The sequence below is a fragment of the Rhodococcus sp. Z13 genome (genome assembly GCF_025837095.1).
Lineage (GTDB): Bacteria > Actinomycetota > Actinomycetes > Mycobacteriales > Mycobacteriaceae > Rhodococcus > Rhodococcus sacchari.
In genome coordinates, this window is record NZ_CP107551.1 from 3,792,597 (window position 1) to 4,253,969 (window position 461,373).

392 protein-coding genes, 2 tRNA genes and 9 pseudogenes (2 of these 403 running past the window's edge) are annotated in these 461,373 nt (G+C 69.1%); 169 read left to right on the forward strand and 234 right to left on the reverse strand.

The genetic code is table 11. The features are described from left to right. On the forward strand, nt 1-60 hold the final stretch of the coding sequence (locus OED52_RS17415; protein WP_264152094.1) for an LLM class flavin-dependent oxidoreductase. Its footprint begins 930 nt before the window's first position; only the last 60 of its 990 coding nucleotides appear in the window; its start codon lies off the left edge, out of view; it ends in the stop codon at nt 58-60. Here the strand turns inward: OED52_RS17415 and OED52_RS17420 are convergent, their stop codons facing one another. Then, nucleotides 61-747, reverse strand: coding sequence for a hypothetical protein (locus tag OED52_RS17420; protein ID WP_264152095.1), 687 nt, complete (start codon nt 745-747; stop codon nt 61-63). Between the two features lie 244 nt (nt 748-991). Here OED52_RS17420 and OED52_RS17425 point away from each other — a divergent pair, with 244 nt between their 5' ends. Next, nucleotides 992-1,438, forward strand: coding sequence for a hypothetical protein (locus tag OED52_RS17425; RefSeq protein ID WP_264152096.1), 447 nt, complete (start codon nt 992-994; stop codon nt 1,436-1,438). A 4-nt stretch (nt 1,439-1,442) separates the two neighbouring features. Here OED52_RS17425 and OED52_RS17430 read toward each other — a convergent pair whose 3' ends face one another. From OED52_RS17430 to dnaK, 5 genes are all read right to left on the reverse strand, one after another. Continuing rightward, the gene (locus OED52_RS17430) at nt 1,443-2,978 is read right to left on the reverse strand and encodes an FAD-binding protein (RefSeq protein WP_264152097.1); all 1,536 of its coding nucleotides are present in this window, start codon (nt 2,976-2,978) and stop codon (nt 1,443-1,445) included. 95 nt (nt 2,979-3,073) lie between these two features. Then, on the reverse strand, nt 3,074-3,478 hold the full coding sequence (locus OED52_RS17435) for a heat shock protein transcriptional repressor HspR (protein ID WP_318841888.1): 405 nt from the start codon (nt 3,476-3,478) through the stop codon (nt 3,074-3,076). After that, entirely contained in the window at nt 3,478-4,638 is a 1,161-nt protein-coding gene (gene dnaJ, locus OED52_RS17440) for a molecular chaperone DnaJ (RefSeq protein ID WP_264152098.1), read from the reverse strand. Before dnaJ ends, OED52_RS17435 begins: the two co-directional genes overlap by 1 nt. Before the next feature lie 32 nt (nt 4,639-4,670). Then, entirely contained in the window at nt 4,671-5,309 is a 639-nt protein-coding gene (grpE, locus tag OED52_RS17445) for a nucleotide exchange factor GrpE (RefSeq protein ID WP_264152099.1), read from the reverse strand. Beyond that, on the reverse strand, nt 5,306-7,150 hold the full coding sequence (dnaK, locus tag OED52_RS17450) for a molecular chaperone DnaK (RefSeq protein WP_264152100.1): 1,845 nt from the start codon (nt 7,148-7,150) through the stop codon (nt 5,306-5,308). The genes grpE and dnaK overlap by 4 nt, the downstream gene beginning before the upstream one ends. A gap of 480 nt (nt 7,151-7,630) precedes the next feature. On the opposite strand from dnaK, the gene OED52_RS17455 reads away from it, so the two are divergent. Beyond that, nucleotides 7,631-9,220, forward strand: coding sequence for a flavin-containing monooxygenase (locus tag OED52_RS17455; protein WP_264154747.1), 1,590 nt, complete (start codon nt 7,631-7,633; stop codon nt 9,218-9,220). Between the two features lie 102 nt (nt 9,221-9,322). Here the strand turns inward: OED52_RS17455 and OED52_RS17460 are convergent, their stop codons facing one another. Together OED52_RS17460 and OED52_RS17465 are read right to left on the reverse strand one after the other, a co-directional pair. Then, nucleotides 9,323-10,156: a mycofactocin-coupled SDR family oxidoreductase gene (locus OED52_RS17460; protein WP_264152101.1), complete on the reverse strand. Its 834-nt coding sequence runs from the start codon at nt 10,154-10,156 to the stop codon at nt 9,323-9,325. After that, a complete protein-coding gene (locus tag OED52_RS17465; protein ID WP_264152102.1) occupies nt 10,156-10,965 on the reverse strand; it encodes a mycofactocin-coupled SDR family oxidoreductase in 810 nt (269 codons plus the stop codon). The genes OED52_RS17460 and OED52_RS17465 overlap by 1 nt, the downstream gene beginning before the upstream one ends. A 207-nt stretch (nt 10,966-11,172) precedes the next feature. Here OED52_RS17465 and OED52_RS17470 point away from each other — a divergent pair, with 207 nt between their 5' ends. The 4 genes from OED52_RS17470 to OED52_RS17485 all read left to right on the forward strand — a co-directional run bounded on the left by OED52_RS17470 (nt 11,173) and on the right by OED52_RS17485 (nt 15,534). After that, nucleotides 11,173-12,345, forward strand: coding sequence for a 3-ketosteroid-9-alpha-hydroxylase subunit A (locus OED52_RS17470; RefSeq protein WP_264152103.1), 1,173 nt, complete (start codon nt 11,173-11,175; stop codon nt 12,343-12,345). Between the two features lie 41 nt (nt 12,346-12,386). Continuing rightward, nucleotides 12,387-13,568: an acyl-CoA dehydrogenase family protein gene (locus tag OED52_RS17475; RefSeq protein ID WP_264152104.1), complete on the forward strand. Its 1,182-nt coding sequence runs from the start codon at nt 12,387-12,389 to the stop codon at nt 13,566-13,568. 38 nt (nt 13,569-13,606) lie between these two features. Next, nucleotides 13,607-14,539: a biphenyl-2,3-diol 1,2-dioxygenase gene (gene bphC, locus OED52_RS17480; protein WP_264152105.1), complete on the forward strand. Its 933-nt coding sequence runs from the start codon at nt 13,607-13,609 to the stop codon at nt 14,537-14,539. A 206-nt stretch (nt 14,540-14,745) separates the two neighbouring features. Next, nucleotides 14,746-15,534 (forward strand): IclR family transcriptional regulator, encoded by a 789-nt coding sequence (locus OED52_RS17485; protein WP_264152106.1) that lies wholly within the window; start codon nt 14,746-14,748, stop codon nt 15,532-15,534. Nucleotides 15,535-15,585: 51 nt separating this feature from the next. Here the strand turns inward: OED52_RS17485 and OED52_RS17490 are convergent, their stop codons facing one another. Then, a complete protein-coding gene (locus OED52_RS17490; RefSeq protein ID WP_264152107.1) occupies nt 15,586-16,305 on the reverse strand; it encodes a PadR family transcriptional regulator in 720 nt (239 codons plus the stop codon). A 152-nt stretch (nt 16,306-16,457) separates the two neighbouring features. Between OED52_RS17490 and OED52_RS17495 the strand changes: the two genes are divergently transcribed. Next, a complete protein-coding gene (locus OED52_RS17495) occupies nt 16,458-16,712 on the forward strand; it encodes a hypothetical protein (RefSeq protein ID WP_264152108.1) in 255 nt (84 codons plus the stop codon). A gap of 30 nt (nt 16,713-16,742) precedes the next feature. Here OED52_RS17495 and OED52_RS17500 read toward each other — a convergent pair whose 3' ends face one another. The 3 genes from OED52_RS17500 to OED52_RS17510 form a co-directional block, all read right to left on the reverse strand. Next, on the reverse strand, nt 16,743-18,197 hold the full coding sequence (locus OED52_RS17500; RefSeq protein WP_264152109.1) for a dynamin family protein: 1,455 nt from the start codon (nt 18,195-18,197) through the stop codon (nt 16,743-16,745). Further along, nucleotides 18,194-19,951, reverse strand: coding sequence for a dynamin family protein (locus OED52_RS17505; RefSeq protein WP_264152110.1), 1,758 nt, complete (start codon nt 19,949-19,951; stop codon nt 18,194-18,196). Before OED52_RS17505 ends, OED52_RS17500 begins: the two co-directional genes overlap by 4 nt. A 71-nt stretch (nt 19,952-20,022) precedes the next feature. Next, nucleotides 20,023-21,945 (reverse strand): IniB N-terminal domain-containing protein, encoded by a 1,923-nt coding sequence (locus OED52_RS17510; protein ID WP_264152111.1) that lies wholly within the window; start codon nt 21,943-21,945, stop codon nt 20,023-20,025. Between the two features lie 250 nt (nt 21,946-22,195). Here OED52_RS17510 and OED52_RS17515 point away from each other — a divergent pair, with 250 nt between their 5' ends. The 5 genes from OED52_RS17515 to OED52_RS17535 all read left to right on the forward strand — a co-directional run bounded on the left by OED52_RS17515 (nt 22,196) and on the right by OED52_RS17535 (nt 30,917). Next, nucleotides 22,196-24,019, forward strand: coding sequence for an Hsp70 family protein (locus OED52_RS17515; protein WP_264152112.1), 1,824 nt, complete (start codon nt 22,196-22,198; stop codon nt 24,017-24,019). A gap of 8 nt (nt 24,020-24,027) precedes the next feature. Then, nucleotides 24,028-26,487, forward strand: a complete 2,460-nt coding sequence (locus tag OED52_RS17520) for a LuxR C-terminal-related transcriptional regulator (RefSeq protein ID WP_264152113.1) — start codon at nt 24,028-24,030, stop codon at nt 26,485-26,487. Beyond that, nucleotides 26,478-27,968: an Hsp70 family protein gene (locus OED52_RS17525; RefSeq protein WP_264152114.1), complete on the forward strand. Its 1,491-nt coding sequence runs from the start codon at nt 26,478-26,480 to the stop codon at nt 27,966-27,968. The genes OED52_RS17520 and OED52_RS17525 overlap by 10 nt, the downstream gene beginning before the upstream one ends. Before the next feature lie 147 nt (nt 27,969-28,115). Continuing rightward, on the forward strand, nt 28,116-29,468 hold the full coding sequence (locus OED52_RS17530; protein WP_264152115.1) for a S1 family peptidase: 1,353 nt from the start codon (nt 28,116-28,118) through the stop codon (nt 29,466-29,468). 144 nt (nt 29,469-29,612) lie between these two features. Next, nucleotides 29,613-30,917 carry a S1 family peptidase gene (locus OED52_RS17535; protein WP_264152116.1) on the forward strand — a complete coding sequence of 435 codons (1,305 nt, stop codon included), beginning with the start codon at nt 29,613-29,615 and terminating at the stop codon, nt 30,915-30,917. 215 nt (nt 30,918-31,132) lie between these two features. On the opposite strand, the gene OED52_RS17540 is transcribed toward OED52_RS17535, so the two are convergent. Next, nucleotides 31,133-31,825 carry an ammonium transporter gene (locus tag OED52_RS17540; RefSeq protein ID WP_264152117.1) on the reverse strand — a complete coding sequence of 231 codons (693 nt, stop codon included), beginning with the start codon at nt 31,823-31,825 and terminating at the stop codon, nt 31,133-31,135. 432 nt (nt 31,826-32,257) lie between these two features. Between OED52_RS17540 and OED52_RS17545 the strand changes: the two genes are divergently transcribed. Then, nucleotides 32,258-35,440 (forward strand): heterodisulfide reductase-related iron-sulfur binding cluster, encoded by a 3,183-nt coding sequence (locus OED52_RS17545; RefSeq protein WP_264152118.1) that lies wholly within the window; start codon nt 32,258-32,260, stop codon nt 35,438-35,440. Nucleotides 35,441-35,499: 59 nt separating this feature from the next. Here OED52_RS17545 and OED52_RS17550 read toward each other — a convergent pair whose 3' ends face one another. From OED52_RS17550 to OED52_RS17560, 3 genes are all read right to left on the reverse strand, one after another. After that, a complete protein-coding gene (locus OED52_RS17550) occupies nt 35,500-36,468 on the reverse strand; it encodes a hypothetical protein (RefSeq protein ID WP_264152119.1) in 969 nt (322 codons plus the stop codon). An 87-nt stretch (nt 36,469-36,555) separates the two neighbouring features. Then, on the reverse strand, nt 36,556-37,734 hold the full coding sequence (locus OED52_RS17555) for an alkane 1-monooxygenase (protein ID WP_264152120.1): 1,179 nt from the start codon (nt 37,732-37,734) through the stop codon (nt 36,556-36,558). 208 nt (nt 37,735-37,942) lie between these two features. Further along, nucleotides 37,943-38,146: a cold-shock protein gene (locus OED52_RS17560; protein WP_264152121.1), complete on the reverse strand. Its 204-nt coding sequence runs from the start codon at nt 38,144-38,146 to the stop codon at nt 37,943-37,945. A 166-nt stretch (nt 38,147-38,312) separates the two neighbouring features. On the opposite strand from OED52_RS17560, the gene OED52_RS17565 reads away from it, so the two are divergent. Both OED52_RS17565 and OED52_RS17570 read left to right on the forward strand, forming a co-directional pair. Beyond that, nucleotides 38,313-39,569 carry a pyridoxal phosphate-dependent aminotransferase gene (locus OED52_RS17565; RefSeq protein ID WP_264152122.1) on the forward strand — a complete coding sequence of 419 codons (1,257 nt, stop codon included), beginning with the start codon at nt 38,313-38,315 and terminating at the stop codon, nt 39,567-39,569. Between the two features lie 325 nt (nt 39,570-39,894). Continuing rightward, complete coding sequence (locus OED52_RS17570; RefSeq protein WP_264152123.1) at nt 39,895-41,160, forward strand: YibE/F family protein; 1,266 nt, start codon at nt 39,895-39,897, stop codon at nt 41,158-41,160. On the opposite strand, the gene OED52_RS17575 is transcribed toward OED52_RS17570, so the two are convergent. Next, nucleotides 41,161-42,555: an Hsp70 family protein gene (locus OED52_RS17575; RefSeq protein ID WP_264152124.1), complete on the reverse strand. Its 1,395-nt coding sequence runs from the start codon at nt 42,553-42,555 to the stop codon at nt 41,161-41,163. Between the two features lie 159 nt (nt 42,556-42,714). On the opposite strand from OED52_RS17575, the gene OED52_RS17580 reads away from it, so the two are divergent. After that, complete coding sequence (locus OED52_RS17580; RefSeq protein WP_264152125.1) at nt 42,715-43,230, forward strand: arsenate reductase/protein-tyrosine-phosphatase family protein; 516 nt, start codon at nt 42,715-42,717, stop codon at nt 43,228-43,230. Here OED52_RS17580 and OED52_RS17585 read toward each other — a convergent pair. Both OED52_RS17585 and OED52_RS17590 read right to left on the reverse strand, forming a co-directional pair. Further along, nucleotides 43,201-44,931, reverse strand: a complete 1,731-nt coding sequence (locus tag OED52_RS17585) for a tyrosine-protein kinase domain-containing protein (protein WP_264152126.1) — start codon at nt 44,929-44,931, stop codon at nt 43,201-43,203. The two genes, OED52_RS17580 and OED52_RS17585, sit on opposite strands and share 30 nt — an antisense overlap. Beyond that, a complete protein-coding gene (locus OED52_RS17590; protein WP_264154748.1) occupies nt 44,931-63,641 on the reverse strand; it encodes a non-ribosomal peptide synthetase in 18,711 nt (6,236 codons plus the stop codon). Before OED52_RS17590 ends, OED52_RS17585 begins: the two co-directional genes overlap by 1 nt. Nucleotides 63,642-63,847: 206 nt before the next feature. Between OED52_RS17590 and OED52_RS17595 the strand changes: the two genes are divergently transcribed. From OED52_RS17595 to OED52_RS17615, 5 genes and pseudogenes are all read left to right on the forward strand, one after another. Next, a complete protein-coding gene (locus OED52_RS17595; RefSeq protein ID WP_264152127.1) occupies nt 63,848-65,680 on the forward strand; it encodes a DUF4012 domain-containing protein in 1,833 nt (610 codons plus the stop codon). Between the two features lie 302 nt (nt 65,681-65,982). Next, nucleotides 65,983-66,891, forward strand: a pseudogene (locus OED52_RS17600) (IS5 family transposase). 132 nt (nt 66,892-67,023) lie between these two features. Then, on the forward strand, nt 67,024-68,418 hold the full coding sequence (locus OED52_RS17605) for an IS1380 family transposase (RefSeq protein WP_264152128.1): 1,395 nt from the start codon (nt 67,024-67,026) through the stop codon (nt 68,416-68,418). Nucleotides 68,419-68,895: 477 nt separating this feature from the next. Then, the gene (locus OED52_RS17610; protein WP_264152129.1) at nt 68,896-69,837 is read left to right on the forward strand and encodes a UTP--glucose-1-phosphate uridylyltransferase; all 942 of its coding nucleotides are present in this window, start codon (nt 68,896-68,898) and stop codon (nt 69,835-69,837) included. 788 nt (nt 69,838-70,625) lie between these two features. Beyond that, nucleotides 70,626-71,561 (forward strand): helix-turn-helix domain-containing protein, encoded by a 936-nt coding sequence (locus tag OED52_RS17615; RefSeq protein ID WP_264152130.1) that lies wholly within the window; start codon nt 70,626-70,628, stop codon nt 71,559-71,561. On the opposite strand, the gene OED52_RS17620 is transcribed toward OED52_RS17615, so the two are convergent. The 4 genes from OED52_RS17620 to OED52_RS17635 all read right to left on the reverse strand — a co-directional run bounded on the left by OED52_RS17620 (nt 71,543) and on the right by OED52_RS17635 (nt 75,724). Then, entirely contained in the window at nt 71,543-71,878 is a 336-nt protein-coding gene (locus tag OED52_RS17620) for a hypothetical protein (RefSeq protein WP_264152131.1), read from the reverse strand. The genes OED52_RS17615 and OED52_RS17620 overlap by 19 nt on opposite strands. Before the next feature lie 68 nt (nt 71,879-71,946). After that, nucleotides 71,947-72,735, reverse strand: a complete 789-nt coding sequence (gene istB, locus OED52_RS17625) for an IS21-like element helper ATPase IstB (RefSeq protein ID WP_024101627.1) — start codon at nt 72,733-72,735, stop codon at nt 71,947-71,949. Further along, a complete protein-coding gene (gene istA / locus OED52_RS17630; protein ID WP_264152132.1) occupies nt 72,732-74,231 on the reverse strand; it encodes an IS21 family transposase in 1,500 nt (499 codons plus the stop codon). The genes istB and istA overlap by 4 nt, the downstream gene beginning before the upstream one ends. Nucleotides 74,232-74,308: 77 nt before the next feature. Next, complete coding sequence (locus OED52_RS17635) at nt 74,309-75,724, reverse strand: NUDIX hydrolase (protein ID WP_264152133.1); 1,416 nt, start codon at nt 75,722-75,724, stop codon at nt 74,309-74,311. 298 nt (nt 75,725-76,022) lie between these two features. On the opposite strand from OED52_RS17635, the gene OED52_RS17640 reads away from it, so the two are divergent. Then, nucleotides 76,023-76,826, forward strand: a complete 804-nt coding sequence (locus OED52_RS17640; protein WP_145690968.1) for an IS5 family transposase — start codon at nt 76,023-76,025, stop codon at nt 76,824-76,826. Between the two features lie 1,142 nt (nt 76,827-77,968). Here the strand turns inward: OED52_RS17640 and OED52_RS17645 are convergent. From OED52_RS17645 to OED52_RS17685, 9 genes and pseudogenes are all read right to left on the reverse strand, one after another. Then, nucleotides 77,969-79,362, reverse strand: a pseudogene (locus tag OED52_RS17645) (IS1380 family transposase). Nucleotides 79,363-79,754: 392 nt separating this feature from the next. Then, nucleotides 79,755-81,203, reverse strand: a complete 1,449-nt coding sequence (locus OED52_RS17650) for an amidohydrolase family protein (protein WP_264152134.1) — start codon at nt 81,201-81,203, stop codon at nt 79,755-79,757. Beyond that, nucleotides 81,200-81,769 (reverse strand): (2Fe-2S)-binding protein, encoded by a 570-nt coding sequence (locus OED52_RS17655; RefSeq protein ID WP_264152135.1) that lies wholly within the window; start codon nt 81,767-81,769, stop codon nt 81,200-81,202. The genes OED52_RS17650 and OED52_RS17655 overlap by 4 nt, the downstream gene beginning before the upstream one ends. After that, nucleotides 81,766-82,572 carry an FAD binding domain-containing protein gene (locus OED52_RS17660; RefSeq protein WP_264152136.1) on the reverse strand — a complete coding sequence of 269 codons (807 nt, stop codon included), beginning with the start codon at nt 82,570-82,572 and terminating at the stop codon, nt 81,766-81,768. The genes OED52_RS17655 and OED52_RS17660 overlap by 4 nt, the downstream gene beginning before the upstream one ends. Next, the gene (locus tag OED52_RS17665) at nt 82,569-84,788 is read right to left on the reverse strand and encodes a xanthine dehydrogenase family protein molybdopterin-binding subunit (RefSeq protein ID WP_413247682.1); all 2,220 of its coding nucleotides are present in this window, start codon (nt 84,786-84,788) and stop codon (nt 82,569-82,571) included. Before OED52_RS17665 ends, OED52_RS17660 begins: the two co-directional genes overlap by 4 nt. A gap of 2 nt (nt 84,789-84,790) precedes the next feature. Beyond that, the gene (locus tag OED52_RS17670; protein WP_264152138.1) at nt 84,791-85,807 is read right to left on the reverse strand and encodes an ABC transporter substrate-binding protein; all 1,017 of its coding nucleotides are present in this window, start codon (nt 85,805-85,807) and stop codon (nt 84,791-84,793) included. 50 nt (nt 85,808-85,857) lie between these two features. Further along, nucleotides 85,858-86,577 (reverse strand): ABC transporter permease, encoded by a 720-nt coding sequence (locus tag OED52_RS17675; RefSeq protein ID WP_264152139.1) that lies wholly within the window; start codon nt 86,575-86,577, stop codon nt 85,858-85,860. Nucleotides 86,578-86,701: 124 nt separating this feature from the next. After that, nucleotides 86,702-87,532, reverse strand: a complete 831-nt coding sequence (locus tag OED52_RS17680) for an ABC transporter ATP-binding protein (RefSeq protein ID WP_264152140.1) — start codon at nt 87,530-87,532, stop codon at nt 86,702-86,704. Between the two features lie 170 nt (nt 87,533-87,702). Then, nucleotides 87,703-88,992 (reverse strand): amidohydrolase, encoded by a 1,290-nt coding sequence (locus OED52_RS17685; RefSeq protein WP_264152141.1) that lies wholly within the window; start codon nt 88,990-88,992, stop codon nt 87,703-87,705. A 197-nt stretch (nt 88,993-89,189) separates the two neighbouring features. Here OED52_RS17685 and OED52_RS17690 point away from each other — a divergent pair, with 197 nt between their 5' ends. The 4 genes from OED52_RS17690 to OED52_RS17705 are packed head-to-tail and all read left to right on the forward strand — an operon-like array spanning nt 89,190 to nt 91,953. Then, a complete protein-coding gene (locus OED52_RS17690; protein ID WP_264152142.1) occupies nt 89,190-90,422 on the forward strand; it encodes an aromatic ring-hydroxylating oxygenase subunit alpha in 1,233 nt (410 codons plus the stop codon). Continuing rightward, a complete protein-coding gene (locus OED52_RS17695) occupies nt 90,415-90,933 on the forward strand; it encodes a nuclear transport factor 2 family protein (RefSeq protein ID WP_264152143.1) in 519 nt (172 codons plus the stop codon). The genes OED52_RS17690 and OED52_RS17695 overlap by 8 nt, the downstream gene beginning before the upstream one ends. Before the next feature lie 41 nt (nt 90,934-90,974). Next, entirely contained in the window at nt 90,975-91,304 is a 330-nt protein-coding gene (locus OED52_RS17700) for a hypothetical protein (RefSeq protein ID WP_264152144.1), read from the forward strand. A gap of 4 nt (nt 91,305-91,308) precedes the next feature. Beyond that, the gene (locus tag OED52_RS17705; RefSeq protein ID WP_264152145.1) at nt 91,309-91,953 is read left to right on the forward strand and encodes an SAM-dependent methyltransferase; all 645 of its coding nucleotides are present in this window, start codon (nt 91,309-91,311) and stop codon (nt 91,951-91,953) included. A 4-nt stretch (nt 91,954-91,957) separates the two neighbouring features. Here OED52_RS17705 and OED52_RS17710 read toward each other — a convergent pair whose 3' ends face one another. Further along, nucleotides 91,958-92,611 (reverse strand): GntR family transcriptional regulator, encoded by a 654-nt coding sequence (locus OED52_RS17710; RefSeq protein WP_264152146.1) that lies wholly within the window; start codon nt 92,609-92,611, stop codon nt 91,958-91,960. Between the two features lie 205 nt (nt 92,612-92,816). Between OED52_RS17710 and OED52_RS17715 the strand changes: the two genes are divergently transcribed. The 4 genes from OED52_RS17715 to OED52_RS17730 all read left to right on the forward strand — a co-directional run bounded on the left by OED52_RS17715 (nt 92,817) and on the right by OED52_RS17730 (nt 96,076). Then, nucleotides 92,817-93,254, forward strand: coding sequence for a VOC family protein (locus tag OED52_RS17715; protein ID WP_264152147.1), 438 nt, complete (start codon nt 92,817-92,819; stop codon nt 93,252-93,254). A 4-nt stretch (nt 93,255-93,258) separates the two neighbouring features. Continuing rightward, the gene (locus tag OED52_RS17720; RefSeq protein ID WP_264152148.1) at nt 93,259-94,659 is read left to right on the forward strand and encodes a gamma-glutamyltransferase family protein; all 1,401 of its coding nucleotides are present in this window, start codon (nt 93,259-93,261) and stop codon (nt 94,657-94,659) included. Next, nucleotides 94,656-95,465: an aspartate dehydrogenase domain-containing protein gene (locus OED52_RS17725; RefSeq protein ID WP_264152149.1), complete on the forward strand. Its 810-nt coding sequence runs from the start codon at nt 94,656-94,658 to the stop codon at nt 95,463-95,465. The genes OED52_RS17720 and OED52_RS17725 overlap by 4 nt, the downstream gene beginning before the upstream one ends. Nucleotides 95,466-95,707: 242 nt before the next feature. Beyond that, nucleotides 95,708-96,076 carry a hypothetical protein gene (locus OED52_RS17730; protein WP_264152150.1) on the forward strand — a complete coding sequence of 123 codons (369 nt, stop codon included), beginning with the start codon at nt 95,708-95,710 and terminating at the stop codon, nt 96,074-96,076. A 53-nt stretch (nt 96,077-96,129) separates the two neighbouring features. Here the strand turns inward: OED52_RS17730 and OED52_RS17735 are convergent, their stop codons facing one another. Then, a complete protein-coding gene (locus OED52_RS17735) occupies nt 96,130-97,050 on the reverse strand; it encodes an SDR family oxidoreductase (protein WP_264152151.1) in 921 nt (306 codons plus the stop codon). 203 nt (nt 97,051-97,253) lie between these two features. Further along, on the reverse strand, nt 97,254-98,762 hold the full coding sequence (locus OED52_RS17740) for a sugar transferase (protein WP_264152152.1): 1,509 nt from the start codon (nt 98,760-98,762) through the stop codon (nt 97,254-97,256). Between the two features lie 492 nt (nt 98,763-99,254). Here OED52_RS17740 and OED52_RS17745 point away from each other — a divergent pair, with 492 nt between their 5' ends. Beyond that, the gene (locus OED52_RS17745; RefSeq protein ID WP_264152153.1) at nt 99,255-100,994 is read left to right on the forward strand and encodes a DUF726 domain-containing protein; all 1,740 of its coding nucleotides are present in this window, start codon (nt 99,255-99,257) and stop codon (nt 100,992-100,994) included. Between the two features lie 67 nt (nt 100,995-101,061). On the opposite strand, the gene OED52_RS17750 is transcribed toward OED52_RS17745, so the two are convergent. The 4 genes from OED52_RS17750 to OED52_RS17765 all read right to left on the reverse strand — a co-directional run bounded on the left by OED52_RS17750 (nt 101,062) and on the right by OED52_RS17765 (nt 105,788). Then, a complete protein-coding gene (locus OED52_RS17750; protein ID WP_264152154.1) occupies nt 101,062-101,496 on the reverse strand; it encodes an SRPBCC family protein in 435 nt (144 codons plus the stop codon). Between the two features lie 137 nt (nt 101,497-101,633). After that, nucleotides 101,634-103,163 carry a sugar transferase gene (locus OED52_RS17755; RefSeq protein ID WP_413247683.1) on the reverse strand — a complete coding sequence of 510 codons (1,530 nt, stop codon included), beginning with the start codon at nt 103,161-103,163 and terminating at the stop codon, nt 101,634-101,636. A gap of 517 nt (nt 103,164-103,680) precedes the next feature. Next, a complete protein-coding gene (locus OED52_RS17760; RefSeq protein WP_264152156.1) occupies nt 103,681-105,084 on the reverse strand; it encodes a sensor histidine kinase in 1,404 nt (467 codons plus the stop codon). After that, nucleotides 105,081-105,788, reverse strand: a complete 708-nt coding sequence (locus OED52_RS17765) for a response regulator transcription factor (protein ID WP_264152157.1) — start codon at nt 105,786-105,788, stop codon at nt 105,081-105,083. The genes OED52_RS17760 and OED52_RS17765 overlap by 4 nt, the downstream gene beginning before the upstream one ends. Before the next feature lie 131 nt (nt 105,789-105,919). On the opposite strand from OED52_RS17765, the gene OED52_RS17770 reads away from it, so the two are divergent. Further along, nucleotides 105,920-106,699, forward strand: coding sequence for an enoyl-CoA hydratase (locus OED52_RS17770; RefSeq protein ID WP_264152158.1), 780 nt, complete (start codon nt 105,920-105,922; stop codon nt 106,697-106,699). A gap of 413 nt (nt 106,700-107,112) precedes the next feature. Here OED52_RS17770 and OED52_RS17775 read toward each other — a convergent pair. Continuing rightward, a pseudogene (locus OED52_RS17775) lies at nt 107,113-107,373 on the reverse strand (PaaI family thioesterase); the annotation flags it as partial. A 190-nt stretch (nt 107,374-107,563) separates the two neighbouring features. On the opposite strand from OED52_RS17775, the pseudogene OED52_RS17780 reads away from it, so the two are divergent. The 4 genes and pseudogenes from OED52_RS17780 to OED52_RS17795 form a co-directional block, all read left to right on the forward strand. Next, nucleotides 107,564-107,785: pseudogene (locus tag OED52_RS17780) on the forward strand (transposase); the annotation flags it as partial. Then, entirely contained in the window at nt 107,725-108,897 is a 1,173-nt protein-coding gene (locus OED52_RS17785; protein WP_264154749.1) for an IS1380 family transposase, read from the forward strand. The pseudogene OED52_RS17780 and the gene OED52_RS17785, both read left to right, overlap by 61 nt. A 224-nt stretch (nt 108,898-109,121) precedes the next feature. Continuing rightward, nucleotides 109,122-109,601: a winged helix-turn-helix transcriptional regulator gene (locus OED52_RS17790; protein WP_264152159.1), complete on the forward strand. Its 480-nt coding sequence runs from the start codon at nt 109,122-109,124 to the stop codon at nt 109,599-109,601. Between the two features lie 288 nt (nt 109,602-109,889). Beyond that, nucleotides 109,890-110,765 (forward strand): alpha/beta fold hydrolase, encoded by an 876-nt coding sequence (locus tag OED52_RS17795; RefSeq protein WP_264152160.1) that lies wholly within the window; start codon nt 109,890-109,892, stop codon nt 110,763-110,765. Nucleotides 110,766-110,810: 45 nt separating this feature from the next. On the opposite strand, the gene OED52_RS17800 is transcribed toward OED52_RS17795, so the two are convergent. Beyond that, nucleotides 110,811-112,775, reverse strand: a complete 1,965-nt coding sequence (locus OED52_RS17800; RefSeq protein ID WP_264152161.1) for an APC family permease — start codon at nt 112,773-112,775, stop codon at nt 110,811-110,813. A gap of 410 nt (nt 112,776-113,185) precedes the next feature. Between OED52_RS17800 and OED52_RS17805 the strand changes: the two genes are divergently transcribed. Beyond that, nucleotides 113,186-113,860, forward strand: a complete 675-nt coding sequence (locus OED52_RS17805) for a PaaI family thioesterase (RefSeq protein ID WP_264152162.1) — start codon at nt 113,186-113,188, stop codon at nt 113,858-113,860. A gap of 75 nt (nt 113,861-113,935) precedes the next feature. After that, the gene (locus OED52_RS17810; RefSeq protein WP_264152163.1) at nt 113,936-114,208 is read left to right on the forward strand and encodes a hypothetical protein; all 273 of its coding nucleotides are present in this window, start codon (nt 113,936-113,938) and stop codon (nt 114,206-114,208) included. A gap of 440 nt (nt 114,209-114,648) precedes the next feature. Here OED52_RS17810 and OED52_RS17815 read toward each other — a convergent pair whose 3' ends face one another. After that, a complete protein-coding gene (locus OED52_RS17815; protein ID WP_264152164.1) occupies nt 114,649-116,184 on the reverse strand; it encodes an amino acid permease in 1,536 nt (511 codons plus the stop codon). 305 nt (nt 116,185-116,489) lie between these two features. Between OED52_RS17815 and OED52_RS17820 the strand changes: the two genes are divergently transcribed. Together OED52_RS17820 and OED52_RS17825 are read left to right on the forward strand one after the other, a co-directional pair. After that, nucleotides 116,490-117,293, forward strand: coding sequence for an IS5 family transposase (locus OED52_RS17820; RefSeq protein ID WP_145690968.1), 804 nt, complete (start codon nt 116,490-116,492; stop codon nt 117,291-117,293). Nucleotides 117,294-117,348: 55 nt separating this feature from the next. Further along, nucleotides 117,349-117,855 (forward strand): Lrp/AsnC family transcriptional regulator, encoded by a 507-nt coding sequence (locus OED52_RS17825; RefSeq protein ID WP_264152165.1) that lies wholly within the window; start codon nt 117,349-117,351, stop codon nt 117,853-117,855. A 78-nt stretch (nt 117,856-117,933) separates the two neighbouring features. Here the strand turns inward: OED52_RS17825 and OED52_RS17830 are convergent, their stop codons facing one another. Further along, nucleotides 117,934-119,019 (reverse strand): Glu/Leu/Phe/Val family dehydrogenase, encoded by a 1,086-nt coding sequence (locus OED52_RS17830; RefSeq protein ID WP_264152166.1) that lies wholly within the window; start codon nt 119,017-119,019, stop codon nt 117,934-117,936. Nucleotides 119,020-119,072: 53 nt separating this feature from the next. After that, on the reverse strand, nt 119,073-122,528 hold the full coding sequence (locus OED52_RS17835) for an indolepyruvate ferredoxin oxidoreductase family protein (protein ID WP_264152167.1): 3,456 nt from the start codon (nt 122,526-122,528) through the stop codon (nt 119,073-119,075). A 204-nt stretch (nt 122,529-122,732) separates the two neighbouring features. Here OED52_RS17835 and OED52_RS17840 point away from each other — a divergent pair, with 204 nt between their 5' ends. After that, on the forward strand, nt 122,733-123,329 hold the full coding sequence (locus tag OED52_RS17840; protein ID WP_264152168.1) for a phosphoribosylanthranilate isomerase: 597 nt from the start codon (nt 122,733-122,735) through the stop codon (nt 123,327-123,329). Here the strand turns inward: OED52_RS17840 and OED52_RS17845 are convergent, their stop codons facing one another. Continuing rightward, a complete protein-coding gene (locus tag OED52_RS17845) occupies nt 123,330-124,337 on the reverse strand; it encodes a LacI family DNA-binding transcriptional regulator (RefSeq protein ID WP_264152169.1) in 1,008 nt (335 codons plus the stop codon). A 143-nt stretch (nt 124,338-124,480) separates the two neighbouring features. Here OED52_RS17845 and OED52_RS17850 point away from each other — a divergent pair, with 143 nt between their 5' ends. Together OED52_RS17850 and OED52_RS17855 are read left to right on the forward strand one after the other, a co-directional pair. Continuing rightward, nucleotides 124,481-125,668 (forward strand): acyl-CoA dehydrogenase family protein, encoded by a 1,188-nt coding sequence (locus OED52_RS17850; RefSeq protein ID WP_264152170.1) that lies wholly within the window; start codon nt 124,481-124,483, stop codon nt 125,666-125,668. Beyond that, entirely contained in the window at nt 125,665-126,783 is a 1,119-nt protein-coding gene (locus tag OED52_RS17855) for a CaiB/BaiF CoA transferase family protein (RefSeq protein WP_264152171.1), read from the forward strand. Before OED52_RS17850 ends, OED52_RS17855 begins: the two co-directional genes overlap by 4 nt. 76 nt (nt 126,784-126,859) lie before the next feature. Here OED52_RS17855 and OED52_RS17860 read toward each other — a convergent pair whose 3' ends face one another. Beyond that, nucleotides 126,860-127,273 (reverse strand): SPW repeat protein, encoded by a 414-nt coding sequence (locus OED52_RS17860; RefSeq protein ID WP_264154750.1) that lies wholly within the window; start codon nt 127,271-127,273, stop codon nt 126,860-126,862. A gap of 197 nt (nt 127,274-127,470) precedes the next feature. On the opposite strand from OED52_RS17860, the gene OED52_RS17865 reads away from it, so the two are divergent. Together OED52_RS17865 and OED52_RS17870 are read left to right on the forward strand one after the other, a co-directional pair. Beyond that, the gene (locus tag OED52_RS17865; RefSeq protein ID WP_264152172.1) at nt 127,471-127,629 is read left to right on the forward strand and encodes a hypothetical protein; all 159 of its coding nucleotides are present in this window, start codon (nt 127,471-127,473) and stop codon (nt 127,627-127,629) included. Then, on the forward strand, nt 127,626-128,300 hold the full coding sequence (locus tag OED52_RS17870) for a DsbA family oxidoreductase (RefSeq protein WP_264152173.1): 675 nt from the start codon (nt 127,626-127,628) through the stop codon (nt 128,298-128,300). Before OED52_RS17865 ends, OED52_RS17870 begins: the two co-directional genes overlap by 4 nt. A gap of 18 nt (nt 128,301-128,318) precedes the next feature. Here the strand turns inward: OED52_RS17870 and OED52_RS17875 are convergent, their stop codons facing one another. Both OED52_RS17875 and OED52_RS17880 read right to left on the reverse strand, forming a co-directional pair. Next, nucleotides 128,319-128,798, reverse strand: coding sequence for a DUF421 domain-containing protein (locus OED52_RS17875; RefSeq protein WP_264152174.1), 480 nt, complete (start codon nt 128,796-128,798; stop codon nt 128,319-128,321). Next, the gene (locus OED52_RS17880) at nt 128,798-129,319 is read right to left on the reverse strand and encodes a hypothetical protein (RefSeq protein ID WP_264152175.1); all 522 of its coding nucleotides are present in this window, start codon (nt 129,317-129,319) and stop codon (nt 128,798-128,800) included. The genes OED52_RS17875 and OED52_RS17880 overlap by 1 nt, the downstream gene beginning before the upstream one ends. 174 nt (nt 129,320-129,493) lie before the next feature. Here OED52_RS17880 and OED52_RS17885 point away from each other — a divergent pair, with 174 nt between their 5' ends. Then, nucleotides 129,494-130,408: a manganese catalase gene (locus tag OED52_RS17885; RefSeq protein WP_264152176.1), complete on the forward strand. Its 915-nt coding sequence runs from the start codon at nt 129,494-129,496 to the stop codon at nt 130,406-130,408. Between the two features lie 58 nt (nt 130,409-130,466). Here the strand turns inward: OED52_RS17885 and OED52_RS17890 are convergent, their stop codons facing one another. Further along, nucleotides 130,467-130,925, reverse strand: a complete 459-nt coding sequence (locus tag OED52_RS17890; RefSeq protein WP_264152177.1) for a DUF6098 family protein — start codon at nt 130,923-130,925, stop codon at nt 130,467-130,469. Between the two features lie 672 nt (nt 130,926-131,597). Between OED52_RS17890 and OED52_RS17895 the strand changes: the two genes are divergently transcribed. Continuing rightward, entirely contained in the window at nt 131,598-132,890 is a 1,293-nt protein-coding gene (locus OED52_RS17895) for an O-antigen ligase domain-containing protein (protein WP_264152178.1), read from the forward strand. A gap of 3 nt (nt 132,891-132,893) precedes the next feature. Here OED52_RS17895 and OED52_RS17900 read toward each other — a convergent pair whose 3' ends face one another. The 8 genes from OED52_RS17900 to OED52_RS17935 form a co-directional block, all read right to left on the reverse strand. Next, on the reverse strand, nt 132,894-134,093 hold the full coding sequence (locus OED52_RS17900) for a MalY/PatB family protein (RefSeq protein WP_264152179.1): 1,200 nt from the start codon (nt 134,091-134,093) through the stop codon (nt 132,894-132,896). Between the two features lie 44 nt (nt 134,094-134,137). Further along, nucleotides 134,138-134,785 (reverse strand): phosphate signaling complex protein PhoU, encoded by a 648-nt coding sequence (gene phoU / locus OED52_RS17905; protein WP_264152180.1) that lies wholly within the window; start codon nt 134,783-134,785, stop codon nt 134,138-134,140. An 80-nt stretch (nt 134,786-134,865) separates the two neighbouring features. Then, nucleotides 134,866-135,021 (reverse strand): hypothetical protein, encoded by a 156-nt coding sequence (locus OED52_RS17910; RefSeq protein WP_264152181.1) that lies wholly within the window; start codon nt 135,019-135,021, stop codon nt 134,866-134,868. Between the two features lie 165 nt (nt 135,022-135,186). Next, nucleotides 135,187-135,777, reverse strand: a complete 591-nt coding sequence (locus tag OED52_RS17915; protein WP_264152182.1) for a hypothetical protein — start codon at nt 135,775-135,777, stop codon at nt 135,187-135,189. Nucleotides 135,778-135,878: 101 nt separating this feature from the next. After that, a complete protein-coding gene (locus OED52_RS17920) occupies nt 135,879-136,175 on the reverse strand; it encodes an Rdx family protein (RefSeq protein WP_264152183.1) in 297 nt (98 codons plus the stop codon). 237 nt (nt 136,176-136,412) lie between these two features. Continuing rightward, nucleotides 136,413-136,574 carry a hypothetical protein gene (locus OED52_RS17925; RefSeq protein ID WP_264152184.1) on the reverse strand — a complete coding sequence of 54 codons (162 nt, stop codon included), beginning with the start codon at nt 136,572-136,574 and terminating at the stop codon, nt 136,413-136,415. A 102-nt stretch (nt 136,575-136,676) separates the two neighbouring features. Further along, the gene (gene dcd, locus OED52_RS17930; protein ID WP_264152185.1) at nt 136,677-137,267 is read right to left on the reverse strand and encodes a dCTP deaminase; all 591 of its coding nucleotides are present in this window, start codon (nt 137,265-137,267) and stop codon (nt 136,677-136,679) included. 34 nt (nt 137,268-137,301) lie between these two features. Next, the gene (locus tag OED52_RS17935) at nt 137,302-137,934 is read right to left on the reverse strand and encodes a TetR/AcrR family transcriptional regulator (protein ID WP_264152186.1); all 633 of its coding nucleotides are present in this window, start codon (nt 137,932-137,934) and stop codon (nt 137,302-137,304) included. 86 nt (nt 137,935-138,020) lie between these two features. Here OED52_RS17935 and OED52_RS17940 point away from each other — a divergent pair, with 86 nt between their 5' ends. Further along, nucleotides 138,021-138,845 (forward strand): oxygenase MpaB family protein, encoded by an 825-nt coding sequence (locus OED52_RS17940; RefSeq protein ID WP_264152187.1) that lies wholly within the window; start codon nt 138,021-138,023, stop codon nt 138,843-138,845. Nucleotides 138,846-138,931: 86 nt separating this feature from the next. Continuing rightward, nucleotides 138,932-139,002: transfer RNA gene (locus OED52_RS17945), tRNA-Gly, on the forward strand. 110 nt (nt 139,003-139,112) lie between these two features. Here OED52_RS17945 and OED52_RS17950 read toward each other — a convergent pair. The 5 genes from OED52_RS17950 to OED52_RS17970 all read right to left on the reverse strand — a co-directional run bounded on the left by OED52_RS17950 (nt 139,113) and on the right by OED52_RS17970 (nt 143,570). Next, entirely contained in the window at nt 139,113-139,934 is an 822-nt protein-coding gene (locus OED52_RS17950) for a hypothetical protein (RefSeq protein ID WP_264152188.1), read from the reverse strand. 257 nt (nt 139,935-140,191) lie between these two features. Then, on the reverse strand, nt 140,192-141,778 hold the full coding sequence (gene ahpF / locus OED52_RS17955; RefSeq protein WP_264152189.1) for an alkyl hydroperoxide reductase subunit F: 1,587 nt from the start codon (nt 141,776-141,778) through the stop codon (nt 140,192-140,194). Between the two features lie 142 nt (nt 141,779-141,920). Continuing rightward, on the reverse strand, nt 141,921-142,484 hold the full coding sequence (gene ahpC, locus OED52_RS17960) for an alkyl hydroperoxide reductase subunit C (protein ID WP_264154751.1): 564 nt from the start codon (nt 142,482-142,484) through the stop codon (nt 141,921-141,923). Nucleotides 142,485-142,739: 255 nt separating this feature from the next. Next, nucleotides 142,740-143,225: an SRPBCC family protein gene (locus tag OED52_RS17965; protein ID WP_264152190.1), complete on the reverse strand. Its 486-nt coding sequence runs from the start codon at nt 143,223-143,225 to the stop codon at nt 142,740-142,742. Between the two features lie 3 nt (nt 143,226-143,228). Next, complete coding sequence (locus OED52_RS17970) at nt 143,229-143,570, reverse strand: ArsR/SmtB family transcription factor (protein ID WP_264152191.1); 342 nt, start codon at nt 143,568-143,570, stop codon at nt 143,229-143,231. A gap of 71 nt (nt 143,571-143,641) precedes the next feature. On the opposite strand from OED52_RS17970, the gene OED52_RS17975 reads away from it, so the two are divergent. Next, on the forward strand, nt 143,642-144,070 hold the full coding sequence (locus OED52_RS17975) for a hypothetical protein (protein WP_264152192.1): 429 nt from the start codon (nt 143,642-143,644) through the stop codon (nt 144,068-144,070). 259 nt (nt 144,071-144,329) lie between these two features. On the opposite strand, the gene OED52_RS17980 is transcribed toward OED52_RS17975, so the two are convergent. Further along, nucleotides 144,330-145,091, reverse strand: a complete 762-nt coding sequence (locus OED52_RS17980) for a DUF1206 domain-containing protein (protein WP_264154752.1) — start codon at nt 145,089-145,091, stop codon at nt 144,330-144,332. Between the two features lie 220 nt (nt 145,092-145,311). On the opposite strand from OED52_RS17980, the gene OED52_RS17985 reads away from it, so the two are divergent. Both OED52_RS17985 and OED52_RS17990 read left to right on the forward strand, forming a co-directional pair. Then, nucleotides 145,312-148,620: a proline dehydrogenase family protein gene (locus tag OED52_RS17985; RefSeq protein ID WP_264152193.1), complete on the forward strand. Its 3,309-nt coding sequence runs from the start codon at nt 145,312-145,314 to the stop codon at nt 148,618-148,620. A gap of 65 nt (nt 148,621-148,685) precedes the next feature. After that, nucleotides 148,686-149,066, forward strand: coding sequence for a hypothetical protein (locus tag OED52_RS17990; RefSeq protein ID WP_264152194.1), 381 nt, complete (start codon nt 148,686-148,688; stop codon nt 149,064-149,066). A gap of 19 nt (nt 149,067-149,085) precedes the next feature. Here the strand turns inward: OED52_RS17990 and OED52_RS17995 are convergent, their stop codons facing one another. Continuing rightward, nucleotides 149,086-150,657, reverse strand: a complete 1,572-nt coding sequence (locus OED52_RS17995; RefSeq protein WP_264152195.1) for an SGNH/GDSL hydrolase family protein — start codon at nt 150,655-150,657, stop codon at nt 149,086-149,088. A 121-nt stretch (nt 150,658-150,778) separates the two neighbouring features. On the opposite strand from OED52_RS17995, the gene OED52_RS18000 reads away from it, so the two are divergent. The 3 genes from OED52_RS18000 (at nt 150,779) to aroD (ending at nt 153,731) form a co-directional block, all read left to right on the forward strand. Continuing rightward, nucleotides 150,779-151,102, forward strand: a complete 324-nt coding sequence (locus tag OED52_RS18000) for a hypothetical protein (protein WP_264152196.1) — start codon at nt 150,779-150,781, stop codon at nt 151,100-151,102. 114 nt (nt 151,103-151,216) lie between these two features. Next, nucleotides 151,217-152,896, forward strand: a complete 1,680-nt coding sequence (locus OED52_RS18005) for an MDR family MFS transporter (RefSeq protein WP_264152197.1) — start codon at nt 151,217-151,219, stop codon at nt 152,894-152,896. Between the two features lie 64 nt (nt 152,897-152,960). Continuing rightward, on the forward strand, nt 152,961-153,731 hold the full coding sequence (aroD, locus tag OED52_RS18010; protein WP_264152198.1) for a type I 3-dehydroquinate dehydratase: 771 nt from the start codon (nt 152,961-152,963) through the stop codon (nt 153,729-153,731). A 7-nt stretch (nt 153,732-153,738) separates the two neighbouring features. On the opposite strand, the gene OED52_RS18015 is transcribed toward aroD, so the two are convergent. Genes OED52_RS18015 through OED52_RS18030 form a run of 4 tightly spaced genes read right to left on the reverse strand, consistent with a single transcriptional unit; the run spans nt 153,739 to nt 155,984 of the window. Next, the gene (locus OED52_RS18015; protein WP_264152199.1) at nt 153,739-154,221 is read right to left on the reverse strand and encodes a DUF2510 domain-containing protein; all 483 of its coding nucleotides are present in this window, start codon (nt 154,219-154,221) and stop codon (nt 153,739-153,741) included. Between the two features lie 58 nt (nt 154,222-154,279). After that, nucleotides 154,280-154,645, reverse strand: a complete 366-nt coding sequence (locus OED52_RS18020) for a fluoride efflux transporter FluC (RefSeq protein WP_264152200.1) — start codon at nt 154,643-154,645, stop codon at nt 154,280-154,282. Next, nucleotides 154,642-155,100 carry a fluoride efflux transporter FluC gene (locus OED52_RS18025; RefSeq protein ID WP_264152201.1) on the reverse strand — a complete coding sequence of 153 codons (459 nt, stop codon included), beginning with the start codon at nt 155,098-155,100 and terminating at the stop codon, nt 154,642-154,644. The genes OED52_RS18020 and OED52_RS18025 overlap by 4 nt, the downstream gene beginning before the upstream one ends. After that, nucleotides 155,085-155,984 carry an alpha/beta fold hydrolase gene (locus OED52_RS18030; RefSeq protein WP_264152202.1) on the reverse strand — a complete coding sequence of 300 codons (900 nt, stop codon included), beginning with the start codon at nt 155,982-155,984 and terminating at the stop codon, nt 155,085-155,087. Before OED52_RS18030 ends, OED52_RS18025 begins: the two co-directional genes overlap by 16 nt. A 138-nt stretch (nt 155,985-156,122) precedes the next feature. On the opposite strand from OED52_RS18030, the gene OED52_RS18035 reads away from it, so the two are divergent. Together OED52_RS18035 and OED52_RS18040 are read left to right on the forward strand one after the other, a co-directional pair. After that, complete coding sequence (locus tag OED52_RS18035; RefSeq protein ID WP_264154753.1) at nt 156,123-157,469, forward strand: cytochrome P450; 1,347 nt, start codon at nt 156,123-156,125, stop codon at nt 157,467-157,469. 20 nt (nt 157,470-157,489) lie between these two features. Continuing rightward, on the forward strand, nt 157,490-159,616 hold the full coding sequence (locus OED52_RS18040) for a thiamine pyrophosphate-dependent enzyme (RefSeq protein ID WP_264152203.1): 2,127 nt from the start codon (nt 157,490-157,492) through the stop codon (nt 159,614-159,616). A gap of 6 nt (nt 159,617-159,622) precedes the next feature. On the opposite strand, the gene OED52_RS18045 is transcribed toward OED52_RS18040, so the two are convergent. After that, nucleotides 159,623-160,333 (reverse strand): HNH endonuclease family protein, encoded by a 711-nt coding sequence (locus tag OED52_RS18045; protein ID WP_264152204.1) that lies wholly within the window; start codon nt 160,331-160,333, stop codon nt 159,623-159,625. 45 nt (nt 160,334-160,378) lie between these two features. Then, nucleotides 160,379-161,401 carry a beta-ketoacyl-ACP synthase III gene (locus OED52_RS18050; RefSeq protein WP_264152205.1) on the reverse strand — a complete coding sequence of 341 codons (1,023 nt, stop codon included), beginning with the start codon at nt 161,399-161,401 and terminating at the stop codon, nt 160,379-160,381. A gap of 163 nt (nt 161,402-161,564) precedes the next feature. Here OED52_RS18050 and OED52_RS18055 point away from each other — a divergent pair, with 163 nt between their 5' ends. Continuing rightward, nucleotides 161,565-162,173, forward strand: a complete 609-nt coding sequence (locus tag OED52_RS18055) for a class I SAM-dependent methyltransferase (RefSeq protein WP_264152206.1) — start codon at nt 161,565-161,567, stop codon at nt 162,171-162,173. 97 nt (nt 162,174-162,270) lie between these two features. Further along, nucleotides 162,271-164,106: an acyl-CoA dehydrogenase gene (locus tag OED52_RS18060; protein ID WP_264152207.1), complete on the forward strand. Its 1,836-nt coding sequence runs from the start codon at nt 162,271-162,273 to the stop codon at nt 164,104-164,106. 438 nt (nt 164,107-164,544) lie between these two features. Here OED52_RS18060 and OED52_RS18065 read toward each other — a convergent pair whose 3' ends face one another. Together OED52_RS18065 and OED52_RS18070 are read right to left on the reverse strand one after the other, a co-directional pair. Then, nucleotides 164,545-166,692, reverse strand: coding sequence for a VanW family protein (locus tag OED52_RS18065; RefSeq protein WP_264152208.1), 2,148 nt, complete (start codon nt 166,690-166,692; stop codon nt 164,545-164,547). Between the two features lie 269 nt (nt 166,693-166,961). Then, entirely contained in the window at nt 166,962-168,275 is a 1,314-nt protein-coding gene (locus OED52_RS18070) for an acetyl-CoA C-acetyltransferase (RefSeq protein WP_264152209.1), read from the reverse strand. A 125-nt stretch (nt 168,276-168,400) separates the two neighbouring features. On the opposite strand from OED52_RS18070, the gene OED52_RS18075 reads away from it, so the two are divergent. Next, entirely contained in the window at nt 168,401-169,747 is a 1,347-nt protein-coding gene (locus OED52_RS18075; RefSeq protein ID WP_264152210.1) for a 3-oxoacyl-ACP reductase, read from the forward strand. Further along, complete coding sequence (locus OED52_RS18080; RefSeq protein WP_264152211.1) at nt 169,748-170,611, forward strand: MaoC/PaaZ C-terminal domain-containing protein; 864 nt, start codon at nt 169,748-169,750, stop codon at nt 170,609-170,611. A 123-nt stretch (nt 170,612-170,734) separates the two neighbouring features. Here OED52_RS18080 and OED52_RS18085 read toward each other — a convergent pair whose 3' ends face one another. Then, entirely contained in the window at nt 170,735-171,343 is a 609-nt protein-coding gene (locus OED52_RS18085) for a TetR/AcrR family transcriptional regulator (protein ID WP_264152212.1), read from the reverse strand. Between the two features lie 171 nt (nt 171,344-171,514). Beyond that, nucleotides 171,515-172,696, reverse strand: coding sequence for a glycoside hydrolase family 3 N-terminal domain-containing protein (locus tag OED52_RS18090; protein WP_264152213.1), 1,182 nt, complete (start codon nt 172,694-172,696; stop codon nt 171,515-171,517). A 99-nt stretch (nt 172,697-172,795) separates the two neighbouring features. On the opposite strand from OED52_RS18090, the gene OED52_RS18095 reads away from it, so the two are divergent. The 4 genes from OED52_RS18095 to OED52_RS18110 all read left to right on the forward strand — a co-directional run bounded on the left by OED52_RS18095 (nt 172,796) and on the right by OED52_RS18110 (nt 178,988). Beyond that, nucleotides 172,796-173,263 (forward strand): universal stress protein, encoded by a 468-nt coding sequence (locus tag OED52_RS18095; RefSeq protein ID WP_264152214.1) that lies wholly within the window; start codon nt 172,796-172,798, stop codon nt 173,261-173,263. Nucleotides 173,264-173,308: 45 nt separating this feature from the next. After that, entirely contained in the window at nt 173,309-174,409 is a 1,101-nt protein-coding gene (locus OED52_RS18100) for an isochorismate synthase (RefSeq protein WP_264152215.1), read from the forward strand. A 120-nt stretch (nt 174,410-174,529) separates the two neighbouring features. Next, the gene (locus OED52_RS18105; RefSeq protein ID WP_264152216.1) at nt 174,530-174,703 is read left to right on the forward strand and encodes a DUF2613 domain-containing protein; all 174 of its coding nucleotides are present in this window, start codon (nt 174,530-174,532) and stop codon (nt 174,701-174,703) included. After that, nucleotides 174,684-178,988, forward strand: a complete 4,305-nt coding sequence (locus tag OED52_RS18110) for an alpha-(1->3)-arabinofuranosyltransferase (RefSeq protein ID WP_264152217.1) — start codon at nt 174,684-174,686, stop codon at nt 178,986-178,988. Before OED52_RS18105 ends, OED52_RS18110 begins: the two co-directional genes overlap by 20 nt. Nucleotides 178,989-179,011: 23 nt before the next feature. Here the strand turns inward: OED52_RS18110 and OED52_RS18115 are convergent. Continuing rightward, nucleotides 179,012-180,259, reverse strand: a pseudogene (locus OED52_RS18115) (acyltransferase family protein); the annotation flags it as partial. On the opposite strand from OED52_RS18115, the gene OED52_RS18120 reads away from it, so the two are divergent. Beyond that, nucleotides 180,258-181,502, forward strand: coding sequence for a PorA family protein (locus tag OED52_RS18120; protein ID WP_264152218.1), 1,245 nt, complete (start codon nt 180,258-180,260; stop codon nt 181,500-181,502). The pseudogene OED52_RS18115 and the gene OED52_RS18120 overlap by 2 nt on opposite strands. 35 nt (nt 181,503-181,537) lie before the next feature. Here OED52_RS18120 and OED52_RS18125 read toward each other — a convergent pair whose 3' ends face one another. Then, nucleotides 181,538-182,719 (reverse strand): polysaccharide biosynthesis protein, encoded by a 1,182-nt coding sequence (locus tag OED52_RS18125; protein WP_413247771.1) that lies wholly within the window; start codon nt 182,717-182,719, stop codon nt 181,538-181,540. Nucleotides 182,720-182,882: 163 nt separating this feature from the next. Between OED52_RS18125 and OED52_RS18130 the strand changes: the two genes are divergently transcribed. Continuing rightward, complete coding sequence (locus OED52_RS18130) at nt 182,883-184,640, forward strand: hypothetical protein (RefSeq protein ID WP_264152219.1); 1,758 nt, start codon at nt 182,883-182,885, stop codon at nt 184,638-184,640. Here the strand turns inward: OED52_RS18130 and OED52_RS18135 are convergent. Further along, on the reverse strand, nt 184,560-185,780 hold the full coding sequence (locus OED52_RS18135; RefSeq protein ID WP_264152220.1) for a glycosyltransferase family 4 protein: 1,221 nt from the start codon (nt 185,778-185,780) through the stop codon (nt 184,560-184,562). The genes OED52_RS18130 and OED52_RS18135 overlap by 81 nt on opposite strands. Before the next feature lie 166 nt (nt 185,781-185,946). Here OED52_RS18135 and OED52_RS18140 point away from each other — a divergent pair, with 166 nt between their 5' ends. From OED52_RS18140 to OED52_RS18150, 3 genes are all read left to right on the forward strand, one after another. Continuing rightward, the gene (locus tag OED52_RS18140) at nt 185,947-186,702 is read left to right on the forward strand and encodes a class I SAM-dependent methyltransferase (RefSeq protein ID WP_264154755.1); all 756 of its coding nucleotides are present in this window, start codon (nt 185,947-185,949) and stop codon (nt 186,700-186,702) included. A gap of 80 nt (nt 186,703-186,782) precedes the next feature. Beyond that, complete coding sequence (locus OED52_RS18145) at nt 186,783-187,676, forward strand: ROK family protein (RefSeq protein ID WP_264152221.1); 894 nt, start codon at nt 186,783-186,785, stop codon at nt 187,674-187,676. A 116-nt stretch (nt 187,677-187,792) separates the two neighbouring features. Continuing rightward, on the forward strand, nt 187,793-188,224 hold the full coding sequence (locus tag OED52_RS18150) for a CBS domain-containing protein (protein WP_264152222.1): 432 nt from the start codon (nt 187,793-187,795) through the stop codon (nt 188,222-188,224). Nucleotides 188,225-188,276: 52 nt separating this feature from the next. Here OED52_RS18150 and OED52_RS18155 read toward each other — a convergent pair whose 3' ends face one another. Continuing rightward, complete coding sequence (locus tag OED52_RS18155; RefSeq protein WP_264152223.1) at nt 188,277-188,645, reverse strand: hypothetical protein; 369 nt, start codon at nt 188,643-188,645, stop codon at nt 188,277-188,279. 185 nt (nt 188,646-188,830) lie between these two features. Here OED52_RS18155 and OED52_RS18160 point away from each other — a divergent pair, with 185 nt between their 5' ends. Then, nucleotides 188,831-190,279: an aldehyde dehydrogenase gene (locus OED52_RS18160; RefSeq protein WP_264152224.1), complete on the forward strand. Its 1,449-nt coding sequence runs from the start codon at nt 188,831-188,833 to the stop codon at nt 190,277-190,279. Between the two features lie 87 nt (nt 190,280-190,366). Here the strand turns inward: OED52_RS18160 and epsC are convergent, their stop codons facing one another. The 6 genes from epsC to OED52_RS18190 form a co-directional block, all read right to left on the reverse strand. After that, on the reverse strand, nt 190,367-190,945 hold the full coding sequence (epsC, locus tag OED52_RS18165) for a serine O-acetyltransferase EpsC (RefSeq protein ID WP_264152225.1): 579 nt from the start codon (nt 190,943-190,945) through the stop codon (nt 190,367-190,369). Nucleotides 190,946-190,953: 8 nt separating this feature from the next. Beyond that, nucleotides 190,954-191,889: a cysteine synthase A gene (gene cysK / locus OED52_RS18170; protein ID WP_264152226.1), complete on the reverse strand. Its 936-nt coding sequence runs from the start codon at nt 191,887-191,889 to the stop codon at nt 190,954-190,956. 199 nt (nt 191,890-192,088) lie between these two features. After that, the gene (locus OED52_RS18175; RefSeq protein WP_264152227.1) at nt 192,089-193,948 is read right to left on the reverse strand and encodes an NHL repeat-containing protein; all 1,860 of its coding nucleotides are present in this window, start codon (nt 193,946-193,948) and stop codon (nt 192,089-192,091) included. Nucleotides 193,949-194,185: 237 nt separating this feature from the next. Then, nucleotides 194,186-196,018 carry a phosphoenolpyruvate carboxykinase (GTP) gene (locus tag OED52_RS18180; RefSeq protein WP_264152228.1) on the reverse strand — a complete coding sequence of 611 codons (1,833 nt, stop codon included), beginning with the start codon at nt 196,016-196,018 and terminating at the stop codon, nt 194,186-194,188. A gap of 279 nt (nt 196,019-196,297) precedes the next feature. Beyond that, on the reverse strand, nt 196,298-196,675 hold the full coding sequence (locus tag OED52_RS18185; protein ID WP_264152229.1) for a DUF6802 family protein: 378 nt from the start codon (nt 196,673-196,675) through the stop codon (nt 196,298-196,300). A 39-nt stretch (nt 196,676-196,714) separates the two neighbouring features. Further along, entirely contained in the window at nt 196,715-198,013 is a 1,299-nt protein-coding gene (locus tag OED52_RS18190; RefSeq protein WP_264152230.1) for a hypothetical protein, read from the reverse strand. Nucleotides 198,014-198,743: 730 nt separating this feature from the next. On the opposite strand from OED52_RS18190, the gene trmB reads away from it, so the two are divergent. The 3 genes from trmB to OED52_RS18205 are packed head-to-tail and all read left to right on the forward strand — an operon-like array spanning nt 198,744 to nt 203,288. Continuing rightward, nucleotides 198,744-199,490, forward strand: coding sequence for a tRNA (guanosine(46)-N7)-methyltransferase TrmB (trmB, locus tag OED52_RS18195; RefSeq protein WP_264152231.1), 747 nt, complete (start codon nt 198,744-198,746; stop codon nt 199,488-199,490). Next, nucleotides 199,487-200,179, forward strand: a complete 693-nt coding sequence (locus tag OED52_RS18200; RefSeq protein WP_264152232.1) for an NYN domain-containing protein — start codon at nt 199,487-199,489, stop codon at nt 200,177-200,179. Before trmB ends, OED52_RS18200 begins: the two co-directional genes overlap by 4 nt. Before the next feature lie 10 nt (nt 200,180-200,189). Beyond that, the gene (locus tag OED52_RS18205; protein WP_264152233.1) at nt 200,190-203,288 is read left to right on the forward strand and encodes an MMPL family transporter; all 3,099 of its coding nucleotides are present in this window, start codon (nt 200,190-200,192) and stop codon (nt 203,286-203,288) included. Between the two features lie 77 nt (nt 203,289-203,365). On the opposite strand, the gene OED52_RS18210 is transcribed toward OED52_RS18205, so the two are convergent. The 3 genes from OED52_RS18210 to macS are packed head-to-tail and all read right to left on the reverse strand — an operon-like array spanning nt 203,366 to nt 205,882. Continuing rightward, entirely contained in the window at nt 203,366-204,007 is a 642-nt protein-coding gene (locus tag OED52_RS18210) for a DUF1707 SHOCT-like domain-containing protein (protein ID WP_264152234.1), read from the reverse strand. A 41-nt stretch (nt 204,008-204,048) separates the two neighbouring features. After that, complete coding sequence (locus OED52_RS18215) at nt 204,049-204,687, reverse strand: response regulator (RefSeq protein ID WP_264154756.1); 639 nt, start codon at nt 204,685-204,687, stop codon at nt 204,049-204,051. Nucleotides 204,688-204,700: 13 nt separating this feature from the next. Next, nucleotides 204,701-205,882: a MacS family sensor histidine kinase gene (gene macS, locus OED52_RS18220; RefSeq protein WP_264152235.1), complete on the reverse strand. Its 1,182-nt coding sequence runs from the start codon at nt 205,880-205,882 to the stop codon at nt 204,701-204,703. A gap of 174 nt (nt 205,883-206,056) precedes the next feature. Between macS and OED52_RS18225 the strand changes: the two genes are divergently transcribed. From OED52_RS18225 to OED52_RS18245, 5 genes are all read left to right on the forward strand, one after another. Then, nucleotides 206,057-207,580 (forward strand): adenylate/guanylate cyclase domain-containing protein, encoded by a 1,524-nt coding sequence (locus tag OED52_RS18225; protein ID WP_264154757.1) that lies wholly within the window; start codon nt 206,057-206,059, stop codon nt 207,578-207,580. 60 nt (nt 207,581-207,640) lie between these two features. After that, on the forward strand, nt 207,641-208,762 hold the full coding sequence (locus OED52_RS18230) for a lysylphosphatidylglycerol synthase transmembrane domain-containing protein (protein ID WP_413247684.1): 1,122 nt from the start codon (nt 207,641-207,643) through the stop codon (nt 208,760-208,762). 95 nt (nt 208,763-208,857) lie between these two features. Further along, nucleotides 208,858-209,412, forward strand: a complete 555-nt coding sequence (locus tag OED52_RS18235) for a YceI family protein (protein ID WP_264152237.1) — start codon at nt 208,858-208,860, stop codon at nt 209,410-209,412. Nucleotides 209,413-209,537: 125 nt separating this feature from the next. Then, nucleotides 209,538-209,924 (forward strand): DUF3054 domain-containing protein, encoded by a 387-nt coding sequence (locus OED52_RS18240; protein WP_264152238.1) that lies wholly within the window; start codon nt 209,538-209,540, stop codon nt 209,922-209,924. Between the two features lie 116 nt (nt 209,925-210,040). Continuing rightward, nucleotides 210,041-211,513 (forward strand): peptide MFS transporter, encoded by a 1,473-nt coding sequence (locus tag OED52_RS18245; RefSeq protein WP_264152239.1) that lies wholly within the window; start codon nt 210,041-210,043, stop codon nt 211,511-211,513. 25 nt (nt 211,514-211,538) lie between these two features. Here OED52_RS18245 and OED52_RS18250 read toward each other — a convergent pair. From OED52_RS18250 to OED52_RS18260, 3 genes and pseudogenes are all read right to left on the reverse strand, one after another. After that, nucleotides 211,539-212,277, reverse strand: a pseudogene (locus OED52_RS18250) (TSUP family transporter). A gap of 46 nt (nt 212,278-212,323) precedes the next feature. Next, on the reverse strand, nt 212,324-214,000 hold the full coding sequence (locus OED52_RS18255) for an NTF2-like N-terminal transpeptidase domain-containing protein (RefSeq protein ID WP_264152240.1): 1,677 nt from the start codon (nt 213,998-214,000) through the stop codon (nt 212,324-212,326). Nucleotides 214,001-214,075: 75 nt separating this feature from the next. Continuing rightward, nucleotides 214,076-215,845 carry a penicillin-binding transpeptidase domain-containing protein gene (locus OED52_RS18260; protein ID WP_264154758.1) on the reverse strand — a complete coding sequence of 590 codons (1,770 nt, stop codon included), beginning with the start codon at nt 215,843-215,845 and terminating at the stop codon, nt 214,076-214,078. Between the two features lie 191 nt (nt 215,846-216,036). Between OED52_RS18260 and OED52_RS18265 the strand changes: the two genes are divergently transcribed. After that, nucleotides 216,037-217,572, forward strand: a complete 1,536-nt coding sequence (locus OED52_RS18265) for an ATP-binding cassette domain-containing protein (RefSeq protein ID WP_264152241.1) — start codon at nt 216,037-216,039, stop codon at nt 217,570-217,572. A 5-nt stretch (nt 217,573-217,577) separates the two neighbouring features. Next, nucleotides 217,578-218,387, forward strand: a complete 810-nt coding sequence (locus OED52_RS18270) for an alpha/beta fold hydrolase (RefSeq protein WP_264154759.1) — start codon at nt 217,578-217,580, stop codon at nt 218,385-218,387. A gap of 4 nt (nt 218,388-218,391) precedes the next feature. Here the strand turns inward: OED52_RS18270 and OED52_RS18275 are convergent, their stop codons facing one another. Together OED52_RS18275 and OED52_RS18280 are read right to left on the reverse strand one after the other, a co-directional pair. Continuing rightward, nucleotides 218,392-219,018, reverse strand: a complete 627-nt coding sequence (locus OED52_RS18275) for a TetR/AcrR family transcriptional regulator (protein ID WP_264152242.1) — start codon at nt 219,016-219,018, stop codon at nt 218,392-218,394. Between the two features lie 249 nt (nt 219,019-219,267). Beyond that, nucleotides 219,268-220,494 (reverse strand): acyl-CoA dehydrogenase family protein, encoded by a 1,227-nt coding sequence (locus tag OED52_RS18280; protein ID WP_264152243.1) that lies wholly within the window; start codon nt 220,492-220,494, stop codon nt 219,268-219,270. Nucleotides 220,495-220,624: 130 nt separating this feature from the next. Between OED52_RS18280 and OED52_RS18285 the strand changes: the two genes are divergently transcribed. Next, on the forward strand, nt 220,625-221,743 hold the full coding sequence (locus tag OED52_RS18285; RefSeq protein ID WP_264152244.1) for an energy-coupling factor ABC transporter permease: 1,119 nt from the start codon (nt 220,625-220,627) through the stop codon (nt 221,741-221,743). A gap of 73 nt (nt 221,744-221,816) precedes the next feature. Here the strand turns inward: OED52_RS18285 and OED52_RS18290 are convergent, their stop codons facing one another. The 3 genes from OED52_RS18290 to OED52_RS18300 all read right to left on the reverse strand — a co-directional run bounded on the left by OED52_RS18290 (nt 221,817) and on the right by OED52_RS18300 (nt 224,011). Further along, entirely contained in the window at nt 221,817-222,383 is a 567-nt protein-coding gene (locus OED52_RS18290; RefSeq protein WP_264152245.1) for a hypothetical protein, read from the reverse strand. A gap of 215 nt (nt 222,384-222,598) precedes the next feature. After that, nucleotides 222,599-223,246, reverse strand: a complete 648-nt coding sequence (locus OED52_RS18295; RefSeq protein ID WP_264152246.1) for a hypothetical protein — start codon at nt 223,244-223,246, stop codon at nt 222,599-222,601. A 144-nt stretch (nt 223,247-223,390) separates the two neighbouring features. Beyond that, nucleotides 223,391-224,011: a TetR/AcrR family transcriptional regulator gene (locus tag OED52_RS18300; RefSeq protein WP_413247685.1), complete on the reverse strand. Its 621-nt coding sequence runs from the start codon at nt 224,009-224,011 to the stop codon at nt 223,391-223,393. Nucleotides 224,012-224,074: 63 nt separating this feature from the next. Between OED52_RS18300 and OED52_RS20825 the strand changes: the two genes are divergently transcribed. The 6 genes from OED52_RS20825 to OED52_RS18325 all read left to right on the forward strand — a co-directional run bounded on the left by OED52_RS20825 (nt 224,075) and on the right by OED52_RS18325 (nt 228,538). Next, complete coding sequence (locus OED52_RS20825; protein WP_413247772.1) at nt 224,075-224,158, forward strand: putative leader peptide; 84 nt, start codon at nt 224,075-224,077, stop codon at nt 224,156-224,158. Between the two features lie 104 nt (nt 224,159-224,262). After that, nucleotides 224,263-224,778, forward strand: coding sequence for a DUF4242 domain-containing protein (locus OED52_RS18305; protein ID WP_264152247.1), 516 nt, complete (start codon nt 224,263-224,265; stop codon nt 224,776-224,778). A gap of 7 nt (nt 224,779-224,785) precedes the next feature. Further along, entirely contained in the window at nt 224,786-225,835 is a 1,050-nt protein-coding gene (locus OED52_RS18310) for an acyl-CoA dehydrogenase family protein (RefSeq protein ID WP_264152248.1), read from the forward strand. Then, the gene (locus OED52_RS18315) at nt 225,811-226,548 is read left to right on the forward strand and encodes an ABC transporter ATP-binding protein (RefSeq protein WP_264152249.1); all 738 of its coding nucleotides are present in this window, start codon (nt 225,811-225,813) and stop codon (nt 226,546-226,548) included. The genes OED52_RS18310 and OED52_RS18315 overlap by 25 nt, the downstream gene beginning before the upstream one ends. Beyond that, complete coding sequence (locus tag OED52_RS18320) at nt 226,545-227,720, forward strand: ABC transporter substrate-binding protein (RefSeq protein WP_264152250.1); 1,176 nt, start codon at nt 226,545-226,547, stop codon at nt 227,718-227,720. Before OED52_RS18315 ends, OED52_RS18320 begins: the two co-directional genes overlap by 4 nt. Next, nucleotides 227,717-228,538, forward strand: a complete 822-nt coding sequence (locus OED52_RS18325) for an ABC transporter permease (protein WP_413247686.1) — start codon at nt 227,717-227,719, stop codon at nt 228,536-228,538. Before OED52_RS18320 ends, OED52_RS18325 begins: the two co-directional genes overlap by 4 nt. A 4-nt stretch (nt 228,539-228,542) precedes the next feature. Here the strand turns inward: OED52_RS18325 and OED52_RS18330 are convergent, their stop codons facing one another. Genes OED52_RS18330 through OED52_RS18345 form a run of 4 tightly spaced genes read right to left on the reverse strand, consistent with a single transcriptional unit; the run spans nt 228,543 to nt 232,398 of the window. Then, nucleotides 228,543-229,022, reverse strand: a complete 480-nt coding sequence (locus OED52_RS18330; protein WP_264152251.1) for a nitroreductase family deazaflavin-dependent oxidoreductase — start codon at nt 229,020-229,022, stop codon at nt 228,543-228,545. 43 nt (nt 229,023-229,065) lie between these two features. Further along, the gene (locus tag OED52_RS18335; RefSeq protein WP_264152252.1) at nt 229,066-229,938 is read right to left on the reverse strand and encodes an alpha/beta fold hydrolase; all 873 of its coding nucleotides are present in this window, start codon (nt 229,936-229,938) and stop codon (nt 229,066-229,068) included. Next, a complete protein-coding gene (locus tag OED52_RS18340) occupies nt 229,928-230,566 on the reverse strand; it encodes a TetR/AcrR family transcriptional regulator (protein ID WP_264152253.1) in 639 nt (212 codons plus the stop codon). Before OED52_RS18340 ends, OED52_RS18335 begins: the two co-directional genes overlap by 11 nt. Further along, entirely contained in the window at nt 230,563-232,398 is a 1,836-nt protein-coding gene (locus OED52_RS18345; protein ID WP_264152254.1) for an N-acyl-D-amino-acid deacylase family protein, read from the reverse strand. The genes OED52_RS18340 and OED52_RS18345 overlap by 4 nt, the downstream gene beginning before the upstream one ends. 72 nt (nt 232,399-232,470) lie before the next feature. On the opposite strand from OED52_RS18345, the gene OED52_RS18350 reads away from it, so the two are divergent. After that, complete coding sequence (locus OED52_RS18350; protein ID WP_264152255.1) at nt 232,471-233,532, forward strand: alanine racemase; 1,062 nt, start codon at nt 232,471-232,473, stop codon at nt 233,530-233,532. Further along, nucleotides 233,520-234,629 (forward strand): PQQ-dependent sugar dehydrogenase, encoded by a 1,110-nt coding sequence (locus tag OED52_RS18355; RefSeq protein WP_413247687.1) that lies wholly within the window; start codon nt 233,520-233,522, stop codon nt 234,627-234,629. The genes OED52_RS18350 and OED52_RS18355 overlap by 13 nt, the downstream gene beginning before the upstream one ends. Nucleotides 234,630-234,656: 27 nt before the next feature. Here OED52_RS18355 and OED52_RS18360 read toward each other — a convergent pair whose 3' ends face one another. From OED52_RS18360 to OED52_RS18370, 3 genes are read right to left on the reverse strand one after another with little or no spacing between them, the layout of a single operon-like run. Beyond that, a complete protein-coding gene (locus OED52_RS18360) occupies nt 234,657-235,109 on the reverse strand; it encodes a MaoC family dehydratase (RefSeq protein ID WP_264152257.1) in 453 nt (150 codons plus the stop codon). A 29-nt stretch (nt 235,110-235,138) separates the two neighbouring features. Then, on the reverse strand, nt 235,139-235,885 hold the full coding sequence (locus tag OED52_RS18365; protein ID WP_264152258.1) for a GntR family transcriptional regulator: 747 nt from the start codon (nt 235,883-235,885) through the stop codon (nt 235,139-235,141). Nucleotides 235,886-235,927: 42 nt separating this feature from the next. After that, nucleotides 235,928-237,079, reverse strand: coding sequence for an acyl-CoA dehydrogenase family protein (locus OED52_RS18370; protein ID WP_264152259.1), 1,152 nt, complete (start codon nt 237,077-237,079; stop codon nt 235,928-235,930). Between the two features lie 225 nt (nt 237,080-237,304). Here OED52_RS18370 and OED52_RS18375 point away from each other — a divergent pair, with 225 nt between their 5' ends. Then, on the forward strand, nt 237,305-238,153 hold the full coding sequence (locus tag OED52_RS18375; protein ID WP_264152260.1) for an HpcH/HpaI aldolase/citrate lyase family protein: 849 nt from the start codon (nt 237,305-237,307) through the stop codon (nt 238,151-238,153). A 5-nt stretch (nt 238,154-238,158) separates the two neighbouring features. Continuing rightward, nucleotides 238,159-239,154, forward strand: coding sequence for a MaoC family dehydratase (locus OED52_RS18380; RefSeq protein ID WP_264152261.1), 996 nt, complete (start codon nt 238,159-238,161; stop codon nt 239,152-239,154). A 68-nt stretch (nt 239,155-239,222) separates the two neighbouring features. On the opposite strand, the gene OED52_RS18385 is transcribed toward OED52_RS18380, so the two are convergent. Further along, nucleotides 239,223-240,281: an enoyl-CoA hydratase/isomerase family protein gene (locus OED52_RS18385; RefSeq protein ID WP_264152262.1), complete on the reverse strand. Its 1,059-nt coding sequence runs from the start codon at nt 240,279-240,281 to the stop codon at nt 239,223-239,225. Nucleotides 240,282-240,336: 55 nt separating this feature from the next. Here OED52_RS18385 and OED52_RS18390 point away from each other — a divergent pair, with 55 nt between their 5' ends. Both OED52_RS18390 and OED52_RS18395 read left to right on the forward strand, forming a co-directional pair. Beyond that, nucleotides 240,337-241,560 carry a CoA transferase gene (locus tag OED52_RS18390; protein WP_264152263.1) on the forward strand — a complete coding sequence of 408 codons (1,224 nt, stop codon included), beginning with the start codon at nt 240,337-240,339 and terminating at the stop codon, nt 241,558-241,560. Beyond that, the gene (locus OED52_RS18395; RefSeq protein WP_264152264.1) at nt 241,557-242,954 is read left to right on the forward strand and encodes an amidohydrolase family protein; all 1,398 of its coding nucleotides are present in this window, start codon (nt 241,557-241,559) and stop codon (nt 242,952-242,954) included. Before OED52_RS18390 ends, OED52_RS18395 begins: the two co-directional genes overlap by 4 nt. A gap of 75 nt (nt 242,955-243,029) precedes the next feature. Here the strand turns inward: OED52_RS18395 and OED52_RS18400 are convergent, their stop codons facing one another. The 3 genes from OED52_RS18400 to OED52_RS18410 form a co-directional block, all read right to left on the reverse strand. Further along, nucleotides 243,030-244,097: a 2-oxoacid:ferredoxin oxidoreductase subunit beta gene (locus OED52_RS18400; RefSeq protein ID WP_264152265.1), complete on the reverse strand. Its 1,068-nt coding sequence runs from the start codon at nt 244,095-244,097 to the stop codon at nt 243,030-243,032. After that, entirely contained in the window at nt 244,094-246,025 is a 1,932-nt protein-coding gene (locus OED52_RS18405; RefSeq protein WP_264152266.1) for a 2-oxoacid:acceptor oxidoreductase subunit alpha, read from the reverse strand. The genes OED52_RS18400 and OED52_RS18405 overlap by 4 nt, the downstream gene beginning before the upstream one ends. A 210-nt stretch (nt 246,026-246,235) precedes the next feature. Next, nucleotides 246,236-246,949 (reverse strand): dienelactone hydrolase family protein, encoded by a 714-nt coding sequence (locus tag OED52_RS18410; protein WP_264152267.1) that lies wholly within the window; start codon nt 246,947-246,949, stop codon nt 246,236-246,238. Between the two features lie 116 nt (nt 246,950-247,065). Between OED52_RS18410 and OED52_RS18415 the strand changes: the two genes are divergently transcribed. After that, the gene (locus tag OED52_RS18415; RefSeq protein ID WP_264152268.1) at nt 247,066-247,755 is read left to right on the forward strand and encodes an SDR family NAD(P)-dependent oxidoreductase; all 690 of its coding nucleotides are present in this window, start codon (nt 247,066-247,068) and stop codon (nt 247,753-247,755) included. A 7-nt stretch (nt 247,756-247,762) separates the two neighbouring features. On the opposite strand, the gene OED52_RS18420 is transcribed toward OED52_RS18415, so the two are convergent. The 3 genes from OED52_RS18420 to OED52_RS18430 form a co-directional block, all read right to left on the reverse strand. After that, the gene (locus OED52_RS18420; RefSeq protein WP_264152269.1) at nt 247,763-248,038 is read right to left on the reverse strand and encodes a WhiB family transcriptional regulator; all 276 of its coding nucleotides are present in this window, start codon (nt 248,036-248,038) and stop codon (nt 247,763-247,765) included. 170 nt (nt 248,039-248,208) lie between these two features. Further along, nucleotides 248,209-249,429 carry a CaiB/BaiF CoA transferase family protein gene (locus tag OED52_RS18425; RefSeq protein WP_264152270.1) on the reverse strand — a complete coding sequence of 407 codons (1,221 nt, stop codon included), beginning with the start codon at nt 249,427-249,429 and terminating at the stop codon, nt 248,209-248,211. Nucleotides 249,430-249,554: 125 nt separating this feature from the next. After that, nucleotides 249,555-250,358: an IS5 family transposase gene (locus OED52_RS18430; protein ID WP_145690968.1), complete on the reverse strand. Its 804-nt coding sequence runs from the start codon at nt 250,356-250,358 to the stop codon at nt 249,555-249,557. A 220-nt stretch (nt 250,359-250,578) separates the two neighbouring features. On the opposite strand from OED52_RS18430, the gene OED52_RS18435 reads away from it, so the two are divergent. Next, a complete protein-coding gene (locus tag OED52_RS18435) occupies nt 250,579-251,970 on the forward strand; it encodes an MFS transporter (RefSeq protein WP_264152271.1) in 1,392 nt (463 codons plus the stop codon). A gap of 52 nt (nt 251,971-252,022) precedes the next feature. On the opposite strand, the gene OED52_RS18440 is transcribed toward OED52_RS18435, so the two are convergent. Further along, entirely contained in the window at nt 252,023-252,919 is an 897-nt protein-coding gene (locus tag OED52_RS18440; RefSeq protein ID WP_264152272.1) for a LysR family transcriptional regulator, read from the reverse strand. A 44-nt stretch (nt 252,920-252,963) separates the two neighbouring features. On the opposite strand from OED52_RS18440, the gene OED52_RS18445 reads away from it, so the two are divergent. After that, nucleotides 252,964-253,881, forward strand: coding sequence for a CoA transferase subunit A (locus OED52_RS18445; RefSeq protein WP_264152273.1), 918 nt, complete (start codon nt 252,964-252,966; stop codon nt 253,879-253,881). Next, entirely contained in the window at nt 253,878-254,654 is a 777-nt protein-coding gene (locus tag OED52_RS18450; protein WP_264152274.1) for a CoA-transferase subunit beta, read from the forward strand. Before OED52_RS18445 ends, OED52_RS18450 begins: the two co-directional genes overlap by 4 nt. 52 nt (nt 254,655-254,706) lie before the next feature. Here OED52_RS18450 and OED52_RS18455 read toward each other — a convergent pair whose 3' ends face one another. Continuing rightward, nucleotides 254,707-256,338, reverse strand: coding sequence for an FAD-dependent monooxygenase (locus OED52_RS18455; RefSeq protein WP_264152275.1), 1,632 nt, complete (start codon nt 256,336-256,338; stop codon nt 254,707-254,709). A 42-nt stretch (nt 256,339-256,380) separates the two neighbouring features. Then, nucleotides 256,381-257,343, reverse strand: coding sequence for an MBL fold metallo-hydrolase (locus OED52_RS18460; RefSeq protein WP_264152276.1), 963 nt, complete (start codon nt 257,341-257,343; stop codon nt 256,381-256,383). Nucleotides 257,344-257,473: 130 nt separating this feature from the next. Here OED52_RS18460 and OED52_RS18465 point away from each other — a divergent pair, with 130 nt between their 5' ends. Further along, nucleotides 257,474-258,013 (forward strand): MarR family winged helix-turn-helix transcriptional regulator, encoded by a 540-nt coding sequence (locus tag OED52_RS18465; RefSeq protein WP_264152277.1) that lies wholly within the window; start codon nt 257,474-257,476, stop codon nt 258,011-258,013. 83 nt (nt 258,014-258,096) lie between these two features. Here the strand turns inward: OED52_RS18465 and OED52_RS18470 are convergent, their stop codons facing one another. The 6 genes from OED52_RS18470 to OED52_RS18495 all read right to left on the reverse strand — a co-directional run bounded on the left by OED52_RS18470 (nt 258,097) and on the right by OED52_RS18495 (nt 264,589). Continuing rightward, on the reverse strand, nt 258,097-259,137 hold the full coding sequence (locus OED52_RS18470) for an acyl-CoA dehydrogenase family protein (RefSeq protein WP_264152278.1): 1,041 nt from the start codon (nt 259,135-259,137) through the stop codon (nt 258,097-258,099). Further along, complete coding sequence (locus tag OED52_RS18475; protein WP_264152279.1) at nt 259,134-260,279, reverse strand: acyl-CoA dehydrogenase family protein; 1,146 nt, start codon at nt 260,277-260,279, stop codon at nt 259,134-259,136. The genes OED52_RS18470 and OED52_RS18475 overlap by 4 nt, the downstream gene beginning before the upstream one ends. Continuing rightward, nucleotides 260,276-260,896 (reverse strand): TetR/AcrR family transcriptional regulator, encoded by a 621-nt coding sequence (locus tag OED52_RS18480; protein ID WP_264152280.1) that lies wholly within the window; start codon nt 260,894-260,896, stop codon nt 260,276-260,278. The genes OED52_RS18475 and OED52_RS18480 overlap by 4 nt, the downstream gene beginning before the upstream one ends. A 39-nt stretch (nt 260,897-260,935) precedes the next feature. Further along, entirely contained in the window at nt 260,936-262,093 is a 1,158-nt protein-coding gene (locus OED52_RS18485; protein WP_264152281.1) for an acyl-CoA dehydrogenase family protein, read from the reverse strand. 40 nt (nt 262,094-262,133) lie between these two features. After that, nucleotides 262,134-262,943 carry a crotonase/enoyl-CoA hydratase family protein gene (locus tag OED52_RS18490; RefSeq protein ID WP_264152282.1) on the reverse strand — a complete coding sequence of 270 codons (810 nt, stop codon included), beginning with the start codon at nt 262,941-262,943 and terminating at the stop codon, nt 262,134-262,136. Between the two features lie 107 nt (nt 262,944-263,050). Continuing rightward, nucleotides 263,051-264,589, reverse strand: a complete 1,539-nt coding sequence (locus OED52_RS18495; RefSeq protein ID WP_264152283.1) for an ABC1 kinase family protein — start codon at nt 264,587-264,589, stop codon at nt 263,051-263,053. A gap of 122 nt (nt 264,590-264,711) precedes the next feature. Here OED52_RS18495 and OED52_RS18500 point away from each other — a divergent pair, with 122 nt between their 5' ends. Continuing rightward, on the forward strand, nt 264,712-265,737 hold the full coding sequence (locus OED52_RS18500) for a sigma-70 family RNA polymerase sigma factor (RefSeq protein WP_264152284.1): 1,026 nt from the start codon (nt 264,712-264,714) through the stop codon (nt 265,735-265,737). Nucleotides 265,738-265,744: 7 nt separating this feature from the next. Here OED52_RS18500 and OED52_RS18505 read toward each other — a convergent pair whose 3' ends face one another. After that, nucleotides 265,745-266,203, reverse strand: coding sequence for a VOC family protein (locus OED52_RS18505; protein WP_264152285.1), 459 nt, complete (start codon nt 266,201-266,203; stop codon nt 265,745-265,747). 82 nt (nt 266,204-266,285) lie between these two features. Continuing rightward, on the reverse strand, nt 266,286-266,819 hold the full coding sequence (locus OED52_RS18510; protein WP_264152286.1) for a hypothetical protein: 534 nt from the start codon (nt 266,817-266,819) through the stop codon (nt 266,286-266,288). Nucleotides 266,820-266,956: 137 nt separating this feature from the next. On the opposite strand from OED52_RS18510, the gene OED52_RS18515 reads away from it, so the two are divergent. The 4 genes from OED52_RS18515 to OED52_RS18530 all read left to right on the forward strand — a co-directional run bounded on the left by OED52_RS18515 (nt 266,957) and on the right by OED52_RS18530 (nt 270,461). Beyond that, the gene (locus tag OED52_RS18515; protein WP_264152287.1) at nt 266,957-268,165 is read left to right on the forward strand and encodes a sensor histidine kinase; all 1,209 of its coding nucleotides are present in this window, start codon (nt 266,957-266,959) and stop codon (nt 268,163-268,165) included. Further along, nucleotides 268,162-268,821, forward strand: a complete 660-nt coding sequence (locus OED52_RS18520; protein WP_264152288.1) for a response regulator — start codon at nt 268,162-268,164, stop codon at nt 268,819-268,821. Before OED52_RS18515 ends, OED52_RS18520 begins: the two co-directional genes overlap by 4 nt. Before the next feature lie 42 nt (nt 268,822-268,863). After that, nucleotides 268,864-269,466 carry a DUF1707 SHOCT-like domain-containing protein gene (locus tag OED52_RS18525; protein ID WP_264152289.1) on the forward strand — a complete coding sequence of 201 codons (603 nt, stop codon included), beginning with the start codon at nt 268,864-268,866 and terminating at the stop codon, nt 269,464-269,466. 71 nt (nt 269,467-269,537) lie between these two features. Further along, on the forward strand, nt 269,538-270,461 hold the full coding sequence (locus OED52_RS18530; RefSeq protein ID WP_264152290.1) for a PaaI family thioesterase: 924 nt from the start codon (nt 269,538-269,540) through the stop codon (nt 270,459-270,461). 19 nt (nt 270,462-270,480) lie between these two features. Here the strand turns inward: OED52_RS18530 and OED52_RS18535 are convergent, their stop codons facing one another. Further along, nucleotides 270,481-271,695, reverse strand: coding sequence for a serine hydrolase domain-containing protein (locus OED52_RS18535; RefSeq protein WP_264152291.1), 1,215 nt, complete (start codon nt 271,693-271,695; stop codon nt 270,481-270,483). A 112-nt stretch (nt 271,696-271,807) separates the two neighbouring features. On the opposite strand from OED52_RS18535, the gene OED52_RS18540 reads away from it, so the two are divergent. Then, nucleotides 271,808-273,778, forward strand: coding sequence for a M13 family metallopeptidase (locus OED52_RS18540; RefSeq protein WP_264152292.1), 1,971 nt, complete (start codon nt 271,808-271,810; stop codon nt 273,776-273,778). A gap of 76 nt (nt 273,779-273,854) precedes the next feature. On the opposite strand, the gene OED52_RS18545 is transcribed toward OED52_RS18540, so the two are convergent. Further along, nucleotides 273,855-274,565, reverse strand: coding sequence for a M23 family metallopeptidase (locus OED52_RS18545; protein WP_264154762.1), 711 nt, complete (start codon nt 274,563-274,565; stop codon nt 273,855-273,857). Between the two features lie 287 nt (nt 274,566-274,852). Continuing rightward, the gene (locus OED52_RS18550; RefSeq protein ID WP_264152293.1) at nt 274,853-276,181 is read right to left on the reverse strand and encodes a cytochrome P450; all 1,329 of its coding nucleotides are present in this window, start codon (nt 276,179-276,181) and stop codon (nt 274,853-274,855) included. A 250-nt stretch (nt 276,182-276,431) separates the two neighbouring features. Here OED52_RS18550 and OED52_RS18555 point away from each other — a divergent pair, with 250 nt between their 5' ends. From OED52_RS18555 to OED52_RS18575, 5 genes are all read left to right on the forward strand, one after another. Beyond that, a complete protein-coding gene (locus OED52_RS18555; RefSeq protein ID WP_264152294.1) occupies nt 276,432-277,742 on the forward strand; it encodes an MFS transporter in 1,311 nt (436 codons plus the stop codon). A 69-nt stretch (nt 277,743-277,811) separates the two neighbouring features. Continuing rightward, on the forward strand, nt 277,812-278,240 hold the full coding sequence (locus OED52_RS18560) for a MarR family winged helix-turn-helix transcriptional regulator (protein ID WP_264152295.1): 429 nt from the start codon (nt 277,812-277,814) through the stop codon (nt 278,238-278,240). Beyond that, entirely contained in the window at nt 278,224-279,651 is a 1,428-nt protein-coding gene (locus OED52_RS18565; RefSeq protein WP_264152296.1) for an MFS transporter, read from the forward strand. Before OED52_RS18560 ends, OED52_RS18565 begins: the two co-directional genes overlap by 17 nt. 38 nt (nt 279,652-279,689) lie before the next feature. Then, entirely contained in the window at nt 279,690-280,907 is a 1,218-nt protein-coding gene (locus tag OED52_RS18570) for a cytochrome P450 (protein WP_264154763.1), read from the forward strand. Beyond that, nucleotides 280,904-281,092: a ferredoxin gene (locus OED52_RS18575; RefSeq protein ID WP_264152297.1), complete on the forward strand. Its 189-nt coding sequence runs from the start codon at nt 280,904-280,906 to the stop codon at nt 281,090-281,092. Before OED52_RS18570 ends, OED52_RS18575 begins: the two co-directional genes overlap by 4 nt. 76 nt (nt 281,093-281,168) lie before the next feature. Here the strand turns inward: OED52_RS18575 and OED52_RS18580 are convergent, their stop codons facing one another. The 4 genes from OED52_RS18580 to fgd all read right to left on the reverse strand — a co-directional run bounded on the left by OED52_RS18580 (nt 281,169) and on the right by fgd (nt 285,211). Then, complete coding sequence (locus tag OED52_RS18580; RefSeq protein ID WP_264152298.1) at nt 281,169-282,140, reverse strand: pirin family protein; 972 nt, start codon at nt 282,138-282,140, stop codon at nt 281,169-281,171. Nucleotides 282,141-282,236: 96 nt separating this feature from the next. Further along, entirely contained in the window at nt 282,237-282,536 is a 300-nt protein-coding gene (locus OED52_RS18585; protein ID WP_318841891.1) for a WhiB family transcriptional regulator, read from the reverse strand. 3 nt (nt 282,537-282,539) lie between these two features. Next, nucleotides 282,540-284,186 (reverse strand): glucose-6-phosphate isomerase, encoded by a 1,647-nt coding sequence (pgi, locus tag OED52_RS18590; protein WP_264154765.1) that lies wholly within the window; start codon nt 284,184-284,186, stop codon nt 282,540-282,542. A 20-nt stretch (nt 284,187-284,206) separates the two neighbouring features. Further along, the gene (gene fgd, locus OED52_RS18595) at nt 284,207-285,211 is read right to left on the reverse strand and encodes a glucose-6-phosphate dehydrogenase (coenzyme-F420) (protein WP_264152299.1); all 1,005 of its coding nucleotides are present in this window, start codon (nt 285,209-285,211) and stop codon (nt 284,207-284,209) included. A 211-nt stretch (nt 285,212-285,422) separates the two neighbouring features. Here fgd and OED52_RS18600 point away from each other — a divergent pair, with 211 nt between their 5' ends. Further along, nucleotides 285,423-286,190 carry a DeoR/GlpR family DNA-binding transcription regulator gene (locus OED52_RS18600; protein WP_264152300.1) on the forward strand — a complete coding sequence of 256 codons (768 nt, stop codon included), beginning with the start codon at nt 285,423-285,425 and terminating at the stop codon, nt 286,188-286,190. Between the two features lie 9 nt (nt 286,191-286,199). Here the strand turns inward: OED52_RS18600 and OED52_RS18605 are convergent, their stop codons facing one another. Both OED52_RS18605 and OED52_RS18610 read right to left on the reverse strand, forming a co-directional pair. Next, nucleotides 286,200-286,592 carry a hypothetical protein gene (locus tag OED52_RS18605; protein WP_264152301.1) on the reverse strand — a complete coding sequence of 131 codons (393 nt, stop codon included), beginning with the start codon at nt 286,590-286,592 and terminating at the stop codon, nt 286,200-286,202. 53 nt (nt 286,593-286,645) lie between these two features. After that, nucleotides 286,646-289,372, reverse strand: coding sequence for a helix-turn-helix transcriptional regulator (locus tag OED52_RS18610; protein WP_264152302.1), 2,727 nt, complete (start codon nt 289,370-289,372; stop codon nt 286,646-286,648). A gap of 132 nt (nt 289,373-289,504) precedes the next feature. Between OED52_RS18610 and OED52_RS18615 the strand changes: the two are divergent. Continuing rightward, nucleotides 289,505-290,170, forward strand: a pseudogene (locus tag OED52_RS18615) (ABC transporter ATP-binding protein); the annotation flags it as partial. 88 nt (nt 290,171-290,258) lie between these two features. Then, a complete protein-coding gene (locus OED52_RS18620; protein ID WP_264152303.1) occupies nt 290,259-291,074 on the forward strand; it encodes an ABC transporter permease in 816 nt (271 codons plus the stop codon). A gap of 74 nt (nt 291,075-291,148) precedes the next feature. Here OED52_RS18620 and OED52_RS18625 read toward each other — a convergent pair whose 3' ends face one another. From OED52_RS18625 to OED52_RS18655, 7 genes are all read right to left on the reverse strand, one after another. Continuing rightward, nucleotides 291,149-292,078: a L,D-transpeptidase gene (locus OED52_RS18625; RefSeq protein WP_264152304.1), complete on the reverse strand. Its 930-nt coding sequence runs from the start codon at nt 292,076-292,078 to the stop codon at nt 291,149-291,151. Between the two features lie 157 nt (nt 292,079-292,235). Then, on the reverse strand, nt 292,236-293,915 hold the full coding sequence (locus OED52_RS18630; RefSeq protein WP_264152305.1) for an FAD-dependent oxidoreductase: 1,680 nt from the start codon (nt 293,913-293,915) through the stop codon (nt 292,236-292,238). A gap of 121 nt (nt 293,916-294,036) precedes the next feature. Next, nucleotides 294,037-294,261 carry a dodecin gene (locus OED52_RS18635; RefSeq protein ID WP_264152306.1) on the reverse strand — a complete coding sequence of 75 codons (225 nt, stop codon included), beginning with the start codon at nt 294,259-294,261 and terminating at the stop codon, nt 294,037-294,039. A 92-nt stretch (nt 294,262-294,353) separates the two neighbouring features. Continuing rightward, nucleotides 294,354-295,505, reverse strand: a complete 1,152-nt coding sequence (locus OED52_RS18640; RefSeq protein ID WP_264154766.1) for a serine hydrolase domain-containing protein — start codon at nt 295,503-295,505, stop codon at nt 294,354-294,356. Between the two features lie 258 nt (nt 295,506-295,763). Next, nucleotides 295,764-296,291 carry a DUF6764 family protein gene (locus tag OED52_RS18645; protein WP_264152307.1) on the reverse strand — a complete coding sequence of 176 codons (528 nt, stop codon included), beginning with the start codon at nt 296,289-296,291 and terminating at the stop codon, nt 295,764-295,766. 127 nt (nt 296,292-296,418) lie between these two features. Continuing rightward, nucleotides 296,419-297,474, reverse strand: a complete 1,056-nt coding sequence (locus tag OED52_RS18650; RefSeq protein WP_264152308.1) for a DNA polymerase domain-containing protein — start codon at nt 297,472-297,474, stop codon at nt 296,419-296,421. Beyond that, entirely contained in the window at nt 297,475-298,557 is a 1,083-nt protein-coding gene (locus OED52_RS18655; RefSeq protein WP_264154767.1) for an ATP-dependent DNA ligase, read from the reverse strand. 59 nt (nt 298,558-298,616) lie between these two features. On the opposite strand from OED52_RS18655, the gene lppU reads away from it, so the two are divergent. Together lppU and OED52_RS18665 are read left to right on the forward strand one after the other, a co-directional pair. Beyond that, nucleotides 298,617-299,201, forward strand: coding sequence for an LppU family putative lipoprotein (gene lppU, locus OED52_RS18660; RefSeq protein WP_264152309.1), 585 nt, complete (start codon nt 298,617-298,619; stop codon nt 299,199-299,201). A gap of 79 nt (nt 299,202-299,280) precedes the next feature. Then, nucleotides 299,281-300,102 (forward strand): 3'-5' exonuclease, encoded by an 822-nt coding sequence (locus tag OED52_RS18665; RefSeq protein WP_264152310.1) that lies wholly within the window; start codon nt 299,281-299,283, stop codon nt 300,100-300,102. Here the strand turns inward: OED52_RS18665 and OED52_RS18670 are convergent. Then, entirely contained in the window at nt 300,084-300,950 is an 867-nt protein-coding gene (locus tag OED52_RS18670; RefSeq protein WP_264152311.1) for a response regulator transcription factor, read from the reverse strand. The genes OED52_RS18665 and OED52_RS18670 overlap by 19 nt on opposite strands. 214 nt (nt 300,951-301,164) lie before the next feature. Here OED52_RS18670 and OED52_RS18675 point away from each other — a divergent pair, with 214 nt between their 5' ends. From OED52_RS18675 to OED52_RS18700, 6 genes are all read left to right on the forward strand, one after another. Beyond that, a complete protein-coding gene (locus tag OED52_RS18675) occupies nt 301,165-302,745 on the forward strand; it encodes an acyl--CoA ligase family protein (RefSeq protein WP_264154768.1) in 1,581 nt (526 codons plus the stop codon). A 37-nt stretch (nt 302,746-302,782) separates the two neighbouring features. After that, nucleotides 302,783-303,526, forward strand: coding sequence for a TetR family transcriptional regulator (locus OED52_RS18680; protein ID WP_264152312.1), 744 nt, complete (start codon nt 302,783-302,785; stop codon nt 303,524-303,526). Nucleotides 303,527-303,670: 144 nt separating this feature from the next. Continuing rightward, nucleotides 303,671-304,828: an acyl-CoA dehydrogenase gene (locus tag OED52_RS18685; protein ID WP_264152313.1), complete on the forward strand. Its 1,158-nt coding sequence runs from the start codon at nt 303,671-303,673 to the stop codon at nt 304,826-304,828. Between the two features lie 60 nt (nt 304,829-304,888). Then, the gene (locus OED52_RS18690) at nt 304,889-305,737 is read left to right on the forward strand and encodes a 3-hydroxybutyryl-CoA dehydrogenase (protein ID WP_264154769.1); all 849 of its coding nucleotides are present in this window, start codon (nt 304,889-304,891) and stop codon (nt 305,735-305,737) included. 236 nt (nt 305,738-305,973) lie between these two features. Beyond that, nucleotides 305,974-306,774: a hypothetical protein gene (locus OED52_RS18695; protein ID WP_264152314.1), complete on the forward strand. Its 801-nt coding sequence runs from the start codon at nt 305,974-305,976 to the stop codon at nt 306,772-306,774. Beyond that, complete coding sequence (locus OED52_RS18700; RefSeq protein ID WP_264152315.1) at nt 306,771-307,835, forward strand: ABC transporter substrate-binding protein; 1,065 nt, start codon at nt 306,771-306,773, stop codon at nt 307,833-307,835. The genes OED52_RS18695 and OED52_RS18700 overlap by 4 nt, the downstream gene beginning before the upstream one ends. Nucleotides 307,836-308,414: 579 nt before the next feature. On the opposite strand, the pseudogene OED52_RS18705 reads toward OED52_RS18700, so the two are convergent. The 20 genes and pseudogenes from OED52_RS18705 to OED52_RS18800 all read right to left on the reverse strand — a co-directional run. After that, nucleotides 308,415-308,608 (reverse strand): annotated as a pseudogene (locus OED52_RS18705) (GTP pyrophosphokinase); the annotation flags it as partial. Nucleotides 308,609-308,709: 101 nt separating this feature from the next. Then, on the reverse strand, nt 308,710-309,294 hold the full coding sequence (locus tag OED52_RS18710) for a hypothetical protein (RefSeq protein ID WP_264152316.1): 585 nt from the start codon (nt 309,292-309,294) through the stop codon (nt 308,710-308,712). 37 nt (nt 309,295-309,331) lie between these two features. Next, complete coding sequence (locus OED52_RS18715) at nt 309,332-310,291, reverse strand: MlaD family protein (protein ID WP_264152317.1); 960 nt, start codon at nt 310,289-310,291, stop codon at nt 309,332-309,334. Beyond that, nucleotides 310,288-311,271 carry an MlaD family protein gene (locus tag OED52_RS18720; RefSeq protein WP_264152318.1) on the reverse strand — a complete coding sequence of 328 codons (984 nt, stop codon included), beginning with the start codon at nt 311,269-311,271 and terminating at the stop codon, nt 310,288-310,290. The genes OED52_RS18715 and OED52_RS18720 overlap by 4 nt, the downstream gene beginning before the upstream one ends. Then, a complete protein-coding gene (locus OED52_RS18725; RefSeq protein WP_264152319.1) occupies nt 311,268-312,371 on the reverse strand; it encodes an MlaD family protein in 1,104 nt (367 codons plus the stop codon). Before OED52_RS18725 ends, OED52_RS18720 begins: the two co-directional genes overlap by 4 nt. Before the next feature lie 54 nt (nt 312,372-312,425). Next, a complete protein-coding gene (locus tag OED52_RS18730; protein WP_264152320.1) occupies nt 312,426-313,430 on the reverse strand; it encodes an MlaD family protein in 1,005 nt (334 codons plus the stop codon). After that, a complete protein-coding gene (locus OED52_RS18735) occupies nt 313,430-314,431 on the reverse strand; it encodes an MlaD family protein (protein ID WP_264152321.1) in 1,002 nt (333 codons plus the stop codon). Before OED52_RS18735 ends, OED52_RS18730 begins: the two co-directional genes overlap by 1 nt. Further along, nucleotides 314,428-315,501 carry an MlaD family protein gene (locus tag OED52_RS18740; RefSeq protein WP_264152322.1) on the reverse strand — a complete coding sequence of 358 codons (1,074 nt, stop codon included), beginning with the start codon at nt 315,499-315,501 and terminating at the stop codon, nt 314,428-314,430. The genes OED52_RS18735 and OED52_RS18740 overlap by 4 nt, the downstream gene beginning before the upstream one ends. 10 nt (nt 315,502-315,511) lie before the next feature. Beyond that, complete coding sequence (locus tag OED52_RS18745; protein WP_264152323.1) at nt 315,512-316,387, reverse strand: MlaE family ABC transporter permease; 876 nt, start codon at nt 316,385-316,387, stop codon at nt 315,512-315,514. Then, nucleotides 316,387-317,202, reverse strand: a complete 816-nt coding sequence (locus OED52_RS18750; protein ID WP_264152324.1) for an ABC transporter permease — start codon at nt 317,200-317,202, stop codon at nt 316,387-316,389. The genes OED52_RS18745 and OED52_RS18750 overlap by 1 nt, the downstream gene beginning before the upstream one ends. A 218-nt stretch (nt 317,203-317,420) precedes the next feature. Beyond that, the gene (locus tag OED52_RS18755) at nt 317,421-318,473 is read right to left on the reverse strand and encodes an ABC transporter ATP-binding protein (RefSeq protein ID WP_264152325.1); all 1,053 of its coding nucleotides are present in this window, start codon (nt 318,471-318,473) and stop codon (nt 317,421-317,423) included. Between the two features lie 261 nt (nt 318,474-318,734). Next, nucleotides 318,735-320,363 carry an FAD-dependent oxidoreductase gene (locus tag OED52_RS18760; RefSeq protein ID WP_264152326.1) on the reverse strand — a complete coding sequence of 543 codons (1,629 nt, stop codon included), beginning with the start codon at nt 320,361-320,363 and terminating at the stop codon, nt 318,735-318,737. A 32-nt stretch (nt 320,364-320,395) separates the two neighbouring features. Beyond that, a complete protein-coding gene (locus OED52_RS18765) occupies nt 320,396-321,706 on the reverse strand; it encodes a C40 family peptidase (protein WP_264152327.1) in 1,311 nt (436 codons plus the stop codon). A gap of 193 nt (nt 321,707-321,899) precedes the next feature. Next, nucleotides 321,900-322,520: a TetR/AcrR family transcriptional regulator gene (locus OED52_RS18770; protein WP_264152328.1), complete on the reverse strand. Its 621-nt coding sequence runs from the start codon at nt 322,518-322,520 to the stop codon at nt 321,900-321,902. Between the two features lie 102 nt (nt 322,521-322,622). Then, nucleotides 322,623-323,858 (reverse strand): cytochrome P450, encoded by a 1,236-nt coding sequence (locus OED52_RS18775; RefSeq protein WP_264152329.1) that lies wholly within the window; start codon nt 323,856-323,858, stop codon nt 322,623-322,625. 23 nt (nt 323,859-323,881) lie between these two features. Beyond that, nucleotides 323,882-324,100, reverse strand: coding sequence for a ferredoxin (locus OED52_RS18780; RefSeq protein ID WP_264152330.1), 219 nt, complete (start codon nt 324,098-324,100; stop codon nt 323,882-323,884). A 395-nt stretch (nt 324,101-324,495) separates the two neighbouring features. Further along, nucleotides 324,496-325,122: a TetR/AcrR family transcriptional regulator gene (locus tag OED52_RS18785; RefSeq protein ID WP_264152331.1), complete on the reverse strand. Its 627-nt coding sequence runs from the start codon at nt 325,120-325,122 to the stop codon at nt 324,496-324,498. A 175-nt stretch (nt 325,123-325,297) separates the two neighbouring features. Then, nucleotides 325,298-326,143, reverse strand: a complete 846-nt coding sequence (locus OED52_RS18790; RefSeq protein ID WP_264152332.1) for an enoyl-CoA hydratase-related protein — start codon at nt 326,141-326,143, stop codon at nt 325,298-325,300. Nucleotides 326,144-326,175: 32 nt separating this feature from the next. After that, complete coding sequence (locus OED52_RS18795; RefSeq protein WP_264152333.1) at nt 326,176-327,693, reverse strand: class I adenylate-forming enzyme family protein; 1,518 nt, start codon at nt 327,691-327,693, stop codon at nt 326,176-326,178. A gap of 247 nt (nt 327,694-327,940) precedes the next feature. After that, the gene (locus OED52_RS18800; RefSeq protein ID WP_264152334.1) at nt 327,941-328,903 is read right to left on the reverse strand and encodes a PDR/VanB family oxidoreductase; all 963 of its coding nucleotides are present in this window, start codon (nt 328,901-328,903) and stop codon (nt 327,941-327,943) included. A 112-nt stretch (nt 328,904-329,015) separates the two neighbouring features. On the opposite strand from OED52_RS18800, the gene OED52_RS18805 reads away from it, so the two are divergent. The 3 genes from OED52_RS18805 to OED52_RS18815 all read left to right on the forward strand — a co-directional run bounded on the left by OED52_RS18805 (nt 329,016) and on the right by OED52_RS18815 (nt 331,401). Continuing rightward, nucleotides 329,016-329,807, forward strand: a complete 792-nt coding sequence (locus OED52_RS18805) for an SDR family NAD(P)-dependent oxidoreductase (RefSeq protein WP_264152335.1) — start codon at nt 329,016-329,018, stop codon at nt 329,805-329,807. Nucleotides 329,808-329,836: 29 nt separating this feature from the next. Next, nucleotides 329,837-330,706: an alpha/beta fold hydrolase gene (locus OED52_RS18810; RefSeq protein WP_264152336.1), complete on the forward strand. Its 870-nt coding sequence runs from the start codon at nt 329,837-329,839 to the stop codon at nt 330,704-330,706. A 65-nt stretch (nt 330,707-330,771) separates the two neighbouring features. Then, the gene (locus OED52_RS18815; RefSeq protein WP_264152337.1) at nt 330,772-331,401 is read left to right on the forward strand and encodes a TetR family transcriptional regulator; all 630 of its coding nucleotides are present in this window, start codon (nt 330,772-330,774) and stop codon (nt 331,399-331,401) included. Between the two features lie 97 nt (nt 331,402-331,498). On the opposite strand, the gene OED52_RS18820 is transcribed toward OED52_RS18815, so the two are convergent. The 3 genes from OED52_RS18820 to OED52_RS18830 form a co-directional block, all read right to left on the reverse strand. After that, on the reverse strand, nt 331,499-332,986 hold the full coding sequence (locus tag OED52_RS18820; RefSeq protein ID WP_264152338.1) for an aldehyde dehydrogenase: 1,488 nt from the start codon (nt 332,984-332,986) through the stop codon (nt 331,499-331,501). A 19-nt stretch (nt 332,987-333,005) separates the two neighbouring features. Next, nucleotides 333,006-333,830 carry a mycofactocin-coupled SDR family oxidoreductase gene (locus OED52_RS18825; RefSeq protein WP_264152339.1) on the reverse strand — a complete coding sequence of 275 codons (825 nt, stop codon included), beginning with the start codon at nt 333,828-333,830 and terminating at the stop codon, nt 333,006-333,008. A gap of 170 nt (nt 333,831-334,000) precedes the next feature. Then, entirely contained in the window at nt 334,001-334,993 is a 993-nt protein-coding gene (locus OED52_RS18830; RefSeq protein WP_264152340.1) for a GNAT family N-acetyltransferase, read from the reverse strand. A 203-nt stretch (nt 334,994-335,196) separates the two neighbouring features. Here OED52_RS18830 and OED52_RS18835 point away from each other — a divergent pair, with 203 nt between their 5' ends. Together OED52_RS18835 and OED52_RS18840 are read left to right on the forward strand one after the other, a co-directional pair. After that, complete coding sequence (locus OED52_RS18835; protein ID WP_264152341.1) at nt 335,197-336,366, forward strand: aromatic ring-hydroxylating oxygenase subunit alpha; 1,170 nt, start codon at nt 335,197-335,199, stop codon at nt 336,364-336,366. Between the two features lie 53 nt (nt 336,367-336,419). Then, a complete protein-coding gene (locus tag OED52_RS18840) occupies nt 336,420-337,571 on the forward strand; it encodes an acyl-CoA dehydrogenase family protein (RefSeq protein ID WP_264152342.1) in 1,152 nt (383 codons plus the stop codon). Nucleotides 337,572-337,625: 54 nt separating this feature from the next. Here the strand turns inward: OED52_RS18840 and OED52_RS18845 are convergent, their stop codons facing one another. The 10 genes from OED52_RS18845 to OED52_RS18890 all read right to left on the reverse strand — a co-directional run bounded on the left by OED52_RS18845 (nt 337,626) and on the right by OED52_RS18890 (nt 350,043). Further along, nucleotides 337,626-338,495 carry an SDR family NAD(P)-dependent oxidoreductase gene (locus OED52_RS18845; protein ID WP_264152343.1) on the reverse strand — a complete coding sequence of 290 codons (870 nt, stop codon included), beginning with the start codon at nt 338,493-338,495 and terminating at the stop codon, nt 337,626-337,628. 313 nt (nt 338,496-338,808) lie between these two features. Next, complete coding sequence (locus OED52_RS18850) at nt 338,809-341,223, reverse strand: CaiB/BaiF CoA transferase family protein (RefSeq protein ID WP_264152344.1); 2,415 nt, start codon at nt 341,221-341,223, stop codon at nt 338,809-338,811. A gap of 42 nt (nt 341,224-341,265) precedes the next feature. After that, a complete protein-coding gene (locus tag OED52_RS18855) occupies nt 341,266-342,726 on the reverse strand; it encodes an aldehyde dehydrogenase (protein ID WP_264152345.1) in 1,461 nt (486 codons plus the stop codon). A gap of 23 nt (nt 342,727-342,749) precedes the next feature. Next, nucleotides 342,750-343,943 (reverse strand): thiolase C-terminal domain-containing protein, encoded by a 1,194-nt coding sequence (locus OED52_RS18860; RefSeq protein WP_264152346.1) that lies wholly within the window; start codon nt 343,941-343,943, stop codon nt 342,750-342,752. After that, the gene (locus OED52_RS18865; RefSeq protein WP_264152347.1) at nt 343,940-344,395 is read right to left on the reverse strand and encodes a Zn-ribbon domain-containing OB-fold protein; all 456 of its coding nucleotides are present in this window, start codon (nt 344,393-344,395) and stop codon (nt 343,940-343,942) included. Before OED52_RS18865 ends, OED52_RS18860 begins: the two co-directional genes overlap by 4 nt. Next, nucleotides 344,392-344,709, reverse strand: coding sequence for a hypothetical protein (locus OED52_RS18870; protein ID WP_264152348.1), 318 nt, complete (start codon nt 344,707-344,709; stop codon nt 344,392-344,394). The genes OED52_RS18865 and OED52_RS18870 overlap by 4 nt, the downstream gene beginning before the upstream one ends. 83 nt (nt 344,710-344,792) lie before the next feature. Beyond that, nucleotides 344,793-346,274: an acetyl-CoA acetyltransferase gene (locus OED52_RS18875; protein ID WP_264154770.1), complete on the reverse strand. Its 1,482-nt coding sequence runs from the start codon at nt 346,272-346,274 to the stop codon at nt 344,793-344,795. Nucleotides 346,275-346,336: 62 nt separating this feature from the next. Then, entirely contained in the window at nt 346,337-347,251 is a 915-nt protein-coding gene (locus tag OED52_RS18880) for a hypothetical protein (RefSeq protein ID WP_264152349.1), read from the reverse strand. A gap of 10 nt (nt 347,252-347,261) precedes the next feature. After that, nucleotides 347,262-348,452, reverse strand: coding sequence for an aromatic ring-hydroxylating oxygenase subunit alpha (locus tag OED52_RS18885; RefSeq protein ID WP_264152350.1), 1,191 nt, complete (start codon nt 348,450-348,452; stop codon nt 347,262-347,264). Nucleotides 348,453-348,516: 64 nt separating this feature from the next. Continuing rightward, complete coding sequence (locus OED52_RS18890; protein WP_264152351.1) at nt 348,517-350,043, reverse strand: class I adenylate-forming enzyme family protein; 1,527 nt, start codon at nt 350,041-350,043, stop codon at nt 348,517-348,519. A gap of 98 nt (nt 350,044-350,141) precedes the next feature. Here OED52_RS18890 and OED52_RS18895 point away from each other — a divergent pair, with 98 nt between their 5' ends. Both OED52_RS18895 and OED52_RS18900 read left to right on the forward strand, forming a co-directional pair. After that, nucleotides 350,142-350,696, forward strand: a complete 555-nt coding sequence (locus tag OED52_RS18895; RefSeq protein WP_264152352.1) for a TetR/AcrR family transcriptional regulator — start codon at nt 350,142-350,144, stop codon at nt 350,694-350,696. Between the two features lie 224 nt (nt 350,697-350,920). Then, nucleotides 350,921-351,715, forward strand: a complete 795-nt coding sequence (locus tag OED52_RS18900; protein WP_264152353.1) for a crotonase/enoyl-CoA hydratase family protein — start codon at nt 350,921-350,923, stop codon at nt 351,713-351,715. A 65-nt stretch (nt 351,716-351,780) separates the two neighbouring features. On the opposite strand, the gene OED52_RS18905 is transcribed toward OED52_RS18900, so the two are convergent. Together OED52_RS18905 and OED52_RS18910 are read right to left on the reverse strand one after the other, a co-directional pair. Further along, nucleotides 351,781-353,067, reverse strand: coding sequence for an MFS transporter (locus OED52_RS18905; RefSeq protein WP_264152354.1), 1,287 nt, complete (start codon nt 353,065-353,067; stop codon nt 351,781-351,783). Nucleotides 353,068-353,108: 41 nt separating this feature from the next. Continuing rightward, nucleotides 353,109-354,116, reverse strand: coding sequence for an aldo/keto reductase (locus OED52_RS18910; RefSeq protein ID WP_264152355.1), 1,008 nt, complete (start codon nt 354,114-354,116; stop codon nt 353,109-353,111). Between the two features lie 116 nt (nt 354,117-354,232). Between OED52_RS18910 and OED52_RS18915 the strand changes: the two genes are divergently transcribed. Then, the gene (locus OED52_RS18915; RefSeq protein WP_264152356.1) at nt 354,233-354,805 is read left to right on the forward strand and encodes a TIGR03086 family metal-binding protein; all 573 of its coding nucleotides are present in this window, start codon (nt 354,233-354,235) and stop codon (nt 354,803-354,805) included. Continuing rightward, nucleotides 354,802-356,499: a dihydroxy-acid dehydratase gene (ilvD, locus tag OED52_RS18920; protein WP_264152357.1), complete on the forward strand. Its 1,698-nt coding sequence runs from the start codon at nt 354,802-354,804 to the stop codon at nt 356,497-356,499. The genes OED52_RS18915 and ilvD overlap by 4 nt, the downstream gene beginning before the upstream one ends. Nucleotides 356,500-356,533: 34 nt before the next feature. On the opposite strand, the gene OED52_RS18925 is transcribed toward ilvD, so the two are convergent. Both OED52_RS18925 and OED52_RS18930 read right to left on the reverse strand, forming a co-directional pair. Beyond that, nucleotides 356,534-357,196 carry a S1 family peptidase gene (locus tag OED52_RS18925; protein WP_264152358.1) on the reverse strand — a complete coding sequence of 221 codons (663 nt, stop codon included), beginning with the start codon at nt 357,194-357,196 and terminating at the stop codon, nt 356,534-356,536. A gap of 48 nt (nt 357,197-357,244) precedes the next feature. Continuing rightward, entirely contained in the window at nt 357,245-358,033 is a 789-nt protein-coding gene (locus tag OED52_RS18930) for a DUF6319 family protein (protein ID WP_264152359.1), read from the reverse strand. A gap of 137 nt (nt 358,034-358,170) precedes the next feature. Between OED52_RS18930 and OED52_RS18935 the strand changes: the two genes are divergently transcribed. After that, complete coding sequence (locus tag OED52_RS18935; protein WP_264152360.1) at nt 358,171-359,235, forward strand: adenylate/guanylate cyclase domain-containing protein; 1,065 nt, start codon at nt 358,171-358,173, stop codon at nt 359,233-359,235. On the opposite strand, the gene OED52_RS18940 is transcribed toward OED52_RS18935, so the two are convergent. After that, nucleotides 359,232-359,906: a TetR/AcrR family transcriptional regulator gene (locus OED52_RS18940; RefSeq protein ID WP_264152361.1), complete on the reverse strand. Its 675-nt coding sequence runs from the start codon at nt 359,904-359,906 to the stop codon at nt 359,232-359,234. The two genes, OED52_RS18935 and OED52_RS18940, sit on opposite strands and share 4 nt — an antisense overlap. A gap of 151 nt (nt 359,907-360,057) precedes the next feature. On the opposite strand from OED52_RS18940, the gene OED52_RS18945 reads away from it, so the two are divergent. Both OED52_RS18945 and OED52_RS18950 read left to right on the forward strand, forming a co-directional pair. Continuing rightward, nucleotides 360,058-361,536 carry an MFS transporter gene (locus OED52_RS18945; protein ID WP_413247773.1) on the forward strand — a complete coding sequence of 493 codons (1,479 nt, stop codon included), beginning with the start codon at nt 360,058-360,060 and terminating at the stop codon, nt 361,534-361,536. Between the two features lie 121 nt (nt 361,537-361,657). Then, entirely contained in the window at nt 361,658-362,590 is a 933-nt protein-coding gene (locus OED52_RS18950) for an AurF N-oxygenase family protein (protein ID WP_264152363.1), read from the forward strand. Between the two features lie 75 nt (nt 362,591-362,665). On the opposite strand, the gene OED52_RS18955 is transcribed toward OED52_RS18950, so the two are convergent. After that, nucleotides 362,666-363,508, reverse strand: a complete 843-nt coding sequence (locus OED52_RS18955) for an IclR family transcriptional regulator (protein WP_264152364.1) — start codon at nt 363,506-363,508, stop codon at nt 362,666-362,668. A 377-nt stretch (nt 363,509-363,885) separates the two neighbouring features. On the opposite strand from OED52_RS18955, the gene OED52_RS18960 reads away from it, so the two are divergent. After that, complete coding sequence (locus OED52_RS18960; RefSeq protein WP_264152365.1) at nt 363,886-365,199, forward strand: bifunctional o-acetylhomoserine/o-acetylserine sulfhydrylase; 1,314 nt, start codon at nt 363,886-363,888, stop codon at nt 365,197-365,199. A gap of 61 nt (nt 365,200-365,260) precedes the next feature. On the opposite strand, the gene OED52_RS18965 is transcribed toward OED52_RS18960, so the two are convergent. Then, a complete protein-coding gene (locus OED52_RS18965) occupies nt 365,261-366,148 on the reverse strand; it encodes an amidohydrolase family protein (RefSeq protein ID WP_264152366.1) in 888 nt (295 codons plus the stop codon). Between the two features lie 32 nt (nt 366,149-366,180). After that, the gene (locus tag OED52_RS18970; RefSeq protein WP_264152367.1) at nt 366,181-366,699 is read right to left on the reverse strand and encodes a ribonuclease H family protein; all 519 of its coding nucleotides are present in this window, start codon (nt 366,697-366,699) and stop codon (nt 366,181-366,183) included. 69 nt (nt 366,700-366,768) lie between these two features. Here OED52_RS18970 and OED52_RS18975 point away from each other — a divergent pair, with 69 nt between their 5' ends. Genes OED52_RS18975 through OED52_RS18985 form a run of 3 tightly spaced genes read left to right on the forward strand, consistent with a single transcriptional unit; the run spans nt 366,769 to nt 368,843 of the window. Continuing rightward, the gene (locus OED52_RS18975) at nt 366,769-367,752 is read left to right on the forward strand and encodes a DNA-3-methyladenine glycosylase family protein (protein WP_413247688.1); all 984 of its coding nucleotides are present in this window, start codon (nt 366,769-366,771) and stop codon (nt 367,750-367,752) included. Nucleotides 367,753-367,796: 44 nt separating this feature from the next. Then, nucleotides 367,797-368,276, forward strand: a complete 480-nt coding sequence (locus OED52_RS18980; RefSeq protein ID WP_264152368.1) for a MarR family winged helix-turn-helix transcriptional regulator — start codon at nt 367,797-367,799, stop codon at nt 368,274-368,276. 57 nt (nt 368,277-368,333) lie between these two features. Beyond that, complete coding sequence (locus OED52_RS18985) at nt 368,334-368,843, forward strand: acyl-CoA thioesterase (RefSeq protein ID WP_264152369.1); 510 nt, start codon at nt 368,334-368,336, stop codon at nt 368,841-368,843. A 13-nt stretch (nt 368,844-368,856) separates the two neighbouring features. Here the strand turns inward: OED52_RS18985 and OED52_RS18990 are convergent, their stop codons facing one another. The 14 genes from OED52_RS18990 to OED52_RS19055 form a co-directional block, all read right to left on the reverse strand. Continuing rightward, on the reverse strand, nt 368,857-370,008 hold the full coding sequence (locus OED52_RS18990) for an acyl-CoA dehydrogenase family protein (RefSeq protein ID WP_264154772.1): 1,152 nt from the start codon (nt 370,006-370,008) through the stop codon (nt 368,857-368,859). A 43-nt stretch (nt 370,009-370,051) separates the two neighbouring features. Next, nucleotides 370,052-371,569: an acyl-CoA synthetase gene (locus OED52_RS18995; protein WP_264152370.1), complete on the reverse strand. Its 1,518-nt coding sequence runs from the start codon at nt 371,567-371,569 to the stop codon at nt 370,052-370,054. A gap of 57 nt (nt 371,570-371,626) precedes the next feature. Further along, on the reverse strand, nt 371,627-372,400 hold the full coding sequence (locus OED52_RS19000) for an enoyl-CoA hydratase (RefSeq protein ID WP_264154773.1): 774 nt from the start codon (nt 372,398-372,400) through the stop codon (nt 371,627-371,629). 38 nt (nt 372,401-372,438) lie between these two features. Beyond that, nucleotides 372,439-373,320 carry an NmrA family NAD(P)-binding protein gene (locus tag OED52_RS19005; protein WP_264152371.1) on the reverse strand — a complete coding sequence of 294 codons (882 nt, stop codon included), beginning with the start codon at nt 373,318-373,320 and terminating at the stop codon, nt 372,439-372,441. Further along, entirely contained in the window at nt 373,320-375,272 is a 1,953-nt protein-coding gene (locus OED52_RS19010) for a hydantoinase B/oxoprolinase family protein (protein WP_264152372.1), read from the reverse strand. Before OED52_RS19010 ends, OED52_RS19005 begins: the two co-directional genes overlap by 1 nt. Next, complete coding sequence (locus OED52_RS19015; protein ID WP_264152373.1) at nt 375,269-377,371, reverse strand: hydantoinase/oxoprolinase family protein; 2,103 nt, start codon at nt 377,369-377,371, stop codon at nt 375,269-375,271. The genes OED52_RS19010 and OED52_RS19015 overlap by 4 nt, the downstream gene beginning before the upstream one ends. Nucleotides 377,372-377,567: 196 nt before the next feature. After that, the gene (locus OED52_RS19020; RefSeq protein ID WP_264152374.1) at nt 377,568-378,236 is read right to left on the reverse strand and encodes an SRPBCC family protein; all 669 of its coding nucleotides are present in this window, start codon (nt 378,234-378,236) and stop codon (nt 377,568-377,570) included. Further along, nucleotides 378,233-380,761, reverse strand: a complete 2,529-nt coding sequence (gene cutA / locus OED52_RS19025) for an aerobic carbon-monoxide dehydrogenase large subunit (protein ID WP_264152375.1) — start codon at nt 380,759-380,761, stop codon at nt 378,233-378,235. The genes OED52_RS19020 and cutA overlap by 4 nt, the downstream gene beginning before the upstream one ends. Beyond that, nucleotides 380,758-381,399 (reverse strand): (2Fe-2S)-binding protein, encoded by a 642-nt coding sequence (locus OED52_RS19030; protein WP_264152376.1) that lies wholly within the window; start codon nt 381,397-381,399, stop codon nt 380,758-380,760. The genes cutA and OED52_RS19030 overlap by 4 nt, the downstream gene beginning before the upstream one ends. Then, complete coding sequence (locus tag OED52_RS19035) at nt 381,396-382,310, reverse strand: FAD binding domain-containing protein (protein WP_264152377.1); 915 nt, start codon at nt 382,308-382,310, stop codon at nt 381,396-381,398. Before OED52_RS19035 ends, OED52_RS19030 begins: the two co-directional genes overlap by 4 nt. 87 nt (nt 382,311-382,397) lie before the next feature. Beyond that, a complete protein-coding gene (locus tag OED52_RS19040; RefSeq protein ID WP_264152378.1) occupies nt 382,398-383,846 on the reverse strand; it encodes a uracil-xanthine permease family protein in 1,449 nt (482 codons plus the stop codon). 178 nt (nt 383,847-384,024) lie between these two features. Further along, nucleotides 384,025-385,686 carry a helix-turn-helix domain-containing protein gene (locus tag OED52_RS19045; RefSeq protein ID WP_413247689.1) on the reverse strand — a complete coding sequence of 554 codons (1,662 nt, stop codon included), beginning with the start codon at nt 385,684-385,686 and terminating at the stop codon, nt 384,025-384,027. A gap of 51 nt (nt 385,687-385,737) precedes the next feature. Then, nucleotides 385,738-386,841 carry an XdhC family protein gene (locus tag OED52_RS19050; protein ID WP_264152379.1) on the reverse strand — a complete coding sequence of 368 codons (1,104 nt, stop codon included), beginning with the start codon at nt 386,839-386,841 and terminating at the stop codon, nt 385,738-385,740. 21 nt (nt 386,842-386,862) lie between these two features. Next, a complete protein-coding gene (locus OED52_RS19055; RefSeq protein ID WP_264152380.1) occupies nt 386,863-388,260 on the reverse strand; it encodes an amidase in 1,398 nt (465 codons plus the stop codon). Nucleotides 388,261-388,403: 143 nt separating this feature from the next. Between OED52_RS19055 and OED52_RS19060 the strand changes: the two genes are divergently transcribed. Continuing rightward, entirely contained in the window at nt 388,404-389,582 is a 1,179-nt protein-coding gene (locus OED52_RS19060; RefSeq protein ID WP_264152381.1) for an MFS transporter, read from the forward strand. Here the strand turns inward: OED52_RS19060 and OED52_RS19065 are convergent. Next, complete coding sequence (locus tag OED52_RS19065; RefSeq protein WP_264152382.1) at nt 389,549-390,478, reverse strand: alpha/beta fold hydrolase; 930 nt, start codon at nt 390,476-390,478, stop codon at nt 389,549-389,551. The genes OED52_RS19060 and OED52_RS19065 overlap by 34 nt on opposite strands. 80 nt (nt 390,479-390,558) lie before the next feature. Continuing rightward, nucleotides 390,559-391,530 carry an LLM class F420-dependent oxidoreductase gene (locus OED52_RS19070; protein WP_264152383.1) on the reverse strand — a complete coding sequence of 324 codons (972 nt, stop codon included), beginning with the start codon at nt 391,528-391,530 and terminating at the stop codon, nt 390,559-390,561. A 106-nt stretch (nt 391,531-391,636) separates the two neighbouring features. On the opposite strand from OED52_RS19070, the gene OED52_RS19075 reads away from it, so the two are divergent. Then, nucleotides 391,637-392,365, forward strand: coding sequence for an MOSC domain-containing protein (locus tag OED52_RS19075; RefSeq protein WP_264152384.1), 729 nt, complete (start codon nt 391,637-391,639; stop codon nt 392,363-392,365). A gap of 7 nt (nt 392,366-392,372) precedes the next feature. On the opposite strand, the gene OED52_RS19080 is transcribed toward OED52_RS19075, so the two are convergent. Beyond that, on the reverse strand, nt 392,373-393,806 hold the full coding sequence (locus tag OED52_RS19080; protein WP_264152385.1) for an acyl-CoA synthetase: 1,434 nt from the start codon (nt 393,804-393,806) through the stop codon (nt 392,373-392,375). A 138-nt stretch (nt 393,807-393,944) separates the two neighbouring features. Between OED52_RS19080 and OED52_RS19085 the strand changes: the two genes are divergently transcribed. From OED52_RS19085 to OED52_RS19095, 3 genes are all read left to right on the forward strand, one after another. Continuing rightward, complete coding sequence (locus OED52_RS19085) at nt 393,945-394,682, forward strand: IclR family transcriptional regulator (RefSeq protein WP_264152386.1); 738 nt, start codon at nt 393,945-393,947, stop codon at nt 394,680-394,682. A gap of 130 nt (nt 394,683-394,812) precedes the next feature. Further along, complete coding sequence (locus tag OED52_RS19090; protein ID WP_264152387.1) at nt 394,813-395,460, forward strand: hypothetical protein; 648 nt, start codon at nt 394,813-394,815, stop codon at nt 395,458-395,460. Continuing rightward, nucleotides 395,460-395,678, forward strand: a complete 219-nt coding sequence (locus OED52_RS19095) for a helix-turn-helix domain-containing protein (RefSeq protein ID WP_264152388.1) — start codon at nt 395,460-395,462, stop codon at nt 395,676-395,678. The genes OED52_RS19090 and OED52_RS19095 overlap by 1 nt, the downstream gene beginning before the upstream one ends. Before the next feature lie 99 nt (nt 395,679-395,777). Here the strand turns inward: OED52_RS19095 and fahA are convergent, their stop codons facing one another. The 10 genes from fahA to OED52_RS19145 all read right to left on the reverse strand — a co-directional run bounded on the left by fahA (nt 395,778) and on the right by OED52_RS19145 (nt 405,246). Beyond that, nucleotides 395,778-396,962 (reverse strand): fumarylacetoacetase, encoded by a 1,185-nt coding sequence (gene fahA / locus OED52_RS19100; protein ID WP_264152389.1) that lies wholly within the window; start codon nt 396,960-396,962, stop codon nt 395,778-395,780. After that, entirely contained in the window at nt 396,959-397,840 is an 882-nt protein-coding gene (locus OED52_RS19105) for a hypothetical protein (RefSeq protein WP_264152390.1), read from the reverse strand. The genes fahA and OED52_RS19105 overlap by 4 nt, the downstream gene beginning before the upstream one ends. Continuing rightward, nucleotides 397,837-399,039 (reverse strand): homogentisate 1,2-dioxygenase, encoded by a 1,203-nt coding sequence (locus OED52_RS19110; protein ID WP_264152391.1) that lies wholly within the window; start codon nt 399,037-399,039, stop codon nt 397,837-397,839. Before OED52_RS19110 ends, OED52_RS19105 begins: the two co-directional genes overlap by 4 nt. A gap of 114 nt (nt 399,040-399,153) precedes the next feature. Beyond that, nucleotides 399,154-399,681, reverse strand: coding sequence for a MarR family winged helix-turn-helix transcriptional regulator (locus tag OED52_RS19115; protein WP_264152392.1), 528 nt, complete (start codon nt 399,679-399,681; stop codon nt 399,154-399,156). Nucleotides 399,682-399,731: 50 nt separating this feature from the next. Beyond that, nucleotides 399,732-400,142 (reverse strand): hypothetical protein, encoded by a 411-nt coding sequence (locus OED52_RS19120; RefSeq protein WP_264152393.1) that lies wholly within the window; start codon nt 400,140-400,142, stop codon nt 399,732-399,734. A gap of 128 nt (nt 400,143-400,270) precedes the next feature. Continuing rightward, entirely contained in the window at nt 400,271-401,602 is a 1,332-nt protein-coding gene (locus OED52_RS19125) for an MFS transporter (protein ID WP_264152394.1), read from the reverse strand. 34 nt (nt 401,603-401,636) lie between these two features. Beyond that, on the reverse strand, nt 401,637-403,097 hold the full coding sequence (locus tag OED52_RS19130) for an FAD-dependent oxidoreductase (protein ID WP_264152395.1): 1,461 nt from the start codon (nt 403,095-403,097) through the stop codon (nt 401,637-401,639). Further along, nucleotides 403,094-403,903: an SDR family NAD(P)-dependent oxidoreductase gene (locus OED52_RS19135; protein WP_264152396.1), complete on the reverse strand. Its 810-nt coding sequence runs from the start codon at nt 403,901-403,903 to the stop codon at nt 403,094-403,096. Before OED52_RS19135 ends, OED52_RS19130 begins: the two co-directional genes overlap by 4 nt. Continuing rightward, nucleotides 403,896-404,726 carry an SDR family NAD(P)-dependent oxidoreductase gene (locus OED52_RS19140; protein WP_264152397.1) on the reverse strand — a complete coding sequence of 277 codons (831 nt, stop codon included), beginning with the start codon at nt 404,724-404,726 and terminating at the stop codon, nt 403,896-403,898. The genes OED52_RS19135 and OED52_RS19140 overlap by 8 nt, the downstream gene beginning before the upstream one ends. An 88-nt stretch (nt 404,727-404,814) precedes the next feature. Next, nucleotides 404,815-405,246 (reverse strand): nuclear transport factor 2 family protein, encoded by a 432-nt coding sequence (locus tag OED52_RS19145; protein ID WP_264152398.1) that lies wholly within the window; start codon nt 405,244-405,246, stop codon nt 404,815-404,817. 179 nt (nt 405,247-405,425) lie between these two features. On the opposite strand from OED52_RS19145, the gene OED52_RS19150 reads away from it, so the two are divergent. The 3 genes from OED52_RS19150 to OED52_RS19160 all read left to right on the forward strand — a co-directional run bounded on the left by OED52_RS19150 (nt 405,426) and on the right by OED52_RS19160 (nt 409,358). Continuing rightward, complete coding sequence (locus tag OED52_RS19150; protein ID WP_264152399.1) at nt 405,426-406,088, forward strand: IclR family transcriptional regulator; 663 nt, start codon at nt 405,426-405,428, stop codon at nt 406,086-406,088. 102 nt (nt 406,089-406,190) lie between these two features. After that, on the forward strand, nt 406,191-407,627 hold the full coding sequence (locus tag OED52_RS19155; RefSeq protein WP_264152400.1) for a YhgE/Pip domain-containing protein: 1,437 nt from the start codon (nt 406,191-406,193) through the stop codon (nt 407,625-407,627). Nucleotides 407,628-407,801: 174 nt separating this feature from the next. Continuing rightward, nucleotides 407,802-409,358, forward strand: coding sequence for a bifunctional 3'-5' exonuclease/DNA polymerase (locus OED52_RS19160; RefSeq protein ID WP_264152401.1), 1,557 nt, complete (start codon nt 407,802-407,804; stop codon nt 409,356-409,358). On the opposite strand, the gene OED52_RS19165 is transcribed toward OED52_RS19160, so the two are convergent. The 3 genes from OED52_RS19165 to OED52_RS19175 are packed head-to-tail and all read right to left on the reverse strand — an operon-like array spanning nt 409,355 to nt 410,965. Then, the gene (locus OED52_RS19165) at nt 409,355-409,957 is read right to left on the reverse strand and encodes a methylated-DNA--[protein]-cysteine S-methyltransferase (RefSeq protein ID WP_264152402.1); all 603 of its coding nucleotides are present in this window, start codon (nt 409,955-409,957) and stop codon (nt 409,355-409,357) included. The two genes, OED52_RS19160 and OED52_RS19165, sit on opposite strands and share 4 nt — an antisense overlap. Beyond that, on the reverse strand, nt 409,954-410,466 hold the full coding sequence (locus tag OED52_RS19170; RefSeq protein ID WP_264152403.1) for an RNA polymerase sigma factor: 513 nt from the start codon (nt 410,464-410,466) through the stop codon (nt 409,954-409,956). Before OED52_RS19170 ends, OED52_RS19165 begins: the two co-directional genes overlap by 4 nt. Next, entirely contained in the window at nt 410,453-410,965 is a 513-nt protein-coding gene (locus tag OED52_RS19175; protein ID WP_264152404.1) for a methylated-DNA--[protein]-cysteine S-methyltransferase, read from the reverse strand. The genes OED52_RS19170 and OED52_RS19175 overlap by 14 nt, the downstream gene beginning before the upstream one ends. A gap of 159 nt (nt 410,966-411,124) precedes the next feature. Between OED52_RS19175 and OED52_RS19180 the strand changes: the two genes are divergently transcribed. Further along, the gene (locus OED52_RS19180; protein ID WP_264152405.1) at nt 411,125-411,796 is read left to right on the forward strand and encodes a ribulose 1,5-bisphosphate carboxylase large subunit; all 672 of its coding nucleotides are present in this window, start codon (nt 411,125-411,127) and stop codon (nt 411,794-411,796) included. 119 nt (nt 411,797-411,915) lie between these two features. Here the strand turns inward: OED52_RS19180 and OED52_RS19185 are convergent, their stop codons facing one another. After that, the gene (locus OED52_RS19185) at nt 411,916-412,536 is read right to left on the reverse strand and encodes a TetR/AcrR family transcriptional regulator (protein ID WP_264152406.1); all 621 of its coding nucleotides are present in this window, start codon (nt 412,534-412,536) and stop codon (nt 411,916-411,918) included. Between the two features lie 96 nt (nt 412,537-412,632). Here OED52_RS19185 and OED52_RS19190 point away from each other — a divergent pair, with 96 nt between their 5' ends. Continuing rightward, nucleotides 412,633-414,012 (forward strand): cytochrome P450, encoded by a 1,380-nt coding sequence (locus tag OED52_RS19190; RefSeq protein WP_264152407.1) that lies wholly within the window; start codon nt 412,633-412,635, stop codon nt 414,010-414,012. Here OED52_RS19190 and OED52_RS19195 read toward each other — a convergent pair. From OED52_RS19195 to OED52_RS19215, 5 genes are all read right to left on the reverse strand, one after another. Then, on the reverse strand, nt 414,000-414,734 hold the full coding sequence (locus OED52_RS19195) for an SDR family NAD(P)-dependent oxidoreductase (RefSeq protein ID WP_264152408.1): 735 nt from the start codon (nt 414,732-414,734) through the stop codon (nt 414,000-414,002). The two genes, OED52_RS19190 and OED52_RS19195, sit on opposite strands and share 13 nt — an antisense overlap. After that, nucleotides 414,731-415,759, reverse strand: a complete 1,029-nt coding sequence (locus OED52_RS19200) for a phosphotransferase family protein (RefSeq protein ID WP_264152409.1) — start codon at nt 415,757-415,759, stop codon at nt 414,731-414,733. The genes OED52_RS19195 and OED52_RS19200 overlap by 4 nt, the downstream gene beginning before the upstream one ends. Then, nucleotides 415,756-416,967, reverse strand: a complete 1,212-nt coding sequence (locus OED52_RS19205) for an acyl-CoA dehydrogenase family protein (RefSeq protein WP_264152410.1) — start codon at nt 416,965-416,967, stop codon at nt 415,756-415,758. Before OED52_RS19205 ends, OED52_RS19200 begins: the two co-directional genes overlap by 4 nt. An 86-nt stretch (nt 416,968-417,053) precedes the next feature. After that, on the reverse strand, nt 417,054-417,686 hold the full coding sequence (locus OED52_RS19210) for a TetR/AcrR family transcriptional regulator (protein ID WP_264152411.1): 633 nt from the start codon (nt 417,684-417,686) through the stop codon (nt 417,054-417,056). Between the two features lie 48 nt (nt 417,687-417,734). Beyond that, a complete protein-coding gene (locus OED52_RS19215) occupies nt 417,735-418,862 on the reverse strand; it encodes an NDMA-dependent alcohol dehydrogenase (protein WP_264152412.1) in 1,128 nt (375 codons plus the stop codon). Nucleotides 418,863-419,014: 152 nt separating this feature from the next. Here OED52_RS19215 and OED52_RS19220 point away from each other — a divergent pair, with 152 nt between their 5' ends. Beyond that, nucleotides 419,015-419,455: an SRPBCC family protein gene (locus tag OED52_RS19220; protein WP_264152413.1), complete on the forward strand. Its 441-nt coding sequence runs from the start codon at nt 419,015-419,017 to the stop codon at nt 419,453-419,455. A gap of 18 nt (nt 419,456-419,473) precedes the next feature. On the opposite strand, the gene hppD is transcribed toward OED52_RS19220, so the two are convergent. After that, complete coding sequence (hppD, locus tag OED52_RS19225) at nt 419,474-420,679, reverse strand: 4-hydroxyphenylpyruvate dioxygenase (RefSeq protein WP_264152414.1); 1,206 nt, start codon at nt 420,677-420,679, stop codon at nt 419,474-419,476. Nucleotides 420,680-420,867: 188 nt separating this feature from the next. On the opposite strand from hppD, the gene OED52_RS19230 reads away from it, so the two are divergent. The 3 genes from OED52_RS19230 to OED52_RS19240 all read left to right on the forward strand — a co-directional run bounded on the left by OED52_RS19230 (nt 420,868) and on the right by OED52_RS19240 (nt 424,186). Continuing rightward, nucleotides 420,868-421,377 (forward strand): Lrp/AsnC family transcriptional regulator, encoded by a 510-nt coding sequence (locus OED52_RS19230; RefSeq protein ID WP_264152415.1) that lies wholly within the window; start codon nt 420,868-420,870, stop codon nt 421,375-421,377. Between the two features lie 141 nt (nt 421,378-421,518). Continuing rightward, a complete protein-coding gene (locus tag OED52_RS19235; RefSeq protein WP_264152416.1) occupies nt 421,519-422,772 on the forward strand; it encodes a Glu/Leu/Phe/Val dehydrogenase dimerization domain-containing protein in 1,254 nt (417 codons plus the stop codon). Then, entirely contained in the window at nt 422,765-424,186 is a 1,422-nt protein-coding gene (locus OED52_RS19240; RefSeq protein WP_264152417.1) for an amino acid permease, read from the forward strand. The genes OED52_RS19235 and OED52_RS19240 overlap by 8 nt, the downstream gene beginning before the upstream one ends. On the opposite strand, the gene OED52_RS19245 is transcribed toward OED52_RS19240, so the two are convergent. The 3 genes from OED52_RS19245 to OED52_RS19255 all read right to left on the reverse strand — a co-directional run bounded on the left by OED52_RS19245 (nt 424,168) and on the right by OED52_RS19255 (nt 428,437). Next, on the reverse strand, nt 424,168-424,554 hold the full coding sequence (locus tag OED52_RS19245) for a VOC family protein (protein WP_264152418.1): 387 nt from the start codon (nt 424,552-424,554) through the stop codon (nt 424,168-424,170). The genes OED52_RS19240 and OED52_RS19245 overlap by 19 nt on opposite strands. A gap of 197 nt (nt 424,555-424,751) precedes the next feature. Further along, nucleotides 424,752-425,102, reverse strand: a complete 351-nt coding sequence (locus OED52_RS19250) for a CD225/dispanin family protein (RefSeq protein ID WP_264152419.1) — start codon at nt 425,100-425,102, stop codon at nt 424,752-424,754. 140 nt (nt 425,103-425,242) lie between these two features. Then, nucleotides 425,243-428,437, reverse strand: coding sequence for a type I restriction endonuclease subunit R (locus OED52_RS19255; protein WP_264152420.1), 3,195 nt, complete (start codon nt 428,435-428,437; stop codon nt 425,243-425,245). A gap of 185 nt (nt 428,438-428,622) precedes the next feature. Here OED52_RS19255 and OED52_RS19260 point away from each other — a divergent pair, with 185 nt between their 5' ends. From OED52_RS19260 to OED52_RS19270, 3 genes are all read left to right on the forward strand, one after another. After that, nucleotides 428,623-429,306, forward strand: a complete 684-nt coding sequence (locus tag OED52_RS19260; protein ID WP_264152421.1) for a DUF4352 domain-containing protein — start codon at nt 428,623-428,625, stop codon at nt 429,304-429,306. 82 nt (nt 429,307-429,388) lie between these two features. Further along, nucleotides 429,389-429,988, forward strand: a complete 600-nt coding sequence (locus OED52_RS19265) for a DUF2510 domain-containing protein (RefSeq protein ID WP_264152422.1) — start codon at nt 429,389-429,391, stop codon at nt 429,986-429,988. A gap of 11 nt (nt 429,989-429,999) precedes the next feature. Next, on the forward strand, nt 430,000-430,512 hold the full coding sequence (locus OED52_RS19270) for a DinB family protein (protein WP_264152423.1): 513 nt from the start codon (nt 430,000-430,002) through the stop codon (nt 430,510-430,512). Between the two features lie 4 nt (nt 430,513-430,516). Here OED52_RS19270 and OED52_RS19275 read toward each other — a convergent pair whose 3' ends face one another. After that, the gene (locus OED52_RS19275; RefSeq protein ID WP_413247774.1) at nt 430,517-431,035 is read right to left on the reverse strand and encodes a YdcF family protein; all 519 of its coding nucleotides are present in this window, start codon (nt 431,033-431,035) and stop codon (nt 430,517-430,519) included. A 984-nt stretch (nt 431,036-432,019) separates the two neighbouring features. Here OED52_RS19275 and OED52_RS19280 point away from each other — a divergent pair. Together OED52_RS19280 and OED52_RS19285 are read left to right on the forward strand one after the other, a co-directional pair. After that, complete coding sequence (locus OED52_RS19280; protein WP_264152425.1) at nt 432,020-432,937, forward strand: RNA polymerase sigma-70 factor; 918 nt, start codon at nt 432,020-432,022, stop codon at nt 432,935-432,937. Between the two features lie 85 nt (nt 432,938-433,022). Then, on the forward strand, nt 433,023-434,192 hold the full coding sequence (locus tag OED52_RS19285; protein WP_264152426.1) for an NAD(P)/FAD-dependent oxidoreductase: 1,170 nt from the start codon (nt 433,023-433,025) through the stop codon (nt 434,190-434,192). Here OED52_RS19285 and OED52_RS19290 read toward each other — a convergent pair whose 3' ends face one another. The 3 genes from OED52_RS19290 to OED52_RS19300 form a co-directional block, all read right to left on the reverse strand. Continuing rightward, entirely contained in the window at nt 434,193-434,990 is a 798-nt protein-coding gene (locus OED52_RS19290; RefSeq protein ID WP_264152427.1) for a PASTA domain-containing protein, read from the reverse strand. It abuts the gene before it with no gap. 120 nt (nt 434,991-435,110) lie between these two features. After that, a complete protein-coding gene (locus tag OED52_RS19295) occupies nt 435,111-435,641 on the reverse strand; it encodes an XRE family transcriptional regulator (protein WP_264152428.1) in 531 nt (176 codons plus the stop codon). Nucleotides 435,642-435,675: 34 nt separating this feature from the next. Beyond that, nucleotides 435,676-436,731 carry a restriction endonuclease subunit S gene (locus tag OED52_RS19300; RefSeq protein WP_264152429.1) on the reverse strand — a complete coding sequence of 352 codons (1,056 nt, stop codon included), beginning with the start codon at nt 436,729-436,731 and terminating at the stop codon, nt 435,676-435,678. A 148-nt stretch (nt 436,732-436,879) separates the two neighbouring features. Here OED52_RS19300 and OED52_RS19305 point away from each other — a divergent pair, with 148 nt between their 5' ends. Beyond that, on the forward strand, nt 436,880-437,683 hold the full coding sequence (locus OED52_RS19305) for an IS5 family transposase (RefSeq protein ID WP_145690968.1): 804 nt from the start codon (nt 436,880-436,882) through the stop codon (nt 437,681-437,683). Between the two features lie 121 nt (nt 437,684-437,804). On the opposite strand, the gene OED52_RS19310 is transcribed toward OED52_RS19305, so the two are convergent. After that, nucleotides 437,805-439,418 (reverse strand): class I SAM-dependent DNA methyltransferase, encoded by a 1,614-nt coding sequence (locus OED52_RS19310; protein WP_264152430.1) that lies wholly within the window; start codon nt 439,416-439,418, stop codon nt 437,805-437,807. Nucleotides 439,419-439,420: 2 nt separating this feature from the next. Further along, entirely contained in the window at nt 439,421-441,490 is a 2,070-nt protein-coding gene (locus tag OED52_RS19315) for a helix-turn-helix transcriptional regulator (RefSeq protein WP_264152431.1), read from the reverse strand. Nucleotides 441,491-441,616: 126 nt separating this feature from the next. On the opposite strand from OED52_RS19315, the gene OED52_RS19320 reads away from it, so the two are divergent. Continuing rightward, entirely contained in the window at nt 441,617-442,522 is a 906-nt protein-coding gene (locus OED52_RS19320) for a ribonuclease HI (RefSeq protein ID WP_264152432.1), read from the forward strand. Between the two features lie 83 nt (nt 442,523-442,605). Here the strand turns inward: OED52_RS19320 and OED52_RS19325 are convergent. Together OED52_RS19325 and OED52_RS19330 are read right to left on the reverse strand one after the other, a co-directional pair. Further along, nucleotides 442,606-443,975: pseudogene (locus tag OED52_RS19325) on the reverse strand (ISL3 family transposase). Nucleotides 443,976-445,251: 1,276 nt separating this feature from the next. Next, complete coding sequence (locus OED52_RS19330; protein ID WP_264152433.1) at nt 445,252-445,698, reverse strand: hypothetical protein; 447 nt, start codon at nt 445,696-445,698, stop codon at nt 445,252-445,254. A 475-nt stretch (nt 445,699-446,173) separates the two neighbouring features. Here OED52_RS19330 and OED52_RS19335 point away from each other — a divergent pair, with 475 nt between their 5' ends. Continuing rightward, nucleotides 446,174-446,866 (forward strand): TetR/AcrR family transcriptional regulator, encoded by a 693-nt coding sequence (locus OED52_RS19335; RefSeq protein ID WP_264152434.1) that lies wholly within the window; start codon nt 446,174-446,176, stop codon nt 446,864-446,866. Here the strand turns inward: OED52_RS19335 and OED52_RS19340 are convergent. The 4 genes from OED52_RS19340 to OED52_RS19355 form a co-directional block, all read right to left on the reverse strand. Further along, nucleotides 446,829-447,188 (reverse strand): hypothetical protein, encoded by a 360-nt coding sequence (locus OED52_RS19340; RefSeq protein WP_264152435.1) that lies wholly within the window; start codon nt 447,186-447,188, stop codon nt 446,829-446,831. The genes OED52_RS19335 and OED52_RS19340 overlap by 38 nt on opposite strands. A gap of 85 nt (nt 447,189-447,273) precedes the next feature. Next, nucleotides 447,274-447,822: an RNA polymerase sigma factor gene (locus OED52_RS19345; RefSeq protein WP_264152436.1), complete on the reverse strand. Its 549-nt coding sequence runs from the start codon at nt 447,820-447,822 to the stop codon at nt 447,274-447,276. Nucleotides 447,823-447,973: 151 nt separating this feature from the next. Continuing rightward, nucleotides 447,974-449,281 (reverse strand): DUF7373 family lipoprotein, encoded by a 1,308-nt coding sequence (locus tag OED52_RS19350; RefSeq protein ID WP_264152437.1) that lies wholly within the window; start codon nt 449,279-449,281, stop codon nt 447,974-447,976. Between the two features lie 406 nt (nt 449,282-449,687). Then, the gene (locus OED52_RS19355; protein WP_264152438.1) at nt 449,688-450,560 is read right to left on the reverse strand and encodes an SGNH/GDSL hydrolase family protein; all 873 of its coding nucleotides are present in this window, start codon (nt 450,558-450,560) and stop codon (nt 449,688-449,690) included. A 342-nt stretch (nt 450,561-450,902) separates the two neighbouring features. Here OED52_RS19355 and OED52_RS19360 point away from each other — a divergent pair, with 342 nt between their 5' ends. Further along, nucleotides 450,903-452,237, forward strand: coding sequence for an MFS transporter (locus tag OED52_RS19360; RefSeq protein WP_413247775.1), 1,335 nt, complete (start codon nt 450,903-450,905; stop codon nt 452,235-452,237). Nucleotides 452,238-452,306: 69 nt separating this feature from the next. On the opposite strand, the gene fabG is transcribed toward OED52_RS19360, so the two are convergent. Beyond that, on the reverse strand, nt 452,307-453,065 hold the full coding sequence (gene fabG, locus OED52_RS19365; RefSeq protein WP_264152439.1) for a 3-oxoacyl-ACP reductase FabG: 759 nt from the start codon (nt 453,063-453,065) through the stop codon (nt 452,307-452,309). A 31-nt stretch (nt 453,066-453,096) separates the two neighbouring features. Continuing rightward, nucleotides 453,097-453,858, reverse strand: a complete 762-nt coding sequence (locus OED52_RS19370) for an SDR family NAD(P)-dependent oxidoreductase (RefSeq protein ID WP_264152440.1) — start codon at nt 453,856-453,858, stop codon at nt 453,097-453,099. 305 nt (nt 453,859-454,163) lie between these two features. On the opposite strand from OED52_RS19370, the gene OED52_RS19375 reads away from it, so the two are divergent. From OED52_RS19375 to OED52_RS19405, 7 genes are all read left to right on the forward strand, one after another. Continuing rightward, entirely contained in the window at nt 454,164-454,766 is a 603-nt protein-coding gene (locus OED52_RS19375; RefSeq protein ID WP_264152441.1) for a TetR/AcrR family transcriptional regulator, read from the forward strand. A gap of 141 nt (nt 454,767-454,907) precedes the next feature. Next, complete coding sequence (locus tag OED52_RS19380; RefSeq protein ID WP_264152442.1) at nt 454,908-456,209, forward strand: hypothetical protein; 1,302 nt, start codon at nt 454,908-454,910, stop codon at nt 456,207-456,209. Beyond that, nucleotides 456,206-456,955 carry an ESX secretion-associated protein EspG gene (locus tag OED52_RS19385; RefSeq protein ID WP_264152443.1) on the forward strand — a complete coding sequence of 250 codons (750 nt, stop codon included), beginning with the start codon at nt 456,206-456,208 and terminating at the stop codon, nt 456,953-456,955. Before OED52_RS19380 ends, OED52_RS19385 begins: the two co-directional genes overlap by 4 nt. A 39-nt stretch (nt 456,956-456,994) precedes the next feature. Continuing rightward, on the forward strand, nt 456,995-457,468 hold the full coding sequence (locus OED52_RS19390) for a DUF309 domain-containing protein (RefSeq protein WP_264152444.1): 474 nt from the start codon (nt 456,995-456,997) through the stop codon (nt 457,466-457,468). After that, nucleotides 457,468-458,088 carry an LON peptidase substrate-binding domain-containing protein gene (locus OED52_RS19395; protein WP_264152445.1) on the forward strand — a complete coding sequence of 207 codons (621 nt, stop codon included), beginning with the start codon at nt 457,468-457,470 and terminating at the stop codon, nt 458,086-458,088. Before OED52_RS19390 ends, OED52_RS19395 begins: the two co-directional genes overlap by 1 nt. A gap of 122 nt (nt 458,089-458,210) precedes the next feature. Beyond that, a tRNA-Met gene (locus tag OED52_RS19400) sits at nt 458,211-458,287 on the forward strand. A gap of 144 nt (nt 458,288-458,431) precedes the next feature. Beyond that, nucleotides 458,432-459,559: an AI-2E family transporter gene (locus tag OED52_RS19405; RefSeq protein WP_264152446.1), complete on the forward strand. Its 1,128-nt coding sequence runs from the start codon at nt 458,432-458,434 to the stop codon at nt 459,557-459,559. Between the two features lie 68 nt (nt 459,560-459,627). Here the strand turns inward: OED52_RS19405 and OED52_RS19410 are convergent, their stop codons facing one another. After that, the gene (locus tag OED52_RS19410) at nt 459,628-460,290 is read right to left on the reverse strand and encodes a CoA transferase subunit B (RefSeq protein ID WP_264152447.1); all 663 of its coding nucleotides are present in this window, start codon (nt 460,288-460,290) and stop codon (nt 459,628-459,630) included. Next, entirely contained in the window at nt 460,287-461,033 is a 747-nt protein-coding gene (locus tag OED52_RS19415; protein WP_264152448.1) for a CoA transferase subunit A, read from the reverse strand. The genes OED52_RS19410 and OED52_RS19415 overlap by 4 nt, the downstream gene beginning before the upstream one ends. Nucleotides 461,034-461,188: 155 nt before the next feature. On the opposite strand from OED52_RS19415, the gene pcaB reads away from it, so the two are divergent. After that, on the forward strand, nt 461,189-461,373 hold the 5' end (the start) of the coding sequence (gene pcaB, locus OED52_RS19420; protein ID WP_264152449.1) for a 3-carboxy-cis,cis-muconate cycloisomerase. It continues 1,156 nt past the right edge of the window; only the first 185 of its 1,341 coding nucleotides appear in the window; the start codon lies at nt 461,189-461,191; the stop codon falls past the right edge of the window.

The window sequence follows — 461,373 nt, forward strand, 5'->3', positions numbered from 1 at the left end:
TCGGCGTGGCTGCGGTCGCTGGAGCTCCTCGCGCAGGTCAGCGACCTCGTGCCGGCCTGATCAGGCGGGCACCGTGATCGCGACGGGTGCCGCCTCGTTGCCCCACGACTCGGTGTCGGTGAAGCAGACCCAGGTGGTGGTGTAGTCGCCGGGTTCGAGGTCGGACCGCAGTTCGATCTCGACCCGGGGCGGCACCACGTACGCCTGGGTCCGCGCCACCTCCGGTCCGTCGAAGACCCGCGACCGGCAATTGACCTCGGTCGAGCCCGCCCGGACCTTCCAGATCGCTTCCGTTCCCTCCTGGGTGAGCGCGGCGCTCGGCTCGGCCTCGCCGGGGATCGCCGAGCCGCTGGGAAGGCTGATCACCGACGAGCCGACGAGGACGGACGGCCCCTGTGTGGCGGGAATGGTGACCTCGATCGTTTCCGTGGAGTAGGTGTTCGCCCCGTAGCATTCCCAGGAGACCTGGTAGACCCCGGCCACGGGAAGGGGCAGGGTGAGGCGCAGCGACTCTCCGGCGGACACCACCGTCCGGCTCGCGTAGACCTTGTCCGCACCGTTCTCCTTCGCCCTCGCGGTGCACGTGTTCTGTTCGTCACCGTTCTGGACGTTCCAGGTGACGCTGTTCGCCTCGATCGTCGCCGTGGCGGTTGCGTCCACCGCGGCGGACGCGGTGGCGGGCGCCATCAACGCGACCGTCCCGGCCGCAGCGGCCGCCCCTGCGAGCACTTTGAACCTGCGGGACATGGCACCCTCCGAACATCGCTGGAATGTCTCGGATTTCCGAGACATTTCCGAGCCATTGTGTGGTCGGAGGCGGGGTGGGCATCGGCTCGTCGCTGTTTCGATACACGTTCGTGACCGGAGAGCGTGTCGCCCCGGCACGATTCGTCACCGGAATCGCGGGGACCGGATTTCGTTGGCCGTGGGTACAATACGGCGACAAGCTCCCCATACCGGAAGCTTTCCGGCCGGACCCCGCAGGAGCACGATGAACTTCCGCATCCGCGTCGCCGCGGCCCTCGCCGTCGCCGCCGCACTGATCGCCCCGGCCGGCGTGAGCGCCGAGACGCTGCGCACCGACGGCCCCAGCATCACCGTCATCATCCGCAACGAGACGGACGCACCGATGGTGCTGTCGTCGTCGGACAACCCCTACGGGGCGTGGACCGATGCCCCCGCCGCGGTGATCGCGGCCGGGGCGACGGAGACCCTCGCGGCGGGCAGCAACGACCGGCGGGGCTTCGGCCTTCAGGTCGGTTACACGATGCCCGGCGACGCGACCGTGGTGCTGATGGCCAACAACTACGGCACGGGCAACGCGAACGTCGACGGCACCCGCGTCAGCGGCGGCAACGCCCACGGGTACGCCGTCGACTCGAGCGTCGATGCCGGATATCCGTTCATGACAGCGGAATTCACCGTCACCCGATCCTGACGGTTCAGCGGGCCCGCGCGTCCATCACCGCCAGGTGCGCGAACAGCGCGCTCGTTCCGATCGGATTGCCGCCGCCCGGGTAGACGGTGCCGCTCGGCGCCGCCATCGTGTTGCCCGCCGCGTACAGGCCGGGGATCGGCTCGCCCGCGGTGTCGAGGACCCGCCCGACGGTGTCGGTCCGCAGACCGCCCTTGGTGCCGAGATCCGAGAGGCCGAACTGCGCGGCGTGGAAAGGGCCCTGCTCGATCGGGACGAGCGCGGACCCGCCGCCGGTGAAGGCCAGGTCGTAGGGCTCGTCGCCGCGGCCGAAGTCCTCGTCGACACCCTTCGCGGCCAGGTCGTTCCACCGCGCGACGGTCGCCTTCAGTGATTCGGCGGGCACCCCGATCTGCTCGGCGAGCTCCTCGAGGGTCTCGGCGGTCCGCCACAGTCCGGCCCCGACGTACTTCTCGGTCTCCACCAGGGGCACGTTCGTCGCAGCGACCGGCGGCACTTCACCGGCCCGGTCGTCGTAGATCATCCAGAACGGCAGCGTCATCTCGCCTCGCTCCATCCGGGCGATGACGTCGCGGCCGAGCCGGTCGTAGGGTGCGTACTCGTTGGTGAAGCGCTTGCCGTCCTGGTCGACGAAGATGCCGCCGGTGAAGCACAGCGCGAACGCGGAGCGCCCGTCCGGGTGCGTGAGACCCGGCGACCACCAGGCCTCCCCCATCAGGTCGACGTCGGCGCCCACGGCCATACCCGCCTGGTGTGCCTTGCCGAGATTCGACCACGGCCCCATCGAGTCGCGAGCGGTGCCCGGCACCCCGTACTTGCTGCGCATCTCGTCGTTGTGATCGAACCCGCCGGCGGCGAGGACGACGCCCTTGCGTGCGCGGATCGCTCGGCGCTCACCGTCGTTACCGACGATCGCGCCCACCACCGAGCCGTCCTCGACCACGAGCTCCTCGAGCGGGGTGTTCCGGTACAGCTGCACGTCGGGGTACTTGCGCAGTGCGATGAGGAAACGGCCGATCAGGGCACGGCCGCCGATGAGGGTGTCGGGCAGGGGTTCACCGAGACGTTCGCGGCCGAGCGGGCCGCGGATGGACTCGTTGAGTTCCGGATCGTCGGCGACGTGCTTCGGTTTCGGGGTGATGTGCCGCCCCTGGGCGCGGGCCTTCGGTGCCTTGCCGAAGTAGTCCGGCCACGGGTAGACCATGAACTCCAGGTCCTCGTCGGCCTCGAGATAGTCGATGAGCGGGGCCCCGCCGCGGACGTAGGCCTCCTGCAGCTCGGGCGGGGTGCGGTCGCCGACGACGGCGCGGTAGTAGGTCAGGGCGTCCTCGAGAGTGTCGTCGTCCCCGGCACGCTTCAGGACCGCGTTGGTGGGGAACCAGACGCCGCCACCCCCGGAGTACGCCGTGGTGCCGCCGAAGAATTCGGATGCCTCGACGAGGATCACCGAGAGTCCTTCACGCGCAGCGGTGTACGCCCCACAGCACCCTCCGGCACCTGATCCGACCACGAGGACGTCGCATTCTTCCGCCCACTCCGCCATGACTGCCGCCTTCCGTAGACCGTTCGTGTGGAACAAGTCACACTAGGCAGATCCCGCAGGCCTCCGATGCGGTCGTCCCGTTGGGCGGGAAAAGATCAGTCCCGGCGGTTGCGGGGCTTCCACACCACCAGGGCGTTGCTCCGCGGAATCGGAACCAGATCCCCTCGCGACGAACGCAACCGGTCGATCTCCGCGTTCAGCTCGGAGACACGCTGCTGCAGCGCCTCGACCTGGTTGGTGAGTTCGATGATCCGTTTGATGCCGGCCAGGTTGACGCCCTCGTCCTGCGACAGCCGCTGCACCTCGCGCAGCAGTTCGACGTCGCGGGGCGAGTAGCGGCGTCCTCCACCGCTGGTGCGGTGCGGGGTGACCAGGCCGAGGCGGTCGTAGTTACGCAGCGTCTGCGCGTGCATCCCGGCGAGTTCCGCCGCCACGGAGATGACATAGACGCGCGCATCCGGATCCGGGGACATGTCCCGCGGCATTCTCGTCTCGCTCATCACGCACCTGCCCATCCCTCTCGCGGATCGAAGCCACTTGCCTCCTCCGCACGAAGATAGTTCTGAAGGGCTTCCGCCGCCTTCTCGTCCAGCTTCTGCGGGATCGCGACCTTGACGGTGACGAGGAGGTCGCCGGCGCCGCCCCCACGCTTGGGGACGCCGCGTCCGCGCACCCGCAGCACGCGGCCGTCGGCGGTGCCCGGCGGGATCTTCAGGCCCACCCGGCCGTCGAGGGTCGGCACCGAGACGGTGCCGCCGAGGACGAGTTCGCCGTAGCTGACGGGCAGCACCAGCGTCAGGTCGTCGCCTTCCCGGCCGAAGACACGGTCGGGGCGGACGTGGACGGTGACGTACAGGTCGCCCGACGGGGCGCCGCGCAGCCCGGCCTCGCCCTGACCGGCGAGCCGGATCCGCGAGCCGTCCTTGATGCCCGCCGGCACCCGCACGGTGATGGTGCGCGTGCGGTTCTGGATCCCGGTGCCCCGGCAGTCGGAGCACGGATTGTCGATGATCGAGCCGGTGCCGCGGCAGTCGTCGCACGGCTCGGAGAAACCGAAGGCACCCTGGTTGCGGGAGACCACACCGCTTCCGTTGCAGTGCGGGCACACCCGCGGGCTGGTGCCGGGCTGTGCGCCGCTGCCGTGGCAGGTCGTGCACGGAGCCGGGCTCGTCAGCCGCAGCGGGACGGTGACGCCCTTGACGGCGTCCCGGAAGTCGAGCGTCGTCTCGGTCTCGACGTCGCCGCCGCGACGCGGACGCGAGCGGCCGGCCGAGGCACCACCGGCACGGTTGAACAGGCCACCGAAGAGGTCGCCGAGACCACCCTCGGCGCCGCCGAACAGGTCGCCGATGTCGAAGGTGGCCCCGGTGCCTCCGGAGAATCCACCGGCGCCGGGCCGGAAGCCGCCGGGCATGCCACCCGAGGCGAACAGGCGCCGGGTCTCGTCGTACTCCCGGCGCTTGGCAGGGTCGGACAGGACGGCGTTGGCCTCGCTGACGGCCTTGAACCGTTCCTCGGCCTTGGCGTCACCCGGATTGGCGTCGGGATGCAGGTCCCGCGCCAGCTTCCGGTAGGCCTTCTTGATCTCGTCCTGTGTCGCGTCGGGGGAGACGCCCAGGTCCTTGTAGAAGTCCTTCTCGATCCACTCCCGTTGGCTCACCGGGCGTCTCCTCCTTTCGCGTTTTCTTGTTCTTACTCCGCGTCGGACCCGGCCGACGACGGTTGCTCCGGCGTGTCCGCCGGGTCACCGTCGGTCACCGTGACCATCGCGTGCCGCAGGACGCGTTCGCCGAAGCGATAACCCTTGCGCAGGACCGCCCCGAGTACGGGGTGGTTTCCGTCGCCCTCCATCTGGACGGCTTCGTGCAGCTCGGGATCGAAGGACTCGCCCTCCTCGCCGAAGGCCGCCAGGCCGAGGGAGTCGAAGACCCCGGTCAGCTTGTCGGACAGTGCCTTCAACGGTCCCGTCTCGAGATCGCCGTGGGCGCGGGCCCGATCCAGATCGTCGAGGACGTCCAGGAACTTCGCAGCCACGCCGGCCTTGGCCTCCTCGGCCGCAGCCAGACGCTGGGCCTCGGCGCGACGGCGATAGTTCGCGAACTCCGCGGTGACACGCTGGAGGTCGGCGGTGCGCTCGGCGAGTTCCTTCGCCTCCTGCGACTGACCTTCCGTTTCTTCGGTTTCCGGCTCGGGAGCCGACTCGGTCGCCTCCGCTGCGGGGGCCTCGGCCTCCTCGGTGCGCTGTTCGTCGCGCACCTCGAAGGTCTCGGGGTCGATCCGCCGCTTGTCGGTGACGGTCACCGGCTCCTGCTCGGGCTTGTCCGCAGTCACTTCTTCTCCGAATCGTTCGGCTCGTCGACGACCTCGGCGTCGACGACGTCGTCGGCACCACCGGCGGCCGCGCCGTCACCGGCAGCACCGCCCTCGGCGCCCTGCGCTTCGTAGATCGCCTGGCCGAGCGCCTGCGACTCGGTCGCCAGCTTCTCGACGGCGGACTTGACCGCGTCGATGTCGGAGCCGGCGAGGGCGTCCTTGACGTCCTTGATCGCGGTCTCGACCTTCTCCTTGACGTCGCCCGGGACCTTGTCCTCGTTCTCCTTGACGAACTTCTCCGTCTGGTGGACGAGCGACTCGGCCTGGTTGCGGGCCTCCGCTTCCTCGCGACGCTTGCGGTCCTCCTCGGCGTGGGCCTCGGCGTCCTTGACCATCCGGTCGATCTCCTCCTGGGACAGGCCGGAGCCTTCCTGGATCTTGATCGTGTTCTCCTTGCCGGTGCCCTTGTCGCGGGCGGTGACGTGGACGATGCCGTTGGCGTCGATGTCGAAGGTCACCTCGATCTGCGGGACACCGCGCGGAGCCGGGGCGATGCCGCCGAGCTCGAACGAGCCGAGCAGCTTGTTGTGCGCCGCGATCTCACGCTCACCCTGGTAGACCTGGATCTGCACCGACGGCTGGTTGTCCTCGGCGGTGGTGAAGGTCTCCGACCGCTTGGTGGGGATCGTGGTGTTGCGCTCGATGAGCTTGGTCATCACGCCGCCCTTGGTCTCGATACCCAGCGACAGCGGGGTGACGTCGAGCAGGAGCACGTCCTTGACCTCGCCCTTGAGCACGCCGGCCTGCAGAGCGGCGCCCACGGCGACGACCTCGTCCGGGTTGACACCCTTGTTGGGTTCACGGCCGCCGGTCAGCTCGCGCACCAGATCGGTGACGGCGGGCATGCGGGTCGAGCCGCCGACCAGCACGACGTGGTCGATGTCGCCGACAGAGATGCCGGCGTCCTTGACGACCTGCTGGAACGGAGCGCGGGTGCGCTCGAGGAGGTCGCCGGTGATGCGCTGGAACTCCGAGCGGGACAGCTGCTCGTCGAGGAACAGCGGGTTCTTGTCGGCGTCCACGGTGATGTACGGGAGGTTGATCGAGGTCGACTGCGAGGAGGACAGCTCGATCTTGGCCTTCTCCGCGGCCTCACGCAGACGCTGCATGGCCATCTTGTCCTTGGTCAGGTCGACGCCGTGCTGCGACTTGAACTTCTCGACGAGCCAGTCGACGATGCGCTGGTCCCAGTCGTCGCCACCGAGGTGGTTGTCGCCGGAGGTCGCGCGGACCTCGACGACGCCGTCGCCGATCTCGAGCAGGGACACGTCGAAGGTGCCGCCACCGAGGTCGAAGACCAGGATGGTCTGCTCCTTCTCGCCCTTGTCGAGGCCGTACGCGAGGGCGGCCGCGGTGGGCTCGTTGACGATGCGCAGGACGTTGAGGCCGGCGATGGTGCCGGCTTCCTTCGTCGCCTGACGCTGGGCGTCGTTGAAGTAGGCCGGGACGGTGATGACCGCGTCGGTGATCTCCTCACCGAGGTAGGCCTCGGCGTCGCGCTTGAGCTTCATGAGCGTGCGCGCGCTGATCTCCTGCGGGGTGTACTTCTTGTCGTCGATCGCAACGGTCCAGTCGGTGCCGATGTGGCGCTTGACCGAACGGATGGTGCGGTCGACGTTGGTGACCGCCTGGTTCTTCGCGGGCTGCCCCACGAGGACCTCGCCGTTCTTCGCAAAGGCGACGACGGACGGGGTGGTGCGCGATCCTTCGGAGTTGGCGACCACGACGGGCTCACCGCCCTCCAGGACAGCAACAACCGAGTTGGTGGTTCCGAGGTCGATGCCGACCGCACGAGCCATGTCAATTCCTCCAATGTTCTCGCCGCGGCACCGGGGGCACCGCGAAAACTTTCCATGCCCAACCTGAGTCTGTTCGACTCAACTGAGCGCGGTCGACTCAAGCCTGCACTCCCGGGGTTCTCCCCGTCAAGTGAAGTTGAGTCCGATGCGCTCAAGTTGTCTGACTCATCCAACGGCAGGTCGCGATTTTTTGTTCCACGAGTGATGCAGATCACAAGTCGCTGCAGGGCCGCCCTCCCACCCTCCCGATCCCGCTCACGGAAACGACCCGCTGGGCGGGAAGGACCGGTGCCCCGCCCGTTTCCCCCGACCTAGCGTGAGGCCACTCCACGAACCTCCGAGTCCGTTCCCGGACCGGACCGTTCGCGCTCATGGAAGGACTCCAAGTTGAACGAACAGGATCCACGATCCCAGCTCACCGCACCCGAGGGCCCCACCGTCGACGCCACCCCGGACAGGACCGGGTCGTACGACGTCGTCGTGGTCGGGGCCGGCATCGCCGGTCTCTACGCGATCCACCGATTCCGCAGCCGAGGCCTGACGGTCCGCGCATTCGAGGCCGCGTCGGGAGTGGGCGGCGTCTGGTACTGGAACCGTTATCCCGGGGCGCGCTGCGACGTCGAATCGGTCGACTACTCCTATTCCTTCTCCCCCGAACTCGAGCAGGAATGGAACTGGAGCGAGAAGTACGCCACCCAGCCCGAGATCCTCGCCTATCTCGAGCACGTCGCCGACCGGTTCGACCTGCGCCGCGACATCCGGTTCGACACCCGCGTCACCTCCGCGATCCTCGACGAGGACGGCCTGCACTGGACCGTGCGCACCGACCGCGGTGACGAGGTCCGTGCCCGCTTCCTCGTGGTGGCCGCCGGGCCGCTGTCGAACGCGAACACCCCGGCCTTCGACGGTCTCGACCGCTTCACCGGCGACATCGTCCACACGGCCCGCTGGCCCCACGACGGCGTCGATTTCACCGGCAAGCGCGTCGGTGTGATCGGCACCGGATCGTCGGGCATCCAGTCGATCCCGATCATCGCCGAACAGGCCGAGCAGCTGTTCGTCTTCCAGCGCTCGGCGAACTACAGCATCCCCGCAGGCAACGCACCGCTCGACGACGCCACCCGCGCCGAACAGAAGGCGAACTACGCCGAACGACGCAGGCTGTCCTGGGAGTCCGGTGGAGGCTCCCCGCACCAGCCGCACCCGAAGTCGGCCCTCGAGGTGTCCGAGGAGGAGCGGCGCGCCGTCTACGAGGAACGCTGGAAGCTCGGCGGTGTCCTCTTCTCCAAGGCGTTCCCCGATCAGCTCACCGATCCGGCGGCCAACGACACCGCCCGCGCGTTCTGGGAGGAGAAGATCCGGGCGGTCGTCGACGATCCCGCGGTCGCCGAACTGCTGATCCCCAAGGACCACGCCATCGGCGCCAAGCGCATCGTCACCGACAGCGGGTACTACGAGACGTACAACCGCGACGACGTCGAACTCGTCGACCTGCGCAGCACCCCGATCGTGGGTATGGACGAGACCGGCATCGTCACCACCGGCGCTCATTACGACCTCGACGTGATCGTCCTCGCGACCGGCTTCGACGCCATGACCGGTTCGCTCGACAAGATCGAGATCGTCGGCCGCGGTGGTTGCACCCTGAAGGAGAAGTGGGCGGCCGGCCCGCGGACCTATCTCGGGCTCGGTATCGACGGCTTCCCCAACTTCTTCAACCTCACCGGTCCCGGCAGCCCGTCGGTCCTCGCGAACATGGTGCTGCACTCCGAACTCCACGTCGACTGGGTCGCCGATGCGATCGCCTATCTCGATGCGCGCGGCGCCGCCGGTATCGAGGGCACACCGGAGGCCGTCGCCGACTGGGTGGACGAATGCCGCAACCGGGCCGAGGCGTCGCTGCTGAACTCCGCGAACTCCTGGTATCTCGGCGCGAACATCCCCGGGAAGCCCCGCGTGTTCATGCCCTTCCTCGGCGGCTTCGGGGCCTACCGCGAGATCATCACGGAGGTGGCCGAATCCGGTTACAAGGGGTTCGCGATCCTCGAGGGTCCGGACCCCGGACGGTAGGACGGAGGACCACCGGTTGCACCCGTCGAGCAATTCGTCCGGGCGCAGCCGGTGGTCGGTCGACGCAGCGGTTGCTCGACCAGCGGTTACCTGACGCAGCGGTTACTTGACGCAGTGGCCGGCGTCGACGGGCAGGGTGACACCGGTGATGTAGCGGGATTCGTCGGAGGCGAGGAACAGACTCGCGTTCGCGATGTCCTCGGGTTCGATCAGCGGCACGGGGAGCAGGTGCATCGACTGCAGGGCAGTTTCGAACTGCTCCCGTGTGGGATTCTCGACACCGGGGCAGAAGGTGCGCATCGTGGCCGGGTTCTCCACCATCGTGGTCCGGGTGTTGGCGGGGTGGATCGTGTTGACCCGCACCCGATGTGGGGCGAGTTCGTTGGCGAGCGACTTCATCAACCCCACGACGCCGTGCTTGGCCGCGGTGTAGTGGCCGACGTTCACCAGCCCACGCAGACCGGCGATCGAGCTGACGAGCACGATCGATCCCCCACGCCCACCGGCGACGATGTACGGGATCGCGGCCTTGCAGGTGCGCCAGACCCCGGTGAGGTTGACGTCGAGCACGGCCCGCCAACGTTCGGGGTCCATCTCCGTCACCCGGCCCGACGAACTGATCCCCGCCGTCGCGCAGACGACGTCGAGCCGGCCGAGCGCCGCGACCCCCTGTGCCACCGCGTCGTCGAGCGACGGCTGATCGCGCACGTCCACCTCGTAGGCGCAGATCCTCCGGCCGAGCGATTCGACGAGTCGCACGGTCTCGGCGAGATCGGCCGGTGACGCGCCGGGTGTGGTCGCGTGGTCCACCGGGGCGCACACGTCGACGGCGACGATGTCGGCGCCCTCCTGCGCGAACCGCACCGCCTGGGCGCGGCCCATCCCCCGTGCCGCGCCGGTGATCAGCGCGACCCTGCCGTCCAGACGTCCGCTCATCACGCCACCTTCTGGGTCAGGCCGCCGTCGACGACCATCTGCAGGCCGGTGACGTAACGGGATTCGTCGGAGGCGAGGAACAGCACCGCATTGCCCACGTCGACCGGTTCGACCCACGGCACGCGCAGGAGCGTCTTCGTCGACAGCACCTCCGCGGCGTCCTCGGCGGTGGGCGCCTCGAGATCGGGACACAGCCGCGCGAAGGTCGTCGGGTTGAGGGTCATCGGCGTCGCTGCCGCACCCGGATGGACGGTGTTGACGCGGATCCTACGCGGCCCGAGTTCGTTCGCCAGGGTCCTGGCCAGGCCGGTGACAGCGTGCTTCGCCGCCGAGTAGTGCGACGCTCCCGGTACGGCCTTGATCGCGGCGGTGGAACTGACGAGGATCACCGAGCCACCGGAGGGGCCGAGTTCGGCGACACCGGCTCTGACGGTGTGCCACGTTCCGGTGAGATTGACGTCGATCGACCGGTTCCAGATCTCGTCGTCGATCTCCCAGGACGGACCCGGATTGTCGCTGATGCCGGCGTTCGCGACGACGACGTCGAGCGGCCCGAGTTCGGACACGCCGGCCCGTACCGCCGCGACCACGGCGTCGAGGTCGCGGATGTCCGCCGTTCCGGTGGTGATCCGGCGGCCCGTCGCACGCACGAGGCGGGCGGTCTCGTCCAGTCCGGCCTCGGTGCGACCGCCCGGCAGGTCCAGCGCGACGATGTCGGCGCCTTCCTCCGCCAGCCGCGTCGCGCACGCGCGCCCGAGCCCACCGGCGGCACCCGTGATCAGCGCGACCTTTCCCGTCATCCGTGTCATGGAACGTTCCTTTCGCCGTGATGTGTCGCGACGCTAACGACCGGCGATGCCCGCACGGGAGGACTTCTCCCGGGTGACGGGAGGTGTCCTCCCCGACTGCTCGTCACGTTCCATCCAGCGGGAGACATGCTTCACGCGGTGAGTGGCCGACGCGTTCCATGAGGCGCATCACAAGTCTCTCCACCCACAGACGGCACGGAGGAATTCATGTCCATCGACACCGCACGCTCCGCATCGGACGACGACGTCGAGGTCCGCGAGATCGAGGCCGCGGCCGCTCCCACCCGTTTCGCGCGTGGCTGGCACTGCCTCGGTCTGCTCCGCGACTTCCAGGACGGCAAGCCGCACTCCATCGAGGCATTCGGCACCAAGCTGGTCGTGTTCGCGGACAGCACGGGAAAGCTCAACGTCCTCGACGCGTACTGCCGGCACATGGGTGGCGACCTGAGCCGCGGCGAGGTCAAGGGCGATTCGATCGCGTGTCCGTTCCACGACTGGCGCTGGAACGGCAAGGGCCGGTGCACCGACATCCCCTACGCCCGGCGCGTTCCACCGATCGCGAAGACCCGCGCCTGGACGACCCTCGAACGCAACGGCCAGCTGTACGTCTGGAACGACCCGCAGGGCAACCCTCCTCCGGAGGACGTCACCATCCCGGAGATCGCCGGCTACGGCACCGACGAGTGGACGGACTGGAGCTGGAAGAGTCTGCGTATCAAGGGTTCGCACTGTCGTGAGATCGTCGACAACGTCGTGGACATGGCGCACTTCTTCTACATCCACTACTCGTTCCCGCGCTACTTCAAGAACGTCTTCGAGGGCCACACCGCCACGCAGTACATGCACTCGACCGGCCGCGAGGACGTCGTCAGCGGGACCAACTACGACGATCCCAACGCCGAGCTCCGTTCGGAAGCGACCTATTTCGGTCCGTCGTACATGATCGACTGGCTCGAATCGGATGCCAACGGCCAGACCATCGAGACGGTCCTCATCAACTGCCACTATCCGGTGAGCAACAACGAGTTCGTGCTGCAGTACGGCGCGATCGTCAAGAAGCTCCCGGGAGTGTCGGACGAGGTCGCCGCGGGGATGGCCGCGCAGTTCGCCGAGGGTGTGCAGCTCGGTTTCGAGCAGGACGTCGAGATCTGGAAGCACAAGGCGCCCATCGACAATCCGCTGCTGTCCGAGGAGGACGGGCCGGTCTACCAGCTGCGTCGCTGGTACCAGCAGTTCTACGTCGACGTCGAGGACATCACCGAGGACATGACCAAGCGCTTCGAGTTCGAGATCGACACCACCCGGGCGGTCGCGAGCTGGCAGAAGGAGGTCGCGGAGAACCTCGCGAAGCAGGCCGAAGGCTCGGTCGCGACCCCCTGACGTCCCTCGCCGCACCCCTCCCCACCAGAAGGAACACGATCATGAGCTACGAAGTGCTGGCCGGCATCGAGGCGGCCGCCGACGACATCTTCCTCGAAGGCATCGAAGCCGAACGGATCGGCAAGGTCGCCGACGCGACCGTCAAGCGCATGAAGGAGTCCGGCTCGATCCGTATGTTGCAGCCCAAGGAGCACGGCGGTTTCGAGTCGCATCCGCGCGAGTTCGCGGAGACGGTCATGCGGATGGCGTCGCTCAACCCCTCGGCGGGCTGGGTCCACGGCATCGTCGGGGTGCATCCCTGGCAGCTCGCGTTCGCCGATCCCCGGGTCCAGCAGGAGGTCTGGGGCGAGAACCAGGACACGTGGCTCGCGTCACCGTACATGCCGGGCGGCATGTGTGTGCCGGTCGACGGCGGTTACAGGTTCTCCGGCAGGTGGTCGTTCTCCTCGGGCACCGACCACTGCGACTGGGCGTTCCTCGGCGCGATGGCATGCAATCCGGACGGCAGCGTGCAGATGCCGCCGCGCATGCTGCACGTGATCGTCCCGCGGTCCGACTACCGGATCATCGACGACTCGTGGGACGTCGTGGGCCTGCGCGGAACGGGGTCGAAGGACGTCGTGGTCGAGGACGCCTTCGTGCCGGACTACCGCGTCATGGACTGTGACGAGGTCATCGACGGCACCGCCGTCCGCAAGTACGGCCGCACCGAATCGCTGTACCTGATGCCGTGGTCGAACATGTTCCCGCTCGGCATCACCTCGGCCACCATCGGTATCTGCGAGGGCCTGTTGCACCACGCCAACGAGTACCAGCGCGAGCGCATCAATCCGCAGGGCACGGCCGTCAAGGACGATCCCTACACCCTGTTCGCGATCGGTGAGGCCACGGCGAAACTGCGGTCGGCGAGGGATTCGTTGCTCGCCAACGTCGATCGCATGTGGGACATCGTCGATTCCGGGAGGACGCCGACCTTCGAGCAGCGTGCTCTCGGCCGCGAGACCCAGGTGAACGCCGCCTGGCAGGCCGTCACGGCAATCGACCAGGTCTACGCCCGGTGCGGCGGTAACGCACTGCGGATGGACAAGCCGATGCAGCGCTTCTGGCGCGACGCGCACGCCGGTCTGCACCACGCGATCCACGTCCCGGGCACGGTCTACCACGCGGCGACGCTGAGCGGACTCGGTGTGGATCCGCAGGGCCCGCTGCGGGCGATGATCTGACCTTCCATCACATCCGAATCGACAACGGAGACAACAGTATGAGCAAGTCCGACGTCGGTGGCTTCGGCACCGACATCCGCGGTCTGGGATACGTGAGGATCCAGACGAACGATATGGAGCGCTGGCGGAGGTTCGCCTTCGAGGTCCTCGGTTTCGCCCAGGGGTCCGGCCCGGAGGAGAATGCGCTGTACCTGCGGATGGACGAGCGCAGCGCGCGCATCGTGGTGGTGCCGGGCGAGGACGACCGGGTCGTCACGATCGGCTGGGAGGTCCGCGACCGCGCAGCCCTGGCCCGCGTCCGGGCGGCCGTCGAGGCGGCCGGGGTGGCGGTCAAGCCGCTGTCGGTCGAGGAGGCGGACCTGCGCCGGGTGGAGGAGGTCATCACCTTCCAGGATCCGAGCGGCGCGACCCTCGAGGTCTTCCACGGTCCGGTGCTCGACCACAGTCCGGTGGTGACCCCGTTCGGCGCGAAGTTCGTGACGGGCGCGCAGGGACTCGGCCACGTCGTCCTGCCCGTCACCGACATCGATGGCACCTTCGACTTCTACACCGAGGTCCTCGGCTTCCTGCCGCGGGGAGCCTTCCGGTTGCCGGCACCGCCGGAGTTCGGGCCGGTCCGCCTGCGCTTCCTGGGGGTCAACCAGCGTCACCACAGCCTCGCGTTGATTCCGGCCCCGCACGGTGGCGCTCCGGGCCTGATCCACCTCATGGTCGAGGTCGACACCCTCGACGCGGTCGGCCAGGCCCTCGACCGGGTCGTCGAGGACGGTTTCTCGGTGTCGTCGACGCTGGGTCGCCACACGAACGACAAGATGGTGTCGTTCTACGTCCGGGCCCCCGGTGGCTGGGACATCGAATTCGGTACCGACGGGTTGCTCGTGGACGAGACGTTCTACACGTCCGAGGAGATCACCGCCGACAGTTACTGGGGTCACGACTGGTCCGGGAGCGAGCCTCTCGCCGCCATGTGACGTCCTGCCCGGTCCGCCGGACAACTGCAGAATCGCTCCCCGATGAGGGGGAACCCCATCCACGAGGACAGCGGGTTCCCCCTCTTCGGCGTGCAATCTCGGTGATCCACTTCACAAATCCGCGCGCGTATGTCACTATTTCTAATAGAAAGACCCATGTCAGTTGGGTTTCCTGGCGTTCTCGCCCCTGATCGAGGGAGACATCGGTGACCGCACCCGCGACTGCAGACTCCACACCCACCGCGATTCTCGAACGGATCTCGCTCGTCCTCGATGCCTTCGACGGCCCGGGACGGCTCACACTCGCCCAGGTCGTCAGGCGGACCGGGCTGCCCCGCTCGTCCGCCCATCGGATGCTCGAACGACTGGTGGAGATGCGGTGGCTGCGCCGCGAGGGCCGCGACTACGAACTCGGCACCCGGTTGATGGAGCTCGGCTCGATCGCCGTCCACCAGAACCGCCTGCACAGCGCTGCCGCGCCGATCCTGCACGAGCTGCACCGCACCACCGGTTACGTCGTGCACCTCGGTGTCCTCGACGGATCCGACGTGCTCTATCTCGACAAGGTCGGTGGCAGGCTCGCCACCGAGCTACCCACGCGTGTCGGCAGCCGCTATCCCGCGCACAACTCCGCGATCGGCAAGGCCCTGCTCGCCTACACCCCGCACAGCACCCACGACCTCACCCGTCTCACCCCCGAACTGCGCAAGGTCCGTGAGACGGGTGTGGCGTACGAGATGAGCCGGGTCTCCGGCGGGGTCGGCATCATCGCCGCCCCCATCGGTCCCGTCGGTGACGTCGTCGCCGCCCTGTCCATCTGCGGGCCGACCAGCCACCTCAAATTCGACCACCGCCACGCGGCCCCGGTTCGCATGGCTGCGAACGCCGTCCACCGATCCCTCACCGGACGCCCCCGCACCGCGCCGGTCGCGCCGAGGCCGCGGCACCAGGGGTCGCCCGCAGCGACGGCGCAGCCCAGCCTGCAGTACGCCTGAGCGTCTTCCCGCTCCTCCCGGACGGTTTCCCGGCCGGGCGGAGCGGATGGCTCAGCCGCGTTCGTGCCGTTCGAGACCGCGCTGTTCGAGGCCCTGAACGAAGTCCTCCACATCGCGCCAGGAGCCGGCGACCTCCGGCACGGGATTGCCCAGCTCGTCACGAACCCGGACGGACGCGAACGTCTCGGCGGCCTCGTCGATGTCGGCCAGCACCTGCTTCGCCAGGTCGATCTCGGCCTGGAAGTACCGTTCGGCCCAGACCAGGCTCATCCGAGAGAACGCCCATGCCGGTTCGCGGTTGGCGTGATCGCCGTGCAGCTTCGCCCGCTCCCGCATCGCCTCCATGTTCTCGATGTGCGACCGGACGAGCTTCTTCAGCTCCTCGGGTTCGTTGAGGTGCCCCATCCACAGCCGCAGCATCAGCCCGTGCTTGAGGACCGGCTGTTCGACGGGCGCATCACGCGACCAGTTCCGCACGGCGCGGGTGCCGCGTTCGGTGATGCGGTAGACCCGGCGCCCACGCTCCCCCGGCTCGGACACCATCTCCGACTCGGCCAGCCCCGCCGTCTCGAGCTTCTTCAGTTCGGCGTAGATCTGGCTGACGGACGGACTCCAGTAGAAGAATCCGATGCTCCAGTCCGCCCACTTCTTCAGGTCGTAACCGGTGAGTCCCTCACCGAGGGTGAGCATGCCCAGGACAGCCCAACTCGTGGCGGGCAACGATGGGTAACCGTCGTCGGAAGCGTCGGCGGCAGGCTCGATCTCGGGCATGATCGAAGCCTAACAGCCCAGGTAGAGACGGGTGCAGCACGCGGTCGTCCGCCCACTGAGCGGAATGTGGTCTCCCGTTCGGTGGGAGACCGGGCGACTCCGCCGACCGCCGTGACTACCGTCGCTGTCACAGCCCTCAGGAGGTCCTGATCATGGAGAGCGTCCGCTGCACCCACTGCAGCAATCGTGTCCTCGTCGAGAAGTACAGCGAGGCACACACCAGCATCCAGTGGCTCGACGACGCCGACAGCGTCTGCCCCGAGTTCGCGCGGACCCGTACCGCCCAGGAGGGTCGCGCCTGGATCCCCACCTGCGGACGACTGCAGCAGACGATCGACGATCTGGTCGTCTCGGGCCGCATCGGCCTGTCCCCACGCAGCTATCCGGTGCCCGGCCGACTCGAGTGACCGCGACGCACCGCCGGTCCCCTCCGGCGGTTATCGCACCCCCACGACCAGCCCTTCGGCGCTTCTCGCCGCAACCGCGGCGGCCTTCGCGGTGAAAGGGTCGAGGAGGGGGTGCTCGGCTCGCGACCGCCAGTGCCGTACCGACGCGACGGCCGCCGCGCGGATCTCGTCGGCGCCCGCATCCCCGGCAAGGCCCAGACGCTGCGTCGCACCGATCCCGAAACCACCGACCACGCGCTGCAGTTCGACGACCTCGTCGTCGGGCAGGGACACCGACGACGAGCGCAGCTTCCCCAGCAGGCGCAGTTCGGCGAAGCCGTGGTCGTCGGCGAGTTCGTGACGTACCGCCGAGAGCAGGTCGTGGTCGCCGCAGGTACGCAACACCCGTTCGAGCGACAGCAACGCCGAGTGCGTCTTGAGCTGGTCGGCGCGCTGACCGAACTGCACGTCGATCACCTGGCGCAGTTCGTCGAGGCCGCTGCGGGCGACGAGTTCGGCGGCGAGCGACGGGGAGTCGCGCACCCCCAGCTGGATCAGCAGCACCGCCATGCGGATTCCGAACAGGCCGAACCGGTCGACGAGGCGCGCCCGCATCTCCGGGTCGACGGGAAGCGGCACGTCGGCGCGGGCGAAACGATCGGCCGACAGCATCGCGACCTGCAGCTCGTCCGTGGGCACCTGCGACAGGGCCTCGAAGGCCGCGAACTCGCTCTGCCGCAACGTACGTGCCGCCAGGGCCAGCAGCCCCGCGACCGGCACGACCGCCTGGCACAGTCCCGTGCGTTCGAGTTCGGCGGTGAACCGCGCCGCGACCTGCGACGCCGACATCATGGCGTCCGCACGACCGGCACCGACCTCGTCGGCGCGCGAGACCACCCCGATGATGCCGAGCGGCCCCGACTCGCCCCCGACGTGCCGGCCGATCCGTTCCAGGAACTCGACGTCGGCGGCGCCGAGGGTGCGCATGAGGTAGACGACGGCGTCGGCACCCGAGGCCGCTTCCTCGGGGGTGAGCAGCGCGAGGGTGCGGGCCGAGACGTCCTGCGACAGCGACGACGTGCCCGGGGTGTCGATGATCGTGGTCTGTGCCAGTGCGCTGGAAGGCCATTCGACGTCGATGAAGTCGACGCGGTCGGCGGTGAGCTCACCCAGGTCGAAGGTGAGGCGCCCGTCGGGCCGGTGGACCGGCACGGGGAGGCTGCGGTCGCCGTCGAACCAGGCCGTCACCGACGGGGCGGGCCCGTTGCGGTACCAGGTGACGACGCGGGTGCACTCGGTGGCGTCGGTGGGTGCGATGTCCTGTCCGACAAGGGCATTGAGCAGAGTCGACTTGCCGGCCTTGAGCGAGCCGGCGAGCGCGATCCGCAGCGGCTGGTCGAGACGCCCGGCGCATTCGGCGAGCTGCGCGGCGACGTGCGGGTCGGCGCCGTAGAGGCCCCGGGCCCGGGTGACGAGATCGCGGGCCCGGTCGAGCGCGGCGCTCACTGCGCTGCCCCGGCGAGTTCGGCGGCGCGGGAACGCAGTTCGGACAGCGCCGCGACGTGCGCGTCGAGTTCTGCGATGCGCTGCCGGCGTTCCTGCTGCTGCACCGTCGCGGCGTGCTGGGCCGCTTCGAGGGATTCGTTGAGCGACCGCAGGGTCTGGTCGGCGATCTCGGTGAAGTGGTCGCGCAACTGACGTTGGATCAGCCGCAGCCGGTCCTTGGATTCCTTGCCGACCTGGAAGCTCACGTCGTCGGTGAACTTGCGGATGGCGTTCTTCGCGTCGGCGCGGCGCTTGCCGAGCCGCACCTGCTTGTCGTCGCGGTAGGCCTTGGTGCCCAGCACCAATCCGGCCCCCACCGAGATCGGGTTGACGAGCGCCATGCCCATCAGGGTGGTGACGAGCCCGAACATCAGCACACCGCCGTAGGAACCCTTCAACCCGACGAGCACCTTCTGCCCGATGCCGATGCGGCCGGATTCGAGGTCGGAGAGGTCATCGACGGGTTCGAGCAGCCCCGACAGGTCGCCGAGGTGCAGTGACGGCAGGGCCGCGTCGTCGTCGATGGCGAAGTGCTCGGCGACCTTCGCGGCGAGTTCCTCCGCGCGTTCGTGCGCCCACACGAAGTTGTCGCCGACCGATTCGGCGACCCGCTCGGCGAGCCACTGCCCGAGCCGCGGCCACTCCTTGCCGGGATCGCACTCGTCCACCGACGCCTCGGCGTCGCGGGTGACCTTGCGCAACCGGTCGCGCAGGTCGTGGTCGATGTCGGCGGCGAGATCGGCGATGCCGTCGGCGAGGGTGACCTGCCAGCGCGCCGCGCGGGTGCGCAGTGCCTCGGTGGCCGCGCGGGCCCGGTTCAGTTCCTCGACGGCGGCGGAAGCGGATTCGGGATCGCGGAGGGCGGCGAGTTCGCTCTCGCAACCCAGCGCGAGGTGGTCGACGACCATCTTCACGTCGTGCACGACGGACAGCCGCGCCGCGTCGGCGTTGCGCGCGACGACCTGTTCGCGCAGGAAGCCGTAGACCGCGTCGAAGCCCGATTCCTCGTGCAGCGACGCGTCGTCCGTGCGCAGCGCGAATTCGCGCAGCAGCGACGAGATCGGCAACAGGGGCACATCGAAACCGGCTCGTTCGAGATGACCGAGGTCGGCGGCGACGATGTCGCGCCAGTGCGGGTACAGATCGGTCTTGGTGACGAGCACCGCCGACGCCGGGCACAGGGAGTGCACCTGCCGCAGGAACGACATCTCGGGTGCGGTGAACTCCTGGCTGGCATCCGAGACGACGAACACCGCGTCGGCGGCCGCGATCAGGGTCAGGGTGGCGGCGGTGTGCGGATTTCCGTGCCCACCCACGCCGGGGGTGTCGACGAACACGAGTCCGTCGGCGAGCAGCGGGCTCGGCGCGCTGATCTCGAGCCGTTCCTCCCCCACCGCGACCTGCTGCAGTTCGGGGCCGTGCTGCACGACGGTGGGGACGGCGGTGGTCTCGTCGTCGCCGACGGAGCACACCTCGAGCCCGAGCAGGGAGTTGACGAAGCGGCTCTTGCCCTGGTTCAGGCCGCCGACGACGACCACCCGCAACCGCGGGTCGGCGACCTTCGTGCGGGCGGCCGTCAGACGGTCGGTGAGGTCGCCGCGACCGGCTCCTCGGGACCGGTCGATTGCGGAATCGATCAGATTCAGTAGCGCCGACCGGCGCTGTGACGTTTCGGGCGCCGACCGGCGCGCGGATGTTTCGGATGGGTGCTGCATGGGCTGCGTCGACTCGCCTTCCGTCGGTGCCGGCTCCGGTCATTATGTCCCGGAGCCGGCGGACGTGCGGGTCAGGGCAGCGGTTCGTCGAGGTCGGCCGTCTCGGGTGCACCGAGGGAGGTCTCCATCCCGGCGCCGCCGAAGAGGCTGCCGCCGACGTTCGTGGTCATCCCCAGGCCACCCGACCCGAACAGGCCGGCCGCGGTCTCGATCGAGCCGGTGATGCTGTCGTCGATCGACCCGAAGACGTCCTCGCCGACCGACGCCCAGCTCTCGGCCGCACCGGACAGGCCGCCGCCGATCTGCGTGGTGAGTTCGGTGGAGACGTCGGAGGTCAGGCCCGCCGAGAGGTCGGCGACGGCCTGGGTGCTGCCGGTGAGTCCGGCCGAGAGGTCGGCACCGAGAGCGGTCGCACCCGACACCGCCGTGCCGAGACCGGCACCCAGGCCGGCACCGAGGTCGGCACCGAGGTCGCCGACCGCGCCGAGTTCCCCGGCCGCCCCGAGTGCGCCGTCGAGGGCGTAGCCGAGCTGGCCGGTGGCTTCGGCGCCGGCGCCGAGGCTGCCGCCGATGGTGGTGGCGAGCTGGGCACCGAGGTCGGCTCCGGTGTCGAGCGACACCGACCCGGCCGCCGCATCGAGGGCGGTGCCGAGCTGCAGACCGAGATCGGCTCCGGCCGACCCGCCGACGGAGAACGCCGAACCCAGCACCGAGGACAGGTCGGTGCCGGTCGCCGCGGTCGATCCGATGGCGATGTTCAGCGCCGACGACAGTTCGACGGTCGTGCCGGTTCCGAGGCCGAGGGCACCACCGAGCACGCCGCCGACGAGGGTGCCGAGTTCGACCCCGCCGTCGACCTCGGTGCCACCGGTGAGCACCGCGTCGAGGTCCACACCGCCGAGCAGCCCGCCCTCGGCGCTGCTGTCGAGGACCGCGCCGAGCGCCGCACCGAGGTCGCCGGCGGCGGCACCACCGGCACCGAGCAGCGCCGACAGGGAGGCACCGAGACCGAGGGTCGCGCCGACACCGGCGTCGAGTCCCGCTCCGAGATCGGCGCCGAGTCCACCGGCGACGTCGAGCGCCGAGTTCAGGACCCCGCCCAGGGCGCCACCGAGCGCGCCGGTCAGGTCGGCGCCGACACCGAGGGCGCCGCCGAGGGTGGTGCCGAGCGCGGCACCGAGGTCGAGGCCGCCGGCCAGCGCGGTGTTCAGGTCGGTCGAGAACTGCCCGCCCAGGGACACCGCGGAGTCGAGTACCCCGCCGAGCGCGGTGCCGACGGAGGCACCCAGCTCACCGCCGACGCCGAGGGCCGCTTCGAGGGTGGTGGCGAGGTCGGCGCCGAGACCGCCCGTCGCCGCGATGGCCGCGTCGATCGCGGCGGCGAGGTCGGCGGCCGCGCCGACACCGAGGCCGAGTCCGCCCTCGAGGGCGCCGGCCAGGGTGCCGCCGATGTCGAGTCCGAGGTCGAGCGATCCGCCCAGGCCCAGTGCGGTGTCGAGGGCACCGCCGAGCGCCGCACCGAGGGAGGCGCCGAGGTCACCGCCGGCGCCGAGGGCGGCTCCGAGCGTCCCGCCGAGATCGAGACCGAGCTGCGAGTCGACGTTGCCGCCGGCGTTCGCGCCGAGGCCCAGGCCGCCTCCGAGGCTTCCGCCCAGACCGAGGCCACCGCCGAGGCTTCCGCCCAGGCCGAGGCCGACGCCGAGTCCCAGGCTGCCGCCCAGGCCGGCCGCGCCACCGAGCCCGGCGGCAGCGCCACCGGCCAGCGACGCACCCGCGTTCGCGGCGCCGTTCAACGCGGCGGTGAGTTCGGAGACGGAACCGGCGAACAGTCCACTGTCGGCGACGAGGGGCGCCACCGCGACGATGTCGGCGTGGCACACGTCGCCGAGTCCGGCCTCGGCGAGGACGGTCTCGGGGTCGGCGCAGTACCGGGCGAGTTCCTTCTCGTCGCGGAACAGGCTGAGGATGAAGTCGAGTACGGCGTTGGTGGCCATCGCGGATCTCCTGATCTCGGGGTCTGTCGTCGACGCTACGAATCCGGCGGTCGCGGGCACAGGGGGAACGGCCCCCTGATTGCCGCGGGGCATTGGGGGATCGGGGATTGGGGGCATCGGGGGCATTAGGGGATCGGCCCCCTGATCGGCGGTGGAGGCTAACGACTCCCGTGACGGGAGCGACAGGCTGTTCGAGACCGAACGGAACTACATCGGCGGACAGGGGTCCGCCCGGACCCCGGGAGCGTGCATGTACTCAGGACTCGGCGTCACCATCGGGTCGGCGAATTCGCTGGCCGTGACCGTGTTCGATCGCGCCGGTTCCCGCGACCCGCAACTGTTGTCGGCCCCCACCGAACTGCACGTCCCCGCCGGGGGCACCCCCGTCCTCGGCAGCGGGGAACCCGCCCCGGGCACCGAGGTGCTCACCGGATTCCCGGCGCGCGTGGGCGACCCGGTCGGCATCCTCACCGACGACGGCTCGACCCACCTCGGCGAGGACCTCGTCGCCGCGACCCTCGCCGACCTGCAGCGACGCACACTCGGCGACGCCCTCGCCCCGACGATGCTGGCCCACCCCGCGACCTGGTCGGCGCACGCCGTCGACTCGCTGCACGCCGCACTCGACCGTGCGGGGGTGTCCGCGTCGACGCTGTCCGAGCCGGTCGCGGCGGCGCGCTGGTTCGAGACCGTCCACGGCGCCCCCGGCGACGACGTCACGGTCGTGTACGACCTCGGCGCGCGGGGCCTCGACGTCGCGGTGATCGGGCACGGCGCGCAGCCCACGCTGCTGGGACGCCCCCTGACCGGCGACGACCTGTCGGGCGACCACCTCGACCATCTCGTCACCACCTACCTGCTCGAGGAACTCGGTGCCGCCGCGGCGGGCCTCGATCCGTTCGCGCCCGAGACGGTCGCCGCCCTCGCCGGGTTCCGGGCGCACTGCCGCGCGGCGAGGGAGGCCCTGTCGAGCGACACCGAGACGGTCGTCCCGCTCGCGCTGCCGGGCGTCCGCCGCGACGTGCGGCTGGTGCGCGGGGAGTTCGAGGAGCTGGCCCGCGGGCCGCTCGAGGCGTCGCTCGTGCTGGTGCAGGACGCGCTGCGCGCCGCGGGCGTCGACCTGTCCGATGTGGGACGGGTGCTGTTGACGGGTGGCGGGTCGTCCACTCCGCTGGTCACCGAGCTGATCTCGTCGGAGCTGGGTCTGCCGGTCGTGATGGCCGCACGCCCCGCCTTCACCGCGGCGCACGGTGCGGCGCTGGCGGCCGCCGCGCCCGTCGCCGAGCGGACCCCTGCGATGTCGCGGCTCGCCCCGGTCGAGGAGGACGACGCCGCGACCGTCGTCCTGCCCGCCGTCACCGAAGCGACTGCGGCCCCCGAGCCGGTCGCCGCCCACCGGCCCGCCGTCGTCGACACCACCGCGAGCGGGTCCCGCGGTCGCCGGTTCGCGCTGGTCGGGGCCGCGGTGGCGGCGGTGGCCGTCCTCGCCGGCGGGGGCCTGGCGCTGGGCACCCTGTCGTCGGAGGCCGACACCCCGGGCACAGGCACCCGCCCGACGACGGAGACCGTCGCCGAGAACACCGGCTCGCCCGCGCCCACGACCGGGGCGGTCGTCGCAGAACCCGGTACGACGCAGTCGACCGCACCCGGGACCACGGAGACGGTGCGGGTGGTGAACTCCGACGGCTCGGTGACCGTCGTGCCGGTCGCGGCGACACCGGGCACCCCCGGCGCTCCCGCTCCGGCGAACCCGGCCGCCGTACCCGCCGGGGAGACCCCCGCACCGGACGGCAGCACCCCGGCGCCCGAGTCCCCGGCCGCGCCCGCCCCCGAGGTCCCCGCGGTCCCCCAGCCGACGCAGCAGCAGCCTGCTCCCGCTCCCGCTCCGGCGCCGTCGGCTCCGCAGTCGGGTGTCGGTGACGCGCTGACCGGTGCCGGTCGCGGTGCGGGTGCCGTTGTCGAGGGTGTGGGCAACGGTCTCGGCCGGGTGCTCGACGGCACCGGCAACGTCGTCGGTGGTGTCCTCGGTGGCACCGGCCAGGTCGTGGGCGGTCTGCTCGGAACCGGGCGCTGATCGCTGCCATGACGTCCGCCCCCTCCCTGCCCCAGCGACCCGTACCGCGCGAGGTCACGCGCGTCGTCTCGGCGACCGCTCCCCCGAGCCTGCTGCTGGTCGGTGGCGCGGGGACGGGGAAATCCGCTGTGCTGGCGTCGCTCCGGGAACGGATCGGCGCCGCGCGGGTGGTCGACGACGCGCACCGGCTCACCGCCGGCGAACTGGACGAGCTGATCGCGGGTGCCGCCGGGGCGGCAGGGCTCGTCGTCGCCACCGAACCTCGACCGCACCGCCCCGAAATCCGTGCTCTCGCAGCCGCGTTCGCCGCGCACGGCAGCGTCGTCGAACTGCGGAACTGGACGGCGCGTGAAACCGCCGGTCGGGCAGCGTCGTTCGGACTGCAGTTGGCACCGCCGCAGGTGCGGTCCCTGCACCGGCTCACCGGTGGCGTGCCCGCGCTGGTGGACACCGCCCTCGACGCGGTGCGCACCGAGACCGACGTGCGACGGGCCGTCGCCGAGCGCATCCGCATGCAGCTCGCCACCGACCGGGATCTCGCGGCGGTCCTCGCCCTCGTCGAACTCGGAGTGGCCCTGGATCCCGGTGAGGTCGCCGCCGTGCTCGACCTGCCCGCCGACCGGGCCCTCGATCTCGTCGACACCGGCCGCGCGAGCGGCCTGCTCGATCCCGACGAGAACCTCGTCCCCGGCGCCGCGGGCATCCCCGCAGCCGCGGTCGGGCGGCACGGACTGCACGCCTCGGCGCGGCGTCTGCTCTCGACGCGGCTCGAGGCCGGCACCCTCACCCCGCGTCTCGCCCGCAGCCTCGCCGGAATCGGGCTCACCGACCCGCATCTCGCCGACCATCTCGTCGCCCTGGCCGCCGGCGCCGCACCAGGCGAGGCCGCCGACCTGCTCGATGCCGCGATCACCGCGGGTGCCGACCCGGCCGCGCTGGCCGTGCCCCGCGCGGAGGTCGCCTTCGCCGCAGGGGATCTCACGACCGCCGCACAGCTCGCCGACCGGCTGCTGGAACGGTGCGAGGGTCTCGACGTCGACGACGTGCGGGCCGCCACCCGGATCTCGGCGAGCGTCGCCGCCCAGCGCGGCATGCTCGACCGCAGCGCCGACCTGTTCGAATGGCTCGGTCCCGACCGCGCCGGTGGGGACGCCCCGATCGCCGCGGCCGTGCTGCTCGCCGCCGGTCGTCCGGACGCCGCCCGGCATCTGCGTTCCGCCGTCGCCGCGGGGGCACCCACTTCGTCGGTGTCCGCTGCGCGCCTGGTCGAGGAGGGCCTGCGCGAATCGGTGGGCGGCGACGGCCGCGTCGCGATGAACCGGCTCACCCGCGCCCTGACGAGCCTCGACGGGGAGACGACCTCCCGGGCCTGGCCCGACGGCGCCGACGCGATCGCCGCACTGCTGTGCCTGCACTCGGGCGAACTCGACCACGCCCGCGCGCTGCTCGCCCGCCCCGCCGTCCCCACCGTGCGCAACCGGCTGCTCGCGGCGTGGGCCGACCTGCTCGGCGGGGACCTCGCCGCCGCGACCACGGCCGCCGAACGCCTCGCCCCCGAGGTGAGCGCCGGACGCGACCTCCTCTTCCTCCATGCCCTGCAGGTGGGGCTGGCGCGACGCAGCGGCGACCTCGGTGCCCTGACGATGCGGTGGCGTGCCGCGCAGGGTGTCGTCGCCGAGTACTCCGTCGACCTGTTCGGGTTGCTGCCGCTCGGTGAACTGTGGCTGGCGGCGGTGCGCGTCGGGGAACCGGACCGCGTCGCCCATCTCGTCGCCGATGCCCGCCGGCTGCTGGCGACGCTCGGCGAACCGCCGCTGTGGGGTGCGGCGCTGCACTGGTACGGGGTGCAGGCCGCGATCGCCGCGAACCGGCCGTCCGATCTGGTGCCGCACGCCCGCGCCCTCGCGCTGGCCGCCGAGTCCACCGCCTATGCCGCGGTGCTCGCCCGGGCCGGGCAGGCCTGGCTCGGGGTGCTGCGCGGCGACGTGGACACGCGTCGGGTGCGGGAAGCGGCCGAGGCGCTCGCCGCGGTGGGGCTGCCCTGGGACGGCGCCAAGCTCGCCGGCGAGGCCGCGCTGCGCGCCGAGGACACCGCCGCCGCCACCGGATTGCTGCAGATCGCGCGGGACATCCGCCAGAACGGCCGCGTCGTGCGGACCCCCGCGGACACCCCGCCGAGTGCCCCGGACGACGAGCGACCGTCGGCGCCGACGGTTCCGGGGCCGTTGTCGGAGCGGGAAGCGCAGGTCGCCGACCTGGTCGTTTCCGGGCTGACTTACCGCGAGGTGGGCAATCACCTGTACATTTCCGCGAAGACCGTGGAACATCACGTCGCCCGTATCCGTCGTCGGCTCGGCGCCGGTTCCCGCTCGGAGTTGCTGTCTCTGCTGCGGGCCATGGGGCACGGCACGGATGCACACCGTCACACACACTCCGATGGAAATGGAGGGACACCGGCATGTCCGTAGGCGTAGGCCTGAGGGTGGGGACCACCGTCTCCTCGGTCGCGGTCACCTCGCCGACGCCCGGACGACCGGACCCCGACCCCATCGAACGCGTCACCGCGGTCCACCTGCACTCCGACGGCACCGCCACCCTCGGCGACCACGACGTCGTCGACGGCACCACCAGCTCGTTCACCGATTTCGTCGACCGGGTCGGCCACTCCGGTGGTGTGCGCGCCAACGACGGTTCCCTCTCCCGCGCGGAGGACCTCGTCGCCACGGCCATCGAGTGCCTGCTCGCCGACGCGGCCGGCCTGCTCGGCGACGCCCGGTACACCGCCGTCGCGACCTATCCCACCGACTGGCCCGCGTCGACGGTCTCCGTGCTGCGCAACGCCCTCGACTACGTCGGGCTGCGGCACGTCTCGCTCGTCTCCGACGCCGAGGCCGCGGCGGCCTGGTTCGAATCGCAGGTCTCGCACCGCACCGGCCGGCTCGTCGCCGTTTACCACATCGACCCGCAGGGTTCGACGGTCACGCTGGTCCGCTCCGGCATCGTCGCGGGCCACGCGTTCCGGTTCGCCGAGGACGACGCCCCCTCCGTGGAGGCGCAGCTGTCCACGGCGCTCGAGACGCTCGGCTGGTCCGTGAGCAACCTCGACGCGATGGTCGTCACCGCCGACGAGGCCGTCGACCCGCGCGCGGCGCAGCTGGTCGCGCAGTCGGTGAAGACCGGCCTGGGCCTGCGGTGTGCGCTGGCCCCCGAACCGCACCAGACGATGGTGCGCGGTGCCGCGCTCGCGGCGGCCGCCGGCTCGGTGGACCTGCTCGGTTCGACGCAGGTCCTGCCGACCGCCAAGCTGCCGGAACCCACGCGCACCGCCCTCGATCCCGAGGCCACCGAGGTCCTCGAGAAGATCACCGTGCCGCCCACCGACGCACCGGAGGCGGCCCCGGCCGCTCCGACCGCCCTCGCCGCGCCGGGTGACGAGGAGAAGCCCCGCCGCAAGTCGTCGATGGTCGTCGCGATCACGGCCGCGGCGGCGATCGCACTGCTCGTCGGTGTCGGCGCGCTGGTGTTCAGTCTCCGCGAGGTGCCGACGGCCGCCGCGGGCACGCAGGCCTCCGAGACCGCCGCGACCACCACCTCCTCGACCGCACGGCCGAGCAGCTCCGCCCCGCGCAGCAGCACCACGACCACGACGACCACCACCGCGGTCGAGGACGAGACGGTCGACGCGTCCACCACCGCCCGGGCCCCGCAGACCACGCAGCAGAGCCCGGCCACCGCCGACACGACGACCTACGAGGAGCCGGTGGTTCCCGCGCAGGAACCCGCCGCAGCACCCTCGTCGACCGGGTCCGACACCTACACGTCCGATCGCACCCGGACGCCGTACCGGGAATCGCGGGGCGACGACGACGGCGACGAGACGAGCACCGGGCCCGGCACGGACCCCGAGCCCGAACCGGAACCCGAACCGGAGCCGGCCCCCGAACCGTGATCGGTCACGGTTCCCAGGAGGTCGTCCCGGTGGGACCTACGGCACTGGCCGTCACCCCGGTCCCGTCCCGTAGGCTGTCGTGCGGGTCATGGACCCGGCTCCCGGAACACGAGTTCAGAGAACCATCGAGCACATCGAAAGGCCTCCATGCGTCTCTCGTCGGCGTCGCGCGCCGCAGCCCGTTCCACCACTCGACGCGGTGTCGTCGACACCACTCGACGCGGTGTCGTCGCAGCGACCTCCCTGGTGCTGCTGCTCGGCCCGCTGGCCTCGGCTGCAAATGCCGCACCGGCCGAGCAGGCGGCCGCGGCGGATCTGCCCACCGAGCTGGTCGAGGCCGTCCAGCGCGATCTCGGTCTGACGCCGGAGGAGTACCTCGAGCGTGCCGCCCGCGCCCAGGAGCTCGGGAGCTACGCCCGCACCCTCCGCTCGGAGCGCCCCGGCGACTACGCCGGTGCCTGGCTCGGTGAGGACGGGCAGCCCGTCGTCGCCGTCACCAGCCGCGACGCCGCGGAGAAGGCCCGCAAGGACGGTTTCCAGGCCACCGTGGCCCCGGTGTCCGCCGACGGCCTCGAGCAGTCGCTCACCGAGCTCAACCGCTGGGTGGCCGGCCTGCCGCGCGAGGTGTCGTCGCAGATCAACTCCGCCTCGATCGACGTGTTCAACAACCAGATCGTCGTGGACATCGTGAACACCCCGATCGGTCGCGCCCTGAACCTGCCGTCGCTCATCGCGAACGTGCAGGTCCAGCTGTCGCCGGGCATGCCGCCCAACGATCCGGCGCCGATGGGTGGCGACACCTACATCACCGCCGACGGCGACGTGCGCACCACGCGCATCGAGAACATCGGTATCTGCTCGTTCGGCTTCAGCGGTGTCGACGCCGAGGGCGACGCCGTCAACATCACCGCCGGTCACTGCGACGCGGTGGCCCGCCGGGACGGCGGATCGACCGTCTACTTGCCCAACCGTCAGAACGTCGACGACAGCGTGCGGATCGGCCGGTTCACGGAGTCGACCGTGGGCACGAACAGCACCCTCGACTACGGAATCATCTCGCTGGAGCAGGCCGGCCTCGACGCCGGTCTGGACCGCCCGATCGTGCGCGGCGGCAACGGCTCGACCCTCACGGTGACCGGCACGGCCGTTCCGGTCGTCGGCGCCCCGGTCTGCAAGTCCGGCCAGTCGTCGGCGTTCACCTGCGGTGTGGTCGTCACCGACCATCTCGAGACCCAGCTGGTGTACGAGTCGGGTGCCGCGACCACCATCCGTGGCTTCGCGACCTCGGCGTGCACCCTCGCCGGCGACAGCGGCGGCGCCGTCGTCACCGGCACGCTCGCGCTCGGCGTGATCAGCGGCTCGAACAGTGCGGGTGCGCCCAACTGCGTCGAGGCGAATCTGGTGCTCGCTCCGAGCGGTGGCACCTCGAGCCTGGGCATCCCGATCACGGAGATCGAGAACGCCGCGGGTGTCCGGGTGCGCACGGCGAATCCGGCCTGACGTCCCATTCGCCCCATACGTCACTTCAGCCCCGAGAAGTGCCTATGCGCTTCGCGGGTTACCCCTTAGGATCTGAGGGACGCCGCCCGCCCGGGGCGGCGCCTTCGCGCGCGCAAGCCGCAAGGGGGAACGAGAAAGGTATCCATGCGACGCACCTTCGCACGTCGGGCGGCCGTGATCGGCTCGGCCGCGCTGCTGCTGCTCGGACCTGCCGCCGCCGTCGCCCAGGCCGAGCCCGAGCCTGTCGAGACGTCGACGTCGTCTCTGCCGGCCGAGCTCGTCGAGGCGTTGCAGCGAGACCTGCAGATCAGTCCCGAACGATTCCTTTCCGACGCCCAGCGCAGCCAGGAACTCGCCGCGTTCGCCGAGACGGCACGCGAGCAGTTCGAGGCGATCTTCGCCGGTGTCTGGCTCGACGCCCAGGGCATCCCCACGGTCGGGCTCACCGACGGTGAGGGCTTCGACGAGGCCCGCGCCGCCGCCGAGAGCGCCGGCTTCACCGTCGCGCGCGCCGAGAACAGCGAGTCCGTTCTCGAAGATCGGCTGAGCGCCCTCAACGACTGGCTGGAGACGCAGCCCCCGGCCGTCGCCGACCTCATCCGCGGCATCGCGATCGACGTCGTGAACAACGACGTCGTCGTCCGCGCCGAGGACGTCGCCGGTATCCAGCTCCCCGAGTTCCTCGACGGCGTGCGGGTGCTGTTCGCTCCCACCGAGCTCACCCTCGAGGACTCCGCCGACCTGCAGCCGGTCGCGGGCCTCGCCGCTCCCGACGCGCTGTTCGGCGGCGACGCCTACGCCGCGCTCGGCGCCGGCGAGGGCCTGCGCTGCTCGCTCGGCTTCAACGCCGAGGACGCGAGCGGCCGCCCGCTGAACATCACGGCCGGTCACTGCGACCCGAACCGTGCCCAGGCCGGCACCGCCTGGGCCTCCCAGGTGCACCAGCTCATCGGCGACGCCCTGGGCCAGCACCTCGGTTCCTTCGAGAAGACCGTCCTCGACGGCAGCGACTACGGCCTGATCCGGCCCACCCCCGATGCCGAGGACCGCTTCCGCAACAACGGCGTGCGCGTCCCGTTCGCCGCTCCCCTGCCGATCACCGGTATCGCCGATCCGGTCGTCGGCGCCCCGGTCTGCAAGTCGGGTCTGCGCACCGGCTACAGCTGCGGTGTCGTGACGGCCACCGGCCAGAGCGTCGAGATCGGGCACCGCGTGCTCGAGAACGGTTTCTCCACCAACCTGTGCGCACTGCAGGGCGACAGCGGCGGAACCCTGGTCACCGGCACCCTCGCCCTCGGCATCTCGAGCGCGTCGAACGTCGGCCAGTACGGCATGTGCGAGATCGCCGGTTTCGTCAGCGGCCTCGTCGGTGAGACCCCCGAACTGTTCGCCACGCCGATCAGGTCGATCCTGGACCAGAACCCTGGCCTGAAGGTCCGCACCTGGTAAGCGGTTCCTCTACGACGACGAAGGTCCGTCCCCGATTCGGGGGCGGACCTTCGTCGTCGGGTGCTCGGGCTTCGCGACGTCCGATTGTACGGGTGACGATCCTCGCGCTCGGCACGGTGCGTTTCAGGGGCCCGAAGCGACACGGTCGCCGCGAGAATCGTCGAGTTCGATTCTCGCGGCGACCGCGGTGAGCCGGAATCCGGGATCCGGCAGGGTCAGTTGTGCTGGGCGTAGACCGAGGTACCCGGCGGCGCGAGCAGCGTCTCGACCAGGCCGATACCGGCGACGACGAGCGTCGGGCCACCGGCAATGACAGTGCCTGCCACCTGACCGATGCCAGCGCCGGTAGCACAGCCACCGAGGAAACCGACGATGGTTGCCGGTGACCCCGCCAGCCCACCGATGACGCAGCCGATGATGGTGCCCGCCAGGCCGCCTGCAGCCTGGGCGACGCCCAGCTGCGAAGTGAAGTTGTTCTGGGCCGCCAGATTCTCCTCGGGCGATGCGACGTCCTGGAGCTCGAAGGCGATCGGCGAGAGGCCGAGGGCGACCTTGTCCTCCGGCGCAACCGGGACGGCCTGCGAGAGGTCGAGGACCGGGGTGAGGGTCAGGGTCTTGCCGTCCTCGCTGACCTCACGCTGGAAGGGCAGTTGCAGGTCGCCGATCTGAACGGCGAGCGGCAGGCTCACGACGATGTTGCCGTTCGCATCCTGGAGTTCGACGCTCTCGCCGTCACCCGAGATCTTGAACGTCCCGGCGTCGATGACCGTGACGACGGACCGGCCGTCGATCCTCGACTCGTAGTTGATCTCGTCCTGTGCGGCAGGAGCGGCGAACGAAGTACCCGCGGTGATACCCATGGCGGCGATCGTCATCGTCGCCACAGCGGCAAGCTTCTTCAGCTTCATCTGTTTCCGTTCTGTGACATGGCGCACGCCCGTCGGGACGCCCCCCATTTGCTGTTCGACTCGGAGTTCCACGGTCCCCCGACGTTTCCCCCGCGTTACGAACCCCATGTACCGGGCGAATCATAACCGAGATCACTTCCGCACCGTCATGTCCGTTCAACCGAATTGTCGCGGTCCCGCATCCTGCGCATTCACAATCTTTTTCCCGAGCGAACGACCGTCACCAGGCGAGTTAGGGGAGCCTGACTGAAAGCGAGGTCACGTTTGCCCTCTAGCGTGTCGGGGCACACCGCTTTCGTTCCACACCGGAAAAAATCTACTCATGGGTAACCCCAGATCAGCCCGAGTTACCGGTGGGTAACTTATCGTGCGTTACGATGCGGAGACTCCTACCAGGCGGCGCCCTGCCGCCCCCGACACGAAAGGCCCCGTATGAATGCCCTGACGATTACGTTGGGCACGATCGGCGTGCTGCTGAGCCTCGTGTGTTGGTTCGCGTTCATCAGCGGCGCATTGAAGATGGTCAACACCGTTCGGATCGGCCAGCCCGCTCCCGATCGTTGGCGACCCTTCTTCCCGCGCTTCAAGCAGATGGTCGTCGAATTCCTCGCGCACACGAAGATGGTCAAGTTCCGTACCGTCGGCTGGGCGCACTGGCTGGTGATGGTCGGCTTCCTGCTCGGGTCCATCGTCTGGTTCGAGGCCTACGGCCAGACCTTCGACCCCGAGTTCCACTGGCCGCTGATCGGTGACACCGCCGTCTACCACTTCATCGACGAGATCCTCGGCCTCGGCACGGTGATCGGCATCCTGGTGCTGATCTACATCCGCCAGCGCAACCACCCGCGTCAGCCGGGCCGGCTGTCGCGCTTCAGCGGTTCGAACTTCAAAGCCGCCTACTTCGTCGAGACGGTCGTGCTGCTCGAGGGCCTGGGCATGATCCTGGTGAAGGCCGGCAAGATCGCCACCTTCCACCACTACAACGCCTACACCGACTTCTTCACGATGCAGGTCGCCAAGATCCTGCCGGAGAGCCCCGAGCTCGTGTCGGTGTTCGCGTTCGTCAAGCTCATGTCGGGCATGGTGTGGCTGTACATCGTCGGCCGCAACATCACCTGGGGTGTCGCCTGGCACCGCTTCTCGGCCTTCTTCAACATCTACTTCAAGCGTGAGGACGACGGCGGTCCCGCCCTCGGTGCCGCACGCCAGATGATGTCCGGCGGCAAGCCCGTCGACATGGAGGACGCCGATCCGGACAAGGACACCTTCGGTGCCGGTCGCATCGAGGACTTCACCTGGAAGGGCTGGCTGGACTTCACGACCTGCACCGAGTGCGGTCGCTGCCAGTCGCAGTGCCCCGCCTGGAACACCGGCAAGCCGCTGTCGCCGAAGCTGCTCATCACCTCGCTGCGCGATCACGGCTACGCCAAGGCCCCCTACCTGCTGGCGGGCGGTCGCACCGACATCGGTGGCGACGAGGTCGGCCTGGTCGATGCCGAGGGCAACCCGGACGAGGCCAAGCTCGCGAAGATCCCGGCGTCGGCCCGCGAGGAGTCGCGTCGCAAGCTCGTCGGCGAGACCGAGGCGCTCGTCGAGGCCGACGAGCTCGCTCCCGTCATCGACACCGAGACGCTGTGGTCGTGCACCAACTGTGGCGCCTGCGTCGAGCAGTGCCCGGTGGACATCGAGCACGTCGACCACATCATCGACATGCGCCGCTACCAGGTGCTCATCGAGTCGGACTTCCCGTCCGAACTCGCGGGTCTGTTCAAGAACCTCGAGAACAAGGGCAACCCCTGGGGCCAGAACGCGAAGGACCGGCTCAACTGGATCAACGAGCTGGAGTTCGAGATCCCGGTCTTCGGCCAGGACGCCGAGACCTTCGACGGCTACGAGTACCTGTTCTGGGTCGGTTGCGCCGGTGCCTACGAAGACCGCGCGAAGAAGACCACGAAGGCCGTCGCCGAGCTCCTCGCGACCGCCGGCGTGAAGTTCATGGTCCTCGGCGCCGAGGAGACCTGCACCGGCGACTCCGCTCGCCGCGCGGGCAACGAGTTCCTGTTCCAGCAGCTGGCGCAGCAGAACATCGAGGTCCTCAACGGCGTGTTCGAGGGTGTCGAGCAGAGCAAGCGCAAGATCGTCGTGACCTGCGCGCACTGCTTCAACGCCCTGAACAACGAGTACCCCCAGGTGGGTGGCACCTACGAGGTCGTCCACCACACGCAGCTGCTCAACCGTCTGGTGCGGGCGAAGAAGCTGGTCCAGGTCAAGCCGGTCGGTCAGAACGTGACCTACCACGACCCCTGCTTCCTCGGCCGTCACAACAAGGTCTACAACGCTCCGCGTGAGCTGATGGCCGCGTCGGGTGCGACTCTCGTCGAGATGCCGCGTCACGGCGAGCGGTCCATGTGCTGTGGTGCCGGTGGTGCCCGCATGTGGATGGAGGAGAAGATCGGTAAGCGCATCAACATCGACCGCGTCGACGAAGCGCTCACCACGGATCCCGCCAAGATCGCGACGGGCTGCCCGTTCTGCCGCGTGATGCTCACCGACGGTGTCACCGCACGCCAGGAGCAGGGCCAGGGTGAGGGCGTCGAGGTCGTCGACGTCGCGCAGCTCATGCTCGAGTCGATCGAGCGCGTCGAGGCCGGCAAGCTCAGCGAGAACCTCAAGGTCGTCCAGCAGCCCAAGGCTCCGGTCGAGGTCGAGGAGAAGGCCGAAGAGATCGAGCAGGAGCGGGTCGAGGAGGTCGAGGCTGCGGCCGCGGCTCCGACGACTCCCAAGACCACCGGCGCTCCGAAGGCCGGCGGACTGCAGATGAAGGGCGGCCTGAAGGCTCCGGGCGCGAAGGCTCCCGGTGGCGCGAAGCCCGCTGCCGAGTCGGCCGAGGCTCCGGCCGCACCGAAGGCGAAGCCGGGCGGCCTGCAGCTCAAGGGTGGCCTGAAGGGTCCGGGCGCGAAGAAGGCTGCGGCTCCGGCCGCATCCGCTGCGTCGGTGGAGGCTCCCGCGGCCGAGGCACCGGCGGCGCCGAAGGCGAAGCCGGGCGGCCTGCAGATGAAGGGTGGTCTCAAGGCTCCGGGCGCGAAGGCACCGGGCGGCGCGAAGCCCGCCGCACCTGCCGCGTCGGCTCCGGCTGCCGAGGCTCCGGCCGAGGCCCCGCAGGAGACGGCGATCCCGAAGGCCAAGCCGGGCGGACTCCAGCTCAAGAGCGGACTCAAGGGTCCGGGCGCGAGGAAGCCGGCGGCCCCTCAGGCCGCGGCACCGGCCGCTCCCGCCGAGCCGGCTCCGGCCGCCGAGGCTCCCGCTGCCGAGGCTCCCGCTGAGGCTCCGAAGGAAGCGGCGATCCCGAAGGCCAAGCCGGGCGGATTGCAGCTCAAGAGCGGTCTGAAGGGACCGGGCATCAAGAAGGCTCCGGCCGCACCGGCCCCGGCACCCGAGCCCGCCCCTGAGCCCGAGGCTCCCGCCGAGCCGGAAGCCCCGGTCGCCGAGGCAGCGCCGGAAACCCTGGTCGCCGAGGCGCCGGCCGCACCGGCCAAGCCGGAACCGGAGGCCCCGAAGGCCAAGCCGGGCGCCCTCGGCTTCAAGCCCGGCGCCAAGGCCCCCGGCCGCCGGTAGGTAGACAACCGAGAAGTGAGGCCCACAACCCGCGGAGTCAACGCTCCCGGTTGTGGGCCTCACTTCTGCGTTGGGAGCCCTCGTACGACGTAGCGCCCCACCGGCCCACTCCCCCGCTGCGCCAGCGCCACCGCATCGCGGAACTTCGACGCGAGCGCACCGGGCGTCTCCAGGTCGGCCCACGTCCAGCGCAGCACCACCCAGCCGGCGTGACGCAGCCGGTCCTCCCGCAGCTTCTCCCGGTAGACGACATCCTCGGCGTCTGCGGTGGCGACGCCGTCGCGCCGGTACTTGATCCGGCCGTCGAACTCCCCGAGCACCCCGAGTTCCGGCCAGAGGAAGTCGACGCGCGCGAGCCAGCGGTCGTTCGCGTCGAACACGTCGACCTGTTCGAGGGGCAGGGGCAGGCGTTCCCGGATCATCAGCACGCGGCTGCGCGACTCGCCGACACTGTCGCTGCGCTCGCTCATCGCGGCCACCGCGCGGCGGGCGCGGGCACGCCCCGGGTGGCTGCCCATCCGCGCGACCACCCGTTCCAGCTCGTCACGCGTGAGAAGTCCCTGCCGCAGCGCGCGGTCGCCGAGCACCACGGCGTGCTCGAACGACTCCGACGCCGCGACGTCCACGACCGTCCGCGCGACCCCCACCACCCGCACCCCGCACTTCTCGACGACGTCGGTCTCGTCGAGCCGCGCGGCGTGCATGACGCGGCCGGGTGTCCGTTTTCCACCGCTGGTGCGGGGGTAGGTGAGGTGGACGTCGTCGAGCGGCAGACCCCAGGGCCGCAGCCCGTGCAGGACCGCGGCGGAGACGTGGCTGATCGCGGCGTCCGGCGACGACACGCACACCGACGCCACCGCGCGGTAGGCGTGGCGGCCGTGGTCGTCGGTCGCGTCGTAGAGGGTGCGGGGCAGGTAGACGCCCGACGTCAGTCGCACCCACTCGCCGCGGCGGACGGAGGTGCGGATCTGCGCGGGTCCGTGGCCGCGCGCGAGGGCGTCGGTGCGGTGGATGAGGTCGTCGCGCATGCACCTCAGCGTCGGTCATCCGACACCGCACACTCCCCGCGCAGGGCCGATCGGCGCCGATCTGTGGACGAACCGGGCGCCTGTGGACTACCCGTAGCGCGCTTCGAGCGCGGCCCGCTTGCCGGGTTGGATGTTGATCCGGGAGAAATCACCGTTGTAGTGCGCGACCAGCCGCCGATCCATCAGTCGCCGCCACAGCGGCGGGACCAGCGAGGTGAGGATCAGGACCGCGTAACCGGCGGGGAGCTGCGGGGCTTCGGGCATGGAGCGGAGCGTCTGGTAGCGCCGCTGCGGGTTGGCGTGGTGGTCGCTGTGCCGCTGCAGGTTGTAGAGGAACAGGTTGGAGCACACGTGGTCGCTGTTCCAGCTGTGCTCGGGCCGCACCCGTTCGTAGGAGCCGTCGGGCCGCTTGTTGCGCAGCAGGCCGTAGTGCTCGAGATAGTTGGCGCCCTCGAGGAACATGACGGCCATGACGGCCTGGACGACGAGCCACGGCGCGATCGACCAGCCGAAGACCGCGATGAGCACGGCGTAGAGCACGACGCTCAGTACCCAGGCGTTGAGGATGTCGTTGTGGCGCAGGTTCCAGAACGACTTGCCGCGACGGCCGAGCCGCGCCTTCTCGTAGCGGATCGCCGAGCGCAGGCTGCCGAAGACGGTGCGCGGGAGGAACCACCAGTAGCTCTCGCCCATGCGGGCGGTGGCGGGGTCCTCCGGGGTCGCGACCCGCACGTGGTGCCCGTGGTTGTGCTCGACGAAGAAGTGCCCGTAGAACGACTGGGCGAGCGCGATCTTGGCGAGGCGTCGTTCGATGGTGGTGCGTTTGTGCCCGAGCTCGTGGGCGGCGTTGATGCCGACGCCGCCGACGATGCCGAGGGTCGCGGCCATGGCGAAGCGTTCGCCCCCGGCCATCGGCTGGGTCACCCAGCACCAGCATCCGAAGAAGAGTCCGGCGTACTGCAGCGGCAGGTACAGGTAGGTGCAGTAGCGGTAGTACCTGTCGTTCTCGAGGGCTTTCATCACCCGTTCGGGTGGGTTGCGGGTGTCGAGCCGGGCGAGGGCGTCGACGAGCGGGCACAGCACCGCGATGACGAGCGCGCCGGAGGCCCAGAACACCCCGAGTTTCAGGTACTTCACCAGGAAGTAGCCGATGAACGGACTGAGGGGTATGACCAGTCCATACAGCCAGAAATATCGTTTGGGGTCTCTCCAGCCGTCGTACTGCTCCTTTCGACGGCTCGACGAATCCACCTTCACGACATCCATCTCCGCCCCTGTGGCACCGTTCGGTACAACGCCCCCCGCACTACCGAACGTAAAGCTCATACCGGTCAATCAAGTCGAATCGAGCGTACAAGCTGCACTTACTCATCGGTAAGGTGAACTGCCCCTTTGTGGCGCATGGCATAGAAGCCGAGGGCGGCGCCGCACGAAGGTGCGACGCCGCCGGGTACGGAAGAAAACGGAATGCGAGCTAGATGACGCGCACACCCTGGGCCTGCGGGCCCTTCTGGCCCTGACCGATCTCGAACTCGACCCGAGCACCCTCGTCGAGGGTCTTGAATCCGGTCGCCTGGATCTCGGAGTAGTGAACGAAGACGTCCGCTCCCCCGCCGTCCTGTTCGATGAAACCGAACCCCTTCTCCGCGTTGAACCACTTCACAGTGCCCTGCGCCATACTGCTTGCTCCTTGCATTCCCGCAGGTCGACCCGACTTGCGTCCCTGATGGAACCTCGATCATCCCACTGATCCGGACATTCGTCGCGTCGGTTTCCCGACCTGTTACCACACGATCGGAAATGCGGATGAAATCGGGTTGCGCGGCGGTGGCACCATGTAAGCCGTGACTACCGAGGAGCAAGGCCACCTTCACCACCGCATCAACCGCCGGCTCGAGCAGTCGTCGAAGCTTCGCAACGTGCTGTACGAGATCCGCGGGCCGGTGCACGCCCACGCCGCGAGGCTCGAGGCCGAGGGGCATCGCATCCTCAAGCTCAACATCGGCAACCCGGCCCCGTTCGGTTTCGAGGCACCGAGCACGATCGTGCAGGACATGATCGCTGCGCTGCCGCACGCACAGGGCTACTCGGAGTCCAAGGGCATCATCTCGGCGCGACGCGCGATCGTCACCCGTTACGAGCTCGTGCCGGGCTTCCCGAAGTTCGACATCAACGACGTCTACCTGGGCAACGGCGTCTCGGAGCTCATCACCATCACGATGCAGGCCCTCCTCGACGACGGCGACGAGGTGCTGATCCCGGCGCCCGACTACCCGTTGTGGACGGCGATGACCTCGCTCGCCGGTGGCACGCCGGTGCACTATCTGTGCGACGAGAGCAACGACTGGAATCCGGACATCGAGGATCTCGAGTCGAAGATCACCGAGCGCACCAAGGCGATCGTGGTCATCAACCCGAACAACCCGACGGGCGCGGTCTACTCACACGAGGTGCTCGAGCAGATCGTCCATTTGGCCCGCAAGCACCAGTTGCTGCTGCTCGCCGACGAGATCTACGACCGGATCCTCTACGACGATGCGAAGCACGTCTCGCTGGCGTCGCTGGCTCCCGACCTGCTGTGCCTGACCTACAACGGCCTGTCGAAGACCTACCGGGTGGCCGGTTACCGGTCGGGCTGGATGGTCATCACCGGTCCGCGCGACCACGCCGAGGGTTTCCTCGAGGGTGTGGATCTGCTCGCGTCGACGCGTCTGTGCCCGAACGTGCCGGCGCAGCACGCGATCCAGGTGGCACTGGGTGGTCATCAGAGCATCGAGGAGCTGATCCTGCCGGGTGGCCGCCTGCTCGAGCAGCGCGACGTGGCGTGGGAGCGGCTCAACGCGATCCCGGGTGTGAGCTGCGTGAAGCCGCGCGGTGCGCTGTACGCCTTCCCGCGTCTGGATCCGGAGGTCTACGAGATCCACGACGACGAGAAGCTGGTGCAGGATCTCCTGCTGCAGGAGCGCATCCTCATCACGCAGGGCACGGGCTTCAATTGGCCGAACCACGATCATTTCCGCATCGTGACGCTGCCGTGGGCGCGCGATCTGGCGGTGGCGATCGAGCGGATCGGCAACTTCCTGTCCTCCTACAAGCAGTAGGAGGGAATGTTCCACCGGGGTCCAACGATCGTTACGGGAACGTTATAGAACCCGATTAGGGACCAAAGTCCCTGATCAGCCCACCATCGGACCCTACCCAAGTGGACAGTTTGCACTGTTCGTGACCACGGACACAGGTCCGCCTCTTCCCGAGTCGGGTCTCGAACCAGTAATTTGTCTTATGGCACTTCGAGTGCCCGGGCTCCCTGGCCCATCGCCATCCCCCCTGTGCGAGGCCAGGTGACGGTGGCGGGGACACCCCCCCTGCTCCCCGCCACCACCAGCCCCTTTCTTCTTTCTCCACCGCTCTGGCTAGCCTGTGCCGATGAGTCACGGACATGGACACGGCCACGGGCATTCGGACGGTCCCACTCCCCTCGGCCCCATCGCCGCCAAGATCGTCGTCGGGCTGCTCGCCGCCATCGGTGTGATGGTTCTCATCGGGACTTTCGTACTCTGGCCGGACACCCGCACCGTCGAGGTTCCTGCGCCTTTCCAGACCACCGGCGGCGACGCCGTCGTCACCGAGGCCGGCACCGTGATCGAGCAGGGCACCGGCCCCTGTGGCAGCCCGTCCTTCGGCCGTGTCTTCACCACCGAGCCGCTGCCCCCGGCCGGCGCGGCCTACGAGTGCGAGCGCAGCATCGTCGCCATCGAGTCCGGCCCCAACTCCGGAGCGCGGACGCTGCTCGAGGTCATCCCCGGCCCGGGCCAGCCCGAACTGCAGGCCGGCGACGACATCCGCCTGGTCCGCCAGACCGATCCGTCGGGCGCCACCCAGTACTCCTTCTACGACTTCGCGCGCGGCCTGCCGCTCACCCTGGTGGTCGCGGCGTTCGCGATCGTCGTCGTGGTGGTCGCCCGCTGGCGGGGCCTGCGTGCCCTGATCGGCCTGGGCCTCGCGTTCGCGGTGCTCGTGGTGTTCATGCTGCCCGCCCTGCTCGACGGCAAGCCCGCGGTGCCGGTCGCGCTGGTCGGCGGCGCTCTGATCCTGTACGCCGTGCTCTACCTCGCGCACGGCGTGAACCTGCGGACCAGTTCGGCGCTGCTCGGCACCCTGGCATCGATGGTGGTCGCGGCGCTGCTGTCCTATGTCGCCATCCGGATGACGCACCTGACGGGCCTGTCGGAGGAACAGAACACCGACGTGCAGATGTACATCGGCCACGTGTCCATCTCCGGGCTGCTGCTCGCCGGGTTCATCATCGGCTCGCTCGGTGTGCTCAACGACGTCACCATCACCCAGGCCGCATCGGCGTTCGAGCTGGCGGGGCTGGATCCGACGTCGTCGCGACGGGAGATCTTCGCGGCGGCGATGCGGGTGGGCCGCGACCACATCGCCAGCACCGTCTACACCCTGGTGCTCGCCTACGCCGGTGGCGCGCTGCCGCTGCTGTTGCTGTTCTCCGTGGCGGGACGGTCGATCACCGACGTCGTCACGAGCGACGCCGTCGCCATCGAGCTGGTGCGCGCGGCCGTCGGCGGCATCGCGCTCACCCTGTCGGTGCCGTTGACGACGGCGATCGCCGCGATGCTCGCCCGCGCCGACGCGTCGGACACCCTGCCGAAGCGGGGCCGGCACGCCCGCTGATCACAGACCGGGGATGCGGATCTCCGGAATCGGTGGCAACTCGATGGTGGGCAGTGGCGGCAGCGTCGGGACGGGCACACCGAGCCCCGGGATGGTCGGCGGCGCCGGCGGGGCCGCCGGGGCGGGCAGGGCCGGCGGCACGTAGACCTCCTCCGTCTCCACCGGCGGGGGCGGCTCGGCGGTGGTGGTCGTGACCGGCGTCGGCGCGACCGCCGGCTTCGGCGCCGAGGTCGTCGTGGTGGTCGGCGGTTCGTACGACTGGGTGGGGCTCGACTCGCCTTCCGGGGTGTTCGCGAATCCCGTGCTGAGCGCGACACCGATCACCGCGACGACGGCCAGTGCCGTGCCCGCGATCCCCGCGCCGGACAGCTGCCCGGTGGTGACCCGCGGACCGCGGCCGGCCAGACCGGCCCACCAGGGCTTCTTGTCTTCCTTGTCCTCGGGCGCGGCCGCGGAGGTGGCGGTGACGAGCGGGATCCGCTCGGTCTCGTCGTTGCGCGCGGCGGGCGGCACGATCCGGGTCAGGGCGCTGGTGGGCTGCGCGGCCGGCGGGTTGGCGGCGATCATCGCGGCGCCCTTGGCGAGCACCAGTTCGGGTTCGTGCGGCACCACCAGCGGCAGCTTCAGCCAGGAGCGCAACACCTCCTGCACGAGCGGGATGTGCGCGCCGCCACCGATGAGCACGACCGCTTCCGGGTTGCGACCGGCACGGGAGATCACCTGGTGCACGAACTGCGCCGACGATTCGACGCACTGCGCGATGAGCGGGTCGAACGCCTCGCGCGACATCAGTACCACCCCGGCGGCGCCGGGCACGGCGACGGTGTCGGACTGCGACAGCCGTTCCTTCGCCTCGCGGCACTGCGCCGACAGTTCGTCGTCGGTGGCGGGGTCGTCGGGGCGCCACACCCCGTTCTTGTCGAGCTGGTGGGCGCGGATCGCCTCGTCGAAGACGCGGCCGCCGATGCTGTCGGTGCGTTCGGCGAGGACTTCGCGGGTGACGAGGTCGACGACGGTGACGGTCAGGCCCGCGGCACCGAGGTCGTAGAAGACGGCGGTGCTGCTGCCGAGTTCGCCGGTGGCCTGCAGATAGGTCACGGCCGCTTCGGGCTCGGAGACGAGCACGTAGCGGTCGAGACGCTCGGTGGCCATCGCCGCGCGCAGTCGCTCGGCCTGCGCCTGGTCGCGGTAGACCAGCCCGACCGTGTCGATCGGGTCGCCCGCGACACCCGTCTGGAACAGCACGCCGAGCGTGCCGGCGGCGAGCCGCGCAGGATCGTCCTTACCTGTTTCGACCACCTGGAACTGGAACCCTGCGGACGGGGCGTGCCGATCCACCGGACGCACGACCCGCACGGCGCTTTCCCCCACGGTGACACCGAGTACCGAACTCATCAGCTGCCTTCGACGTTGTGTTGCGCCATTTCGAAAACCTCCCCCGGCGCTTCGAATCGCCGACGATGTTACAGAACCGTCCCCGCACGTCATCGCACCCGTTCGAATGACGAACGTGCATCTCGGGCGGGCTTGTGCCGTGTCCCATAGGATCGCCGGATGCGGATCCTCTACGTGTGTACCGGGAACATCTGCCGCTCCCCCACGGCAGAACTTCTGACGACCGCGTATGCCCAGGAGCAGGGCCGCACGGATCTGACCGCACACAGTGCGGGCACCAACGCGATGGTCGGGTACGGCATGGAACCCACTGCGGCGCTGGTGCTGAAGCAGCTCGGCGGAAATCCGGAGGGGTTCGTGGCCCGGCGCCTGACGCCGCCGATCGCCGAGGACGCCGATCTGATCATCACGATGAGCGAGCGGCAGCGCACCAAGGTGTTGCAGCTCGCGCCGCGGAAGATGCATTCGACCTTCACGCTGAAGGAGGCCGCGCGGCTGCAGCAGCTCAGCGGTGCCCGGACCGTCGCGGAGCTCGCGGTGGCCCGGGCGCAGACGACTGCGCCCGGGCCTGAGGACGTTCTCGATCCGATCGGCCGCGACGAGGAGACGTTCGTCGCGGTCGGGACCGAGATCGCCGATCTGCTCCTACCGCTGCTGGCCGCGCTCAGGATCTGAGCCGGGCACCGCCCGGGTATCCGAGCCGCCCACCGGCCGTCGCGGTGCGTGCACGACGGGCGGGGTGGCCTGCGGTTCGGCCGAGTAGGCCTGCGGCGGCTGGTACCGCTCGGTGTCGCCGTAGCGCTCCGAGGCGGGTTCCGGTGCGGGCGGGAACTGCGCGGACGGGGCCCCGCGGTAGCCCTCGGGGCCCGGGGTCCAGGCCTGGGTGGCCGGCGGTTCGGCCCGGCGAGCCGGCTGGGCCTCCGGAGCGGGCGCGGGGATGCGCTGTGTCGCCGCGGGCGGCGCCGCGACCGGAGCGGGTGCAGCCGGTGCCGACTGGGCGGGCGTCACTGTCGCGGGCTTGTCGGTGCTGTAGTAGTAGCGGTACTCGTAGACCGTGCCGTGGCCCTTGGTCGGGGTCATGGTCAGGATCGAACCGAGCACGTTCGCGTTGACGGTGCGCAGGTTGCCCACGGCGCGGGCGAACTGATCGCGGGTGGTCTTGCCGAACCGCGCGACCAGCAGTGCCCCGTCGGCGGCGGTCGCGAGGATCGTCGCGTCGGTGACGGGCAGCAGCGGCGGCGCGTCGATGATCACGTAGTCGAACCGCTCCCGCAGCTCGTCGAACACCTCACGCGCGTGCGCGGACCCGAGCAGCTCCGACGGGTTGGGCGGCAGCGCACCGGCGGCGAGCACCCACATGCCGTCGACGGCGGTCGGCTGCAGCACCTCCTCGAGGGTGGCCTGGTGGGCCAGCACGGTGGACAGACCGGCGTCGTTCATCGTGTCGAGGTATTTCGACACGCGGGGGCGGCGCAGGTCGGCCTCGACGAGCACGACGGAGTGCCCGGCCTCGGCGAGCACCAGCGCGAGGTTGATGGCCGTGGTGGTCTTGCCCTCGGTGGGCACCGAGCTGGTGACCACGAGCGAGCGCGGCGGGTTGTCGACGTGCAGGAACTGCAGGTTGGTGCGCATCTCCCGGTACGCCTCGGCGTCGCCGCTGTGGGCGTCGGAGAAGGAGATGGCCGGCTTCTCCTGGCGTTCCTTCTCGTGCGGGATCACACCGACGACACCGGTGCCGGTGAGTTCCTCGAGGGTCTCGCGGTTCTTGACGGTGTTGTCGAGCCGGTCGCGCAGCACCGCGAGGGCGATGCCGAGCAGCACACCCACGGCGAGGCCGAGCGCGACGTTCCGCTTGGTCTTCGGGGTGACCGGCGTCGACGGGGTGGCCGCGTACTGCTCGACCACCACGCGGGCGGTGGGCGGACCGCCGTCCTCGGGGGTCTCGAGTTCGCGGGCCATGACGACGAACTCGTCGGACAGGGCGTTGGCGAGATCGCGGGCCCGTTCCGGCGAGGTGTCGGTGACGGCGGTGTCGATGAGCACCGTGTCGGGCGTGGACGACGCGTCGACCTTCGCGGCGAGCTGGGCGGCGGACAGGCCGTCGAGCCCGAGCTTGTCGATGGTGCGCTGGGCGAGGGTGGTGCCCTCGAGCAGTTCGGTGTAGGAGGTGACGCGCTGCTGCGAGAACAGGTTGCCCTGGTAGATCTCCTGCACCGACGCGCCCGACGAGGTGGACACGAACAGGCGGGTCTTGGCCTCGTACTGCGGTGTCGTCAGCAGGGACGCCCCGAGTGCGGCGAGCACGGCGACGACCGTCGTGACGGCGACGATCTTCCATCTCGCCTGCAGAATTCGCAGGTAATCATGTACTTCCATCAGGGCGTCTCCCTTGTTGCGGTAACACTGCGTGCGCACCCGGCGGGCGCGGTGGGGTTGTCGTCTCGGTGCGACAGCAGGCTGTCGATCACCGGGCCGATCGCACGCAGGGCGTCCGGATCGGCCAGTTCCGAGTGCCGGAAGGGCACCGGATGTTCGACGACGAGACCGCGCACGTATCGCTGCCAGGTGGCGGCGATGTCGGGGTGCCGGTCGAGATCGGGGGTGGCGACCACGAGGTCGATGTCGCCCTCGTAGGTGTTCGGGGTGTGCCGGCGCGCGGCGGATTCGACGGCCTGCGCGGCGGTGTCGGCGCGGCGGCGGACCTCGGCGACGAGCCGGTCGGGCAGCCCGCTGGTGTCGGGTCCGGTGCCGGCCGGTTCGGGCTCGTCGGGCAGCAGCTCGGGAGGAAGCGTGTCGAGGAGCACGACCGCGCCCACCCGCTCGCCGGATTCGCGGAGCCGTACTGCCATCTCGTGGGCGATGCTGCCGCCCACGGACCAGCCGAGCAGGTGGTAGGGACCATCGGCTCGTACGTTACGGATCTCCGCCAGGTACCGCTCGGCGAGGGCGCCGAGGTCGCCGGGCACCTCGTCGAGGCCGGTGGCCTGCAGCCCGTAGATCGTGCGGCCGCCCAGATGCGGGGCGAGCCCGGCGTACGGCCAGGCCAGTCCGCTGATCGGATGAATGCAGAACAGTGGGGGCCGGTCGTCGCCCGCGGCGAGCTGCACGAGCACCCCGAGCGGGTCGGTGGTGTCGCTGCTGCCGTGGTCGATGCGGTCGGCGAGTGCGGCGAGGGTGGGGCTGGTGAACAGCCACTCCACCGGCACGTCGGTGTCGAGTTCGGCGCGCAGGTCCCCGGCGACGGTGACGGCACCGAGGGAGGTGCCGCCGAGGTCGAAGAAGCCGCGGTCGGCGGAGATGGTGTCGACGGGCCGGTCGAGGTGCCGCGCGAACACCGCCGCGACGATCTCGGCGATCCGTCCTTCGGGGGCGAGACGGGTGTCGGGTTCCGGGTCGGCGGGCTCGGGCACCGCGGCGCGGTCGACCTTGCCCGAGGGCAGCAGCGGCAGTGCGTCGACGACGGTGAGGCTCGCCGGGCGCAGGTGCCGCGGCAGGGCGGCGGCGAGGGCGCGGCGCAGCGCGGCGACGTCGAGGGTGGTGTCGGGTTCGGGCCGGAGGTAGGCGGCGAGGACGGTCTCCCCGCGCAGGGTGTGCGGCACGGTGACGGCGGCGGCGACCCCCGGCTGGGCGAGCAGCGCGGCGTCGACCTCGGCGGGTTCGATGCGGATGCCGTGGATCTTGATCTGTTCGTCGGCGCGGCCCAGATGGTCGAGTTCGCCGGTGGGCAGCAGCCGCACGAGGTCTCCCGTCCGGTACATCCGCGCGCCGGGTTCCCCGAACGGGTCGGCGACGAATCGGCTTGCGGTGAGCCCCGTTTCACGGCGGTAGCCGCGGGCGAGACTCGGACCGGTGACGTAGAGTTCACCGGTCGTGCCGGGCGGCACGGGATGCAGGCGACCGTCGAGGACGTAGGCGGTGGCCCCGGCGACCGGCAGCCCGATGGGCGGTTTGCCGTCGCCGTGCAGCCGTTCGGAAACCGTGGCGGCGACGGCGAATTCGGTGGGGCCGTAACCGTTGAACAGCCGGTGCCGCGACCAGCGTCGGACGAGCTCGGGCGGCAACGCTTCTCCGGCGGCGACGACCGTCGTCTCGTCCAGCGTGTCGGGGTCGAGGGTGCCGAGCACGCTGGGGGTGACGTTGAGGTGGGTGACCCGCTCGGCGACCAGCAGTTCCTGCAGCGGGTCGCCGGCGAAGGCGTGATCCGGGGCGATCACGAGGGTGCCGCCGTGGGCGTGGGCGGCGAGCAGTTCGAAGACCGCGGCGTCGAAGGTGTGCGAGGCGACCTGCAGCACCCGGGCTCCGTCGTCGAGACCGAGTGTGGTGCGCTGGAGTTCGAGCAGGGCGGTGAGGCCACGGTGGGTGACCTCGACGCCCTTCGGGGTGCCGGTGGTGCCGGAGGTGTAGACGAGATAGGCGAGGTCGTCGACGGTGAGGTCGATCCGCGGCGGCGCGACGGTCTCGAGCACGAGGGTCGGTTCCTCGGTGGGGTCGATCCAGGTGAGGTAGCCGAGATCGCAGGGGCCGAGAGTGATTCCGACGCGGGGGCGGGCGTCGCGCAGGATCGCGGCGATGCGCGCCTCGGGCTGGCTGCGGTCCACCGACACCCACGCCGCACCGAGTTTTGTGACGGCCCAGACGGCGAGCGGCCAGTGTTCGCCGCGGGGCAGGGCGATCGCGACGACGTCGCCGCGGCGCACCCCGTGGGCGGTGAGCACGGCGGCGAGTTCGTCGGAGCGGGCGTCGAGTCCGGTGTAGGTCCAGGCGACGGTGCCGGCGCGCACCGCGATGCGGCCGGCGTGCGCGGCGACGGTGTCGGCGAGGATGTCGCGCAGGGTGCGCGGCGCGACCGGCGGCCCGGTCAGTGGCACGAGGGCGGGGACGGCAAGATCCCCGACGATGCGGTCGGGTTGGGCGAGGGCGGCGCCGAGCAACGCGACGGTCTCGGTGAGCATCGCGTCGGCGGTGGTGGCGTCGAACAGGTCGGTGGCGTAGACGAAGCGCAGATCGGCGCCGGTGGGGCGTTCGACGAACTCGACGGCAAGGTCGAACTGCGCGGCGGGTTCCCCGGCGTCGAACTCGGCGACCTGCACGTCCGGCAGTTGCGGCAGGGTCTCGTCGCCGGCGTGCCGGTGGGTGAACAGCACCTGGAACAGCGGGCTGTAGGAGGGATCGCGGTGCGGTGCGATCCGCGCGACCACCTCGTCGAAGGGCACGTCGGCGTGAGCGAGCGCGCCGAGGTCGGCGATGCGGACGGTGCGCAGCAGGTCGGTGAACGGTGCGGCCGGGTCGACGGGGGTGCGCAGCACGACGGTGCCGACGAACATGCCGACCAGAGCGTCGAGGCGGGTGTCGCCGCGACCGGCGACGGCGGTGCCGACGGCGATGTCGGTGCGACCGCTGCGGCGGGCGAGCATCGCGGCGAGCACGGCGTGCACGAGCATGAACACGGTGACGTCGTGCTGCCGCGCGACCTCCCGCAGGCGGGTGAGGGTGGCGGTGTCGAGACGCGAGATGCTCTGTGCGCCCACGTGGCTCGGCTGTGCGGGTCGCGGGCGGTCCGTGGGCAGCGGCAGCGGGGTGTGGGGCAGTCCGTCGAGAGTGGTTGCCCAGTAGTCGAGTTGGCGGGCGGCGAGCGAGGTCGGGTCGGTGGGATCGCCGAGCAGGTCGTGCTGCCAGCGGGCGTAGTCGCCGTAGGTGACGGGCAGCGCCTCGAACTCGGGGGCCGCTCCCCCGCGACGCGCACCGTAGGCGGTGAACAGGTCGGCGAGCAGCGGGGCGACGGAGGCACCGTCGAACGCGATGTGGTGCACCGCAGCGGCGAGCACCCACGTGTGCGGTTCGACGTCGAACAGCCGGATCCGCAGGGGCGGTTCGGCGGTGATGCCGACGGGGGTGGTGAGCGTCGCGGCCACCGCGGCGGAAACATCCTCGGGCGCGGAGTGTTCCAGTGTCGGGGCGTCGACGAGGAGCTGCCGATCGCCGGGGAAGGCGGTGCGCAGCACCCGGTGCCGCTCGATGACGTCGCCCACGGCGGCGGTGAGGGCGTCGACGTCGAGATCGCCGCGCAGCGTCAGCACGACCGGCACGAGATAGGCGGTGGTGCCCGGTTCGGCGCGGGAGACGAGCGCGAGGCGCCGCTGGGCGGGGGCGATCGGGGCGGGCTCGGGGTCGTCGTAGCGGCGCAGCGGCGGCCGGTCGGTGGCGGTGGCGTCGATGCGGGCGGCGAGTGCGGCGAGGCTCGGGGCGTGCAGCACCTCGCGCACCGGCACCTCGGTGCCGAGGGCGTCGCCGAGGCGGGCGGCGAAGACGACGGCCGTCAGCGAGTCACCGCCGGCGGCGAAGAAGCCGCGGTGCGCGGACGGCCGGGAGCCCAGGACGTTCTCGGCGACCGTCACCACCAGTTCTTCGGCGTCGGTGAGCGGCCGGTCGTCGTCGGCGGCGTCCTGGTGGGCATCGGTGTCGACCTGTTCGAGGGCGGCGACGTCGAGTTTGCCGTTGCCGGTGAGCGGCAGCCGGTCGAGCACGTGCACGCGCGACGGCATGCGATGCGGGGGCACGACGAGGGCGAGGCGGGCCGTCAGGTCGTCGGCGACGAGATCGTCCCCGGCGGCGAACGCGACGAGGGTGCCCGACAGTGCGAGCACCGCGGCCTGCCGCACACCGGGCTGGGTGAGCAGGGCGGCTTCGAGTTCGCCGGGTTCGATGCGCACACCGCGCACCTTGAGCTGCCGGTCGGTGCGGCCGAGACAGGCGAGGGTGTCGCTGCGACGGTGCACACGATCACCGGTGCGGTACATGCGTTTTCCGCCCGGTGCGGCGACGAAGCGTTCGGCGGTGCGGGCCGGGTCGTCGAGATAACCGGCGGCGAGGGATTCACCCTCGAGGTAGAGCTCGCCGGCCGCGCCGATCGGGACGGGCCGCAGCCGCGCGTCGAGGACGTGGGCGACGGTGCCGGGCACGGGACGTCCGATGCCGGGGTCGGTGGTGCCGTCGACGTCGGCGAGGGTCGCCACGATGGTGGTCTCGGTGGGGCCGTAGGCATCGAGCATGGCGCGGCCCGTGGCCCAGCGCGCCGCGAGGGCGGGCGGCAGCGACTCGCCGCCGGAGGCGACGACCTTCAGTTCCGGCAGTCCCTCGGGGTCGAGAGTGCCGAGCACCGTGGGGGTCGACAGGTAGTGGGTGATGCGCTGGTCGGCGAGGAAGCGGTGCAGGTCCGGTCCCGCGTACACCTCCGGGGGTGCGACGACGAGGGTCGCGCCGGTGGTGTGGGCGAGCAGGATCTCGAGCAGCGCGGCGTCGAACTCGGGTGAATAGCCCTGCAGCACACGGTCGCCGGGGCCCACGCGGTAGCGCTTGGCGGCTTCGGTGGCGAGCGGGGCGAGGCCGGAGTGCGTCACCGCGACCTGCTTGGGTGCGCCGGTGGAGCCGGAGGTGGACACGACGTAGGCGGTGCCGGGCAGGCAGGTCTCCCCCGCCTCCCGTGAATGGGTGAACGCCGCACCGGTTTTCGCGACGGCCCAGAGGGTGAGGATGTGGTCGAGGCCGCGCGGGGTGTCGACGAGCACGATCCGGCCGTCGCGGGCACCTTCGGCGCGCAGTTCGTCGGCGAGCGCATCGGACTGTTCGTCGAGTTCGCGGTAGGTGAGCGACTGCCCGTCGCCCCACAGCGCCTCGGCGTCGGGATGTGCGGCGGCGGTGGCGCGCAGCAGTTCCGCGAGGGTGCGGGCCGGGGCGGGCTGGGCACCGGCGAGCGGCGGGGCCGGGCTGCCGACGGCGATGTCGCCGACGCTGACGTCGGGGTCGGTGGTGAGCCGGCCGAGCAGTGCGACGAAGCGGCTCGCGAGCTGCGCGGCGGTGGTGTCGGCGAAGCGCGACGCGTCGAACACCAGGGTGCCGGTGTACTCGGCACCGCGCGGAGCGAAGGTGAACTGCAGGTCGAATTTCGGTGGTCCGTCCACGATCTCGCGGGCCTCGACGGTGAGATCCCCGAGCGTGAACGGTTCGAGCCCGAAGTCCTGCACCGTCAGCGCGACCTGCGGGGTGTCGAGGCCGGTGTCGGCGAGGACCTGTTCGAACGGCACCGCGGTGCGGTCGAGGGCGGCGACGTCGAAGTCGCGGACCTGCCCGAGCAGCCCGTGGAAGGTCATCTCCGGCGCGAGGCGGGCGCGCAGCACCAGGGTGTCGACGAAGGGCCCGATGAGCTCCTCGAGTTGCGCCCAGCGGCGGCCGCCGACCACCGCGGCGACGGCGACGTCGTCGTGGCCGCCGAGGCGGGCGAGCAGCACCGCCAGGACGGCGTGCAGCACCATGAACTCGGTGGCGCCGTGGGTGCGGGCCAGAGCGGTGACGGCGTCGCGGATGTCGGCGGGCACGGTGAAGTCGACGGTGCGGGCCTCCGGGTCGGTGCCGGTGCCGTCGGTGGGCAGCGCGACCGGGGTGAGGCCGTCGAGGGCGCGACGCCAGTGTTCGAGGTCGGTGTCGGCGACGCCGCGGCCGTTCTCCCACAGGGCGTAGTCGGCGTACTGCAGCGGGAGCGGCGCCCAGTCCGGGGCGCGGCCGGCGGCGCGGGCGAGATAGGCCAGCGACAGGTCGCGCAACAGCGGCCGCAGCGACATTCCGTCGGCGATGGCGTGGTCGATGTCGAAGTGCAGCGAGTACAGCTCGGCGGCGCGGCGTTCGAGGCGCACGCTCCAGTGGTCGCTGCGGGGTGCGTCGTGGACGAGCTGGTAGACGCCGTCGCCGTCGACGATGTAGTCGGTGCGCAGGATCTCGTGGCGCAGCGCGACGTCGCCGAGCGCGGCCTGCAGGGCGCCGAGGTCGAGGCGTCCACGCAGCTGCACCTCGCTGCGCAGCCGGTAGGCGTCGGGGTGCAGTGAGCTCAGGCCCCACAGGCGGCGCTGGGCGCGGCTGAGCGGGATGCGTTCGGGCCGCAGGTACACCACGGTGGGGCCTTCGTCGGTGTCGAAGCCGCCGGCGTCGAGGGCCGCGGCGAGCGCGTCGACGGTGGGGTTGGCGAAGAGGGTGCGCAGCGGCACCGAGGCGCCGGTCTCCTCGCGCAGCCGCCCGACGAGGACGGTGGCGAGCAGGGAGTTGCCGCCGAGGGCGAAGAAGTCGTCGGTGCGGCCCACCGGCCCGGTGCCGAGCACCTCCCCGACGATCCGCGCGACCTGCGCTTCGGTGCGGGTGGCCGGTTCGGTGCCGGTCGCGGCGGCCGGTTCGGGCAGGGCGGCGACGTCGACCTTGCCGTGGCTGGTGAGCGGGATCGCGTCGAGCACCACGACCGCGCTGGGCACGTGGTGGGCGGGCAGCAGCTCGCGCAGCCGGGCGCGCAGCGCGGTGCCGTTGAGGCCGCTGCCGGTGACGTAGGAGACCAGGTTGGTGCCGCGCACGACGGTCACCACCCGGTCCACGCCGTCGAGGGCGGTCAGGGCGGTGTCGATCTCTCCGGGTTCGATGCGCACGCCCCGTAGTTTGACCTGCCCGTCGCCGCGACCCACAAACGCCAGGTCGCCGCTGCGGGTGCGGCGCACGAGGTCGCCGGTGCGGTAGCGGCGGGTGCCGCCCGGTCCGGCGACGAACCGGAGGGCGGTGCGGCCGGGGGCGGTGCGGTAGCCGGAGGCCAGCCGCGGACCGGAGACGTAGAGTTCGCCGACCAGCCCGTCGGGGACGGATCGCAGCCGCGCGTCGAGGACCTCGACGGTGGCGCCGCGTCCGGGCCGGCCGATGACGGGTTCGTCGCCGGGCCGCAGCGGGTGGGAGACGGTGACGAAGGTGGTGGACTCGGCGGGGCCGTAGCCGTTGAGCACGCGCCGGCCCTCGCCCCAGCGGGCCACCAGGTCGGCGGTGAGCCGGTCGCCGCCGGTCATGAGCACCCGCAGGGCGGGCAGCTCGCGGGCCGGGAGGGTGGCGAGGGTGGGCGGCGTGAGGATCGCGTGGGTGATCGCCTGCTGGGCCAGCAGCTCGCCGAGGGCAGCGCCGCCGTAGCTGTCGGCGTCGGCGATCACGAGGGTCGCGCCGCTGATGCCGGCGGTGAGGATCTCGAGCATCGCCGCGTCGAACGACGGCGCCGCGACGTGCAGCACCCGATCGCCCGGGGCGGCGGCGAGGTGGTCGGCGAGGTCCTCGGCGAATGCGCTCGCGGCGCGCTGGGTGATGGTGACGGCCTTGGGTTCTCCGGTGGTGCCGGAGGTGAACACGAAATAGGCGGGGGCGTCGGGGGCGGGGTCGGTGACGTCGCCGAGCGCCTCGTCGGTCTCGGAGGTCACGTCGAGCCAGCTGACGTGTTGCGGAAGGGTCTCGGCGACACCGACTCCCACCGTCACGTCGGCGAGCAGCGCGGCCAGTCGCGCCGGGGGCTGGGCGGGGTCGACGAGCATCGGTGCCGCCCCGGCCCGCACGATGCCCCACACCGCCAGCACGGATTCGAGCGAGCGCGGGAACGCACAGGCCACCGGGTCGCCGGTGCGCACCCCGGCGCGCTGCAGGCGGGCGGCGAGCGCATCGGCGTAGTAGAGCAGTTCGGGATACGAGAGTTCGCGGTCGTCGTCGACGAGCGCCAGACCCTCGCCACCTGCGGCGGCGCCGCGCACCAGCCGGCGGCGCAGCGACTGCGGCTCCCCCGGTTCCGGCCCGGTGAGCGCAGGGGTGGCGCCGAGGTCGATCCCGGCGACCGGCACCGTCGGGTCTGCGATTGCCGCCTCGAGCACGGCGCGGTAGCGATCGGCATAGACGGCGACGGTCTCCGCGTCGTACAGGTCGGTGCTGTAGAAGAATTCGACGTCGAGCCCGCCGGGGGTCTCGGTGACGGTGACCTGCACGTCCACCGCGACGTGCCCGGTGTCGACGGGGACGGCGCTCACCTGCAGACCGGGCAGCTCGATCCGCGAGGTGACGGGCCGGGTCTGCGACAGCGTCACCTGGAACAGCGGGTGCCGCGACTCGCTGCGCGTCGGCTGCAGTTTCTCGACGAGCGTCTCGAACGGTGCGTCGGCGTACATGTAGGCGGCGAGGTCGCGGCGGCGCACCTGGGCGAGCAGGTCGGCGAAGCTCGCGTCGGGGTCGACGTCGGTGCGCAGCACGAGGGTGCCGGCGAACATACCGACGAGGTCGTCGAGCCGCGGGTCGCCGCGACCGGCCACCGCGGTGCCGATGGGAATGTCGCGGCCGGCACCGTGCCGGGCGAGCAGCACCGCGAGGGCGGCGTGCAGCACCATGAACACCGTGGCGCGGCCGTCGCGGGCCAGCTCGTGGAGGCCACGGACGAGGTCGGCGTCGAGGTGCAGGCTGTGCGCGGCGCCGCGTCCGCTGGACCGGGCGGGGCGCGGCCGGTCGGTGGGCAGGCTCGCCTCGTCGGGCAGGCCGGCGAGTTCGTCGAGCCAGAACGGGATCTGCTCGTCGGCGAGGCTGTGCTGCCAGCGCGCGTAGTCGGTGTACTGCACGGACAGCGGCGGCAGCGCGGGGGCCTGTCCGGCGCGGCGGGCGGTGTAGGCGGCGGTGATGTCGCGCAGCAGCGGTCCGAGCGACCAGCCATCGGCGGCGATGTGGTGCAGTACGACGAGCAGCACGTGCCGGTCGGGTCCCGTCCGGTACAGCCGCATCCGCACCGGTGGTTCGGTGGTGAGATCGAAACCGGTGGTGACGAATTCGCGGACGAACCCGTCGAGGGCGTCCTCGGGGACGGCGACGGGGTCGAGGTCGGGCCGCGCGACCGGCAGCACCGCGAACTCGTCGGCGGCCGGATAGACGGTGCGCAGGGTGCGGTGCCGGTCGAGCACATCGGTGACGGCGGCGGCCAGCGCGTCGACGTCCAGGTCGCCGTCGAGGCACACCGCGAACGGCAGGTTGTAGCTCGGGGAGGACGGGTCGAAGCGGTTGACGAACCACAGGCGGCGCTGCGCGGCGGACAGCGGTGCGGGTGCGTCGGGATCGGCGACGAGAGGTGTTCGGCTGCCGCCGGTTCCGGTGTTCTCGGTGATGTGGTCGGCGAGCGCGGCGACGGTGCGGTGGTCGAAGACGTCGCGGACGGTGACGTCGGTGTCGGTGACCTCGGTGAGGCGTCCGGCGAGGCGGGTGGCGAGCAGCGAGTTGCCGCCGAGGTGGAAGAAGTCGTCGTCGGCGCCGATGCCGCCGGGGGTCAGGCCCAGCAGGTCGGCGCACACCTCGGCGACAAGTTCCTCGACCGGTCCGTGCGGGGCCGGTCCCTCCCCCGCGGTGATCTCGGGGGCGGGCAGCGCGGCGCGGTCGAGTTTGCCGTTCGGGGTGAGCGGCAGGGCGTCGAGCACGACGGCGGCGGACGGCACCAAGTGGTCGGGCAGGCGGCCGCGCAGGTCGCGCAGCACCGCGGTGGCGTCGCCGACGACGAGATAGGCGACGAGCCGGTCGTCGCGCAGCAGCACCACGGCCTGCTCGACGCCCTCGCAGCGCAGCAGTGCGGCTTCGATCTCACCGGGTTCGATGCGGTAGCCGCGCAGTTCGATCTGCTGGTCGGCCCGGCCGAGATAGTGCAGCGCGGTGTCGAGGCGGGCGAGGTCGCCGGAACGGTAGCGGCGGGTGCCGCCGGGTGCGGCGACGAAGCGGGTGGCGGTCCAGCCGGGGCGGCGGTGGTAACCGCGCGCGAGTTGGTCTCCGCGGACGTGGATCTCACCGGTCGAGCCGGGCAGGGCGGGGCGCAGCGCCGCGTCGAGGACCTCGACGGTCAGACCCGGTAGCGGTGCCCCGATGCCGGGTGCGGTGGCGTCGCCGGCGGTGACGTGCACGGTGGTCTCGGTGATCCCGAACATGTTGACCGTCCGCACGTGCGGATGGGCCTGCGCCCAGGGGAGCACGAGACCGGGGTCGAGGGCTTCGCCGCCGAAGATCAGCAACCGCAGGTGTTCGAAGGGCGCATGGCCGGTGGTGGCGAGTTGTCGGAAGGCAGTGGGGGTTTGGTTGAGCACCGTCACCCGATAGTGCACCAGCAGTTCGGCGAAGGCCTGCGGGTCGCGGGCGGTGAGGTGATCCACCATCACGAGGCGGGCGCCGGTGGCCAGCGGTGCCCACATCTCCCACACCGAGAAGTCGAAGGCCGGCGAGTGGAACAGCGTCCACACGTCGTCGGCGGTGAGCGCGAACTCGTCGACGGTGGCGGCGAGCAGCGACGTCACGTTGCGGTGGGTGACGAGCACGCCCTTGGGGGTGCCGGTGGAGCCGGAGGTGTAGACAAGGTAGGCGCCGCGGTCGGAGGTGATCGGGCGGTGGAAGTCGGCGCCGTCGGCGAGGCGCGCCGCGACGTCGGGGTCGTCGAGCCGCAGGGTGGGCACGCCGGTGAACTCGACTCCGGTGGTGACGGCCAGGGCGGGCTGCGCGTCGTCGACGAGGGCCTGCAGGCGTGCGGCGGGGTGGGTGACGTCGACGGGCAGGTAGATGCCGCCGGCGCGGGTGACGGCGAGGATCGCGACGACGAGTTCGGGTGAGCGCGGCAGGGCGACGGCCACGACGTCCTCGGCGCCGATCCCGTGGTCGGTGAGGAGGGCGGCGAGCGCGCCCGAGCGCGACCACAGCGCGCCGTAGGTGAGGGAGTACCCGTCCCCCACCACGGCGAGCGCAGCGGGATCGTCGGCCACGCGCTGCGCGACCAGCTCGGGCAGCGACTCGGCCGGTAGGTGCCGCGCAGCGCCGACGGGGGTAGGGTCGGCGCCACGCAGCGCGATACCGCCGAGCTGCACAGTCGGATCGGCGGTAACGGCGTCGAGAATACGCATCAGCCAAGGGCCCCAGCGAAGAATCGTGTCAGGTTCCAACAGGGCCGTGTCGTGGCTGAGGATCAGTTCCAAACCGGCGGGGGTTCCGGCCCCGGATCGCCGCTCCCGCACCGTCACTTCGACATCGAGGCGGGCGGTCGCGGCGGGGATCTCCCGGATCCCGGCGACGCCCGGCAGCGCGAGCGAATCGAGCGCGAACGACTCGTAGGCGAGCAACACCTGGAACAGCGGGTGATGCCCCTCGGCACCGGCACCGAGGGCGTCGACGATGCGGTCGAACGGCACGTCGGCGTGAGCGAAGGCGTCGAGATCGACGCGGCGGGTCTCGGCGAGCAGGTCGGCGAAGGTGGTGTGCGGCCGCACCCGTAGGCGCAGCGGCACGGTGCCGACGAACATGCCCACCAGCTCGTCCACCGCGGCGTGGCTGCGGCCCGAGACGGGGGTGCCGATCACGATGTCGTCGGTCGCGGCGAGTGCCGACAGCAGCACCGCGAGGGCGGCGTGCAGCACCATGAACGGGGTGACGTCGTGGGTGCGGGCCAGCGTCTCGACCGCGGCGTGCAGGTCGGCGGGGATCGTGAACTCGACGCGTCCGGCGGTGTGCTCGGAGTCGGTGGTGCGGGGCCGGTCGAGGGGCAACGCGAGCAGCGGCGGTGCGTCGGCGAGGGTCGTCGTCCAGTACGCGAGCTGGCGGTCGGCGACACCGTCGTCGAGCAGGGCGGTGTGCCAGCGGGCGTAGTCGCCGTAGGTGACGGCCGGGGCCGGCAGGTCGAGCGGCGTTCCGTCGCGGTGGGCGGTGTAGGCGGCGACGGCGTCGCGGGCGAGCACCGGCATCGACAGTCCGTCGGCGGCGATGTGGTGGAGCACCACGGCGAGCACGAAGCCCGGTTCCGCGCGGAACAGGCGCGTGCGCATCGGCAGGTCGACGGTGAGATCGAAGCGCACGCGGGCAAATTCGGTCAGTGCCGCATCGAGGTCGCCGGTGTGGACGGGTGCGAGGTCGAGGGTCGCGGTGGGCACCACCCGGCGGCGCGGGCCGTCCGGCGCCTCGGGGAAGAGTGTGCGCAGCGCGTCGTGGCGGGCGAGCACGTCCGTGGCCGCGGCGGTCAGGGCGTCGAGGTCGGTGTCGGCGTCGAGGTCGACGGCGAAGGCGATGTGGTCGCCACCGTCGGTGCCGGAGGCGACGTCGAAGCGGTTGAGCAGCCACATGCGCTGCTGCGCCGGGGCAAGCGGACCGTCGGTCCCGTCGACGTGCACGAGCGGCGGATGCTCACCGGTGGTGTCCTGCGCGACGAGCCGGGCGAGGTCGGCGACGGTGGGGTTCTCGAAGATCTCGCGCACCCCGAGCCGGTGTCCGGCGACGGCACCGAGGCGGGCTGCGAGCCGAGTGGCGAGCAGCGAGTTGCCGCCGACGGCGAAGAAGTCGTCGCTGCCGGAGACGACGGGCACCTCGAGCATTTCGGCGACGATCCCGGCGACGAGTTCCTCGGTGGCGCTGCGGTATCCGTCGGTGCCGGTCGCGGTGGGTGCCGGGGCGGGCAGGGCGGCGCGGTCGATCTTGCCGGTGCTCGTCAGCGGCAGAGTGTCGACGACGGTGATGCTCGCGGGCACCATGTGCCGGGGCAGCCGGTCGGCGGCCCAGGCGCGCAGGTCGTGCGGGTCGATCCGGTCGTGGACCTGCACGTAGCCGGCGAGCAGGTCGTCGTGCACCACGGTGACGGCGGTGCCCACCGCTGGGTGGGTCTGCAGGGTCGCGTCGATCTCGCCGAGTTCGACGCGGAAGCCACGGATCTTGACCTGGTGGTCGCGGCGGCCGACGAATTCGAGGGCGAGCCCGTCGCGGGTGTGCACCCAGCGCACGAGATCACCGGTGCGGTAGAGCCGTCCGCCACCGAAGGGGTTGGCGACGAAACGTTCCGCGGTGAGGGCGGGGCCGTCGAGATAACCGCGGGCCACGCCCTGTCCCCCGAGATACAGCTCCCCGCTCGCGCCGTCGGGCACGGGCCGCAGCCGGTCGTCGAGCACCGCGACGGTGACGCCGACGAGACCGGTGCCGATGGTGAGCCGATCGCCGGGCGCGAAGGGCGCGCTGGCGGTGGCGAGGACGGTGGTCTCCGTCGGCCCGTAGACGTCGAGGAGGGTGCGGCCGGGGGCCCAGCGTTCGGCGGTCTCCACCGGCCATGTCTCGCCGCCCACGGCGAGCACCCGCAGGTCGTCGAGCCCGGCCGGGTCGAGCTGGGCGGGCACCGAGGGGGTGGAGAACCAGTGCGTGATGTGTTCGGCACGAAGCAGATCCAGCAGCTCGTCGCCGCCGTAGAGGTCGGCGGGGGCGGCGACGAGGGTGCCGCCGGCGGTGAGCGCGAGGACGTATTCGAGCACCGCGCCGTCGAAGGCGGGATTCGCGAAGTGCAGCACCCGCGCGTCGGTGGCGGTGCCGTCGTGGACGGGCAGGTCGAAGCGTTCGGTGAACGACCGTGCGAGCGAGCCGAGTCCGTGGTGGGTGACCACCACGCCCTTGGGGGTGCCGGTGGAGCCGGAGGTGTACACGAGGTAGGCGGTGTGGTCGAGGTGCAGCGGCCGCACGCGGTCGGCGTCGGTGATGGCGCGGGTGTTGCCGTGGGTGACGAACTCGATCGCTTCGATGCCCTCGGGCAAGTCGGTGCCGGGGTCGACGATCGCGTGCCGCACGCCGGAGGCGGTGAGCAGCTGCGTGATCCGCGCGGCGGGCTGGGCGGGGTCGACGGGCACAAAGGCCGCGCCGGCCAGTGCGACCGCGGCGGCGGCGAGCACCGACCGCGACGAGCGTGGAAGCACCACGGCCACAAGGTCTTCCGGTCCGATACCGCGGCCGATCAGCTCCCACGCGAGCGGCCGTGCGGCGACGCGGATCTCGACGGCCTCTCCCCCGGGTTCGGCGACGCGTGCCGGGGAGCGGTCGACGATCTCGGCGAGGGTGGCGTCCGGTCCGGGTGCAGCCGGTTCGACGGCGGGTGCGCCGAGGTCGAGATCGCCGACGGGCCGGGCCGGGTGCTGGGCGACCTGCGCGAGCACCCCGGTCAGGCGCTCGACCCAGCCGGTGACGGTGGCGTCGTCGAACAGGCGGGTGTCGTAGACGAGGCAGCCGGTGAGCGAGCCGTCGGGCCTCTCCCGCAGTGCGATCTCGACGTCGAATCGGGCCTGCGGGGAGGCGATCTCCTGCGGCCGCACCGTGAGGCCGGGCAGTTCGAGGTCGGGCACGTCGACGTTGTCGTAGGCGAGCATCACCCGGAAGGGCGTGAAGCCGAGAGCGTCGACGACGTGGTCGAACGGCACGGTGGCGTGCGCGAAGGCGTCGAGGTCGGTGTCGCGGGCCCGGGCGAGCAGCGTGGTGAACGGTTCGGCCGGGTCGACCTGCAGGCGCAGGGTGACGGTGCCGACGAACATGCCGACGAGCGCGTCGAGGTCGGGGTGGTCGCGGCCGGCGGTGCCGGTGCCGACGGCGATGTCGCGGCCGGAGGTCCAGGCCGCGAGCCAGGCGGCGACGGCGGCGTGCACGGCCATGAAGGTGGTGGCGTCGTGGTCGGCGGCGACGGCCCGCAGCGCGTCGATCTGTGCGGCGGGCACGGTGAAGTCCACCGCGGCGGCCGGTCCGAATCCGCCGGTGCGCGGGTGGTCGGTGGGCAGCGGGGCCGCATTGTTGAGTCCGTCGAGTGTGGTTGTCCAGTAGTCGATCTCGCGTCCGGCGCGGCTGTCGGGTGCGGCCGGGTCGCCGAGGCGGTCGAGATGCCAGCGCGCGTAGTGCCGGTAGCGCAGCGGCAGCGGCGCCCAGGCGGGCTGCTCACCGGCGGTGCGGGCGAGATAGGCGGTGGCGACGTCGGTGGTCAGCGGCACGAACGACGCACCGTCGAGCGCGATGTGGTGGGCGACGACGGCGAGCACGTGCCGGTTCTCGGCCAGGCGCAGCAGCCGCAGGCGGAAGGGGATCTGCGTGGTGAGGTCGAACGGTTCGGCCGCCCACTGCTCGATGAGGTCGTCGACGTCCTGGTCGGCGACGGTCTCGGGGTCGAGCGCGAGAGCGGCGAGGGCGCGGTCGAGGGGCAGGACCTCCTGCACCGGGCCGTCGGGGGTGGTGCAGACGACGGTGCGCAGGGTGTCGTGCCGGTCGAGCACGTCGCCCACCGCGGCCCGCAGCGCCGCGAGGTCGAGGTCGCCGTCGAGGTGCAGAGCGAACGGCAGGTGGTAGGCGGCGGGGTCGCCGTGCGCGGAGGCCAGCAGGAACAACCGCCGCTGGGCGGGAGCGAGCGGGACCGGGCCGGTGTCGGCGGTGGCGACGGGCCGCGAGTCGGTTTCGGGGCGGGTGGTCGCGGCGGCGGCGAGGCGGGCCACCGTCGGGTGGGCGAACACGTCGCGGAGCTGCACGTCGCGGCCGAGCGCGGCCCCGAGCCGGGCGGCGAGCTGGGCGGCACCGAGGGAGTGCCCGCCGAGCGCGAAGAAGTCGGAGTCGGCCCCCACCTCGTCGACGCCGGTGAGCTCGGCGAACAGGTCGGCGACGAGTTTCTCCGTCGGGTTGCCCGGCGGTCGCGAGTGCGCGGCCGCGGAACGATCCGGGACGGGCAGCGCACGCCGGTCGACCTTGCCGCCCGGGGTGAGCGGCAGCGCGTCGAGCACGGTGATGGTCGACGGCCGCAGCGGTGCGGGCAGCTCCTCGGCGAGCCGGGCCGCGAGGTCGGTGGGGTCGGCGTCGCCCACCACGTAGGCGTCGAGCACGTCGTCGTGCACGGCAGCGGCCGCGGCCCGCACGCCCTCGCAGGCGGTGAGTGCGGCTTCGATCTCGCCGAGTTCGATGCGGTGTCCGCGGAGCTTGATCTGGTTGTCGCTGCGGCCGAGGAATTCGAGCTGGCCGTCGGTGGTCCAGCGGGCACGGTCACCCGTCCGGTACATGCGCTCGCCGTTCGGGGCGGCGACGAAGCGTTCGGCGGTGAGGGCCGGGGCGTCGAGGTAGCCGCGCGCCACGCCCGGTCCGGAGAGGTAGAGCTCACCGGTCACGCCGGTGGGCGCGGGGTGCAGGCGGGCGTCGAGCACCACGGCACCGGTGCCGTCGACGGGCCGGCCGATGGGCACCCCGCCGCCGGGCTGCAGCGGATCGCTGAGGGTGGCGAGGACGGTGGTCTCCGTCGGCCCGTAGGCATTGAGCATCGTGCGGCCGGTGCACCAACGGTCGGCGACCGTCTGCGGCAGCGCTTCCCCACCGGCGTCGAGAACACGCAGGTCGGGAAGGTGTTCGGCGGGGGTGGCGGCGAGGATCGCCGGGGCGGTGATCGCGTGGGTGACGGCCGCGTCGCGCAACAGGGTAGTGAGCGCGGGGCCGCCGACGGCGTCGGGCGGGCAGATCACCAGGGCGGCGCCGGCGTCGAAGGCGAGCAGCAGTTCCTGCAGCGACGCGTCGAAGCTCGGGGCGGCCAGGTGCAGCACGCGCGCGTCGGCGTCGGCGCGGTAGCGGTCGCGCAGCGTCGACATCAGAGCGGCGAGGCCGCGGTGGGTGACAGCGACGGCCTTCGGGGTGCCGGTGGAGCCGGAGGTGTGGATGACCCAGGCGAGGTGGTCGACGTGCAGGGGTCGCGGCCGGTGTTCGGCGGTGAACGCTTCGGCGGGCCCGTCGACGGTGGGCGCGATGCGGGTGACGTGCGCGGGCAGCTCCGGGTGGTCGTGGGCGACGGCGATCCGCACGTCGCGCAGCAGGTGTTCGAGGCGGCGGGTCGGCAGATCGGGGTCGAGCGGGGTGTAGGCGGCGCCGGTCTTGGCGACGGCCCACAGTGCGACCACCGAGTCGATCGACCGCGGCAGCAGCACCGCGACGCGTTCCTCCGGTCCGGCACCGGACGCGGCGAGGGCGTGGGCGAGCCTGTCGGAGCGGGCATCGAGGTTGCGGTAGGTGAAGGTGGTGTCGCCGTCGATCACCGCGATGCGGTTGCTGCCGGCGTGGCGGGAGAGCAGGTCGGGCAGCAGCTGCGGCTCGGGTGCGGGGCGGCCCTGTACGGGGGCGAGGCCGTCGAGTTCGGTGGCATCGGCGAGGGCAAGGTCGCCCACCGCGACGTCGGCGTGCTGCACGAAGCGCTGCAGGAAGCCGAGGAAGCGGCGGTGCAGCGCGTCGAGATGTTCGGAGTCGTAGAGGTGGGGGTTGGCCTCGAAGTCGACGCGCAAGGTGCGGCCGGCGATGCCCGGGTAGACGTTGACCGACAGGTCGTCGACGGGACCGGTGGACTGCACGTGGTAGTCGCCGATCACCTCACCGAAGGTGATCTGCGGGTGGAACATCATCAGGTTCACCACCGGCCCGAAGGCGCTGCGGGTGCGGCTCTGCTCGCGACCGAGTTCACGCAGGTCGGCGACCATGTCCTCGTAGCGGTAACGCTGGTGGCGCAGGGCGCCGGTGAGCTCGACCTGCACGTCGCGGATCAGGTCGGTGGCGGGCGACGCAAGGTCGATCCGCACGCGCAGCGGCACGAGATTGGAGACCACCCCGGCCGAGCGGCGCAGCGACGCGGTGGTGCGGGCCGAGACGGGCAGCGAGAGCACCACGTCGGTGACGTCGCAGGTGCGGGCGAGGAAGGCCGCGAAGGCCGCGACCACGACGGGCACGTCGGTGGAGTTGGCGTCGTGGGCCAGGACTGCGACGGCCTCGGCCACCTCGGGTGCGAGTTCGGCACCGGCGTACCGGGCGGGGGCCTCGGGCGGTGCGACGTCGTCGACGAGCGAAAGCGGTTCGGGTAGGTCGGCGAGGCGGCTCAGCCAGTGCGCGCGGTCGGTGGCCTGGCGCTTCGAGCCGGTGTAGGCGCTCTCGAACTCGAGGATCTTCTCGATGGGTAACGCCTTGCACGGCGGGGGTTCCTCACCCTTCACCCAGGCGCTGTAGATCTCGGCGCAGCGCTCGAGCATGACCACCGCGCCGTGTCCGTCGAGGGCGATGTGGTGGATGAAGCTCGACAGGAAGAACCGGTCGTCGGCGAGCTGCAGCAGCGTGGTGCCGATAAGCCGGTCCTCGATCATGTCGAGCGGCCGGGCGAAGGTCTCCTGCATCCAGCGGTGAGCTGCGCCTTCGGGGTCGCCCTCGGAGCGCAGATCGAGATATCCCGGGTAGTCGTCGATGTCCGGAACGGCCTTCTGGAAGGGCTCGCCGTTCTGCTCGACGAGCACCATCGTGCCGGTCTCGATCTCGCGGGCCGTCTTCTCGCTGGCGTCGAGCAGCAGTCTTACGTCGAGTTCGCCGCGGAACTCGACGTACTGCGCGATGGTGAACGGAACGCGGGGGTGAAGTTGCTGTGCGAACCACAATCCCCGCTGACTCGAAGACAGCGGAAGTAGACGCACTTTCGCTCCCCTCGCCTCACCCGACAGATAGACGTGGAAGTGCGCGATCCTCCCCGTCGTGCAATCATGTCGGAGCCTCCCAACTCCGCGGCAATGATCGCCGGTCGGAAGTTTACTTATCCGTCCGACCACCCACCACTTGGACAACCAGTCAGTTCGGCCTCGGGTTATCGTCTCGACCGAAATGATGAAGGGGGCAGGACCGCGTGAACGAGGTAGCCGGTGAGTCGAGCTCGCCCGGCGAGCAACGCCGCAAGGTTCGTCGACGCCTGAGCGAGGAGCAGATCACCGCTCGGCGTGCCAAACGTCGCCGCATCCAGATCGGCTGTGGTGTAGGCGCTCTCGCCGTCGTCGGTTTCGTCGGCTGGTTCGGTTACGAGGGCCTGCAGGCGAAGTCGAACCTGGAGAAGGCACAGAACTTCGCAACCACCGCGAAAGATGCACTGCTCGCGGGCGATACCGAGAAGGCCCGCACCGCCGCCGGTGACGCAGATCGCTACGCGCAGGATGCACAGAGCTCGGTCGATTCGATCCCGTGGCGCGTGGCCGGCGCGATTCCGTTCCTGGGAAGCCCGATCGATTCCACCCGCCAGATGGCCACTGTTGTGAGTGGTCTCACAGAGCAGGTTCTGCTTCCTGCGGTCGATGCCGGCAGCGCGGTCTCCCCCGATCAATTGATTCTCGACGGCGCCCGCATCAACCTCGCGGCGCTGCGCGAGGCTGCACCCGTGCTCGAATCGACGGCCGCCGCGATCACCGACATCGAAGCACAGGCCCAGAATGTCGACAGCACGTACGTCGGGGTGATCGACGAGGCGCGCGTGGACCTGCAGGAACAGGTCTCCGAACTGTCGTCCCTGCTGAACAACACTGCGCTCGCGGCGCAAATCGCGCCGTCGATGCTGGGTGCAGATGGTCCGCGGAGCTATTTCGTGGGTTTCCAGACCAACGCCGAGGCGCGCGGCACGAGTGGCCTGCTGGGCGGCTTCGCAATCATGCGCGTCAACGACGGCGCGGTCTCCATCGACGAGGTCTCGAGCAACCGCGAACTTCGCACCGACTACGAACCCATCGATCTGGGTCCGGACTTCGCCAGGGCTTATGGGCACAGCCGCCCCACGCAGGATTTCCGCAACAGCAACGTGAGCTCGCATTTCCCGTACGCCGGCCAGATCTGGCAGTCGATGTGGCAGCAGGAGACCGGTGAGCGGGTCGACGGTGCAATTGCGACCGACCCGGTCGTGTTGAGTTACGTGCTCGAGGTCGTCGGGGACGTGATTCTGCCGGACGGTGAGCGGATCACTGCCGACAATGTCGTGGAGTTGACCGAGGCTACCGCCTACAAGCGCTTCGGTGACGACCAAGCTGCACGAAAGACGTACTTGGAGACGGTCGCGAAGGCAGTCGTACAGAAGCTAACGGGGAGCATCTTTAATCCGCGTGCAGTTCTAGAAGCGTTGGGGCGGTCTGCTAGCGAAGGCCGCCTGTCCGTGTGGAGTTCAAATCCCTACGAACAAAGTGTCATCGAAACGACTCCGCTGGGACATATCGTGCCCGACGATCCAGCACCGTATGCAGGCGTGGTGATCAACAATGTCGGGGGGAACAAGCTCGACTATTTCCTCAAGCGAGAGATCGAGTACATCGCCGAGTCGTGCGAGGGCGATACCCGGAGCACAAAGGTGATCGTCCGATTGACCAACGACCTCCCGCCCGGTGACTACACGGAATACGTAGTCGGGATGTTCGACAATCCCGTAGGGGCACCACCGGGAACGAACCTCACTGATGTGGGACTCATAGCCACCCAAGGGTCTAAGTTGAAGCGCGCAGCAGTCAACGGCGAAACGACGTTCACTTACCAGAGCGAGGAACGAGGCCATCCCCTGTTCAACGTTCAAACTCAAGTGCATCAGGGCGGCACGACAGAAATTATGTACGAGCTGGAGGAACCTAGCATCGAAGGCACGCCCGTCGTACCCGTCCAACCTCTCCTCGACGAGTCGTCATTACAACTCACCCGATCTCGGTGTGAATGACCATCCACCGAAGGCTAATTGAGTTGGACTCGTAGACAATCAACAATATCGGGTTCGCGAACATACAGCTGATCTCGGCAGTTCCTGCTGTCTAGTCATGTGCGCCAAGCACCGTTCACCTCGTCCTGGATCAAAACCCACCACAGCCGACCATGTGCTGGAGCTTGTCCACTAAGCCGTGTTTCAAGTGTGGATCCGCCGAGGGATTCACTGCTCCGTCTGGCGTGTCATGACAACTGAATGAGCGGAGGTCTCCGGTAGAGGGTTAATCGACTAAGACAAACCTGAATACCGGAGACCTCGTGCCCAGCGTAGCGGTACCGGGGCGGGCGGATCTGGCCGACGCGCAGTGGGCGCGGTTGGAGCCGTTGCTGCCGCGGGGAAAGAAGGCGGGCCGGCCGCCGAAGTGGACGAAACGCCAGCTCATCGACGGGATCCGGTGGCGCATCCGCACAGGATGCCCGTGGCGGGACATTCCGGACCGGTACGGGCCGTGGCAGACGGTGTACGGACTGTTCCGGCGTTGGCAACGCGCAGGGGTGTGGGCGCAGATCCTCACCCGAGTGCAGGCCCTCGCCGACGCGGCCGGTGAGATCGTGTTGGATGTCAGCATCGACTCGACCATCGCCCGAGCACACCAGCACGCAGCCGGTGCCCGCAGGAGCGGTGATCGGCAGGCCGAGCCACCGGGCGGTGTCGACACCGAGCCCGATGATCACGCGTTGGGACGTTCACGCGGTGGCTGGACAACCAAGATGCATCTGGCATGCGAGCAGGGGTGCAAGGTCCTCTTACTCGTCGTCACTGCAGGTCAGTGCGGTTACAGTCCGCAGTTCGAGGCCGTGCTCGACGCAATTCGGGTGCCGCGGCGCGGTCGTGGTCGACCACGCTGCCGCCCGGATGCGGTGCTGGCGGACAAGGCGTACAGCAGTGCCGCCAACCGGGCCTTGCTCCGCAGGCGAGGATTCAGGTCGACGATCCCGACCAAGTCCGACTAGGTCGCGAACCGGAAGAAGAAGGGCTCATCGGGTGGCCGCCCACCCGTCTTCGACGCCGAGCACTACAAGCAGCGGCACGCCGTCGAGTGTGGGATCAATCAGCTCAAGCAGAACCGCGCTGTGGCAACGAGATACGACAAGCTTGCGGTCCGCTACGCGGCCATCGTGCGCATCGCCGCTATCAATCTGTGGCTGCGATCAGCCACCTCTTGAAACACGTCCTAACCTCGGGCATTCATGCCGATTGAGCGGAAACCCGTGTCAATCACGAAGAATGATGCTCTGAGCTGGGATAATTCGACTTGCGAAGGTTGAATCAGTCCCAGTTCGAGGAGCACCATTCCGGTGAGCAAGTCTACGTCCCCCTATCCCCACCTGTCCGCATCAGCCACCGGAACCGGCCTCGTGTCGCATGCCGGAGCCGTCCTGCTGCTGCGCACCGCGGAGAAAACCGGACTTGCCACGGCATTGACGACCGAACTCGCACCGTATCGAAAGCCGTTGACCCGACACGATCCCGGCAAGATCGTCCTCGACCTCGCGGTCTCCCTCGCACTCGGTGGGGACTGCCTCGCCGACATCGCACAACTGCGCGCTCACCCCGAACTGTTCGGTGCGGTGGCCTCCGACCCGACCGTCTCCCGCCTGATCAGCAGGTTGGCCGCCGACACCGACACCGCACTGGCCGCGATCGACCGGGCCCGCGCCACCGCCCGCTCCCACGCCTGGGCCGCTGCCGGCACATCGGCTCCCGACCATGCCATCGACGAAGCGCATCCGCTGGTCCTCGACATCGATGCCACCCTGGTCACCGCGCATTCCGAGAAGGAACAGGCCGCCCCGACGTTCAAGCGAGGGTTCGGTTTCCATCCGTTGTGCGCGTTCGTCGACCACGGCACCGGCGGTACCGGTGAACCCGTCGCGATGCTGCTGCGGCCGGGTAACTCGGGATCGAACACCGCCTCCGATCACATCACCGTGGTGCAGGACGCACTCGCACAGTTGCCGCTCGACCCGGCATACCGGGTCGGGAAGAAGGTACTGGTCCGTATCGACGGCGCCGGCGGTACCCACCACCTGATCGAGTACCTCACCAAGCGTCGCCTATCGTACTCGATCGGATTCGGGTTGACCGACACGATGACCGCCGCCCTCGATCTGGTCCCGGAGCAGGCCTGGACCTCGGCCTACGACTCGGACGGACAGGTCCGCGACGGCGCCTGGGTCACCGAGATCACCGACCTGCTCGACCTGTCGACGTGGCCGAAAGGCATGCGCGTGATCGTCAGGAAGGAGAGGACGCATCCGGGTGCGCAGTTGCGGTTCACCGACCGTGACGGCCTACGCCTGACCGCGTTCGTCACCAACACCCGCCGCGGGCAACTGCCAGATCTGGAGCTACGGCACCGGCGACGGGCTCGGTGCGAGGACCGGATCCGGGCAGCGAAAGCCACCGGCTTGCAGAACCTTCCGCTGCACGGTTTCGACCAGAACCGCATCTGGTTGGCGCTCGTGCAACTGGCATGCGAGCTGCTCGCGTGGATGCAGATGCTCGCCTTGACCGAGGTTCCAGCGCGGCGGTGGGAGCCGAAACGGCTGCGGCTGCGGTTGCTGTCGATCGCGGGGAGGATCGCCCGGCATGCCCGCCGTGTTCGTCTGCGACTGGCTGCGACAGCTCCGGATGTCGATCTTCTCGTGGCCAGCCTGAACCGGCTCGCAGCGCTACCTGCGCCTGCGTGACCTGCATGTACCAGTTTCATCGAGACGAAAGGACACGATTTCCGGGGCCGTGGACCCCGACGCCACCCGACCGTGTCGGGCAGTCGACCGTGGATGCACGCCGGATCCACGGTTTCCACACCCAATCCGAGACCGCTCAGGCCGGCACGCGGTCCGCGCGAAAGATTGAGGTTAGGCGGCAGCTTGAACGGGCGTCCAGTTTTTTCGCTGAGTCTGTCCAAACTTGGCCTCCCGGGGAGCAAGAAGGCTCCGCCGAATGCTTACAGATTCCGCAATCTCTATAGCCCCGTTGCACTTCCACACCACATCGATTCGCGCCACGCATGGTTTGCCCATAGACTTCGCCCACCGAGGTCATGCCGCGCCTATTGTTCGGCAGTGACAATTGTGAGATGTATCTCATTCGGTATTCGTTCGAGACTGCACGGGAGGGAATCCCGGCCGTCTCACGCTCGATAGGGGAGGCGAGGGTTTACCATGTCAGAAAAACTTGCTACGCAGAGAGCGTTCCGGACTGCTGTAGTTCCGGCCGCCGGGATGGGGACCCGGTTCCTGCCGGCCACTAAGACAGTGCCCAAAGAGTTGTTACCGGTCGTGGACACGCCAGGAATCGAACTCGTGGCCACAGAGGCTGCGAAGGCTGGTGCGCAGCGCTTGCTAATTGTGACAGCTCCCGGAAAAGACGGAGTTGTGGCTCATTTCATCGATGACTTTGATTTGGAAGAGCATCTCGAATCGAGAGGAAAATTCGACCTGCTAGATAAGGTCCGGCGAGCCCCGAATCTCCTCACTGTCGAATCAGCGGTCCAGGATAAGCCGCTCGGACTCGGACATGCCGTGGGCTGTGCAGAAGCTGCGCTTACGCCTGATGAGGATTCCATCGCTGTGTTGCTTCCGGACGATCTGGTTCAACCCAGCGGCATTCTCAAGATGATGGCTCGCGTCCGTGCCGAGCGCGGAGGCACCGTGCTTTGCGCGATCGACGTACCGAAAGACCAGGTCAGTTCGTACGGCGTCTTCGACGTTGAAGCAGTGCCGGGCGCCGCCACCCCCGACGTGATGAGGGTGCGTGGCATGGTCGAAAAACCAGCGTTGGGCGATGCGCCGTCGACGCTCGCCGCGGCCGGCCGCTACCTCCTCGACCGGGCGATCTTCGATGCGTTGCGCCGGATCGAGCCGGGAGCAGGTGGCGAGCTCCAGCTAACCGATGCAATCGCCCTACTGATTGAAGAAGGGCACCCCGTCCACGTCGTCGTTCACCGCGGAACGCGCCACGACCTCGGCAACCCTGGTGGATACCTCCGAGCAGCCATCGACACCGCTCTCGACAGCAAGGAGTACGGCGAGGGTCTTCGCCAGTGGCTACTGGAACGCCTCGACCAAGACATCATTACGTCAACTGAACACCTTGGGGCATAAGGCATTTACGCTACTGGGACTAAAGTCCCAACCCCGGAGTGCCAAAGGGCCCGATGTCGACTACACTCGCACGTGTGTTGCCTCCCCGCAACATGCTGCGTGACTCCTCCCCGAGTACATGCACGCAGTAGTGAGCCCCGCTGGCTCCTCCCCAAGAATCGCCGGCGGGGCTCACCCATACGGGTGAAAAGCCACTACTTCTGCACTCCACTCAGGGCGCCCTCGGGCACGTAAACGGACTCATAAGACTCGGTCCGGCCCCGTCCCTGACTCGATACCACGCCACCGATGAACAACCCCAGGGCGGCAACAAGCGCCACGATCGCGGTGATCACCCATACGTCAGGACGCCTACGGGACCTGAACACCAAACGCTTGGATGCCGCCTCATCCGTTGCGGCACGCTCTTGAAACTGACCGTTGCGCTGGCCCGGGCTCACAGATCCGCCCCGACTTGCACGGGTCGATTGCGGAGCCAACCCTCGATCACTCATGCGAGCCCCCCTTGAAAGTACGAGTAACGAAATTTCCTTCGTGCAGTCCATTTCGCCCGTTACACCCGATTGTCCAATTCACCCCCATTTCACCCGAAGCCAGTCGAAGGGCGGACGCCGCCGGGGACCATTGACGCTCCGATCGCCCGGTGCCAAGATGGTCAACCACACGCTCGAACAGGCGTGCGAACAATTCCAAACAGATGGCCCGCCACGACTGCCATCGTGACGGGCCGGATGTCCGACTGACTAGGAGTCGAACATGCATCAGCATACTCATGCGCAGGTGGCGCCATGAGCATCGAAGCGATCACCTGGGCGCTCGAACACGCCGAGATCCCCTCCCCCACTCCGTCCGGCATGCCGTCCGCGCCAACCCTGACATTGGTCCTGCTCGGGCTGGCGAATCACGCCTCACGAAGTGGCCGGCACGCCTATCCGTCGGTACGGACCCTCGCCCGCTACGCCCGAATCAGCGAACGGCAGGTTCAGCGGTGCCTGGACGCGCTCGTGGAGCTCGGACTCATCAGCCGCGGCGATCAGGCGCGCGTCGCAGCGGCCATCTCCCGCGAGGATCGCCGACCCGTCCTCTACAACCTCGCGATGCGAGGGGGTGACCACCTGTCACCCCGTACGACTACGCGGGGTGACAGGGCGACACGCCACGGGGTGACAGGAACGAGCGAGCGGGGTGACACCCATGTCACCCGAACCGCCCTTGAACCAAGAAATGAACCTGCTGCGCGCGGGGGAACGCTGCCGCAGTCCACTGTCGACTGGCAAGGGCGACAGCAGCAGCGAGATCGAATCGACCAACTGGCCGCGGCGTGCCGCCGGGCCGGCCTCACCGCCCGCTTCGACACCCTCAATGCCGAGAAAGCTGCGCTGGTCGAACGATCCATCGAAGTGCACGGCGTTGACGCTCTCGTCCGTGCAGCTCTCCAACGACATCGTCCCCACGATCCTGCCCGTTCGGCGGCAGCGTGGGTGCCCACCTGGCAAGCTCTGCAACCACCGCGCCCGCCCGCTCTACCGAAGTGCGGAAAGTGCGACGAGTACGGTTGGTTGCCCGACGACGATCTCGGTCGAGCGGTGCGGTGCCCGTGCCGCGGAGTGAAGTCCGGATCGATCTATGAGGCGTCGAAACGAGCAGCGCAGGAAACAGTGGGGACCTGTACACAGTCCTTTCAGGCGGGAAGTGCACAGCCTGTCTACGTAACCGGCACGTAGGCGGGGCCGAACACATCCTGGACCCAGCCACCCCACTCGTCGTTCACGGCGAGGATCTCGTCTGCGCGGTTGCCGAACAGCCTCCGGGGATCTACCACGAGCCGGTGGCCTGAGGACTCTCCCGACCATGGAAGGAACCACCACGGCACTTCGAAGAAGTCCTGAATAGAGGACATCATCGCCGTCGAACCATAGAAGTGCGCCCCGGCATAGAGCGCAATCGCCATGGCGTTCTGATCCAGCTCGGCAGCTTTTCGGCGCAGGCTACGGCAATAGGAGTCGACGGCCGCCTTCTTGGATTCTCCGGATGCTGTCAACGGCCATCATGATGTCCCCGCTCTTGGCCAGGTGAAAGTCCCCGCCTCGTGGGTGTTCGGGGTTGGGGTCAGGGGCGTTCACCTCGTTCGTGTCGGGCTTGGCGCATCCGGTAGGACTCACCGTCGGTGAGCACGACGGTGGCGTGGTGCAAGAGCCGGTCGAGGATGCCGGCGGCGGTGGTGTGTTCGGGCAGGAACCGGCCCCACTGCTCGAACGGCCAGTGCGAGGCGACCGCCAGGGATCGGCGTTCGTAGGCGCCGGCGACGAGCCGGAACAGCAACTGGGTGCCGGTGTCGTCGAGCGGCGCGAACCCGACCTCGTCGACGATGATCAGATCCGCCCGCAACAGCGTGTCGATGGTCTTGCCGACAGTGTTGTCGGCCAGGCCGCGGTAGAGGGCTTCGACGAGGTCGGCGGCGGTGAAATAGCGGACCTTGTGCCCGGCGTGCACGGCCGCGATCCCCAACCCGATCAGGGTGTGGGATTTTCCGGTCCCCGGCGGGCCGACCAACGCCAGATTGGCGTGGGAACGAACCCATTCCAAACCGATCAGGTAGTCGAATGTGGCTTGTGGGATGGAGGACTCGGCGACGATAAAACTGTCGAGGGTCTTGGCGACGGGGAACGCGGCCGCTTTGAGTCGGGCGGCGATGTTGGAGGCGTCGCGGGCGGCCAACTCCGCTTCGATCAGGGTGCGCAGCACCTCCTCCGGGGTCCAGCGTTGGGTCTTGGCGGTCTGCAGGACCTCGGCGGCGGTGCGGCGGACGGTGGCGAGTTTGAGTCGGCGCAGACCGGCGTCGAGGTCGGCGGGCAACGCCGCGACCGCCGGCGGAACGGCGGTGCTCGAACTGCTCATCGTGCGGTCTCCTCTCGGGTGACGGCGTAGGCGTCGAGAGAGCGGGTCGGGGCGGTCGGCAGGTCCAGCACCAGCGCATCACCGCCGGGACGGGGTTGGGGAACCCCGGCGCCGGCGTCGAGGATGGAACGGACGTCGTCGGCGCGGAATCGCCGGAACGCCACCGCCCGGGTCAGGGCGGCGAGCAGGGCGTCGGTGCCGTGCGCGGCCTGCAGGTCCAGCAGCACCGCGAGTTCGGCGGGCAGGCGGGTGTTGGCGGCCGCGGCGGCGCCGACGAGGAACTGTTCGGCGACCGTCCCGAGTGCGCAGAATCGTTTCTCGACTTCGGTTTTCGGTCGCGGCGCCCGACTGGGAGCCTGTCGTGGGGTCGGGTAGTGCTCGTCGAGGATCGACGCGGTGCCCGGGGCGGTGAGCGCGTGCTCGGCAGCGACCTCCCCTGTGGCGGGGTCGGCGATCAGCAGTCGCCCCTCGCCGGCGGCGACGGTGACGGTGGCCCCGATCAGGCGGGTCGGCACCGAATAGCGGGCCGAGCCGAAGCGGATGCAGGAGAGCCTGTCGACCTTGCGGGTCACCGGCGGCGGCCCGATCTGCAGTCGCAGCGACGGCAGCGGCCCGAGCACGGCCTGTTCCTCGCGCAGACGCTGGGCGGGGACCGCGTCGATCTCGGTGTGGACTCGGGTGTTGACCTCGATGCACCACGCCTGGGCTGCGGCGTTCGCGGTGGTCAGGTCCACCGGGCGGCCGGACAGGTCGGCGTCGGTGAGCAGCGGGACGACCAGGTCGCGTTGGGCGTAGCCGACGAGGTGTTCGACGATGCCCTTCGATTCGGGGTCGGCGGCGTGGCAGAAGTCGGGGCGGAACCCGTAGTGGGTGGCCATTCGCACGTAGTCCGGGGTCGGGACCACCACGTTCGCCACGACTGCGCCTTTGAGGCAGGCCATCCGGTCGGCCAGGACCTTGGTGGGCACCCCGCCGATCGCGGCGAGGGCCTCGGCGATCAACGTCAAAGTGGTGGCGGCGCGTTCGTCGGTGGCGAAGGCGACGAACCGCCACCGTGAATACGCCAGCACCGCGCAGAACAGGTGCAGGCCGGCGCCGAGGGTGGCCCAGTCGATGACCAGGTATTCACCCGGTGTCCACACGGCGGGGCGGCGCCCGCGGTGATTGTTCTTGCGCCACTTGGTTTTCTCGTCGGCGACGAGGCGGCGGAAGTTACGGTCCGAGCCGGTGTATCCGGCGGCCGCGGCGATGGGGAGCAGGCGTTTGGCGGAGATTCTGCCGCGGGACGAGGCGATGCGTTCTGCGACGATCTCGGTGACGGTGTCGTAGTTGCGGGGACGGGGATGTCGTGGGGATGGGGTGTCGCCGGCTTCGAATCGTTCGATGACACGGCGGACGGTTTTGTGGGTGGTGCCGCACATCTCGGCGGCGCCTCGGTAGGTGCCGACCTCGCGGTAGGCGGAAATGATGTCCATGCGGTCCTTCGCAGACTTCAATGGAACTCCCTGGGCGGTGACAGGTGACTGGGTGGCACCTTCACCTTCACCGCTCAGGCCTGGTGTTCCGGTGGGAATCACGACGAACACGAGGCGGGGACTTTCATCTGGCCACCGGTGGGGACCGTTACTCGGCCACCAGTGGGGACTTTCTCATGGCCATGGACAGATGCATCATCGGGGGTGGGAATAGAGATACCGACAATATCCGAGAGTTCGAATCGACCAGTGTGCCAGTCTGCATGCAGTTGCCGTTGACGCATGATGTCCGCTGCCGACATATCGGTCAGAGTGAGGTAACAGATGGTGGCCACGAGCTGCCCGTTGTTGCGGTCCGTCTCGCCATTCTTCATTCGGGGTCTCCCCTGAATGTTGGCCAGCATCACTGCCACTGGGACCATGTCGGAACGCGCAATATCGAGTCCCAACTCTTCGCGGGTTTCGCGTATCACAGACGTCAGCGGATCAGGCACCCCGAGCGCATCGCAATCAGCGTCATCACTTCCCCGGCGATGCTCGAATACGCCACCCGCCGTCGCGGACACCACATTTGTGGCGTTCCGTGCGTGACCGCTCCTCTGCGCCAGTAGCAAGGTGGGCTCGCCCGCGTGATCAATGCTGATCACACCGACTGCAGTATTGAGAAGCACTGTTCTATTGGACTCGATCCGGATCTCACCTGTCTCCTGGTCGCTCTCACACCGCGGGGCCGATACGGCCACCTCCGGAGTGGAGGGCAGGTGCTTGCACTTGCGATACCGATCGTTCTCGGTGATGGCGTAGCACGTTTCGTCGGTGTGGAATTCGACCAGATACTCGCCGGACTCGAGATGCTTGGCGGTCTGAACAGCCCGCAAGCTGAGAATTCGTCCGTCATAGTCGCCCGGGCGAAATACCTTGGTCTCAGCATCTACATCTTCTCGGACAGCGGGGCAGTCCTGCTGATCATTTCCATGTAGCGCCGCATGGGGTGAGACGTCGGCGATCGTCCACTCTCTCTTCCTGCGTCCACCGTTCGTCGGCACTTCTGGCTCTCCGCCGACCGACTTCCAACGGGCCCTGTGATGTACGACGGTACGCGCGATCACACCCGACCGGGAAGCAATGCCGTCTGCAAGGATGTAGGAGCCCATGAAGGCCGAGACCCAATCTCCGAATCGCCTCCCTTTCTCGGCGATTTCGAGTTTGGTCACATCCACCGGGACCGACCCTCGGTAATCACGCTCCAACAAAGTTGCGAGATTTTGGACGATCGACCGGACCTTTTCGACATCCTGACGGTAAACCAGGGCGGGAATGATCAGCTGATGACCTGGTGCAAGCACTTCCCGCGTCATCCGATAGACCAACTCCAGCTGTTCGGTAGTTGAGACGCGTCCCCACGCCTCGGTGGAACCGGGGCTCCGATCTGGCGTGTCGGCAAGCACAACGGATACGAAATCGCCGGGGCGTAACCCTTGCCCCCGAAGTACGCCCCAACTGAACGCACTCAACTTTCGGTATATATCGTCGAGTGCGGCGAGTTTTACCGAGATGATCCTGTATTGGTCAGATTGGCCGCTCGTTTCCCGTATGACGTGACGAGCCACAATCCGGCGTGCATGCCTGACCTCCCCGAGAATCAGGTAACGACTCCAGCGATCCGAACGACCTGCAAGTACTGAGGTTTTCTCACCAGAGAGTCACCGACGACAGCAAAGACATCCGAACGGTGTGGCGTGAAAAGAGGACGTGGGGTCCTGCCTGGTAGGGATTGTTTCGAGCAAGAAGCAACCCGGAGCAGGACCCCACGTGATTACCTATCGTGCCACGCTCGACGTGCCCGAGCACACCCTGACCTTCGTCGCCCGTATCCTCGCTGCCCACCGCCGCAGGACCGATCGCCGGCCGTGGCAGCGGGCCGCGACCGTCTACGTCCAGGCTCTGATGGTGCTGCGGTGGTTCCGCGACGGCACCGACGTCGCCACCCTGGCGCGCGATGCCCGCATCTCGCAGGCCACCGCCTACCGGTATCTCCACGAAGGTATCGACGTGATCGCTGCGCACGCCCCGGACCTGCACGACGTGCTCGAACGTGGGATCGAGTCCGGCTGGGAGCATGTCTGTCTCGACGGCACCCTCATCGCCTCGACTCGCTGCCGGGAGCGTTCCGAGTCCGGGCACGACGTGTGGTACTCGGGTAAACATCGCCGCCACGGCGGCAACGTCCAGGTCCTGACCGATCCGACCGGCTACCCGATCTGGGTGTCCGAGGTTGCCCCCGGTTCGGTGCACGACCTCACCGCTGCTCGTCGGGGCGGGATCCTCGGCGCCCTCTACCACGCTGCCGCCGGCGGGATGCCCACCCTCGCCGACAAGGGGTACACCGGTGCCGGGATCGGCGTCCACGTCCCGACGAAAGGCCGTGATCTCGATATCGGCACTCGTTGCCGCAACACGCTGCTGTCTGCGATGCGTGCTCCGGCCGAACGCGCGAACGCGCTGCTGAAGACCCGGTGGAAGGCGCTGCAGCGAATCAGTCTATGTCCGTGGAGGATCGGCTCGATCGCTGCTGCGGCTCTCGTTCTTCTTCACCTGCAAGCACCGGCCTGGTGAGAAAACCTCACTGCCGTCGCCACTGCGCCGAGAGCTATTATTGTGCCAAAAATTGGATCGGCGATAGCGAACATTCGAAACCAGGGAGACGACATCAGGTCGCCGTTGCGCGCTGACCGCGCCGCTACCCAATACCAGCCGCCGGCCAATACGAGGGCAATTACCACTACAGCCCACCTGTTGCGGGATTCAGGTAGCGCATACCACTTCGACTGCAGCACGATCCTCACCCGACGCCAGCGTCCGCTCCTGAAGCCGTCCGAATCCGTCATACCAGCCCTTCTGCTACACGGTCGCCTTGTCCGAGCATGCCGACCGGTGACGAGATCAGCAGGCACACACCGAGTGAGTAGTATGCTGCCGCAGATCACAGCTCAGCGTGAACTCGGAGGATCAATGGTCACCGTCACCGAGTCGTTCGTGCGTAGCAAATCCGGTGACGACAGGGCATGCGAGGACGGCATCGTCCTGACGAACGACTTCATCGCCGTGATCGACGGTTCAACCGACCCATTCGGCCGAGGCACCGATCGGCCCACGCCGGGGCAGTTGGCGATGGAGTTGACGGCAGAAGCAATACGAAATCTTCCCCCTTCCTGTGATGCCCATGAAATGGTGGATGCTGTCACGAACCATGTCCACGCGAACCTGCCTCTCGATCGCAGCGCGGCTGCCGCTGCAATCACCGTCTATTCGGTCACTCGGCGCGAGGTGTGGCGTGTAGGCGATACACGGTTTTGGTGGCAAGGCAGACCAACTACCGCGCCGAGCAAAGCGATCGACGTGGTGACATCGGAATTCCGCGCTGCACTACTCACAGCTCGATTGGCCGACGGGATATCGATCGACGAACTGCGGACGACCGATCCCGGGCGAGCTGCTGTGCTTCCCCTGATTCAGGCCCAAATTTCCTTTCGGAACGCCCTTGGCGAGTGGGGATACGGTGCTATCGACGGCACTCCTGTCCCTAGCCTCAATCTTTCGCGCGGACCGCGTGCCGGCCTGAGGGTCTTCGGATTGGATGTGGAGACCGTGGATCCGGTGGGTATCCACGGTCGACTGCCCGACACGGTCGGGTGGCGTCGGGGTCCACGGCCCCGGAAATCGTGTCCTTTCGTCTCGATGAAACTGGTACATGCAGGTCACGCAGGCGCAGGTAGCGCTGCGAGCCGGTTCAGGCTGGCCACGAGAAGATCGACATCCGGAGCTGTCGCAGCCAGTCGCAGACGAACACGGCGGGCATGCCGGGCGATCCTCCCCGCGATCGACAGCAACCGCAGCCGCAGCCGTTTCGGCTCCCACCGCCGCGCTGGAACCTCGGTCAAGGCGAGCATCTGCATCCACGCGAGCAGCTCGCATGCCAGTTGCACGAGCGCCAACCAGATGCGGTTCTGGTCGAAACCGTGCAACGGAAGATTCTGCAAGCCGGTGGCTTTCGCCGCCCGGATCCGGTCCTCGCACCGAGCCCGTCGCCGATGCCGCACCTCCAGATCTGGCAGCTGACCGCGGCGGGTGTTCGTCACGAACGCGGTCAGGCGTAGGCCGTCGCGGTCGGTGAACCGCAACTGCGCACCGGGGTGTGGGCGCTCCTTCCGGACGATCACCCGCATGCCTTTCGGCCAGGTGGACAGGTCGAGTAGGTCGGTGATCTCGGTGATCCAGGCACCGTCGCGGACCTGCCCGTCGGCGTCGTAGCCGGGGTCCATGCCTGTTCCGGAACCAGATCGATCGCGTCGGCGTGGGCGTCGGTCAACCCGAATCCGATCGAGTACGATAGGCGACGCTTGGTGAGGTACTCGATCAGGTGGTGGGTACCGCCGGCGCCGTCGATACGGACCAGTACCTTCTTCCCGACCCGGTATGCCGGGTCGAGCGGCAACTGTGCGAGTGCGTCCTGCACCACGGTGATGTGATCGGAGGCGGTGTTCGATCCCGAGTTACCCGGCCGCAGCAGCATCGCGACGGGTTCACCGGTACCGCCGGTGCCGTGGTCGACGAACGCGCACAACGGATGGAAACCGAACCCTCGCTTGAACGTCGGGGCGGCCTGTTCCTTCTCGGAATGCGCGGTGACCAGGGTGGCATCGATGTCGAGGACCAGCGGATGCGCTTCGTCGATGGCATGGTCGGGAGCCGATGTGCCGGCAGCGGCCCAGGCGTGGGAGCGGGCGGTGGCGCGGGCCCGGTCGATCGCGGCGAGCGCGGTGTCGGTGTCGGCGGCCAACCTGCTGATCAGGCGGGAGACGGTCGGGTCGGAGGCCACCGCACCGAACAGTTCGGGGTGAGCGCGCAGTTGTGCGATGTCGGCGAGGCAGTCCCCACCGAGTGCGAGGGATACCGCGAGGTCGAGGACGATCTTGCCGGGATCGTGTCGGGTCAACGGCTTTCGATACGGTGCGAGTTCGGTCGTCAATGCCGTGGCAAGTCCGGTTTTCTCCGCGGTGCGCAGCAGCAGGATCGCGCCGGCATGCGACACGAGGCCGGTTCCGGTGGCTGATGCGGACAGGTGGGGATAGGGGGACGTAGACTTGCTCACCGGAATGGTGCTCCTCGAACTGGGACTGATTCAACCTTCGCAAGTCGAATTATCCCAGCTCAGAGCATCATTCTTCGTGATTGACACGGGTTTCCGCTCAATCGGCATGAATGCCCGAGGCTAGCGAGTACATCGACGTGGTTCCCGTCCCGATAGGTGTGAAAGAGCTGGTCCTCCACACCGACGGCTACGTCCAGTCGTGTCCCACCCTTGTTGACGCCGAGGCTCGCTTGAAGGAAGGACTGAATGCAGACCCTTTGTGCATAGGTGAGCTCCGCGGCACCAAGGCGTGGTTACCGGGAAACGATTCGTTCGACGATCGGGCATACATCCGCCTCGTGCTCTGAGGCGAGACGAAGCTGGCAGACTCCTGAGCCCTGTCGCACCCACGGCTACCCATGTCGCCAGAAACCTCGACTCTCCCACGGGCGCGTCGTAGCGATACCGGCGCGTTCAGCGATCGCCTCGGCGCGTTCGGATGCCGTTGCGAGCAGCCCCGCCTCGGCGTTCCCGTCCAACCAGTCGACGACGCCGTCGCGCATCACGACGCGGCCGTCGACGAGCACCGTGCGGACGTCCCGGCCGGTCGCCTGCCAGGCGAGCGCGGCCGGGATCGACGACGAGGGGGTGAGGTGGGAGCTGCGGGTATCGAGGAGGACGACGTCGGCCTTGTATCCCGCTGCCAGACGACCGATGTCGGAGGCCTGCCTCACGGCTCGCGCACCGCCCAGCGTGGCGATCTCGATCAGCTCCTCGGCGGCCACCGCGGCGGCGTCGCAGTTGACGGCGCGTTGCACCACGCCCAGCGTCTTGAGGTCCGACAGGACGTCGCAGGCGTCGTTGCAGTTCGCGTCGTCGGTGCCGATGCCGACGTTGATGCCGGCCTGGAGGAACGCCGGCACCGGTGCGATTCCGGAGCCGAGCACGCCGTTGCTCACCGGTTGGGTGGAGATCGACGCGCCCGCCCGCCGGATCAGCCGGATGTCGGTGGCGTCGACGTGCACGCAGTGGCCGAGCAGCAGCCGGGAGTCGAGCAGGCCGTACGAGTCGAGATAGCGCACCGCGCTCATCTCACCGACCGGCCGATCCCCCGGCGTCTCCGACAGATGCAGAGCCCAGATGCCGTCCTGCGTTCGGGCGCGGTCGCGGCTGTACTCCAGGGCCTGCAACGACGTCGTGCTGGCCGTGGAGGGTGACGCACACACGCGGATCCGGCCACCGTAGCTGCGGTCGTGCTTCCGGTACATCTCGTCGAGGTCGCTCAGGATCGCGGTGGTTTCACGTAGAACACTCGCCGGGCGTACCTCCGGTTCCCTAGCCCGCACCGTCTGGAGGAAGGTCGGAGAGGACGGTCTGATGGCGTCGGTGAACATGCGTGCGTAGACGGCGCGGATGCCGGTGCGCCCCAGGACCTCGATGGCCGTGTCGATCGCGGGCAGTGGATCGAACGGGTGCACGTGGTCGTTCAGCACGACGGTGGTGACGCCCGACCGGATGCTTTCGAGGCAGAAGAGTTCGAGCGCGACCTTCACGTCCGACAACGAATACGCCGCCAGCCCCGGATACAGGTCGTTGAACATCCAGTCGAGCAGGTCGCGGTCCTGATTGCCACCGGCCCGGAGCAACGACTGCGTGCCAGGGGTGTGGGAGTTGACCAGCCCCGGCATGACGATCTGGCCGGCCGCGTCGATGATCTCGGCGTCGGCCGGGATCTCCACCTCGTCATCCGGTCCGACGGCGTTGATCCGGTCGTCCTCGACGAGCACGGTTCCCCGATCGAGGATCCGTCGGCGGTCGTCCATGGTGAGCACCCGCCCACCCACGATCGCGATCAGGCTCACGGCATTGCTCCTTCCACCGGGGTCTCCGACCCGCGCACCGATATCTCCGCCGAGGCCGCCACGGCTGCCTGCACCACGGCGGCGTATCCCGTGCACCGGCACAAATGCCCCGTCAGGACCTCCCGCACCTCGTCGGCAGTGACGACACGCTCTTCCGCAGCAGCCCTGCGAAGGAACCAGGAGAGCGTCACGACGATGCCCGGAGAACAGAATCCGCACTGGACCGCGCCGTGCTCGAGCATCGCCGCGATCAGCGCGTCCTCGGCTGCCGTGGCGACGGTGGCGACATTGCTTCCCCGTGCCGCGGCGTGTGGAACGAGGCAGGACGGGGTCGGTACCGAGTCCACGAGGACGGTGCACGAACCGCAGTGGCCGCTCGCGCACCCGAGCGGAAGTGCGACGCCGTGGGAATCCAACACCTCCCACAGGCTCTCGGTGCCGGTCTCCGGCAAGGGCGTCGGCCGGCCGTCGACCGTGCACGTGGGAGCCACGGCCTGCACGTCGGGCTCCACGGGAAGCCGGGTCGTCGCCGATTCGCCCATCTCCTGCGAGGTCATCGTGCTCATACCCCCTTCGGGTTGTGCAGGTCGCGGTGGACTCGCTCTGCCATTCCGCTCACCAGTTGCAATGTCTTCGGATCGACATCGCCCGCAGCGAGACACGAGCGCACGCAGGCGTCGGCAAAGTCCTCGGCTCCCCCGGGATCACGAAGGCATTCCTCCGCGCCTTCGAGGCGAAGTGTCGGACCGCCGACACCGATCGATACCGTGGCACCGCAGCCGTCTCCGACGGCCGCCGCGACCGCGACCTCCGACCGGCTCACGCTCGGCCGCAGTGCCACTCGACGGAAGGCGACGCGCTCCGGATCGCACAGCTCCAAGCCGCAGGCGATCTCGCCGGCTGCGAGTCCGGTCATCGGTATCGACGTCACCTCCACCATGCGGGTGCCGTACTCCCCCATCACGACCAGCTGCGCTCCACACGCCGCCAGTACGGGGACGAGTTCGCGTGGCCCGAGCGGCGATACGACATTGCCCACCACCGTGGCCCGCCGTCGCACCGCAGGGGTGGCGAACCAGGAGGGTTCGGTTCCGCCGAACAACGGCCGCAGGATCGGGTCGGTGACCGAGACCATCGCACCCACCCGCAACCGGCCGGCCGAGTGTGCCGTTGCATCCGGCAGGGAGTCGGCAGGAACGACCGACCAGGCTCCCGGCACGTCCCGCAGATACACCAGCACCGACGGCTCCGTCCCGGTGCTGGTCAGCCAGGGTTGGACGCTGGTTCCACCACCGACGATCACCGCGTCCCGCGTCATCGCGCCGTGCAGGGCCTCGTCCCAGGTGGAGGCGAACAGGTGTGTGGTCATGCGGGCACCTCGCTTCTCGTCGGCACCACACGCCGGGCCGGGATGGACGCGACCGGCTCACCCGTGGCCGCTCGGATCGCCGCGGCGACGGCAGCGGGTGAGGAGACCAAGGGGCCTTCCCCGATTCCCTTCGCGCCGAACGCCAGATCGAGCTTGGGGTGTTCGACGATCACCGGCACCACCTCGGGCACGTCCGTCGCGCCGGGCAGCAGGTAGTCGCCGAATCCGGTGGTGAGCTGGCGTCCTTCGGCATCCACGTCGCGTTCCTCCCACAGGGCGAAGCCGACGCCCTGGACGGTGCCGCCGACGAGCTGGCCTTCCACGGCGACCGGATCGACGGCTCGTCCGCAGTCCTGCGCGCACACCACCTGCACGACGGAGCACTCCCCGGTCAGTTCGTCGACGTCCACGACGGCGCGGTGGGCCATGATCTGGAAGGCCTTGTGGGGACGGCCCGGTCCGGTCGGTGGCCCGTCGTTGGTGTCGGTTTCGGTCCAGGTGTCCGCGTGGTCGTCTCCGAGCAGTGCCGTGAGATCGTCGTGGCTCCACCGATCCGGCACGGGCCTTCCCTTGTCCCGGGCTCGTTCCCGCAGGCGCTGTGCGAGGCGTTCTGCGGCACCGGCGGCCGCTCCCCCGCTGGCCATGGTCTGGCGGCTGGCCTTGCTGCCGCCGGCGGTGGGGAAACTCGTGTCCGCCACCCGCACGGTCACGGGCAGGCCCGGGAAGTGGTGCCCGACCATCCGTCGCAGTACTTCGTCGACGCCCTGGCCGACGTCGGCCGCAGCGGAGATCACCTCGACGCCGCTGCGGGTGAGCCGGACCGCGGCGGTGGCGGGGTCGGGCTTGCCGTGCCCGAGGCCGGCGCTCTTGATCCCCAGCGCCACACCGGTACCGCGTCGCATCCCCTCCGCCGGGGCACGTGCCGGTTCCGGGACGGACAGTGCTGCGTCGAGCACCTCGCGGGGGTCGGCACATCCGGCGAGGGGCTGGCCGGTGGTGGCCAGCGGTTCCTCCGGTTCGAGGAGGTTCCTGCGCCGCAGGTCGATCGGGTCGATGCCGAGTTCGGCGGCCACAGCGTCGACGGTGGATTCGATGAGGAAACAGGCCTGCGTCGCCCCGAAGCCGCGCATCGCCCCGGCGGGCGGGTTGTTGGTGTAGACGGTGGTGGTCTCGAGGTCCACCGCGTCGAAGCGATACATGCCGGCGCTGAAGTCGTGGACGATCGCGGTGACCGGCAGCGAGGTGTGCGCGTAGGCGCCGCCGTCGAGCAGGGTGCGGGTGCGCAGCGAGACGAAGCGGCCGTCGTCGTCGCAGGTCAGCTCCACCTCGGTGCGCATCGGGTGGCGGCTCGGGTGCGCGGCGAGCGATTCGGCGCGGGTGTAGGCCATACGGACGGGCCGGCCGGTGCGCAGCGCGGCGAGCACCAGGTGTGCCTGGACGGTGATGTCCTCCCGCCCACCGAACGCGCCGCCGATGCCGGCGTGGTGCAGCACCAGCCCGTCGGCGCGGAGACCGAGGGCGCGGGTGACCTGCAGGTGGTCGGCGTGCAGGTCCTGGGTGGCCACCCACAGGTGCACGGTGCCGTCGGGGTCGGGCACCGCCAGTCCGGCCTCGGGGGCGAGGAAGGCGGCGTCCTGCCGGCCGGTGCGCCAGCTGCGTCGCACCACCCGCTTTCCCCTCGCATCGCCGCGGCAGGTGCGGGCAGTGGTGACGAGGTTGCCGTCGGGACCGACCTGCGGTGCCTCCGCATCCAGTGCCCGGCTCGGGTCGACCAGGGGTGGCAGCACGTCGAGGTCGAGGGTGAGGACGGTGGCCATCGTCCGGGCGGCCCGTGCGGAGGTCGCGACGACGAGGGCCACGGGTTCGCCGAAGTGCCGGATCTCGTGCTGGGCGAGGACGGGTTGGTCCTGCACCTTCGATCCGAGGCGCCGCCCGGGCAGGTCGGCTCCGGTGAGCACCGTGACGGCACCCGGAACGCGCAGTGCCGCCGCGGTTTCCACCCGTCGGATCCCGGCCCGGGAGACGGGTGCCCGCACGGTGACGGCGTGCAGTTCGCCGTCGGTGTGGAGCATGGGCGCGAAGCGGTGTTCGCCTCGCAGTTTGGTTTCGTCCTGCGGGCGGATGCCACGCACCCCGACAGGGGCCGGCACGGTACCGGCCCCTGTGCGGGTGCGTCCGTCGGATCGGGCCGACGAGCGCGGACGTGGCGCGTCCATCGTTACGGGACGATCGGCTCGCTCGGCAGGTACTCGAGCGTCACGAACTCGTCGATCGGACGGTCCTTGGCGAGACCGGCGCTCTCGAGCATGTCCTGCGTGGTCTCGATGCCCGCGATCTCGAAGGTGCCGAGACCGTTCTCGGCCGCGTAACCGCCGGTGTAACCGTCGAAGTAGGCGTCCATGCTGAATTCGAGTGCGGCCGGATCGACTTCGGGGCACTTGCTCACCAGCAGGTCGTAGGCGTCGTCCCAGTTGTCCAGCACCCACTTGGCCGATTCCGTCCACGCCGTCACGAAACCGGAGACAGCGTCGGGGTTCTCGGCGAGGTAGCTGTTGTTGGCGACCATCAGGTGGCCGTAGGCGGGCACGTACTCCTGCATCGGCATGACGGTCAGGTCCGGCCGGGCATCGAGGATCGCCTGGGTGGAGGCCGTCGGGTAGAACACCACCAGCGCGTCGATCTTGCCGTCGAGGAACTCGGTGGTGGTCGCGTCGTCGGAGGGGATGACGTCGACCTTGCTGCCGTCGATGCCGGTGGCCGTCACGAACGCCTCCCACATGGCGCCCTCGAACTGATCGGTCTGCACCGACAGCGAGTGCCCTTCCAGATCGGCGGGGGACTTGATGTCCGGCGACGCCAGGATGGTGACCGGGCCGGAGGTCGCAGCGGCACCGACCACGGTGATGGGAAGGCCCTGCCCCGCACCGATGATGGTGGGGGCGGCGCCGAGGAGACCGAGGTCGAACTCGCCGGCCGCGACCATCGGGACGGTGTCCGAGCCGCCCTGGCCGCGGTCATAGCTCAGGGCGAGGCCGTTCTTCTCGAAGATGCCCTGTTCGAGGCCGGCGTAGACCACCGACCAGTCACCCGAGCAGGTCCACTCGAACGCCATGTTCAACGGGGTCAGTCCGTCCTCGGTGGTCTCGGCGTCCGAGGAACCGCACGCGGAGGCGAACAGGGCCGTGGTGAGGCCGACGGCGGCCATCACACAGGTACGACGGGCAGGCAGGGTCATGGATACTCCCGGGGGCTGTAGGGAAAGTGCGGGATTCGGAGGGGGAAGGCTCAGCGCACGACGGTCTTCCACGGGACGCAGACGCGCTCGAGCCAGACGCACACGTTGAAGAAGACGATGCCGACGAGGCAGGACAGCAGGGCGAGGACGAACACCGCGGCGGTGTTCAGCTGGGCCGAGTAGACGGTGATGAGATAACCGAGACCTTCGCGTGAGCCGATGTACTCACCGAGGAGCGCACCGACCACCGCGCCCGGTGCGGCCACGCGGAACGACGAGAACAGGTAGGGAAGGGCGTTGGGGATGCGCACCTGCAGCAGGATCGACAGCTCGCTGGCGTTGGCCAGCTTCATCACGCTCACCAGGTCCTCGTCCACCGAGGTCAGGCCGTGGGCGACGTCGACGAGGATGGGGAACACCGCGATGAGGAACGAGCAGATGATGATGGGCAGGGCGTTGCGGCCGAACCAGATGATGAGCAGCGGGGCGATCGCCACCGTCGGCATCACTCGGATGATGTTCAGGAAGGGGTAGACCAATTCCTCGAACAGGGCGCTGCGGGCCATGAGCACGGCCAGCACCACACCGACCACGATGGCGACACCGAAGCCGCCCAGGGACATCAGGGTGGTGGCCCACAGTCCCTCGAGGAACAGGCCGGGGTTGTCGGCGAAGGAGGCGATCATCTCCGTCGGCGCCGGCAGGATGTACGGGGGGATGTCGAAGACCTCGACCACCACCTGCCACAGGACGACCGCCAGGCCCAGCACGAGCCACGAGCGGGCGAACTTGAAGATGCGGAAGAGGAGTCCCGTCCGGGCGGCGGGGGGATGACCGCCCGGACGGGAGCCTCGGTGGGGGTGGAGGTGGCTGTGGTGGGGACGGCGACGGTGGTCATCGGTTCTGCTCCAGACACAGGCGGATGCGGTGGGCGATACGGGCGAACTCGGGAGAGTCCTTGAGTTCGTTGCGTCGCGGCCGGGGGAAGTCGATGCTGATCGTGTCGGCGACGCGGCCGGGATACGAGGACATGACCACGACGTGGTCGGACAGGAAGATCGCCTCGGCGATGGAGTGGGTGACGAGGATGATCGACGCGTGCGTGGCCTCCCAGATGCGCAGCAGCTCGGAGTGCATCTCGTCGCGGGTGATCTCGTCGAGGGCCCCGAACGGCTCGTCCATGAGGAGCACCTCGGGTTCCATCATCAGTGCCCGGGCGAGCGAGACGCGCTGACGCTGTCCTCCAGAAAGCTGCTTGGGGTAGCGCTTCTCGTAGCCCTTCAGGCCGACCAGTTCGAGCTGCTCCGAGGCGGTGCGGCCGGGGGTGCGGGTGCGGCCCCGCGCCACCTCGAGCGGGAGCGTCACGTTGCGCTCCACCGTGCGCCAGGGCGCGAGGACCGATTCCTGGAAGACCATGCTGATGAGCCCGGACTTGCGGGCCTCCTCGGGTGTACGGCCCATGACCGAGAGGTCGCCCTGCACCGACGAATTGGGCAGGAGACCGGCGATCGCCCGCAGGAGCGTGGACTTGCCGCAGCCGGAATGCCCGACGATCGAGACGATCTCGCGGGCTCCGACGCGGAGGTCGACGCCTTCCACCGCCACGACGGCCTTGTCGCCGCGACCGTGGACGATGCACACGTCCTGCAGGCGAACACGCTCGTCGTTCAGGGTGGCGACGGGCGGCTCCGCGCGGCTGATGTAGGGCTGAGATGACCCAGGCACGCTTCCTCCTGTAGGAAATTCTGGCCGACAGAACATCGACCGACACGGAATGTTGTATCCAGAAGTCTTTACGGCAGAAGGCTCGAACGGTTTCGAAGATGTTTCCGATTCATCCGAATTCCGGTTCGGGATCCCCGCGGACCGTCGATTCGGCTGTTTTCTGTATCCAACTACGAGCGCAGGTAATTGGTGACGGCCCGCGTGGCCGCGACGACCCCGAGCGTCACCGCGTGCTCCGGGTGCGGAGCGAAGCGGGCGTCGTGGTTGCGGGGCGGGGGTTCGTCGCCGTCGAAGAGTTCCGCCGCCTGCACCCCGAAGTTCCAGATCACCGCCGGCACACCGAGAACCCGGGCGTAGTGGCAGAAGTCGTCGGCGGCCGGGAACGGATCCGGTGGGGCGACGACATCGTCACCGAAGACGCCGGTCAGGGCATCGGCGACCTGCGACGTCGCGGCGGGGTCGTTGTAGCAGGCCGGGATGTCCGACACCTCCTCGATCCGGATGCTCACCCCGTGTGCGGCGGCCTCCCCCTCCAGGATGCGGCGCATCGTCTCCTCCACGACCTGCGACACCTCGGGTTCGTAGGTGCGGGCGGAGACGGTGAACACGGCCTCGGCCGGGATGATGTTCTCCTTGGTCCCGGCGTGGAAGGTGCCGACGGTGAGCACCGCCATCCGGAACGGGTCCACGGCGCGGGAGACCACCGTCTGCAGCGTCCCGACCATCGAGGCAGCGGCGACGATCGGGTCGCGGGCCAGGTGGGGTCGCGACGCGTGCCCACCCCGCCCCTGCACCGTCACCCGCCACGAACGCTGGTGGGAGAGGAACCATCCGGGCCGGCACACCACCCGACCCAGCGGAGCGGACGTGACGTGCTGGGCGTAGACGACGTCGGGCCGCGGGACGTGCTCGGCCGGTTCACCGTTCAGGAGCTCGTCGAGCATCGCCAGTGCACCGCGGCCGGTCTCCTCGGCGGGCTGGAAGATGCCCACCACCGTGCCGCTCCAGCCGTCGCGCTCGCGGTCGAGTTGCCGCAGGCAGCCCACCAGGGCGGCGGTGTGGACGTCGTGTCCGCAGGCGTGCATGACGCCGACGACGCTGCCGTCGGGTAGCTCCTGGGTGACCGTACTGGCGTAGGGCAGGCCGGTCTGCTCGGTCAGAGGCAGGGCGTCGGTGTCGGCGCGCACCCACACCACCGGGCCGGGCCCGTTCCGCAGCACCGCCACCAGCCCCGACGGGGTGCACTCCTGGAACCAGACGTCGGCGACGGCGAGAGCCTCACCGATGGCCCACTGGGTCCGGTATTCGGTGCCGGAGAGCTCGGGATACCGATGGAGGTCCCGGTAGAACTCCACGACCTCGTCCTTCAGCCAGGCAGGGTCGATCCCCTGCTCGGCGGCGCGGTCCAGGACGGCAGCGACGATCGTGTCGGTGGATGTGGCAGTACCGCTTCTTTCCACGCCGGAACCTCACTCCATTCTGGATACAAGATGCATTCGACCTCCGGTGCCGCACCGGCGCTCCGCCATCCTGACAGAGAGAGGTATGCGTCCGAAATATCAGGGCGGAGACGTTTTCTCACGCTTCACACGACGACACACCCGCGTAACGACCGATTCCTAGTCTGGATACAACATCCTCGAGTAAGGAGCGAACCGTGAAGAGGCCCCTGAGTCCCCGCGCCATCGCGGCCGCCGAAAGAGTGCTCGCCGACGTCGACGGATGCACCGATCCCGTCGCCACCGCCCGCCTGCTGCCGCCCGAGGTCTACACCAGCGAGGACTTCTGGGAGTTCGAGAAGGAAGCGATCTTCTCCCGTGAGTGGCTGTGTATCGGGCACGTCAACGAGATCCCCCAACCCGGCGACCAGCTGCCGCTGACCATCCTCGACGAACCCATCGTCATGCTCCGCGACCTCACCGGCGAGGTGCGCGTGATGTCGGCCGTGTGCCAGCATCGTGGACAGCCCCTCTTCGGCGGTCTCGCCGGTGAGGGCCGCACTCCCTCCTCCCCCTGCCTCAACGGGCGCAGGATGAAGTGTCCCTACCACAATTGGCAGTTCGAACTCGACGGCCGACTCGTCGCCGCCCCGTCGATGACCGAGACCGTGCCCGTCAAGAAGCTGCGCGAGACCATCCGGCTCCCCCGGATCCGGCACGAGATCTTCCACGGCCTGGTCTTCATCAACTTCGACGACAACGCCGAACCCCTCGCCCCCTCCGTCCGCCGCATGGACGAGGAACTGTCGACCTTCGGCCTCGAAGAGCTCGTCGCGATGCCCGCGGTGGTCTACGAGGACCAGAAGTGGAACTGGAAGATCCACCACGACAACGCACTCGAGCCCTACCACACCAGCTACGTGCACCGCGGTGTGCACGAGGCCGCGCCCGCCAAGAACGCCCGCTTCTTCGACTTCGAGGAGGGGGACGGCCAGATCATGCACCCCACCTACCTCGTCGACGAGAACGCCGGCCTCGCCAGCACCGACGGCAAGCGCACCACCCAGATCATCCCCGGCCTCACCGAGGAACAGCGCAAGCGTGTGATGTTCGCGTCGATCCCGCCGATGCTGTTCTCCATCCTGCAGCCCACCTTCGTGCAGCTCGCGATGATCCACCCCACCGGCCCCGGCTCGATGAACCTGCGTCGCGTGAACCTCTACCCGAAGTCCGCCGTCGAGGAGCCCGGCTTCCACGAGGCGTACGAGAAGTTCATGGAGCGCAAGCAACTCGCCATCCACCAGGACGCGGTGACCACCGAGGCGCTCCAGCAGGGCCTGCGCTCGCGGTACGCGCCCCGTGGCCCGCTGTCGTGGCTGGAATCGAACATCCCGCAGCTCAACCAGTGGCTCATCGAACGCTACCGAAAGGCACTCACCGCCGATGTCTGAGACCTCCTACCTCACCGACCCCCGCGTCATGGAGACGGTCCTGCGCCGCCTCGACGAACTCGAATCGCGCGAAGCGATCACCGGCCTGATGGTCGATTACATGGCGGCCACCGACGCCAAGGAGGACAAGGGCATCAAGGTCGCCCGCCTGTTCACCGAGGACGGCTCCTGGGAAAGTGTGGGCCCCCACGGCAATCCCGGCTGGGCGGCCACCGGCCACGAGGCGCTGATCAAGAAGTTCGACCGCAACGTCGCCCGGATGCCCTTCTCCGCCCACTTCGTCACCAACCCGTCCATCGATCTCGACGGCGACGTCGCCCGTGGCCGGTTCATGTACTTCCAGGCCTGCACCTACCGCGGCGACCAGCCGCTGTGGATCGCGGGTTCGTACGACAACGACTTCCGCCGCGTCGACGGCAAGTGGCTGATCTCCTACATGCGCGTGCACAACTTCTTCACCACCCCGTTCGACCAGGGCTGGGTGAAGGTGCCGCACATGGACACCCCGTAGACCCGTCCCCCACCCCCTGCAGCATTTTCCGAAGGACAACGATGTCGTACCGCCACCAGATCCTGCGCAACCTGAAGTTCGGCACCCTGCCGAAGTTCATGGAGGCCCAGCGCGAGAAGAACGCCCTCCTCACCGCCGCCGGCCTCACCCCCTACTCCGTCTGGGCCCCCGCCTTCGGCGGACTCCACCACATGGTGCTCGAGGCACACTTCGAGTCGATGGCCGAGTTCGAGCGACAGCACCTGGCGCAGAAGAAGATCCCCGAGATGGCCGCACTCAACGCCACGCAGCTCGAATGCGTCATCGAGGGCACTGCGGAGGACCGCCTGCAGCGCATCGGTCTCGACGCCTCGGACGCACCGAAGGCCTGACGCCGTGCCGACGCTGCCCGAACAGTCCTGGTATTCCTGGCACGCCCCCTACGACGCCCTCGACTCGGTGGAGACCGACCGGCTCGAGATGGTCCAGGACGTGTTGTACGAGGCTCTCGACGCCGCTCCCGCCGGTCCCCTCCGCGCGGTGAGCGCGTGTTCGGGACAGGCCCGCGACCTGCTGCCCGTGCTCATCCACCACCCCCGCGGCGGGGACGTCACGGCACGCATGATCGAGATCGATCCGCTCAACGTGTCGTTCCTCGAAGGGGCACTGGGAAGTACCCGGCTGGCGGACGTCGAGGTGATCCACGGCGATGCCGGCACCACAGCGGTGTACGCCGGTGCGGTGCCCGCCGACCTCGTCGTCCTGTGCGGCGTCTTCGCCAACATCTCCCCCCAGGACGCCGCCCGGACCGCAGAGACCCTCCCCTCGCTCTGCGCTCCGGGCGGTCTCGTCGTGTGGAGCACCTACGGCACCCGCGGCACCGACGCCGCGCAGGTGCTCGCCGTGCTCGCCGAGGCCGGCTTCGAGACGGTGACCGTCCACGAATCGGCCGAGCAGGGCTGGACCGTCGGCGCCCACCGCTACCGCGGTGAGACCCGGCACCTGCCCGAGAACACCCGCTTCTTCCGTTTCCTCGCCTGACCCCTCACACCTCGGCGCGTTCGGCCCCACCCTGGTTGACGTGCCGCTGCGTGAGATGGCGGCGCATCAGCATCATCGCCAGCTCCTCGTCGTTGTCGAGGGTCGCGCTGATGATGGCGGCGTGCTCCGACCAGGACGGTCCCACCGCGTGGCTCTTGCCGCCGACGAGGTGGTGCGCCTGGTTGCGCACGGACCGGAGAACCTCGGAGAGGAAACGGGATCCGCTTCCCTCGCCCAGCACCTCGTGGAACTCGTCGTTGAGGGCGTCGAGGGTCTCGCGGTCGCCGGCCTCCGTGGCCTCGTTGCCCTTCTCGAGGATCGTGCGCAGCGTGGCGCGCACCTGCGGGTCGGCCTTCACGATGGTGCGGCGCACCGCGATGAGCTCGAGCGCGACACGCATCTCCCGGACGGTGTCGAGCTCGTGCTGGTCGAGTTCGACGACGCGGACACCGCGCCGCGGCAGCGACTCGACCAGACCTTCGGCCTCCAGCCGCCGAAACGCCTCGCGCACAGGAAGCCTGGAGACACCCAGACGCTCCGACATGCTCAGTTCCGACAGCCGCTCACCGGGGGCGAGCTCACCGTCGAGGATGAGACGCCGGAGCTCGTCGACGGTCTCGTCGCGAAGGGAACGGTGGCGCGATCCGACAGACGACATTGGCTTCCTCACTTGGCTATTGGATACGCGAATGATGCAGTACCCGTGATCGTAGCCGAGTCGACGTGAACACGGGGTTGCGAACTTCCCGCCAATCCATCACCGGTACAAGAGAAATAGATGTTTCAACATCGCGTACACGCGGGAAACATGTCGTTCACCCCGGAAGCCTTCGGGCGTAACGCAGATTGGATACAACATACCAATGACCGTCACGTACTCACACATCCCCGCAACCGGACAGGGTTCCGTCACCGTCAAGCAGCTCGACCACATCGTCCTGCGCGTCGCGGATCCCGAGGCATCGCTCCGCTGGTACGTCGAGAAGTTCGGCTTCCTCGTCCACCGGCTCGACGAATACCGCGCCGGCACAGTCCCGTTCCCCTCCGTCGAGATCCGCCCCGGCCAGATCCTCGACCTCGACGCCCGCAACCCCAAGACCGGCACCAACGTCTCCCACTTCGCCATCGAGATCGAGGAGACCGACCTCTACGCCCTCGTCGAATCCGGGATCTTCGAGAAGATCGACGGCCCCTACCGCCGCTGGGGTGCCCGCGGACCGGCCGACCTCGTCTACGTCACCGACCCGGACGGCCACGTCATCGAACTCCGCCACTACGGGCCCAGCCAGATCGAGGAGTGAGACCGTGCTCGACCTACGCGCCCGCGGCTGCGTGGCGTCCGGCACCACCGGTGCCGTCGCAGCAGGAGCGGAAGCCGCCGCCGCCATCGGCGCACGAGTACTCCGCGAGGGAGGCAACGCATTCGACGCGGCGATCGCGACGGCCATGGCCGAGACCGTCGCACTGCCGTCGAAGTGCGGGCTCGCGGGCGACGTGGTCGCGCTCGTCGTCACCCCCGACCATCCCGAACCCCGCTCGCTCGTCGCCCTCGGCGGCGCGGCCGCGGGCCTGTACGACGCGGCGGCCGCGGCCGACTGGCAGGTCGCGCCCACGGGACCACTGTCCGTCGGCATCCCGGGCGCCCCGGCCGGTTACGCCGCCCTCGCCGCCCGCGGACGGCTGCCGCTCGACCGGCTCACCGCGCCGGCCGTCGAGCTCGCCCGCAGCGGCATGTGGTGGTCGCCGATGAACGCCCTGCTCGAATCCGAGTCGCGCACACTGCTGGCCACCTACCAACCCGAGGGGTGCCGCTACTCCCCACGATCGAGGCCGCACGAGGTGGGCGACACCGTCGTCCTCCCCGGCCTGGCCCGCGCGCTCGAGGAGTTCACCGAACGCGGTGCGGCACTGTTCCACGACGGACCACTGGCCGAAGCCCTGCTGCGCACCGTCGAGGGGCACGGTGGGGTGCTCACCGCCGCCGACCTGCGCTCCGCGGTCGCGGACGAACGGACCGCACCGTCGCGGCCCGTCGCGGAGGACTCACCCCGCGCACTGTTCGTGACACACCTGCCCACCTACGGTGCCGCCCTCGCCGACGTCCTCGCCCGCAACGCCCCGTCGACCGTCTCCCCGGAGACGGTCGCCGCGAGCCTCGCCGCACTGCTGCGCGGGGACCTCGGCACCGACGAGGGCACGTCGACGATCGCCGCCGCCGACGACGAGGGCAACGTCGTGGTGCTCGTGCACTCGAACTCGTTCCCGCAGTACGGCAGCGGGATCGTCGTCGAGGACTACGACCTCGTGCTGTCCAACCGGGCCGGTCGCGGATTCACCTTCACCCCCGACCATCCCAACTCGCCCGTGCCCGGGCGACGGCCCCTCACCACCCTCCACGCCTGGGGGATACGGCATCCGAACGGATGGCTTCTAGGTGCCACCCCGGGAGGGCGCCAACAGGTACCGTGGAATGCACAACTGCTCGGTCATCTGCTGTCCGGTCCGAGGGAATTCCCCGACGATCGGCTGGCAGACGCGCTCACCACCGCCCGCTGGATGCTCGACGCAGACGGCTCGGTTCGAGAGGAGGGACGCGACGTGCCACATCTCGGTGCACGTTCCTCGCACACACTCGTCCGGACATCCCCGGACGGTCTCACCGCCGCGGCGGATCCGCGGTGGGATTCGACGGCGGTGGCCGTATGACCAACGGACTCTCCCTCTCCTCCGTCCTCCCCACACCCGCCAAGGACGTCGCGGTGTGCGTGGTCGGAGCCGGGGCCATCGGGCACGCCGTCGCCGACGCGATCCGACACGACGAGGTGCCCGGGGTCCATCTGACCGCCGTGCTGTGTTCGCGCAGCACCGTCGCCGAGACCGAGCACGCCCTCGAGGCGAGCGACCTGGTGGTCGAGGCGGCCACCGTGGCCGCGGCCCGCGAACTGATCCCGCACGTCACCAGGCTCGGCAAGGACGTCGTCGTCTGCTCGGCCGGGGTGTTCGCGGAGTGCGCCGATCCGGAGGTCCTCGTCGACGGGCCCGGCCGCGTGCTGCTGCCCACCGGGGCGCTCGGTGGCTTCGACATCCTCGCCGCCGCGGCCCGGGCCGGCACCGCCGACGCACGATTGCGGCACACCACCATCAAGCGGCCCACCGCGCTGGGCGTCGAAGAGGCCCTGACCGCCCCGCGAGAGGTGTTCCGGGGGTCGGCGCGGGAGGCCGCGCTGCGGTTCCCCAAGACGTCGAACTCGTCGGTGACCCTCGCCCTGGCCACCCTCGGGCTCGACCGGGTGGAGGTCGTCGTGGTGGCCGACCCCGCCGCCACCGAGACCCGGCACGTCCTGGAGTGGACCTCGCCGGTGGGTCGCTACGAGCTGAGCTTCACCAACGCCGTCGACCCGTCCTCCGGTGGGCGGACCTCGGCGGTCACCGCGCTGTCGGTGCTCGAGGTGCTGGCCGCGCTGGCCCGCGGTGTGGGGCCGGGTGTGGTGGTGGTCGAACCGGCCGGGTGAATCGTCCCGTCCGGGTCCATGGTCCCGCCACGGATCCGGAACAGCCACGCGAACCACCCTTTTGGGACGACTTAGGTCACATTCTCGCCGTCCGGGCGCCATTCGGGTGGCGAAGGTGTGAACACGTGCTGTACACAGTGTGAAACAACACATCTCGCAGGTGGAGGTGTAGCTCCCCACCGGGAGCGGAATCCTCCGTCCACCTGACCGACGACCCTCGGGAGAAGCCTGTGACGAATTCCGTGCGTGATACCCAACAGATCCGGGTTCTCTTCCTCGGCGCTCCTACCGACCCCGTGGAGGCCGACCGCTGGACCGAATTCCGGTCCCGCTTCGCCGATGCCGGCATCGAGATCACCTCCGAGGTCGACGACGACCTCGACTACGCCATCGTGGCGGAAGACATACTCGACGGTTACTGCACTGCAGCCGAAGCACTCTCATTGCAAAAACTGCGTGTCCGTGAGGTTTCGTACTCGAGCACCTGCGCCGATCCCGGCCAGATCGTGACGGCGCTGCTCCACTCGATTCCCGGCGCGGCACCCGTGGTGCCCATCTCCACCGCCTCTGCCCGGATCTTCGGGCGTACCGCGGCGGCCGACGCCGTCTGACACAGCCAGGTGCCCGCGCGGATGCGTTCCGCGCGGGCATCGTCGTATCCGCTCTACGGCGAGGGCATTCCGCCGTTGACGTGGATCGTCGCCCCCACCACGTAACTGGATTCCGGTGACGCCAGGAAGACGTAGGCCGGTGCCAGCTCGGTGGGCTGCCCGGCCCGGCCCAGCGGCGTGCTCTGCCCGAACTCGGGGAGTTCCTCCTTGGGCTGGCCGTCCGACGGCTGCAGCGGCGTCCAGATCGGGCCCGGCGCCACCGCGTTGACGCGGATACCCTTGCTCGCCAACTGGGTTGCCATGTTCTTCGTGAAGTTGTTGATGGCGGCCTTCGTCGACGAGTAGTCGAGCAGCGGCGGCGACGGCTGGTACGCCACGATCGACGTGGTGTTGATGATCGTCGACCCCGGCTGCAGATGCTTCAGCGCCGCGCGCGTGGTGCGGAACATCGCGAGGATGTTCACCTGGAAGGTCTGCTCGAGCTGGTCGTCGTCGAGGTCCTCGAGCCCGTCGACAGCGATCTGCTTGCCGGCGTTGTTGACGAGGATGTCGAGGCCGCCGAGTTCGTCGGCCGCCTTGTTCACCACGTCGGCGCAGAAGGACGCGTTGGCGAGGTCGCCGGGGATGGCCACGGCCTTGCGGCCGCTGTCGGAGATGATCCGCGCGACCTTCTCGGCGTCGGGCTGCTCGTCGGGCAGGTAGGAGATCGCGACGTCGGCGCCCTCGCGGGCGAACGCGATGGCGGTGGCGGCGCCGATGCCGGAGTCGCCGCCGGTGACGAGGGCCTTGCGGCCCGTCAGGCGTCCGGTGCCGCGGTAGGAGAACTCGCCGATGTCCGCCTTGGGCACGAGGTCGGCGTCGAGGCCCGGTTCCGGCTGGTCCTGCTTCGGCGGTGAGATGGAGGGATAGCGCGCGACCGGGTCCTGGAAGTGCAGCTGGTCGGTGCGGGTCCGGTGGGCGTCGTCGTCTGACATGGAGTGCCGTCCTGCGGGTCGAGGTGTGGTTCGCGGTCCTCGGAACGGCTTCCCGACGCGTCGGGCCCGCAAACGCGGCGCAGAGAAGGACCCCGCCGATTGGGCATGCGAGGAACCATTCGGCGGGGCCCGGTGTCGCCTGCCGGGGGGCACAGCGACAGGATCACGCTATCGGTCGGTCGATCTTGTTTCCAGGGCGGGTCTCAGTACGCGCCCTCGCTCGTCACCACGGCCTTGACGGTCTTCGCGATGATCAGCAGGTCGCTGACCATCGACCAGTTCTCCACGTACGACAGGTCGAGCCGCACCGACTCGTCCCACGACAGATCCGACCGGCCGCTCACCTGCCACAAGCCCGTCACGCCCGGTCGCACCAGCAGGCGGCGCTTGACCCGGCCGTCGTAGCTCTCCACCTCACGCCGCAGCGGGGGTCGCGGCCCCACCACGCTCATCTCCCCGCGCAGCACGTTGACGAACTGCGGCAGCTCGTCGAGGCTGAAGCGGCGCAGAATGCGGCCGACCCGCGTCACCCGCGGATCCTCGCGCATCTTGAACAGCACGCCGGCGCCCTCGTTCTTCTCCAACAGCGAAGTCACCTGCTTGTCGGCGTTCACGACCATCGAGCGGAACTTGATCATCCCGAACGGTTTTCCGTCGAGCCCGATGCGCACCGAGCTGTAGAAGACGGGCCCGCGGTCGTCGAGCTTGATCAGGGCGGCGATCACCGCGAACACCGGAAACAGCACGAGCAGTGCCGCGAGGGAGAACGCGAGGTCGAACAGGCGCTTCCCGCTGCGCTTCGCGCCGTGGTAGCTGGGCTTCTCGACGTGGATGAGCGGCAGGCCCGCCACCGGGCGCATCTCCAGGCGCGGGCCGGACACGTCCACGACGCCGGTCGCCACCACGAGATCGGCGCGTTCGGGTTCGAGCTTCCACAGCAGGTCGCGGATGCCCTCGTGGCCGAGGGTCTCGGTGGCCGTCACCGCCACCGTGTCGGCGCCGGACTCACGCAGCGCCTCGACGACGGTGCTCTCGTCGCCGTAGACGGGGATCTTCCGACCCTCGACGTCGACGTGCTCGCCGGGCATGCCCGAGTACCGCGGGACGCACACGCCCACGACGCGGTAACCCTCGCCGATCTGCCGATGGAACGTGCTCGCCATGTGCCGCACGGCCCGGGAGCCACCCACCACCAGCACCGCCGTGGTGAACTCGCCGCGGCGACGCTTCCTGGCGACGATCTTCCGCCACACCCACCGCCCGAACAGCAGGCCGGCGAGACCGGCGGGCAGCGCGATCGCCAGGTAGCCGCGCGCGAGATCCATCCGGAAGATCAGCGCCACGATGGCGACCGCCCCGAACAGGTTGAGCGAGGCCGACACGACCCGCTGGTACTCCTCGAAACCCGCCCCGATCACCCGGTGCGAGCGCGTGCGAAACAGGGCGAGGAAGCCGATCCACACGAGGGCGAAGGCGGTCGAGACCATCGTGTAGTCCAGCGAGCCGAGGCCGTGCACCGTGGTGGTCGCGTCGTGGCCGAAGCGGACCACGTGCGCGAGCAGGACCGCCGCGACGACGATCGCCGCGTCCGTCCAGAACAGGCTGGTGATGTAGGACTTCTGCCAGTCCCATCGCGTGGCCCCGGACGCGTCCGTGCGTCGGTGGCGAATGCGGTTCGCGGACTTGTAGTTCTGCTCCCCGACCGCGGTCATGACGAAAGAACCCTCACCGTGTCTCCTCCCCGAGACGCTGCGGAGCACGAATCACCGATCCACTCGGCACCCGATATCCCGTGTCGACGGCGCCACCTCCCTGTGACGCCCCCACCCGTTATATGTCCGAAATCGTCGCACAAGATCGTTACCGACACGTGGCAACGCGAAGAACTCACCCGAGGTGATCACTTGCCTCCGGGATCAGATGCCGAGTCGGCAAGCAACGGCGCCCAGATCTCGGCCTCTGTGTCGTTCGATCACACGATTTACAGGACTCATCTCCCGCCGATACAAAGCGGAGTGCTGCCTATCTGGGCAGAACACGCAAAAGACAGGTGGCTGCCCATGAGTAAACACAGATCGCGTTCGCGAGTACCGAAGATCGTCGGTCGAGCTCTCGTCACTCTCACGGGGGCAGTTGCCCTGGCCCTCGGCTCGATCGCGGCACTCCTGGCCCACGCCGACCCAGCTGAACCAAGCGTCCTGTTCGTGGTCGACACTTCCGGCTCCATGTACGGCACGCCGCTGGAACAGGCCAAGGAAGCCCTGCGCGCGGGCATCGATGCTCTCGCTCCGGGACAGGCTGCAGGTTTGCGTTCGTTCGAAGGGGAATGTGGCGACGGGGGCCGCCTGCTCGTGCCCGTCGGTACCGACAACCGTGACGAGTTGGAATCTGCTGCCAACGGCCTCTGGGCCGGCGGCGGCACTCCTACGCCCGATGCACTCCGAGCAGCCGCGAACGATCTGCCCTCCAGCGGCGATCGCACCATCATCCTGATCAGCGACGGCTACAGCACCTGCGGCGACCCGTGTGTCACGGCTGCAGAGTTGAAGGATCAGCTCGGCATCGACTTCCGGGTCCATGCAGTCGGCTTCAACGCTCCCAGCAATGCAGAAAGCGAACTGAGCTGCATTGCGAACGTCACGGGCGGTCAGTACTTCACCGCGACGAACACCGAAGAACTCAGTTCGGCCATTTCATCGGCCGTAACCACCGGATCCGGTGACCTTCGTCCGGGGATCGTCTGCGGGTCGCCGACCTTCATCGGTGTTCGCGGCTCGAACGAGGATCCTCAGACTCCGGATCTCGCCTACTACCGGGTGAACGCCAGTAAGAACAAGCCTTATCACGAGGACGGCACCGTCGATCTCGGCATCGGTAGTCGGCTGGCACCGATGTTCGACTTCCTGCAGCGACAGTCGTCCGTGGACTACGACTTCAACTTCATGCCCGTGGCCTACCCGGCCATTCCTGTGAACCCTCTCGACCGTCAGTACCCAGCAGGGTACGCAGAATCAGTCGAGATCGGCGCTGCGAACCTGAAGCGCATCGTAAAGGCCCTCTACGACAAGTGCGACGGGGATACACGTGTCGCGCTGGCCGGATATTCACAAGGCGCGAATGTCATCAACCGCTATCTCGCCCAGAACGCGGAAGAGGAAGAAGTCGGGATCATCAAATCCGTCGTCTTCTTCGGGGATCCCAACGCGCGGCCCGGACGAGTGGGTGAGCGACACGAAGGCACGGCAACGAGCTACACCGGCTTGGTCGTCCGAATGAACATGGAAGCTGACGCCGACATTCGGAATTATCTGAGCGGCCACAGGAACGTGGTCAGCTCGTTCTGCCTGTCGCGTGACGTCATTTGCAACCCGCGCGTGAACAGCCAGGACACGGTGGAATCCGATCTCATCCTGGGATACCTCGGTCATGGCTCCTACGGGTCATCCAATACCAAGATCACCTGTCCGGTGACGGGCCAGAAGAACACCGTCCTCTACGAATGCGCCGCATATCGGATCATGCAGGACCTCGGATACTCGCTTCCAACAGCCGAACCCAAGCCGACCCTGCTGCAGCGAGGGCAGCAGGTTCTGATCTCCCTCGGCGGATGGCTTGCAAGTCAGCCCGGCGTCACGATCTTCGCCTCCGATCCACAAGTGGTCGGCACCTTCGAAACCGATGAGGACGGCAATGCATTGCTGGCGGTGAACGTGCCGGACAACGCGGAGATGGGGGAACACCACATCATCGTCGAGCAGGACGGCCGATCGGCTCGGATCCCGGTAACGGTGGTCGAGTCGACCTCCAGCGCAGAGGATGTCGTGTTCTCCTTCGGGCCGGAGGACGGACTCGATGACCAGCCCGACCCGGGAACGGGAAGCTCGGGCCTGAGCAGCGGAAGTGCAATCATCGGCACGGGAAGCGCAGGGGGCCGCGGGCGATGAACCGACACCGATGCCGGCCGAGAGATCGGCCGGCATCGGTCGTGCCCACAGTCCCGCCTCCTCGGCGTTATGTGTAGTGGCTGTACACAAAGCCGGTGAGTCCCTTCCGGATCGCCTCGACCGCGTGCTTCTGTCCCCGGCGCAGCACGAAACCCGGCACCGGAACCTTCGGGTCGAGCGACATGGTCACGTGCACACGCGTGCCGTCCCCACTCGGTTCGACGGCGTACTCCCCGTCCTGGCTGCGCTGCATGGAGCTCTCGACGAGCGACCACGACGTCGAATGCCCGGTCCACTGGTGCTCCACCGTCACGGTGTCGGAAAACCCGAACAGCGACAACGTCATGCGCACCCGGCGCGGGCGGCCGTCGTCGTAGCGGCTGAGCACCTCCACGCGCTTGTGTGCCGACGACCAGTCGGGGATGTGTTCGACATCCTCGAGGGCGCGCATCACCTGCTCGGGTGAGGCGTCGATGTCGAAGCTGTCGGAGACGCTGACCATGCCGGGCACTCCTCGTGTGCGGGGGACGTCGGTTCCCTCTTGTGTGACCGGGGAGCGGCTGCCGGAAACGTCGCGTGGAAAACGAAAGAGGCCTCGGACCTGTCCGGTCCGAGGCCTCTCCTACGGTCTTCGGTGACTCAGTAGGCGCCGTCGCTGGCGACGACCGCCTTGAGGGTCTTCCCGACGATCAGCACATCGGTAACCATCGACCAGTTCTCCACGTACTTCAGATCCAGCCGCACCGACTCGTCCCACGACAGATCCGACCGGCCACTGACCTGCCACAGACCCGTCACACCCGGACGCACCAGCAGACGGCGCTTGACCCGACCGTCGTAAGCCTCGACCTCACGCCGCAGCGGCGGACGCGGACCCACCACACTCATCTCGCCGCGCAGGACGTTGATGAACTGCGGCAGCTCGTCGAGGCTGAAGCGACGCAGGACCCGGCCGACCTTCGTCACCCGCGGATCCTCACGCATCTTGAACAGCGGGCCGGCGCCCTCGTTCTGCTCGAGCAGCGTGTCGACCATCCTGTCGGCGTCGACCACCATCGACCGGAACTTGATCATCCCGAACGGCTCACCGTCCAGACCGATCCGCTCGGCCCTGTAGAACACCGGACCCCGATCGTCGAGCTTGATCAGCGCCGCGATCACCGCGAACACCGGCGCCAGCGCCAGCAGCGCCGCACCCGCGAACGCCAGGTCGAACAGACGCTTCCCGCTGCGCTTGGCCCCGTGGTAGCTGGGCTTCTCGACGTGGATCAGCGGCAGACCCGCCACCGGACGCATCTCCAGACGCGGACCGGCCACATCGACCACACCGGTGGCCACCACCAGATCCGTGTCCAGCGGGTCGAGCTGCCACACCAGATCCTGGATGCCCTCGGTGCCGAGCGTCTCGGTCGCCGTCACCACCACCGTGTCGGCACCCGACAGCTGCACCGCCTCGACCACCGACCGCTCGTCGCCGTAGATGGTGATCCTCCGGTCGCCGACCTGGATGGACTCCCCCGGCGCACCCGAGTAACGCGGAACACACACGCCGACAACGCGATAGCCCTCGTCCTTCTGACGCGCGAAGTCCCGGGCCATGTCCTGTACCGCCTTGGCCGCACCGACGACCAGCACGGAGGTGCGGAACTCACCGCGGCTGCGCTTGCGCACCACGACCTTGCGCCACATCAACCGGCCGAACAGCAGCCCCGCCAGACCCGTCGGCAACGCGATCGCCAGATATCCGCGGGCGATGTCCTGCTGAGCCAGGAACGCCACCATCGCGATCGTCCCGAACAACGCCAGCGTCGCCGAGACGACGCGCTGGTACTCGTCGTAGCCGGCGCCGATCACCCGCGGCGACCGCGTGCGGAACACACTCAGCGCCGTGAGCCATCCGACGATGAAGACGGCGGAAAAGATCGCGTAGTTGAAGTTGGTTCCGCTGGCGGGATCGAGCAGGTCCTCGTAGCCGAACCGGATCCACTGGGCCAGCAGCACGGACAAGACGACGACCACCGCATCGGTGATGGCCAGCCTCTTCACATACGCGCCCTGCCACTTGCGCCGGTTCAGCCCGACGCGCGGCGACGCGTCCGCGGACATCCGGACAGCCGAACGTCGCGGCGTATCGGACGGGTCGACTCCTCTGTCATCGACCGTCGTCATCCCGCAGTCCTCCCCACACAGTTGTCTCCTCCCCGAGACATTCATTTCTCCCCGATGAGCAGGACCAAGAGCGGTCCTGCCGGTCAAGGAAGTATCACCCGGAATCATCTCGCGCAGCGTGAGGGGTGTTACGTATGAGGTCGGCTCTCAGACTGTTGGGCAGGCGAATTTTGCGTCCACTGAGGGACCAAAGGCCCTACGGCACCCGGGCGTAGATCGGGAAGGGAGAGAAAACAGACCGTCTACCTGGCTTTTCTCCGAGAAGCCCCGCGCAAACCTCGTGTAACGAGAATCACACCCGCTTCCGGGGAATTTCTCAGATGGTGAGATGCGGGCGCTCTGCCAGCGGAAATGGTGTTACCGAGAGTTAACGGAACTCACAGTTTCTTTATCTTCACGGAAATCGATCTTCGTGCTCTTCGACCCGTCGTGGAATTGACGCGGTGGCCCGGGGTTCACCCCTGCTGCAGGCGGGGTGAAATTCGTTTCGGCGCGCGAAGTTCCGACAACAACCCCCTCAATCCTGTGTGTAGCGGGGGATCCGGACGCGGAAGGTCGAGCCGACGCCCTTCTCCGACTCCACGTCCACCGTCCCGCCGTGCGCAGCGACCAACGCGGCGACGATCGACAACCCCAACCCGCTGCCGCCCGAGGCGCGGGTGCGGGATTCGTCGGTGCGGTAGAAGCGCTCGAAGACCCGCTCGCGTTCGTCGGGGTCGAGGCCCGGGCCGGTGTCGGCGACCTCGAGCACCGCGTCGTCGCCGACGGTGCCGACCCGCACGGTGACCTTCGCGGCCGGTGGGGTGTGGGTGAGGGCGTTGGTGACGAGATTACCGAGCACCTGGCGCAGGCGCGCGTCGTCGCCGAGAACCTCGGGAGTGCCTGGGCCGTCGATGATCTCGAGGGCGATGGTGCGTTCGGGGGCGACCGCGCGCGCGCCGTGCACCGCGTCGGCGGCGACCGCCAGCAGATCGACCGGGGTGCGGTCGAGGGGACGCTGTTCGTCGAGCCGCGCGAGCATCAGCAGGTCCTCGACGAGCAGGCCCATGCGACGGGCCTCGCGTTCGATGCGTTCCATGAGCATCCCGGTGTCGGTGCTCGCGCCCTGCCGGTACAGCTCGGCGAAACCACGGATGGTCGTCAGTGGGGTGCGCAGTTCGTGGCTGGCGTCGGCGACGAAGCGCCGCATCTTCTCCTCGGAGCGTCGCGCCGACTCCTCCGACGCCGCGGTCGCCGCGAACGCCGCCTGGATCTTGGCGAGCATCCGATTGAAGGTCACCGACAACCGGCCGATCTCGGTGCGCGGATCCCGTTCGGGGACACGCTCGCTCAGATCACCCTCGGCGATCGCGGCGGCGGTGCGCTCCACCTCGTCGAGCGGACGCAGGCTCAGTCGCACCACCACACCGCCGGCCACCACCAGCGCCACGAGCACGGCGGCGCCGATGACGGCCTGCAGCACCACGAGCCGATCCACGGTCTCCTCGGTCTCGGCGAGGCTCATGCCGACGGTGGTGACGACCCCGGTGCGGTTCTCGGTGCTGAACACGCGCCAGTGCGGGCCGTCGTCGACCGAGTCGACGGTCACCGGCCGTTCGGTCGGGCCGTCGGGCACGACCGGGGCGGAGGACTCGTCGTTGACGACGAACAGCACCTGCCCGTCGGTGTCCACGACCTGCACGTAGAACGGGCTCGGGGGTCGCTGGGAGCTGGGGGCGTCCGCAGGCGGCATGAGTGGCGGGCGTTCGGGGCGGGCCCAGGTGTGGGCGGCCTCCTCGAGTTCCCGGTCGACGCGGGTGAGCAGGGAGTTCTGCAGCGCGGAGGTGACGGCGACGCCGGAGGCGAGCAGACCGATCCCGGCCAGCAGCACCAGCGCTGCCACCAGGGTCCAGCGCAGCGGCAGCGACCGCAGGCGCTTCACGTGCGCGGTTCCCGCATCACGTAGCCGACACCGCGGACGGTGTGGATGAGGGGCACGTCGCCGGTGTCGACCTTGCGCCGCAGATACGACACGTAGGACTCGACGACCCCGACCTCCCCGCCGAAGTCGTAGTTCCACACGTGCTCGAGGATGCGCGGCTTGCTCAGCACCGTGCCCGCGTTGAGCATGAAGTAGCGCAACAGGGTGAACTCGGTGGGCGACAACGACACCGGCTGGCCCGCCTTGAAGACCTCGCGGGTGTCCTCGTCGAGTTCGAGGTCGGCGAAGACGATGCGGGAGCTGCGTTCGGCTTCCGACACCTTGCCCGCGCGCCGCAGGATCGTGCGCAGCCGCGCGATGACCTCCTCGAGGCTGAACGGCTTCGTGACGTAGTCGTCCGCGCCGAGCGTCAGGCCCGCGACCTTGTCCTCCACCGCGTCCTTCGCCGTGAGGAACAGGACGGGGGCGTCGATGCCGTCGGCGCGGAGGCGGCGCAGCATGCCCATGCCGTCCATGCCGGGCATCATCACGTCGAGGATCACCGCGTCGGGCCGGAAGCGGCGGGCCTTGTCGAGGCCCTCGGCGCCGTTGCTCGCCGTCTCCACCTCGAAGCCCTGGAACTTCAGGCTCACGGACAGCAGTTCGACGATGGTCGGCTCGTCGTCGACGACGAGCACGCGCGCTTCGGGCCTCCGGTCGGTCACACGTCGATTGTCGTCGTCGCGGCTGACGTCCCGCTCGAGGAAGCCTGGCAAGTTCCTGTGAGTCCGCCGACAAGCCCGACGACCGACTTAGCGATCGTTATGCTCGGCGCAACCGTCCCGGAGGAGAACCGATGACCGATCCCGTCCTGCTCACCGACCAGCGCGGCGCCGTCCGCATCCTCACCCTCAACCGCCCCGCCGCCCGCAACGCGCTGAGCTCGGCGCTCATCGAAGCCCTGCGCGCCGGCCTTGCCGCCGCGGACGCCGACGACGACGTGAACGTCGTGATCCTCACCGGCGCCGACCCGGCCTTCTGCGCGGGGCTCGACCTGCAGGAACTCGGGGACAGCGGGGGCAACCTGTCGCTGGTGTCCGACGAGGGGCTGCCCGTCGGGCACCCGTGGACGCCGATCTCCAAGCCGATCATCGGCGCGGTGAACGGGGCGGCGATCACCGGCGGACTCGAGCTGGCGCTCGCCTGCGACTTCATCATCGCCTCCGAACGCGCCCGCTTCGCCGACACCCACGCCCGCGTCGGGGTGCTGCCCGGCTGGGGGCTCACCCAGCGGCTACCCGCGGCGGTGGGGCCGGGGTTCGCGCGGCGCATGAGCCTGACGGGCGACTTCGTGAACGCCGACCAGGCGCTGCGCGCGGGGCTCGTGACTCAGGTGGTCGCGCACGAGGAGCTGCTCGACACGGCCGTGCGGGTCGCGGAGACCGTCGCGGGCAACGATCAGCCGGGAGTGCGGACGCTCCTGGCGTCGTACCGCAAAGCCGCAGGTCATGTGGTAGATCCAGCCCTCGAGGTCGAACACGAGACATCTGTCAAGTGGATGAGAAGTTTCTCACCCGACCGCGTTGCCGAACGTCGATCCGCGGTCATCGAACGAGGAAAGGTTCAAAACTCATAAATCGGGCATTTGCTGGCGAAACGGACATTATGTTGCAACATGTTCGCTGGATCACACTTGCTGAAGACAAGTAACGGTAAACGTCCCGGGCGCGACTAATGGGACGGAAGTGGACATATCCTCGTCTCCGGGCGCGGATCTGATCTGCGTCCCGGGCCCCCTCGGGGGCCCGGCCCGTACACACAACAATGGAGGTAATCCCATGATCCTCGGTTCTCTCGCTGCCACCCTCGCCGGCGTTCTCGCTCCGGTCCTCGGCCTGCTCGCCGGCGTCGGCATCCTTCTCTGATAGCCGTTCGCTGAGCGAAAACCGCGCCTGCACCCCTGTGTGCAGGCGCGGTTTTCCGTTTCCGGGGACGTGAACCCGAACTTCGACGTTCGGACCGTTTTCGTATTCTTCGAGTGATTCTCCTCTATTCGGGCAGCGGAACGTTCTGCAAACGCAACTGACCGCGCGCGAGCACCTTGTCCGTTCCGGAATCGGTGATCACCACCGACCACAACTGCTGGGTGCGCCCCTGATGCAGGGGCTCCGCCTCCACCACGGCGCGGCAGCCGGTGGTCGACCGCAGGAAATCGGTGGCGTTGTGAACCCCCACAGCAAACCGACCGCGTTCGAGCACCGCAGCGCTCGCACCAACGCTGCCGGCGGTCTCCACGATGGACGCGTAGATCCACAGTTAGCCTCGGGCATTCATGCCGATTGAGCGGAAACCCGTGTCAATCACGAAGAATGATGCTCTGAGCTGGGATAATTCGACTTGCGAAGGTTGAATCAGTCCCAGTTCGAGGAGCACCATTCCGGTGAGCAAGTCTACGTCCCCCTATCCCCACCTGTCCGCATCAGCCACCGGAACCGGCCTCGTGTCGCATGCCGGAGCCGTCCTGCTGCTGCGCACCGCGGAGAAAACCGGACTTGCCACGGCATTGACGACCGAACTCGCACCGTATCGAAAGCCGTTGACCCGACACGATCCCGGCAAGATCGTCCTCGACCTCGCGGTATCCCTCGCACTCGGTGGGGACTGCCTCGCCGACATCGCACAACTGCGCGCTCACCCCGAACTGTTCGGTGCGGTGGCCTCCGACCCGACCGTCTCCCGCCTGATCAGCAGGTTGGCCGCCGACACCGACACCGCACTGGCCGCGATCGACCGGACCGCGCCACCGCCCGCTCCCACGCCTGGGCCGCTGCCGGCACATCGGCTCCCGACCATGCCATCGACGAAGCGCATCCGCTGGTCCTCGACATCGATGCCACCCTGGTCACCGCGCATTCCGAGAAGGAACAGGCCGCCCCGACGTTCAAGCGAGGGTTCGGTTTCCATCCGTTGTGCGCGTTCGTCGACCACGGCACCGGCGGTACCGGTGAACCCGTCGCGATGCTGCTGCGGCCGGGTAACTCGGGATCGAACACCGCCTCCGATCACATCACCGTGGTGCAGGACGCACTCGCACAGTTGCCGCTCGACCCGGCATACCGGGTCGGGAAGAAGGTACTGGTCCGTATCGACGGCGCCGGCGGTACCCACCACCTGATCGAGTACCTCACCAAGCGTCGCCTATCGTACTCGATCGGATTCGGGTTGACCGACGCCCACGCCGACGCGATCGATCTGGTTCCGGAACAGGCATGGACCCCGGCTCACGACGCCGACGGGCAGGTCCGCGACGGTGCCTGGATCACCGAGATCACCGACCTACTCGACCTGTCCACCTGGCCGAAAGGCATGCGGGTGATCGTCCGGAAGGAGCGCCCACACCCCGGTGCGCAGTTGCGGTTCACCGACCGCGACGGCCTACGCCTGACCGCGTTCGTGACGAACACCCGCCGCGGTCAGCTGCCAGATCTGGAGTTGCGGCATCGGCGACGGGCTCGGTGCGAGGACCGGATCCGGGCAGCGAAAGCCACCGGCTTGCAGAATCTTCCGTTGCACGGTTTCGACCAGAACCGCATCTGGTTGGCGCTCGTGCAACTGGCATGCGAGCTGCTCGCGTGGATGCAGATGCTCGCCTTGACCGAGGTTCCAGCGCGGCGGTGGGAACCGAAACGGCTGCGGCTGCGGTTGCTGTCGATCGCCGGGAAGATCGCCCGGCATGCCCGCCGTGTTCGTCTGCGACTGGCTGCGACAGCTCCGGATGTCGATCTTCTCGTGGCCAGCCTGAACCGGCTCGCAGCGCTACCTGCGCCTGCGTGACCTGCATGTACCAGTTTCATCGAGACGAAAGGACACGATTTCCGGGGCCGTGGACCCCGACGCCACCCGACCGTGTCGGGCAGTCGACCGTGGATGCACGCCGGATCCACGGTTTCCACACCCAATCCGAGACCGCTCAGGCCGGCACGCGGTCCGCGCGAAAGATTGAGGTTAGCCACCCTGCGGGCCTGACTGTCAATAGCGAAGACAGCTACGATCGACGCATGGAGTGGCTCGAGTACAGCACGGCCAACTGCTCGGTTCAGCGCACCCTCGAAGTCATCGGCGAGAAGTGGACGATGATCGTCCTGCGCGAGGTCTTCAACGGCGTGCGCCGGTTCGAGCAGATGCGCCGCCACACCGGCATCTCAGAAGCGGTCCTGTCGGCCCGGCTGCGCACCCTCGTCGAGGCCGGCGTCCTCGACACCGTCCCCTACCGGGAGGAGGGACGCCGCACCCGCCACGAGTACCGGCTCACCGACAAGGGCCGCGACCTCTATCCGATCCTCGTCGCGCTGCTGCAGTGGGGCGACAAGTACTGCGCCGACGACGACGGCCCCGCCCTGCTCATCGAACACGCCGGATGCGGCGCCCCCGTGGAGGCGATCGTGCGGTGCACCGAAGGTCACGGTCCGTTGCGCCCCGACGAGGCCCGCACCCGCCCCGGCCCCACCGCCCGACCGCTGGAGACAACGGATCGATAACGGTCGCGGGCCGAACGAACAGTCGAGGTGTCGATTGCACACCGGTGGGTATCTCCGTGATCGACGCCGCGACGGCGTCGATCACGAAACCGTCGACCAACCGGAAGTATTCGCATGATTCTCGGCTCGCTCGGACTCGGACTCGGACTCATCCTCGCGCCCGTTCTCGGCCTGATAGCAGGGCTCGGCATCGTCCTCTGACCACCGCAACCGCGCCCGCACCGCGACGGTGCCGGCGCGGTTGCGTCCGCGCGATGAGTTCTCGCGCCGGCCCCGGTCTGTATCGGCATGACCGAACCCGACACCCGCACACTCGACGTCCCCGGCGCCACCCTCGTCTACGACGTCCGCCCCGGCACCGGCGACCAGCGCCCGCTCGTCCTGGCCGGTTCCCCAATGGACGCAAGCGGATTCGTCTCGCTCGCCGCCTGTTTCGACGACCGCACCGTCGTCACCTACGACCCGCGCGGCACCGGTCGCGGCACCCGCCCCGACACCTCGATCCCGTCCACACCCGCGCGCCACGCCGACGACCTGCACCGCCTCCTCGTCGCACTCGAGCTCGGGCCTGTCGACCTGTTCGCGAGCAGCGGCGGGGCGGTCAACGCGCTCGAACTGGTCGCGACACATCCCGAGCAGGTGGCCACGCTGGTCGCGCACGAGCCGCCGATCGTCGAACTGCTCCCCGACCGGGAGCAGGCGGAGACGGTCCGGGACCGTATCCACGAGACCTACCTGCGCAGCGGTCTCGGCCCGGCGATGGCCGAATTCATCGCCCTGATCGGCCACGAGGGCGAGATCCCGCCGGACTACCTCGACCGGCCCGCCCCGAACCCTGCGGACTTCGGCCTACCGGTGGAGGACGACGGCTCCCGCGACGACGTGCTCCTGGGCCAGAACTGGTTGTCGTGCACGGGCTATCACCCCGACCTCGATGCGCTGGCGACGGCGTCGACCCGCATCGTCGTCGCCGGGGGACGCGAGTCGGCACGACAGTTGTGCGGGCGGGTGGTAGCCGTGCTCGCCGAGCGCCTCGGCACCACCCCGGTGCTCTTCCCCGGCGACCACGGCGGTTTCATGGGCGAGGCGGAGGGGATGCCGGGTGATCCCGCGGCGTTCGCCGCCGTGCTCCGCGAGGTGCTGCAACCCACCCGCGTGAGTTGACCACGATTGCGGACCCGTACACCCCGTCGGACGGGGTGTACGCGTCTACTGCACACGCGAATCCGGTGTGTCGGCAGACGATTTCAGACGCCAGGGCACACTCGTCACCATCACCCCGGGACGGAAGAGCAACCGGCTCTTCAACCGCAGCGCGCTCTGGTTGTGCAGCAGGTTCTCCCACCAGTGCCCCACCACGTACTCGGGGATGAACACGGTCACGACGTCGCGCGGGGAGTGGCCCCGCACCCGCGCGACGTAGTCCAGCACCGGCCGGGTGATCTCCCGATAGGGCGACTCCAGCACCTTCAGCGGCACGGTGATGTCGCTGTCCTCCCATTCCTGCAGCAGTCGCCGGGTCTCGTCCTCGTCGACGTCGACGGTGATCGCCTCGAGTGTGTCGGGATGGGTCACGCCCGCATACGCGAGCGCGCGGCGGGTGGGGTGATGCAGCTTGGCCACCAGCACGATCGAATAGGTGCGGCTGGGCAGCAGACCGTCCCACTGCGCCGCGTCCAGCTCCCGCGCGACCCGCTCGTAGTGCCGGTGGATGGCCCGCATGAACACGAAGACGCACACCATCGCCAGGATCGCGATCCACGCGCCGGCGGCGAACTTCGTGACCAGCACGATCACCAGGACCGTGCCCGTCATCGCCAGGCCCACCGCGTTCACGGCGCGGGAACGCTGCATCCGCCGCCGGTCGCGCGCATCCGTCTCCGTGGCCAGCAGTCGCGTCCAGTGCCGCACCATGCCGGTCTGGCTCAACGTGAACGAGACGAACACACCGACGATGTAGAGCTGGATGAGATGCGTGACCTGCGCGTGGAACACCCACACGAGCACCATCGCGGCGACGGCGAGGAGCACGATGCCGTTGCTGAAGGCCAGCCGGTCGCCGCGGGTGCGCAACTGCGTCGGCAGGTGCCTGTCCTGCGCGAGTACCGATGCGAGAACGGGGAAACCGTTGAACGCGGTGTTCGCGGCCAGCCCCAGGATCAGCGCGGTCACAGCGGTGACGAGATAGAAGCCGAGCGGGAACCCGGAGAACACCGTCTCGGCGATCTGCGCGACCATCGTCTTCTGGTGGTAGTCGTCCGGCGCTCCCAGCAGTTGCTGCTGCGGATCCTCCGCGATCACCACACCCAGCCTCTCGGCGAGCACGATGATGCCCATCAGCAGGGTGATCGCGATCGCGCCGAGCATGAGCAGGGTGGTCGCGGCGTTGCGCGATCTCGGTTTGCGGAAGGCGGGCACACCGTTGCTGATCGCTTCCACCCCGGTGAGGGCGGCGCACCCCGACGAGAACGCCCGCGCCACCAGGAACGCGAACGCCAGCCCCACCAGATGCGAGTTCTCGGCGGCCAGCTGATAGTGCGACGACTCGGCGCGCAGGTCGTCGCCGAACACCAGGATCCGGGCGAATCCCCAGCTCAGCATGACGGCGATGCAGAACATGAAGGCGTAGGTGGGGATCGCGAAGGCCGTTCCCGCCTCGCGCAGGCCCCGCAGGTTCACGGCGGTGAGCAGACCGATCGCGGCCAGGGCGAACAGCACTCTGTGGTGTTCGACGAAGGGCACGGCCGAACCGATGTTCTGCGCTGCCGACGAGAGGGACACCGCGACCGTCAGGACGTAGTCGACGATCAGGGCGCTGCCCACCGCGAGGCCGGCCGTCGCGCCGAGGTTCGTGGTCGCGACCTCGTAGTCACCTCCTCCCGACGGGTAGGCGTGCACGTTCTGCCGGTAGCTCGCGACCACCACGACCAGCACGACGGCCACGGCCAGACCGATCCAGCCGGAGAAGGCGTAGGCGGAGAATCCCGCCACCGACAGCACCAGGAAGATCTCGTCCGGGGCGTAGGCGACGGACGACAACGCGTCGGAGGCGAAGACCGGCAGGGCGATGCGTTTGGGCAGCAGCGTGTGGCCGAGGGTGTCGCTGCGTAACGGCCTTCCCAACAACACGCGTTTGGCGATGTTGTCGTGGATCCTCGGCGCGGTGGTGGCCATGATCCCCGGCTCCCGTCCTGCGCATTCCGCGCATACAGAGCGGAGCGTACGCTCGAATCCGGCCTTCGGCCACGCGGCCCGATGACCGTTTTTCACCCATTCGGTCACCCTCTGGGTCACGGCGTACCAACAAGATCGGGTGTACCGTCAGGTTACGTTGCATTGGCAACATACCGTGCCGTGTCTCCTCCCCAGCCGACCGGCACGGTGGACCCCGCCGGCTCCTCCCCTCTTTGCCGGCGGGGTTCTCTCTTGTCACGAAACGTCCGTTGCGGCCGGATCCCGTTCATTCTCCGGATCTTCCGGGGAAATAGTCCGTAACCCCGTCCCGCACAGCGAAATCCCTGCTTGACGCGCTGCTCCGCGCGCGGTCGACTACACCTTCGACGCCGACGACCCGGAGGACACTCATGACCGATTCCATCCTCGACCTCCACATCAACGACGGCCTGACCGACGAGGAGATCGATCACGAGAAGAACACCTACGGGCCGCTCGCCGAGGACGTCCGCGAGCTGATCCTGCTGGCCCTGCAGACCCGCGTCGACGCCGACGACGTCGCGCGCGCCCGCGAACACCTCGCCGCCGCCCGCGAGATCCTCGAACGCGACCGCGAGACCGGCCCGTACGGCACGCGGTACAACGACTCGGGCCGCTACCGCACCTGGGGCAACGCCGTGATGGGACTGCGCAACGCCATCGCCCCCATCGGTGAGATCCACGAGGAACCGGACGGGCGCGTGTGGGCCGACTTCAGGCTCAACCCCGCCTACGAAGGACCCGCCGGCCACACCCACGGCGGTGTCACGGCCCTGGTGCTCGACCAGATCCTCGGCGACGCGGCGCGCGCCGGTGGGCATCCCGGCATGACCGGCACCCTCACCGTCCGCTACCGCAGGCGCACACCCCTCGGCGCGTTGCACGCAGAGGCGAGGATCGACCGCGTCGAGGGCCGAAAGACCTTCGTGAAAGGACACATTGCCGACGCGGAGGGTGTCTGCGTCGAAGCCGAGGGCATCTTCATCGCGCCGCAGTGGATGATCGAGCACCGGGAGAACCTCGACACATCTCCGCGCCGCGAGTAGCCGCTGCCCCGATGCGCCGGCGGGCCGCCACTAGAGTGGACCGGCACACCGTCGGCGAGGGAAAGGGGAGGGCCGATGTCCGATGCCGTCTTCCACTCGCTCGTGTTCATGTGCTCGCTGTTCGCTGCGGCGACCTGGTGCCTGGCGCGGCCGATCTTCCTGTCGAGCCTGGCGGTCGTCGTCGCGTCGCTGTTGTGGGTGCTGATGAACGGGCCGCTCGAGGGGCGGGTGCTGTACTCCGTGACACCGAACCACGGGCTCACCGAGGCGGACCTGCTTTCCGCTGTGGGCCTGGTCATCGCGTTGTGGGGGTTCCGAAGCGCCCGCAAATCGGACCGGAAGTCGTAGCTCTTCACAAAGAACAGCGCACAGGTCTCATTTTCGTCTCGATTGTGGACCTGCCGCCCGGGACTGCCCTAGGCTTCGAGACGGCCACGGCGTAGGTGTTCGGTGGCCGTGTCTCCCTGAAGTCCTCCCCGACACAGGAGATACAGCGCGAGGCCCCGTCGGCTCCTCCCCTCGATTCGCCGACGGGGCCCTTCCCTGTCTGCCTCCCCTATGGACAGGGTGCAGGGAGTGATCCTACCCAGCCCAGAAGAGCGGTTATGTCATGCGTTCGGACTACACCCCTCCTCGCCGCCTGTGATCCAGCCCTCCCTGCGGCGCAGTTCAGAGCATAGATCAATCTGCTCACTCGTGTGTATAGATCGGATCGGGATTCGCACGTTCGACGGACACGGACCCGCCCGCACCGAGGTCGGTGCGGGCGGGTCCGGCGACGGGAGCGGTCAGACCGGCTCGGGTTCGATCACCTCGTTCCGGGCCGCGGCCTTCTGCGCCGCTTCGAGCTTCAGCCGCTGGCCGAGCACCGACTTGCGGCGTCCGTAGAGGAAGTAGACGGCCACACCCAGCACCATCCAGGCCACGAAGCGGATCCAGGTCTCGACCGAGAGGTTGAGCATGAGCCAGCCACAGGCGAGGACCGCGAGGATCGGCACCAGCGGCACCAGCGGGACCCGGAAACCGCGGGGCAGGTCGGGACGGGTGCGGCGGAGCACCATCACGCCGACGCACACCAGGACGAAGGCGAACAGGGTGCCGATGTTGACCATCTCCTCGAGCACACCCATCGGGAACACCGCGGCGAGGACAGCGACGACGGCACCGACGATGAGGGTGATGCGCACCGGCACACCCTTGTGATTGGTCACTGCCAGCTTGCGGGTGACGAGCCCGTCGCGGGACATCGCGAACAGCACGCGGGTCTGGCCGAGCATCATCACCATGACGACGGTGGTGAGGCCGGCGAGACCGCCGATGTTGATGGCCATCTCCGCCCAGGTGACACCGTGCGCCTCGAAGGCCGTGGCCAGGGTGGCACTGCCGTCACCGACCAGTTCGCTGCCGGTCCGCAGGTCGGTGTACTTCACCATGCCGGTGAGCACGAGGGTGACACCGACGTAGAGGGCGGTGACGATCGCCAGCGAACCGAAGATGCCGCGCGGCAGCGACTTCTGCGGGTTCTTGGTCTCCTCGGCGGTGGTGGCGACGACGTCGAAGCCGATGAAGGCGAAGAACACCAGGCTCGCGGCGGCGAGGAGGCCGTACCAGCCGTAGGTGCTCCCACCGGCGCCGGTGAGCGCCGAGAACAGCGACTGGTGCATGCCGGTCGCGGTGGCCTCGGCCTCCTCGGCCTGCGGGACGTACGGCGAGTAGTTCGACTTGTCGATGTAGAAGATGCCGACGACGATGACGAGCAGCACCACGGCCACCTTGATGGCGGTGACGATCGCCGACACCCGCGACGACACCTTGGTGCCGATCGCGAGGATCACGGTGATGACGCCGACGATGAGCAGCGATCCCCAGTCCACCGTGATCGGCCCCAGATCGATCGAGGCGTCGGCCCCGAACATCCCCCCGAGGTACATCGACCATCCCTTGGCGACGACCGCGGAGGCGAGGGCGAACTCGAGGATCAGGTCCCAGCCGATGATCCAGGCGACGAATTCGCCGAAGGTGGCGTAGGAAAAGGTGTAGGCGCTGCCGGCGACGGGCACGGCCGACGCGAACTCGGCGTAGCAGAGGGCGGCGAGGCCGCAGGCGATCGCGGCGAGGACGAACGCCAGGGAGATGGAGGGTCCGGCGACGTTGCCCGCGGTGCGGGCGGTGAGGGTGAAGATCCCGGCACCGATCACGACGGCGACGCCGAAGACGGTCAGGTCCTTCGCGGTGAGCTCTCGTCGTAGTCGCGAACCGGGTTCGTCGGTATCCGCGATCGACTGTTCGACGGATTTGGTCCGCCAGATGCCGACTCCGGGCATGTTGTGCTCCTCGGGCTGGTTGCGAGCTGTCCGCGCCTTATGGGCGGGCGGAGTGCGTACGACTCACGGGGCGACGTCGTTGTGCGCCGTATCCTGAAGTTTGCGTGAGCATTTCAATGCAGCAATCATGGCACTGCATGGTTTTGTGTCAATATCTCTTGCTTGAACTGAGCACTGAGGTTTTCTCACCAGAGAGTCACCGACGACAGCAAAGACATCCGAACGGTGTGGCGTGAAAAGAGGACGTGGGGTCCTGCCTGGTAGGGATTGTTTCGAGCAAGAAGCAACCCGGAGCAGGACCCCACGTGATTACCTATCGTGCCACGCTCGACGTGCCCGAGCACACCCTGACCTTCGTCGCCCGTATCCTCGCTGCCCACCGCCGCAGGACCGATCGCCGGCCGTGGCAGCGGGCCGCGACCGTCTACGTCCAGGCTCTGATGGTGCTGCGGTGGTTCCGCGACGGCACCGACGTCGCCACCCTGGCGCGCGATGCCCGCATCTCGCAGGCCACCGCCTACCGGTATCTCCACGAAGGTATCGACGTGATCGCTGCGCACGCCCCGGACCTGCACGACGTGCTCGAACGTGGGATCGAGTCCGGCTGGGAGCATGTCTGTCTCGACGGCACCCTCATCGCCTCGACTCGCTGCCGGGAGCGTTCCGAGTCCGGGCACGACGTGTGGTACTCGGGTAAACATCGCCGCCACGGCGGCAACGTCCAGGTCCTGACCGATCCGACCGGCTACCCGATCTGGGTGTCCGAGGTTGCCCCCGGTTCGGTGCACGACCTCACCGCTGCTCGTCGGGGCGGGATCCTCGGCGCCCTCTACCACGCTGCCGCCGGCGGGATGCCCACCCTCGCCGACAAGGGGTACACCGGTGCCGGGATCGGCGTCCACGTCCCGACGAAAGGCCGTGATCTCGATATCGGCACTCGTTGCCGCAACACGCTGCTGTCTGCGATGCGTGCTCCGGCCGAACGCGCGAACGCGCTGCTGAAGACCCGGTGGAAGGCGCTGCAGCGAATCAGTCTATGTCCGTGGAGGATCGGCTCGATCGCTGCTGCGGCTCTCGTTCTTCTTCACCTGCAAGCACCGGCCTGGTGAGAAAACCTCACTATGCTCAACCAGTGACGCGCATCACAACAGAAAGGGTGTCATCGTGTTCAGTCTCGACCGCCTCGACGCGGCCCTCCTCGGAGAACTCACCCGCAACCCCCGCGCCGGCATCGTCGACCTCGCCGCCAAACTCGGTGTCGCCCGCAACACCGTCCAGTCGCGCATCAAGAAGCTCGAAGAGTCCGGGGCCGTCGCCGGTTACCGCCCCGTCGTCGACCTGCCGACGCTCGGTGTGCCCCTGCAGGCGTTCATCGGCGCCGAGCTCGTGCAGGCCCGGATGGGTCACGTCATCGCCGAACTCGAACGCTTCCCCCAGGTGCTCGAGGTGCACGCGACGACGGGCCGCGAGGACCTGCTCATCCGCATGGCCGCACAGTCGCAGGAGGACCTGCTGAAGGTCCTCGAACGCATCCACGCCATCGAGGGCGTCGCCCACACCACCACCACACTGGCCCTGGCGACGCCCGTGGCGTACCGGACGCAGCCGCTGGTGGACCACCTCACCCGCGACGCCGGAACGGGCCGCTCGACGTCGTACCAGCGCTCCTGAATTCCGGTGCACCCGAACACGACAGAGAGGGAGGCACGCCCCCTGCGGGTGCCTCCCTCTCCATCTCCCCGAGATGCCTCAGGCGTTGTCGATACGCCGCTCCGCGATCCGGTTCGCCGCCACCCCCGGCGTGACGCCGAGAGTGCCGGAGACGTCGAAGATCTCGGCGGTGCGGTCGAAGATCGACTCCACCCGCCCGCGGACGACCTCGGCGCCGGAGCCGTCGACCTCACCGGCGACCTGGATCAGCCCGCCCGCATTCGCGACATAGTCGGGCACCCAGACGATTCCACGCTTGCCCAGCAGTCCCTCCACCTCGGGCTGCGCGAGCTGGTTGTTGGCCGCACCGCACACGAGACGCGCGTCGAGGTGGGCAGCGGTCGTCGAGGTCAGCGTGCCGCCGAGGGCGCACGGGGCGTAGACGTCGGCGGACGAGGCGAGCACGTTGTCGGTGACCTGCGCCGGGAACTCGTCGACCACACGGGCGACGGCCACCGGGTTCACGTCGGAGACGATCACCTCGGCCCCGTCGGCGACGAGCAGCTTCACGAGTTCGTAGCCGACCTTGCCGAGCCCCTCGACACCGACAGTGCGGCCCGCGAGAGTCGGCTCGCCCCAGACGGTCTCGGCGCCGGCGCGCATCGCCTGGAAGACACCGAGCGCGGTGAGCGGCGAACTGTCGCCCGAACCACCGGCCGCGACGGTGCGGCCCACGGCGTGCGCGGTGTACCGGCCGACGACGTCGAGGTCCTCCGCGCGGGTTCCCACGTCGGCGGCGGTGATGTAGCGGCCCGCCAGGGAGTCGACGAATCGTCCGTAGGCGGCGAGCAGTTCGTCGCTCTTGTCGGTCGCCGGGTCACCGATGATGACCGCCTTACCGCCACCGAGGTTCACACCCGACACCGCGGCCTTGTAGGTCATGCCCCACGACAGCCGCAGCACGTCCTCGAGCGCCGCCGCCTCGTCCGCATAGGGATAGAAGCGGGTGCCGCCGAGGGCGGGACCGAGTGCGGTGGAGTGGATCGCGACGATGGCGCGCAGTCCGGTGGCCGCGTCGTGGTGGAAGACGACCCGCTCGTGGGGGCGGTCGGTCAGGCGGGCCGACCGGCCGAACACGCCGTCGGAGGTGGCGAACTCGGGAAGGTCGAGGGCGGAGGTGGTCATCGATGGGTTCCTTTGCAGCAGAAGGTGTTCGTGCGTCAGAAGTCGGTATCGACTCAGAAGTCGGTGTCGATGCCGAGCTCGGCGAGGCGGGCCCGGTACTGCTCGACGGAGCGGAGCTTGACGTCCTCGTAGCCGCGCACCATGTCGGGCAGGGCCGCGATCTCGACGGCACGGTCGTAGCCGGCGGTGTCCAGTTCGGCGGCGAGCCGCTCGACGGTCGCAGTGTAGTGGGCGAGCAGGGCACGCTCGACGCGGCGGACGTGAGCGTAGCCGAAGGGATCGAGCTTCGTGCCGCGCAGCCGCTTCGCCTTGGCCAGAGCCTTCAGCGCGACATGCGATTTCGGTCCGAAGCCGACCTTCTTGGTGCGGCCCATCGCCCGCAGCACCGGCGGGTGCAGACGGTAGGTGAGCTTGTGCCCCCCGGGGACCTGCGACTGCACCTCGCCGAGGAAGGCGGGGTCGACGAGCATCCGCGCGACCTCGTACTCGTCCTTGTATGCCGTGAACTTGAACAGTCCGCGTGCGACAGCCTCGCTGAACTCGGTGCGGTCGGTGATGCGACGCTCCGCGGCCCAGGCGGCCTGCACCTGCTCGATGTAGCGGGCAGCGAGGGCCTCGTCCTGGAAGTCGATCAGCGCGGCAGCGCGGATGCGGACGAGACGCTCGACCTCACCGGTGAAGGTCGCGCCCTCGAGCAGCCGCTCCGGCACCACGGTGGGGGTGCGCTCCGGCAGCTGCGGTTCGGTGGCGGCGGCGAACGCCTCGGGATCGGCGATCGCCACACGGCCCCAACGGAAGGCGGCGATGTTGGTCGCGACGGCGACGCCGTTGATCTCGATGGCCTCCTCGATGGCGGCGGCCGGGATCTGCAGTCCACCGAGCTGGTGGGCGGCACCGACGATCAGGAAGTTCGCCGACGAGGTCTCCCCGAACAGTGCCTGCGCGGCGGCCAGGGCGTCGAAGGACGCCAGGGTGCGGGTCGCGGCGTCGAGGCGGGCGAGCAGGTCCTGCTCGTCGGGATGCCGGACCGACCGGTCGTAGACCATGTCGCCGGTGGGGACGCGGCTGGTCGACGCGACCGCCACGGTCGCCTCACGGTTCGCGTAGGCGAGGTTCTTCGGCTCGGTGGCGGTGAGCAGGTCGAGCGCGAGCAGTGCGGACGCCCCACCCGGGCCGACACGGTTGCCGGGCTCGAGGCCGTCGGTGGCGAAGCGCAGGTGCGAGACCACCGGGCCGGCCTTCTGGCTCATGCCGATCTGATCCAAGGACTCGACCTCGAAACCGGCGCGCAGCGCGGCGGTGGCGAGCACCTGGTTGACGGTGACGATGCCGGTGCCGCCGATGCCCGCGAGGAAGACGTTGCTCGTCCCCGTCGGAGTGTCGACGTCGACGTCCGGCACCCGCGGCGCCGTGGGGGCCTTGCGGCGCTTGGGCTTCTCCGGCGACGTCTCGACCGTCACGAACGACGGGCAGTCGCCGTCGAGGCACGAGTAGTCGGTGTTGCAGGAGGTCTGGTCGATGCGGGTCTTGGACCCGAACTCGGTGTCCACCGGCTGCACCGACAGGCAGTTGCTCTTCACACCGCAGTCGCCGCAGCCCTCACACACCGACTCGTTGATGACGACGCGGGTGGTGCGGGCCGGCAGGGTGCCGCGCTTGCGCTGACGGCGTGCGTCGGCGGCGCAGTGCTGGTCGTAGATGAGCACGGTGACGCCCTCGATCTCGCGCAGCAGTTTCTGCGCCTCGTCGAGCCGGTCGCGGTGCCACACCTCGGTGCCGCGCGCGAGGCTGCGCTTGCGGTGCCGCTTGGGTTCGTCCGAGCAGATGATGATCTTGCGGACGCCCTCGGTGGTGAGCTTGTGGGTCAGCGCCGGGATCTTCAGGGCACCCTCGGCGTCCTGTGCGCCGGTCATGGCGACGACGTCGTTGTAGAGCAGCTTGAAGGTGATGTTCACGCCGGCGGCGACGCACGCCTGCACGGCGAGCTGACCGGAGTGGAAATACGTTCCGTCGCCGAGGTTCTGGAACATGTGGCCGATGTCGGTGAACGGTGCCTGGCCGATCCACTGTGCGCCCTCGCCGCCCATCTGGGTCAGGCCGGTGACGGCGCTGTCCTTGCGGCCGGACAGGGTGACCAGGGTGTGGCAGCCGATGCCGCCGCCACCGATGGAGCCCTCGGGCAGGGCGGTGGAGCGGTTGTGCGGGCAGCCGCTGCAGAAGTAGGGGGTGCGCGAGGTGGAGAGCACCTCGAGCGACAGCGGCGGCAGCGGCGCGGGGCCGAGTTCGACGTGGCTGCGCAGCACGCGGCGCAGCGGGCCGCGCAGGCGACCGGCGGTGAGCTCACCGTCGACGGGCACGAGCGGGCGGCCGTCGGCGTCCTTCTTGCCGACGATCTGCGGGGCGTTCGCGGTGCCGTAGAGGATCTCGCGGATCTGGGTCTCGACGAAGGCGGTCTTGTCCTCGACCACGATCAGTTCGTCGAGGCCGCAGGCGAATTCGTGGACGATCTCGGGTCCGATGGGGTACGGCATGCCGATGCGCAGCAGGCGGATGCCGGCGCGGTGCAGGGCGGCGTCGTCGACACCGAGGTCGAGCAGGGCCTGGCGCAGGGCGTCGAAGGTGGTGCCGGTCGCGGCGAGGCCGACGCGGGCCTGCGGCGGGTCGACCTCGATGACGTCGAGGCCGTTGAGGCGGCCGTACTCCTGCACGATCTTCCAGCGTGGGCCGTAGAGGTCGGCCTCGGCGATCACGCTGTCGCCGGGGGCGGCCATGGGTCGCTGCTTGTAGACGAACTTCTTTCCTTCCCAGTCGATCTCGGGGACCGTGATGGGCAGGTCGGCGATCGAGCCGTCGAGGGACCAGGCGCCGTCGGCGACGTCCGCGACGATCTTCAGGGCGACGAGACAGCCGGAGGCGCGTGACAGGGCGAGGCCGTGCAGCCCCATGGTGACGATCTCGGCGGCGTTGCGCGGGAACAGGACCGGGATGCCGAGCGCTGCGAGGGACCGCTCGCTGACGGCGGGCACCGTCGAGGACTTCGACGCCGGGTCGTCGCCCACCATGAGCAGCACCCCGCCGTTCGGGTTCACCCCGTACATGTTGGCGTGACGCAGGGCGTCGGTGGCACGGTCGAGACCGGGGCCCTTGCCGTACCAGACGCCGACGACGCCGTCGTGGGTCGGTGTGCCGGCGCCGAGCTGCCCCTGGCTGCCCCACACGGCGGTGGCGGCGAGTTCCTCGTTGAAGCCGGGAACGAAGGTGATGTCGTGTTCGGCGAGCACCTTCGGCATGCCGTGGAGCATCTTGTCGAGGCCGCCGAGGGGGCTGCCCTGGTAACCGGAGACGAACGTCGCGACCCGGCGACCCTCCCGGATGGCCCGCACGTGCTGTTCGACGAACAGCCGCGCGATTGCCTGGACGCCCGTGAGCAACACCTTCCCGGAACCGGACCGGAATCGGTCGTCGAGGTCGTAGGGAAGTTCGTTCTCGCGGATCACGGTCTCGGTCATCGCGTACCACCGCTCCTTCGATCGCATCATTTGGTACAGCAATGCTCGACCCGGCTATGCGTAACCGTCAACAAGAATCTCTACAACACGTCATTATGTTCAAATGTGATCGGCAACACATGCCCGGAGTGCGCATCGTGCTCAGCACGGGCCCCTCCGGCGGGGCCATATCCTCGGTAGTCGCGACGAGAGAGAAGGCGGGCGATGACGTTCATCAAGATGTGCGGGCTGCGGGACGAGGCGACGGTGGACCTCGCCGTCGAACTCGGTGTCGACGCGATCGGGCTCGTGCTCGCAGAGAGCCCCCGCAAGGTCACCGCCGAGCAGGCCGCGCAGCTGCGGGCACGCGTGCCCGAGGGAACCCTCGCCGTCGGCGTCTACGTGAAGATCCCGCTCGACGAGATCGTCGCGACCGCCCGCACCGCCGGACTCGACCACGTCCAGGTGCACGACCTGCGCTCCCCCGCCGACGTGAAGTTCCTGCACGACGTCGGGCTGACCGTCGTCCGCGCGGTCAACACCGGCGGCGCCACCGAACCCCCGGAGGACTTCGGTGCCGACCTGCTGCTGGTCGACGGCACGGTCGCCGGGGCCGGGGTCACCTGGGACTGGCGCAACCGCAGCGCCCTGCCCTCGGGACGGTGGATCCTCGCGGGCGGGCTGCACCCCGGCAACGTCACCGAGGCGCTCGCCGCGTCGGGCGCGTGGGGCGTCGACGTCTCGAGCGGCATCGAGTCCAGTCGCGGCGTCAAAGACCCCGAAGCGATGCGCGCCTTCGCCGCCGCCGTCCGCGGCGCCTGATCAACTCGACGCGCGCACCACGAGTTCGACGGGCAGACGCGTCGATTCGGCCTCGCCGTCCCGGACGAGATCGAGCAGGCGGCGGATCGCGGTGACCCCGATGTCGTGCGCGGGTGAACGCACTGTGGTCAGCGGCACCGGCAGCTGCGCGACGACCGGGATGTCGTTGTAGCCCACCACGGCGAGATCGCCGGGGATCGACAGCCCCAGATCGCGGGCGACACCGAGGATGCCGATGGCGATGGAGTCGCTGACCGCGAATATCGCGCGGGGGCGGTCCGGACGGTCGAGCAGCAGCCGGGCCGCCTCCACACCCCCGGCGACCTCGAAGCTCGACGGCACGATCCGCTCCGGCGGCAACGGGACCGACGCCTCCTTCAGGGTGTCGACGAAGCCGTCGCGGCGGTCGCGGGCGGTGCTGGCGTGGTCGGGGCCGGCGATGATCGCCAGGTCCTCGTAGCCGCGGTCGAGCAGGTGCCGGGCGGCCAGGGCGCCGCCGCGGTAGTCGTCGCCGACGACGAACGGCAGGCCCGCATCGGCGTGGCGGGTGACGGTGAGGATCGGCAGCGAGGCCAGTCCGAGGGACTCGACGAACGGGCGCGCGGGGATGTGCAGGCTGGACAGCAGCAGGCCGTCGACCTGCCGCCCGACCAGCAGCGCGATGGCGCGGCGCTGGGCGTCGAGGTCGTCGGGTGGGCTGGACAGCAGCACCGAGTAGCCGGCCTTGGTCGCGGCCTCCTCGATGCCCTGATAGGTCGTGGCGACCACACCGTCGGTGAGCCGCGGCATGACGACACCGAGGGTGGTCGTCTTGCGAGTCCGCAGACTCGCCGCCCACAGGTTGGGCCGGTAGCCGAGTTCCGCAGCGATCTCCCGCACCCGCAGCGCCGACTCGGACCAGCCGTCGGCGGGTTCGGGCTGGCGCAGCACGCGGGAGGCCGTCGAGACGTGGACACCGGCGCGCTCGGCGATCTCCTTGAGCGTCGGCGCGCGGTCGGGACGGGGCATGCGGCTCTCCTGCGGTGCGGATCGAGTTCGCGTTCCGGGTTGACGCACCCGGAACATGCCCTTTAGCGTAGGGCACGCAATCGTTCGTGCAAACGTTCTCGCAAACGTTCTGACAAACGTTTCCTCGACCATCGGAGGGATCCATGTCCAGCCCCCAGTCCCTGACGCAGCTCTTCGCCCTCGACTCCCTGCTCTCACAGGAGGAGATCGACATCCGCGACACCGTGCGCAAGTTCGGCAACGAGCGCATCCGCCCGCACATCGCGCAGTGGTTCGAGGAAGCGAAGCTCCCCGCCCGCGAGCTCGCGAAGGAACTCGGGCAGCTCGGCGTGCTCGGCATGCACCTCGAGGGCTACGGCTGCGCCGGCACGAGCGCCACCGCCTACGGCCTGGCCTGCCTCGAACTCGAGGCCGTCGACTCCGGCATCCGCAGCCTCGTCTCCGTGCAGGGCTCCCTCGCCATGTTCTCCATCCACCACTGGGGCAGCGAGGAGCAGAAGCAGGAATGGCTCCCCCGCATGGCTGCCGGCGAGGCCATCGGCTGCTTCGGCCTCACCGAACCCGACTTCGGTTCCAACCCCGCCGGGATGCGCACCAACGCCAAGCGCGACGGCGACGACTGGATCCTCAACGGCACCAAGATGTGGATCACCAACGGTTCCATCGCCGACGTCGCCGTCGTGTGGGCGCAGACCGACCTCGACGAGGGCGCCCGCGGCATCCGCGGCTTCGTCGTCCCCACCGACACCCCCGGCTTCTCGGCGCCCGAGATCCACTCCAAGATGTCGCTGCGCGCCTCCGTCACCTCCGAACTCGTCCTCGACGGCGTGCGTCTGCCCGCCTCGGCGATGCTCTCGAAGGCCAAGGGGCTGCGTGGCCCGCTGAGCGCCCTCAACGAGGCCCGCTTCGGCATCGTCTTCGGCGCGATCGGCGCCGCCCGCGACTGCCTCGAGACCGCCGTCGACTACGCACAGTCGCGCGAGGTGTTCGACAAGCCGCTCGCCGGCTACCAGCTCACCCAGGCCAAGATCGCCGACATGGCGCTCGAGGTCGGCAAGGGTCACCTGCTCGCCTACCACCTCGGCCGTATCAAGGACCGCGGCGAGATCGCGCCGGAGCAGGTCAGCCTCGGCAAGCTCAACAACGTCCGCGAGGCCATCGCCATCGCCCGCGAATGCCGGACCATCCTGGGCGCCAACGGGATCACGCTCGAATACCCCGTCATCCGGCACGCCAACAACCTCGAATCGGTGCTGACCTACGAGGGCACCTCCGAGGTGCACCAGCTGAGCATCGGCCGCGCGCTGACCGGCGAGGACGCCTTCCGGTGATCCCCCGGTCCACATCCGGAGCCCTCGACGGGCTGGTGATCGCCGACTTCGGTCGCGTGCTCGCCGGCCCGTACGCCACGATGTTGCTCGCCGACCTCGGGGCGGAGGTCGTCAAGATCGAGCGCCCCGGTTTCGGCGACGACACCCGGCACTGGGGTCCGCCCTGGGTCGGTGACGAGTCGACCTACTTCCTCGGCGTCAACCGCAACAAGAGGTCGGTGGCCATCGACCTGGCCACCGAGGCGGGACTCGCCGAGGCACGCGCACTCGTCGCCCGCGCCGACGTCGTCGTCGAGAACTTCCTGCCCGGCACGATGGACCGTCTCGGGCTCGGCTACGAGCAGGTGCGGCAGATCAATCCGGACATCGTCTACACCTCGATCACCGGATTCGGCGGTCACAACAACCTTCCGGGCTACGACCTGCTGATCCAGGCCGTCGGCGGGTTGATGAGCATCACCGGACCCGACCCGGCCACCCCCACCAAGGTCGGGGTCGCCGTCGTCGACGTCATCACCGGGATGCACGCCGCGCTCGGCATCCTCGCCGCGCTGCGGCACCGCGACCGCACCGGCGAGGGCCAGCGCGTCGAGGTGAACCTGCTGTCGTCGCTGCTGTCGGCACTGGCCAACCAGTCGTCGGGGTACGTCGCCGCCGGCGTCGTCCCGAAGGCGATGGGCAACCGGCATCCGAGCATCGCACCCTACGAGGTGTTCCGCACCGCCGACCGCCCGTTCGTCCTCGCCGTCGGCAACGACCGCCAGTTCGCTTCGCTCGTCGAGGTTCTCGGCGCACCCGAACTCGCCACCGACGAACGGTTCGTCACCAACACCGCGCGCGTCGCGAACCGGGAGGAGCTGACGAAGATCGTCGACGACCTGCTGTCGACGAGAACGGCCGACGAATGGTTCGACGCGCTCACCGCCGCGCGGGTGCCGTGCGGGCCGCTCAACGACATCGCCGACGCGGTCGCGCTCGCCGAGCGGCTGGGTCTGGCGCCGGTGGTGACCATCGACGATCCGGAGCGGGAGGAACCCCTGCGTCAGATCGCCAACCCGATCCGGCTCAGTGCCACGCCGCCGACCTACCGGAGCGCACCTCCGCGGCTCGGCTGAATCTCTTTGCACAAGAAGAAGACGGATACACACCTTCCAAGGGTGTGTATCCGTCTTCTCGGTGTGCGAACTTCGTTCAGCGGGTGCGGTTCAGGCGATCGGTTCCCATCATGGTCGTGAGCAGACCCAGCACGCACACGACCGCGCCGGCGATGATGTGCGACCAGATCATGGAGGTGGTCGTGGTGACGCCGCTGACCAACCACGGCGAGACGATCAGCCAGAGGCCGAGCAGCGGAGCGACGAATGCCAGACCGTGGGTACGGCCGTAGGCGGATCCCAACGCCATGCCCAGCACGGCGATTGCGACCCCACAGATCAGGTTGGACATCACGAGAGGCATCTGATCGGCGAAGCCGATGATCCACGCGGACGCGGCGGCGTACAGACCTGCCACCATCATCAGACCGTCGGTCAGCTGAGCGGTCGGCTGCTCTGCCATCCGGTCGTAGCGTTCGCGCATCTCGACGATATCCGGGTGGGTGTGCATCGGGGAATGCGCAGATGATGTCGACATTGTTCTCATCTCCTCGTCGGCGACGAATCCGTGGTCAGGTTCCTAGGTGCCGACACCTCCATGTTGAACCCGAATCGGCGACCCAAGTAGGGACCAAAGTCCCTATTTCGACGACGGGGACGACCCTCGCTCCCGGTTTGCAGACTGCGGTGCGGGTGAACCCCTCCGACATGACCTCCGACGACGACTCCACCGCTCCCTACGACCCCGTCCAGGACCCCGACGCCGATCCGGACAGCCTCCTCTCCGACGCACCCGCGCAACCGGATCAAGCCGAGGGAGAGGACGATCCGGACGAAACCGGCAGCCGAAGGGAAGAAACCTCATGAAGGTCGAACCCGGCACCGTCGTCGTCTACACCGACGTGGTCTGCGGCTGGTCGACGCTCGCCCTGTACCGATTCCTCCGGGAACGGGACAAGGCCGGGCTGGCCGACGAGGTGCGCGTCGACCACCGGCTGTTCGCCCTCGAGGACGTCAACCGATTCCCCATCCCGAAGCGGTTGCTCGAAGCCGAGGTCCCCGTCCTCGGCGCCTGCGAACCGGACTTCGGGTTCAAACCGTGGCAGCAGGACCCGTCGACCTGGCCGGGAACCTCGCTCCCGGCGAACGAGGCGGTGCACGCCGCGAAACGGCAGTCCCTCCGGGCGGCGGAGGAACTGGACCTGGCGATCCGGTTCGCCTTCTTCCGCGACAGCCGGCCCATCCACCTCCTCCACGAGCTCTACGACATCGCGGCGGGATGCCCCTCCGTCGATGTCGATGCCCTGACCGAGGCACTCGAATCCGGCAGCGCGCGCGGCGACATGATGCGCGACTACCGTGCCCACGTCGACGAGGTGCAGGGCAGCCCGCACTTCTTCCTGGCCGACGGATCCGACGTCCACAATCCGGGGACGGAACTGCACTGGGTCGGCGAGCCCGGCGCCGGCTTCCCGGTGATCGACAGTGACGACCCGTCCGTCTTCGCCGATCTCGTGCGGCGCGCGGCCGGTCGCTGAACCCCGGCCGGGCTCGGGCTAGTCGGGCTCGGGCTCGTCCGGAGCCCCGTCCTTCGCAGCGACCCGGGTGAAGAACGAGATGCGGCCGTTGGTCTCGAGGATCGCCAGTTCGATCTCCGAGAAACGGCGGATGCCGTTCTGCCGGGCCGCGGCAAGGAGGTCGTCGAGCGACAAACGTTCCCGCCGAAGGTTCTTCATGTCCGGTTCGCCCTGTTCGACGATGACCACCGGCACGCCGTGCGTGATCCCCCGCAGCCTCGGGAAGCGCGAGTTGATCACCGTCAGGCCGAGGGTGAGCAACGCGAAGGTGCCGATGGTGAGCACGGAGGTGGTCGCCGAGACGTCGTCCTGGGTGATGCCCTGTTGGACGAGATCCCCCATCGCGACGAAGAGCACCAGCTGGAAGGTGCTGAGCTCCCCGACCGTGGAGCGACCCACGATGCGGGTGATACCCCAGAGGAAGAAGAACAGGACGAGGGCGCGGAACACGATCTCCATCAGGGCACCACCCACGTGTCGAAATAAATTGTCGCAGCCGCTGTCTCACCGTCCATGAGCGAAACCGAGCCGGACTCGCCCCACTGCTTCCCGGCGCGGATCCGCACGTCGAGGGAGAAGGTGAACTCTTCGCCGGGTGGCGGGTCGAAGGTCATGTACACCAGGCCGTCACCGGCGGTCTCCGACGCCGGTTCGGGCAGCCGGCCCCGCATCTCGAGGATCTCGAAATAGGACGTGTCGAGCGCCAGCACGATCTCGCCGTCGAAACCCCCGGGACGGCTCACCGTCACCGACCAGGGCACGTCGAGTCCGGGACGGGCGATCCGCGGATAGGTCAACTCGAGTTCGTAGCCGCCACCGGCCGCCGACATCTCGGCACTGCGCACCCCGAGCAGGCCGAGACCGCCGGCCAGCACGACGATCAGGAGCGCGACCGTCGCCGCCGCACGCAGGAAGGCGACCGACCGACTCCGCGCCACACGCCCGACGTCGTCACAGGTCGATTCGGGCGGCCGCTCCATGCGTCCACGTTGGCACAAACACCCCGCGACGGTAGGTGTTTGAGAGACCGCATCCCGGGTAGCCGCTGGTAGCACGACGGGTCACCGCCGCGTAGCACGACGGGTCACCGGCGCGGCGGATGCCGTGAACACCCCTGAATTCCCCACACGGAAGATCGAACCCGAGGAGCATCCATGTTTCGTCACACCGACCATCTGCAGTTCGACGTCAAGCCGGAGAAGCCCGATCCCGTCTACGCCCGCAAACTCCAGGAGCTGATCGGCGGGGCCTACGGCGAGATGACCGTGACCATGCAGTACCTCTTCCAGGGCTGGAACTGTCGCATGCCAGGCAAGTACAAGGACATGATCATGGACGTGGCGACCGAGGAGATCGGTCACGTCGAGATGATCGCCACCATGGTGGCGCGTCTGCTCGAAGGCGCACCTGCCACGGAGTCGACCAAGAACGCGGCCGCCGATCCCGTCGTCGCGGCGGTGCTCGGTGGCATGGACCCGCAGCAGGCCATCGTCTCCGGTGGCGGCCCGACCCTCGCCGACAGCAACGGTGTGCCGTGGAACGGCCGCTTCATCGTCGCCAGCGGCAACCTGCTCGCCGACTTCCGGGCCAACGTCGCCGCCGAAGCGCAGGGCCGGGTGCAGACCGCGCGGCTGTACAACATGACCGACGATCCGGGCGTCAAGGACATGCTCCGGTTCAATCTGGCCCGCGACACCTACCACCAGAACCTGTGGCTCGCCGCCATCGAGGAACTGAAGGCCGACGGCATCGAACCCAGCCCCATCGCGCCGAACGCCCTGTTCGACGAGGAGCACTCGGAACACGCCTCGAGCCTGTGGCACCTGTCGGACGGCGCGGCCTCCGATCAGGGTCGCTGGGCGCACGGCACCGGCCCCGACGGGACGACGCCCATGTCGTTCCTGCCCGATCCCGTCCCGCTCGGTGACGTGGCGAGCGCTCCCCCGCCGGACCCGAAGCTGTACGCCAGCTACGACGGGTCGCAGGGCGAACCGCGTTCGGCCGCACTGGGAACCGAGAAGGGACTCATGGGCAAGATGAAGGACGCCCTCGATCCCGACACCCCGTAATCCCGGCACGTTACGAGCCGCCCCGATCCGCACGGACCGGGGCGGCCGTCGTCGGGACCTACGCGCTGCGGCGTGAGTCGTTCCCCACGTCGAAGCGCTCGTGGTACCAGCGTGTCGCCTCGTCGAGGACCTCCCGTGCGATCCGCGCGTGCGGCCGGACGTCGACGAGCAGCGGTTCGTGATCGGAGCCGCGGCCCACCATCCGTCCGGTGAGCAGCCACGCGAAGCGGCCGTCCTCCTGGGCGGGTTCGGAGTACTTGCAGAGCCGGCGGGCCACCCAGTCCTTGACCGGCCGCCGCCACCACGGCTCCGGCGAGATCGTCGTGGCGGACAGGCCCGGCAGGGTCACGTTCGCCTCGTGGTCGCGGCTCGGGCCGTCCTCGGCGTCGGCCACCGGTCCTTTCGAATACCTCAGGTACAGCAGCGGATCGGTGGCGAGGTCCGCGAGCTGATCGAGCGAGGTGACGAGCGGCATGTCGTCGGGATCGGGCTGATAGCCGTGCACAGAAGTACCCACCGGATCCCCTTCCTTCCGATGCCGTCCGTCGGACGGTGGTCCGGAAGGATTCCCGGACGTGCCGAGAAGAAACCCATGGGGGTCACCGGTCGTCGCCCGGACCCCCTGCGTCGAGGCGACGACCGGTGACGGTGACCACGTTATCGGCGGCCACCGACGAACGCCGGAAATTCGGCGTTCCTTCCGGAAGGATAGATGTCCTTCCGAAATCCGGGTGGTTCCGAGAACCCTAAGAGTGAAATGAGAACACTTCGGACACAAAATTTTTCGTCGGCGAAACAAGCACGTGACCGAGGCGGAAAACCGCTCCTAGAAGACAGCTTCATCGAGCCGTGCGTCTACGGCCCGACGGCGACATTCCGTCACGACGTTCCCCATTCATCCCCCGATTTATCGGTCCCCACAACCTTCGGGAAAGGTACAGCAGGGCCGAAGCCACGAACAAGATCTGTACGCATACCGAACACGTGAAGTATCTCACATCCGACCCGGCGGCAGGTCGGGGACGGTAATACCGACCACATCAGGGAGCCGGAAGTCGAGCCACGGCCGCGCGGATTTTATTATCGCCACGAATGAACCGGAACGACAGGAAGATTCGAGGGCGAGGGCGGTCGAGAAATCACCCTCCCTTTCACCCTCGGGTGGAAACCGGATGGGGGTGGGCTCGGCATGCCGATGTTTTTCGTGGGCGCAGTGGTGGCGGTGGCGCTGGTCGCCGCCCTCTACCGGCGCCCGCAACGCGGCCTGCTGCTGGTCGCCGCCCTCACTCCCCTGCAAGGCCTCCTGACCGTGATCCCGGGTGGGCGGACGGTGACCCACTGGCGGGAGTTCGTCCTCATCGTCGCACTCGCCGCCGCGTTCACCGGACCGGCCCGGCGCCGGCGGACGGCGACCGCGGCGCCGCGCTGGGCCACCCTCGGAGCCGGGGGTGCGCTGGGGTTGATGGTCGCACTCGTGGCCGCGAGCCTGGCCGGGCTCATCCCCTTCGAGTTCACCTACCTGTACCTCACGATCCCCGTCATCCTGTGGCGGGCACCCTTCGACGCCCGCGACCGCGACGGGCTCGTGACGATCCTGATGGTCGCCGGGTTCGTCACCGCCGTGCTCGGTCTCGTCCAACAGGTGCTCGGCGCCGACCGGCTCGCGGAGCTCGGCTACCGCTGGGACGAACACCTGCACACTCATCGTGGGTTCCTGCACAGCTTCAGCACCTTCGCGACCCCGCGCGAGTTCGGGCTGTTCATCATGCTCAGCCTGGTCGTCGGCTGCGCGGTCGCGTTCGCCGACCCACGGCGGCGGCGCAACAGGCTGTTCCTGTGCGCGACGCCGATCCTGTTGCTCGGGCTGGGGATGACGATCATGCCCGCCTGCTACATCGGCCTGACGGTCGGGTTGCTGTGGCTCGCCGTCCACCGTTTCCGCGCCCTGTTCGTCGTCTTCGGCGGCCTGGCCGTGGTCACTCCGATCGCCCTCCTGCTCCTGCCGAGCTCGGTTCTCGCGCCGGTGTTCTCGTCGGTGGGTCTCGGCGCGCGCGGCCCGTCGCAGCCGACGTCGTCGCTGTGGGTGCGGCCGTTCGGGCAGAACACCGCGGTGGACACGCTCGCGCAGCTCGACGCGGGGTCGTACCGCCCCGAGAGCTACTACACGAAACTCGCCGTGGACTTCGGCCTGATCGGGGTGTGGTTGTTCGTCCTGGTGCTCGTGGTTGCGGCCGCGTCGACCCTGTACGCCTCGCGGCGGCTGCGCGGACAGGACGCAGCCTTCGCGCTCGGGGTCAGCGCCACGGTGGTCGCCTGCGTCGTCGCCACCACCATGGCCACCTATCCCGAGATCATCTCGCTCGAGGTCTACTTCTGGATGCTGGTGGGCGCCGTCGGATGCGCGATGATGCAGCGCACCCCCGCGCCCCGTATCGAGGAGCCCGACCCCGCACCGTGCCGCCGGCTCACGCAGGTCGGATGAGATTCAGGCCGTGAGGGCGCCCGTGACGCCGTCGAGGATGCGGTCGAGGATCTGCGCCGAGGTCGCGAAGTTGATCCGCAGGCAGTTGGTCGCGTTGCTGCCGAAGCGCAGACCACCGTCGACGAGGATCCGCCCCTGCTCCCGCACCCGGGTGACGGGATCGCCGATGCCGAGAGGCGCCGCGTTCACCCAGGTCAGATAGGTTCCCTCGGGGAGATGATGGCGGGCCTGCGGGATCCTCTCACGCAGCACCGAGTCGACGATGCGGCGATTGCGGTCGAGCACCTTCAGCAGGTCGCGCTGCCAGTCGTCGCACTCCTGCCAGGCCGCGAGCGTGGCGATCACCCCGGGGACGGACACCGCCCCGTACAGATCGAACGGCTCGGCGTCGCGTCGCTTGAGCAACAGCTTCGACCCGAAGTGCACCACCGCGCACCGCAGACCGGCCAGGTTGAACGCCTTGCTCGCCGAAGTGAGGGTGACCGTCCGCGCCTCGACCTCCGGCCCGAGGGAGGCGAATGGGATGTGCTGATGCGGCGGGTAGGTCAGCTCGGCGTGGATCTCGTCGCTGATCACGAGCATGTCGTACCGCTCCGCGATGTCGGCGATGCGCTCGAGTTCCTCGCGGGTGTGGACGCGGCCCGTCGGGTTGTGCGGGTTGACGAGCACCAGCACGCGGGGCCGGCGCCGCGCGACCATCGGTTCGAACGATTCGAAGTCCGGGGCCCACCCCTCGCCGTGGTCGACGAACGGGAAGTCGATCTGCTGCAGCCCCATCCGCCGCAGCGATGCCAGGAAGGGCGGGTAGTTGGGCGTCTGGATCGCGACGGCGTCGCCGCGCATCGTGCTCAGACGCAACACGACCTGCAGCGCCTGGATGAGGTCGGTCTGCTCCCGGACCGCATCGGGATCGGGTTCCCAGCCGTACCGGTCGCGCATGCGACGGGAGAACTCCTCCCGCAGCGGGGTGCCGTGGAACCAGTCGGGATAGCCGAGGTCGTTGCGTTCGATCCGCTCGTGCAGCGCCCGCGCGATCGGCGGCGCCACCGGGAAGTCCATGTCCGCGACCCAGGCGGGGGTCAGGCCGTCGGCGACCGCACGGGACCACTTGGCCCCGGCACGAGCCGACAGGGCGTCGACATCGAGATCGTCGAAACCGGGCACGTCGACCCGCTCGACCGTGAATCGCTCGTGGCTGGTCATGGTGGAGAGGATGACACGGTTCGCGGCGGAACGCTCGGCAAACCTCAGGCCGCGGGACGCTCGCCGGTGACGAAGAAGATGAGGCGATCGGCGACGTCGACGGCCTGGTCGCCGAAGCGTCCGTAGAAGCGGGCGACGAGGGCGGTGTCGACGGCGGTCGGGATGTCGCCGTCCCAGTCCGGGCCCTCGAGAGTCGCCAGGACGCGCGAGTGCGCCTTGTCGAGTTCGTCCTCGAAGGCGTGGACGCCGCTGATGGTCTCGAGGTCGAACTCCGCGAACGCCCCGCGCAGGACCTCCACGATCTGCGCGGCGAGATCGGCCATCCGGCGCAGGTCGTCGCGCAGGACGTCGGACACCAGCGACTCCGGGTGACGCCGGCGCACGGCCCGCGCGATGTGGAGGCTGAGTTCGCCCATGCGGGTGAGGTCGCTGGTGATGCGGACGGCGGAGAAGACCAGTCGCAGGTCGGCGGCGACCGGGCCCTGCAGGGCGAGGATCCTCACCGCGCGTTCGGAGCAGTCGGTGTCGAGCTCGGCGATGCGCGAGTCGAGGTCGAGTGCCTGCTGGGCGGCTTCGAGATCGGTGTCGAACAGGGCGCGGGTGGCCAGATCGAGTCCCTCGCCGGCCAGGGCCGCGAGCTCACCGAGGCGGACGACGAGCTCGTCGAGTTGCCCCTTGAACGCCTCTCTCATGGCTCAGTCCTCTCCGCGGCGGGTCCGGTCGGCATACCCGGACCATTATGGTGCGAATCGTCGCGGTGGTCGGACGTCGCCTAGCGGCTCGCCTCGAGCATCTCGCCGGAAGCCACGTCCTCGGTGGCCGGTGCTGCGCGGCGATCGTCCATTCGGGCGAGATGAGCCTTGATCCATTCGGTGCTTCCCGGCGTCGCGGTATCGTACTGCGGGGTGCCGGCAATGCAGGTCGTCAATGGTGTTCCTCGTGTAATCGCCGAAGTGCTCGGCTGCGCAGATCACATCCATCCCCTGACGTGACCTCAATCACTATAGCGCGTCGCGGGGGACCTTCAACTCGAGGGCCGGAACGACGGCCGGCAACACCCCGAAGGATGCCGCCGGCCGGATGTCGAGCGAGGTCAGAAGCGGATTCCGGTCAGATCGCGCAGGAACTGCCGGAGGAACGCCAGCGGATTCGCCGGTTCAGGGGCGGGCTGCGCCTGCGGCACCTCGGCTCGCTGCGGGGCGGGCTGCGCGGCCTGCGGAGCCGCATCGCCGACGGTGACGGTGATGCCCCCGGTGAAGGGGCGGCCGTTCGCATCGAAGATGTTCTCGTAGCGGGTGCCGGCGGCGTCCTGACAGCCCCAGAAGACCTTGTAGGTACCGGCGGTGATCGCCTCGGGTCCGACGGCGGCCGGCCCGCCGTTCACGACGTAGACCGCCTTCGACGTGCTGGTGTTGCGCACCGAGAACGTCGAACCGGCGGGCTGACCGTCGATGCGGCCCGACGGTTCGGCCGTGTCGGCGACCCCCTGCTTCAGGACGTAGGTGACGCAGGTGACGCCGAGGTTCACGTCGGCCTGCAACAGGTCGAAGTCCACGACGATGCCGCCGTCGCGGGCCTCGGCCGACACGCTCGGACCGGCCGCCGCCGAGGTGCCCGGCACGGCGAGCGCCAGCAGTGCGGCTCCGGACGCCACGAGGGCGGCCTTCTTCCCCACGGATTCCATCGAATTTCCTCCCCTTGATGCGATGACGGCGCCCCGCGTGATCGACAGCGGAACGCCCCCGGAGACGTTACTTCAGCGACCTGCCGTGACGAGGGAGCGGCTCAGTGTCCGGACGCGCTGCGGTCGACGTGCCCGAGATCGCGGGTCGGGTCGACGATGTCGCGGACCCGCTGCTTGAGCGTGGCGATGTCAGGGAAGCCCTTGTCCTCCTTGCGGTCCCATACGGTCGTGTCGTCCACGACGACCCGGAAGACCCCGCCGGTGCCGGGCACCAGGGCGACCTCGCCGAGATCGGTTCCGAAGGTGTTCAGCAGTTCCTGCGCCATCCAGCCCGCACGCAGCAGCCACTTGCACTGTGTGCAGTAGGTGATCGCGACCCTCGGTGCCCGTTCCGTCATGGCAGGAAGGATATCGGGCCTGCTGTGGGCGCACCGGCCGGGAAAGTTGATGAAGCCCCGGCAATCGTGGTGGGGGACAGGCCGGGGCTTCTGCACGGACCGACGATGGGGGGTAACCGGTCCGTGCGGATCGTCCTCGCAGGGGGTAGGAGGACGACCCGACACAAGTTTAGACGTTTATTTTTGTTACTCGCGAGTACCGTTCTGCGGCATTTGTCCGGCATTTCCAGGGGAATCTCAGGACACGAGCGGAGGGACCGCGGAGTCGCGCTGCGCCCGCTGGGCCTCGACCAGCTCCTCCTCCGTCTCCGCAACGAAGAGGAAGCGCCCGAGGACGACGGCGGCGAGAGCGGACAGAGCCAGCCACAACGCCAGACCCGAAACGATCCACACCCACATGACTGACAGTGTGCGCGAACGCCGGGCGTTCGCCAAACCCCGCAGATCACAACAAGGTTGCGATCTCAGCGCGACCGGGAACGATCACAACTCGGAGCGGGCTCAGCTGGGGCGAGCGTCAGGATGCCGGTGCACGAAGTTCAGATACGCCTTCGACGGCGTCGGACCGCGCTGCCCCTGGTACTTCGAGCCCACCTGCGCACTGCCGTAGGGATGCTCGGCCGGGCTGGTCAGCCGGAACAGGCACAGCTGACCGATCTTCATCCCCGGCCACAGGGTGATCGGCAGGTTCGCGACGTTCGACAACTCGAGGGTGATGTGCCCGTCGAAACCCGGATCGATGAACCCCGCGGTGGAGTGCGTCAGGAGGCCGAGCCGACCGAGCGACGACTTGCCCTCGAGGCGACCGGCGAGGTCGGCGGGCAGGGTGCAGCGTTCCATCGTCGACCCGAGCACGAACTCGCCGGGGTGCAGCACGAACGGCTCGCCCTCCGGCACCTGCACCAGCGAGGTCAGTTCGTCCTGCTGCTGAGCCGGGTCGATGTGCGTGTAGCGGGTGTTGTTGAAGACGCGGAACAGGCTGTCGAGCCGGACGTCCACGCTCGACGGCTGCACGAGCTCCGGATCGAACGGGTCGATGCCCATATGCCCGGCAGCGATCTGGGCGCGGATGTCACGATCGGAGAGCAGCACGGATAGAGGTTAACAACCGTGCGATCGTCCGGTCCTATGTGGCCGAGTAGCGCCGCAACTGCAGCGACAGGGTCAGCAGCAGTTCGGTGCACTCCTCGACGACCTCGTCGTGGGTCAGCGGGACGGTGCCGTCGAGCCACGCCGTGAGCGCCTGCGCGAGCCCGCCGACGACGTAGTGGGCGGCCATGTCGAGCCGCGGGCTGTGCTCGAGTGCGTAGATGTTCTCGGCCTGCGCGGTGACGAGACCGGCGAACATGCGGGTCGACTCGAGGCGCCGCTTCGCGAGCTGCGGGTTGGCCTGGCTGACGGAGAAGAGCATGCGGCCCAGGCGCGGATCCTCGTCGATCTCCTTGACGATGTTCTCCACGCACGCCCGCACGATCGCCCGGTCGTCCTTCGGTGCGGTCGTCACCGCGGCGAGGGTGCTCTCCGCGATGCGCTGGACGACGTGGTCGTAGACGGCACCGGTGAGTTCGTCGCGGTCTGCGAAGCTCTCGTAGAAGTACCGCGACGCCAGGCCCGCGCGCTTGCAGACGCCGCGGACCGACAGCGTCGACTCCCCATCGGCGGCCCCGAGCAGGTCGAGACCGGCCTCGATCAGCTGTGCGCGACGATCGGCCTGTCGTTCCTCACCCGCGCGTCCACCGTAGAGCCGTCCTGATGCCATGTCCCTATCTTTGCAGCGTTCGGGCTTTACGCCCCAACCGGATCTGAGTACATTCGTTTCCACTTGGATCACGGGAGGGAACTTCGATGACGACGACCGTCGACAAGCCCGTCGGACTCGACGACACGATGGACGGACTCGGCCTGGCCGCCGGCGCAGCGAACATCATCATGCAACTGTCGTGGCCCGGTGTCGGGTACGGCGTCTACGAGAGCCGCGTGGAGTCGGGTCGCCTGTACGACCATCCGATCAAGCGCACCCGCACCACACTCACCTACCTCGCCGTCGCCGCGCGCGGCACCGACGACGAGAAGCGCCTGTTCCGTCGGGGCGTGAACAAGGCCCACGCGCAGGTGCGTTCCACCGAATCCAGCCCGGTCGAGTACAACGCGATGGATCCCGAGCTCCAGCTGTGGGTCGCGGCGTGCATCTATCGCGGCTTCGAGGACGTGCACCGCGCCCTGTACGGGCCGATCCCCGACCACGCGATCGAGTACTTCTATCGGAACGGCGCCACCTTCGGCACCACGCTGCAGGTGCGACCCGAGATGTGGCCGAAGGACCGCGCCACGTTCGAGCAGTACTGGAACGACAATCTGCACAAGGTGAAGATCGACGACCGGATCCGCGAGCACCTGCTGTCGATCGCCCGCATCGAGTTCCTGCCCGAACCCGTCCCGACGCTGTTCGGCCCGCTCAACCTGTTCTTCACCGCCGGCTTCCTGCCGCCGCTGTTCCGCGAGCAGATGCGGCTGAAGTGGACGCCCCGCGACCAGCGTCGCTTCGACCGCGTCATGCGGACCCTCGGCGCAGTGAACAAGCGGCTGCCGGTGCCGGTGCGGGAACTCCCCTACCGTCTGCTGCTGGCCGACATGCGGTGGCGGATCCGGACGGGACGCCCCCTCGTGTAGGGGGTCCGTGATCTGCGCGGAGAGTCTGCTACAGTTTGCTCCGAAGCTTGGGCCGGAGCCGGTGAGAATCGGCAAAAGCCCAGCGTGCCGATGTAGTTCAATGGTAGAACATCAGCTTCCCAAGCTGAGAACGCGGGTTCGATTCCCGTCATCGGCTCAGCCCCGAAGGCCCCGACCCACCTGGTCGGGGCCTTCGTCGTCTCACCGAAACTTCGGGGAGGGTGTGTCCGGTTTTCGCGAGATTTCCGGACACACCCTCCCTGAAGTTCACTCGAGATACGACGCGTAGTCGGCGTAGGGCACCTGGCCGGTGGGGCTCGCCTCGATCGCGGCAGCGACCTCGGGCGGAATGGGGGCCCAGTAGGCCGGCATCGCCGCGGCGAGGGTGGGGCTCACGGCGTAGATGAGTGCGAAGTTCACGATCCACAACGGCGGGCCCATCGACATGCCGACGGTCGAGTTCACCCCACCCTTCGTGTTGGTGATCAGCTGCGCGGTGCCGGACATCTGTTGCGCCGCGAACCCGTAGGCCGCCTCGATCGGGTACGCCGACCGGTACAGCGCCACCAGGGTGTCCGTCGCGTCGTTGTTCCGCAGCCAGGTGTCGACGTATCCGCCGGGCGCGATGAGGGTGTTCACCTGCCGCGTCGGCGCCGACATGTTGGCGGGGCTCTGCAGCATGCCGTCGGGCGTCACGTAGAGGCCGTAGCTGCCCAGCACCGACGGGGTGGAGACACCGTTCACCTCGGAGTACAGGGGGTGGCCGGTCGTGTTGACGAGGATGTCGATGGAGGCCTGGATGATGGCGGCGGCCTCCGCGTCACCGCCCACTCCCCCACCGGTGGTGAAATCACGGGCCTGCTGCTCGGACAGCGCGTCCGCCGGGCTCAGCCCGATCTGCCGGGCGATCTCCTCGGCCCGCTGCTGCCCGATCGGCGCGTGCAGCTGGGACGGATCGGAGAGCTGCGTCGGCGCCAGATGTTCGTAGGCGGGGGCGCCGGAGAAGGGGAACGAGAAGCCGGTGACGACGGGATCCGCCGACGCCGTGGGGACGGTCCACAGGGCGAGCAGCCCCATGAGTGCCACCATCGTGAGGGTCCTGGATCTGTGCCGTCGTGCGGATGTCCGTGTGCTGCGCATGGGTCCTCCCGGGGCGCCGTCGCGGATGGGGACACACGTGTGCATTTCAGTGAACGCCCGGCACGAAAGGGCGTCAACGGCAGCGGAGGGTGAAACGCGGGGGAGGTTTCGTCTGTTTTCCGCCGCCGGATTTCCGGTCGTATCCTCCCCGAACGCAGCGTGGCCGCCACCGGGAGGGGTGACGGCCACGTGGGCTGCAGTGACGATCAGACGGTCGCGGCGGCGGCCTCGGCCGGGGTGCCCGTGCGGATCAGGTGGTCGAAGGCACCGAGCGCGGCGGTCGCGCCGGCACCTGCGGAGACGATGATCTGCTTGTACGGGACAGTCGTGCAGTCGCCGGCGGCGAAGACGCCCGGCACCGAGGTGCGGCCGTGGTCGTCGACGACGATCTCGCCGCGCGGGCTGAGCTCGACCGTGCCCTTCAGCCAGTCGGTGTTCGGCAGCAGGCCGATCTGGACGAACACACCGTCGAGGTCGAGCTTGCGCGACTCGTCGGTGGTGCGGTCGGTGTAGGTCAGGCCGGTGACCTTCGAGCCGTCGCCGAGGACCTCGGTGGTGAGGGCGCTGACGATGATGTCGACGTTCGGCAGGCTGCGGAGCTTGCTCTGCAGGACCTCGTCGGCGCGCAGCACCGAGTCGAACTCGATGAGGGTCACGTGGGCGACGACGCCGGCGAGGTCGATGGCCGCCTCGACACCGGAGTTGCCGCCACCGATCACGGCGACGCGCTTGCCCTTGAACAGCGGGCCGTCGCAGTGCGGGCAGTAGGTGACGCCCTTGTTGCGGTACTCCTGCTCACCGGGGACGTTCATCGAGCGCCAGCGGGCACCGGTGGCGAGCACGACGGTGCGGGACAGCAGCCGCGCGCCGCTCTCCAGCTCGACCTCGACGAGGCCGCCCTCTGTGGGGGCCGGGGTGAGCTTCGCGGCCTTCTGGGTGTTCATGATGTCCACGTCGTACTGACGGGTGTGGTTCTCGAGCGCGGCGGCGAACTTCGGGCCCTCGGTGTAGGGGACCGACGAGAAGTTCTCGATGCCCATGGTGTCGAGCACCTGGCCGCCGAAGCGCTCGGCGACGACACCGGTTCGGATTCCCTTGCGGGCGGCGTAGATCGCGGCGGTCGCGCCGGCGGGGCCGCCACCGACGACGAGGACGTCGAAGGGGTCCTTCTCGGAGATCGCGGCGGCGGTGCGCTCGGCGGAGCCCGAGTCGAGCTTCGCGACGATCTGCTCGAGGTTCATGCGACCGGAGCCGAACAGCTCACCGTTGAGGAAGACCGTGGGCACGGCCATGACCTGGCGGGCGTCGACCTCGTCCTGGAAGAGGGAGCCCTCGATGGCGGTGTGCTTGATGCGCGGATTGACCGTGCACATCACGTTCAGGGCCTGGACGACGTCCGGGCAGTTCTGGCACGACAGCGAGAAGTAGGTCTCGAAGTGGTAGTCGCCCTCGAGGTTGCGAACCTGGTCGAGCAGCTCGGCGGCTTCCTTGGAGGGGTGGCCACCGACCTGCAGCAGGGCGAGGACGAGGGAGGTGAACTCGTGGCCGAGCGGGATGCCTGCGAACTCGACGGCGATGTCGGTGCCGGTCCGGCGAATGAGGAAGGAGGGGCGACGGGTGGCTTCACCGTCGCGCACGTGGGTGACCAGGGCGGACATACCGGCGATCTGGTCGAGAAGCTGGGCGAGTTCCGCGGACTTCGGGCTGTCGTCGAGGGAGGACACCAGCTCGATCGGCGAGGTGACCTTCCCGAGAAGCGACTCGAGCTGGGCAGCGAGAGGTGCATCGAGCATGAGGATCAACTCCAGAGGTGGAAGAACTTGCGACCTGAAGGGATGTGGGAGTCGGCGAACCTCTCGGCTCGAGCCGAACGCGACCCGGACGGGGCCGGTGGCGCGGGAGAGCTCCCGCGCCACCGGAAACGATTCCGCCGAATCAGATCTTGCCGACGAGATCCAGGGACGGAGCGAGGGTGGCGTCGCCCTCTTCCCACTTGGCCGGGCAGACCTCGCCCGGGTGGCTGCGGACGTACTGCGCGGCCTTGACCTTGCGGACGAGCTCAGCGGCGTTGCGGCCGATGCCCTCGGCGGTGACCTCGGTGAACTGGATGACACCGTCGGGGTCGACGAGGAAGGTGCCGCGGTCGGCGAGACCCTGCTCCTCGCGGAGGACCTCGAAGTTGGTGCTGATCTGCAGGGTGGGATCGCCGATCATCGCGTACTTGATCTTGCCGATGGTCTCGGACGACGAGTGCCACGCCTTGTGGGTGAAGTGGGTGTCGGTCGAGACGGAGAAGACCTCGACGCCCAGCTTCTGCAGCTCCTCGTAGTGGTCCGCGAGGTCACCGAGCTCGGTGGGGCAGACGAACGTGAAGTCGGCGGGGTAGAAGAAGAAGATCGCCCACTTGCCCTTGATGTCCTCGTCGGACACGGTCACGAAGGCGCCGTCCTTGAAAGCCTCGGCCTTGAACGGCTTGATCTTCTTGTTGATCAGCGACATGTAGAACCTCACTCGTACTCGATGGGGTTGACGCGTTCGACGTTAACGAGGATCGATTGATTGTGCCAATCGATTATTTCTAGAAATTCGATAAGGAAGCCCTATAACGGCGCATCGCCGCAGCTCACAGGGGTGCTGATCCGGAGCGTGTGATCAAACACACATAAGCTTAGCTATGCACACCACACCCCCGGATAGGGCACGAGGACCCCGTTCCCGGGGTCCTCGTGTCGGGGCCGTAGGCCCGTATCCGACTCAGGCGGCGAGCAACTCGTCGATCTGGCCCATCGCCAGCGAGGCACCCTCGATCACGCCCATGTCCAGCACCTGCTGCAGGGCCTCGACGGTCTCGTAGGTGCTCACGTAGGTCGCCCGCGTCCCGCCCTCGTGTTCGGCGAAGGAGTAGACGCAGCGCGCGGCCGGCATCTCCACCTTCGGGTTGAACTCCTCGTCGGCGAAGCGGTCGAGGAAGGTGAAGCTCTTGGGCTCGTCGACGGCCTCGACCTCCCAGTAGCCCGGATACTTCTCCCCCTCCGGACCGGTCATGTAGTAGAGGACGCGACCGCCCGGCTCGAGGCGGTGCTCGACGACGGTGGCCGGATGCGTGGGCGGCCCCCAGATCTTCTCCAACTGCCGCGGGTCGGCGTAGATCCGCCAGACGCGTTCCACCGGGGCGGCGAAGTCGGCGACGATGGTGAGGCTTCGGTTGTCGAGATCGTGACGAACGTCGGTGACAGGCATTTCTCAGCCTTTCTGTGGGGTGTCGGTTGCGAGGAGGTCGTCGATGCGCGCGATGCGACCGCGCCAGATCTGTTCCAGCTCGGCGAGCATGGACGCCACCGACCGCACTGCTTCCACATCGCCGCTCGCCAGCTGCTCGCGACCTCGTCGTCGCTTGGTCAGCAGGCCGGCCTTCTCCAGCACGGCGACGTGCTTCTGGACCGCGGCGAAGGACATGTCGTAGTTCGCCGCGAGCGCGGAGACCGAATGCTCCCCGGCCAGCACCCGGCGCAGGATGTCGCGTCGTGTGCGGTCGGCGAGGGCGTGGAACATGGCGTCGGTCCGGTCCTCGTCGTCTCCGCTCACCACCCGAATATACAACCGTTCGGTTGTATGTCACAAGGTTTTCGCAGAACCCCGCCGGGTATGCCCCCGGCATGAGCATCGAAGACGGCCCCGGCGACACCCTGAGTCCCAGCGAGGGCCTCGATCCCGACGAGGTGCGCAACAACGACGGCGACGACGTCGTCGACCCACCCGAGGGCTGGAGCGGAGCCGACAGGTTCGGCACGACGCAGCGCGAGGAGCAGGAAGGCGAGTCGCTCGACGAACGCCTCGCCGAGGAGGAACCCGACATCGAACCCGAGGAACCCCTCCCCACGCCCGTCGCGGCGACCCCCGACGACGAACTGACCGAGGAACTCGTCGATCACATGGTGGACGACGACACGACGGGCGGAGCAGAACACGACGACAAGCGGGCCGAGGAGGTCGACGGCACGATCGTGCAGGACTCCCGCGTCGACCGTGGTCAGGTGAGCGGAAGCCCCGAGGACGGGGACTCGATCTTCCCCGTCGTGGAGTGATCGCCCAGTCCACGCGCCTCGACTCCGGCAGCTTGGGGGTGCCCTCCGGGAAGTCGCCGAACCGGAACGATCGAGCCGTCCGGCTCGCTCGTTCCGGTGATGTCGTTCGGCGGCGAGTTCGAGCAGGGCCTTGCGGGTCGCGTCGAAACTCGCCCGGTCGTACTCCTGGTGCCATCCCGACACCGCAAAACCCTGAACGAGGGGGAGGTTGTGCGCGCCTCCATCAGGAGAAACCGCACACAAGTCCCCCGAACTCCGCTCACATCCGGGCGTCGCGGGCCATGACGAAGCTGTAGAGGCCGTACACCCCGATCCCGAGCCCGGCGAGGACGAGCAGCACCGCGCCGAACGGCTGTGCCCCGAGGGTCTTCAGGGCGCCGTCGAGCCCCGCGGCCTTCTGCGGGTCGGCCTGGAACACCGCGACGATCACGAGCACCCCGACGAGCCCGAGCGCCAGGCCCTTCGCGACGTAGCCGACGAGCCCGAGGCGCTGCACCGCCGTGCTCGGATGGCTCTTCAGGTCGTCGACGAAGTTCTTGGACACGCCCTTGTAGACGTGATAGGCCCCGACACCCAGGATGACGAGTCCCGCCACGACGAGGACGAACTTGCCGGCCCCGGACTGCAGCAACCGGGCGGTCAGGCTCGCGTTCTGCTCGCCGCTCGACCTGCCGCTCCCCCGCGCGAATCCGAAAGCGGTGTAGGCGAAGGCGAGATAGACGACGCCGACGCTGAACGCCTTGAACCGGTCGAACGGATTCGGGCCGTCGCCGGCCTCCGGTTCGGACGCCTTGCCGAACACCGCCTCGGCGAACCGCCACAGGCCCATGGCGACGAAGACGACGACCGCCACCCACAGCACCAGGGTGCCGCCGGGCCGCTCGGCGAGCTCGGCCATCGCGCCGGACTGCGAGGCCTCCTGGTCGCCGTGCCCGAAGGCCACCCGGATGGCGAGATAGCCGATGAGCAGGTGGACGACGCCGCTGCCGACGTAGCCGGCGCGCGCGAACCGCTCGAACACCGGGTTCTGCGCGACCCGTTCGGGCGATCCGGAACTCCCCTCCGAGAATCGGGAGGACCCGAACGACGTTCCGTGCCGGTTCACGTGATGGTCTCCTCCCGGCGCAACGCCGTCGTCGATGATGCCCCGTGGGTTCCCGGGCTTGCGGAGTGCAAACACAAACCGGCGCCGGATCGGTAGATTGACTTCAGGATCGAAGCCCACCCCTGGGAGGTGCGTCGTGCGAATCACCGAGGATGCCGTCGCACTGGCCCGCCGATGGGTGGAGGAGTCGGCGCACGTCTCCCCCGACCGCGCGGCGCGGCATCTCGCCGATGTGCTGAAGGACCCGCACGGCCTCGAGTTCACCGTGCGGTTCGTCGACGAGGTCATCCGCCCTGAGGACCCGGCGACCGCCGCCCGTGCACTGTCCGAATTGTCGCGTGGGATACCGGATTTCCTGCCTCCGCACCTGCGGGCCGCGGTGGCGCTGGGCGGACGGCTCGGCCCGCGCTTCCCACACCTGGTGGTGCCCGCCGCGCGACGCGCACTGCGGGCGATGGTGGGGCACCTGGTGGTCGACGCGGACGACGAGTCCCTCGGCCGGGCGATCGCGCGCCTGCGGCGTCCCGGTATCCGGTTGAACCTGAACCTCCTCGGCGAGGCCGTGCTCGGGGAGGAGGAGGCCTCCCGCCGGTTCGAGGGCACCCTCGCGCTGCTCGCCCGCGACGACGTCGACTACGTCTCGCTGAAGGTCTCGGCGGCGGTCGCCCCGCACTCGCCGTGGGCGTTCGACGAGACCGTCGCCGACATCGTCGACCGGCTCGCTCCCCTCTATCGGCTCGCGGCGTCCTCGCCGACCCCGAAGTTCGTCAATCTCGACATGGAGGAGTACCGGGATCTGGACGTGACGGTGGAGGCGTTCACGCGGCTGCTCGACCGTCCCGAGTTCCTCGGCCTGGAGGCGGGCATCGTGCTGCAGGCCTATCTGCCCGACGCCCTCGCGAAGATGATGCACCTCCAGGAGTGGGCGGCGGCGCGGCGCGCCCGCGGCGGGGCGGCGGTGAAGGTGCGGGTGGTCAAGGGCGCGAACCTGCCGATGGAACGGGTCGACGCGGCGCTGCACGGCTGGCCGCTCGCGACGTGGAACAGCAAGCAGAAGACCGACACGAACTACAAGCGGCTGCTGCACTACGCGTTCACCCCGGAGCGGATCGAGAACGTGCGGATCGGGGTGGCGGGCCACAACCTGTTCGACATCGCCTACGCGTGGGTGCTCGCCGGTCGCCGGGAGGTGCGGCACGGGATCGACGTCGAGATGCTGCTCGGCATGGCGCAGAGCCAGGCGGAGGTGATCCGCCGCGAGGTCGGCGGCCTGCTGCTCTACACCCCGGTGGTGCGGCCGGACGAGTTCGACGTCGCCATCTCGTATCTCGTGCGCCGCCTCGACGAGGGTGCCGGGCAGGACAACTTCATGTCGGCGGTGTTCGACCTCGCCGACGACCCGGGTCTGTTCGAGCGGGAGGAGCAGCGGTTCCGGGCGTCGGTGGCGGCGCTGGACGAGTCGGTGCCCGTCCCCCACCGCACCCAGAACCGGCAGGCACCTCCCGTCCCTGCGCCGGAGGAGTTCACGAACACCCCCGACACCGATCCGGCGCTGCCGCAGAACCGGGAGTGGGGGCGCCGCATCCTCGAACGGGTGCCGACGTCGAAGCTCGGTGTCACCGCGGTGCACACGCACACGCTGTCCTCGGAGACCGAGGTCGACGCGGTGCTCGCCGCCGCGGCCGAGGCGGGACGCGCCTGGGGTGCGCTCTCCGGCGCCGAGCGCGCCCGCATCCTCGACCGGGTCGGCGACGTCCTCGAGGCACGTCGCGCCGACCTGCTCGAGGTGATGGCCGCGGAGGGCGGCAAGACCCTGGACCAGTCCGACCCGGAGGTCTCCGAGGCGATCGACTTCGCCCGCTACTACGCCGAGCGTGCCCGCGAACTCGACACGCTCGAGGCGCGCTTCGTGCCGTCGCGGCTGACGGTGGTGGCGCCGCCGTGGAACTTCCCCGTCGCCATCCCCGCCGGCTGCACGCTCGGGGCGCTGGCGTCCGGGTCGGCGGTGGTCCTCAAACCGGCGACGCTCACCGCGCGCTGCGGGTCGGTGCTCGCCGAGGCGCTGTGGGACGCGGGGGTGCCGCGCGAGGTGCTGCATCTCGTCCACATGGGCGAACGGTCGCTGGGCAGCCGGCTCGTCGCCGACGAACGTGTCGACCGGGTGGTACTCACCGGCTCGTACGAGACCGCCGAGTCGTTCCGGTCGTTGCGGCCCGGCCTGCGGCTGCTCGCGGAGACCAGCGGGAAGAACGCCATCGTGGTCACCCCGAGCGCCGATCCGGATCTGGCGGTACGCGACGTCGTCCAGTCGGCGTTCGGGCACGCCGGGCAGAAGTGTTCGGCGGCGTCGCTGGTGATCCTCGTCGGCTCCGTGGCGACCTCCCGCCGTTTCCGCGACCAGCTGGTCGACGCGGTGCGGTCGCTGCCGGTCGGGCCCGCCCACGATCCGCGAACCCGCATGGGGCCGTTGATCGAACCGGCGAAAGGCAAACTCCTCGAGGCGTTGACGACGCTCGAACCGGGCGAGTCGTGGCTGGTGCGGCCACGCAGGCTCGACGACGAGGGCCGGCTGTGGACGCCCGGGGTGCGTACGGGTGTGCGGCGCGGGTCGCGCACGCACCGCATCGAGTTCTTCGGTCCGGTGCTGGGGGTGATGACCGCGCGGGATCTCGACGAGGCGATCGCCCTCCAGAACGAGGTGGAGTACGGCCTCACGGCGGGGCTGCACTCGCTCGACCCCGACGAGATCGGTCACTGGCTCGACCGCGTGCAGGCCGGGAACCTCTACGTCAACCGCGGGATCACCGGCGCGATCGTGCGGCGTCAGCCGTTCGGCGGGTGGAAGAAGTCGTCGGTGGGTGCCGGTTTCAAGGCGGGCGGACCGAACTACCTGTTCGGTTTCGGGTCGTGGGAGGGCGCCGCCCTCGACGAGGAGGCGCTGCGGCGCGCGTTCGCGAGCGACGAGCGGGCGTGGGGGACGGAGTTCGGTGTCGCCACGGACGTCACCGGTCTGCCGGTGGAGCGAAATCTGTTCAGGTACCGACCCGTACGGGTACATGTACGCTCGGGCGGGAACGGTACGGCGCTCGGGCTCGTGCGGGTCCTCGGGGCCGCGGCACGGGCCGGTGCACCGGTGGAGATCTCCTCCGCGATCGACGTCGATCTCGGAAGATATTCGGAAACAGCGGATTTCACCGGAAGAATTCGGGTGGAGAGCGACGCGGAGTGGGAGGAGAGGATCGTCGCCGCGCCGCCGTCGCGCATCCGGCTGCTCGGAGCGCCGGTGCCCGCCGGTCTGGCCGACCGGTGCGACGTCACGATTTTCGACGATCCGGTGACCGGATCCGGACGAATCGACATGCTGCCGTTCCTGGCCGAACAGTCCGTCTCCATCACTGCGCACCGCTTCGGCACACCGCATCGTCTCACCGACGAGATCATCTGAAACGAACCAAGATCGGTTATCCCGATTCCCTGTCAATCCCCGACACTGTGAGGTGGAATAGGACAATGGATATCGCCACGACACCCCCGACCGAACGTCGCAAGATCGCCTTGGCCGCGGTGAAGGAACTCGGCCCCCAACGCACCGAGAAGGCGATCACCAAGGTGCGCTGTCCCAAGGGACACACCCTCGCCGCGGTGTACCCCACCACCGCGGGCAAGGTGATCGTCTCCCGCAGCGGCCCCGGGGGGCGGGGAAGCCGCGACCGTGAAGCGACGCCGCACAACGGCACGTCGCTCAACTCCGAGTTCGTGGACACCCTCGAGGCGACCCAGTTCGAGGACGACGCCGTCCCGTCGGGGTGCGCGTGCGGTCCACGAACCCTGTCGCGCAAGAAGATCCAGGATGCCGTCGACACCCACGAGCACGTCGTCACGCTGACCTGACCGTCGGGAGAGCCCGGCCTCAGATCCCGAATCGGAGCTGCACACCGAAGACATCGAGCACCTCGTCGAGCCAGCCGAGCACCGAGAACGTCGAATCGACGTTCTGCGGTGGGGTGCGCACGAGCGTGTCGAGGCGGACGAGACGGTCGAAGTCCACCTCGACCCGCCCGCGGCGCGCAGTGCCGTTGCCGCTGCGGAACTCGACGTCGGCACGCACCATGATGTCGACGATCTCCTGCGCCAGGATCCCGTAGCCCACGGTGGTGGGATGCACGCCGTCGAAGGAGAACAGTCCCCCGGCGGCGCGGCCACCCTTGCCGTCGGCGGACAGGAACCGGGTGTCGGGCACCGGATCGAGAGCCGCCAGGGCCGGTGGGAGCGGGTACGGCTCCCACCATGCCGGGCGCGCGGTGAGATCGAAGGTGTAGCGTTTCGCGGCCAGCCGGTCGAGGATGCCCGCGGTGTCGAGCAGGTACCAGTCGTGGCCGTCCCTGCGGGCCTGTCCGACCGCCGCGGTGATCGTCTCGTTGTAGAGGTCGATCGCGGCGTCGACCACGCGGGCCTGTTCCCCGGTGATGTATTCGTCGCGGGCGGCGTCGAAGTGCTGCTCGTCGATCCACGGGCGCGTGTAGTACGGGAAGTAGGGTGAGCCGCTCTTCGGTCCGATGCCCCGGGCGATGGGGACGATGGTGACGTGGGGGACGGTGCAGAGGATGACGTGCCGTGCCTCGATCCGTCCCAGTTGCTCGACGATCAGGGCGTACTCCTGCGCGAAGTGCTCGGGCGTCCAAACGGTGAACGCCTTCTTCCGCTCGAGTGCCCGGAAGCGCTCGTCGGTCCAGGAGACCTCCAGGTTCGTGACGCTGCGCAGGGCGTTGTTGGCCCCGAGGAAGACGACCAGGGTTTCGATACCGGAGTCGGTGTCGTCGCCGTGGTCGGCGCCGAGCGCCCGCGCGACGTCGAAGAAGGTCCACCCGGTGTGCTCTTCGCTGTCACTGGGGTAGACGTGCCGGGCGGCGCGCTCACCGTTGTTCTCGACGACCTGGAGGAGAGGATCGTCCCGCGGGGCGCCGATCCGTTTCTCACACGCCTTGTAGGTGTTCTCGAGGGCGTCGCGCAGGTCCCAGCCGAAGCAGGACAGGTTGTGGAGCAGCCCGGCGACCGGTGGGCTCGCACCCGGTCCGCGTTCCCAGTGGTCCTCCACCTCGTCCATGAAGCCGCGCGCGGTGAACCCGGCCATGGGCAGTTTCCACAGATCGAGCCGGGGCCCGTACCGCTCCTCGAGCCGGCGCAGCAGCAGTTCGATGTTGATCGGCAGCCCGCCCGGGCCGCCGTAGCGCGGATAGCGGAACTCCGCGCCGAGTTCGTGGGCGACGATCGCCGGCACCGACAGGTCGGTGGCGAAGACCGCGGCGCTCTGCATGCCGTGGAAGAGGGAGTCGCCGATCGTGACCAGCCGATGCGGCGGAGCACCCCGGTGGGCGGGGCGGGCGACGTCGATCCCGAGGGTCGGGTCGGAGACCGGTTCGCGCGGTGGTGCGGTCGCGCGATCGGCGACCGAATGGGGAGTACCGTCGGGAACAGCGGGCATGCGGGGCCTCCCCTCCTCCCCACCCGCGCCCAGAGTAGGTAGAGGGGCACCCGGGCACACCGGATTCACGTCACTTCTCGGGCACGATTCCGGTCGCCCCCGGCGAGTACCGTTCGGAGCCATGAGCGACGCCGATTTCGCCCACACCGATCGCGCCGAGAAGAACCGGCGCGACAAGGCCGTGACACTGGCCCGGTACGCGTGGAACCGCGGCATCACCGGTGCCGAACTGCTCGCGATGACCGACGACACACGCCGCAGACTGGCGCGCGCCGCCGAGGTGCATCCGCCGCGCAGCATGGAGACCTGGGAACTCGCCGCGCGACTGATGGACGAGAAGACGGCCTGGGCCGGGAAGCATCCCGATCATCCCGCCGCGGTGCGGACCGAGGCGGACGAGAAGATCATGTGGGTGAAACCCCCCGTGCGGTCCTGGCTCGAATAGAACCTTCCCGAACGGGACCATCCGGACAGGCCGAAGGTAATTGCCTTGCAGCCCGAAGACACCGGGTGCAACAATTTCCGGTCCGTTCGACAATTCTCATCCGACAGGAACACCGTGACCACCCATTCGGAACCACTGGTTCTCACCCAGCGCCGGATCTGGATCATCTTCTCGGCGCTCATCGCGGGCATGATGCTCTCCAGCCTGGATCAGACGATCGTCTCGACCGCCATGCCGACGATCGTCGGGCAGCTCGGCGGCGTCGAGCACCAGGCGTGGATCACCACCGCCTACCTGCTCGCGGTGACCATCGTGATGCCGATCTACGGCAAGTTCGGCGACGTCTTCGGCCGCCGGTACCTGTTCCTGATCGCCATCGGTGTGTTCACCCTCGCGTCGCTGGGGTGCTCGCTCACCGACGACTTCTGGACGTTCGTGGTGTTCCGCGCGATCCAGGGCTTCGGTGGCGGCGGCCTGATGATCCTGTCGCAGGCGATCATCGCCGACGTGGTGCCCGCGAGCGAGCGCGGTAAGTACATGGGTCCGCTGGGCGCGATCTTCGGTCTGTCGGCCGTGGGTGGTCCGCTCATCGGCGGGTTCTTCGTCGACCACCTGAGCTGGGAGTGGTGCTTCTACATCAACATCCCGGTCGGTGTGCTCGCGTTCGTCATCACCTGGTTCGCGCTGCGCCTGCCGTCGAAGAGGCCGACGAAGCGCGTCGACGTCCTCGGTGTGCTCACGCTGTCGCTCGCGACCACCTGCCTGATCTTCTTCACCGACTTCGGTGGCGACTCCGACCGCGGCTGGACCGACTCGCTGACCCTGATGTTCGGCGCCGGTCTGATCGTGTTCGTGTGCCTGTTCGTGCTCGTCGAGTCGCGGGCGCAGGATCCGATCATCCCGCTGTCGCTGTTCCGCAACTCGATCTTCGTCAACGCCACCGCCATCGGTTTCGTGCTCGGCCTGGGCATGTTCTCGGCGATCGCGTTCATGCCGACCTTCCTGCAGATGTCGTCGGGCACCTCGGCGGCGGTCTCCGGTCTGCTGCTGCTGCCGATGATGGCGGGCCTGATGCTCACCTCGATCGGGTCCGGTATCGCGATCACCAAGACCCAGCGGTACAAGATCTATCCGATCCTCGGTGCGCTGATCACCGCCGGCGGGATGCTGTGGCTGACCACGCTCGCGGGCGACACCCCGCTGTGGCTGGTGTGCTCGATGCTGTTCGTACTCGGCCTGGGACTCGGCCTGATCATGCAGGTCGTCATCCTCATCGTGCAGAACGCCGTGCCCGCCGACGAGATCGGTACCGCGACGAGCACGAACAACTACTTCCGCGAGGTCGGTGCGGCGCTCGGTGTCGCGATCTTCGGCACCATCTTCACCAACCGGCTCGCGGAGAAGCTCGTCGAGGTGTTCACCTCGGCCGGCGCGACCCCCGATCAGGCGAGCCAGGCCACCGCGACCGTCGATCCCGCGACCCTGAAGCTGCTGCCCGACGAGGTGCGGCAGGGTGTCGTCGACGCCTACGCCGACTCGCTGGCCCCGGTGTTCTGGTACCTGATCCCGTTCCTGCTCGTCGCGTTCGTGCTGGCCTGCTTCATCCGGGAGATCCCGCTGTCCGACGAGGCCCTGATGGTCGCGCGCGGCGAGGCCGTCGCCGACCCGGCGAAGACCGCGAAGAAGGACGCCGGGCAGAGCGGCGACGAGTCCGGTGCCGACGGGTCCGGGGTCACCGTGGGTGCGACGGACCCGGGGGCCGATGCCGACGGCGGCGAGCCGGATCGCCCGTGATCGAATAGGACCGGCCGGCTGCACGAGCGCCGGTAGCGGCACAGGCGAGGAACGGAGACGACCAGTGGGACGAACGATCACCCCGGTCCGCGTCGCGGACGTGACGATCGGTGAGGGCGCACCCACGATCATCGTCCCCGTCACCGGCCGCACCCCGGAGGTCCTGCGTGAGCAGGTCGCCGCGGTCGCCGGTCGCGCCGACGTCGTGGAGTGGCGGGTGGACTTCTTCCACGCCGCCGACGACCACGACGCGGTGCGCGCCCAGTCCGCCGCCCTCGCCGAGCAGCTGCAGGGCACCCCGCTGCTGGCGACCTGCCGCACCTCCGACGAGGGCGGCGAGATCGAGATCGACGACGACGCCTACGCCGATCTGACGGTCGCGCTCGCCGAGAGCGGCAGCGTGCACCTCGTGGACGTGGAGTACCGCCGCGACCGGTCCGCCGTCGAGCGGATCGTCGCGGCGGCACACGCCCGCGGGGTCGCGGTGGTGGCGTCGAACCACGACTTCGACGGCACCCCGCCGAAGGACGAGATCGTCGCGCGGCTGCGGCAGATGCAGGATCTCGGCGCCGACATCTGCAAGATCGCGGTGATGCCGCGCTCGACCGGCGACGTGCTGACCCTGCTCGACGCGACCCGCACGATGCACGAGGAGTACGCCGAGCGGCCGCTCATCACCATGTCGATGGGTGGGCTCGGGGTCGTCTCCCGGATCGCCGGGCAGGTCTTCGGGTCGGCGGCGACCTTCGGGATGGTCGGCACCGCCTCGGCTCCCGGTCAGATCGACGCCGACGAGCTGCGCTCGGTGCTCGAGGTGCTCCACCGGGCCGGCTAGGCGCCGGTCAGGAGACGTCGGCGATCAGCACGGCGAGCTGGACGATGGCCAGCAGGCCCGCCGTTCCGCTCAGGACCGATCCGGCGATCGCGATCGCCCGGTCGCGGGGTGTGTCGTCGCTCTTCCGGCCGACGAGGGCCACACCCCCCAGGATCACACCGAGGAGCGCGAGCGGGCCCACGATGCCGAAGTTGAGGATCCCGGCGAGCCAGGCGAGCACGGCGAGCAGCATCGCGACGATGCCGAGGACCAGCGACACGCGTCCGAAGTTGCGGGTCGTCGACCGTCCGGGGGGCGGTACGGCAGGGTACCCGGCGGGATGAGCGGCCGGATACTGGGCGGCCGGATACTGGGCGGCCGTCGGTATGTAGGCGGGGCGCGTCGCGTCCGTCCACCGGTATCCGTCCCACCACCGCTCCAGGGTCGGATCCGCGTTGTCGCGGTGCCACCCCGCCGGGGGCCGGTACGCCGTCGGGTCTCCGGGGGTCATCGCACTCCTGCCGTTCGTCGCCGTTCGGTGGGCATCAGGTAGGCCATCGAACCACAATTCACACCGCGGCGACCGCCAGGCCGACACCGGCCGCCGCCAGGCCGGTCGCCAGGGTGCCCAGCACGATCGCGCAGGCCGCGCCGTAGCGCCGCGCCACGATCAGGCGGACGGAGTCGACGCTGGTCGTGCTGAAGGTGGTGAACCCACCGCAGAACCCCACCCCGGCGATCGTGAGCATCGCAGCGGGGGCGTCGTGGAACAGCACCGCCCCGGTGAGCAGACCCAGCAGCAGCGACCCGACGACGTTGATCAGCACCGTCGGCCACGGCAGCGACGACGCGGAACGGGCACGCAGCGCGCTGTCGACGACGAAGCGGACGACCGCGCCGAGGCTGCCCGCCAGCGCCACGCCCACCGCGATCACGGCGCGCTCCGGCGGTCGCCCAGGCGGGCGGCGAGGGCGATGCCGAGGCCGGTGGCGAGCAACCCGGCGAGGACGGTGCCGAGTGCGTAGGTCACCGCGGCGAGCAGGTGGCCGTCGCGCAGCAGCAGGTCGGTGTCGACGGCGAGTGCGCTGTAGGTGGTGAACGAGCCCAGCGCGCCGGTGCCGGCGCCGAGCCGGACCACCTGCCGCCAGGAGGTGTCGGGGCCGCTGCGGATCAGCGCCTCGAGCAGGAAGCCGAGCAGCAGCGCACCGAGGACGTTGATCGCGAAGGTCGTGACCGGCCAGCCGCCGGCCCCGACGGGGAACCACCGGCCGAGGCCGTAGCGGGCACTCGTCCCGATCAGGCCGCCCACGGCGACCGCGACGAGCGCCGAGGGTCGCAGGTGCAGCGCTCTCGGCAGCGGGCGTTCGCCCCCGGTCAGTCCTGGTCCCACAACTCCAGAACAGTAGTGAGGATCTCCTCGGCCGCGCCGAGCCCCCCGAGGTGGCTCTCGCCCGGCAGGTGGTGGAACCGGGCGTCGGGCAGCAGGTCGACCATGTGCAGACCGTGCTCGATGGGGATGATGTGGTCGGTGTCGCCGTGCCACCACTGCACCGGCACCTTCACGTCGGAGACACGGAAGCCCCAGTCGCGGGTGAACACGACGATGTCGGCGAACGGCGCGGCCATCTGCTTGCGGCTGCCGTTGAGCAGGTCGTCGAGGAACATCGCCTTGAACTCGGGGCGGGCGAGCAGGCGACGGTCGGCCTCCGGGGACAGCCGCCCGTAGAGGTCGATGATCGGCGACGCGAACGGCCGCACCACCCGGATCGCGGCGCTCAGCGCGGTGCCGATCGGCACGCCCGCAGTCTCGAGGGCCGGTGCGACGACCGTGCCGAGCTTCATGAGGTTGCTGCTGATCGCTTCCGGTCCGACGATCGGCGCGACACCGCCGAGGACCGCGGCGGCGACCACGCGTTCCCGCAGCGCGTAGGCGGCGGCGAGGGTGTAGGGGCCGCCCCCGGACAGGCCGACGAGGGCCATGCGGTCGATGCCGAGGGTGTCGGCGACGATGCGCAGGTCGTCGGCGAAGGCGAGGACGTTCTCGTAGATGTGCGGGGTGGACGAGCCGATGCCGGGCCGGTCGACACCGATGAGCCGGACGTGCTCGCGTTCGGCGAACGCCCGCGCCTCGATCGGGACCTGGCGCCGCGCGCCCGGGGTGCCGTGCAGCCAGAACACGGCGCGTCCCTGCGCCGATCCGAACTCGGCGAAACCGAGCCGGCGGCCGCCTCCCACCGCGACGGTGCCTTCGAGCTTGGGGCGTTCGACGTCCATGTCGCCAGCATGGCACGGGGTCGGCGCGGCCGACCAGCACTCGTCCCGCCGGACGAATCGCTCCGGCGGCCGCGTGATCGGCGTTACAGTTGATCTGCTCACAGCCTGCGACGGATGCCGACCATCGGAGATGCGCCCGTGACCAAGATGCTCGCTCCCCCACCTCCCGGCCTGGCCCCGGTTCCCGGCGACGCCGGCCTCCCCTACGTCGGCTACGCGCTGCACTACATGCGCAATCCCCTCGGCGCGTACGAGAAGCGCTACCGCGAACTCGGACCCGTCTCGTGGTTCCGGTTCGCCGGACGCCAGTGGGTGGTGCTGCTCGGCCCCGACGCGGTCGGGGCGGCGCTGCAGAACCGCGACCGCGCACTGTCGAACGGTCCCGGCTGGCGCACCCTGATCGGGCCCTTCTTCGACCGCGGGCTCATGCTGCTCGACGGCGACGAGCACACCGCGCACCGCCGCATCATGTCGCAGGCGTTCACCCGCGACCGGCTCGCGCTCTACACCGAGCGGATGCACCCGTCGATCGAGAAGACCCTCGACGGGTGGGTGCCCCGCGAGGGTTTCCGCGCCTATCCGGCGATCAAGGAACTCACCCTGGGGTTGGCGACGGAGATCTTCATGGGCGGCGCCGAGGGGTCGTCGGCCCGGGAGATGGAGGAGGTCAACAAGGCGTTCATCGGGTGCGTGCAGGCCGCGACCGCGCTGGTGCGCTATCCCCTGCCCGGCACGCGGTGGCGTCGCGGTGTGGTGGGCCGGGCGCGGCTCGAGAAGTTCTTCCGGCGATATCTGCCGGCGCGGCGCGCGGGTGACGGCGACGACATCTTCTCGGTGTTCTGTCACGTCGAATCCGAAGAAGGCGAACGGTTCTCGGACGACGACGTGGTCAACCACATGATCTTCCTGATGATGGCCGCACACGACACGTCGACGATCACCCTGTCGACGGCGATGCAGTATCTCGGCCAGTTCCCCGAGTGGCAGCAGCGGTGCCGCGAGGAGTCGGAGTCTCTCGGCACGACCACACCGGGATTCGAGCAGCTCGATCTGCTCACCTCCCTGGACCTGGTGATCAAGGAGTGTCAGCGGCTGGTCACGCCGGTGCCGGGCATCGTGCGGCGCGCGTCGAAGGACACCGAGATCCTCGGGCACTTCGTACCGAAGGGCACCCTGGTGAACGTGGGTATGCACTACAGCCACCACATGCCCGAATTGTGGCCCGATCCCGAACGTTTCGATCCGGAACGGTTCTCACCGGAGCGTCGTGAGGACAAGGTGCACAAGTACGCGTGGGCCCCCTTCGGTGGTGGCGCGCACCGGTGCCTCGGCATGTACTTCTCGGGCGCCGAGATCAAGACGGTGCTGCACCATCTGCTGCTGCGGTATCGCTGGCACGTGCCGGCCGACTACGTGGCGCCGATGAACTTCACGTCGCTGCCGTTCCCGGACGACGGTGGCCCGATCGACCTCCGAACGAGATAGGGATGGCGTAGAACTGGAGTATGTCGCCCGTCGACGAGCTCGACGCACGGTTCGTCACCGCGGTACGCGCCCTGTCCGGGTGGGTACCGCAACTCCGTTCCGCCACCGGAGAAGTCGACGACGATCTCCTGCTGCGGTACTTCGACGCCCAGATGCAGTCACGGCACCTGGATTTCGCGGCACGCATCCTGCAGCAGCACGGTGAGGGGTTCTACACGATCCCGTCGGCGGGACACGAGTCGAACGCGGCACTCGGATCGTGTTCGCGCGTCACGGATCCGGCGCTGCTGCACTACCGGTCCGGTGGGTTCTACGCGGCCCGCGCGGCGCTGGTCGAGGGCAGTACCCCGATCCGGGACGTGCTCGCGGGATGCGCCGCGTCGACCTTCGATCCGATCGCGGCGGGCCGGCACAAGGTGTTCGGCAACGCGCGGCTGAACGTCCTGCCGCAGACCTCCACGATCGCCTCGCACCTGCCGCGGGCACTCGGACTGGCGTTGGCGCTGCCGCGGATGCAGCGTCTCGGGCTCGAGGCGACGTGGCCGCCGGATGCGGTGGTGCTGTGCAGTTTCGGCGACGCGTCGGCGAACCATTCGACGACGGTGGGGGCGTTGAACGCCGCGGCCTACTGCCGGTATCGCGGTCTGCCGGTGCCGTTGCTGCTGGTGTGCGAGGACAACGGGCTCGGGATCAGTGTGCCCACCCCGCCGGGCTGGCTCGAGCGGTCGCTGTCGTCGTATCCGGGCGTCGGGTACCGGCAGGTCGACGGCTCCGATCCGGTCGCGACCCTCGTCGCGGCACGGGAGGCGGTGGAGACGGTGCGGACCCGGCGGGCGCCGCTCGTGCTGCACCTGCGGACGGTGCGCTATCTCGGGCACGCGGGCTCCGACGTCGAATCCGCCTACCGCAGTGCGGCGGAGATCGCCGCCGACCACGAGCGGGACCCGTTGCTCGGCACGGCCCGCGAACTCGTCGCCCGCGGGGTGCTCACCCCAGAGGCGGTGCTGGACCGTTACGAGAAGATGCGCGCGCAGGTCACGGCGGTGGTCGACGAACTGGAGTCGCCGCCGCGGTTGCGGTCGGCGGCGGAGGTGATGCGGCCGCTGCACGCGCGTCGCACCCCGGTGCCCGACGACCCGCACCCGGCCGGTGAACCGCTGACCCTGGCCCAGGCGATCACCCGCGCACTCGGGGGTGTCCTCGACGAGGACCCGCGCACCTGCGTGTTCGGCGAGGACGTCGGGGTCAAGGGCGGGGTCTACGGGATCACCCGGGGGCTGCAGGCACGCTTCGGCCGGCTGCGGGTGTTCGACACCCTGCTCGACGAGCAGACGATCCTCGGTACCGCACTGGGGTTCGCCGTGGCGGGCATGCTGCCGATCCCCGAGATCCAGTACCTGGCGTATCTGCACAACGCGGAAGACCAGCTCCGTGGGGAGGCCGCGAGCCTGGCGTTCTTCTCCGACGGGCAGTACCGCAACCCGATGGTGGTGCGCATCGCGGGCCTGGCCTACCAGCGCGGATTCGGCGGGCACTTCCACAACGACGATTCGGTGGCGGTGCTGCGTGACATTCCCGGTCTCGTGCTGGCGGTGCCGAGCACCCCCGACACGGCGGGCGGGTTGCTGCGGGCGTGCGTCGAACTGGCCCGCAGCGAGGGACGGGTGTGCGTCTTCCTCGAACCGATCGCGCTGTACCACGAACGCGACCTGTACGAGCCGGGTGACGGGAGGTGGATGCGGGTTCCCGACCCGGCGGGGATCCGGCCCGGTTCGGTGCGCACCCATGGCGACGGCGGCGACGTGCTGGTGGTGACCTTCGGCAACGGGGTGAGGATGAGCCTGCGGGCCGTCCACCACACCGGGGTCGCCGCGACCGTCCTGGACCTGCAGTGGCTGTCGCCGCTGCCGGTGCCCGCCCTGCTCGAGCACACGCGTCGCTTCGAGCGGGTGGTGGTGGTCGACGAGACCCGGCGCAGCGGTGGGGTCGGCGAGGCGGTGGTGGCGGCGCTCGTCGAGGACGGTCACCGGGGCCGGATCCGGCGGATCTGCGCCCGCGACAGCTTCGTTCCGCTCGGTCCCCCGGCCGCGCACGTGCTGGTCTCGGAGGACGAGATCGTCGACGCCCTGCTCGACGAGGACGAGTGAGTCCGGTCAGCAGGTGGCGAGGATGCGGGCCATCGCGTCGTGTTCGGGCCGGGTGACCCACAGCCGGTAGGCGGTCTTCACCTCGATCTGCCGCGCGATGTACTCGCAGTGGAAGGCGGTGTTGGGCGGCAGCCACTGCGAGGCGTCCGAATCGCCCTTGCCCTGGTTGGTGGGGCCGTCGACGGCGATGAGGTTGCGCGGATCGTTCGCGAGGTTCCGCTTCTCCTGGTCGCTGAGGGCGCGGGCGCCCTTCTTCCACGCGTCCGACAGGGCGACGACGTGGTCGATCTGCACGGCCGCCGAGGTGTCGACGCCGCGGCGGAAGTGGATCTGTTTACCCGTGTAGGGGTCGTCGAGGATGCCGGAGACGATCGTGCACTGCTTGCGTCCCGACTCGAAGGTGACGTCGGTGAGGTCGCGCCGGAGGATGTCGTTGCGGGTGTCGCACCCGTTGCCGCCGAACTCGACGGTCACGTCGTCCGTCCAGGCCGGGCCGAACAGTGACCGGTCGTAGCCGTCCTGCGGTTCCGCGGCACGCACCGGCAGCGCCTCGAGCGCTGCGAGGGCCTCCGAGAGGTTCTCGAGGGTGCCACCGCCGCCGGAACCGGACGGTTCGTCGGTGTCCACCGGTTCGAGGAGGACGACGATGACGGTGACCATGATGAAGCACACGATCCACACCCAGCGGGGAATGGCCGACGTGCGAGTATTCGCCATGTATCGATACTGCTACGAAGTCGAACTGCTGCCGCGCGCGCCTTCTTACTTGGCCAGCGGGGGCATCTTGACGACCTGGCCCGCGTAGGACAGGCCGGCACCGAAGGCGAGGAGCAGCGCCGTGGCGCCCGGCTCGACCTGGCCGGTGCGCAGCATCTTCTCCATCGCGAGCGGGATCGACGCCGCGGAGGTGTTGCCGGTCTCGATGATGTCGTCGGCGACCGCAACACTCTCGGGCAGTTCGAGCTGCTTGACGATGACGTCGTTGATGCGCAGGTTGGCCTGGTGCGGCACGAAGGCGTCGAGGTCCTCGAGGTCGACCCCGGCCTTGTCGGCGATCTGCCGGGCGAACTTGCTCATCTCGAAGGCGGCCCAGCGGAAGACCGCGGTGCCCTCCATGATGATCCACGGACGTTTCTGGTTCGGGTTGGTGGCGAAGTCCACCCAGTCGGGTTCCTGGCGGATGGCGTTGGACTGCGAGCCGTCGGAGCCCCAGACGGTCGGGCCGATGCCGACCTCGTCGGACGCACCGACGACCACGGCGCCGGCACCGTCACCGAAGATGAAGCGCACGGAACGGTCGGTGGGCTCGGTGGTGTCGCTCATGCGCTCGACACCGACGACCAGCACGTGCTCGGCCGTACCGGCGCGCACGAGGTCGGAGGCGACGCCGAGGGCGTAGCAGAAGCCGGCGCAGCCGGCCTGGATGTCGAGGGCGGCGGCGCCGCCGGTGCCGATGCGGTCGGCGACCAGGGCTGCGGCCTGCGGGGTCTGGAAGGGGTAGGTGGAGGTGGCGACGATGACGGTGTCGATCTGGGCACCGGTCAGGTCGGCGGCGGCGAGGGCCTGCTCGGCGGCGCTTGTCGCCATGTCGACGACGGACTCCTCCGGGTGCTGCTTGGCGAAGCGGCGCTCCTTGATACCGGACCGCGACTGGATCCACTCGTCGCTGGAATCGATCTGCTGACAGATCTCCTCGTTGGTGACGATACGCTCGGGGCGGTGCACTCCCAGGCCGAGCAGCGCGCTGTTCCGCAGCGGGGCAGGGACAGCGATCTGTGCACCCATCAGACGAACTCCTCCTCTTGGACGGGCCGCGTGTCGGCACGTCGCAACCCGACCACGATAACGCAGGTAACGGTAACGTCACAGCCCTTCCCTCGACGATGCGCGCCCGTGACCTCGGGTGCAACCCGCAGTCCCACTGAGGCTCCCGCGCTAGCGTCGGCGCATGGATGCGAAGGACTGGGACGAGAAGTACGCGGCGGCAGAACTGATCTGGGGCGCGCCGCCGAATCCCGTGGTCGTGGAGTTCGCGGCGTCGCTCCCGCCGGGTCGGGCGCTCGATCTGGGCTGCGGTGAAGGTCGTCACTCCCTGTGGCTCGCGACCCGCGGCTGGGAGGTCGTGGGGGTCGATTTCTCGGCGGTGGCACTGGACAAGGCCCGCCTCATCGCCTCGCAGGCGCCCTCGCGCTCGCGTGACCGCCTGCGCTACGTGGTCGGCGATGTGACGGCCGACTCTTTCGGGAGTGGATATGATCTGATTCTCTCCGTCTTCCTGCATTTTTCTCCGCCACAGCGGAAGGCCCTTCTGGAACGCGCGATCAATTCGCTGAAACCTGAAGGAATCCTCATATTTCTGGGGCACGACCGGATAAATGTCGAGCAGGGTACGGGCGGCCCGCAGGATCCCGAAATCCTCTACACCCCAGACGATCTCGTGCGAGAAATCGACGGACGGCTCACAATCGAAGTGGCCGAGCGGCGATACCGGGAAACCGATACGGGAACGGCGATCGATGCTCTCGTAGTTGCTCACAAAGAAGCCCTTGGCAGTTAGTTGCCCGGCGAGTAACATGAAGATGTTACCGACGAGTAATAACTTGGGCGGTACTTGAAGCCAGCTGGACCGCACCACACTGGGAGACACCGACGACATGGGCCACTACAAGAGCAACCTCCGCGACCTCGAGTTCAACCTCTTCGAGTTCCTGAAGATTCAGAAGGTCCTCGAAGCCGGCAAGTTCGGCGATCTGGACGAGGACACCGCGCGCGGCATCCTCGCCGAGGTCAAGGCGCTGGCCGAAGGCCCGGCTGCCGAGGCGTTCGCCGACGCCGACCGCAACCCGCCGGTCTTCGACCCCGAGACCCACTCGGTGACGCTGCCCGAGAGCTTCAAGAAGTCGTTCCGGGCCTGGTGGGACGCCGGTTACTGGTCCATGGGCATCCCGGAGGAGATCGGTGGCACCGACGCTCCCCGCAGCCTCCTGTGGGCGGTCAACGAGATGATGCTGGGCGCGCAGCCCGCCGCCTTCATGTACGCCGCCGGCCCGGCCTTCGCCGGCGTGCTCTACGAGAACGGCACCGACGAGCAGAAGAAGTGGGCCGCCACCTGCGTCGAGCGCGGCTGGGGCGCCACCATGGTCCTCACCGAGCCGGACGCCGGCTCCGACGTGGGCGCCGGCCGCACCAAGGCCATCAAGCAGGACGACGGCTCCTGGCACATCGAGGGCGTCAAGCGGTTCATCACCTCCGCCGACTCCGACGACCTGTTCGAGAACATCTTCCACCTCGTCCTCGCCCGCCCCGAGGGCCACGGCCCCGGCACCAAGGGTCTGTCCCTGTTCTTCGTCCCGAAGTTCCACTTCGACTTCGAGAAGAACGAGATGGGCGAGCGCAACGGCGTCTTCGTCACCAACGTCGAGCACAAGATGGGCATCAAGGCCTCCGCGACCTGCGAGGTCACCTTCGGTGGCCACGGTGTCCCGGCCAAGGGCTGGCTCGTCGGTGAGGTCCACAACGGCATCGCCCAGATGTTCGACGTCATCGAGCACGCCCGCATGATGGTCGGCACCAAGGCCATCGCGACCCTGTCCACCGGTTACCTCAACGCCCTCGACTTCGCCAAGGAGCGCATCCAGGGCGCCGACCTGACCCAGATGGCCGACAAGACCGCCCCGCGCGTGTCGATCATGCACCACCCGGACGTGCGTCGTTCGCTGGCGATGCAGAAGGCCTACTCCGAGGGCCTGCGCGCCGTCTACCTCTACACCGCGGCGCACCAGGACGACTCCGTCGCCGAGCAGGTCTCGGGTGCCGACGCCGAACTCGCGCACCGCATCAACGACCTGCTGCTGCCGGTCGTCAAGGGCTGCGGCTCCGAGCGGGCCTACCAGTACCTGAAGGATTCGCTCCAGACCTTCGGTGGCTCCGGCTTCCTGCAGGACTACCCGATCGAGCAGTACATCCGCGACTCGAAGATCGACTCGCTGTACGAGGGCACCACCGCCATCCAGGCGCAGGACTTCTTCTTCCGGAAGATCGCCCGCGACCGCGGTGTGGCGCTGGCCCACGTCGCCGGTGAGATCAAGAAGTTCATCGAGCGCGACGACGCCGACCAGCGCCTGAAGAAGGAGCGCGCGCTCCTGGCCACCGCCCTCGAGGACGCCCAGACGATGGTCGCCACGCTCACCCAGTACCTCATGGGTGCGCAGGAGCAGCCCACCGAGCTGTACAAGATCGGCCTCGGTTCGGTCCGCTTCCTCGAGTCGTTCGGCGACCTGATGATCGGCTGGCTGCTCCTCGAGCACGCCGAGATCGCCCTCGCCGCACTCGACGCCGGCCCGGACGCCGCCGACAAGGCCTTCTACGAGGGCAAGGTCGCCGCGGCCTCGTTCTTCGCCAAGGTCGTGCTGCCCGAGCTGGGTGTCGCCCGCAAGTTCATCACCGACGTCGACCTCGACATCATGGAGCTCGACGAAGCGGCGTTCTGATCCACACACCGCTCTCGGTCGGGTGGCCCGCCGGTTCTCCGGCGGGCCACCGCCGTTTCGGACCCGGAACGAATCGTCGACAACCTACGTTGCCAGTAGCACCCCGACCCCGTGACGACCACGGCCCCGTCGACCACCCGGTACATGCGCGACCTCGACAGGCCCGCCCGCATCACCGCCCTGCTGTACCCCTTCGCCGGACCGTCCCCCCGAGGGGACGCCGGAGGAGGCCGCGGCACTGCGCCGAACGCGACGAACCCAGCGCCGAACTGGTGCGGGCGCTCGAGGTGCCGGTGCGGCCGCCCCGGTATCCGGCGATGCGCTTCGGTGTGAACGTGCTCGAGCACCACGTCGTCGGCCGCCTGCCCGGCGGCAGGCAGTGGCTGCAGCGGCACGGCGAGAAGCAGTTGCGCATCCTCGACGGCGAGATCCCCGAAGTCACTCCTCCTCGTCGGCCCCGCCCGGTGCCGGTTCCTCGGCCGGTGTCTCCGCAGCGGGGGCGTCGGTGCCGGCCTCACCCGCATCCGAGTCCTCGGCGGGCGCCGGGGCGTTGCGCGGTGCCGGTTCCGGGCTGACGCACCGGACGACGGGCACCGGGTCGTAGCGCACCGTCCGCGTGGTGTTCGAGATCTGCGCCCCGGTCTGCGCGTCGGTGACGATACGGGTGTCGGTGACTGTGAAGCCCTGCGCGCCGCCCGAGGGAACGCAGCCGGACCCGGCGGGCAGCGTGATCGTGTTGGGCGAGGTGTAGTTCGTGCGGTTGCCGGTGACCGACTGCACGTCGACGGTCTTGGTGCCCCAGATCCGCACGGTGATATCGGAGCTGGTGCCGATCGTCTGGATCATCACGCCGGTGTCGAACGGGTTGCGGAACTTCAGGTCGATCGCACCGTCGAAGATGGTGGCCTCACGCGCCGCCGGATAACGCGAGATGTAGTAGCTGTGCTCGGTGTGCTCGACATCCTCCATACCGGCGAAGTACGTCGCGTTGTAAAGGGTCGTCGCGAGCTGGCTGATGCCGCCGCCCACGGCCCGCCCGGGCCGGCCGGACTCGATGATCCCGGACTCGATGTAGCCCTGCGCGGCGCCACGCGGACCCGTGTAGTCGTTGAACGAGAAGGTCTCGCCGGGCTCCACGATGGCACCGTCGATCTCCTCTGCGGCCAACCGGATGTTGACGCCGGAGGCGTACTCGAAGCCGCTGGTGGTGAACTCGCCGATCACCTCGCGGATACCGAGCTTCTCGGCGCCCTCGGTGGTCAGCTCCGGTTCGGCCTCGCGGTAGACGGCCTCGACGCGGCGCTCACCCTCCTGTTTCAGCAGGTCGGGCAGCTTCTCGAGGGTGACGGGCCAGTCGACGAGTTCACCGGTCTCGCTGGGCACGACCGACGGACGGCCGCCCTCGAGGACGATCCGCGCGTCCTTCGGTTCGGTCTCGGACGGGGCGAGCTGCGGCGCGAGGATGCCGGTCGCGGCCTCCGTGTCGTACTGCGGCTGCAGGCCGCCGGAGCCGTCGGGCACGAACGACAGCACCGCACCGATGTCGTTGCGGGGCAGCACACCGGTGACACCCTCGCGTCCCTGCACCGTCAGGTCCTGGGCGACGGCCGGGACCGCGATCTCGGCGAGGGCCCGGTCGAGTCCTTCCCGGGTGACTGTGACGTCGACGCTCTCGACGGGCAGCGCCACGTCGCCGTAGAGCCAGCGCTCGGCGAACACGTCGCTCGCGTCGGCGGTGTCGACCTGCTGGCCGGACTGCGGGGTGATCGGGACGGGCTGACCGTCCTCGAAGACGATGTTGCCCTCACGGGGTTCGTGGGCGGCCGAGGCGGTCACCTTCTCGACGGCCGCGGTGAGGAGCGGTTCGTCACGGGTGGAGACCACACCGATCTCGTCGGTGCGGAAGAACGACGCCAGTCGCGTGAAGGGATTGAGGGGCTGGGAACCGACACGGTCGAGGGTCGCGGGCCAGTCGATGCCGATGCCCGCCTCGGCGGGCACGATCTGCCCACCGGTGTCGCCCGCGGTGACGGTGACCGGGGCGGTCAGGCGCGGGGTGAGGTCCTCGATGAGGGTGGCCTCGGCGGCGTCGAGGGACATGCCGCCGATCTCGATGCCGGCCACGGTCGTGCCGCGCGGCACCTTGCCGGACGAGGTGGCGAGGTCGGCGACATAGAGGACGGCGAGCAGCGCGACGACACCCCCGACGACCAGGGCGATCGCGCGCCTGGGCAGATTCGGGCCGGAGTCACCGGAGTCCCCACCGTACGGTTCGTCGCCACCCGGAGGCGGGGAGGCCGGGGGCGGCAGATCGGTGCCTCCCGGATCGGTCTGTGCACCGGAGACGACCGAGTCGGTCTGTGCACCGGAGACGACCGAGTCGGTCTGTGCGCCGGAGGCAACCGGGATGACGGCGGTGGGGGCCTCCCAAGGCGGGACGTCCTCCTCCTGCGGCGTCTCGGCCTCGGGTGCGGGTTCACGGTCGGCTTCGGAGACCTCCCGCTCGGGAACGGGCTGCGTCTCGGGCTCGACCGGCGGCGTCTCGTCGCCCCGATCCGGGTCCTCGGTCCCGTTGCTGCCGCTCACACTGTCCCTTCCCGACTGCGGCGCGCCTGGGTTCCGCGCGCCGGACTACCTCGCTCCAGCCTAGTTGCCCTAGCGGGAACGGGCTGTGCCGGGAACGGGCTGTGCCGGGAACGGACTGCGCCGGGAACGCGAAGACCCCGCGTTGCTACCAGGTCGGGGGTCAGGCAGCAGCGCGGGGTCACATGGTTCATCGCTGTCCGTGGCGGAGCGTTACACACCGCACGGAATTTTTATTCTCAACCATCTCCGGGGAGACGGCGAGAAGCCGATCAGGCCTCGAGGATCGCGGTCACGCCCTGGCCACCGGCGGCGCAGATCGAGATCAGGCCGCGGACGGGCTTACCGGTCTCCTGCTTCTTCTCGTGCAGCATCTTCGCGAGCGAGGCGACGATGCGGCCGCCGGTCGCGGCGAACGGGTGACCGGCCGCGAGCGACGAGCCGTTGACGTTGAGCTTGCTGCGGTCGATCGAGCCGAGCGGCGCGTCGAGGCCGAGCTTGCCCTTGCAGTACTCCTCCGACTCGAACGCCTGCAGCGTCGCGAGCACGACCGACGCGAACGCCTCGTGGATCTCGTAGAAGTCGAAGTCCTGCAGGGTCAGGCCGTTGCGCTTGAGCAGACGCGGGATGGCGTAGGTGGGGGCCATGAGCAGACCGTCGCCGCCGTGGACATAGTCGACCGCCGCGGTCTCGGAGTCGACGAGGTAGGCGAGCACGGGCAGCTTGCGCTCGGCGGCCCACTCCTCGCTGGCGAGCAGCGCGACGGAGGCGCCGTCGGTGAGCGGGGTCGAGTTGCCGGCGGTCATGGTGGCGTCGCCGAGCTTGGTGCCGAAGACCGGCTCGAGCTTGGCGAGCTTCTCGACGGACGAGTCGGGGCGCAGGTTGTCGTCGCGGGTCAGGCCGAGGAACGGCGTGACGAGGTCGTCGAAGAAACCGCGGTCGTAGGCGGCGGCCATGTTGCGGTGGCTCGCGGCGGCCAGCTCGTCCTGCTCCTCGCGGGAGATGCCGAATTCCTTGGCGGTGATCGCGGCGTGCTCACCCATGGACAGGCCGGTGCGCGGCTCACCGTTGCGCGGGATCTCGATGCCGAGCATCGACGGGCGCACGTTGCCGAGCAGCTTGACGCGGTCGGCGGTGGTGCGGGCGCGGTTGAGCGACAGCAGGAACTCGCGCAGCTGGTTGTTCACGGCGATCGGCGCGTCGGAGGTGGTGTCCACGCCACCGCCGATACCGGCCTCGATGCGGCCGGCGGCGATGGCGTCGCCCACGGCGATGATCGACTGCAGGCCGGTGCCGCAGGCCTGCTGCAGGTCCCAGGCCGGGGTGTAGGGGCTCAGGGCGCTGCCGAGCACGCACTCGCGGATGAGGTTGAAGTCGCGGCTGTGCTTGAGGACGGCACCGCCGACCACGGCACCGAGCTGCTCGCCCTGCAGGTTGAACCGTCCGACGAGGCCGTCGAGAGCCGCGGTGAACATGTCCTGGTTCGACGCGCGGGCGTACTTGCGGTCGGAGCGAGCGAAGGGGATCCGGTTGCCGCCGAGGACGGCGACACGGCGCTGCTTCGAGGAACGGGCTTCGGTAGTCACTGGCGTCTCCCGGTTTTCGGACGGATTCGAGTTCTGGCTACTATTCTTACTCACGGGTAAGTTTGTTGTCGAACACGCCTGTTGACGAACTCTGCACCGACGACCGAATCGAAGAAGGTGGAACCGTGGCCGAAGCCAAGGGCGCTCCCAAGCTCTACGCCCAGCTCATCTCGTCCGCACCCGGGGCATTCCTCGCCAAGCAGTTCGGTCTGCCCAAGCCCGAGACGCTGCGCCGCTACCAGCCGGGTGAGCCGCCGCTCCCCGGTCCGGTGCTGCTGGGAGGAAGCGGCCGCCTCGTCGAGCCGATCCGCACCCTGCTGAGCGACTACACGTTCGCCGAGCCGTCCGACACGTCCTTCGGTGCCCTCGTGTTCGACGCTACCGGCATCACCGACGCCGCGGGCCTGGAACAGCTGTTCACGTTCTTCCAGCCCACCGTGCGCAACCTGCTGCCCTCCGGTCGCGTCGTCGTTCTCGGCACCACCCCCGAGGAGGCGGCCTCCGTCGACGAGCGCATCGCCCAGCGGGCCCTCGAGGGCTTCACCCGCAGCCTCGGCAAGGAGTTGCGCCGCGGCGCGACCGTCCAGCTCGTCTACGTCTCCCCCAAGGCCCCCACCGGCTTGTCCGGCGCCGAGTCGACGCTGCGCTTCCTGCTCTCGGCGAAGTCGGCCTTCGTCGACGCGCAGGTCATCCGCATCGGTGAGGACGAGGCGAAGGCCCCCGCCTCCTGGGACAAGCCGCTCGACGGCAAGGTCGCCGTGGTCACCGGTGCCGCGCGCGGCATCGGCGCGACCATCGCCGAGGTGCTCGCCCGCGACGGTGCGACGATCGTCGCCGTCGACATCCCGGCCGCCGGCGACGCGCTGACGCAGACCGCCAACAAGGTCAAGGGCACCGCCTTCACCCTCGACGTGAGCGCCGCCGACGCCGGCGACAAGCTCGCCGAGCACCTGCTCGAGCGGCACGGCGGCGCCGACATCATCGTCCACAACGCCGGGATCACCCGCGACAAGCTGCTGGTGAACATGGACGCCGCCCGGTGGAACTCGGTGATCGCGGTCAACCTCGTCGCCCCGCAGAAGATCACCGAGGTCCTCGTCGAGAAGGGTGCCCTCAAGGAGGGTGGCCGCGTCATCGACGTGTCGTCGATCGCCGGTATCGCCGGCAACCGCGGCCAGACCAACTACGGAGCCTCGAAGGCCGGTGTCATCGGTCTCGTGCAGGCCACCGCACCGGTGCTCGCCGAGAAGAAGATCACCGTCAACGCCGTCGCACCCGGTTTCATCGAGACCGCGATGACCGCTGCGATCCCGCTCGCCACCCGCGAGGCCGGCCGCCTGATGAGCTCGCTGCAGCAGGGCGGCGAGACCGTCGACGTCGCCGAGACCATCGCGTGGTTCGCCAACCCGGCGTCGAGCGCCGTGACCGGGCAGGTCGTGCGCGTGTGCGGCCAGTCCATGCTGGGGGCATAGATGGCACGCATCGAACTGCCCTCCTTGCCGTCGACCCTCGACATCTACAGCCGGGCCGTGCTGGGGGCGTTGCCCGTCGTGGGTGCCTCGGGGGATCGACTGCCCGAGGACGTGCTGGAACTGCGGTCGTTGAAGGTCGATCCGGACAACCTCGCCGAGTACACCAAGGTGTGCGGGCTGCGGTTCGGTGACACCCTGCCGCTGACCTACCCGTTCGTGCTCACCTTCCCGATCGTGATGAAACTGATGGTGGGACGGGACTTCCCGTTCGCCGCCGTCGGTTCGGTGCACGCCGAGAACGTGATCGAACGGTTCCGGCCGATCTCGGTCACCGAACCGCTCGACCTCGCGGTGCACGCCGAGAACATGCGCGAGCACCGCAAAGGCCTGCTCGTCGATCTCGTCAGCGAGATCAAGGTGGGTCGCGAGCTCGTGTGGCGGCAGACGTCGACCTTCCTGCACCAGCAGCGCACCTCGCTGTCGGGGCAGCCGAAGCCCGAGCCGAAGGAGGAGGAGATCCCGCCGGTCCCCACCACCACGCTGCGGGTGGACCAGAAGGTCATCGACCGCTACGCGGCGGTCTCCGGCGACCGCAACCCGATCCACGTGTCGAGCCTGGGCGCCAAGGCGTTCGGATTCCCGAAGACCATCGCCCACGGCATGTGGAGCGCCGCGGCGACGCTGTCGGCGGTGGAGGGACGAATCCCCGAGAAGGCCACCTACTCGGTCCGTTTCGGCAAGCCGGTGCTGCTGCCGTCGTCGCTGAACCTGTACGCGCAGCACGTCGCGGACGGCTGGGATCTGGCGCTGCGGCATCCGAAGAAGCTCTACCCGCATCTGACGGCCACGCTGCGCACGCAGTAACGATCGGCGCACCACGCGCGCAGCAACGACCACGAAGACTTCGGGGCGGGGTGGGACGCGATGGGGGCGTTCCACCCCGCCCGAACCCGTGTACGGGACCGAATCCGTTGCGGGAAGCGCGGATCAGTTCGGGTGGTCGGACCGCTTCCGACCGGCGAGACCGCGCCAGGCGAGGTTCTCGAGCAGATCCGCCGCCTTCTGCACGTCGATCTCCCCGCCGGCGATACGGTCGGCGACGGCCTCACCGGCGCCGACGAGCGCGACGGCCATGATGGTGAAGTCGGTGCCCGGCTCCGGGTCGCGGGTGCTCGACTCGAGCAGCTGGGCGGTGAGTTCGATGAGCCGGTCCCGGCTGCTCTGCACCTGCGGTGCAAAAGCCTGCTGCGACAACGCTTGCCGGTAGAGCACCATCCACGACGGGCGGTGCTCGTCGACGAAGCCGAGGAACGACTCGAGCGCGACCCGCAGCTGCTCGCGCGGCGAGAGGGTCGGATCACCGGCCGGGGTGAGCGCCTCGACGAACCGCTGCCCCTCGCGGGCGATGCACGCGGCGAACAGTTCGTCCTTCGAGCCGTAGTACAGATAGAGCATCGGCTTGGAGATCGACGCCCGCGCTGCGATCGCATCCATGGACGTGTTGTGGAAGCCGTTCTCCGAGAACACCTCCACGGCGGCGTCCAGCATCTGTTGCTCGCGCACCGCACGCGGCAAACGCTTGGTCCCGCCCGCCATTGCTCCTCCCAGCACTCTCGAATCGAGTGCTTACTCTACGGTAGGTGAGGTTCCCGGCGCGTCAGGCCGAGCAATTCGGCCGCCCCCGATCGGGCGGCCCGGGCAATTCGGCCGCCCCCGATCGGGCGGCCCGGGCAGTTCGGCCGCCTACGACCGGGCGAGCCGGGCGATTCAGCAGTCCAGGGCGCCCTTCGCGCGGGTCACCGTGCGTACCGCCTCGTCCACCCGCTGCACCGGCAGTGTCCCGTCGGCCACGACCTGCTCGAGATGGTCCAACACGGCCGGCACCTCCGTTGTGGTCAGCCACAACGCCTGGTTCACCCCGGCGACGAGCGCGGCCTCCACGGCCTCGGCGATCCCGTAGGTGTCACTGATCGCGCGCATCCCGGACAGGTCGTCGGTGAAGATCACGCCGTCGAAGGGCGGGCCGCCGTAGGCACCGGACCGCAGCAGGTCGACGGCCTGCGGGCTGATGCTCGCCGGCACGCCGTCGGTCAGGCCCGGCACGTCGAGGTGACCGAGCATCACCGCGACCTCCGGCGAGACGAGACTGCGGTAGGGCACGAGGTCGATCTGCTGCAGCTGCTCGAGCGGCGGCGTGGTCACCGCCCCGGTGTGGGAGTCGCCCGACGCCGAGCCGTGGCCCGGAAAGTGCTTGAGCACCGGCATGATTCCGGCGTCGAGCAGGCCGCGCGCGTAGGCACCGGCGTACTGCGTGACGATCTCGGGATCGGAAGAGAACGACCGGTCGCCGATGACCGAATCGTCCGGCTGCGAACTGACGTCGACGTCCGGGGCGAAGTCGACGGTGATGCCCAGCGACTTCAGTTCCTGTCCGCGCTCGAGGGCCATGCGGTAGGTCTCCTCGACGGTCATCGTCTCCGCGACGACCCGCGCCGAGGGATCGGGACCGAACAGCTGCCCGACCCGGGAGACCCGGCCGCCCTCCTCGTCGATGGTGACCATCAGCGGCAGCGGGCTCTGCGCGGCGACCTGCGGGATCAGCCCGTCGGTGAGCATCGAGACGTCGGTCCAGCTGCCGATGAAGATGCCGCCGATCTGCTCGGACGCCACGATCGCCCGGGCGTCCTCGGCGCCGGTGACCCCGACGTTGAGCAGCTGGGCGAGCTTCTGCCGCAGCGTCAGCCGGGCAAGCAGATCGTCGCCGCAGGTCGCCGACGTCGTGGTGGCCACGGCGTCGCTGGTGGTGGTGGCGGTCGCGGGGGTGGTGGTGTCGGTCGTCGCGGAGACCGCGGGCGTCGGCTGCTCCGGTTCGGCGGTGTCGGAGGACCCGCATCCCGCCGCGGCGAGGGCGGCGGCGAGCACGGCGGCGAGGGTGTGACGGATCCGCATGATCCGACGGTAGCGGACTGTCCCCCGGAACACCCACGGTGGACGTCCCGGCAGGTTAAGGTGCACCCGAGCATCCGAATCCGAGCCAGGGGGTACGCGGTGGGCGCAGATCTGATCCTCATCGCCTACGACGGTTCCGAGAACTCCCAGCGCGCTGTGCGATACGCCGGCCGCTTCCTCGAATCGTGCCGCGCGGTCGTCGTCACCGCCTGGGAACCGATGGTCCGCCAGGCCGCCCGGATGTCGGGGCTGTCGGGGGTCATGCAACCCGAGTGGGTGCCCGACGAGGACAGCGAGGACGTCGCCCTGTCCGACGCCCGGGTCACCAACGACGAAGGCCTCGAACTCGCCCGGTCGGTGGGGCTGCACGCCGAGGGCCGCACCGTCGAGGTGGTCAACGCAGTGTGGTCGGCGATCGTCGAGGCCGCCGACGAACTGGACGTCGACATCATCGTCACAGGCACCCGCGGCACCACGGGACTGCGGTCGCTGCTGCAGTCCTCGGTGGCCGACCACGTGCTCCGCCACAGTCACCGTCCGGTGCTCATCGTGCCGCCGGGCCGCTAGGCTCGGACCGGGTCACAGCGGGCGCGGGGATATTGTCGATCCACCATGGACGGATTCCTGCTCTCGCGCGCCGATCGCACCGTGCACGCCACCGGCACGCGCCGGTTCTTCGACGACGTCCCCTCCGCATCGCAGGCACTGCGCCGCGGGGAGGCGACCCTCGTGGTCGGTGCGCTGCCGTTCTCCCCGCACCGTCCGGTGGTCCTCGCGCAACCCGAGGAGGTCGACGTCACCGACGGCCCGTGGCAAGGACCGGAGGATCCGGGCGAGCTGCCCGCCGTGCGGATCTCCGCGGAGGTGCCGCTGCCCCGCGTGCACGTCGAGCGGGTACGGCGCCTCGTCGACCGGCTGTCCTTCGGGGAGACGAAGAAGGTCGTCGCGGCGCGGCGGGTCGTGCTGGAGGCCGACGAACCCCTCGATCCCCTCGCCCTCGCCGCCCGCATGATCGAACGTCATCCCGACGCCGCCACCTTCGCACTGGATCTCAGCGCTGCGGGGGAACGCTTCTGGGGGCACAGCCTCGTCGGGGCGAGCCCGGAACTGCTCGTCAGCCGCCGCGGCAGCACCGTCACCTGCCGGCCGCTCGCCGGGACCGCCGCGCGCCGTGCCGATCCGGAGGAGGACCGCCGCGCCGGGGAGGAACTGCTGGCATCGGCCAAGAACCTCGCCGAGCACGGATACGTCGTCGACTGGATCCGTTCCCGCCTGGCGCCGCTGTGCAGCGAACTCGACGTGCCCGGGACCCCGGAGCTGGTCGCGACCCCCGACGTGTGGCATCTGGCCAGCCCGATCACCGGCACCCTGCGCGACGGGATCGACGCGCTGACCCTGGCGTGGACCCTGCACCCCACCCCGGCGCTGGCGGGCACCCCGCGGGAGGCCGCGCTGGACCTCATCTCCCGGTTCGAGGAGGACCGCCGCTTCTTCGGGGGCACGGTGGGCTGGTGCGACGCCGAGGGCGACGGCGACTGGATCGTCGCGATCCGTTGCGCCGAGCTGAGCTCGGACTGCCGGCGGGCCGTGGCCTGGGCCGGAGGCGGCATCGTCGCCGATTCCGATCCGGTGGCCGAACTCGACGAGACCACCGCGAAACTGCGTACCCTGCTGGGGGCGCTGGGGGTGGAGACCGCCCCGGACGCCGGTTGATCCGTGTCGGGGACACGGCCCCGCCCGGGAGGGCAGGTCGGGTGATAGTTTGGCGCGGAACCGAAACGACAACGTGACGCCCGGTGGTACCGCCGCGTCACCGATGGATGGGGAGACGGAATGGGGAAGTTCCTGGGACCGGGCCTGGGTAGCGTGGTTGCCGGTGCCGTGATCGGTGCCGTGGCGGTGTTCGGGGTGACGGCCGCCGTGCAGGACAACCAGCGACCCGAGATCGATCGCAGTGGCAACGCCGATTCGTCCCTCCTGAACCAGGTTGAGTACGGCAGCCGCTGACGGCGCCGGCAACGCTTCGAGTTCACGCACGTCCCGAGGCGGCACGGAGCTCCCGTCCGCCGAGGCACTGCCGCGCCGGTGGCTGCTCGTGGTCACCGCCGTCGCGGTCGTGTTGTCGTTCGTCCAGGTCCCCGGCCTGGTCGTCGCCGACACCAAGTACGACCTGACGCAGAACCCGATCGGCTTCCTCACTCGCGCCGCCCACCAGTGGAGCAGTGTGGCGCCGCTCGGGCAGGTGCAGAACCAGGCGTACGGCTACTTCTTCCCCCACGGCTCGTTCTTCGCCTTGGGGCAGCTCCTGCACATCCCCCCGTGGATCACGCAGCGCGTGTGGTGGGTACTGCTGCTCGTCGCCGGGTTCTGGGGCATCGTGCGGCTCGCCGAGGCCCTGGGCGTCGGCAGCCGCAGCTCCCGGGTCATCGCCGCGACCGCGTTCGTGCTGGCGCCCCGGGTGCTGACGACCCTCGGATCGATCTCGTCCGAGGCGCACCCGATGATGCTCGCCCCCTGGGTGCTCATCCCCCTCGTCCGCTGGTTCGCCGACCCGGATCCACCCTCGCATCGCCGGCTCGCCGCACAGTCCGCCGCGGCGGTGGCGCTCATGGGCGCGATCAACGCCGTGGCCACGGCCGCCGCCTGCCTCGTCGCCGGACTGTGGTGGGCCGCGCACCGCCCCAACCGCCGCTGGTGGCGGTTCACCCTCTGGTGGCTGCCGCTGTGCCTCGTCGCGGTCACCTGGTGGATGGTGCCGCTGCTGCTGCTCGGCCGCGTCAGCCCACCCTTCCTCGACTACATCGAATCGTCGGGGGTCACCACCGAGTGGACGTCCCTGACGGAGGTGCTGCGCGGCACCAGCAGCTGGACCCCCTTCGTCTCCCCCGAACGCATCGCCGGGGCCGTGCTCGTCACCCAGCCGGCCGCCGTGCTCGTCACCGGGGCGCTCGCCGCCGCGGGTCTCGCCGGGCTGGCGATGCGGTCGATGCCCGCCCGCGGCCGACTCACCCTGATCCTGTTCGTCGGTCTCGTCGGCATGGGCGCCGGCTACGTCGGCCAGCTCGACTCGCCGTGGGCCGAGCAGGTACGCCTGTTCCTCGACACCACCGGTGCGCCGCTGCGCAACGTCCACAAGCTCGAACCGCTGGTGCGGCTGCCGCTGGTGCTGGGCCTCGCGCACCTGCTGCGCGCGGTGCCGCTGCCGGGGTCGGTGCCGTGGGCCCGGGCCCGCAGCGCCTTCGCGCACCCCGAACGCAATCCGATGGTGCCGGTGACGACGCTGATCCTCGTCGCCCTGACCCTCGCGACGTCCCTGGCGTGGACCGGCAGACTCGCGCCGCGCGGCGCCTACGACGAGGTGCCCGGCTACTGGCACGCCGCCGCCGAATGGCTCGAGGACAACACCGACGACCGTGGGCAGCGCGCCCTCGTCGTGCCCGGGGCGCCCTTCGGCAGCCAGATCTGGGGGCTGACCCGCGACGAGCCGCTGCAGGCCCTGGCGTCGACGCCGTGGGCGAGCCGCGACGCGGTGCCGCTGGTGCCGCCCGGCGCGATCCGCGCCCTGGACGCGGTGCAACGCGAGATCGCCGACGGGCGTCCCTCCGACGGTCTGGCCGCGACCCTGCGCGGTCAGGGCATCGGTTTCCTGGTGGTGCGCAACGACCTCGACCCCGACACCTCCCCCGGTGCCCGGCCCGCCCTCGTGCACCGCGCCCTCGAGGGTTCCCCCGGCATCGCGAAGGTCGCGGAGTTCGGCGACGACATCGTGCTCGAGAACCCCGAGGACTTCGTCACCGACGCCGACCTGCGGCCCGCCTATCCGGCCGTGGAGATCTACCGCGTCACCGACCCCGCCGCCGCGCCCTTCGGCCCGTACGCGGTGGACCTCGGGGACGTGCCGGTCGTGCAGGGCGGCCCCGAGTCGCTGCTGCGCCGCAACACCGCCGACCCCGAGTTCGTCGGCCCAACCCTGCTCGCCGCCGACGCCCGGCGGGCCGGGATCCCCGTCGACGCGGTGACGATCACCGACACCCCCACCGACCGGGAGACCGACTACGGGCAGGTCGACCACCATTCCTCCGCGATCCGCGCCGCCGACGACCCACGCCGCACCCACAACGCGGTGCCCGACTATCCGGTGCCCGACACCGAACTCGTGCGCGCCGAATGGGAGGGTGCCCGCATCAGCGTGTCCAGCTCCGCCTCCGACGCGACGCAGCTCGGCGGCACCTCCGTGGCGAGCGGCCCGGCCGCGGTGGTCGACGGCGACCCCACCACCGGCTGGCACAGCAACGGCCTCGAATCCGGCATCGGCCAATGGCTGCAGCTCGACCTCGACGAACCGATCACGACAGGTCTGCTGCGCCTGACGACGAGCTCCGGGGCGCTCGGCGATCCCGTCAAGTGGCTCGAGGTGACCACCGAACGCGGCAGCACCGCGGTGCGCATCGACAAGCCGGGTCGCGAACAGACCGTGGCGCTGCCGCTGGGCGAGACGTCGTGGATCCGCATCACCTCGGTCCACACCGAACGCGGCACGGTCGGCAGTCAGTTCGGCATCACCGAACTGTCGGTGGAGGACTTCACCGACCCGGACGCCCCGCACCTACTCGACATCCGCCGCCGCATCGTCGTCCCCGGCCCGCCCGAGGACGCGACGGTGCTCGGCTGGGAACTGGGGCAGGAGTTCCCCGGTCGCGGCGGCTGCATCGACACCGAGGACCGGGTGCGTTGCGCGCGGGGCCTGGCGACCTCCGCAGAGGAACCCGACACGTTCACCCGCACCCTCACCGTGCCGGCGGAGACCTGGGTCGAACCCGACCTGCGGGTGCGGGCCCGCCCCGGCCCCGCCCTCGAGGACCTCGTCGACCGGTCCGACCGGGTGGTCGCGCGCGGCGGCGCCGACGTCGTGGACCTGCAGGGTTCGGCGTTCGCGCTGACCGACGGGGATCCGCGCACCTCCTGGACCGCCGAGGAGAGCTCGGTCGAAGCCGGGGCGCCGCGCCCGTCCGTCACCCTCGAACTGCCCGCCGAGGAACGGGTGACCGGTCTCGACGTCGCCACCTCGGTCGGGGACCTGCCGGTCGCGCCGACGCGGGTCGCAGTGAACCTCGGCAACGGCCCGCAGGTGCGCGAGATCGGTGAGGACGGCCGCGTCGAACTGTCGCCGCACGTCACCGACCGGGTCGAGCTGACGGTGGTGGGCTGGCGCGACACCCTCGACCGCACCGTGCTCGGCTTCTCCAAGCTCACCCCGCCCGGCCTCGCGGAGGTCACGGTCCTCACCGACGACGGCCCGGTCGGCGCACAGGGTTCGGTGTACGAGGAGACGGTGACGGTCGGCTGCGAGACCGGCCCGGTGCTGATCGTCGACGGCGTCGCCTACCGCACGTCCGTCACCGCGACCGTCGCCGAGCTCGCCGCGGGCGTGGAAGTGCCTGCGACGCTGTGCGACACGGACGTCGTCGGCATGAACCCGGGCCGGGTGGACGTCGACGTCGAACCCGGCGCGGCGTTCGTCGCGTCGAGCCTGCGGCTGACCGTGCCCGGCACCGAGGTGCCCGCCACCGACCCCGTGGAGCTGCGCAAGGGCACCTGGACCGAGAACCTGCGCGAGGTGACCGTCCCGGCCGGCGACGAGGACCGGCTGGTCGTGGTGCCGGAGAGCACCAACGTGGGCTGGGTGGCCCGCACCGCGGACGGCAGCGTCGCGACCCCGGTCGTGGTGGACGGCTGGCAGCAGGGCTGGATCGTGCCCGCCGGACCGGAACAGACCCTGACGCTCGAGTTCGCGACCGACCGCTGGTACCGGCTCGGCATCTTCGGCGGACTGCTGTTGCTGCTGCCGCTCTTCGCGCTGGCGTGGTGGCCGCGGCGCCGCGATCCGGAAGCCGATCCCGGCCCGATGCCGCGCACCTGGCGGTCGGCGACGGTCGCGCTCGGTGGTCTGCTGGCCGCGGCGGTCGTGCTCACCGGCTGGGTGGGGGCCGTCGTGGTGGTCGCCGGAGCGCTCGGTGTGGGTGTGCTCGAACGCCGCGGCGCGGCGGTGACGTCACGGCTGCTCGTCGGTGTCGCGGGCGGCGCGACGATGCTCGCGACGGCGTTGCTGTCCACCGGGCCGTGGCGCGCCCCCGACGGCTATGTCGGGCACTCGGCCCTGATTCAGTTCGCGGCGCTGGTCGGGGTCGTCGCGGTCGGGCTCTCGGCGGTGCCCCGGGCGAGCTTCGCGGCGCGCCGCGCGGCGTCCCAGCGGTGGAAGGCGACCCGCGCCGGTTCCTCGACGAGCGCGTAGCTCACCGACGCCACGGCCAGGCTCAGCACGATCGTCACCGCGAGCACGAACCAGAAGTGGCCGCCGAAGGCGGGGATGCCGAAGACCGGGAAGACGATCGACAGCACCGCCAGGTGCCAGATGAACACGCCGTAGGACCAGCGGCCGACGGTCAGCGCCGGACGGCTCGCGAGGATCCGGTGGTGGGTGCGCGGGGCGAGGGTCAGCGGCGCGAGCAGCGCGAAGCTCATGATCGCCCCGAAGGCGGTCTTGAAGCAGAACTCCCACGGCTTCAGGTCGGTGAGGGTCTCCGGGCCCGCCAGTGGCGTCGCGGCGAGCGCGAAGGCGGCCACCGCGATGGTGCCCATGAGCACGCGGCGCGCGGCGAGGCGGTGCACCCACGTGGTGGGGACGGTGACGAGTTCGGCGAGGATCATGCCCGCTGCGAACCACGGCACGTAGCCGGGCAGCCAGTTGGTGTGGGCGATGTGGTCCGGGGTGGGCACCGGCATCCACGCCCAGCCCAGCGACAGCACGACCGCCGCGCACAGCAGCGGGATGCGGAACCGGGCGGCGTCCCCGCGCAACCGGCTCAGCGCCAGCGCGACCAGCGGCAGCACCAGATAGAAGGCCACCTCGACCGACAGGCTCCACATCTGTGTCAGCCCCTCGGTGAGGGTGAGCGGCACGAAGACCTGCACCAACGTCAGGTTCGCCCACCACACCGACGCGCCGCCGCCGGCGCCGGGCAGCAGCCACAGCACCAGGATCACCACGGTCCAGTAGGCCGGGAGGATGCGGGTCGCGCGGGAGAGCAGGTACCGCACCGTCGACGGGCGCGGACCGAGCCCGCGGGCCGCTGCGGCGTGCGGGCGCCACAGCAGGAAACCCGACAGGGCGAAGAACAGGGCGACGGCGAGGTCGAAACGCGCCCACACCCGGCCGATCACCGGGTCCTGCACCGCCGCGGTCTGGAACGCCACGTGGGTGACGAGGACGCCGACGGCGGCGAAGCCGCGCATCCCCTCGAGTGCCGGGAGGAAGCCGCTCGCCGTCGGCAGCCGGTCGGTGTTGCTGGTCATCGCCGACCAGTGTGCCCTGTGACGTCCCACGAACCGAAGGACGGAGAGGTGACTCACCCCGTCGACTGTGGTGAGCGGGCGCGCATATTGCCATACGGGGCTGTTAGTGTCTGACCTCACGTGGTGTTCGCGGGTCGGATGCCAGGCGATCCGTGCAGCCCTGCTGCCGGTGGGGGTACTCGATGACAACGTTGAGTGAGGAGAGAGCATGGCTGAGCGTTCGAGCTCCGGCCGGATACTGGCAATGATTCTGGTGGGCCTGGGGGCCTTCCTCTTGGTGATCGGAATTCTCGTACCGACGTACACGGTGGGGAAGCTGAAGAAGACGCCCCTGGACCTCGAGGTGACCACGGTCGCCACGGGCACGGGCGACATCCTCAACTCCCGCCAGCTGCTCGCCGGCAACGCGCAGGTCGACCGCGACGTGCCGATCGTCGCGCAGCGTTTCGTCACGGTCGAGGAGCCCTCCGACGCCGAGATCATGACGCTCCAGGCGGGCCAGAGCGTGCGGCGCCTCGACATGCAGGGCGACACCGGCCTGGTCTCGGCCATCATCGACCGCCTCACCATCGACCGTGTGTCCTCCATGCCGGTCTCGGCGGAGGAGTACCCGGATCGTGTCAGCACGATCCAGGTCAACGCCGACAAGCCCCCGGTGGAGGTCGACAACCGTGAGGGCCTTCAGTACAAGTTCCCGTTCGACGTGAAGCAGGAGTCGTACCCCTACTACGACATCAACGCTCGCGACACCTTCCCCATCGACTTCGTCGGTGAGGAGGAGATCAACGGCATGAAGGTCTACCACTTCCACCAGGAGATCGGCCCCGTCGACCTGTCGAAGGCCGACCCGGAGGTCCCGACCTACAAGCTGAGCCTGCCCGCCTCCACCTGGGGTGTCGGTGAGGACGACCGGCCCGTCACGATGACCCGCTGGTACAACAACATCCGCGACCTGTGGGTCGACCCGATCACCGGTGTCGTCATCAAGGGCCAGGAACAGCAGGACCAGTACTACGCCCGTCAGGCCGACAAGCCCGAGGTCACCGTCCTGAACGTGACGCTGCCGTTCGACGAGGAGACCATCGAGTACCAGATCGGCCAGGCCAAGGACGGCCAGGACCAGCTGTCGCTGTTCGGCCGCACCCTGCCGATCGTCGCGGGCATCCTCGGTCTCATCCTGCTGATCGCCGGTTTCGTGCTCGGCTCGCGCGGGGGCGGCGACAACCGTCGTCCCGCGACCGCCGCGGGCGGCCCGGCTCCGTCCGGCCCGGCCACCACGACCGTCGGCACCGCCGGCGCCGCGGGGACGCGCCGCGACTACACCGACGACCGCACCGAGGTGATCCCGCGGACCGAGACGGATCCGAACGCGCAGCAGCGCGACTGGACCACCGACGCGACGCAGGAGATCCCGAAGACGGATCTGCGGAAGCCGCCGCCGAACCAGCAGTGACCCGCTGAGCGGTCCACTGACCTACACGCCGCCCCTCACCGTTCCCGGTGGGGGGCGGTGTCGTGTGTGGGGGTGCCGGCCGAGGCTGCGCGCACGGCGAGCACCGCCACCGCGGCGGCCGTCACCGCGGCCACTCCGACGGCGACGGCGACGAACTGCCGCAGCGTGGACGCGACGGTGGCCATGAGGACCGCCTCGACGGCCAGGCCCGCCCACGCGACGAACGCGAGATGCGTGCGGTCCCCGGCGATCGCGGACAGCAACGCGCCCTGTAGCACGGCGAGACAGGCGCCCTGCAGCGCGAACAGCCACAGCAGCGACTGCACCGGGCGGTAGACGTCGCCGACGAGCAGCGGCACCAGCGGCCCGCACACCGCCGCCCCGGCGACCAGCACGGTGCCGATGGCGACGAGCACCGCCAGCGCCGCGCGCACCGCCGCCGCGGACTGCGCGGGGTTGGCCATGCGCGGGTAGAGCACCACCCCGACGGCCTGCGGCAGCCAGAACGCCACCTTCGTCGCCACCGCGCCGAGCGCGTAGAGGCCGGCGGAGTCGGCGTCGAGCATCATGCGGGCCAGCAGCAGGTCGAGCGAGGTGAGGGCGATGAGCGCGAGCTGCACCTGCGAGGCGCGCAGCACCGCCCCGGCGGTGGGGACACGTCCGTCCCCACCGCCGTCGGCGCGGCCGACGAGCAGCGCCGCGGCGAGGGCCACCAGCCCGGTGCCGATCGCCCCGGCGAACAGGGCCGCGCCCGGTCCGCCACCGGCGGCGAGCACCCCCACCGCCGGCACCACCTTCGCGATCCCCGCGGCGGCCAGCACGACGCTCAGCGCCCCGAAGCGTCCCCGGCCCTGCAGCAGGCCCTGTTCGGCGGCGAGCAGGACGAGCAGCGGTGCGGTGACGAGGGAGCCGAAGGCCCCGGCGACGCTCGTGTCGAGCGCCCACGCCACCACCGGCACGAGCAGCACCGCCGCGAGGCAGGCGAGGGCGGCGCAGCGGTAGCCGAGGTGCCGCAGCACCGCGACGCCGGCGCCGTGCACGGTCTCGCGGGCGACGACGGTCTGCAGCGCCAGGGCGGGCACCGCGAGGACGAGCTGGGCGGCGAGCAGGCTGGCGAACTCGCCGTAGCCGGCGGGTCCCAGCCAGCGGCCGGCGGGCAGGTGCAGCAGATAGGAGGCGAGGTTGGCGGTCATCGCGCCGACCGTCACCATCGTCATCCCCGCGACGGCGGTCCCCGTCGGCGAGCGGCGCGTCGGCCTGGCGTCGTCCGCCCCGGATCCGCCCGGCCCGGTTCCCTCCGAGGCGGGTCGCGAAGTGCGCATCCGCCCATCCTCCCATCCGGAACGACCCCCATCACGAACGACGCCGTATTCTGCCGCCATGCCCCGGCCGGTGTCGTCGTCCCCCCTGTCCTCCCCCGGGGCTCTGCGATCCGCGGTGCCGGCCGTGTGGTCGCTGGTGCTCACGGCCGTGCTCCTCGGCCCGTTCCTGGTCTCCCCGGGCTGTCTGCTGTTCCGCGACGCGGTGAGCACGCCCCGGTCGTTCCTCACCGACGGCGCCCTCGGCCTGTCCGACGCCGCGGCCCGCGCGGTGCCCCAGGACGCGTTGCTGGCGTGGGTGAGCACGGTCGTCGACGGATGCCTCGCGGTGACGGTGCTGCTGGGCGCGTCGCTGTGGGGGGCGGGCTGGGGCGCGGCACGGCTGGTCGCGGTGCTGCTGCCCACGGCCGGTCCGGGGGCACGGCTGGTCGCGGCGACCCTGACGATCTGGAATCCCTACGTCGCCGAACGGCTGCTGCAGGGGCATTGGAGTCTGCTCGCGGGGTACGCGGCGCTGCCCTGGGCGATCTGCGCGGCGACGGCGATCCGCCGGGGCCGCCCGGGTGGGTGGCCGGCGCTGGCGGTGAGCCTGGCGGCCGGTGGCCTGACCCCCACGGGAGCGCTGCTGGCGACGGTCGCCGTGCTGGTGGTGCTGGCGATGCCGGGCGGCCGGACCCGTCCGCTGCCGCGGCTGGGTGCGGCGGTGGCGCTCGGGGTCGTGGTGTCGCTGCCCTGGCTGGTCGCGACCGCGCTGGCCGGGGGCGGCACCGAGGCCGACCCGGCGGGTGTGCGGGCCTTCGCGGCCCGCGCCGAACCGCTGCTCGCGACGGTGGGGTCGGTGGCCGGGCTCGGTGGCATCTGGAACGGCGACGCGGTGCCCGCCTCCCGCGGCACCCCCTGGGCAGCGGTCGGCACACTGCTGCTGCTCGGGGTGGTCGCGTGCGGTGTGCCGGCGCTGTGGCGGCGGCACCGCAACCCGGTGATCGCCGCGACGGCGGTCCTCGCGGCGACGGTGACGGTGACGGTCGCGCTCGCGGCGACCGGCCCGGGACTCGCCGCCGGCGAATGGGCGATGGTGCACGTTCCCGGGGCGGGTCTGCTGCGCGACACCCAGAAATGGGTGGCCTGGGCGGTGCCCGCCTACGCGCTGGCCGCGGCGGCCGGGGTGCAGACCCTCACCCGCCGGGTCGGGGGATCCGAACGGGTGTGGGCGGCGACGGCGAGCGTGGCGCTGCTGGTCGCGCTGCCCGACCTCGCGTGGGGTGTCGGCGGGACGCTCGGGCCGGTGCGTTATCCGGACGGCTGGCGGGAGGTCGCGGGGATCGTCACCGCCGGCGACGGGGATGTCGCGGTCCTGCCCGCGGGCATGTTCCGGATGTTCCCGTGGTCCGGGCCGGTGCCGGTGCTCGATCCGGCACCGCGGATGCTGCGCGCCGACGTGCTGCAGACCGGCACGCTGGTGGTCGCGGGTGGTGCCGTCGCCGGGGAGGGCCGACGCGCCGAGGAAGTCGAGGAACTGCTGCTGGCCGGGGCGGACGCCTCGGAACTCGCCGCGCGCGGGATCGGCTGGGTGCTCGTCGAGCACGGCACTCCCGGTGCACTCGGCGACGCGCAGGTCACCCTCGACGCGCTCGAAAACGCCTACAGCGACCAGGATCTGAGTCTCTATCGGGTGGACGGCGCCGCCGCGGAAGGCTCACCCCCTCACGGGATCGCGATCGGGGCGCACCTGGTGTGGTTACTTGTGGCGGCCGGCGGCGTACTGGGGCAGCTGCTCGTTCACCGTCGAGGGTTCGCCCGCGCGCGGGAACAGGCCTGAGACGACCTGCCCGAAGGTGGTGGCGACGAGCACGTCGTGGACGCCTTCTCCCGTTGCCTCCCAGGAGAACTCGCCTGCGCGGATGCGCGCCTTGCCGCCGAGTTGGCGGCGGCGGTCGGCGTCGGCGAGCAGTTCGGCGATCGCGGCGGTCAGTTCGGCCGGGGAGTCGACGAGCAGTCCGGTGACGCCGTCGATGATCGAGTCGGTCAGCCCCTTGGAGCTGCGGTAGCCGACGGTGGGGACGCCGTGCTGCGCGGCCTCCACCACCGCGAGACCCCACCCCTCCTTTCGGGAGGGCATGACGTGAACCCATGCGTGCGAGAGCAGTTCGTGCTTGCGCGTCTCGTCGACGTGGCCGTGGAAGGTCACCGCGTCGGCGATGCCGAGGTCGGCCGCGGCGTCGCGGAGGTTCTGCTCCCACCAGCCGCCGCCGATGACGTCGAGGTGCAGTCCCGGCACGGTGTCGCGCAGGGCCGCCACCGCGGCGAGGGCGTCCTCGATCTGCTTGTGCGGCACCAGCCTCGACAACACGCACAGGCTCGGGTGCGGGGTGCGGGTGCCGTCGCCGCCGGGTGTCACGTCGGCGGGGATCGCGTTGATCCCGTTGCGCACCACGGCGATCCGGTCACGATCGACGCCGAGGGCACGGAGTTCGTCGGCAGAGGGCAGCGACACCGTCAGGTACTGGTTGCGGCGGTGCACCCGCGGGGAGAGCGTGGACTCGATCCACCAGCCGAGCCTGGCCATCACCCGCCCCGCGACCGGCCACTGTTCGCGGTGGCAGTGGTGCACGAGCACGGTGACCGGGGCGCCGGCGACGAACCGCGCGAAGAAGGGGATGCCGTTCTGGGTGTCGATCACGGCGTCGGGCCGGATACCGGCGAGCGGGCCGAAACCGAGCCGGCCGGCGAGGATCGCCGCGAGGGCCCGCGGGTAGACGGTCAGCCGGCCACCACCACGGCTGACGGTGATGCCGTCGATGCGGTCGCGTTTCGGGGCTCCCGGATACGAGGCGGTGCGCAGCACCACCCGGACACCGCGGGCCGCCAGCTGCGCCCCCACCTGTTCCAGATACCGCTCGCTGCCACCCCCCTGCGGGTGCCCGCTGTCGCGCCAGCAGAGCAGCAGAACCTCCCGCACGCGGTGACCCCCTGTGTTACCCCAACGGCCCCCCACGGCGGGCCGATCCGTGTCGACTGTGACATGGACACACTAACGGGTGCGGTCGGGCCACAGGTGGGGGAAGCCTTCGGTCCCGCCGCTAAGGTGGTTCGACGTGCCACCGACGACCGCCCCCGCCACCCGCGTGACCCGGCTGTTCGCCCGCCGCGCCACCCTGCGCCGTTCCGTGGGCCTGCTCGGCAGCTTCCGGTTCGAGCAGACGGCACCGGAGAAGTTCTACGGCGGCCTCGCCCACGACACCGTCGACCTCATCGGCGACCTCTACCAGGGTCTGACCGGCACCGATCTGACCGGCACCACGGTCGTCGACGTGGGCGGCGGCCCCGGCTACTTCGCCGACGCGTTCACCGGCGTCGGCTCGCGGTACGTGCCCATCGAACCGGACCCGTCCGAGATGCACGCCGCCGGCCTGCAGGTGGGCGGGGCGATCCGCGGCTCGGGCCTGGCCCTGCCGTTGCGGACCGGATCGGTGGACGTGTGCTTCTCGTCGAACGTCGCCGAGCACGTCGCCAGCCCCTGGGTGATGGCCGACGAGATGCTGCGGGTGACGCGGCCCGGCGGGCTGATGGTGCTGTCGTACACGCTGTGGTGGGGTCCCTTCGGCGGGCACGAGACCGGACCCTGGCACGCCTTCGGCGGCGAGTACGCCGCGCGCCGCTACGCGCGCAAGCACGGCCGGGAGCCGAAGAACCGCTACGGGGTGTCGCTGTTCGCGGTCGGCGCGACGGACGGGCTGCGCTGGGCGCGGTCCACTCCCGACGGGGAACTTCTCGCGGCCTTCCCCCGCTACCACCCGCGGTGGGCGTGGTGGCTGGTGCGGGTGCCGGTGGTGCGGGAGTTCCTGGTCAGCAACCTGGTGCTCGTCCTGCGGAAACGTTGACGGCCGGCTTACTGTCGTCGCCATGACGACTCCTGTCCTACTGTCGTCACCATGACGACTCCTGTCCTACTGTCGTCGCCATGACGGTTCTGGCTCTCGACGTCGGCGGCACCAAGTTCGCCGCGGCCGTCGTCGCCGACGACGGCACCCCGCTCGAACCCCGTTCCGTGCGCGTGCCGCAGACCGGTGTGTGGGACGCCTGCGCGGGTCTGCTGTGCGAGATCGCGGCGCTCGGCACCGAGCCGGTGACGGCGGTGGGGATCGCCGCCGCCGGTCCCGTGGACGCCGCGGGAGGCACGATCGCGCCCATCAACATCCGCGAGTGGAGCGGCGGCTTCCCGCTGGTCCACGCGGTGCGCGAGCTGTTCCCGTACGCCCGGGTGGGGCTGGTGATGGACGGGGCGGCCGCGACCCTCGCGGAGCAGCGTTTCGGTGCCGGTCGCGGGGTCGGCGACCTGCTCGGGGTGGTGCTCGGCACCGGCATCGGCGGGGGGCTGGTGCTCGGGGGCCGGCTCGTCCGCGGCCGCACCGGCAATGCCGGGCACGTCGGGCACGTCGTCTCCCCTTACGGCACCGCGGCGTGCTCGTGCGGCGGGATCGGATGCGTCGAGACGGTCGCGAGCGGCCCGGCGGCGGTGCGGTGGGCCCGCGCGCACGGCTGGGAGGGCCGCGACGGCACCGCGCTGGCCGCGGACGCCGATGCCGGGGTGGGGGTGGCCGCGGCGGCGCTGGAACGGGCCGGGACGGCCGTGGGTCAGGTGGTTGCGTCGGCGGCGGCCCTGGTGGACGTGTCGCGGGTGGTGGTCGGGGGTGGCTTCGCGCAGGCCGGTCAGCATCTGTGGCGGCCGATGCTGGCCTCGGCGGCGCGGCACGCCCGGCTGGGGTTCGTGCGGGAGCTGCAGATCGTCCCGGCGGAACTGGGACCCATCGCGACGCTCACCGGTGCGGCACTGGTCGCGGTGGGTCACGACTAGGTAACCGATCGTCGGTTGCGTGTCCGTGCGGGCCTACCCTGAGGATCTGACAGTCCCGGCGGGAACCGGTGGCCGTTTCCGCCGGGATGCCCGGCGAACGGATCGGTGGTGTCCGCATGCGGATTGCTGAAATTCTGCGAAACAAGGGCTCCACGGTGCGGACGGTGTCACCGGACACGAGCGTCTGCGAACTGATCGGGGACTTCGCCCGTTTCAACATCGGCGCCATGGTGATCTGCGAGGGCGAGACCCTCGTCGGGATCGTCACCGAACGCGACATCGTGCGGGCCCTGCACGAGCGCGGGCCGTCGATCCTCGCGACCGCGGTTCGCGACCTGATGTCCGGCACGGTGACGACCTGCCTGCCCACCGATTCGGTGGACAGCCTCGCCGAGACCATGACGGAGCAGCGGATCCGGCACCTGCCGGTGATGTCCGACGGCCGCCTCGTGGGCATCGTCAGTATCGGCGACGTGGTCAAGAGCCGCATCGACGAGTTGCAGGCCGAGCGCGACCAGCTGGCGTCCTACATCCACGACGGCGGCTGAGCCGCCCGGTGCCACGGCGGCCGAGCCGCCCGGTGTCACGGCGGCTGGACAGTCAGTCCTCGGGGCTGTCGGTACCGGTGGTGGGCCGGTCGAGGATGCTCACGCTCACCCCGTAGGGCAGGAACCGCACCGACCGGCGCGGATCGGTGTTGCCCTTGAGGGTGCGCAGGGCGTCGAGTTCGGTGGCGTACACCTGGTCGACGCGGGCGACCCCCTCGTCGTCGGTGGTGTGGACGACCCACACCCCGTCGCCGGTCTCGCCGGTGGTGGTCTCGGTCTTCGGCCGGGTGCGGGTGGGGGCCGCGGGGGCGTCGAGGAACGAGAAGATGCGGTCCTTGAGCTCGCGCAGTTCCTCACCGGCCTCGCGCACGATGCGGTCGATGTCCTCGGGGTCGAACCCGAACGGGTTGTTCTCCGCCATGTCTTCTCCTGACCGTAGGCACCCTCCAGTGTGGGGACGGTGGGCGATTCGCGCCACCCGCGTGCCGGGTTCGGCCGATGGTGGGGCGAGGCGGCCGTCCCATGGCCCTGGTGACCCCCTGGCAATAATTTGTAACGTGTTCTAGTGTTCGGGGTCACACGAGCACAGCCAGGTGAGGAATCGACATGACCGACTACGACAAGTTGTTCATCGGCGGCCGCTGGGTGGCACCGTCGACCGACGAGAGGCTCGAGGTCTTCTCCCCCGCCACGGAGGAACGCGTCGGCTCCGTGCCCGTCGCAGGCCCGAAGGACATCGACGCCGCGATCGCCGCGGCCCGCACCGCGTTCGACGAAGGACCGTGGTCGCGCACCACCCCGGCCGAGCGTGCCCAGATCCTCGGCAAGGCGGTCGCCCTCATCGAGGAGCGTCGCGCCGAGATCGCCGCCCTGCTCACCGCCGAGATGGGTCAGCCGCCCGCCTCGGTGGAGATGATGCAGCTGACCTCCGGGCTGGCGACCCTGAACTACTATGCGGGCCTCGGCGATTCGTTCCCCTGGGTCGAGGAGCGCACCGGCACCTTCGGCCGCACCCGCGTCACCCGCGAACCCGTCGGCGTGGTCGCCGCGGTCATCGCGTGGAACGTGCCGTTCTTCCTGATGATCAACAAGCTCGGTCCCGCCCTGCTCGCCGGCTGCACCGTGGTGCTCAAGCCGGCCCCCGAGACCCCGCTGACGACGAACCTGCTCGCCGAGATCTTCACGGAGGCAGGGCTTCCCGAGGGCGTTCTCTCCCTCGTTCCGGGCGGCGCCGAGACCGGCGAGTACCTGGTCTCCCATCCCGACATCGACAAGATCACCTTCACCGGGTCGACGGCCGTGGGCCGCCGCATCGGCGAGATCGCCGCCCGCGGCCTCAAGCGCTGCTCGCTCGAGCTCGGCGGCAAGTCCGCGGCGATCGTCCTCGAGGACGCCGATCTCGACTCGACCATCACGATGCTGGTGATGTCCGGCCTGATGAACACCGGCCAGGCCTGCGTCGGGCAGACCCGCGTGCTCGCACCGCGATCGCGCTACGACGAGGTGGTCGAGAAGATGGTCGCCACCGCCGCGTTCTTCCCCGTCGGCCTGCCCGACACCGAGGGCGCCCAGCTCGGCCCGCTGATCTCGGAGAAGCAGCGCGAGCGGGTCGAGGCCTACATCGCCAAGGGCAAGGAGGAGGGCGCGCGCCTCGTGCTCGGCGGCGGTCGTCCGGCGGGCATCGAGACCGGCTACTACGTCGAACCGACGATCTTCGCCGACGTCGACAACTCGATGACCATCGCCCGCGAGGAGATCTTCGGGCCCGTCATCTGCGTCATCCCCTACGACAGCGTCGACGAGGCGATCAAGATCGCCAACGACTCCGACTACGGCCTCGCCGGCTCGGTGTACACCACCGACGTCGAGAAGGGCCTTGAGGTGGCGTCGCGCGTGCGTACCGGCACCTACGGGATCAACTGGTACGCCTTCGATCCCGGTTCGCCGTTCGGCGGCTACAAGAACTCCGGCATCGGACGCGAGAACGGCCCCGAGGGCGTCGAGGCGTACTGCGAGACCAAGTCGGTGCTGTACCCGCTCGGCTACGAGGGCTGACATACGGAAACAGGGGGAGGATATGTGCGTTCTCGCCGGAGAATTCGCACATGTCCTCCCCCTACTCGTGTCCGGAGGGACGCGACCTCAGATGTACATCGCGGGATCGATGTAGGTCGTCGGGTCGACCAGCGGTTCGTGCTTCTTGCGCGGCCGCACCGTCGCCGGGATCCCCGTGGCGATCGAGTCCGGCGGCACGTCGTGGGTGACCACCGCGTTGGCGCCGATCGCGCTGTCGTCGCCGATCACCACCGGGCCGAGGACCTTCGCCCCCGCCCCGACGGTGACCCGGTTGCCCAGCGTCGGATGACGCTTCTCCTTCGCCAGCGACCGGCCGCCGAGCGTGACGCCGTGGTAGAGCATCACGTCGTCGCCGATCTCCGCCGTCTCACCGATGACGACACCCATGCCGTGATCGATGAAGAAACGCCGGCCGATGGTCGCGCCGGGGTGGATCTCGATGCCGGTGAGGAACCGCGTGAACTGCGCGAGAATCCGCGCCGGTCCCTTCAGGGCGGGCACCTGCCACATCCGGTGCGCGATGCGATGCGACCAGATCGCGTGTAGCCCCGAGTAGACGATGGCGTTCTCCGCGTCGCTGCGCGCGGCCGGATCGTGGCCGCGCGCCGACTGCAGATCCTCCCGGAGGGTTTGCAGGATACCCACGACGACGATCAGTCCCGGATGTGCTCGAAGAGCGGGGTGGAGATGTAGCGCTCGCCGAAGTCCGGCACCACCACGACGATCAGCTTGCCGGCGTTCTCCGGGCGCTTGGCGAGCTCGAGGGCGGCCCACACGTTCGCGCCGGCCGAGATGCCGCCGAGGATGCCCTCGTCGGTGCCGAGAGCGCGGGAGGTCTGGATGGCATCGTCGAACTTGACGTCGATGATCTCGTCGTAGATCTCGCGGTCGAGCACCTCGGGCACGAAGTTCGCGCCGATGCCCTGGATCTTGTGCGGGCCGGGCTCGCCACCGTTGAGGATCGGCGAGTCGGCGGGCTCGACACCGACGATCTTCACGTCGGGCTTGCGGGACTTGAGGGTGCGGCCGACACCGGTGAGAGTGCCGCCCGTACCGATGCCCGCGACGAAGATGTCGACGGCACCGTCGGTGTCGTTCCAGACCTCTTCACCGGTGGTGCGCTCGTGGATCTCCGGGTTGGCCGGGTTGCCGAACTGGCGGGCGAGGATCGCGTTCTCGGTGTTCGCGACGATCTCCTCGGCCTTCGCGACGGCGCCCTTCATGCCCTCGGAGCCGGGGGTCAGGACGATCTCGGCGCCGTAGGCGCGGAGCATGACGCGACGCTCGGTGGACATGGTCTCGGGCATCGTGAGGATGACCTTGTAGCCGCGCGCGGCGCCGACCATGGCCAGGGCGATACCGGTGTTGCCGGAGGTGCCCTCGACGATCGTGCCGCCGGGCTTCAGCTCACCGGACTTCTCGGCGGCGTCGATGATCGCGACACCGATGCGGTCCTTGACGCTGTTGGCCGGGTTGTAGAACTCGAGCTTCGCGGCGACGGTGGCGCCGGCGCCCTCGGTCAGACGGTTGAGCTTGACGAGCGGGGTGCGCCCGACCAGCTCGGTGACGTTGTTGTAGATACCGCTCATATGGGCCGATCCTCCTTGCGGTCGTAGCGACCGAGTCGTGTTCGTCACTCCATTGCACCATTCGACGCAGCGCTGCCTGTAGTCGGGGAGCGACGCAGAACGTATACGCGCGTATGCATCACGTTCGCAACGCGGCACGAACGTGCATCCGGAGCCTGGGTGGACAACACCGGCGAAGGCCGCGATGTTCCCCGGCCGGTCAGGGCGTGACGGGAGCGGCAGCCCCGACGAACACCACCATCTCGTACCCACCGGGATTGGTCTGGATGGGAACTTCCTTCCAGTTGTTCGCCACCCACACGTTCCCGGCCTGGTCGATCGCGATGCCGGTGTTGCGGACGAGACCGTCGAATCCGTAGCCGGTACCGTCCGGGGAGATCGCGGCGCCCGTCGTGGTGCCGGGACGGCACCCCGCTGACCGGCTCCCGCAGAACTCGGAGACGCCCCGGCCCGCGAAGTTCGCCACCCACACGTTGTCGTCGCCGTCGACGACCACGCCCCACGGCACCCACAGGCCACCACCGGTGAGCGGCACCGGCGTGAGATCCGGGGCGATCAGCGTGAGCGCACCGTCGAGGGTGGGGGTCAGCGCCGGGTCGGGGCAGGGGATGCCGATGACTCGCGAGTTCGCGACCCACGCCGCGCCGGTGGAGTCGACCGCGACCCCGAGGGGTTTCTCGAGGCCGGCCCCACCGATCGCCGGTCCGATCGGGTTCCCCGCGGCGTCGAGCACGGCGACGGTGTCGCTGCCGTTGCCGGTGACGAACACCCGGCCGTCGGCACCCTCGGCCAGCCCGAAAGGCTTCGTCACGCCGAGACCGGTGAGGTTGCGGGCGGCGGCGGGGTCGCCACCGGGATGGATCGTCACGCTGTCGTTGCCGCAGTTGGCGACCCAGATGTCGCCGCTGCTGTGCACGATGAGGCCCTGCGGCCAGGAGATCCCGCCCTCGGTGAACCCGGTGTCCGGGGAGATCGGCCGCCCGTCCGCGGTGAACACCGACAGGCTGTTGTGCGGGGGTTGCCGGTCGTCCGGGCAGCCGGGCGGCGGGGCCGCGAACCCGAAGTTCGCCACCCACACGTTGCCGTCCCGATCGATGTCGATGCCGAAGCCCGCCCCGCTCAACCCGCCGCCGGTGTAGGGCGAGCCCGGGTGGAACTCGCCGGTGGGGGTGAGCCGGATCAGGTTCTGCGCACCGCACACGGGGGTGTCGGTGCCGGGCGCGTACTCGTAGTTGTTGGTCACCCAGATGTTGCCGCCGCGGTCGACGGCCATGTTGCCGGGACCGTCCATCGACCTTCCGTCGCCCACGAAACGCAGCGCGAGCGTCCAGGCGCTCGGCGGCAGGGCCCGGTCGGGGACAATCGGCGACGGCCCCTCCTTCGACAAGGCGAACAGTTCGGGGACGTTCTGCCAGGGATGACGGGCGATGTTCACCACGGCCTGCCAGGTGTCCGACGCCGGGGCCCCGCCGGGTGTGCCGGCGAGAGGCAGCAGCCGGTCGCACACCGGTTGCGAGACCGCGCAGTTGGCGACCAGGTCGGCGAGGGACCCGAAGGTGCTCAGGGCTTCGGTGTCCGGCCCGTTGGGTGAGCTCGCGAGGACGGGCGCGATGTCGCCGGTGACGGGGTCGGCGAGGTTGTGGGCCATGCGCGCCGCGTTCTGCAGGCCGGGTGCGGTACCCCCGATCGAGCCTGCCTCGGTGAACTGCGCCAGCGCGTACCCGGCGGCCACGGTGGTCCGCTCGTCGAGGACGACGTCCGGCGGCGCGCTCCCCACCCCGACGACCCCGGCGAGCACCAGCGGCGATCCCGGTCTGCCGGCCACCGCGTAGACCACCGACGACGCGGGTTGCGGCGGGTACTCGATGCCGAGTTCCCCGGAGGGCCCGGAGGTCGCACGGCCGAGCAGCGACGGACCGTCGGCCGAGGTCGCGAACAGCGAGACCTCGAGGCCCGCCACCGGGAGGTCCGCGGCGAGGACCCGTCCCGCGAGGTGTTCTCCGCCCTGCGCGGTGGCGGGCGCGGCCAGGAGCGCCCCGGCCAGCACCGTCGCTCCCACCAGACCCGCGTATCTGTGCCCGATCCCGTGTCCGATCCGACCCGAACCACGCACGAGACGTCCTCTCGCCAGGTGTGAGTGGTGGCAATGCGCCGCCGAACTGCGACTACGGGGTCAGCGTGACACAGCCGCCCGGCCGGAGGCGGGCGATCGGCGGCTTTTCACCCGAAGGGGGCACGGACGGCGAATGCCGCCCCCGGTGGAACCGGAGGCGGCATTCGTCGATACGTTCGGGACTCAGCCGAGGCGCTGCTTCAGGGCCTCGAACTCGTCGCGGATGCCCGAGGGCACCTTCTCACCGAGGAACTCGAGCCACTCGGCGATGCCGTCGATCTCAGCCTTCCACTCCTCGGCGTCGACCTTCAGAGCCTCGTCGACGTCGGCGGGGTCGACGTCGAGACCATCGAGCGTGAGGTCGGAGGACGTCGGGACGAAGCCGATCGGCGTGGACTGCGCGCCGGCCTTGCCCTCGATGCGGTCGACGATCCACTTGAGCACGCGGGAGTTCTCGCCGAAGCCCGGCCACAGGAAGCGGCCGTCCTCACCACGACGGAACCAGTTCACGTAGAAGATCTTCGGGAGCTTGGTCTCGTCGGCGTTCTTGCCGAGCGTGATCCAGTGGGCCAGGTAGTCGCCGGCGTTGTAGCCGAGGAACGGCAGCATGGCCATCGGGTCGCGGCGGACGTTGCCCACCTTGCCCTCGGCGGCGGCGGTCTGCTCGGACGACAGGGTCGCGCCGAGGAAGGTGCCGTGCTGCCAGTCGAAGGACTGGCTGACCAGCGGAACCGTGGTCTTGCGGCGGCCACCGAACAGGATCGCCGAGATCGGCACACCCTGCGGGTCGTCCCACTCGGGGGCGAGGATCGGGCACTGCGACATCGGAGTGCAGTAACGCGAGTTCGGGTGGGCGGCGTTGGTGCCGGACTCGGGGGTCCAGTCGTTGCCCAGCCAGTCGGTGAGGTGCGCCGGCGTCTCGCCGCCGATGCCCTCCCACCAGATGTCACCGTCGTCGGTCTTCGCGACGTTGGTGTAGATGGTGTTGCCGGCCTCGATGGTCGCCATCGCGTTCGGGTTCGAATCGGCGCTGGTGCCCGGGGCGACACCGAAGAAACCGAACTCGGGGTTGACGGCGTAGAGGCGGCCGTCCTCACCGAAGCGCATCCAGGCGATGTCGTCGCCGAGGGTCTCGGCACGCCAGCCCGGGATGGTCGGCTGGATCATCGCGAGGTTGGTCTTGCCACAGGCCGACGGGAACGCCGCGGCGATGTAGTAGGCCTTGTTCTCGGGCGAGATCAGCTTGAGGATGAGCATGTGCTCGGCCAGCCAGCCCTCGTCGTGGGCCATGGCCGACGCGATGCGCAGCGAGTAGCACTTCTTGCCGAGCAGCGCGTTGCCGCCGTAGCCGGAGCCGTAGCTCCAGATCTCACGGGTCTCGGGGAAGTGGGTGATGTACTTGGTCTCGCTGCACGGCCACGGCACGTCCTGCTGGCCGGGCTCGAGCGGCGCGCCGACCGAGTGCAGCGCCTTGACGAACGGACGATCGGTGCCGAGCTTCTCGAGAGCGGCGGTGCCCATGCGGGTCATGATGCGCATGGAGACGACGACGTACTCGGAGTCGGTCAGCTCGACGCCGAGCTTCGGGTCGTCCGCACCGAGCGGGCCCATGCAGAACGGCACCACGTACATGGTGCGTCCGCGCATGCTGCCCCGGTACAGCTCGGTCATGGTCGCGCGCATCTCGTCGGGATCGACCCAGTTGTTGGTCGGGCCGGCGTCGATCTCGTTCTTCGAACAGATGAAGGTGCGCGACTCGACACGGGCGACGTCCGACGGATCGGAGCTCGCGAGGAAGGAGTTGGGCTTCTTCTCGTCGTTGAGACGGACGAAGGTGCCGGCTTCCACCAGCTGAGAGGTCAGACGATCCCATTCCTCGTCGGACCCGTCGGCCCATACGACGCGATCGGGCTGCGTGAGCTCGGCAATCTCCTGGACCCAGGCAAGCAGCTCGGCATGCTGGGTCGGAGGCTTGTCGTCGGTACCGTTCAAACCGGGAATGGTCGCTGAGGTCATCAAACTCTCCTGGGGTGTGCCCGGAACCGGATCCTGCCGCCGAACTGCACCTTTGCGGGTACGAACACGGGGCTGAACCCGGGCTTGCCCCTCTCGGCAGGGGTACCACCCGCTTCGTCGTGGCCGGACGGCGTAAGCGGGCGCCGGATCTCCTGTTTCTAGAGGTTAACGGTGGAAGACGGCCCGGTAGCACTCGGGGGCCGGTCGGAAATGTCACAGAAACGATTCAGAGACGTGCAGAATACTCGTCCTCCCCCTTCCCGCACAGCCGGAGATGGATCACTTCGACCCGTCCACGTGATCTACGTCGAATTCCAGGCTACCTGCGTCAAGGCGGGTCCAGCGACCCTCTCCGTCGAGGCCGCGGACGAACTCCCATACCCCGTATCGGCCGTCGTCGGCGAGCACCGACAGCCGGTCGGCGTGTCCGTCGAGGTCGGTGTCGGTCGCGACCGCGAGGGCCTCCTCGTCCCAGCCTGGGCCGGCGCCGGTGGTGTCGCCGAGCACGACGGTCTCCGCGACACCGTCGCCGTCGAGATCGGTGGACGCCTCGAGGCCGTCGGCCCAGGCCGCCACCGCCGCCGGATCCCAGATCGAGGCCCCGAACGGCTCCTCCGGCCCGGTCGGCAGGTCGCCGGTGTTCGCGAGTTCGGCCATCGTCGTCCCCCTCCCCGCCCGGTCCCCTGCCGGGTCGTCCTATCCGGTTCGACGCATCCGGCCGCTCGTCGGTTCCCTCGGGTGTCCGAGCGCGGCGAGGTCGCGTTCGCACGCCGCGAGCCGGACCCGCCGCTCCCCTCGCTGCCGCGCGATCCGCGCGTCGAGGGCGGCGACGCGGTCCCGCACGCGGGTCGCGTGCCGGTCGCGCCCGGCGGCGTGATGCGCCTCCGCGGCGTGCACCCCGGTCCGCACCCAGGTGTCGAGTTCGGCCCGCGCGACCGCGAGCTCCTCGGTGACCCACCGCCGCATCCGGTCTCGGTGGGCGATGCGACGGCGGACCCGCACCAGCGCCGCGGCCGCGGGCACCGCGCACACCACCGCGACCGGCAGGGCCGTCCAACCCGGCAGAGTCCTGAAGGGGGCGGTGAGCAGCCCTCCCAGGCCCGCACCGGCCGACGCCCCGAACACCACCGTGAGGACGTCCTCGAGGGAACGGACCCCGGCGGGCGGCGGTGGGGTCCGGGTGAGCACGACCGGCGGGACCTCCGGCGCGACGCCGGTCAGGGCGGCGGTGAGGCGGGCACCCAGCTCGTCGAGCCCGGCGTCGACGACGGCGACGGCCGCGACGTCACCGTCCTTCTCGAGGGTGCCGAGCGCCGCGGTGGCCGTGGCCCGCAGGCCCGTCGCGGTCTCATGCAGCAGTTCGACCTGCAGTCGCCGCAGGTCGGGCGCCGGAGTGGCCCGGGCGGACGCGACCAGCCGGGCGCGTTCGTCCCGGAGGGCGGCCTCGTCGTCCTCCTGTGCGAGCCGCGCGATCTCCTCCTCGATCATCAGCCGGGTGCCGGCCACGACGGCCGCCCGGGCCCGGCGGGGATCGGTCGCCGCGCGGAGGGTGGCGGTGAGGACGTCGCGCAGTCCGGTGAGGGTCGACGCCTCGGGGTGATCCGGCCGTGCCGTGACGGGCAGCAGCACCGCGCCCTCCGACCACGGGGCGTGCCGGTGGAGGATCTCGAGGTCCGCGGCACGGATCGCGGGCCAGTCCGGCCGCTCGTCGACCCCGTGGAGAACACAGACGGTCGCGGTGGTCTCCGCCGCGGCCTCGCGGAGGAGCGCGAGTTCGGCGTGCCCCACGACCGCGTTCGCCTCGAACACCACGACGGCGACGGCCGCCGGGCCGTCGGACACGACGTCGAGACCGAGCCGGCGCAGGTCGTCGGCGAGCCGCGCGGCACCCGAGCCGGGCAGGCCGGCGACGCACACCCGCCCCGTCGGAGGTTCGTGCAGACGTATCCAGCCGTGCGGGTTCCAGCGGCGCAGGACGCCGTCGGCGCGGCTCACCACACCGCCACCTCGTCGAGCACGTCCTCGACGCGGTCGCGCACCGTGGGCGCGACGGCAAGGCCCGCGGCGGTGCGGGCGAGCAGGAGCTCCCGTGAGTGCCGGGCTTCGGACAGGCAGGCGGCGAGGGCCTGGGCGAGAGCGTCGTCCGGTGGATACGGCGCGTGGGGTGGCGGACCGGCGAGCGCGTGTTCCGGCGGGACGGCCAGGGCCGCGGCGACGGCGAGGCGGTCCGGTTCGCCGGCGCCCGGGACGACGACGAGCAGCCGTTCCGGGGTCGCACCGTCCGCTGCCGTGCGGTCGGCGGGGGTGGGCGACGGGCCGGCGTGGCACGACGAGGACGAGCACGTCGGCGTCGAGCACCGGGTCCGGCCCGGACGGTGCGTCGAGGATCACCGCAGTGATCTCCACGTCGTCGGGCACGGCGCTGCGTACGGCCGCCTCGACGTTCTCGCGTCCCGTGCCCGCGCGACCGGCCACCTGCACCCGCAGCGGCTCCGTGTGCCGGGCCAGTGCCGCGCGCAGGGCGCGTCCTGCCTGCGTATCGAGCCGTTCCACCTCGTCGGCGAGGTGATACCAACCGTCCCCCGTCATGATCCCCCCGATCGTCGCGCGAATTGTGGCAGACCGGGCCCGTGACAGCAGGGAAAGAGGAGGTTTCCCTGAGAAACACCTGTGGTCACATGCGTCACTTCCGCCACGCACTCTCGGGATACGCGACAATGGACGGGTGAACGAAGCCGATCAGCACACCACCGAGACGCTCGACGAGCGCCCGACCCGCGGGAACCGCCTGTACCCCAGGGTGACGAGTTTCCGGTCCCGCCGTGGATCGCTGACCGAACCCCAGCAGCAGAGCTGGGACCGCAGATGGGCCGAGCTCGGCAAGGAGGTGGGCGACGACCTGCTCGACGTCGAGGCGTGGTTCGGCCGCTCGGCTCCCCTCGTCCTCGAGATCGGCTCCGGTACCGGCACCGCCGCGGTCGCCATGGCCCAGGCCGAACCCCACGTGAACCTCATCGCCGTGGAGGTCTACAAGCCGGGTATCGCCCAGACCCTGCAGCGGATCGAACGCACCTACGACACCGACGCGCCGGTGCACAACCTGCGGATCCTGCGCGGCGACGCCGTCGAGGTGCTCGAGAAGATGCTCACCCCCGCGTCGCTGACGGGTGTGCGCGTGTTCTTCCCGGACCCGTGGCCCAAGGCCCGCCACCACAAGCGCCGGCTCCTGCAGGCCCCGACGTTCGCGCTGATCGCCGACCGCCTGAAGACCGGTGGCGTGCTCCACGTGGCCACCGACCATGCCGAGTACGCCGAGGCCATCGCCGAGACCGGGGACGCCGAACCCCGTCTCGCGCGCCTCACCGGTCCCGCCCCGATCTCCCTCGAGCGGCCCGTCACCAAGTTCGAGGACAAGGCGCACAAGGTGGGGAGCGCGATCAACGAGTTCGTCTGGGGGAAGATCGGAGCATGAGTGTCCACGAAGAGCTCTCCGGCGTGACCGATTCCTCCGCGATCGACGGCGTCGAGCCGACCCGCAAGGTCCTGCTCGTATGGGACGCGCCGAACCTCGACATGGGCCTCGGTGCGATCCTCGGCGGCCGCCCCACGGCGGCCTACCGTCCCCGTTTCGACGCCCTCGGCCGCTGGCTCCTCGGCCGCACCGCCGAGCTGTCGCGCCGGTACTCGGCGACACTCGAGCCCGAGGCGACGGTGTTCACCAACATCGCGCCGGGCAGCGCGGACGTCGTCCGTCCTTGGGTCGAGGCACTACGCAACGTCGGTTTCGCGGTGTTCGCCAAGCCCAAGATCGACGAGGACAGCGACGTCGACTCCGACATGCTGCAGCACATCGAGCTGAGGCACCGGGAAGGCCTCGCCGGGGTGATGGTCGCTTCGGCCGACGGCCAGGCGTTCCGTGAACCGCTCGAGCAGCTCGCCCGCGAGGGCGTCGTCACGCAGGTCCTCGGCTTCCGGGAGCACGCGAGCTGGGCGGTGACCTCCGAGATCCTCGACTTCGTCGATCTCGAGGACATCCCCGGGGTGTTCCGCGAACCGCTGCCCCGTGTCAGCCTGGAATCTCTGCCCGACGAAGGTGCCTGGCTGCAGCCGTTCCGACCGCTTTCCGCTCTCCTCGTGGGGCGCAAGAGCGTCGCCGAATAGGAGAATCCACGTGTTCGACCGTTGGGGAGAGCTCGTCCACCGTGCGCGCTTCACCGTCATCGCGGTGATGGTCGCGGCGATGCTCGGGCTCGCCGGGTACGGCCTGAGCCTGAACGACCATCTCAGCCAGAGCGGCTGGGACGATCCCGGCTCGCAGTCGGTCGCCGCCTCCAAGCTCGCCGACGGCACCTTCGGCCGCGACACCAACGGTGACGTGCTGGTGCTCTACACCGCGCCCGAGGGCAGCACCGTCGACGACCCGGAGTTCGCCGCCACGGTCACCGACAATCTCGAGTCGGTGATGGAGCAGTATCCGGATCAGATCCTCCGGGTCAACGGCGCCTACTGGCCCGTGAAGGGCGCGCCCTCGCTGCCCTCCCTGGCCGACGAGTCGCGGCAGCACGCCGTCGCGTCGATCGCCATCGCCGGCGAGAACGACACCGAGCTGACCGGCAACTTCCGCGAGGTCAAGGACGCCTTCTACATCGACGGTGTCGACGTGCAGCTCGCCGGTCTGCAGCCGATCTCCGGCGCCCTCAACGACACGATGGCCAACGACATCCGGCGCATGGAGATCCTCGCGATCCCCGCCGTCGGTGTGCTTCTGTTCTTCGTCTTCGGTGGTGTGGTCGCGGCGTCGCTGCCGCTGATCACCGGCGGCCTGACGATCGTCGCGGCGAACGGCATCGTGCGGCTGATCACCAACTTCACCGACGTCAACTCGTTCGTCGCGCCCGTCGTCTCGCTGATCGGCCTGGGCCTGGCGATCGACTACGGCCTGTTCATGGTGTCGCGTTTCCGCGAGGAACTCGCGGAGGGCTACGACACCCCGGCCGCGGTGCGGCGGACGGTGACCACCGCCGGTCGCACCGTGGTGTTCTCGGCGACCATGGTCATCACGAGCCTCGGTGGTCTCGTGCTGTTCCCGCAGGGCTTCCTCAAGTCCGTCGCCTACGGCGCGATCTCGGCGGTCTCCCTCGCCGCGCTACTGTCGATCACGATCCTGCCCGCGATCCTGAGCCTGCTCGGCCGGCGCATCGACATGTTCGGCATGAAGCGTTTCGGGCAGATCCAGTCGAACGAGCAGGTCGAGAACAGCTTCCTGGGCCGGCTGTGCCGCTGGGTGATGCTCAATCCGCTCAAGGTGACCATCCCCACCGTCATCGGCCTGCTGCTGCTCATCACCCCGCTGACGGGCATCAAGTTCGGTGGCATCAACGAGACCTACCTGCCGCCGGATCACCCGACCCGCATCGCACAGGAGACCTTCGACGAGCTGTTCCCCGGCCAGCGCGCCGAGCCGGTCAAGCTCGTGGTGAGCGGCGCCGAGGGCGGTGATCTCAACAAGATCATCACCACCGCCAGCGAGGCCCCCGGGCTGGTCGAGAAGTTCCAGATCACCGGCCCCGCGAAGGACGGCGTCCGCGTTCTCAAGGCCGGTCTGGTCGACCGCAACGAGGCCTCCGACACCATCGAGTACCTGCACTCGGCCGAATGGCCCGAGGGCGTCGAGGTGCTGGTCGGCGGTACCCCGGCGATCGAGCAGGACTCGATCGCGGCGCTGCTCGAGACCCTGCCGCTCATGGTGACGGTGGTCGTGCTGCTGACGACCCTGCTCATGTTCCTGGCGTTCGGTTCGCTGGTGCTGCCGATCAAGGCGGTGCTGATGAGCGCCCTGGGTCTGGGGTCGACGCTGGGCATCCTCACCTGGATCTTCATCGACGGCCACGGGGCCGGTCTGCTCAACTTCACGCCCGGCCCGATCATGTCGCCGGTGCTGGTGCTGATCATCGCGATCATCTACGGTCTGTCCACCGACTACGAGGTGTTCCTGCTCTCCCGCATGGTCGAGGCCCGCGCTCTCGGGGCGAGCACCACCGAGTCGATCCGCATGGGCACCGCCCACACCGGCCGGATCATCACCGCGGCCGCGCTGATCCTCATCGTCGTCACCGGCGCGTTCGGTTTCTCCGAACTGGTGATGATGAAGTACATCGCGTTCGGCATGATCGCCGCGCTGATCATCGATGCGACGGTCATCCGCATGTTCCTCGTCCCCGCGGTGATGAAGCTGCTGGGCGACGACTGCTGGTGGGCACCGGCGTGGATGAAGCGGATCCAGGAGAAGATCGGCCTGGGCGAACCCATCCTCGCCGACGAGCTGATGCCCGAGGACGTCCCCGAACTCATCACCGTCGGCATGTTCGGGCCCGCCACGGTCGCCGCGACCGGTGCGCACCGCCTGCCCACGGCGGCCGTCGGAACCGCGGATCCGATGACGCAGCCGCTGCCGAAGATCGCGCCGCCGCGGCCGGCCGCCGAGCAGCGCAAGCTGCGTGACCTGACGCCGCCGCAGCGCCGGCAGATGCCGGGCCGTCCCGGGGTGCGTCCGGCCGCGCCGGGTGCGGGCCGTCCTACCGCGCCGGCCTCCGCGCGTCCGCAGGCGCCCGCACCGCAGGCACCGTCCCGCCCGGTCCAGCGGCCGCGACCGGACCTGCCGCCGCGTCGCGACGACGAGGCCCGTCCGCCGCTTCCGCAGCGGTCGGCGGCGCCGGAACCGCAGCGTCCGGAACCCCAGCGCCCGGAGCCTCAGCGTCCCGCACCGGAGCCCCCGCGTCCGGTACCGGAGACGCCACGTCCCGCAGCGGAGTCGCAGCCGCCCCTCCCCCGCCGTCAGCGGGGCGCGGTGCCGCCACCACTCCCGCAGAACTTCGTGCGCCCCACCGTGCCGGGTGCCGGCGAGGCGGCGACGCCGCGCGAGCCGGCAGCGCCGCGTCGCAGCCGGGATCCGCAGGCGATCGAGAACTGGTTGTCGCAGCTCCGCCGCACCTCCCCGAACGGGGAACCGCAGCCGGAGCCGCGCACGGCACCGCGACCGGCCGCCGGTCCGGCCCGTCCGCCGGTGGTGGAGAATTCGTCGCGCACCCCGGCACCGGAGAACCCCTCACTCCCGACCCGCCGGCGCGAGCCCGCACGGCCGGACGAGCCCGAGGAGACCCGGTCCGCACCCGAGGCGCAGGATCCGGAATCGCGGCACGGCCGGCACGGCGCCGAGAACGGCCGGTCCATCAGCGTCAGCGAGCTGATCGCGCGCCAGCGTCGCGACTGACCTGACGCGACCGAACAGGCGAAGCAGCACTCGAGGCGGCCCGGAACCGGGCCGCCTCGAGTCGTGTCGGGGACGGCTCAGCTGCCGTTGAAGAATTTCCGCAGCCGGGTCGACAGCGGGTGCGTGACGGTCAGGTTCCCGAACCGGACCTTGCCGATCACCACCAGATGCAGCGGACCGTAGGGGGCGCCGCTGCGCACCTTCGACGACACGCTCGAGGCGACGTTCTCGACCGCGTTCACGTCCGCGGTGGCCTCGGCGGGCAGCACGATGTTGATCGAGCTGAGGTAGTCGCTCACGTCGATCCGCACGACCTGCGTCTCCATCACCGCCTCGGTGAAGTCGAGGGTGACCGACGAGGCGAGGGTGTCGAGCGTGAGGACGGGCGGCACGTGCCAGCGGCCCTTGCGCTCGAGGGACGACAGCCGGCCCTTGAGCACCAGGGGCGTGCCCGGCGCGGTGTTCGGATAGGCCGCCGCCGGATGGACCGGCTGCGGGAGACCGGGGGCGCTCTCCACCTGGTATTCGGGACGGATGCGGATACCCGGGAGGTCGACGAGCACCTGGTTCAGATCGGCGCGGGTCTTCGCGGCGAGGACGGTGTCCATCCGCTCGGTGAACTCGCCGAGCGAGAGCATGCCCTGCCCGACGGCCCGCTGGAGGAGCTCTCCGACGTGTTCGCGTTCGGCGTCCGACACCCGCAGGTCCCTCGGTTCCATGACCCCACCATATCGACGCACGGCGGGACCGCCCGGACTGCTCACTCGAGGCCCTGCTCGAGGACGTAACGGGTCAGTTCGACGCGGTTGGCGAGCTGCAGTTTGCGCAGGGTCGCCTGCACGTGGTTCTCCACGGTGCGGTGGCTGAGTGTCAGGCGCGCGGCGATCTGCTTCGCGGACAGCCCCTTGGCGACCAGGCGCAGCACCTCGGTCTCGCGTTCGGTGAGGGTCGGCACCGGGCGGCGCCGGTCGTTCGTCCCGGACGTCGTGCCGGACATGCGGCGGTACTCACCGAGCACGAGCCCGGCCAGGCCCGGGGTGAACACCGCCTGCCCGCGCGCGGTGGCGAGGACGGCGTCGACGAGTTCGCGGGCCGACGCGCTCTTGACCAGATAGCCGGACGCCCCGGCCTTGACCGCGCCGAGCACGTCGTCGCGTTCGGAGGAGGCGGACAGCACGAGCACCCGGCTGTCCGGGGAGGCGTCCAGCACGGCGCGGGTCGCCTCGGTGCCGGTGCCGTCGGGCATCGCCATGTCCATCAGCACGACGGCGGGCTTCACGACCGCTGCGCGCCGGGCCGCGGCGGCGACACCGTCGGCTTCGGCGACCACCTGGAAGCCGGCCTCCTCGAGGTCGCGGCAGACCGCGTTGCGCCAGATCGGATGGTCGTCGACGACCATGACCGTGACGGGTTCACGCGTGACGTCGTCGGCGTCCGTCGCTTCGCTGGTCCCGGTCACTGGTCTCTCCCTTCGGTATCCGGATCTCCCATTCGGTGCCCTCCCCGACCGTGCTGTCGAGCAGCGCGGTGCCGCCGAGCCATTCGGCGCGGCCCACGATGGACTTCGACACGCCCATGCGACCCTGTTCCCGGGCCTCGTCGAGCCGGCCCGGGGCGATGCCCGACCCGTCGTCGCGGAGGCTGAGCACGATCTCGTCGCCGAGATCCTCGAGCAGGATGTAGGCGGAGGCGCCCTCGCCGGCGTGCAGTTCGACGTTGGACAGCGCCGCGGTGGTCAGCGCGGCCAGCTCCTCGGCACGGTCGCGGGTGAGCAGGATCGGGTCGGCGGGCGCCGAGACGGTGGCGGCGCCTCCGGAGCGGGCCCGGATCAGCGAGGTGAGGTCGACGGCCTCCCCGCCGCGGTCCACCTCGGTGTTCTGGTCGGAGATCAGCTGCCGCAGGGCCTTCTCCTGTTCGCGGGCGAGCCGGGCGAGGTCGGCGGCCTCCCCGCCGAGTTCCGTGCCGCGCCGCTGGACGAGCGCGAGGACCTGCAGCACCCCGTCGTGCACCTGCCTCGCGAGCCGGTCGCGTTCCTCGGTGGCGGCGGCGACCCGCACGGCCTGTTCGAGCTGCCGGTGGGCCCGGCGGGCGGTGGTGGTGGCGAAACCCATCGCCACCCCGCACGCCACGAGGACGGGGGCGGTGGCGTCCTTCCACAGGTCGAGGTTGATCTGGTCGCGGACGACGGCACTGACGGTGGCCATGACCAGCGCCGAGCCGGTGCCCAGCAGCGGGCCGCCGAGGACGGCGGCGGAGATCACCGAGTTCGCCACCCACAGGGTCGTGGGCATGGTCTGGTGGTTGCTGTACCAGTCGTGGTCGGAGACGAGCCGGGTCGCGGCCATGAGGGAGATCGCGACGATCTGGTCCACCACGACGACCGTGCGGCGCAGTCGGGCCTCCCGCGACAGCAGGACCGCCGAGGTGACAGACCACGCGACGAGCACCCCGATGAGCATCCACGACAGGGTGGGGCGGGTGTAGTTGTCGACGGTCGAGGACTGGGAGCCGACGGCGTAGAGGACGGTGACCAGCCGGAACACCTGGGCGGCCCGCCAGAGCGGTGCATCCGGGTCCGGAGTCGACGGCCTCATGGGTCCGATTCATCCCTTTCATGGCGACGTACGGAGCGAGTGAATCCAACCACTTCGGGGCCCTCGAGGTGACCGCCGAGTCCTGTGAGCGTCCACACAATGGTTTGATTTGAAGTCGTGTTGAGGTCATACCGAGCTGTCGCGGCGACGTTGCGGAGTCGTTGGCCGCTCTACATGGTCTCGATGGGTGCGTCGAACCTCTTCGGCGCCATGCTGGTGTTCGCGTTCGTGCGCTACGGGATCCCCATCGCCGAGACCGACGCGATCGTCGCCGACCGCGTGCGCAACTTCGCGGTGTTCGCGGTGTACCTGGTCTTCGCCGGCATCGTGAGTCTCAGCGCCGCGGCGATCATGCTGCGGTCCGTGGTGCGCTGGCAGTTGCGTGGCGGCCCGCCGACCCGGTCGGAGCAGATGGCGGCCCTGCACGCCCCGCTGCGGCAGGCCATCGTCCATCTGGTCCTGTGGTTCCTCGGCGGCGTGCTGTTCGTCTTCCTCACCGCGGAGGAGATGCCGTCGCTCGCCGTGGCGGTCTCGCTCACCGTCGCCATGGCCGCGACCAGCACCTTCGGTTTCACCTACATGCTCGGTGAGCGCATCCTGCGTCCGGTCGCGGCGCGGGCGCTGAGCGAGGGCAACTTCGACCGGACCATGGCGCCCGGGGTCGGTACCCGCCTCGCGATGACCTGGGGTCTCGGCACGCTGATGCCGGTCGCGGGCATCGTACTGCTGTGCGTGACCCAGCTCAGCACCGACAACGAGTTCGCGCCCGACGCGCTGGCCCTGGCGGTGCTGGCCCTCGCGGTGACCTCCATCGGGCTCGCGCTGGTGCTGTCGCTGCTCACCTCGGCGCAGATCTCCGATCCCATCAAGCAGCTGCGCTGGGCGATCGAGCGCGTGCAGCGCGGGGCGTCCGGGGTGCAGGTCGAGGTGTTCGACGGCAGCGAGATCGGGCGGCTGCAGGTCGGCTTCAACCGCATGATGACCGAGTCCGACGAGCGTCGCCGGCTGCGGGAGCTGTTCGGTCAGCACGTCGGCGAGGACGTCGCCCGCCGCGCCCTGCAGTACGGCACCGAGCTGGGTGGGGAGACCCGCTACGTGGCGGTGCTGTTCGTCGACATGGTCGGTTCGACGGCGACCGCCGCGGAACGGCCCCCGAGCGAGGTCGTGGATCTGCTCAACGAGTTCTTCCGCGTCGTCGTCGAGGTGGTGGACAAGCACCACGGTTTCGTCAACAAGTTCATGGGCGACGCGGCCCTTGTGATCTTCGGCGCTCCCCTGGACCGTCCGGATGCGCCCACCGCGGCGCTCGCGGCGGCGCGGGAACTGCGCTTCGCGCTCGACGAGATCACCGGTCTCGACATCGGTATCGGGGTGTCGGCGGGCCTGGCGGTCGCCGGCAACATCGGCGCGGCGGAGCGCTTCGAGTACACGGTGATCGGGGACCCGGTCAACGAGGCGTCGCGGCTGACGGAGCTTGCGAAACTGCGTCCGAGCAGGGTGCTCGCATCGTCGAGCGCGCTGTACTTCGCGGACGACGAGGAACGCAGCCAGTGGGAGCTCGGCGACGAGGTGCAGTTGCGGGGGCGCCGCCGGATGACGCACCTCGCGTGGCCCGTCCGCTATCCCGGAGGTCCCGGGGAATCGGACGGACAGGACGAATCCGGGACGGGTGAGGAGGCCTCCGAGGAGTCCGTCTGAGGCCGTCCGACACGCCCCGAAACGGCGGTAACCGACGATGCGTCGGTTACCGTGAACACCGTGGCGCAGCCCCACGACGATCCTTCACGCCCCGACGCCACGCCGCGTCGGGGCTCGTTCCGGTGGATCAAGTGGGTGCTCGCGGCGGCGCTCGTCGCCCTGCTCACGGCCGAGGCCGTCTACCTCTGGCCGACCATGCACGACTCCTGGCGTGCCATCACCGAGATGCACTGGGGCTGGTTCTTCGCATGCGTGCTGGCCCAGATGATCTCCCTCAGCGGATTCGCGGGTGTCCAGCAGCGGCTGCTGCGCGCCGGCGGCGTGCACGTGGGGCACTGGCGGTCGGCGTCGGTGATCTACGGCAGCACCGCGATGGCGGTGACCCTGCCGGCGGGGCCGGTGTTCTCCACCGCCTTCACCTACAAGCAGACCCGCAAGTGGGGGGCGACGCCGGTGGTGGCGTCCTGGCAGCTGGCGGTCTCGGGGGTGATCGCGGCGGCGACGCTGGCGTCGGTGGGCATGATCGGCGCCTTCGCGGTCGGCAGCAGCATCAGCCCGGTGACGCTCGCGTTGTCCCTGGTGGGTGGGGTCGCGTTGATCTACGGGCTGCGGTACGTCGCGCAGAACCCGTCGTCGATCGAGTCGGCCGGCGGCTGGTTGCTGCGGCGGGTCAACAAGCTTCTGCGCAAGCCCCTCGACACCGGTTTCGACGCCTTCGAACGCATCCTGGCCCAGCTCGAGGCCGTGGATCTCGCGCGCCGCGACGCGTTCGCCGCGGTGGCGTGGTCGGCGGTGCACCGCATCTTCGATGTCGCCTGCCTGGGCCTGGCCTGCTGGGCGGTCGGCGGGTCGCCGTCAGTGGCCGGGCTGTTCATCGCGTTCACGGCGGCGAAGGCGGTGGGCAGTGTGCCGCTCGCGCCGGGCGGTCTCGGCTTCGTCGACGGAACCCTCATCGCGACGCTCACGGCCGCGGGGCTGAGCGCGTCGCAGTCGCTCGCCGCGGTGCTGGTCTACCGGATCGTGAGCTTCGTGTTCGTGGCGCTGGCAGGCTGGGGCACGGTCGCGGTGATGTACCGGACGGCCGACAACGACGAGATCGACCCGGTCGCCGAGCGTGAGGAGCACGAGCGGTCGGTGCTGGCGCGGCGCCGCCGGCCGCTCGAGGATCCCGAACCGGCCTGATCGGCCGCCCCCCGAAAAAATAGTTGCACCGTCAACCATCTGGTGGCATAGTCGAAGACAGTAAGTTGAAACTTCAATCGAATCGAGGAGTCGCCATGACGACCGCAACCACCACCTTCCCCGGTCTGACCGCCGGCACCTGGGCCATCGACCCCGTCCACTCCGACGTGAGCTTCACCGTCCGTCATCTCATGGTCAGCAAGGTGCGTGGCACCTTCGAGAAGTTCTCCGGCGCCATCACCGTCGCCGAGGACGGCACCGCCTCCGTGAACGCCGAGATCGACGTCACCTCGATCAACACCAAGAACGCCGACCGCGACGCGCACGTCCGGTCCGCCGACTTCTTCGACGCCGAGCAGTTCCCCGTCGCGACCTTCACCTCCACCGGCGTGCGCGCCGACGGCGAGGACTACGTCGTCACCGGCGACTTCACCCTCCGCGGCGTCACCCGCCCGGTCGAGCTGAAGCTCGAGTACAACGGCGTCAACCCCGGCATGGGCAACGGCCCGGTCGCCGGTTTCGAGGCCACCACCGTCATCAACCGCAAGGACTTCGGCATCAGCATCGACATGCCGCTCGAGGGCGGCGGCGCCGTGGTCGGCGACAAGATCACCATCACCCTCCAGATCGAGGCCGGCCTGCAGGCCTGATCGCCCGCGCCGATCCCCGGCCCACGAGAAGCGCCCCTCCTCCGGGAGGGGCGCTTCGTCCGTATCGGTCCCGCCGGCGGGTTGCGGCGATTCCGCCCGACGACCGCGCGGCTACCCTGGAGGCCGTGAAGAAGTACACCCCGGCGTTGGCGATCGACGTCGTGCTGGTCGTCGTGTTCGCCGCGCTCGGCCGCTCCAGCCACAACGAAATTCTCGATCTCGTGGGTCTGGCAGGAACCGCCTGGCCGTTCCTCGGCGGCCTCACCGTCGGGTGGTTCCTCACCGCATGGCTCTACCGCGACAAGTTCGACGCCTTCGCCGCCGTGCCCACCGGCCTGCTCGTCTGGGTCAGCACCCTCGTGGTGGGCATGCTGCTGCGCGCCGTCACCGGCCAGGGCACCGCCACCGCGTTCATCATCGTGGCGACCTGCTTCCTCGGTGCCTTCCTGGTGGGCTGGCGTCTTCTCGCCGCCGTCGTCCAGCGCCGCAAGGTCGACGCACACCGCTCCTGAGCAGCACCGCCGGCGTGTGATCCCGAATCTCACATGCGTTGCGGCGATGTGATCCGGCTCCGTGGTCTGCGTGATTTTTTCGCGCCGACGCCCTCTCCGATGCAAGAGTGGGGATCATGTCCACGACGGAACCCCCCACGCTGACCGGGTCTCGATCCGACCATCGCTTCTTCGGCCAGCCCCTGCCCCTGGCCAATCTGTTCGGTGTCGAGATGTGGGAGCGGTTCTCCTTCTACGGCATGCAGGGCATCCTGATCTACTACCTGTACTACTCGGTGTCCGAGGGCGGGTTGGGGATCAGCCAGGCGGCCGCGACCTCCATCGTCGGCGCCTACGGCGGCACGGTCTACCTGTCCACCATCCTCGGCGCGTGGATCGCCGACCGGCTGCTCGGCTCGGAACGCACCCTCTTCTACAGCGCCGTGCTCATCATGTTCGGTCACATCGCACTCGCGGTGCTGCCCGGCTTCGCCGGCGTGGGTGTCGGCCTGGTGCTGGTCGCTTTAGGCAGCGGTGGCCTCAAGGCCACGGCGACCTCGATCGTCGGCGATCTCTACGACGAGCAGGATCCCCGCCGCGACGCCGGTTTCTCCATCTTCTACATGGGTGTGAACCTCGGCGCGCTCGTCGGCCCGCTGCTCACCGGCTTCATGCAGACGCGCTACGGATTCCACTGGGGCTTCGGTCTCGCAGCGGTCGGCATGTTCCTCGGCCTGCTGCAGTACACGATCTACCGCAAGCATCTCGGCGACATCGGCAAGGTGCCGCCGCACCCCCTGCCCACCGAGACGCGCACGAAGGCGGCCGGGATCGGCGTGGCCGCCGTGGCCCTCGTCGCGATCGCCGTGCTGAGCGGCCTCGTCACCACGGGCAACATGTCCGACATCCTCGTCGCCCTGACGATCGTCGCGACGGTCGCCTACTTCGTCATCATGCTGACGAGCAAGCAGATCACCCCGGTCGAGCGCAGCCGGGTGCTGTCGTTCATCCCGATGTTCATCGCGAGCGCGGTGTTCTGGTCGCTGTTCCAGCAGCAGTTCACGATGGTCGCCGTCTACGCCGACACCCGCCTGAACCGCGACCTGTTCGGCTGGGAGTTCCCGCCCTCCTGGGTGCAGTCCATCAACCCGGTCTTCATCATCCTGTTCGCAGGTGTCTTCGCCGCGGTGTGGACGAAGATGGGGCCGCGGCAGCCGTCGTCGCCGATCAAGTTCGCGGCGGGCACCATCATCATGGGCATCGCGTTCCTGTGCTTCATCCCGATGGCCGGCGGCGGACCCAACAGCGCCCCGCTGCTCGGGCTGGTCTTCGTCCTGCTGCTGTTCACCTTCGCCGAGCTGTTCCTGTCGCCCGTCGGGTTGTCGCTCGCGACCAAGCTCGCGCCGAGGAACTTCCACACGCAGATGGTCGCGCTGTTCTACCTGTCGGTGGCCTGCGGCACCGCGATGGCCGGCACCCTCGCCGGGTTCTACGACGAGAACGACGAGGTGCCCTACTACCTGTGGATCGGCGGCGCGTCGATCCTGGTGGGTGTGGTGCTCGCGCTGTTCGCCCCGCGCATCAAGAAGCTGATGCAGGGCGTGCAGTAGGCACGAACTCCCACAGCGGCCCGGCTCAGCGCAGGGCCAGCCACCCTGCGAGGCCGAAGCCGGCCAGGGCGACGCCCATGCGCAGCAGGTTCGGCGGGATCCGCCGGACCAGCGGCGGACCGCACCGCCCACCGGCGAAGGCCCCCCACGGCCATGGCCGCGGCGGCGACCCAGTGCACCGGCCCGAAGACGGCGAAGCCGACGGCCGCGACGAGATTGGCCACGCCGAGCAGGTAGCTCTTGAGGATGCTGGCCCGCCAGATCTGCTCGGAGGTGCAGATCAGGATCAGGGCCAGGAAGATGACGCCGGCCCCGGCGCCGAAGTAACCGCCGTAGACCGACACGACGAACACCGCGACGGAGAACACCCCGGGCAGGTCGCGGCCGTCGGCGAGGTTGCGGATGCGTGGCTGCAGCAGCAGCGCGAGCGCCGCGAGACCGACCAGATAGGGCACGATCGCCTCGAACGACCCGGGTGGCGCGACCAGCAGCACCAGCGCTCCGGCCGCGCCCCCGAGGGCGGCGTAGAGCGTCCACCACCACACCTTCGGGCCGGTGTCGACGACCTCCCGCGACGAACTGGACAGCGCCCCGAGCCCCACGCCCACCATCGCGACGGTGTTGGTGACGTTCGCCGCGACCGGCGGCAGACCCACCGCGAGCAGCGCCGGATAGGACACGATCGAGGCGAGGCCGGTGACGAACCCGACGACGCCCGCGAAGAAACCTGCCACCACCAGCAGGGCCACGTCGAGAACGGTCACGACTGCTCAACGTACCCGCGGGTCGCGGCGGGTCCCGCGCCGGGAGTTACTCGCCGAGCAGGGGCTGGCCGAGCTTCGTCAGGAAGGTGTCGGCCATCTTGATCGCGCGGTCGCCGCCGTCGGCGTCGGCGACGAAGACCGCGAAGGCGAGGTCGTTGCCGGTGTAGCCGTAGAACCAGCGGTCGTCTCCGCTGGCCGCGGCGATCCCGACGAGGCCGGCGTGGCGGCGCAGGAAGGACGCCGGTCCGTTCTGCACGTTGTCGGTCATCATGCCGCGCAGGGCGTCGACGACGGAGGCGGGCAGCGGCTCGGGGGTGTCGCCGACGGCGCTCTGTCCCTGCACGATCGTGGGGGCGGCGGCGTCACCGCGGGCGACGGACGCGGCGAGCACGGCCGCACCGAGCGGGGTGACGAGGGCGTCGTCCGAGTCCGAGCCGGCGAACTGCACCACGCCGGAGCGGCTGTGGCCGATCTGCGCGGTCTCGAAGTCGAAGCCGGGCACCTCGTAGTCCACGCCCAGGCCGAGCCGGCGCGCGGTGTCGGCGAGATCGTCCGTGCTCACGTCGTCGGGGTCGACGCCGCGGTCCAGGGCCGCGGCCGTCCGCACGGGGTCGAGCACCCCACCGGCCGGGTAGAGACCGTGGGTGAGCACCGGGCCGAGTTCCATGGCCCAGTTGTTGACGTCGGCGGCGAGGATGCCGCCGGTCGACGGCCGGATCGCGACGAGTGCGGCCGGGGTACCGGCGGTGACCACCGCCTCCTTGGCGGCGAGCTGCACGTGCGAGTCGACGGTGGCGTTCAGGTCCGGCGGCGGCGGTCCCTGGTAGCCGGTCACCTGGATCGGGCCCTCCTCGGGGTCCTCGAGAGTGACGGCCCAGCCGGAGGTGCGGTCGCGTTCGAGCTGCCAGGCCGAGCGGAGCGAGTCGAGCAGCGGCGTGGAGATGCGACGATCCGCGCTGATCAGCGTGGGGGTCTTGACCACCTCGACGCCGGGGATCGACACGATGCCGTCCTCGAGGAACTGGTAGTCCTGGTCGCGGAGCTTGACCGCGGTGATCCGGTTGCCCGGCTCCTCCTGCATCCGCTCCTGCATGAGCTGGGCGGTGATCACGGGCGCGACCGGCTCGAGCACGGCGGCCAGGCGGGTGGTGGTGTCGACGGGGTCGGGCATCTTCGCCGGGTCGAGGACGACGGCGTTGATGGTCTGTTCCTCCATGAGGAGCCGGCCCGCGCCGTCGAAGATCTTCGGGGGTTCTGCGTCGGTGCGGACGAGGTGCACGGTGCGGCCGCCGCCGAGATCCGGCACGACGACCTCCGGGTCCCACGAGACGCGCCAGCCGACGGCGAGTTTCCGCACGGAACCGTTCACCTGGTACGACCAGTTGCGGTCCTCGCCGAAGTCCCAGTCCGCCGAGAGCGTGAAGTAGCCCGAGTCCTCGTTCAGCTGGACGAGCTGGGTGACCTCGTAGTCGACACTGCCGTCCGCGAGACCGTCGAACATCTGCGTGATGGTCTCCTCGGCCGCGTTCGGGTACGAGGTGAGCTCGGCGGCGGCCCGGGGATCCCGGCCGTCGAGGGCTGCCACGAAATCGTCGACGAGACGTTCCGCCTCGCTACGAGAGTCCGAGAAGACGACCGTCGTCAGTGCCACGACCGCCACGACGAGAGCGACGGCGAGCGCCACGATGCGCCCCCGCTTCTCTCGCCACCCACGAAGCCCCATATGCAACAACCTTCACTCCAGTCACAGGAGAATCCAGCACAAGTTGTGAACGAACCAATCACGATTGCGCCACGGTCAACCCCTCAACCACCGGCCTGCGACGTCGAGAGCGGGAGCCGAGCTGTCCGCCCCCGCCACGAACACCGCAAAAGCCAGATTATCCTGCGTACCGATAAACCAGCCGTGCGCCCCGACGTTGTCACCGTACTCTGCCGTTCCCGTCTTCCCGGTCAGATCCGGTATGTCACGCAACGTACTCGCCGTCCCCCCGGTGACGGTCTCGCGCATCATGGTTCGCAATGCGACCGTGACCTCTTCCGGCGCCGGATCGACGGTCGCATCGGCCGTCGCGGGCCGCCCCTCGACCAGCACGGGCAGCGGCGTCGCACCGTTCGCGACCGACGCCGCGACGAGCGCCATCCCGAAGGGTGAAGCCGTCACCTCACCCTGCCCGATCGACGCCTCCACGCGGGCGGCGTCGGGCTCCGCGACGGGCACGCTGCCGGTGACCGTGACGAGACCCGGGGTGACGTAGTCGAGACCGAGACCGAACTGCCGGGCGGCCTGCTGCAGCGCGTCCGGCGGCAGGTCCAGGGCGAGCTGCCCCATCGTCGTGTTGCACGAGTTCGCGAACGCCGTGTGCAGCGGTACCGGCCCGAGATCGAAGTTGTCGTCGTTGGGGATCACACGCGACCCGATCGACGCCGTGCCCGGGCAGGGCAGCACCGTGTCGGGTCCGGCGAGCCCGGCCTGCAGGGCCGCCGAGGTGGTCACCACCTTGAAGGTCGAACCCGGCGGGTACAGCCCGGTCACCGCCACCGGTCCCTCGTCGTCGGCGACGGCGTTCTGGGCGATCGCGCGGATCGCACCGGTGGACGGTTCGACGGCGACGATCACCGCCGGCCGGTCGAGCGGGGCGAGGGCCGCCTCGGCGCGTCGCTGCAGGTCGAGGTCGATGGTGGTCGTCAGATCGGGCGCCTCGGGTCCCGACTCCCCCGCGACCTGCCACGCCGTCCCGTCCGCGGCGACCCGCTGGACCACCCAGCCGACGGAGGCCTCCTGACCCTCCTGCCACAGCTCGGCGAGCCCGGACCACACCGGGGAGGCCAGTTCGCGTTCGGTGGTGAGCAGCCGGGTCTGGGCCGCGAGCGTCACCCCGGGCAGCGCCCGGAGGCGGTCCTCGACCCGCGCGAGGTCGTCCGCACGCAGGGTGACCACCCCGACCGGGCTGCCCTCGGCCTTCGCGACCTCCCCGGCGAGCCACTCCGCGGTGATCGTCGGGGCGACCTCCGCCAGCACGGGCGCGACCGCCGCGGGGTCCGCGGTCGCGTCCAGGCTCACGACGGTGACGACCTGCTCGCTCAGGAACGGGCGGCCGGCCCGGTCGAAGATCGTCGGGGGCGGCCCGACCGTGGTCAGGTAGCGCAGCGAGTCGCCGTCCCCGAGGTCGGGGGCGAGCAGTGCGGGATCCCAGTCGATGCGCCACTCCTCGGCGGCAGGGTCCTCCGCGGCGACGCCCGTCGTCCGGTACGACCAGTCCTGTCCCTCGTCGAAGGTCCAGGCGACGTCGAGTTCGAAGGTGCCGCCGTCTCCCGTCCTCGCGACACGCACGGTGGGGTCGTCGGTGCCGAGCCCGTCGAAGATCCGCTCGAGGGTGTCCTCGGCCGCGGCCGGATCGGTGGTCAGCGCGGCGGCGGTCCGCACGTCGCCGGCGTCGAGGGCGGCGGCGAACTCCTCGGCGACGGTCTCCGGTTGGTCGGGGCCGGTGGCGCACGCGGACGCCGACAGGATCGTGGCCCCTGCCACAAGCGAGGTCAGCAGTCGTACACGCACGGTCTCGATGATGCCCCCTCCACCGACCCGATGTCCGTTTCCGCAGGTGGGGCGGCGTGGGAAAAATCGGTTGCGGCGCACGACGCCCTCCCTCAACATGGAGTACGCATCCCGTCGCCGTCGATCGGAGAAGTCCGTTGCTCCTGTAGAGGTTCCGTCCCGCGCGTTCGCGCAGCCGATCCTCGACACCTCCGGGAGCCGCCATGTCCTCGTCCGGCATCACTCTGTCCGCCCTCTCCTACACCCACCCCGACGGCACCGTCGCTCTCGAGAACCTCGACGCCGTGCTGTCCGGCGGACGCATCGGCCTGGTGGGCCGCAACGGGAGCGGGAAAAGCACTCTTCTACAACTGATCTCCGGCAGGCTGCATCCCACCTCGGGGTCGGTCGACACCCGGGGCCGGGTGGCGTACCTGCCGCAGGACGTCACCCTCGACCCGGCCGTCCCGGTGGACGCCGTCCTCGGCATCGGTGAGGTCCGTAAGTCCCTGCGGCGCATCGAATCCGGATCGTGCGACGAGCGCGACTTCGAGGTCGTCGCCGACCGGTGGGACATCGAGGACCGCGCCCTCGCCCTCGTGCACCGGGTCGGGCTCGACCGGATCCTGCCCGACGCGGGCGGTTTCGACCGCACGGTCGGCCAGCTCTCCGGCGGGGAGACCGTGCTGCTGGCGTTCACCGCGCGGCTGCTCGACGAACCCGACCTGCTGCTGCTCGACGAGCCGACCAACAACCTCGACGCCGAGGGGCGGGCCCGGCTGCAGGACGCGCTCGAGCGTTTCCCGGGGACGGTGCTCGTCGCGGGCCACGACCGCGACCTGCTCGAACGCATGGACGCGATCGCAGAACTGCGCGAGGGTTCGTTGCGGCTGTTCGGCGGTGGTTTCGGGGACTACGAGCAGATCGTCGCCGAAGAGCAGGAGGCGGCGCGCGCCGCGGTGCGCGAGGCCCGCAACGACGTGCGGCGGCAGGCGCGGGAACTGTCCGCCGCCCAGGTCGCGCTCGCACGGCGGCAGCGGTACGGCCGCAAGATGTACGAGCAGAAGCGCGAACCGAAGATCGTCATGGATGCCCGCAAGCGGCAGGCCCAGGAGTCGGCGGGACGGTTCCGCTGCGAACACGAGGAGGATCTGACCACCGCCCGGGAGAAACTGGCCCGCGCGAGCGACGCGGTGCGCGACGACCGGGAGATCCGCATCGACCTGCCCGGGACGACGGTCCCGCCGGGCCGGCGGGTGGCCGCGGCACCGGTGGAGATCGTCGGCCCCGAGCGGATCGCGCTGCGCGGCGCGAACGGGTCGGGCAAGACGACGCTGCTGCACCGCCTCGTGGAGGCCGGGCCGCTGGTGCCGTTCGCGCTGCTGCCGCAGCGCCTCGACATCTTCGACGACGATCTCTCGGTGGCGGAGAACGCGGAGAAACGGGCCCCGCACCTGACGCCGCACGAGATCCGGGCGCGGCTGGCGCGGTTCCTGTTCCGCGGCCGGCACGCCGAGGTGCCGGTGGGGGCGCTGTCCGGTGGGGAACGTCTGCGGGCGGCGCTGGCCGTCGTCCTCGCCGCCGATCCGGCACCGCAGTTGCTGCTGCTGGACGAACCGACGAACAACCTGGATCTGCCGGCCCTCGCGCACCTGACGCAGGCGCTGCGGGCGTTCGGCGGTGCGCTCGTCGTGGTCTCGCACGACGAGCGGTTCCTCGGGGAGATCGGGGTGACCAGGTCGGTCATACTGCAGCGGTGAGCAGGGTGACGACGAGCGAGGCGACGAATCCCGGCGACGGCACCCGGATCCGGTTCTCCGTCGCTGGCCCCGACGACGCGCCGGTCGTGCTGCTGGTCCACGGCAGCGCGTTGTCGTCGGCGGTGTGGCGCGGCTTCGGTTACGTTCGTGCGCTGGGCGAGCGGTTCCGGCTGCTCATGCCGGACCTGCGCGGGCACGGCCGCAGCGACACCCCGCACGACGAGAACTCCTACGCGATGGAGGCGATCGTCGGGGACCTGCTCGCCGTCCTCGACGCCGTGCAACCCCCGCGCGTGCACTATGTCGGGTACTCGTTCGGAGCCCGGGCGGGGCTCGCCCTCGCCGTCGCACGACCGGAGCGGCTGGCGAGTCTGATCCTGCTCGGCGGCAGCGCCCGACCGCAGGAGGGCGCAATGGACGCGATGTTCTTCCCCGGCACCGTGGACGTGCTCGAACACGAGGGCATGGAGGGTTTCCTCCGCGCCTGGGAACAGCGACGCCGCACGCCCGTCGACCCCGCGACCCGTACGGCGTTCCTGCGCAACGACCCGCTGGCCCTCGCCGCGTACTTCCGCCGGTCCGATCGTGAACCCGGGATCGACGACGCGGATCTGGCCGCGCTCGACCTGCCGACGCTCGCCGTCGTGGGGTCCGAGGACCGGTTGCGGGTGGACGACACCCGGGCGATCTCGCGCACCGTACCCGGGGCGCGGCTGGCGATCCTGCGCGGAGCCGACCACGCCGCGACCGTCGCGGCGGCTCTGCCCGCCGTCGAGACGTTCCTGACGGCGCGGGCCGGGTCGTCGCGGAGCTAGGGCGTCAGGACGCCATCGCCGGTTCGGGGCGTGTGGGCGCGGTGGACGACACCTCGCTCAGCAGGGCCGCGACCGCGCGCTTGACCACCTCGACGGATTCGGGCACCGACAGGCGCAGCACGTCGCGCAGCGACATCCACATGGGCCAGGCCGTCGCGACCCCGATCGCGTTCTCCGCCTGCCGGCGGACGGCGGGGTCGACCCCCTCGAAGCAGTCGGCGAACAGGTCCATCGTGTCCTCCTTCGCCCGTTCGATGTGCCGCAGGCGGATGCGCTGCAGGGCCGGTGAGAACGGCGCCCGGAGCGACGAGGCCCGCGCGAACGGCGCGATGTACTCCAGCAGTTCGGCCCGCTGACGGCAGTAGGCGTCGATCCGCTCGTCGAGCGGCAGCGCCGGGTCGACGGGTTCGTAGGCGTCGTCGAGCCGGCGCATCAGTTCGGTGCCGGTCGCCTCGAAGAGGGTCTCCAGGTCGCCGAAGTGTCCCCACAGCGAGCGCAGCGACACCCCGGCCTTCGCGGCGATCTGCGCGCCGGTGGGTTTGAGTTCCCCCCTGCGGATCAGGTCGACGTGGGCTTCGATGACGGCGCGGCGCGTGCGTTCCGCTCGCGCCGTGCGGCCGTCCGTCGTCACCGGCCCGTCCCCGCCCCTCGCACCTATCGATTTCTCGCCGTGCTTCGTTCGGTATGCGTACATCGCTCCCCTCGATTTCCGCTCGATACCCCCGCGAAAACCGGGCGTCCCCCTCGTGACGACCGGTTCGCTTCGTCACGGCGAACAATAGACGACGAAGCCGCAGAATTGTTCGCCGCGTGACGAAATGTCCATTTCGCCGCGTTTCCGACGGCGTGTCGAATTCCTTACCGGCCGGTCAGAAGTTCCCTACTGTGCAGTAAGAATTCCTTTCGCGATATGTGTGACTTGAATTTCGTTGCTGCCCGCGTAGATCATCAGCGATTTGGCGTCCCGCGCGAGCTGCTCGACCCGATATTCGGCCATATATCCGTTCCCGCCGAACAGCTGGACCGCTTCCATCGCGACCTCGGTCGCCGCCCGCGAGGAGTACAGCTTCATCGCCGAGGCCTCCGACAGGCTCACCGGCTTCCCCTCCTGCGCCCGCTCGATGGCACTGAAGACCATGTTCTGCACGTTGATCCGGGCGATCTCCATCTCGGCGAGCTTGAGCTGGATGAGCTGGAACTGTGCGATCTCCTTGCCCCACAGCTTCCGCGACTTCGCGTAGTCGGTGCACAGCCGCAGGCACTGCTCGATGATGCCGAGCGAGAGATAGGCGATGCCGATCCGCTCGGCCGCGAACGACTCGCGGGCGCTCTCCTTGCCGTCGCTGCGACCGCCCTCCTCGGTCTCCCCCAGCAGCCGGTCGCGGGTCACGCGCACGTTGTCGAAGAACAGCTCACCCGTCGGCGACGAGTTCATGCCCATCTTCTTGAAGGGCGGGCTCTGCGTGAACCCCTCCATGCCCTTCTCCAGCACGAAGGCGAGCACCTTGCGGTCGCGGCGGTCCACGGACGGATCACCCTCGTCGAGCTTGGCGTAGACGATGACGACGTCGGCGTAGGGGCCGTTGGTGATGAACGTCTTCTGCCCGTTGAGGATGTAGTCCTCGCCGTCGCGCCGGACGGTGGTCTTCATGCCACCGAAGGCGTCGGACCCCGAATCCGGTTCGGTGATCGCCCACGCGCCGACCTTCTCGAAGGTCACCAGGCCCGGCAGCCAGCGCTTCTTCTGCTCCAGGGTGCCACGGCTGCGGATCGTGCCCGCGGTCAACCCCAGGCTCACCCCCAGTGATGCGACGAGTCCGAGACTCACGCCGGCGAGTTCGATGTTGAGCAGGGCCGCCATCCCCGGTGACGCGTTCATGCCCCCGCCGCCCGAACTCTTCTCTCCGCGTTCCTCCTTCGCGAGGGCGCGTTCGAGGGATTCGCGGGCCATCTCGTCGATGCCGAACGTCGCGTACAGCTTCCGGATGATGTCGTACGGCGGTAATTCGCCGGCTTCGAGCCTGTCGACGTGGGGGCGAATTTCCTTCTCGATGAAACCGCGCAGAGCGTCGCGGAACATGAGGTCCGTGTCCGACCATTCGTACATGGACGGAATATAGAACACGTTCCGGTTTTCCCGTGGGGCTTCGTCCCGCTCCGGAACGAAAACGCTCCGCCTCCCCCTGTCCGGTACTAGCCTTCGCCGCAGGACACTCCGTCGACGGGAGGCATCGAGGATGATCGGTCCGAGTGGCACGGCAGGGGTGGACGCGCTGGCCCTGCACATGAGCGACGGACTGGTCGACGCCCGGGCATCGGCATGGTTCTTCCTCATCGCCGTCATCGGCGTCGGCATCGCCGTCTGGTACGCCCGCAGCGATCTCGACAAGCGGTCGGTTCCGACCGCGGCGCTGGTCACCGCGCTGGTCTTCGCACTGCAGGTGGTCGACGTGCCGGTGCTGCCCGACGTCAGCGGGCACGTGGTGGGGGCCGCGCTCGCGGCGATCCTGCTCGGCCCGTTCGTGGGCGCGCTCGCGGTGACGCTGGTGCTCGTCGTGCAGGCCTTCGTCTTCGCCGACGGCGGCCTGTCCGCCCTGGGTTCCAACGTCACCAACATGGTGCTGATCGCCGTCGCCGCGGCGTTCCTCACCGCCACGGCCCTGCGCGCCCTGCTCGAGCACCGGCGCGTGCGGTCCGGGGCGCTCGTCCTGGGCCCGGCCTCGTTCGCGGCGGGATTCGTCTCGGTGCTCGCGGCGGTGACGGGTTTCGTCGTCGAATACGCCCTGGGCGGTTCCACGGCGGTGCCGTTGTCGAACATCGGGTTCCTGTACGCCACCCACGTGCCGGTGGGTCTCGTCGAGGGGGTCGTGACGGCCGCGCTGGTTCTCGCCGTCGCGCGGGTCTCGCCGGAATCCGTGTACCTCACCCGGATGCCCGTCAACCCGCTCGACCCCGACGCATCCCCCGCCCCGCGACCCCGGCCCCGTTCGCGCGGCGCCCTGTTCGTCGGGCTGGGGTTCACGACGCTGATCGTGGCCGGGATCGTCGCACCCCTCGCCGTCGACTGGCCGGGCGCTCTGGAGGTCACCACCACGCGCGGATGCGAGACGGGCACCCTGCCCGGCGACATCACCGGCGAGTGCATGGCCGAGGACGTCGAGGAACACAGCCTCGCCGACGGTCCCCTCGCCGGTTACGCGATCGACGGCCGGTCCGGTTCGACGGGCATCGCCACGGTGCTCGGCGCGCTGGGCACCTTCGTCCTGGCGAGCGTATGCTTCCGCGCGCTCGTCGCACGGCCGGTGGTCACCACACCGTCGCGCTCGGATTCTCCTCGAACCGCCTCGGCAGGCTGAGCTCTCCCACACATACGACACCGGCCGCGTCGGTCCCGAACGGATACCGACGCGGCCGGTGCTACGTGCCGGGTCAGCCGGCCGATCCGGACAGGAGGCAGCCCAGGCCGGTGCATCCCGGCTCTTCCGCCTCCTGAGGCAGGATGATGACGATGGGCTCTCGGTTCGGTGCCCCGTCCCCGAACATCCCCTCCTCATCACTGTTCGACCAATACGCACCTTCCTCGGGTGCAGTGGATCTGGCCGCCGCGCAGTTGTAGACGACCTGCCACTCCCCGTCTTCCAGATCCGTGTAGGTGTGCGAGAACTCGCCGCCGTCCTCCGGGAAGGGGATCTCGACGAGGTTGCTCGCGTCCAATGTCCCTCCCGACCACTGTTCGTCGTGCACACGGATGACGTGCATGCTTCGAGGGTCCTCCGCCCCGGCGGCTTCCTCATCGACGACGAACACGAAGCAGTACTTCAGATCGACATCCTCGGCCGTATCGTCCGTGAACGTGATGGTCAGGTCGCTTCCAGTAGCCGACGCGGCTACCTTGATCTCCCCGATGTCGTCGGCAGCCGAGGCCAGTGACGGGAACGCCAGAGCGGCGGCAGCTGTCGCCGCCACGATCGAGGCAGCTCGGGTGAATGTGCGCATGGACGGTCCCCTCTGAATTTCGCATCGATTTCGATGCACACGGACTTTCTCCGCAGACAAGCGGTTTCGACATCGTAGGACGAGAATCCTGCCGGATCCAGACGAAGTACGCGAAAGCCCCTTGTCGAACCTCGATTTTCTGCCCCGACGACACCGGCCGCATTCGGTGCCTGAACTGCACCCGAATGCGGCCGGTGTCGTTCGAACGGATGAATTCAGTTGTCGCCGGCGGATCCGGAGAGCAACAGACAGGACAGGCTCGTGCATTCCGGCTCTCCGGAAATCTCCGGAACCGTCCCTTGCGGCTCCCCGAGTGTCTCCGGCGCCGTCTCGTCGAGCCCTTCGGACTCCCCTCCGGCCACCGTCACCGGGATCGACTCCCGGTTCGCCTCGAGTTCGAGATCGGGAGCCGGTGGGATGCCGGGAGTCAACCAGTAACCTGCGGGAGCATCGCTCTGCCCGTCGAACACCGCGCAGAAGTAGTCGATCTGCCACTCCCCGTCGGGCACCCCGGTGAACGTGTGGGCGTATTCCCCCGTCTCGGGGTACGGGAACGCCCTTTCGACGGGAAAACCTTCGGGGAGAGAAGGAATCGCCGCGGCGGGCAGGAGGAAGAAGAATTCGGGTTCGGACGGGAGCGGGGTCGACTCCTCCACCTCCACCGCCTCCAGGGCGACCTGGCAGATCCTGGCCGGGAAGTCCTCGGCCACGGTGTCCGTGACGGTGACGATCACGTCGCTGCCGACGGACGACGCGTCGACTGCGATCTCCCCCGTGACCTCCGCCGCGGCCACCGACGGCAGGACCAGCCCGGCGAGCGTGGCGGCCGCCGCCACCGAAGCAACACGAACGATCGAGCGCATGTGCATCCCCCTGCAGATCCTGCATCGTGTCGATGCGGTGGACGGTTGCCGACGAAGCCGGTTCCACCATCCTAGGAACGGCATGCACACCGCATCCGGCGTTCGGCAGAATTCGCGGATTCCTCCGGTGCAGGGGGAGATTTTTCAGGCCGCGGAGTCGGAGAGGTGCGCATCCACCAGCGCCGCGGCCATCTCCCTGCCGAGCCGGATCGGTTCGATCGAGTGCTCGAACTTCGATCCCGCGAGGGCACCGTCGTAGATCAACTGCAGCCGGCCGGCGAGAGCCTCGGCGTCGGGCACCCCGGCGAGGGCGAGCAGTTCGGTCAGGGTCGAGTACAGCCACTCCCGGTGCGCCAGCACCGGTTCTATGCGTTCCTGCGGGAATTCCGTTGCTGCGTTGGCATATTGGCATCCGCGGAAGTTCTTGCGCGGCGCCGACCTCATCGCGAGGTCGAAGAAGGTGAGGATCTTCTCGACCGGATCGTCGACGTCCTCGACGGCGGCGTTCCACCGCTCGCGGTCACGGCGGTCGAGGTCCTCGAGATAGGCCAGCACCAGTGCGTCTTTCGAGCCGTACGACGAGTAGAGGCTCGCGCGCGCCACTCCCGCCTCGGCGAGGATGCGGTCGACGCCCACCGCCCGGATGCCGTGCTCGGCGAACAGGGCGCTCGCGGTCTCCAGCAGGCGCTGCGCGGGGGACGGCCGGGCAGCGCGGCCCGACGCGGGAGCGGAGGTTTCGACGGAGGTGTCGGCGATCGTACGCACGGACCCAGGGTAACGGAGGGGCCGGATAGACAGACCGTTCTATTCACATGTACCGTGGGTCGCGTGACGCACAGCCTTCTGACTCGCCGCCTGCACGTGGATCTCGTGCGGGTCGCGACCGCTGTTTGTCGTCGCTGTCACAGCTGACCGGTCCCGCCCACACGTGCCGTGACCCCGGGGCACATCTGCGCCTCGGACCACCCCACCGGACCGGTCCACAGTTCCCACCATGCTTCTCGGAAGGTGCCCTCATGTCGCTCTACCTCTACGAACTCGTGCCCGCCGAGGGCCAGGCCTCGGCTGCCATCAAGGCGTTCGACGAGGCCGTCACCGCTGCCGGCGGTGAGCTCATCGAGTCGCAGGTGACCACCGGCGGCACCCGCGTCTTCGCCATCGCCGAGTTCGAGTCCTGCCGCGCGCCGCAGCTCGAGGCCGCCGCCCTCGACGTCGCGGAGATCACCGGCCCCGACCAGGTCCGCCTCGTCGGCGCCGACCTGGACCAGATCAAGGCCACCCGCCCCGAGGCCGGTTATCTCGTCGAGTGGGACATCCCCGACACCATCGACATGGAGACCTACCTCGCCCGCAAGAAGGCGAACTCGCCGAAGTACGCGGACGTTCCGGAGGTCACCTTCCTGCGCACCTATGTCCGCGAGGACATGGACAAGTGCCTGTGCTTCTACAACGCCCCCGACGAGGCCGCCGTCGTGCGTGCCCGCGAGGTCGTCAGCACCCCCATCGACCGTCTCCACCAGCTCGAAGGATAAGAACCGGATGACCGCGGCCATGGAACGAACGACCGAGGAGCAGCGCGCGGCGATCGCCGAATTCGTGCGCGATCGTGCCGCCGCTCTCGATCGGGGCGAGACCGATATCCGCACCGACCTCGCCTGTATCGGCGAGGCGGGCCTGATCGCCCGTGGACTCGGTGGGGAGTGTCTCGACGACATGGTCGCGGTCGTCGACGAGGTGGCCGCGGAATCGCTCACCGTCGGGTTCTCCCTGTGGGCGCAGCGCATGGCGCTCGAATACATCGATCGCGCACCGCAGGTCCTCCGCGACCTCTACCGGGACGAGCTGGCCTCCGGCCGCACGGTCGGGGTCACCGCGATGGCCGCCGCACTCAAGCACCTGGCGGGTCTCGGCGAATTGCCGTTGCTCGCCGAGCACACCGACGACGGGATCACGGTCACCGGCCCGATCCACTGGGCGTCCAACGTCTTTCCGGAATCACTGATCGTGTTCCCGGCGCGCACCGCGGACGGTGGCCGTCTCGTCGCCGTGGTCCGCGCCGACGCACCGGGCATCACCATCGCCCCGTCGCCGGAACTGCTCGCGCTGGGCGCCACCTCGTCGACCTCCCTGAAGTTCGACGGAGTGCGGATTCCCCGCTCGCACATCCTCACCGAGGATCTCCCCGCCTTCTGCGGCACGATCCGCCCGACCTTCCTGCTGCTGCAGACCTCGTTCTGCTCGGGCATCACCCGTGCCTCGCTCGCCGAGGCCGGGTCGCGGCTGCACGGCCTCGGCGAGCAGTTCACCGGTGAGTACGAACTCGTTCGGGCACAGTACGATTCGCTGCGCGAGCGGCTCTACCGGTTCGCGGCCGACCCGAGTGCCGTGCCGCCGGTGGAGTTCGTGCGCCTGCGGCTCGACGGGTCGATCGTCGCCGTCGCCGCGACCCGCCTGGAGGCGACGCTGCGCGGCGGTGCCGGCTACGCCTCGGCCAGCGCCACCAACCGGCGGTTCCGCGAGGCCGCCTTCCTGCCCGTCCAGTCGCCCTCGGAAGGACAGTTGCGGTGGGAACTGTCGCAGTACGAATAGCCGACGGCTACAAGAGTTTCGCCGGTCGCCGCGATCCGGTTCTGCGAGGGGTGGACCTGGACATCGCGACCGGCGAATTCCTCGTGCTGCTCGGCAGCAGCGGTAGCGGCAAGTCCACCCTGCTCCGGATCGTCGCGGGCCTCGACCGCCTCGACCGCGGCTCGGTCGACTGGCCCGACACCGAGGGCGACAACCACCCCCACACCGGGGTGGTCTTCCAGCAGCCGTTCCTCATGCCGTGGCTGACGGTGCGCGAGAACATCGCGTTCGGTGGACGTTTCGCCGCGCACCGCGAGCGCTTCGACACCGCCTACGCCGATTCGCTCCTCGAGCGCTTCGGCCTGTCGTCGCTGGCCGGTTACTATCCCGACCAGTTGTCGGGCGGCCAAGCCCAGCGGGTCGCCGTGATCCGCGCCGTCGCGGTACGGCCGCGGCTGCTGCTGCTCGACGAGCCGTTCAGCGCCCTCGATCCGGCAACTCGATCCGATCTGCGGTCCTGGCTCGGGGAACTCGCGCGCGGTCTCGGCTTCACCACCGTGCTCGTCACCCACGACATCGACGAGGCCCTCGAACTCGGCGACCGGATCGCACTGTTCGGCAGCGGTGCGGTGCAACAGGAATGGCGGCTCGCCGAACTGCCCGACGTCGAGCGCGACGGTCTGCGTACGCAGATCCTGGCGCACTACCGCGATTCGTCGCTGTCGCCGACATGACGGGTGGACCCCTCATCAGCCGCCGCACCCTGATACGCGGCGCTCTCGGTCTCGCCGCGGCCGGCGGGGTCGCCGGTGTCGTCGACCTGGCGCGCACCGCGACGGCCGACCGCACCAACCGGACGGGGCAGCTGCGTATCGGTTACCTGCCGATCACCGACGCGGCGCCGCTGCTCGTCGCGCACGGCTCCGGTCTGTATCCGCAGGGGATCGTCGACGGCGCGAAGCCCGTGCTCTTCCGCAGCTGGGCGTCGCTGGCGGAGGCGTTCGTCAGCCGCCGCGTCGACGTGGTGCACCTGCTCATGCCGATGGCCGTCCAATTGCGCTACAGCCTGGGCAGTTCCGTGCGCATCCTCGGCTGGAACCACACCAACGGCTCGGCGCTGACGGTCGCCCCGCACATCACCGACCCGAGCGATCTGGCCGGGCAGACGGTGGCGATCCCGTTCTGGTGGTCCATCCACAACATCGCCCTGCAGCAGCTGCTGCGTGCCCACGGCCTCACCCCGGTCGTGCGGGAGGCCCCGTCGAAGTCCGCCCGCACCGTCGGTCTCGTCGTGATGGGACCGTCCGACATGATCCCGGCGCTGGCCAACGGATCGATCGCGGCATTCACCGTCGCCGACCCGTTCAACGCCGCCGCGGAGGTCCGCGGTATCGGCCGCATCCACCGTTTCCTCGGCGACGTGTGGCGCGACCACGCGTGCTGCGCGCTGCTCGTGCACGAGGAACTCATCGAACGCAATCCCGCGGCGGTGCAGGCGCTCACCGACTCGGTGGTCTCCGCCCAGCTGCAGATCGGCGCCGACCGCCAGGCCGCGGCCGGGCTGCTGTCGACCGGCGGCTACCTGCCGCAGCCGCTGCCCGCCATCACGAAGGCCCTCACCTATCCCGGCCGGGACGAGGGCACGCGGCACCCGCAGTGGCAGCCGCAGCGCGTCGGCTACCAGCCGTTCCCCTTCCCGTCCTTCACGGCTGCGCTCATCGAAGCGATGCACGGCACCGTCGTCGACGGCGACACCCGTTTCCTGTCGCGCCTCGATCCGGCGACCGTGCACCACGACCTCGTCGACGACCGGTTCGTCCGCACGTCCCTGACCCGTGTGCCCGGCACCGACGCCTTCGGTCTCCCGGCCGATCTCACCCGCACAGAGGAGGTCGATCCCTCGTGAGCGTCCCCACCGGTACCGTGCCCGCCCCGGCCCGCACCGGCAGGCGACCGTCCTTCCTGCCCCAGGTCGTGGCGATCGCCGTCGCCGTGGCCCTGTGGTGGCTCGTGACGACCGTCCTCGTCGCCCCCGACTCGATCGTGCGGGACTTCGCGCCGCAGTACGTCTTCCCCGCGATCGTCGACCTGTTCGCGCGCGGTGTGCTGCTGCCCGACACCCTCGCGAGCCTGTGGCGGCTGCTGGTGGGGCTGCTCATCGCAGCGACCGTCGGTATCCCGCTCGGACTGGCGATCGGGCTCAACCCACTCGTCGAACGCGCCACGATGCCGATCGTGCAGTTCCTGCGGATGATCTCGCCGCTGTCCTGGGCACCGATCGCCGTGGCGCTGTTCGGGATCGGGCATCAGCCGGTGTTCTTCCTCATCGCCGCCGCCGCGGTGTGGCCGATCGTCATCAACACCGCCGCCGGGGTGCACGGCATCGACCAGGGCTATCTCATGGTGGCGCGCTCGTTCGGTGCCACCCGACTCGAACTGCTCACCACCGTCGTGCTGCCCGCCATCCGCGCGCAGGTGCAGACCGGCCTGCGGGTCGGCCTGGGCATCGCGTGGGTGGTGCTGGTGCCGGCCGAGATGCTCGGTGTGCGCTCCGGGCTCGGCTACCAGATCCTCAACGCCCGCGACCAGCTCGCCTACGACCAGGTCATGGCCGTGATCGTCGTGATCGGCTTCCTCGGTTTCTGGCTCGACTGGGCGGCCCGGCACCTGCTGCGCGAACGCCGCAAGCCGGTCGCCGTCGAGGAGGCCGACCGGCCGCTGTGAGCGGTCAGGCGCCGACGGGCGTCAGCACGAACACCGGGATCTCCCGGTCCGTACGCTTCGCGTACAGCGCGTAGTTCGGCCACGTGTCGAGCAGCACCGGCCACAGCCGTTCGCGTTCCTCACCGTGCGCGACCCGCACCGAGACGCGGTGGTCGCGCCCCTCGTACCGGACGTCCGCCTCGTCGGCGGCGCGCAGGTTCAGCGCCCAGGCGGGTGCCTTCGGATGCCCCCAGTTCGAACCCACCACCAGCCAGCCACCGTCGTGCGGCACGCACAGCAGTGGCGTCGACCGCTGTTCCCCGCTCTTGCGGCCCCGCACGGTGAGCAGCAGCGAGGGCAGGCCCGCGATCGTCAGCAGCGTGACCTTCCCGCGGGTGACCCGCTGGATGGTCTTGTCCACCGCGATGATCTGCCGCGAGTACTGCGGCAGCCACGGCAGGGCACCGATACGGACGGCCACCGGCCGGAGCGGATTCCTCGGCATCTGTCCCCCTGTCGAGACGAACGTCCGTCTGCCGGAGCGCCGGCTACCTCCCCCAGGCTCCGAGCAGCGTCCGTACCGCAGCCACGACGGCGAGCGGCTGATCGATCATAGGGTGATGTCCGGACGCGGGCAGGTCGACGAGGAGGGCGTCGGGGCCGAACTGCTCGATCATCCGCTCGTAGAGGGCGTCGGAGATGATGCCGTACTCGCAGCGGAAGTAGGCGACGCGGCACTTCGGGCGCATCCCCTCGAAGCTGCGGGCGGCCTGCCGTCCGACGCGGCGGCGATCGAACTTCCAGGCGACGCCGCCCTCGACGTCCTTCAGCGACCCGCGGGCGATGTGGTCGAGCACGTAGGACTCGGCGTGGTCCTGCGGCGGGACGAGCCGGAACCTGGCGACCGCGTCGTCGGCCGAGGGGTAGATCCTCGGTGGACGGGAGCTGTTCAGTGCTTTCGCCTGCATCTCGAGTTCCTCGGGGGACACGTCGCGGATCGGCGAGTCGATGATCGCGACGCCTGCGAGCCGGTCGCCGTACAGGTGCGAGGCCGCGAACGAGACGATGCCGCCCATGCTGTGCCCGACGAGGACGGGCGGTCCGACGATGCCGCCGCCCTCCGCGGCCACGAGGATCTCCGCGGACCAGGTCTCGAGGTCGTAGTGGTCGCGATGGTCGCTGTCGCCGTGCCCGCTCAGGTCCAGGGCGACGACGCGGCGGCCGCGGGCGAGTTGCGGACCGATGTGGTCCCACCATCCGGAATGGGCCATGCCGCCGTGGACCAGGACGATTCCCGGCTGTCCGGCCTCACCCCACGCCCGGTAGGCGATGGTCGCACCCGCTGCCTCGACCTTCCCGGTCTCGACGGGCGCGGCCAGGGCGTCGACGAACCATTGAGGAGCAGATCCGTTAGTGCTCATCACCCGAACTTATGCGAGCTGTGACGCCGACCAACATCCGGGCCACCAATTCGATGCGGCGCTCGTCCATCTCCGGCTGCGGATGCACGGTCGCCGACACCGCCTCGCCGTCGAACAGGTGTACGGCCGTCAGCAGCAGCACGTCGAACACCGCGGGGTCGAACCGCGCCGCGACCGGCAGCGACCTGCCGAAATCGACGATCTGCGCGTGGTAGCGCGCGGCCATCGGTGCCAGGTGTTCCCGCAGTGCCGCGTCGGTGCGGGCCGCGCCGAGCAGTTCGTACCAGGCCGCGTTCATCGGCGCGCGGCAGGCCGCACGCAGCAGCTCGAGGCATTCCCGCACGGAGTCGACGCTGTCGTCGCTCGCCCCGAGGGCCTCGAGTCCGGCGCGGAAGTTCGCGAACTGGCGCACGCGTACCTCGTCGGCGGCCGCAACCATGAGGTTCAGGCGGGTCGGGAAGTGCCGGAACACCCCTCCCGAGGACACCCCGGAGCGCCGGCACACCTCCCCGACGGTGGTCGCGGTGTAGCCGAGCTCGGCGAGGGCCGTGATCGTCGCGTCGAGGATGCGGCCGATCGTCTCCTCCCGGCGCTGCTGCTGGGTACGTCGCGTGACGGGAGCGCTCATGCGGCGGATCCGGCGGGGGCCGACCGTGCCGGGGCGGGGCCGCGTTCGTCGACACCGGCGCGCAGGAACCGGCCGGTCCCGACGGTGCGGCCGTAGCCGGGCACGAACTCGCCCTCCCGGAAGACGACCCTGCCCGCGACGGCGGTGGCGGTCACCGCCCGGTCGTTGCGGTCGACCATGCGCTGCAGTCCGCCGAACTCCTCCATCGGTGCCTCGTGGTAGGCGTCGACGTCGTCGGTCAGGCCGGCCGGGTCGACGACGACGAAGTCGGCGCGGTCCCCGATGCGCAGGTGCCCCGCGTCGATGCCGTAGAAGTCGCCGAGTTCGCCGGTGAGCTTGTGGACGATCTGCCCGAGCGGCAGGATCGGCTCGCCGCGGCGTTCGGCGTCGTGGGCGCGGCGCAGCAGGCAGATGGCGAAGTTGTAGAAGGCCATGTTCCGCAGGTGCGCACCGGCGTCGGAGAAGCCGATGGTGACGCCGGGTGTGCGTACCAGCCGGTCGGCGACCTTCCGCCGGTCGTTGGCGATCACGGTGTGCCAGCGGAACTCCCGGCCGTGCTCGACGACGAGGTCGAGGAAGGTGTCGACCGGGTGCAGATTCCGTGCGCGGGCGACGTCACCGATGGACCGGCCGACGAGCGAGCTGTCGGGGCACGCGACGATGCGGGTGTCGTCGAAGTCGCGGTGCCACACCCGCGGGGAGAACCTCTTCTCGAAGTCCTGCCGGAACCAGCGGCGGTAGGCCTCGTCGCGCATCAGGTCGTTGCGGGCGATCTCGTCGTTGAGATGCAGTGCGGCCCGGCCGGATCCGAACTCCTCGAAGACCACGAGGTCGATGCCGTCCGAGTACACCTCGAAAGTGGTGGGCAGGTGCTGCCACCGGAAGGCCCCCCTGCCGATCCGGTTGGCGGCGAACGCGATCGGACCGAAGATGCGGTTGACCCAGCGTTCCGCCTTGGTATCGGCGGCAGCGAGGACCGACGCCTTCATCGGCTTGCGTCCGATACCGGTGCTCGCGAGCGCGAAGAAGGCGACGTCGTACTTGGTGTTGAGGTTCGGCACGGCCTGCAGCACGCGGCCGCGGCGACGCAGGATCCGGTGCAGGCGACGGAATTCCGACCACGACGCGTGCGTCGACGGCAGGGTGCGGGAACGGTAGCGGTCGCCGTCCATCTTGTCCCAGGGGTTCGTCATGGTCGACACCCCGAGGAAGCCGGCGTCGAGGGCATCCTCGACCCGCGCGTCGATGTCCGCCAGCTCGGCACGGGTGGGGCGGTTCGCCGATTCGGTGGAGCGGCCGAGGCCCATCACCGACGCTCGCACGTCGGAGTGCCCGATGAAGGCGGTGATGTTGGGGCCGAGCGGAAGCCGGTTCAGGGCATCGATGTACTCGCGCGGGGTCTCCCACGTCCTGGTCTTCTCGAGGGCGGCGAGCACGTGTTCGCGCGGGACAGCTTCGACGCGGCTGAACAGGTCGGCGGCGTCGAGGGGCGGGACGAAGACGGTGGACAGGGAGCAGTTGCCCATGAGCACGGTCGTGACGCCGTGCCGGACCGATTCGGGCAGGCCGGGGCCGACGAGGACCTCGGCGTCGTAGTGGGTGTGGGTGTCGACGAAGCCGGGCATCACCCAGCGGCCGTGTGCCTCGACGACCTCGGTGTCCGGACCGACCGGCAGGTCGTCGGTGGTGGCGGTGACGAGGACGCCGTCGCGGATGCCGAGGTTGCGGACGACGCCCGGGGCGCCCGTGCCGTCGAACCACAGCCCCCCGCGTACGACGACGTCGAAGTCGTCTCGTGTGCGATCTCCCGATGTGTGATCTGCGCCACTCATGCGGCGAGGGTAACACGAGAAAGAGGTCGCGCACTCTCTAAATTCCCGTTCCCGCCGGACTAGGGTGCGGCCATGGCACTCGAAGCGACCCCCGTCCTGCTCGTCGACCGCGACGTCCTCGATCGCAACATCGCGCGGATGGCGGCGTCCGCGCGGAACCGGGGTCTGGCGCTGCGCCCTCACGCGAAGACCCACAAGTGCCCCGAGATCGCACGACTGCAGGTCGAGGCGGGTGCGACCGGCCTGACCGTCGCCACCGTGACGGAGGCGGAGGTATTCGCCGCCGCCGGATTCGACGACCTGTTCGTCGCCTATCCGCTGTGGGTCGACGCGGCCCGCGGCGCCCGCCTGCGAGCCCTCGCCGAGCGGATGCGACTGACCGTCGGTATCGATTCCGCTGCCGGGGCACGGGCCCTCGCCGAACACGCCGGCACCGGCATCGGGGTGCTCGTCGAGATCGACAGCGGGCACCACCGCACGGGCGTCGCCCCCGAACGGGCCGGGGCGGTCGCCGCGGCCGCACGGGAGGCCGGGCTCGAGGTGGTCGGCGTCTTCACCTTCCCCGGTCACTCCTATGCCCCGGATGCACCCTCGTCCGCAGCCCGGGAGGAGGCCGACGCGCTGGCCGCGGCCGCCGAATCGCTGCGCGCCGCGGGTGCCGAACCGGCGATCGTCAGCGGCGGGTCCTCCCCCACGGCGCTGATCGACGTACCCACTCCCGCAACCGAACTGCGCCCCGGCGTCTACGTCTTCGGCGACGCCCAGCAGCTCGAACTCGGAGCCGTCGCCGAAGAGGACGTCGCCCTCACCGCGCTGGCGACCGTCGTGTCGGTCCGGGACGGGATCGTCGTGCTCGACGCCGGGTCGAAGATCCTCGGTGCCGACCGGGCGGCCTGGGCGACCGGACACGGCCGGATCCTCGGCGAACCCGACGCGCGGATCACCGCCCTGTCGGAGCACCACGCCACCGTGCAGTGGCCCGGCTCGTCGCCGCGTCCCGCTCCGGGCGACCGGGTGCGGGTGATCCCCAACCACGCGTGCAACGCCGTGAACCTCGTGGACGAGCTCGTCGTGGTCTCCGGCGACGCACCGGTGGACGTGTGGCGGGTGGCCGCGCGAGGATGCAACGTGTGACGCGCACACGTCTTGCCGGGCTGATCGCGGTGGCCGCACTGCTGCCGCTGGTCTCCTGCGGGTCCGAGACGACCGAGACCGCCGGACCGGCGACCACGAGCGCCTCGGTCGTGTCCGTCGTGCCGGAGGCCGGAGCACCCCGCGTCACCGGCACGATCGCCTCCGGCCTCGACACCGCCTGGGGCATCGCCTTCCTGCCGGGCGGATCGGCGCTGGTCACCGAGCGCGACACCGGCCGCGTCCTCGAGATCACCGACGGCACCTGCCGTGAGGTGGGGCGTGTCGAAGACACCCTCGCGCAAGGGGAATCGGGTCTGCTGGGGATCGCGGTGTCGCCGGGCTTCGCCACCGACCGGCAGGTGTTCCTGTACGCGACCACGGCCGACGACAACCGCGTGCTGCGCGCGACCTTCGACGGGGAGACCCTGTCGGAGCCGGAGGTGATCCTCGACGGCATCCCGGCCGGACGGATCCACGACGGCGGACGCATGATCGTCGGCCCCGACGGCATGCTCTACGTCGCGACCGGCGAGGCGGGCGACCGCGATCTCGCCCAGGATCCGGATTCGCTGGGCGGCAAGATCCTGCGCATCACCGCCGACGGCGATCCCGCGCCCGGCAATCCCGACCCGGCCTCGCCGGTGTTCTCGCTGGGGCACCGCAACGTGCAGGGCCTGGCGTTCGACGATGCGGGTCGGTTGTGGGCGTCGGAGTTCGGGCAGAACGACGTCGACGAGCTGAATCTCGTGACGGCCGGCGCGAACCACGGGTGGCCGGAGGTCGAGGGCACCGGCGGCGGGAACGAATTCGTCGATCCGGTGCTCACCTGGCCGGTCGCGCAGGCGTCCCCGTCCGGGCTGGCGTGGGCCGAGGGCAGTCTGTGGATGGCGGGTCTTCGGGGAGAGCGGTTGTGGCGCATCGATATCGGAGACGACGGCGTCGCGACCGCGAGCGACTTCCTGCGAGGCGAGTACGGGCGGTTGCGGACCGTCGTCGCCGCGCCGGACGGCTCCCTGTGGCTCACGACGTCCAATCGGGACGGTCGCGGGGAGCCGGCCGGCGACGACGACCGCATCCTCCGTGTCGAGATCTCCTGACGGACCCGTCGAGATCTCCTGAGCGGGTTACGGAACGAGGACGACGACCGTCTCGGCCACGAGCGCCGGACGCTCACCGCCCTCGATCTCGACGGTGTACTGCACGACGAGGTTCGCGCCCTTGGCGGTGCGCTCGAGCGACTTGAACTCGGCGCCGGCGCGGACCTTGGAACCGACCGGGACGGGCGAGGGGAAGCGCACCTTGTTGCTGCCGTAGTTGACCTTCATCTTCAGACCCTCGATCGCGAAGATCTTCTGGCCCAGCACCGGCAGCAGCGACAGGGTCAGGTAGCCGTGGGCGATGGTGGTGCCGAAAGGACCGTCCTTGGCGCGCTCGGGATCGACGTGGATCCACTGGTGGTCGCCGGTGGCGTCGGCGAACAGGTTCACGCGCTCCTGGTCGATCTCGAGCCAGTCGCTGTAGCCGAGGTGCTCGCCGACAGCCTTCTCGACCTCGTCGATTCCGTTGAAGACCCGCATGTGTTGCTCCTGTTGGGTTGGGGCGAGGGTCAGTGACCGGCTCGCCGGAGGGTGACGCGGTAGGTGTAACGCTCGGGCAGGAAGTAGCTCACCGACAGCTCGGTCGGCACCCCGTTCTCGTCGGAGTACAACCGGTCGACGCGCAGCAGCGGATGCCCGACGGGGCAGTCCAGTTCGGCGGCCGCCTGTTCGGTGGCGGGGGCGACGGTGATGGACTGTGCCGCTTCGACGATGGGGCTGTCGAGATACGGTTCGAGCAGTCCGATCACGGTGCTGCGGCTCGACGCACCGGCCTGCAGTTCCGGGGTGTCGAGCACGTGCGCGGCGACCTTGTCGGGGAGATGGACCGTGGTGACCACGAACGGGATCCCGTCGTGGACGCGCCGGAACACCACCGTGTACAGCAGGTCGGTGTCGAGGCGGAGCCGGCTCGCGGCGTCGATGTCGACGCCCCGCCGCAGCGGGGAGACGATCTCCATGACCGTGTCGGACGACAGTGCGAGCAGGTCCTCGATGGAGCCGTGCTGACGCCGGTAGCGGCGTCCCGACTCGTTCGCGAAGGTGCCGCGGCCGGGGACACGGTAGACGATGCCGTCGGCGACGAGGTCCTGGAAGGCGCGACGGACCGTCTGCCGGCTCACCCCGTACTGTTCGGCGAGCTCCGCCTCCGTGGGCAGCCGTGTGCCGCCGCTGTACCGTCCCGCTTCCACGGCTTCCCGGAGTCGACGCGCGAGCTGCGCGTAGGCCGGTTCCGTCTCCCGCACCTTGTTGTCCATGACGGACCCGATCCTAGCTTTTCTCGATCGCGGGGTCGGCGGTCACAGGCCGCCGCGGGCGACGAGCTGGCTCGCGATGACATTGCGCTGGATCTCGTTGGTGCCCTCACCGACGATCATCAACGGCGCGTCCCGGAAATACCGCTCCACGTCGTACTCGGTCGAATACCCGTACCCACCGTGGATGCGCACCGCGTTCAATGCGATCTCCATCGCCACCTCCGAGGCATAGAGCTTGGCCATACCGGCCTCCATGTCGCAGCGCTCCCCGCTGTCGAACTTCTCCGCCGCATAGCGGGTCAACTGCCGCGCCGCCGTGAGCTTGGTGGCCATCTCCGCCAGATAGTTGCCGATCGACTGATGTTTCCAGATCGGCTGCCCGAAACTCTCCCGCTGCTGCGCATACGCCAGCGAATCCTCCAGCGCGGCAGCGGCGACACCCAGCGCGCGGCAGGCCACCTGGATCCGGCCGGTCTCGAGACCCTTCATCATGTGCCCGAACCCCTTGCCCGGCTCCCCACCGAGGATCGCATCCGCCGAGATCCGGTAGTTGTCGAAACTCAGCTCACACGACTCGACACCCTTGTAGCCGAGCTTGGGCAGATCCCGCGAGACCGTCAGACCCGGGCCGTGCTCGACGAGCACCACCGAGATGCCCTTGTGCCGCGGGGCCGCCTCCGGATCGGTCTTGCACAACAGGGCGATCAACCCCGAGCGGCGGGCATTGGAGATCCACGTCTTGGCGCCGTTGATCACCAGCTCGTCCCCGTCGCGGCGGGCGGTGGTGGTCATCGCCTGCAGATCCGACCCTCCCCCCGGTTCGGTCAGCGCCATCGTCGCGCGGATCTCCCCGGTGGCCATCTTCGGCAGATACCTGGCCTTCTGCTCCTCGGTACCGAACAGGGTCAGCAGCTTGGCGACGACCGTGTGCCCGCCCATCGCCCCCGCCAGCGACATCCAACCGCGGGCGAGTTCCTCGGTGACCTGCGCATAGCAGGGCATCGACACCGGCGAACCCCCGAACTCCTCCGGCACCGCCAGCCCGTAGATGCCGATCTGCTTCATCTGCTCGATCCACTTCTCCGGGTACTCGTTGCGATGCTCGACCTCCTGCACCGACGGCTTGACCTCCCGATCGATGAACTCACGGACGGTCTTGACCAGGAAAGCCTCTTCGTCGTTCAGGTAGGTCACGGGTGATCCTTCGGTCGAGGGCCGGGCCACGCGACCCGGAGAACTTTGTACGGCCATTTTGTGGATGCCGCGGGGGGAATGTCAATGCACAGGCCCGCGCGAACGTGTCGGAATCCAGAGTTTTCGGCGATGCAACCGGCTGCACGTACCTATGGGGTGGCGCACGCCCGACAATGGCCGTACATTTAGCGCCGTCATTTCCCGACCGACCTCCCGAGGTTCTCCGTGACTTCCGAGCAACACCTCCGCCGGCGCGCCGTCCTCGTCGCCCCCGGCTCCGACGAACGCAAGGCGTCCAAAGCCCTCGCCTCCACCGCCGACGAAGTGGTCCTCGACCTCGAGGACGCCGTCACCGCGGCGCAGAAGGACACGGCCCGCGAGCTCGTCGCCCCTCTCGTCCGCGAGCACGGCGCCGGCCGCACCGTCTCGGTGCGCATCAACGGCCGCGGCACGCCCTGGTTCGAGGACGACCTACGGGCGTGCGCGGCCCTCGGGGACGCGCTCGCCTCGATCGTGATCCCGAAGGTCGAGAGCGCCGAGGATCTCGTCGAGGCCGACCGCATCCTCGGCGACTCGCCGGTCGTGGTGCAGGCCCTCATCGAAACCCCGGCGGGCGTGCAGCGCATCGACGAGATCGTGACCGGGCCGCGAGTGGCCGGGGTGATCATCGGCTACGCCGATCTCGGTGCCTCCCTGGGACGTTCCCGCACGGCTGCTCCCGAGCACTGGCTGTACGTGCAGGACCGTGTGTTGCACGCCGCCCGCACCGCGGGTGTCCAGGCGATCGACGGCCCGTTCCTCGGCATCACCGACGACGACGCCTTCCGTCACTCGGCGCGGTGGGTCGCCGACCTCGGGTTCGACGGCAAGTGGGTGATCCACCCGGCGCAGATCGATTCCGCCGCCGCAGCGTTCACTCCCACCGATGCACAGGTCGAGTCGGCCCGCAAGGTGCTCGCCGCGCTCGAGGAGGCCGAGAACCGTGGGGCCGGAGCCGCCCAGCTGGACGGCCAGATGCTCGACGAGGCCGTCGCCGTCGCCGCCCGCCGCACCCTGTCCAAGATCGGAGCCTGACCACCATGACCACCTCGTACGTCGGCGGACCCTACTTCGACGAACTGACCGTCGGGCAGGTGTTCGACACAGCCCCCGCCGTGACCCTCACCGACGGTCTCGCCGCCACGCACCAGGCGATCCTCGGCGACCGCCTGCGTCTGCCGCTCGACAAGCACCTGTCGGCCGCGGTCGCCGGTGGCCCGGTGGCGCACGCCGGTTTCGTCACCGACATCGCGATCGGCCAGTCGACGCTCGTCACGCACCACGTCAAGGCCAACCTGTTCTACCGCGGCCTGCGTTTCCATCGCTTCCCGCACATCGGCGACACCCTGTACACCACCACCGAAGTGGTGGGCCTGAAGGAGAATTCGGCCAAGCCCGGCCGCAAGCCCACCGGTCTGGCCGCGCTGCGGATGAACACCGTCGACCAGGACGGCAACACTGTCCTCGACTTCTACCGGTGCGCGATGCTGCCGCTGAGCGAGAACCCCGATCCCGACCGGGTCGTGCACGCCGACGACCTGTCGGCCATCGGCCCGCAGGACGAACCGCAGTGGTCGGTGCCGAAGGGCTGGGATCTCGATGTGTACCGGTCGAAGGTGCCGGGCGCGCACTTCGATCCGTCCCTCGTGGGCGCGGTGCTGCAGTCGAGCGGCGACGTCGTCTCGAGCGCACCGGAACTCGCGCGCCTGAGCCTGAACATCGCGGCGACGCACCACGACGAGCGGGTCGGTGCCGCAGGGCGTCTCGTCTACGGCGGCCACACCATCGGTCTCGCTCTGGCGCAGGCGTCGCGGGCACTGCCGAACCTGGTGACGGTGCTGGGCTGGAAGTCGTGCGATCACACCGGTCCGGTGCACGAGGGAGACACCCTCACCAGCGACCTGCACGTCGAGTCCGCCGAACCGCTCCCCGAGGGCGGTGGTGTGCTGAACCTGCGGTCGCTCGTCCATGCCCACCGCGACGATGCCGAGCCGGCGCCGGTGCTGGACTGGCGGTTCACGGCCCTCATGGCCTGACCGTCGTCGAGACCGGCGTCGTTCGCGTTTCTCCCAGAGAGTTTCGCGATCGACGCCGGTTTCGTCGTTCAGGGCCCGAGGATCTCGTCCACCAGCCCCCACTCGAGTGCGCGGGCGACGTCGAGGGGCGCCGCAGTGACGAACAGGTGCAGCGCCCGCCACCGGCCGATCCGCCGTGGGATGCTCACCGTCCCGCCCGCGCCCGGGATGAGCCCCATCGACACCTCCGGGAGACGGAAGAGCGTGTCCGGAGCGGCGACCACCCGTCCGGCGAAGGCCGGGATCTCGATTCCGGCACCGATGCAGTGACCGTGCACACGCACCTCGATACGGTCGGCCAGCCGGGCCACCAGGCGCCCCGCTCCTCCACGGGTGCGGATGAGGTGCGCCAGCGTGGTGTTCGGGGTGCGTCCGAACTCGTCGAGGTCGCCACCTGCGCAGAACGACGGCCCGGCGCCGTCCAGCACGACCCGCTCGACGCTCTCGTCGAGCACCGCCAGCCGCAGGGCCTCTACCAAGGCGTCGCGCAGCAGTGTGCCGTAGGCGTTGCGTCGCTCGGGCCGGTTGAGGGTGATGTGCAGAACGTCGCCGTCGCGCTCGATGAGCACCGGGTTCTCGCACGGGGGCGGCAGCGGGCGCGGGCCGCGCTCGTCGAGCCAGGCCGCGAACTCCGGGCCGCCCTGCAGCGTCGAGTACCCGAGGGATTCGACGTCGATGGCCTCCGGCACCGCCAGGGTCTCCGAGGCCCGCACGACCTGCCGGGCCACCAGCGCCGACTGCGGCCGTTGCGCCACCGCGGTGGCGAACTCGGCGATGCTCGCGTCGGGGTCGTCCGCCTCCACGATGCCCCGGGTCGGGCCGGCCGGGGCGTAGGTGAGGTCGAGGGCGTCGACCAGCGGGGCGAGCGCCGCCGGGACCTCGCGGGTCGCGCGGCCGACGAGGATGCGGTCGCACAGGGAGGCTTCTTCCGCTGCACGGGCCGACAGGGCGGGATCGGCGTCGTCGAGGTCGACGACGAGCAGGGGACGCACCAGGGTTTCACCGTCGCCGAGGAGGGGTTCGCCTGCTGCGCCGCTCGCCAGATCGGCGACGGAAACAGTGGTCGCGCGTGCCGTGTCTGTGTTCATGACCGTCCTTGTGCTGCACCGGGCCCCATCCGGCAGGGAATGTAGCATCACGACCGTGATCAGCGACTTCGCAGCGGATCCGGTCCGCGACTGGGCGGAGAGCGGGATCGTCGCTCTGACCGGCCGGGCCGACGGTCCCCCACTCGTGCCTCCGGGACGTGCTGCGACGGTCGCGCGGGAGCATGCTCGCTGGGTCGCTGCCGCGACCGGTGGTCGCGTGGAGCTCGACGGGGCCCGGCTGCTGTCCGAGCGGGCCGCCTTCACCGGGCACCGCCGGGCCGGTGCCGTCTCCGCTGGCGGGGCGTGCCGGTTGCTGCCGACCGCCGACGGGTGGGCCGCGGTCTCGTGCGCGCGCCCCGACGATCCCCTGTTGCTCGGGGCCCTGATCGGTGCGGAGATCGAGGGCGACCCCTGGCCCGCGGTGACCGAGTGGCTCGCCGCGCACCCGGGTGCCGAACTCGCCGAACGGGCGGAGATGCTCGGGATCGCCGCCGGGCCGATCGCGCCCGTGCACAGTGCACCGCCTGTTCCCACGCGTCCGCGGGACGTCGCCGGGTTGCTCGTCGTCGATTTCGGTTCCCTGTGGGCGGGCCCGTTGTGCGCGCACCTGCTCGGTCTCGCCGGGGCGCGGGTGGTCAAGGTCGAGACGCCCTCGCGGCCCGACGGTGCGCGTCGCGGCGATCCGGACTTCTACCGCCTGCTCCACGCCGGCCACGAATCGGTGGTCCTCGACCCGTCCGACGACCGGCAGCGCCGCGAACTCGCCGAACTCGTCGCGGCGGCCGACATCGTGATCGAGGCGTCGCGTCCCCGTGCCCTGGCGGGTTTCGGGCTCGATGCCGAGAAGGAGGTCGCGGCCGGTGCCACGTGGATCTCGATCACCGCACACGGACGCGCCTCGTACCGTGTGGGTTTCGGCGACGACATCGCCGCCTCCGCAGGACTGGTCGCCTTCGACGCCGACGGGCCGGTGTTCGTGGGCGATGCGATCGCCGACCCCCTCACCGGTCTGACCGCAGCCGCACTGGCGATGTCGACACCGTGCGACGGGCCAGGAATGCTGTGGGACGTCTCGATGTCCGCGGTCGTCGCCGCGACGCTGGACGACGCGACGGATCCTGCCCCGCAGCCGGTTCGGGAGAACGGCCACTGGGTCGTGCACGCTCCGTCCGGGACCGTTCCGGTGGCGGAACCGCAGCGCCGCGAACCCTCCGGGCAGGCACCCGAATCCGGCCGCGACACCGCGCGTGTGCTCACTGCTCTCGGAATCCGGCGATGAGCACGCTCGTCCTGCGCGACGTGGAGGTCGGCGGCGTCCGGGGCCTCGATGTCCTCGTCCGCGACGGCGTCGTCACGGACATCGCTCCGGAACTGGGGATTCCGGATACCGCCGAGGTCGTGGAGGGCAGTTCCGGCGCGCTGCTGCCCGGACTGCACGACCACCACATCCACCTGCACGCCCTCGCCGCCGACCGTTCGTCGGTCCGGTGCGGTCCCCCTTCGGTCCGCTCGGCCGACGATCTCGCCCGCGCCCTGGACTCCGCTCCGGGCGACGGCTGGATCCGCGGTGTCGGGTACTTCGAATCCGTTGCCGGTCTGCTCGACTCGCACTCCCTCGACGCCCTGCACGCGCGACGTCCGGTGCGCATCCAGCACCGCAGCGGCGCCCTGTGGGTCCTCAACTCCACCGCGGCGGCGCTGGCCGGCCTCGACACCGCCGACCATCCCGGCGTCGAACGCGACGACGCGGGCCGCCCCACCGGCCGGATCTGGCGGGCCGACACCTGGTTGCGTGAACGTCTCCCCGCCACCGGCCCGCCCTCACTCGAGGCCGTCGGCGCCGAACTCGCCCGCCACGGCGTCACCGGGCTGAGCGACGCCACGCCCGATCTCACCCCGTCGACCCTCGCACACCTCCGCCGTGCACATCTCGACGGACATGTGCCGCAACGTCTTCGGCTTCTCGGCGCACCCCTGGATTTCACCGGGGGGTCGGCGACGTTCGCGGCCGGGCCGTACAAGATCGTCGTCGCCGATTCGGGTCTGCCCGACCTCGACGCGCTCGCCGGCACCATCCGCCGCGCCCACGAGGCCGGCAGACCGGTGGCGGTGCACTGCGTCAGCCGCGAGGCGTTCGCGTTCCTGCTCGCGGTGTTCACCGACGTCGGGACCGTCCGCGGCGACCGCATCGAACACGGCGCTCTCGTCCCGGCCGACTCGATCGGCGACCTGCGGCGCCTCGGCCTGCAGGTCGTCACCCAGCCGGGTTTCCTCACCGATCGCGGCGACGCCTACCTGCACGACGTGCCCGTCGTCGATCTACCGGATCTCTACCGGTGCCGCAGCCTGCTCGACGGCGGTGTGCCGCTGGCCCTGTCGAGCGACGCCCCCTACGGTCCCGCCGACCCGTGGGCCGTCGTCGACGCCGCGGTGACCCGGCGTTGCCCCACCGGCGAGATCGTCGGCGTCGACGAAAGACTCTCCCCCGCCGAGGCCCTCGGCCGCTGTCTCGCACCCCTCGACGACCCGGGCGGTCCCGCCCGTACGGTGCGCGTCGGTGCCCCGGCCGATCTGGTGCTCCTCGACCGTTCCCTGCCCGAGATGCTGGAGGCCCCCACCTCGGAAGCTGTGCGCGCCACCCTCATCGACGGTCGCGTCGTCCACCACGCCTGAGATCCGCTACATCCTCAGCCATTCACCGCAGCGATTGCTGCAGCGGACGACTAGGCCGGTAGCGGATGGAGGACGTCAGGACACCGTCCAGGTGTTGTCGCCGGCCAGCAACGCCTGCAGATCGGCCGCCTCGGTCTCACGCGCCCGCGCGATCTGGTCGCGGGCGGCGTCGTCGTAGGTCGTCCGCGTGACCTGCCGCACGATCCCGACGACGGTGTAGGTAAGGTCCTGGTCCGACAGCCGCGACAGCGCGTAGACGTACTCGGGGTCGTCGGTGTACGCGTCGTGGACGACGATGTCGGACGGATCGACGTCCACGCGCCGCTCCACACGCAGACCGAAACCCCGCTGCACGACGCACAGTTCGTCGTCGACGCCGAAGACGATCGGCTCGCCGTGCCGCAACCGGATGAGGTGGGCGGGGGCCTCGTCCTTGCGGAGGACGTCGAAGGAACCGTCGTTGAAGATCGGGCAGTCCTGCAGGATCTCGACGAAGGCGGTGCCGCGGTGCCGAGCCGCCGCGCGCAGCACCTCCTTCAGCCCCTCGCGGTCGGAGTCGAGAGCGCGGGCGACGAAGGTGGCCTCGGCGCCGAGTGCGAGCGACATGGTGTTGAAGGGGGCGTCGACCGAGCCGGCGGGGGTGGACTTGGTGACCTTGCCGAGTTCCGAGGTGGGCGAGAACTGGCCCTTGGTGAGTCCGTAGATCCTGTTGTTGAACAGCAGGATCCGCATGTTCACGTTCCGGCGGAGGGTGTGGACGAGGTGGTTGCCGCCGATGGAGAGGGCGTCGCCGTCACCGGTGACCACCCACACCGACAGGTCGGGCCGGGTGACGGCGAGGCCGGTCGCGAGGGTGGGTGCGCGACCGTGGATGGAGTGCACCCCGTAGGTGTCGAGATAGTAGGGGAACCGCGACGAGCAGCCGATGCCGGAGACGAAGACGATGTTCTCGCGGCGGATCCCGAGTTCCGGCAACAGGCTTCGGACCGCGGCCAGGATGACGTAGTCGCCGCAGCCGGGGCACCACCGCACCTCCTGGTCGGAGGTGAAGTCCTTGGCCTTCTGCGGGGTGTCGGTGCGGGGGATTCCGTCGAGCCCACCGAGCGGGGTGAGTCCGAGTTCCTGGCCGAGGAGGCCGGTCATGCTCGCTCCCTTCCGTTCCGGTCGATCTTCGTGGCCGCCGCGACCGCGGCCGGGGTCCTGGCCCGTTCGACGTCGGCGAGGGTGCCGGTGAACTCCGACTCGAGGGCCTCGTGGAGTTCGTCGGCCCGGAAGGCCATGCCGGACACCTTCGTCACGGGCTGGATGTCGCCACCGAACCGCGCGCGCAGCAGGGTGGACAGCTGGCCGAGGTTCATCTCCGGGACCAGCACCCGCCGGTACCGGGCGAGCACCTCGCCGAGGTTGGCGGGCATCGGCGCGAGGTGCCGCAGGTGCGCGCGGGCGACCACACGTCCGCTGCGGCGGGCACGACGGACGGCCTCCCCGATCGGCCCGTACGACGATCCCCAGCCGAGGACGAGGACCTCGGCGTCGCCGGTGGGGTCGTCGACGTCGAGGTCGGGGACCTCGATACCCTCGATCCGTGCCGCGCGCAGCCGCGTCATCAGTTCGTGGTTGGTGTGGTGGTAGGAGATGTCGCCGGTGCCGTCGGCCTTTTCGAGCCCGCCGATGCGGTGTTCGCGACCCGCGGTGCCGGGGATCGCCCAGTCGCGGGCGAGGGTGTCGGGGTCGCGGGCGTAGGGCAGGTAGCCGGGATCGCCGTCCTCCGGTGGCGGGGTGTGGCGGGGTTCGATGCGCGGCAGGTTCGTGATGTCGGGGATCCGCCACGGTTCGGAGCCGTTGGCGAGGGAGCCGTCGGACAGCAGCATCACCGGGGTGCGGTAGGTGAGCGCGATGCGTGCGGCCTCGAGCGCGGCGTCGAAGCAGTCCGCGGGTGACTGCGGGGCGACGATCGCGACGGGGGATTCGCCGTTGCGGCCGAACATCGCCTGCAGCAGGTCGGCCTGTTCGGTCTTGGTCGGCAGCCCGGTGGACGGTCCCCCGCGCTGCACGTCGACGACGATGAGCGGGAGTTCGGTCATCACGGCCAGCCCGATCGCCTCGGACTGCAGGGCGATGCCGGGACCGGAGGTGCTGGTGACGCCCAGTGCGCCGCCGTAGGAGGCGCCGATCGCGGCGCCGATGCCGGCGATCTCGTCCTCGGCCTGGAAGGTGTGCACGCCGAACCGTTTGAGCTTGCTCAGTTCGTGGAGGATGTCGGAGGCGGGGGTGATCGGGTAGGTGCCGAGGAAGACGTCGGTGCCGGCGGCGTGTCCGGCGGCGACGAGCCCGTAGGCGAGGGCGGTGTTGCCGGTGATCTGCCGGTAGGTGCCCGCGGGCAGTGCAGCGGGGGCGACCCGGTAGACGGTCCCGAACGACTCGGTGGTCTCGCCGTAGTTCCAGCCGGCCCGCAGCGCCAGGACGTTGGCGCGCACGATGTCGGGTTTCGCCGCGAACTTCTGCTCGAGGAACTTCTCGACGGGGTCGAGCGGCCGCCCGTACATCCACGACAGGATGCCGAGGGCGAACATGTTGCGGGCGCGCTGGGCGTCCTTCTTGCCGACACCCGTGGGTTCGACGGCCCCGAGGGTGAGGGTGGTCATCGGCACGGCGTGGACGGTCAGGTGCGCGACGGCGTCGGTGCCGAGCGGGTCGGTGTCGTAGCCGGCCTTGCTCAGGTTCCGCTTGGTGAACTCGTCGCTGTCGACGACGACGGTGCCGCCCGGCGGTAGGTCGCCGACGTTGGTCCGGAACGCGGCGGGGTTCATCGCGACCAGCACGTCGGGCCGGTCGCCGGCGGTGAGCACGTCGTGGTCGGCGATGCGGATCTGGAAGCTGGAGACCCCATGGAGGGTGCCCTGGGGCGCGCGGATCTCGGCGGGGAAGTTGGGTTGGGTGGCCAGGTCGTTGCCGAAGGCGGCTGCCTCGGCGGTGAAGCGGTCACCGGCGAGTTGCATGCCGTCGCCGGAATCGCCGGCGATGCGGATGACCACCTGATCGAGTTCGGTGCTCGACGCCATGCGCTCCATCGTGGTCCTCAGGCGCGCATGTGCAACCGTTTCGCCGAAATTTCTCTGTGTCGCGGGGTCTCAGTAGGCGATGAAGAGGATTTCGTCGCGCGAGTACTCCATGCCGGGGTGGGCTTCATCGATGTCGCCCTTCCGTGTCGGGGTCCGTCGCAGCTAATCTAATTGCAGTAGATATTGCTACGACGGACCCCGCCGCGGAACGGCCGCTTCTCAGGACAGGACGGTGTCCTTGACGAAGCTCAGCGCCTGCGGCCACGACAGCGCGTAGGCGTCGGCGTTGACCTGGTTGCCGTGCCGGTCGCGCGAGGAGAAGCCGTGCTCGGCCCCCGGGTAGACGTGCGTGATCGTCGCGCCGGTCTCGCGCTGCTGCAGGGTCGACTGGAGCCGGCCGAAGGTCTCGGCGCTCATGATAGTGTCGGCGCCGGCATGCAGCACCATCACCGGTGCCGTGATGTTGCCGGAGAGCTCGACGGCGTCGAGCGTGTGGTTCGGCGCCGGCGGCACGGCGATCGACGGGTGGTAGGCAACGACGTTCGCCAGGCGCGGCTCGCGGCCGCCGAGGATCAGGGCGAGACGGCCGCCGAGGCACCAGCCGATCACGCCGACCTTCCGCAGGCCGAGTTCACCGAAGGCGTGGTCGAGCAGCGTGCCCATCTCGGCCAGGCACTTCTCGTCGTCGAGCTGGTTCATCAGCTCGAACAGTTTCTCGCGCGGGGTGTCGTCGGCGGTGGGTCCGTGCCAGGGATCCCAGACGAGGGCCGTCACGCCGGTGCCGGCGATGTCCTGGGCGTACTCGCGGACCTGCTTGTCGATGCCGGTGATCATGGGGAGCAGCAACATGCCGCCGGTGGCACCCCCGAGCGGACGCGCGAGGTAGGCCCGCAGTCCGCCGATGTGGACGAATTCCGCTTCGATATCAGTCATCGACATCCTTCCGATCGTGTGGAATGTTCACCGATGATCTTCGTATGCGGAGTTGGTGACTTGTCAACAACCCCGCATACCACAGCGACGGCACGGCCGGAGGGGGACCCGACAGTATGCGCACCGTCATCGTCAGTGGAGGTACCGGCGGGCTCGGATCCGCCGTGACCAGGCAACTTCTCGACTCCGGATGGCGGGTCGTGGCGCCCTGGCTGGTCCGCGACGAGCTCGAGCGGGTGGGCACGCACCCGAACCTGCAGCTGGTGCAGGCCGACCTCCGCGACGAGAAGCAGCTCGACGAGGCGGTGCGCGCAGCCACCGGCGACGCGGACGCGCCCCTGTTCGGCGTCGTCAACCTCGTCGGCGGGTTCACCTCGGGGCCGCGCGTGCACGAGACCCCGGTCGAGGTGCTCGACGCCCAGCTCGACCTCAACCTGCGCACCGCGTTCTCCCTCAACCGGGCGGCGCTCCCCCACCTGATCGCCGGGGGCGGCGGGTCGATCGTGTGCATCTCGACCGCCGCGACGAGATCACCCTTCCCGGGTGGCGCGCCGTACATCGCATCGAAGGCAGCCCTGTCGGCACTGGTGGAGACGATGGCGCTCGAGTACCGCGACGACCACATCCGGGTCAACGCCCTGCTGCCCGTCGTCATCGACACCCCCGGCAACCGCGCAGCGATGCCCGACGCCGACACGCGCCGGTGGTCACGACCGGCCGACATCGCGAAGGTCGTCGAATTCCTGCTCTCCGACGCGGGATCCGCGATCACCGGTGGCCTGATCCCCGTCACGAACGTGGGCTGATCCGCGCTCAGGCGGACCGCAGGCGACGCAGCTTCGTCGCGCGTTCGTAGGCCCGTCGTTCGGCGTGGTTCATCCCGCCCCACACGCCGTGCGTCTCACCGGTGCGCACGGCGTGGTCGAGACATTCCACGATCACCGGGCACGCGCGGCAGACCTCCTTGGCCTGCCGTTCCGCCCGTACGGCGGCGCCCCGCCCGTTCTCGACCTGCGGGAAGAACATGGCGGTGTCGACACCGCGGCATCGGGCCGAGATCACCCAGTCACGGTCGCCCGATCGCCACATTGCAGCCTCCACCCCGTTCTGCCCAGAATTTGTACGGCCATTTTTCGGCACAACGGGCGGTGCGTCAATCCGTGAACGGCACCGGGTCCATCAGAATCTGCGATTCCATGCGCTCCCGATTCCTATGGGTCCGTCAGCTCATGGCCGTACATTTCGGACACACGCGACGGTCAGCCGACGATGCCGGCCCTCCTGAGCCCCTCGACCTGTTCCTCGGTGAGCCCGAGCTCGGCGAGCACCGCCTCGGTGTGCTGCCCGAGCGCAGGCACCGATCCCATGGGCAGTTCGACGTCGCGGAAGTTCATGGGCGGCAGGATGCCTCGCACCGGCCCGGCCTCGGTCTGCACCTCGCGCCAGCGGTCGCGGGTGGACAGCTGGGGATGGTCGATGAGTCCGCGCAGGTCGCGCAGCTGCGCGGCGGGCACCCCGGCCGCCGCGAGCTTCTCGTCGAGGTCGGCGCTGGTGAACTTCTCGGTGGCCCGCGCGACCAGCGCGTCGACCTCCACGCGGCGCTTCACCCGCTCGAGGTTGGTGGCGTAGCGCGGGTCGTCGGCCAGTTCGGGCATGCCGAGGACCTCGGTGAGCGTGCGCCAGCCGCGGTCGTTCTGGACGCCGATGAGGATCTCGCCGTCCGAGGTGGGGTACTTGTCGTAGGGCGCTATCGACATGTGCGACAAGCCCATTCGTGGCACCTGCGTGCCCTGGTACATCTGCAGGTACATCGGGTAGCCGAGCCATTCGGCGGTCGCGTCGAACATCGACACGTCGATGGTGGCACCCACGCCGGTGCGGAACCGGCGCAGCAACGCCGCCTGGATCGAGGTCAGCGCGTACATGCCGGCGGCGATGTCCGAGGTGGGGATACCGGTCTTGACGGCGGTCTCCGGCGTGCCGGTGATCGAGCACAGGCCGGTCTCCGACTGCACGAGCATGTCGTAGGCCTTGCGGTCGCGCATCGGCCCGGCGGTGCCGTAACCGGACATGTTGACCACCACGAGTTCCGGATGGTCGGCGCGCAGGTCGTCGGCACCGAGGCCGAGGCGTTCGACCGCGCCGGGGGCGAGATTCTGCAGGAAGACGTCGGCGCCGGCGATCAGTTTCCGTACCGCGTCGATGCCCTCGGGTGCCTTGAGGTCCACCGCGAACGACTCCTTGCCGCGGTTGAGCCACACGAAATGGGCGGCGAGGCCGTGGACGGCAACGTCGTAGGCGCGGGCGAAGTCGCCGTCCCCGACGCGTTCGACCTTGACGACCCGCGCACCGAGGTCCGCCAGATGGCGCGTCGCCAGCGGGGCGGCCACCGCCTGCTCGAGGCTCACCACGGTGATGCCCTCGAGCGGCAGTCCGGCCGAGGTCTCCCCGGGGGCCCGATTCGTTCCGTCGCTCCTCACCGTCGTGTCCTTTCGTGTCCGCGGTCCGGAACCGCCGTCGTCGCTGTATGTCTACCAGGCTGCGCAACCGCCGAATTGATACCGCGGTGGCAAAGATCTGCATTCGATTGGGTATTGAGGTTTTCTCACCAGGCCGGTGCTTGCAGGTGAAGAAGAACGAGAGCCGCAGCAGCGATCGAGCCGATCCTCCACGGACATAGACTGATTCGCTGCAGCGCCTTCCACCGGGTCTTCAGCAGCGCGTTCGCGCGTTCGGCCGGAGCACGCATCGCAGACAGCAGCGTGTTGCGGCAACGAGTGCCGATATCGAGATCACGGCCTTTCGTCGGGACGTGGACGCCGATCCCGGCACCGGTGTACCCCTTGTCGGCGAGGGTGGGCATCCCGCCGGCGGCAGCGTGGTAGAGGGCGCCGAGGATCCCGCCCCGACGAGCAGCGGTGAGGTCGTGCACCGAACCGGGGGCAACCTCGGACACCCAGATCGGGTAGCCGGTCGGATCGGTCAGGACCTGGACGTTGCCGCCGTGGCGGCGATGTTTACCCGAGTACCACACGTCGTGCCCGGACTCGGAACGCTCCCGGCAGCGAGTCGAGGCGATGAGGGTGCCGTCGAGACAGACATGCTCCCAGCCGGACTCGATCCCACGTTCGAGCACGTCGTGCAGGTCCGGGGCGTGCGCAGCGATCACGTCGATACCTTCGTGGAGATACCGGTAGGCGGTGGCCTGCGAGATGCGGGCATCGCGCGCCAGGGTGGCGACGTCGGTGCCGTCGCGGAACCACCGCAGCACCATCAGAGCCTGGACGTAGACGGTCGCGGCCCGCTGCCACGGCCGGCGATCGGTCCTGCGGCGGTGGGCAGCGAGGATACGGGCGACGAAGGTCAGGGTGTGCTCGGGCACGTCGAGCGTGGCACGATAGGTAATCACGTGGGGTCCTGCTCCGGGTTGCTTCTTGCTCGAAACAATCCCTACCAGGCAGGACCCCACGTCCTCTTTTCACGCCACACCGTTCGGATGTCTTTGCTGTCGTCGGTGACTCTCTGGTGAGAAAACCTCATTGGACTGCAAAGCTGCGCCCTGCGACGCTCGAATGAGACGTAGACCACACCGCTACCTCCTCCCCGGAGGCACGACGCACGGAGGGTGCATGAGTTCGTCCACCGCCACCGACAAGGAGATCGCGAGGAAGGCCCGCAAGGCCGGCATCGCCTCCTTCATCGGTACCACCATCGAGTGGTACGACTTCTACATCTACGGCACCGCCGCGGCCCTGGTGTTCGGCAAGGTGTTCTTCTCCGACGAACTGTCCGGGGGTGTCGCGACCCTTCTGGCCTTCGTGACCCTGTGGGCCGGCTTTCTCGCCCGCCCGCTCGGCGGCATCGTCTTCGGCCACCTCGGCGACCGGATCGGCCGCAAGAACACCCTCGTCATCACCCTCGTGATGATGGGTATCGCGACCGTCGGTATCGGCCTGCTGCCCACCTACGCGCAGATCGGCATGTGGGCCCCGATCCTGCTGGTGCTCCTGCGAGTGCTGCAGGGTGTCGCGGTCGGTGGCGAATGGGGCGGCGCCGTCCTGATCGCCAGCGAGAACGCACCCAAGGGCAAGGGGATCCTTTACTCGGCTTTCGCGCAACAGGGTTCGCCCGCAGGCAACCTGCTGTCGACGATGGCGTTCTTCTTCCTCGCCGCGCTGCCGACACCGCAGTTCATGATGTGGGGCTGGCGCATCCCGTTCCTGCTCTCCGGTGTGCTGGTCGTCATCGGCATGGTCATCCGCCTCAAGCTCGAGGAATCGGATGCGATGAAAGCCGTTCTGGCGCGCAACAAGACGGTCAAGCTCCCCATCAAGGAGGTGCTGCGCAAGCACTGGGTACTGGTCCTGCTCGGCGCCGGCGCCCTCCCGCTCGCCCAGGTGACCTACTTCAAGAACACCTTCGCGCTGTCGTGGGCGACGAGCGAACTCGGTTACGAGCGCGGCACCTTCCTCGCCATCATCGCCATCGCTCTGGTGGTGCAGTTCATCGTGCAGCCGTTCGGCGCCGTGCTGGTGTCGAAGATCGACATGCGCAAGGCCATGCTGCTCATGATCGTTCCGGAGCTGTTCCTGATGCCCGCGATGTTCTTCGCGATCCGCACCGAGACCTTCGCGATCGCCGCGATCGGCATGTGCCTGGCCACGATTCCGCACTCGATGTTCTACGGCGCCATCGCCGGCATCCTCGCCCGCGCCTTCCCCGCGAACATCCGCTATTCGGGCCTGTCCCTGGCCTACCAGCTGTGCTCGCTGATCGTCGGCGGCGGCACCCCGGTGCTCGCACAGTGGCTGCTCAACTCCTCCGGTGACGTCACCGGCGTCGCGATCGCGGCCGCCTGCTACGCCGCGGTGTCCCTGGTGTGCACCCTGGCGCTCCTGAAGCGCACCGGCTACGACCCGAAGGCCCCGTCCGTCGCCGAGCAGTCCGACGCCGACGAACTCGCCCTCGAGCAGGCGAACGAGGCCGCGGCACAGTCCGGAACCAGCCGCATCCATGCGTAGTCCGGACATCTCCTGCTCGGGACCGGCCGGCGTCTCCACCGGCCGGTCCCGGTCACTCCGGGGTCGGAAGCGCCTGCTCCGACAGCCGCAGCACCTCGGCGAGGGCCGCACTGTCGTCGTCCTCGCGCCACACCAGCCGCACGTCGAGCGGTTCGGGATGGTCGGCCAAAGGCACGAACACCACCTCGGGGTTGATGACGTTCGCCGCGACCGACGAGACGGTCATCGACACGCCCACCCCGGCGGAGACGAGCGCGACCAGCGACAGCGAATCCGGGGCGCTCTGCACGATTCTCGGGGTGAATCCCGCGTCGTGCGCGAGGCGCAGCAGCAACTCCCGCAGCATCGATCCGGGTTCGGCCGGCAGCATCACCCACGGTTCGGTGGCCAGATCCGCCAGACCCACCTTCTCGCAGCCGGCGAGCGGATGTTCGGCGGGCAGTGCGACGACGAGGCTCTCCCGGGCGATCACCCGCGAGGCGATGCCCGGCGGGGAGAACAGCAGTCGCACGATGCCGATGTCGAGCGCCCCCGCGGCGAGTTTGTTGAGTGCCTCGCTGGCGTAGGCCGAACTGTCGAGGACGAATTCGATGCCCGGGTGGGTGCGGCGCACGAGTTTCGCCCAGCGCCCCACGAGGCTGTGGGAGGACGAGCCGGCGAACCCGATGCGTACCCGCCCGGTCTGCCCGGATCCGGCGGACGCCACGGCCATCTCCGCCAGTCTGCAGGCATCGAGGATGTTCCGGGCCGGTTCGACGAGGGCGCGACCGCTCTCGGTCAGCCGCACGCTGCGGGTGCTGCGTTCGAACAGTTCCGCGCCGAGTTCCTTCTCGAGGCGGCGGATGGTGCGGCTCAGCGGTGGCTGGGCCATGTGCAGGCGCTGCGCGGCCCGGCCGAAGTGCAGTTCCTCGGCCACCGCGAGGAACGCTTTCACCTGCTGGATCTCCACACGTCGATTATCGCGGACCACCGACCCCACGGAGGACGACCGGTATGCCGGACGAACTGATGACCATGCGCGAGGCGATCGCGACCTACGTCGAGAACGGGATGACCGTTGCCCTCGAAGGTTTCTCACATCTGATCCCCTTCGCCGCGGCCCACGAGATCATCCGCCAGGGCCGCCGCGACCTGACCCTGTGCCGCATGACCCCGGATATCGTCTCCGACCAGCTCATCGCCGCCGACTGCGTGTCGAAACTCGTCGCGTCGTTCTTCGCCAGCGGCTCGGCCGGCTCGCTCCACGAGATCCGTCGCCGCATCGAGCACCACGACCCCGTGCGACTCGAAGTCGAGGAGTACAGCCACTACGGCATGGTCTGCCGCTACCAGGCCGGCGCCGCCGGGCTGCCGTTCTTCCCGCTGCGCTCCTATGCCGGCAGCGACCTGCCGAAGCTCAACCCGAACATCCGGCTCGTCGACGATCCCTTCGGCGAGGGCTCGGTGTACGTGGTGCCACCACTGAACCCGGACGTGACGATCATCCACGCCCAGCGCGCCGACCGCGCCGGCAACACTCAGATCTGGGGCATCGCCGGGGTACAGCAGGAAGCCGTCTACGCCGCGAAGAAGGCGATCGTGGTGGTCGAGGAGATCGTCGACGACGACGTGGTGCGGTCGGATCCGAGCCGCACCCTGATCCCCTCGCACGCCGTCGACGCGGTGGTGCTGTGCCCCCGCGGCGCGCATCCGTCCTACGCGCAGGGCTTCTACGACCGCGACTGCGCGTTCTACCGCCGCTGGACCGCCATCAGCAAGGACCCCCAGGCCCTGCGCACCTGGCTCAAGGAATGGGTGTACTCCACCGCCGACCACGGCGAGTATCTCGACAAGCTCGGCGAGGACTACTGGACCGGCCTCGCCGTCGCACCCCGCTGGTCCGGGGCCGTCAACTACGGGAGCCGACAGTGACCACCACCGAACCCTTCTCCACCACCGAACTGATCGTCTCGGTCGCCGCCCGCGCCCTGGCCGGCAAGACCCGCGTGTTCGCCGGGGTAGGGCTGCCCACCCTCGCGGTGGATCTCGCGGCCCGCACGTCGAATCCCGACGTCGAGCTGATCTACGAATCCGGGGTCTGCGGAGCCCATCCCGAGGCGATGGCCGAGGGCATCGCCGACTCGGTGGTGGTCTCCGGCGCCGAATCCGTGGTGTCGATGGCGGCGCTGTTCGGTTACGTCCTCCAGGGCGGCAACGTCGACGTCGGGTTCCTCGGGGCGGCGCAGATCGATCGCTACGGCAGCCTCAACACCAGCGTGATCGGCGACTGGGACAAACCCACCGTGCGGCTGCCCGGCGGCGGTGGGGCGGTGGAGATCATGCCCAACGCCGGGGAGGTGTTCGTGATCATGCGCCGGCACGACCCGGCGGCGTTTCCCGCCGAACTGGACTTCTGCACCTCACCGAGCCCGGTGCGGGCCCGCGCATCCGGCGCCGGGACCATGCCCCGCGGGCGCGGGGTGACGAAGGTGTTCACCGGCCTCGGGGTGCTCTCCCGCACCGGACCCTTCGACGAACTCGAGCTGACCAGCATCCACCGCGGCGTCACCGTCGAGCAGGTCCGCGCCGCGACCGGCTGGGAGTTGAAGGTCTCCGACGGCCTCACCGTCACCGAGGATCCGACGCCGGAGGAGATCGACCTGCTGCGCAACGAGATCGACACGGTTCGCTTGTATCTGCGTTGAGAACGCCCGGGCGGTCCTCCCCCGGCAGGAAGGACCGCCCGGGCGGATCGGATCAGCTCGCCAGCACCTGTGGCGCCGCCGCGCACTGTCCCTGGGCACGGCGCAACGCCGTGAACACCGCGCCGGTGTCCGAACCGTCCACCACGGCGGCGATGTGCGCGTCGGGCCGGACGATCCACACCTCGTGCGGCTTCGCTTCCAGCACCGAGGCGAGCAGTCCGGTGTGGTCGATCTCCGGCAGGGCGTGGATGCGCAGCGGCGCGGAGGTGGCGGTCAGGGCGATGTCCCGCAGCAGCGCCGGGTCGACGTCGTCGCCGTGCAGCAGCAGGAAGCCGTCGCGGGCGATACTCCGCAACCGGGTCTCGCCGCGACCGCGGACCGTCACCGGCAGGTCCGGCACCAGCACACCGGGCACCGGGTCCGGGCTGTGGCCGCGTTCGGGCCGGCCCCCGAACGGACGCTCCGGATCCGCGGTGGTCAGCGGGGAGTCGACGTACCAGAAGGGCTCGGACAGGCGTCCCGAATCCACCAGGCGACAGGCCTGTTCGTCTGTGTGCGCCGCTTCGAGGATCCCGAGTCGCCGGGCCGCCTGTTCGTCGTCCTGCGGCACGAGGAAGTCCATGGTCGCCGCCGTGACGTCGAGGTTCTCCCGGGCCGCGGCGCGGCGTTCGAGGTCGTAGCTGTCGAGCAGGGAGTCGCCGGCCCAGCCCCGCAGCACGAACGCCAGTTTCCACGCGGCGTTCTCGGCGTCGAGGACACCGGAGTTGAGGCCCCGCGCCCCGAACGGCGACACGATGTGCGCGCAGTCCCCGGCGAGCAGGATCCGGCCCACCCGCATGCGGTCGGCGAGACGAGCGTGGAAGCGGTACACAGACTTCCACACGATCTCGTAGTCGACGTCGCCGATGATGCGGCGGATGCGGCGGTCGAGCGCGCCGGATTCCGCCTCGGCGTCGAGGTCGTAGTCGCCGGGCACCTGCCAGTCGATGCGGAAGGTCGAGTCCGGGCAGGGGTGGATGAGCACCTGCCGCCCCGGATTCCACTCGGGGTCGAAGTGGAAGCGGCGTTCGTTGCCCCAGCCGGGGATGTCGGCCCGGATGTCGCAGATGAGGAACTTGTCGTCGAACGACCGTCCCGGGAACTCGACGCCGAGCTGCCGACGCAGGTCCCGGGCCCGGGAGCCGGCGGCGAGGACGACGTGGTCGGCCGTCACGGTCACCGGTCCCGAGGACGTCTCGCAGTGCAACCGGACCTCGTGCTCGTCCTGGTCGACGGACGTGACGGTGTGGTCCCACCGCACGTCGATCGACGGTTGCGCCGCGATGGCCTCGTCCATGAGCTGTTCGGTGCGCGTCTGCGAGATGTTGACGAAGGGCGGGAACTCCGACCGTCCGTGGTCGACGAAAGGCTGTGCGAACAGCTCCGTGTCGCGGTGGAAGGTGCGGGCGATCTCCCAGGTGACGCCCTCGTCCGCGATCCGCCGGCCGACACCGACGGCCTCCCAGACCTCGAGCACGTCGCGCTGCTGGCAGATGGCCTTCGACCCGATGGGGTCGCGTTCGGGGCGGCCGTCGAGCAGCACGACCCGGATTCCCCAGCGGGCCAGCAGCAGTGCCGTGGTCTGGCCGACCGGTCCGTTGCCGACGACCGCGACGGTGCCGGAGTGGATGTTCTTCACGCCCATGAGCTCGTCCTCCTGCTTCTCGTCCGGGCCTGTCGTCCGGGCTCAGCCCTGCAGCTGGGCCCAGACCTCGCGGTCGCGTTCGGCGGTCCAGATGACGGGCCGTTCGATGCCGGAGAGTTCGTCCCACAGGCGCGAGACGTCGAAGGGCAGGCAGTGCTCGAAGATCGGCCAGTGCCCGTACTGCTCGTACAGGGCCGCGTGGGTGGCCTCGAAGGCCTCCTTGAGGGTGCCGCCGCGCTGCTGCACCGCACCCACCTCGCGGATCATGGTGGCCAGGAAGTGGCGGGTCTGCTCGATCGCGGCGTCGACCTCCTCGCGGCCGCGGCTGACGGCCCCGCGGCCGCCGACGAGCGTCTCGGCGCCGAGGGCCTTGACGGCGTCGAGGGTGCCGGTCGCCCAGTCGCGGTGGAAGGCGTCGCCGGTGTAGAGCGCGGCCTGGGCCTCGACGAGATCGCCGGCGAACAGGATCTTCTGCTTCGGCAGCCACGCGACGATGTCGCCCTCGGTGTGGCCGCGGCCGAGGAACTGCAGGACCAGATCGCCGCGGTCGCCGCCGAGGTCGATGGTCAGGCGGTCGGAGAAGGTCGCCGTGGGCCAGGTGAGGCCGGGGACGCTCTCGGCGCCCTTGGCCAGGCGCGGCATCCGGCCGAACTCCGATTCCCAGTCCTCACGGCCGCGTTCGGCGATGAGCTTGTAGGTGTTCTCGTGGGCGACGATGGTCTCGGCGTCGAACGCGGAGGCGCCGAGGACGCGCACCGCGTGGTAGTGCGACAGGACGAGATAGCGCACCGGCTTGTCGGTGTGCTCGCGCAGCTTGGCGAGCCAGTCCTGGGCAGCGACAGGGGTGGCGAGCGCCTCGAAGCAGACGACGAAGTCTTCCCCCTCGATGGCGCCGATGTTGGGGTCACCCTCGGCGGTGAGGGCGTACACGCCGTCGGCGAGCACCTCGAGGGTCTGTTGCTTCTCCCCCAGGTCGGCGGAGGAGGCGAAGGAGAGTGCGGTCATCGGAGAACACCTCGATTGATCAAAGGTTTGAACGAATACGAGGGCAATGTAAGCACCGCCACACGAAATGCGCAAGCCTTTGACTATTTTCTGCGACATCCCGGACGCTCGCGCCTCTACTGTTACGGGCATGGCCGAACGCCCCGAGAACCTCGACGACCTGGACTTCCTGTCGTTCATCGACTTCGCGGTCGACCGGACGACCAGCGAGATACCCGAGGTGGACCCCAAGGCGATGCGACTGGGGCTCGGACTCACCCGCGTCGCGAGCGCGATGATCTACGACCTCGAGGCCGAGGTGCACCGCCCCTCGGGCTGGAGCTGGCCCGGCTTCCGCATCCTGTTCGTGCTGTGGCTGGCCGGCCCCAGCGACGCCAAGCGCGTCGCACGCCTGTCCGGCGCGAGCCGGGCCGCGGTGTCGGCGCTGGTCAACACCCTGGAGCGGGACGGGCTGGTGCACCGGCGACGGTCGAGCACCGACCGGCGGGCGGTGGAGCTGTCGCTGACCGAGGCCGGTCGCGAGGTCATCACCGACACCTACATCCGGCACAACCAGCGCGAGCAGACCTGGGCGAAGGCGCTCACCGGCCCGGAGCAGACGATCCTGATCGGCCTGCTCGAGAAGCTCGCGCAGGCGGCGACCGGCACGGACGTCCACACCCGCGAATGAACCGCGCCCCTCGGCGTGTGTGCGGTCACACCGAGGGGCACAGTTGTTCAAATATTTGATTTACTTGTGCGCTGGCTCCGGTGTCAGCGTGCCGGACCGCCGGCGATGAGGGCCCACACGTCCGGCGCCGACGTCGCCGCGGCGAGCAGCTCGGCGTCCCACGATGCGACCGTGCCGAACTCGCTGCGCCACGACAGGATCCGGTTGGCGTGCCGGTGCAGCTCGTGTTCCATCGTGAACCCGATCGCGCCGAACGCCTGGTGGGCGTTGCGGGTGACGACCGAGGCGGCGTGCCCCGCGCACGAGGCGGCCGCCGCGATCGCGAACCGGGTCGACGCCTCGCCGAAACCCCCGGCGCGGACCGCGTCGATCGCCGCGTCCGTCGCGGCGTGGGCGAGCGACGCCTCGGTGGCGATGTCGGCGACGAGATGCTGCACCGCCTGGAACCTCGCGAGGGGCCGGCCGAACTGCACACGCGCCGTGGTGTGTTCGACGGTGAGGTCGAGGATCCGGTCCATCGCACCCACCGACTGCAGGGCCCGCAGCAGGGCGCCGCGGTAGCGGAACTGCTCCGCGACACCGTCCGGCACCGCGGCTCCGGTGAGCGTCGTCGTGTCGAGCCGGAGGTGGTCGCGCGGTTCGGCCGCGAGGTTCACGGACTCGGTGAGTTCGACGTCGCGGCGCGGGATCTCGGCGACCCGCCATCCCTCACCCGAGTCCCACAGCACGACGAGTGCGTCGGCGTAGCGGGCCCACGGCACGTGCCGGGCCGTTCCGTCCCCGTCGAGCAGCGCGGCGGTACGCACGGCCGGCTCGACCGGCAGCCCCGCGGTCTCGAGCAGCCATCCTGCGAGCAGGTCGTTCTCCCCGAGCGGCACCGCTGCCGCGGCACCCCCGGCGGCCTCGTGCAGCAGCGCGGCCTCGAGCCAGCCCGCACCGCTGCCGCCGGTGGCCTCCGAGCCGGTCAGTCGGTCGAGTCCCAGTTCGGTGAGGGTCGTCCACAGTTCCCGGTCGAGTTCGATCACCTCACCGATGCGGTGGTCGTCGCCCGGGGTGAACAGGTCGGACAGCATCTGCGCGAAGTCACGCAGTTCGGTCGTCTCCAGGATGTCGTGTCCGCTCATCGCATTCCCAATCCTCGTGCGATGACCCCGCGCAGGATCTCGCTGGTTCCGCCGCGCAGTGTGAAGCCCGGACACTGCATGACGCCGGCCCGCACGAGCTGCGCGAGATGATCGTCCGCCGCGGTGTAGCCGACGAGTTCGTCGGCGAGATCGGCGAGGTCGCCCTCGGTCCCGGTGCCGAGCACCTTCACCACCGAGGCGGCGAGATCGGCCTTCTCCCCGCGTTCGAGGGACTCGGACACCGCCGTCGACATGCGGTGCAGGCCCGCCATGCGGCCGATGACCGCCCCGAGCCGGGTGTCGGCCTCGACCTTCCCCTCGGCGACACCGCGGACGAGGGATTCGAGCACCCCGAAGGTGGACAGGAAGCGTTCGGGGCCGCTGCGTTCGTAACCGAGTTCGCTGGTGACCTGCTCCCAGCCCGCGCCGATCGCTCCGAGGACGAGGTCGTCGGGGACGAAGACGTCGTCGAGTACCACCTCGTTGAAGTGGTGGTCACCGGACATCGACAGGATCGGCCGGATCGTCACGCCCGGGGAGTCGAGCAGGACGATGAACTGGCTGAGCCCGTCGTGCCGGTGCGCCGGATCGAGCGGGGCGGAGCGGGCCAGCGCGAAGAAGGCGTCGGCGTGGTGCGCGCCCGACGTCCACAGCTTCGTCCCGTTGATCCGCCAGCCGCCGTCCACGCGGGTCGCCTTCGTCTTCACGCTCGCGAGGTCGGATCCGGACTCGGGCTCGGACATGCCGATGGCCCAGCAGATCTCACCGGCGGCGATGCCCGGCAGGAACCGTCGCTTCTGTTCCTCCGTGCCGTACTTCAGCAGCGAGGGTGCGGCCTGCCGGTCGGCGACCCACTGCGCCGCGACCGGGGCGCCCACCGCGAGGAGTTCTTCGGTGACGACGAACCGCTCCATGAAGGTGCGGCCGTGCCCGCCGTACTCGACGGGGATGGTCATGCCCACCCAGCCGCGGGCGGCGAGCGCCCGGGTGAACTCGGGGTTCCAGCGGGTCAGCCAGGTGTCGATGCCGGGGGTGAACACCCCCGCCTCGATCTGTTCCTTCAGGAACGCCCGCACCTCGGCGCGGAGTTCGGCGAGGGCCGGATCGGGGGTGCCGGCGCGCGGCACGAGTCGTGTGCTCATGATGATCCTTCTGTTCCGCGGGGACGGTCGATCGTCTCGTTCGGGCACAGCAGTGCGAGTGCCATCTGCGCGTAGCGGTCGGCGATCTCGTCCGGCCCGTCGGGACCGTCGGGGTCGTACCAGTTCGCGATCGCGGAGGTCATGGCGAGGATCGCGCGACGGCAGTCGTCGGGGTGCCGGGTGGTGAACACCCCTTGTTCGACACCGCGTTCGATGATGTCGCGGATGCGCCCCTTGCCGACGCGCCGCCGCTGCTCGTACAGTCGCGCCCCCTCGGGTTCGAGGTTGCGCACCTCCGTCGCGACCATCCGCCCGTGCTCGGGGAACTTCGTGCGGAAGACGACGTTCCCCCGCACGAAGGCCCGGAGTTGTTCGAGGGGATCGTCACCGGCACCGGCCAGTTCGGCGTCGCACACGGCGTCGTAGGCGTCGACGCCGTCGAGCAGGATGGCCAGCAGGAGGTCCTGCTTGCTCTTGTAGTGGTAGTACAGGGCGGACAGGCTCACCCCCGCCTCCTGGGCGATGGCCCGGATCGAGGCGGCACCGTATCCGTTGCGCACGAATTCCTTCCGCCCTGCCTCGATGAAGACCCGCTGCTTCGGGGACGGTGTTCTCACCACGTCGCTCCTGCCGGTACGCCCTGCAGCCCTATGGTTCTACAGCCCCAGATCCTTGGAGATGATGGTCTTCATGACCTCGCTGGTGCCGCCGTAGATGCGGGTCACGCGGGTGTCGGCGTACAGCCGGGCGATGGGGTACTCGGTGATGTAGCCGTAGCCGCCGTGCAGCTGCAGGCACTTGTCGATGACGCGGCCGGCGACCTCGGTGCAGAACAGCTTGGCGCGGGCCGCATCCGCGACCGTGAGTTCCCTGCGGTCGAGCAGTTCGAGGCAGTGGTCGACGTAGACCCGGGCGGCCTGGGTCTCGGCGGAGCACTCGGCGAGCACGAACTTGGTGTTCTGGAAGGAGGCGACCGGCTTGCCGAACACCTTGCGTTCCTTGGTGTACGCGATGGCGTGGGCGATGGCGGCCTCGGCGAAACCGACCTGGTTCAGCGCGATGCTGATGCGTTCCTGGGGCAGGTTGTGGGTGAGGTACTCGAAGCCCTTGCCCTCCTCGCCGAGCAGGTTCTCCACCGGCACCTTCACGTCGGTGTAGGACAGTTCGGCGGTGTCCTGGGCGTGCAGGCCGATCTTGTCGAGCTTGCGGCCGACCGCGAATCCCTCGGAGGCGGTGGGCACCGCGATGATCGACAGGCCGCCGCGGCGGTTCTCGGGGTCGAAGGGGGACGTGCGGCACACCGTGAGGACGAGATCGGCGGTGGCACCGCCGGTGATGAAGGTCTTGGCGCCGTTGACGATGTAGTGGGTGCCGTCCTCGGACAGTTTCGCGGAGGTGGCGATGTTCGCGAGGTCGGAGCCGGTGCCCGGTTCGGTCATCGCGATGGCGGTCATGATCGAGCCGTCGGCGAAGCCGGGGAGCCAGCGCTTCTTCTGTTCCTCGGTGGCGTATTCGAGCAGGTACGGCAGGATCAGGCAGGTGTGGACGGTGTAGGCGCCGAACGACACTCCCGCGCGGGAGACCTCCTCGAACACGATGGTGTTGTACTTGAAGCTGGATTCGCCACCGCCGCCGTACTCCTCGGGAACCTGGACGCCGAGGATGCCGAGTTCCCCGAGCCGGTGGAAGAATTCGCGCGGAGGATGCCCCGCCTCGTCCCATTCCTCACGATGGGGTGCGACTTCACGTTCGATGAAGTCGCGCACCATCTTCCGGAACTGTTCGTGTTCTTCGGTGAAGATCGTCCGCTGCATGGTTCGTCCTGGGTTCGGGGGTTCGGGGTGGGAAAGACGTTCAGTTGCCGGTGAAGTCGCCGGTGCGGCGCTCGAGGAAGGCCGACAGGGCCTCGCGGTGGTCCTGGCTGTGGTGCGACAGCGCCTGGAGCGAGGCCGACAGCTCGAGCAGGGTGTCGAGGTCGACACGCTGGCCCTCGCGCAGCAGCTTCTTGGTCATGCGCAGCGCGTTCGGCGGGTTGACGGCGACGCGGTCGGCGAGGGCCCTGGCGGCGTCGAGGAGCTGCTCGGGTTCGACGACCTGCGAGACCATGCCCCAGTCGAGGGCGGTGGCGGCGTCGACACGGTCGCCCGTGAACGCCATCTCGGCGGCGCGGGCCGCACCGACGGCGCGGGGCAGCAGCCAGGCTCCACCGTCGCCGGGGATGATGCCGAGCTTGACGAAGCTCTCCGCGAAGAACGCCTTCGTGGAGGCGATCCGCATGTCGCACATCATGGCGAGGTCGCAGCCGGCGCCGACGGCGGGACCGTTGACGGCGGCGATGATCGGGACCTCACAGTGGTAGATGGCCTTGGGCAGCCGCTGGATGCCGCGCCGGTAGCCCTCGCGGAGGGCGTGCGGGGCGCCGGCGAACATGCCGGTGCGGTCGGCCATGTCCTTGACGTTGCCGCCCGCGGAGAACGCCGAGCCGGCGCCGGTGAGGATCACGACGCGGGTGTCGATGTCGCGGTTCGCCTCGTCGACGAGTTCGACGAGTCGGTCGACGACCTCGTCACCCGAGATGGGGTTGCGGGCTTCGGGCAGGTTGATCGTCCAGGTCACGACGTGTCCGTCGCGGGTGCTCAGTACGACGTCCCGGGAATCCGACATGCGCGGGCAGTCCTTCCGATCGATGTGACTCACGTCATGAATTTGGTCGAACGATCGTTAAACTACGGGCCGCCGCGACTGCTGTAAAGGCGAAACGGGCCCCGCTGTCAGTCGGGGAGACTCACACCCGATTCGGCAATTCGTATGGCCACCTCGTCGGGGAACACGTTCCGGAAGACGAACGGGTCGCGGCCGAGCACCCAGCCCGGCGCGAGCGCGGTGGCGTACCGCTCGAAGTAACCCAGCTGCTTCCCGAACAACACGAGTTCCTCGGGAGTGGTGGTGTTCCACTTGCGCCCCAGCGCGACGAGCGCACCGATCAGTTCGCTGAGCCGCAACTCCCCCACGTCCTGCCCCAGCAGCGGACCGAAGACCTCGGCGACCTGCCGCCCCACGGCCGCGTCGTCGACGTCGAGATCGGCCGCGACCCCCAGCGCCCGGACGCTGCGCGCCACCGACGTGAAGTCGCCCTCCAGCAACGCCGCCCGGAACAGCTCGCGCAGCAACGCCCGCCACTTCTCCGGCAGCTCCCCCACGATCCCGAAGTCGAGCAGAGCGATCCGCCCGTCGTCGAGCAGCCACAGATTTCCGGCGTGCACGTCGCCGTGGAACGGGCCGTGGCACAGCACCGCCTCCATCCACACCTTCACCCCGCGGCGCACGAGCAGGGCGGTGTCGATGTCGTCCTGGCCCGGGACCACCCGGTCGAGGGGCTTGCCGCGCAGGCGTTCCATGCAGATCACGCGCGGGCCGCACCACTCCCAGTACACCTCCGGCACCGTGACGTAGGCGTTGTCGCCGAACGCGGGGATGTTGCGGCGGAAGCGATCCTGACGGTCCGCCTCGACGGCCGCATTGAGTTCGGTGATCGTCGCGTTGTAGAGATCGCGGATGATGGCCGGGGTGTTGGCGATGCGGAAGAACTCGAACACCCGCAGCAGCTTCGCGCCCATGTAGGCGGCCCGCAGATCGACGAGCATGCGCCGGGCGATGCCGGGCCGCTGCACCTTCACCACCGCCTGCCGGCCGTCGCGCAGCACGCAGGCGTGCACCTGGGCGACGGACGCGGCGGCGAGCGGCACGTCGTCGAACGACGCGAACATCTCGTCGATGCGGTGCCCGAGATCCTCCTCGATCACCGCACGGGCCTGATCCGACGGGAAGGTCGGCACGTCGTCGAGCATGCGCAGGCACGAGTCCGCGAGCGTGCGGGGGAACAGGCCCGGCGACGACGCGATCAGCTGGCCGAGTTTCACGAAGGTGGGGCCGAGATGTTCGAAGGCGTCGACGGTGCCGTCGGCCGCGGCCTTCACGAGGCTGCGCTGCTGCGGCCGGACGACCCACCGCAGCACCGCCCACACCACGAACACGATCAGGACCCCCGCGACCACCACGGCACGGCCGAGTTCGGCGGCGCCGAACCGGTCGAGGGGTGGGGTCTCGACGGCGAGGGCACCGGGCGGCAGACCGTCGGCGTACGGACCCACCGGGCCCCTCTCCCCCGATCCGGTCCTCTCCGCCGATCCGTCCCTGTCCCCCGGCTCGTCGGATGCGTCTTCGCGCAACGTGTGTTCGTGCACGATCTGTCCCCACTCCGTCCACAGCACGCGCTCACCTCGGCGCGACTCCGAGCACCGTACCCGCATCCGGCGCCCGGATCGAGACCCCTCCGCGAGCCCCGCCCCCTCTCGCTCGGCCTGTCCCGTGTCGGTGACTCCGGTTACGCTTCGACCAGTAGCCGCTACCGGCCCCGGGGGTGTCACGGACGATGACGGAACAACTGCTCGACGACTACGCCGACGGAGAATCCGCTCCCGCCGATTTCATGGAGAGCGCCGAGCCGTTCCGCCGCGAGCTGCTCGCCCACTGTTACCGCATGAGCGGTTCCCTGCACGACGCCGAGGACCTCGTCCAGGAGACCTACCTGCGGGCCTGGCGCGGGTACGGGAACTTCGGGGGACGTTCGTCGCTGCGCACCTGGCTGCACCGGATCGCCACCAACGTGTGCCTCACGGCGCTCGAAGGGAAGAGCCGACGCCCGCTCCCCACCGGGCTGGGGGCGCCGAGCAGCGACCCCACCGACGACCTGGTCACCCGCCCCGAGGTGCCGTGGCTCGAGCCGTTGCCCGGCGGCTACGTCGAGGACGACCCGTCGGATCCGGCCACGATCGCGGCCTCCCGCGACTCGGTGCGCCTTGCGTTCGTCGCGGCCCTGCAGCATCTGTCCGCGCGGCAGCGGGCGGTGCTGCTGTTGCGCGACGTGCTGCAGTGGCGGGCCGCGGAGGTCGCGGCGGCGCTCGGCACGTCGACGGCCGCGGTCAACAGCCTCCTGCAGCGGGCCCGCGCGCAGCTGAAGGACGCGCAGGCCCGGGGCGACGCACTCGCCGAACCCGACAGCGCCGAGACCCGCGCGCTGCTGCAGCGCTGGGTGGACGGCTTCGAGAGGTACGACATCGATTCGCTCGTGCAGATGCTCACCGAGGACGCGATCTGGGAGATGCCGCCCTTCGAGGGCTGGTATCAGGGGCCCGAGGCGATCGTCACGCTCATCAAGACCAACTGCCCGGCGAAGGGGCCGGGCGATCAGATCCTGCTGCCCACCCTCGCGAACGGCCAGCCCGCCTTCGGGCTGTACATGGTCGGGGAGGACGGCCGCCACCACCCTTTCCAGCTGCAGGTCCTCGACGTCGTCGACGGTAGAGTCGCGCACGCCACCGTCTTCTTCTCCGACGACATCACCGGGCTGTTCGCCCGGTTCGGGTTGCCGGAGGACCCGGCAACCCGAACCCGTTGACGTCCGGTCACGCCCCGGCGGAGGCTCCCTGCTGAGCGGCGGCCTGCTGGGCGGCGGCCACATCCATCCACATGACTTCCCAGACGTGACCGTCGAGGTCGCGGAAGGCCCGCTGGTGGGCGTATCCGCCCATCTTCTCCTGCGCCCTCTCCCCGCCGGGCGTGACCCATTCCCTGCCACCGGCCGCGATCGCGCCGTCGACCAGCGCGTCGACCGCCTCGCGGCTCTCCGCCGAGATGCACATCAGCACCTCGCGGGCGCGGGTGGTGTCGCAGATGTCGTCGTTGATGAAGTCGCGGAAGCGCGGCTTCTCGAGCAGCATCACGTAGGTCTGTTCGTTGATCTCCAGGCACGCGGTGTTCTCGTCGCAGAACATGTCGTCGAAGGTGAACCCCAGCTTGTCGAAGAACTCGCGGGTGGCGGCGACGTTCTCGACGGCGAGGTTGGCGAAGAGCATGCGGGACATGGTGTCTCTTTCGTGGTTCGGGTGATCGGGTGTCGCAGATACCGACCGGGCGCCCGCCGGAAACTCATCGCGGCTCCGTGATTCACGCCTTCCCGAGCACCCACACCGGGCCCGTCAGCAACCAGATCACCGTGATGACGCCGAGGGTGGGGAAGATCCCGTACAGCGCCGAGGCCTGCTCGGAGTTCGCGACGGTCACCCCGAGGCCGAGGACCGCGGCGGCGCTGATGCCGGCCGCGAGCAGCCACCGTCCGAAATCGACGCATTCCCTGCGGAAGGCCTCCGGCCCCTCCTTCGGTGCCGGTGCCGGTTTCTCCCCACCGGCGAAGTGGTAGGCGAACCGGCGGTCGGCCCACCGCACGACGCTCGGCCCGAAGGCGATGCTCACCCCGAGGTAGATGCCCGCGACGCGGTGGACCCAGCCCACCTCGGCCCCGCGGTGCAGGTCGACGGCGACGGCGGCGAGCAGGACGAGGTCGATCAGCGGGATCAGGGCCAGCAGGACCCCGCCCGCCTTCTGCAGGCGCAGCAGGTAGCGGCAGGCGAGTCCGGCGGCGAGCACGACCCAGAAGGCGATCTCGCATCCCACGATGAAAGCGGCGATGTGGCTGAACATGCTCCCAGATTCGCCCGTCCACCCTCGCGCGCGCGTCGCCCGGCCGGCGGGTGCGGTGTCATCACTTCGGGTGACGCCGACCCCGATCCGCGGGGAGGCCGTGTTCGAATCCGAGAGCCTGTGTTCGAATCGAAGCCGTGACCGAGGAGGAGAACCGCATCCGCGTGGGGCCCGTGGACCCCCGCTACAACTCCCTGCTGATCGCGCTCGCGTACTTCGCGGGTGGGGCGCTGCTGTACGCGCTGGATCTCGGGGTGCTGGTGCCGGACCGCGCGCCACAGCCACTGTGGGTGTGGTTGCTCCTGCTCGCCGGGGTCTGCGCGCCGATGCTGCTGCGCCGCACCCGCCCGCTCCTCGGGCTCGTGCTGGGCAGCGCGGTGGTGCTGATCGACCTCGTCGTCGGGCCGTCGTTGCCGGTGTGGATCGCCTACGGCGACCTGCTCTACGCCGCCGCGCTGTTCGGTTCGGCCCGGACCAGCCAGTTCCTCGAACGCGCGCCCCTGATCCCCATCGGCGTGGGTGCGGTCGCGCTGGGTCTGTGGTTCGGGGACTTGCGGATCGCGGTGTGGGCCGTGTCGATCGCGGCGCTCGTGGTGGTCGTCCCGATCTGGTGGGCGCGGTCGGTGCGGTCGCACCGCGACGCCGCCGAGATCGAGCGGGCACGGGTGCAGGCCCTCACGCGGGTCGCGGAACTGGACCGGCACGCGGCCATCACCGCCGAACGGCAACGTCTGGCCCGCGACCTGCACGACGTCGTGGCCGGGCACCTGTCGTCGATCGCGATCCAGAGCGAAGCCGCCCTGCGCCTGCGCGACACCGACCCGGACCGGGCCCTGGCCGTGCTCGAGTCCGTCCGCTCCGGGAGCGTCGCCGCCCTGCAGGAGATGCAGTCGATGGTGCGGTTGCTGCGCAACGACGACGCCGACGACGAGGCCACCACGGCGGGGCGCCTCGCCGATCTGGAACCGCTGGTCGCGTCGGCGCGCGCCGCCGGCAACGCCGTGCGGATCGAGGGCCCGCCCCCACCGGATCTCGACGCGGACGTCGACCTCACGGCCTACCGGATCCTGCAGGAGGCCCTGACGAACGCGGTGAAGCACGCACCGGGCCGCCCGGTGACGATCCGGTTCGACTCCGGGGCCGATCGTTTGGACATCGAGGTGACGAACCCGGTGACCGGGAAGGACTCCCCGAATCCGGGAGCGGGGCACGGGGTGCGGAACATCGCCGAGCGGGCCGCGGCGGTGGGCGGCCGCGCGCGATCGGGCCGCGAGGGCGACGAGTGGACGACCAGTGTGCAGCTGCCGCTGCGGGAAAGGCAGCTGCGGGAAAGGCATACGACGTGACGATCAAGGTGCTGCTCGCCGACGACCACGGTGCCATCCGGGCCGGTCTGCGGTTGCTGCTCGAGACCAGCGGTGACATCGAGGTGGTGGGTGAGGCCGCCGACGGCGCCGTCGCCATCTCGCAGGCCCGCGCGCTCGATCCGGACGTGGTGCTCATGGACATCCGCATGCCGAACGTCGACGGGATCTCCGCGACCCGCGCGATCACCGGCGAGACCCGGGCGAAAGTGCTGGTGCTGACCAGTTTCGAGATCGACGAGTACGTCTTCGAGAGCCTGCGGGCCGGGGCCGGGGGTTATCTGCTCAAGACCGCCTCGGCCGACACCATGCTCGGTGCGATCCGGTCGGTGCACGCCGGGGAGGCCGTGTTGTCGCCGGAGGTGACCCGCACGGTGATCGACGCGTTCGTGTCGCACTCGCCCAGGCGGCCGGAACCGGTGGACGCCCCGGATCCCGATGTCCTCACCGACCGCGAACGGGAGGTCTTCGACTGTCTCGGTGAGGGGTTGTCCAACCGGCAGATCGCGACCCGCCTCGGCATCGGCGAGAACACCGCGAAGACGCACGTCGCGCGCGTCCTCCACAAACTGGGACTGCAGTCGCGGATCCAGGCGGCCATCCTCGCGCGCGACCTGCCGGGTCCGCGGCGCCCCTAGGATCGGGATGCACAGGACTCGAGACCGAAAGCGCGGGGAACCATGACCGGCAATTCCGATCACGACGATCTGCTGCTCAGCGACGCCGAGCGCATGCACGCGTTGAATGCGCTCGGCGAGCACTACGCCGCGGGCCGTCTCGACAGCGCCGACTTCTACGAGAGGTCGGGTGAGATTGCTTCGGCGCGAACCTTTTCGGCACTGTCACCGTCTTTCCGTGGACTGCCCGGCGGTGTGCCCCTCGAACTGGCCGACGGCCACATCCGGATGATCACCGAGTCCTCGGCGCCGGCCGTCCGCTCCGCGACGTCACCGGCGACGGCACCGTCGGCGGAGGACGAACTCGAGTCGCTGAAGTCGCGGGGCAGCCTGGTCGAGACGCTGGACTGGATCATCATCGGCATCACGCTGGTGACCTTCCTGGTCCTGCAGATCGCCGTCGACTGGGACTACGCGTGGATCGTGTGGCCGTCGCTGATCGTGACCCTGAGCATCCCGCGGCTGATCCTGAAGTACAGCGACGACGACGAAGAGGTCTACGAGGAGCTGAAGAAGTCCGAAGCCGAGGCGCGGAAGAAGCGTCTCGCGGAGGCGTCGGAGCGGATCCGCGAACTGGAGAACCGGCGCGGACCGAAGGCTCCCTGACCCCGGGGCGGACCATCGGAACCCCTGCCCCACCCCCGCCCGGGCGCGCCGCCCCTGGTAGAAGCATGGGCATGGCCATCGAGACCGCACAGTTCTCCGTCGACCGTCCCGGACGCTTCATGGGCGTCGACCTCGAGGTGAGTGACGACGGGTCGCTCTCGATCAGCCAGCCGGTGGGACCGCACCTGTTCGACCACCGCGGGCAGATCACGCTGTCGTCCATCGGGGTCTTCTGCGACTTCGCGGCGGCCGCGCCTGCCGGTCTCGCTCGGCTCGCGGAGACCGGGGAGCGCCCGCAGGGGGTGCTGTCGCATCTGGACGCCTCCCTCGCCCACCCCTTCCCCGTCTCGGGCACCGTCTCCGGGCACGGACGCAGCCTGTTCTACGACGACGCGACCGGGCTGTCGCGCACCGAGGTCCTCGCCGACGACGGCACCCTCGTCGCGCACGTGGTGGCCCGGTCGGTCGTGGTCGGCCGCGGAGCCGTCGACACCGGCACCGCGGAGGACGACGACGTCCTGGTCCGCGACGAGCCGGAACCGTGGATCGACCCGGCCGTCCTGGCCGAGATGCCCGGCCTCGACGTCGTGGCCGGCATCGCCGCGGGCACGCTGCCGCGCGGCCCCCTCGCCGGGCTGCTGGGCCTCGAGGTGACGTCCGCCGAGCGCGGCGACGTCCGGGCCCGACTGACGCCCCGCCCGTGGACGGTCAACATCATCGGCTCGGTGCAGGGCGGTGTGCTCGTCTCGATCGCGGAGACCGTCACCGGGCTGGCGGCGCAGACCCTGACCGGCATCGGTCAGCGGTACCGGCTGCTCGAGATCGGCCTCGACTACCTGCGTTCACCCGCCGTGCCCGGCGACGCCGTCGAGGTCCACAGCCGGGTGATCCGCGCGGGACGTCGCCTCGCCTCGATCGAGACGGTGCTGCACGCCGCCGACGGCACGGTGTACGTGCGGGGCCACGCGAACGTCCAGCTGGTCGCCTCCGCCTGAGCGACCGCCCGGGGGACGGTCAGGAGGCCTGCCGCGCGACCGTCACGGCGGCCGCACCGAGCCGCGGGAACCGTCCGTCGGAGATCGTGGTGAACGCGTTGCCCATGCGGTTGGTGACGAACGCGATCGACAGTCCGGTCTCCACGTCGGCGAACGCTCCCGACCCGCCGAACCCGAAGTGGCCGACCGAGCGGAGCGGCTGCCGGCGCAGCGCCACCCAGCCGGGGTGGTAGCCGAGCCGCCAGTTGGGCCGGATCCCGAGCACGTAGTCGCGTTGCCGGGTCTGCACCTCGAGCAGCTGCTCGACGGTGTCCTCCTTCAGCAGCCGCACGCCGTCGAGGGTGCCGCCGTTGGCGATCGCGCCGTACATGCGGGCCAGGGACCGGGCAGTGAACACCCCGTTCCAGCCGGGCATCACCGCGTCGTGCGCGCGGGGACTGCGCATGAGCTCGTCGAATCCCTCGGCCATCCCGGCCTCGGCGAGTCCCCGCACACCGGGCGCCCGGGAGAGCACCGCCGAGGTCGTGCTCCACGGGGTGGGCAGGAAGTTGACCTTGGGGAAGATCCGGGCCAAGCGGTGCCGCTGGTTCTCGGGTACGTGGTACCAGAACTCCTCCACCCCGAGCGGCTCGGCGATCTCCGTGCGCACGAGTTCCTGGAAGGGGGTGCCCGACGCGCGGGAGGCGACCTCGGCGACGAGATTGCCGTAGGTGACGGCGTGGTAGCCCGGGCCGCGGAGGCGGCGCGGGTCGGGTACGGCAGCGGCCAGGGCGTCGGCGACGGCCTTCGAGTCGAGCAGGCCGTCGCGGCCGGGCACGAGACCGCGGGCCCGGTGCAGACCCGCCCGGTGCGACATCAGCTCGCGGAGGGTGATGGTCTCCTTGCCCGCCGCCGCGAACTCCGGCCAGTACTCGGCCACGGGCGCGTCGTAGTCCAGCAGGCCGCGTTCGGCGAGCCGGTGCACGACGGTGCTGGCCACGCCCTTGCCGGTGGAGAACGACAGCACGATGGTGTCGCGGTTCCACCGCTTGTCGCGGCCCGACCAGCCTGCCCAGATGTCGAGGACGGGTTCGCCGTGCAGATAGCAGGCGAGGGCCGCCCCGCCCTGGCTCGGCTTGTAGAACATCCGGAAGAACAGATCCGCGACCGGCATGAATCGGGGATCCACCAGCATCTGTGTCGACGGAATCGATGGTGTCGACGGTCTCGCTTCCGCCGGGGAACCTTCGGTCATGGGGCCGATGTTAAGAGCATGTGAACTCTTTCGTGGGCGTTCCCCGACTTCTGCGGCCATCCTGTGCTCGGGCTTCTGCGCGCCCACCCCATCCGGTGTAAGGATGAGGAGCATGACCCTCGCGCAGAACTCGGAGATCCGCTCCGGCATCGACCTCGGACACGTCGACGAGCGGGTCCGCCCCCAGGACGACCTCTTCGAACACGTCAACGGCCGGTGGCTCGCCGAACACGAGATCCCCGCCGACCGCGCGCTCGACGGCGCCTTCCGCACGCTCGCCGACAAGGCCGAGATCGACGTGCGGACCATCATCGAGGAGGCCGCGGCCTCCGGGGCGGAACCGGGCTCCGACGCCCAGAAGATCGGCGACCTGTTCACCTCCTTCATGGACACCGCGACCATCGAGGCCGCCGGTCTCGATCCGATCCGCGGTGAATTGGACGCCGTCGCCGGTGCGGCCGATCGCGCCGCCCTCGCCGCCGCACTCGGCCGGTTGCAGCGTGTCGGCGTGACGGGCGCGCTGGCGCACTACGTCGACACCGACTCGAAGAACTCCGAGCGGTACCTGATGCACGTCACCCAGGGAGGCCTCGGCCTGCCCGACGAGTCGTACTACCGCGAGGAGCGCTACGCCGAGATCCGCGAGCAGTACGCCGCGCACATCGCCCGCATGTTCACGCTCGCCGAGCTGCCCTACGACGCCGCGAAGGTGGTGGCGCTCGAGACGAAGCTCGCCGCGGGCCACTGGGACGTCGTCAAGCGCCGCGACGCCGACCTGAGCTACAACCTCGTCACCCTCGACTCGCTGCTGTCCGATCTGCCGCAGTTCGACTGGACCGGCTGGATCACCGCGACCGGCGCGACCACCGAGCAGTGGGCCGAGATCGTGGTGCGGCAGCCGAGCTTCCTCGAGTCGTTCGCGGCGCTGTGGGCCGACGAGGACCTCGACGACTGGAAGGCCTGGGCGTCGTGGCGGGTGCTGCGGGCGCGGGCGCCCTATCTGTCCGAGGCGTTCGTCGACGAGGACTTCGCGTTCTACGGGCGCACCCTCACCGGCACGCAGGAGATACGGGCCCGCTGGAAGCGGGGTGTGTCGCTGGTGGAGAACCTGCTCGGTGAGGCCGTGGGCCGGCTCTACGTCGAGCGTCACTTCCCCGCCGAGGCGAAGACCCGCATGCAGGTGCTGGTCGACAACCTCATCGAGGCGTACCGCCGGTCGATCACCGACCTGGAGTGGATGAGCCCGGCCACGCGCGAGGCCGCGCTGCGCAAGCTCGAGAAGTTCACCCCGAAGGTGGGCTATCCCGACAAGTGGCGCGACTACTCGGCCGTCACCGTCACCCCGGACGACGTGGTGGGCAACTACCGCAGCGGCTACGCCGCCGAGTACGACCGCGATCTCGCCAAGCTCGGCGGTCCGGTCGACCGGGACGAGTGGTTCATGACCCCGCAGACCGTCAACGCTTACTACAACCCGGGCATGAACGAGATCGTCTTCCCCGCAGCGATTCTCCAGCCACCCTTCTTCGATCTGCACGCCGACGACGCCGCGAACTACGGTGGTATCGGCGCGGTGATCGGGCACGAGATCGGGCACGGCTTCGACGATCAGGGCGCGAAGTACGACGGCGACGGCAATCTCGAGAACTGGTGGACCGATTCCGACCGCGAGGAGTTCGGCAAGCGCACCGCCGCGCTCATCGCCCAGTACGACGAGTTCGAGCCGAAAGCCCTTCCGGGACACCACGTCAACGGCAGCTTCACGATCGGTGAGAACATCGGCGATCTCGGTGGCCTGTCGATCGCGTTGAAGGCCTACGAGATCGCGCTCGACGGCAAGCCCGCCCCGGTCATCGACGGGCTCACGGGCCTGCAGCGGGTGTTCTTCGGCTGGGCGCAGGTGTGGCGCACCAAGGTTCGCGACGAGGAGGCCCTGCGGCGCCTCGCCGTCGACCCGCACTCGCCGCCGGAGTTCCGATGCAACGGCGTGATCCGGAACATCGACGCCTTCTACGAGGCGTTCGACGTGAAAGAGGGCGACGGCCTGTATCTCGCACCGCCGGAGCGCGTGAAGATCTGGTGATCCACGACGTACTGCGGCCTCGGTTCCGATTCGGGACCGAGGCCGCAGTCGTAGGGGCGCAGCCGGGAAAGGTCGGTCAGCCGAGGTGCCCCGAGGGGACCGGGATGCCGCGGGCGTGGAACCACGGGATCGGGTCGACCTTGACACCGCCCGGCTGCCACACCTCGTAGTGCAGGTGCGGGCCGGTGGACTGGCCGCGATTGCCCATCAGGGCGATCTGCTCGCCGGCACGGACGTGCTGACCGACCGACACGAGCGACCGGTCGATGTGACCGAAGACGCCGATGGTGCCGTCGTCCTGCGCGACCCGCACCCACAGGCCGAAGCCGGAGGCGGGGCCGCTCTCGATCACGACGCCGTCGGTGACGGCGAGGATGGGCGTGCCGATCGCGTTGGCGATGTCGATGCCGTTGTGGTTGGTGCCCCAACGCGGGCCGAAGCCGGACGACAGGACACCCGCGGCGGGGAAGAACAGGGCGGGGCGGCGCGCGGCCTCCTCGCGGGCGGCCCGCTCGGCGGCCTCGCGGGCGATGCGGTCGGCCTCGGCCTGCCGGGCGGCGATCTCGTCGGCGATGCGCCGGGCCTCGCGGTCGGCGGCCCGCTGCAGCTTCTCGGTGTAGTGCGAGGGGTCGAGTCCGGCGACCTTCAGCACCTGCGGTGCGGTCGACAGGCTCTCGCCGGCGCCGGTCCAGGCGGCTCCGGTCTCGACGCGGGCCGGCCGGTCGGCGGCGTGCGCGAGGGTGGTACCGGCGACGGTCACCGCACTCGTGAGGACGGCGACGGCCATCCACTTGCCGGCACGCCCCACACGGCGGCGCAGCTCGGCGGCTTGTCGAGCGGATGCTGATTCAGGGTTTCGGTTCACGGGAACTTCCTCCGGTACGGGCCCGTTAGTAACGAACGGGTCACGATTCCGTCACAGAGTACTTCGAAGCCGAAGAATGTCGGCGTGTCGATTTGACAGAAAACCGACCAATCGATCACAAACCATGCCCTGTTGGCCCCACAGGCGTCACACGAGCCCCACGGGGGATCAGCCCTTTCGCGAACCGGGTCACAAAAGTGTGATGCAGGTCATGCCGTCGTCCTGCGCTGCAGGTCGAATCGCAGCCCGAAATTGTCGAATGTCGCGGGCAACGGACGTGCCGGATCGGGCTTCGTCTCCGAGATCACCGCGAACTCCCCCGAGCGGAGCAGACATGCCAGGAAGGTGCTCGCGGTGAACAGGACGATGCTGCGCCCCGGGCACATCGTGGGGCCGGCGCTGAACGGCACGAGGGCCGGGTACTGCTCGGCCCGCCCGTCAAGCCAGATCTCCGGTTCGAAGGTGTGCGCGAACGGCAGGTCGCCGGCGCGGTGGAAGGCCGACGACAGGATCACGAAGCCCGTGCCCGCGGGAATCGTCGCAGCACCCCAGGTCGTCTCCTCCACCGAGTCGCGCAGGATCACCGGGGTCGTCGGCCACAACCGCGTGGTGTCGAGGACGCAGGCGCGCAGATAGTCGTAGGGCTGCGGGGTGCCGGGTTCGGTGCCGGCGAGTTCGGCCTCGGCGCGGAGCCGCTGCTCGGGGTGGGTGGACAGCACGGCCAGGGTGCGGGCGGTGACCATGCCCGCCGCGTCGAAGGCGAACAACCAGTGCGGCATCTGCCCGATCGGGTCCACCGAGGCGGGAGCGGCGAGGTCGCGGACGACCCCGGCCAGGCTCCCCGGCGGTGCCGCGGTGACGTGCCGGTGCAGGTTCTGGGTGAACCGGTCGCGCAGGCGGCGCCGCAGTGGGTGCGCGAACGACCAGTTGCCGTTCGACCGCAGCGTCCAGAGCTGGTCGGTGATGCTCTCGTCGTCCCGGGCGGCATCGCCGAAGGCGAGCCGCCGCACCAGCCGCCACCAGGCGCGGACGATATCGGTGCCGTCGAGTTCCCCGCGGGAGCGTGCGTCGGCGAACAGCGCCTGCGCCTCCTCCTCGACGACCGGCGCCCACACAGCGGCCAGGTGGTGCAGGGCGTGTTCCGGTTCGAGCGCGGACTCGTTGAACGCCCGCCGCTGCGCGCGGATGTCGCCGCGGGAGATCAGCACCCCGTTCGGCTGGAAGGGGCTCAGCGCCGCCACCTTCTCCTTGTTGGCGGCGGTGAACGAGGCCGTGTCGGTGCGCAGGATCCGGTCGACGTCCTCGGGGGTGAGCACGATCGCCAGGGTGTGGCCGGGGATCGGCACGACGAGCGGGCCGTCCCCGTGGCGGGACCGCAGCTCGGCGACGAGGCGGACGACGGCGGCGTCGGACTGTCCCTTCTCGAGCAGTTTCATCGCCCACCGGCGCCGGGCGATCGGCCCCACCGCCACGAACGGCACTGCGACCTGTCCGAGCAGGCGTGCGGCATCGGTGGGCGAGACGGTCGTAGCGGGCACTGTCGCTCCTGGGGCCGGGTTCGTCGGGTTCCCCGGGAGGATCCCCGGCGGGGCGGCGTCCAAACGTTCCACCGGCGCCGGAACACATCGTTCCGTCCGGAATGTTTCGTCCGCTCACCTTCGGGGTAATCCGCGGGGCATCGAACGCGACGCCAGGGGGAAGAACGTGAAGAACCGTTCCGCCGAGCACACTCCGGACTCCCATGCAGGACCTCCGGACCAGGTACGACGCGCCATCGGCGCATCGGCGATGGGAAATTTCACCGAGTGGTTCGACTACGGGGTGTACGCCTATACGGCCACCTACATCGCCGACGCGTTCTTCCCCGGTGATCTCGAATCCGCCACCCTGCTCACCCTGGGTGTCTTCGCAGTGTCGTTCCTCGTGCGGCCGCTGGGCGGCATGGTGTGGGGCCCGCTCGGCGACCGGCTGGGCCGCCGGCAGATCCTGGCTCTGACGATCCTGCTGATGGGTGGCGCGACGGTGCTGCTCGGCATGGTTCCGACCTACGCGACCATCGGATTCTGGGCGCCCCTGCTGCTCGTGCTGTTGCGCATGATCCAGGGGTTCTCGACCGGTGGTGAATACGGTGGGGCCGCAACCTTCATGGCCGAGTACTCCCCCGACCGCAAACGCGGGTTCTACGGCAGCTTCCTCGAATTCGGGACGCTGGGCGGTTTCTCGTTCGGTGCCGCGCTCGTGCTGCTGGTCGATCTGCTGTCGACCGACGCGTTCATGGCGACCTGGGGCTGGCGACTGCCGTTCTTCGTCGCGGGTCCGCTCGCCCTCGTCGGTCTGTATCTGCGGTCGAAGCTCGACGAGACCCCGGTCTTCCGGGAACTCGAGGAGAAGCACCAGGAGGAGAGCAGTTTCGGGGCGGAGTTCAAGGATCTGCTCACCCGCTACTGGCGTCCGATCCTGAAGCTGATGGGTCTGGTCATCGCACTGAACGTCTGCAACTACACGCTGCTGAGCTACATGCCGACCTACCTGCAGAACCGCATCGGATTGACGAGCACGTCCGCGCTGATCCTGGTGCTGATCGGTCAGCTCGCGATGATGGCGGTCATCCCCTTCTCCGGCGCGCTGTCGGACCGGATCGGCCGTAAACCGTTGTGGGCCATGTCGCTCGGCGGCCTGTTCGTCCTCGCGATCCCGATGTACATGCTGATGGCGGTCGGATTCGGTTGGGCGATCCTCGCCTTCGTGGTCCTGGGCCTGCTCTACGTGATGCAGCTGTCGACGATCTCGGCGACCTTCCCGGCGATGTTCCCCACGCAGGTGCGGTTCGCCGGCTTCGCGATCTCCTACAACGTCTCGACGTCGATCTTCGGCGGGACGGCTCCGGCGGTCAACGAGTGGATGGTGGAGAAGACGGGCAACGACCTGGTGCCCGCCTTCTACATGATGGGGGCCTGCGCGGTGGGTCTGGTCGCGCTCTACTTCGTGGCGGAGACGGCCGGTGCATCGCTGCGCGGTCGCGGTATCCCCGGCGTGGACACCGCGGCGCATCCCACCGGCCTGACCCACGCCCGCGCCCACGCCGACGCGACACGGTGACCGAGGCGACAGTCACCCGGGAGTCGATTACTAAACCAGATTGATAAATCTGGTTGTATATTCGTACGGGTGGAGACGCCCGACGGAAACCTCGCCCAATCCCTGCGTGAAGCCCTGCGGCCGCTGTGGCGGCGACTGAACGCGAACAAGACGCTCTCCATGGGCAAGATCGACGTGCTCGCCCGCCTGGAACGCGGTCCCGCCACCTCGGCGGACCTCGCGACCGCCGCGCGGATCAGCCCGCAGGCCATCGCCACCGCGGTACGCGAGCTCGAGAGCCTCGGCCTCGTCGGCCGCACCCCCGACGACCGCGACCGGCGGCGGGTGTGGATCGAGCTCACCGAGGCCGGACGGGAACGCCTGGCCCAGGAGCGCGCGATCGGCAACGCCTGGCTCGAACAGGCCCTCACCGAGCAGCTGACCCCGGAGGAGCAGAAGCTCCTCGCCTCGGCCGTCCCGCTGCTGCGCAAGCTGACGGGCGGTGCCGCCGGTGAGTGAGCCCTCCACCCGGCCCCGGCTGGTACCCGCACTCGTCTACACGGCCCTGACCAGTGCGATCGTCAGCTCCCTCGGCATGCTGCTGGTGCCCACCGTCGCGCAGGAGTTCTCGGTCACCGTCAGCGCCGCGCAGTGGATGCTCACCATCAACCTGCTCGTCGGCGCCGTCGCCACCCCGATCATGGGACGGCTGAGCGACGGCCCGCACAAGAAGCGGCTGCTGCAGTGGTCCCTCGCCACCATCCTGGTGGGCTCGCTGATGGCCGCGTGCGCCCCGAACTTCGCCGTCTTCCTCCTCGGGCGCGCCCTGCAGGGCCTGTCCTACGGCATCGTGCCGGTGACCATCGCCCTGGCCCGGCGGTATCTGGACGAGGAGAAGGTGCGGCCGGGCATTTCGAGCCTGTCGGTCACCGTCTCCACCGGTCTCGGTCTCGGCTATCCGCTCACCGGCATCCTCGCGAGCGTCACCGGGTTCCGCGTCGCCTTCGGCTTCGCCGTGGTCTTCCTGATCTCCGCCTCGGTCGTGGTGTGGCGGATCGTCCCGGACGGACCCGACCTGCGCGGTCTCCGCACCCGGTTCGACCTCCCCGGCGCCGTTCTGCTCGGCAGCGGCCTGTCGGCGCTGCTGCTGGCCGTCAGCGAGGGGTCGGGCTGGGGCTGGACCTCGGCGTGGACCCTCGGGTGCTCGGCCGCGGCCGTCGTCCTGCTGACCGGATGGGCCGTCGCCGAACTACGCATCCCGAACCCGCTGGTGAACCTGCGGGCGGTCCGCACCAAGGACGTGCTGCTCGCCAACGGCACCGCCATCGGGCTCGGCGCCGCGATGTACATCGGGATGTCGGTGGGCAGTCTGGTCGCGCAGTCGCCGACCTCCACCGGCTACGGCATCGCACTGCCGTTGTTCTGGGCCGGCTTCGTCGTGCTGCCGCTGTCGGTCGGCAGCTTCGGTGCCAACCGCGTGGTGCGCCGTCTCGCCCGTCGCATCCGGCTGACCACCCTGCTCCCCCTCGGCGCCGGCGTCATGACGATCTCCGCCGTCCATCTGTGGCTCGAACACGACCGGCTGTGGGAGATCCTGATCGGGATGTTCCTGTTCGGCGTCGGCACCGGCACGACCTACGCGGCGATGCCCGCCCTCATCGCGCGGAGCGTGGCGGACACCGAACTCGGCAGCGCCGTCAGCTTCAACCAGGTACTCCGCACGGTCGGTGGCGCCTTCGGCAGCGCCCTGTCCGGTGCGGTTCTCGCCGCGCACATGGCCGGCGACGGGCACCCCACCGACTCCGGCATCACGCTCGCGTTCGCGCTCGGGGCGCTCGGCAGCGCGGTCGTCTTCGCCGCCCTCGCGGTCAACTGGATCCGCACCCGCAGACCAAGATCGAACACAGGAGTCACCCCCACTCCCATGTGACCACTCACAAGTCCGATTCGCACGAAAGATCCGACGCCATGCGCGGGGGCTGCCCCGTCCGGCGCGAACCCCACCACGGCGTCGTGATGGTCACCGGTTACGAGGAGGCCGTCCAGGTCCTCGGCGACGAGCGGACGTTCTCGTCGTGCATCTCGGTGACGGGACCGTTCTCGGGCCTGCCCACCCCTCCCGAGAGCGACGACGTCGGCGACTTCATCGAGGACCACCGGCGCTCGCTGCCGATGAACGACCAGCTCCCCACGATGGACCCGCCGCACCACACCGCCCACCGCGGCCTGCTGATGCGGCTGATCACCCCGAAGCGGCTCGAGGAGAACCAGGAGTTCATCGAACGCCTGGCCGACCGGCTCCTCGACGACGTCCTCGCCCGCGGCGAGGGCGACTACATCACCGGCTTCGCCGCGCCCTTCGCGATGCTCGTCATCGCCGACCTGCTCGGGGTTCCGGAGAGCGACCACCAGGAGTTCATCGAGGGTCTGAACATCCAGGTGGAGAAGGGTTTCTCCCTGGGCAGCACCGAGGGGACGGCCCTGAAGCTCAATCCGCTCGAGTTCCTGTACAAGAAGTTCGGCGAGTACGTCGAGGACCGCCGCGCGAACCCCACCGACGACGTGCTCACCGGCCTGGCCACCGCGACCTTCCCGGACGGCACCCTCCCGCCGGTCGAGGACGTGCTGCGCATCGCCGCCAACGTGTTCTCCGCGGGTCAGGAGACGACGGTCCGGCTGCTCAGCTCGGCGCTACGGCTCATCGCCGAACGCCCCGACATCCAGAAGGCCCTGCGCAGCGAACCCGAACGCATCCCCAACTTCGTCGAGGAGACGCTGCGTTTCGAGAGCCCCATCAAGGGCGACTTCCGGCTCGCGAAGACCCCGACCACCGTCGGCGGTGTCGACGTGCCCGCCGGCTCGATCGTGATGCTGGTCAACGGTGCCGCCAACCGGGACCCGCGCCAGTTCGCCGATCCGAACGAGTTCGACCTCGAGCGCCGGAACGCCCGCACCCACATCGCATTCGGACGCGGCGTGCACTCCTGCCCGGGGGCGCCGCTCGCCCGCACCGAGGCCCACGTCGGCATCCGGCGGCTGCTCGAGCGCACCGAGAATATCCGGCTCTCCGAGAAGGTCCACGGCCCCGAGGGCGACCGGACGTTCGGCTACCTGCCGACCTTCATCCTGCGCGGCCTGCTCGCCCTGCATCTCGAGTACACCCCGGTGGAAGGCGGGGCGAAGTGAGGGTCTTCGTCGACGACGACACCTGCCGCGGTCACGGCGCGTGCCTCGCCGGGTGCCCGGAGGTCTTCGACCTGAGCGACGACGGGTACGCCGTGACGCTCGTATCGGAGATACCGCCCGAACACGAGGAGGCCGCCCGGCAGGCCGCGGCCGCATGTCCCGAAAGGGCCATCCGGCTCGGCTGATTCACCGCCCGGTGCCGGTCGGCCGACCGCTGGATCTCCCCTCCGGGGCCGGCCGGGATCTGCACGCTCGCCACGGTCACTCCTGTTCGTCGGGACGGCGCACGGCGGGGATCGAGCCGAACCGTCCGGCCCGGTAGTCCTCCATCGCCTCGATGATCTCGGCCCGGGTGTTCATGACGAACGGGCCGGCCATGACGACGCGTTCGCGGATGGGCCGGCCACCGAGGACGAACACCTCGAGCGCGTCGGTGCGCGAATCCTGCTTCGGCGCAGCGGAGATCGTCAGGCTGTCGCCGCGGCCGAAGACCGTGGTCTGTCCGGTCCGGATCGGGCGGTGCTCGGCGCCGACGGTCCCGTCGCCGGCCAGCACGTACGCCAGGGCGTTGAACTCGGGGTTCCAGGGTAGGGTGACGCTCGCACCCGGCGCCACGGTGGCGTGCAGCAGCGTGATGGGCGTGTAGGTCGAGCCCGGGCCGCGGTGCCCGTCGAGTTCCCCGGCGATCACCCGGATCAGCGCACCGCCGTCTGCCGAGGACAACAGGGCGACCTCACCGCCGCCGATGTCCTGGTAGCGCGGGGCGACGAACTTCTCGGCCTTGGGCAGGTTCACCCACAGCTGCACACCGTGGAACAATCCGCCGCTGACCACCAGGTGCTCCGGGGGTGCCTCGATGTGCAGGATGCCGCTGCCGGCGGTCATCCACTGGGTGTCGCCGCCGCCGATCGTGCCGCCGCCGCCGTGGGAGTCGCGGTGCTGCATGATCCCGTCGATCATGTAGGTGACGGTCTCGAAGCCGCGGTGCGGATGCCAGGGTGTTCCCTTGGGTTCGCCGGGGGCGTAGTTCACCTCGCCCATCTGGTCCATGTGGACGAAGGGATCGAGGTACTTCGTCTCGATGCCCGCGAAGGCACGGCGGACGGGGAAGCCCTCGCCCTCGAATCCGCGCGGGGCGGTGGTCACGGACAGCACCGGACGCGAGACCGATCCGGGTGCGGGTGCTTCGATGCGGGGCAGGGCGAGGACGTCGTCGACGGTCACGGCGGGCATGAGGACCCCTCTCGGTCGTGTAATTGATGTTTCAACTACTTCACCGTACGTCAACAGGGTCCCGTCACGATTTGTTCCCCCGTCTTCCGTCCCCGCTCAGGACCGGTGCAGGATGCGGCGCACCCGCCGCAGCGGTGTCCGCTCCTCCTCGGTGAGGCCGCCCCACACCCCGTGGCGTTCGCCGGACTCGACCGCGTACTGCAGGCACTTCTCCCGTACCGGGCAGCGGGCGCAGACCTTCTTGGCCGAGGCCGTCCGCTCTTCACGGGCCGCGCCGCGCTCGTTGTCCGGATGGAAGAACAACGAGGCGTCGGCGTCGCGGCAGGCCGCATCCAGCTGCCAGTCCCACTGCTCGGTGACCGGTGGCGGCAGGTAGAGCAGTTTCAACGCCGGCACGCTCTATCTCCCGTCGCGCAGTGTGCGGTAGGTGGTGATCAGCCGGTCGGTGGACGCATCCCCGGTATCCGGGGTGGCGTCCCCGGCCAGGACCGCCTGCAGGGCGGTGGCCTGGGCCTTGCCGAGCTCGACCCCCCACTGATCGAACGAATCGATCCCCCACACCACCCCCTGGACAAAGGTCTGGTGTTCGTAGAAGGCGATGATCTGCCCGAGCACCGACGGGGTCAGCTCCGGCGCCAGGATCGTCGTCGACGGTCGATCCCCGGGCATCACCTTGTGCGCCACCAACTCCTCGGCGGTACCGTCGCCGCGCACCTCACCGGCGTCCCGCCCGAACGCCAACACTTTGGCCTGGGCGAACATGTTCGCCAGCAGCAACTGCTGCATCGTCACGTCCCCGTCGCGGGCGGGCAGATCCTGCCCCTCGCCGGCGCGGGCGAAACCGAGGAAATCGACCGGCACCACCTCGGTGCCCTGATGCAGCAACTGGAAGAAGGCGTGCTGACCGTTCGTGCCCGGCTCACCCCAGAACACCTCCCCGGTCGGGCACGAGACCGCGGTGCCGTCGGCCCGCACGGACTTGCCGTTCGATTCCATGGTCAGCTGCTGCAGATAGGCCGGCAACCGGCCCAGATCCTGACTGTAGGGCACCACCGCGCGGGAGCGGTACCCGAGCAGGCTCGCGTTCCACACCCCGATCAGCCCGGCGAGCAGCGGCGCATTGCGGTCCGGCTCGGCGGTGGCGAAGTGGGTGTCGATGGCGTGCATGCCGGCGAGGAACTGCCCGAACCGCTCGCGGCCGATCGCGCACATCACCGACAGGCCGATCGCCGACCCCACCGAATAACGCCCGCCGACCCAGTCCCAGAACTCGAACATGTGCGCCGGGTCGATCCCGAACGCGCGGACGCGGTCGGTGTCGGTGGACACCGCCACGAAATGCGCGGCGACGGCGTCCTCGCCCAGGGCGTCGACGAGCCAGCGGCGCGCCGCGGTCGCGTTCGACAGGGTCTCGAGGGTGGAGAAGGTTTTCGAGGCGACGACGAACACGGTGGTGGCCGGGTCCAGATCCGCCAGCGCCGCGGTCAGATCCGCCGGGTCGACGTTGGAGACGAACCGCACCTGGGGGCCGTCGCAGAAACGGCGCAGGGCGCGGGTGGCCATCGCCGGTCCCAGATCCGAGCCGCCGATACCGATGTTGACCACCGTGGTGATCTTCTCGCCGGTGGCGCCGCGCCACGCACCGGAGCGGACCCGGTCGGTGAACTCACCCATCCGGTCGAGCACGGCGTGGACCTGCGCGACCACCTCCACCCCGTCGACCACCAGCTCGGAGTCACGCGGCAGCCGCAGGGCGGTGTGCAGCACCGCCCGGTCCTCGGTGACGTTGATGTGCTCACCCGAGAGCATCGCCGCCCGCGCCCGCGCCACACCCGTCTGCTCGGCCAGGTCGAGCAATGCCCGCATCACCGCCGAATCGACGCGCTGCTTGCTGAGGTCGACCACCAGATCACCGGCGGCAACGGTCAATTCGTCCACCCGGTTCGGCTCCGAATCGAACAGCTCGCGCAGCGAGATCGAGTCGAACCGATCCCGTTGTTCCTGCAGGGACTTCCAGGCCGGGGTGGTGGTCACGTCCGAATTCATCACGCTTCGTTCACCTTTCCTCAGGCGAGGGCGCGCAGGCGCGGCGCGAGGTCGCGTTCGAACAACTCCAGGAACCGCCGCTGATCATGACCCGGCGCATGGAACACCAGATGATTCAACCCCGCATCCACATACGCCTTGACCTGCTCGACCGCCTCGTCCGGATCCGACGCCACGATCCACCGCTTGGCCACCTGCTCGATCGGCAACGCATCGGCCGCGGCCTCCATCTCGATCGGATCGTCGATCGAATGCTTCTGCTCCGGCGTCAACGACAACGGCGCCCAGAACCGCGTGTTCTCCAACGCCCGATCCGGATCGGTGTCGTACGAGATCTTGATCTCGATCATCTTGTCGATCTGCGCGACATCCCGCTCCGCCTTCGCCGCCCCCTCCGCCACCGCCGGCAGGAGTTTGTCGGTGTAGAGCTCCATGCCCTTGCCCGAGGTGCAGATGAACCCGTCACCCGCCCGTCCCGCATAGCGCGCCACCATCGGACCACCGGCGGCGATGTACACCGGGATACCGCCCTCGGGCACGTCGTAGATCGACGCGCCCTTCGTCGAGTAGAACTCCCCCTCGAAATCCACCCGGTCCCCGCGCCACAGCTCGCGCATCAGCCGCACCGACTCCCGCAACCGCGCGAAGCGTTCCTTGAATTCCGGCCACTGGCCGGAATACCCGGTGGCGATCTCGTTCAGTGCCTCACCGGTGCCGACCCCGAGGAAGATCCTCCCCGGATACAGGCAGCCCATCGTCGCGAACGCCTGCGCGATCACCGCCGGGTTGTACCGGAACGTCGGCGTCAACACGCTCGTGCCGAGCTGCAACCGCTGCGTGCGCTCCCCCACTGCGGTCATCCACGCCAGTGAGAACGGGGCGTGCCCACCCTGGTGGCGCCACGGCTGGAAATGATCCGACACCGTCGCCGAATCCATCCCGTGCGCCTCGGCGAGCACGGCCAGCTCGACCAGCTCCCGCGGCCCGAACTGCTCCGCCGACGCCTTGTACCCCAACTTCAGCATTACCGTGCAACCTCCGTGTGACGTCGTGCCCAGCAGAACCGATTACGCGAAAACGAGCAAATACTGCACGAAATCATGCACATCTCTTTCTTCGAGTGTCAACAACCGCGCACAGGTGTGTTCCGGGTGCGCTATGGTCGTGCACCGACACCGGATCACGGCGTCCGAGTACCCCGAATTCGAGAGCCCATCGAGAGCCCCAGGAGTAATCGTGTCTGCGACCGCCCGGCGACGTGAGATATTCCAGCGACTTCTCGCCGACGGATACGTCGACGCGAAGACTCTCGCCGCAGACCTCGGGGTCGACGCGTCCACCATCCGACGCGACCTCGACGCCCTCGCGCGCGACGGCAAGGTCCAGCGCACCCACGGCGGCGCGAAACCCGTCGACGGCGCCGGCCACGAGATCCCCTACGCCCTGAAGAAGGATGTGCGCCGCGGCGAGAAGACCGCCATCGCCGAGGCGGCCGCCGCGATGGTCGCGGACGGCGACAGCGTGGTGCTCGACAGCGGCTCGACCACCTACGAGGTGGCCGTCGCGCTGCGGAACAAGGAGTCGCTGACGGTGCTCACCAATGACCTGCGGATCGCGAAGTACGTCGCGTCCTTCCCCGACGTGCGGCTGCTCGTCTCCGGCGGCGAACTGCTCGGCTCGGTCTACACACTCATCGGTGAACACGCCGCGCAGTTCCTGTCGCACTACTCCGCCGACTGGGCGTTCCTCGGCGCCGACGCGGTCCACCCGACAGCCGGCATCACCAACACCAACACCCTCGAGGTGCCGGTCAAGCGCGCGATGATCGCCGCCGCGGCGCGCACCGTCGTCGTGGCGGACCACTCGAAGTTCGGGCAGCGCGCCCTCGCGCGGGTCGCCGCGCTCGACGAGGTGACGTCGATCGTCACCGACTCCGGTCTCGACGAGGACCAGCGCGCCCTCTACGGTGACCGTCTCGTCGTCGCCGAAACCGTTTCGCGGTAACGGATTCCCCTACGAGACGGCGTCGATCCGGTCGCGCACCTCGTCCCAGGCGGGAGGCAGGGCACCGGCCGGGCAGGACCACACCGCGAAGGTCGACGGCGCCAGAACGGTCCGCAGATCGACCTTCGCGCTGCGGTGCATCCCGCCGTGGTCGAATGCGCTCAGGGCGGTCCTGCTGGTCCACGCGGACACGATCCACACGGCAGGCCGGACGACGTCGACCCCGATCGTGTGCCCGGCGGCCCCAGGGGTCCGGGCCAGCACCGGTCGCATCCGCGCCGCCCACACCAGGACGGGGAGCAGACCGCGGCGCGAGCGCGGGCGCAACCGGCCCACCATCACCGTGTACGTCCCGTCGGCCGCATCGGGGGGAACGGTCCGGGTCCAGGGCACGCTGAGCATGAGGCGACGCTAGGACGCGGCGCGCGGCGTCGCACCGGCGAAATCACCGGGTCTCACCCCAGGTCCATACCCACGAGCTCTCCACGGGAGCTGATGCCGGTCTTGGTGAAGACGTTGCGCAGGTGGAAGTCGATGGTCCGCGGGCTGAGGAACATCTGGGCGGCCACCTCGCGGTTCGGCAGTCCCTGCGCGACCAGCCGGGCGACCTGCCGTTCCTGCGGGGTCAGCTCCCCGGTCGCCCCGACGGCCCGTCGGCGTGCGGATTCACCGGAGGCCCGCAGTTCCGTGCGCGCTCGTTCCACCCACGGGGCGACCCCGAGATCCTCGAAGAGCCCGAGCGCGGCCCGCAACTGCGCGCGGGCATCGACGCGGCGGCGGGCACGACGCAACGCCACTCCGTAGGCGAGATGCGTCCGCGCCGCCTCGAACGGTCGTGCGGCGGCGGTGTGGTGGTCGAGCGCGGCCCGGAAGTGAGACTCGGCCGCAGCCCCGTCGGCGAGCAGCGCCCGGCCGTACTCCGCGACGGCGCGGGTCGCGGGTGAATCGACGACCTCGGCGACGGCGGTGAGCTCGGTCGTCCATCGCTCGGCGAGATCCGTCCTGCCGGCCTGCACCGCGGCGTCGACCCGGTCGTAGGCCACCAGCCGCGCGATCGTGCTGTGCGTGATGCGGTCGAAGTGACCGAGCGCCGGTGCGTTCCGTCCGGACACGAGATCGTGGACGCCGCACGCCGCACGCACGGTGTCGTGCAGCAGTTCCCCGAAGACACCGGCGCGTCCCTCGTCGAGGATCGGGTCGAGTTCCCGGAGGCGATCGTCGAGGACATCACCCTCGCCGCGCAGCGCGGCATCGAGGGCGAGCTGAGCGAGAGGCAGTGCCGTCAGGGCCCGCTGCCCGGTGCTGCGCGCGAGCTGCAGCGCCTCGGCCGCGTTCGCGGATGCGTACCGGAACCGGCCCGCGGACAGCTCCGCCAGAGCCAGACGGGGAAGGGCGAACAGGACGAGCCCGAGGGAGCCGCTGGTCCGGGCCCGGGTGAGCAACCGGTCGAAGGGCCGTCGGAACCCCTCGGCGTCGTCGAGGAAGGACGCGGCGATACCCGTGTTGGTGAGCAGGTCCGGCTCGTCCAGGTCGCGCCCGCTCTCCAGCGCCACTCGCAGAGGCGCCACCGCAGAGGCGACATCGCCGCGCAGCAGATGGTGGAATCCGACGAGCAGACCCGACAGGCACCGTTCGCGCGGAGCGGGATCCTCCGTGCAGAAGGCGCGCGGATCGAGATCCGTGTGTCCGTGCTCCGGCGCGAAAGTCGATGCGGCGACCGCGATCATCGCGATCTCCCGGGCGCGGGCGGGATCGACGGCGGCCACCTCGCGTGCCGCCCGCGTCCAGAGCGCGACGGCGGCGGGCACGGATCCGACGTTGAACTCGACGCGGCCGCGCAACCGGTCCAGGTCCGCGACGAGGACGGGATCGGTGGTGAACCTGCGACTCTCCTCCGCGAGCGTACGGGTCCGGTCCAGCCGGCCCGCGAGCCACGCGGCGGCGGCCGCCTCGTACAACCGGATCGCGCGGATCCCGGTGTCGGGGCTCAGTGCCGCAGCCTGCTCGAGCGCGGCGGAGGCAGCTTCGAAACCGCCTCGCCGGTGGGCCCGTTCGGCGGCCTGCTCGAGTTCGGCGGCGACGCTCTCGTCGGGTTCGTCCACGCCGGTGGCGAGATGCCAGGCCCGCCGGTCCGGATCGTCGAAGCGCAGGGCCGCGGCGAGCGCCGCGTGCACCCGCCGGCGTTCACCGGTCGTCGCACCCCGGTAGAGCGCCGAGCGTACGAGGGGATGCTGCAGTTCGACCACGCCACCGTCGATCCGGATCAGACCCGACCGTTCCGCCTCGGTGAAGGCCGCATCGACCGTATCGGTGTCGGTGACACCGACTTCGGTGAGCGCCGCTCGGATCACCGGGATACGCGCCGAGTCGTCGGCCGCGACCACCAGCAGCAACGTCCGCGCCGGTGTGCTCAGGTGACGGCTGCGGTCGAGGAACACCCGGTGCAGCTCGTCGGTGAGCGGCAGATAACGGGGCAGCGGTTCCGCACCGGCCAGTTGCCGCGCCGACAGCGCCCGCGGCAGTTCGACGAGGGCCAGCGGGTTGCCGCCCGTCTGCGCCAGTAGTCCGGTGCGCACCGAGTCGGCGACGTCGGCATCGGTGCGGGCCCGCAGCAGAGCGGTGGCGGCGTCGGCGTCCAGCCCACCGAGGACCAGTTCGGGCAGGTCGTCACTCTCGAAACGACGGACGTCACCGTCCCGCGCCGCGAAGAGCAGCGCGACGCGTTCGGGTCCGAGACGCCGCGCCACGAACAGCAGGGCGGCAGCGGAGGCGTCGTCGAGCCAGTGTGCGTCGTCGACGACACACAGCACCGGAGCCTGCTCGGCGACCTCCGCGAGCAGATTGAGGGTGGCCAGGAAGACGAGGAAACGGTCCCCACCGCCGGTCTGCTCACCGAACGCGGCACGCAACGCCTCCTGCTGCGGCGCCGGAAGACGGACCAGTGACGCCGTCACCGGGCGCAGCAGCCTGTGCAGGGCGGCGAACGCGAGCGGTGATTCCGACTCGATCCCGCGAGTGGCCAGGACCCGGGTGCCTTCCTGCCGGGCGACGGTGTCCTGTAACAGGGCCGACTTGCCGACCCCGGGCAGACCCCGCACCACCAGGGCACCACCGCGACCTGCCCACGCCTCGTCGACGAGCGTGTCGATCCGCGCGCGCTCGTGTTCCCGTCCGTACAGCACCGGAACAGCGTAGAAGCGCGACCGGCGAGGCGCGCGGCGTCCCGGCCCGGCAGAACCCGGCGAAATCACCGGTGCGATGCCGGTCGTGTCGCGGCGAGTCTGGAATCACCCATCCGACCAAGGAGAAACGCCATGATCGAGATCGACGGCCTCACCAAGAGGTACGGTTCCACCCTCGCTGTCGACGACCTGACCTTCACGGTCTCGCCCGGGCACGTCACCGGCTTCCTCGGCCCCAACGGGTCCGGCAAGTCCACCACCATGCGGGCGATCCTCGGGCTGGACCGGCCCACGGCCGGCAGCGTGCGCATCGACGGACGCCGCTACCGCGACGAGACGGCACCCCTCACCCGTGTCGGGGCGATGCTCGAGGCGAACTTCCTGCCCGGTCGCTCCGCCTACCACCACCTGCTGTACCTGGCGCAGTCGAACGGCATCGGCCGTCGGCGGGTGGACGAGGTCCTCGAACTGGTCGGGCTGCAGTCGGTGGCCTGCAAGCGCACCCGCACCTTCTCCCTCGGCATGCGGCAACGGCTCGGGATCGCCGCCGCGCTGCTCGGCGACCCACCGACCCTGCTGTTCGACGAGCCGATCAACGGACTCGATCCCGAGGGCATCGTCTGGGCGCGCCGGCTGCTGAAGAGCCTGGCCGCCGAGGGCCGCACCGTGCTGGTGTCCAGCCATCTCATCTCCGAGATGGCGCTGACCGCCGAACATCTGATCGTCATCGGCCGCGGCCGGCTCATCGCCGACACCACCGTCACCGAGTTCACCCGCAACGCCGGCACGGAATCCCTCGAGGACGCCTTCCTCCGGCTCACCACCGACGCCGTCGAATACCGCTCACCCGCCGACTCTCTCGCCTACACCGGATCGGAGAACTGACATGACCACCCTCACCCCCGCGGCCACCACCGTGTCCCTCCCGACCCGGGCCTCCCGGGCGGTGCACGCGGAGTGGACGAAGCTGCGTTCCGTGCGCTCCCACGTCGCCGCGCTGGTCGCGACGCCGATCCTGCTGGTGCTGCTCGGCGCGGCGATGGCGTCGATGACCGTGGCCGCATGGGACGCCCTCGCCCCCGAGATGCGGGCCGACTTCGAACCCGTGGCGAGCAGCCTCAGCGGCATCGACCTGGCCCAGCTGGTGCTCGGCACGCTCGGTGTCCTGCTGGTCACCGGCGAGTACGGCTCGGGCACCATCCGCGCCACCTTCGCCGCGGTGCCCCAGCGGCCGCTGCTGCTGGGCAGCAAGGCCGCGGTGTTCGCGGTCGCCGCGTTCGTCGTCTCCGCCGTCGGGTGTCTGGCGGCGTTCCTGATCGCGCAGCCGATCCTGGCCGAACAGGACCTGAACGTGGGGCTCGGCGACCCGGGTGTGCTGCGGGCCGTGCTCGGCAGTGCCCTCTACCTGACCGTCGCGGGCCTGCTCGGCATCGGCCTGGCCGCGATCCTGCGGCACACCGCCGCGGCGATCGGCACCCTGTTCGCGGTGCTCTTCGCGCTGCCGCTGCTCGCCCACTTCCTTCCCGCGACGATCTCGGACCGGGTGGTGCGCTACCTGCCCACCAATGCGGGCGGCGCGATCGCGCAGCTGAACCCCGGCCCTACCGACCTGGCACCCTGGACCGGTTTCGCGCTGTTCTGCGCGTACGCGGCGGCCACCCTGTTCGTCGGGGCCGTGCTCGCGAACCGGCGCGACGTGTGAGCCGGTGCTCCGGAAACGCCGACGCCCCCGCCGTCGAGGGCAGGGGCGCCGGAGGTGTTCGCGGGGAGGCGGCGTCAGAGATTCCAGTCGCCGAGGCCGTCCCAGCCGTTGAGGGTTCCGCCGGCGGTGTTCTGCACGATCACCGGGTCGCCCTTCTTGGCGTTCTCGTAGAACCACCTGCCGTCCTCGGTGCTCACGTTGAGGCAGCCGTGGCTGACGTTGGTGTTGCCCTGCGCCCACTCCGACCAGGGCGCGGCGTGCAGGAAGATGCCGCTGTTGGACATGCGCGTCGCGTACTCGACGTAGGTGCGGTAGCCCTCGGGTGCGTCGACCGGCACGCCGTAGGTCGACGAGTCCATGTACATGTCGCGGTACTTCTCCCCCACGATGTACGTGCCGTTGGGGGTGTCGTAACCGGGCTTGCCGAACGACGTCGGCATGGTGCGGACCACCTCACCGTTGCGGGTGATCGTGATGGTCTTGGTGTTGTTGTCGGCCACGGTGACGAGTGCGTCGCCGATGGTGAACGACGACGTGGTGTCGCCGGCCTTGACCGTCACGCTGGTGTTCGCGGGCCAGAACTGGAACGGCTTCCAGCGGACCTGCGTGTCGGACGCCCAGTAGAAGTGGCCGTCGACGGGCGGCTGCGAGGTGATGCGGATGGCGCGCTCGGCGGCGGCGCGGTCCCCGACGGGCTCGTTGAACCGGATGATGATCGGCTGCGCGACACCCACCGTCTCGCCGCTCGACGGGTTCACCGAGGGAGCGGAGAACGGGGCGGGCGGTTCGGGAGCGATCTGCGGCACGGCCACGCCGGGCGGGGTGAGGCCTTCGATCAGTTCCTGGATGCTCGGCACCTCCGGCCCACCGGGCCACAGCGGCGCGGCGCCTGCGGGACCTGCCGCGGTCAGTGCGACGGCTGCCACTCCTACGAGTGCTGCACCGATTCGTCCGGCTCGGCGGCCCGTGCGGCGACGGTTCGACAAGGCTTGCTTTTCGAACATTCCACAACCCATCGTTCAACGGTGCGCCGTGTTCTTTACTTTCACACGACGTGTTCGTACCGAACCATTAGACACGGGGCGATTCGACAGGGGCAATTCGGCCGAATGGACACGAGGCATTGTCCCAGGTCAGGAACCTGGGACAATGCCCGTTTCTTCAGGATTCGAGGCGTGAGGCGGCGAGCATCTCTTCGATCGAGACGAATTTCTGCCGGGCCCGCCCGGCCGCGGCACCGCGGGCCTTCTCCTGCTTGTCGATCTGCAGCCAGCCGCGGTAGTCGACGTGCTCGGGACGCCGCTCGGCCACCAGTGTGGCGAGCTTGTCGCGATCGGCGACCGGCTCCGGGAGCTTGCCGGCGATGAAATCGTCGAGGATCTTCTCGACCGTCTCCGTCGAGCACTGCTTGTTGGTGCCGATCACCCCACTGGGCCCGCGCTTGATCCAGCCCGCGGTGTACACCCCCGGCACCGGCGCACCGGTGGCCGGATCGATCACCCGGCCGCCCTCGTTCGGGATCACCCCGCGCCGGTCGTCGAACGGCAGCCCCGCCACCGGGGTGCCGCGGTACCCGATCGACCGCAGCACCAGCGAGGTCGCGAGGGTCTCGGTCTCCCCGGTCGGGCGGGCCTCGAGCCGGCCGTCCGTCTCGACGAGCTCGTTGCGTTCGAGGGTGATCGCCTCGACCGCGCCGTCACCGGAGAGCTCCACCGGCGAGGCCAGGAACCGCAGCACGATGCGCTTGTTGCCCTCGGTGGGGGTGCGGCGGGCGAAGCCCTCGACCTGCTGCACCTTCAACGCGATGCGCGGTTCGACGTCCGGATCGTCGACCATCGCCCGGCTCGCGGGATCGAGTTCGATCTCACCCGGATCGACGATCACGTCCACCCCCGGGATCTGCCCGAGGGCGAGCAGCTCCGGGTTGGTGTAGGCGGCCTGCGCCGGACCACGCCGGCCCACCACCACGACCTCGCGGATGTTCGACTTCCGCAGTGCCTCGAGGGCGTGCTCGGCGATGTCGGTGCGGGCCAGATCCTCCGGGTCGGACACCAGGGCGCGGGCCACGTCCAGGGCGACGTTGCCGTTGCCGACGATCACCGCGCGCTCACCCGACAGGTCGAAGGTGCGGTCGGCGAAATCCGGGTGCCCGTTGTACCAGGCCACGAACTCCGTCGCCGCGTGCGAACCGGCGAGGTCCTCCCCGGGGATGTTCAGCTTCCGGTCGCTCGCCGCACCGACGGCGTAGATCACCGCGTGATGGTGGGCGAGCAGTTCGTCGTGGGTGATGTGGGTGCCGACCTCGACGTTGAAATAGCACTGGCTGTTCTTGTGCCCGATGGCACTGCGGAACACGTCCCCGATCCCCTTGGTGCTCTGGTGATCCGGCGCCACACCGGCCCGCACCAGACCGTAGGGGGTGGGCAGCCGGTCGAAGATGTCGACCTGCACCGCCGAATGCGACACCAGATCCATCGCCGCGTAGCAGGCCGCCGGCCCCGATCCGACGATCGCCACCCGCAGGGTGCCCCGCTCGGCGGGGATCTTGCGGCGGGTCCGCGGCTCCGGCCAGTCCGGCCCGATCGGATACCGCCGGAAGTAGGCGGCGTTGATCTCGAGATAGGGCTCCTGCTCCGGGGTGAGCTCGTTGTCGGCCGCGATCGCGTCGACCGGGCACTCGTCCACACACGCCCCGCAGTCGATGCAGGTGTCCGGGTCGATGTAGAGCATCTCCGTCGTCGCGAACGGCGCTTCGTCGGGCGTGGGATGGATGCAGTTGACCGGGCACACCTCCACACACGAGACGTCGTTGCAACACGCCTGGGTGATCACGTAAGCCACAGTGGTACCTGCCTGACATGCCGGTTCGGACGACGGAACAGGGCCAGACTATAACACGTTACAGATTTGGTCGAGAACGTCGTTCTCCCAACGGCAACAGCGCTTTACGCGCGGAGCAGCACTAGCCGTCGAGTTCGTCGCTCGATTCGATACGGAATCCGATCTTGAGGGTGACCTGGGTGTGGGCCACCCGGCCGTCGTCGATGTGCCCGCGGATGTTGACCGTCTCGAACCACTCGAGATGACGCGTGGTCTCGGCGGCCCGCGCCACCGCCTTGGCAATGGCGTCGTCGACCCCCGTCGTCGACGATCCGACGACCTCGATGACCCGGTACACATGACTCATGACAGGACTCCTCGAATCGGTGATGCTCCGATTCGGATCGTCCCGCCCCCGGCCGACTCCCGTCCCCGAAACAGGAAAAATGACGGCCGTTCTCAGGCGCGCCGCGCGAGATCGCGTGCCAGCGCACCCAGCCGCGCGAGCCGCAGGTCGCCGAGCGGCATCGCCCCGACGCCGAGCCGGTTGGTGACGAAGGCGATCGACAGGCCCCGGTCCAGGTCGGCGAAGGCACCCGATCCGCCCACCCCGTAGTGGCCGAGTGCGCGGCGGGGCCGGTCGAGACCGGCGACGATGGGCTGGTGGTAGCCGAGCCGCCACGCCATCGGCACCCCGAGGACGTAGTCCCGGCTCCGCACCCGCACGCGGGCCATCTCGTCGACGGTGGCCGGGTCGAGGAAGGTCGTGCCGTCGATCCGTCCACCCGCGGCGATCGCCCCGTACATGCGGGCCAGCGACCGGGCGGTGAACACCCCGTTCCAGCCCGGCATCACGGAGTCGTGCACCGCCGGGTCCCGCACGAGCCGGTCGAATCCGGTGGGCATGGCGGCCTCGGCGAGACCCCGGGTCGGGCCCAGCTTCGACAGCACCGCCGCGCTCGCGCCCCAGTGCAGGCCGAACGGGTTGATGCGGGGGAACAGGCCGGCGATCCGGGACCGTTCGTCGTGGGGCACGCGGTACCAGAAGTCGGGTTCGCCGAGCGGCCGGGCGATCTCCTGCTCCACCACCTCGGAGAACGACCGCCCGGTGGCGCGCTGCACCAGTTCGGCGACGAGCCACCCGTAGGTGACGGCGTGGTAGCCGGAGCCGCGGAGCCGGCGCCGGTCCGGTTTCGCGGCGGCGAGTGCGGCGACGGTTCTGTCGTAGTCGAGGATGCCGCGGCTTCCCGGGACCAGGCCGCGCACCCGGTGCAGGCCGGCCCTGTGGGTGAGGACGTCGGTGACGGTGAGCTCGTCCTTGCCGTTGGCCGCGAACTCCGGCCAGTAGCGGGCGACGGGGGCGGCGTAGTCGATCACGCCCCGCTCGGCCAGCCGGTGCACCACGGTCGATGCCACGCCCTTCCCGGTGGAGAACGACAGCGACATGGTGTCGCGGGCCCATCGGCGATCGGGCGCCGACCACCCGGCCCACACGTCGAGCACCTTCTCGCCGTGGAGGTAGACGCTCAGCGCGCCGCCACCGTCCTGCGGTCGGCGGTAGAGCGCGAAGAACTCGTCGGCCAGGCGCAGGAATCGGGGGTCGACCAGCATTTCCGTGCGTGTCACCGCAGGTCGCGAGCCCGTGAGCTCCGATGCGGACTCGAACGCCTCCGGCGCTCCCGCAGGGTCGAACGCCGCTCCCGCAGGGTCGAACGCCGCTCCCGCAGGGTCGAACGCCGCTCCCGCAGGGTCGAACACAGCTCCGGTCGTCATGCTCCGCCCTCCTTCGGACATTTGCGACAGGCTACGACGCCGGAGAGCGGAGCGGAAGAACTTTCGTACAGTCTGTCTGTTCGTTGTGGACGAACGTCAAGGTGCCAGGTCGACCGCGGGCGGCTCCGCCCCCGGTGTCACGAACCGGAAGGCCCCCACCGCGAGGCAGCCGCGCAGGGCCTCGAGGTTGAACGCCGCCGCGAGTTCGCCCTCGCACAGCACCGGATCGTCGGCGTCGCCGATGTAGGCCTGGGAGTTCGGTCCCGCCAGCACGAAGGCGGTACCGGGCAGGTCGAGCACACCGAGCGCCAGCGCCTGGAAACCCGCGCCGACGGCGAGGAGACGTCCCGCGGTGCTCTCCGCAGCCCCGACACCACCGTCCAGCCCGGCGGCCGCGACCAGCGCGGGTCCCCGCCCGTCGGCGAATCCGACCCCGCGATCACCGTGACTCCACGCGCCGGCCGTTCCGTCGGAGGTCGCGCCGCACGCCTGATCCCCCTCGACCTGCGCGACCTCCGCGGCGGTCCCCGGCGGGGCCGCGCAGGTCGTGGCGGCGGACGCCGCCTGCGGAACGAGCAATCCGGCACCGACTGCCGCAACGAGCACCACGCCGGCACCGAACACGCGATCGGACCTCCACGAGCGCACCACGTCACAACCTTTCCGAGATCCCGGCCGAAGGAATTTCCCGCCACAGTCTATGGATCGGCCTCCGGGAAAGGTTCCCGGTGCAGGTCACGATCCGGAACGTTCACCCGTCCTTCGACCGGTCGGCGTCACGGGAGGGCTGCACCCGTTTCGGTTCGCCCGGCATCTTGGGGTGGTTCGGCGGATAGGGGAGGTCGCCGAGCCCGGCAGCCTCGTCGCGTTCGGCCATCTCGAGCAGCACGTCCAGCGAGTGGGCGTGCGCGTCGAGATCGGCCATCGGGTCGCCCCGCTTCGCGAGCAGGTCCGGCACCGTCGCGAGGGTGAAGTCGTCGGGTTCGGCGTCGACGAGTTCGTCCCAGGTCAGCGGTGTGGAGACAGTGGCGACCGGGGTACGGCGGACGGAGTACGCGGAGGCGATCGTCTTGTCCCGGGCGTTCTGGTTGTAGTCGAGGAACAACCGCTCGCCGCGTTCCTCTTTCCACCACGCGGTGGTCGCCCGGCCGTTGCTGCGACGTTCGATCTCGCGCATGAGCGCGATGCCCGCGCGCCGCACACCGACGAAGTCCCATTCTGGGACGATCCGCAGATAGATGTGCAGTCCCCGCCCACCGGACGTCTTCGGGAAACCGGTCAGGCCCAGTTCGTCGAGCAGCGGACGCACCACCTCGAGCGCCACCGCCTTCGCGTCGCCGAAATCGGTGCCCGGCTGCGGGTCGAGGTCGATGCGCAGCTCGTCGGGGCGGTCGGTGTCGCCGCACCGCACCGGCCAGGGATGGAAGGTGAGGGTACCGAGGTTCGCCGCCCACACCACGTCGGCGGCCGAACGCACCCGCAGGGCGTCGGCGGTGCGGCCCGACGGGAAGGTGATCTCGCAGGTCGCGACGTGGTCGGGCCGTTTCGCGGGGGCGCGCTTCTGGTAGATCTCCTCGCCCCCGACGCCGTCCGGGAACCGCTGCAGATGCGTCGGCCGGTCGCGCAGGGCCGCGAGGATCGGAGCGCCGAACTCGGTGCTCACCCGGCGGTAGTACTCGACGAGATGCCTTTTCGTCCCGCCGTCCTCCCCCAGCCGCGGGAAGTAGATCTTGTCGGGATTCGACAACCGCACCGGAACGCCGTCGACGTCCAGCTCCTCGGCGGGTGCGCGTTTCGCGGCGGCCATTCAGTCCTCTTTCCGGTCGAGCACGTCGGCCAGGTCGTAGCGCACCGGCACCTCCAGCTGGTCGAACGTGCAACTGTGCGGGTCGCGGTCGGGGCGCCACCGCTGGAACCGCGCGGCGTGCCGGAACCGCACCCCGGCACCCACCCCGTCTTCCGTCTGCGCGGTGCCTTCCATCTGGTCGTAGGCGACCTCCACGACCCGCTCGGGTCGCAGCGGCACCCAGCTGCGTTCCGTCGCCGACCGCCACCGGGTGGGTTCGCCCTCGGAGACGACGTCCTCCCCCACGCGCAGCGGCTGCAGTTCGGCGAGCAGTTCCTCGCGGCGTTCGCGGGTGAACGCCGACGCACCGCCGACCATCACGAGTTCCCCCTCGTGGTAGAGGCCGAGCAGCAGCGATCCGACGCCCTCGATGCTCTTGTGCATGCGGTAACCCATGAGCACGCAGTCGGCGGTGCGAGCGTGCTTGAGCTTGAGCATCTCCCGCTTGTCGGGCACGTACAGGCCGTCGAGCCGCTTGGCCACCACCCCGTCGAGACCCGCGCCCTCGAACTCGTCGAACCAGCGACGGGCCGTGTCGGTGACGGTGGTGGACACCGTGACATGACAGCTGCGGCCCCCGCCGATCTCCTCGTGCAGGCGGGTGCGGCGGACGGCGAACGGCACCTCCATCAGGTCGTCGTCGCCGAGCGCGAGCAGGTCGAAGCCGACGAAGTGCGCGGGGGTCCGCTCGGCGAGCAGCGCGATCCGGCTCGCCGCCGGATGGATCCGCTCGGACAGCGCCTGCCAGTCGAGCCGCGTGCGGCCGTCCCGTTCGAGGGGCACGACGATCTCACCGTCGACCACGCAGCGCGGCGGAAGTTCCGCCCGGACCGCGTCGGCGAGTTCGGGGAAGTACCGCACGAGATCCTTGCCGCCGCGGGAAGCGAAGACCACCTCGTCGCCGTCGCGGAAGACGATCGCCCGGAAACCGTCCCACTTGGGTTCGTACGACCACTCGGGTGGGCCGTCCCCGGGCTGGGTGGGAATCGTGGACGCGACCTTGGCGAGCATCGGGGCGAGCGGAGGCACCACGGGCAGGTCCATGCGCCACATCGTTGCACCTGGACGAAGCCGCCGACGGTACTTCCGTAGGCTCTGCGGTCATGAACACTCTCCGACGTGCGGCCGGGGCCGCGATCCTGGTGGCGGCTGTGGGTGCGATCGGAGGATGCACCTCGGAGATCGAGGGCACGGCCGTCGCCGCGACCGGAACACCCGGCAGCACCTCCACCACGACCACCGTGCCGCTGCCCACGACCGGCACGTCGAGCGCGTCGACGGACCTGAGCATCGACGTCTCCGTGGGCGAGTGCGTGACCCTCGGCGGCACCGAGTTCGACGCCACCGTCGACAACGCCGAGTGCGGCAGCAGCGCATCGAACTACAAGGTGATCGACATCGTGGACCGCTCCGAGTCGTGCCCGGGCGACGCCGACCAGACCTACTACGAGACCTACGCCGGGCTCGAGGTGGGCGCGCTGTGCCTGGACGTGGACTGGGTGGTCGGCGACTGCATCGACTTCGGCGGGGAGGATCCGCAGCGCATCGTCTGCAGTGAGCCGGCGGTCCAGGGCGAGAAGGTCACCGAGATCCTGCAGGGCACCTCGGACGTGAACGACTGCTCGATCTCCGAGGGTGGCTTCGTGTACCGGGAGCGCAACTTCGTGGTGTGCACCGACACCATCTGACCTCGCGCGCACCGGAGGTGTCGGTACCCGGCGCAACAATGCGTCCAGTACCCACAGCCCCCGAACACGAGGATCGAACATGACGCCCTGGACGGACCGCCCGATCTGCGCGTTCGACCTCGAGACCACCGACCGGGATCCCCGCACCGCCCGCATCGTCACCGCCTGCGTCGTGACCTTCGACGGTGAGCGGACGGACACCCGCTCGTGGCTGGTGGACCCGGGTATCGACATCCCGGAGGAGACCACCGCGATCCACGGGGTGACCACCGCCCGAGCGCGCGCGGAGGGGCTCGACTACCGGGAGGGTTACCGGCAGATCCGGCAGGCGGTGTGCGAGGCGTGGGCGCGTGGCCACATCGTGGTGGCGTTCAACGCCAGCTACGACCTGACGGTGCTCGACGCCGAGGGACGTCGCCTGGGCTGGGACGCCCTGGAGATCGGTACGGTCGTCGATCCGTACGTCATCGACCGGGAGCTGGACCGTTACCGTTCCGGTCGCCGCACTCTCCAGGCGGTGTGCGAGGTGTACGGGGTGCCGCTCACCGACCCGCACCAGGCCGAGGCCGACGCACTCGCCGCGGGCCTGCTCACCCGCGCTCTGGTGGCGCGTTACCCGCAGCTGGCCGAGCTCGACATCATGGCCGATCAGGCCGCCTGGCACGCCGAGCGGCAACGCAGCTTCGCCGAGTATCTGCGGGGCCTGGGACGGGACGCCGACGACGTGGACGACAGCTGGCCGGTGCGGCGGCCCGCACCGGTGGGCACCGAGGTGCTCGAGCGGCCCGTCACCGAGACACGGTTCCGGCGTCTCCTGCGCGTGGTGCGCAAGTTCTTCGGCCTGCCCAGCCGCTCGACGGACCCCGAGAACCACTCGACGGATCAGGGCAGCAGGCCCTGACGACGCGCCTCGACGACGGCTTCGTGCCGGCTGTGCACGTCCAGCTTGTCCATGACGTTGCGCATGTACGTCTTGACGGTCTCCACGCTCAGCGACAACCGGTCCGCGATCTCCGCGTTGCGGCAGCCGAGCGCCGCGTGGCTCAGGACGTCCCGTTCCCGCCCGGTCAGGCGGGTGCGCGGCGCGGCGTCCGAGCCCCCGCGTGCACGGGCGAGGGTCTCCTCCACCCGCTGCAGCTGGGCGACGATCTCGGGGTCGGTGGTGTTCGCCGCGATCGCGCGCAGCGCCACGAGGCTCTCCGTCAGCGCCTCGGACACCGCCGCCGGCACGGTTCCGGTGCCCTGCGCGTCGCGGGTGTTCTCGATCAGCGCGACCCGCCTGTCCACCTCGTCGCGGATCTCGATCTCGCGCCCGAGTTCGGCTGCGGCACGCACGACCTTCTCCACCACGACGTCGCCGATCGGCCGGTTGACGCGCAGACCGCCGTAGATCGCGGCGCGGGTGCGGCCGCGCACCACCACCGGGGCGGCCATCAGCGATTCGATGCCCTCCCCCGCGACCTGCCGGTCGTAGTGGTGGGTGATGTGCGGGGAGTTGAAGTAGTCGGCGACCGCACCGGGGCGCTGTTCGACGATGACCCGCCCGCCGAGGCCACGGCGGGCGGCGATGACGAGATTGCGCAGGGCCCGGCCGCGGGTGCCGACGAAACCGGACAGCACGACGTCGGAGTCGTGCACCGCGCCGCCGAAGAGCACCGGCAGGTCGGTGGTCGACTTCAGTCCGCGCAGGGTCGCGCGGAGGGCGTCGAGGTCATTCGGGCGCAGCGGCCCCGGCATCGCGACGTCCATCGGCTCCTTCCCGGCTCTGACCGTGCCGGACATGCGCGTCCGAACACCCACTTCGGAGGGTAGCCACGCGAGTTCCACCGTTCGTAACCTGCACACCGTCCGGTGTTGCGACGATCACAGATGACTCCGGAACCCGCGTAGAACACCCTCGGAGGTACCTGTGTCCACTGCCACCCCTGATCGGAGCCCGGCTGCGGCGGCGAACTACAGCCAGATGAGCCCCCTGCGCTTCCTCGAGCGCTCGGCGGCGGTGTTCCCGGATCGCACCGCGATCGTCCACGGGGACAGGACCTACACCTACGCGGAGTTCGCCGACGAGACGCAGCGTCTCGCCCGGGTGCTGCGCAGCCGCATCTCCCCCGGCGACAAGGTCGCGTACCTGATGCCGAACGTGCCGGAGATGCTGATCGCGCACTTCGCGGTGCCGCTGGCCGGGGGTGTGCTGGTCGCGTTGAACTCGCGGCTCGCCGGCCCCGAGCTGGAGTACATCCTCGAGCACTCCGAGACGAAGCTGCTGTTCGTCGACTCCGAGCTGCTGCCCTCGGTGGCGACCGTCGGCGACAACGTGCCCGGCGTCGCCGAGATCGTCGAGGTCCCCGACTCGACGGCACCGGCGCAGGACGTGCCCGCCGGGATCGCCACCTGCCGCTACGACGAGTTCCTCGCGCAGGCCGACACGCTGGACGCGACGCCGCTGCCGTGGACGGTGGACGACGAGCTCGAGGTGATCACCCTCAACTACACCTCCGGCACGACCGGCAAGCCCAAGGGCGTCATGTACTCGCACCGCGGCGCCTACCTGAACTCGCTCGGCGAGACCTTCCACAACGGCTTCGACGGGCGCAGCAAGTACCTGTGGACGCTGCCGATGTTCCACTGCAACGGCTGGTGCACCCCGTGGGCGGTCACCGCGGCCGGTGGCACGCACATCTGTCTGCGGGCGGTGCGGGCCGATGCGATCTGGGACGCCATCGACAACCTCGGCGTCACCAACCTGTGCGGGGCGCCGGCGGTGTGCTCGACCATCGCGAACGCCGAGCAGGCGCACCGGCTGGACCGGCCGCTGCGGATCACCACGGCCGGTGCTCCCCCGTCGCCGACGGTGATCGCCCAGCTCGAGGAGATCGGCATCACCGTCGTGCACGTCTACGGGCTCACCGAGGTGTACGGGCCGTACACGATCTGCGAGTACCAGGACTCCTGGGACGACAAGACCGCCGAGGAGCGTGCCGCGCTGCTGTCCCGCCAGGGTGTCGGCATGCTGCAAGCGGAGACGGCGCGGGTCGTCGACGCGAACATGAACGACGTGCCCGCCGACGGCGAGACGATGGGTGAGATCGTGCTGCGCGGCAACAACGTCATGCTCGGCTACTACAAGGATCCGGCCGCGACGGAGGAGGCGTTCCGCGGCGGTTGGTTCCACACCGGCGACCTCGGCGTCATGTACCCGGACGGCTACATCCAGCTCAAGGACCGTGCGAAGGACATCATCATCTCCGGCGGCGAGAACATCTCGACGGTGGAGGTCGAGCAGGCGATCATCAGCCATCCGGCGGTACTCGACGTGGCGGTCGTCGGTGTTCCCGACGAGAAGTGGGGCGAGCGTCCCAAGGCGTTCGTGCTGCGCAAGCCCGGGCAGGACGTGACGGCGGAGGACCTCATCGCCTACACCCGCACGCTGCTCGCCGGCTACAAGGTGCCCCGCGACATCGTCTTCCCCGCGGATCTGCCGCGCACGCCGACGGGCAAGATCCTCAAGTTCCAGTTGCGCGCGGCGGAGACCGGCAAGGCGTGAGACCGGTGGCCTCCGCGACGGGGAATACTCGACAGTCATGACCACCAGCACCGGCAGCTCGCGCCGTCCCGCTCCGGCAGGACCGGATCCCGCCCAGTTCCGCGTGCACGTCGTCACCCAGGCGATCCGTCTGTTCTCCGAGTTCGGCTACGAGTCGACGACGGTCGAGCAGATCGCGGCCGCGGCGGGGGTGTCGCGCCGCACCTTCTTCCGGCAGTTCCGGTCGAAGGAGGACGTGATCTTCGCCGATCACGAGTCGCTGCTCGAGCGGGTCGCCGAGTACCTCGCGGGGGACTTCGACGATCCGTGGGCGGCGACCTGCGAGGCGGCGAAGCTGGTCTTCGGGCACTTCCGGGACCGGCGCGAGCTGGCGGTCTGGCGGTACCGGGTGGTACAGCGGGTGCCGGCCCTGCGCGACCGGGAGCTGGTCACCACCTACCGATACGAACGGTTGTTCACCGACTATCTGCGCTCGGCGGTTCCCGCGGAGAAGCCGGTCCGGATCGTCAGTTTCGCGGCGGCGATGACGGCGACACACAACTTCCTGTTGCGGGCGATGATCCGCGGTGACGAGACCGCCACCGCCGAACGGCTCGAGCAGGAACTGCTCGAGGTGCGCCGCACCTTCGGTGTGGTACCCGGCAACGGCGGTGCAGCTCAGCCGGTCGTTCCGGCGGCGCGACCTGCGGTGACGGTGGTGACCTATCCCGCCGATCTGACCCCGGCGGAGGTCGCCGAGCAGGTGCGGTTGCAGCTCGAGGGTGGAACCCCGAAAGGGTGATCAACTTCTTCCTGCATTGACCTGGCACTGAGTGCCCAGGTTAGAATCGGGCCATTCTGTCACGTTGTGATCCCTCGCACGCGTAGGCTCGAGGGAGCCACGCCCGCAACTCTGGCACCGCGTGCCGTTAGGAGTCCGCCCATCATGGCCCTCAATCCCGACTTCGATCTGTTCAAGCTCTCGGAGGAGCACGAGGCCCTCCGCGAGGCGATCCGCGCCCTCGCCGAGAAGGAGATCGCGCCCTACGCGAAGGACGTCGACGAGAACTCCCGCTTCCCGCAGGAGGCCCTCGACGCCCTCAACCGTTCCGGCTTCAACGCGATCCACGTCCCCGAGGAGTACGAGGGCCAGGGCGCCGATTCCATCGCCGCCTGCATCGTCATCGAAGAGGTCGCCCGCGTCTGTGGTTCCTCGTCGCTGATCCCCGCCGTGAACAAGCTCGGCACCATGGGCCTGATCCTGCGCGGCTCCGAGGAGCTCAAGGCCAAGGTCCTGCCGGACATCGTCAACGGCGCGATGGCCTCCTACGCCCTGTCCGAGCGTGAGGCCGGTTCCGACGCCGCCTCCATGCGCACCCGCGCCAAGGCCGACGGCGACGACTGGATCCTCAACGGCTCCAAGTGCTGGATCACCAACGGCGGCAAGTCCACCTGGTACACCGTCATGGCCGTCACCGACCCGGAGAAGGGCGCCAACGGCATCTCCTCCTTCATGGTCCACAAGGACGACGAGGGCTTCGTCGTCGGCCCGAAGGAGAAGAAGCTCGGCATCAAGGGCTCCCCCACCGCCGAGCTGTACTTCGAGAACTGCCGCATCCCCGGCGACCGCATCATCGGCGAGCCCGGCACCGGCTTCAAGACCGCTCTGGCGACCCTCGACCACACCCGCCCGACCATCGGCGCGCAGGCCGTCGGCCTCGCCCAGGGTGCCCTCGACGCGGCCCTCGCCTACGTCAAGGAGCGCAAGCAGTTCGGCCGCCCGATCTCCGACAACCAGGGCGTCCAGTTCATGCTGGCCGACATGGCGATGAAGGTCGAGGCCGCCCGCCTGATGGTCTACACCTCCGCTGCCCGCGCCGAGCGCGGCGAGCCGAACCTCGGCTTCATCTCCGCCGCCGCGAAGTGCTTCGCGTCGGACGTCGCCATGGAGGTCACCACCGACGCCGTGCAGCTGTTCGGTGGCGCCGGCTACACCACCGACTTCCCGGTCGAGCGCATGATGCGCGACGCCAAGATCACCCAGATCTACGAGGGCACCAACCAGATCCAGCGCGTCGTCATGTCGCGCGCCCTGCTCCGCTGACATCGGGTCGCGTAGGTTAACCCCGGAACGACAAGCGATCAGGAGTCAGCAACAGTGGCAATCGAAAAGGTAGGTGTGATCGGCGGCGGCACCATGGGGGCCGGTATCGCCGAGGTGTGCGCCAAGGCCGGTAGCGACGTCCTCGTCAAGGAGACCACCGAGGAGTTCGCCGCCGCGGCGCGCCAGCGCCTCGAGAAGTCGGTCGGACGCGGCGTCAAGGCCGGCAAGATCACGCAGGATGACGCCGACGCGATCCTCGGACGCATCCGCGTCACCCTCGACATCGACGAGTTCGCGGACCGCGATCTCGTGATCGAGGCCGCTCCCGAGATCGAGTCCCTCAAGGTCGAGATCTTCGCCGAGCTGGACCGCGTCGTGAAGCCCGAGGGCATCCTCGCCACCAACACGTCGTCGATCCCCGTCATCAAGATGGCGCAGGCGACGCAGCGGCCCGGCAAGGTCGTCGGTGTTCACTTCTTCAACCCGGTGCCGGTCATGCCGCTGGTCGAGATCATCTCTGCGCTGACCACCGAGGAGGCCACGGCCGACACGGTGTTCGACTACGCGAAGGACGTCCTCGGCAAGACCGCGGTGCGCGCGGGCGACCGGGCGGGCTTCATCGTCAATGCCCTGCTCATCCCCTACCTGTGCTCGGCGGTACGCATGCTCGAATCGGGCTACGCCACCAAGGAGGACATCGACGCCGCGATGAAGGGTGGCTGCGGCTACCCGATGGGTCCGCTGACCCTCATCGACACCGTGGGCCTCGACATCACCCTCAACGCCGCGCAGTCGCTGTACGACGAGTTCGCCGAGCCGCACTACGCGCCGCCGGCGCTGCTGCGTCGCATGGTCGACGCCGGCCGCCTCGGTCGCAAGACCGGCGAGGGCTTCTACTCGTACAAGTAGATCTCCGCACCGGGCGCCCCCGTCGTTCTCCGGAACGGCGGGGGCGTCTTCGCGTCCGGGGCGTCTTCGTTCCACAGGGATCGGTCCCAACGAACACACGACCCGCTGCTCACCGCCTATAAACGGGATGTTAGGTTAGGCTAACGAGTTGCTCGAGGTGGCGCGCAACCGCCGTCCCAGTCGAAGGAGAGCACGACACGCATGACCCCACCGACACACACCACTCGGACAATGCGATGAGCGAACATCCCGAGAACTACGACTACGGCGACTACGTCGCGCCGCAGCCCGTCGCCGAGGCACCCCGCCGGCGTGGACCGCACTGGCCCACCGTGCTGGTCTCCACGTGCGCGGCCATGGTGGTCGGCGCCGCGATCCCCGGACTCGTCCTGCTCGGTATGCACCTCGGCGACGAGGACCAGCAGATCGTCGTGAAGATGGAGACCCCGCCCGACGCGGCCGCGAAGTCGTCCGACACCGGCGTGTCCGTCCTCGACCCGCAGCCCGCCCCCACCTCGGCCACCGAGACGGCTGCTGCCGCCGCGCCCGCTGCGGCAGCAGCGGCGCCTGCCGCTCCCGCCGCCGCGGCGGCACCCGCTGCGGCCGCCGCCCCGTCGTCCTCCGCCGTGGAAGCCGCGACCCCGGCCGGCCCGACGGCGCCCGACCTCGGGACCCTGAACAACCAGTTGCAGCAGGGGCTCGACCCCGCCACGAGCGACGCCGACATCGCCGCCTATCTCGAAGGCGGCGCGGCCGGTGTGCCCACCGTCCGCGGTGTGGGCAACGCGCTGAACGTGGCCTCGGCGTTCTACCGGTGGAACCTCGAGGGTCCCGTCTCGCTGAACGACGACGTGGCCCGCGCACAGATCTCGACGTCACTGGCCGGTGGCGCCCCCGCCCTCGCAACCCTCAAGTGGTACTGGATCGACGGTAAATGGAAACTCAGCAACGACAGCCTCTGCTTCCTGGCGCACCGCGCCATGGTCTCCTGCACGGTGCCCGGCAATCCGGGCGGGCCCAACGGACATCCGCTGTGAGGCGCGGGATCGCTGCGCTGTTCGCAGCACTGCTCGTGGTGTTCGTGGCCGGCTGCGGCAGCGACGACGCATCCGCGGCGAGCGGCGAGACGGTCACCGTCAGCGGCAAGTACGGGGACGTCGAGGTTCCCGCCGGAGCCGAGCGGGTGCTCCCGCTGTCCCCGCAGGACGCCGACATGGTGATCGCGGCCGGTCTCGTCCCGCTGGCGCTGCCCGCCGACTCCAGCACCCTCGTCGCCACCGACGGTCTCGGCGCGTGGCCGTGGCAGGTCGAGGCCCTGGAGGAACGCGGCTACACCGTCGTTCCGCCCGATCCCGAGGGCGGCTCCGAGGCACTGCTGTCCACCGGGGAGAACGAGGTCCCCGTCATGCTGTTCGTCGGTGAGGCCATGGCCTACCTCGAGCAGATCTCCGCGCTGCGGCCCGACGTGATCGTCGCGACCGGCCAGTGGAACCTCGACGAGCAGGCCTACCAGCGCCTCTCGGAGATCGCTCCCGTCGTCCACTTCGACGAGCAGGCCAACGTCGAGCCGTGGCAGAACTCCACCCTCAAGATCGGCAAGGCCCTCGGCCGCGAGGACGAGGCCCGCGAATCCGTCGAGGCCGCCGAGGCGGACCTCGCCGAGGTGCGTGCCTCGCACCCCGAATACGAAGGCGTGCAGTACAACGCGGTCATCGGCGACCTGGCCGGTGAGCTGTACATCCTGTCCGGCGAGGACCGCGGCATCGGAATGTTCATGAAGGACATCGGTTTCACGCTTTCCGACTGGGCGCAGACAGTGCCGACGGACGCCGACGGCCGGGGCAAGGTCAGCTACGAGCTGGTCGGCAACCTCGACACCGACATCGCCGTCGTCATCTCCCCCGCCGGCGACATCGAGTACATGCGCGGCAACGAGCAGTGGGCCAACCTGTCCGTGGTGCAGCGCGGCGCCATCGTCTCGATCGCCCGCAACTCCGGTGTCCCCAACGCACTGGGCTTCCCGTCGCCCATCTCGCTCCCGTGGGGCGCCGACCGCGTGGTGGATGCGTTGTCCACCGCGGTCTCCCGCGCGCAGTAACGCCCTGCCGTCCCAGAGCCCGGCTCACGTCCCGACGTGAGCCGGGCTCTCGTCGTTTCCGCCGAAGACCGTTCTGCTACTCGACGTATCCGGGGGATCTGTCGGAGGGCACAGATGACGTTGCAGGTCGATCCTGACGCGCTGCGTGCGTTCGCCACTTCGCAATCCGCACTTCCCGGGACGGCGTTCGCGGCCATCTGCTGGAGGTCGCCGACATCACCGACGGCGCGGGGAACGACTACGTGGTCGCCGAAGCGGGCTTCGTGGCTGCACTGTCCGCGATGGATCGTTCCGAATGACCGTCGGCAAGACACCTTTCCACCACAGGTGGACAACCCCGGATGCAGGCGTATCGCCGCTCGGTCTCGGACGTTCCATCCCATCGGACGACGTCGACGAGGTGCTTCCCGAGGCCAAGCACGCGCCACAGCGTTGGTCATGAGGCTCTCAACCCGAAGTGCGGGCACACAACCCTGACGGGCGACTCCTGGGGTTGTGAGCCTCACTTCTCGATTGTGGACCCGCTCAGTCGGCGGGATCCCCGTGCACGCGACGGTGCAGCGCTTCCATTCTCGGGTCCAGGTCGCGCTGGCAGGTGATCATGTCCATCAGCCGGTAGACGTCCGACGTGAAACTGCAGGTGATGCGGATGCCCGCGATGTCCCGGACGACCTCGCGGATACCGTCGAGGGTGAACGGGGCACCTTGCGCACGGCCTTCGCCAGGATCGAGTCGCAGGACTTCAGCCGCGACTCGACGTGCTCGCTCGGGTTCGTCCACCGTCGTCGTCACGCGGTCCTCCTCGACCCGTACCGGGGTCGAGTCTGCCAGTTCCGGGAACGACGACGATGGCCACCCGTGCGACCTGCGGTTTCTACCGCGGCCCCTCCTGGAGGGCGTCGGCACCGACACCACTGATCTCGGTGATAGTCCAGCCGTCCCGGTTGTTCATCGCCAGGCGGTAGGTGGCGGTGGAGAGGATACCCTCCGGTGCCTGCGCGTTCGTGGTGTGGACGCTGACGAAGCAGTCCACGATGAACGTGCCGTCGGGTCCGCTGACGGCCTTCGCGGTGATCGGCTCGGCCGTCGACGCCCACTGCAGGGGCACGATGATCTGCTCCATCGACGTAGCCGCCTTGGTGAGCCGCTCGGCCAGTTCCGGGGTGGTGCCGGCCGTCAGCCGGGACCGCCACGGCCCGAGATCCTTGAAGTCCATCTGCGCCGCACCGAGCGCGTAGTCGAGGGCGACCTGTTCGGCCTCCTCCCGGGCCGCCGAGTCGGCCAGGAGGGCGTCGCGCTCGGTGCGGGCATCGTTCCACTGCCATCCGACGACTGCCAGCGCCGCGACCAGCAGCACCCCGACGACGGTGACGACGCCCTGCAGCGGGAATCGCCGACGACCTCCGTCCTGTGCGGTGTCGTCGTGTGTATCGATGATGTCGTCGAGGGTGGTGTGCATGGTCGTCCTCCGTGGGGGTGTCGGATGGGTGTTCGGATCAGGAGCCCGGCAGCTCGATGTTCAGGGTGAGCGCGTCGCCGGATTCGGTAGAGGTGAGCAGATTGTTCAGCAGCGTGCCGATGTCCATGGACCGGATGGCGTTCGCTGCTTCCGAGACGGCGGGCAGCAGGTTCACGCCGATGGTCTCGAGATCGGGGGCCGTCGCGTCGAGGAACTTCTGGAGCTCACCGATGAAGGGGCTGGCACCGTTGGCGATACCGGCGTTGAGCGGACCGCGGTCGGACGCGAAGCGGATACCGGCGAGCAGGTCGGTGAAGCCGGCACCGAACGCCGCCACACCCGGTTCGGTGTTGCGCATCGACTCGGGGATCGCCGCACTGTCCATCAGGAGTGGCTGCATCGTGCGCAGAACCGTGGTGAACGTGTCGGCGTTCTGCCTGAGCGTCGCCGCCATGAGTTCACCGGAGCGCGAGAGGTTCCCATGTACCCGGGGATCGTCGGGCAGGGCCACGTCGAGGGTGCGGAAGATCTCGCGGACCCCTTCGGGTTCGACCTGGGTGAGCAGGTTCGTCAGCTTCTCGGAGAGTTCCTCGAAGGTCGTCGGGACGTACACCCGGTCGTCGTCGATCACCGCGCCGTCCTCGAGGTACTGCCCGGACGACGACTGCGGCCACACCGCGAGGAAGGGCTCCCCGAGGGCCGAGAGGTTGTCGAGCCGGATGGTGCTGTCGACGGGGATCGGCGAGTTGCGGTCGTACTTCCACGACACGTTCACGGCGTCGGCCGAGGCGGTGATGTCGGTGACCTCGCCGATCTCGATGCCCCGCATGAGTACTCGGGATCCGACAACCAGGCCGTTGGTGTCGGGCACCTCCACCTCGGCGGTGTAGACGTCCTCGCCGATACCGGTCCGCAGTCCGGCCTGACCCATGTAGACGAAGGACAGCGCCGCGATGAGCACCATCCCCGCGACGGACAGTACGGTTCGCCGACTCACTTCACAGCTCCCAACATTCGAAGGATGTTCTCGGCATCGGACACGAGCTGATCACCGTCGGCGGACTCGACCGACACGATGTCGACGGACGGGTTCTGTGCGAACGGGATCAGCGTCGTGCGCAGGAAGTTCGACAGTTCCACCGTCGCCGACGGACCGCTCCGGGAGATGTCGGTGGTGTCGGCCAGGGACTCGAACATCGGTACCAGCCAGATACCACCGACGTAAAGGCTGCCGACGGAGGGGAGGATCTGGCCGATGTGCGAGACGACGTCCACGGCGAGCCGGCGCCAGTAGTGCACGGTCTCCGCGTCGAAGATGGTTGCGAGCGACTCGCTGTTCTCGTCGAGAACAGCGGCGGAGGCGTTCATTCCGTCGAGCATGCGGTCGATCTCGACGGTGCGCTCCCCCAGGTCGTTCAGGTCGACGGCGACCGTCCCGGCGAGCTGTTCGATCTCGGCGACGTCGGGCATGACGGAGTTGACCCGCGCCATCACCTCTTCGATGCGGCGGATGCTGCCGCCGTTGACGAAGGTAGCGAGCACCGCCATCGTGTCCTCGAGCTGCGGCGGCGAGGTGGTGCGCTCGATCGGCACGACCGCACCTTCACCGAGATACTCACCGCGTGTGCCCTCGGGGTTGCGCAGCAGGGCGACGTAGGTGTCGCCGAGCAGGGTGTTCTGCCGGACGATGGCACGGATGTCGGCGGGAACCTTCGTGTCGGAACGGATTCCGACACGTACGGCGACCCCGTCGTCCTGCACCTCGAGTTCGCGCACCTCACCGACGCGGACACCGTCCATGATGACGTCCGCTCCGGAGGGCAGGTTCATGACGGAGGCGAACTCGACCGAGATCTCGTAGCCTTCCCCGATGCCGCCGCGCACGGAGGGAAGGTCCTCCGGCCTCAGCGAGCACGAGGTGACGACGAGGAGCATGGACAGTGCGGTGACCGCCCGTCTGATACGGCGCGGGATCATCGCGTCGCTCCGATCGGGTTCAGCAGGCTCGCAATGCCTTCGGGCGTGACCTGCGAACCACTTCCGGCACCCTTGCAGCTTCCGGGGCTCAGGCTTTCGAGCACCTCGCACAGCCGTGCGGCCTCGTCGTCGCTCAGGGCGATGTTCGCTGGGCTGTACTCCATCGTGAGGGCGCCGGCCTCACGGGTCTGGGCGTCGACGACGTTCGCCATCGACGGGATGGTGGGCACCAGGTCGCCCAGCGAACCGGACTGCTGCGCCGCCATCTTCACCGCTTCGACGGCCTGTCCCTGGACGAACGGCCAGATGTCGTCCCCGTAGGTGGTCTGGATGTCGTAGAGCAGCGCGACCAGCCAGCCGATGCCGATGCAGACGTCGATCGTGCCGGGCCACAGTCCCATCGCGTCCTTCACGACCCCGGGCACGTTGCCGGCGAGATTCTTGATCCCCGCCCACTGGACGAGCGCTTCTTCGGTGAGCGGAGCCATGTTCGAGATCGACGCCCCGATGTCGGCGATGAAACCGTCGGGATTCTCCATCGCGTTCGCGGCGTGGATCATCATCTGCCGGGCGTTGGGTCCCTGGCCGCTCAGGGCCTCGTTCAGCCCGGAGATCGCCGCCTCGACGGTCTCGTCGCCGGCTTCGGGTGCGAGCGCCTCGATGAAATCGGCTGCCGAGCCGACGACTTCGGAGATGGTCTTCGGGGTGTAGCCGTTGTCGCGGCCGATGCACGTCTCCGGTGCGAGCTGCGGTCCGGACTCGTAATTGCCCACCAGTTCGAGGCTGCGGTCGGCAAGGATCGACTTCGATCGGGTCACCGTCTTCACGTCGGCGGGAAGGATGCGGCCGTTGTCGACGGTGAAGCGCACCTGGACGTGGGTGCCCTTCTGTTCGACGGAGTCGACCTTGCCGATCGGGAATCCCATCTGGGTCACCGGGTTCCCCGGGTACAGGCCGACCGCATCGGGCATCTCCGCACAGTAGGTCGCGGTGTCGGCGGCTCGCCTCAGGGGCTGCGCGGATGTCACGCCTGCGCCGCACACACCCACGAGCACGGTGGCGGTCACGGCGATGGTCGCCAGCCTCTTCGTTCTCTTCACACTCGGCCCTGCCAATCTTGTCAGCATCGCAGTTCTCGATTCGCCACTCACGGGTCAGCACTGCCGTCCGGGTACCGGGATGCAGATGTCGGAGGCCATGAGGGTTCCTCCGCTCACGGCGACCATCCCTTCGGGGGTCAGCCACTGGGCCAGCTGGTCGCGGGTGGCGGACAGCGCCTCGATGGACGGCCCCATGGTCGAGTTGAATTCCTCGATCATCGAACGGATCTGCATGATCCCGTTCTCCAGCTCGTCGCGGTGCCTGAGGTAGTAGTCCTCGTAGGGCGCCACGGTCATGAGGACGTAACCGAGGAGCCGGTAGGCCTCGTTGAAGCCTGCGTGAGTGTTCTCGTAGGTCTGGAAGACGATGTCGATCTCACGGATGACGTCGAACACCATCTCCCGGCTGGCGTTGAAGGTCGTCAGGTACTCCGACGCGAGGGTCGCGACGGTATGAACCTGCCGGCGCTGCTCGTCCATCACGCGGGCGACCGCGGACATACCGGAGATGATCGACTCGACCGAGTCCGGGTTGCTCTGCAGGGCTTCTGCCACCTGCATCAGGTTCGCGTCGATGTTCGAGCCGTCGACGTTGTCGGTGACGTTCGGGGCGGCCTGGAGCACGTCGCCGATCGAGTACGGCACCGAGACCTGCTCGGCGGGGATCACGCTGTCACCCAGCGGAGTCCTGCCGACGGGGAACAGCGTCACCGCGTAGCCACCGACGGGGGTAAGCATGCGGACTTCGACACGCGAGTCGGTTCCGACCATCAGATCGTCCTCGATCTCCATGTACACCTTCACGGTGTCGGCGCCGAGTTCCATCTTCGAGACCTTGCCGACCGACACACCCGCGACGCGCACGTCCTGGCCGGTGGAGATGGCCGAGACGTCGGTGGTCTCGAAGGCCACGGTGGTGCGGCCCGGCGGCCGCAGGTACAGCACCGCGGTGGCGAGGAGCGCGATCACGGCGACGATCGCGACGAAGGTGCCGATGCGGATGTCGTTGTCGAAGAAGGACAGGACCTTGCCGAAGCGACGGCGGCGAGGCGTGTTCACTACGGGTTGCATACGACGACCTCGCTTCCGTTCAGAAGTACCTCCACATCGGTCGGGAGTTGCGCGATGCCGTTGGAGCATCCACCCGCCGGCACGCTCGCAGGCACCTGCAGACCCGCCACCGCCGGCGGCAGGAGGCGGACAGCCTCGGCTGCTTCCTCGAGGGAGGCGAACGCCGATGCCATCATCGCGTCGACGTCGGCGCCGGGCGCGAGACCGTAGGCGTCGAGCAGACGCTTGACGGGAGTGAGGAACTGGGGACCGTAGGTCGCGGTCTTGTAGAACTCGTCGAGAACCGTCATGGCCTTTCCGATGGGGAAGCTCACGGAACGCAGGAACTCCACCACGCCGTCCGAGCGTCCGCCCATGCTGTCGGAGATGCGGGCCAGGTTGTCGACCAGGGTCGAGATGACCTGCTCGCGGTCGGACGCGAGGTCGGCGAGTTTCTGGGCGTCGTCGAGCATCGGCTTCAGACCGCTGCCGTCACCCTGCAGCAGTGCGATGGCGTTCTCGGTGAACCGGTTGATGTCCTCGGTGCTCATGGTCGCCAGCACCGGCTGCAGACCGTTGAACAGCGACGTGATGTCGAACGACGGCTTCGTGCTCTCGAGCGGCAGACGGTCGACGGGAGTACCGGAGCCGTCCCCGAAGTCCGCGTCGATGTAGCGGACACCGGTGAGGTTCTGGTACTTGACCGCCAGCGTGGTGGTGTCGGTCAGCTCGTACGGCTCTTCCATCGTGAACTCGACCTCGGCGATGGTCTTGCCGTCGCGCTCGATCAGTTCGATGGACCCGACCTTGCCGATGCGGACACCGCGGGTGCGGATGTCGCCGTTGGCACCGAGGCCGGACACATCGGAGAACTCGGCGGTGTAGGTGCGGGTCTGGCCGCTGACGGGGCTGCGCATGGCGCTGATGACCAGCGCGAACAGCACGGCCGAGATGACGGCGGCGATCACCAGCTTGACGATCGTCGCGATGTACGTGGCGCGGGTGGTCACCGGTCGCCCCCTTCGGCCGGAGCGGCACCGACACCGAGCGGAGCCGTGAACGCCGGGAGCGTGTCGACGAGTACCCGCAGGCGCAGGCGCTTGCCGTCGGGGGTGTCGACGAAGGCGTTGTCGAGCCGGCGCACCACGTCCCGGGCCGCGTCCGGGGTCATCCCGCCGTTGTTCAGGTGCGGGAAGACGTCGGAGGCCACGACGACCGACTGGATGAGCGGCGTCAGTTCCTCCCCGTGGGAGGCGAGCAGGGCACCGGCCTGCCCGAAGAGCTGGTTCGCGGCCAGGGTCAGACCCGCATTGGCTTCGTCGAAGACCGCGTCGTCGACGCCGACGGAGCCGTCCGGGAGCGTGTTGTAGTTGCTGTAGTAGATGTTCATCAGTGATTCGATCGCCTGGTCACCGAATCCGGGGAAGGCTTCGAGGATCTCGTTGAACTGCGCGAGCAGGGTGCTCGGCATCTCCTCCTGCGTCTCCGCCACACGGTTCGCGAGGAAGACACCCGTGTCGACCCAAGGGGTGAGACCGTCGAGATAGTGGACGGTCTTGTCGAGCGAGGAGATCATGTCGTCGGTGAGGGTGCCGTCGATCGTGAGCGAGCCCTGCTCGATCATCGTCGACATCGTGTAGTCACCTTCGGGTGTCCTTTCCACCTGCGCGCCCGATTCGAGCGGTGCACCACCGGGTTGCGCGAGGATGTTCACCGCCGAGGTACCGAAGTAGTTCTCGGGTCGGTAGTCGATCTCGAAAGCGTCGGTCAGACCGCCGATCTGGGACTCGTCGAGCACCAACTTCATCTGGACCGACTCGGACGGGGTGCGTTCGATACCGGTCACCCGGCCGACGGTCTGTCCGTGCAGCACGACCTTGGTGCCTTCCGCGACACCCGGACCGAGATAGGGGACGTCGACGGTGAGTTCGACTCCGTCCGGAGCGGTGATCTTCGGGTACAACGTGGCGGCAGCGACGCCGGCCACCCCGACACACAGGATCGCTGCAGCACCGGCGGCGACCAGTCGGCGGGACTGTTCTGCAGCCGTGCCGCGGAGAAAGTCCTGACTTCTCGACATGGTGGGTTCCTCATCCCTTGAAGACGAGTTCCGGGCTCAGGCCCCAGATGATGACGGTCATTACGAAGTTGAGTACGACGATGGCGACGAGGCTCGCGCGGATCGCCCGTCCGGACGCACTGCCCACACCGGCCGGCCCGCCGGACGCGAAATATCCGTAGTAGCAGTGGATCATCGTGACCACCGCGCAGAAGATCAGAGCCTTGATCACGGACGCTACGAGATCCGGGATGTCGAGGAACTGGGCGAAGTAGTGGTCGTAGGTGCCGCTGGGCTGACCGTGGAAGGTCTTCACGACGATCCCGCCGGTGACGAACGCGACGACGAGAGCCATGAGGTAGCCGGGCAGGACGACCAGCATGCTGCCGATCAGGCGCGGACCTACCACGAACGGAATTGCCTGCAGGCCGATGGATTCCGTCGCATCGATCTCCTCGGAGATACGCATGGCGCCGATCTCGGCGGTCATGCGGCAACCGGCCTGGGCCGCGAAGCCGATGCCCGTGATGATCGGGGCGATGACACGCACGTTGCCGAAGGAGCCGATGATGCCGGTCAGGGCACCGAATCCGAGCAGGTCGAAGGCCATGAACGCCTGGATGGCGACCACGGCACCGACGGCGATGCCGAGGAAGAACATCAGGCTGATGACACCACCGTCGACGACGAGCGAGCCGTTGCCCCAGGCCATGTTGTTCATGGTGGCCAGGGTCTGCTTGCGGTAGTGCTTGACCGTCTTGGGGAGCAGGTAGACCGTCCGGCTGACGAACAGGACGATCTGGCCGATCTCCTCGATCGTCGACCTGATGCTCTTGGTCACCTTGGCGCCGTACAGGGCCAGTGCCGATCCCGTGGTCCCGCGCTTCGCGGGTGTTCCCGTCGTCATCACGCCAACCGAGCCGGGAAGAACATCAACTGCAGCTGGCTCACCAGGAGATTGGCGATGAAGATGCAGAAGACGCTGAGGACGACGGATGCGTTGACCGCGTTCGCGACACCGGTGGGACCGCCCTTGGCCTCGAGTCCGCGCAGACCGGCGATCAACACGACGATGGCCGCGAAGATGACGGACTTGAGGACGGAGAAGGCCAGATCGGTGGGGGTGGCGAAGGCACCGAACGACTGCCAGAAGCTTCCCGGCACGACGTCGTTGACGTTCGCCGAGATCGTCAGGCCTGCAGCTACACCCGCGGCGATGATGATGATGCACAGCATCGGTGCGATGGCGATCATGGCGAGGAAGCGTGGCATCACCAGGCGCTGGACGGGGTCGATGCCCATCACGCGGATCGCCTCGATCTCCTCGCGGATGGCCCGCGCACCGAGGTCGGAGGCGATGGCGGAAGCGGCAGCGCCGCTCATGAGCAGGCCGGCGGCCATCGGCGCGCCCTGCCCGACGACACCGAGGCCGCTGGCCGCGCCGGCGAGCGAGTTGGCACCGACCTGATTCATGATGCCGCCCACCTGGACCGACACCTCGGCGCCGATCGGGACGGCCATGAGCAGCGCGGGCAGCGCGGTGACCTTGAGCAGGATCCACATCTGCTCGATCACCTCCCGCAGCGGCAGTCGCAGGGCGATCGCATCGGTGACGGCGTAGCGGACGACGTTGCCACCGAGCCGGGCGGAGCGTCCGATGGTGGCCAGCGAGGCCGCGGGTTTCTCCACCAGATAGCGCCGGACGACTGCCGGCACGGCCATTTTGCGGCGGAACGGTGCCGGCTGTCCTCCCGAGGGAATCGAAGCGTCCGGGGAGGCGAGCATCGCCTCTGCGGTCATCGCGCGATCACCTCACGATACCGAGGCATGCGCCTGCAACTGCGAGTTCTCACTCGTCTGAACCTTTCTGGTCGTCCCGTGCCGGCGGATACCCGAGGGCTCCGAAAATGTGCGTCGCCGGCCGCGTGTGGTCTTCGGTGCTACTGCGACACAACCGGAATCAGCTCGGTGGGGGTATCCGATCCGGCGTAGCCGTGGTCGGTCCGCGGTTCCACGAACTGGCCGAGGTCTTCGAGGATGGCCTGCTGAGCCTTCTCGGGCAGGGTGTGCAGGATCGAGCGCACCCGCTCCTGACGCCGCCACACCGCCTGCCGCTCCGGCATGCCCGGGGTGGGCTGCATCTGCGGGACGATGCCCTCGACGTCCTCGACGCCACCGGCGTGGTGGCCCGCGGCGATGAGCGCCTGCTCCTGGGCCATGGTGGCCTCGTCCTTCTCCTCCGACATGCCGATCGGGCCGGCCATCGATCCGCGCAGGAACTGCTTGACCACCGGCTCGTCCGAGGTGAGGAGCACCTCGCGGGGACCGAACATCACCAGCTCCTTGCGGAAGAGCATGCCGATGTTGTCGGGCACCGTGCGTGCCAGGTTGATGTTGTGCGACACGATCAGGATGGTCGCGTCGATCTCGGCGTTGATGTCGATCAACGTCTGCGAGATGTAGGTGGTGCGAACGGGATCCAGACCCGAGTCGGGCTCGTCGACCAGGATGATCTCGGGGTCGAGCACCAGGGCGCGGGCCAGGCCGGCGCGCTTGCGCATACCGCCGGAGATCTCACCCGGGAGCTTGCTCTCGGCGCCGAGCAGACCGACGAGCTCGAGTTTGCTCATCACGATCTGCCGGATCTCGGATTCGGACTTCTTGGTGTGCTCGCGCAGCGGGAACGCGACGTTGTCGTACAGATTCATCGATCCGAACAGCGCACCGTCCTGGAACAGCACCCCGAACAGCTTGCGGATCTCGTAGAGCTCCTTGCTCGAGCACTGCAGGATGTCGGTGCCGTCGATGACGATCGAGCCCTCTTCGGGACGCAGCAGACCGATCAGCGACTTGAGGAACACCGACTTGCCGGTGCCCGACGGGCCGAGCAGTGCACTGACCTCACCCGCCGGGAGCGTGAGTGTCACGTCCTGCCAGATTCGTTGCGAGCCGAAAGATTTGGTCAGACCTTCGACAGATACCTCGACACCCATCGGGTTCCTCCTACGCGTTCCGGTCGTAGCGGCAGAGACCGCCCACGGCGGCCTTCACGGGTAGTGCGTTCTCTCCGGCCGGGCTGCCGATCCCCTGGTCTGGAACCGGGCGCCGGATGTGACTCAAGCCCCTGTTGACGACAACTGTGATTCAAAATACGGGATTTGTCAATCGTCTTTTGATCTTCGTTCCCGACGAATCCACATTCGGTGCAACGAATCCGGATGATCGGAATCAATCGGACACGGGGAGAGCGATGATCACCGCGCTCCCACCGGCTCTCCCAGGGCCACCGCGATCATCTCGTCCCGGTCCACCAGCTTCACCCGGGGGCGCCCCACGGCCCGGCCGGCGCTCTTCTCGTGGTTGTCGATCCGGCGCCAGCCCTGCAGGTCGATGCGTTCGGGTCGCGCAGCAACGACGAACTCGGAGAACGCCTGTCGGTCTGCCTGTGGTTCGGGCAGCCGGCCCCCGACGAAGTCGGAGAGGATCGATGCGGCGGTCTCCGCCGAGCACACCTTGTTCGAGCCGATCACCCCGCTCGGTCCGCGCTTGATCCAGCCGGCCGTGTAGACCCCCGGCACCGGCTCACCGGTCGCGGGATCGACGACGGCACCGGCCCGGTTGGGGATGGTCCCGGTGCCCTCGTCGAACGGCACCGACGGGACCGGGGCCCCACGGAAACCGATCGACCGCAGCACCAATCCCGCCGCGATGTCCTCGGTGGCCGAACCGTTCGCGGCGTCACCCACCGCGACCCGCAGACCCTCGACCCGGTCCGTTCCCAGAACCTTCACCGGCGACCGCAGGAACTGCAGGTGGATTCGCCGCTCCCCCGGTGCCGCCGTCGCCGCCGCACACCGGCCGAGGATCTCCTCCCGCACCCGGTCGAGCGCAGTGGAGGCCGAGAAGCCTTGCGACGCCGTGACGCTCACACCCGGCAGATCGGTCAGACCCAGCAGTTCGGCCGTGCTGAACGCCGCCGACTCAGGCCCTCGCCGGCCGAGAACGACGACCTCACGGATCCGGCTGGCCGCGAGCGCTTCCAGTGCATGGGGTGCGATGTCCGTCTTCACCAGGCGGGCGACGTCGCTGCTCAGGATCCGGGCGACGTCGAGCGCGACATTGCCGTTGCCGACGACCACGGCGCGTTCGCACGACAGGTCGAACACGCGATCCGCATGGTCGGGATGGCCGTTGTACCAGGCCACGAACTCACGGGCCGAGACACTGCCCGGAAGATCCTCACCGGGGACGCCCAGGGCACGATCACCGCTCGTCCCCGACGCGTACACCACCGCGTGGTGGTGTCGCAGCAGGTCCTCGTGCGTGACGTGCGTACCGACCTCGACGCCGAGGAACACATCGACGTTCTTGCGCCCCAGGGTGCGGAGGAAGCCGGCGGAGACCTCCTTGGTGGACCTGTGGTCGGGCGCCACCCCGAACCGCACGAGCCCACCCGGCACGGGCAGCCGTTCCAGCACCGAGATCTCCACCGGCAGAAGCCGATCGGAGAGCAACGCTTCGGCGAGATAGCTCGCGGACGGTCCGCTGCCGACAATCGCGACCCGCAGCACGCCGGGCGCGTCCTTCACCTCGATCCTCTCGGGTTCCGGTTCCGGTACGGGCGTCGGATTGTCCTGGTAGTAGGCCGCGTTGATCTCGACGAACGACTGAGTCTCGGCGGTCAGATCCTCCGGCGGCACGATCGCGTCGACCGGGCACTCGTCGACGCACGCGCCGCAGTCGATGCACTTCTCCGGGTCGATGTAGAGCATCTCCGACGGGCGGAACAACCGTTCCGCGGGCGTCGGGTGGATGCAGTCCACCGGGCAGACGGAGACGCATCCGGCATCCTTGCAGCACGGCTGGGTCACTACGTGGGCCATCGTTTCACCACTCCTCGAGGCGGACGGACGAGTCAGACGATGCGACGTGCTCGCATGTCGGGGAAGACCTCCCCGACGCGCACCACGTCACCGGTGGTCGGCGCGTGCACCATCAGGCCACCGCCGAGGTAGATGCCGACGTGGCCGGGCCCGCCGGCCTGCCAGTTTCCGAAAACGAGATCCCCCGGGCGCGCCTCGTCGAGGGGCACCTCGACGCCGACGGTCCACTGGGTCTCGGAGGTACGGGGCAGGACGATCCCGGTGGCGGCGTGCATCGCGAAGGAGGTGAGCCCGGAGCAGTCGAAGCCGCCGCCCGTGGGGCCCTCGATGTTGCCGCCGCCCCACACGTACGGCAGGCCGAGATAGCGGAACGCCTGCTCGATCACCATCTGGCCGAGATCGCGTACATCCGAAGGAATCTCGAGAGCCAGCAGCGGTGAGAGTATGCGCTCGAAGGCCGGTCGTGCGGCGAGGATCCTCGCCACGTACGGCTTCGTCTCCCGCTCGTAGTCGGGATGCCCGCTGGGCATCCCGCCCGAGCGCAGCACCGCGTCCGCACCCGCGTTGTAGGAGGCGAGCGTGAGCGACAGGGTATCACCCGTGACGCGGCCCTGCTCCTTCCATTCCTCGATGCGGTTCCAGTTGTCGCACAGCATCCGTCCGGAGGCCATGACCGGGTCGGCGATACCGAACACGTCGGCCTTTCCATCGCCGTCGGCGTCCTCGCCGTAGATCTCCCAGGTGCCGGGCATGAACTGTCCCGGGCCGAGGGCGCCGGCCGGAGAGACGGGCGCAGTGGGCCCGTACCGGAAACCGTTCTCGACGGAGTAGAGCGCGGCGAGCACGGGTGCGGTGATGCCCTCGCAGAGGTTGCCGGCCTTCTTCAGCCACGGAGCGAACACGGCGACCGCACCGATCGGGGCGGTCACGGCGCTCGACGTGAGCGGGAACGTCGACGGGGGAACGAACACGGATGGCCCGAGGTCCGCCGAGGCGGCGGGAATCGTGACCGACGGTGACGCCGTGAGGGATTCGGTCTCGTCCGGTTCCTCCGGTTCCGTCTCCTCGGGTTCGGCGCCTTCCCGTTCCGGCAGGTGTGCCTCCATCTCGGACTGCAACCGCCCGGTGACGTCGTCGACCATCTGCTCGGCCGAGACCCGCGCGTCCTCCGGCAGGGTGCCGATCGCGGCGGCCACTCCGTCCAGCACCTGGCTCGCGCTCTGCTCGACGGCATGCGAAACGGCCTCGGCCTGTTCGACACCGATCTGGGGATCGACACCGAGGACGAGTGCACCTACAGCGGCTCCCAGTGTGACGACGAAGGACGACGGATCCACTGACATGACAGCTCACCTTTCGGAACGACGGTTTCCTCCGCTCGCGCTCGACAGCAGCATTGCGGGGAACGGGTTCCGTTCGCGCGGATGCGCGCAACGGCAGGAGGTACGGAGAACCGGCCGGTTCGTGACGAGTTCTCGCGAGTCGTCACGAGCGGCCGGTCGTGACGATCCGAACCGATCGACGTCGGCGGTCGTGCTACGAGGCGGTGCTCGTGACGCCGGTGACGATGCCCGGCAGCAGCAGTTTGGTCAGCAGGTTCCGGTTCGTCTCCCCCATGGGATCACCGAAGTCCATGCGGCCGACGAGGATCAGCTCCACCAGCGTGATCCAGGTGCAGATCTCCGCGTCGGTGATGCCCTCGCGGATCTCGCCACGCGCACGCGCGGCCTCGATCAGGGGTGCCCACATCTCGAAGGTGAGCCGGGCGGCGAGTTCGGAACTGCCTTCGAGCGCGGTGCTGCGGCCGACGTGCTCGGGGCTCACGATCAGGCGGATGGCCGCATCGCGTCGCCCGCGGTCGACCAGGTAGAGCAGCCCGTCGACCAGCTGCTCGGAGAAGGAGCCGAGGTGGGCGACGTACGCGTGCGCATCCCGGAAGAGTCGGCGGGCGCGGGCCTCGATCAGCGCGGTGATGAGGGTGTCGCGGTCGCGGAAGTAACGGTAGATCGTCGGGCGGGAGACGCCGGTTTCCCGGGCGACGTCGTCGATCGTGGTCTTGACGATCCCGAAACGCTCGACGGCGTTGTCCGCGGCAGCGAGGATCTGGGTGCGAGCGGTCTCGGCATTGTCACTGAGCACACTCTGACGCCGAGCCATACACCCCCCTGCTGAATCCTTTACTTCCTCTTGAATGATTATAGGCGAGTTCGCCGTGCTCGCTCGCCGGCACCCGTCCGGGGCCGGCGAGCGAGCGATGTCTCACGCCGAGGGCGTGAACTTGATCGGCAGACGCATGCATCCACGCACCTGGCTGGCGTGCAGGATCGGCGGATCGTTCTCGATCAGCTCGTAGTCCGGGATCCGCCGGTGGATCTCTTCGAGCGCGATCGTCAGCTCGACACGCGCGAGGTGCGAGCCGAGGCAGCGGTGCGGACCGCCACCGAAGGTGAGGTGCCGGTTGGGATGCCGGTCGATCTGCAGCTCCTCCGGATCGTCGAACTCCTCCGGATCGCGGTTCGCGGAGCAGATGGTGAGGATGAGCTGGTCGCCCTCCTTGATCTGCACCCCGCCGAGCTCGACATCGCGGGTGGCGCGACGGCCGGGCGTCACCGGCGCCTCGAAGCGCAGGATCTCCTCCACCGCACTCGGAATCAGCGACTCGTCCTCGAGCAGCGCGCGACGCTGCTCGGGGTTCTTCGACAGGTGGATGATCGACCAGGCGAGGGCGCCCTGCGTGGTGTGCAGTCCGGCGATGAGCAGCAGGAAGCACATGCGGTAGAGCTCTTCGTCGGTCAGCAGCCGCTTGCCGTCCTCGAACTCCACCTCGGTGTGAATGAGGGTCGAGGTAATGTCGTCGCCCGGGTTCTCGCGGCGCTCCTGGATCATCTTGTGGAAGTAGCCGAACATCGCGAAACCGGCGGCGACCTGCGCCTGCTGGTTCTCCTCGGGACTGAGACCCGGCTTGCCCATGAGCACGACATCGGTCGCCTCGGTGAACAGCGGGGCATCCTCCATCGGCCAGTCCATGAGCGCGAGGAAGACGCGGGTCGGGAGTTCGTGTGCGAACGCCGAGATGAACTCGACCTCACCCTTGCCGGCGAAGTCGTCGATCAGCTCGTTGACCAGGTCCCGGATCTGCTCGTTGAGAGCTTTCATCCGGTTGGGGCTGAACAGCGGCTGCAGGGCGAGACGGTAGGCGGTGTGCTCCGGCGGGTCGAGCTCGATCGGGATGAACTTGCCCATGCCGCCGGGGCCCGTGACCAGATTGTTGGGGTAGCTCGAGAACGTCTCGGCGTCACGCAGGACTTCGTGGATCTCCTTGTACCGCGTGACGATCCAGTGCCCCCCGTAGGCAGTGGAGTACACGACCGGTCCCTTGGCGGCCAGCTCGGCGACGCGCTCCTGGAGGTTGTCGACCGGCTGAGCGAGGGTCTGGTCGTAGATGTCGAAATCGACCACCAGATGTTCCGGCACTGCCTTCTCTGTGGTTGTCATGATTCTTCCTCTGGGTCGGGCCCTCAGCGGGGTTCGATGTTGAGTGCTCGTTCGGGGCAGACGACGACGGCCGCTTCGGCGGCACGCACGTCGTCCTCCGATGAAAGGTCGTGCAGGACAACCGGGTATCCCTGGTCGTCGCAGTCGATCAGTTGAGGGGAAGTGGAGTAGCACAGCCCGTGTCCGGCACAGACCGACATGTCCACCACGAGTCGTTGCACCTGCTGGCGAAGATCGGACATTTGTTGTGTCCTGTCCTTTCGAACGTTCCTGCCCGGCGGTACCACCGGAAACCACCCCGGCGTGCGCGCGGGCGGGCCGGGCCACTGCGCCCGGTGAATGAACGAGAAAATCGGATTTGTTGCCGGACAGGGCGATCCGCCAACAAAGTACGACCGTTACCGGAGGGTCGAGGACTCGATCACCGGTGTCCGATCCATGTGACACAGGTTACCCGCATGTTCCATGTTACGTCAATCGAAATTTGTAAATTGATTCGTCGTGTCGGGTCCGCAGGTCACGCGCCGGCGGAACACCGCAGGCGAAAAGGGCGTCACCCCACGAAGAACGCCCGCGGAAAGTTCCGCGGGTGTTCGTTCACACGAGTGGGAGCCCGGCCGTCAGCGGCCCCGTCGTCTCAGCGACTCTGCGGCGCCGGCGCGTCCTTGATGATGCACGGCAGCAGGAAGTTGGTGAGCATGCGCCGATTGTCCGGATCGTCGTCCGAGTGGAAGTCCATGCGCCCCACCAGGATGAGCTGCACCAGCGCGATCCACTGGCAGATCTCCTCGTCGGTGAGCCCCTCGCGGATCTCACCGCGCTCCCGGGCCTCCTCGAGCAGCGGCGCCCACATCTCGAAGGTCAGCCGTGCGGCGAGACCACTGCTGCCCACCAGCGCGGTGGCCATGTCCATGTGCTCGGGGCTGACGATCAGCCGGACGATGGGGTCCTGCCGGCCCCGGTCGACGAGGAAGATCAGACCGTCCACGATCTGCTCGGCGAAGGTGGGCCGTTCGCGCAGGTAGTCGCGGGCCTTGTCGAAGAGGCGGCGCGAGCGCGTCTCGATCAGCGCGATGATCAGCGAATCGCGGTCCCCGAAGTAGCGGTACACCGTCGGCCGCGAGACGCCGGCCTCCTTCGCGATGTCGTCCATGGTGGTCTTCACGACCCCGTACCGCTGGAACATCGTCTCGGCGGCCTTCAGGATCTTGCCGCGCGCCGTTTCCGCGTCGTCGCCGAGTACTCCCGACCGCCGTCGCGCCATCCCGCAGCTCCTGCCCTGTCGTTGCCGTGTGACACGGCAGATGTTACAAGATTCGTTCGATGTCAACGAGAGTTGGCCGCGGCCCCTCCTGCGATGTCGAACACAACTCGGCCCTCCCCCGCTACCGGGAGAGGGCCGAGTGTGAGGGTTCACCGGCCGCTTCGGCCGGTCGTTATCAGTTGCCGAACAGATCCGGCAGACCGTCCGAGACACGGTTGGGGAACTTCGGTTCCCGCTTGTCGAGGAACGCCTCGACGCCCTCCCGGACGTCGTCGGACGTCCCCCGGACGTAGATCCCCACCGATTCGGCGCGGTGGGCGATCTCCGGGTCGGGGGCACCGAGCATCCGCCACATCAACTGCCTGGTCAGAGCCGCGGACACCGGGGCGGTGCCGGACACCAGCTCCCGTGCGACCTCCAGGGCCCGGTCGAGGACCTGCCCGGCCGGCACGACCTCGCGGACCAGCCCCCGGTCGAGTGCCTCCGCGACCGGCACGGTCTTCCCGCCGACCGTCCATTCGACGGCCGTCGAGATCCCCACCGCGCGCGGCAGGAACCAGGTCGAGCACGCCTCCGGGACGAGTCCGCGGCGGGTGAACACGAAACCGAACTTCGCGGTGTCCGCTGCGATGCGAACGTCGGCGGGCAGGGTCATGGTCACACCGACCCCGGCCGCGGGGCCGTTGATCGCGGCGATCACCGGCTTGAGGGACCGGTAGATCCGCAGGGTGACGCGTCCGCCCAGGTCCGGCGGCGCGCCACCCGTGTCGGGATCGTCGCCGAGGACGAAGGTGTCGCCCCCGGCCGCGAGATCAGCACCGGCGCAGAACCCCCGTCCCGTCCCGGTGACGACGACGGCGCGCACGTCGTCGTCGGCATCGGTCTCGTCGAACACCTCGATGACGCGTTCACCCATCTCGTTCGTGAAGGCGTTGAGACGATCCGGTCGATTCAGACGGATCACGGCGATCTCGCCGTGACGTTCGAGAACGACGGGGTTCTCGTTGCCGGTCTCGGACACGGTGGCTCCCTCCCGGTCCCCGAGCGGAGGGCTCAGCGGACCTTGTCGAATCGGTCTGCGACGTCCTTGTACTCCTCGCGGATCGCCGTCTTCGACAGCTTGCCACTGGGGAGCCGCGGCAGGGGCTCGTCGCGGATCACAACGTAGCGCGGAACCTTGTAGTCGGCCATCAGCCGGTCGCAGTGCTCGATGATGGTGGCCTCGTCGACACCGCTCTCGACGGTGACGATCGCGGCCGGGGTCTCACCGAAACGCTGGTCGGACGCCGCGATCACCGCGACCTCCTGGACGCCGGGGATCTCGCTGATGACGCGTTCGATCTCGACCGGCGAGACGTTGATGCCACCGGTGATGATCAGGTCCTTGAGCCGGTCGACGAACTTGACGCGACCCTCCGCGTCGCGGGTGCCGAGGTCGCCGCTGTGCAGCCAGCCGTCGCGCAGGGCGACCGCGGTGGACTCGGGGTCGTTCCAGTAACCGGGAGTCACGCCCGGGCCGCGGAGCAGGATCTCGCCTTCCTCGCCGGGTGCCGCCTCGGTGCCGTCCTCACGAACGACCTTGAGCTCGGTGAAGATCGAGCCGGAGCCGCAGGAGTCGGGATGGTCGAACGCCTCGGCGACGAGGGTGGCGGTGGCGACACCGCCGGCCTCGGTCATGCCGTAGATCTGGCGCAGCGCAACGCCCTTGTCGGCCCAGCGCTTCAGCAGCGCGGGGGCGACGGCGGCGCCGCCGACGATGGCGGTGCGCAGCGACGACAGGTCGGCCTTCTCGAATTCCGGGGACCGCGAAATCGCCTCGAAGATGAGCGGCACGCCGAAGATCGCCTGGACGTTGTGCTCGCCGAGCAGCCGCGCGGCGCGGTTCGGGTCGAGTTCCTTCTCGACGACGAGGGTGCCACCGAGCACGGTGGTCATGATCAGACCCCACACGAGACCCGGGGTGAACACCAGCGGGAGGACGAGCAGCGAGGTCGAGCCCGGACGGAAGCCCTCCTCGGTGAGGGTGGCCTCGAAGACGATGTTGAGCAGCGTCCGGTTGGTGCAGATGACGCCCTTCGACATGCCGGTGGAGCCGCTGGTGAACAGCACGGCGGTGGGCTCGTCGGGTTCGAGGTCGATGCGGAAGTCGTCCTGGTCGCCCTCGCGGAGCGGGGTGATGTCGGAGAACTCGACGATGTCGAAGGAGTTGCCGAGTGCCCGGGCGTCCTCGACGATTGTCGTGAACTCGTTCGGGATGAGGACCAGGCTCAGGCCCGAGTCGTCGGCGACCTTACGGAGTTCGGCCGGCTTGAACCGCGGGTTGAGCGGTACGAGCACAGCGCCGGCCTTGAGCACACCCAGGGCGACGACGGGCCAGGTCAGCGAGTTGGGGCCGAGCACGCCGACGCGCTGTCCGCGTTCGATGCCACGGTCGACGAGCGATCGTGCAATGCGGCTGGACCAGTCCTGCAGTTCGCGGTAGGTGAGCGACTCGTCGGCGACGACGAGCGCCTTCTGCTCTCCCTTGGTCTTCGCCCACCAATGCAGGGCCGAACCGACAGTGGAAGCCATGTTGGTTCCCTTTCGTGAGTCGCACCGGTATGTCGGCGCAGGGCTGATTCGGACGGGATGGCGTCTCATGACCGGTGCGTGAGTGTCACCGAATGGGACTGTTCGGCAACGTCTTCGAGGGGTGCACCGGGTCGGAGGCTGCCCTCGACTCCGTGATGCACACGGTAACCCGTCTTACATGAGACGTCAATCATATTTTGTAAATTGCTGTAACTCAGCACACAGATCGGCCGGGTGTGCTACATCGCTACAGGTCCAGGACGAGCTTCGGCGTCCGGCTGCGCGAGACGCAGATCATCATGCAGTCGTTCGCGGCCTGTTCGTCCCCGGTCAGGACCGAGTCGCGGTGATCGGGTTCACCGTCCACCACGGCCACCTCGCACGTGCCGCACGTGCCCTCCCGGCAGGAGAACGGCACGTCGACCCCGGACCGCAGAACGGCATCGAGCAGGGACTCGTCCGCCTGCACGGTCACACTGGTGCCGGACTGCACGAGTTCGACCTCGAAGACCCCGTCGACGGCGTCGGCGGGTCGTTCCTTGGCCGCGAAACGTTCGACGTGCAGGGTTATTCCGGGCCGCGTGCGGCATTCACCCTCGAGGGCCTGCAGGAGCGGTTCCGGCCCGCAGCAGTAGACAGCGGCACCCGCCAGCAGGGTGTCGAGCGCGCCGGCGAGATCGAGGAGCCCGAACTCGTCCTGCGGCCTGATCTCCACGCGGTCGGGGTGACGGGCGGCGAGGTCGGCAGCGAACGCCATACTGTTGCGGGTACGCCCGCCGTACAGCAGCCGCCAGTCCGACCCCGCCGCGTCGGCCGCACGGAGCATCGGCAGGAGGGGCGTGATGCCGATGCCGCCGGCGACGAACAGGCAGGACGGGACGGGTTCGAACCGGAAGTTGTTGCGCGGTCCGCCGATGCCGACGAGATCACCCACCTGCAGGTGGTCGTGCACCCATTTCGACCCGCCGCGGCCGTTCTCCTCGCGGAGGACCGCGACGGTCAGGCTCGTGCCGTCCTCGACGTCGCCGCACAGCGAGTACTGCCGCACCGTCGACGCGTCGACGACGAGGTCGATGTGTGAGCCGGGATCCCAGGCGGGGACGGGGTCTCCGTCCGGGTCCGCGAGCCGTACGGCCACGACACCGTCCGCGAGCACGTCCTTGCCGATCACCTGCAGCTTGCGGTGCTCGTCGGTGGGGGTTGCCGTCATCGGTGTCTCGATTCTTCCGGACTTCACGTGCCGTGTAATCTTATGTAATTAGTTTTACGGCGCGCAACAGTCGGGTGGGAACCACCATCGCGACAGCTCAGGAGAAACCCCGATGACCTCGACAGACATTGCCCCCGAGACCGATTCGGTACTCGACCTGTTCCGGCTCGACGGCCGCGTCGCCGTCGTCACGGGTGCCGGTAGCGGGCTGGGAGCCGGTTTCGTACGCGCCCTCGCGGAGGCCGGCGCCGACGTCGTCGTCGCGGCACGTCGACGCGACCGGCTCGAGGCCGTCGCCGCCGCGGTCGAGGAGACCGGACGCCGATGCCTCGTCGTTCCCACCGACGTCACCGACCCCGAACAGTGCGATGCCCTGGCTCGCGCCGCGGTCGAGGAGTTCGGCCGGCTCGACATCCTCGTCAACAATGCCGGTATCACCCATGCCGCGCCGGCGACGCGGGAACGCCCCGAGGACTTCCGGTCCGTGCTCGACGTGAACCTGATGGGCAGCTACTGGGCCGCGCAGGCGTGCGCCCGGGTGATGGAACCGGGCTCGAGCATCGTCAACGTGTCGAGCATGCTCGGCCTGGTCAAGTCGGTTCTCCCCCAGGCCGCCTACGCCGCGAGCAAGGCCGGTCTGATCGGGCTGACCCGCGACCTGTCGCACCAGTGGGCACAACGCAAGGGGATCCGGGTCAACGCCGTCGCTCCCGGCTTCGTCGAAACGGACATGATCTCGGAGATGGGCGACGACACGCTCGCGGAGTTCCTGCGTGGTAGTTCGTTGGGCCGCACCGCCACCCAGCGCGAGATCGACGCCGCCGTGATCTTCCTGGCGAGTCCGGCCTCCGGATACGTCACCGGTTCTACGCTCGCTGTGGACGGCGGCACATCCGGCCACTGAACACCCGAACCCACGAGGGGACTCGACACATGACCGTCACCACCGAGACCGTGCACCTGCCGGGCGACGGGCTGCGCCTGACCGCCGATCTGTGGAGGCCCGACCCGTCCGGCGGACACAACGGGACCGTGCTGCTCCTGCACGGCGGCGGCCAGACCCGGCACTCGTGGCAACGCACCGGCGGCCGTCTCGCCGAACACGGCTGGCGGGCGTACACGATCGATGCGCGCGGCCACGGGGACAGCGAGTGGGCCGCCGACGGCGACTACTCCCCCGATGCCCACGCCCGCGACATCCGGGCGGTCACCGACTTCCTCGGCGAAGCTCCCGTCCTGGTGGGTGCATCCATGGGTGGTCTGGCCTCGCTCGTCGCCGCGGGGGAACATCCCGGGCTCGCCCGCGCCCTGGTCCTGGTGGACATCACCCCCAAGGCCGAACCGAACGGCATCACCCGGATCACCGAGTTCATGCGCGCCGGACTGGACGGCTTCGACAGCCTCGACGACGTGCTCGAGGCGGTGATCGCGTACAACCCGAACCGCCGGCGCCCGCCCCGCAAGGAGGGGCTGCGCAAGAACCTGCGCCACCGCGACGGCCGGTGGTACTGGCACTGGGATCCGCGGCTGCTCTCCGACCGCGAGAAGCTGATCGCGACGGAGATCGCCCGGGAGGAACGCGCCCGGGCCGCCGCCCGCGCCGTCACCGTCCCCACCCTGCTGATCCGCGGCGCCCAGTCCGACGTGGTCAGCGACGAGGGCGCGAACGAACTGCTCGACCTGATTCCCGGGGCGCGGCTCGTCGACGTGAGCGGGGCCGGCCACATGGTCAGCGGCGACGACAACGACGTGCTCAGCAGGGGCCTGATCGAGTTCCTCGACGAGGCGGTTCTCACGTCCTGACGAGCCCGGAGCGGGAGTCGATACCATTCCAGGCAGCCCGCCCACGTACCAGCCGAAAGCGAGACATGGCCCGACCGTCGAAACCGCTAATCAGTCGCGCGGCCGCGGTGGCCGCATCCATCGAGATCATCGATTCCGAAGGGCTCGAGGCCTTCAGCCTGCCGCGTCTCGCGAAGCATCTCGGGGTGCGAGCCCCCTCGCTCTACCACCATTTCTCCGACAAGTCGGAGATCCTCTCCGCGGTCGCCCGGCAGATCGCCGGTGCGGGGCCGATGCCGCGGCGCAAGCCCGGACCGGACTGGCCCGAGTACTTCGTGACGCTCAGCCTCAACCTGCGTCGATCGATCCTCAAGCACCGCAACGCGGCACCGATCCTGCTGCAGTACCTTCCACGCGACGTGCTCATCGGCACCTACGAGGAGACCGCCGCCTTCCTGGAGGCGTCGGGGGTTCCCGCGCGGCTGCACGTGCAGATCCTGGACGGCATGGAGCGTCTGACGCTCGGCGCGGTGCTCACCGAGGCGATGCGCCCGCCGAGCACGAAGTCGACGATCTTCCCGAACGTCGACCCCGAGTCCCAGCCGATGCTCGCGCGGGCCCTCACCGAGAACGAGATGACCTCGAAGCAGCTGTTCGAGGAGATGATCCGCAGCTTCCTGTACGGCGTGATGCGCAACGAGGACGGCACCGAGTAGCCCTCACGAGGACGGCACCGAGCGGCCGTGTCCCGGATGCACAACGGGGCCTCGCGAGATCGCGAGGCCCCGTTGCTCTTCCACCCCCGTGGAGTCCCTATGCAGGCATGTGCACGGTCTTGATCTCGAAGAACTCCTTGAGTCCCTCGGGGCCACCCTCACGGCCGATGCCCGACTGCTTGTAACCGCCGAACGGCAGCGAGAAGTCCATGGCCGAGGTGTTGACGCTGATCGTACCCGTGCGGATGCGGCGGGCGATCTCGTAACCGTGGTCGATGTCCTCGGTGTAGACGGCGCCGGACAGGCCGTAGATCGAGTTGTTCGCGATCGCGATCGCGTCCTCCTCGTCCTCGTAGGTGATCAGCGAGAAGACCGGGCCGAAGACCTCCTCTTGAGCGATCCGCGAGTCGGGATCGACACCGTCGAGCAGGGTCGGCGCGACGAAGAAGCCCTTCTCCAGGCCCTCGGGGACGCCACCGCCGAGCACGACCTTCGCGCCGTCCTCCTTCGCGATGTCGATGTAGCCGAGCACCCGCTGCTGGTGGTGCTTGGTGGCGAGGGGGCCGAGGAAGTTCGTGGGCTCCCAAGGATTGCCCAGCGGCAGAGAGCCGTAGGCGGCCTTGAGTGCCTCGAGCACCTCGTCGTGGCGCTTCTTCGACACGAGGATGCGGGTGAGCGCGATGCAGGCCTGGCCGGACTGCAGGCAGCCACCCATGGGTAGGGTCTGCAGGACGTGGTTCAGGTCCGCGTCGTCGAGGATGATCGCTGCGGACTTGCCGCCGAGCTCGAGCGACACACGGGCGATGCGTTCACTCGCGAGGGCTGCGATGCGGCGGCCCGCGGCGGTGCTGCCCGTGAAGGTGATGTGGTCGACATCGGGGTTGGTGACGAGGGTCTCGGAGACCTCACGGTCGGCGCACAGCACGCTCACGACGCCCTCGGGGATGCGTCCCTGCTCGACGAGTTCGGCGACGACGTCGGCGAACACGCACGGCGACAGCGGCGCGTCCGGGGCCGTCTTGAGCACGACCGAGCAGCCGGCGACGAGAGCCGGGGCCAGCTTGAAAGCGATGTTCCCGATCGGGCCGTTCCAGGGGATGATCGCCGCGACGACGCCCGTGGGCTCCTTCACGATGCGGGAGACCCCGCCGCCCATCCGGGGGCGTTCCTCGAACGTGGAGACGTTGCGGGCGACCTCGGCGACCGCGCGGAAGAGTCCGCCGATCATCTGCTGGGTCTGGTGGCTGACACCGACCGGGACACCGACCTCGGCGACGCCGATGGCGGTCAGTTCCTCGAATCGTGCCTGGAGTCCGTCGGCGATGGCGTCGATGACGGTGGCGCGTTCCTCCATGGTCTTCGACGCCCATTCGCCCTTGTCGAAGGATTCGCGGGCGGCCGCGACGGCGCGGGCGACGTCCTCGGCGGTGGCGGTGCGCACACGGGCGACACGCTGCTCGCTGAACGAGTCGACGACGTCGACCCACTCGTTACCGGTGGACTCGACCCAGCGGCCTCCGATGAAGACCTTGTCGCGGTCGGCGAAGGTCGGGACCGTGGGGGTCGCCGCTTCGGTGGTGGTCATGTGCGAAAGCTCCTTCGGTTCAGCGGATGTTGTAGCCGGCGTCGACGGGGAAGGTGACCCCGGTGACGTAGCGCGCCTCGTCGGAGGCGAGGTAGACGATCGCGTTGCTGATGTCCTCGGCCTCGATCAGTTCGACCGGCATGGGGTTCTTGTACGACTCGTCCGCGGCCACCTCGGGGTTGGCGGTGAGGAATTCGGCGTACTCGGCGTTGGCCACCATGGGGGTGTTCACGCCGGTGGGGTGGATGGTGTTGACGCGGATCCGGTGCGGGGCAAGTTGCTTCGCGTAGATCCGCATGAGGCCCACCACGCCGTGCTTGGCGGCGGTGTAGCCGACCTGACCGGGGAAGGTGTTCAGGCCGATGCTCGTCAGGCCCGCAGCGGAGCTGGTGATGATGATGGACCCGCCCTCGCCGCGTTCGACGAGCCCGGGCACGGTCACCTCGAGCACGTGCCACACGCCGGTGAGCATCGTGTCGATGGCGTCGTGCCAGGCCTGACGCTGGTCGCCCGGTCCGATGACGGGCATGATCCCGGCGTTGGGGAGCACGATGTCGACCTTGCCGAACTCGGCGATGCCGGCGTCGTAGGCGCGCTGGACGTCGTCGAGGTTACGGACGTCGCCCACCGAGGTGACGATCCGTCCGCCGGCCTTCTCCACCAGGCGGGCCGTCTCGTCGAGATCCTCCTTGGTGGCCATCGGATAGAAGACGGTGGGGATCTGGTCGCAGATGTCCATCGCGATGATGGACGCGCCTTCCTCCGCGAGCCGGACGGCGTGCGACCGCCCCTGGCCACGAGCCGCACCGGTGATGAACGCGACCTTTCCGTCGAGTCGACCCATGAATTTTCCTCTCCGAAGGGATGTCTCGCGCGCAGATGCACGGAGCGTTCGAGAAGGGCACCGTGTGATCGCGGTGCGAACCGGCCACCGTTCGTGTGAGCCGCAACACAAAGATAGCGACCTACAGCCTTTAGGTCAACACCTGACAGAAAGCGTTTTTCGTAAAGCAGTCAACGCTGGAAGCCGGGGACCCCCACCCACTCCCCGACCTGGAAGCACGAGTGCTCCTCCTCCTGCTCGAACCACATGAGCCGGCACATCCGCACCGCCGCAGCGTTGTCCGGATCGATGCGCATCAATCCGATCTGGGCACCGGCGCCCCGCAGCATCCCGAGCGCCGCGGTGAGCAACCCGGTGCCGAGCCCCGCTCCGCGGACGGCGTCGGTGAGGACGAGCGCCCGGATCCACGCGGCCCGCAGCTCGAGATGCGTCGACAGCACGGGGTCGTACCAGACGAATCCGGCGGGCTTGCCGGACGCGTCTTCGGCGACGACGACATGCCCGTCCCCGAGCCGGATCTCGTCGAGGAGTCGCTCGCGCTGCACCGCCGGGAGCGAGGACGCGTCGAGCACGCGGTCGATCACCTCGCGCGCCGCGGGATCTCCGAGCGCGAGGGGTGCACCGATCGCGGCGTCGCCGAACTCCGCGACGGGCTCCAACGGATGGGCGAACGGCCCGGACAGGTGCCGGAAGATCGTCCACAACCGCCCGGCGGTCCGGATGCCGAACCGCCGGGCGAGGCGGTCGGCGGCGGGGTGGGTGCTGTACGCCCAGCAGCGGAGGGCGTGCGCGCCGGTCCCCTGCCAGCCGCCCTCGGCGGCAGTGTCCAGGTCCATCTCCTCCACCAGCGTGGTGGCGACACCGCGGGAGCGGTAGTCGGGATGCACGACGAACTGCACCGTGCCGTACCCCTCGGCGTCGACCTTCAGATGCAGATAGGCCACGATCACCAGCGGGGCGTCCTCGCGCGCGCTCAGATCGCGCCGCGCCTTGACCGGGAGGTGGAAGACCTTCCCGCTGCCGTCGGATGCGGCGGTGACGTCCGCGGGGTGGATCCGCGAGAAGCCCGCCTCGTCGTCGAATCCGGCGGCCGTGGCGACGAGATCCAGAACCTCGTCCCGATCCTCCGGTTCCAGTTCCGGGTACCACCGATACGAGATCATCCGTTCGCTCCTCCTCTGCCGGTAGACGGCCTGAATCTAATGGTCATCGGTATTCCGGGGCAATCACCGGAACACGTCTCGCACACCCTTCCGAGGGTTTACACTAAAACCTACATCAGTTAGATTTAGGCCGACGATCCGAACGACAGCCGAAGATGTGGCCGCCCCGGCGACGCTTCAGCACGACTCTGGAGGACAGCCCCATGACAGAGGTCGGGATTCCCACCGAGGAACGCATTCGCCGCGCACTCGATCATCTGCGCAACGACACCACCGACGAGTACGAGCACCTCACCTGGTTCGAACCGAACGAGTTCGTCGACCCGGCGGTCGCCAAGCTCGAACGGGACCGCGTCTTCGGCCGCGTTCCGACGATCGTCGCCCACGGCTCCGAGATCCCGAAGCCGGGCGACTTCTTCACCCTGCAGATGCCGCGGAACAACGTCATCGTCGTCCGTCAGCGCGACGGCAGCGTGAAGACCCTCGTCAACCAGTGCCGTCATCGCGGCGCCATGGTCGAGAAGGAGGAGAAGGGCCGCTGCCGGCTGTTCTCCTGCCCCTACCACCGCTGGTCCTACGACACCGACGGCACGCTGCGCACGATCACCCGCGACAACACCTTCGGTGACGCCGACCGCGACAACCGCAATCTCGTCCAACTGCCCACCGAGGAACGCCACGGCTTCATCTGGGTGGTGGACGACGCCGACGCGAGTATCGACGTCGCCGACTGGCTCGGCCCCGAGATGGACGCCATCCTCGCCTCGCACGATCTCGGTTCGAAGGTGACCACGCGGGTCAACGTGTTCGAGGAACCCGTCAACTGGAAGCTCATGCAGGACGCCTTCCTCGACGGCTACCACATCCAGTACGCACACCCGAACACCGCAGCCAAGCACATCCACACCAACGTCATGGCCTTCGAGGACTTCGGTCACCACTGCCGGTTCATGAATCTGCGCAAGACCATCGACCGTTGGATCGAGGAGGATCCCGGCGACCGCGACCTCGTCGAGCACACCACCGAGACCCACTTCCTCGGCCCGAACAGCACCCTGCTGCGCCAGCCCGACCACTACCAGCTGCTCACCTTCCGTCCGCACCCCACCGACCCCCAGCAGTCGCGGATGGAGATCCGGCTGATCTGCCCCACGGTCGAGGACAGCGGTCTGACCGAGGAGCGGTACAACCGCCTGTGGGACAAGAACGTCGAGATCCTCATCGCGGTGCTGCACAACGAGGACTTCCCCATCCTGCGCGACTCGCAGCGCGCGATGGCCAGCGCCAACGCCGGCAACATGGTCCTGGGCCGCAACGAGGTTGCGAACCAGGTCTTCCGGCGCGAGGTCCAGAAACTGGTCGGCCAGGACTGACCCCCGACACCATCACGGCGGGCGCCCACGGGCGCCCGCCTCAGGAGGCTTGTGTGAAGAGCGATCTCTTAGAAGAGGACCACGAACTGTTCCGAGACTCCGTCCGGGCGTTCGTGGACAGGTATGTCGTCCCCAACCTGGAGAAATGGGACGCCGACCGGCTGATCGACCGACAGACCTGGCTGACCGCCGGCAAACAGGGATTGCTCGGCCTCGCCGTCCCGGAGGAGTACGGCGGTCCCGGTGAGACGGACTACCGCTTCCGGGTGGTGATCCAGTCGGAGATCGCCCGGGTCGGCGCCTCCGCGCTGCAGTCCGGCTTCTCGACGAACGACGACATCGTCCTGAACTATCTGCTCCGGCACGCGAACGACGAGCAGAAGCGCCGCTGGCTGCCCGGTTTCGTCACCGGGGAGACGATCGGCGCCATCGCGATGACCGAGCCCGGTGCCGGCAGCGACCTGCGCGGGATCACCGCAACGGCCGTGCGCGACGGTGACCACTGGATCCTCAACGGCTCCAAGACCTTCATCACGAGCGGCATCCTCGCCGACCTGGTGATCGTGTTCGCGAAGACGGATCCGGCCGCAGGCTCGCGCGGGTTCAGCCTCTTCGTGGTCGAGGAGGGCATGCCCGGCTTCACCCGGGGCCGCAAGCTCGACAAGGTCGGTCTGCACGCCCAGGACACCGCCGAGCTGTTCTTCGAGGACGTCCGGGTCCCGCAGGAGAACCTGCTCGGTGAGGAGGGCGCCGGCTTCGCCTATCTCATGCAGAGCCTGCCCCTCGAACGGCTCGGTATCGCCATTGCGGCGCAGACGTCCGCCGAGGCCGTGATGGGCTGGACCCTCGACTACGTCAAGGAGCGCACCGCCTTCGGCAAGAAGATCGGCGAGTTCCAAGGGCTGGGCTTCACCCTGGCCGAACTGCAGACGGCCGTGGAGGTTTCGCGCGCCTATATCGACCGGTGCGTGCGCGAGTACAACAAGGGCACGCTCAGCGCCGTCGATGCGTCGAAGGCGAAGCTGTGGGCCACGGAGCTGCAGGGCAGGGTGATCGACGCCGGTGTCCAATTCCACGGCGGTTACGGCTACATGATGGAGTATCCGGTCGCCAAGGCGTTCATCGACGCCCGCATCCAGCGTATCTACGGCGGCACCAACGAGATCATGAAGGAGATCATCCATCGTGATCTCCTGAAGTCCTGAGATACGAGAAACGAGAAGGGGACCCGGTGATCCGGGTCCCCTTCTCGTTTCGGCTCAGGACTCGAGTGTCGGCTTGAGCTCGTCCTCGGGGAACATCATCGCGACGCGCGACAGGGTGCCGCCGTCGGTGGCCGGGAGGGTCAGGCCGGTGATGTACGCCGCGTCGTCGGACACCAGGAACAGCGCGGCACGCGCGTTGTCGCCCAGTGACGGCGGACGGTTCAGCTTCAGCGGGATCGGGGAGATGCCCGGATCCCACGGGCCGGCGACCTCTTCGTAGGACTTGCCGACGACCGGGGTACCGGCGGGCGCGAGGAAGTTCGGCGACATGCCGTGGGTCGGGGCGACGGCGTTGACGCGGATGCCGTACTTGCCGAGGTCGAGGCTGAGGCCGCGGACCAGGCCGTTGACGCCGGCCTTGGTGGCCGAGTACATCGCGATGCTGTGGTAGGCGGCGAACGACGCGGCCGAAGAGGTCGCGAGGATGACACCGCCACCGTTGGCGCGCAGGTGGGGCACGGCGGCCTTGGCCGTGTAGAACACGCCGGACAGGTTGACGCCGACGACGTCCTGCCAGTCGGCGTCGGTCAGGTCCTGGAAGTCGACCTGCTCACCACCGGCGACGGAGGGAACACCGCCGCGCGAGACGATTCCGGCGTTGGCCCAGGCGATGTCGAGCTTGCCGAAGGCCTCGACGGTGGTGGCGACGGCGTCGTAGACCTGCTGCTCGCAGCGCACGTCGGCGGTGATGGCGATGGCGGTGCCGCCCTGCTGCTCGACCAGCTCGACGGTGCCCTTCGCGCGCTCCGGGTCGATGTCGACGACGGCGATCTTCGCGCCCTCGGACGAGAACAGTTGCGACGCCTCACGGCCGAGGCCGGAACCGGCACCGGTGATGAGGGCGACCTTGCCTTCGAGTTTCATGAGAGCTCCTTCGCTCGCTTCGTTCCAGGAAAAGCCTGATCGTGGGAAAGTTTGGAAGACAACGCCGTTCGATGAGACGCCGGAACGGGAGAGTCCGCACCCCACTGGTGCGGCCGGTGCATCCCCTCGGCGTTGCTTGTGATTGAGGTTACAGACATGAGTCGTGATACGTCAATCGATTTTTGTAAATTGTGGAGATTTTCGGGCGCCGAGACGGGAACAGCCCTCCGGGCCATCGTGGTGATGGCCCGGAGGGCTGCTCGTTCCGATACTCCCCTGCCCCAGCGGATTCCGTGGGCGCTCGCGCCGAGTATCAGACTCCGGACACCTGGAGTGCGCGGTCGTCGGCCGCGGGCTGCAGCACCCCGTCCCGGACGAGACCGTCGACCTCCCCGGGACTCATCCCGAGTACGGTCTCGCAGATCTCCCGCGTCTGCTGCCCCGGCAGCGGTGCGGGACGCAGCGGCCAGGCCGGCAGCGTCTCGAACCGGGCCACCTGCCGGGCGGTGGGCAGCGAGGCGGGCAGCAGCTCGTGCTCGAGCTCCGTATAGGCCTCCCGGGCGACGAGCTGAGGGTTGGCGAGCAGTTCGGGCAGGCGCACCATCGCACCGGCGGGAACGCCCGCGGCCTGTAGTGTCTCCATCGCCTCGGTGGGACTGCGCTCGGCGGTCCACTCCGCAACGATCCGGTCGACCTCGTCCCGGTGGCCGAGGCGCGCCACGGTGGTCGCGAAGCGCGGGTCGTCGATCAGGTCCGGGCGCCCGAAGACACCGCACAGGTGCCGCCAGTCGGTGTCGTCACGGACCGTCACGGTGCACCATTCGTCGTCTCCTGCCGCCGGGAACAGTCCGGACGGTGCCGCATACCGATCCGAGTTGCCGAGTGCGGTGACCGATCTGGGCTCCAGGTACTCGGCGACGATCCGGTCTCCCAGGGCCACGATCGCAACGTCGGCCTGCGCGACCTCCAGGGCGGCGCCGCGCCCGGTCCGCAGCCGGTCGATCAGCAGCGCCAGGATCGCGGTCGCGGCCACCTGGCCACCGATGTGGTCGGGATAGACGGTCGATCCGTCGCACAGCCCGTCCGAATCATCGGACCAGCGCCACAGCGCCGAGACCCCGCACGCCGCCCGCACCAGCGGTCCGTAGCCCATCCGCGTGTTCCACGGACCGACGCTGCCGAAGGCACTGCTCTCGGAGACGATGATGCGCGGGTTGATCGCGGAGAGTTCCTCGTAGGACAGCCCCATCGACGCGAGGGTGCCCGGTTTGAAGTTCGCCAGCACGACGTCGGCCTCGGCAGCCAACCGCTTGAAGATCCGGATGCCTTCCGGGGTGCGCAGGTTCAGACCGAGGCTGCGCCGGTTGCGGTGACCCCAGGCGACCGACGCGGCAAGGGCGTCCTTGCGCTTCGACTGCCGCAGACCGTCGGGGAAGTTCGTGTTCTCGATCTTGATGACGTCGGCGCCGTTGTCCGCGAACTGGCGGCCGAGTTCGGCACCGAACACCACCACGCCCATGTCGAGCACCCGCAGGCCCTCGAACGGCCGCGACCCCACCGGGCGTCGCGGTGCGGGAATCGGGGTGCGCGGCACGTTCCGGCCGAAGACGATCTCGTCGTGCTCCCCGGGCTCGGGTGCCCGGAACCGGAATCCGGCGCGGGCACCCTCGATCCGGGTGTAACCGGAGGGGATCCGCGCGGCGAGACCCGGTGCGATCTCGGTGTCCACCAAGGTGCCCGAGACGCGGAAGTGCTCGGTGGTCAGCACCTCGGAGACGGTGTTCAGGCCCCCGATCGGGATGCCGCGGGCGGCGCCCTCGGCGACGAGCCGGTCGCGGGTGTACTGCGCGAACAGGGCCTCGATGAGCGGGTTGAGCCGGTCGGCGGCCGCGAACCGGGCCGGGATCGTGTCGTACTTCGGGTCGGCGAACTCCGCGGGCTCCCCGAGCCATTCGAACATCGCCCGCCACTGCCGCTTGGCGAGCAGGCAGATCCGCACCTGCCCGTCGGCGCAGCGGTAGACGGGATAGAAGTTGGCGGCGTCCGGCCGGCCGCGCGGGAAGTCGTCGGAGCGGCCCGCCGCGGCGGAGCCCTGCACACCGAATCCGGGATCGAAGCCGTGCACGACGACCTCGTAGGCCGAGACGTCCACGTACTGGCCCTGACCGGTGTGCAGGCGGTCGTAGTAGGCGAGCAGCGCCGACCACGCCGTATGCACCCCCACGGTCTCGGCGACCAGACCGTTCGGGGGGAGCAGCGGAGGCTCGCCGGGTTCACCCGACCGCGACAGCACCCCGCTCAGCGCGTACAGCACCTGTTCGGTCGCCGCCCAGTCGCGGTACGGGCCGTCCTGACCGAAGGGGGTGACCGACACCGCGACCAGGGCGGGGTTCATCACCCGCAGGTCTGCGGGACCGACACCGCGGGCGGCCAGATGGCCCGGAGGCAGCGATTCGATGAGAATGTCCGAGGAGGCTGCGAGGCTGCGGAGCCGATCCCGTCCGGCCTCGTCGTCCAGGTCGACGACGACACCCAGCTTGTTCGCGTTGCGCAACGCGAACGGGATGCTCACCCCGTTCCGGATGGGTGGGGCCGAGCGCGACGCCGATCCGCCGGGCCGTTCGACGAGGACGACCTCCGCGCCCAGATCGGCGAGGAAACGGCATGCGGTGTCGCCGAATCCGTCGGTCAGGTCCAGTACCCGGACGCCCTGCAGAGGAAGTGCCATCCTGTGCTCCAAACTCCTGTGCTCGTGACGACGACCGCCGGGTCAGCGGGTGCCGAAGTACACCGATTTCGCGGCGTAGTAGGGCTGCAGGCCCTCCGGTCCCAGTTCGCGGCCGAGACCCGAGGCCTTGACGCCGCCGAAGGGTGCGGCGAGGTCGAGTGCGTAGTGGTTCACGCCGACGGTGCCGGTGTGGATGCGGGCGGCCAGCTCGAGGCCGTGCTGCTCGTCGGTGGTCCACACGGTGCCGCCGAGGCCGTAGTCCGAGTCGTTGGCGATCGCGACCGCCTCGTCCTCGTCGGTGTAGGGGGTGATCGTCAGGACCGGACCGAAGATCTCCTCCTGCGCGATGCGCGCGGAGTTGTCGACATCGGCGAAGACCGTCGGCTCGACGAACCAGCCCACCGCCTGCGAGGACGGCCGTCCGCCGCCGGTGGTCACGCGGTAGCCGTCGGCGCGGCCGGCCTCGATGTAGCCGAGCACCCGCTCGCGCTGCGCAGCGGAGACCAGCGGGCCAATCTGGGTGGCCGGATCCAGGGGATCGCCCACCGTCAGGGCACGCACCGTCTCGGTGACGGCCTCGACGACCTCGTCGTAGCGGGACCGGGGTGCGAGGATGCGGGTGCTCGCGTGGCAGGTCTGGCCGTTGTTGACCAGCGAGACCTCGAGTAGCTTCCCGGCGAACACGTCGAGGTCTGCCTGCTCGGTCACGATCGCCGCGGACTTGCCGCCGAGTTCGAGGGTGACCGGGCGCAGCAACCGGCCGCAGACCTCACCGATCGCCCGGCCCGCCGCGGTGGAACCGGTGAAGGCGACCTTGTCGACCCCGGGATGCTCCACCAGGTAGGCGCTCGTCTCGCGTCCGGCCGGGAGCACGTTGACCACACCGGCGGGGAGCCCGGCCTCGACGGCGGCGTCGGCGAATGCGTAGGCGTCCAAGGCGGTCTCGGGTGCCGGCTTGAGCACCACCGTGCAGCCCGCGGCCAGCGCCGGTGCCAGCTTCATCGCGGCGAGCGGCTGCGGGTAGTTCCACGGCGTAATGGCGGCGACCACGCCGACCGGTTCGCGCCGGACCACGGTGCGGCCGCCGAACACGCCGGGCCGCACCTCCTCACCGGAGTCGTCGCGGACGAGGAGCGCGTAGTACGAGAACATCGCTGCCGCGCCGATTCCGTTGACCCCGTTGGACAACGAGATCGGCATGCCGTTCTCGCGGCTGACCAGCCGGGCCGTGTCGCGGCCGCGACTCTTCAGTGCGGCGGCGAAGCGGTCCAGCAGATCGGCCCGCTCGGCGCCGCTCATCGCGCCCCACGGCCCGGCCAGGGCGGCGCGGGCCGCGGCGACCGCGGCGTCGACGTCGGCGTTCGAGGCGAGTGCGGTGCGGGCGAGCACCTTTTCGGTGGCCGCCTCGATCACGTCGAAGGAACCACCGGACACCGGGGTCACCCAGCGGCCGCCGACGAACAACTCGTCCCGGTCTGCGATCTCAGCGTGCGCAGTGGTCATCTCGTACCCTTTCGGATGCCGTGTCAGAGGGTGTCTTCGTTGCCGAACAGCACCGAACTCACCAGCGGGGCCATGGGGCCACCGATGAACAGCGAGGTCTCCGCTCCGACGACTTGGTTCGGGGAAGTGCGGCGGATCTGGCGGACCGCTTCGACGGCGAGGTTGAGGCCGTTGACGAACGAGTCGGCGAGATTGCCGCCGCTGGTGTTGACGGGTAGCTTGCCGCTCGGCGCGGTGAGGTTCTCGACCGTCATGAACTCGCCGGCCGCCTCACCGGGCGGGCACAGACCGTGGTCGATCAGCGCCGCGACCGCCGGGCCGCTGAAGTTCTCGTAGACCTGCACGACGTCGACGTCGTCCGGCCCGAGTCCCGCTGCTGTCCAGAGACGTTCGGCAACACCGGGCTTGCCGTTGTTGGCGGGACCGAAACCGGCGGTCATGTATTGCTCGCCGAGGTCGTTGTCGATCAGCTCCGAGAACCCGCCGGGCGCACCCTGGGCGCCGGCGAGGAGGTAGACCGGATCCTGCCGCAGGTCGCGGGCCCGCTCGGCGGACACGAGGATCAGTGCCACCGCGCCGTCGCTCTCGCGCGAGCAGTCGAACAGGTGGAACGGCTCGGCGATCAGACGGGAGTTCTCGTAGGTCTCCACGTCGAGCGGGCGTCCGTAACCCTGTGCGGTGGGGTTGTTCTGCGCGTGGTGGTAGGCGGCGAGGACGAGCGAGCGCATCGCCTCCCGCGGCACTCCCCCGTGTTCGAGCATGCGCTGGGTGCGCATGGCGCAGATCTGCGCCGGCGAGCCGATGCCGTGGGCGAGGAAGTGGCTTCCGTAGTGGTACTTGGCGTATCCGAGCCGGCCGGTGTCGGCCTGGGACATCGCACGGTAGACGGCGACGCACTCGGCCTGACCTGTCGCGATGGCGGCCGCGGCGTTGGTGATGGCCGCGGCGACGCTGCCGCCGCCCCCGCCCCACATCATGTTGGACCAGCGCAGTTCGTCGATCATCAATGCGCCACCGAGGATCGCACCGTCGTTGGACCCTCCGGCGTAGGAGACGAATCCGTCGATCTGCCGGGGGTCGATGCCGGCGTCGGCGCACGCCGCGAGGATGGCCTGGAGGGTCATCCGCTTCTCGCCGTGGGGCGCCTCACCGCGACGGTAATGCTGTTCGGCGACGCCGACGACCGCGGCCGCGCCGCGCATTCCCCGTCCGCTCATCGGGTTTCTCCTTCCGAGCCGGCGCGGACACGACACCAGCGCACCAGCGGCCACCGGGCACCCTCGTCGAGTTCGATCGCGCCCACCACTTCGTCACCGATCCGCGGGTCCTCGTCGATGTCGTCGACGAGCAGGCCCAGCACGCGACGGCCGTCGGCACCCGGCAGCTCGACCAGGACGGTGACGTAGGGTAGCCGTCCGGCGTATTCGTCCATGTAGGGATACCAGCTGCGATGCCAGCTGTAGACCGTCCCGGCGGGTTCGACCTTCTCCCAGCCGATGTCGAATCCGTGACAGGATCCGCAGATGGCCTGCGGTCCCCAGATCCAGGCGCGGCAGGCGTTGCAGCGCTGCAACCGGAGTTCACCTTCGACGAGTCCCTCCCAGTGCGGCAGGTCCAGCCCGTCGGGGGCGGGGCCCCACGGCTCGGTCGCGGGTTCGATCGCGGTCATGCCCGGACGTCCTTCTCCACATCGAAGTTCTCGAGTCTTCCGGCGAGCCAACGCCCGTCGCGCTGCTCCCAGTAGGAGCGCAGCCCGATGGTCCGGTCGTCGAGCTCGTAGACGGCCTCGCCGATCATGAGGTCGCCTTCGGCACGGATGTCCACGATCCAGTGGGACCGCACCTCCGAACTGGGGGTGTCGACACCGTCGAAGACCTGGGGGAGGTTCTCGGGCACCATGTCGGCGAGCGCGGCCTTCATGTTTCCGCTGACGACATGGCCCACATGCTGTTCGTACAGAGAACGAAAGTCTTCGACAGACACGGGAACTCCTCGGATCGAGGACGCACGCAGGGTGCATCCGACTGACACATTTAACTTAAGGTATTAGGTAAATGTCGTCAACGTCACGCGAGGTGGAATCCGCCGTCCGGGGTCACCGCGACCTTCTCACCTGCGACGTCCTCCGCCGCGAGTCGGGCGAGCTCCCCGGCATCCGTGCCCACCGCGAGGACGCGCTCGCCCGTGGGGGTGCGCGCGGCGAGGAACGCCCGCTCCGGTTCGCCGTCGCGCCCGTACACTACGGTCCACGACTCCGCCGTCGCGGCACCCTCGTACGAGACCAGCGCGGGGGTCGTCGGTTCCGCGTCCACCTCGGCCTGCACGTCCAGGCGCCGGAAACCGCCGGCGGGCGGTTCGGTCCGGTAGACGCCCATTGCGTGCTTGGTCAGGTAGCCGCTGTTGGCGGTCACCAGGCCGTAGGAGCCAGGGTTCTCGCGGAGTCTGGTCAGCATCGCGGCGATCGAGTGGCTGACGTAGTTGTTCCACGGCCCGCCCCCGAAGGTCAGGCCACCGGTGATCGTCAGCGGCCGCGACAGATCGTCCAGCGGCAGGCCGAGTTCGTGCGCCGCGACCTGCACTGCCGACGGGAAGCACGAGTACACGTCGACGTGCTCGACGTCGTCGAGGCCGATGCCGGCCAGTTCGAGGGCGCGCGCCCCGGCGATGCGGATGGCCGGGGACCGGTCGAGGGCGGCCCGTTCGGCGATCGCGTAGGTGTCGTGCGATTCGGTACCGGACTGCGGGAAGACCCAGTTCTCCCTGGGGATTCCGAGTCGGGTCGCAGTCTCGGCCGAGCACACGAGGACGGCCGCGCCCTGATCGACCATGTTGTTGGAGTTGAGCAGCTTGGTGTAGGGCGTGGAGATCATCCGGTTGTCGGCCGAGGGCAGTGCGATCTCGTCGGCGCCGTACTCGCGCTGCACCCAGGCGTGCGGGTTGCCGGCCGCGACCGCGCTGAATCGCGACCACAGCTCACCGATGAACCGCTGGTGTTCCTCGGGGGAACGCCCCGAGGTGACGCGCAGAGCCTGCTCGAACAGCGGATAGACGAACGACGGCCGGTCCAGGCCGATGCGGCGTTCACTCTCGGCCTCCATCGGCACGTCGGTCACCAGGATCTCCGCGGCCGGCACCGTCTCGTCCTGCACGGTCCACTCCGGGCGCAGTTTCTGCTTGCGGAGCCGGGTGCGGGTGCGCCACGACTCGGCGCCGCCGATGAGCACGACGTCGGCACGGCCCGTGGCGATGTCCTCGGCGGCGGCGTTGACCATCACCTGCGGGGTGCTGCCGCCGTTGCCGGAGTAGCCGGTGTGGCGGACGTTCGCACCGATCCGCTCCCCGACCAGGGCTCCCGGGTCGCGGTAGCGCCACGAGAGCAAGCCCACCACACGGACCGAGTCGACGAGTTCGAGCAGGCGCATCGAGCCGGCCTGTTCCGCGGCGGCGCGGGCCGCGCGCACCATGAGGTCGACGGGCTCGACGCCGCCGTCGCGCTCGTTGATCTGGCCGCCGCCGACCAGGACGGGGGTTCTCGGATCGAGGGTCATCACTGCACCGCTTCCCGGATCGTTCACGAGGTATACGACACGGAGAGCCTAATACCATTAGATTAAAAGCTCAAGGAAGCCCCGGCGAAGAGCAGGTCGCTGCGATCGTGCTGGAACGCCGCCGACCGGAACACGTCCAGAGCCCCGATGTCGGATACGTCGACCGAGGCCTCGATACTCGTGGCACCCTGTCGCCACAGCCATTCGACTCCCGCCCGCACGAGCATCGACGGGTCCGCAGGCTCGGTGCGCCGGCTCCCGGTGACCGGGACGATATCCCGTATCCGTCCGGCCCCGCCGGGCGTACCCCCACCCCAACCGATCAGCACGTATCCGGCACCGGGCCCGATCTCCAACCATCGGTCCGTCGCCCCCGCGGTCTCGAAGTCGTCCCAGAGCGTCCGGGCCGGGGTCACTGCGGGCGGGTCCACCGGCCGCGCGGAGAACGGCACGTCCGCACCGGCCGCGATCCGCGAGTCCCGGTAGGCGGACTGCGACGGAAGGACGAGACGATCACGCCGGCCGGTGAGCACGGCTCCGAAACGACGAGCGAGCCTCTCCGCCGCGGGATGCGCACCGAAGGCACATCCCACCAGTTCACCGCCCTCCCTCACATCGGCGAGCAACCCGCCGGACGGAGTCGTACCGATTTGCTCGAAGACCGTGGTCGCCAGACCGACGGACCGGAATCGAGGGTCGACCACGATGTCTGCCACCCACCTGGCCGGGCCCACCCGCCACACCACCACGACCGCAGCGAGACGCGCCTCGCTCGGGCGTGACATGGCCCACCGGTGGAGCACCGTCCGCACCTCCGCCGTGCGGCACCACGGCGCCTGCCGGGCCAGGGCCCGCGCGGGCGAGGAGAAGTCCATCTCCGCATCCGCCTCGCGGGCCGCCTCGAACAGCGCATCGGTGGCGGGCGACGGTGGGCCGTCGCGCCATTCGAGGATCACCGACTGCCGATCGCCGGTCACGGCCACCATGTCAGCCTTCCGGCCCGACGTCGAGCAACCGGCGGATCTCCCGGCGGAACAGGTGGCCGGCCAGTTCGTTGCGGCCGAGCAGCATCGTCCCGGCGTCCAGGCTCGACAGGGCGCGCTGCGATCCGTCGAGGATCGGGAAGTCCTCGTCGTGCAGGATCGAGACGAGGATCTTCCAGTTCTTCTCCCAGCGCTTGTGCCAGTGCCCGGCTTCGAGGCCGCTGTCCTCGATCGAGGGCGCGAGGATCCGCATCTCCATGATCGCTTCGCCCGGATCGGCGCCGGTGGGCCGGAAGGTCAGCAACTCGATGTGGGTGGCGTGCCGGAGCAGCATCGTGTTGGGCGCAAGGAAGCAGCTCTCGATGGTGTGGTCGATCATCGACGGAGTCCACGAGACGTCCTGGCCGATGAACTGGTCGATGCTCTTGCGGCTCGTGAGGAACCAGAAGTGCCGGCCGTAGTCCTCCAACGCGACGGCGTTGGTGTGCAGCATCTTTCCCGCGGTGTTGGGATGCGCGTACTTGACGTGGTAGTTGTCCAGGAAGCCGTCCTGCAGGATCTTCCAGTTGGCCGGGCGGCGGTAGACGTGCGGATCGACGCTCACGAGCCGGTCGATCCCGAAACTTCCGAGGATCTCGTCCATCTCGGGGCCCAGCCAGCCGGCCACGTCGATCCCCCGCTGCGCGTTGTCGACGATCCACACGAAGCCGTGCCGTTCCTCGACCGGGAGCTCGACGAGCCCGAGCTTCGACCGGTCGAACTCGCCGAAGGTGTCGTCGAGGGTGACGGTGCGCAACCGGCCGTCCGGATCGTAGGCCCAGCGGTGGTAGGGACACGAGAAGATGCGGCACCGGCCCGACGGCTCGGTGACGAGCTCTGCGCCGCGGTGTCGGCACGCGTTGACGAACGCCTTGACCGTACCGTCCTTCTGCCGGACGACGATGGCCTTGTTGCGCGGCAGGTCGGCCGAGACGAAGTCGTGGGGTCCGGGCAGTTCCGAGCTGTGCGCGACGATGAAGGGCACCGCGCCGAAGATGCGGTCGCGTTCGGCTTCGGCCAGTTCCGGATCCTGGTAGTCGTCGCGCTCGAACCGTTCGATCTCCCGGAACTGGTCGGTGCGCGAACCCTCGAGATGCGACAGCAGGGTCTTCAGGGCTCGGTCGCGCACCGAGTGCAGGTCGACGGTGGCGGTCATGGCGTAGCACTCCGTTTCTCGGTCGTGTCGTGGAACTTTCGTTCTTCTACGGTCGCCGGACGGTCTACGATGCCCGCCCGAAACGTTCGTAGCGAGCCGGAATCTCCGTGTATTCCTGTCGGAGGGCACGCTTGTCGATCTTCATGCTCGCGGTGCGAGGCAACGGCGTGTCGCGGAACACCACGTAGCGCGGCGCCTTGTATCCCGACAGCCGCAACCGGCAATGGTCGACGATCCGCCGGGCCGGGATCTCGCCGGCGGTGCGGACCAGCACGGCCGGGGTCTCGCCGAACTCGTCGTCCGGCGCCCCGATCACCGCAGCTTCGAGCACCTCCGGCATCTCGAGGACGGCGCGTTCGAGTTCCGCGGCATAGATGTTCATGCCGCCGGAGATGATGACATCCTTGGTCCGGCCGACGATGCGGATCGCGCCTTCCTCGTCCTTGACGCCGACGTCCCCCGTCCGCAGCCAGCCGCCACCGAAGGTCTCCTCGGTGAGCTTCTCGTCCTGCCAGTAGCCTCGCGCCACACCGGGTCCGGCGATCCAGATCTCGCCGGGAGTGCCGGCCTGGCAGGGTGCACCGTCGGCGTCCATGATCTCGACGCGGGTGAGAATGCCGCCGACACCCACGGATTCGGGTTTGCGGACGGACATGTCGACGGTCGGGAAGGTGACCATCGACAGCGACTCCGTGAGGCCGTAGGCCTGGCGCAGGCCGACACCCTGAGCCGCCCAGGCGTCGATGAGTTCGCGAGTGACGGGATTGCCCCCGATGAACACCACCTTCAGCGACGACAGGTCGGTGGTCGCGAAGGTGGGCAGGGCAGCCATCTGTTCGAAGAAGATGGTCGTGCCCGCCATGGTGGCGATGTGCTCGGAGGCGATGAGGTCCATCGCGACCTGCGGATCCCATTTCGACAGCATCGTCACGCTGCCGCCGAGGACGAGCGGAGCGAGGAAGCCGTTGAGCAGGCCCGCGGCGAACGACAACGAACTCAGGTTGAGGGTGTGCGCGCCGAGCAGGTCCGGTGCCTGCAGCGACCATTCGAAGAACGCCCCGAGAAGCGATTCGTGGGTGTAGACGACGCCTTTCGGGGTTCCGGTGGATCCGGAGGTCGGGATGATGCAGACCGGCCGGGACGGATCGTTGCCCGGATCGGGCAGTGCCCCCTCGGATCCGGCCACCGAGAGCGTTTCCGAGTCGAGGACCTTCGGCGGGGTGTCGATCTCCTTGCACGCCAGCTGCGCGACCTCGCGGTTCGGCTCGGCCGCCACGACGGCTACGGGGCTCAGCTTGCGGTACACCCTCTCGAGCTCCGCCGCGGTGTGCCGTTCGTTCAGCGGGCACAGCACCGCGCCCGTCCGGATCACCCCGAGCGCGGCGATCGCCCAGTCGAGGGACAGTCCACCGAGGACCCCGACCCGGTCTCCCGGTCGCACCCCTTCGGCGACCAGGCGCGTCGCGGCGCGGTCCACCGCCGCGGTCAGGTCGGACCAGGTCAGCGAGGTGTCGTCGCAGCTCAGGGCGGGAACGTCGGGCCGGCGGACGGACCAGGCCCGGAGTGCGTGGAGAACGGTGGTGTCACGCATGCGAAGCTCCTTGGGAGGTGTAGACGGTGTGCCGCGACGGGATCCGTGCGGACGGAGGTGGGCAGATGGGCCGGAGGCCGGCGATAACACGGGAAGCGGTGGTCACCACGGCGATCGAGCTGATCGACCGGGACGGGATGGCGGCGTTCAGCCTCGATCGGGTCGCCCGGGCTCTGAACGTGCGCGGGCCCTCGCTCTACAACCATTTCGCGGACCGTTCCGAGATCCTGACCGAGGTCGCGCGGGCGATCGTGCTCGAGACCCCCCGCGTGCCCGATCCGGAGCCGGGCCGGTGGCGCGAGTGGCTGATCGCCGAATGCCGGGAGTTCCGAAGCACATTGCTACGTCACCCGAACGTCGTTCCGGTGGTGTTCACGTGGTTTCCCGAGAAGCTGCTCGACAAGCTGTACGACCGGTACTCGGCCCTGCTGGCGGAGCACGGCGTGCCGGAATCGCACCGCTTGTTCCTTCTGGAGGCCACTCACCGGATGACCGTGGGATCGGCCGTGTGCACCGCGACGGGCAGACCCGCGGCACTGGAACTGCCGTGGAGCACGGCGACAGCCGGTACCGACGCCGACGCCGACGAGATCTTGTTCGTCGAGATGCTGAAAGCCTTTCTGGCAGGGGTCGACATCGGCTCGTCACGGTGAATTCACGACGCCTCCTCGGATCGCGTGACCGCCTCGAGCGGTACACGGCGACGACGGATCGAAGTGATCCGGATCACGTGCAAATAAACTATAGCCGTTAGCCTATTCGGTCAAGGGGAACTGCCGGATCACCACCCGACCTCGCGTTGACCGATCGATCGCTCCGTGATAGTTCTTTAGCGATCGATAAGTGGCAGCGCTCTGCTGCGATCCGAAAGGCTCCCATGACCGAGACCACTCCCGAACCCGCCGCGCTGTACGAGCGACGCGGCAACGTCGCGATCATCACCCTCAACCGTCCGCGCGCCCTCAACGCGGTGAACGGCGCCCTGTCCACCGCGGTCGGCAACCACCTCGAGCAGGCCAACGCCGACGACGAGGTGCGGGCCGTGGTGATCACCGGTGCCGGTCGCGCGTTCTGCGCCGGCGCCGACCTCAAAGCACTTGCCGCCGGCGAGAACACGTTCGCCGAGGGTCATCCGGAATGGGGTTTCGCCGGCTACGCCCAGCACTGGAGCGCCAAGCCCACCATCGCCGCGGTCAACGGTTTCGCTCTCGGCGGTGGCACCGAACTCGTACTGGCGAGCGACCTGGCCGTCGTCGACGAGGAGGCCAAGCTGGGTCTGCCGGAGGTCAAGCGCGGACTGTTCGCCGCCGCCGGCGGCGTGATCCGCATGCAGCAGCAGATCCCCCGCAAGGTCGCGCTGGAGCTCGCGCTCACGGGTGAGCCCATCACCGCCGCGCAGGGCAAGGAACTCGGTCTCGTCAACCGCGTCGCCCCGGCCGGCACGGCACTCGAGGTCGCACTCGAACTCGCCGAGACGATCGCCGCCAACGCACCTCTGGCCGTGCGCGAGTCGAAGGCCATGATCCACCGCACCGCCAACAGCCCCGATTGGGAGGCCGAGGCGTGGAATGCGAACCGCACCGCGATGAAGGTCGTGTTCACGAGCGAGGACGCGAAGGAAGGGCCCCGCGCCTTCGCCGAGAAGCGCCAGCCGGTCTGGCAGGGCCGCTGACAGCAGGCCGAACGGCGGTGCCCGCAGCGGGCACCGCCGTCAGTCGCCCACCGACGGCACCGCCGTCAGTCCTGTTCGTTCCGCCGCTCCCGCCCGATCCGCCCCCGCACCACGGTGCGGAGCGATCGGGGCGCGACACCCATGTCACGGCGGGCGCGGCCGCGGGTCACCAGGACCCCGAGGATCGCGATGATCCAGATCGGGTACTGCAGCAGCCACGCGGCACGGAAGGCGTCGAAGGTGTAGCCGCCGAGTTGTTCGAGGACGACGCCCATCATCTGTACGACGAGCAGGGTCGCGAGGAAGCCACCGATGTTGACGATGCCGTTGGCGGTGCCGAGCGCCGTGCCGGGATTGAAGGTGCGGGCGTAGTCGAAGCCGATCATCGACCCCGGCCCGCCCACGGAGATGACGACGACGAGCACGACCAGCAGCCACAGCGGCGCCGGGCCCGGCAGCGCGACGACCGCCGTCCACACGGCCACTTCGGCGAGGATGATGCCGAGGACGAGCCAGGAACGGCGCATCGGGAACCGTCCGGACAGCACGCCCAGGATCGGTCCGGCCGCGATGGCGGTCACCACCGACACGGTGAGCATCGAACCCGCGGCGGCCGGGGAGAGCCCCTGAGCCGACACGAGGTACGGCACGCCCCACATGAGGGCGAAGGTCGTCAGCGAGAACTGGGTGCCCATGTGGGTGAAGAAGCCGAGCTTGGTGCCGGGCCGGCGCCAGACGGTACCGAGGCCGGCGAGCACCTCGCGCAGGCCCGCCGCCGTGGTCTCCCGGCTCTTTCCGGGCGGGGCGTCACGCACCACCGCGAGGACGAGCACACACGCGAGCAGTCCGAGCCCGGCGGCGCTGCCGTAGGCCGCGGTCCAACCGGGTCCGGTGAGCAGGAAGACGAACGGCACGGCGGACAGGATCTGACCGATCTGCCCGAAGATGCCGGTCAGCTGCGAGACCACCGGGACCCGGCGTGGCGCGAACCAGACCGGAACCAGACGCAGCACCGAGATGAAGGTGAGCGAGTCACCGACGCCGACGAGCACCCGCGCGAGGTACGCCACCGGCAGCGATTCGGTGGTGGCGAGGATCGCCTGCCCGACGGCGAGGACGACGGCTCCCGCCGCGATCATCCGGCGGGAGCCGAAGCGGTCGAGCAGCACCCCGGCGGGGATCTGCATCCCGGCATAGACGACGAGCTGGAGGACGACGAAGCCCGACAGCACCGCCGGGGAGATGCCGAACCGCTCGGTCGCGGCCAGTCCGGAGACACCGAACGCGGTCCGGTGAAGGACGGCGATGATGTAGGCGAGTACCCCGACGCTCCAGACCAGCCATGCCCTCATGATGCGTCGAGCATACGTGGGTCTTTTAGCAGAATTAACTACTACTGCTCGCGTCCCAGCGACACCCACTGCGGATCCGCCGCGCGCGGCCCGGCGATCCTGTCGGCGAGCCGGTCGAGACGCGCGATCTGCTCGTCGGTGAGGGTGACGTCGAGGGCGCCGGCGTTCTCGGTGACCCGGTCGGCGTAACGGGTGCCGGGGATCGATACGGACGGCAGCCCGTACTCGCGGCCCTTCGCGTCGAGCCAGGCCAGCGCGACCTGCGCGATGGTCGCTCCGGCCTCCTGTCCCACGGCCCGCACCTCCTCGCGCACGCTCAGGTTGGTCGGCAACGCGTCGGCGGCGAAGCGTGGGAACCGCCGGCGCAGGTCCTGCTCGCCGATCTGCGCGGGGTCGAAGGCGTCGGTGAGCAGACCGCGGCTCACCGGCGAGTAGGGCACGAAGCCGATGCCGAGCTCGGCGGCGGTGGGCACGACGTGGCGTTCGACGTCCCGCGAGACGATGCTCCACTCCGACTGGATCGCGGCGATGGGGTGGACGGCGTGCGCGCGACGCAGTTCCTCGCCGGTCGCCTCGGACAGCCCGATGTGCCGTATCTTGCCGGCCTGCACGAGTTCGGCGAGTGCACCGACGGTGTCCTCGACGGGCACCTCGGGGTCGACGCGGTGCAGGTAGTACAGGTCGACGTGGTCGACGCCGAGCCGGGCGAGCGACTCGTCGATGGCCTGCTTGGCGTATTCGGGGCGGCCGTTGATGCGGCGGTTCGCCGTGCCCGTGGTGCCGATGGATCCGGTGAGGCCGAACTTGGTGGCGACCTGCACCTCGTCGCCGCGCTCGGCGAGCAGCTTGCCGACGACCTGTTCGCTCACGCCGTCGCCGTAGACGTTGGCGGTGTCGATGAAGGTGACGCCCAGGTCCACGGCGTGGTGCAGGGTGGCGAGCGCCTCGTCGAGGTCGACCGGACCGTAGGCGGGACCGACCGACATGGCGCCGTAGCCCTGCGCGCTGACGGTCAGGCCGGGGGCGAGTTCGACGGTCCGGACGGGCATGTGTTTCTCCTGAGTACTCGTAGGGGGTTCCGGTGGCGGATTCTTCCGCACCTCGCCGATCACCGCGAGCGTTGAAATCGCCATGAGCGCAGCCCCGACGGACCTAGGCTGGACCCATGGCCGTCGACTGGCTCGCTCTGCAACGCACCGCTCGCCGCGAGTTCGACACCCGCGTCGCGCAGATCACCGACTGGCACGCCCCCACCCCGGACACCGAATGGGACGTCACCGACCTGGTCCGGCACATGGTCGACGAACAGCGGTGGGTGCAGCCGCTGACCTCGGGACGGACCCTCGCCGAGGCCGAGGCAGCGCTCGAACCGATCGGCGACGACCTCGCCGTCGAGTGGGCGCGCTACGCCGAGCAGGCCACCGCCGCCTGGGCCATGACCCCACCCGCGCAGGAGGTGCACCTGTCCTACGGGAGGGTGCCGTGCCTCGACTACCTGAAACAGCAGGTCGCGGACATCGCGATCCACACCTGGGATCTCGCCCGGGCGATCGGCGCCGACGAGCACCTCGACCCCCGCCTCGTCGAGGCGGTGTGGGCCGATCTCGAACCGCAACGCGATCTGCTCGCCTCGAGCGGTCTGTTCGCCGATCCCGTCCCGCTCCCCGACGACGCATCCCTGCAGGACCGGCTCCTCGCCCTCACCGGGCGTGATCCCCGACCCGGAGGACGGCCATGACGGACAGCCCCGACATCAAACCCCGCAGCCGCGACGTCACCGACGGGATGGAGAAGGCCGCCTCGCGGGGCATGCTGCGCGCCGTCGGCATGAGCGACGACGACTGGCCGAAGCCCCAGATCGGGGTGGCCTCCTCGTGGAACGAGATCACCCCCTGCAACCTGCCGCTCGAACGTCTGGCCCGCGCGGTCAAGGAGGGTGTGCACGCCGCCGGGGGTTATCCCCTCGAGTTCGGCACCATCTCGGTGTCGGACGGGATCTCGATGGGACACGAGGGCATGCACTTCTCGCTCGTGTCACGGGAGGTCATCGCCGACAGCGTCGAGACCGTGATGCAGGCCGAGCGACTCGACGCCTCCGTGCTGCTCGCCGGCTGCGACAAGTCGCTGCCCGGCATGCTCATGGCCGCCGCGCGCCTCGACCTCGCGGCCGTCTTCCTCTACGCCGGGTCGATCCTGCCCGGCACCGCGAAACTGTCGGACGGCACCGAACGCGACGTGACGATCATCGACGCCTTCGAGGCGGTCGGCGCGTGTGCCCGCGGCCTGATGTCCGAGACCGATCTCGACGCGATCGAACGGGCGATCTGCCCGGGCGAGGGTGCCTGCGGTGGTATGTACACCGCGAACACGATGGCGAGTGCGGCCGAGGCGCTGGGGATGTCCCTGCCGGGCAGCGCCTCTCCCCCGGCCACCGACCGGCGCCGCGACGGTTTCGCGCGCCGCAGCGGGCAGGCGGTGGTGGAGATGCTGCGTCGCGGCATCACCACCTCGGACATCCTCACGAAGGAGGCCTTCGAGAACGCCATCGCCGTGGTCATGGCGTTCGGCGGTTCCACCAACGCCGTCCTGCACCTGCTGGCCATCGCCCACGAGGCCCGCGTCGACCTGAGCCTCGACGACTTCGTGCGGGTCGGTGCCCGGGTGCCGCACCTCGCCGACGTCAAACCGTTCGGCCGGCACGTGATGAAGGACGTCGACCACATCGGTGGTGTCCCCGTCGTCATGAAGGCGTTGCTGGATGCCGGTCTGCTGCACGGCGACTGTCTGACGGTCACCGGCCGCACCGTCGCCGAGAACCTCGCCGGGATCGCGCCGCCGGATCCGGACGGCAAGGTGCTGCGCGTGCTCGACGAGCCCATCCACCCGACCGGGGGCATCACGATCCTGCGTGGGAGCCTCGCCCCGGAGGGCGCGGTGGTGAAATCGGCGGGTTTCGACGAATCCGTGTTCGAGGGCACCGCGCGGGTCTTCGAACGCGAACGCGCCGCGATGGACGCGCTCGAGGACGGCACCATCACCGCGGGCGACGTCGTGGTCATCCGGTACGAGGGACCGAAGGGCGGGCCGGGCATGCGCGAGATGCTCGCCATCACCGGCGCGATCAAGGGGGCCGGGCTCGGCAAGGACGTCCTGCTGCTCACCGACGGCCGCTTCTCCGGCGGCACCACGGGTCTGTGCGTGGGGCACGTCGCGCCGGAGGCCGTGGACGGGGGGCCCATCGCGTTCGTGCGCGACGGCGACCGCATCCGGCTCGACGTCGCGCACGGGCGTCTCGACGTGCTGGTGGACGAGGAGGAGATGCAGGCGCGGCGGCAGGGCTGGAAACCCCTGCCGCCGCGCTACACCCGTGGTGTTCTGGCCAAGTACATCAAGCTGGTCGGGTCCGCCTCGACCGGCGCGGTGTGCGGGTGAGGACCGAGTGCACCGGCCCTCACCCGAACTCCCGCTAGACAGGCCGGAATCCGGCTCCCACTCCGCCGGTACGGTTGATGTCGGTGATGATCGCGTCCATGTTGGTGCCGACCTCGGGGCCGATGCACGGCGCGGCCAGATAGGCGTTGACCATGGCCACGAGGGTCGTGCCCACCACCACCGGAGCACCGGAGTCGCCTTGGACGACACACATCTGGGTCCAGGTCTCCCGCGACTGAAAGACGTCGCCCCACACGATCCCGCAGGTGTTGCCGGTGGTGCGGCCCTCCTTGCAGGCGATGTCCAGGAAGCCCGGGGGCGCACCGAGTCCCGTGATCGTCACACCGCCGATCCGGTTGACGGGAACGACCTTGCCGGGGTCGAATTCGACGACGGCGTAGTCGAGCGCCGGGTTGACCCGGACGAAACGCCCGAGGACTCCGGCGTCGATGTCGTTCTCGGACTTGACCGTCCAGCCCGGATCACCGCAGTGCCCCGCCGTGATACCGACGAGCCGGCCGGCGGAGTCGTAGCCGATGGTGGTCAGCGTGCAGTCGTACATGTCGCGGGTGCCGTCGCCCAGGGTGATACCGGACCCGCCGCCGAGAGGGACGGGGGGAGCCGCGGTGGCGACTCCGGTGCCCGCACCTATCAGCGCGAGCGCAGTGATGACGGCTACCAAGAGTTTCTTGAACATCGTGCCCCTCCTGCGCCCCCACCCACGAATGTCGATGAGCTGAGGGTACTAGAGGTGGCCTCCGGATTTGCGGGTTGTGCCCAAGCATTCGAGAGCTTTTCGTGCTTCCTCGAGTTCGCGGCTGAGTTGCGCGACCCGTTCCTCCGCCGCGCGACGCGCCTCCTCGATCACCGACTGCACCGCTTCCACCGCCGTCGGGTCGCCGAGTTCGCGTACGGCCCGTTCGACGGCGTCGGGCGCGACCGGTGCGGGCCTGCCGACCTTACGGGCACCGTGGGCCACACCGACGGTCCACTCGTTCTCGGGATCGATGGTGACGGTGATGGTGATCGACGGCGCCTTCTTCGCCTTGCGGGCGGGCGTCTTCGGCTTCGCCGGTGCCGGGGCGGCGGGCCGGGCGGCGGCGGGCGTCTGGGTCACGGGCTTCTCCTCGGCACGGGGTGCGGCAGGGGTTCTGCGGGGTGCGGGCGCAGGACGCGCGTCCGCGCGCGGGGCGGGTGCGGCGGGGACGCTCTTCACGGGAGCGGCCTTCGCCGGGGTGGTCTTCGCGGGCGCGGGCCGTCGAGTGCCTGCGGGGCGCTTCGGGGCGGCCGCGGGTTCCTTCGTGGCGCGCAGCTCGTCGATCTCGAAGGGCAGCTCGTCGTCGACCCCCTTGGGCCGGACGACGACCGTGGTGCCGCTGATCGACACGACCCGCCCCGAGGTGCCCGGGTCGATGCCGAGACTCGGGATGCCGTCGACGAGGTAGACGGTCGCGCGGCGTCCCTCGGCGAGAGCGGTACTCAACTCTCCGAGTTGCTCTTCCGTCAGGTGGTCCGCGCGTCTGCGGGGCGGCATGCGACGTCCTTTCTCGGTTCGCCGGGGGCGGCAACGGTTCGACGAGGGTCACTGTCGCACATCTGTACGACACGCCCGAGAGGTGATCGACCCGACCTGCTGCACACATCCCGGACCGGCACGGTAAGGATGGAGCCGTGACCCCGTCCGACCAGGCACCCGCATCAGGGACCGACGTGCTGTCCGTGATCCAGTCGCAACTGGAGAACGCACTGCTCGGTGGCCCTCTTCGCTACACCCTGACCGAGGTGGCGGACCTGTGCGGGCTCGAACCCGCCCGGGTCCGGCGGCTGTGGGAGGCCCTCGGCCTGACGGTCGACCCCGACCCGGACGTCGTCATGTTCACGGACGGGGACGTCGAGGCGCTGCGGGCCCTGTCCTCGATCATCGCGAGCGGCGCGATCGACGAACGTCTGGAGGTGCCGGCGGCCCGCTCCATCGGCCAGTCGATGTCGCGGCTGACCGAATGGCAGCTCACCCTGCTCAACACCCACGTGTTCACCCGGCTCGCCGCCGCCTACGAGGAGGCGGCGACGCCCCCGCAGGAGGAGGAGATCCGCGAGCTCGTCGACCACATCATCCGCCGCACCACCGACCTCGCCGAGAACCTGCAGGGACACATCTGGCGGCGGCATCTGGTGGCCACCACGAGCCGCAGCGCGGCCCGGCCGCACGACGCCGGGGAACTGCACGAGCTGGTGGTCGGGTTCGCCGACATGGTCGGCTACACCCGGCTGACCCGGCAGATCGACGCGGCGGCGCTGAGCGAGCTGCTGGACTACTTCGAGTCGGAGGTCTCCGACGTCATCGCCCGGCACAACGGGTGGGTGATCAAGACCGTCGGCGACGAGGTGATGTTCGCGGCGGAGCGTCCCGTCGACGCCGCGCGCATCGCGCTGGACCTGCAGGACTCGTTCGCGGCCCAGAAGGACTATCCGGACCTGCGGATCGGCCTGGCCTGGGGGCAGGCACTGCCGCGCTTCGGCGACCTGTTCGGTTCCGTCGTGAACATCGCCGCCCGGCTCACCGGCGCGGCCCGGCCCGGCACCGTCCTCGTCGACGAGAACCTCGCCGACGCCCTCTCCGGTTCGGACGAGTTCCGGTTCCAGATCGTGCGGACGCTGCGGTTGCGGGACTTCCACCACTCCCGGCTCTACGTGCTGCGTCGTCCGCGGAACACGGACGACGAGGCGAGCGGTTAGCCGTTCCTGCGGGGTGGTCGGCCGTTCCGGCGGGCGCGACGCGCGGCGAGGAAATCGTCGACGAGGGACTCGCACGCCCGCCGGTCCAGGGGCGGCAGCGTCGCGAGGCTGTTGAAGACGATCGGCCCGAGGAGCTGGATCAGGGCGAGGTCGTAGTCGAAGTCGCCGAGTTCCTCCCGCGCCTCGGGGGTGGCGAGCACCTTGTCGAACGACGACCGGTAGCGCTCGACGAGCACCTCGCGCAGCGACTGCAGTTCGGGGCGGGCGTGCTCCTCGCCGTCCGACGTGAGGTCGCGCAGCCCCGGCCCCATTCCCATCCAGCACATCGCGGTGAGCGGGGTGGGGGCCTCCTCGATGATGCGGGCCTGCGCGGTGAGCAGTTCGACGAGGCGGGTGCGCAGGTCGCCCTGCGCGGGCACCGGCGGGGCGGGCGGCAGCAGCCGGGCGAAGGCCGCCGCGACCAGTTCGGTGCCGTTGGCGAAGTGCCGGTAGAGCGTCGCGCGGGCGACGCCGGCGGTCGCGGTGACCGCCTCGATCGTCACGGCGTCGGCGCCGCCGGTCGCGAGGAGGGTGGTGGCCGCGTCGAGCAGCCGGGCGCGGGACCGGACCCGACGGGGATCCTCCTCGCGGGGCGAGGCGGGCCGGGGTGCGGTGTCGGGACGAACGCTCACGTCTCCAGTTGTAGTCCGTGGGATCGAGGCATGTTGTGAGACCATCGGTTCCGTTACGATACCAATAGTCTCGTTTCCTGGTACCGGCATCTCGTTCCACCGGAAGGATCTCGTGTCCGACACCGCTACGACCACGGCCGCTCCGCCTCCGATGACGCGGGCCCAGATCCGCCTGCTCGCCGTCGCGTGTTCCGCCGTCGCGGTCGTCATCGCGGCGATGGCCTCGCTGAACACGGCCCTGCCCGACATCGCAGTGGAGACGGGCGCGACGCAGGCGCAACTGACGTGGATCGTCGACGGTTACACCCTGGCGCTGGCCGCCCTGCTGCTGCCCGCCGGTGCGCTCGGCGACCGGTTCGGCCGCCGCGGCGTCATGATCCTCGGGCTGGTCCTCTTCGCGGCGGCGTCGCTGCTGCCGCTGATCGCCGACGACCCCCTGTGGGTCATCGGCGCCCGGGCAGCGGCGGGTGTCGGCGCCGCACTGGTGATGCCGTCGACGTTGTCGCTGATCACCGCCGGTTTCGTGGAAGCACACCGGCCCCGGGTGATCGGGATCTGGGCGGGCGTGGCCGGGACGGGCGCGATCCTCGGGATGACCCTGTCGGGACTCGTCCTCGAGTACGCGTCGTGGAAGGTGATCTTCACCGGGTCCGCGGTGATCGCGCTGCTGCTGGTCGCCCTGTCGTTCACGATCCCGTCGTCGCGCGCGGCGCAGCCGCTGCCCTTCGATTTCGGCGGGGCGGTGCTCGTCGTCCTCGCGGTGGGGCTGTTCGTGCTGGGGTTGATGGAGGGCCCGCACCGCGGCTGGCTGGACGTGGCGACGCTGGGCCCGATCGTGGCGGGCCTGGTCGCCGCGGTGGGTTTCGTGTTCGTCGAGTTGCGCTCGAAGGCGCCGCTGCTGGACATGCGGTTGTTCACCGCGCGCGCGTTCGGGGCGGGCGCGGCGGGGCTGGCGTTCCAGTACCTCGCGGGCTTCGGCCTGTTCTTCCTCATCGTGCAGTACCTGCAGCTCGTGCTCGGCTACTCACCGCTGCGGGCCGCCCTGGCCCTGACGCCGATCCTCCTCGTCGTGATGGCCCTGTCGCTCACGGTGCCGGCGCTGCTGAACCGGGTGGGCATCCGCATCCTGCTCAGTGCCGGGCTGGCACTGATCGGCGCCTCCCTGATCCTCATGAGCCTGCTCGACGCCGACTCCACCTATCTCGAGGTGGCCCTCACCCTGGCGGTCACGGGCCTCGGAATCGGGATCTGCACCGCTCCGGCCACGCACGCGATCGTCTCCAACACCCCCGAGGACCAACTGGGGGTCGCCTCGGCCGTGAACGACGCGACCCGGGAGATCGGGGCGGCGATCGGCGTCGCGATCACGGGCAGCGTGCTCGCGGCGGCGTACGGGCACGGCATCGAACCGGTCGCCCGGGCGATCCCCGAGCCCGCGCGGACCGCCGTGGAGGATTCGCTCGCGGCCGCGATGCAGGTCGCGGAGCAGGCGGGTCCGCAGGGCGAGCAGCTCGCCGTGCTGGCGCAGGACGCCTTCCTCGACGGTCTGCAGCAGGCCTCCTGGGCGGTCGCGGCGATCATGTTCGCCGGCGCGGTGATCTCGGCGTTCTGGGCGCCGGGCCGTTCTTGACCTCCCCTTCTCCGCGCCTCCCCTCCTCCGCCTGCGCCGCAGGTCGCGGGCATTGTGCTGTGCCCACGGTCACGGTAACCTGATTAACAGTTACCAGTCGTCACACTAAAAAGGTGGAGACATGACCGCATCGCTCACCCGCGAGACCGCCAAGGGTTTCGTCCCCGGGGTCCCGCTGTCCGATCGCGAGGAAACCGCCGGTCGACTGCTCGCCTCGTCGGCCCGCAAGTCGTACGACCCCGTCGTCGAGGTCGACTGGGAAGCCCCCGTCCCGGACGACAAGTTCGGCATGACCCCGGAGTGGAGCACCCTCTACGGCACCGCGCTGTGGGACGAGCTCACCGACGAACAGCGCATCGAACTCACCAAGCACGAGGCGGCGAGCGTGTCGAGCGTCGGCCTGTGGTTCGAGATCCTGCTCATGCAGATGCTGCTGCGCGACGTGTACGACCGCGACAAGCACTCCCGGCACGTCCAGTTCGCGCTCACCGAGGTCGCGGACGAGTGCCGCCACTCGGTGATGTTCGCGCGCGCCGGCGAACGGCTGGACATGCCGGGCTACGGCCCACCGCGCTACATCCACCGGCTCGGCCGGTTGTGGGGCCGGTTCTTCAAGGGCGCCAACGCCTACGCCGCGGTGATGGCCGCCGAGGAGATCCTCGACATGATGCAGCGCGACTTCATGCGCGACGAACGCGTCCAGCCCGTCACCCGCGCGGTGTCGAGGATCCACGTGCTCGAGGAGGCCCGGCACATCCGCTTCGCCCGCGAGGAGGTGGCCCGCCGCCTGGCCGGGGCGAGCCGCGCACGCCTGGCGCTCGAGCGGTTCAACACCGCCCTGGTGGTCTTCTTCGTGGTCAAGAGCATGATCCACCCCGACGTCTACGCCAACGCCGGTCTCGACCGTGAGCGCGCGTTGCGGGAGGCGCGGAACAACAAGCACTACCACGACCGGGTACGCAAATCCGGCGCCAAGCTGATGGCCTTCCTCGACAACGTCGGCCTCGTCGGCGGACCGTCGAAGATCCTCTACAAGAAGGTGCACCTGCTCTGAGCGCACCCCTCCCTCACACGAATCGAGTGCGCAGTCGCCCGGCGACTGCGCACTCGTCGTTTCAGGGCAGGTCCGTCAGCCCACCTTCTCGGCGGCACCCGGGAGCGTCACGTCCCGTTCCTGCTCGGGGAACAGCGCGCGGGTGATCTTGCGGGCGGTGTCGGCGACGATCGGGGCCACCCATTCGAGCCGCGTCGAGCGGGCGTCGGCCGCGAGCGACAGCGCCGCGACCGGGCCGTCGGCACCGCGCAGGGCCACGCCCACACAACCGATCCCGCGGGCGGCTTCTTCGCGTTCGAAGGCGACACCGCGACGCTTGCGGATGCGGTTGAGTTCCTGGTGCAGGTTCGCCGAGTCGCGGATGGTGCGCTCGGTGCACGGGACGAGCACCTTGCCGTAGAGGGCGTCGACGCGTTCGGGTTCGAGCCACGCGAGGATCGCCTTGCCGGCGGCGGTCGCATAGGCCGGATACCGGCCGCCGACGCGGGACGGCACGCTGGACGCGAACTGCCCACCCACCTTGTCGAGGTAGAGCACCTCGTTGCCCTCGAGCACCGTCAGGTGCACCACCGCGCCGGTCTGCATCGCGAGCTCGTGCAGGTGCGGTGCGGCCGCCTCCCGGATGCGGCGGTGGCCGGTGTCGCTGCCGCCGAGGCCGAGGGCACGCGGGCCCAGGCAGTAGCCGAAGGACGCGTGCTCGACCCAGTCGCGTCGGACCAGATGGTCGAGGATGCGGTGCACCGTGGATCGGGGCAGCCCGGAACGGCAGGTGACCTCTTCGAGAGTGAGGGCGCCACGGCTGTCGAAGGCTTCGAGGATGAGGGTCATCCGATCGACCATCGATGGAGGAAGCTCTCGCTTCACAGGTGTTCCGACGGGCTCGAGCGAGGAGTCGACGGCGGTCAACTTCACCTCCATAAGTCCTGGCCACGACCCTGCGCGCCTCATGAAACTGGAATCTGTTCCAGTACGTTAGCAGTATCACAGCCGCCACCGGAAGAGGTACACACAGACTGTAGGTAGGCGGAGTCCCACTCGCTGGGACGGCGAATTCCTACGACTGTGGTCGGAATCGTCCGGAGGCGTTATTGTCGTGACCGTGAGCAAGACGCAGGAACGGTCGACCCAGCGACCGCACCGTCGTGCCCACCTTTCGTGTATCTGCGGGTGTCCGGCCCGCTGACCGCCCGCACCCGCCCTGTCCCTCCCGAACCCCTCCGCGTCGTGGGGTGTCCTGTGGAGCCCGAAGGTCAGCATCTCGACGATCCGCATCCCACCCGAATCCGGAGCATTTCATGAGCGAGAACAACCCCGAAGCCTTCGATCCCAGCGCGAACTGGAGCTTCGAGACCAAGCAGATCCACGTCGGTCAGCCCGCCGGTGGTGACACCAAGGCCCGCGCGCTGCCGATCTACCAGACCACCAGCTACACCTTCGACAGCACCGACCACGCCGCGGCGCTGTTCGGTCTGGCCGAGCCGGGCAACATCTACACCCGCATCATGAACCCGACGCAGGACGCCGTCGAGCAGCGCATCGCCTCCCTCGAGGGCGGCGTCGCCGCGCTCCTGCTCTCCTCCGGTCAGGCCGCCGAGACCTTCGCGATCCTCAACCTCGCCGAGGCCGGCGACCACGTCGTGTCGAGCCCGTACCTCTACGGCGGTACCTACAACCTGTTCCACTACACGCTGCCCAAGCTCGGCATCGAGGTCACCTTCGTCGAGGATCCCGACAACCTCGACCAGTGGGCCGAGGCGATCCGCCCCAACACCAAGGCGTTCTACGGCGAGACCATCGCCAACCCGAAGAACCACGTCCTCGACATCCCCGGCATCTCCGGCGTCGCGCACGACAACGGCCTGCCGCTGATCGTCGACAACACGGTCGCCACCCCCTACCTGCTCCGCCCGCTCGAGCACGGCGCCGACATCGTCGTGCACTCGGCCACCAAGTACCTCGGTGGCCACGGCACCGCCATCGCCGGTGTCATCGTCGACGGCGGCAAGTTCGACTGGACGCAGGGTCGCCACACCAACTTCACCACGCCCGACCCGAGCTACCACGGTGTCGTCTTCGCCGATCTCGGCGCCCCGGCCTACGCGCTGAAGGCCCGCGTGCAGCTGCTGCGCGACATGGGTGCGGCCGTCTCGCCGTTCAACGCCTTCCTCATCTCGCAGGGTCTCGAGACGCTGAGCCTGCGCATCGAGCGGCACGTCGAGAACGCGAAGAAGGTCGCCGAGTTCCTCGAGGCCCGTCCCGAGGTCGCGTCGGTGTCGTACGCCGGGCTCCCGTCCTCGCCGTGGTACGAGCGCGCCCAGACCCTCGCGCCGCGCGGCGCGGGCGCCATCGTGGTCTTCGAGCTCTCCGGTGGCATCGAGGCCGGTAAGAAGTTCGTCAACGCCCTGACCCTGCACAGCCACGTCGCCAACATCGGCGACGTCCGCTCGCTGGTCATCCACCCGGCGTCGACCACCCACTCGCAGCTCACCCCCGAGGAGCAGCTCGCCTCGGGGGTCACCCCGGGCCTGGTGCGCCTGGCCGTGGGCATCGAGCACATCGACGACATCCTCGCCGACATCACCGTCGGCCTGGAGGCCGCCGGATCCTGATCCGGCACCTGCCGAACCGGTAGCCGCCCCCACCGTCCCGACGGTGGGGGCGGTGCCCGTTTCAGGCGGGTTCGGCGTCGAGGTCGAACAGCCTCGTGGCGTTGTCCCGGCACACGGCGCGGATCCAGTCGTCGTCGGGCGCGACCCGCTCGAGCACCTCGAGCTGGTGCAGGTAGTCGTAGGGGATGTTCGGAAAATCGGTGCCCAGCAGGATCTTCGAACGCAGCTCACCGAGTCGGGGCAGCTGGTCGGGCGGGAACGGGGTGTCCTTCTCCACGAAGTCGGTGAAGGCCATCGTCGTGTCGAGATGCACCCGCTCGTATCGCTCGGCGAGATCGAGGAATTCGCGGTACTCGGGCAACCCCATGTGCGCGACGATCACCGTCAGCCGCGGGAAACGCCGCAACAGGTCCCGCATGGGTTCGGGACCGGTGTGCGTGCCGGGGGCCGGACCCGAACCGCAGTGCACGACGATCGGTGTCCCCGTCTCCTCGAGCAGGCCCCACACATCGTCGAGCAGCGGGTCCAGCGGGGTGTAGTCACCGACCTGGATGTGCGACTTGAACACCCGCGCACCGGCGTCGATCGCCTCGGCGACGTAGCTCTTCGCCTCGGGTTCGGGATAGAAGGTGGCGGTGTGCAGGCAGTCGGGGGTGCGGGACGCGAAGTCCACCGCCCAGGCGTTCAGCCACGCGGCCATGCCGGGCTTGTGCGGGTAGAGCATGGCGGTGAAGCGCCGCACCCCGAACTCCCGCAGCCGCGCGAGGCGTTCCTCCTCGGTCTGCCGGTAGGTGATCGGCCACGGCCGGCCGACGAGCGGTCCCGCGGCGTCGAAGTAGGCCCACACCTTGTCGAGGACGTTGCGGGGCATGAAATGGGTGTGGACGTCGACGAGGTGGTCGAGTCCGTGAGCATTCCGGAACCGGGCGATCCGCTCGACTTCGTTCATGGCGCGACCGTACCGGCGCGGCCCGCGGAACGTCAGAAGAGGGTCAGTTCGGCGTCGTCGACCCGCTTCGACGGAGCGCGCTCGGCCGGCGCGACGGTGGGCACCTCGATCGGCCCTGGCTTCGCCGCGATCTCGCGGGCAGCCTGCCCGGCGAGGGTGTCGGCCAGCTCGTTGAAGTGGTTGCCGACGTGGCCGCGCACCCAGCGGAACCGCACCGGCCCGGCCCGCTCGGTGAGCTCGCGGTCGATCGCACGGACGAGGTCGAGGTTCTTCACCGGCGCGCCGGTCGCCGTCTTCCACCCCTTGCGCTTCCAGCCGGGCAGCCACTCGGAGGCGCACTTGATGGCGTACTGCGAATCGGACTCGATGATCATCGGCTCGGAACCGGGATGGGCCTTCAGGGCCTCGAGCAGCGCCCTGAGTTCCGCGATCTGATTCGTCCCCGAGCGCTCGCCACCCGACGCACTGGGGCCTTCGTGATTGACCCACGCCCATCCGATGGCGCCACCGGGATTGCGCAGGCAGGATCCGTCGGTGCTCACGATGATCATGCGCCCGACCATATCCCTACCCTCCGACACGGCGAAAGTCGGCGCGACATCCCGGAGTACGGTATGGAGGTGACCGTGTCCGGCGAGGGAGGACGACCCGGCGTGTGCGCCCCGGGCGGCGCGACCCCGACCGTCGGCACCGGCCCGCTCGAGGCACGTGTGCGCATCCCCCGGCCCGTCGACGTCGTGCGCTCCCTGCGGCCGCTGCAGCGCGGCCCCTACGACCCCTGCCATCGCACCGACGGAACGACGGTCTGGCGGACCTCCCGGATGGATTCCGGACCCGTCACCTACCGGCTCACCCAGGACGGCCCGCACGGCGCGTGGTGTCTCGCCTGGGGGCCGGGCGCCCCGGAGCTGCTCGACCGGCTGCCCGCCCTGCTCGGCGCCGACGACGACCCTTCCGGTTTCGCACCCGACCATCCGGCGCTCGCCGAGGCACACCGGCGGCTGCCCGCGTTGCGCATCCCCCGCACCGGCCGGGTGCTCGAGTCCCTCGTCCCCGCGATCCTCGAACAGCGCGTGCACGGGGTCGCGGCGTTCGCCTCGTGGCGGCGCCTGGTCACCCGGTTCGGCGATCCGGCGCCCGGGCCGGCGCCGGAAGGGATGCGGGTGCCGCCCGCCGCACAGGTCTGGCGGGTGGTTCCGTCCTGGGAGTTCCATCGCGCGAACGTCGATCCCGGTCGCGCCCGGACCGTGGTGCGCTGCGCGCAGCTCGCCGACTCCCTCGAACGTCTCGTCCGGTGCACGCCCGCCGAGGCCCGGCGGAAGCTGCGGTCCGTCCCCGGGGTGGGGGTGTGGACGGCCGCGGAGGTGGCGCAGCGTGCCTTCGGCGACAGCGACGCGCTCTCCGTCGGCGACTACCACCTCGCGAAGGTGGTCGGCTGGTCGCTGCTGGGCCGGCCTCTCGACGACGCGGGCATGATCGAGCACCTCGAGCCGCTCCGCCCGCACCGTCACCGGGCGGTCCGGTTGATCGTCGAGTCCGGCGGTTACGCGCGGGTTCCGAAACGCGGCCCGCGGACCCCGATCACGGATCACCGCGGAAGGTGACCTGGCTCTCGCTGCCCGGAGGCACGCCTCGTAGACTCGGTGCCATGTCCGCCACCGACGATGCGGCCGGCCCGGAACGCCTCGGGCACCTCCCCAGCTTCCTGATGACACAGGCGGCGCGACACGTCCACCGGGTCGTGTTCGACCGGCTCGACGCCGCCGACGCCCGCGGGCACCACTACCGGGTCCTCGCCGCGCTCGAGGAGTACGGGCCGTCCAGCCAGATCGATCTCGCGCGGCGCTGCAGTCTCGACCGCAGCGACGTGGCGGGCACCGTCGACGCGCTCGCCGACCGGCGTTTCGTCGAACGCGCCCCCGATCCGACCGATCGGCGGCGCAACGTCGTCAGCCTCACGCGCCGGGGCCGCAACCGGTTGTTCGATCTCGATCGCCGGCTCACCGAGGCGCAGGAGGAGGCCTTCGCTCCCCTCGACGACGCCGAGCGGGAGCAGCTCGTGTCGATGCTCACACGACTTGTCCAGTATCACACCCACCCGGCGCAGATCGCCGCGCGGCCGTCGTAGGCTTGGAACGTGCGGGTACCGGAGATCCCGGGAGCGCGTTCTACGAAAGGACCACGGGTGCAGGCCAAACCTTGCCGAGAATCACGAGTCATCAAGACCAGCAGGGTTTTTCCCAACGACGTCAACGACCACAACACGTTGTTCGGCGGGAAACTGATGAGCGACATCGACATGACCGCCTCGATCTCCGCGACACGTCACAGTCGCGCCTCGGTCGTGACGGCGTCGACCGACTCGGTCGCCTTCCTCGAGCCCGTGCGTCCGTCGGACTCGGTGTGCCTCGAATCGTTCGTGACGTGGACCGGCCGCAGTTCGATGGAGGTGTTCGTCAAGGTCACCGCCGAGAACCTGCGCAGCGGTGAGCGGCGCATCGCCGCGACGGCCTTCCTCACCTTCGTGGCGATCGACGACGACGGTCACCCCACCCCGGTGCCCCCGGTGCTCCCGGAGTCCGAGGAGGAGCGCCGCCTCAACCAGTCCGGCGACGAGCGCGCCGAGCACCGTCGCGCCCATCGCCGGTTGAGTCAGGAGATGGCGGAGTACCTCACCACCAGCCGTCCGTGGTGAGGTAGCCGCTCCCCTACAACGCCCGCGCGATGATCTGCTTCATCACCTCGTTGGCGCCGGCGTAGATCCGCTGCACACGCGCGTCCTCGTACATGCGGGCGATGAGGTATTCGCGCATGTAGCCGTAGCCGCCGTGCAGCTGCACGCAGCGGTCGATGACCTCGCACTGCTTGTCGGTCAGCCAGTACTTGACCATCGCGGCGTCGGACGCGTCGAGTTCGCCCTTCAGGTGCTGTTCGATGCAGTGGTCGAGGAAGACGCGGCTGGTGCGTGCGATGGTCTGGCACTCGGCGAGTTCGAAGGCGGTGTTCTGGAACTCGAAGAGGCTGTGGCCGAAGGCCTGTCGCGCCTTGGTGTAGCGCACGGTCTCCTCGACGGCCCGCTCCATCGCGCCGGCGGCCTGGGCGCCGATGATGAGGCGTTCCTGCACGAGCTGCGCCATGAGCTGCCCGAAGCCGAGGCCCTCGGTCTCGCCGAGCAGGTTGGTCACGGGCACCCGCACGTCGACGAACGACAGTTCGGAGGTGTCGGCGGCGTGCTGGCCGACCTTGTCGAGCACGCGGCCCACCGAGAACCCGGGGGTGTCGCGCAGGTCGACGATGAGCAGCGACACGCCCTTGGCGCCGGCCTTCGGGTCGGTCTTGACGGCGAGGACGATGACGTCGGCCGACGAACCGTTGGTGATGAAGGTCTTCGAGCCGTTGACGACGTAGTGGTCGCCGTCGCGCACCGCGGTGGTCTTGATGGCCTTGAGGTCCGAGCCCGCGCCGGGTTCGGACATGCCGATGGCGCCGAGGATCTCACCGGTGGCCATGCCCGGCAGCCAGGTCTTCTTCTGCTCCTCGTTGCCGTACTCGAGGATGTAATGGGCGACGATGCCGCTGTGCACGGAGTTGCCGAAGGCGAGATCGCCGGAATAGCCCTGCGCCTCGAAGACGGCGAGGTCGTGCGCGAAAGTTCCTCCGCCGCCGCCGTATTCCTCCGGAATCGAGCAGCAGAGCAGGCCGAGCCTTCCGGCCTCGAGCCACACCTCGCGATCGATGCGGCGCTGCGACTCCCACTTCTCCGACTTGGCCATCACCTCGCGCTCGAAGAACTCGCGCGCGAGATCGTAGACGGCAGAGACCTCGTCGTCGTGCCAGGAGGGGATGTACTTCTTCGCCATGGACATGTCGTTTCCTTCTCGGAGTGTTTCGGTCGCGGGGGCGTCAGGAACCGCGCAGCTCGCGCTTGAGGAGCTTGCCGCTCTGGTTGCGCGGCAGGGTGTCGACGAAGCGAACGGCCTTGGGCACCTTGAACGGTGCGAGGCGCTGCTTGACGTGGTCGATCAGCTCGCCCTCGTCGAGGGCATGGCCCTCCTTGAGCACGACGACCGCGGTCACGGCCTCGATCCACTTCTCGTCGGGCGTGCCGATCACGGCGACCTCGGCGACGGCCGGGTGCGTGTAGATCGCGTCCTCGACCTCGCGGGAGGCGACGAGGATGCCGCCGGTGTTGATGACGTCCTTGATGCGGTCGACGACGGTGATGAAGCCTTCGGAGTCGCGGGTGACGAGGTCGCCGGAGTGGAACCAGCCGTCGCGGAAGGCCTCCGCGGTGGCCTCGGGGTTGTCCCAGTAGCCGAGGCACAGTTGCGGTGAGCGGTACAGGATCTCGCCGGGTTCGCCGTCGGGCACGTCGTTGCCGTCCGAGTCCACGATGCGAGTCTCGACGAACATCACCGCGCGACCGCACGAGGCAGGACGGGCGTCGTGCTCCTCGGGTCGCAGCACGGTGGCGAGCGGCCCGATCTCGGACTGGCCGAAGCAGTTGTAGAAGCCGAGTTCGGGATAGCGGGCACGGAGCCGTTCGAGCACCGTGACCGGCATGATCGACGCCCCGTACTGGGCCTTGCGCAGTGACGACAGGTCGCGGTTGTCGAGATCGGGGTGGTTGGTCAGCGGCACCCACACCGTCGGGGCGAGGAACAGCGCGCCGATGCGTTCCTCCTCGACGAGGCGGAGGATCTCGGCGACGTCGGGGGCGGGCAGCAGTCGCACGGTCGCGCCCACCGCGAGGTAGGGCAGCAGGAAGACGTGCATGGCGGCGGAGTGGTAGAGCGGCATGCACACGAGCGGGTCGTCGCCGGCCGACAGGTCGAGGGCGTCGATCGACGACATGTACTCGAAGATCAGGGCACGGTGGGTCATCATGGCGCCCTTGGGCTTCGAGGTGGTCCCCGAGGTGTAGAGCAACTGCACGAGGTCGGTGTCGGCCACCGTCACGTCGAGGGTGGGCACCTCACCGGTCCGCGCGACCGTGAGCAGGGAGTCGTCGGCGTCGCGGAGCGGGACGACGGTCTCGGCGGGCACGCCGGCCAGGACGGCGTCGAGGTTGTCGCGCAGCACCGGGTCCACCAGCACCGCCTTCGCGCCGGACTGGCCGAGCAGGTACGACAGTTCCTCCCCCCGCAGGGCGTAGTTGATCGGTACGTGCACGAGCCCGGCGCGGGCGGCGGCGAGATAGCCGAGGGCGTAGGCATCGGAGTTGGTGCCGTAGGCGGCCACGCGGTCGCCCTTGGCCAGGCCGAGCGACAGCAGGTGGGCGGCGGCGCGGGTGACCGCTTCGTCGAGTTCCCGGTAGGTGAACTGCCGGTCGCCGAAGCGGAGCGCGACGCGCTGGGGGTAGCGGGCGGCGGTGCGGTGCAGGATGCCGTCGACGGTGCTCTGACGAGGGTCCGTGGTCATGGAAGCGAAGGTTATAGGACGTCCAACCAAATATCCAGACCTAGCGATCGCTCAGCTTCACCGGCCCCGCCAGACCGGAGCGCGCTTCTCCACGAACGCCGTCATGCCCTCCTGGGCGTCCTCGATCATCGCGTTGGAGGCCATCGTCTCCGCCATCGCCGCGTAGGCGGTGTCCTGCGGCAGGTCGACCTGCCGGTAGAAGGCCTCCTTGCCGATGCGGACCGTCGCCGGGGAGGCCGACGCGATCTTCAGGGCGAGCTCGGTGGTGGCGGTCTCGAGCGCTTCCGGTTCCACGACGAAGTTCACCAGCCCCCAGTCCGCCGCCGTCCGCGCGTCGATGGTGTCGCCGGTGAGCAGCAGCTGCAGCGCCCGCTTGCGTCCGATCGCACGGCTGACCGCGACCATCGGGGTCGAGCAGAACAGGCCGATTCGCACACCCGGGGTGCCGAACTCGGCGTCCGTCGCCGCCACCGCAAGGTCGCACGCCGCGACGAGCTGGCAGCCCGCGGCGACCGCCGCACCCTGCACCGACGCGATCACCGGCTGCGGGATCGACTGCACGGTGCGCATCATCTCGTTGCAGGTCTCGAAGATCGCACGTTCCTCGTCGAGGGTGCGGCCGATCATCTCCCGCAGGTCGTGACCGGCGGAGAAGACCGGGCCCTCCGCGCGGATCACGATCACCTTGGTGTTCGCCGACAGAGCGGTCAGACCGGCGACGACCTCGCGCATGGTGGCCACCGACAGGGGATTGCGCTGCCGGGGCCGGGCGAGGGTGAGCACGCCGATGCCGCTGTCCTCGTCGACGGCGATGAGCACGGGTGCGGGCAGGGTTTCGGCGGCGCCGCGGCCGGCGGTGGAGCGATCGGTCACGTTCCCCTTCCTACACCACCTGCGGGCGTGGGACCGGGGATCCGCGGCGCGAGGTCGGTGATGCGGGTGGGTTCCCGGCCCAGCAGTGCGGTCAGGGTCGTGCTACCGGCGACGAAGCCGTGCCGGTCGTAGAAGTCGAACATCGCGCGCAGCCGTGCCCGTGTCCCGGCGGACAGCATGGCGCCGTGCCGTCGCTCCCATTCCGCGAAGGACACCTGCCGCACCGCGACCGGCCGTCCCGTCGCGGTGCCCAGCTGCCGGACACCGATCGCCTCCGGTCCCCCGAGTTCGTAGGTGGCTCCGTGGTGGACGTCCGCTCCTTCGATCAGGACACGGGCCGCGACGTCCGCGACGTCCGAGAGGGCGACGAACGAGAAGGGGGCGTCCGGATCGTAGGGGACCTCGAGCAGGTCGGTGGTCCCGTCGAGCACCGCCGCGAAGTTCTCGGCGTAGGCACACGGCTGCAGTACCGTCCAGCGCACCCGTTCGGCGGTGTGCAGCAGGTCCTCGCAGCGCGCCTTGTCGAGGTGGTGCGGCATCGCCGGGGTGTAGGGCCAGGCCACCGAGTGGTAGACGACGTGGTCGACCCCGGCCTCGGTCGCCGCCCGCAGGAACCGCGCGAACAGGGCCGGTTCGTCGGGATGCATGTTGGGGCCGATGAAGTACACACCGCTGCACCCCGACAGCGCCTCGGCGAGCCCGGCCCCGGTCTCGAGGTCGACAGCACGATCCCCCGTCCGCCGGGCGGTGTGCACCACTCGGCGGACGGGGGGCGTGCCGGCGGTCTCCAGCGCCGCGACGACAGCCGTCCCGGTCTTCCCCGCGGCACCGATCACTGCGAGATCGGTGCCGCGGGAGAGTTCGGCCGTCGTCGACATCAGTTGCCGATGAAGTCGTACTCGGCGAACTCGGCACCACCCGACAGGCGGGCGTAACCGGGACCGCGGTCGAAGAAGGGTTCCTCCTCGCCGCGCTCGGCGCGCATCCGCTCCCGCAGCGCCTCGGTGGCCTCGACGTCGGCTACGGGTTCGTCGACCGAGGTGTCCTTCAGGATCACACCGTAGTCGTCGCGGGCACCCTCGACGGACACCTTGCGCCACAGCACGTCCCGGACCACCTCGTCGATCGGGCGATCGAGCGGGTCGCCCCAGCCACCGCCGCCGGTGGTGCGGATACGCACGACCTGTCCGGCCCTGATCGGCTCGGCGTCGGTGAGGGCGTCGAACTCGCGCTCGTCCGGCCCGCCGGGATCGAGGGTGACGGAGAACGGCTTTCCGGCCTTGCCACCCTTGACGCCCCAGCACGCGAGGATCGAACGGTCCGCGATGGACATGAAGTTCGCGTCCTTGAGCATGCGGATGTGCTTCTCGTAGCCGAGACCACCGCGGTAGCGACCGGCTCCGCCGGAATCGATAGCCAGACCGAGCTTCTCGACGATGAACGGGAAACGGCTCTCGGTGAACTCCGTGGGCAGGTTCCGCGAGTCGGGCACCACGTGGATGGTGTCCTCCCCGTCGGCGTAGTGCCGACCACCGGAACCACCGCCGAGCACCTCACGCATGAGGTAGGAGTGGCCGTCGAAGTCCTCGCCGTACACACCGGTGTAGCGGATGGTCTCCTGGTCGGCGGGCATGTTGCCGTCGACCGCCTTGGCGACCACACCGGAGAGCACACCGAGCAGACGCAGGATCACGAACGTACGAGCGTTGGTGGGAGCGGGGAAGATCGGCGTGATGAGCGTGCCCGGCTCCGGGAACTTCATCTCGATCAGCGGCACCACGCCCTCGTTGACGTCCAGTTCCGCCATGCGGTCCGGGGTGTCGGCCAGGTTGCGGAGGATCGGCGCCAGCCACTTGATGAGGAAGTTTCCGTCGGCGTAGTCACCGCAGTGGTTGATCGGGCCCTTCGCCTGCGGACCGGTGCCGTTGAAGTCCAGGATCAGACGCTCGCCACCCTCGTCCTCCGGGGAGGTCTTGGTGAGGGTGATGCGCTGCACGTGCAGCATGGGCTCGTCCACGCCGTCGTGCTCGGCGTAGTCCTCCCAGGTGTACGTGCCCACCGGGATCTTGCTGAGGATCTCGCGTCGGTACGTCTCCGTGGTGGCGTCGAGGATCGCGTCGAAGCAGGCCTCGACCGTCTCGACGCCGTAGCGCTCGAACAGCTCCGACAGCCGGCGCGCACCCATGAGGCACGCCGAGCACTCGGCGTCGAGGTCGGCGGCGAGCGAGTCGGGCATGCGGGAGTTGCGGGTCATGATCCGCAGCGCCGCCTCGTTCGGAACGCCCTGGTCCCACAGCTTGATCGGCGGGACCATCAGTCCCTCCTCGTACACCGTGGTCGCACCCGAAGGCATGGAGCCGGGGCAGCAACCACCGATGTCGTCGTGGTGGCCGAAGGCCTGCACGAACGCGACGACCGAGGGCTCGGTGTCGCCGGGGCGGGTCGCGAAGACCGGGACGGTGACACACAGGTCGGGGAGGTGGCCGATGCCGCCTTCGGAGAGGTAGACGTCGTTGTGGAAGAAGACGTCGCCGGGCTTCATCGTCTCGAGCGGGAAGTCCCGCGCCACCGGATGCACGAGTGCCGAGTACGAACGCCCGGTGAGCTTGCGCAGGTTGCGGTCGTGGATGCCGGCCCGGAAGTCGTGGGCGTCGCGGATCATCGGCGAGCGCGAGGTCCGGGAGATGGAGGTCTCCACCTCCATCTCGACACTGGCGAGGTAGCCGGCGACGATCTCCACGAGCACCGGATCGGGAGCGGTGCCCGAAGCGTCGGTCAACCGGAAGGGCTTGCGCGTCGTGGCCGCGGCGGGTTCGAGAGTCGCAGTCATCGGGTGGCTCCGTTCGAGTCGGATGTCTTGGTGAGGCGGATGTTGCCGAAAGAGTCGATGCGAGCCCGGAATCCGGGGTGGACCGGGATGGTCGAGCTGAATTCCTCGATCACGGCGGGACCTTCGAGTTCGTCGCCGGCGCCGAGGCGGGCGCGATCGTACACACGGGTGGTGACCCACTCGTCGAAGTACGCCTCGCGGGTGCCGGTGAGGGCGGCGTCCGCGCCCGTGCCCGGGGCGATCTCGGAAAGTTCCGGTCGCTTGATCGGCCCGATTCCGCTGACGCGGAGGTTGACCCATTCCACGTGCTGGTGGGGATCGTTGCGGAAGTCGTAGCCGTAGAGCTCGCGGTGGGCCCGGTGGAAGCGTTCGGCCGTCTCGTCCATCAGTTCCTGGGTGATGGGACCGTCGCCCACCGGCACGCGCACCTCGAAGGCCTGGCCGAAGTAGCGCAGGTCGGCCGAGCGGGCGTACTGCCGCTGTTCGGGACCGAAACCCTCCTCCTCCAGGGCACGTTCGGCCTCGGCCGCGAGGGCGTCGAGCCCGGCCTGCAGCTCGTCGATCTTCAACCGGTCGTGGCGGCTGACGTGCGTCTGCACGTAGTCGTTGCGGACGTCGACGGTGAGCAGACCGAAGGCCGAGACGTTGCCGGGATTGAGCGGCACGAGGACGTCCTTGAGACCGAGGATGTCGACGAGGCGGCAGGCCAGCAGCGAACCGGAACCACCGAAGGTCACCAGGGTGAAGTCGCGGACGTCGAGACCGCGCTTGACGGTGATCTGGCGCAGCGCATTGGCCTGGTTCCAGGCCGACACCTCGAGGATGCCCGTGGCGCACGCCTCGAACTCGAGGCCGAGACTGTGCGCGAGCTCCTCGACGCCCTTGCGGGCGAGCTCGGTGTCGAGCGGGATCTCACCACCGAGCAGGTGGGGAGGGATGCGGCCGAGCAGGACGTGGGCGTCGGTGATGGTCGGCTCGTTGCCGCCCTTGCCGTAGCACAGGGGCCCGGGATCGGCGCCGGCCGACTGCGGGCCGACACGCAGGGTGCCCTCGGGGGTCATCCAGGCGATGGAACCGCCACCGGCGCCGACGGTCACCACGTCGATCATCGGGATCTTGGACGGGTAGACACCCACGCGACCTTCCGTGGTGAGTGCCGGCTCGCCGCCGACCACCACGGTGACGTCCGTGGAGGTGCCGCCACCGTCGCAGGTCAGCACCTGGTCGACACCGGCGACACCGGCGATCAGGGCCGCGCCCAGGGCACCGGCCGCGGGGCCGGAGAGCACGGTGGTGATCGGCTGGTGCACGACCTCCTCGGCCGAGAGCACGCCGCCGTTGGACTTCATCACGTAGAACGGGATGTCGCGCTGCTCGCCCTCGGCGGAGGAGAACTCGCGCAGACGGTTCGCGATGTTGTTGACGTAGTTGCGGATGTTGGGCTTGACCGCGGCGTCGACGAGGGTCGTGATGGACCGCTCGTACTCGCGGTACTCGCGCAGCACCTCGCTGGAGATGCTCACGGTCGCCTCGGGGTACTCCTCCACGAGGATGTCGCGGACACGGCGCTCGTGCTCGGGGTTGGCGTAGGAGTGCATGAGGCACACGCCGACGGTGAGGATCTCGCGGTCCTTGAAGAAGCGGGCGGCGGCACGGACATCGTCCTCGTTCAGAGGACGGATCTCGCTGCCGTCGTATGCGAGACGGCCGCGGATGGTGCGAACGCGGTCGGCCGGTACGATGCGGTCGGGCTTGACCCAGAAGTACGAGTTGCCGTAGCCGTCGGGAACGGACTGGCGGGCGATCTCGAGGACGTGTTCGTAGCCCTCGGTGGTGATGAAACCGAGTGTGCCGACCTTGCCCTCGAGGAGCTTGTTGGTCGCGACGGTGGTGCCGTGGCTGACGGCGTCGATCGCGTCGCCGGTCTCACCGAGCTGCGCGAGGACCTTCTCGATGCCGGCGAGGAAGCCGATGGCCGGATCCTGCGGTGTCGACGGTGTCTTCGTGGTGACGATGGCGCCGGACTCGTCGTCCACCGCGACCACGTCGGTGAATGTTCCGCCGGTATCGATACCGACCCGAATCTTCCTGGATCCCATGTTTCCTCCTGGGTTCGTCTCGCCGGTGTCCCACCTGACGTCTGATGACATTCCACTCCCCGAACGGCGGTGTTTCTTTGTCACATCTCGCCGAACTCACCGCCCCCTGTTCGGGGTTCGTGCACCTGCCGGCCGCAGACGACGGCACCCCCGGACCGTGACGGTCCGGGGGTGCCGTGGGGATTCGGCGAAGAGGTCAGCGCCGGGCGAGGATCGCTCCCAGGGCGACGCCCGCCAGTGCGATGCCCGCGCCCACTCCTGCAGACAGCAGAACGGTTGTCGCCGAGGGCGTTCCGGTCGGAGCCGGGGCAGCCGCCGCGGTGGCCACGGGCAGCGCCGTGGTCCTCACACCCGCACCCTCGGCGACCTCGGTGCCGTTCGTGCTCGCGACGGCTGCGGCTTCGGGTGCACTCGGTGCCGCGGGCAGGCCGTTGGCGATCACGCCGTCGATGCCGTTGAAGAACACACCGGCCATCTTCTTCGCCACACCGGTGATCATCCGCTGGCCGACACCGCCGACCATGCCGCCGACGACCGCGTCCGCGTCGTAGGTGAGCACGGTGCCGCCGTCGCGTTCCTCGAGGCGCACCGCCACGTCGGCCTTGACGGTGCCCGGCGCACCGGCTCCCGACGCCGTCATCACGAACGATTCGGGACGATTCTGCTGGGACAGAACCACTTCCCCGTCGTAGGTGCCCTTGATGGAGGCGACCCCGGCGGTGATGGACAGCTTGTAGTGGTTGTCGCTGATCTGCTCGAGCGACTGCACGCCCGGGATCGTCGCCGCGAGAACACGGCCGTCCTGCAGGCTGTCGTAGACCACCTCGGGGGGTGCCTGCAGTTGCGCGGTACCGGCGATTCTCATTCGTTCTCCTTGTTTCGGGGCGCCGCGTGGGTCGCACGCAGCTCGAACAACTCCGAGGGGGAAATCGGCATGCGGGTGATGGGGATTCCTTCGGCGTCCTCGATCGCGGCGGCGATCACCGCCGAGGTCGGGATGACACCGGCCTCCCCGGCGCCCTTCATCCCGAGGGGATTGAGCGCGGACGGGGTGACGGTGTGGTCCATCTCGAGGGAGTCGGGCATCTCCGTCACGAAGGGCATGAGGAAGTCCATGTACGACGCGTTGAGCATCTGTCCGTGCTCGTCGTAGACGATTCTCTCGTAGAGCGCCCCGCCGATGCCCTGTGCGACCGCACCCTGCACCTGGCCCTCGACGATGCGTGGGTTGATGACGTTGCCGCAGTCGTGCACCACGGCGTACCGGAGCACCCGGATCTCGGCGGTGACGGGGTCGGTCTCGACGATCGCCGCATGGATCCCCGACGCGAAGGTCGAGGTGGGTGGGGAGTAGTAGCCGGTCGCCTCCAGGCCGGGCTGCTCCCCCTCGGGCACGGGCGGTTTCGACATGTCGACCTCGGCGCCGGCGAATCCCGTTGCCTGACGAGACGACTCGTCGAAGGCGTAGCGGAGCGGGTTCGACAGCACGGCCACCACCCCGAGAGGGATGGACGTGCCCTCCGCACCGGGTTCGGTACCCACCACGCACACTTGCCCGCCGCGCAGCTCGAGATCCGCGACGTCCACGTGGAGGTGCTCCGACGCGATCTTCTTCGCCTTCTCCGCCACCATCTGCGCGGCGACGTGGAAGGCCGAGCCGGACATCACGGCACCACGGGAGGCGAACGTGCCGACCGCGTACCCGAAGCGGCGGGTGTCGCCGGTGACGATCTCGACGTCGGAGACCGGTACACCGAGGTCGTCGGCGACGATCTGCGCGAAGGAGGTCTGGTGTCCCTGCCCCTGGGTGGTCAGGCCCGTGGCGGCCTTGACCTTCCCCGAGGTCTCGACGAGCACGTGTGCGCCCTCGTACGGGCCGGGTCCGGTGCCTTCGACGTACGCACCCACGCCGATGCCGACGCGACGCCCCTCGGCGCGGGCCCGTTCCTTGTACTCCGCGAACTCGTCCCAGCCGATGAGCTTCCTGAGTTTGTCCATCCCGGCCTGGTAGTCGCCGCTGTCGTAGATGAGCGGCCGGCCGTCCTGGAAGATCAGGTGGAAGTCGTAGGGCATCTCCTCGGGGCGGATGAAGTTGGTCTCGCGGATCTCGAGGACATCCCTGCCGAGGTGCTTGGCGATGGCGTCCATCGCCCGTTCCATCGCGAACACCGCCTGGGGCCGTCCCGCTCCGCGATAGGGCGTGACGATGACCGTGTTGGTGTACAGCGAGTAGGCGTCGACCCGGAAGGCACGCGGCTTGTAGGGGCCGAGCACCTGGGTGGAGGTGTTGAGCAGCACGATGATTCCGTACGGCAGGTAGGCGCCGCCGTCGTGCCAGATCGAGAAGTCGAAGGCCAGCAGCCGACCGTCGTCGTCGAATCCGACGGTGACCTCGTGGATCTGGCCGCGCTCGTGGGCACTGGAGATGAAGTGCTCGCGCCGGTCCTCGACCCACTTCACCTCGGTGGCGATGCCGGCCTGTCCGAGCCGGCGGGCGGCCCAGGTGACCATGACCTCCTCGGGCCAGGGGTGGACGATCTTCACACCGAAACCGCCGCCGACGTCGGGGGCGATGCAGTGGACCTTGTTGTGTGCCATGCCCAGCCGTGCGGCGATCGCGGCGCGGGCGGAGGTGGACGTCTGGGTGGACGTCCAGAAGGTCAGGGCCTTCTCGTCGTCGTCCCAGCGGGCGTAGACGCCCTTGCCCTCCATCGGCATCGATGCCGAACGTTCGATCTCGAGCTCGAGGGTGAGTCGGTGCGGGGCTGCGGCGAGTTCCGCCTCGATGTCGCCGAATCCGTGCTGGAGGTGGGCGGCGACGTTGTCGGGCACGTCGGGGTGCACGGTGTGCTCGGCACTACGAGCGGTCTCGATACCGACCACGGCCGGGAGGGTCTCGTAGTCGACGTCGATGAGCGCGCACGCGTCCTCGGCGATGTAGCGGTTGTCGGCCACCACCATCACGATCGCTTCGCCGACGTGGTTCACCTCGTCCTTCGCGAGCGGATATCCGTTGCGCGGAGCCGTGATCGCGGGATGCGGGATCAGCAGCGGAAGGTTCTCGGCCATCTCGGGCGAGTCGGCCTCGAGGTCCTCGTAGGTGTAGATGGCGTGCACGCCGGGCAGTTCCAATGCGGCCTCGACGTCGATGCCGCGGATGTGGGCGTGGGCGTGCGGCGACCGCACGAAGGCGGCGGCGAGGGCACCGTGCCCGAGATCGTCGAGATAGCGTCCGTTGCCGCTGACGAGCCGGTTGTCCTCGACCCGGGGGATCGGTTTTCCGAAGGATCGTCCGGACTCGGTGGTGCCGGCGGGGGCGCTCGCGGTCTCGGCGGGCGCCTCCGGTGCGACGGTGGCGTGGGGGACGGACGGGTGGGAGACGGCGGTCATGGACGTCCTGCCTTTCCTCCGACCGGAGCGGTGGTGCCGCGGACCTTGGCGTCGAGCGAGGCGCGGGCCGCCTCGCTGTCGGGGCCGAGAGGGGAGCCTCCGGACCGTTCACGCTTGATCTCGGCGGCGCGCAGGACGGCCGCACGGATGTTCTGGTAGCCGGTGCACCGGCACAGGTTGCCGGCGATCGCCTCGGTCGCCTCCTCCTGGGTGGGGGACGGGTTCTCCTCCAGGAAGGCGGCAATGGTGGTGACGAATCCCGGTGTGCAGAAACCGCATTGCAGCCCGTGACAGTCGACGAAGGCCTGCTGTACGGGGTGCAGGGTGCCGTCCGGTTCGACGAGTCCCTCGACCGTGGTCACCGACCGTCCCTCGAGGCTCGCGGCCAGGACGAGGCAGGAGCGCACCGGCTTGCCGTCGAGCAGCACCGTGCACGCACCGCACACTCCGTGCTCGCACCCGACGTGGGTACCGGTCTGCCGCAGATGGTGGCGGATCGCATCCGAGGCGAGGGTGCGCGAGGGCAGCACCACCGTCTGTGTGACGCCGTTGAGGGTGAAGTTCACCGCGACGTGCTGCTCCCCCGTCTCGGCCTGCAGTTCGTCGGCCTGTTCGGCCCCGGTCGTCGAACTCGTCATCGGTGTCCTCCCGTGTGCATCGGTGTCCGGGTGTCGTCGCGGACGGCGTCCTGCGCGGCCGCGAAGCCGACCCGGGCGGTCAGGGCCGCGACCAGTTGCGACCGGTAGCGGGCGGTGGCGTGGATGTCGGCCTCGGTGTCGACGGTCTCGCGGGCGAGTTCGGCGACCTGCTGCCAGAGCGGGTCGCGTGCGTCGGTCGCGCAGGCGCCGCGCAGGACGTCGGTGTAGTCGACGACCTGCCCGAGTTCACCGGCGGACACGTAGGTCATGCGGGCGGAGGTCACCGCGCCGTCGTCGACCTGCACGCGGGCGACCACCCCGACGAGGGCGTAGTCGCCGTGGCGGCGTGCGATCTCGTCGATGGCGGTGCCGGTTCCGGGACGTGCCGCCGGCACCGACGCACCGATGGCGATCTCGTCGGCCTCGAGGGTGGATTCGAGCGGCCCGGCGAAGAGGTCGGCGGCGGGGATCTGCCGGACGCCGCGCACGGAGCGCACCGTGACGGCGCCGCCGAGCAGTGCCAGGACGGCGGGCATCTCCGCGGACGGGTCGGCGTGGACGAGAGAGCCGACGGTGGTGCCGCGATTGCGGATCGTCGGGTGCGCCACGAGCCGCAGGGCCCGTCCCAGCAGGGGTTGGACCTGCGCGGCGGCCGGATCGGATTCGAGGGCGGCGTGGGTGGTGAGCGCATCGAAGGTGACCCCGAGTTCCGGCGATGCGGAGATCGCATCGAACCGCGGGACGGAGCCGATGTCGACGAGATGGGCCGGTGCCGCCAGGCGCATCGACAGCAGAGGGATCAGCGACTGGCCGCCGGCGAGGACCTTGCCCTCGTGTGCGACCTCCGCGAGGATCTCGCACGCTTCATCGATCGACCGCGGTCGGTGATAGGTGAGTGGCGACGGTTTCATTGGAAAGATCCTGCCCGCATCGTGTGCTCGAGGTTTCGTGGAGAAGTGACAAAGCTCACCCCTCGACAATGTCAGATGTAATGGGGGTCACGCGAGTTGCTCGACGCGCCCCGGGTCGCTCTCCCCGTCCGGGTCGGCCACCGCCCGGTCCGGTTTCCGCTGGTCACCGGGGGTGCCGGGGTCGTCGGGCGCGTCATCCTTGGGCGCGATGACCCGGCAGAGGTGGTAAAGGCCGATGACGACGATGGTGCCCAGTGCGATGCCGCTGAGGGAGAAGGTGTCGGTGATCTGCAGGCTGGTGTCGCCGATGGCGATGATCAGTCCCGCCGCGACGGGCATGAGATTACGGGGATCCCCGAAGTCGACACCGTTCTCCTTCCAGATCTTGGCGCCGAGCAGGCCGATGATGCCGTAGAGCACCACGGTGATTCCGCCGAGCACACCGCCCGGGGTGGCGGAGATGATCGCGCCGAACTTCGGGGAGAACCCGAGGAGCATGGCGATGACACCGGCGGCGGCGTAAGCGGCAGTGGAGTACACGCGGGTGGCGGCCATGACGCCGATGTTCTCCGCGTAGGTCGTCGTGGGTGAACCGCCGACGCTCGTGGCGAGGGCGGTGGCGAGACCGTCACCGGCCAGGGCACGTCCCATCATCGGGTCGAGGTCGGTCTTGGTGATCTCCGCGACCGCCTTGACGTGTCCGGCGTTCTCCGCGATCAGGGCGATGACGCCGGGCAGGACGAGCACGATGAAGGTGAGGCTGAACGACGGGGCGTGGATCCCGACGACACCGGTGGCCTCGTCGCTGAAGGGCGGCAGGCCGAACCACGGCGCGGATGTGACACCCTCCCAGTTCACGCGGAAGTGTTCGGTGACGGCCTCGGCACCGGGATCGTAGGAGGTGATGGGGCCGCTGATGCGGTCGAGGATCCACGACAGCGCGTAGCCGAACAGCAGGGCCAGGAAAATGGCGACGCGGCCGAGGAATCCGCGCAGCACGACGCTGGCGACGATCAGGGCGATCATGACGGTCAGTGCCACCCACTGATCCTGCGGCCAGTAGGTGCCGGCCACCACTGGCGCCAGGTTGAAGCCGATGAGCATGACCACCGCGCCGGTGACCACCGGCGGAAGGATCTTGAAAACCAGGGAGCCGCCGAGGAAATGGATGACGACGCCGATCGCGGCGAGTACCAGGCCGGAGACCATGATGGCGCCGGTGACCTCGGCGGGCGAGCCGCCCTGCGCGTAGATCGCGGCGATGCCGCCCACGAAAGCGGCCGAGGTGCCCAGATAGCTGGGGATGCGGCCCTTCACGACGGCGAGGAAGAACAACGTGCAGAAGCCCGAAAGCATGACTGCCAGTTGCGGGTTGAGTCCCATGATGATGGGGAAGACGAAAGTGGCGCCGAACATCGACACCACGTGCTGACCACCCAGGCCGATGGTGCGGCCCCAACTCAGGCGCTCCATCGGCGCCACGACCTGTCCCGGTTCTATGTTCTTGCCGTCTCCGTGCACTGTCCAGATGGGCATGATCGGACCTTTCAGCAGAGTGTGGGTCCCGATGGAGTTCACGCGGATCACCGAACCTGTGTCGCCGATCACATGTGGACGTCGGTAGGCGCAAACGCTAATCGAGCCAACGGGGTCCGGCGTGGGAGGAATCTGCCAGGAGACGACTCGGGAATTCGGCAAGATCCGTGGTTGATCGTCAGGAGTCGATTCCACGCATCGCGATGATCTTCAGCGCCAGCGAAAGATCCAGCCGCAGTTCGGGTTGTTCGGTGAACGGGCCGAGGATCTTTTCGAGTTTCGCCACGCGATAACGCAGGGTGTTGTAATGGAAATGCAACTGGCGGGCTGCTTCTGCGATGTTGATGTTGGTGGCGAGGAGCACCTCGAGGGTACGGCACATGTCCTGTGCCTCGGCCGTGTCGTCGGTCAGCTCCTTGAGCGTCTCGCGAGCGAAGGACTCGAGCTCCTCGGTGTCCTCGACCAGGCTCAGCAGCCGGTACACCCCCAGATCGTCGAAATGGGTCACCGCCCACGGTCCGGAGATCTTGCGCCCCACCTCGAGTGCCGTGCGCGCCTGCGCATAGAGGGTGGGCAGGTCGTCGGTCGACGACGAGGCCCGCGAGACCCCGACCCCGAACGGACGCCGGCCTCCTCCACCGGCGCCCCGCACCTGGGCGACGAGTTCGTGCACGAGGGACATGGTGTCGGTGCCCTGCCCCATGAGCACGACCGTCTCGGTCGCCAGTGCCGTGACGGATGCTCCCGCATCGCGGCCGGCCAGGGCCCCCGCGAACGCCCGGGCCTGTCGTTCCACCACGGGCAACCGGGCCGGGGTTCCCGGCGAATCGTCCTCCACCCGGTCGGGTTCGACGGCGACCACCACCACGGGACGATCCAGATTCCAGCCGAACATCTGCGCGTGCACGATCACCTGTTCGGGTTCACCGGCGCGGCCTCGCAACAGATCCCGCACGAAGTTGGCCCGGTGTTTCTCCTCGACAGCCGAGACCGCGAGCTCGCGGCTGACGACGAGCGCACACACCGTCGCCGCCTGTTCGACGAGGAACTGGTCCGCTGCCGAGAGGTCGCGCGCGGGGCAGAAGAACACGAGCCGCCCGTGGTCGATGCCGTTGGCCGAGATCGCAGCGATCGCCACGTACTCGTCACCGAAACGGTGCAGACCCAGGCCGCCCTCGAGCGAATCGGTCCGCACCCGCCCCGTGGGATCCACCGCGTCCGTCGACGCGAGCCACTCGAAGTCGGATTCCTTTCCGACCCGGCAGGTCTGACGGCCGTCGGGGGTGGTGATCAGCACCGCGCCGCCGAGTTCGCGGGAGATACCCTCTGCGAGCGCCTTGTGCCCGCCGCCCGCCATGACGATGTCGAACAGACCACGCCGGAGGTGATCGGCCTCCAGCACGGCTTCGACCTGGGCGGTGGCCATCTCGCGGAGACCGTGCGCGAGCGGATGATCCACGACGACGTCCTGCGAGGTCGTCAGGATCGGGAAGGACGCGTCGTCGGCGATGTCCGGAGGCAGCGGGTGCTCCGCGTCGAGACGGATCACCAGTCCCGAGATCTCCTGCCGATCGAGGCGGGTCAGGAAGTCCTCGATCGGCACCGCGAGGCGGTCGAGGACGGTGGTCGAGGTGAACAGCAGCAGTCCCCGCTGCAACCACGGCCCGATGTCCGGGATCATCATCACGGCGGTCGCGGTGACCGGGCGAGCCGCCGAGACGTCGCCGGAGACCACCGTCGGCACGGCGAGGAGTCCGGAGGCGAGGACCTCGGCGAGCGACGACGGTTCGGCCACGGCAGCGAAGCCGGGTCCGTGCTCGTCCGTCTTGTGCGCCGTCACAGCGATATCGTCCACCTGCCAGTCGTTCGTCCCTATCGGGAGACAGTGACACTAGAGGGCGGCTGCGACACCGTCAACGGTCGGCGGACAAGCCGCAGGTCGGGCCCGGCGACCGGCCGGGATGCGATGGATGGGGCCGCGCAGGGTGGCGAGACTGCGGCCGGTCGCGCCGCGCGTGCTCACGAGAACCTCGGCGAGGATCGACACGGCGGTCTCCTCCGGGGTACGCGCCCCCAGATCGAGACCGATGGGTGAGTGCAGCCGCGCCAGCTCACCCGACGACAACCCCGCCTCGCGCAGCAGCGCGATCCGGCGCTCGTGGGTCGCACGACTCCCCATCGCCCCGACGTAGCCGGCGTCGCAGCGCAACGCCCGCTCGAGCAACGGGATGTCGAACTTCTCGTCGTGGGTGAGCACCGCGATCACGGTGCTCGCGTCGACGGGCGCCGAGTCGAGGACGACGTGCGGCCAGGCCACCACGATCTCGTCGGCATCCGGGAAACGGGCCGCGGTGGCGAAGACCGGCCGGGCGTCGATCACCGTCACCCGGTATCCGGCGAAGCGGCCCAAGGAGCACAGAGCGGACGCGAAGTCGATGGCCCCGAAGACGTACATCCGCGGACGCGGCGCGAAGAGCTCGACGATGTGGTCGCCGTCGACATAGACCTCCGACTCGCCCTGTCCGAGACGGAGACGGACCTCCGCGTCGGGCCCGTGCCCGAAATCCCCGTCGAGGGCGACGATGCGGTGGCGGACGGGATCGCTGCCACGGTCCGTCACCACCGCGACCGGCTCCCCCGCCTCGATCCGCCGCGCCACCTCCGCGAACTCCGGATAACCGGCGCGGTCGACGCGCTGCACGAACACCTCGATGGTGCCCCCGCAGGTCAGGCTCACCCCGAAGGCATCGTCGTCGGTGACGCGGAAGACCTCGGTGCGGCCGCGGCCGTCGGCGAGCACGTCCTGGGCGATGTCGTACAGCGCCCCCTCGATGCACCCGCCCGAGACGCTGCCGACCACCTCGCCGGACCCGGACACGGCCATCGCGGCCCCGGGCTCGCGCGGGGACGACTTCCAGGTGGCCACGACGGTCGCGAGCGCGAACACCTCACCGTCGTCGAACCACCGCGTCAACTCGCCGAGAACGTCTCGCACAGCGACCTCCTTGCAGCCGGTTCACAGGCGCGCGGCGACGGCCAGCGCGACATGGTCTTGGAAGGGACGGGCGACGACCTGCACGCCGACGGGCATGCCGTCGCGTGTCGCGCCGACGGGGACGACGACGGACGGGAAACCGGTGACGCTGATCGTGCGGCAGCTCGCCAGCGCCTCCTGCCAGGTGAGCAGCCGGTCTCCGACACCGAAGCGGTCCGCCTCGAGCGGTGGCGCTCCGATGGACGCGACCGGCAGCACCAGCACGTCCCCCATCTCGTCCAGCAGGCGGTGGACGAGGCGGGTGCGTTCGGCCCAGAGGTCCTCGACCTCCCGCTGCCCGGCCCGGCCGGCGTTGGCGAGCAGGTCGCGGACGGCCGCACCGAACCGGTCGGCGCCGCCGAGCACCTCGATGTCGACGTGGGTCTGGGTGGCCCGCAGCCGCCCGAACAGGTCGTTGCCCTCGGCCAGTGCCGTTCCCCGGTAGGGGACGGCGCCGAGTCGCCGTGCGCTCTCCCGGACGACGGTGACGATGTCCTCGTCGACGGGGACGGTGCCCTCCCCCGGCGCCCAGCCGATGCGGAGCCGGTCCACGTCGACGTCGGCGGGATCGGTCCAGGCGAGGTGCGGTTGGGAGATCACCCGGAGGGCGAGGGTGAGGTCGGCGAGGTTGCGGGCCATCGGACCGACGGTCTGCAGCGTCCCGTGCACCGTGACGGGGTTGGCCCGCACGTGGCCACCGTCGAGCACCCCGGGGTACTGGCCGTCCGCGGATACACGCCCGGGGGTGGGCCGGATCGAGCACAGACCGGTGCAGTGGGCGGGCCAGCGCACGGAGCCGCCGAAATCGGTGCCGAGGCCGAGGACGCTCATACCCGACGCGATCGCGGCCGCTTCACCGCCGCTCGACCCGCCGGGTGAGCGGGGTGTCTCCGGGCTGCCGAGGGGGTTCACGGTGGGACCGAACAGCTCGTTGTCGGTGAGCCCGGAGGTGCCGAATTCGGGGGTGTTGGTCTTGCCGACGAGGATCGCCCCGGCCGCCCGCAGCGCCGCGACCGCGGGGGCGTCGACGGCGGGGACGTGCTCGCTCAGTGCCCACGAGGCGGCCGTCGTGCGCACTCCGGCCGTCGCGACGATGTCCTTGACGGTGAACGGCACCCCGGCGAGTGGACCGGCCGCACCCCCGCTGTCGAGCCGGCGGTCGAGGTCGTCGGCTTCGGCGAGCGCGCGGTCCGCGGCGACGGTGACGATCGCGGTGAGCCGGGGATTCCGGTCGGCGATCAGCGCGAGATGGTCCTCGACGACCCGCCGTGCGGTGACCTCGCGTCGCCGCACCTTCGTGGCGATCGAGTGCGCGTCCGCACCGGTCCACGTGCCGGTGTCGTCGACGTCGAGCGTGGAGGAACGACCGTCTGCCGCCACTGGTTCTCCTTCGCGTTCGTGATGGACGAGAACGCTATGGACGTCCGGCGGACGGACCTACGTGCACACTCCACAGGAAGGCGGCCGCCGCGGTGTGGAGAGTTGACACTTCCCTGCCGCGCCGGGCCTGAGAGGATCGGGGAATGTTGCCGTCCTGGGCTCGTCTCGCGTTCGCCGTCTTCGCGGTGAGCTGGGGTGCCAACCAGTTCGCACCGATGCAGCTGGTCTACCGCGACGAGCTGGGGCTCGGCAGCGGATCGTTCACCGCGATGCTCGGCTCCTACGTGCTGGGTCTGATCCCCGCGCTGCTGTGGTTCGGCCGGCTCGCCGATCGGATCGGCCGGCGTCCCGTGATCCGGGCGATGATCCCGGTGAGCGTGCTGTCGTCGATCGTGCTGCTCCTGGGCACGGATGTGCCCGCCCTGCTGTATCTGGGACGGATCCTCGCCGGTCTGGCCTCCGGCATGGCGTTCGGGCCGGGCACGGCCTGGATGAAGGAACTCAGTGGAGGACCGGGCGTGGGTGCGCGCCGGGCCGCGGTGTCGCTGTCGGCGGGCTTCGGCAGCGGCGCCCTGTTCGCCGGGCTCCTCGCGCAGTGGCTGCCTGCCCCGGGCCGCGTGCCCTATCTGGTGCACATCGCCTTGATGCTCGTCGCGCTGGTGCTGGTGTGGGCCGTGCCCGACGCGCACCGGCCCCGTGCAGTACGGGGATCGTGGCGGCTGTCCGCGTTCTCCTCGCGACGCTTCCGGTGGGGTGTCGTCCCGTGGGCACCGTGGGTCTTCGGCTGCGCGACCGTCTCGTTCGCGACGATGCCCCCGATCGTGTCGGACCGGGTGGACGGTGTGGCGGTCGCATTCACAGGGGTGGTCGCCGCGCTGACCCTGCTGACCGGTGCACTGATCCAGCCCGTGGCACGACGCATCACCCGGCACGGTGAGGAGCGCGGTGTGCGGGCCGGGGTGGGACTCGGGGTGCTGGGCTTCACGTGCGGCGGCGTCGCCGTGCTCGTGGACGGTCCCGCCGCGGTGATCGCCGTGCTCGTCACCGCGGTGTTCCTCGGTGGCGGTTACGGGATGCTGCTGGTCTCCGGTCTCGTCACCGTCGAGAACCTGGCACCGCCGGAGGAGCTGGCCCAGACCGTCGCCGTCTTCTACTGCCTGATCTACCTGGGCTTCGCGGTGCCGTTCCTGATCTCGCTCGCCGCACCCCACATCGGTTTCGTGGCGTGCTTCGCCGTCGCGGTGGTGCTGCTGGTCCTCGCCCTCGTCCCCGGCAGGGTGCGCGACGATCAGCAGGCCGCCGCACTGGTCTCCTCCCGCTGAGCCCGGACCCGCTCGAGCAGACCGGACAGTGCGCGGGCGACCTCGTCGGGCCGGTCGGCGAGCACCCGGTGACCGACCCCGTCGAAGCGCACCAGGGTCGCGCGGGGGAGCCGAGCGGCCATCGCCTCCGACAACGACAGGGGCACGAAGACGTCCTCCGTACCTGCCGCGACGACCGCCGGCACCCGCGACAGCACGGCGAGGGCGGCGGACTCGTCGAGGACCGCGACGTCCGACAGCAGCCGCGACCAGGTCACGATCGAGGTCTCGTGCGACAGCGCCGACCCGAGGAGCCTCAGCCAGGACTCCGGCGGCCGGCGACGGGCGGCGACCGTGCACACGCGGCCGCCGGCGCGCTTCGACAGTTCCATCATGCGTGGGGCGCGCGACACCGCGCGGTGCACGATCGTGGTCGCGGGATGCCGCAGACAGCGCCCGATCCCCTCCTCGGCGAGTCCCGAGGCGGCGGTGGCGAACAGGCCGGCTCCCACCACCCGGGTACCGACGGCGTCGGAGTGGCGGCGCGCGTAGGCGAGGGCGACCATGCCGCCCATCGAGTACCCGGCCAGCACCACGGGCCCGTCGGGTGCGAGGGTGCGGAGCACCGCGTCGAGGTCGTCGGCCATCGCGGACACGCTGCTCGAGACGGTGTCGCTCGTCCCGGACCGGCCGTATCCCCGCTGGTCGTAGCGGATGACGCGGATGCCTGGCACGGTCACTAGATCGCAGGCGGGAGACCAGCTTGCCGAGTCCTGGCAGTGCCCGTGCAGGCATACGAGCGTCATATCCGCGTCCGGTGGTCCGGTCACGGTGGCCGCCAGCGGCACCCCGTCGTCGGCGACCACCGTGACCCGGGAGATCGTGTTCCGGTCCGTCCTCGATGTCGGTGCGGCCATCTCGCCTCCTGCACAGCGGATCTGCAGGAGTAGTCGCCGTTCCGCCGGAAGCCGTTAGCCGCCTACACCGAATCGTGACGTCAGCGCGGGGCGAGGGCGCGGATCATCGGGGCCGGATCGCCGGAGGGCACCAGTGCGATCGCCGGTGTGGTCACCCCGGCCTCGACGTAGCGTTCCACCTTCTCCCGGCACGCCTCCGGTTCACCGTGGACGACGAGATCGTCGACCACGTGGTCCGGGATGGCGTCGAGGGCACCCTTGCGGTCGCCTTCCGCCCACAACTTCCACATACCGGCGAAATCCTCCGATCGGCCGAGGAATTCGTGGAACGCCCGGTAGACGGGGACGTTCATGTAGGCGGCGATCATGCGCCGGCCGATCGCGCGGGCGGTGTCGGTGTCGAGGCCGGGAAGCACGAAGATGCGCGCGACGATCTCCTTGTTCTCGCCGCCCTCTCGGACGTAGGGCGCGACGGTGCGGACGTCGTCGGCGGACAGCCAGTTGATGATGGCACCGTCGGCCTCGCGGCCGGCGAGGCGCAACATGCCGGGCCGCAGGGCCGCCAGCAGCACCGGCGGCGCCGGGTCGGGCACGATGCCGGCGCGGAAACCGTCGACGGCGAAGGTGTCGTACTTCTCGGTGACCTTCTCCCCCGCCAGGGCTGCGCGCAGGAATTTCAGGGTGTCGCGGGCCCGCTTGAACGGCTCCTCGAAGGGGATGCCGTTCCACTTCTCCACGATGACGTCGGAGGAGGTACCGACGCCGAGCACGAAGCGGCCGGGCGCGGCGGCGGCCAGACTCGCCGCCGACATCGCCAGGGTGGCGGGACCGCGGGTGTAGACCGGGACGATCGCGGTGCCCAGCCGCAGCGAGGGCGCCCACACGCTCGCGAGGGTGAGCGGGGTGAACGCGTCGGCAGCGCCGGCCTCGGACGACCACACGTCCGTGTACCCGAGGTCGGGGAGCTCTTCGATGATGCGTCGCTGGTCGGGCAGGGGGATGCCGTCGAGCGGGACGGTCAGGCCCCAGCGTCGTGTCGTGTTCTCCGTCATGACCGTCACCCTAGCCACACTGTGGTTCAGGTCATATCCGGGCGTGTTTCGGACCGGCGGATCGGGCCGTCCCGCGGCCGCTCCGGTCCCCGTATGCTCGCGAGTCGTGCGTATCGATCAGTTGTGGCGTTATCCGGTGAAGTCGTTCGGGGGTGAACGGATCGACGTCGCAGCGATCGAAGCGGACGGCCTGCGCGGCGATCACCTGTGGGCGCTGGTCGACGCCGAATCCGGAAACATCGCGAGTGCGAAGCGGTTCCGCCGATACGGACTGTTGCTGACCTGCTCCGCGCGACTTCTGAGCGACGACGATCCCCGCGACCCGGCGGCACTCGAACTGACGCTGGCCGACGGCACGGTGGTGCGCGGCGACGATCCCGAGGTCGACGACCTGCTGTCGAAGCTGGTCGGTCACGACGTGCGGCTCGAACCGCGCGACCGCACCTACGACGAGGCGCCGTTGCATCTCGTCTCCCGCTCCGCCGTCGAGGCGCTCGGCACCGGCGACCCCACCGATGTCGCGTTGCGGCGGTTCCGGCCGCAGCTGGTCATCGACACTCCGGACACGACCGGTTTCGTGGAGGACGAATGGATCGGTCGACGGGTGTCGGTGGGCTCGGCAGTCCTCGAACCGCACAAGCGCACCGCGCGGTGCGTCATGGTGACGCTCCCCCATCAGGAGGTACCCGCGCGGCGCGAGATGTTGCGGGAGGTGACGGCGGCCCACCAGGTGCCGAATACGTCGGAGGGCAAGCCGATGCCGTGCATCGGCGTGTACGCGTCCGTCCCGACACCCGGCGACGTCACCGTCGGCGACTCCGTGCGCATCGCCTAGACCGGGTTCATCTGCCGGCGAGGTGCTCCTCGACGAGGAGCTTCTTCTGCACCTTGCCCATGGCGTTGCGGGGCAGGCTGTCGACATTACGGATCTCGCGGGGACGCTTGTGGACCGAGAGGGTCTGCGCGACGAAGTCCGAGAGTTCGCTCGGATCACGGAGATCCCCGACGACGTAGGCGACGATCCGCTGTCCGAGATCGTCGTCCGGCACACCCACCACCGCGGCCTCCTGCACACCGGGGTGGTTCAGCAGGGCGTGCTCGACCTCGCCGGCGCCGATGCGGTAGCCACCGGACTTGATCATGTCGACCGATTCGCGGCCGACGATGCGGTGGAAGCCCCGGTCGTCGATCACGGCGATGTCGCCGGTCTTGAACCAGCCGTCCTCGGTCATCGATTCGGCGGTCTTCTCCGGGTTGTTCAGATAGCCGTCGAACAGGGTTGCGCCGGAAACCTCCAGCTGGCCCAGGGTTTCACCGTCGTGCGCCACGAGGTTGCCGGCCTGGTCGCGCAGGCGGGTGGAGACCCCGTCGATCGGCAGTCCCACCCAGCCGGGCCGGCGCTCACCGTCGTGGCGGGTGCTGATCGTGATGATCGTTTCGCTCATCCCGTACCGCTCGATCGGCGCGGAGCCGGTGAGGGCGAGCATGCGCTCGAAGACCGGCACGGGCAGGGGTGCACTGCCCGACACGAGGAGGCGCGCGGACGACAGTGCGCGAGCGGAGGATTCGTCGGCGACGACCCGCGACCACACGGTGGGAACACCGAAGTACAGCGAACCACCCGCTGCTGCATAGGCTTCGGGCTTCGGCCGCACGGTGTGCACGAGCGGCGAGCCCTGCCGGAGCGCGCCGACGACACCGAGGATGAGTCCGTGGACGTGGAACAGCGGAAGCCCGTGGACGAGAGTGTCATCGGACGTCCAGTTCCACGCCTCGGCGAGGCCGTCGAGACCGGCCGCTACGGCGGACCGCGAGAGCACGACTCCCTTGGGGGCGCCGGTGGTTCCGGAGGTGTACATGATCATCGCGGCGCTGCCCGGATCGGCCTCGGCGTGTGAGGACGACGAACGCGCGCTCGCGTCGACCGGGATGGCGGGGAGGGTGACGTCTTCGGGGGCAGTGCCGAGCCACACCTGCGCACCCGAGTCCTTCAGGATATGGGCGCGTTCGGCCGGGCCGGAATCCGGCGGCACGGGCACCGCGGCCACACCGGCCATGAGGCATCCAGTCGTGGCGATCACCGTCTCGATGCTCGCGGTGGCGTCGATGGCGACCCGTGAGGAACCGGCAACCTCGTCGGCCACTGCGGCGGCGGCCGCGATCAGTTCGGATCGGGTGAGCGAGACGTCTCCGACGCGGACGGCCCTGCGGTCGTCGCCGCTTGCTCCGGATTCGGTGAGCGAGGTCAGCAACGGCCGGGGCGTGGTGGTGGTCATCGGTGGGTCCCTTCTCGACGTCCTGCCGGACGGTGTCGCGCAGCGTCTGGTCCACATTGTGGACCGACGTGCTACGATGCGGTCCGGCTCAACCTATAACCCGTGACGCCTGCCGTCAACGACGCGCGAAAGGTTCCGATGAACAGCGTTCTCACCGCACTCCGCGTGTTCGAGGAGGTCGCGACCACGCAACCGGTCGGGCTCTCGGAGTTGAGCAAACGTCTCGACGTCCCCAAGAGCACCGTGCAGCGGTGCCTCAAGACCCTCGCCGAGGCCGGCTGGATACGCCCCTCGACGGCGAATGCCGGACAGTGGGTCATCACCGGCCGCGCGTTCAGCCTGGGCAGCGCGATGTCCTCCGGCGACGACCTGCGCGAGGTCGCACTCCCCGAATTGAACCGCCTACAGGCCGAGACCGGCGAGACCGTGCACCTCGCCGTCCCGGACGGCAACGAACTGGTGCTGATCGAACGGCTCGACAGCGCCCATCAACTGCGCGCATTCCTCGCCCTGGGCACTCGGCTCCCCCTGCACGCCGCATCCACCGGCAAGGCCTATCTCGCCTCCCTGCCCGACGCCGAGATCGAGAGGTTCCTCGCCACCGGACTCCCCTCGCTGACCGAGCACACCGTCACCGATCCCGCCACGCTGCGCGCCGAGATCGCCGAGATCCGCACCCGCGGATACGCCGTGACCGACCAGGGACTGCACGAGGGGATCGCCGCCGTCGCGGTCGCGCTGCGCGGGCGCGGCGGCACCGTGCGCGGCTGCTTCAGCGTCTCGGGACCGGCCTCGCGGATCACCCCCGATCTGTTCCCCGTCTACGGCGAGAAGGCGCTGGCAGCGCGGGACACGATCGAGCGCTTCCTCTCCTGACCCGGCTCCCGGGCCCGGAGCGGACGCCGCACGCCGCACGCCGCTGGACATATCGTTTTTCGATGGGTATAACGATTATCGATGCATCGATAATCGTTATGTCCGATCCTCGACGAGTCCGGAGACGATCATGAACTCCAGCCCCGGAACCGACCCCGGCCCCCTCACCCCCACCGACACCTCGAAGAAGGACCGCCGCGACCTGTGGGCGTCGATCGCCGTCTTCGCCGCGACCTCGGTGATCGTGCTCTACAGCTACGTCGGCTGTCTGGTCCGCTCGCTCCGCGACGGCGTCGTGACCGCCCGTGTCGAGTTCGACGGCGCCACCCCACCCGTGCTCACCACTCCCACCGGTGTCGACGTGGCGACGTCCTCGACGACGGTCCTGGACGTGCCCACCGAGAGCCTCTCCTCCGTCAGCGTGGGGTTCCTCCGCACCGCCGAGGCCCTGCAGACCCTCGGCTACCTCGCGGCACTCGGCCTGCTGAGCTGGGTCGTGGTCCGCTTCGTGCGCGGCCGCATGTTCGACGGCGGCGTCGTCTCGCTGGTGAGCGCCACCGCGTTCGTCGCCATCGCGACGATCTTCGTGCCGACCATCCCCCGCACCCTGGGCACCAACATGCTCATCCGCGACATCGACATGCGCGACGTCCTCGACAACGCGCCCCTCGGACCGGAGTTCTGGTACGCCTACGTCTTCTGCATGGCACTGTCCGCGGTCGCGGTGGTGCTGCGCATCGGCAACCGCATGGCCCGGGACAACGAAGGACTGGTCTGATGCCACCGGAATCCGAACACTCCGTGCAGTGCCACCTCGACCGGCTGCTGGCCGAGCGGGGCATGACGCTGACCGAACTGGCCGACAAGGTGGGAGTGAGCGTGGTGAACCTGTCCGTGCTCAAGAACGGACGGGCCCGCGCGATCCGCTTCTCGACCCTCACCGCCCTGTGCCGAGTACTGGACTGCTCTGTGGGCGAACTGCTCTCGGTGGACTGACCCCGGGATACGGCGATGCCCCGGAACCTCGTGGGTTCCGGGGCATCGTCGCAGGGTCCGACCGGTGGCGCTCCGGTTCGACGCACGGACCTTTTCTATTTATTCCCCGATCGCGGGAAGAATGCGCGTACGGACCTCGCCGAAGCCGATGCGGGTGCCGTTCGGGCCGGGCGCGGTCGCCGAGATCGCGATCTCGTCGCCGTCCTCGATGAAGGTGCGGGTCTGGTCACCGATCTGCACGGGTTCCTGTCCGCCCCAGGTGAGTTCGATGAACGCGCCGCGCTGGTCCTTCTCCGGTCCCGAGATGGTGCCGGAGCCGAACAGGTCGCCCGTGCGGGTGGCCGCACCGTTGACGGTGGTGTGCGCCAGCATCTGCGCCGGCGACCAGTACATCTGCGCGTAGGGCGGGCGGGACACGACCTGGCCGTTCCACTCCACCTCGAGATCGATGTCCAGGCCCCACTTCTCCTCGCCCTTCAGGTAGGGCAGCGGTTCCGGGTCCTGCACAGGGGTGTCGATGCGGGCGGCCTCGAGGGCGGCGAGCGGAACGACCCACGGCGAGATGGACGTCGCGAAGGACTTGCCGAGGTTCGGGCCCAGCGGCACGTACTCCCACGCCTGGATGTCGCGGGCCGACCAGTCGTTGAGGATGACCGCACCGAAGCAATGGTCGGCGAACTCGTCCGGGCTGATCCGCGAGCCCATCGGGGAACCGACACCGACGATGAAGCCCATCTCGGCCTCGATGTCGAGGCGGATCGACGGACCGTAGACCGGCGCGGGATCGTTGGGGCCCTTGCGCTGTCCGCACGGACGCACGATGTCGACACCGGACGCCACGACGGTGCTCGACCGGCCGTGGTAGCCGACGGGCAGGTGCTTCCAGTTCGGCATCAGCGGGTCGGGGTTCTGCGGGCGGAACAGCCGTCCGAGGTTCGACGCGTGGTTCTCCGACGCGTAGAAGTCGACGTAGTCCGCGACCTCGATCGGCAGGTGCAGGGTGACGTCGGCGACGTCGAAGACCGCCTCGTCGGCGATCTCACCGGCGACGATCTCCTTGATGGCGGCGCGCACTTCGTCCCAGCGGGTGCGGCCCTGCGCCATGAAGGCGTTGAGCGACGGCTCGGCGAAGACGACATCGTCCTCGAACACCCGGCTCAGGTCGAGCACCGAGTCGCCGACCCGGACACCGACGCGGGGTTCGGTGTCGGGCGTCGAGAAGATGCCGTAGGGCAGGTTGTCGAGGCCGAAGAGCGAGCCCTCCGGGATGACGATGGTGGTCATGAAACGGATCCTTCGGTGATCGGAGAAAGGGTGGCCGGCACCAGTCCGAGATCGACGAGGTCGGCGAGCGGTTCGGCGATGCTGCACGTACCGTACGACAGGAAGTGGCGACGGACCTCGCCGGCCCGATCGTCGGCCAGCTCGGACAGCTGCGCGACGAGAACCGCCGAATCACGTTCGGCGAGCACACCGGCCACCGTGACCGTGTCGGCCCCGGCGACCGCGGCGGCGGTCGCGGCGAGCAGGTTCACGAATCCGTGCTGCTCGAATCCGGTCTTCGGCGCGGTGTTTCGGATCGCGTGGTGCAGACCCGCGGTGGCCTTGAACGGCACACCGGTGGACACGACCGTGGAGATCGCCGCGGCCAGTTCGGCTTCGCTCGGGTACGCCTCGGCCACGATGCCGCCGGTGCGGAACTTGGCCTTGTAGCCGGTTCCGGCCAGCCGCGCGAGGATCTCGGGGCGGCGGTCGTCCCGCGGCACCTCGACGAAGATCTCGATTCCCGGTTCGGCCGAGGCGATCTCACCGAGGGCGGTGAACAGCTCGTCCACCGTCTGCTCCGCGGGAACCGCGATCTCGAGGGCGATCACCGACACCGGCGCGATGGCGGCGGCCTTCTCGAGCGCCGGCTTCACCGAGCCCGTTCCGGCGGGAGCGGTCAGGCTCACCGCCAGCGTGCCGGGATACTCCTGGTCCGAGAGGAATTCGGCGAGTTCGTCGAGACGTCCGGCCGGGAAGACGAACGCACCGACGAGCGCCGCGTGCGCGGAGGTCTTGTGGACGGCGTGGGCCGGGACGGCGAGGGGCAGCGGGGCGTTGCCCGGGGGGAACAACGCCGCGTCGTCGCACAGTCCTTCGAGGAGGGGTCCGATGCTCACTTCGCGGCCTCCCGGTTACGGTTCCAGCTTCCGGCGTAGGCGGGGTCCTCGCATGCGAGCGCGCCCTCACCGAGTTCGAGCGGCCGGAAGGTGTCGACCATGACGGCGAGCTCGTCGAAGAACTCGACGCCGATGCTGCGCTCGTAGGCGCCCGGCTGCGGGCCGTGGGCGTGGCCGCCGGGGTGCACGGAGATCGAACCCTGGCCGATGCCCGAACCCTTGCGGGCCTCGTAGTCGCCGCCGCAGTAGAACATCACCTCGTCGGAGTCGACGTTCGAGTGGTAGTACGGCACCGGCACGGCCAGCGGGTGGTAGTCCACCTTGCGGGGCACGAAGTTGCAGACGACGAAGTTGTTGCCCTCGAACGCCTGGTGCGACGGCGGCGGCTGGTGGACGCGGCCGGTGATGGGCTCGTAGTCGTGGATCGAGAAGGTGTACGGGTAGAGGCAGCCGTCCCAGCCGACCACGTCGAAGGGGTGGTTAGGCACGACGTAGCGGGTGCCGACGATGCCCTTCGAGGTGCGGTGCTTGACGAGCACCTCGACGTTCTCCTCCTCGACCTGCACCAGTTCGGTGGGGCCGTGCAGGTCGCGCTCGCAGAACGGCGCGTGCTCGAGGAACTGGCCGAACTTCGACAGGTAGCGCTTCGGCGGGACGATGTGGCTGTTGGCCTCGATGACGTAGGCGCGCAGCGGTTCGTCGCCCTTCGGCACCCACCGGTGGGTGGTGGCCATCGGCAGCAGGACGTAGTCGCCGCCCTTCGCCTCGAGCGGGCCGAAGACGGTCTCGACGGTCGCGGCACCGGACTCGACGTAGACCATCTCGTCGCCGACGACGTTGCGGTACAGCGGGGAGGTCTTCTTCGACACCACGTACGAGATCCGCACGTCGGCGTTGCCGAGGATCAGGCGGCGGCCCGTCACGACGTCCGTGTCGGCCCAGCTCTCCTCGGGGAACAGATCGTGGAGCTTCAGGTGCCGCGGCTTGAGCGGGTGGTTCGGGGTCAGGCTCTGGTCGGGCAGCTCCCACTCGGTGGCGTCGACGATCGCCGACGGGATGTACCGGTGGTAGAGCAGCGCCGAGTCGGAGGAGAAGCCCTCCTCACCCATGAGCTCCTCGTAGTAGAGGTTGCCGTTCTCGTCGCGGTGCTGGGTGTGCCGCTTCGGGGGTATGACGCCGAGCTGTCGGTAGAACGCCATGGTTCGACTCCTCGCGGATCTCGGGTGTGGTTGCGGGGACTGCCGCAGTAGTTAATAAACACATTAACTAAATGGAGGCCGTGAGTGCAACCACAGGCCGGTCGCGAGAAGGCGTCAGTTGCGTCCGCGCACGTCGAACTGACTGCGGTCGGTGATGAGCTTGTTGAGCAGCATGACGAGGATCTGCTGTTCGGTGGGGGTGAGCACGTCCACCCAGGCGGCCTCGCGCTCGTTCTGCGCGCGGAACGCCTCGCGGATCTCCTTCTCCCCCGCCTCCGTCAGCGACAACTGCACCGAGCGGCCGTCGTGACTGACCGGGGTCTTCTCCAACACACCCGACTCGACCAGCGGCTTCGCCAGGTTGGAGACCGCGGCGCGGCTCATCCCGGTCAGGCGGGCGGCCACGTTCGGCTCGATCGGGCCGGCGAGCCAGATGACGAACATGAGGCGGTAGGCGGACCACGACCGACCCCGCGGGCGGTGCACGGCGGCCTCGAGGTCGTAGGTGACGATGTCCGACGCGCGGTTGAGGGTCAGCAGGACCTCGGTCGCACCGCGGTTGTGCTCCCCGAATCGGGTGTTCAACCGTTCCTGCGCGAGTTCGACGAAGGACCAGTAGTCGAGGTCGCGGGGTTCGGACATGCGGTTACGGTACCGCACCACCGAGGTGATTCACATATTTACCATCAGGGTCAGAACAGCGGGTACACGAAGTGCCCCACCCCGCCGCCGGGCGCGGACGATCCCCCCAGGTTGGGCAGGTTCGCCGGCAGGCGCTGGAGCTCGTGCGGCCGCCCTTCGGAGTCGGCCTGCCAGCACTCCATCGTCACCCCGTGGAAGCTCGTGCACACGATCCGCGTGCTCGTGCCGAACGGCGAGGTCAGCCGGGGCCGGTCGACGAACGGATTCCAGTACTCGAGCCGGTCCGGCGTCAGCCAGACCGACGGATCCACGTCGGACACCGCGATCGGGCTGTCCGGTTGCTGGACGGGCCACTCGTCCTGGGCGGCCGCGACGCCCGCGCCCGTGAAGAGAAGACCGGCCGTGAGAGCGGCAACCGCTCCCCCGCGACGAATCCCCTGGTGTCGTCCGCCCGCCGTCATCGCTGCCCTCCGTCCGCCGTCCTGTCCTCGGGGACATGGAACCACGGAAAGCGGTGCCGAATGCGCGAAAAGCCGGAATCGTCGGCCCCGGACGGCACCGACGATTCCGGCATCAGCATGCGTGGCTGCTAGTCCGTGCGCAGCTCGATCCCCTTGGTCTCCTTCACGAAGAAGACCGCACCGAGGGTGAGCAGGGCACAGAAGACGAAGTACCCGGCCGGGGCCAGCGAATTCCCCGTCACGTCGATCAGCCAGGTGGCGATGAACGGCGCCGTGCCGCCGAGGCACATGTTGGTGACGTTGTTGCCGAGGGCGATACCGCTGTACCGCACCGAGGCCTTGAGCATCTCGACGTAGGTGACGAACGAGGCACCGTTGACCACCGACACGCAGATGAACAGCACCGCCTGGCCGAGGATCGCCTGCCAGGCCGACCCGCCGGACATCAGCACGAACATCGGGACGCCGAGCACCGCGGCGGCCACGCTACCGGCGAACAGCACCGGCTGGCGCCCGTACTTGTCGGCCATGTAACCGGAGATCGGCAGGGTGATCACACCGAGCACGAGCGCGATGCAGGTCGACAGGAAGGCGACGGACGAGGACAGGCCACCGGTGGTCTGCAGGTAGGTCGCCGCGTACACCGAGGCGATGTAGTAGCCACCGATGATGAGCGCGCCGAGGAAGATGATCTTCACGACGCTGCCGCCCGAGGTCTTCAGCAGCTCGGCGACGGGCAGCGACTTCGTCTCACCCTTCTCGCTGAGCTCCTGGAACTGCGGGGTGTCCTCGAGGTGGTTCCGGATCCAGATGCCGACCACACCGATGACGAGGCTGAGCAGGAACGGGACGCGCCACGCCCACGCGAGGATCTGCTCTTCGGAGAAGACGGACGTGATGCCGAGCGCCACGAGCGAGGCCACCAGCGAGCCCAGGTAGGTGCCCCAGTTGACCATCGACGTCTGGGTGGCACGCCAGCGGGCCGGTGCGGACTCCGAGACGAAGGCGTTGGCGCCACCGAGCTCACCGCCGGCCGCGAAGCCCTGCAGGCAGCGGGCGAGCACGAGCAGGACGGTCGCCCACACGCCCATGGTGGCGTAGGTCGGCATCAGGCCCATGGCCGCCGTGGCCACGACCATCAGCAGAATCGTCCACGACAGGGCGTTCTTGCGGCCGTACTTGTCACCGATGTGCCCGAAGAAGATGCCGCCGGGCACGCGGAGGAAGAACGCGACGGCGAACGCCGCGAACGTGCCGAGCAGGGCGGCGGTGTCGTCCGAGGAGACGAAGAAGAGGGTGGCCACCATCGTGGCCATGTAGCCGTAGATACCGAAGTCGTAGTACTCCACGATGGTGCCGACGACGGCGGCACGGATGACCTTGGCCGTGGACTGCTTCGGCTGAGGAGCACCGTCCTGGGACGGAGTCGCAGCGGGGGAAACCGCGTCCGATCCGAGCATGTTCGTGTCCTTTTCGAGTATGGGGGGAGGGGAGTCACACACCGGCAACGCCGAGTTCGGCATGCGAACCGGCTCCGGATACGGCCGCTCGTGCCGCGTTGCGGCCTGCGATGCGGCCCATGGTCAGGGCGTTGGCGACGGCGTTCCCGCCACCGACGTAGCGGAGGCCGAGGATACCGGCGCCCGCTTCCCCGGCCGCGTACAGGCCGGGCACGACGTTCCCGGTGGTGTCGAGAACCTCTGCGTTCTGGTTGATCTCGAGGCCCGCGTGCGTGCACACCAGTTCGGCGGGCAGCATACGGGCGGCGTAGAAGGGGCCCTCACCGATGGGGTCGGGATTCGAGGTCGAGCCCTTGTTCGCCAGGGTGCGGTGCCGCAGGAAGTCCTCGTCGACACCGTTGGGCAGCTGGGTGTTCCACCGATCGACGGTGGCGACCAGCGCCTCGGCCGGCACACCCATGAGATCGGCGAGCTCGGGCAGGCTGTCGGCGCGCAGGGTCCGCCCGGCGTCGGCCTCGGCCGCGATGCGGTCGGCGTCCCAGTCGGTGTAGCCGGCCGGCAGTCCGGTGCGCGCCTTCTCGTCGAAGACCGCCCACACGGTTCCGCCCTGCTGGTCGATGAGCCCGCCGGAGACGGCGTACGAGGAGTCCTCGTCCATGAAGCGGCGTCCGGACGAGTTGACGTACACCCGCGACTTCGGCGGGAAGCCCGCCTGCCAGTGGTGGTAGCGCTGGAAGTAGGCGGTGGGCATGGTCAGACCCCAGCCCTCGCCCACGATCGACGAGCCCACCTGCTCGCCGAAACCGAAGTGGTCACCCCGGCTTCCGGGTGCCGCGACGACGAACAGCGACTCGCCGGCCCGCAGCGGGTAGGGATAGTACTGCTCGAGCAGTTCCGGGTTCTGGGCGAAACCACCGGAGGCGACGACGACGGCGTGCGCACGCACCTCGATGTCGTCGGCGACGACACCCACGACCCGGCCGTCCTCGACGAGCAGGCTCTGCACGCGCGTGCCGAGCACCGCCTCGACCCCGTGGGCGCGGCGCGCCCGGTCGAGGGTCTGGACGAGTCCGTAACCCTGGTCCTTCGGCACGTGTCCGCGCCACACGTCCTCGACGCCCGCCTGGCACAGGCCGGGCATGTGGGCGTTCGACGACTCGCGGGCCGGGATCTCCACGCCGAGCCCGAGGAGCCATTCCAGTGTGGGACCGGCGTTCTCGCAGAACGCGCGGACCAGGCCGGGCTTGAGCACCCAGTGGTTCAGGTCCATGTAGTGCTGGAAGAACTTCTCGGCGGAGTCCTCGATGCCGAGTCCCCGCTGCACGCTGGTGCCCGCCGCGGTGAACAACCCCGCCGACAGCTGGGTGGAGCCGCCGAGTTCCGTCTCGGCCTCGAACAGCAGCACGCTCGCGCCTGCTTCCGCTGCCGAGACCGCGGCGGCGAGGCCGGCTCCGCCGCCGCCGATCACCACGACGTCGATGATGTCGTCGCTCATGACAGTCGATCTCCTGTCTCCGCGATGATGCGGTGGTAAAGGCCGTTGGAGGTCATGCCGCCGTCGACGGTCACCTCGCTGCCGGTCATGTAGGTCGAACGGTCCGACAGCAGGAACAGCACGGCGTCGGTGATCTCGTCGACGGTCGCCATCCGACCGGTGGGCACGCTGTCCAGCGCGGCCGCGACGAAGGCGTCGGCACCGCCGAGCAGCGCGGTCCCGACCAGACCCGGATGCACCGAGTTGACGCGGATCCCCCACTGCGCGAAGTTGCCTGCCGCCGACTTGGACAGGCCGCGAAGACCCCACTTGCTCGACGAGTAGGCCGGCGAGAAGTAGCCGATCCGTCCGGAGATCGACGAGATGTTCACGATCGATCCCCCGCCGCTGTCGCGCATGAGGGGTGCGACGGCCTTCATGCCGTAGAACGGCCCGAAGAGGTTGATGCGCATGGTCTTCTCCCAGACGTCGTCCGGGGTGTCCATGAACTCGAGGCGGCGGGAGATTCCCGCGTTGTTGACCAGACCGCCGAGTTCCCCGCGCTGGGAGCGGATCTCGTCGACGACCCGTTCCCACGCCTTCGGGTCGGCGACGTCCAGCGTGTGCGCCGAGGCCGAACCGCCCGTTGCGGTGATCTCGTCGGCGAGACCGGAGACGTCGGCGACGTCGGCGAGGCACACGTGGACGCCGCGCGCCGCGAGGGCGCGGGAGTGGTTGGCTCCCATGCCCGCTGCGGCACCCGTGACAAGGACGACGGAGGGGTACGTCACGGATTCCTCGGCACGGGAGACACCACGATCAGACATGACGCGATCCGCCGTCGACGGCGATGGAGTGGCCGGTGACGTAGCGGGCGCTGTCGGAGAGCAGGAACAGCAGCGGGCCGAAGACCTCCTCCGGTGCACCGAGGCGGTGCAGGGGCACGACGTCGAGCGCGTGCTGCAGCGCGGCAGGATCCTCCTGGACCCAGCGGGTCATCTCGGTGTCGATGTAACCGGGAGCGATCGAGTTGACGCGGATCCCCTTGTCGCCGAACTCCACTGCGAGCGACTCGGTGAGGTGGGCGACGGCCGCCTTCGACGCGCAGTAGGCGCCGCGTCCCTTGCGCACACGCAGCGCGGACACCGAGGACATGTTCACGATCGCGCTGCCCGGCTCCATGTGGCGCGCGGCCGCCTGCGAACCGAACAGCACGCCTTCGACGTTCACGTCCAGGGTCGCGGAGATCTGTTCCTTCGAGATCTCCTCGGCGAGCGCGAACGGGAAGATGCCGGCGTTGTTGATCCAGAAGTCGATGCGGCCGAACTCCTGCAGCGCCACCTGAGCGAGGGCCTCGTGGTCGGCGGGATCGGTCACGTCGATGCGGGCGCCGACCACGGTGCCCGGCGTCTCGACGAGCGCCTCGTCGGCCAGGGCGGCGTTGATCTGCTCCGCGGTCTCCTTCATCTGCACGTCGTTGATGTCGCCGCCGACGACGTGGACACCGCGGGCCGCGAGGCCGCGGGCGAACTGGGCGCCCATGCCGCGGGCGGCACCGGTGACGACGGCGACCTTGCCGGCCATCTCGGGGTAGAGCGCTTCGATGCGGGTGGTGACGGTGCGTCCCGGGTTCTGGGCATCCGTGGTCATTGCGGGGTCCTCCGAAAGTGTGATGGGGGTGCGGGGAAGGTCTGGGGGCTCGGTGCCCGGAGCCCGGGATCGGGCACCGGGGCGCCGGTCAGGCGTCGTCGCGGGTGACGGAACGGCGGGCGATGCGCCACGCGCCGTCGTGCCGGACGACGAGGTCGTCGAGGGTGGTGAACCGGACGAGGCGGGATTCGCCGCCGCGCGCCGTGGCCACGATCTGGAGGTAGGCCCGCACGCGGAGGGTGTCGTCGCCGGCGGGTTCGACCGCGACGTTCGTGACGACGTGCCGGTGCACCTCGCCGGCGGCATGCGCTCCGGCACGGAATCGCTCGGCGAACGCCTCGAGGTCGTCGTGCCCGGTCACCGGCGCCGGGTAGGTGGGCGAGCAGAACTCGCCGTCGGGCGTGAAGGTCTCGGCCCACGCCCGCGCCGACCCATCGTCGATGAGATGGCTCTGCAGGCCGTAGAGCTGGTGGATCTGCACCAGCGTGCCCGCGTCCACGCCCTCGTCGATTCGTGTCATGTCGTTCGGAACCCAATCCTGATGTGTGCGATAATCGCACTCACTGTGCGATTAACGAAAACTGTAGGTGTTACAGTTCACAGGCGTCAAGAGAGGTAACGGGGGCCATGACCGAAACACGGGAACGACCTGCACATTCGAGACATCTCGACCTGCCGAGGATCGAAGTGGACTCGGGGATGTCCAAGACCCTGCACAACGGTCTGGAGATCCTCGAACTGCTGGCGCAGTACCCCCACGGCCTGTCCCTCAGCGAGATCTCCGACGCCCTCGGTCTGCACCGCACCGTCGCCCACCGCCTCGTCCGCACGCTCGAGGCCCACCGGCTGTGCCGGCGCGACGACCACAAACGCATCTCCCTCGGCACCGGACTGGTGACCCTCGCCGAATCCGTCGAACAGGACCTGCGCACCCTCGCGCGACCGGTCCTCGAGGAACTCGCCGACGCGGTGGAGGCGACCGCCCACCTCGTGGTGCGGGAGTCCGCGGACACCGTGCGCGCGATGATGGTGATCGAGCCGCGGCACTCCGACGTGCACATCGCCTTCCGTCCCGGCCAGGTCCACCCCCTCGACCGTGGTTCGGCCGGACTGGCCATCCTCGCGTCGATGCCCCCTCGACCCGAGGAGCGTCCCGAGGTCCAGCGCGCCCGCACCCGCGGCTACGCGGTGTCCACCGGGGAGGTCGTCTCCACCACCATCGGTATCTCCGCCGCCGTTCCGTACCGGCCCGGCGGGACCCAGGCCGCGGTGGGTGTCTCCGTCTTCGACGCCAGCGACGAGGAACGGGTCGGCGCGGCCGTCCTGGCAGCGGCCGGTCGGCTGGCGGAACTGCTGGGCTGACGGTCACCCGGCGCGGCGACGGCCGAGAATCCCGTCACATCGGGGCGTGCTGTCGCGCACTCGACCCCCTCGATCCGCTCACGGGTGTGCACAATCGATCGAGTGAGTTCTACCGAGACGTCTGCCGGATCCCGTCACCGCACAGTGCGCACCCTGCGCCTGTGGCTGGCACCCTTCCTCGTCGTCGTGGCCGTGATGGGTACGCTGGCGTACTTCTATCTCGGCGCCATGCTCGACCCCAACGGGAACCTGCGGGAGTTCCCGATGGCCATCGTCAACCAGGACACCGGCGACGTCATGCCCGGTTCCGACGAACCGAAGAACCTCGGTGCCCAGATCACCCAGGGCATCCTCGACGGCATCGACCCCGAGCGCATCGACATGCAGCCGATGGGCATCGCGGCGGCCAACGGTGGACTCGACAACGGCACCCTCTACGGGGCGATCGTCATCCCCAGCGACTTCACCAAACGGGTGTCGATCCTCGCGCAGGCCTCGGTGATCCCCGGCGACATCGAGAAGCCGATCATCACCCTGTACACCAACCCCCGCCTGGGTGCGTACGCCAAGGGCATCGTGACCACCATCGGCGACCAGGCGCTGGGCACGGTGAACAGGTCCGTCGGTGAGGAACTCACCCGGACGGTCACCGAGACCCTCGCCGAGACCGCACCCGACCTGCAGCTGTCCGGTGCGAGCAGCCTGACCCTGGAACAACCGATCAACGTCCTCACGGTCGAGCACCGGCCGCTTCCCGACGTGACCGGCTCCGGCCTCGCCGCCTTCTTCTACACCCTGCTGCTGATCCTCGCGGGCTTCACCGGCTCCACGATCATCAACGCTCTCGTCGACAGCCGCCTCGGGTTCGTCCCCACCGAGTACGGCCCGTTCTTCATCACGCAGAAGACCACCCGCATGTCGCGGCTACAGGTGCTGGTGATCAAGTGGGGCATCACGGTGATCATGTCCCTGGCCGTGTCCGGGCTGTACCTGTGGGTCGCCACCGCGCTGGGGATGCCGGCGCCGCGCGCACTGCTGCTCTGGGAGTACGGTGCGCTCGCCATCGCCGCAGTGGGCATCTCCTCGCTGTCGGTCATGTCGATCTTCGGCACCGCCGGTCTGCTGGTGAACCTGCTGGTGTTCATCGTGCTCGGCCTCCCCTCCTCCGGTGGCACGATCCCGATCGAGGCGTCGCCCGGACTGTTCGAGTGGCTGGCGGGCTTCGAGCCGATGCACCAGATCTACCTCGCCGTGCGGGCCATCCTCTACTTCGACGGCCGCCCCGACGCCGGGCTCACCCACGGGGTCGCCATGACCCTGGCAGGGCTGCTCCTGGGTCTGCTCGCCGGTGTGATCGTGACGTGGATCTACGACCGGGTCGGCTTCCACCGCACCCCGGACGCGCCGGTGCGCCTGAAGTGGCGGAAGGCCGCCACCGCCGTCGTCGCCGCGCCGGCCGAGACCGGCGCCGGAGACACCCCCGATACCGGGGAGACCACCGACGAGAAGACCGGCGAGAAGACGGTCCGAGAAGGGTGAGGGATCCCGCCGCACGTCGGGGGAAGCGGCGGGATCCCTCACCGCTCACGGTAGTGCCGCCGCCGGTGCGTTTCCCACGGAAACCGGGTGAATTCGCGGGGTGAAGCCGGGGTGATCGACCCCCACGAGGCGACCGCGCGTGGCCTTGTCGGCGCCACGGAGGAGACTGTTGCGGTGCGCACGGTTCTCGTTCCTCATCCTGCTTCGGGCGGCGTCCGCCGCGGGGCGAGCACCGTTGTCGTCGATGCGGCGGGGCACCCGGTCGAACCCGTGCGCGAGCATCCGGACCTCGCGGCAGCGGTCGCCGCGATCGAGTCCGCGCAACGACCGCGGTGGGTGTGGACGTCCACGGCGACGGTCCATCCCGAACTCCTCCGCGCCGGTGTACGGGTGCAACGCTGCCACGATCTCGCCACCACCGGCACCATCCTGGCGGTGCGGGAGGGCCTTCCCCCGCCCGCCGCGGCGGAACCGGTCGACGAGCGGCCCGGCCTGTTCGACACCGCTCCCGCCGTGGGGATCGACGAGGTCGTGGAGCGGTTCGCCGAGCAGCGACGACGGATCGCCGGCGACGCACGGCTGGAACTGCTCGTCGCCGCGGAGTCGGCGGGCACCCTGGCCGCCGCCGAGATGAGTTTCTACGGGCTTCCGTTCTCGGCCGAGGCCCACCGGCGTCTCCTCGAGGACACCCTCGGGCCGCGTCCCTCGGGTCACGACCTGCCGATGCGGATCGTCGAGGTGATCGAGGAGATCGGGTCGGTGTTCGGCCGGCCCGTCAATCCGGCCTCCGCCGCCGAGGTGCTGGAAGCCTTCCGCCGGGAGGGCATCGGCGTCGACTCCACCCGCAAGCACGTCCTGCAACAGATCGACCATCCCGCGGTCCCGTTGCTGTTGCGACACCGCGACCTGTCGAAGTTGTTCAGCACGAACGGCTGGCACTGGCTCGACACCTGGGTGCACGACAACCGTTTCCGGCCGGTCTATGTCCCCGGCGCCGTCGTGTCGGGACGGTGGGCGAGCCGCGGCGGCGGTGCCCTGCAGATCCCGAAGGCCCTGCGCACGAGCGTCGTGGCCGATCCCGGGTGGTCGTTCGTCGTCGCGGACGCCGGGCAGCTCGAGCCGCGCATCCTGGCCGCGATGTCGGGCGACCGGAGGATGGTGACCGCAGCGGGAGCGGACGACCTCTACGCGCCGGTCGCGGCGGCGTCGTTCGGCGGCGACCGCGCGAAGGCGAAGGTCGCGGTGCTGGGGGTGCTGTACGGGGCGACCTCCGGCGATGCGCGGGCCCTGCTCGCGGTGCTGCGCCGCAGTTTCCCGACGGCCGTGGACTTCGTCGAACGCGCCGCGCACGCGGGTGAACGAGGCGAGGTGGTCCGTTCGTGGCTGGGCCGGGCGTGCCCACCCGCACCGGAGGACTTCCATTCCCGCGGCGACGCTCACGCCCGCGGACGGTTCACCCGCAACTTCGTCGTGCAGGCCACCGCGGCCGAGTGGGCGTTGTGTCTGCTCGCCGAGCTGCGCAGGCGGCTGCTCACCGATCCGGACGCCGGCGAACTGGTGTTCTTCCAGCACGACGAGGTCGTGGTGCACACCCGCAATCCGGAACTCGCCGCCGCACACATCGACGCCGCGGTGGAAGTGGCGACGAAGCTGATGTTCGGCGACACACAGGTCCGTTTCCCCATGGACACCGCGGTGCGGACCGTCTACGCCGAGGATTCCGACACCTAGACCCCTCCCCCGGCGACCGATGATTCGAGTTGCAGCAGTTGATGTTTCGCGCCGGTTCCGCCGACGTACTGTCCCATGCTGCCGTCGCTGCGCACCACGCGGTGACACGGCACGACGACCGGCAGCGGGTTCCGCGCGCACGCCGTACCCACCGCCCGCACCGCGCGCGGGTTGCCCGCCGACGCCGCGACCTGCCCGTAGCTGGCGGTCCGCCCGTAGTCGATCTCCGACAGCCGGGTGATCACCTCACGGCGGAAACCGTGGGCGAGGCGCAGATCGAGGGGTACGTCGAAATGTGTTCGCGTCCCGGCGAAGTACTCGTCGAGCTGGCGGACGACGGGGTCCAGCCGGTGCGGGGCGTCGAGGATGCGCGGCCCGATCCGCTGCGCCAGTTCGTCGAGCACGGTGTCGCATCCGTCGGCGACATAGGCGACCCGCACCAGGCCGACGGTGGTGCCGGCCAGCAGCAACGGCCCGACCGGGGTGTCGACGACACGATAGGCGACGTCGAGCAGATCGGCCGCCTCGGCGTCGAGTACCAGACGTTCCTTGAGCCACGCGAGGTCGGTGGCACCGACCGGAGGTTGCGGAAAGATCATGACCTGCTTCCTGTTTCGGTACTCAACCGCGCACGCAGCGCGGCACGTCCGTCGGCGGCGGCGCGCCGGGCCGCGGCGGGACTGTTGCCGAGGATCGGGCCGATCTCGGTGTACGGCAGACCGCCGACGTAGTGGTACACGAGGGCGGCGCGCTGGGTGAACGGCAGACCCGCCACCGCCGTCCACAGCTCGTCGTCGCCGGCACCGGGAACACCCATCGTCGAACTGCACTCGGGCACGGTGTCGGTCGGTACGGGATTGTGGCTGCGGGCGCGGTGGATGTCGATTGCCTTGCGGTGTGCGATGGTCACGAGCCACGCCTCGACATTGCTGCCCGGCGGCAGTTCCGGATAGGCCCGCAGCGCCGCGAGGAAGGTCTCCGACCAGGCGTCGTCGGCGTCGGTGGCGCCGAGCAGGGCGCGGCAGACCCGCAGGACCGTCGCACCGTGTTCGGTGACGACCCGCTCGAACGGCGGAAGCGCACACTTCGCGTGATCAGGCCGGGGCATGGACATCGCGGGCCTGCAGAACCTCCGCCTCCCGCTCGAGCAGGAACCGCTTACGTTCCACCCCACCCGCGTAACCGGTGAGCTTGCCGCCGCTGCCGATGACGCGATGGCACGGAACCACGATGCTCAGCGGATTGCGGGCGTTCGCCGCGGCCACCGCCCGGATCGCCGTCGGACGCCCCACCGCGAGGGCTATCTGGGAGTAGGTGCGGGTGGTGCCGTACTCGATCTGCCGCAGTGCCTCCCACACCTGCAACTGGAAGGCGGTGCCCACCGGCGCCAGCGGGAGCGTGAAGCGGGTGCGGTCGCCGGCGAAGTACTCGCCGAACTGGGTGGCGGCCTCCGCGAAGTCGGCGTCGGCCCGCGGACCGAAACCCGTGCGGTCGGGTGCGGGATGGTGCTCGGCCATGTACACCCCGCTCAGGACGTCGTCGGTGGCGACCAGCGTCAGCTCGCCGATCGGCGAGTCGATCAGGGTGTGGGTGCGCGATGCGGTCACGTCTTCGATCCTTCCATCCGATACCCGGTGTCTACGAGGTAGACGCCGGAGAGACCGAAAACGTGAGGTTCCCGATCGGCACGGCCGCTCGTGCTGCACTATGACGGCATGATCTCGCTGACCGTGCCCGTCCCGCGACTCTCACTCGTAGGTTCCGTCGTGACCACCGCCCGGACGGTGCTCGGACGCACCGTCGCCACCGCGGGGTTCGCACTGTCGGTGCCCGCCCGCGTCGAGACGCTGCTCGCCGACGTCGAGGCACTCGTCGCGTCGATCGAGGTGCTGCTGCGGCGGGTCGACGCCGTGGTCGGCGAGATCTCCGGGATCGTCGAGGGGGCGGCCGTGGCCGTCGACCGGGCCACCCAGGTCATCGCCTCGACGGACGGGGTGGTCGACGAGGCCGCCGAAGCGGTCACGCGGGCGACCGAGATCGTCGACTCCACCGGCGGGGTCGTCACCCGCGTCGACGCGGTGGCCGTGGAGGCCCGGGACATCGTCGAATCGGCAGGTCGCAGCTCCGAGGCCGCGGCCGAACTGCTCGACCTCTACCGGCCCCTCGCACAGAAGGCCGCACCGATGGCCACGCGGTTCGTGGACGAGTTCTCCCCCGAGGAGGTGCACGCCGCCATCTCGCTGATCGACCGGCTGCCCGAGATCACCGAACGGGTGGACGCGGTGCTGCCCGTGCTCGCGACCCTCGACAACGTCTCCCCGGAGATCCACGAACTGCTCCTCGTCGCGAAGGACGTCCGGCAGGCCATCGTCGGCGTGCCCGGCTTCAACTTCCTGCGGCGGCGCGGCGAGGAGAAGGAGAACAGCGGTGACGATTGACCGCACCGCGGTCGGTGACGATTGACCGCACCGCGGTCGGTGACGATCGACCGTACCGCGGTCGGTGAACGATCGACCGCACCGCGGTCGGTGAACGATCGACCGCACCGCGGTCTGCACTACCGGTGGGCCGTGGAGAGGAACTGGTGCGTCGCCGCGTCGACGATCTCGTCGGGCGTGATGGCGAGCTCGTCCTGCAACCACGCGGTGACCAGTTCGGCCAGACCCCCGACGAACAGCAGTCCGTTGATCTCCCCCCGCTCGGGCGGCCACGCCCGGTCGCCGTACATGCGGGTCGCCTCGTCGGCGACCATCTGGGCGAAACTCCGTAGCAACGCTCGCCTGTGGGTCCGCAGGGGTTCGAAGCCGGCGGACTCGATGAGCGCGACGCGGCCTTTGCGTGGGTCGTCGGTGAGGATCTCGACGAACGACGCGATGGCGGCACGCACGAGTTGTTCGAGTGTGCCCGTGCCCGTCCGCAGCGTGGCGAGCACGGCGTCGCGCACCTCGTCGGCGATCCTGTCCAGAACCTTCTGCAGCAGGTCGTCCCTGCTGGTGAAGTTCTCGTAGAAGTACCGCTCCGTCAGCTTCGCGCGGGCACAGACGGCGGTCATGGTGGCGCCGTTCTTCCCCGAGGCCGCGAACAACTCCAGGCCCGCCTCGAGCAGCGCCTCCCGCCGCAATGCGACACGTTGCTCGCCGCTGAGACCGGCGTAGCGGCGGGGTGCAGGGGACGTCATGGACCGATCTTGACAGACCCGACCGGTGTGACCCACACTACACACAATCTGACAGGGTTTCCTGTCAGATTTGCGCCGAGAAGTCGGAGGTTCGTCGTGACCAAGCTTTTGGCCGTTCCCCCCGCCCGGTCGCAGCTGCGCCCGATCCCGGGACGGGCGGGTCTGCCGGGCATAGGGCACATCCTCGAATACATCCGCGATCCTCTCGCGATGCTGCAGAAGCAGTGGGATCGCTACGGGGAGGTCTCGTGGTTCTCGGCGGCGGGCCAGCGATGGATCGCGGTACTCGGCCCCGATGCCTGCCAGGAGGTACTGCAGAACAAGGACCGGGCATTCGCGAACGGCGACGGCTGGTCGGTGCTGATCGGCCCGTTCTTCCACGACGGCCTCATGCTCCTCGACTCGGAGGAACACCTCCGGCACCGCCGCATCATGCAGCAGGCCTTCACCCGATCGCGCCTCGAGAAGACCGTCGAGGCCATGAACCCGTCGATCGCCGAGAAACTCGACAAATGGGTTCCCACCGACGGATTCCGAGCCTACACGGCACTGAAGACGCTCACGCTCGATCTCGCCACCGACATCTTCATGGGCGGCGCCGAGGACTCCACCCCGGCCGAGATCGACGCGGTGAAGAAGGCGTTCGTCGACTGCGTGCAAGCAGCGACCTCGCTGGTCCGGTATCCCGTCCCCGGCACCAGATGGAAGCGCGGCCTCGACGGACGCCGGGTGCTCGAGGATTTCTTCCGGCACTATCTACCGGCACGACGGTCACGGGAGACGGACGACCTCTTCTCGGTGCTGTGTCACATCGAATCCGAAGCGGGACAAAGGTTCACCGACGACGAGATCGTCGATCACATGATCTTCCTGCTGATGGCCGCGCACGACACGTCGACCATCACGATCTCCACGATGATGCAGTATCTCGGGCAACACCCGCAGTGGCAGGACCGGTGCCGGGCCGAGTCGCTCGCACTGGGCACCGACGCCCCGAGCCACGCCGATCTCGACGCGCTCGGCAGCCTCGACCTGGTGATGAAGGAATGCCTGCGGCTGGTCTCCCCGGTCCCCGTCCTCGCGCGACGAGCCGTCCGCGACACCGAGATCCGAGGACACTTCGTGCCGGCCGGCACGTATGCCGCGGTGGCACCGCACTTCACACACCACATGCCGGAGTACTGGCCGGAGCCCGGGCGTTTCGATCCCGAACGCTTCGCGGAGCACCGGCGCGAGGACAAGGTGCACCGCTACGCCTGGGAACCGTTCGGCGGAGGCGTGCACAAGTGCCTCGGCATGCACTTCGCCGGGGTCGAGGTCAAAGCGATCGTCCATCAGCTGCTGCTGCGCTTCGACTGGCACGTCGACCCCGGCTACGTCGCCCCGCTCGACTTCACGTCGTTGCCGTACCCCGCCGACGGACAGCCGGTCGATCTGAGAGCGCGATCGACCGGCCCCGAGCGTCAGGCGGTGTAGAGACCTGCACCCGCGCGGCTGAGCACGATCTTGGGAACCACTGCCCGCGACGACAGCTTGAGCAGCGCGTCGACGATCTCGACGACGTCGTTCACCTCGATCATGGACTCGGCCGGGATCCTGTCCTTGATCCAGTCGGACATGTCCGTGTCGACGTAGGCGGGGGCGAGCGCCGACGCGGAGATACCGTTGCCGGACTCCTCCTCGTTGAGGGTCTCCACCAGGGAGATCAGCGCGGCCTTCGTGGCGCCGTAGGCGGCGAGCCCGGCCTCGGCGTACACCCCGGTGATCGACGACAGCGCAACGATCTTCGCCCCGCGGTCCGGATCGTTCTGCGCGGCCGCCCGGAGCAGCGGAAGCGACGCCTGGATGAGCGCGAACGGCGCGCCGAGGTTGACGGCGAGCGTCTTGTCGAAGCGGCGGGCGGGGAACTCGGCGATCGATCCGGCGGTGCCGACACCGGCGTTGAGAATCAGTGCCTTCATGTCTCCGAAGGTCTCCCGGTGGGTCTCGACGACCCGGGCGGTGGCCTCGGGATCGGCGAGATCCGCGGCGACCGCGCGCACCTCCTTGGCGCCGGCCTCGCGCAGCTGCTCGGCGACCGTCTCGAGTCGTTCGGCGCCGCGGGCGCTGATCGTCAGCGAGTATCCGCGCTCGGCCAGGCGGGTGGCGATGCCCAGACCGATCCCCCTCGATGCGCCGGTGACGAGTGCGCTGTTCACGAGTCGGCTCCCTTCAGTGCTTCGAGTCCTGCTGCGACGAGAGCGGGTACGGCTTCACCGGCCCGGTCGAATCCGTCCCCGATGGTGGCGCCGACGCGCCACCGGTGGTTGATGCCCTCCGCGATCACTGCGAGCTTGAGATAGGCCAGGCCCATGTAGAAGTTCCAGTGGGCGATGTCGCGGCCGGAGGCCGTGGCGTACCGCTGCACCAGATCGTCCGTGGACGGCAGCCGGTCGCTCGACCATGCCGCCGGGAAGCCGAGCACGTCGTCGAGGGCGGGATGCCGGTAGACGCACATCATGGCGAGGTCGGTGAGCGGGTCGCCGAGGGTGGACAGTTCCCAGTCGACCACGGCGACGACGCGACCGGGGTCCGTGGAGTCGAGGATGGTGTTGTCGATGCGGTAGTCGCCGTGCACGATCGACGGCGCCGGCGATTCGGGGATCGAGTCGGCCAGTGCGGCGTGCAGGCGTTCGAGATCCGGCAGTTCGCGGGTCTTGACGCGACCCCACTGGCTCGCCCACAGCTTCACCTGCCGGTTGACGTAACCGTCGGGGCGGCCGAGGTTCCCGAGTCCGACAGCCTCGAAGTCCACCTGGTGCAGCTCGGCGATGATCCGCACGAGTTCGCCGACGCAGCGGTCGATCTCGCCGTCGGTCAGCGCGTCCAGGTCGGTCTTGCTGCGCACCACGCGGCCGTCGACATAGTCGACGACGGTGAACGGTGCGCCCATCACCGAATCGTCTTCGCACTGCACGACGGTCGGGGCGACGGGCACCCCGGTGCCCTGCAGGGCCGAGGTGATCCGGAACTCGCGGGCGACGTCGTGCGCCGAGGGTGTCAGGCCCGCGGTGGGCGGGCGGCGCAGCACCCAGTGGGAGCGGTCGTCGCGCAGGCCGAAGGTGAGATTGGACTTGCCGCCGGAGATGAGCTCGGCGCGGATCTCCCCGTGGACGTCCACACCGGAGTCGGCGAGGAAGCCCTTCAGGGCGTCGAGATCGAGTCCTTCGTGGACGCTGGTCATTTCGCGTTCTCCTCAGCTGCCTTGCGGACCGCGCGGAGGGCGCGCTTGGCGATGGACCAGCGGTGCACCTCGGAGGGGCCGTCGTAGACGCGGAACGGGCGCACCTCGCGGGTGAGGCGGGCGGTCGGCAGGTCCTCGGAGACACCGAGGCCACCGCACATCTGGGCGGAGCGATCGACGATCCGGAAGATCGCCTCCGCGGCGTAGGTCTTCGCGATCGAGGTCGCGGTCGAGGCGTGCGAACCCTGGTCGAGTTCCCAACAGGCCTGCACGAGCAGCGCGCGGGTGGCGGCGATGTCGATCTCGTTGTCCGCGATCATCTGCTGGATCATGCCGAGATCGCCGAGCTTGCCGCCGAAACCCTCACGTTCGGAGACGTAGCGCAGGGCGGTGTCGTGGCCGCGGCGGGCGGCGCCGAGCCAGCGCATCACGTGGGTCATGCGGGCGGGGCCGAGGCGGACCTGGGCGTAGGCGAATCCCTTGTCGACCTCACCGAGCACCGCCGAGTCGGGCACGAACAGGTCTTCGAAGTCGACCTCGCAGTGGCCGCCGAGCATCGACTTGTCGAGCGTGTTGATGTGGCGGCCGACCTTCAGGCCGGGAGTGTCGGCGGGGGCGAGGAACATCGTGGCGCCGCCGCGATCCCCCGGCTCGCCCGAGGTGCGCGCCATGATGATGAAGAAGCCTGCACCGTCGGCTCCGGTGATGAAGTGCTTGCGGCCGTTGATCTTCCAGCCTCCGGGAGCCTTCTCGGCGCGGGTGTTCAGGGCGTTGGGGTCGGCGCCGGCGCCGGGAGCGGGCTCGGTCATCGCGAAGGCCGAGCGCACCTCACCGGCCACGAGGGGCGCGAGGAACTGCTGCTTCTGCTCGTCGTCGGCGATGTGGGCGAGCATGTGCATGTTGCCCTCGTCGGGCGCGGCGATGTTCAGGGCGGTGGGACCGAAGAGCGAGTAGCCGGCCGCTTCGAAGACGGGGGCGCGGTCGGACATGTTCAGGCCGTGGCCGCCGAACTCGACGGGGCCGTGCGGGGCGAAGACCCCCGCGGCCTTGGCGGCCTTCTGCAACTGCACCCGGATCTCGTCGCCGCCGGCCGCGGCGATGTCTCCGCCGTGGGCGTCCTCGACGGGGAGCACCTCGTCACGGATGAACTTCTCGGTGCGTGCGATGAGATCCCGGACGTGATCCGAATAGGACAGGTCGACCGCCATGATGACTCCTTCCATACCGACCGATCGATCGCTCGGTCGCAGTCACCGTGACACATCCCCGCGCTCCGGTCAAGACCGGACCCGACTCAGTCGGCGCGTGCACCCACGGTGCTGCGGGCGATGAGCAGATAGCGTTCCACCAGCTCGTCGGGGCTCAGCGGCCCGTCGAGCCGGTACCAGCTCGCCACCGCGACGCACATGGTCGTCACCGCCCGGCTCGCGTCCTTGGGATAGGGGGTGACGAAGGCACCGGTGGCGACCCCTTCCTCGACGATCTCGTCGATCATCCGCTGCTGCTCGTCGCGCAACGCGACGAACGCCCGGCGCGCCTCGGGTTCCATGCTGCGCATCTCGGTGGACGCCACGAACGCCTGGTTCCGGCGGAACATGTGGAAACGCAGCAGCGACTCGACGACCGCGTCGAACCGCTCGATCGGGGTGGGTCCGGCCTCGGCGAGTGCGCGCCGGCTGCGGTCGAGCAGGTCGTGCATCACCGTGGTGGTGAGGGAGACCAGCAGCGCCTGCTTCGAGGGGTAGTGGTGGTAGAGACCCGGAACCGACAGCCCGGCCCGTGCGGCGAGCTCACGGATGGACGTGCCGTCGTATCCGCGCTCGGCGAAGGCCTCGAGCGCTGCTTCCAGCGGCTTCGGCAGGGCGCTGGGCCCGTAGTGCCGCCACGAGCCGACGTCGCCGGTATCCGCATCCTCACGCGTGTCCATGGACAACACCGTAAGGGACGGGCCCGGCGACGCCGGTGCGGCGAGGGATCAGTAGTCGTCCTCGCCGTAGAGGACCAGCCCGCGGAGATTCCTGCCGGCATGCATGTCGGCATACCCCTCGTTGATCTCCTCGAGCCTGTAGGTCTTGGTCACGAGGTTGTCGAGATCCAGCTGCCCGTTACGGTAGAGCTCGAGCAGCTTGGGGATCTGCGAGCGCGGGCCGGTGCCGCCGAAGATGGCGCCCTGCAGGCGCTTCTGCAGCAGCGTGAGTTCGAACAGGCTCATCGTCACCTGCGTGTCGCTCGCGTGCCCCATGCCCACGACCACCACCTGACCGCCCTTGCCGGTGAGGCCGAGCGCGGGCCCGATGATGTCGCCGGTGATCTCACCGACCGTGATGACGGTGACGTCGGCCATCTGCCCCCAGGTGATCTCGCCGATGACGGGGGCGGCCTCCTCGATCGAGGCGAAGGCGTGCGTGGCACCGAACTCCTTGGCCTTCTGCCGCTTGAACTCGACCGGGTCGATCGCCACGACGAACCGGGCCCCGGCGTGGGCGGCACCCTGCACCGAGTTGATGCCGACACCGCCGACACCGATCACCACGACCGTGTCGCCGAGTTTGGTGCCGCCGATCGCGGTGGCCGATCCCCAGCCGGTCGCGACGCCGCAGCCGAGCAGCGCGGCCTTCTCGAGCGGAATGTCCTTCTCGATCTTGATGACCGACGCTTCGTTGACCGTGACGTAGGGCGCGAAGGTGCCGAGCAGACACATCTGCAGCACCGGTTCGCCGTTGAGCGTCGCGCGGTAGGTCTTGTCCGAGATGGCCTGGCCGGTGAGCAGCCCGGCCCCCTCGTCGCAGATGTTCTGCATGCCCTTGGCGCAGGCCCGGCAGCGGCCGCAGGCGGGGATGAAGGCGAGGACGACGTGGTCGCCCTCCTCGAGGCCCCGCACCCCCGGCCCCACCTTGGTGACCACACCCGCGCCCTCGTGCCCACCGAGCACCGGGAAGGACGGCAACGGCGTCGCACCCGACCTCAGATGCTCGTCGGAATGGCACAACCCGCTGGCGGCGAGGCGGACCTGCACCTCACCGGCGACCGGATCCCCGAGGTCGATCTCCTCGATCTCCCAAGGCCGACCGACACCCTTGACCACTGCCGCTTTCGTCTTCACCCGAGCCTCCTCGACCACGCAAGACATGTGACGTGCATCACGCCGCATTCAAACATCGATCGCGGGGGCGCGGGGTCGATTCGGGAATTCCTTCCGGAGCGGACAGTTACCCGCTACATTGAGTAACAGACAACCTTCGTGAAGGACGCCACATGATTCACGTTCGCCACAGCGCGGTCGCGGACATCCCCGTCGACCGTGCGTTCACCTATATCGACGACTACCGGCACGTGCCCGACTGGATGTTCGGTGTCACGAGGTTCGATCCGGTCGGTGAGCAGCTCAGCGGCCTCGGCGCCCGTTACGACACCACCATGCGGGTCGGGCCCAAGAACCTCGACGCGCGCGTGGAAGTGGTGGAGTGGGAACACAATCGCACCATCGTCCTCGAAGCGATCGCGGGATTCTGCACGGCCTCGTCGTGGACGTTCACCGATCTCGGGGACGCCACCCGCCTCGACGTCGACTTCGGCTACCGGTTGCCCGGTGGGATCGCCGGCCGCACGCTCGGCATGCTCATCGAGCCGATCGTGGGCACGGCGATCCGGCAGACCGAGCAGGCGCTGCGCACCCGGCTCGGCCAGCTCGTCTGACCCGGTTCCCGCGCCGGCTCAGAAGTTGCCGCGGGCAGCCTGCTCACGCTCGATCGCCTCGAACAGGGCCTTGAAGTTGCCCTTGCCGAAGCCGAGCGAGCCGTGCCGCTCGATCAGCTCGAAGAAGACGGTCGGCCGGTCGCCGATCGGCTTCGTGAAGATCTGCAGCAGGTAGCCGTCCTCGTCGCGGTCCACGAGGATCCCGCGCTTCTTGAGCTCCTCGATGGGTACGCGCACATTGCCGATGCGGGCCCGCAGCTCGGGATCGTCATAGTACGCGTCGGGGGTCGCCAGGAACTCGACGCCCTCCTCGCGCAGGCAGTCGACGGCCGTGAGGATGTCGTTGGTGGCCAGGGCGAGATGCTGCGCGCCGGGACCGCGGTAGAACTCGAGGTACTCGTCGATCTGCGAGCGCTTCTTTGCGATCGCCGGCTCGTTGAGCGGGAACTTCACGCGGTGGTTGCCGTTGCACACCACCTTGCTCATGAGCGCGGAGTAGTCGGTGGCGATGTCGTCACCGATGAACTCGGCCATGTTCGTGAAACCCATGACGCGGTTGTAGAAGCCGACCCACTCGTCCATCCGGCCGAGCTCGACGTTGCCCACGACGTGGTCGAGCGCCTGGAACAGACGCTTCGGCGCGCCCTCGCGCTTGCGGTAGGTGGACGTCCGCTCGACGTAACCCGGCAGGTACACACCGTCGTAGCGTGACCGGTCCACGAGGGTGTGCCGCGTGTCGCCGTAGGTCGCGATGGCGGCCGTGCGCACCGTGCCGTGCTCGTCGCTCACGTCGTGGGGCTCCTCGAGGACGGTTGCCCCCTGGGCCCGGGCGTGGGCGATACACTTGTCGACGTCGGGCACCTGCAGGGCGATGTCGACGACGCCGTCGCCGTGGATGCGGTGGTGCTCGACCAGCGGGCTGTCCGGATCGACGGCACCCTTGACCACGAATCGCACCGCGCCGCTGCGCAATACGTAGGCGTGATGGTCGCGGTTGCCGGTGGTCGGACCGGAATAGGCGACCAGCTCCATGCCGAAGGCCGACTGGAAGTAGTGGGCCGTCTGGGTGGCGTTGCCGACCACCCACACCACGGCATCCCAACCGTTGACCGGGAACGGATCTCGCTCGCTGTCGTACTCGACCAGACCGACGAGCCGGCGGAGTTCTTCCGCGTCGAGCTGCGCGAGGCGCTCTGCGTCGGTGAGGGTGTACTCGAGAGTCATCGCTTGAAACCTCCTGCCGCGGAACGCGGCACGCTTCGTTGTGTCGTGTGTCACCAGGAGAAACCCGCACACCGGCGTCGCGCAACGTCGCCCTCCGCAACTGACCGGACTGACTCGAATCCGCTGGAAAGTCTCCGAAGATCTATACAATCGGTCCAGTTTCCGAGCTCCGATGGGAAGGAACCACGATGCGTGAGCCGGTGCAGCTGGACGAATTGGATTTCGCTCTCCTCGAAGCTCTCCATGCCGATCCGAAGGTCGGCGCGCTCGAACTGTCGCGGCGGCTGAAGGTCGCCCGCGCCACCGTGTCCGCGCGCCTGCGCCGTCTCGAGGAGAGCGGGGTGATCGCCGGTTACGAGCCCCGGATCGATCTGGTGGCAGCAGGTTTCGACGTGCAGGCGTTCGTGACGATGGAGATCGTGCAGGGTGCGCTCGAGGACGTCACCGAGGTGCTCGAAGGGATCCCGGGCGTGCTCGAGGCCTTCGCGACCACCGGGGCGGGCGACGTCCTGTGCCGGATCGGCGCCGAATCGCATCTCGGCCTACAGCAGACCCTCATCGAACTGAACCGTTCGTCGATCGTGGCCCGCTCGACCAGCGTGATGGTGCTGTCGGAGATCGTGCACTACCGGGCGATGCCCCTGCTCCGCACGCTCGAACCCGGCCGGTCGGCGAAGGCACCCGCGTACCGCCGCTGAGCCGATCCATGCGACGAGCGTTCTCCTGCTAGCCGGATTGCACAGAAAAACGCGCCGGTGGCATACCAGCCCTCCGCACGGTGCACAGTTCACCGGAGCACGGTTGCGGAGCATTTGTTACTGGCGTCACAGTCTGTCGCCATGAAGAACCTGCTGACCCGTTTCGAAGAGAAGTCCCCCGAGATCGTCTTCGAGTGGCACGACACCGAGACCACCGCCCGGGGCTGGGTCGTCATCAACTCGCTGCGTGGCGGTGCCGCCGGCGGCGGAACCCGGATGCGCCGCGGACTCGACCGACGCGAGGTGGAGTCGCTCGCGAAGACCATGGAGATCAAGTTCACCGTCTCCGGCCCCGCGATCGGTGGCGCCAAGTCGGGCATCGACTTCGATCCCTCCGACCCCCGCAAGGACGGCGTGCTGCGACGTTGGTTCGCCGCCGTCGCTCCCCTGCTGCGCTCCTACTACGGGACCGGCGGCGACCTCAACGTCGACGAGATGAACGAGGTCGTACCGCTCACCGAGGCCAACGGCCTGTGGCACCCGCAGGAAGGCGTCGTCAACGGCCACTTCGGCAACGACGAACGCCAGCGCATCCAGCGGGTCGGCCAGCTGCGGCTCGGTGTCGCGAAGGTCGTCGAGGACACCCGTTTCACCCCCTCGTCCGACACGAAATACACTGTCGCCGATCTGATCACGGGTTACGGTGTCGCCGAGTCGGTGCGCCACCACCAGCGCGTCTACACCGGTGGCGACGTCGCGGGCAAGCGCGTGCTGGTGCAGGGCTGGGGCAACGTCGGCGCGGCCGCCGCCTACTACCTCGCGCAGGCCGGTGCCCGCATCGTCGGCATCATCGACCGCGACGGCGGCATCCTCGAACCCGGGGGCCTGTCCTTCGACGAGGTCCGTACGCTACTGCTCGACCGCGACGGCAACGCCCTGCGCAGCGACCGCACCCTCCCCTTCGACGAGGTGAACGCCCGCATCTGGGATCTCGGTGCCGAGATCTTCCTGCCCTGCGCCGCGAGCCGCCTCGTCACCCGCGAGCAGGTCGACCGCATGGTCTCGGCGGGCCTCGAGCTCATCGCCAGCGGCGCGAACGTGCCCTTCGCCGATCCCGAGATCTTCTACGGACCCACCTACGAGCACGCCGACAAGTCCGTCGCCGTCGTGCCCGACTTCATCGCCAACTGCGGCATGGCCCGTGCCTTCGCGCAGCTGATGGAGGGCGACGTGGAGGTCTCCGACGCCGCGATCTTCGGCGACGTCTCCACCACGATCGAGACGGCCCTGCGCCGCTGCCACGACCGCTCCGCCGAGCGCACCGGTCTCGCCGCGACCGCCTTCGAGATCGCCCTCGACCAACTCGTCCCCGCCGGGGAGCGTATCGATGACTGACACCCTCGCCCCCGCGGCCGGCACCGGGACGACGAGTCCCGCAGGTCTGCACCGGGCCATGAAGCCCCGGCAGTTGGTGATGATGAGCCTGGGCGGCGCGATCGGCGCCGGCCTGTTCGTCGAATCGGGCGCCGGGATCGCCGTCGCCGGACCGGCCATCCTCATCTCGTTCCTCGTCGCCGCCGTCCTCGTCGTGTTCGTCATGCGCATGATGGGTGAGATGGCTGCCGCGAACCCGGCCAGCGGCGCGTTCTCCGTGCACACGGAGAACGCACTGGGACCGGTCGCCGGGCGCACCATCGGGTGGCTGTACTGGGTGCAGGTGATCATCGTGATCGCCGCCGAGGCCACCGGCGCCGCCGCCATCACGGCCCTGGCCCTGCCCGGCATCCCCCAGTGGGCGTCCGCGCTGTTCTACATGGTCGTGCTCACCGCGGTGAACCTCGTCGGTGTCGGCCGTTTCGGCGAGGTCGAGTTCTGGTTCGCCGCAATCAAGATCGCCGCGATCGTCGCGTTCCTCGGGATCGGTGTCGCGATGATCGCCGGGTGGGTGCCCACCTTCGAGACCTCCGGCTTCAGCAACCTCACCGCGCACGGCGGGTTCGCTCCCACCGGCATCGCCGGTATCGCCGCAGGTCTGCTGATCGTGGTGTTCGCCTTCGGTGGCACCGAGATCATCGCGATCGCCGCGGCGGAGACCTCCGATCCCCGGCGCAACGTGGGCCGCGCGGTGCGCACCCTGGTGTGGCGGATCCTGGTGTTCTACATCGGTTCCGTGCTGGTGATGGTGACGGTGCTGCCGTGGACCTCCGAGGACCTCGCGACCGGCCCGTTCGTCGCCGTCCTGCAGGCCGGCGCCGTGCCGGGTGCAGCCGCGGTGATGACGGTGGTCGTCGTGGTGGCGCTGCTGTCGTCGCTCAATGCGATGCTCTTCAGCGCCTCTCGGATGATCTTCTCGCTGTCGCACCGGGGATCCGCACACCCCGTCTTCGGGCGCACCGCCGCCAACGGGGTGCCGCGCAACGCGGTCCTCGCGTCCGTGGCGTTCGGGTTCGTCACCGTCGGGCTGAACTATCTCTACCCCGACAAGGTGCTGCCGCTGCTGCTCAACGCGGTCGGCTCCACCATCCTGGTGCTGTGGACGTTCGTGGCGGTGTCACATCTCGTCCTGCGTCGCCGAGCGCGCCGCGACGGCACGGAGGACGCACTGCCGCTGAAGATGTGGGGTTTCCCGTACCTGTCGTACGCGACGCTGGGCCTGCTCGCCGGTATCGCCGTGCTGGCCCTGTTCGATCCCGCTGCCCGCAACCAGTTGATCGCGACCGGCGCGCTGACCGCGGTGATCGCCGGCACCTGCACTCTGCTGGCACGACGACGCACCGCGGCCACCGCGGATCAGGGCCGCCGACCGTAGGGGCGGGTCAGGATCTCCAGGTAGTGCCCGGCGGGGTCGAGGAAGTAGGTTCCTCGGCCCCCGTCGTTGTGATTGATGCCGTGCGCCGACTGCCGAGGATCGGCCCAGTGCTCGATCCCCTGTTCGACGATGCGGCCGTGGATGGCGTCGAAGTCCTCCTCCGACACCAGGAACGCGTAGTGCTGGGGATGGATCTCTTCGCCCGGTGGGACCTCGACGTAGTCGAGGGTCGCGCCGTGGTCCAGTTCGACGGCGAGGAAACGGCCGGCCGGAACCGGATCCGGAAGACCGAACAGGGTGGTGAGGAAGTAGGCCGAATGCTGCTTGTCCTTCGCAGCGACGATGGTGTGGTTGAACGCGATGCTCAAGGAGAGCTCCTTGTGGTTCCGCGCCTCCATGCCTGACGCGGTCCGTCACCGGCACGCGACGCTGACTCCACACATACCGTGTCCGGCCGCGGGTGGGCAAGCAACGGTGGGACAGCAGTGGGTGGGAGAGCAAGGGATGGGGAACACGACAGGGCCGGGCGGACTCCCCCTGCGGGTCCGCCCGGCGCCCTCACGCCTCAGCGGTAGGTCGGGTAGGTGGTGCTCTCGAACGAGTCCATGTTCGACAGCACCGCCGCGAAGATCACCCCGTAGAAGACGATCACGGCCACGATGAAGATCGCCCAGATCAGCAGCGAGATCTTGCCGAGCTTCTTGGCCTGGTCCGACGCCCGCTGCGCTCCTTCGTAGTCGCCGGTGCTCCACAGCGGGAACACCTTCGCCGAGTGGCTGAACGCCGAGAAGGCGAGCGGCCAGAAGAACAGGATCGCCGCGACGGCCCAGCCGGTGTTCTGCGGCGGCATGGTCGGGCGCTGCGGCATGACGACATCTCCGTAGGAGTGTCCTGCCGGCTGGTACTGCTGGGTCATCGTGCCTCCGTAAGCGTTGTGTATCCGTATCTCCGGGGGTCGTCTCGACCCCCGTCATCGAGTTGGATGCACCGGGAGACCGGTTTGTTCCCTTCCTTCGAGAATTTTCTTTCGGACGACCGGCCCCCGAGTTCAGCCGGTCACGCAGCCATGGTCGGAGCGATCGCCTCCATCTGCTCGAGCACCAGCTTGATCGCACCGTCCCGACGGTCCGGTGGATACTTGTATCGCGCGAGCAGCCTCTTGACCTGCGAGCGGAGCTTGGCCTTCACATCCTCACGGACACGCCAGTCCGTCTTCACGTCCCGCCGCATCACCGAGACGAGTTCACGGGCGATCTGCGCGAGGACGTCCTCCCCCATCTCGTGCAGGGCGGACTCGTTCTGGCTGACCGCGTCGTAGAACGACAGTTCGTGCTCACCGAGCGGCGGGTCGAACTTCTCGCCACGCTGAGCCTCGGCGCGGACCTCGTTCGCCACCTCGACGAGCGCCGCGATGACCTCGGCCGAGGTGAGTTGACTGTTGGTGTACTTGTTCATCAACTCCTGCAGCTTCTGCGAGAAGGCACGCTGGCGCACCAGGTTGTGGCGGGCCACCTTGCGCGATTCCTCAGCGATCAGCTTGCGCAACGCCTCGATGGCGAGCGTGGGATTCTTCGACCGGACCGTGCGCTCGAGGAAGTCCTCGTTGAGATCCGACAGCGACGGCTTGGGCATGCCCGCCGCGTCGTAGATGTCGAGCACTTCCTGCGACTCCACCGAGGCGGCCATCAACGCCCGGAGAGCACGCTTGACATCCTCCGGCACGGCCACACCTCGCGCCTGCCGATCCGCAGCGTCGAACTTGGCCATGTACACCCGGACTTCCTCGAAGAACCGTGCATCCTTGGCCAGCGGTTGGACGTCCGGATGGGTACTGCAGATGGCCCAGACACGCGACAGCTGCGACGAGTACTCCCGGTACCGCGTCGCCAGCGTCTTCTCACCCTCTCCGACATTGTTCTCGGGACTCTTCGGATCCCGGAGAAACGCAACGGTGGCAAGGACCGCGTCCAGCCATGCCCGCGGCCCGGCGGCGCTGCGATGGGCTCGCCAGTCGAAGCCGTGAAGCATGTTGTCGAGGATCGTCATACAGTTCTTCACCGCGTCGACCGCTTCGCCGACGGGGCGACCGAGAGGTTTGGTGTTGCGGTCCGACGCGGTGTACTCGGCGAGCGCTTCGGCCAGATTGTCGGCAACCGGTGCGTATGCGACGAGCAGGCCGTCCTGCTTGCCGCGGAACGTCCGGTTGACGCGGGCGAGCGTCTGCATCAGGAGCGCACCCTTGAGGGGCCGGTCGAGGTAGAGAGTGTGCAACGGCGGAGCATCGAACCCGGTGAGCATCATGTCCTTGACGATCACGAGTTCGAGTTCGTCGTCGATGTCCTTGAGGCGCTTCTTGATCGCGGCATTCTCGGAGTCGCGTCGCACGTGGTCGCTGATGGGCGGCTGATCGGTGGCATCGCCGGAGTACACCACCTTGATGCGTCCGGCCGACAGGTCGTCGGAGTGCCAGTCGGGACGCAGTCGCACGATCTCACTGTAGAGATTGGCACAGATCTCGCGCGTCGCGCACACGATGAGCGCTTTACCCGGCGCCGTCGGATTCTCGTCTGAGCCGACGAACTTGGCCATTTCCGTTCGCCGAATCTCCCAGTGCGCGACGAGATCCTCCGCGAGCATCTTCAATCGCGCCGGGGCACCGTAGACGGCGTTGACGACGGCGACCGACTTCTCGATACGGGCACGCTCGGTGTCGTCCAGTCCGGCGGTGAGTTCATCGGCGGATGCATCGATCTCTTCTTCGCTCACCTCGTCGGAGAACGACACCTTCACCAGACGGCTCTCGAAATGGACCGGCACGGTGGCGCGGTCCTCGACTGCACGGGTGAGGTCGTAGATGTCGATGTACTCACCGAAGACGGCACGAGTATTGCGATCCTCGAAGGAGATCGGGGTGCCGGTGAAGGCGATGAGCGTCGCGTGCGGAAGCGCGTCGCGTAGGTGCCGGGCATAGCCGTCGAGGTTGTCGTAGTGGCTGCGGTGTGCCTCGTCGACGATGACGATGATGTTGCGCCGCGCCGACAGCTGTGGGTGGCTGAGACCGGCTTCGCGTTCTTCGCGACTCTTCCCGAACTTCTGCAGGGTCGTGAAGTAGATGCCACCCGTCGTGCGGCCGGACAGTTCCTGCCGCAGCTCTTCACGCCGACGGATCTGCCGGGGTTGCTCCGGCAGCAGCTGCGAGCGCGCGAACGTCTCGTAGAGCTGACCGTCGAGTTCGTTGCGGTCGGTGATGACCACGATCGTCGGATTGGCGAGCTGCGGATGCCGGATGACCTGGTTCGCGTAGAGCTCCATCTCCATGGACTTGCCGGAACCCTGCGTGTGCCAGACGACGCCGGCCTTCCCTCCGGATTCGACAGCCAGCACGGTCGAGCCGACGGCCTTCGAGACCGCGAAATACTGATGCGGCTTGGCGATCCGCTTGACCAGCCCGTTCTCACTCTCGTCGAAGGCGGTGTAGTGACGGAGCAGTTGCAGAAAACGCTCCTGGTTGAACAGGCCGTGCAGAGCGATGTCGAGTACGGTCTCGTCGCCGGTGGGGGCGACGGGCTTGCCGTCGTCGTCGACGTTCCACGGTGAGAAGTGCTCGAAAGGAGTGAACGGCGTGCCGTATTCGGCGCTGATCCCGTCGGATACGAGACTGAGCACCGCGAAGCGGAAGGCCAGCGGGAACTCGCGGATGTAGGTCTGCAGCTGGGCGTGGGCGTCGGTGAGGCCGGCATACTCGTTTCCGGCGTTCTTCAGTTCGACGATGGCCACCGGCATGCCGTTGAGGTACAGGACGAGATCGAAGCGACGTTCGTAATCCCCACGGATGACCGTGACCTGGCTGGAGACGAACCAGTCGTTCTCGTCGGGGTCCGTCGAGACCAGACGGATGGTGGGAGTGACCTCCGCGCCCATGTCGTCGACATAGGAGACCTTCCGCAGCCCCTCGGTGAGGTACTCGTGGACCGCTCGGTTCTCGGAGATCGCATCCGTCGAGCCGGCGGTCGAGACGACAGCGAGCGCGTCATCCACTGCACTCTGCGGCAGTTTCGGATTGAGCTTGGCAATGGCCGAACGGAGGCGTCCCGGCACGAGAAGTTCGTCCCAGCTGGTGCGCTCACCCGATCCCGGAGCGATCGCGCTGCCATGGATGTGCCGCCACCCGATCTCGCCGAGTGTTTCGAGCGCCATCTGCTCCCACACCGACTCGGTGAGGTGGCCGGGAAAGTCCAGAACGTCTGCCATGCCCCTCAACTTAGAAGGCGATACGCGATGGTGCGAGAAGCGCCTTCGATAAGGGGGATTATCAATCGAAAAATGGCTGATTACCTGCGGCGGGTCGCACGATCAGGTCGTCCCGATTCCGGTGGGAGCACACTTCGCTTCCCGGTAGTCAACCGCTTCACCTCTCACGTCGAAACGAGGTTGTCATGACCATGCCGAACCAGCCGCAGCAGCCCGATCCCCGCATCCAGCCGCCGAGTGGACAGTATGCGTCTCAGCCGACCGGGTGGCAGCAGTCCGGCGGTGTCCCGCCGGCCCAGCAGCCCAAGAAGCGGAAGAAGTGGCCGTGGGTCGTCGGAGCGATCGCGGCGATCTTCGTCATCGCGTCCGTCTCGGGTGGTGGTGACGACGACAAGCCCTCCCGCTCCGCGGGCTCCTCGACCTCCGCGAACTCTGCAGCACAGGCCGACGCTCCGGCGGTCGAAGAGACCACCGCGGCGATCGGCACACCGGTCCGTGACGGCAAGTTCGAGTTCGTCGTGAAGGGTGTCGAGACCGGACTGTCGTCACTCGGAGACAACCCGTTCCTGGCGGAGGAAGCCCAGGGACAGTTCGTGATCGTGACGATGACCGTCACGAACATCTCCGACGAGCCCAAGGGCCTGAGCCCGAGTGATCAGAAGCTGGTCGACACCGAGGGCCGTACGTTCAGCCCCGACACGAGCGCCGCGCTCAATCTCGAAACGGACGTGGCGTTCTGGGACAAGATCAACCCCGGTAACACCGTCACCATGCCTGTCGTGTTCGACATGCCCACGGATGCGATTCCCGCCGAAATCGAACTGCACGACTCCATGTTCTCGGGTGGAGTAACCGTCTCGTTGCGGTAGTCCATCCTGCCGGCCGGTGCGCTCGTGGAGGGGGCGGGCGCACCGGCCCCATTCACCGTCCCGTTCGAGAGAGGACTTTTCGATGTCCCATGACAAGTTGCCGGCTTCCGCCGGCTGGTACCCGGATCCGAATGGCGGGCAGCGATTCTGGGACGGGTCGTCCTGGTTGGATCTCCCCGACCCGGATTCGTCCGGCGAGCCGGAGCGTAGATTCCCCAAGAAGCAGATCCTGGTGATCGTTCTGGTCCTACTGGTGGCCGCCATCTGCGGAGCGGTGGGTTGGAAGATCGATCACGACGCCGAGATTGCCGCTCAGGTGGCCGCCGCGGAGGAAGCAGCCCAGCGTGAGGCCGAGCGACTCGAAGCGGAACGCAAGGCCCAAGAGTTGGAGGACGAGACCGAACGCCGTGCCCGAGCCGCCACCGTGACCAACATCGAGACCAGCATCGAAGAAATGGCCAACGAACACGTGAACAAGGGCATGTTCGACGGCCCGATCCTGTCGGTGACCTGCTCGCCGGTCAATGGTGGATCCACCGACGATCTCACCGAAACGACCACGGTGTTCGAATGCTTCGTCGGCACCGAAGACGTCGGCGGCGGGCGGATGCGCGGATACAAATACCACGCCACGATGAACTGGACGAGCGGCGAATTCACCTACGGCTTCGGCGCACCGTGAATCATTGACCTATGACGTCGACCGTCCCGACCCCGGCAACGCGCGTACTGCTGACGCAACTCGATCTCGTCTGGCTCTTCGCCGACCAGCACGTCCTGCCACGCATCGACGACGATGCCCTGCACTGGGCACCGTCGTCGAATTGCGTGGACGTGCGGAGCGTCGAGGGCCGTCTCGTCGCCGACCTACCCGACGAAGACACCGCCCCACTCCCGGAGACGACCATCGCGTGGCTGCTCTGGCACATCGAGTGGTGGTGGTCGAACACGATCGCGGTATGCCGGGGAGGGGCACCCACCGGTCCCGACGCCTACGAGTGGTCGGGCTCGACGAAGCACATCGGCGAGCTCCGGACGGAGTGGTCGGCGCTCCTCTCTTCGACCGACGTCGAGACGACGATCTCCGGACTGATGCCCCACGACACGCCACTGTGGGAAGTCGCCGGCTGGGTCAACTTCGAGCTGACCAAGAACATCTCGGAGATCGGTCAGCTGCTCACGCGCCGGGCGAACATCCGGAACTGAGACCTCACTCCGCGACGATGCCGGCGATGGGGATGCGCGCGTCGACCGCCTGCCGGAAGTTGATCATCGCGCGTCGCAGGTGATCGCGATTGGTCACCAGCACGGCGCCCGCCGCGCCACGTTCGAGCAGGACCTGGTTCGTGAAGCGCGCGTTCTCCACAGTGGACGTCGACCGCGGCTCCTCGATGATGCGGTCGGCCGGGATTCCGCGTGCCACCAGCCATTCCTTCATCGCCTGCGCCTCGGTGATGCCGTTGCGCGGGACGCCGCCGGTCACGACGATCGGGGATTCGGGAAAGCGTTGCGCCGTACGGAGCGCCGCTTCGAGCCGCTCCTCGAGCACCGGACGGATCTTGCCGTCTTCGGTGAGACCGGCCCCCAGCACGACCAGATAGGTCCCCTTGGGATTCAGGTTCAGCATGAGAGGGACGTACGGGGTGAGCTTCTCGAGTTCGCTGCACGCGATGATCAGCTCGTCATCGGTCCCCTGGCACAGTGGAGTGACGGAGAGTATGCCGTTCACCAGCGTGTCGACCACCGGATTCGCCGATGCCTGAGCTGTGGACACCCCTAACACGGCCGTCGCCGCCACTGTTGCCGCCACCAATCTCCGTCGCACAACACCCATCGGGCCCCCTTGTCCGATCTTCCACCGAATATCGGCTGCGCGAGCAGTGTGCCAGGCGACACATCTCGCCATAACCGCTCACCGGGAGTCCGGGGAAAATTCTCGAGCGTTGCAAACCGCGTTAGGGATTCCGCACAAAGTGCGCGTTCTCACGTTCCGGTCAGCGAAACATGGGAACAGATGTTCGAGTTGACGGGCTCGCACACACGTGCGACCATCCCTGCACCGACCTGAAAACAGGTCGACCCCGGCAGGTGCGCCAACACCGAACCGGGGTCTGGGCACACGACAGAAAAGGCCTGTCATGCACCGTAGGGTGAAGTCTATCCACACGCCCGTCGCAGGCGTGCATCCACGCTCCGCCCCTCCCCCGCGCCACCGTCTGACGTCCTGACTTTTCCAGCCCTTCGATCCACGGTGATCGGAGGGCTCGACGCGTTTCACCTGCGCCGCCGCACACGAGGGCCGTTCCGGTAACCGAGGTGCGCCGACACAGTTCGTCGCTCGTCTCCCACAGTCCGACGTCAGCGCACGACGCTGCGAGCCAGGGCCGTTCCCTGCTCGAAACCGACTGGGCACCAGTATCCCTCGTCTCCACAGCTGGTGGTGGAGCACCCGATCGCGCGGGTCGACACGAACGACCGGGTCCGGCACGAGCCGCACGTCCTCGATGACGTGGGGCCATCAGTGCTGGCCGAGACGGTCTATCGGGGCATGGCGACCGGGCAGCGATGGGGAAGGGGCCGACGAACACAGGGACCCGAAGGGTCTCCGCTCGGTCAAATGCAGCCGCCCGCAGGGCGCCCTTTTCACATCCACCCGTTGCGTACGACCAAGGCACGGTGTTGTCATCGAAGCAGGGTCTACGAGAGGACCGACGTGACCACCGTCGACGAGTTCGAGAACCTACGCCCGCTGCTGTTCGCCATCGCCTACCGCATCCTCGGGAGCGTGAGCGAGGCCGAGGATGCGGTCCAGGAGACCTGGGTGCGGTACGAAACATCCGGAACCCGAGCGGATTCGCCCCGGGCGTTCCTGTCCACCGTCGTCACCCGCGTGTCGATCAACATGCTCGAATCGGCCCGGGCCCGGCGCGAACGATACGTCGGCGAATGGCTGCCCGAACCGATCCTCGACGAACCGTACGACGACCCCGCACGATCCGCGGAGCTGACCGAGTCGGTCTCGATGGCGGTGCTCGTCCTGCTCGAGCGGCTCAGCCCCCTCGAACGCGCGGTGTTCGTGCTGCGCGAGGCGTTCGGATTCGGCTTCGCCGACATCGCCCGCGTCGTCGAGCGGTCCGAGTCGGCGTGCCGACAGTTGGCGGTGCGGGCTCGTCGTCACGTCGATCAGGGCACGGCCCGGTTCGACACCGATCCGCACGCGCACGAACGTCTCACCGCCGGCTTTCTCACCGCTTTCCGCAAAGGCGACGTCGAGAGCCTCCGCGACCTGCTGACCGCCGACGTGCGGCTCGTCGCCGACAGCGGCGGAAAGGCCCCTGCCATCCGGAACGTCGTGGTCGGTGATGAGAAGGCGGTGCGACTGCTCGGCATCTACGCCGACCCGCTGGCCCGGCTGGGCGCGGTCCTCGAAGCGCAGGAGATCAACGGTTATCCGGGCGTGGTCGTGCGGGATGCCGACGGTGCACTCGTGCAGGTCATGACCTTCGACGTGGCCGACGGGAAGATCGCCGCGATCCGGGTGACGATCAATCCGGACAAGCTCACCCATCTGGGTCCGGTCGCGGACGTGCACGCCCTCGAACAGCGGGTTCGCGAACTGCGACGGTCGTGATCCGCCCGCATGTCACACACGGCGTGGCTGTCCTGTCTCCGATACGAGGGCTCCCCCAGGGAGCCACGAACGAATCGGAGGAATCATGTCGAACCCACGTCCCCGCCTCGTCGTCCTCGGTGGTGGCTTTGCCGGAACGCTCGCGGCCGGCCGCCTGAGCAGACGCGCCGCCATCACCCTGGTCAATCCTCGACCGCACTTCGTCCAGCGCACTCGGCTGCACCAGCTCGCCGCCGGGAACCACGAGGCCACCGAGAACTACCGAAAGCTGCTGGGAAAGGGGGTCGAGCTGCTCGTCGACACCGCCACGCGGATCGAGTCCGATACGCGCACCGTCCGCCTCGGATCCGGCAGGGCGATCCAGTACGACTACCTGCTCTACGCCGTCGGCAGCACCGCCACCCGACGGTCCACGGTGCCCGGGGTGGAGGAATTCGCCTATCCGATAGCGGAATACGAACACGCCCGGCACCTTCGGAACACCTTGGCGAACACCGACCGTGACGCCGTGGTCACGGTGGTCGGTGGCGGCCTGACCGGACTCGAAACCGCATCCGAACTGGCCGAGCAGGGGCGCCGGGTCCGCCTGGTCTGCCGGGTCGTCGGCCCGACGCTCACCGAGAACACCCGCCGTGCGGTACGGGAGCGGCTGTCGGCTCTTCGGGTCGAGGTGGTGGAGAGGGCCCGCGTCACCCGCGTCGGACCGGACGGCCTTGCACTCGAGGACGGCACTGTCCTGCCGAGTGCGGTCACCGTGTGGACCGGCGGCTTCGGTGTTCCCGAGCTGGCCCGGTCGAGCGGGTTCAGCACGGACTCCGTTGGCCGGATGCTCACCGACGAGACGCTCACCAGCATCGACGACGAGCGTGTGGTCGCCGCCGGCGATTGCGCGTCCCCGTCCGGGGACCCGCTGCGGATGGCGTGTCAGTCCGCGCTCCCACTGGGCGTCGTTGCGGCCGACACGATCCTCAGCCGCATCGCCGGTGAGGAACCCGCGAAGCTGGACGTCGGGTTCAACGGGGTCGGTGTGAGCCTGGGCCGCCGCTCCGGGGTCGTCCAGCTGCACCGGCGGGACGACACCCCCACGGATCGGACGTTCACCGGTCGGACCGCCGCGTTCCTCAAGGACCTCGGCCTGAAGTCCGCCATGGCGGGCCTGCGGACCGAAGCACTATGGCCTGGGACCGTCCGCTTCTTCCGCGGTGGACGGCACCCGGTGGACGCGACAGTCCCAGCAGAGGAGAACGTCCGATGATCAGCAGCCGCTGAACTCGTCGTCCTTGACCACCGACAGCACCGCGTCGCCCTCGCCGATCACAGTGCCGGGTGGGGGCGACTGGTCGACGACGATCCAGTTGCGGTCCCAGACCTGCGCGCGACCGCGACCGGTCGCATCGACGCTGCGCGAGTAGAAGACGCCCGCCGCCTGGATGGCGTCCTGCGCTTCCTGCAGATCCATGCACACCACGTCCGGCATCACCGCGAGCCGCGGAGCAGCCGACGTGGTCGCGGCATTCGCCGGAGTGGTCGTCGCGGGCGCCACACTCACCGGCGCGGTGGTGCGTGCGGTGGTGGCAGGCGAGGTCGCCGGCCACGTCGATTGCGACGGCGGAGCTTCCGCGTAGATCGTGGTCTGTGATGTGGTGGTGGCGTTGTCGTCGGACGGTGAGTCGAGTCCGTCGGCGATGTCGCCCACGATTCCGACGATCACGAGTACCGCTGCAATTGCTGCGGCGATCACCACCCCGCGCCGCACCGTGGGTGCCGGCGCAGGCTCGGGTGGTGGGGTCATCGCTGCGTTCAGGTCACCGGCGAGAAAAGCGCGATGCCCCGCCTCGGCCCGGGCCGCGATCGCTGCACGTTCAGCCCGGATGCGGTGGCGGCGGTCGCGGAGGGGTTTGCCGATCGAGAGGTAGCCGAGAATCAGCGCGAACACCAACTGGAAAGCGGCGTTCCCGAATTTCCCGTTGATCGTCTCCACCACCGCCAGCCACAACGAGATGGCGGCGAACATCCCCGCCACGACCCGCAAGTAGGGCGCGACGTTCTTCATTCTTCTCCTCCGACCCGAAACCAGGTTTCGTCTCTATACGTTGAGTGCGCACGCCGTGACCGGGTCGGCGCACACCCCCAACGGTTCTCAACGTGGGATCGAGGCGCTGCGTAGCAGCTGTTACGGCTCTACGTCGGGAAAACGCCAGATCTCACGTCCCCGTTCCGTCAGATTCGTGTGTTCGTTCACCCGAATGAGGAGGTCACCGTCCGAGTCGAGGCGCGGACGGTAAGCGAACCCACCTCGATTGGCTACTCCGGGCTGTGGCGGGATGAACGGATCGAACTCCAGGACGTGGTCTCTCAACTTCGCGTAGAAACCGCGAAGCCGAGTGAGCTTGACCCGATCCATCCCCTTTCCGCCCGTCACTACATACTCACCGTGCTCACGAAGCCGCCGATACGGAGACTGCTGAGTCATCGCCGTCGGAACCTTCCAAGGGAACTCCCGCATGATGCGTTCCCTCGGTGTGAGATGACCACCGTACGTGTGTTTGATCCACGACACGTACTGTCGTGTCACTCCGTACATCCGGGCGATGTCGGACTGGGTGTAGCCCTTGCTCTTCAGGTCCTCGACGATCGCCAGCGTCAACTTCGGTTCGCCGTCGCTGGTACGGCCGACCGAATCGCCTGGATCAGCGCCGGTCAACTTCCATACTCCTCGAAGTTCGAAGCGACTTACGTCAAACCGACTCGGACACAAGTCCCTCTGCGTCTCGCACACGCAGTTCACCCGACATCAGGTGGGGAAGGAGTGCGTCCCGAAGAGCCTCAAGTTTCTCGGACTCCTGCTCCGCAAGGAGCGCTCGCCCCCAGAGTGCCGTCATGAGTTCGTCGTGCTCCTGGATCTTCTCTGGCGAGGGGACAGGAACAGGTTCGTCAAGATGCTTCCGTTGAATATGCCCCATCGTTGTTGCCTTGTCTGCCGCAATGTCCTTGAAGTACGGCATTTTGTGGGCGATCATCTGATACACGAGCCATGCAGGGTATTCCTGATGCGGAATCACCTTGAAAATATGCTGATTCACGATCGCTTCACCCCGGAACCAACGATGCAAGGTCAACGAACCAGACCACGCGAAGAGTATGTCCCCGGGTTGCGCGATATACCGATCGTCGACTTCGATATCACTACGCACAGTTGATGGGCCGATCCCTGAGTTCAACTCAGCAATTCGAATCACCACCCTACCAGTCCCACTAGCGCCCTTGGTGAAGGGCTTCCCATTCACGAACTGAGCTGCAGAGGAAAGAGGTATCGACATCGCATCCTCGACCATGGCGAGGTAGCAAGAAAAAGAAAGCTCGTCCACCTTCCTGGAGAGTTTCCGGTTCACAGCAATCTTGTCATCGAGTGCGCCGAGAACTTGAGCTACTGCCCGCTGCTGAGAAACCGGAGGCAGTGGGATACGCAACCTTCCCAGAATCCCTAGATTGATGTGCGGCACCCCTGTGGAAATTGCATTATCATTAACCTGCTTAAGGAATTCTGGCGACTTGCAGGCATAGTAGACAAACTCCGTGTCAGCAAATTCCGGATTAACCGTCAGCCGCATTTGACTCTGCGAAACAACATAGCGATCAAAAGGAACTTCCGGAACCAAAGCGACTTGCCCCAAAGTACCACGTTGTGTGAAAACGATATCACCAGGGGATGCCTGATTCCTCGACAGGTCAGAGTCCGCCTTGAGGGGGGTTACGTATACGAAGTCCCCAGAAATAAACTTTCCAGAGGACATATTAACACCCCGAATAACTGAGGTTTTCTCACCAGAGAGTCACCGACGACAGCAAAGACATCCGAACGGTGTGGCGTGAAAAGAGGACGTGGGGTCCTGCCTGGTAGGGATTGTTTCGAGCAAGAAGCAACCCGGAGCAGGACCCCACGTGATTACCTATCGTGCCACGCTCGACGTGCCCGAGCACACCCTGACCTTCGTCGCCCGTATCCTCGCTGCCCACCGCCGCAGGACCGATCGCCGGCCGTGGCAGCGGGCCGCGACCGTCTACGTCCAGGCTCTGATGGTGCTGCGGTGGTTCCGCGACGGCACCGACGTCGCCACCCTGGCGCGCGATGCCCGCATCTCGCAGGCCACCGCCTACCGGTATCTCCACGAAGGTATCGACGTGATCGCTGCGCACGCCCCGGACCTGCACGACGTGCTCGAACGTGGGATCGAGTCCGGCTGGGAGCATGTCTGTCTCGACGGCACCCTCATCGCCTCGACTCGCTGCCGGGAGCGTTCCGAGTCCGGGCACGACGTGTGGTACTCGGGTAAACATCGCCGCCACGGCGGCAACGTCCAGGTCCTGACCGATCCGACCGGCTACCCGATCTGGGTGTCCGAGGTTGCCCCCGGTTCGGTGCACGACCTCACCGCTGCTCGTCGGGGCGGGATCCTCGGCGCCCTCTACCACGCTGCCGCCGGCGGGATGCCCACCCTCGCCGACAAGGGGTACACCGGTGCCGGGATCGGCGTCCACGTCCCGACGAAAGGCCGTGATCTCGATATCGGCACTCGTTGCCGCAACACGCTGCTGTCTGCGATGCGTGCTCCGGCCGAACGCGCGAACGCGCTGCTGAAGACCCGGTGGAAGGCGCTGCAGCGAATCAGTCTATGTCCGTGGAGGATCGGCTCGATCGCTGCTGCGGCTCTCGTTCTTCTTCACCTGCAAGCACCGGCCTGGTGAGAAAACCTCACTGGAATTCCTGATTCCCTGTAGTCCTTGCTCACCAACGAAGACCCGAAGGGACCTCCGACCATCCCTCTAGGAGCAGCAACCTCAGACAACTCCACCAACTGCCAACTCACTAGAGCCTCCCCAACTGCTCGCGCACAACATCCTGCAACCGCGCAGACTCGTCGAACTGCTCGAACAGTTCCTTCGTCAACCGCGCAATCTTCTCCTCGATCGGTTCACCGTCATCCTCGAGCGGAGCGGCCCCCACATACCGCCCCGGAGTCAGTGCGTAATCGGCGTCCTTGATCTCAGCCAGCGTCGCCGAGTAACAGAAGCCCGGCTCGTCGGCGTACTCCATGCCTTTCGCGGATTCCGTTCCCCGCCATGCATGAAACGTGCCCGCGATCTTTGCGATGTCCTCGTCGGACAGCGCTCGCTCGGCACGATCCACCATATAACCCAGGTTGCGGGCGTCGATGAACAGCACCTGTCCTCGACGGTCGATCGAGCCCTTCGCACCCGCCGACTTGTCCTTGGCAAAGAACCACACGCAGCAAGGAATGCCCGTACTGCGGAACAACTGTGTCGGCAGCGCCACCATGCACGACACCAGGTCGGCCTCCACCAGCCGCGCCCGGATCTCGCCCTCACCACTGGAATTCGAGGACATCGAGCCGTTCGCCATCACCACACCAGCCGTGCCCTTCTCGGCGAGCTTCGAGATGATGTGCTGGATCCACGCGTAGTTCGCGTTGTTCGCCGGCGGAACACCGAACTTCCAGCGCTTGTCGTCCTCGCGCCGCGACCAGTCCTTGATGTTGAACGGCGGATTGGCCATCACATAGTCGGCCAGCAGATCCGGATGCACGTCGCGCGCGAACGTGTCTTCCCAACGATCACCGAGATTCGCGGTGATGCCGTGGATGGCGAGGTTCATCTTCGCCATCCGCCATGTGCGCTCGTTGAGCTCCTGCCCGTACACCGCGATGTCGGTCGCGTTACCGCCGTGGTGCTCGATGAACTTCTCGGCCTGCACGAACATGCCACCCGAACCGCACGCCGGGTCGTACACCCGCCCGTTGTACGGCTCGAGCACCTCCACCAGAACGCGGACGATTCCTGCGGGCGTGTAGAACTCGCCGCCACGCTTCCCCTCGGCCCGCGCGAACTTCTCGAGGAAGTACTCGTACACCTCACCGAGAAGATCCCGCGCCTTGCGTGCGCCCTCACCCGTGAAGCGGGTGTCGTTGAACAGGTCGATCAGCTCGCCGAGGCGACGCTGGTCGAGGTTGTCACGATTGAAGATGACCGGCAATGTGCCCTTCAGAGAAGAGTTCTCCTCCATCAGCGCGATCATCGCGCCGTTGACGAGCTCACCGACCGTCCGCCCCTCGACACCAGTGGATTCCTGGATTCCCTTGGCATTCCGGGCCAGATACTCCCAGCGCGCCTCCTCGGGAACCCAGAACACCGTCGAGCCGGTGTACTCGTCGCGGTCGTCGAGCAGCGACGCGACGTCCTCGTCGTCCAGGCCGTCGGCGCGCAGTTCCGCCTCGAGCTCCTGACGGCGTTCGGCGAAGGCATCGGACACGTACTTGAGGAACACCAGCCCGAGGATGACGTCCTTGTACTGGGACGCGTCCATGGAACCGCGCAGTTTGTCGGCGGCCTTCCAGAGCGTGTCCTTCAGTTCCTTCATCGTAGACGGTGCCGTGACCGTCGCCTTCCTCTTCCTCGGTGGCATCTCTACCCTTCCTCCGGGACGTGCCGGTTCTCTGTAGTGACGGTGACGACTCCACGCGTCACGCCGTCGATCATGGTGTCGGTCAAATCGTTCAACGAGCGGAGCAGGTCGGCGGCCGCGCGACGACGCGCTGCGAGCTCCTTCAATACCGCCGTCACCGCTTCCATCTGCTCCCGCTCGATCACCGGAATGGTCCAATCCTTCCAGCGCCGTCCGGGCCGGACCGCACCGGCCGGTTTCTCGGCGGTGACGAGCTGCCTCAGGTGCCGCACGATGACCTCGGGAACGAGGCCGTCGACCTCACTGTTCTTCACACGCAGCACCCGGGCCGGGGCGAGGACGAGCGACGACCCTTCGGTGTCGATCATGATCCCGAACCTCGGTGCGGTGCAGAACACGATGTCGCCCGGCTCGGTGTAACGGCTGTTCGCATATCGGGAGGCGTGCACCAAGCGGTCCAGACCGCGGTCCCCGATGACCTTCTCCCCCAGCAGTTCCGGAGGCCCGATCACCCGCACCGCACCGTCCGCTTCGAGATCGGTCTCATCGATCCGATTTCCCGGGACGAGAAGCAGTTTGCGTTGCGCAGCGAGCTCGCCGGCGGTGGGCAGCTTCACCGTATCGCTGCGACGATAGGTCACCGTCATGTGCAGATCCGCGTCGATCCTGCGGGCATGCTCGTTGGCGCTGTCCACCAGCAGCATCATGTGGCCGGCCAGATCGGCTCCGAGTCTCGCCGGCAGGACCGTCCGCGGAACGATGAGTCCCTTGCCGTCCTCGGCCAGGAGCAGCGCCGTCCGATGAACCACACCGAACCGGAAAGCGTGCGCTCTCACCGACTCCCAGGTCCCCACCGCAGCGACGACATCGGAGACCAAACCGTCGATCACGTACTCGTCCAGCTTGCGGTCGCTGACGTCGGCCAGCACCGTCCACTGATCCGCCGGTGCGATGCGCTCGTCCGCCGCGCCGAGCACCCACAAGGCCATCGCCATTCCGGGTTTTGCGAGTAGTAGCCCCTCGGGCAACCGGATCGCCGCGCGCAGCCGACCCGACCGGACGATGCCCGACCGGATGGACAACGTCTCCCGATCCCGCATCGGATCGACCAGAACCCCGGCGGGAGCGATCACGACCGCATAGTGGTCGGGCAGCATCTGCACGGTGATGTTGTCGATCTCCGTCAGCACCTCTATCGCCGAGTACCCGAGGGTCGACGGCGACGGGTACTGGGTGAGGAACAGCGCCGGGCGATCGATCGAGAAGTCCGCACCGAAGCCTTCCTCCGGCGCGGGATGGCGACGCCAGCGGTGCATGGCCAGCCGGCGGCGCGCGAGCCGCGCCGAGGCGGTGTCGGCGCGACCGGTGACGGCAACGGGTTCGACGTCCTCGGACAGTTCCTTGCGAAGCGCGACGAACAGGTCGCTGCTGTCGACCGACGGATCGACGAAGACCGCGCGGTCGTCGTGGACGAGCGCCGTCGCCACCGCCGTGCACAGCTCGAGGGCCCCGTCCGCGAGGGTCGAGTTCGCGAGGTCGGTCAGCGGGATGCGGAAACGCTGGGCCATGAGTGCCTCGAACGCGCGTTCCGGCGTGTAGGCGGCGTCGGCCATGCGGTCGGCGTGCCGGGCGTAGGTGGTGATGTGCTCGCCGAGTTCGGCGATGTCCCGGTACAGATAGGTGTCGTCGGGGTCGAGATCGTCGGCCTCGTCCAGGATCTCCTCGTCGTCGAGGTCGGACAGCGTCTCTCCGCGCTGGGTCTTCAGGCACAGCAGGGCGGTGAGGCCCGCGAACGCCGTCCGAGGATCGACCCCGGTGGGGTGGTCGAGGGCGGCGTGAGCGGCGACGTCCTCGGCGAGGCTGTCGTTGTTGCCGAGCTCTTTCTCCTTCAGCCAGGCCACGACGTCGTCGGCGGCGAACTTCTCCTGCCCACCCTCGACGCGCACGGGCTTCGGAAACGGCCGGTCGGTGTCCTTGTATCGCTTGATCCAGACGGTGACGACGGGGCGCTGCACGTCGGCGAGGGCCGCGATATCGCTCTTGGTGAGCAGAAGCGTCGGGTGTTCGCTCATTCTTGTCGGCCCCCTTTCCTAATCTCCTGCAGTACCTCGTGGGGTTCGGTTTCGGAATCTATCGGAAGGTTCGGACACGGTATTACGCGATGCTGATATCCCCGGTTATCAAGGAGTTGCTACCTGATGAATCCCCGCAGCCAGCATGCTCGGCTCCAGTCGATCAACGAAGAGGAGAACACGATGCTCGCTGCAATCCACATCAGGCAGACCCGTACCGGCAATGGCCCGCTGACCTGCGCAGCTCTCGTGACCGGTGACGATGTCTCGTTGTTCATCCGGGAGGGCTACGAGGAGGCCGACCGTAGCCTGGTCGGCCTCGACGCCTTCGAGGCTCTCCACTGCCGGGCCGACGGGCCGGTACGCGTTCACATCTCCGACGGTCCGCTCCGGAGAATCTTCAAGGACGTCTCCGGGTCGTTTCCCGAGGTGGAGTTCGTCGACATCCCCTTCGGCCCGTTCGGCGCCCTTCTGCAGCGCGCGGTGAACGCCATCGACGCGCACATCGCCGGCGTCATCGCCGAGGAAGAGGCGGAGACCCAGGCGCTGCGCGCTTCCCGTCCCCCGCTGCTCGTTGCCACGGACGCATCGAAGGGACGCAAGCGGCGAAGCACCGGGCTCGGCTGCGTCTCGGAGACCGGCGGTCGCCAGATGCGGGTGGACCTCGAGGCCCGCTCCGTCCTCGAAGGTGAACTGCTCGCCATCGAGATGGCCGTCAAGCACTTCTCCGGCCGCAACCTGCACATCCTCACCGACAGCCACCTGGCGATCGCCGCACTCGAAGGCACCTACCAGGGCAAGGCGGCCGTCATGGAGGTTGTCGCCCGTATCCACGAGGCCACGAAGGACCGGTCCGTGAAGGTGTCGTGGGTACGGGGACACAGCGGGCATCCGCTGAACGAAGCTGCACATCGCCTCGCCATGGCGGCACGACGCTTCCACGAGGCCGAGGTACCCCAGGACGTCGCGGCGACCATCGTCGACAACATCCTGGCGTCGCTCGAAGGATCTCAGTCGCCCGCAGCAGCGTGAACACTGGGATATCGCCGCTCGCCTTTCGATGGAACCACGTAAAGTTCACCCATCGTCCTCTGCACTTTCCCGGCTCTTCGCAGTTAGCAGTGGTACTGGTGCCGGCTGGGTGCGACCCGACGTGACCGTCGAGTGCAGGCCCAGCGTACCCGGCGGCGTTGGTTCTCCGGGGTACGGAATCCGAACGCGATGCGGCCGACGTGCTTGACGATCCGGTTGTAGCCTTCACTGCGCGCATTCGACAGGCCGGTGGTGATCGCCAGGATCATCGGTTCCTGCCACGCCGAGATGGTCGTCGCCAGCTTGCCGATCTCCGGGACCCGGCATGCCGCGCAGAACGTGTAGAACCGGTACAGTCTGTCCCGGATTTCATGGCGAAGGCCACCACGGTCGGTGCAGCGCAACACATCGCGCAGTAGTTCTTTGACGATCCATGCGGCGGCGATGTCCCCGTGCGGGTCGGCGGAGGTCAGCTTCTCGAACAGGGCCGATCGTTGTTCGTTGGTCAGGCGTTCGGAGGCCCGCAACAACCGTCGTCGATTGATCCACTCGACATCACTCTTGCGGCCGCGCCGACCCCGCTCGGCCTGGGTGACCCTGCGCCGGACGGTATCGACCATCTCGTTGGCCTTCTTGACCAGGTGGAACCGGTCCACCACCAGTTGTGCGTGCGGCAGTGCCTCGCGCACCGCCTTTGCGTACACCGTCGACATGTCGATCGCGACATGGGTGATCTGTGCCTTCCACGTCTCGTCGCGGGCGTCGAACCAGTCGATCACCACGGCGGAGGTGCGTCCGTTGACCTGCGCCAGCAACCCTTGATCGCCGGTCAGGTCGACCAGTCCGGTGTCCCACCGGTCCACCCATCTCCGTTCCCCGGTCTCGGGGCAAGTTTCCCATTTCGCCTTCCCGCGTCGGGTCTCATCGATCCCGAGGACGACCACCGGTTCGGGTTCGTCGCCAAGGGCGGCGTCGGCGACCACGACGAGGTGGCCGTGGACGGTGTGCCAGGCGCACCCGTAGTCGCCCGCGACCGCGGCGACCGACCGGTCCCCGTCGAGGACCGCCTCGACCAGCAGCGCCTTCGCTCGTGGCGTGACCCGTGCCCGGGACGGCACCCCCGGCGTCGACTCGGTGAACACCTTACGGTCACAGGAGGTATTGGTGCACAACCATTTCCGTTTCCGCCACACCAGCAGTGGACGGTCGGGTCCGACCTGCACGTCCCGCGGTCTGGTGGTGACCCAGCCCTTCGAACGCGTGGACTTCTGCCCGCACTGCGGGCACACCCCGACCCACTGTGGGGCCGTCGCGATCTGCACGATCCGGCTGCCCTCGACCGTGCGCTGCACCGATTCGACGATGACGCCGTCGAGATCGAGCAGCAATGAACTACCGTGGTGCATGCCCGCGTTCCTTGCTGTCCTGGATGCCTGAAGAACACCCAGCTCACAAGGGCGCGGGCCCTTTTTCAATCACCGACACGGCAACGGCGTCGATCGACACCCGCCCCTACCAAGTGCGAAGAGCCACTTTCCCTGAGGGTCCGTCTAGGAGTACTCATGGCACGCAAAGCTCGCTCCACTTCGAAGGCACGCAAGGTCACGCAGTCGACTCGACAAACCAGTCGCAGCCGGGAGACTCGCAAGGCCCCGCCGAAGCTTTCCACCATTACACGACTCGAGTTTCGGAAAGTCCGGTTCCCCAAAGGGACAGTGGTTGCTGATACCCCCAGTTTCCACTACGCCATCAAGCCGTCCGGGTCGGATTGGGAATTGCGGATCTACGAGCGGACGAACGGATCCGGCGAAGGCCAGAATCCCGGAAGCCACGAGTTGTTCTCCACCTACGACAAGAAGTTCGGAAGTCAGGCCCTCTGCATGAGGGTGGCCCAGGCGTTCCACAACCTTGGCGACAGTTTCAACGAGTTCGCACACGGCGGCTACCGCAACCGATTCACCCAGGCAATCCTCGATGCCGAACAAGGTGCGAAGGAGCCGACATCAAGCTCTGCCAGAGCCAGTTCGACACCCGTTCCGCCCGCCCCTGCAACGGCAGCCAAACCCCGAACAAGCCACGTCGAGAGGGAGAGTCCTCGTACACAGGCAGCGCAACCTGGAGCTGCCCACCCCGGCACGCGTCCCCCGCAGAAGCAGATACGAACCGTTCCTCCGAAACGTCTCCCTACCGCAGACGAACTTCGCCAAGCGGGTAGAGTCGCCCGCAAACGTGTCTATGTCAATCGCAATGTCAACTATTTCCATACATCCGCACGGTGCAGAGCCGGCCGGAACATGACTCACTGGTGCAAGGCCGGGGACGCATACCGTAATCGAGTCCGCCCCTGCCCTACCTGCAGCACCAACCTGGCGAAAGATCTCCAGAAGTATTTGGACGCGACGGCCAGCATGAACTATCCCGAGCTGCGCCCCTTGAGGTTGCACCCCCTTGGAAAGACCGACCGCACAGCGAAAATACCTTCGAATCAAAAGAAATCCCGCTCGAGAGCGGGAACCCCGGGACGTAGGGCCGGCGCTGGGCGAAACGACCGCATTCCGCATGGGACCCCTTCCAATGTCAAGGACACGAGGTTTTCCCATCGCACTGCCATGGAGTGGGGAACGTCATCGTTCCGGCAACACCCGGAAGAGTTCCTCGGCACTCCCACCGAGGACGACCACGATTGGCGTGGGAGGCACACCCTCTACGAGTGATGCTGCCCTCTCCGGTCAGTAGCCGTACCTCGCGCACAGTTCGGGATCGGTGATCCAACCTGCCTCGCAACCCGATTGGGTCTGGATGTCGCCGGATGTCGGCGGCTCGCCGCAGAGCAGGCCACAGCGATCGGCGTTGATCACCTGAGTTCCATCCGGCCAGTAGCACCGGCTGGCGTCACACGAGTAGCCGCGCGTGGAGGTGGTTCCGGTCGGAACTGACGGAACAGCATCGGGGTCAGGATAGGTGACGCCGGTGTACGGATTCCGGCACATGACACCGTCGCACTCGAAGGTGTTGGCCTCACGCTCCGCGCGGAGGTACTCCTCGCCACCGAGCTGATCGAAGCACCACTGGGAGAAGGCCATCGAACCGTCGCTGAAACGGGCCGGCCCGGGAGTGCCTTGCAGGCACTCCACGACATACGGCTTCTCGACAGCCTGCTGGGTCGACGTCGTCACGGGTTCGGGCTCCACCGATGTTGAGGCGGCGGTGGTCGTGGGAGCAGAAGTCGTCGACATGGGCGCAGCAGCGGTTGTCGAAGTGATGGTGGAGGTCGAGGCAGGCGTTTCCTCCGACGCATCGGGACTGCCGCATCCCGCAACCATCAGAAGACCCACTGCAGCCCACGCGACCGAATTCCGCTTCACCGACACTCCCTTACCCGGCCGCGCACACCACGTGACCTGCTGATCGAATCCACCGCAGTGATCGACGGGTGGACGACACGCGTTACATCATGAATCACTGGCCGATCAACTACCGCTCCCGATCTCGACGAGCCTCTGGACCCTTACACACCTCCCGAGGGGGTGAGAGTCCACGGCGTTGGCGGCCTCGTCCCGTTCCTCGATCCGCAGACTTGCCGTTCCTCGAGGACACACATATAGTCCCTGAAGTTATGGGGTTTAACTTAAGGGATGTGGAGGGACGGACGTGGTGGGCGGCCTCCGCAAACGCGTGCGCAAGATCGACATGGACGACATCGTCCGCGTCGGTCGCGCACTGGGGTTGCGGAAGTTGAGTCTCAATGCCGTCGCCACGGAGCTGCAGGTCTCCCCGGCCGCGTTGTATCGCCACGTCGACGGACGGTGGGGGCTCGAGCTCGCGGTGGGCGAGAGCCTGCTCGGCGACCTCACCCTCCACGACGATCCGGCGCACGACATCGAACAGCACCTGCTGTCGTTCGGGTTGCAGCTGCGATCGTTCGTCCTGGCGCATCCCGGCCTCGGCACCTACATGCAGACGCTCTTTCCTCGCGGGGAGGCAGGGCAGCGTCTGATGGCCACCGAGGTGGGCGCGCTCATGCAACGTGGGTACGCGCCCGACGTCGCCGTGTCGCTGGCCAGCGCCGTGGCGAGCGTGTCGATCAACTTCGCGGTGGCCGAGGAGGCCCAGCTGGAGCGGATCGAGGGACTCGAGCGGCAACGCAACGAGGTCGTCGACCGGTTGCGTTCAGACGCGGAACTGGGCGAGGCACACCGCGACCTGCCCGCGTTCGATCACGAGGGATTCTCGAAACTCGTTCTGACGGCTTCGATCCGCGGATTTCTGGCTGTAGCTCCCGCGGGGCGGCCGCTGCACGAGGTCGTCATGGATCTCGGTTCCACCGCTGCGGGGCTGGAATGACAGGTACTGCGCGTGTGGAGCGAGGTTGCCAGAGCTCGGGATTCGTCGTGTCGTCGACGAACTCCTGCAGGGGAGCATCGTCGATGTTCCCGTTCGGAAGCTGGTCGACCGGAAATTCTTCGAAATCGAAGACCACGGACCGATTCTCGTCGACGTCGTCGACGGGGATCAGATCACTGCCCAGCTGAGGGGTGAGGGGGTCGGTGGCGATGTCGAATACTCTCCACCAGACCTCCTCGGGCAGTTCCGGAATCCGGTCGACCAGCCCGATACGGAGGGTTTCCTGAAGCAGAAGGCCCGGATTCGGGTCGCTTCGCGTCATTGATCATCCTTCCGGGACCGCGGGACGTCCTCCGACGTCGCCGCGACTCCGATCGTTGGCGCCGAATCGACCGGACGGCCTGCGATTACGCCGACATCTCTTCCGCACCGAGAAGTACCGGGCTCAGCAGTTCGACGAGTTGTGTGCGGGCACGGCCGATCCGGCTCTTCACGGTCTGTACGCCCACACCCTGGTGGTCGGCGATCTCCCGGTAGCTCATCCGCGCATATTCACGGAGCACGATCGCGACCCGGAACTGTTCGGGCAGAAGGGAAAGAGCCTGGAAAACGGCGTCTCCGTCGGCCACACTGTCGGCGATGGCCGAACCACCCGCTGCGTGGTCGAGGTCGATCTGCTCGTCGAGAACCTCGCCGCGCCGCCGGCGCCCGACTGTGAGCGAGGCATTGCTCGCGATGCGGTACAGCCAGGTTCCGAATGCCGATGTGCCGCGGAACTTGTCGAGATTCTTCCAGGCGGCGATCAATGCGTCCTGCAGTGCGTCCTCGGCGTCGTGACGGTTGCCCGTGATCTGCATGCAGATCGCCCACACCCGCTGCCGTGACGGTGCGATGAGTTCGGCGAATGCTGCTCGATCACCTGTCCGGCACCGCTCGACCAACTCGGTCTCGTTCAACGAGCCCCCTCACCATTTCGAGCAGTCGCTTTACCCTGCACAAGAATTCGAACAGTTGCTCGACAGGCAGGAGAGACGCACACATGTCGTGATCACACGTGGTCGACGCCGTCGGGGGCAGCGTCGACCACGTGGATATGGTACCGCGAGATCAGTTCTCGCCCAAGCCCATCTCCTCGGCTTTGACGAACTTCACGTACTGGGTCGCCAGACGCTGCGGCAACGTACGAAGCGTGTCGTTCTCCGGAGCCGCATTACCCACGGGGCGCACCCCCGACAGCTCGGCCACGTAGCGCCCGTAGACCATCAAGCACCGCTGCGCCCGCCCCGTCGCGATATCCCCCGACCAGCAACGCGTGCCGGGGATGTTCTGGGGCACCGCTTCGTCCTCGACGAGCTCGGGATGCGCCGCCACCGTCCCGGCGGCGAACTCGTCCCGGAAGAACTCCGCCTCCGAAGGACCGGCGGTGCGGTAGACCACGGAGTTGACCTTGGCGACACGGTCCGTGCCGGTGACCTCGAAGAGCTTCTCGGTGTGTGCAGGACTCGTATCGAAGTGCAGCCAACCGTGCGGCCCGTAGACCGCCATGTCCGAGAGTCCACGGTTCTCGCCTTCGACGAACCCCACCGCGCGCACCATGACCCTGTCCCGGTCCATCGGAAGCGCGGCGAGCTCCTCGGCCGGTGTCGCCGGGAACTGCTCGAGAAGTTCCAGCTGAGCCCGAGCGGCGCGCTCGACGACGTCGTGGGTCCATTCGACGTCTCCCGAATCGTCACCCGCGAAGACCGTGACGACGAAACCTCCTCGGGGAACGAGAGCGGTGGTGGTGACGTGGCCGAGGTCCTCCCATGTCCGGGTGGAGGCCAGAGCCGTGGGGATGCCGGGCAGAGTGACCGGCACCGCCGGTGGGATACCGAGCACGATGGACGGATCGCTCTCGAGCGGCTCCTGCCTGTCGACCTGTTGGTCCTCGTGCAGGATCCGAACGACTTCGGCAGCGACCTCGTAGGTGGTGAACCGTGCGACCCCGACGACCATTGTTCTCGACTCGTCCGCATTGTGGCGGTAGGTCGTGAAACCCGAGATCACGCTGGTGGGGTCGAGGAGCTCACTGGCATTGCTCGTCAGCAGTCTCCTGGGCTCGACCGAGACGCGTGTGTTCGGTCCTCCCCCCACCGTCAGCGTCGGATCGATGTGATGGGGGTGGATGACGAACTCGGCCATCCGCTGCCCCTCTATCACCCGCCCGGCCTCGCCGGCCTGAAAATTCTCCGCCACCAGATCGCGCGGCTCGACCCGGTACCCGCCCGTGTCCAGCGAGGAGATATCGAAGTCACTCGTCTCCTGCGCCGACTCGGTCGTGGGGTCGGTGGCCGCCTCGGAACTGCACCCGGCGACCGCCAGGGTGGTGGCCGTCGCGACTGCCAGGACGGCACGCGTGGTGCGGGATGTACGCATGGTTCGGCTTCTCCTCCGGACACGGCTCGTCGGGTGACACGGATTGGAGAGCCGGTGACGCGCGGATGTTCCCGGCTCGACCGCATTGTGATGCCATTCACAGCGGAACGCCTGATCAGGCTCGGAGAGATCCCGCAGGCCCGGGCCGGTCGTCAGCGCTTCGCGGGAGGTGTCCTTCAATGCCACCCCCGACACCCCCAGCTCCCGCACGCCGTTCACGAGCGCCGCCTGGGCTGCGGCGCGTTCGGCGTCGGATTCGGCTGCGCACCCGGCGAGTTCGTCGCCGGTAGACCGTCATGGCACCTCCCGCGCGCTCGTCTGCCGTGTGCTCGCCGTGGAGTGCAGCATCCCACTTCTCGCGTTCGTGTCCGCCCGGTGTCGGCGGAGAAGCACCGCAGGTGGTGCGTCAGCGATCGGCGTTCCTCTGCACGGCGTCGAGGACGCGTTGGGCCATGTGCCGCATCCCGGCGGCGGTGGGATGCAGCGGACGGGCCAGGGACAGCGACTGCCGGCCCTCGTACCAGCGTTGTTCCGAGGGGGCACACGCGTCGTGCCCCTCGGTACCGACCGTGACGTCGACGAACTCCGCTCCGGCCGCGGCGGCGGACGCGGCGAGGACGCGGTTCATGCGGGTGAAGAAGTCGGTGACGAAGACGGCGTCGGCGTCGCTCGTCGGGATGTTCGGCCAGCAGGCGCGGTTGCCGTAGACGCCACCGTGACCGACGAGCAGCACGCGTGCGCGCGGTGCCCGTTGCCGGACGGCGGTGAGCGCACCGGTGACCTTCGGTCCGAGTGCGTCGAGGGCGGCGGTCATGCGTGAGGTGGTGCCGGGGTCGGTGCGGCAGTGGGCGTCGCCGCCGGGCAGGTCCGTGTAACAGGAGGACACGAGACCGCTCCAGCCGACGTCGTTGCCGCCGATGCTGACGGTGACCAGGTCCGTGTCGGGCGCGAGCGCCTCGATCTGCGGGGGCATCGGACCGGTGGTGGTCTCCTGGGGGACGGAGGTCAGGTGTTCGGTGCGCGCACCGGTGCAGGCGACGTTGGTGAAGGAGACCACCTGCAGGGACCGGGCCACGAGGTTCGGGTATCCGGCGTCGGCGCGGGCGCATCCGTCGAGCAGCGCCGCGGCGTCGAGGTAGGGACCGGCCGCGCGCGAATCACCCAGTGCGACATAGCGGATCCCCTGGTCGGCGACCGTGTCGCTCATTGCCGATCCCGGCCACACGGTCAGCACGGCGGCGAGACCGGCGATCACTGCGGCCCGCGTTCGCGCCTTCATCCGACCTCCGGTGGTTTCCGTTCTCACGGCGTGAGATCGACACGATCGACCGGTACGTTACGCGTTCGCCCGGCGGCCGTCGGGCGAATCGGGAAGGACGCACCTCACCGAAATGAAACATGTTCCATTCCAATCGGATACATCACCCGTCCGGGCCGTATAGGAAGCGCCTATAGGTTCGTTCGTTCGGCTCACTTTGTCTTCGTGATCCACGTCACGTTCAATGAGTGCGGCACCAACCCCGAGATCCATGTCGACGGACGAGCCGTACTCCGGCCCACGTCCTACCACCATCCACCCCTCCCCCAGGTCGTGAAGGGACTCTCCGTGACTGCAGGTGAAATCGTGAAGGGTGACCCCACCCACGAAACCCCAGGCTCCTCGACCCGTACCGGCGGTCCGGTCCTCGGCGTCACACCGGGACGTGCGTGGGGCATGACCGGGCTGGTCATCTTCCTCTACGTCGTCAACTACGCCGACAAGGCCGTGCTCGGCATCATCGCCCAGCCCCTGGCGCGCGAGCTCGGCATGAGCTCGTCGCAGATCGGCCTGGTCGGCTCCCTGTTCTTCGTCACCTTCACGGTGGGCGGCTTCCTCGCCGGTCCGCTGAACAAGTACCTCACCCTGCGCTGGGCGCTGCTGGCCCTCGGGCTGGCCTGGTCGGTCGTGATGCTGCCGCTGGTGGTCAGCGCGAGCTTCGCGATGCTCGTCGTCACGCGCATGCTCCTCGGCCTGGCCGAAGGCCCCAGCTCGGCGCTCATGCACACGGCCGCGTACTCGTGGCATCCGCCCGCCAAGCGCGGTCTGCCCGGCGCGTTCCTCGCCGGTTCGGCCTCGGTCGCCAAGATCGCCCTGGCGCCCGTGCTGACCTTCATCACTGTCCAGTGGGGGTGGCGCGCGGCCCTGATCGCGCTGTCGCTGCTGGGTGTCGCATGGATGGCGTCCTGGCTGACCGGCTGGAAGGAAGGCCCGTACACGAGCAAGGCCGTCAAGGGCGCGCAGACCGCCGCCACCGCGGAGACCGAGCCGTCCGTGCCGTGGCGCAGGATCCTGCTGAGCCGCACCTTCGTCAGCTGCGCGGCCCTGATCATGGTCGTCTACGCCCTGACCACCGTCGTGCTGACCTGGCTGCCGTCCTACTTCGAGGTCGGTCTCGGCTACAGCGCCATGCAGGCCGGTTCGATGTTCGCCCTGCCGTCCATCGTGGGCCTGTTCCTGATGATCTCGTCGGGCACGGTCACCGACCGGCTGAGCCAGAAGGGCTACCGCTCGCGGGTCGTCCGCATCATCGTCCCGGCCGTCGGTGTCCTGATCTGCGGCGCCATCCTGGTGTTCCTGCCCTCGATCGGCACCCCGGCGCTCGCCGTCGCGGTCGTCTCCATCGGTTACGGTTTCGGCGCCATCGCCTTCCCGCTGATCAACGCCGCGATCTCGGAGCTGTGCCCGCCGCAGCAGACCGCCGGCACGATGGGTGTCTTCCTCGCCCTGATGGCCGTCGGTGGTCTCGTCGCCCCCTACGGCACCGGCGTCATCGTCGACAACGCCGCCACCGCCGCCGAGGGCTACGCCACGGCCTTCCAGGTCATCGGTGTCCTCGGTGCGATCGCCGCGATCGCGGTGCTCGTGTTCGCGAACCCCGAGCGCGACCGGAAGATCATCCGAGCACACACCGGCTAGTACGGAGAACGTGAAGCGGCGCCGCGGATCCCGAGGGGACCGCGGCGCCGCTTCACGTCGGGGGAAGGATCAGGCCTTCGGGCCACCGGCCACGTAGATGACCTGACCGGAGACGAAGCCCGCGCCCTCCGAGACGAGGAACGAGGCGGTGTGCGCGATGTCGTCGACCTCGCCGATGCGCCCGACCGGGATGGTGGAGGCGATGTTGGCCTTGAAGTCGTCGAACGAGAGGCCGAGACGCTCGGCGGTGGCGGCGGTCATCTCGGTGGCGATGAAGCCCGGGGCGATCGCGTTGGCGGTGACACCGAACTTGCCGAGCTCGATGGCGAGGGTCTTGGTGAAGCCCTGCATGCCGGCCTTCGCAGCGGAGTAGTTGACCTGGCCGCGGTTGCCGAGCGCCGAGGTGCTCGACAGGTTGACGATGCGGCCGAACTTGGCCTCCACCATGTAGTTCTGGACGGCGCGGGTCATGAGGAAGGCGCCGCGCAGGTGGACGTTCATGACGGCGTCCCAGTCCTCGACCGTCATCTTGAACAGCAGGTTGTCGCGGGTGATGCCGGCGTTGTTGATCAGGACGGTGGGCTCGCCGAGTTCGGAGGCGACCTTCTCGACGGCGGCGGCCACGGACTTCTCGTCGGAGACGTCGGCACCGACGGCCAGCGCCTTGCCACCATCCGACTCGATGGCGGAAACGGTGTCCGCGCAGGAGGATTCGTTCAGATCGAGAACGGCGACCCGAAAGCCGTCCTTCGCGAGACGCTTGGAGACCGCGGCGCCGATGCCGCGTGCGGCTCCGGTGACGATGGCGGTGCGGACCTGTGAGCTCATTGCAAACCTCCGTGGGGGTTGGGTGGTGCCGTCAGTTGATGGTCAGGCCACCGTCGACCGCGATGGTCTGACCGGTGACGTAGGCTGCCGCGTCGGAAGCCAGCCACACTGCGGTGGCGGCGAGTTCCGCGGGATCCCCCGTGCGCCCGAGGACGATGCGGGGTTTCATGCTGTCGAGATAGCCGGGCTGGTACTCGGCGGTCATCTCCGTCTCGAAGAAGCCCGGGGCGAGAGCGTTGACGCGAATGCCCTTCCGGGAACCCCACTGCTGGGCGAGATCCCGGGTGAGGCCGATGACGGCCGCCTTGCTCGCGGAGTACGCCGCCTGCGGCAGTCCGGCCGTGGTGAGGCCGAGGATCGAGGAGATGTTGATGACGGAGCTGCCGGGCTGCATCACGCGACCGGCGGCCTGCGCGGCCCAGTACGAGCCGTTGAGGTTGATGTCGACGACGCGCCGGAACTGCTCGGGGGTCTCCTTGAGGGCGGGGACGGCCGTGCCGACACCGGCGTTGTTGACGAGGATGTCGACCCGGCCGAGCTCCTCGACGGCCCGGTCGATCATGCGCTGCGCCTGATCCGGATCGGCGACGTCGGTCCCGACGGTCACCGCTCGCCGTCCCGCGGCGCGGACCAGCCCGGCGGTCTCCTCGAGCCGGTCCACCCGGCGCGCGGTGAGGACGACGTCGGCTCCGGCCTCGGCCATGGCCTGCGCGAAGGCGACACCGAGACCCGAGGAGGCGCCGGTGACGACGGCGACGCGGCCGTCGAGTCGGAAGCGGTCGAGCACGGACATGCGTCATCTCCTCGCTGTGGCGTGGACTACACGAGATGTATAGCCCACCGGTCCCGCGTTCTCCAAACACGCTGCTTCGAAACCGGTTAGAAGCCAGCACCTTTCAGAGTCAGTTCCTAATCCTCTCTTCGGCGGATCCTATGCTGCGCGCACCACCGCCCGAGGGTGAGCGCCGCGCGTCGTCCACACCGTTACCAACTCGATAAGCACTGGCTTATTTCTGAGCGCTCGCTTATCGTGCGATCCGGTAGTGCGCTTGTCAACACTCCGAAGCCCCGATGGCACCAGGCGAGGATCCACAGTTCATGAGCGAGGCGAGGGACACCGTCGGTGGCGGGTCCAAGGCGGCCGCCCGGCTCCGCGCGGCCGCGATCGAGGAGTTCGCCGAACACGGGTACGGCGGCACCACCACCCGCCGGATCGCCGCGCGGCTGGGGCTGAGCCCGGCCGCGATGTACCCGCACTACCGGTCCAAGGAGGATCTCCTCTACGCGATCGCCCACGAGGGCCACATCCGGGTCCTGCAGGCTCTCGAGGACGCCGACCTCCCCGACGCCGACGCCGCCACCCGTCTCGCGTCCGTCGTCGGCCGCTTCGCGGGCTGGCAGGCCGACAACCACCGCTGGAGCCGGGTGATCCAGTACGAACTGACCGCACTGGACCGCGAGCACTACCGCACCGTCGTCGGGCTGCGGCACCGGACCACCGGGGTGGTGCGGCGGATCGTCGACGCCGGCGCGGCGTCCGGTGAGTTCTCCGTGCCGGACGCCGAGGGTGTCACCTTCGCCCTGATGTCCCTGTGCGTGGACATCTGCCGGTGGTATCCCTCCGGAGGTTACGACGACGCCGCCACCGTCGCCGCGCTGTACGCCGATCTCGCCCTCCGGATGGTCGGCGCGGTGCGCTAGCATCGTCGCCACCATCGGATCGGGGGGTCTTCGTGGGCAGGAGGGGATCACGTGTCGGCCGGCATCGCCGGGGCCGGCGCGGACTGCTCGGGTACGGCACTCCGCATCCTCGGGAGCGAGCATCGGAGGGGAGCGCCGCCCATGTCCACGAACGACAACATCGCCGACCGGCTGCTGACGAATCTCGGGATGGACGCCCCCGTCCCCGACTCGGTGTCGCGTAGGCAGGCGAACTACGAACGGATGGCGGCGCGGGCCGACACCGGCGTCGACCCCGAGTACATCTCCGCCTTCGAGAACTTCCACGGCATGGAGCACGCCGAGATCCACCGGCTGGCACAGAGCATCAGCCCGGTCGCCATGACCACCCTGGCCACCGAATGGGCGGCACTCGGAACATCGTTCGGATCGACGATGAGCTGGGGCACCCTGATGATCCGCAGGCTGCTGATGGACCACTGGGGTGGCGCTGCCGGAGAGGCCGCCACGGAGGCGGCCCTGCGGTTCGGCGAGTCCGCGCAGCGGTTGTCCGACGCGGCCCGCGCCACCTCCGAGAAACTGCGTATCGCAGCGGATGTCGGCGAACGTGTTCGCGTCTCGGTGCCACCTCCCGAGGACAGCGCGGCGTCGCTGCTGCTGCACACACTCGATCCCGTCGCCGGCGCCGAAGCCGCGCGCCGAGCGGAAGCAGTTCGCGCCCAGGCGATCCGGGTGATGGAGAGTCTGTACAAGCCGTACTACCGGGATTCGGGCTCGGCGGTTCCGGTGCTCCCCTCCCCGTTCGCCGCGACCACCGACCGTGCCGGTGAGAGATTCACCCCGACCGGGTACGCGCCGTCCGATGGCGCCACCGCTACCGGAGCAGGGGGTGACGGCACGGTCGCCGGGGCGGCGTCCGGCCACCCGGCATCGACGGACGACACCGGCAATACGGTCGACCGGATGGTCGACGGAACCGGGCAGCCGAGTGAGGCCGATGCCCCCGGTACGACCACCGGCACCGATCCGGCGTCCACCACTCCCACCTCGACGTCCGCCCGGTCCGCCCTCCCCGGAGGCGACGCGACCGGCCGACCGTACGGATCACCGATCCCGGCTGCCGGCAGCGGTTCCCCGGGCCAGGGCCTGCCGGGGGCGGCCGGCTCCGGCCCCTACGGTGCGGGCTCCTCCCTCTCCGGTTCGTCACCGGTCGCGGCGCCACTCCTCGGCGGTGGTCCCGCCGGCACCGGACCGGGAGCGAATCCGGCCACCGCCGGCTCCGCCGCGCGGGGCACCGGCGTACGGCCGATGGGCATGATGCCCGGCGCCGTCGCACCGGCCTCGGGCCGCGACGAGCAGGACAAGCGCGCGGCGAGCTATCTCGTCGACGACGACAACGGCAACGAGCTGATCGGATCTATACCACCCACCGCCCCGCCCGTACTGGGGGTCGATCCGGCGTGAATGTGCAGCTGATACCCGACCGGTTCCTGGCGGTGTGGACGGCGCTCGGCGGCGACGAGTTCCCGTTCCCCCTGCGCTACCGCACGTCGGCCCGATGGGAGGACGAACACCTCGCGAACATGGAGGCGGCCGAACGGTGGCGTCGCGAGACACCCGACCCGGCGCTCGACCACGCGATCCGCACGCTGCTCACCGGCGAGGTGGCGCTCGAGGTCCACGGCCGGTCGGCCGACCCCGCCGCGGAGGTGTCGATGCGGGCCGCGGTGCACGCCGACCGTGCCGTGCTCGCCGATCAGGAACCGCCCGCCGGTGCCATCCGTCTGACGAGTGTCGCGCCCGGCCTGCTCGCCGACGCGATCCTCGACCGGCTGCCCCCGGTACCGCCCGGCCGCGAACCCGCCCGCACCGCACCGCGACGCGAGGTGTTCGAACCCTCGGATCCCACCGCCGTGCGACGGGATCCGAGTGGCACCACCGCGGAGGCGCTGCGGCACCTGCTGCGGCGCGACCGGTCCGTCACCGGTTGCCTGCGGGTGCTGCGGCACACGCCCTCCGGGTACCTCCCGTCGGCGGACATCGGCTGGTTCGACGTGGTCGGCGACGGGCGGTATCTGTATCTGCCCGGACCGGACGTCCGGATCCTCCCCGGCACCGTCGACGTGTTCCGGCGGGAGCTGTCGGGGCGGATCGAGCGGGTACGCCGGTCGCCGCAGCCGCCGCCGGTCGGGGCGCTGCGCCCCTACTGAACACCGTGTGCGCGCGGGCCGGTCGTCTACCCTGAGCACATGACGGACCGGGACCGCACCCCCGACGGCAGGCCGCAGAACGCGCGTCCGCGCGACGTCCTGGGGCGTCCGCTGCCGCCGGGCGAGGAAGGCGTCGAACGGGTTCCCGAAGACCTCGATCTCGACGTCGAGGAGACCATCGCCGAAGGTCAACGCCTCCTCGACCACGGCTTTCCGTTCCATGCCCACGAGGTCTTCGAGGCGATGTGGAAGAAGGCCCCGCCCGAGGAACGCCCCCTCTGGCAGGGTCTCGCCCAGCTCGCCGTGGGACTGACCCATCTGCTCCGGGGCAACCGCACGGGCGCGGCGTCGCTGCTGAAGCAGGGGCAGGCGCGGGTGCGGCACTACGAGGACGAACCGCCGTACCGGCTCGACATCGACGGCCTGTCCGCCTGGGCCGACCATCTGCTCACCGAACTCGAACGCGACGAACCGCTTCCCGATCCCCCGACCCCGCGCCTGAGGATGCCTTGATGCCGATCCTGCCCATGTTCCCGCTCGGCACCGCTCTGCTTCCCGGCTCGGACCTGCCGTTGCGGGTGTTCGAACCGCGCTACCAGCAGCTGGTCCAGGACTGCATGGCCGCGCCCGACGGTCCCCGCTTCGGGGTCGTCCTCATCGCGCGCGGTCACGAGGTCGGCGGCGGGGAACAGCGGCACGACGTCGGCACGGTCGCGCGCATCGTCTTCGAGACCGATCTCGGACGCGGACATCGTGGTCTCGAATGCCTTGCCGAGGAACGCATCCGCGTCACGCGGTGGCTGCCCGACGATCCCTATCCGCGAGCGGAGGTGGAGCCCTGGCCCGACAGCGGGTCCGGTCCGGTGGACCTCTCCCGCCTCACCGGGCCGATGGGCCGGTTGTACGGGGTGCTCGACCGTCTCACTTCCGGCCGGGCGCCCCTGCCACCGGCGACGACGGAACTGCCCGAGGATCCCGGCGCGCGTCTGTTCGCGCTCGCGCGGTACATCCCGATGGGTGAGGCGGACCGCTACGCCGTGCTCACCGCTCCCGGCCCCGCCGAACGCATCGAGGTGCTGCTCGAGGCGATCTCCACGGCCATCGATCTGGCGGAGTGGAAGCTGAAGGGATGAGACGAGCGGGAGGTCGTGTGCGTCGGAACTGCGGAAAACGCGCACAACCTCCCCTCGATCGGGTGGCCCGGACGAGGGGTGGTCGGAGCACCCCTGCGAGTCGTGTATGGTGGGAGATGCAACGCGGGGTGGAGCAGCTCGGTAGCTCGCTGGGCTCATAACCCAGAGGTCGCAGGTTCAAATCCTGTCCCCGCTACCACCGACCGGCCCGGACTCGACGAGTCCGGGCCGGTCTTTTTTCTCCCCGTCCCCACGTCCCGGTACCGGTGGGTCGATCGTGTCCGTCGGCCGTGCCCGACGAGTAGATTTCTCGACTGAGCCGTTCCGACCGGGGAGGTGCGCGATGACCCGACGTGCGACTGTCGCCGAACGTCCCCGGGCTCCTCGCTGGCTGCGGCCGACGATCATCGGTGTCCTGCTGGCGGTCGCCTTCTACCAGATGTCGGGCTGGCTCTTCCACAATCTGAAGGGCTTCCTCGGGCTGCTGTTCCTGGCGTGGCTGTTCAGCGTCACCATCGAACCGATCGTGGACCGCCTCGAGCGGTTCGGGATGCGCCGCGGCGCCGGGACGGGTCTGGTGATGTTCTCCCTGATCCTGTTCACCATCGGGTTCTTCGCGGTGTTCGGCACCCTTCTGTTCGAACAGATCGCCCAGTTGCTCACGACCCTGCCGGATGCCCTCACGCGCGTGACCGACTGGGCGAACCGCACGTTCGACACGAACTTCAAGACCGGGGACGAGCTGCTGAAGATCACCCCCGACACGCTTCGCGACCTCGCGCAGCGGTTCACGCCCGGTGTGCTCGGCGTCCTGAGCACTCTGGTCGGTGCCCTGTTCCAGATCCTGACGATGCTGCTGTTCGTCTTCTACATGTCCGCCGAGGGTCCGCAGATGCGCCGGACGATCGCGAGCTGGTTCCCGGCCCGGCAGCAGCAGCTGATCGCCAGCGTGTGGGAGACCTCGGTGGACAAGGCCGGTGGTTACGTCGTCTCCCGGCTGATCCTCGCCGCTGCCTCGTCGATCTTCACGGGAATCTTCCTGTTGATCATCGGCGTTCCGTACTGGTTGCCCCTGGCGATCTGGACCGGGGTGGTGTCGCAGTTCATCCCGACGCTCGGTACCTATCTCGCGATCGGCCTGCCCGCGCTCATCGCCGCGGTGCAGCAACCGCTCGACGGGGTGTGGGTGATCGCGTTCGGCACCGTCTACCAGCAGGTCGAGAACTACGTGCTGCACCCGCGCATCACGTCGCGCACCGTGGCCATCCATCCCGCGGTGGCATTCGGATCGGTGATCGTCGGCGCCACCCTGTTCGGTCCCGTCGGTGCTCTGGTGTCGGTGCCGGTGGTCGCGATCCTGCAGGCGCTGGTGGAGTCGTTCGGGCACCGCTACGAGCTGATTCCCGAGGTGGGCGGTGAGCCGGAGGAGGACGGCCCGGACCTCACTGCCGACAGCGACAGCTACGACTGACGGCTCCCGGAAACGGGATCGGGGCCGTGTGCGACTCCCGCACGCGGCCCCGATCCTGTGTCGGTGGATCAGACGATCAGCTTCGCCGCGGTCGCCTCGACGACCTCCTCGACGGTGACGCCCGGCGCCGTCTCGACGAGCTTCAGGCCCTCGTCGGTGACGTCGATGACCGCGAGGTCGGTGATGATGCGCTGCACGCACCGTTTCCCGGTGAGCGGCAGGGTGCACTCCTCGAGGATCTTCGGCTCGCCCTTCTTGGTGACGTGCTCCATCATCACGATGACGCGCTTGGCGCCGTGGACGAGGTCCATCGCGCCGCCCATGCCCTTGACCATCGCGCCGGGGACCATCCAGTTGGCGATGTCGCCCGTGGCGGAGATCTGCATGGCGCCGAGGACGGCGACGTCGATCTGGCCGCCGCGGATCATGCCGAACGACTGCGCGGAGTCGAAGAAGGAGGCACCGGGGATCGCGGTGATGGTCTCCTTGCCGGCGTTGATCAGCTCGGGGTCGAGTTCTTCCTCGGTGGGGTACGGGCCCACGCCGAGCACACCGTTCTCGGAGTGCAGGATGACCTCGACACCCGGCTCGAGGTAGTTCGGCACGAGGGTGGGCATGCCGATGCCGAGGTTGACGTACTGCCCGTCCTGCAACTCCTTGGCGACGCGCGCCGCCATCTGCTGACGGGTCAGGCCCTTCTTCGCTGTCTGGGTCTCGACTGCCTGGGTCATGAACGCACCGTCCGGTTCTCGATGCCGACCTCGACGGGGCCGACGTGTACGACACGCTGCACGTGGATGCCGGGCGTGTGGATTTCGTTGGGGTCGAGTTCGCCGGGCTCGACGAGGTGCTCGACCTGCGCGATGGTGATGCGTGCCGAGGCCGCGGCCGGCGGATTGAAGTTGCGGGCGCTGGCCCGGTAGACGAGGTTGCCGTGCCGGTCGCCCTTCCACGCGTGGACGAGGGCGTAGTCGGCGACGATGCCGCGTTCGAGGACGTAGGTCTGCCCGTCGAACTCGCGGGTCTCCTTCGGCTCGGACGCGAGTGCGATGCCGCCCTTGCCGTCGTAGCGCAGCGGGAGGCCACCCTCCTCGACGGCGGTGCCGACACCGGCGGGGGTGTAGAAGGCCGGGATGCCCGCGCCGCCGGCGCGCAGCCGTTCGGCGAGCGTGCCCTGCGGGGTCAGCTCCACCTCGAGTTCACCGGCGAGGTACTGCCGTGCGAATTCCTTGTTGGAGCCGACGTACGACGAGATGGTGCGCCGGATACGGCCCTTCTCGAGCAGCAACCCGAGTCCGAAACCGTCGGTACCGCAGTTGTTGCTGACGGTCTCGAGGTCGGTGGCGCCCTGGTCGAGCAGCGCGTTGATGAGGATCTCGGGGATGCCGACCAGGCCGAACCCTCCGACGGCAATGGTGGCGCCGTCGGGAATGTCGGCTACGGCCTCGGCGGCGGAGGCAACGACTTTGTCCATGGGAGCCACGATACGCTCAAGTGTGCGTGATGTGAACTCCCGTCCGCAATGCGAACACACGTGGTCGAGGCATTGCAGCGAGCACGCGACCCGCACTAGCCTGTTCGCATAGCGTCCACCCGTCCATATGGCGAACGTTTCCGGATCGGAGGTCCGTGTCTCCCTCACCCACCGACACCGGCACTCGGGGGCCCCTCCTCGATCCGGTCTTCGGCGCCGAACAGCTGGGATCCGCCCTCTCCGACCGGGCCTGGATCCAGGCCCTCCTCGACGTCGAGGTCGCGCTCACCCGCACCGCCGCAGCCCTCGGCCGGGTCGACGACGCGCACGCCGAGGCCGT

Excerpts from the sequence above, each read along its gene's own strand:
- OED52_RS17420 (WP_264152095.1), bottom strand. The coding sequence starts at position 747 with ATGTCCCGCAGGTTCAAAGTGCTCGCAGGGGCGGCCGCTGCGGCCGGG.
- OED52_RS17425 (WP_264152096.1), top strand. The coding sequence starts at position 992 with ATGAACTTCCGCATCCGCGTCGCCGCGGCCCTCGCCGTCGCCGCCGCA.
- OED52_RS17430 (WP_264152097.1), bottom strand. The coding sequence starts at position 2,978 with ATGGCGGAGTGGGCGGAAGAATGCGACGTCCTCGTGGTCGGATCAGGT.
- OED52_RS17435 (WP_318841888.1), bottom strand. The coding sequence starts at position 3,478 with ATGAGCGAGACGAGAATGCCGCGGGACATGTCCCCGGATCCGGATGCG.
- dnaK (WP_264152100.1), bottom strand. The coding sequence starts at position 7,150 with ATGGCTCGTGCGGTCGGCATCGACCTCGGAACCACCAACTCGGTTGTT.
- OED52_RS17460 (WP_264152101.1), bottom strand. The coding sequence starts at position 10,156 with ATGAGCGGACGTCTGGACGGCAGGGTCGCGCTGATCACCGGCGCGGCA.
- OED52_RS17465 (WP_264152102.1), bottom strand. The coding sequence starts at position 10,965 with ATGACACGGATGACGGGAAAGGTCGCGCTGATCACGGGTGCCGCCGGT.
- OED52_RS17470 (WP_264152103.1), top strand. The coding sequence starts at position 11,173 with ATGTCCATCGACACCGCACGCTCCGCATCGGACGACGACGTCGAGGTC.
- OED52_RS17475 (WP_264152104.1), top strand. The coding sequence starts at position 12,387 with ATGAGCTACGAAGTGCTGGCCGGCATCGAGGCGGCCGCCGACGACATC.
- bphC (WP_264152105.1), top strand. The coding sequence starts at position 13,607 with ATGAGCAAGTCCGACGTCGGTGGCTTCGGCACCGACATCCGCGGTCTG.
- OED52_RS17490 (WP_264152107.1), bottom strand. The coding sequence starts at position 16,305 with ATGCCCGAGATCGAGCCTGCCGCCGACGCTTCCGACGACGGTTACCCA.
- OED52_RS17495 (WP_264152108.1), top strand. The coding sequence starts at position 16,458 with ATGGAGAGCGTCCGCTGCACCCACTGCAGCAATCGTGTCCTCGTCGAG.
- OED52_RS17505 (WP_264152110.1), bottom strand. The coding sequence starts at position 19,951 with ATGCAGCACCCATCCGAAACATCCGCGCGCCGGTCGGCGCCCGAAACG.
- OED52_RS17510 (WP_264152111.1), bottom strand. The coding sequence starts at position 21,945 with ATGGCCACCAACGCCGTACTCGACTTCATCCTCAGCCTGTTCCGCGAC.
- OED52_RS17515 (WP_264152112.1), top strand. The coding sequence starts at position 22,196 with ATGTACTCAGGACTCGGCGTCACCATCGGGTCGGCGAATTCGCTGGCC.
- OED52_RS17520 (WP_264152113.1), top strand. The coding sequence starts at position 24,028 with ATGACGTCCGCCCCCTCCCTGCCCCAGCGACCCGTACCGCGCGAGGTC.
- OED52_RS17525 (WP_264152114.1), top strand. The coding sequence starts at position 26,478 with ATGTCCGTAGGCGTAGGCCTGAGGGTGGGGACCACCGTCTCCTCGGTC.
- OED52_RS17530 (WP_264152115.1), top strand. The coding sequence starts at position 28,116 with ATGCGTCTCTCGTCGGCGTCGCGCGCCGCAGCCCGTTCCACCACTCGA.
- OED52_RS17535 (WP_264152116.1), top strand. The coding sequence starts at position 29,613 with ATGCGACGCACCTTCGCACGTCGGGCGGCCGTGATCGGCTCGGCCGCG.
- OED52_RS17540 (WP_264152117.1), bottom strand. The coding sequence starts at position 31,825 with ATGAAGCTGAAGAAGCTTGCCGCTGTGGCGACGATGACGATCGCCGCC.
- OED52_RS17545 (WP_264152118.1), top strand. The coding sequence starts at position 32,258 with ATGAATGCCCTGACGATTACGTTGGGCACGATCGGCGTGCTGCTGAGC.
- OED52_RS17550 (WP_264152119.1), bottom strand. The coding sequence starts at position 36,468 with ATGCGCGACGACCTCATCCACCGCACCGACGCCCTCGCGCGCGGCCAC.
- OED52_RS17555 (WP_264152120.1), bottom strand. The coding sequence starts at position 37,734 with ATGGATGTCGTGAAGGTGGATTCGTCGAGCCGTCGAAAGGAGCAGTAC.
- OED52_RS17560 (WP_264152121.1), bottom strand. The coding sequence starts at position 38,146 with ATGGCGCAGGGCACTGTGAAGTGGTTCAACGCGGAGAAGGGGTTCGGT.
- OED52_RS17570 (WP_264152123.1), top strand. The coding sequence starts at position 39,895 with ATGAGTCACGGACATGGACACGGCCACGGGCATTCGGACGGTCCCACT.
- OED52_RS17575 (WP_264152124.1), bottom strand. The coding sequence starts at position 42,555 with ATGAGTTCGGTACTCGGTGTCACCGTGGGGGAAAGCGCCGTGCGGGTC.
- OED52_RS17580 (WP_264152125.1), top strand. The coding sequence starts at position 42,715 with ATGCGGATCCTCTACGTGTGTACCGGGAACATCTGCCGCTCCCCCACG.
- OED52_RS17585 (WP_264152126.1), bottom strand. The coding sequence starts at position 44,931 with ATGGAAGTACATGATTACCTGCGAATTCTGCAGGCGAGATGGAAGATC.
- OED52_RS17610 (WP_264152129.1), top strand. The coding sequence starts at position 68,896 with ATGTCAGAAAAACTTGCTACGCAGAGAGCGTTCCGGACTGCTGTAGTT.
- OED52_RS17615 (WP_264152130.1), top strand. The coding sequence starts at position 70,626 with ATGAGCATCGAAGCGATCACCTGGGCGCTCGAACACGCCGAGATCCCC.
- istB (WP_024101627.1), bottom strand. The coding sequence starts at position 72,735 with ATGAGCAGTTCGAGCACCGCCGTTCCGCCGGCGGTCGCGGCGTTGCCC.
- OED52_RS17655 (WP_264152135.1), bottom strand. The coding sequence starts at position 81,769 with ATGAGCACGATGACCTCGCAGGAGATGGGCGAATCGGCGACGACCCGG.
- OED52_RS17660 (WP_264152136.1), bottom strand. The coding sequence starts at position 82,572 with ATGACCACACACCTGTTCGCCTCCACCTGGGACGAGGCCCTGCACGGC.
- OED52_RS17665 (WP_413247682.1), bottom strand. The coding sequence starts at position 84,788 with ATGGACGCGCCACGTCCGCGCTCGTCGGCCCGATCCGACGGACGCACC.
- OED52_RS17670 (WP_264152138.1), bottom strand. The coding sequence starts at position 85,807 with ATGACCCTGCCTGCCCGTCGTACCTGTGTGATGGCCGCCGTCGGCCTC.
- OED52_RS17695 (WP_264152143.1), top strand. The coding sequence starts at position 90,415 with ATGTCTGAGACCTCCTACCTCACCGACCCCCGCGTCATGGAGACGGTC.
- OED52_RS17700 (WP_264152144.1), top strand. The coding sequence starts at position 90,975 with ATGTCGTACCGCCACCAGATCCTGCGCAACCTGAAGTTCGGCACCCTG.
- OED52_RS17710 (WP_264152146.1), bottom strand. The coding sequence starts at position 92,611 with ATGTCGTCTGTCGGATCGCGCCACCGTTCCCTTCGCGACGAGACCGTC.
- OED52_RS17715 (WP_264152147.1), top strand. The coding sequence starts at position 92,817 with ATGACCGTCACGTACTCACACATCCCCGCAACCGGACAGGGTTCCGTC.
- OED52_RS17725 (WP_264152149.1), top strand. The coding sequence starts at position 94,656 with ATGACCAACGGACTCTCCCTCTCCTCCGTCCTCCCCACACCCGCCAAG.
- OED52_RS17735 (WP_264152151.1), bottom strand. The coding sequence starts at position 97,050 with ATGTCAGACGACGACGCCCACCGGACCCGCACCGACCAGCTGCACTTC.
- OED52_RS17740 (WP_264152152.1), bottom strand. The coding sequence starts at position 98,762 with ATGACCGCGGTCGGGGAGCAGAACTACAAGTCCGCGAACCGCATTCGC.
- OED52_RS17750 (WP_264152154.1), bottom strand. The coding sequence starts at position 101,496 with ATGGTCAGCGTCTCCGACAGCTTCGACATCGACGCCTCACCCGAGCAG.
- OED52_RS17755 (WP_413247683.1), bottom strand. The coding sequence starts at position 103,163 with ATGACGACGGTCGATGACAGAGGAGTCGACCCGTCCGATACGCCGCGA.
- OED52_RS17770 (WP_264152158.1), top strand. The coding sequence starts at position 105,920 with ATGACCGATCCCGTCCTGCTCACCGACCAGCGCGGCGCCGTCCGCATC.
- OED52_RS17790 (WP_264152159.1), top strand. The coding sequence starts at position 109,122 with ATGGAGTGGCTCGAGTACAGCACGGCCAACTGCTCGGTTCAGCGCACC.
- OED52_RS17795 (WP_264152160.1), top strand. The coding sequence starts at position 109,890 with ATGACCGAACCCGACACCCGCACACTCGACGTCCCCGGCGCCACCCTC.
- OED52_RS17800 (WP_264152161.1), bottom strand. The coding sequence starts at position 112,775 with ATGGCCACCACCGCGCCGAGGATCCACGACAACATCGCCAAACGCGTG.
- OED52_RS17805 (WP_264152162.1), top strand. The coding sequence starts at position 113,186 with ATGACCGATTCCATCCTCGACCTCCACATCAACGACGGCCTGACCGAC.
- OED52_RS17810 (WP_264152163.1), top strand. The coding sequence starts at position 113,936 with ATGTCCGATGCCGTCTTCCACTCGCTCGTGTTCATGTGCTCGCTGTTC.
- OED52_RS17815 (WP_264152164.1), bottom strand. The coding sequence starts at position 116,184 with ATGCCCGGAGTCGGCATCTGGCGGACCAAATCCGTCGAACAGTCGATC.
- OED52_RS17830 (WP_264152166.1), bottom strand. The coding sequence starts at position 119,019 with ATGACCACCTCCGCCCTCGACCTTCCCGAGTTCGCCACCTCCGACGGC.
- OED52_RS17835 (WP_264152167.1), bottom strand. The coding sequence starts at position 122,528 with ATGACCGAGACCGTGATCCGCGAGAACGAACTTCCCTACGACCTCGAC.
- OED52_RS17840 (WP_264152168.1), top strand. The coding sequence starts at position 122,733 with ATGACGTTCATCAAGATGTGCGGGCTGCGGGACGAGGCGACGGTGGAC.
- OED52_RS17845 (WP_264152169.1), bottom strand. The coding sequence starts at position 124,337 with ATGCCCCGTCCCGACCGCGCGCCGACGCTCAAGGAGATCGCCGAGCGC.
- OED52_RS17850 (WP_264152170.1), top strand. The coding sequence starts at position 124,481 with ATGTCCAGCCCCCAGTCCCTGACGCAGCTCTTCGCCCTCGACTCCCTG.
- OED52_RS17860 (WP_264154750.1), bottom strand. The coding sequence starts at position 127,273 with ATGCACACCCACCCGGATATCGTCGAGATGCGCGAACGCTACGACCGG.
- OED52_RS17865 (WP_264152172.1), top strand. The coding sequence starts at position 127,471 with ATGACCTCCGACGACGACTCCACCGCTCCCTACGACCCCGTCCAGGAC.
- OED52_RS17870 (WP_264152173.1), top strand. The coding sequence starts at position 127,626 with ATGAAGGTCGAACCCGGCACCGTCGTCGTCTACACCGACGTGGTCTGC.
- OED52_RS17875 (WP_264152174.1), bottom strand. The coding sequence starts at position 128,798 with ATGGAGATCGTGTTCCGCGCCCTCGTCCTGTTCTTCTTCCTCTGGGGT.
- OED52_RS17880 (WP_264152175.1), bottom strand. The coding sequence starts at position 129,319 with ATGGAGCGGCCGCCCGAATCGACCTGTGACGACGTCGGGCGTGTGGCG.
- OED52_RS17885 (WP_264152176.1), top strand. The coding sequence starts at position 129,494 with ATGTTTCGTCACACCGACCATCTGCAGTTCGACGTCAAGCCGGAGAAG.
- OED52_RS17895 (WP_264152178.1), top strand. The coding sequence starts at position 131,598 with ATGCCGATGTTTTTCGTGGGCGCAGTGGTGGCGGTGGCGCTGGTCGCC.
- OED52_RS17900 (WP_264152179.1), bottom strand. The coding sequence starts at position 134,093 with ATGACCAGCCACGAGCGATTCACGGTCGAGCGGGTCGACGTGCCCGGT.
- phoU (WP_264152180.1), bottom strand. The coding sequence starts at position 134,785 with ATGAGAGAGGCGTTCAAGGGGCAACTCGACGAGCTCGTCGTCCGCCTC.
- OED52_RS17915 (WP_264152182.1), bottom strand. The coding sequence starts at position 135,777 with ATGGAATCCGTGGGGAAGAAGGCCGCCCTCGTGGCGTCCGGAGCCGCA.
- OED52_RS17920 (WP_264152183.1), bottom strand. The coding sequence starts at position 136,175 with ATGACGGAACGGGCACCGAGGGTCGCGATCACCTACTGCACACAGTGC.
- OED52_RS17925 (WP_264152184.1), bottom strand. The coding sequence starts at position 136,574 with ATGTGGGTGTGGATCGTTTCGGGTCTGGCGTTGTGGCTGGCTCTGTCC.
- OED52_RS17935 (WP_264152186.1), bottom strand. The coding sequence starts at position 137,934 with ATGGCATCAGGACGGCTCTACGGTGGACGCGCGGGTGAGGAACGACAG.
- OED52_RS17940 (WP_264152187.1), top strand. The coding sequence starts at position 138,021 with ATGACGACGACCGTCGACAAGCCCGTCGGACTCGACGACACGATGGAC.
- OED52_RS17950 (WP_264152188.1), bottom strand. The coding sequence starts at position 139,934 with ATGGTGGCACTCATGGGGCTGCTCGCCCTGTGGACCGTCCCCACGGCG.
- ahpF (WP_264152189.1), bottom strand. The coding sequence starts at position 141,778 with ATGCTCGATGCACCTCTCGCTGCCCAGCTCGAGTCGCTTCTCGGGAAG.
- ahpC (WP_264154751.1), bottom strand. The coding sequence starts at position 142,484 with ATGTCGCTGATCAACAAGAAGATCAAGCCGTTCAAGGCCGAGGCTTTC.
- OED52_RS17965 (WP_264152190.1), bottom strand. The coding sequence starts at position 143,225 with ATGCCTGTCACCGACGTTCGTCACGATCTCGACAACCGAAGCCTCACC.
- OED52_RS17975 (WP_264152192.1), top strand. The coding sequence starts at position 143,642 with ATGAGCATCGAAGACGGCCCCGGCGACACCCTGAGTCCCAGCGAGGGC.
- OED52_RS17990 (WP_264152194.1), top strand. The coding sequence starts at position 148,686 with ATGGATATCGCCACGACACCCCCGACCGAACGTCGCAAGATCGCCTTG.
- OED52_RS17995 (WP_264152195.1), bottom strand. The coding sequence starts at position 150,657 with ATGCCCGCTGTTCCCGACGGTACTCCCCATTCGGTCGCCGATCGCGCG.
- OED52_RS18000 (WP_264152196.1), top strand. The coding sequence starts at position 150,779 with ATGAGCGACGCCGATTTCGCCCACACCGATCGCGCCGAGAAGAACCGG.
- OED52_RS18015 (WP_264152199.1), bottom strand. The coding sequence starts at position 154,221 with ATGACCCCCGGAGACCCGACGGCGTACCGGCCCCCGGCGGGGTGGCAC.
- OED52_RS18030 (WP_264152202.1), bottom strand. The coding sequence starts at position 155,984 with ATGGACGTCGAACGCCCCAAGCTCGAAGGCACCGTCGCGGTGGGAGGC.
- OED52_RS18040 (WP_264152203.1), top strand. The coding sequence starts at position 157,490 with ATGTCGCCCGTCGACGAGCTCGACGCACGGTTCGTCACCGCGGTACGC.
- OED52_RS18045 (WP_264152204.1), bottom strand. The coding sequence starts at position 160,333 with ATGGCGAATACTCGCACGTCGGCCATTCCCCGCTGGGTGTGGATCGTG.
- OED52_RS18050 (WP_264152205.1), bottom strand. The coding sequence starts at position 161,401 with ATGGGTGCACAGATCGCTGTCCCTGCCCCGCTGCGGAACAGCGCGCTG.
- OED52_RS18055 (WP_264152206.1), top strand. The coding sequence starts at position 161,565 with ATGGATGCGAAGGACTGGGACGAGAAGTACGCGGCGGCAGAACTGATC.
- OED52_RS18060 (WP_264152207.1), top strand. The coding sequence starts at position 162,271 with ATGGGCCACTACAAGAGCAACCTCCGCGACCTCGAGTTCAACCTCTTC.
- OED52_RS18080 (WP_264152211.1), top strand. The coding sequence starts at position 169,748 with ATGGCACGCATCGAACTGCCCTCCTTGCCGTCGACCCTCGACATCTAC.
- OED52_RS18085 (WP_264152212.1), bottom strand. The coding sequence starts at position 171,343 with ATGGCGGGCGGGACCAAGCGTTTGCCGCGTGCGGTGCGCGAGCAACAG.
- OED52_RS18090 (WP_264152213.1), bottom strand. The coding sequence starts at position 172,696 with ATGCGGATCCGTCACACCCTCGCCGCCGTGCTCGCCGCCGCCCTCGCC.
- OED52_RS18100 (WP_264152215.1), top strand. The coding sequence starts at position 173,309 with ATGGACGGATTCCTGCTCTCGCGCGCCGATCGCACCGTGCACGCCACC.
- OED52_RS18105 (WP_264152216.1), top strand. The coding sequence starts at position 174,530 with ATGGGGAAGTTCCTGGGACCGGGCCTGGGTAGCGTGGTTGCCGGTGCC.
- OED52_RS18120 (WP_264152218.1), top strand. The coding sequence starts at position 180,258 with ATGGCTGAGCGTTCGAGCTCCGGCCGGATACTGGCAATGATTCTGGTG.
- OED52_RS18125 (WP_413247771.1), bottom strand. The coding sequence starts at position 182,719 with ATGACGATGGTGACGGTCGGCGCGATGACCGCCAACCTCGCCTCCTAT.
- OED52_RS18130 (WP_264152219.1), top strand. The coding sequence starts at position 182,883 with ATGCCCCGGCCGGTGTCGTCGTCCCCCCTGTCCTCCCCCGGGGCTCTG.
- OED52_RS18145 (WP_264152221.1), top strand. The coding sequence starts at position 186,783 with ATGACGGTTCTGGCTCTCGACGTCGGCGGCACCAAGTTCGCCGCGGCC.
- OED52_RS18150 (WP_264152222.1), top strand. The coding sequence starts at position 187,793 with ATGCGGATTGCTGAAATTCTGCGAAACAAGGGCTCCACGGTGCGGACG.
- OED52_RS18155 (WP_264152223.1), bottom strand. The coding sequence starts at position 188,645 with ATGGCGGAGAACAACCCGTTCGGGTTCGACCCCGAGGACATCGACCGC.
- OED52_RS18160 (WP_264152224.1), top strand. The coding sequence starts at position 188,831 with ATGACCGACTACGACAAGTTGTTCATCGGCGGCCGCTGGGTGGCACCG.
- cysK (WP_264152226.1), bottom strand. The coding sequence starts at position 191,889 with ATGAGCGGTATCTACAACAACGTCACCGAGCTGGTCGGGCGCACCCCG.
- OED52_RS18180 (WP_264152228.1), bottom strand. The coding sequence starts at position 196,018 with ATGACCTCAGCGACCATTCCCGGTTTGAACGGTACCGACGACAAGCCT.
- OED52_RS18185 (WP_264152229.1), bottom strand. The coding sequence starts at position 196,675 with ATGGCCGAACTCGCGAACACCGGCGACCTGCCGACCGGGCCGGAGGAG.
- OED52_RS18200 (WP_264152232.1), top strand. The coding sequence starts at position 199,487 with ATGAGTGTCCACGAAGAGCTCTCCGGCGTGACCGATTCCTCCGCGATC.
- OED52_RS18210 (WP_264152234.1), bottom strand. The coding sequence starts at position 204,007 with ATGGAACCGAGGGACCTGCGGGTGTCGGACGCCGAACGCGAACACGTC.
- OED52_RS18215 (WP_264154756.1), bottom strand. The coding sequence starts at position 204,687 with ATGGTCGTCGACGACCATCCGATCTGGCGCAACGCGGTCTGCCGCGAC.
- macS (WP_264152235.1), bottom strand. The coding sequence starts at position 205,882 with ATGAGGCCGTCGACTCCGGACCCGGATGCACCGCTCTGGCGGGCCGCC.
- OED52_RS18225 (WP_264154757.1), top strand. The coding sequence starts at position 206,057 with ATGGTCTCGATGGGTGCGTCGAACCTCTTCGGCGCCATGCTGGTGTTC.
- OED52_RS18235 (WP_264152237.1), top strand. The coding sequence starts at position 208,858 with ATGACGACCGCAACCACCACCTTCCCCGGTCTGACCGCCGGCACCTGG.
- OED52_RS18245 (WP_264152239.1), top strand. The coding sequence starts at position 210,041 with ATGTCCACGACGGAACCCCCCACGCTGACCGGGTCTCGATCCGACCAT.
- OED52_RS18255 (WP_264152240.1), bottom strand. The coding sequence starts at position 214,000 with ATGGGGCTTCGTGGGTGGCGAGAGAAGCGGGGGCGCATCGTGGCGCTC.
- OED52_RS18265 (WP_264152241.1), top strand. The coding sequence starts at position 216,037 with ATGTCCTCGTCCGGCATCACTCTGTCCGCCCTCTCCTACACCCACCCC.
- OED52_RS18280 (WP_264152243.1), bottom strand. The coding sequence starts at position 220,494 with ATGTACGAATGGTCGGACACGGACCTCATGTTCCGCGACGCTCTGCGC.
- OED52_RS18285 (WP_264152244.1), top strand. The coding sequence starts at position 220,625 with ATGATCGGTCCGAGTGGCACGGCAGGGGTGGACGCGCTGGCCCTGCAC.
- OED52_RS18290 (WP_264152245.1), bottom strand. The coding sequence starts at position 222,383 with ATGCGCACATTCACCCGAGCTGCCTCGATCGTGGCGGCGACAGCTGCC.
- OED52_RS18295 (WP_264152246.1), bottom strand. The coding sequence starts at position 223,246 with ATGCGCTCGATCGTTCGTGTTGCTTCGGTGGCGGCGGCCGCCACGCTC.
- OED52_RS18305 (WP_264152247.1), top strand. The coding sequence starts at position 224,263 with ATGTCGCTCTACCTCTACGAACTCGTGCCCGCCGAGGGCCAGGCCTCG.
- OED52_RS18310 (WP_264152248.1), top strand. The coding sequence starts at position 224,786 with ATGACCGCGGCCATGGAACGAACGACCGAGGAGCAGCGCGCGGCGATC.
- OED52_RS18320 (WP_264152250.1), top strand. The coding sequence starts at position 226,545 with ATGACGGGTGGACCCCTCATCAGCCGCCGCACCCTGATACGCGGCGCT.
- OED52_RS18330 (WP_264152251.1), bottom strand. The coding sequence starts at position 229,022 with ATGCCGAGGAATCCGCTCCGGCCGGTGGCCGTCCGTATCGGTGCCCTG.
- OED52_RS18335 (WP_264152252.1), bottom strand. The coding sequence starts at position 229,938 with ATGAGCACTAACGGATCTGCTCCTCAATGGTTCGTCGACGCCCTGGCC.
- OED52_RS18340 (WP_264152253.1), bottom strand. The coding sequence starts at position 230,566 with ATGAGCGCTCCCGTCACGCGACGTACCCAGCAGCAGCGCCGGGAGGAG.
- OED52_RS18345 (WP_264152254.1), bottom strand. The coding sequence starts at position 232,398 with ATGAGTGGCGCAGATCACACATCGGGAGATCGCACACGAGACGACTTC.
- OED52_RS18350 (WP_264152255.1), top strand. The coding sequence starts at position 232,471 with ATGGCACTCGAAGCGACCCCCGTCCTGCTCGTCGACCGCGACGTCCTC.
- OED52_RS18355 (WP_413247687.1), top strand. The coding sequence starts at position 233,520 with ATGCAACGTGTGACGCGCACACGTCTTGCCGGGCTGATCGCGGTGGCC.
- OED52_RS18360 (WP_264152257.1), bottom strand. The coding sequence starts at position 235,109 with ATGCGGGTCTTCAACGGAATCGACGAGGTCGAGAAGGCTGTCGGCGAG.
- OED52_RS18365 (WP_264152258.1), bottom strand. The coding sequence starts at position 235,885 with ATGGACAACAAGGTGCGGGAGACGGAACCGGCCTACGCGCAGCTCGCG.
- OED52_RS18380 (WP_264152261.1), top strand. The coding sequence starts at position 238,159 with ATGACCACCTCGTACGTCGGCGGACCCTACTTCGACGAACTGACCGTC.
- OED52_RS18385 (WP_264152262.1), bottom strand. The coding sequence starts at position 240,281 with ATGAACACAGACACGGCACGCGCGACCACTGTTTCCGTCGCCGATCTG.
- OED52_RS18395 (WP_264152264.1), top strand. The coding sequence starts at position 241,557 with ATGAGCACGCTCGTCCTGCGCGACGTGGAGGTCGGCGGCGTCCGGGGC.
- OED52_RS18400 (WP_264152265.1), bottom strand. The coding sequence starts at position 244,097 with ATGACCGGCCTCCTCGGCCAGGAACTCGGACTCACCCCGCTCGGTGGG.
- OED52_RS18405 (WP_264152266.1), bottom strand. The coding sequence starts at position 246,025 with ATGGAGCGCATGGCGTCGAGCACCGAACTCGATCAGGTGGTCATCCGC.
- OED52_RS18410 (WP_264152267.1), bottom strand. The coding sequence starts at position 246,949 with ATGACTGATATCGAAGCGGAATTCGTCCACATCGGCGGACTGCGGGCC.
- OED52_RS18415 (WP_264152268.1), top strand. The coding sequence starts at position 247,066 with ATGCGCACCGTCATCGTCAGTGGAGGTACCGGCGGGCTCGGATCCGCC.
- OED52_RS18420 (WP_264152269.1), bottom strand. The coding sequence starts at position 248,038 with ATGTGGCGATCGGGCGACCGTGACTGGGTGATCTCGGCCCGATGCCGC.
- OED52_RS18435 (WP_264152271.1), top strand. The coding sequence starts at position 250,579 with ATGAGTTCGTCCACCGCCACCGACAAGGAGATCGCGAGGAAGGCCCGC.
- OED52_RS18445 (WP_264152273.1), top strand. The coding sequence starts at position 252,964 with ATGCCGGACGAACTGATGACCATGCGCGAGGCGATCGCGACCTACGTC.
- OED52_RS18455 (WP_264152275.1), bottom strand. The coding sequence starts at position 256,338 with ATGGGCGTGAAGAACATCCACTCCGGCACCGTCGCGGTCGTCGGCAAC.
- OED52_RS18460 (WP_264152276.1), bottom strand. The coding sequence starts at position 257,343 with ATGACCGCACTCTCCTTCGCCTCCTCCGCCGACCTGGGGGAGAAGCAA.
- OED52_RS18465 (WP_264152277.1), top strand. The coding sequence starts at position 257,474 with ATGGCCGAACGCCCCGAGAACCTCGACGACCTGGACTTCCTGTCGTTC.
- OED52_RS18470 (WP_264152278.1), bottom strand. The coding sequence starts at position 259,137 with ATGAGCGGACACGACATCCTGGAGACGACCGAACTGCGTGACTTCGCG.
- OED52_RS18475 (WP_264152279.1), bottom strand. The coding sequence starts at position 260,279 with ATGAGCACACGACTCGTGCCGCGCGCCGGCACCCCCGATCCGGCCCTC.
- OED52_RS18485 (WP_264152281.1), bottom strand. The coding sequence starts at position 262,093 with ATGCAGCGGACGATCTTCACCGAAGAACACGAACAGTTCCGGAAGATG.
- OED52_RS18490 (WP_264152282.1), bottom strand. The coding sequence starts at position 262,943 with ATGTCGGATTCCCGGGACGTCGTACTGAGCACCCGCGACGGACACGTC.
- OED52_RS18495 (WP_264152283.1), bottom strand. The coding sequence starts at position 264,589 with ATGCGGGTACGGTGCTCGGAGTCGCGCCGAGGTGAGCGCGTGCTGTGG.
- OED52_RS18500 (WP_264152284.1), top strand. The coding sequence starts at position 264,712 with ATGACGGAACAACTGCTCGACGACTACGCCGACGGAGAATCCGCTCCC.
- OED52_RS18505 (WP_264152285.1), bottom strand. The coding sequence starts at position 266,203 with ATGTCCCGCATGCTCTTCGCCAACCTCGCCGTCGAGAACGTCGCCGCC.
- OED52_RS18510 (WP_264152286.1), bottom strand. The coding sequence starts at position 266,819 with ATGTTCAGCCACATCGCCGCTTTCATCGTGGGATGCGAGATCGCCTTC.
- OED52_RS18525 (WP_264152289.1), top strand. The coding sequence starts at position 268,864 with ATGACCGGCAATTCCGATCACGACGATCTGCTGCTCAGCGACGCCGAG.
- OED52_RS18530 (WP_264152290.1), top strand. The coding sequence starts at position 269,538 with ATGGCCATCGAGACCGCACAGTTCTCCGTCGACCGTCCCGGACGCTTC.
- OED52_RS18535 (WP_264152291.1), bottom strand. The coding sequence starts at position 271,695 with ATGACCGAAGGTTCCCCGGCGGAAGCGAGACCGTCGACACCATCGATT.
- OED52_RS18540 (WP_264152292.1), top strand. The coding sequence starts at position 271,808 with ATGACCCTCGCGCAGAACTCGGAGATCCGCTCCGGCATCGACCTCGGA.
- OED52_RS18545 (WP_264154762.1), bottom strand. The coding sequence starts at position 274,565 with ATGGCCGTCGCCGTCCTCACGAGTGCGGTGACCGTCGCCGGTACCACC.
- OED52_RS18555 (WP_264152294.1), top strand. The coding sequence starts at position 276,432 with ATGGGAAATTTCACCGAGTGGTTCGACTACGGGGTGTACGCCTATACG.
- OED52_RS18570 (WP_264154763.1), top strand. The coding sequence starts at position 279,690 with ATGCGCGGGGGCTGCCCCGTCCGGCGCGAACCCCACCACGGCGTCGTG.
- OED52_RS18580 (WP_264152298.1), bottom strand. The coding sequence starts at position 282,140 with ATGCCCGCCGTGACCGTCGACGACGTCCTCGCCCTGCCCCGCATCGAA.
- pgi (WP_264154765.1), bottom strand. The coding sequence starts at position 284,186 with ATGAATTCGGACGTGACCACCACCCCGGCCTGGAAGTCCCTGCAGGAA.
- fgd (WP_264152299.1), bottom strand. The coding sequence starts at position 285,211 with ATGCTGAAGTTGGGGTACAAGGCGTCGGCGGAGCAGTTCGGGCCGCGG.
- OED52_RS18605 (WP_264152301.1), bottom strand. The coding sequence starts at position 286,592 with ATGCTCAGCGTGCCCTGGACCCGGACCGTTCCCCCCGATGCGGCCGAC.
- OED52_RS18620 (WP_264152303.1), top strand. The coding sequence starts at position 290,259 with ATGACCACCCTCACCCCCGCGGCCACCACCGTGTCCCTCCCGACCCGG.
- OED52_RS18625 (WP_264152304.1), bottom strand. The coding sequence starts at position 292,078 with ATGTTCGAAAAGCAAGCCTTGTCGAACCGTCGCCGCACGGGCCGCCGA.
- OED52_RS18635 (WP_264152306.1), bottom strand. The coding sequence starts at position 294,261 with ATGAGTCATGTGTACCGGGTCATCGAGGTCGTCGGATCGTCGACGACG.
- OED52_RS18640 (WP_264154766.1), bottom strand. The coding sequence starts at position 295,505 with ATGCTGGTCGACCCCCGATTCCTGCGCCTGGCCGACGAGTTCTTCGCG.
- OED52_RS18650 (WP_264152308.1), bottom strand. The coding sequence starts at position 297,474 with ATGGCCGCCGCGAAACGCGCACCCGCCGAGGAGCTGGACGTCGACGGC.
- OED52_RS18655 (WP_264154767.1), bottom strand. The coding sequence starts at position 298,557 with ATGGACCTGCCCGTGGTGCCTCCGCTCGCCCCGATGCTCGCCAAGGTC.
- lppU (WP_264152309.1), top strand. The coding sequence starts at position 298,617 with ATGAACACTCTCCGACGTGCGGCCGGGGCCGCGATCCTGGTGGCGGCT.
- OED52_RS18665 (WP_264152310.1), top strand. The coding sequence starts at position 299,281 with ATGACGCCCTGGACGGACCGCCCGATCTGCGCGTTCGACCTCGAGACC.
- OED52_RS18670 (WP_264152311.1), bottom strand. The coding sequence starts at position 300,950 with ATGGACGTCGCGATGCCGGGGCCGCTGCGCCCGAATGACCTCGACGCC.
- OED52_RS18675 (WP_264154768.1), top strand. The coding sequence starts at position 301,165 with ATGAGCCCCCTGCGCTTCCTCGAGCGCTCGGCGGCGGTGTTCCCGGAT.
- OED52_RS18680 (WP_264152312.1), top strand. The coding sequence starts at position 302,783 with ATGACCACCAGCACCGGCAGCTCGCGCCGTCCCGCTCCGGCAGGACCG.
- OED52_RS18685 (WP_264152313.1), top strand. The coding sequence starts at position 303,671 with ATGGCCCTCAATCCCGACTTCGATCTGTTCAAGCTCTCGGAGGAGCAC.
- OED52_RS18695 (WP_264152314.1), top strand. The coding sequence starts at position 305,974 with ATGAGCGAACATCCCGAGAACTACGACTACGGCGACTACGTCGCGCCG.
- OED52_RS18710 (WP_264152316.1), bottom strand. The coding sequence starts at position 309,294 with ATGCACACCACCCTCGACGACATCATCGATACACACGACGACACCGCA.
- OED52_RS18720 (WP_264152318.1), bottom strand. The coding sequence starts at position 311,271 with ATGATCCCGCGCCGTATCAGACGGGCGGTCACCGCACTGTCCATGCTC.
- OED52_RS18740 (WP_264152322.1), bottom strand. The coding sequence starts at position 315,501 with ATGTCGAGAAGTCAGGACTTTCTCCGCGGCACGGCTGCAGAACAGTCC.
- OED52_RS18745 (WP_264152323.1), bottom strand. The coding sequence starts at position 316,387 with ATGACGACGGGAACACCCGCGAAGCGCGGGACCACGGGATCGGCACTG.
- OED52_RS18750 (WP_264152324.1), bottom strand. The coding sequence starts at position 317,202 with ATGGCCGTGCCGGCAGTCGTCCGGCGCTATCTGGTGGAGAAACCCGCG.
- OED52_RS18755 (WP_264152325.1), bottom strand. The coding sequence starts at position 318,473 with ATGGGTGTCGAGGTATCTGTCGAAGGTCTGACCAAATCTTTCGGCTCG.
- OED52_RS18760 (WP_264152326.1), bottom strand. The coding sequence starts at position 320,363 with ATGGCCCACGTAGTGACCCAGCCGTGCTGCAAGGATGCCGGATGCGTC.
- OED52_RS18765 (WP_264152327.1), bottom strand. The coding sequence starts at position 321,706 with ATGTCAGTGGATCCGTCGTCCTTCGTCGTCACACTGGGAGCCGCTGTA.
- OED52_RS18770 (WP_264152328.1), bottom strand. The coding sequence starts at position 322,520 with ATGGCTCGGCGTCAGAGTGTGCTCAGTGACAATGCCGAGACCGCTCGC.
- OED52_RS18775 (WP_264152329.1), bottom strand. The coding sequence starts at position 323,858 with ATGACAACCACAGAGAAGGCAGTGCCGGAACATCTGGTGGTCGATTTC.
- OED52_RS18780 (WP_264152330.1), bottom strand. The coding sequence starts at position 324,100 with ATGTCCGATCTTCGCCAGCAGGTGCAACGACTCGTGGTGGACATGTCG.
- OED52_RS18785 (WP_264152331.1), bottom strand. The coding sequence starts at position 325,122 with ATGGCGCGACGGCGGTCGGGAGTACTCGGCGACGACGCGGAAACGGCG.
- OED52_RS18795 (WP_264152333.1), bottom strand. The coding sequence starts at position 327,693 with ATGGCTTCCACTGTCGGTTCGGCCCTGCATTGGTGGGCGAAGACCAAG.
- OED52_RS18800 (WP_264152334.1), bottom strand. The coding sequence starts at position 328,903 with ATGACGGCAACCCCCACCGACGAGCACCGCAAGCTGCAGGTGATCGGC.
- OED52_RS18805 (WP_264152335.1), top strand. The coding sequence starts at position 329,016 with ATGACCTCGACAGACATTGCCCCCGAGACCGATTCGGTACTCGACCTG.
- OED52_RS18810 (WP_264152336.1), top strand. The coding sequence starts at position 329,837 with ATGACCGTCACCACCGAGACCGTGCACCTGCCGGGCGACGGGCTGCGC.
- OED52_RS18815 (WP_264152337.1), top strand. The coding sequence starts at position 330,772 with ATGGCCCGACCGTCGAAACCGCTAATCAGTCGCGCGGCCGCGGTGGCC.
- OED52_RS18820 (WP_264152338.1), bottom strand. The coding sequence starts at position 332,986 with ATGACCACCACCGAAGCGGCGACCCCCACGGTCCCGACCTTCGCCGAC.
- OED52_RS18825 (WP_264152339.1), bottom strand. The coding sequence starts at position 333,830 with ATGGGTCGACTCGACGGAAAGGTCGCGTTCATCACCGGTGCGGCTCGT.
- OED52_RS18830 (WP_264152340.1), bottom strand. The coding sequence starts at position 334,993 with ATGATCTCGTATCGGTGGTACCCGGAACTGGAACCGGAGGATCGGGAC.
- OED52_RS18835 (WP_264152341.1), top strand. The coding sequence starts at position 335,197 with ATGACAGAGGTCGGGATTCCCACCGAGGAACGCATTCGCCGCGCACTC.
- OED52_RS18845 (WP_264152343.1), bottom strand. The coding sequence starts at position 338,495 with ATGAAACTCGAAGGCAAGGTCGCCCTCATCACCGGTGCCGGTTCCGGC.
- OED52_RS18850 (WP_264152344.1), bottom strand. The coding sequence starts at position 341,223 with ATGGCACTTCCTCTGCAGGGCGTCCGGGTACTGGACCTGACCGACGGA.
- OED52_RS18855 (WP_264152345.1), bottom strand. The coding sequence starts at position 342,726 with ATGACCACTGCGCACGCTGAGATCGCAGACCGGGACGAGTTGTTCGTC.
- OED52_RS18860 (WP_264152346.1), bottom strand. The coding sequence starts at position 343,943 with ATGAGCGGACGGGGAATGCGCGGCGCGGCCGCGGTCGTCGGCGTCGCC.
- OED52_RS18865 (WP_264152347.1), bottom strand. The coding sequence starts at position 344,395 with ATGACCGCGATCGAACCCGCGACCGAGCCGTGGGGCCCCGCCCCCGAC.
- OED52_RS18875 (WP_264154770.1), bottom strand. The coding sequence starts at position 346,274 with ATGACCCTCGATCCGAGAACCCCCGTCCTGGTCGGCGGCGGCCAGATC.
- OED52_RS18885 (WP_264152350.1), bottom strand. The coding sequence starts at position 348,452 with ATGACCGCCACCGTCGACCTGCACTCGGTGCGCGACCGAGCCCTGAAG.
- OED52_RS18890 (WP_264152351.1), bottom strand. The coding sequence starts at position 350,043 with ATGCGTGACACCACCGTTCTCCACGCACTCCGGGCCTGGTCCGTCCGC.
- OED52_RS18900 (WP_264152353.1), top strand. The coding sequence starts at position 350,921 with ATGACCGAGACCACTCCCGAACCCGCCGCGCTGTACGAGCGACGCGGC.
- OED52_RS18905 (WP_264152354.1), bottom strand. The coding sequence starts at position 353,067 with ATGAGGGCATGGCTGGTCTGGAGCGTCGGGGTACTCGCCTACATCATC.
- OED52_RS18910 (WP_264152355.1), bottom strand. The coding sequence starts at position 354,116 with ATGCCCGTCCGGACCGTCGAACTCGCCCCCGGCCTGACCGTCAGCGCG.
- OED52_RS18915 (WP_264152356.1), top strand. The coding sequence starts at position 354,233 with ATGGCCGTCGACTGGCTCGCTCTGCAACGCACCGCTCGCCGCGAGTTC.
- ilvD (WP_264152357.1), top strand. The coding sequence starts at position 354,802 with ATGACGGACAGCCCCGACATCAAACCCCGCAGCCGCGACGTCACCGAC.
- OED52_RS18925 (WP_264152358.1), bottom strand. The coding sequence starts at position 357,196 with ATGTTCAAGAAACTCTTGGTAGCCGTCATCACTGCGCTCGCGCTGATA.
- OED52_RS18930 (WP_264152359.1), bottom strand. The coding sequence starts at position 358,033 with ATGCCGCCCCGCAGACGCGCGGACCACCTGACGGAAGAGCAACTCGGA.
- OED52_RS18945 (WP_413247773.1), top strand. The coding sequence starts at position 360,058 with ATGACGCGGGCCCAGATCCGCCTGCTCGCCGTCGCGTGTTCCGCCGTC.
- OED52_RS18950 (WP_264152363.1), top strand. The coding sequence starts at position 361,658 with ATGACCGCATCGCTCACCCGCGAGACCGCCAAGGGTTTCGTCCCCGGG.
- OED52_RS18955 (WP_264152364.1), bottom strand. The coding sequence starts at position 363,508 with ATGGAGGTGAAGTTGACCGCCGTCGACTCCTCGCTCGAGCCCGTCGGA.
- OED52_RS18960 (WP_264152365.1), top strand. The coding sequence starts at position 363,886 with ATGAGCGAGAACAACCCCGAAGCCTTCGATCCCAGCGCGAACTGGAGC.
- OED52_RS18965 (WP_264152366.1), bottom strand. The coding sequence starts at position 366,148 with ATGAACGAAGTCGAGCGGATCGCCCGGTTCCGGAATGCTCACGGACTC.
- OED52_RS18970 (WP_264152367.1), bottom strand. The coding sequence starts at position 366,699 with ATGATCATCGTGAGCACCGACGGATCCTGCCTGCGCAATCCCGGTGGC.
- OED52_RS18980 (WP_264152368.1), top strand. The coding sequence starts at position 367,797 with ATGTCCGCCACCGACGATGCGGCCGGCCCGGAACGCCTCGGGCACCTC.
- OED52_RS18990 (WP_264154772.1), bottom strand. The coding sequence starts at position 370,008 with ATGGCGAAGAAGTACATCCCCTCCTGGCACGACGACGAGGTCTCTGCC.
- OED52_RS18995 (WP_264152370.1), bottom strand. The coding sequence starts at position 371,569 with ATGACCACGGACCCTCGTCAGAGCACCGTCGACGGCATCCTGCACCGC.
- OED52_RS19005 (WP_264152371.1), bottom strand. The coding sequence starts at position 373,320 with ATGTCGACGACGGCCGAACTCTCCCGCGGCACCGATCTCGCAGTGATC.
- OED52_RS19010 (WP_264152372.1), bottom strand. The coding sequence starts at position 375,272 with ATGACTGCGACTCTCGAACCCGCCGCGGCCACGACGCGCAAGCCCTTC.
- OED52_RS19015 (WP_264152373.1), bottom strand. The coding sequence starts at position 377,371 with ATGGGATCCAGGAAGATTCGGGTCGGTATCGATACCGGCGGAACATTC.
- OED52_RS19020 (WP_264152374.1), bottom strand. The coding sequence starts at position 378,236 with ATGAGAATCGCCGGTACCGCGCAACTGCAGGCACCCCCCGAGGTGGTC.
- cutA (WP_264152375.1), bottom strand. The coding sequence starts at position 380,761 with ATGACCGCCGTCTCCCACCCGTCCGTCCCCCACGCCACCGTCGCACCG.
- OED52_RS19030 (WP_264152376.1), bottom strand. The coding sequence starts at position 381,399 with ATGACGAGTTCGACGACCGGGGCCGAACAGGCCGACGAACTGCAGGCC.
- OED52_RS19035 (WP_264152377.1), bottom strand. The coding sequence starts at position 382,310 with ATGAAACCGTCGCCACTCACCTATCACCGACCGCGGTCGATCGATGAA.
- OED52_RS19040 (WP_264152378.1), bottom strand. The coding sequence starts at position 383,846 with ATGCCCATCTGGACAGTGCACGGAGACGGCAAGAACATAGAACCGGGA.
- OED52_RS19060 (WP_264152381.1), top strand. The coding sequence starts at position 388,404 with ATGTTGCCGTCCTGGGCTCGTCTCGCGTTCGCCGTCTTCGCGGTGAGC.
- OED52_RS19065 (WP_264152382.1), bottom strand. The coding sequence starts at position 390,478 with ATGGCCGCACCGACATCGAGGACGGACCGGAACACGATCTCCCGGGTC.
- OED52_RS19070 (WP_264152383.1), bottom strand. The coding sequence starts at position 391,530 with ATGACGGAGAACACGACACGACGCTGGGGCCTGACCGTCCCGCTCGAC.
- OED52_RS19080 (WP_264152385.1), bottom strand. The coding sequence starts at position 393,806 with ATGACCACCACCACGCCCCGGCCGTTGCTGACCTCGCTCACCGAATCC.
- OED52_RS19085 (WP_264152386.1), top strand. The coding sequence starts at position 393,945 with ATGAACAGCGTTCTCACCGCACTCCGCGTGTTCGAGGAGGTCGCGACC.
- OED52_RS19090 (WP_264152387.1), top strand. The coding sequence starts at position 394,813 with ATGAACTCCAGCCCCGGAACCGACCCCGGCCCCCTCACCCCCACCGAC.
- OED52_RS19095 (WP_264152388.1), top strand. The coding sequence starts at position 395,460 with ATGCCACCGGAATCCGAACACTCCGTGCAGTGCCACCTCGACCGGCTG.
- fahA (WP_264152389.1), bottom strand. The coding sequence starts at position 396,962 with ATGACCACCATCGTCATCCCGGAGGGCTCGCTCTTCGGCCTCGACAAC.
- OED52_RS19110 (WP_264152391.1), bottom strand. The coding sequence starts at position 399,039 with ATGGCGTTCTACCGACAGCTCGGCGTCATACCCCCGAAGCGGCACACC.
- OED52_RS19115 (WP_264152392.1), bottom strand. The coding sequence starts at position 399,681 with ATGTCCGAACCCCGCGACCTCGACTACTGGTCCTTCGTCGAACTCGCG.
- OED52_RS19120 (WP_264152393.1), bottom strand. The coding sequence starts at position 400,142 with ATGACGGCGGGCGGACGACACCAGGGGATTCGTCGCGGGGGAGCGGTT.
- OED52_RS19125 (WP_264152394.1), bottom strand. The coding sequence starts at position 401,602 with ATGCTCGGATCGGACGCGGTTTCCCCCGCTGCGACTCCGTCCCAGGAC.
- OED52_RS19130 (WP_264152395.1), bottom strand. The coding sequence starts at position 403,097 with ATGAGCGACGACATCATCGACGTCGTGGTGATCGGCGGCGGCGGAGCC.
- OED52_RS19135 (WP_264152396.1), bottom strand. The coding sequence starts at position 403,903 with ATGTCTGATCGTGGTGTCTCCCGTGCCGAGGAATCCGTGACGTACCCC.
- OED52_RS19140 (WP_264152397.1), bottom strand. The coding sequence starts at position 404,726 with ATGACCACGGATGCCCAGAACCCGGGACGCACCGTCACCACCCGCATC.
- OED52_RS19145 (WP_264152398.1), bottom strand. The coding sequence starts at position 405,246 with ATGACACGAATCGACGAGGGCGTGGACGCGGGCACGCTGGTGCAGATC.
- OED52_RS19150 (WP_264152399.1), top strand. The coding sequence starts at position 405,426 with ATGTCCAAGACCCTGCACAACGGTCTGGAGATCCTCGAACTGCTGGCG.
- OED52_RS19165 (WP_264152402.1), bottom strand. The coding sequence starts at position 409,957 with ATGATCTTTCCGCAACCTCCGGTCGGTGCCACCGACCTCGCGTGGCTC.
- OED52_RS19170 (WP_264152403.1), bottom strand. The coding sequence starts at position 410,466 with ATGCCCCGGCCTGATCACGCGAAGTGTGCGCTTCCGCCGTTCGAGCGG.
- OED52_RS19185 (WP_264152406.1), bottom strand. The coding sequence starts at position 412,536 with ATGACGTCCCCTGCACCCCGCCGCTACGCCGGTCTCAGCGGCGAGCAA.
- OED52_RS19200 (WP_264152409.1), bottom strand. The coding sequence starts at position 415,759 with ATGACCAGCGTCCACGAAGGACTCGATCTCGACGCCCTGAAGGGCTTC.
- OED52_RS19205 (WP_264152410.1), bottom strand. The coding sequence starts at position 416,967 with ATGGCGGTCGACCTGTCCTATTCGGATCACGTCCGGGATCTCATCGCA.
- OED52_RS19210 (WP_264152411.1), bottom strand. The coding sequence starts at position 417,686 with ATGGACACGCGTGAGGATGCGGATACCGGCGACGTCGGCTCGTGGCGG.
- OED52_RS19220 (WP_264152413.1), top strand. The coding sequence starts at position 419,015 with ATGATTCACGTTCGCCACAGCGCGGTCGCGGACATCCCCGTCGACCGT.
- hppD (WP_264152414.1), bottom strand. The coding sequence starts at position 420,679 with ATGACTCTCGAGTACACCCTCACCGACGCAGAGCGCCTCGCGCAGCTC.
- OED52_RS19230 (WP_264152415.1), top strand. The coding sequence starts at position 420,868 with ATGCGTGAGCCGGTGCAGCTGGACGAATTGGATTTCGCTCTCCTCGAA.
- OED52_RS19235 (WP_264152416.1), top strand. The coding sequence starts at position 421,519 with ATGAAGAACCTGCTGACCCGTTTCGAAGAGAAGTCCCCCGAGATCGTC.
- OED52_RS19240 (WP_264152417.1), top strand. The coding sequence starts at position 422,765 with ATGACTGACACCCTCGCCCCCGCGGCCGGCACCGGGACGACGAGTCCC.
- OED52_RS19250 (WP_264152419.1), bottom strand. The coding sequence starts at position 425,102 with ATGACCCAGCAGTACCAGCCGGCAGGACACTCCTACGGAGATGTCGTC.
- OED52_RS19255 (WP_264152420.1), bottom strand. The coding sequence starts at position 428,437 with ATGGCAGACGTTCTGGACTTTCCCGGCCACCTCACCGAGTCGGTGTGG.
- OED52_RS19260 (WP_264152421.1), top strand. The coding sequence starts at position 428,623 with ATGACCATGCCGAACCAGCCGCAGCAGCCCGATCCCCGCATCCAGCCG.
- OED52_RS19265 (WP_264152422.1), top strand. The coding sequence starts at position 429,389 with ATGTCCCATGACAAGTTGCCGGCTTCCGCCGGCTGGTACCCGGATCCG.
- OED52_RS19270 (WP_264152423.1), top strand. The coding sequence starts at position 430,000 with ATGACGTCGACCGTCCCGACCCCGGCAACGCGCGTACTGCTGACGCAA.
- OED52_RS19285 (WP_264152426.1), top strand. The coding sequence starts at position 433,023 with ATGTCGAACCCACGTCCCCGCCTCGTCGTCCTCGGTGGTGGCTTTGCC.
- OED52_RS19290 (WP_264152427.1), bottom strand. The coding sequence starts at position 434,990 with ATGAAGAACGTCGCGCCCTACTTGCGGGTCGTGGCGGGGATGTTCGCC.
- OED52_RS19300 (WP_264152429.1), bottom strand. The coding sequence starts at position 436,731 with ATGTCCTCTGGAAAGTTTATTTCTGGGGACTTCGTATACGTAACCCCC.
- OED52_RS19310 (WP_264152430.1), bottom strand. The coding sequence starts at position 439,418 with ATGCCACCGAGGAAGAGGAAGGCGACGGTCACGGCACCGTCTACGATG.
- OED52_RS19315 (WP_264152431.1), bottom strand. The coding sequence starts at position 441,490 with ATGAGCGAACACCCGACGCTTCTGCTCACCAAGAGCGATATCGCGGCC.
- OED52_RS19320 (WP_264152432.1), top strand. The coding sequence starts at position 441,617 with ATGAATCCCCGCAGCCAGCATGCTCGGCTCCAGTCGATCAACGAAGAG.
- OED52_RS19340 (WP_264152435.1), bottom strand. The coding sequence starts at position 447,188 with ATGACGCGAAGCGACCCGAATCCGGGCCTTCTGCTTCAGGAAACCCTC.
- OED52_RS19350 (WP_264152437.1), bottom strand. The coding sequence starts at position 449,281 with ATGCGTACATCCCGCACCACGCGTGCCGTCCTGGCAGTCGCGACGGCC.
- OED52_RS19355 (WP_264152438.1), bottom strand. The coding sequence starts at position 450,560 with ATGAAGGCGCGAACGCGGGCCGCAGTGATCGCCGGTCTCGCCGCCGTG.
- fabG (WP_264152439.1), bottom strand. The coding sequence starts at position 453,065 with ATGAGCTCACAGGTCCGCACCGCCATCGTCACCGGAGCCGCACGCGGC.
- OED52_RS19370 (WP_264152440.1), bottom strand. The coding sequence starts at position 453,858 with ATGTCCGTGCTCGACCGCTTCCGACTCGACGGCCGCGTCGCCGTCGTC.
- OED52_RS19375 (WP_264152441.1), top strand. The coding sequence starts at position 454,164 with ATGAGCGAGGCGAGGGACACCGTCGGTGGCGGGTCCAAGGCGGCCGCC.
- OED52_RS19380 (WP_264152442.1), top strand. The coding sequence starts at position 454,908 with ATGTCCACGAACGACAACATCGCCGACCGGCTGCTGACGAATCTCGGG.
- OED52_RS19390 (WP_264152444.1), top strand. The coding sequence starts at position 456,995 with ATGACGGACCGGGACCGCACCCCCGACGGCAGGCCGCAGAACGCGCGT.
- OED52_RS19395 (WP_264152445.1), top strand. The coding sequence starts at position 457,468 with ATGCCGATCCTGCCCATGTTCCCGCTCGGCACCGCTCTGCTTCCCGGC.
- OED52_RS19405 (WP_264152446.1), top strand. The coding sequence starts at position 458,432 with ATGACCCGACGTGCGACTGTCGCCGAACGTCCCCGGGCTCCTCGCTGG.
- OED52_RS19410 (WP_264152447.1), bottom strand. The coding sequence starts at position 460,290 with ATGACCCAGGCAGTCGAGACCCAGACAGCGAAGAAGGGCCTGACCCGT.
- OED52_RS19415 (WP_264152448.1), bottom strand. The coding sequence starts at position 461,033 with ATGGACAAAGTCGTTGCCTCCGCCGCCGAGGCCGTAGCCGACATTCCC.